The 452,488-nt window shown below is 58.0% G+C and carries 432 protein-coding genes, 2 tRNA genes, 2 other RNA genes, 2 pseudogenes and 2 riboswitches (2 of these 440 cut by a window edge); of the genes and pseudogenes, 196 read left to right on the top strand and 242 right to left on the bottom strand.

What is annotated here, in order from left to right:
* The 3 genes from ABNF92_RS15260 to ABNF92_RS15250 all read left to right on the top strand — a co-directional run.
* On the top strand, nt 1-66 hold the 3' portion of the coding sequence (locus ABNF92_RS15260; RefSeq protein ID WP_349342636.1) for an ABC transporter ATP-binding protein. 726 nt of this gene lie to the left of the window's left edge; 66 of the gene's 792 nt are visible here — the last part of the coding sequence; the start codon falls outside the window, past its left edge; it ends in the stop codon at nt 64-66.
* Nucleotides 56-619, top strand: coding sequence for a hypothetical protein (locus ABNF92_RS15255; RefSeq protein ID WP_349342635.1), 564 nt, complete (start codon nt 56-58; stop codon nt 617-619). The genes ABNF92_RS15260 and ABNF92_RS15255 overlap by 11 nt, the downstream gene beginning before the upstream one ends.
* A gap of 115 nt (nt 620-734) precedes the next feature.
* The gene (locus tag ABNF92_RS15250) at nt 735-1,211 is read left to right on the top strand and encodes a hypothetical protein (RefSeq protein WP_349342634.1); all 477 of its coding nucleotides are present in this window, start codon (nt 735-737) and stop codon (nt 1,209-1,211) included.
* On the opposite strand, the gene ABNF92_RS15245 is transcribed toward ABNF92_RS15250, so the two are convergent.
* Entirely contained in the window at nt 1,206-1,808 is a 603-nt protein-coding gene (locus ABNF92_RS15245) for a pyridoxamine 5'-phosphate oxidase family protein (protein ID WP_349342633.1), read from the bottom strand. The genes ABNF92_RS15250 and ABNF92_RS15245 overlap by 6 nt on opposite strands.
* Nucleotides 1,809-1,916: 108 nt before the next feature.
* Here ABNF92_RS15245 and ABNF92_RS15240 point away from each other — a divergent pair, with 108 nt between their 5' ends.
* The gene (locus ABNF92_RS15240) at nt 1,917-3,362 is read left to right on the top strand and encodes a PLP-dependent aminotransferase family protein (protein WP_349342632.1); all 1,446 of its coding nucleotides are present in this window, start codon (nt 1,917-1,919) and stop codon (nt 3,360-3,362) included.
* Here ABNF92_RS15240 and ABNF92_RS15235 read toward each other — a convergent pair.
* Nucleotides 3,359-4,264 (bottom strand): LysR family transcriptional regulator, encoded by a 906-nt coding sequence (locus tag ABNF92_RS15235; RefSeq protein WP_291906291.1) that lies wholly within the window; start codon nt 4,262-4,264, stop codon nt 3,359-3,361. The genes ABNF92_RS15240 and ABNF92_RS15235 overlap by 4 nt on opposite strands.
* Before the next feature lie 104 nt (nt 4,265-4,368).
* Between ABNF92_RS15235 and ABNF92_RS15230 the strand changes: the two genes are divergently transcribed.
* Together ABNF92_RS15230 and ABNF92_RS15225 are read left to right on the top strand one after the other, a co-directional pair.
* Entirely contained in the window at nt 4,369-4,995 is a 627-nt protein-coding gene (locus tag ABNF92_RS15230; protein ID WP_291906293.1) for a class I SAM-dependent methyltransferase, read from the top strand.
* Between the two features lie 116 nt (nt 4,996-5,111).
* Nucleotides 5,112-5,315 (top strand): DUF3185 family protein, encoded by a 204-nt coding sequence (locus tag ABNF92_RS15225; RefSeq protein WP_069184313.1) that lies wholly within the window; start codon nt 5,112-5,114, stop codon nt 5,313-5,315.
* A 13-nt stretch (nt 5,316-5,328) separates the two neighbouring features.
* Here ABNF92_RS15225 and ABNF92_RS15220 read toward each other — a convergent pair whose 3' ends face one another.
* A complete protein-coding gene (locus ABNF92_RS15220; protein WP_291906295.1) occupies nt 5,329-5,721 on the bottom strand; it encodes a DUF2784 domain-containing protein in 393 nt (130 codons plus the stop codon).
* A 16-nt stretch (nt 5,722-5,737) separates the two neighbouring features.
* A complete protein-coding gene (locus ABNF92_RS15215; RefSeq protein WP_349342631.1) occupies nt 5,738-6,817 on the bottom strand; it encodes a GGDEF domain-containing protein in 1,080 nt (359 codons plus the stop codon).
* Nucleotides 6,818-7,168: 351 nt separating this feature from the next.
* On the opposite strand from ABNF92_RS15215, the gene codB reads away from it, so the two are divergent.
* The 3 genes from codB to codA are packed head-to-tail and all read left to right on the top strand — an operon-like array spanning nt 7,169 to nt 10,362.
* Complete coding sequence (codB, locus tag ABNF92_RS15210) at nt 7,169-8,452, top strand: cytosine permease (protein ID WP_349342630.1); 1,284 nt, start codon at nt 7,169-7,171, stop codon at nt 8,450-8,452.
* A complete protein-coding gene (locus ABNF92_RS15205) occupies nt 8,453-9,076 on the top strand; it encodes a PucR family transcriptional regulator (RefSeq protein ID WP_349342629.1) in 624 nt (207 codons plus the stop codon).
* Between the two features lie 29 nt (nt 9,077-9,105).
* Nucleotides 9,106-10,362, top strand: coding sequence for a cytosine deaminase (codA, locus tag ABNF92_RS15200; protein WP_349342628.1), 1,257 nt, complete (start codon nt 9,106-9,108; stop codon nt 10,360-10,362).
* A 14-nt stretch (nt 10,363-10,376) separates the two neighbouring features.
* On the opposite strand, the gene ABNF92_RS15195 is transcribed toward codA, so the two are convergent.
* On the bottom strand, nt 10,377-10,832 hold the full coding sequence (locus ABNF92_RS15195) for a DUF4112 domain-containing protein (protein WP_291906304.1): 456 nt from the start codon (nt 10,830-10,832) through the stop codon (nt 10,377-10,379).
* 20 nt (nt 10,833-10,852) lie between these two features.
* On the bottom strand, nt 10,853-11,500 hold the full coding sequence (locus ABNF92_RS15190; protein ID WP_349342627.1) for a DsbA family oxidoreductase: 648 nt from the start codon (nt 11,498-11,500) through the stop codon (nt 10,853-10,855).
* A gap of 176 nt (nt 11,501-11,676) precedes the next feature.
* Between ABNF92_RS15190 and ABNF92_RS15185 the strand changes: the two genes are divergently transcribed.
* Together ABNF92_RS15185 and tenA are read left to right on the top strand one after the other, a co-directional pair.
* Nucleotides 11,677-11,889, top strand: a complete 213-nt coding sequence (locus ABNF92_RS15185; RefSeq protein WP_136630549.1) for a penicillin-binding protein — start codon at nt 11,677-11,679, stop codon at nt 11,887-11,889.
* A gap of 25 nt (nt 11,890-11,914) precedes the next feature.
* Nucleotides 11,915-12,583, top strand: coding sequence for a thiaminase II (gene tenA / locus ABNF92_RS15180; RefSeq protein ID WP_349342626.1), 669 nt, complete (start codon nt 11,915-11,917; stop codon nt 12,581-12,583).
* A 32-nt stretch (nt 12,584-12,615) separates the two neighbouring features.
* On the opposite strand, the gene mtgA is transcribed toward tenA, so the two are convergent.
* Nucleotides 12,616-13,308, bottom strand: a complete 693-nt coding sequence (gene mtgA, locus ABNF92_RS15175) for a monofunctional biosynthetic peptidoglycan transglycosylase (RefSeq protein ID WP_349342625.1) — start codon at nt 13,306-13,308, stop codon at nt 12,616-12,618.
* Between the two features lie 110 nt (nt 13,309-13,418).
* On the opposite strand from mtgA, the gene ABNF92_RS15170 reads away from it, so the two are divergent.
* The 4 genes from ABNF92_RS15170 to phaC all read left to right on the top strand — a co-directional run bounded on the left by ABNF92_RS15170 (nt 13,419) and on the right by phaC (nt 17,738).
* Nucleotides 13,419-13,748, top strand: a complete 330-nt coding sequence (locus ABNF92_RS15170; protein ID WP_153633835.1) for a 2OG-Fe(II) oxygenase — start codon at nt 13,419-13,421, stop codon at nt 13,746-13,748.
* Complete coding sequence (gene phaZ / locus ABNF92_RS15165) at nt 13,745-14,962, top strand: polyhydroxyalkanoate depolymerase (RefSeq protein ID WP_069184327.1); 1,218 nt, start codon at nt 13,745-13,747, stop codon at nt 14,960-14,962. Before ABNF92_RS15170 ends, phaZ begins: the two co-directional genes overlap by 4 nt.
* 108 nt (nt 14,963-15,070) lie before the next feature.
* On the top strand, nt 15,071-15,814 hold the full coding sequence (gene fabG, locus ABNF92_RS15160; RefSeq protein WP_069184328.1) for a 3-oxoacyl-[acyl-carrier-protein] reductase: 744 nt from the start codon (nt 15,071-15,073) through the stop codon (nt 15,812-15,814).
* 25 nt (nt 15,815-15,839) lie between these two features.
* Nucleotides 15,840-17,738 carry a class I poly(R)-hydroxyalkanoic acid synthase gene (gene phaC / locus ABNF92_RS15155; RefSeq protein WP_349342624.1) on the top strand — a complete coding sequence of 633 codons (1,899 nt, stop codon included), beginning with the start codon at nt 15,840-15,842 and terminating at the stop codon, nt 17,736-17,738.
* 38 nt (nt 17,739-17,776) lie between these two features.
* Here phaC and ABNF92_RS15150 read toward each other — a convergent pair whose 3' ends face one another.
* From ABNF92_RS15150 to ABNF92_RS15140, 3 genes are all read right to left on the bottom strand, one after another.
* Nucleotides 17,777-18,571 carry a hypothetical protein gene (locus ABNF92_RS15150; protein ID WP_227549438.1) on the bottom strand — a complete coding sequence of 265 codons (795 nt, stop codon included), beginning with the start codon at nt 18,569-18,571 and terminating at the stop codon, nt 17,777-17,779.
* 108 nt (nt 18,572-18,679) lie between these two features.
* Nucleotides 18,680-19,399 (bottom strand): DnaJ domain-containing protein, encoded by a 720-nt coding sequence (locus tag ABNF92_RS15145; RefSeq protein ID WP_349342623.1) that lies wholly within the window; start codon nt 19,397-19,399, stop codon nt 18,680-18,682.
* Nucleotides 19,400-19,445: 46 nt separating this feature from the next.
* The gene (locus tag ABNF92_RS15140) at nt 19,446-20,141 is read right to left on the bottom strand and encodes a VWA domain-containing protein (protein ID WP_349342622.1); all 696 of its coding nucleotides are present in this window, start codon (nt 20,139-20,141) and stop codon (nt 19,446-19,448) included.
* Nucleotides 20,142-20,235: 94 nt separating this feature from the next.
* On the opposite strand from ABNF92_RS15140, the gene ABNF92_RS15135 reads away from it, so the two are divergent.
* Nucleotides 20,236-21,105, top strand: coding sequence for a hypothetical protein (locus ABNF92_RS15135; RefSeq protein ID WP_349342621.1), 870 nt, complete (start codon nt 20,236-20,238; stop codon nt 21,103-21,105).
* A gap of 27 nt (nt 21,106-21,132) precedes the next feature.
* Here ABNF92_RS15135 and ABNF92_RS15130 read toward each other — a convergent pair whose 3' ends face one another.
* The 4 genes from ABNF92_RS15130 to ABNF92_RS15115 form a co-directional block, all read right to left on the bottom strand.
* Nucleotides 21,133-21,561 (bottom strand): organic hydroperoxide resistance protein, encoded by a 429-nt coding sequence (locus tag ABNF92_RS15130; protein ID WP_222465174.1) that lies wholly within the window; start codon nt 21,559-21,561, stop codon nt 21,133-21,135.
* A 43-nt stretch (nt 21,562-21,604) separates the two neighbouring features.
* On the bottom strand, nt 21,605-22,099 hold the full coding sequence (locus ABNF92_RS15125; RefSeq protein ID WP_349342620.1) for a MarR family transcriptional regulator: 495 nt from the start codon (nt 22,097-22,099) through the stop codon (nt 21,605-21,607).
* Between the two features lie 98 nt (nt 22,100-22,197).
* Nucleotides 22,198-22,653 (bottom strand): GatB/YqeY domain-containing protein, encoded by a 456-nt coding sequence (locus ABNF92_RS15120; protein WP_349342619.1) that lies wholly within the window; start codon nt 22,651-22,653, stop codon nt 22,198-22,200.
* A 121-nt stretch (nt 22,654-22,774) separates the two neighbouring features.
* On the bottom strand, nt 22,775-24,367 hold the full coding sequence (locus ABNF92_RS15115) for a BCCT family transporter (protein ID WP_349342618.1): 1,593 nt from the start codon (nt 24,365-24,367) through the stop codon (nt 22,775-22,777).
* Between the two features lie 240 nt (nt 24,368-24,607).
* Here ABNF92_RS15115 and ABNF92_RS15110 point away from each other — a divergent pair, with 240 nt between their 5' ends.
* Nucleotides 24,608-25,501: a patatin-like phospholipase family protein gene (locus ABNF92_RS15110; protein ID WP_349342617.1), complete on the top strand. Its 894-nt coding sequence runs from the start codon at nt 24,608-24,610 to the stop codon at nt 25,499-25,501.
* Between the two features lie 90 nt (nt 25,502-25,591).
* Nucleotides 25,592-26,260, top strand: a complete 669-nt coding sequence (locus tag ABNF92_RS15105; RefSeq protein ID WP_349342616.1) for a glutathione S-transferase — start codon at nt 25,592-25,594, stop codon at nt 26,258-26,260.
* Between the two features lie 80 nt (nt 26,261-26,340).
* Here the strand turns inward: ABNF92_RS15105 and ABNF92_RS15100 are convergent, their stop codons facing one another.
* Nucleotides 26,341-26,499, bottom strand: coding sequence for a hypothetical protein (locus ABNF92_RS15100; RefSeq protein WP_167352711.1), 159 nt, complete (start codon nt 26,497-26,499; stop codon nt 26,341-26,343).
* 150 nt (nt 26,500-26,649) lie between these two features.
* On the opposite strand from ABNF92_RS15100, the gene ABNF92_RS15095 reads away from it, so the two are divergent.
* A complete protein-coding gene (locus ABNF92_RS15095; RefSeq protein ID WP_209400488.1) occupies nt 26,650-26,853 on the top strand; it encodes a hypothetical protein in 204 nt (67 codons plus the stop codon).
* A gap of 15 nt (nt 26,854-26,868) precedes the next feature.
* Here ABNF92_RS15095 and ABNF92_RS15090 read toward each other — a convergent pair whose 3' ends face one another.
* From ABNF92_RS15090 to ABNF92_RS15060, 7 genes are all read right to left on the bottom strand, one after another.
* Nucleotides 26,869-27,246, bottom strand: a complete 378-nt coding sequence (locus ABNF92_RS15090; protein WP_222465182.1) for a nuclear transport factor 2 family protein — start codon at nt 27,244-27,246, stop codon at nt 26,869-26,871.
* Between the two features lie 558 nt (nt 27,247-27,804).
* Nucleotides 27,805-29,109, bottom strand: coding sequence for a ferredoxin reductase family protein (locus tag ABNF92_RS15085; protein WP_349342615.1), 1,305 nt, complete (start codon nt 29,107-29,109; stop codon nt 27,805-27,807).
* 36 nt (nt 29,110-29,145) lie between these two features.
* Entirely contained in the window at nt 29,146-29,631 is a 486-nt protein-coding gene (locus tag ABNF92_RS15080) for a hypothetical protein (RefSeq protein WP_349342614.1), read from the bottom strand.
* 8 nt (nt 29,632-29,639) lie between these two features.
* Nucleotides 29,640-29,990, bottom strand: coding sequence for a DUF6152 family protein (locus ABNF92_RS15075; protein ID WP_349342613.1), 351 nt, complete (start codon nt 29,988-29,990; stop codon nt 29,640-29,642).
* A 162-nt stretch (nt 29,991-30,152) separates the two neighbouring features.
* Nucleotides 30,153-31,100, bottom strand: a complete 948-nt coding sequence (locus ABNF92_RS15070) for a DUF4124 domain-containing protein (protein ID WP_349342612.1) — start codon at nt 31,098-31,100, stop codon at nt 30,153-30,155.
* A gap of 50 nt (nt 31,101-31,150) precedes the next feature.
* A complete protein-coding gene (locus tag ABNF92_RS15065) occupies nt 31,151-31,633 on the bottom strand; it encodes a peptidylprolyl isomerase (RefSeq protein WP_291906349.1) in 483 nt (160 codons plus the stop codon).
* A 73-nt stretch (nt 31,634-31,706) separates the two neighbouring features.
* Nucleotides 31,707-32,489, bottom strand: coding sequence for a helix-turn-helix transcriptional regulator (locus ABNF92_RS15060; protein WP_349342611.1), 783 nt, complete (start codon nt 32,487-32,489; stop codon nt 31,707-31,709).
* A 150-nt stretch (nt 32,490-32,639) separates the two neighbouring features.
* Here ABNF92_RS15060 and ABNF92_RS15055 point away from each other — a divergent pair, with 150 nt between their 5' ends.
* Nucleotides 32,640-33,047, top strand: coding sequence for a hypothetical protein (locus tag ABNF92_RS15055; protein WP_349342610.1), 408 nt, complete (start codon nt 32,640-32,642; stop codon nt 33,045-33,047).
* Nucleotides 33,048-33,103: 56 nt separating this feature from the next.
* On the opposite strand, the gene ABNF92_RS15050 is transcribed toward ABNF92_RS15055, so the two are convergent.
* Entirely contained in the window at nt 33,104-34,849 is a 1,746-nt protein-coding gene (locus ABNF92_RS15050; RefSeq protein WP_349342609.1) for a DEAD/DEAH box helicase, read from the bottom strand.
* Nucleotides 34,850-34,969: 120 nt separating this feature from the next.
* Between ABNF92_RS15050 and ABNF92_RS15045 the strand changes: the two genes are divergently transcribed.
* Genes ABNF92_RS15045 through ABNF92_RS15035 form a run of 3 tightly spaced genes read left to right on the top strand, consistent with a single transcriptional unit; the run spans nt 34,970 to nt 39,253 of the window.
* Entirely contained in the window at nt 34,970-37,630 is a 2,661-nt protein-coding gene (locus ABNF92_RS15045; RefSeq protein WP_349342608.1) for an HAD-IC family P-type ATPase, read from the top strand.
* Nucleotides 37,631-37,686: 56 nt separating this feature from the next.
* A complete protein-coding gene (ltaE, locus tag ABNF92_RS15040) occupies nt 37,687-38,697 on the top strand; it encodes a low-specificity L-threonine aldolase (RefSeq protein WP_349342607.1) in 1,011 nt (336 codons plus the stop codon).
* A gap of 10 nt (nt 38,698-38,707) precedes the next feature.
* The gene (locus tag ABNF92_RS15035; protein WP_349342606.1) at nt 38,708-39,253 is read left to right on the top strand and encodes a nucleoside 2-deoxyribosyltransferase; all 546 of its coding nucleotides are present in this window, start codon (nt 38,708-38,710) and stop codon (nt 39,251-39,253) included.
* A 2-nt stretch (nt 39,254-39,255) separates the two neighbouring features.
* On the opposite strand, the gene ABNF92_RS15030 is transcribed toward ABNF92_RS15035, so the two are convergent.
* The 6 genes from ABNF92_RS15030 to ABNF92_RS15005 all read right to left on the bottom strand — a co-directional run bounded on the left by ABNF92_RS15030 (nt 39,256) and on the right by ABNF92_RS15005 (nt 43,543).
* Complete coding sequence (locus ABNF92_RS15030; protein ID WP_349344099.1) at nt 39,256-39,792, bottom strand: flavin reductase family protein; 537 nt, start codon at nt 39,790-39,792, stop codon at nt 39,256-39,258.
* Nucleotides 39,793-39,803: 11 nt separating this feature from the next.
* Nucleotides 39,804-40,847 carry a methionine synthase gene (locus ABNF92_RS15025; RefSeq protein WP_349342605.1) on the bottom strand — a complete coding sequence of 348 codons (1,044 nt, stop codon included), beginning with the start codon at nt 40,845-40,847 and terminating at the stop codon, nt 39,804-39,806.
* Between the two features lie 27 nt (nt 40,848-40,874).
* Nucleotides 40,875-41,870, bottom strand: coding sequence for a DUF1852 domain-containing protein (locus ABNF92_RS15020; protein WP_349342604.1), 996 nt, complete (start codon nt 41,868-41,870; stop codon nt 40,875-40,877).
* Between the two features lie 208 nt (nt 41,871-42,078).
* Nucleotides 42,079-42,459 carry a ribbon-helix-helix domain-containing protein gene (locus tag ABNF92_RS15015; RefSeq protein ID WP_349342603.1) on the bottom strand — a complete coding sequence of 127 codons (381 nt, stop codon included), beginning with the start codon at nt 42,457-42,459 and terminating at the stop codon, nt 42,079-42,081.
* A gap of 50 nt (nt 42,460-42,509) precedes the next feature.
* Nucleotides 42,510-43,079: a DJ-1/PfpI family protein gene (locus ABNF92_RS15010; RefSeq protein ID WP_153633848.1), complete on the bottom strand. Its 570-nt coding sequence runs from the start codon at nt 43,077-43,079 to the stop codon at nt 42,510-42,512.
* Between the two features lie 179 nt (nt 43,080-43,258).
* The gene (locus tag ABNF92_RS15005) at nt 43,259-43,543 is read right to left on the bottom strand and encodes a hypothetical protein (RefSeq protein WP_349342602.1); all 285 of its coding nucleotides are present in this window, start codon (nt 43,541-43,543) and stop codon (nt 43,259-43,261) included.
* A gap of 261 nt (nt 43,544-43,804) precedes the next feature.
* Here ABNF92_RS15005 and ABNF92_RS15000 point away from each other — a divergent pair, with 261 nt between their 5' ends.
* Nucleotides 43,805-43,972, top strand: a complete 168-nt coding sequence (locus ABNF92_RS15000; protein WP_349342601.1) for a hypothetical protein — start codon at nt 43,805-43,807, stop codon at nt 43,970-43,972.
* Nucleotides 43,973-43,998: 26 nt separating this feature from the next.
* Here the strand turns inward: ABNF92_RS15000 and ABNF92_RS14995 are convergent, their stop codons facing one another.
* Together ABNF92_RS14995 and ABNF92_RS14990 are read right to left on the bottom strand one after the other, a co-directional pair.
* The gene (locus tag ABNF92_RS14995; RefSeq protein WP_349342600.1) at nt 43,999-44,811 is read right to left on the bottom strand and encodes a hypothetical protein; all 813 of its coding nucleotides are present in this window, start codon (nt 44,809-44,811) and stop codon (nt 43,999-44,001) included.
* A gap of 94 nt (nt 44,812-44,905) precedes the next feature.
* Entirely contained in the window at nt 44,906-45,340 is a 435-nt protein-coding gene (locus ABNF92_RS14990) for an SRPBCC family protein (RefSeq protein ID WP_291906374.1), read from the bottom strand.
* Between the two features lie 137 nt (nt 45,341-45,477).
* Between ABNF92_RS14990 and ABNF92_RS14985 the strand changes: the two genes are divergently transcribed.
* Entirely contained in the window at nt 45,478-45,969 is a 492-nt protein-coding gene (locus ABNF92_RS14985; protein WP_349342599.1) for an MOSC domain-containing protein, read from the top strand.
* A 76-nt stretch (nt 45,970-46,045) separates the two neighbouring features.
* Here the strand turns inward: ABNF92_RS14985 and ABNF92_RS14980 are convergent, their stop codons facing one another.
* Both ABNF92_RS14980 and ABNF92_RS14975 read right to left on the bottom strand, forming a co-directional pair.
* Nucleotides 46,046-46,306 carry a hypothetical protein gene (locus ABNF92_RS14980; RefSeq protein ID WP_349342598.1) on the bottom strand — a complete coding sequence of 87 codons (261 nt, stop codon included), beginning with the start codon at nt 46,304-46,306 and terminating at the stop codon, nt 46,046-46,048.
* Nucleotides 46,307-46,387: 81 nt separating this feature from the next.
* Nucleotides 46,388-47,659, bottom strand: a complete 1,272-nt coding sequence (locus tag ABNF92_RS14975) for a mechanosensitive ion channel domain-containing protein (RefSeq protein ID WP_349342597.1) — start codon at nt 47,657-47,659, stop codon at nt 46,388-46,390.
* 233 nt (nt 47,660-47,892) lie between these two features.
* On the opposite strand from ABNF92_RS14975, the gene ABNF92_RS14970 reads away from it, so the two are divergent.
* The 4 genes from ABNF92_RS14970 to ABNF92_RS14955 all read left to right on the top strand — a co-directional run bounded on the left by ABNF92_RS14970 (nt 47,893) and on the right by ABNF92_RS14955 (nt 51,328).
* On the top strand, nt 47,893-48,573 hold the full coding sequence (locus ABNF92_RS14970; protein ID WP_349342596.1) for an arginine N-succinyltransferase: 681 nt from the start codon (nt 47,893-47,895) through the stop codon (nt 48,571-48,573).
* 256 nt (nt 48,574-48,829) lie between these two features.
* Nucleotides 48,830-49,381, top strand: a complete 552-nt coding sequence (locus tag ABNF92_RS14965) for a hypothetical protein (protein WP_349342595.1) — start codon at nt 48,830-48,832, stop codon at nt 49,379-49,381.
* Between the two features lie 36 nt (nt 49,382-49,417).
* Nucleotides 49,418-50,032, top strand: a complete 615-nt coding sequence (locus ABNF92_RS14960; RefSeq protein WP_349342594.1) for a PEGA domain-containing protein — start codon at nt 49,418-49,420, stop codon at nt 50,030-50,032.
* Nucleotides 50,033-50,386: 354 nt separating this feature from the next.
* Nucleotides 50,387-51,328 (top strand): hypothetical protein, encoded by a 942-nt coding sequence (locus ABNF92_RS14955; RefSeq protein WP_349342593.1) that lies wholly within the window; start codon nt 50,387-50,389, stop codon nt 51,326-51,328.
* Nucleotides 51,329-51,377: 49 nt separating this feature from the next.
* Here ABNF92_RS14955 and ABNF92_RS14950 read toward each other — a convergent pair whose 3' ends face one another.
* Nucleotides 51,378-51,752, bottom strand: a complete 375-nt coding sequence (locus tag ABNF92_RS14950) for a DUF393 domain-containing protein (RefSeq protein ID WP_349342592.1) — start codon at nt 51,750-51,752, stop codon at nt 51,378-51,380.
* Nucleotides 51,753-51,948: 196 nt separating this feature from the next.
* Nucleotides 51,949-52,404: a metallophosphoesterase family protein gene (locus ABNF92_RS14945; RefSeq protein WP_349342591.1), complete on the bottom strand. Its 456-nt coding sequence runs from the start codon at nt 52,402-52,404 to the stop codon at nt 51,949-51,951.
* 147 nt (nt 52,405-52,551) lie between these two features.
* Between ABNF92_RS14945 and ABNF92_RS14940 the strand changes: the two genes are divergently transcribed.
* Nucleotides 52,552-52,983, top strand: coding sequence for a tautomerase family protein (locus ABNF92_RS14940; protein ID WP_349342590.1), 432 nt, complete (start codon nt 52,552-52,554; stop codon nt 52,981-52,983).
* A 128-nt stretch (nt 52,984-53,111) separates the two neighbouring features.
* On the opposite strand, the gene ABNF92_RS14935 is transcribed toward ABNF92_RS14940, so the two are convergent.
* The 17 genes from ABNF92_RS14935 to urtA form a co-directional block, all read right to left on the bottom strand.
* The gene (locus ABNF92_RS14935; protein WP_349342589.1) at nt 53,112-55,673 is read right to left on the bottom strand and encodes an AAA family ATPase; all 2,562 of its coding nucleotides are present in this window, start codon (nt 55,671-55,673) and stop codon (nt 53,112-53,114) included.
* A gap of 93 nt (nt 55,674-55,766) precedes the next feature.
* Complete coding sequence (locus tag ABNF92_RS14930; protein ID WP_349342588.1) at nt 55,767-56,429, bottom strand: hypothetical protein; 663 nt, start codon at nt 56,427-56,429, stop codon at nt 55,767-55,769.
* A gap of 146 nt (nt 56,430-56,575) precedes the next feature.
* A complete protein-coding gene (locus ABNF92_RS14925) occupies nt 56,576-57,160 on the bottom strand; it encodes an NYN domain-containing protein (protein ID WP_349342587.1) in 585 nt (194 codons plus the stop codon).
* A gap of 61 nt (nt 57,161-57,221) precedes the next feature.
* Nucleotides 57,222-58,019, bottom strand: coding sequence for an NERD domain-containing protein (locus tag ABNF92_RS14920; RefSeq protein ID WP_349342586.1), 798 nt, complete (start codon nt 58,017-58,019; stop codon nt 57,222-57,224).
* Between the two features lie 171 nt (nt 58,020-58,190).
* Nucleotides 58,191-58,766: a HupE/UreJ family protein gene (locus ABNF92_RS14915; protein WP_349342585.1), complete on the bottom strand. Its 576-nt coding sequence runs from the start codon at nt 58,764-58,766 to the stop codon at nt 58,191-58,193.
* A gap of 43 nt (nt 58,767-58,809) precedes the next feature.
* Nucleotides 58,810-59,448 carry an urease accessory protein UreG gene (gene ureG / locus ABNF92_RS14910; protein ID WP_349342584.1) on the bottom strand — a complete coding sequence of 213 codons (639 nt, stop codon included), beginning with the start codon at nt 59,446-59,448 and terminating at the stop codon, nt 58,810-58,812.
* A gap of 22 nt (nt 59,449-59,470) precedes the next feature.
* Complete coding sequence (locus ABNF92_RS14905; RefSeq protein WP_349342583.1) at nt 59,471-60,184, bottom strand: urease accessory UreF family protein; 714 nt, start codon at nt 60,182-60,184, stop codon at nt 59,471-59,473.
* The gene (locus ABNF92_RS14900) at nt 60,156-60,722 is read right to left on the bottom strand and encodes an urease accessory protein UreE (RefSeq protein WP_349342582.1); all 567 of its coding nucleotides are present in this window, start codon (nt 60,720-60,722) and stop codon (nt 60,156-60,158) included. Before ABNF92_RS14900 ends, ABNF92_RS14905 begins: the two co-directional genes overlap by 29 nt.
* A gap of 21 nt (nt 60,723-60,743) precedes the next feature.
* Nucleotides 60,744-62,447, bottom strand: coding sequence for an urease subunit alpha (ureC, locus tag ABNF92_RS14895; protein WP_349342581.1), 1,704 nt, complete (start codon nt 62,445-62,447; stop codon nt 60,744-60,746).
* The gene (locus ABNF92_RS14890; RefSeq protein ID WP_136631679.1) at nt 62,444-62,761 is read right to left on the bottom strand and encodes an urease subunit beta; all 318 of its coding nucleotides are present in this window, start codon (nt 62,759-62,761) and stop codon (nt 62,444-62,446) included. Before ABNF92_RS14890 ends, ureC begins: the two co-directional genes overlap by 4 nt.
* A 10-nt stretch (nt 62,762-62,771) precedes the next feature.
* On the bottom strand, nt 62,772-63,074 hold the full coding sequence (ureA, locus tag ABNF92_RS14885; protein ID WP_349342580.1) for an urease subunit gamma: 303 nt from the start codon (nt 63,072-63,074) through the stop codon (nt 62,772-62,774).
* Nucleotides 63,075-63,110: 36 nt separating this feature from the next.
* Nucleotides 63,111-64,007, bottom strand: coding sequence for an urease accessory protein UreD (locus ABNF92_RS14880; RefSeq protein ID WP_349342579.1), 897 nt, complete (start codon nt 64,005-64,007; stop codon nt 63,111-63,113).
* Nucleotides 64,004-64,702, bottom strand: coding sequence for an urea ABC transporter ATP-binding subunit UrtE (gene urtE, locus ABNF92_RS14875; protein ID WP_349342578.1), 699 nt, complete (start codon nt 64,700-64,702; stop codon nt 64,004-64,006). Before urtE ends, ABNF92_RS14880 begins: the two co-directional genes overlap by 4 nt.
* The gene (gene urtD, locus ABNF92_RS14870; RefSeq protein WP_349342577.1) at nt 64,702-65,526 is read right to left on the bottom strand and encodes an urea ABC transporter ATP-binding protein UrtD; all 825 of its coding nucleotides are present in this window, start codon (nt 65,524-65,526) and stop codon (nt 64,702-64,704) included. Before urtD ends, urtE begins: the two co-directional genes overlap by 1 nt.
* On the bottom strand, nt 65,523-66,647 hold the full coding sequence (gene urtC, locus ABNF92_RS14865) for an urea ABC transporter permease subunit UrtC (RefSeq protein ID WP_349342576.1): 1,125 nt from the start codon (nt 66,645-66,647) through the stop codon (nt 65,523-65,525). The genes urtD and urtC overlap by 4 nt, the downstream gene beginning before the upstream one ends.
* A 3-nt stretch (nt 66,648-66,650) precedes the next feature.
* Nucleotides 66,651-68,249 carry an urea ABC transporter permease subunit UrtB gene (urtB, locus tag ABNF92_RS14860; protein WP_349342575.1) on the bottom strand — a complete coding sequence of 533 codons (1,599 nt, stop codon included), beginning with the start codon at nt 68,247-68,249 and terminating at the stop codon, nt 66,651-66,653.
* A gap of 92 nt (nt 68,250-68,341) precedes the next feature.
* Nucleotides 68,342-69,649, bottom strand: coding sequence for an urea ABC transporter substrate-binding protein (gene urtA / locus ABNF92_RS14855; RefSeq protein ID WP_349342574.1), 1,308 nt, complete (start codon nt 69,647-69,649; stop codon nt 68,342-68,344).
* A 352-nt stretch (nt 69,650-70,001) separates the two neighbouring features.
* On the opposite strand from urtA, the pseudogene atzF reads away from it, so the two are divergent.
* From atzF to ABNF92_RS14820, 7 genes and pseudogenes are all read left to right on the top strand, one after another.
* A pseudogene (gene atzF / locus ABNF92_RS14850) lies at nt 70,002-71,817 on the top strand (allophanate hydrolase).
* A gap of 45 nt (nt 71,818-71,862) precedes the next feature.
* Nucleotides 71,863-72,555, top strand: coding sequence for a GntR family transcriptional regulator (locus ABNF92_RS14845; RefSeq protein WP_349342573.1), 693 nt, complete (start codon nt 71,863-71,865; stop codon nt 72,553-72,555).
* A 474-nt stretch (nt 72,556-73,029) separates the two neighbouring features.
* Entirely contained in the window at nt 73,030-73,299 is a 270-nt protein-coding gene (locus ABNF92_RS14840) for a ComEA family DNA-binding protein (RefSeq protein ID WP_069184402.1), read from the top strand.
* Nucleotides 73,300-73,451: 152 nt separating this feature from the next.
* Nucleotides 73,452-74,231, top strand: coding sequence for a (Fe-S)-binding protein (locus ABNF92_RS14835; protein ID WP_349342572.1), 780 nt, complete (start codon nt 73,452-73,454; stop codon nt 74,229-74,231).
* Nucleotides 74,228-75,667 carry a LutB/LldF family L-lactate oxidation iron-sulfur protein gene (locus ABNF92_RS14830; RefSeq protein WP_349342571.1) on the top strand — a complete coding sequence of 480 codons (1,440 nt, stop codon included), beginning with the start codon at nt 74,228-74,230 and terminating at the stop codon, nt 75,665-75,667. Before ABNF92_RS14835 ends, ABNF92_RS14830 begins: the two co-directional genes overlap by 4 nt.
* Nucleotides 75,664-76,317: a lactate utilization protein gene (locus tag ABNF92_RS14825; protein WP_349342570.1), complete on the top strand. Its 654-nt coding sequence runs from the start codon at nt 75,664-75,666 to the stop codon at nt 76,315-76,317. The genes ABNF92_RS14830 and ABNF92_RS14825 overlap by 4 nt, the downstream gene beginning before the upstream one ends.
* Nucleotides 76,314-77,267 (top strand): DMT family transporter, encoded by a 954-nt coding sequence (locus tag ABNF92_RS14820; protein WP_273083308.1) that lies wholly within the window; start codon nt 76,314-76,316, stop codon nt 77,265-77,267. The genes ABNF92_RS14825 and ABNF92_RS14820 overlap by 4 nt, the downstream gene beginning before the upstream one ends.
* 6 nt (nt 77,268-77,273) lie before the next feature.
* On the opposite strand, the gene gloA is transcribed toward ABNF92_RS14820, so the two are convergent.
* Both gloA and ABNF92_RS14810 read right to left on the bottom strand, forming a co-directional pair.
* Nucleotides 77,274-77,822, bottom strand: coding sequence for a lactoylglutathione lyase (gene gloA, locus ABNF92_RS14815; RefSeq protein ID WP_349342569.1), 549 nt, complete (start codon nt 77,820-77,822; stop codon nt 77,274-77,276).
* 332 nt (nt 77,823-78,154) lie between these two features.
* On the bottom strand, nt 78,155-79,291 hold the full coding sequence (locus ABNF92_RS14810) for an alkane 1-monooxygenase (protein WP_349342568.1): 1,137 nt from the start codon (nt 79,289-79,291) through the stop codon (nt 78,155-78,157).
* Between the two features lie 251 nt (nt 79,292-79,542).
* Between ABNF92_RS14810 and ABNF92_RS14805 the strand changes: the two genes are divergently transcribed.
* The 5 genes from ABNF92_RS14805 (at nt 79,543) to ABNF92_RS14785 (ending at nt 85,977) form a co-directional block, all read left to right on the top strand.
* A complete protein-coding gene (locus ABNF92_RS14805; RefSeq protein ID WP_349342567.1) occupies nt 79,543-80,202 on the top strand; it encodes a GntR family transcriptional regulator in 660 nt (219 codons plus the stop codon).
* 310 nt (nt 80,203-80,512) lie between these two features.
* Nucleotides 80,513-81,562 carry a DUF6160 family protein gene (locus ABNF92_RS14800; RefSeq protein WP_349342566.1) on the top strand — a complete coding sequence of 350 codons (1,050 nt, stop codon included), beginning with the start codon at nt 80,513-80,515 and terminating at the stop codon, nt 81,560-81,562.
* A gap of 65 nt (nt 81,563-81,627) precedes the next feature.
* Nucleotides 81,628-82,686: a lysylphosphatidylglycerol synthase transmembrane domain-containing protein gene (locus ABNF92_RS14795; protein ID WP_349342565.1), complete on the top strand. Its 1,059-nt coding sequence runs from the start codon at nt 81,628-81,630 to the stop codon at nt 82,684-82,686.
* Nucleotides 82,683-84,926 (top strand): glycosyltransferase, encoded by a 2,244-nt coding sequence (locus tag ABNF92_RS14790; protein ID WP_291906445.1) that lies wholly within the window; start codon nt 82,683-82,685, stop codon nt 84,924-84,926. Before ABNF92_RS14795 ends, ABNF92_RS14790 begins: the two co-directional genes overlap by 4 nt.
* A gap of 103 nt (nt 84,927-85,029) precedes the next feature.
* Entirely contained in the window at nt 85,030-85,977 is a 948-nt protein-coding gene (locus ABNF92_RS14785; protein ID WP_291906447.1) for a DUF523 and DUF1722 domain-containing protein, read from the top strand.
* A gap of 51 nt (nt 85,978-86,028) precedes the next feature.
* Here ABNF92_RS14785 and ABNF92_RS14780 read toward each other — a convergent pair whose 3' ends face one another.
* The 3 genes from ABNF92_RS14780 to ABNF92_RS14770 all read right to left on the bottom strand — a co-directional run bounded on the left by ABNF92_RS14780 (nt 86,029) and on the right by ABNF92_RS14770 (nt 88,677).
* On the bottom strand, nt 86,029-86,760 hold the full coding sequence (locus ABNF92_RS14780; RefSeq protein WP_291906449.1) for a DUF481 domain-containing protein: 732 nt from the start codon (nt 86,758-86,760) through the stop codon (nt 86,029-86,031).
* Between the two features lie 21 nt (nt 86,761-86,781).
* Nucleotides 86,782-87,801: a rhodanese-related sulfurtransferase gene (locus ABNF92_RS14775; RefSeq protein ID WP_349342564.1), complete on the bottom strand. Its 1,020-nt coding sequence runs from the start codon at nt 87,799-87,801 to the stop codon at nt 86,782-86,784.
* Nucleotides 87,802-87,945: 144 nt separating this feature from the next.
* A complete protein-coding gene (locus ABNF92_RS14770; protein ID WP_349342563.1) occupies nt 87,946-88,677 on the bottom strand; it encodes a thioredoxin domain-containing protein in 732 nt (243 codons plus the stop codon).
* 126 nt (nt 88,678-88,803) lie between these two features.
* Between ABNF92_RS14770 and ABNF92_RS14765 the strand changes: the two genes are divergently transcribed.
* The gene (locus tag ABNF92_RS14765; RefSeq protein ID WP_349342562.1) at nt 88,804-89,778 is read left to right on the top strand and encodes a nitronate monooxygenase family protein; all 975 of its coding nucleotides are present in this window, start codon (nt 88,804-88,806) and stop codon (nt 89,776-89,778) included.
* Here the strand turns inward: ABNF92_RS14765 and ABNF92_RS14760 are convergent.
* The 5 genes from ABNF92_RS14760 to ABNF92_RS14740 all read right to left on the bottom strand — a co-directional run bounded on the left by ABNF92_RS14760 (nt 89,775) and on the right by ABNF92_RS14740 (nt 96,210).
* On the bottom strand, nt 89,775-91,715 hold the full coding sequence (locus ABNF92_RS14760) for a methyl-accepting chemotaxis protein (RefSeq protein WP_349342561.1): 1,941 nt from the start codon (nt 91,713-91,715) through the stop codon (nt 89,775-89,777). The genes ABNF92_RS14765 and ABNF92_RS14760 overlap by 4 nt on opposite strands.
* A 127-nt stretch (nt 91,716-91,842) precedes the next feature.
* Nucleotides 91,843-93,372 (bottom strand): DUF5666 domain-containing protein, encoded by a 1,530-nt coding sequence (locus ABNF92_RS14755; protein WP_349342560.1) that lies wholly within the window; start codon nt 93,370-93,372, stop codon nt 91,843-91,845.
* A 39-nt stretch (nt 93,373-93,411) separates the two neighbouring features.
* Nucleotides 93,412-93,813 (bottom strand): hypothetical protein, encoded by a 402-nt coding sequence (locus tag ABNF92_RS14750; RefSeq protein WP_349342559.1) that lies wholly within the window; start codon nt 93,811-93,813, stop codon nt 93,412-93,414.
* 5 nt (nt 93,814-93,818) lie between these two features.
* Nucleotides 93,819-94,667 carry a DUF6502 family protein gene (locus ABNF92_RS14745; protein ID WP_349342558.1) on the bottom strand — a complete coding sequence of 283 codons (849 nt, stop codon included), beginning with the start codon at nt 94,665-94,667 and terminating at the stop codon, nt 93,819-93,821.
* An 82-nt stretch (nt 94,668-94,749) separates the two neighbouring features.
* Complete coding sequence (locus ABNF92_RS14740; protein ID WP_349342557.1) at nt 94,750-96,210, bottom strand: DUF5666 domain-containing protein; 1,461 nt, start codon at nt 96,208-96,210, stop codon at nt 94,750-94,752.
* Nucleotides 96,211-96,415: 205 nt separating this feature from the next.
* Here ABNF92_RS14740 and ABNF92_RS14735 point away from each other — a divergent pair, with 205 nt between their 5' ends.
* A complete protein-coding gene (locus ABNF92_RS14735; protein WP_104321698.1) occupies nt 96,416-96,589 on the top strand; it encodes a DUF6435 family protein in 174 nt (57 codons plus the stop codon).
* A 12-nt stretch (nt 96,590-96,601) separates the two neighbouring features.
* Here ABNF92_RS14735 and ABNF92_RS14730 read toward each other — a convergent pair whose 3' ends face one another.
* Complete coding sequence (locus tag ABNF92_RS14730) at nt 96,602-96,946, bottom strand: chaperone modulator CbpM (protein WP_222465263.1); 345 nt, start codon at nt 96,944-96,946, stop codon at nt 96,602-96,604.
* A 13-nt stretch (nt 96,947-96,959) separates the two neighbouring features.
* The gene (locus ABNF92_RS14725) at nt 96,960-97,931 is read right to left on the bottom strand and encodes a DnaJ C-terminal domain-containing protein (RefSeq protein WP_349342556.1); all 972 of its coding nucleotides are present in this window, start codon (nt 97,929-97,931) and stop codon (nt 96,960-96,962) included.
* A 224-nt stretch (nt 97,932-98,155) separates the two neighbouring features.
* On the opposite strand from ABNF92_RS14725, the gene ABNF92_RS14720 reads away from it, so the two are divergent.
* A complete protein-coding gene (locus tag ABNF92_RS14720; RefSeq protein ID WP_349342555.1) occupies nt 98,156-99,364 on the top strand; it encodes an MFS transporter in 1,209 nt (402 codons plus the stop codon).
* 2 nt (nt 99,365-99,366) lie between these two features.
* On the opposite strand, the gene fba is transcribed toward ABNF92_RS14720, so the two are convergent.
* The 4 genes from fba to tkt all read right to left on the bottom strand — a co-directional run bounded on the left by fba (nt 99,367) and on the right by tkt (nt 104,877).
* On the bottom strand, nt 99,367-100,431 hold the full coding sequence (fba, locus tag ABNF92_RS14715) for a class II fructose-bisphosphate aldolase (protein WP_008175283.1): 1,065 nt from the start codon (nt 100,429-100,431) through the stop codon (nt 99,367-99,369).
* Between the two features lie 224 nt (nt 100,432-100,655).
* On the bottom strand, nt 100,656-101,816 hold the full coding sequence (locus ABNF92_RS14710; RefSeq protein WP_349342554.1) for a phosphoglycerate kinase: 1,161 nt from the start codon (nt 101,814-101,816) through the stop codon (nt 100,656-100,658).
* A gap of 29 nt (nt 101,817-101,845) precedes the next feature.
* Complete coding sequence (gene gap / locus ABNF92_RS14705; protein ID WP_349342553.1) at nt 101,846-102,877, bottom strand: type I glyceraldehyde-3-phosphate dehydrogenase; 1,032 nt, start codon at nt 102,875-102,877, stop codon at nt 101,846-101,848.
* A complete protein-coding gene (tkt, locus tag ABNF92_RS14700) occupies nt 102,877-104,877 on the bottom strand; it encodes a transketolase (RefSeq protein WP_349342552.1) in 2,001 nt (666 codons plus the stop codon). Before tkt ends, gap begins: the two co-directional genes overlap by 1 nt.
* A gap of 236 nt (nt 104,878-105,113) precedes the next feature.
* Here tkt and ABNF92_RS14695 point away from each other — a divergent pair, with 236 nt between their 5' ends.
* From ABNF92_RS14695 to ABNF92_RS14665, 7 genes are all read left to right on the top strand, one after another.
* Nucleotides 105,114-106,115, top strand: a complete 1,002-nt coding sequence (locus ABNF92_RS14695) for a metalloregulator ArsR/SmtB family transcription factor (protein ID WP_349342551.1) — start codon at nt 105,114-105,116, stop codon at nt 106,113-106,115.
* Nucleotides 106,116-106,264: 149 nt separating this feature from the next.
* Nucleotides 106,265-107,455, top strand: coding sequence for a methionine adenosyltransferase (metK, locus tag ABNF92_RS14690; protein ID WP_069184429.1), 1,191 nt, complete (start codon nt 106,265-106,267; stop codon nt 107,453-107,455).
* A gap of 63 nt (nt 107,456-107,518) precedes the next feature.
* Complete coding sequence (gene ahcY, locus ABNF92_RS14685; protein WP_069184430.1) at nt 107,519-108,913, top strand: adenosylhomocysteinase; 1,395 nt, start codon at nt 107,519-107,521, stop codon at nt 108,911-108,913.
* A gap of 12 nt (nt 108,914-108,925) precedes the next feature.
* Nucleotides 108,926-109,795, top strand: coding sequence for a methylenetetrahydrofolate reductase [NAD(P)H] (metF, locus tag ABNF92_RS14680; protein WP_069184431.1), 870 nt, complete (start codon nt 108,926-108,928; stop codon nt 109,793-109,795).
* A 297-nt stretch (nt 109,796-110,092) separates the two neighbouring features.
* Nucleotides 110,093-110,851, top strand: a complete 759-nt coding sequence (locus ABNF92_RS14675) for a transporter substrate-binding domain-containing protein (protein ID WP_349342550.1) — start codon at nt 110,093-110,095, stop codon at nt 110,849-110,851.
* Between the two features lie 91 nt (nt 110,852-110,942).
* The gene (locus tag ABNF92_RS14670; RefSeq protein ID WP_069184433.1) at nt 110,943-111,614 is read left to right on the top strand and encodes an amino acid ABC transporter permease; all 672 of its coding nucleotides are present in this window, start codon (nt 110,943-110,945) and stop codon (nt 111,612-111,614) included.
* Nucleotides 111,615-111,627: 13 nt separating this feature from the next.
* On the top strand, nt 111,628-112,374 hold the full coding sequence (locus tag ABNF92_RS14665; RefSeq protein ID WP_069184434.1) for an amino acid ABC transporter ATP-binding protein: 747 nt from the start codon (nt 111,628-111,630) through the stop codon (nt 112,372-112,374).
* A 68-nt stretch (nt 112,375-112,442) separates the two neighbouring features.
* On the opposite strand, the gene ABNF92_RS14660 is transcribed toward ABNF92_RS14665, so the two are convergent.
* From ABNF92_RS14660 to ABNF92_RS14635, 6 genes are all read right to left on the bottom strand, one after another.
* Nucleotides 112,443-112,967: a DNA-binding protein gene (locus ABNF92_RS14660; RefSeq protein WP_349342549.1), complete on the bottom strand. Its 525-nt coding sequence runs from the start codon at nt 112,965-112,967 to the stop codon at nt 112,443-112,445.
* Entirely contained in the window at nt 112,957-113,235 is a 279-nt protein-coding gene (locus ABNF92_RS14655) for a hypothetical protein (protein ID WP_349342548.1), read from the bottom strand. The genes ABNF92_RS14660 and ABNF92_RS14655 overlap by 11 nt, the downstream gene beginning before the upstream one ends.
* Before the next feature lie 53 nt (nt 113,236-113,288).
* Entirely contained in the window at nt 113,289-113,672 is a 384-nt protein-coding gene (locus tag ABNF92_RS14650; RefSeq protein WP_349342547.1) for a hypothetical protein, read from the bottom strand.
* 12 nt (nt 113,673-113,684) lie between these two features.
* Complete coding sequence (locus tag ABNF92_RS14645) at nt 113,685-114,077, bottom strand: hypothetical protein (protein ID WP_349342546.1); 393 nt, start codon at nt 114,075-114,077, stop codon at nt 113,685-113,687.
* A gap of 62 nt (nt 114,078-114,139) precedes the next feature.
* Complete coding sequence (locus ABNF92_RS14640) at nt 114,140-114,532, bottom strand: hypothetical protein (RefSeq protein WP_349342545.1); 393 nt, start codon at nt 114,530-114,532, stop codon at nt 114,140-114,142.
* A complete protein-coding gene (locus ABNF92_RS14635; protein WP_349342544.1) occupies nt 114,525-114,815 on the bottom strand; it encodes a type VI secretion system PAAR protein in 291 nt (96 codons plus the stop codon). The genes ABNF92_RS14640 and ABNF92_RS14635 overlap by 8 nt, the downstream gene beginning before the upstream one ends.
* A 248-nt stretch (nt 114,816-115,063) precedes the next feature.
* Here ABNF92_RS14635 and ABNF92_RS14630 point away from each other — a divergent pair, with 248 nt between their 5' ends.
* The 4 genes from ABNF92_RS14630 to ABNF92_RS14615 all read left to right on the top strand — a co-directional run bounded on the left by ABNF92_RS14630 (nt 115,064) and on the right by ABNF92_RS14615 (nt 119,688).
* Nucleotides 115,064-116,416: an adenosylmethionine--8-amino-7-oxononanoate transaminase gene (locus ABNF92_RS14630; protein WP_349342543.1), complete on the top strand. Its 1,353-nt coding sequence runs from the start codon at nt 115,064-115,066 to the stop codon at nt 116,414-116,416.
* A gap of 28 nt (nt 116,417-116,444) precedes the next feature.
* Complete coding sequence (locus tag ABNF92_RS14625; protein WP_349342542.1) at nt 116,445-117,179, top strand: 16S rRNA (uracil(1498)-N(3))-methyltransferase; 735 nt, start codon at nt 116,445-116,447, stop codon at nt 117,177-117,179.
* Between the two features lie 119 nt (nt 117,180-117,298).
* Nucleotides 117,299-118,528 carry a hypothetical protein gene (locus tag ABNF92_RS14620; protein ID WP_305965828.1) on the top strand — a complete coding sequence of 410 codons (1,230 nt, stop codon included), beginning with the start codon at nt 117,299-117,301 and terminating at the stop codon, nt 118,526-118,528.
* A gap of 110 nt (nt 118,529-118,638) precedes the next feature.
* The gene (locus ABNF92_RS14615; protein ID WP_305965827.1) at nt 118,639-119,688 is read left to right on the top strand and encodes an HDOD domain-containing protein; all 1,050 of its coding nucleotides are present in this window, start codon (nt 118,639-118,641) and stop codon (nt 119,686-119,688) included.
* On the opposite strand, the gene ABNF92_RS14610 is transcribed toward ABNF92_RS14615, so the two are convergent.
* The 3 genes from ABNF92_RS14610 to malE all read right to left on the bottom strand — a co-directional run bounded on the left by ABNF92_RS14610 (nt 119,671) and on the right by malE (nt 124,116).
* Complete coding sequence (locus ABNF92_RS14610) at nt 119,671-121,032, bottom strand: YihY/virulence factor BrkB family protein (RefSeq protein ID WP_349342541.1); 1,362 nt, start codon at nt 121,030-121,032, stop codon at nt 119,671-119,673. The two genes, ABNF92_RS14615 and ABNF92_RS14610, sit on opposite strands and share 18 nt — an antisense overlap.
* 81 nt (nt 121,033-121,113) lie before the next feature.
* On the bottom strand, nt 121,114-122,850 hold the full coding sequence (locus tag ABNF92_RS14605; RefSeq protein ID WP_349342540.1) for a HAMP domain-containing methyl-accepting chemotaxis protein: 1,737 nt from the start codon (nt 122,848-122,850) through the stop codon (nt 121,114-121,116).
* A 36-nt stretch (nt 122,851-122,886) separates the two neighbouring features.
* Entirely contained in the window at nt 122,887-124,116 is a 1,230-nt protein-coding gene (malE, locus tag ABNF92_RS14600) for a maltose/maltodextrin ABC transporter substrate-binding protein MalE (protein WP_349342539.1), read from the bottom strand.
* Nucleotides 124,117-124,352: 236 nt separating this feature from the next.
* Here malE and ABNF92_RS14595 point away from each other — a divergent pair, with 236 nt between their 5' ends.
* Entirely contained in the window at nt 124,353-125,606 is a 1,254-nt protein-coding gene (locus ABNF92_RS14595) for an outer membrane protein transport protein (RefSeq protein WP_349342538.1), read from the top strand.
* Nucleotides 125,607-125,655: 49 nt separating this feature from the next.
* Here ABNF92_RS14595 and ABNF92_RS14590 read toward each other — a convergent pair whose 3' ends face one another.
* Nucleotides 125,656-126,591: a D-2-hydroxyacid dehydrogenase gene (locus tag ABNF92_RS14590; RefSeq protein ID WP_349342537.1), complete on the bottom strand. Its 936-nt coding sequence runs from the start codon at nt 126,589-126,591 to the stop codon at nt 125,656-125,658.
* 93 nt (nt 126,592-126,684) lie between these two features.
* On the opposite strand from ABNF92_RS14590, the gene tmpT reads away from it, so the two are divergent.
* The 4 genes from tmpT to ABNF92_RS14570 all read left to right on the top strand — a co-directional run bounded on the left by tmpT (nt 126,685) and on the right by ABNF92_RS14570 (nt 132,553).
* Nucleotides 126,685-127,338, top strand: coding sequence for a thiopurine S-methyltransferase (gene tmpT, locus ABNF92_RS14585; protein ID WP_349342536.1), 654 nt, complete (start codon nt 126,685-126,687; stop codon nt 127,336-127,338).
* Nucleotides 127,339-127,745: 407 nt separating this feature from the next.
* On the top strand, nt 127,746-129,668 hold the full coding sequence (locus ABNF92_RS14580) for a PrkA family serine protein kinase (RefSeq protein ID WP_069184449.1): 1,923 nt from the start codon (nt 127,746-127,748) through the stop codon (nt 129,666-129,668).
* A 39-nt stretch (nt 129,669-129,707) separates the two neighbouring features.
* Nucleotides 129,708-130,997 (top strand): YeaH/YhbH family protein, encoded by a 1,290-nt coding sequence (locus tag ABNF92_RS14575; RefSeq protein ID WP_349344098.1) that lies wholly within the window; start codon nt 129,708-129,710, stop codon nt 130,995-130,997.
* Nucleotides 130,994-132,553: a SpoVR family protein gene (locus tag ABNF92_RS14570; protein ID WP_349342535.1), complete on the top strand. Its 1,560-nt coding sequence runs from the start codon at nt 130,994-130,996 to the stop codon at nt 132,551-132,553. Before ABNF92_RS14575 ends, ABNF92_RS14570 begins: the two co-directional genes overlap by 4 nt.
* Here the strand turns inward: ABNF92_RS14570 and ABNF92_RS14565 are convergent.
* From ABNF92_RS14565 to ABNF92_RS14555, 3 genes are read right to left on the bottom strand one after another with little or no spacing between them, the layout of a single operon-like run.
* Complete coding sequence (locus ABNF92_RS14565; RefSeq protein WP_349342534.1) at nt 132,550-133,887, bottom strand: HAMP domain-containing sensor histidine kinase; 1,338 nt, start codon at nt 133,885-133,887, stop codon at nt 132,550-132,552. The genes ABNF92_RS14570 and ABNF92_RS14565 overlap by 4 nt on opposite strands.
* Nucleotides 133,884-134,555 (bottom strand): response regulator transcription factor, encoded by a 672-nt coding sequence (locus ABNF92_RS14560; RefSeq protein ID WP_088556375.1) that lies wholly within the window; start codon nt 134,553-134,555, stop codon nt 133,884-133,886. Before ABNF92_RS14560 ends, ABNF92_RS14565 begins: the two co-directional genes overlap by 4 nt.
* A complete protein-coding gene (locus ABNF92_RS14555) occupies nt 134,552-134,923 on the bottom strand; it encodes a PepSY domain-containing protein (protein ID WP_349342533.1) in 372 nt (123 codons plus the stop codon). The genes ABNF92_RS14560 and ABNF92_RS14555 overlap by 4 nt, the downstream gene beginning before the upstream one ends.
* 156 nt (nt 134,924-135,079) lie before the next feature.
* On the opposite strand from ABNF92_RS14555, the gene ABNF92_RS14550 reads away from it, so the two are divergent.
* A complete protein-coding gene (locus tag ABNF92_RS14550) occupies nt 135,080-135,544 on the top strand; it encodes a hypothetical protein (RefSeq protein WP_349342532.1) in 465 nt (154 codons plus the stop codon).
* Between the two features lie 23 nt (nt 135,545-135,567).
* The gene (locus tag ABNF92_RS14545; protein WP_349342531.1) at nt 135,568-137,490 is read left to right on the top strand and encodes an alkaline phosphatase D family protein; all 1,923 of its coding nucleotides are present in this window, start codon (nt 135,568-135,570) and stop codon (nt 137,488-137,490) included.
* Here ABNF92_RS14545 and ABNF92_RS14540 read toward each other — a convergent pair whose 3' ends face one another.
* From ABNF92_RS14540 to ABNF92_RS14520, 5 genes are all read right to left on the bottom strand, one after another.
* Nucleotides 137,491-138,849 (bottom strand): TrpB-like pyridoxal phosphate-dependent enzyme, encoded by a 1,359-nt coding sequence (locus ABNF92_RS14540; protein ID WP_153633915.1) that lies wholly within the window; start codon nt 138,847-138,849, stop codon nt 137,491-137,493.
* Nucleotides 138,850-138,887: 38 nt separating this feature from the next.
* The gene (locus tag ABNF92_RS14535) at nt 138,888-140,966 is read right to left on the bottom strand and encodes a TonB-dependent receptor (RefSeq protein ID WP_349342530.1); all 2,079 of its coding nucleotides are present in this window, start codon (nt 140,964-140,966) and stop codon (nt 138,888-138,890) included.
* Nucleotides 140,967-141,127: 161 nt separating this feature from the next.
* The gene (locus ABNF92_RS14530; RefSeq protein ID WP_349344097.1) at nt 141,128-141,865 is read right to left on the bottom strand and encodes an LrgB family protein; all 738 of its coding nucleotides are present in this window, start codon (nt 141,863-141,865) and stop codon (nt 141,128-141,130) included.
* Entirely contained in the window at nt 141,858-142,238 is a 381-nt protein-coding gene (locus ABNF92_RS14525; RefSeq protein ID WP_153633917.1) for a CidA/LrgA family protein, read from the bottom strand. Before ABNF92_RS14525 ends, ABNF92_RS14530 begins: the two co-directional genes overlap by 8 nt.
* A gap of 15 nt (nt 142,239-142,253) precedes the next feature.
* Nucleotides 142,254-143,138 (bottom strand): bile acid:sodium symporter family protein, encoded by an 885-nt coding sequence (locus ABNF92_RS14520; protein WP_349342529.1) that lies wholly within the window; start codon nt 143,136-143,138, stop codon nt 142,254-142,256.
* A gap of 215 nt (nt 143,139-143,353) precedes the next feature.
* Between ABNF92_RS14520 and ABNF92_RS14515 the strand changes: the two genes are divergently transcribed.
* Nucleotides 143,354-144,823 (top strand): wax ester/triacylglycerol synthase family O-acyltransferase, encoded by a 1,470-nt coding sequence (locus ABNF92_RS14515; protein ID WP_305965818.1) that lies wholly within the window; start codon nt 143,354-143,356, stop codon nt 144,821-144,823.
* 12 nt (nt 144,824-144,835) lie between these two features.
* Here ABNF92_RS14515 and ABNF92_RS14510 read toward each other — a convergent pair whose 3' ends face one another.
* Entirely contained in the window at nt 144,836-145,462 is a 627-nt protein-coding gene (locus ABNF92_RS14510) for a TetR family transcriptional regulator (RefSeq protein WP_349342528.1), read from the bottom strand.
* Nucleotides 145,463-145,658: 196 nt separating this feature from the next.
* Between ABNF92_RS14510 and ABNF92_RS14505 the strand changes: the two genes are divergently transcribed.
* Nucleotides 145,659-146,762 carry a ferredoxin reductase gene (locus ABNF92_RS14505; protein WP_349342527.1) on the top strand — a complete coding sequence of 368 codons (1,104 nt, stop codon included), beginning with the start codon at nt 145,659-145,661 and terminating at the stop codon, nt 146,760-146,762.
* A gap of 53 nt (nt 146,763-146,815) precedes the next feature.
* Nucleotides 146,816-147,889, top strand: a complete 1,074-nt coding sequence (locus tag ABNF92_RS14500) for an acyl-CoA desaturase (RefSeq protein WP_209400298.1) — start codon at nt 146,816-146,818, stop codon at nt 147,887-147,889.
* Nucleotides 147,890-147,930: 41 nt separating this feature from the next.
* Here ABNF92_RS14500 and ABNF92_RS14495 read toward each other — a convergent pair whose 3' ends face one another.
* From ABNF92_RS14495 to ABNF92_RS14485, 3 genes are read right to left on the bottom strand one after another with little or no spacing between them, the layout of a single operon-like run.
* Entirely contained in the window at nt 147,931-148,368 is a 438-nt protein-coding gene (locus tag ABNF92_RS14495; RefSeq protein WP_069184461.1) for an Rrf2 family transcriptional regulator, read from the bottom strand.
* 28 nt (nt 148,369-148,396) lie between these two features.
* Nucleotides 148,397-148,765: a YbaN family protein gene (locus tag ABNF92_RS14490; protein ID WP_069184462.1), complete on the bottom strand. Its 369-nt coding sequence runs from the start codon at nt 148,763-148,765 to the stop codon at nt 148,397-148,399.
* A 47-nt stretch (nt 148,766-148,812) separates the two neighbouring features.
* On the bottom strand, nt 148,813-149,037 hold the full coding sequence (locus ABNF92_RS14485) for a hypothetical protein (protein WP_069184463.1): 225 nt from the start codon (nt 149,035-149,037) through the stop codon (nt 148,813-148,815).
* A 267-nt stretch (nt 149,038-149,304) separates the two neighbouring features.
* Between ABNF92_RS14485 and ABNF92_RS14480 the strand changes: the two genes are divergently transcribed.
* From ABNF92_RS14480 to moaA, 3 genes are all read left to right on the top strand, one after another.
* Nucleotides 149,305-151,596: a nitric-oxide reductase large subunit gene (locus tag ABNF92_RS14480; RefSeq protein WP_349342526.1), complete on the top strand. Its 2,292-nt coding sequence runs from the start codon at nt 149,305-149,307 to the stop codon at nt 151,594-151,596.
* Nucleotides 151,597-151,656: 60 nt separating this feature from the next.
* Entirely contained in the window at nt 151,657-152,148 is a 492-nt protein-coding gene (locus tag ABNF92_RS14475) for a hemerythrin domain-containing protein (protein ID WP_349342525.1), read from the top strand.
* A gap of 97 nt (nt 152,149-152,245) precedes the next feature.
* On the top strand, nt 152,246-153,238 hold the full coding sequence (gene moaA / locus ABNF92_RS14470; protein WP_349342524.1) for a GTP 3',8-cyclase MoaA: 993 nt from the start codon (nt 152,246-152,248) through the stop codon (nt 153,236-153,238).
* Between the two features lie 57 nt (nt 153,239-153,295).
* Here moaA and ABNF92_RS14465 read toward each other — a convergent pair whose 3' ends face one another.
* The 15 genes from ABNF92_RS14465 to ABNF92_RS14395 all read right to left on the bottom strand — a co-directional run bounded on the left by ABNF92_RS14465 (nt 153,296) and on the right by ABNF92_RS14395 (nt 172,313).
* The gene (locus tag ABNF92_RS14465) at nt 153,296-153,832 is read right to left on the bottom strand and encodes a nitrous oxide reductase accessory protein NosL (RefSeq protein WP_349342523.1); all 537 of its coding nucleotides are present in this window, start codon (nt 153,830-153,832) and stop codon (nt 153,296-153,298) included.
* 14 nt (nt 153,833-153,846) lie between these two features.
* Nucleotides 153,847-154,677 carry an ABC transporter permease subunit gene (locus ABNF92_RS14460; protein ID WP_349342522.1) on the bottom strand — a complete coding sequence of 277 codons (831 nt, stop codon included), beginning with the start codon at nt 154,675-154,677 and terminating at the stop codon, nt 153,847-153,849.
* Nucleotides 154,674-155,606: an ABC transporter ATP-binding protein gene (locus ABNF92_RS14455; RefSeq protein WP_209400283.1), complete on the bottom strand. Its 933-nt coding sequence runs from the start codon at nt 155,604-155,606 to the stop codon at nt 154,674-154,676. The genes ABNF92_RS14460 and ABNF92_RS14455 overlap by 4 nt, the downstream gene beginning before the upstream one ends.
* Nucleotides 155,603-156,871: a nitrous oxide reductase family maturation protein NosD gene (locus ABNF92_RS14450; RefSeq protein ID WP_136629300.1), complete on the bottom strand. Its 1,269-nt coding sequence runs from the start codon at nt 156,869-156,871 to the stop codon at nt 155,603-155,605. The genes ABNF92_RS14455 and ABNF92_RS14450 overlap by 4 nt, the downstream gene beginning before the upstream one ends.
* Nucleotides 156,872-157,099: 228 nt before the next feature.
* Nucleotides 157,100-158,995, bottom strand: a complete 1,896-nt coding sequence (gene nosZ, locus ABNF92_RS14445; RefSeq protein ID WP_209400280.1) for a TAT-dependent nitrous-oxide reductase — start codon at nt 158,993-158,995, stop codon at nt 157,100-157,102.
* A 63-nt stretch (nt 158,996-159,058) separates the two neighbouring features.
* Complete coding sequence (locus ABNF92_RS14440; protein ID WP_349344096.1) at nt 159,059-161,158, bottom strand: 4Fe-4S binding protein; 2,100 nt, start codon at nt 161,156-161,158, stop codon at nt 159,059-159,061.
* Between the two features lie 157 nt (nt 161,159-161,315).
* Nucleotides 161,316-161,717, bottom strand: coding sequence for a ribonucleotide reductase subunit alpha (locus ABNF92_RS14435; RefSeq protein ID WP_136629297.1), 402 nt, complete (start codon nt 161,715-161,717; stop codon nt 161,316-161,318).
* Between the two features lie 36 nt (nt 161,718-161,753).
* Complete coding sequence (locus ABNF92_RS14430) at nt 161,754-162,140, bottom strand: putative zinc-binding protein (protein ID WP_349342521.1); 387 nt, start codon at nt 162,138-162,140, stop codon at nt 161,754-161,756.
* 46 nt (nt 162,141-162,186) lie between these two features.
* Nucleotides 162,187-162,936, bottom strand: a complete 750-nt coding sequence (locus tag ABNF92_RS14425; RefSeq protein WP_222465292.1) for a Crp/Fnr family transcriptional regulator — start codon at nt 162,934-162,936, stop codon at nt 162,187-162,189.
* Nucleotides 162,937-163,284: 348 nt separating this feature from the next.
* A complete protein-coding gene (locus ABNF92_RS14420; protein ID WP_136631351.1) occupies nt 163,285-164,091 on the bottom strand; it encodes a peptidylprolyl isomerase in 807 nt (268 codons plus the stop codon).
* 64 nt (nt 164,092-164,155) lie between these two features.
* Nucleotides 164,156-164,833 (bottom strand): respiratory nitrate reductase subunit gamma, encoded by a 678-nt coding sequence (gene narI, locus ABNF92_RS14415; protein WP_069184500.1) that lies wholly within the window; start codon nt 164,831-164,833, stop codon nt 164,156-164,158.
* Nucleotides 164,834-164,856: 23 nt separating this feature from the next.
* Nucleotides 164,857-165,597 carry a nitrate reductase molybdenum cofactor assembly chaperone gene (gene narJ, locus ABNF92_RS14410; RefSeq protein WP_069184477.1) on the bottom strand — a complete coding sequence of 247 codons (741 nt, stop codon included), beginning with the start codon at nt 165,595-165,597 and terminating at the stop codon, nt 164,857-164,859.
* A gap of 10 nt (nt 165,598-165,607) precedes the next feature.
* On the bottom strand, nt 165,608-167,182 hold the full coding sequence (narH, locus tag ABNF92_RS14405; RefSeq protein ID WP_062781173.1) for a nitrate reductase subunit beta: 1,575 nt from the start codon (nt 167,180-167,182) through the stop codon (nt 165,608-165,610).
* Nucleotides 167,179-170,922 (bottom strand): nitrate reductase subunit alpha, encoded by a 3,744-nt coding sequence (locus tag ABNF92_RS14400; RefSeq protein ID WP_349342520.1) that lies wholly within the window; start codon nt 170,920-170,922, stop codon nt 167,179-167,181. Before ABNF92_RS14400 ends, narH begins: the two co-directional genes overlap by 4 nt.
* A 122-nt stretch (nt 170,923-171,044) precedes the next feature.
* Complete coding sequence (locus tag ABNF92_RS14395) at nt 171,045-172,313, bottom strand: MFS transporter (RefSeq protein WP_291906550.1); 1,269 nt, start codon at nt 172,311-172,313, stop codon at nt 171,045-171,047.
* A 181-nt stretch (nt 172,314-172,494) separates the two neighbouring features.
* Between ABNF92_RS14395 and ABNF92_RS14390 the strand changes: the two genes are divergently transcribed.
* The 4 genes from ABNF92_RS14390 (at nt 172,495) to ABNF92_RS14375 (ending at nt 175,966) form a co-directional block, all read left to right on the top strand.
* Nucleotides 172,495-174,354, top strand: a complete 1,860-nt coding sequence (locus ABNF92_RS14390) for a histidine kinase (RefSeq protein ID WP_349342519.1) — start codon at nt 172,495-172,497, stop codon at nt 174,352-174,354.
* A gap of 17 nt (nt 174,355-174,371) precedes the next feature.
* Nucleotides 174,372-175,031, top strand: coding sequence for a two-component system response regulator NarL (gene narL / locus ABNF92_RS14385; protein ID WP_349342518.1), 660 nt, complete (start codon nt 174,372-174,374; stop codon nt 175,029-175,031).
* A 68-nt stretch (nt 175,032-175,099) separates the two neighbouring features.
* Complete coding sequence (locus tag ABNF92_RS14380) at nt 175,100-175,630, top strand: SCP2 sterol-binding domain-containing protein (RefSeq protein ID WP_349342517.1); 531 nt, start codon at nt 175,100-175,102, stop codon at nt 175,628-175,630.
* A gap of 9 nt (nt 175,631-175,639) precedes the next feature.
* Complete coding sequence (locus ABNF92_RS14375; RefSeq protein ID WP_349342516.1) at nt 175,640-175,966, top strand: carboxymuconolactone decarboxylase family protein; 327 nt, start codon at nt 175,640-175,642, stop codon at nt 175,964-175,966.
* Nucleotides 175,967-176,049: 83 nt separating this feature from the next.
* On the opposite strand, the gene ABNF92_RS14370 is transcribed toward ABNF92_RS14375, so the two are convergent.
* Nucleotides 176,050-176,412, bottom strand: a complete 363-nt coding sequence (locus tag ABNF92_RS14370; RefSeq protein ID WP_136629287.1) for a DUF488 family protein — start codon at nt 176,410-176,412, stop codon at nt 176,050-176,052.
* 166 nt (nt 176,413-176,578) lie between these two features.
* Here ABNF92_RS14370 and ABNF92_RS14365 point away from each other — a divergent pair, with 166 nt between their 5' ends.
* Nucleotides 176,579-177,049, top strand: coding sequence for a cytochrome c (locus ABNF92_RS14365; protein WP_349342515.1), 471 nt, complete (start codon nt 176,579-176,581; stop codon nt 177,047-177,049).
* A 6-nt stretch (nt 177,050-177,055) separates the two neighbouring features.
* Here ABNF92_RS14365 and ABNF92_RS14360 read toward each other — a convergent pair whose 3' ends face one another.
* Nucleotides 177,056-177,946 carry a U32 family peptidase gene (locus ABNF92_RS14360; protein WP_349342514.1) on the bottom strand — a complete coding sequence of 297 codons (891 nt, stop codon included), beginning with the start codon at nt 177,944-177,946 and terminating at the stop codon, nt 177,056-177,058.
* Nucleotides 177,947-177,959: 13 nt separating this feature from the next.
* On the bottom strand, nt 177,960-178,955 hold the full coding sequence (locus tag ABNF92_RS14355; protein WP_136629284.1) for a peptidase U32 family protein: 996 nt from the start codon (nt 178,953-178,955) through the stop codon (nt 177,960-177,962).
* Nucleotides 178,956-179,247: 292 nt separating this feature from the next.
* Between ABNF92_RS14355 and ABNF92_RS14350 the strand changes: the two genes are divergently transcribed.
* The gene (locus ABNF92_RS14350; protein ID WP_136631350.1) at nt 179,248-181,263 is read left to right on the top strand and encodes a methyl-accepting chemotaxis protein; all 2,016 of its coding nucleotides are present in this window, start codon (nt 179,248-179,250) and stop codon (nt 181,261-181,263) included.
* Between the two features lie 116 nt (nt 181,264-181,379).
* On the opposite strand, the gene hemN is transcribed toward ABNF92_RS14350, so the two are convergent.
* Entirely contained in the window at nt 181,380-182,798 is a 1,419-nt protein-coding gene (gene hemN, locus ABNF92_RS14345; protein ID WP_349342513.1) for an oxygen-independent coproporphyrinogen III oxidase, read from the bottom strand.
* Nucleotides 182,799-183,004: 206 nt separating this feature from the next.
* Here hemN and ABNF92_RS14340 point away from each other — a divergent pair, with 206 nt between their 5' ends.
* Entirely contained in the window at nt 183,005-184,537 is a 1,533-nt protein-coding gene (locus ABNF92_RS14340) for a cryptochrome/photolyase family protein (RefSeq protein WP_349342512.1), read from the top strand.
* Between the two features lie 15 nt (nt 184,538-184,552).
* On the opposite strand, the gene ugpC is transcribed toward ABNF92_RS14340, so the two are convergent.
* The 7 genes from ugpC to ABNF92_RS14305 all read right to left on the bottom strand — a co-directional run bounded on the left by ugpC (nt 184,553) and on the right by ABNF92_RS14305 (nt 192,547).
* On the bottom strand, nt 184,553-185,671 hold the full coding sequence (gene ugpC / locus ABNF92_RS14335; RefSeq protein WP_349342511.1) for a sn-glycerol-3-phosphate ABC transporter ATP-binding protein UgpC: 1,119 nt from the start codon (nt 185,669-185,671) through the stop codon (nt 184,553-184,555).
* Between the two features lie 18 nt (nt 185,672-185,689).
* Nucleotides 185,690-186,559, bottom strand: a complete 870-nt coding sequence (locus ABNF92_RS14330; protein WP_069181799.1) for a carbohydrate ABC transporter permease — start codon at nt 186,557-186,559, stop codon at nt 185,690-185,692.
* Complete coding sequence (locus ABNF92_RS14325; protein ID WP_136629281.1) at nt 186,552-187,478, bottom strand: sugar ABC transporter permease; 927 nt, start codon at nt 187,476-187,478, stop codon at nt 186,552-186,554. The genes ABNF92_RS14330 and ABNF92_RS14325 overlap by 8 nt, the downstream gene beginning before the upstream one ends.
* A 53-nt stretch (nt 187,479-187,531) precedes the next feature.
* The gene (locus ABNF92_RS14320) at nt 187,532-188,791 is read right to left on the bottom strand and encodes an ABC transporter substrate-binding protein (RefSeq protein ID WP_069181801.1); all 1,260 of its coding nucleotides are present in this window, start codon (nt 188,789-188,791) and stop codon (nt 187,532-187,534) included.
* Between the two features lie 36 nt (nt 188,792-188,827).
* Nucleotides 188,828-190,267: a carbohydrate porin gene (locus ABNF92_RS14315; protein ID WP_349342510.1), complete on the bottom strand. Its 1,440-nt coding sequence runs from the start codon at nt 190,265-190,267 to the stop codon at nt 188,828-188,830.
* Between the two features lie 110 nt (nt 190,268-190,377).
* Nucleotides 190,378-191,844: an ATP-binding protein gene (locus ABNF92_RS14310; RefSeq protein WP_349342509.1), complete on the bottom strand. Its 1,467-nt coding sequence runs from the start codon at nt 191,842-191,844 to the stop codon at nt 190,378-190,380.
* Nucleotides 191,831-192,547 (bottom strand): response regulator transcription factor, encoded by a 717-nt coding sequence (locus tag ABNF92_RS14305; RefSeq protein ID WP_222465308.1) that lies wholly within the window; start codon nt 192,545-192,547, stop codon nt 191,831-191,833. Before ABNF92_RS14305 ends, ABNF92_RS14310 begins: the two co-directional genes overlap by 14 nt.
* Before the next feature lie 120 nt (nt 192,548-192,667).
* On the opposite strand from ABNF92_RS14305, the gene ABNF92_RS14300 reads away from it, so the two are divergent.
* A complete protein-coding gene (locus ABNF92_RS14300) occupies nt 192,668-193,912 on the top strand; it encodes a transporter substrate-binding domain-containing protein (RefSeq protein WP_349342508.1) in 1,245 nt (414 codons plus the stop codon).
* Nucleotides 193,913-193,947: 35 nt separating this feature from the next.
* On the opposite strand, the gene ABNF92_RS14295 is transcribed toward ABNF92_RS14300, so the two are convergent.
* A complete protein-coding gene (locus tag ABNF92_RS14295; protein WP_349342507.1) occupies nt 193,948-195,636 on the bottom strand; it encodes an HAD-IA family hydrolase in 1,689 nt (562 codons plus the stop codon).
* 126 nt (nt 195,637-195,762) lie between these two features.
* Between ABNF92_RS14295 and ABNF92_RS14290 the strand changes: the two genes are divergently transcribed.
* From ABNF92_RS14290 to ABNF92_RS14270, 5 genes are all read left to right on the top strand, one after another.
* Entirely contained in the window at nt 195,763-196,602 is an 840-nt protein-coding gene (locus ABNF92_RS14290; protein WP_349342506.1) for a cytochrome c oxidase assembly protein, read from the top strand.
* Nucleotides 196,599-197,192, top strand: a complete 594-nt coding sequence (locus tag ABNF92_RS14285; RefSeq protein WP_349342505.1) for an SCO family protein — start codon at nt 196,599-196,601, stop codon at nt 197,190-197,192. The genes ABNF92_RS14290 and ABNF92_RS14285 overlap by 4 nt, the downstream gene beginning before the upstream one ends.
* Nucleotides 197,193-197,266: 74 nt before the next feature.
* Nucleotides 197,267-198,181 carry a cation diffusion facilitator family transporter gene (locus tag ABNF92_RS14280; RefSeq protein ID WP_349342504.1) on the top strand — a complete coding sequence of 305 codons (915 nt, stop codon included), beginning with the start codon at nt 197,267-197,269 and terminating at the stop codon, nt 198,179-198,181.
* Between the two features lie 54 nt (nt 198,182-198,235).
* Entirely contained in the window at nt 198,236-198,382 is a 147-nt protein-coding gene (locus ABNF92_RS14275; protein WP_083231714.1) for a DUF2256 domain-containing protein, read from the top strand.
* Entirely contained in the window at nt 198,379-199,896 is a 1,518-nt protein-coding gene (locus tag ABNF92_RS14270; RefSeq protein ID WP_291906587.1) for an FAD-binding domain-containing protein, read from the top strand. The genes ABNF92_RS14275 and ABNF92_RS14270 overlap by 4 nt, the downstream gene beginning before the upstream one ends.
* A gap of 14 nt (nt 199,897-199,910) precedes the next feature.
* Here ABNF92_RS14270 and ABNF92_RS14265 read toward each other — a convergent pair whose 3' ends face one another.
* The 4 genes from ABNF92_RS14265 to ABNF92_RS14250 all read right to left on the bottom strand — a co-directional run bounded on the left by ABNF92_RS14265 (nt 199,911) and on the right by ABNF92_RS14250 (nt 203,604).
* On the bottom strand, nt 199,911-200,423 hold the full coding sequence (locus ABNF92_RS14265; protein WP_069181809.1) for a hypothetical protein: 513 nt from the start codon (nt 200,421-200,423) through the stop codon (nt 199,911-199,913).
* Nucleotides 200,424-200,547: 124 nt separating this feature from the next.
* Complete coding sequence (locus tag ABNF92_RS14260; RefSeq protein ID WP_349342503.1) at nt 200,548-201,294, bottom strand: copper resistance protein B; 747 nt, start codon at nt 201,292-201,294, stop codon at nt 200,548-200,550.
* Nucleotides 201,291-203,039, bottom strand: coding sequence for a copper resistance system multicopper oxidase (locus ABNF92_RS14255; protein WP_349342502.1), 1,749 nt, complete (start codon nt 203,037-203,039; stop codon nt 201,291-201,293). Before ABNF92_RS14255 ends, ABNF92_RS14260 begins: the two co-directional genes overlap by 4 nt.
* 37 nt (nt 203,040-203,076) lie before the next feature.
* Entirely contained in the window at nt 203,077-203,604 is a 528-nt protein-coding gene (locus ABNF92_RS14250) for a cupredoxin domain-containing protein (protein WP_349342501.1), read from the bottom strand.
* A gap of 200 nt (nt 203,605-203,804) precedes the next feature.
* On the opposite strand from ABNF92_RS14250, the gene ABNF92_RS14245 reads away from it, so the two are divergent.
* The 4 genes from ABNF92_RS14245 (at nt 203,805) to ABNF92_RS14230 (ending at nt 207,008) form a co-directional block, all read left to right on the top strand.
* Nucleotides 203,805-204,470: a response regulator transcription factor gene (locus ABNF92_RS14245; protein ID WP_349342500.1), complete on the top strand. Its 666-nt coding sequence runs from the start codon at nt 203,805-203,807 to the stop codon at nt 204,468-204,470.
* Nucleotides 204,457-205,812: a sensor histidine kinase gene (locus ABNF92_RS14240; RefSeq protein WP_349342499.1), complete on the top strand. Its 1,356-nt coding sequence runs from the start codon at nt 204,457-204,459 to the stop codon at nt 205,810-205,812. The genes ABNF92_RS14245 and ABNF92_RS14240 overlap by 14 nt, the downstream gene beginning before the upstream one ends.
* On the top strand, nt 205,809-206,267 hold the full coding sequence (cadR, locus tag ABNF92_RS14235) for a Cd(II)/Pb(II)-responsive transcriptional regulator (protein ID WP_069181818.1): 459 nt from the start codon (nt 205,809-205,811) through the stop codon (nt 206,265-206,267). Before ABNF92_RS14240 ends, cadR begins: the two co-directional genes overlap by 4 nt.
* 87 nt (nt 206,268-206,354) lie before the next feature.
* Nucleotides 206,355-207,008 carry a cation transporter gene (locus tag ABNF92_RS14230; protein ID WP_069181819.1) on the top strand — a complete coding sequence of 218 codons (654 nt, stop codon included), beginning with the start codon at nt 206,355-206,357 and terminating at the stop codon, nt 207,006-207,008.
* Here ABNF92_RS14230 and ABNF92_RS14225 read toward each other — a convergent pair.
* Entirely contained in the window at nt 207,005-207,922 is a 918-nt protein-coding gene (locus ABNF92_RS14225) for an AEC family transporter (protein WP_349342498.1), read from the bottom strand. The genes ABNF92_RS14230 and ABNF92_RS14225 overlap by 4 nt on opposite strands.
* Nucleotides 207,923-208,096: 174 nt before the next feature.
* Between ABNF92_RS14225 and ABNF92_RS14220 the strand changes: the two genes are divergently transcribed.
* A complete protein-coding gene (locus tag ABNF92_RS14220) occupies nt 208,097-208,804 on the top strand; it encodes a Crp/Fnr family transcriptional regulator (RefSeq protein ID WP_349342497.1) in 708 nt (235 codons plus the stop codon).
* A 93-nt stretch (nt 208,805-208,897) separates the two neighbouring features.
* Here ABNF92_RS14220 and wrbA read toward each other — a convergent pair whose 3' ends face one another.
* Nucleotides 208,898-209,497 (bottom strand): NAD(P)H:quinone oxidoreductase, encoded by a 600-nt coding sequence (gene wrbA, locus ABNF92_RS14215; protein WP_069181822.1) that lies wholly within the window; start codon nt 209,495-209,497, stop codon nt 208,898-208,900.
* 166 nt (nt 209,498-209,663) lie between these two features.
* On the opposite strand from wrbA, the gene ABNF92_RS14210 reads away from it, so the two are divergent.
* Nucleotides 209,664-210,353 carry a hemolysin III family protein gene (locus ABNF92_RS14210; protein WP_291906600.1) on the top strand — a complete coding sequence of 230 codons (690 nt, stop codon included), beginning with the start codon at nt 209,664-209,666 and terminating at the stop codon, nt 210,351-210,353.
* Here the strand turns inward: ABNF92_RS14210 and ABNF92_RS14205 are convergent, their stop codons facing one another.
* The gene (locus ABNF92_RS14205; RefSeq protein ID WP_349342496.1) at nt 210,354-210,917 is read right to left on the bottom strand and encodes a Yip1 family protein; all 564 of its coding nucleotides are present in this window, start codon (nt 210,915-210,917) and stop codon (nt 210,354-210,356) included. It lies immediately after the preceding gene.
* Nucleotides 210,918-210,990: 73 nt separating this feature from the next.
* Here ABNF92_RS14205 and ABNF92_RS14200 point away from each other — a divergent pair, with 73 nt between their 5' ends.
* The 3 genes from ABNF92_RS14200 to ABNF92_RS14190 all read left to right on the top strand — a co-directional run bounded on the left by ABNF92_RS14200 (nt 210,991) and on the right by ABNF92_RS14190 (nt 214,614).
* On the top strand, nt 210,991-212,148 hold the full coding sequence (locus ABNF92_RS14200) for an NnrS family protein (protein WP_349342495.1): 1,158 nt from the start codon (nt 210,991-210,993) through the stop codon (nt 212,146-212,148).
* 254 nt (nt 212,149-212,402) lie between these two features.
* Nucleotides 212,403-214,034 carry an antiporter gene (locus ABNF92_RS14195; protein WP_069181825.1) on the top strand — a complete coding sequence of 544 codons (1,632 nt, stop codon included), beginning with the start codon at nt 212,403-212,405 and terminating at the stop codon, nt 214,032-214,034.
* A gap of 163 nt (nt 214,035-214,197) precedes the next feature.
* Nucleotides 214,198-214,614, top strand: a complete 417-nt coding sequence (locus tag ABNF92_RS14190) for a globin (protein ID WP_209400203.1) — start codon at nt 214,198-214,200, stop codon at nt 214,612-214,614.
* A 93-nt stretch (nt 214,615-214,707) separates the two neighbouring features.
* Here ABNF92_RS14190 and ABNF92_RS14185 read toward each other — a convergent pair whose 3' ends face one another.
* The gene (locus ABNF92_RS14185; RefSeq protein WP_349342494.1) at nt 214,708-216,210 is read right to left on the bottom strand and encodes an MFS transporter; all 1,503 of its coding nucleotides are present in this window, start codon (nt 216,208-216,210) and stop codon (nt 214,708-214,710) included.
* Between the two features lie 47 nt (nt 216,211-216,257).
* Nucleotides 216,258-216,719: a universal stress protein gene (locus tag ABNF92_RS14180; RefSeq protein WP_069181828.1), complete on the bottom strand. Its 462-nt coding sequence runs from the start codon at nt 216,717-216,719 to the stop codon at nt 216,258-216,260.
* A gap of 309 nt (nt 216,720-217,028) precedes the next feature.
* On the opposite strand from ABNF92_RS14180, the gene ABNF92_RS14175 reads away from it, so the two are divergent.
* The 3 genes from ABNF92_RS14175 to ABNF92_RS14165 all read left to right on the top strand — a co-directional run bounded on the left by ABNF92_RS14175 (nt 217,029) and on the right by ABNF92_RS14165 (nt 219,794).
* Nucleotides 217,029-218,351 (top strand): nitrate/nitrite transporter, encoded by a 1,323-nt coding sequence (locus tag ABNF92_RS14175; RefSeq protein WP_291906609.1) that lies wholly within the window; start codon nt 217,029-217,031, stop codon nt 218,349-218,351.
* An 87-nt stretch (nt 218,352-218,438) separates the two neighbouring features.
* On the top strand, nt 218,439-218,903 hold the full coding sequence (locus tag ABNF92_RS14170) for an EVE domain-containing protein (RefSeq protein ID WP_069181830.1): 465 nt from the start codon (nt 218,439-218,441) through the stop codon (nt 218,901-218,903).
* Nucleotides 218,904-218,972: 69 nt separating this feature from the next.
* Nucleotides 218,973-219,794 carry an ion transporter gene (locus tag ABNF92_RS14165; RefSeq protein ID WP_349342493.1) on the top strand — a complete coding sequence of 274 codons (822 nt, stop codon included), beginning with the start codon at nt 218,973-218,975 and terminating at the stop codon, nt 219,792-219,794.
* A 1-nt stretch (nt 219,795) separates the two neighbouring features.
* Here ABNF92_RS14165 and ABNF92_RS14160 read toward each other — a convergent pair whose 3' ends face one another.
* Nucleotides 219,796-220,167 (bottom strand): SirB2 family protein, encoded by a 372-nt coding sequence (locus ABNF92_RS14160; RefSeq protein ID WP_069181832.1) that lies wholly within the window; start codon nt 220,165-220,167, stop codon nt 219,796-219,798.
* Nucleotides 220,168-220,290: 123 nt separating this feature from the next.
* On the opposite strand from ABNF92_RS14160, the gene ABNF92_RS14155 reads away from it, so the two are divergent.
* Nucleotides 220,291-221,475, top strand: coding sequence for an NnrS family protein (locus ABNF92_RS14155; protein ID WP_349342492.1), 1,185 nt, complete (start codon nt 220,291-220,293; stop codon nt 221,473-221,475).
* A gap of 13 nt (nt 221,476-221,488) precedes the next feature.
* Here ABNF92_RS14155 and ABNF92_RS14150 read toward each other — a convergent pair whose 3' ends face one another.
* On the bottom strand, nt 221,489-222,004 hold the full coding sequence (locus ABNF92_RS14150; RefSeq protein WP_305965769.1) for an SRPBCC family protein: 516 nt from the start codon (nt 222,002-222,004) through the stop codon (nt 221,489-221,491).
* 223 nt (nt 222,005-222,227) lie between these two features.
* On the opposite strand from ABNF92_RS14150, the gene fabA reads away from it, so the two are divergent.
* A complete protein-coding gene (fabA, locus tag ABNF92_RS14145) occupies nt 222,228-222,737 on the top strand; it encodes a bifunctional 3-hydroxydecanoyl-ACP dehydratase/trans-2-decenoyl-ACP isomerase (RefSeq protein ID WP_069181834.1) in 510 nt (169 codons plus the stop codon).
* 11 nt (nt 222,738-222,748) lie between these two features.
* Entirely contained in the window at nt 222,749-223,960 is a 1,212-nt protein-coding gene (gene fabB / locus ABNF92_RS14140; protein WP_136631290.1) for a beta-ketoacyl-ACP synthase I, read from the top strand.
* Nucleotides 223,961-223,966: 6 nt separating this feature from the next.
* On the opposite strand, the gene ABNF92_RS14135 is transcribed toward fabB, so the two are convergent.
* Complete coding sequence (locus ABNF92_RS14135; protein ID WP_014578227.1) at nt 223,967-224,323, bottom strand: helix-turn-helix transcriptional regulator; 357 nt, start codon at nt 224,321-224,323, stop codon at nt 223,967-223,969.
* A 157-nt stretch (nt 224,324-224,480) separates the two neighbouring features.
* Between ABNF92_RS14135 and yegQ the strand changes: the two genes are divergently transcribed.
* The 8 genes from yegQ to ABNF92_RS14095 all read left to right on the top strand — a co-directional run bounded on the left by yegQ (nt 224,481) and on the right by ABNF92_RS14095 (nt 232,733).
* Nucleotides 224,481-225,806 (top strand): tRNA 5-hydroxyuridine modification protein YegQ, encoded by a 1,326-nt coding sequence (gene yegQ / locus ABNF92_RS14130; protein ID WP_349342491.1) that lies wholly within the window; start codon nt 224,481-224,483, stop codon nt 225,804-225,806.
* Nucleotides 225,807-226,284: 478 nt separating this feature from the next.
* The gene (gene sufB / locus ABNF92_RS14125) at nt 226,285-227,733 is read left to right on the top strand and encodes a Fe-S cluster assembly protein SufB (protein WP_069181837.1); all 1,449 of its coding nucleotides are present in this window, start codon (nt 226,285-226,287) and stop codon (nt 227,731-227,733) included.
* Between the two features lie 206 nt (nt 227,734-227,939).
* The gene (gene sufC, locus ABNF92_RS14120; RefSeq protein WP_069181838.1) at nt 227,940-228,713 is read left to right on the top strand and encodes a Fe-S cluster assembly ATPase SufC; all 774 of its coding nucleotides are present in this window, start codon (nt 227,940-227,942) and stop codon (nt 228,711-228,713) included.
* 12 nt (nt 228,714-228,725) lie between these two features.
* Nucleotides 228,726-230,012 (top strand): Fe-S cluster assembly protein SufD, encoded by a 1,287-nt coding sequence (sufD, locus tag ABNF92_RS14115; protein ID WP_136631293.1) that lies wholly within the window; start codon nt 228,726-228,728, stop codon nt 230,010-230,012.
* Nucleotides 230,013-230,018: 6 nt separating this feature from the next.
* Nucleotides 230,019-231,272 carry a cysteine desulfurase gene (locus ABNF92_RS14110; RefSeq protein WP_209400184.1) on the top strand — a complete coding sequence of 418 codons (1,254 nt, stop codon included), beginning with the start codon at nt 230,019-230,021 and terminating at the stop codon, nt 231,270-231,272.
* Nucleotides 231,273-231,285: 13 nt separating this feature from the next.
* Nucleotides 231,286-231,639 carry an iron-sulfur cluster assembly accessory protein gene (locus tag ABNF92_RS14105; RefSeq protein WP_069181841.1) on the top strand — a complete coding sequence of 118 codons (354 nt, stop codon included), beginning with the start codon at nt 231,286-231,288 and terminating at the stop codon, nt 231,637-231,639.
* An 80-nt stretch (nt 231,640-231,719) separates the two neighbouring features.
* Entirely contained in the window at nt 231,720-232,262 is a 543-nt protein-coding gene (sufT, locus tag ABNF92_RS14100; protein WP_069181842.1) for a putative Fe-S cluster assembly protein SufT, read from the top strand.
* Nucleotides 232,263-232,733 carry a SufE family protein gene (locus ABNF92_RS14095; protein WP_069181843.1) on the top strand — a complete coding sequence of 157 codons (471 nt, stop codon included), beginning with the start codon at nt 232,263-232,265 and terminating at the stop codon, nt 232,731-232,733.
* Nucleotides 232,734-232,745: 12 nt separating this feature from the next.
* On the opposite strand, the gene ABNF92_RS14090 is transcribed toward ABNF92_RS14095, so the two are convergent.
* Together ABNF92_RS14090 and ABNF92_RS14085 are read right to left on the bottom strand one after the other, a co-directional pair.
* A complete protein-coding gene (locus ABNF92_RS14090) occupies nt 232,746-233,951 on the bottom strand; it encodes a flagellar assembly protein T N-terminal domain-containing protein (RefSeq protein WP_349342490.1) in 1,206 nt (401 codons plus the stop codon).
* Between the two features lie 18 nt (nt 233,952-233,969).
* Nucleotides 233,970-234,518 carry an LPP20 family lipoprotein gene (locus ABNF92_RS14085; protein ID WP_349342489.1) on the bottom strand — a complete coding sequence of 183 codons (549 nt, stop codon included), beginning with the start codon at nt 234,516-234,518 and terminating at the stop codon, nt 233,970-233,972.
* A gap of 249 nt (nt 234,519-234,767) precedes the next feature.
* On the opposite strand from ABNF92_RS14085, the gene traF reads away from it, so the two are divergent.
* The 5 genes from traF (at nt 234,768) to trmL (ending at nt 239,901) form a co-directional block, all read left to right on the top strand.
* Nucleotides 234,768-236,069, top strand: a complete 1,302-nt coding sequence (gene traF / locus ABNF92_RS14080) for a conjugal transfer protein TraF (RefSeq protein ID WP_349342488.1) — start codon at nt 234,768-234,770, stop codon at nt 236,067-236,069.
* Nucleotides 236,070-236,247: 178 nt separating this feature from the next.
* Nucleotides 236,248-237,369 (top strand): multifunctional CCA tRNA nucleotidyl transferase/2'3'-cyclic phosphodiesterase/2'nucleotidase/phosphatase, encoded by a 1,122-nt coding sequence (locus ABNF92_RS14075; protein WP_349342487.1) that lies wholly within the window; start codon nt 236,248-236,250, stop codon nt 237,367-237,369.
* Between the two features lie 9 nt (nt 237,370-237,378).
* Nucleotides 237,379-238,125, top strand: a complete 747-nt coding sequence (locus ABNF92_RS14070) for a pteridine reductase (RefSeq protein ID WP_349342486.1) — start codon at nt 237,379-237,381, stop codon at nt 238,123-238,125.
* A gap of 127 nt (nt 238,126-238,252) precedes the next feature.
* Nucleotides 238,253-239,431, top strand: a complete 1,179-nt coding sequence (locus ABNF92_RS14065) for an acetyl-CoA C-acetyltransferase (protein WP_069181849.1) — start codon at nt 238,253-238,255, stop codon at nt 239,429-239,431.
* 5 nt (nt 239,432-239,436) lie between these two features.
* Nucleotides 239,437-239,901 (top strand): tRNA (uridine(34)/cytosine(34)/5-carboxymethylaminomethyluridine(34)-2'-O)-methyltransferase TrmL, encoded by a 465-nt coding sequence (trmL, locus tag ABNF92_RS14060; protein ID WP_349342485.1) that lies wholly within the window; start codon nt 239,437-239,439, stop codon nt 239,899-239,901.
* On the opposite strand, the gene ABNF92_RS14055 is transcribed toward trmL, so the two are convergent.
* From ABNF92_RS14055 to ABNF92_RS14020, 8 genes are all read right to left on the bottom strand, one after another.
* On the bottom strand, nt 239,859-240,680 hold the full coding sequence (locus ABNF92_RS14055) for a heme ABC transporter ATP-binding protein (RefSeq protein WP_305965759.1): 822 nt from the start codon (nt 240,678-240,680) through the stop codon (nt 239,859-239,861). The genes trmL and ABNF92_RS14055 overlap by 43 nt on opposite strands.
* Entirely contained in the window at nt 240,680-241,717 is a 1,038-nt protein-coding gene (locus ABNF92_RS14050; protein ID WP_349342484.1) for an iron ABC transporter permease, read from the bottom strand. Before ABNF92_RS14050 ends, ABNF92_RS14055 begins: the two co-directional genes overlap by 1 nt.
* Nucleotides 241,707-242,561 (bottom strand): ABC transporter substrate-binding protein, encoded by an 855-nt coding sequence (locus tag ABNF92_RS14045; RefSeq protein ID WP_349342483.1) that lies wholly within the window; start codon nt 242,559-242,561, stop codon nt 241,707-241,709. The genes ABNF92_RS14050 and ABNF92_RS14045 overlap by 11 nt, the downstream gene beginning before the upstream one ends.
* A complete protein-coding gene (locus ABNF92_RS14040; RefSeq protein WP_349342482.1) occupies nt 242,558-243,631 on the bottom strand; it encodes a ChuX/HutX family heme-like substrate-binding protein in 1,074 nt (357 codons plus the stop codon). Before ABNF92_RS14040 ends, ABNF92_RS14045 begins: the two co-directional genes overlap by 4 nt.
* 4 nt (nt 243,632-243,635) lie before the next feature.
* On the bottom strand, nt 243,636-244,760 hold the full coding sequence (locus tag ABNF92_RS14035; RefSeq protein ID WP_349342481.1) for an HmuY family protein: 1,125 nt from the start codon (nt 244,758-244,760) through the stop codon (nt 243,636-243,638).
* A gap of 37 nt (nt 244,761-244,797) precedes the next feature.
* Nucleotides 244,798-246,807: a TonB-dependent receptor gene (locus ABNF92_RS14030; protein ID WP_349342480.1), complete on the bottom strand. Its 2,010-nt coding sequence runs from the start codon at nt 246,805-246,807 to the stop codon at nt 244,798-244,800.
* A 144-nt stretch (nt 246,808-246,951) separates the two neighbouring features.
* The gene (secB, locus tag ABNF92_RS14025; RefSeq protein WP_064227537.1) at nt 246,952-247,455 is read right to left on the bottom strand and encodes a protein-export chaperone SecB; all 504 of its coding nucleotides are present in this window, start codon (nt 247,453-247,455) and stop codon (nt 246,952-246,954) included.
* A 144-nt stretch (nt 247,456-247,599) separates the two neighbouring features.
* Nucleotides 247,600-248,016 carry a rhodanese-like domain-containing protein gene (locus ABNF92_RS14020; protein ID WP_008169323.1) on the bottom strand — a complete coding sequence of 139 codons (417 nt, stop codon included), beginning with the start codon at nt 248,014-248,016 and terminating at the stop codon, nt 247,600-247,602.
* A gap of 147 nt (nt 248,017-248,163) precedes the next feature.
* Here ABNF92_RS14020 and gpmM point away from each other — a divergent pair, with 147 nt between their 5' ends.
* From gpmM to ABNF92_RS14000, 4 genes are all read left to right on the top strand, one after another.
* Nucleotides 248,164-249,711 (top strand): 2,3-bisphosphoglycerate-independent phosphoglycerate mutase, encoded by a 1,548-nt coding sequence (gene gpmM / locus ABNF92_RS14015; RefSeq protein ID WP_153634413.1) that lies wholly within the window; start codon nt 248,164-248,166, stop codon nt 249,709-249,711.
* Between the two features lie 20 nt (nt 249,712-249,731).
* Nucleotides 249,732-250,865 (top strand): peptidoglycan DD-metalloendopeptidase family protein, encoded by a 1,134-nt coding sequence (locus ABNF92_RS14010; RefSeq protein WP_349342479.1) that lies wholly within the window; start codon nt 249,732-249,734, stop codon nt 250,863-250,865.
* A 97-nt stretch (nt 250,866-250,962) separates the two neighbouring features.
* On the top strand, nt 250,963-252,369 hold the full coding sequence (locus ABNF92_RS14005) for a S41 family peptidase (protein ID WP_349342478.1): 1,407 nt from the start codon (nt 250,963-250,965) through the stop codon (nt 252,367-252,369).
* Between the two features lie 23 nt (nt 252,370-252,392).
* Nucleotides 252,393-253,181: a divergent polysaccharide deacetylase family protein gene (locus ABNF92_RS14000; RefSeq protein ID WP_349344095.1), complete on the top strand. Its 789-nt coding sequence runs from the start codon at nt 252,393-252,395 to the stop codon at nt 253,179-253,181.
* On the opposite strand, the gene hisF is transcribed toward ABNF92_RS14000, so the two are convergent.
* The 5 genes from hisF to ABNF92_RS13975 form a co-directional block, all read right to left on the bottom strand.
* The gene (hisF, locus tag ABNF92_RS13995) at nt 253,178-253,951 is read right to left on the bottom strand and encodes an imidazole glycerol phosphate synthase subunit HisF (protein WP_349342477.1); all 774 of its coding nucleotides are present in this window, start codon (nt 253,949-253,951) and stop codon (nt 253,178-253,180) included. The genes ABNF92_RS14000 and hisF overlap by 4 nt on opposite strands.
* A 9-nt stretch (nt 253,952-253,960) precedes the next feature.
* Nucleotides 253,961-254,698: a 1-(5-phosphoribosyl)-5-[(5-phosphoribosylamino)methylideneamino]imidazole-4-carboxamide isomerase gene (hisA, locus tag ABNF92_RS13990; protein WP_014578248.1), complete on the bottom strand. Its 738-nt coding sequence runs from the start codon at nt 254,696-254,698 to the stop codon at nt 253,961-253,963.
* Nucleotides 254,692-255,333 (bottom strand): imidazole glycerol phosphate synthase subunit HisH, encoded by a 642-nt coding sequence (hisH, locus tag ABNF92_RS13985; protein ID WP_136631230.1) that lies wholly within the window; start codon nt 255,331-255,333, stop codon nt 254,692-254,694. Before hisH ends, hisA begins: the two co-directional genes overlap by 7 nt.
* 71 nt (nt 255,334-255,404) lie before the next feature.
* Entirely contained in the window at nt 255,405-255,998 is a 594-nt protein-coding gene (gene hisB / locus ABNF92_RS13980; protein WP_014578250.1) for an imidazoleglycerol-phosphate dehydratase HisB, read from the bottom strand.
* 138 nt (nt 255,999-256,136) lie between these two features.
* Nucleotides 256,137-256,598 (bottom strand): SRPBCC family protein, encoded by a 462-nt coding sequence (locus ABNF92_RS13975; protein ID WP_069181862.1) that lies wholly within the window; start codon nt 256,596-256,598, stop codon nt 256,137-256,139.
* Between the two features lie 193 nt (nt 256,599-256,791).
* Between ABNF92_RS13975 and ABNF92_RS13970 the strand changes: the two genes are divergently transcribed.
* The 4 genes from ABNF92_RS13970 to ABNF92_RS13955 all read left to right on the top strand — a co-directional run bounded on the left by ABNF92_RS13970 (nt 256,792) and on the right by ABNF92_RS13955 (nt 260,569).
* Nucleotides 256,792-258,957 (top strand): AsmA family protein, encoded by a 2,166-nt coding sequence (locus ABNF92_RS13970; RefSeq protein ID WP_349342476.1) that lies wholly within the window; start codon nt 256,792-256,794, stop codon nt 258,955-258,957.
* Nucleotides 258,957-260,024, top strand: coding sequence for an A/G-specific adenine glycosylase (gene mutY, locus ABNF92_RS13965; RefSeq protein WP_349342475.1), 1,068 nt, complete (start codon nt 258,957-258,959; stop codon nt 260,022-260,024). Before ABNF92_RS13970 ends, mutY begins: the two co-directional genes overlap by 1 nt.
* A gap of 75 nt (nt 260,025-260,099) precedes the next feature.
* A complete protein-coding gene (locus ABNF92_RS13960) occupies nt 260,100-260,372 on the top strand; it encodes an oxidative damage protection protein (RefSeq protein ID WP_008169302.1) in 273 nt (90 codons plus the stop codon).
* A 121-nt stretch (nt 260,373-260,493) separates the two neighbouring features.
* A tRNA-Phe gene (locus tag ABNF92_RS13955) sits at nt 260,494-260,569 on the top strand.
* Nucleotides 260,570-260,634: 65 nt separating this feature from the next.
* Here the strand turns inward: ABNF92_RS13955 and ABNF92_RS13950 are convergent.
* Nucleotides 260,635-260,820 (bottom strand): hypothetical protein, encoded by a 186-nt coding sequence (locus tag ABNF92_RS13950; protein ID WP_069181865.1) that lies wholly within the window; start codon nt 260,818-260,820, stop codon nt 260,635-260,637.
* A gap of 164 nt (nt 260,821-260,984) precedes the next feature.
* Nucleotides 260,985-261,425: a universal stress protein gene (locus ABNF92_RS13945; RefSeq protein ID WP_349342474.1), complete on the bottom strand. Its 441-nt coding sequence runs from the start codon at nt 261,423-261,425 to the stop codon at nt 260,985-260,987.
* 189 nt (nt 261,426-261,614) lie between these two features.
* Between ABNF92_RS13945 and ABNF92_RS13940 the strand changes: the two genes are divergently transcribed.
* Nucleotides 261,615-262,577, top strand: coding sequence for a calcium/sodium antiporter (locus ABNF92_RS13940; protein ID WP_349342473.1), 963 nt, complete (start codon nt 261,615-261,617; stop codon nt 262,575-262,577).
* Between the two features lie 3 nt (nt 262,578-262,580).
* Complete coding sequence (rhtB, locus tag ABNF92_RS13935) at nt 262,581-263,201, top strand: homoserine/homoserine lactone efflux protein (RefSeq protein WP_349342472.1); 621 nt, start codon at nt 262,581-262,583, stop codon at nt 263,199-263,201.
* 12 nt (nt 263,202-263,213) lie between these two features.
* On the opposite strand, the gene ABNF92_RS13930 is transcribed toward rhtB, so the two are convergent.
* The 8 genes from ABNF92_RS13930 to dctP all read right to left on the bottom strand — a co-directional run bounded on the left by ABNF92_RS13930 (nt 263,214) and on the right by dctP (nt 271,386).
* On the bottom strand, nt 263,214-263,654 hold the full coding sequence (locus tag ABNF92_RS13930; RefSeq protein ID WP_349342471.1) for a DUF4124 domain-containing protein: 441 nt from the start codon (nt 263,652-263,654) through the stop codon (nt 263,214-263,216).
* Nucleotides 263,655-263,772: 118 nt separating this feature from the next.
* Nucleotides 263,773-264,981 (bottom strand): glycolate oxidase subunit GlcF, encoded by a 1,209-nt coding sequence (gene glcF / locus ABNF92_RS13925; RefSeq protein ID WP_069181870.1) that lies wholly within the window; start codon nt 264,979-264,981, stop codon nt 263,773-263,775.
* A gap of 2 nt (nt 264,982-264,983) precedes the next feature.
* Complete coding sequence (glcE, locus tag ABNF92_RS13920; protein ID WP_349342470.1) at nt 264,984-266,051, bottom strand: glycolate oxidase subunit GlcE; 1,068 nt, start codon at nt 266,049-266,051, stop codon at nt 264,984-264,986.
* A complete protein-coding gene (locus ABNF92_RS13915; RefSeq protein ID WP_349342469.1) occupies nt 266,044-267,516 on the bottom strand; it encodes an FAD-linked oxidase C-terminal domain-containing protein in 1,473 nt (490 codons plus the stop codon). Before ABNF92_RS13915 ends, glcE begins: the two co-directional genes overlap by 8 nt.
* Nucleotides 267,517-267,555: 39 nt before the next feature.
* Nucleotides 267,556-267,981 carry a heme-binding protein gene (locus tag ABNF92_RS13910; protein WP_069181873.1) on the bottom strand — a complete coding sequence of 142 codons (426 nt, stop codon included), beginning with the start codon at nt 267,979-267,981 and terminating at the stop codon, nt 267,556-267,558.
* Between the two features lie 22 nt (nt 267,982-268,003).
* Nucleotides 268,004-269,536, bottom strand: coding sequence for a TRAP transporter large permease subunit (locus tag ABNF92_RS13905; RefSeq protein ID WP_349342468.1), 1,533 nt, complete (start codon nt 269,534-269,536; stop codon nt 268,004-268,006).
* Entirely contained in the window at nt 269,533-270,237 is a 705-nt protein-coding gene (locus ABNF92_RS13900) for a TRAP transporter small permease subunit (RefSeq protein ID WP_069181875.1), read from the bottom strand. The genes ABNF92_RS13905 and ABNF92_RS13900 overlap by 4 nt, the downstream gene beginning before the upstream one ends.
* A gap of 99 nt (nt 270,238-270,336) precedes the next feature.
* The gene (dctP, locus tag ABNF92_RS13895; RefSeq protein ID WP_205632635.1) at nt 270,337-271,386 is read right to left on the bottom strand and encodes a TRAP transporter substrate-binding protein DctP; all 1,050 of its coding nucleotides are present in this window, start codon (nt 271,384-271,386) and stop codon (nt 270,337-270,339) included.
* Between the two features lie 343 nt (nt 271,387-271,729).
* On the opposite strand from dctP, the gene ABNF92_RS13890 reads away from it, so the two are divergent.
* The 6 genes from ABNF92_RS13890 (at nt 271,730) to astE (ending at nt 276,999) form a co-directional block, all read left to right on the top strand.
* The gene (locus tag ABNF92_RS13890) at nt 271,730-272,488 is read left to right on the top strand and encodes an FCD domain-containing protein (RefSeq protein WP_069181877.1); all 759 of its coding nucleotides are present in this window, start codon (nt 271,730-271,732) and stop codon (nt 272,486-272,488) included.
* A 155-nt stretch (nt 272,489-272,643) separates the two neighbouring features.
* Nucleotides 272,644-273,414, top strand: a complete 771-nt coding sequence (locus tag ABNF92_RS13885; RefSeq protein WP_064230039.1) for an ABC transporter ATP-binding protein — start codon at nt 272,644-272,646, stop codon at nt 273,412-273,414.
* 100 nt (nt 273,415-273,514) lie between these two features.
* Entirely contained in the window at nt 273,515-274,267 is a 753-nt protein-coding gene (locus ABNF92_RS13880; protein ID WP_069181878.1) for a transporter substrate-binding domain-containing protein, read from the top strand.
* 51 nt (nt 274,268-274,318) lie between these two features.
* Complete coding sequence (locus ABNF92_RS13875; RefSeq protein ID WP_136629966.1) at nt 274,319-275,023, top strand: ABC transporter permease; 705 nt, start codon at nt 274,319-274,321, stop codon at nt 275,021-275,023.
* A gap of 3 nt (nt 275,024-275,026) precedes the next feature.
* The gene (locus ABNF92_RS13870) at nt 275,027-275,749 is read left to right on the top strand and encodes an ABC transporter permease (RefSeq protein ID WP_069181880.1); all 723 of its coding nucleotides are present in this window, start codon (nt 275,027-275,029) and stop codon (nt 275,747-275,749) included.
* Between the two features lie 194 nt (nt 275,750-275,943).
* On the top strand, nt 275,944-276,999 hold the full coding sequence (gene astE / locus ABNF92_RS13865) for a succinylglutamate desuccinylase (RefSeq protein WP_349342467.1): 1,056 nt from the start codon (nt 275,944-275,946) through the stop codon (nt 276,997-276,999).
* Between the two features lie 16 nt (nt 277,000-277,015).
* On the opposite strand, the gene ABNF92_RS13860 is transcribed toward astE, so the two are convergent.
* Both ABNF92_RS13860 and ABNF92_RS13855 read right to left on the bottom strand, forming a co-directional pair.
* Complete coding sequence (locus ABNF92_RS13860) at nt 277,016-280,042, bottom strand: efflux RND transporter permease subunit (RefSeq protein ID WP_349342466.1); 3,027 nt, start codon at nt 280,040-280,042, stop codon at nt 277,016-277,018.
* Entirely contained in the window at nt 280,042-281,121 is a 1,080-nt protein-coding gene (locus tag ABNF92_RS13855; RefSeq protein ID WP_349342465.1) for an efflux RND transporter periplasmic adaptor subunit, read from the bottom strand. Before ABNF92_RS13855 ends, ABNF92_RS13860 begins: the two co-directional genes overlap by 1 nt.
* Nucleotides 281,122-281,287: 166 nt before the next feature.
* Here ABNF92_RS13855 and ABNF92_RS13850 point away from each other — a divergent pair, with 166 nt between their 5' ends.
* Nucleotides 281,288-281,923: a TetR/AcrR family transcriptional regulator gene (locus ABNF92_RS13850; RefSeq protein WP_069181884.1), complete on the top strand. Its 636-nt coding sequence runs from the start codon at nt 281,288-281,290 to the stop codon at nt 281,921-281,923.
* Between the two features lie 22 nt (nt 281,924-281,945).
* On the opposite strand, the gene astB is transcribed toward ABNF92_RS13850, so the two are convergent.
* The 6 genes from astB to ABNF92_RS13820 form a co-directional block, all read right to left on the bottom strand.
* Nucleotides 281,946-283,286: an N-succinylarginine dihydrolase gene (gene astB / locus ABNF92_RS13845; protein ID WP_349342464.1), complete on the bottom strand. Its 1,341-nt coding sequence runs from the start codon at nt 283,284-283,286 to the stop codon at nt 281,946-281,948.
* 14 nt (nt 283,287-283,300) lie between these two features.
* Nucleotides 283,301-284,776, bottom strand: coding sequence for a succinylglutamate-semialdehyde dehydrogenase (gene astD, locus ABNF92_RS13840; protein WP_349342463.1), 1,476 nt, complete (start codon nt 284,774-284,776; stop codon nt 283,301-283,303).
* A complete protein-coding gene (gene astA, locus ABNF92_RS13835; RefSeq protein ID WP_069181887.1) occupies nt 284,764-285,864 on the bottom strand; it encodes an arginine N-succinyltransferase in 1,101 nt (366 codons plus the stop codon). Before astA ends, astD begins: the two co-directional genes overlap by 13 nt.
* Nucleotides 285,865-285,916: 52 nt before the next feature.
* Complete coding sequence (locus ABNF92_RS13830; protein WP_349342462.1) at nt 285,917-286,936, bottom strand: arginine N-succinyltransferase; 1,020 nt, start codon at nt 286,934-286,936, stop codon at nt 285,917-285,919.
* Nucleotides 286,937-286,945: 9 nt separating this feature from the next.
* On the bottom strand, nt 286,946-288,160 hold the full coding sequence (locus tag ABNF92_RS13825) for an aspartate aminotransferase family protein (RefSeq protein WP_069181889.1): 1,215 nt from the start codon (nt 288,158-288,160) through the stop codon (nt 286,946-286,948).
* A 99-nt stretch (nt 288,161-288,259) separates the two neighbouring features.
* The gene (locus ABNF92_RS13820; RefSeq protein ID WP_349342461.1) at nt 288,260-289,720 is read right to left on the bottom strand and encodes an exonuclease domain-containing protein; all 1,461 of its coding nucleotides are present in this window, start codon (nt 289,718-289,720) and stop codon (nt 288,260-288,262) included.
* Nucleotides 289,721-289,882: 162 nt separating this feature from the next.
* Between ABNF92_RS13820 and ABNF92_RS13815 the strand changes: the two genes are divergently transcribed.
* Entirely contained in the window at nt 289,883-291,019 is a 1,137-nt protein-coding gene (locus ABNF92_RS13815) for a DcaP family trimeric outer membrane transporter (RefSeq protein ID WP_349342460.1), read from the top strand.
* A 350-nt stretch (nt 291,020-291,369) separates the two neighbouring features.
* Here the strand turns inward: ABNF92_RS13815 and aceF are convergent, their stop codons facing one another.
* Together aceF and aceE are read right to left on the bottom strand one after the other, a co-directional pair.
* The gene (gene aceF / locus ABNF92_RS13810; RefSeq protein ID WP_349342459.1) at nt 291,370-293,031 is read right to left on the bottom strand and encodes a dihydrolipoyllysine-residue acetyltransferase; all 1,662 of its coding nucleotides are present in this window, start codon (nt 293,029-293,031) and stop codon (nt 291,370-291,372) included.
* Nucleotides 293,032-293,041: 10 nt separating this feature from the next.
* Entirely contained in the window at nt 293,042-295,705 is a 2,664-nt protein-coding gene (gene aceE, locus ABNF92_RS13805; RefSeq protein WP_349342458.1) for a pyruvate dehydrogenase (acetyl-transferring), homodimeric type, read from the bottom strand.
* A 666-nt stretch (nt 295,706-296,371) separates the two neighbouring features.
* Here aceE and ABNF92_RS13800 point away from each other — a divergent pair.
* Nucleotides 296,372-297,736, top strand: a complete 1,365-nt coding sequence (locus tag ABNF92_RS13800; protein ID WP_008169234.1) for a hypothetical protein — start codon at nt 296,372-296,374, stop codon at nt 297,734-297,736.
* A gap of 48 nt (nt 297,737-297,784) precedes the next feature.
* On the opposite strand, the gene ABNF92_RS13795 is transcribed toward ABNF92_RS13800, so the two are convergent.
* From ABNF92_RS13795 to trxA, 3 genes are all read right to left on the bottom strand, one after another.
* Entirely contained in the window at nt 297,785-298,018 is a 234-nt protein-coding gene (locus tag ABNF92_RS13795; protein ID WP_069181894.1) for a hypothetical protein, read from the bottom strand.
* A 63-nt stretch (nt 298,019-298,081) separates the two neighbouring features.
* The gene (locus ABNF92_RS13790) at nt 298,082-298,408 is read right to left on the bottom strand and encodes a hypothetical protein (RefSeq protein ID WP_349342457.1); all 327 of its coding nucleotides are present in this window, start codon (nt 298,406-298,408) and stop codon (nt 298,082-298,084) included.
* Nucleotides 298,409-298,479: 71 nt separating this feature from the next.
* Nucleotides 298,480-299,343, bottom strand: coding sequence for a thioredoxin (gene trxA / locus ABNF92_RS13785; RefSeq protein ID WP_349342456.1), 864 nt, complete (start codon nt 299,341-299,343; stop codon nt 298,480-298,482).
* 207 nt (nt 299,344-299,550) lie between these two features.
* Between trxA and lon the strand changes: the two genes are divergently transcribed.
* A complete protein-coding gene (gene lon / locus ABNF92_RS13780; RefSeq protein WP_349342455.1) occupies nt 299,551-302,001 on the top strand; it encodes an endopeptidase La in 2,451 nt (816 codons plus the stop codon).
* Between the two features lie 28 nt (nt 302,002-302,029).
* On the opposite strand, the gene ABNF92_RS13775 is transcribed toward lon, so the two are convergent.
* On the bottom strand, nt 302,030-302,524 hold the full coding sequence (locus ABNF92_RS13775; protein WP_349342454.1) for a MarR family transcriptional regulator: 495 nt from the start codon (nt 302,522-302,524) through the stop codon (nt 302,030-302,032).
* Between the two features lie 165 nt (nt 302,525-302,689).
* Between ABNF92_RS13775 and ABNF92_RS13770 the strand changes: the two genes are divergently transcribed.
* The 9 genes from ABNF92_RS13770 (at nt 302,690) to ABNF92_RS13730 (ending at nt 312,199) form a co-directional block, all read left to right on the top strand.
* Nucleotides 302,690-303,598 carry a tetratricopeptide repeat protein gene (locus ABNF92_RS13770; protein ID WP_136631386.1) on the top strand — a complete coding sequence of 303 codons (909 nt, stop codon included), beginning with the start codon at nt 302,690-302,692 and terminating at the stop codon, nt 303,596-303,598.
* 152 nt (nt 303,599-303,750) lie between these two features.
* Complete coding sequence (locus ABNF92_RS13765) at nt 303,751-304,863, top strand: branched-chain amino acid ABC transporter substrate-binding protein (RefSeq protein WP_064230016.1); 1,113 nt, start codon at nt 303,751-303,753, stop codon at nt 304,861-304,863.
* Between the two features lie 161 nt (nt 304,864-305,024).
* Nucleotides 305,025-305,948, top strand: a complete 924-nt coding sequence (gene livH / locus ABNF92_RS13760) for a high-affinity branched-chain amino acid ABC transporter permease LivH (RefSeq protein WP_069181899.1) — start codon at nt 305,025-305,027, stop codon at nt 305,946-305,948.
* Nucleotides 305,948-307,219, top strand: a complete 1,272-nt coding sequence (locus tag ABNF92_RS13755) for a high-affinity branched-chain amino acid ABC transporter permease LivM (protein ID WP_069181900.1) — start codon at nt 305,948-305,950, stop codon at nt 307,217-307,219. Before livH ends, ABNF92_RS13755 begins: the two co-directional genes overlap by 1 nt.
* Before the next feature lie 6 nt (nt 307,220-307,225).
* Entirely contained in the window at nt 307,226-307,981 is a 756-nt protein-coding gene (gene livG, locus ABNF92_RS13750; RefSeq protein ID WP_069181901.1) for a high-affinity branched-chain amino acid ABC transporter ATP-binding protein LivG, read from the top strand.
* 9 nt (nt 307,982-307,990) lie between these two features.
* Nucleotides 307,991-308,692, top strand: a complete 702-nt coding sequence (locus ABNF92_RS13745) for an ABC transporter ATP-binding protein (RefSeq protein WP_136631388.1) — start codon at nt 307,991-307,993, stop codon at nt 308,690-308,692.
* Between the two features lie 240 nt (nt 308,693-308,932).
* Nucleotides 308,933-309,397, top strand: coding sequence for a DUF3015 domain-containing protein (locus tag ABNF92_RS13740; protein ID WP_069181903.1), 465 nt, complete (start codon nt 308,933-308,935; stop codon nt 309,395-309,397).
* Between the two features lie 88 nt (nt 309,398-309,485).
* Nucleotides 309,486-311,351, top strand: coding sequence for a DUF4105 domain-containing protein (locus ABNF92_RS13735; RefSeq protein WP_349342453.1), 1,866 nt, complete (start codon nt 309,486-309,488; stop codon nt 311,349-311,351).
* Nucleotides 311,321-312,199 carry an alpha/beta hydrolase gene (locus tag ABNF92_RS13730; protein WP_349342452.1) on the top strand — a complete coding sequence of 293 codons (879 nt, stop codon included), beginning with the start codon at nt 311,321-311,323 and terminating at the stop codon, nt 312,197-312,199. The genes ABNF92_RS13735 and ABNF92_RS13730 overlap by 31 nt, the downstream gene beginning before the upstream one ends.
* A 251-nt stretch (nt 312,200-312,450) precedes the next feature.
* Here the strand turns inward: ABNF92_RS13730 and pnp are convergent, their stop codons facing one another.
* The 13 genes from pnp to ftsH form a co-directional block, all read right to left on the bottom strand.
* Nucleotides 312,451-314,571, bottom strand: coding sequence for a polyribonucleotide nucleotidyltransferase (gene pnp, locus ABNF92_RS13725; protein ID WP_069181906.1), 2,121 nt, complete (start codon nt 314,569-314,571; stop codon nt 312,451-312,453).
* Nucleotides 314,572-314,923: 352 nt separating this feature from the next.
* Nucleotides 314,924-315,193 (bottom strand): 30S ribosomal protein S15, encoded by a 270-nt coding sequence (gene rpsO / locus ABNF92_RS13720; protein WP_008171539.1) that lies wholly within the window; start codon nt 315,191-315,193, stop codon nt 314,924-314,926.
* Nucleotides 315,194-315,271: 78 nt separating this feature from the next.
* Entirely contained in the window at nt 315,272-316,213 is a 942-nt protein-coding gene (gene truB, locus ABNF92_RS13715) for a tRNA pseudouridine(55) synthase TruB (protein WP_209400100.1), read from the bottom strand.
* Nucleotides 316,210-316,635, bottom strand: a complete 426-nt coding sequence (rbfA, locus tag ABNF92_RS13710; RefSeq protein ID WP_136630324.1) for a 30S ribosome-binding factor RbfA — start codon at nt 316,633-316,635, stop codon at nt 316,210-316,212. The genes truB and rbfA overlap by 4 nt, the downstream gene beginning before the upstream one ends.
* Before the next feature lie 25 nt (nt 316,636-316,660).
* On the bottom strand, nt 316,661-319,210 hold the full coding sequence (gene infB / locus ABNF92_RS13705; protein WP_291908303.1) for a translation initiation factor IF-2: 2,550 nt from the start codon (nt 319,208-319,210) through the stop codon (nt 316,661-316,663).
* Nucleotides 319,211-319,228: 18 nt separating this feature from the next.
* On the bottom strand, nt 319,229-320,722 hold the full coding sequence (gene nusA, locus ABNF92_RS13700) for a transcription termination factor NusA (protein WP_349342451.1): 1,494 nt from the start codon (nt 320,720-320,722) through the stop codon (nt 319,229-319,231).
* 55 nt (nt 320,723-320,777) lie between these two features.
* Nucleotides 320,778-321,239 carry a ribosome maturation factor RimP gene (rimP, locus tag ABNF92_RS13695; protein ID WP_064230003.1) on the bottom strand — a complete coding sequence of 154 codons (462 nt, stop codon included), beginning with the start codon at nt 321,237-321,239 and terminating at the stop codon, nt 320,778-320,780.
* A 320-nt stretch (nt 321,240-321,559) separates the two neighbouring features.
* A tRNA-Leu gene (locus ABNF92_RS13690) sits at nt 321,560-321,644 on the bottom strand.
* 7 nt (nt 321,645-321,651) lie between these two features.
* Nucleotides 321,652-322,032, bottom strand: coding sequence for a preprotein translocase subunit SecG (secG, locus tag ABNF92_RS13685; RefSeq protein ID WP_008171532.1), 381 nt, complete (start codon nt 322,030-322,032; stop codon nt 321,652-321,654).
* A 24-nt stretch (nt 322,033-322,056) separates the two neighbouring features.
* Nucleotides 322,057-322,815 carry a triose-phosphate isomerase gene (gene tpiA, locus ABNF92_RS13680; RefSeq protein WP_349342450.1) on the bottom strand — a complete coding sequence of 253 codons (759 nt, stop codon included), beginning with the start codon at nt 322,813-322,815 and terminating at the stop codon, nt 322,057-322,059.
* A 75-nt stretch (nt 322,816-322,890) separates the two neighbouring features.
* Nucleotides 322,891-324,234 (bottom strand): phosphoglucosamine mutase, encoded by a 1,344-nt coding sequence (gene glmM / locus ABNF92_RS13675; RefSeq protein WP_349342449.1) that lies wholly within the window; start codon nt 324,232-324,234, stop codon nt 322,891-322,893.
* On the bottom strand, nt 324,234-325,064 hold the full coding sequence (folP, locus tag ABNF92_RS13670) for a dihydropteroate synthase (RefSeq protein WP_349342448.1): 831 nt from the start codon (nt 325,062-325,064) through the stop codon (nt 324,234-324,236). Before folP ends, glmM begins: the two co-directional genes overlap by 1 nt.
* A 93-nt stretch (nt 325,065-325,157) precedes the next feature.
* Complete coding sequence (gene ftsH / locus ABNF92_RS13665) at nt 325,158-327,101, bottom strand: ATP-dependent zinc metalloprotease FtsH (protein ID WP_194839041.1); 1,944 nt, start codon at nt 327,099-327,101, stop codon at nt 325,158-325,160.
* Nucleotides 327,102-327,490: 389 nt separating this feature from the next.
* Here ftsH and yhbY point away from each other — a divergent pair, with 389 nt between their 5' ends.
* Complete coding sequence (yhbY, locus tag ABNF92_RS13660; protein WP_069181917.1) at nt 327,491-327,802, top strand: ribosome assembly RNA-binding protein YhbY; 312 nt, start codon at nt 327,491-327,493, stop codon at nt 327,800-327,802.
* Between the two features lie 77 nt (nt 327,803-327,879).
* Here the strand turns inward: yhbY and greA are convergent, their stop codons facing one another.
* From greA to grpE, 7 genes are all read right to left on the bottom strand, one after another.
* A complete protein-coding gene (gene greA / locus ABNF92_RS13655) occupies nt 327,880-328,359 on the bottom strand; it encodes a transcription elongation factor GreA (RefSeq protein WP_082905172.1) in 480 nt (159 codons plus the stop codon).
* 4 nt (nt 328,360-328,363) lie between these two features.
* On the bottom strand, nt 328,364-331,582 hold the full coding sequence (gene carB, locus ABNF92_RS13650) for a carbamoyl-phosphate synthase large subunit (RefSeq protein WP_349342447.1): 3,219 nt from the start codon (nt 331,580-331,582) through the stop codon (nt 328,364-328,366).
* A gap of 80 nt (nt 331,583-331,662) precedes the next feature.
* Nucleotides 331,663-332,793: a glutamine-hydrolyzing carbamoyl-phosphate synthase small subunit gene (gene carA, locus ABNF92_RS13645; protein WP_174805014.1), complete on the bottom strand. Its 1,131-nt coding sequence runs from the start codon at nt 332,791-332,793 to the stop codon at nt 331,663-331,665.
* Nucleotides 332,794-332,987: 194 nt separating this feature from the next.
* Nucleotides 332,988-333,788 carry a 4-hydroxy-tetrahydrodipicolinate reductase gene (gene dapB / locus ABNF92_RS13640; RefSeq protein ID WP_349342446.1) on the bottom strand — a complete coding sequence of 267 codons (801 nt, stop codon included), beginning with the start codon at nt 333,786-333,788 and terminating at the stop codon, nt 332,988-332,990.
* A 26-nt stretch (nt 333,789-333,814) separates the two neighbouring features.
* Nucleotides 333,815-334,945, bottom strand: coding sequence for a molecular chaperone DnaJ (gene dnaJ, locus ABNF92_RS13635; RefSeq protein ID WP_069181921.1), 1,131 nt, complete (start codon nt 334,943-334,945; stop codon nt 333,815-333,817).
* A gap of 78 nt (nt 334,946-335,023) precedes the next feature.
* Complete coding sequence (gene dnaK / locus ABNF92_RS13630) at nt 335,024-336,949, bottom strand: molecular chaperone DnaK (RefSeq protein ID WP_069181922.1); 1,926 nt, start codon at nt 336,947-336,949, stop codon at nt 335,024-335,026.
* Nucleotides 336,950-337,041: 92 nt separating this feature from the next.
* On the bottom strand, nt 337,042-337,644 hold the full coding sequence (gene grpE, locus ABNF92_RS13625; RefSeq protein ID WP_069181923.1) for a nucleotide exchange factor GrpE: 603 nt from the start codon (nt 337,642-337,644) through the stop codon (nt 337,042-337,044).
* A 255-nt stretch (nt 337,645-337,899) separates the two neighbouring features.
* On the opposite strand from grpE, the gene recN reads away from it, so the two are divergent.
* Nucleotides 337,900-339,579 carry a DNA repair protein RecN gene (recN, locus tag ABNF92_RS13620; RefSeq protein WP_349342445.1) on the top strand — a complete coding sequence of 560 codons (1,680 nt, stop codon included), beginning with the start codon at nt 337,900-337,902 and terminating at the stop codon, nt 339,577-339,579.
* Between the two features lie 94 nt (nt 339,580-339,673).
* On the opposite strand, the gene fur is transcribed toward recN, so the two are convergent.
* Nucleotides 339,674-340,084: a ferric iron uptake transcriptional regulator gene (gene fur, locus ABNF92_RS13615; RefSeq protein WP_069181924.1), complete on the bottom strand. Its 411-nt coding sequence runs from the start codon at nt 340,082-340,084 to the stop codon at nt 339,674-339,676.
* 122 nt (nt 340,085-340,206) lie between these two features.
* On the opposite strand from fur, the gene ABNF92_RS13610 reads away from it, so the two are divergent.
* Nucleotides 340,207-340,533, top strand: coding sequence for an outer membrane protein assembly factor BamE (locus tag ABNF92_RS13610; RefSeq protein WP_069181925.1), 327 nt, complete (start codon nt 340,207-340,209; stop codon nt 340,531-340,533).
* Here ABNF92_RS13610 and ABNF92_RS13605 read toward each other — a convergent pair.
* The 3 genes from ABNF92_RS13605 to ABNF92_RS13595 form a co-directional block, all read right to left on the bottom strand.
* On the bottom strand, nt 340,527-340,817 hold the full coding sequence (locus ABNF92_RS13605) for an RnfH family protein (RefSeq protein ID WP_069181926.1): 291 nt from the start codon (nt 340,815-340,817) through the stop codon (nt 340,527-340,529). The two genes, ABNF92_RS13610 and ABNF92_RS13605, sit on opposite strands and share 7 nt — an antisense overlap.
* Nucleotides 340,814-341,260 (bottom strand): type II toxin-antitoxin system RatA family toxin, encoded by a 447-nt coding sequence (locus ABNF92_RS13600; protein ID WP_069181927.1) that lies wholly within the window; start codon nt 341,258-341,260, stop codon nt 340,814-340,816. Before ABNF92_RS13600 ends, ABNF92_RS13605 begins: the two co-directional genes overlap by 4 nt.
* 72 nt (nt 341,261-341,332) lie before the next feature.
* A complete protein-coding gene (locus ABNF92_RS13595; RefSeq protein WP_349342444.1) occupies nt 341,333-342,955 on the bottom strand; it encodes a sodium-dependent transporter in 1,623 nt (540 codons plus the stop codon).
* A 200-nt stretch (nt 342,956-343,155) separates the two neighbouring features.
* Here ABNF92_RS13595 and smpB point away from each other — a divergent pair, with 200 nt between their 5' ends.
* From smpB to ABNF92_RS13575, 4 genes are all read left to right on the top strand, one after another.
* Entirely contained in the window at nt 343,156-343,635 is a 480-nt protein-coding gene (gene smpB, locus ABNF92_RS13590) for an SsrA-binding protein SmpB (RefSeq protein ID WP_064229984.1), read from the top strand.
* Between the two features lie 140 nt (nt 343,636-343,775).
* The gene (locus tag ABNF92_RS13585; protein WP_349342443.1) at nt 343,776-345,194 is read left to right on the top strand and encodes a wax ester/triacylglycerol synthase family O-acyltransferase; all 1,419 of its coding nucleotides are present in this window, start codon (nt 343,776-343,778) and stop codon (nt 345,192-345,194) included.
* A gap of 90 nt (nt 345,195-345,284) precedes the next feature.
* Nucleotides 345,285-345,649, top strand: a transfer-messenger RNA (tmRNA) gene (gene ssrA / locus ABNF92_RS13580).
* A 137-nt stretch (nt 345,650-345,786) separates the two neighbouring features.
* A complete protein-coding gene (locus ABNF92_RS13575; protein ID WP_349342442.1) occupies nt 345,787-346,761 on the top strand; it encodes an MBL fold metallo-hydrolase in 975 nt (324 codons plus the stop codon).
* Nucleotides 346,762-346,838: 77 nt separating this feature from the next.
* Here the strand turns inward: ABNF92_RS13575 and ABNF92_RS13570 are convergent, their stop codons facing one another.
* Complete coding sequence (locus ABNF92_RS13570; RefSeq protein WP_349342441.1) at nt 346,839-347,645, bottom strand: transporter substrate-binding domain-containing protein; 807 nt, start codon at nt 347,643-347,645, stop codon at nt 346,839-346,841.
* 261 nt (nt 347,646-347,906) lie between these two features.
* Here ABNF92_RS13570 and ABNF92_RS13565 point away from each other — a divergent pair, with 261 nt between their 5' ends.
* Nucleotides 347,907-348,503, top strand: coding sequence for an exopolysaccharide biosynthesis protein (locus ABNF92_RS13565; protein ID WP_349342440.1), 597 nt, complete (start codon nt 347,907-347,909; stop codon nt 348,501-348,503).
* Nucleotides 348,504-348,693: 190 nt separating this feature from the next.
* Nucleotides 348,694-349,581 (top strand): chemotaxis protein, encoded by an 888-nt coding sequence (locus ABNF92_RS13560; RefSeq protein WP_136629248.1) that lies wholly within the window; start codon nt 348,694-348,696, stop codon nt 349,579-349,581.
* On the opposite strand, the gene ABNF92_RS13555 is transcribed toward ABNF92_RS13560, so the two are convergent.
* The 5 genes from ABNF92_RS13555 to mqo all read right to left on the bottom strand — a co-directional run bounded on the left by ABNF92_RS13555 (nt 349,578) and on the right by mqo (nt 357,157).
* Nucleotides 349,578-350,441, bottom strand: a complete 864-nt coding sequence (locus ABNF92_RS13555; RefSeq protein ID WP_349342439.1) for a hypothetical protein — start codon at nt 350,439-350,441, stop codon at nt 349,578-349,580. The two genes, ABNF92_RS13560 and ABNF92_RS13555, sit on opposite strands and share 4 nt — an antisense overlap.
* 46 nt (nt 350,442-350,487) lie before the next feature.
* A complete protein-coding gene (locus tag ABNF92_RS13550) occupies nt 350,488-352,158 on the bottom strand; it encodes an acetolactate synthase large subunit (RefSeq protein WP_291908272.1) in 1,671 nt (556 codons plus the stop codon).
* Nucleotides 352,159-352,206: 48 nt separating this feature from the next.
* Entirely contained in the window at nt 352,207-354,231 is a 2,025-nt protein-coding gene (locus tag ABNF92_RS13545) for a hypothetical protein (protein ID WP_349342438.1), read from the bottom strand.
* A 55-nt stretch (nt 354,232-354,286) separates the two neighbouring features.
* The gene (locus ABNF92_RS13540) at nt 354,287-355,519 is read right to left on the bottom strand and encodes a carboxylate--amine ligase (protein ID WP_136629244.1); all 1,233 of its coding nucleotides are present in this window, start codon (nt 355,517-355,519) and stop codon (nt 354,287-354,289) included.
* A gap of 156 nt (nt 355,520-355,675) precedes the next feature.
* Nucleotides 355,676-357,157: a malate dehydrogenase (quinone) gene (mqo, locus tag ABNF92_RS13535; RefSeq protein WP_349342437.1), complete on the bottom strand. Its 1,482-nt coding sequence runs from the start codon at nt 357,155-357,157 to the stop codon at nt 355,676-355,678.
* 324 nt (nt 357,158-357,481) lie between these two features.
* Between mqo and nhaD the strand changes: the two genes are divergently transcribed.
* Complete coding sequence (nhaD, locus tag ABNF92_RS13530; protein WP_209400041.1) at nt 357,482-358,732, top strand: sodium:proton antiporter NhaD; 1,251 nt, start codon at nt 357,482-357,484, stop codon at nt 358,730-358,732.
* A gap of 9 nt (nt 358,733-358,741) precedes the next feature.
* Nucleotides 358,742-359,725, top strand: a complete 984-nt coding sequence (locus tag ABNF92_RS13525) for a calcium/sodium antiporter (RefSeq protein ID WP_349342436.1) — start codon at nt 358,742-358,744, stop codon at nt 359,723-359,725.
* A 26-nt stretch (nt 359,726-359,751) separates the two neighbouring features.
* Here ABNF92_RS13525 and ABNF92_RS13520 read toward each other — a convergent pair whose 3' ends face one another.
* Nucleotides 359,752-360,516 (bottom strand): lysophospholipid acyltransferase family protein, encoded by a 765-nt coding sequence (locus tag ABNF92_RS13520; protein WP_349342435.1) that lies wholly within the window; start codon nt 360,514-360,516, stop codon nt 359,752-359,754.
* Between the two features lie 211 nt (nt 360,517-360,727).
* On the opposite strand from ABNF92_RS13520, the gene ABNF92_RS13515 reads away from it, so the two are divergent.
* On the top strand, nt 360,728-361,954 hold the full coding sequence (locus ABNF92_RS13515; protein ID WP_349342434.1) for a sulfite oxidase: 1,227 nt from the start codon (nt 360,728-360,730) through the stop codon (nt 361,952-361,954).
* 57 nt (nt 361,955-362,011) lie between these two features.
* On the top strand, nt 362,012-362,332 hold the full coding sequence (locus tag ABNF92_RS13510) for a cytochrome c (protein WP_349342433.1): 321 nt from the start codon (nt 362,012-362,014) through the stop codon (nt 362,330-362,332).
* 29 nt (nt 362,333-362,361) lie between these two features.
* On the opposite strand, the gene msrB is transcribed toward ABNF92_RS13510, so the two are convergent.
* The 3 genes from msrB to chrA form a co-directional block, all read right to left on the bottom strand.
* On the bottom strand, nt 362,362-362,787 hold the full coding sequence (msrB, locus tag ABNF92_RS13505; protein ID WP_069181941.1) for a peptide-methionine (R)-S-oxide reductase MsrB: 426 nt from the start codon (nt 362,785-362,787) through the stop codon (nt 362,362-362,364).
* An 11-nt stretch (nt 362,788-362,798) separates the two neighbouring features.
* Complete coding sequence (gene msrA, locus ABNF92_RS13500) at nt 362,799-363,452, bottom strand: peptide-methionine (S)-S-oxide reductase MsrA (protein ID WP_069182784.1); 654 nt, start codon at nt 363,450-363,452, stop codon at nt 362,799-362,801.
* Between the two features lie 112 nt (nt 363,453-363,564).
* Entirely contained in the window at nt 363,565-364,500 is a 936-nt protein-coding gene (chrA, locus tag ABNF92_RS13495; protein ID WP_349344094.1) for a chromate efflux transporter, read from the bottom strand.
* 124 nt (nt 364,501-364,624) lie between these two features.
* Between chrA and ABNF92_RS13490 the strand changes: the two genes are divergently transcribed.
* Nucleotides 364,625-365,599, top strand: a complete 975-nt coding sequence (locus ABNF92_RS13490; RefSeq protein WP_349342432.1) for a metallophosphoesterase — start codon at nt 364,625-364,627, stop codon at nt 365,597-365,599.
* On the opposite strand, the gene ABNF92_RS13485 is transcribed toward ABNF92_RS13490, so the two are convergent.
* The 3 genes from ABNF92_RS13485 to ABNF92_RS13475 form a co-directional block, all read right to left on the bottom strand.
* Entirely contained in the window at nt 365,596-366,078 is a 483-nt protein-coding gene (locus ABNF92_RS13485; RefSeq protein ID WP_349342431.1) for a CDP-archaeol synthase, read from the bottom strand. The two genes, ABNF92_RS13490 and ABNF92_RS13485, sit on opposite strands and share 4 nt — an antisense overlap.
* Nucleotides 366,079-366,105: 27 nt before the next feature.
* Nucleotides 366,106-367,482 carry a class II fumarate hydratase gene (locus tag ABNF92_RS13480; RefSeq protein WP_069181945.1) on the bottom strand — a complete coding sequence of 459 codons (1,377 nt, stop codon included), beginning with the start codon at nt 367,480-367,482 and terminating at the stop codon, nt 366,106-366,108.
* Nucleotides 367,483-367,546: 64 nt separating this feature from the next.
* A complete protein-coding gene (locus ABNF92_RS13475; protein ID WP_349342430.1) occupies nt 367,547-367,831 on the bottom strand; it encodes a hypothetical protein in 285 nt (94 codons plus the stop codon).
* A gap of 192 nt (nt 367,832-368,023) precedes the next feature.
* Between ABNF92_RS13475 and ABNF92_RS13470 the strand changes: the two genes are divergently transcribed.
* From ABNF92_RS13470 to ABNF92_RS13460, 3 genes are read left to right on the top strand one after another with little or no spacing between them, the layout of a single operon-like run.
* Nucleotides 368,024-369,502, top strand: a complete 1,479-nt coding sequence (locus ABNF92_RS13470; RefSeq protein ID WP_349342429.1) for a response regulator — start codon at nt 368,024-368,026, stop codon at nt 369,500-369,502.
* Entirely contained in the window at nt 369,502-370,143 is a 642-nt protein-coding gene (locus tag ABNF92_RS13465; RefSeq protein WP_349342428.1) for a LuxR C-terminal-related transcriptional regulator, read from the top strand. The genes ABNF92_RS13470 and ABNF92_RS13465 overlap by 1 nt, the downstream gene beginning before the upstream one ends.
* Nucleotides 370,140-371,510, top strand: a complete 1,371-nt coding sequence (locus tag ABNF92_RS13460; protein WP_349342427.1) for a HAMP domain-containing sensor histidine kinase — start codon at nt 370,140-370,142, stop codon at nt 371,508-371,510. Before ABNF92_RS13465 ends, ABNF92_RS13460 begins: the two co-directional genes overlap by 4 nt.
* Here the strand turns inward: ABNF92_RS13460 and ABNF92_RS13455 are convergent.
* The 13 genes from ABNF92_RS13455 to ABNF92_RS13395 all read right to left on the bottom strand — a co-directional run bounded on the left by ABNF92_RS13455 (nt 371,482) and on the right by ABNF92_RS13395 (nt 385,731).
* Entirely contained in the window at nt 371,482-372,606 is a 1,125-nt protein-coding gene (locus ABNF92_RS13455; protein ID WP_349342426.1) for a porin, read from the bottom strand. The genes ABNF92_RS13460 and ABNF92_RS13455 overlap by 29 nt on opposite strands.
* A complete protein-coding gene (locus ABNF92_RS13450) occupies nt 372,596-373,180 on the bottom strand; it encodes a DUF4956 domain-containing protein (RefSeq protein ID WP_349342425.1) in 585 nt (194 codons plus the stop codon). The genes ABNF92_RS13455 and ABNF92_RS13450 overlap by 11 nt, the downstream gene beginning before the upstream one ends.
* A complete protein-coding gene (locus ABNF92_RS13445) occupies nt 373,164-373,922 on the bottom strand; it encodes a polyphosphate polymerase domain-containing protein (protein WP_349342424.1) in 759 nt (252 codons plus the stop codon). Before ABNF92_RS13445 ends, ABNF92_RS13450 begins: the two co-directional genes overlap by 17 nt.
* Nucleotides 373,919-375,709, bottom strand: a complete 1,791-nt coding sequence (locus ABNF92_RS13440) for a CotH kinase family protein (protein ID WP_349342423.1) — start codon at nt 375,707-375,709, stop codon at nt 373,919-373,921. Before ABNF92_RS13440 ends, ABNF92_RS13445 begins: the two co-directional genes overlap by 4 nt.
* A gap of 106 nt (nt 375,710-375,815) precedes the next feature.
* Nucleotides 375,816-377,582 carry a NahK/ErcS family hybrid sensor histidine kinase/response regulator gene (locus ABNF92_RS13435; RefSeq protein ID WP_349342422.1) on the bottom strand — a complete coding sequence of 589 codons (1,767 nt, stop codon included), beginning with the start codon at nt 377,580-377,582 and terminating at the stop codon, nt 375,816-375,818.
* Nucleotides 377,566-378,729: an alcohol dehydrogenase-like regulatory protein ErcA gene (ercA, locus tag ABNF92_RS13430; RefSeq protein ID WP_349342421.1), complete on the bottom strand. Its 1,164-nt coding sequence runs from the start codon at nt 378,727-378,729 to the stop codon at nt 377,566-377,568. The genes ABNF92_RS13435 and ercA overlap by 17 nt, the downstream gene beginning before the upstream one ends.
* A 44-nt stretch (nt 378,730-378,773) precedes the next feature.
* Nucleotides 378,774-380,585 carry a prolyl oligopeptidase family serine peptidase gene (locus tag ABNF92_RS13425; protein WP_349342420.1) on the bottom strand — a complete coding sequence of 604 codons (1,812 nt, stop codon included), beginning with the start codon at nt 380,583-380,585 and terminating at the stop codon, nt 378,774-378,776.
* A 76-nt stretch (nt 380,586-380,661) separates the two neighbouring features.
* Nucleotides 380,662-381,798 carry a pyrroloquinoline quinone biosynthesis protein PqqE gene (gene pqqE / locus ABNF92_RS13420; RefSeq protein WP_349342419.1) on the bottom strand — a complete coding sequence of 379 codons (1,137 nt, stop codon included), beginning with the start codon at nt 381,796-381,798 and terminating at the stop codon, nt 380,662-380,664.
* On the bottom strand, nt 381,795-382,073 hold the full coding sequence (pqqD, locus tag ABNF92_RS13415) for a pyrroloquinoline quinone biosynthesis peptide chaperone PqqD (RefSeq protein WP_349342418.1): 279 nt from the start codon (nt 382,071-382,073) through the stop codon (nt 381,795-381,797). The genes pqqE and pqqD overlap by 4 nt, the downstream gene beginning before the upstream one ends.
* Complete coding sequence (gene pqqC, locus ABNF92_RS13410; protein WP_069181957.1) at nt 382,070-382,825, bottom strand: pyrroloquinoline-quinone synthase PqqC; 756 nt, start codon at nt 382,823-382,825, stop codon at nt 382,070-382,072. The genes pqqD and pqqC overlap by 4 nt, the downstream gene beginning before the upstream one ends.
* Nucleotides 382,822-383,751, bottom strand: a complete 930-nt coding sequence (gene pqqB, locus ABNF92_RS13405; RefSeq protein ID WP_291908238.1) for a pyrroloquinoline quinone biosynthesis protein PqqB — start codon at nt 383,749-383,751, stop codon at nt 382,822-382,824. The genes pqqC and pqqB overlap by 4 nt, the downstream gene beginning before the upstream one ends.
* A 53-nt stretch (nt 383,752-383,804) precedes the next feature.
* Nucleotides 383,805-383,876 carry a pyrroloquinoline quinone precursor peptide PqqA gene (pqqA, locus tag ABNF92_RS13400; RefSeq protein ID WP_349344093.1) on the bottom strand — a complete coding sequence of 24 codons (72 nt, stop codon included), beginning with the start codon at nt 383,874-383,876 and terminating at the stop codon, nt 383,805-383,807.
* A 334-nt stretch (nt 383,877-384,210) separates the two neighbouring features.
* Nucleotides 384,211-385,731 (bottom strand): aldehyde dehydrogenase family protein, encoded by a 1,521-nt coding sequence (locus ABNF92_RS13395; RefSeq protein WP_069181959.1) that lies wholly within the window; start codon nt 385,729-385,731, stop codon nt 384,211-384,213.
* 375 nt (nt 385,732-386,106) lie between these two features.
* A riboswitch (guanidine-I (ykkC/yxkD leader) is annotated at nt 386,107-386,213 on the top strand.
* 58 nt (nt 386,214-386,271) lie between these two features.
* Between ABNF92_RS13395 and ABNF92_RS13390 the strand changes: the two genes are divergently transcribed.
* The 7 genes from ABNF92_RS13390 (at nt 386,272) to ABNF92_RS13360 (ending at nt 396,601) form a co-directional block, all read left to right on the top strand.
* Nucleotides 386,272-387,012 (top strand): urea amidolyase associated protein UAAP1, encoded by a 741-nt coding sequence (locus tag ABNF92_RS13390; RefSeq protein WP_349342417.1) that lies wholly within the window; start codon nt 386,272-386,274, stop codon nt 387,010-387,012.
* Nucleotides 387,013-387,025: 13 nt separating this feature from the next.
* Entirely contained in the window at nt 387,026-387,664 is a 639-nt protein-coding gene (locus ABNF92_RS13385) for an urea amidolyase associated protein UAAP2 (protein WP_349342416.1), read from the top strand.
* Nucleotides 387,655-391,290 (top strand): urea carboxylase, encoded by a 3,636-nt coding sequence (uca, locus tag ABNF92_RS13380; protein ID WP_349342415.1) that lies wholly within the window; start codon nt 387,655-387,657, stop codon nt 391,288-391,290. Before ABNF92_RS13385 ends, uca begins: the two co-directional genes overlap by 10 nt.
* Before the next feature lie 70 nt (nt 391,291-391,360).
* Nucleotides 391,361-392,437, top strand: a complete 1,077-nt coding sequence (locus ABNF92_RS13375) for a putative urea ABC transporter substrate-binding protein (protein WP_349342414.1) — start codon at nt 391,361-391,363, stop codon at nt 392,435-392,437.
* 225 nt (nt 392,438-392,662) lie between these two features.
* On the top strand, nt 392,663-393,277 hold the full coding sequence (locus tag ABNF92_RS13370; protein WP_349342413.1) for a TetR family transcriptional regulator: 615 nt from the start codon (nt 392,663-392,665) through the stop codon (nt 393,275-393,277).
* Nucleotides 393,278-393,475: 198 nt separating this feature from the next.
* On the top strand, nt 393,476-394,660 hold the full coding sequence (locus tag ABNF92_RS13365) for a helix-turn-helix transcriptional regulator (protein ID WP_349342412.1): 1,185 nt from the start codon (nt 393,476-393,478) through the stop codon (nt 394,658-394,660).
* Between the two features lie 240 nt (nt 394,661-394,900).
* Nucleotides 394,901-396,601, top strand: a complete 1,701-nt coding sequence (locus ABNF92_RS13360) for a hypothetical protein (protein WP_349342411.1) — start codon at nt 394,901-394,903, stop codon at nt 396,599-396,601.
* A gap of 102 nt (nt 396,602-396,703) precedes the next feature.
* Here ABNF92_RS13360 and ABNF92_RS13355 read toward each other — a convergent pair whose 3' ends face one another.
* A complete protein-coding gene (locus tag ABNF92_RS13355) occupies nt 396,704-397,597 on the bottom strand; it encodes a methylated-DNA--[protein]-cysteine S-methyltransferase (protein ID WP_136629852.1) in 894 nt (297 codons plus the stop codon).
* 138 nt (nt 397,598-397,735) lie between these two features.
* Between ABNF92_RS13355 and ABNF92_RS13350 the strand changes: the two genes are divergently transcribed.
* Complete coding sequence (locus ABNF92_RS13350) at nt 397,736-398,506, top strand: class II aldolase/adducin family protein (RefSeq protein WP_349342410.1); 771 nt, start codon at nt 397,736-397,738, stop codon at nt 398,504-398,506.
* 18 nt (nt 398,507-398,524) lie between these two features.
* Here the strand turns inward: ABNF92_RS13350 and glnT are convergent, their stop codons facing one another.
* Nucleotides 398,525-399,883 (bottom strand): type III glutamate--ammonia ligase, encoded by a 1,359-nt coding sequence (gene glnT, locus ABNF92_RS13345; protein ID WP_349344092.1) that lies wholly within the window; start codon nt 399,881-399,883, stop codon nt 398,525-398,527.
* Between the two features lie 155 nt (nt 399,884-400,038).
* Here glnT and ABNF92_RS13340 point away from each other — a divergent pair, with 155 nt between their 5' ends.
* From ABNF92_RS13340 to ABNF92_RS13330, 3 genes are all read left to right on the top strand, one after another.
* Nucleotides 400,039-401,070, top strand: coding sequence for an alpha/beta fold hydrolase (locus ABNF92_RS13340; protein WP_349342409.1), 1,032 nt, complete (start codon nt 400,039-400,041; stop codon nt 401,068-401,070).
* A 184-nt stretch (nt 401,071-401,254) separates the two neighbouring features.
* Nucleotides 401,255-401,361: riboswitch (guanidine-I (ykkC/yxkD leader) on the top strand.
* Between the two features lie 66 nt (nt 401,362-401,427).
* Nucleotides 401,428-402,243, top strand: coding sequence for an ABC transporter permease (locus ABNF92_RS13335; RefSeq protein ID WP_349342408.1), 816 nt, complete (start codon nt 401,428-401,430; stop codon nt 402,241-402,243).
* Nucleotides 402,243-403,028 (top strand): ABC transporter ATP-binding protein, encoded by a 786-nt coding sequence (locus tag ABNF92_RS13330; protein ID WP_349342407.1) that lies wholly within the window; start codon nt 402,243-402,245, stop codon nt 403,026-403,028. Before ABNF92_RS13335 ends, ABNF92_RS13330 begins: the two co-directional genes overlap by 1 nt.
* A 54-nt stretch (nt 403,029-403,082) precedes the next feature.
* Here the strand turns inward: ABNF92_RS13330 and ABNF92_RS13325 are convergent, their stop codons facing one another.
* From ABNF92_RS13325 to pedF, 3 genes are all read right to left on the bottom strand, one after another.
* On the bottom strand, nt 403,083-404,858 hold the full coding sequence (locus ABNF92_RS13325; RefSeq protein WP_349342406.1) for a PQQ-dependent methanol/ethanol family dehydrogenase: 1,776 nt from the start codon (nt 404,856-404,858) through the stop codon (nt 403,083-403,085).
* 193 nt (nt 404,859-405,051) lie between these two features.
* The gene (locus ABNF92_RS13320; RefSeq protein WP_349342405.1) at nt 405,052-406,008 is read right to left on the bottom strand and encodes a transporter substrate-binding domain-containing protein; all 957 of its coding nucleotides are present in this window, start codon (nt 406,006-406,008) and stop codon (nt 405,052-405,054) included.
* 77 nt (nt 406,009-406,085) lie between these two features.
* The gene (gene pedF / locus ABNF92_RS13315) at nt 406,086-406,514 is read right to left on the bottom strand and encodes a cytochrome c-550 PedF (protein WP_349342404.1); all 429 of its coding nucleotides are present in this window, start codon (nt 406,512-406,514) and stop codon (nt 406,086-406,088) included.
* Nucleotides 406,515-406,967: 453 nt separating this feature from the next.
* On the opposite strand from pedF, the pseudogene ABNF92_RS13310 reads away from it, so the two are divergent.
* Both ABNF92_RS13310 and ABNF92_RS13305 read left to right on the top strand, forming a co-directional pair.
* Nucleotides 406,968-408,734: pseudogene (locus ABNF92_RS13310) on the top strand (methanol/ethanol family PQQ-dependent dehydrogenase); the annotation flags it as partial.
* Nucleotides 408,735-408,803: 69 nt separating this feature from the next.
* On the top strand, nt 408,804-409,457 hold the full coding sequence (locus tag ABNF92_RS13305; protein ID WP_349342403.1) for a pentapeptide repeat-containing protein: 654 nt from the start codon (nt 408,804-408,806) through the stop codon (nt 409,455-409,457).
* Nucleotides 409,458-409,469: 12 nt separating this feature from the next.
* Here ABNF92_RS13305 and ABNF92_RS13300 read toward each other — a convergent pair whose 3' ends face one another.
* Together ABNF92_RS13300 and ABNF92_RS13295 are read right to left on the bottom strand one after the other, a co-directional pair.
* The gene (locus tag ABNF92_RS13300) at nt 409,470-410,126 is read right to left on the bottom strand and encodes a response regulator transcription factor (RefSeq protein WP_349342402.1); all 657 of its coding nucleotides are present in this window, start codon (nt 410,124-410,126) and stop codon (nt 409,470-409,472) included.
* Entirely contained in the window at nt 410,123-411,346 is a 1,224-nt protein-coding gene (locus ABNF92_RS13295; protein WP_349342401.1) for a HAMP domain-containing protein, read from the bottom strand. Before ABNF92_RS13295 ends, ABNF92_RS13300 begins: the two co-directional genes overlap by 4 nt.
* 163 nt (nt 411,347-411,509) lie before the next feature.
* On the opposite strand from ABNF92_RS13295, the gene ABNF92_RS13290 reads away from it, so the two are divergent.
* Genes ABNF92_RS13290 through ABNF92_RS13275 form a run of 4 tightly spaced genes read left to right on the top strand, consistent with a single transcriptional unit; the run spans nt 411,510 to nt 415,222 of the window.
* Nucleotides 411,510-412,682, top strand: a complete 1,173-nt coding sequence (locus tag ABNF92_RS13290; protein WP_349342400.1) for an ABC transporter substrate-binding protein — start codon at nt 411,510-411,512, stop codon at nt 412,680-412,682.
* Between the two features lie 41 nt (nt 412,683-412,723).
* Nucleotides 412,724-413,698 (top strand): YVTN family beta-propeller repeat protein, encoded by a 975-nt coding sequence (locus tag ABNF92_RS13285; protein WP_349342399.1) that lies wholly within the window; start codon nt 412,724-412,726, stop codon nt 413,696-413,698.
* Nucleotides 413,695-414,417 (top strand): ABC transporter ATP-binding protein, encoded by a 723-nt coding sequence (locus ABNF92_RS13280; protein ID WP_069181980.1) that lies wholly within the window; start codon nt 413,695-413,697, stop codon nt 414,415-414,417. The genes ABNF92_RS13285 and ABNF92_RS13280 overlap by 4 nt, the downstream gene beginning before the upstream one ends.
* Before the next feature lies 1 nt (nt 414,418).
* Nucleotides 414,419-415,222, top strand: a complete 804-nt coding sequence (locus tag ABNF92_RS13275) for an ABC transporter permease (protein ID WP_136629843.1) — start codon at nt 414,419-414,421, stop codon at nt 415,220-415,222.
* Between the two features lie 25 nt (nt 415,223-415,247).
* Here the strand turns inward: ABNF92_RS13275 and ABNF92_RS13270 are convergent, their stop codons facing one another.
* Genes ABNF92_RS13270 through ABNF92_RS13260 form a run of 3 tightly spaced genes read right to left on the bottom strand, consistent with a single transcriptional unit; the run spans nt 415,248 to nt 417,638 of the window.
* Nucleotides 415,248-415,919 carry an ATP-binding cassette domain-containing protein gene (locus ABNF92_RS13270; protein ID WP_069181982.1) on the bottom strand — a complete coding sequence of 224 codons (672 nt, stop codon included), beginning with the start codon at nt 415,917-415,919 and terminating at the stop codon, nt 415,248-415,250.
* Entirely contained in the window at nt 415,912-416,688 is a 777-nt protein-coding gene (locus ABNF92_RS13265) for an ABC transporter permease subunit (protein WP_291904311.1), read from the bottom strand. Before ABNF92_RS13265 ends, ABNF92_RS13270 begins: the two co-directional genes overlap by 8 nt.
* Nucleotides 416,685-417,638 (bottom strand): ABC transporter substrate-binding protein, encoded by a 954-nt coding sequence (locus ABNF92_RS13260; RefSeq protein ID WP_349342398.1) that lies wholly within the window; start codon nt 417,636-417,638, stop codon nt 416,685-416,687. Before ABNF92_RS13260 ends, ABNF92_RS13265 begins: the two co-directional genes overlap by 4 nt.
* A gap of 355 nt (nt 417,639-417,993) precedes the next feature.
* Here ABNF92_RS13260 and ABNF92_RS13255 point away from each other — a divergent pair, with 355 nt between their 5' ends.
* On the top strand, nt 417,994-418,671 hold the full coding sequence (locus ABNF92_RS13255) for a response regulator transcription factor (protein ID WP_136629888.1): 678 nt from the start codon (nt 417,994-417,996) through the stop codon (nt 418,669-418,671).
* 54 nt (nt 418,672-418,725) lie between these two features.
* Here ABNF92_RS13255 and ABNF92_RS13250 read toward each other — a convergent pair whose 3' ends face one another.
* From ABNF92_RS13250 to ABNF92_RS13235, 4 genes are all read right to left on the bottom strand, one after another.
* Nucleotides 418,726-420,987, bottom strand: coding sequence for a NahK/ErcS family hybrid sensor histidine kinase/response regulator (locus ABNF92_RS13250; RefSeq protein WP_349344091.1), 2,262 nt, complete (start codon nt 420,985-420,987; stop codon nt 418,726-418,728).
* Nucleotides 420,965-422,245, bottom strand: coding sequence for a nitric oxide-sensing protein NosP (gene nosP, locus ABNF92_RS13245; RefSeq protein WP_136629842.1), 1,281 nt, complete (start codon nt 422,243-422,245; stop codon nt 420,965-420,967). Before nosP ends, ABNF92_RS13250 begins: the two co-directional genes overlap by 23 nt.
* A gap of 128 nt (nt 422,246-422,373) precedes the next feature.
* Nucleotides 422,374-423,486, bottom strand: a complete 1,113-nt coding sequence (locus ABNF92_RS13240) for a porin (protein WP_349342397.1) — start codon at nt 423,484-423,486, stop codon at nt 422,374-422,376.
* Nucleotides 423,487-423,673: 187 nt separating this feature from the next.
* Nucleotides 423,674-425,080, bottom strand: coding sequence for a WS/DGAT domain-containing protein (locus ABNF92_RS13235; protein ID WP_349342396.1), 1,407 nt, complete (start codon nt 425,078-425,080; stop codon nt 423,674-423,676).
* 324 nt (nt 425,081-425,404) lie between these two features.
* On the opposite strand from ABNF92_RS13235, the gene ABNF92_RS13230 reads away from it, so the two are divergent.
* Together ABNF92_RS13230 and ABNF92_RS13225 are read left to right on the top strand one after the other, a co-directional pair.
* Nucleotides 425,405-426,328, top strand: a complete 924-nt coding sequence (locus ABNF92_RS13230; RefSeq protein WP_069181986.1) for an alpha/beta hydrolase — start codon at nt 425,405-425,407, stop codon at nt 426,326-426,328.
* A gap of 81 nt (nt 426,329-426,409) precedes the next feature.
* Entirely contained in the window at nt 426,410-427,159 is a 750-nt protein-coding gene (locus ABNF92_RS13225; protein WP_349342395.1) for a hypothetical protein, read from the top strand.
* A 19-nt stretch (nt 427,160-427,178) separates the two neighbouring features.
* On the opposite strand, the gene ABNF92_RS13220 is transcribed toward ABNF92_RS13225, so the two are convergent.
* Entirely contained in the window at nt 427,179-427,457 is a 279-nt protein-coding gene (locus tag ABNF92_RS13220; protein ID WP_069181988.1) for a polyhydroxyalkanoic acid system family protein, read from the bottom strand.
* Between the two features lie 1,165 nt (nt 427,458-428,622).
* On the opposite strand from ABNF92_RS13220, the gene ltrA reads away from it, so the two are divergent.
* From ltrA to ABNF92_RS13170, 10 genes are all read left to right on the top strand, one after another.
* A complete protein-coding gene (gene ltrA, locus ABNF92_RS13215) occupies nt 428,623-430,410 on the top strand; it encodes a group II intron reverse transcriptase/maturase (RefSeq protein ID WP_349342394.1) in 1,788 nt (595 codons plus the stop codon).
* 103 nt (nt 430,411-430,513) lie between these two features.
* The gene (ubiE, locus tag ABNF92_RS13210; protein WP_349342393.1) at nt 430,514-431,305 is read left to right on the top strand and encodes a bifunctional demethylmenaquinone methyltransferase/2-methoxy-6-polyprenyl-1,4-benzoquinol methylase UbiE; all 792 of its coding nucleotides are present in this window, start codon (nt 430,514-430,516) and stop codon (nt 431,303-431,305) included.
* Entirely contained in the window at nt 431,305-431,946 is a 642-nt protein-coding gene (locus tag ABNF92_RS13205) for an SCP2 sterol-binding domain-containing protein (RefSeq protein WP_349342392.1), read from the top strand. Before ubiE ends, ABNF92_RS13205 begins: the two co-directional genes overlap by 1 nt.
* Nucleotides 431,943-433,586, top strand: a complete 1,644-nt coding sequence (gene ubiB, locus ABNF92_RS13200) for a ubiquinone biosynthesis regulatory protein kinase UbiB (RefSeq protein WP_069181991.1) — start codon at nt 431,943-431,945, stop codon at nt 433,584-433,586. The genes ABNF92_RS13205 and ubiB overlap by 4 nt, the downstream gene beginning before the upstream one ends.
* A 27-nt stretch (nt 433,587-433,613) precedes the next feature.
* Nucleotides 433,614-434,030, top strand: a complete 417-nt coding sequence (gene hisI / locus ABNF92_RS13195; RefSeq protein ID WP_069181992.1) for a phosphoribosyl-AMP cyclohydrolase — start codon at nt 433,614-433,616, stop codon at nt 434,028-434,030.
* Between the two features lie 12 nt (nt 434,031-434,042).
* On the top strand, nt 434,043-434,372 hold the full coding sequence (locus ABNF92_RS13190) for a phosphoribosyl-ATP diphosphatase (protein ID WP_069181993.1): 330 nt from the start codon (nt 434,043-434,045) through the stop codon (nt 434,370-434,372).
* Nucleotides 434,373-434,460: 88 nt separating this feature from the next.
* Complete coding sequence (gene tatA / locus ABNF92_RS13185) at nt 434,461-434,700, top strand: Sec-independent protein translocase subunit TatA (RefSeq protein ID WP_069181994.1); 240 nt, start codon at nt 434,461-434,463, stop codon at nt 434,698-434,700.
* An 11-nt stretch (nt 434,701-434,711) separates the two neighbouring features.
* Complete coding sequence (gene tatB, locus ABNF92_RS13180) at nt 434,712-435,185, top strand: Sec-independent protein translocase protein TatB (RefSeq protein ID WP_069181995.1); 474 nt, start codon at nt 434,712-434,714, stop codon at nt 435,183-435,185.
* Nucleotides 435,182-435,967 (top strand): twin-arginine translocase subunit TatC, encoded by a 786-nt coding sequence (gene tatC / locus ABNF92_RS13175; RefSeq protein ID WP_069181996.1) that lies wholly within the window; start codon nt 435,182-435,184, stop codon nt 435,965-435,967. Before tatB ends, tatC begins: the two co-directional genes overlap by 4 nt.
* Entirely contained in the window at nt 435,964-436,683 is a 720-nt protein-coding gene (locus ABNF92_RS13170) for a 16S rRNA (uracil(1498)-N(3))-methyltransferase (RefSeq protein ID WP_349342391.1), read from the top strand. Before tatC ends, ABNF92_RS13170 begins: the two co-directional genes overlap by 4 nt.
* On the opposite strand, the gene ABNF92_RS13165 is transcribed toward ABNF92_RS13170, so the two are convergent.
* From ABNF92_RS13165 to ABNF92_RS13145, 5 genes are read right to left on the bottom strand one after another with little or no spacing between them, the layout of a single operon-like run.
* Entirely contained in the window at nt 436,655-437,587 is a 933-nt protein-coding gene (locus tag ABNF92_RS13165) for a DUF808 domain-containing protein (protein ID WP_069181998.1), read from the bottom strand. The two genes, ABNF92_RS13170 and ABNF92_RS13165, sit on opposite strands and share 29 nt — an antisense overlap.
* Before the next feature lie 19 nt (nt 437,588-437,606).
* Entirely contained in the window at nt 437,607-438,830 is a 1,224-nt protein-coding gene (locus tag ABNF92_RS13160) for a UbiH/UbiF/VisC/COQ6 family ubiquinone biosynthesis hydroxylase (RefSeq protein WP_349342390.1), read from the bottom strand.
* On the bottom strand, nt 438,823-440,106 hold the full coding sequence (ubiH, locus tag ABNF92_RS13155; RefSeq protein WP_349342389.1) for a 2-octaprenyl-6-methoxyphenyl hydroxylase: 1,284 nt from the start codon (nt 440,104-440,106) through the stop codon (nt 438,823-438,825). Before ubiH ends, ABNF92_RS13160 begins: the two co-directional genes overlap by 8 nt.
* A 6-nt stretch (nt 440,107-440,112) precedes the next feature.
* A complete protein-coding gene (gene pepP, locus ABNF92_RS13150) occupies nt 440,113-441,432 on the bottom strand; it encodes a Xaa-Pro aminopeptidase (RefSeq protein ID WP_291904318.1) in 1,320 nt (439 codons plus the stop codon).
* 26 nt (nt 441,433-441,458) lie between these two features.
* Nucleotides 441,459-442,058 (bottom strand): UPF0149 family protein, encoded by a 600-nt coding sequence (locus ABNF92_RS13145; RefSeq protein WP_069182002.1) that lies wholly within the window; start codon nt 442,056-442,058, stop codon nt 441,459-441,461.
* A gap of 136 nt (nt 442,059-442,194) precedes the next feature.
* Here ABNF92_RS13145 and ABNF92_RS13140 point away from each other — a divergent pair, with 136 nt between their 5' ends.
* Entirely contained in the window at nt 442,195-442,794 is a 600-nt protein-coding gene (locus ABNF92_RS13140) for a DUF2796 domain-containing protein (protein ID WP_349342388.1), read from the top strand.
* 25 nt (nt 442,795-442,819) lie between these two features.
* Here ABNF92_RS13140 and ABNF92_RS13135 read toward each other — a convergent pair whose 3' ends face one another.
* The gene (locus tag ABNF92_RS13135) at nt 442,820-443,341 is read right to left on the bottom strand and encodes a DUF3299 domain-containing protein (RefSeq protein WP_349342387.1); all 522 of its coding nucleotides are present in this window, start codon (nt 443,339-443,341) and stop codon (nt 442,820-442,822) included.
* A gap of 67 nt (nt 443,342-443,408) precedes the next feature.
* Here ABNF92_RS13135 and ABNF92_RS13130 point away from each other — a divergent pair, with 67 nt between their 5' ends.
* The 6 genes from ABNF92_RS13130 (at nt 443,409) to ABNF92_RS13105 (ending at nt 446,886) form a co-directional block, all read left to right on the top strand.
* A complete protein-coding gene (locus ABNF92_RS13130; RefSeq protein WP_069182004.1) occupies nt 443,409-444,125 on the top strand; it encodes an ABC transporter ATP-binding protein in 717 nt (238 codons plus the stop codon).
* Nucleotides 444,122-445,396 (top strand): ABC transporter permease, encoded by a 1,275-nt coding sequence (locus ABNF92_RS13125; RefSeq protein ID WP_349342386.1) that lies wholly within the window; start codon nt 444,122-444,124, stop codon nt 445,394-445,396. Before ABNF92_RS13130 ends, ABNF92_RS13125 begins: the two co-directional genes overlap by 4 nt.
* Before the next feature lie 103 nt (nt 445,397-445,499).
* Nucleotides 445,500-445,706, top strand: a complete 207-nt coding sequence (locus ABNF92_RS13120; protein WP_008170964.1) for a TIGR02449 family protein — start codon at nt 445,500-445,502, stop codon at nt 445,704-445,706.
* Entirely contained in the window at nt 445,706-446,002 is a 297-nt protein-coding gene (locus ABNF92_RS13115; RefSeq protein ID WP_069182006.1) for a cell division protein ZapA, read from the top strand. The genes ABNF92_RS13120 and ABNF92_RS13115 overlap by 1 nt, the downstream gene beginning before the upstream one ends.
* A gap of 62 nt (nt 446,003-446,064) precedes the next feature.
* Nucleotides 446,065-446,246: non-coding RNA, 6S RNA (gene ssrS, locus ABNF92_RS13110), on the top strand.
* A gap of 4 nt (nt 446,247-446,250) precedes the next feature.
* The gene (locus ABNF92_RS13105; RefSeq protein WP_349342385.1) at nt 446,251-446,886 is read left to right on the top strand and encodes a 5-formyltetrahydrofolate cyclo-ligase; all 636 of its coding nucleotides are present in this window, start codon (nt 446,251-446,253) and stop codon (nt 446,884-446,886) included.
* Here the strand turns inward: ABNF92_RS13105 and ABNF92_RS13100 are convergent.
* Both ABNF92_RS13100 and ilvA read right to left on the bottom strand, forming a co-directional pair.
* On the bottom strand, nt 446,868-447,029 hold the full coding sequence (locus ABNF92_RS13100) for a hypothetical protein (protein WP_167352681.1): 162 nt from the start codon (nt 447,027-447,029) through the stop codon (nt 446,868-446,870). The genes ABNF92_RS13105 and ABNF92_RS13100 overlap by 19 nt on opposite strands.
* A 351-nt stretch (nt 447,030-447,380) precedes the next feature.
* Nucleotides 447,381-448,916 carry a threonine ammonia-lyase, biosynthetic gene (gene ilvA / locus ABNF92_RS13095; protein WP_069182008.1) on the bottom strand — a complete coding sequence of 512 codons (1,536 nt, stop codon included), beginning with the start codon at nt 448,914-448,916 and terminating at the stop codon, nt 447,381-447,383.
* Nucleotides 448,917-449,063: 147 nt separating this feature from the next.
* Between ilvA and rpiA the strand changes: the two genes are divergently transcribed.
* The 3 genes from rpiA (at nt 449,064) to ppa (ending at nt 451,935) form a co-directional block, all read left to right on the top strand.
* The gene (gene rpiA / locus ABNF92_RS13090) at nt 449,064-449,744 is read left to right on the top strand and encodes a ribose-5-phosphate isomerase RpiA (RefSeq protein ID WP_349342384.1); all 681 of its coding nucleotides are present in this window, start codon (nt 449,064-449,066) and stop codon (nt 449,742-449,744) included.
* A 146-nt stretch (nt 449,745-449,890) separates the two neighbouring features.
* Complete coding sequence (locus ABNF92_RS13085; protein WP_349342383.1) at nt 449,891-451,030, top strand: acyl-CoA dehydrogenase family protein; 1,140 nt, start codon at nt 449,891-449,893, stop codon at nt 451,028-451,030.
* A gap of 377 nt (nt 451,031-451,407) precedes the next feature.
* Nucleotides 451,408-451,935, top strand: a complete 528-nt coding sequence (gene ppa, locus ABNF92_RS13080) for an inorganic diphosphatase (RefSeq protein ID WP_069182011.1) — start codon at nt 451,408-451,410, stop codon at nt 451,933-451,935.
* A 75-nt stretch (nt 451,936-452,010) separates the two neighbouring features.
* Here the strand turns inward: ppa and ABNF92_RS13075 are convergent, their stop codons facing one another.
* Nucleotides 452,011-452,488, bottom strand: partial view of a DUF2333 family protein gene (locus ABNF92_RS13075; protein WP_069182012.1) — the 3' portion only. It continues 575 nt past the right edge of the window; only the last 478 of its 1,053 coding nucleotides appear in the window; its start codon lies off the right edge, out of view — the gene reads right to left on this strand; its stop codon occupies nt 452,011-452,013.

The raw sequence follows: 452,488 nt of genomic DNA, 5'->3' as shown, positions 1-452,488 counted from the left end.
GAATACCGGCGCCTCGAACTCCAGATTCGTCGACTGATGGGGGAGGAAGGTCGGGATGCTGCCTGATCTGGCTGCCCGCCCAGAGGGATTCCAGCCCCTTTTGCCACAAGGCTTTTCGGTGCCCAAGAGCTGGGAGGGAACCTACGCTCGCCTCATTCCCGCAGGGCCAGAGTGGACAGATTTGGATTTCGAAGCCGTTGTCGCGAGTCGGAGCAAGCTGAAGCACCTCTTTGGCCCCGAAGATGACTGGCCCCCAGGAGATCTTAGCCGAAGCATGGATGAGGCCGACCTCGCATGGCATGCAAATGAGTTCGAACTGGGCAAATCTTTCGCTTACCATCTCCTCGACACGGACCAACGGGAATGTCTTGGATGCCTTTACATCTATCCTACCGCTAGCATGGGCCATGACGCTGAAGCGTACCTGTGGACTCACCTCAACCTCGATAAAAAGGTTGCCGAGCGAATCGAACACGAGATCATTGATTGGCTGGATCTGGCGTGGCCTTTCGAATCGATCGCATGGCCGGGACGATTCATTTCTTTCGAATCATGGGCCGCAGCCGGGCTGAAAAACTACTATAGATGCACCCGAACAACATCCTTTCCCTATTTTTGATCGGGGCGCTTTAACGGGATCAGAGATTACCAAAAAATGAGCAATCCTTAAGCGAAATCTACCTCTGTCATCAGTAGCCTGCGCCTGACTAGATATACGCTGAGGGTTAACCAATATGGTCAATATGCTGGCTGCTATTCCGGTCAGGGCTCTATTCGCCCGATTATTTTCGCTGGTTTTTTTCGTGCTTGCTTTCACATTGGTCAGTGCCACTGTCATGGAAGTGATTGAAGCCCTCCAGTCTGGGCAGCAACTTATGCAGGCCCTGATCAAAGGCGTCAACGGGAGCATCATTGCTCTTGCCGTCTACGAGCTCGCTATGGTTATCCGCTCCGAATACAGCGGACGCTCAGAATCGCACGCTGTCATCACTATGATGCGGCGGACACTGCCGCGTTTTATTGGAACAGTGTGCGTTGCCATGTCGCTTGAGGGCCTGATCATGATCATCAAGTACAGCCAACTGGAGCTGGCTGGAAATCTCTACTATCCGGTCGCTATCATCGCAAGCACCGCCCTACTCCTGGCATCGTTGGGTGTATTCCTCCAAATGGCTCCTAAAGACCAGACCTCACCCGAAGAGCCGTCATAATCCGGCTGGCAAAGTCCCATGCCACACCGGCAACCCGAGATCTTCCGGATCGTCATTCGGTCCGCCGGTGCGGCTTTTGAACGCCCCCTCTTCAATCGGTATCCGGAATAACGCCGTTGCTTTTCGCTCCTTGTCATTTGGTGACCTGACCTGTTCCCACCGTCCTGGCTCAATCTGGTTGATAATCGCGCGGAACGCGGCATCAAAGTCAGCATCATCAGTTACCGGAACCGCATGGCCATACAACACCAGTGACTCATAGTTGGCACTGTGATTGAAAGCCGATTTGGTCATCACCCATTCATTTGTCACGGCGAAGGAAATGCAGAGCAATGCGCCAGATTCCAGACGTCGGGACAACCGTCCGCCATTCAGCGTATGCACGAAGAGATCATCACCAAGTCGCCAGGCGGTGATCGGGATGATCCGGGGCTCACCTTCTTCCACAAATCCCAGGTGGGCCGTTTTTAGTCGATCAATCAGTCTGTAGGCTGTTTCCCGGTCATAACTGGCTCTCTTGGCTGCCCTCTGCACCCTACTGCGCGGACAGGAAGTCAGCGGGGACGCTCCAATACGGGCCACATCAGTCGTTGTCATCAAAAGCTCCTTTCTGGTCTTGCACTTCAAAAAAACGTACTTCTATTGAAAGGCACTTCTGATACCATCAAAAGATCCAGATTGTGAATTTTAATAGGACCAGTTGACGTGATTGACGATCTCCGGCTGGATGGTGAGCATCCACTGCAACACCAGCTGTATCAGCAACTGGCCGAACGGATACTCGACCAACGATATCCGGCCGGGCGCCAAATGCCGCCCAGCCGTCAGATGGCCCAGGACCTGGGCATCAGCCGCAACACGGTGAACGCTGTATACGAACAGCTCAAGGCCGAGGGCTTTCTTCAAAGTCGTGCCGGCAAGGGTATCTTTGTCCACGAAGACATCAAATCAGTCGTCAAACCATCCGGACCAGGCGTGGACAAAGCTGTCGGGGTTGGCATGGAGCTGCCGCCGCTTCCTGCGCGGCCCTCTGGAAAATCAAAACCCGTGGAAGACGCCAGCTTGCCGTTCCAGCCGGGCCTGCCGGACCTGGACGCGTTTCCGATTCGGGCCTGGAATCGCATCATGCATCATCAGGAAAGCCGCCGATCACTGCGGGGATACGACAGCATCCAGGGCTATCAACCCCTGAGACGCGCCATCGCCGCTTACCTGCGAACCTCCCGCGGTGTTCGTTGCCAAGAGCATCAGGTGATCATAACCAACGGCGCCCAGCAGGCGCTCTCGCTGTTAGCGGATGTTTTTCTGCAACCAGGTGACAGCATCCTGTTTGAAAACCCCGGATACCGTGGCGCCCGGAACGCGCTGGGCCGCTTTGGCAATCCACTGATTCCAATCCCTCTCAAAAACCAGGTCCTGGATGTGGAGGCGCTGCCTGGCCTCGAGTCGGCCAGGGCCAGACTCCTGTTTTGCACACCCACGCACCAATACCCCATGGGCGGCATCCTGGACCTGTCCCAGAGAATGGCACTTGTTCAGTGGGCCCAACGAACCGGCTGCTGGATCATCGAGGACGACTACGACAGCGAGTTCCACTTCTACAACAAGCCCTTCGCTGCCATTCAGGGCCTGTTCGAGAACGCGCCCGTGCTCTACATGGGCAGTTTCAGCAAGACCCTGCTACCCGCGTTGCGCATCGGCTATCTGGTGGTCCCGGAAGCGGTGGTCGAACCCTTGCTCTGGGCAAAGCAGATCAGCGGTGGCGAGACGCAGCTCCTTACCCAGGCCACCATCGCCGAATTTATTGAGAGTGGTCAGTTCACGCGTCATCTCAGGCGTATGCGCCAGCTCTACCGGGACAAATGGCAACTCTTCCAGCATGAGGTGATCGAAAAGCTCGGTGGACTTGCCCAACCAGTGGCGGAAAGCGCGGGAATGCATCTGGTGCTGGAAGGGGCTTTTGATGATGTGGCCCTCAGCCAGTGGTTGAAAGCCAGAGGCTTTGGCAGCACGCCGCTCAGCGCACACTTCCTGGGGAAAAACGCGAAAACGGGCCTGGTAATGGGCTTTGCCAGTGCCAACGAGCGTGAAATCACAGAATGCGTTACCGACCTGAGGGACAGGCTAGCAAACCAATCTCTCTCGAATTAACGTTCAGACTTCCCAAAGTACCCAGACAGTTCAGCAGCCAGAAAATCAAAGACCGTCCGAACCCGCAGGTTCATCCTGAGTTCCCGATGTGATACCAGCCAGACATCGCCGCCGAAAACCTGATCCTCGAAGACCCTCTCAACGTCAGGCTCTGCATCACCCAATTCGACGGGCATCATGCCAATACCGATACCCATGCGAGTCAATTGCCAATGAACCAGATGGCTGTCCGTCCTGGCAACAAATTGTTCCTCCTGCAGCTTGAGGCCACGTTGCGCCAAGGCTTCCATATATCTCTCATTGTTTGAGAGAAACCCGATGAATGGGGCCTCACAAAGATCGTCGGTCAACGGCGATGGCAGATCAGCCAGGATTTCCGCTGTGGCGAAAAGAGTCGCAGAGAATTTACCTACCTTTCGGGCGATAAGATCAGGTTCGGTAGGCCGAAAATTACGGATGGCAATGTCTGCTGCGCGGCGGCGAAGATCGCTGGCTTCGTTGGAGGCAACAAGATTAACGCGAATTCCGGGATACTGGTCCCGCAGCTTGTGCAGAATAGAGGGCAGAACGTAAGCGGCCGTGATTTCTGACGCCGAAATAGCGATCTCGCCTTCAATGGACGTTGCCTGACCGGTTGCGGCAAGTGATAGGCTGCTGGCAGCCTCTCCCATCGCTCGAACGTAGGCAAGCAGATCCAGGCCATTCCGAGTCAGTTCCAGCCCTCGACCACCCCGCTCGAAAAGCGCTGTAGAAAGCTCTTCTTCCAGTGCCGCAACCTGTCTTCCCAGGGTTGGTTGCGAAACGCCCAACGCCTTTGCGGCAGCCGAGAGAGATCCCTCCTCCGCAGTCACCAGGAATGCGCGTGCTCGGTTCCAGTCAAATTTAACGGCTCGCCAATCCATTCAGAAATGCATACCTGAAATAATTTTTTGTCGATATTACCAACAAAAGTGAAGATATAGAATCCGTTCCAGGTATTGAATCAACTACCCTAAGAGCCGAAATCATGAATTCTTCCATCAGTTTCTGGAACCGCAGCGCTGCACGCTACGCCCAACGGCCAATCGCGGACCAGAATGCCTATCTGCGAAAAATCGCCCTCACCCAGAAATATCTCAATCCGGAAATGGATGTTCTGGAGTTCGGCTGCGGTACCGGATCGACGGCACTTATTCATGCTCCCAGGGTGCGTAGCTATCTGGCAACCGATGCCTCGCCCCGGATGATAGACATTGCCCGAAAGCGAAAGACAGAAAAATCCGCCGACAACCTCCGCTTTGTGGTTGCCACACTTGACGACATGCAACATCGACAGCAGGCGTTCGACGCAATTCTGGGGTTGAACATTCTGCACCTGCTCCGAGACCCCGAAGGTGCGATACAACAGGTTTCAAGCATGCTGAAACCTGGCGGAGTATTCATTAGCAACACCGCCTGCCTTCAAGATACCTGCCCCTATTTGAAACCAGTCGCTGCCCTGGCTCGAGTGCTGCGACTCGCGCCCTATGTTAATTTCTTGTCCCGTGCTCAGCTGGAGCGGCATCTGGAGCATGCCGGATTCCAGATTGATTACCGCTGGGTGCCTGAAACCTCGAAAGACGTTTACTTCCTGATTGCCAGAAAACCAGAATAGGACGGGGTTTATCCCCAACAGAGTAATAAGAACGGTTGGAAAAACCGGAATCGGATGGCAAGCTTCCCTGACCCACGGCACGCTGTATTTCAGCGCCAATCAAAAAGGAGAACAGAATGGGAAGTTCAAAGCTGGTCGGTATCGTTTTACTGGTTGTTGGCATCGGATTGCTTTATTTCGGCTATCAATCAACCCAGTCCCTCGGAAACCAGCTAACCGAGACGGTCACAGGCCGATTTACCGACGACACCATGTGGTACCTGATCGGCGGGGCGGCCGCTGCTGCAGCCGGCGCTTTCCTGACATTCTTCAAGAAATAACCCTGCCTGTTTTTCACCGCTCGGGCCTGACCACAAACCAGCTGGCCAGGACGAGCGCTCCGAACACCGTGTAAGCCACGATAAACACCCAATCCGGAGCGCTGTAGTAGAGGATTGACTGCAGCCAGTGCTGGATAAATGAGCCTTCATAGCCCGCCTCCCCGGCCTTGGCCCGGAGCGCCATTTCCCAGCTTGTGAGCGGGCATAACACGCCCAGCCAGGATTGAAGAACCACAACGGCAATAACCGCCAGGTGGCTCAGGCGGAACCAGAAATTGCGTACCCACCGCCACTGAAAGAAATGACCAGCGAAAGTTGCCACCAGCCCGAGGATCACGAAGGCCACCAGCATCGTGTGCAGGATCAGGAGCGCATCAGCAAAGACCAGGAACCAGGAGGTATCCATCGCTCATCTCCGACCGCTAACCCATCACGTAGCGGGCTCTGCCCTGTTTTTTAGCGCAATACAAGGCTTCGTCGGCCCTTCTGATCATGTCCTCGATTGTATCGAATTCGCTGGCCAGGCCCTGACAGATCCCTATGGAACAGCTGAGTATCTTGCTATTGGGGCTGTCCTCATTTGGCACCGCCCGTTCCTGCCATTGACGGAGTATTTCCGTCGCAAGTCGTTCGAAACGGTCAGCATGGTCGCCTTCGATCACCGCCATGAATTCTTCGCCGCCGTAGCGCCCGAGGATATCCGTCTGCCGCTTGAGTACCTGTCGCATGATGTCGGCCTGGATGCGGATGGCTCGGTCGCCCTCCTGGTGGCCATAGCGATCGTTGAACTGCTTGAAATGATCCAGATACATCATGAACACGGCGAGTCGATGATTGGCACGCCGCTTCAATGCAAACAGGCGTTCAGATTCGCTCATCAGAGCACGCCGGTTGAACAACTCCGTGAGACCATCCACGGTGCTCAGGCCAACCAACTGCTCGTTGGCATCTTCAAGCTGCCCCAGCAATCGATCAATCCTGTGCCTGCCAATAACACCGACGAACAATGAACCAGCCACGAACCCGGCATTCATCCATGTTCGCTCGCCGTAAACTGAATCCAGCAGCATCAACCCGACAAAGCCAGCCGAACTGATCAGCATCGCAGCCAACGCATAATAGAATTTCATTCCGAAAACAAAGAAACCGAAGAAGGCATACAGCAGCGTACCTTCATAGGGAAAGCTGAAGGCCGCCTGTTCCCAGGCCACATGGATAAGGTAGTAATTCGCGTAGGTAATGCTGATAACGGTTGCCAGGAATGCTGTCTGGGCAAAGCGCAGAAATTGCGGAGCAAAGGTGAAAACCAGCAGGCCAGCAAGAATCGGAAGTTGGATAAGAGCCCTGTTGGTGATGTAGGCGCCAGACAATTCTGGAGGGATCAGTTGAAGGTCACCAATCATGAACAGGGAGATCAGAATCCCGCCAACCACGATTGAGAGTCGCAGCATAAGCAGATCGCGGGAGGACACGGTATTCAGTTCAACCGAAGGAGTCGGCATAAAAGTAAAATCCACAACGCACTTGATTCCCTGTACATGCCGAGTCTAAACAAATTCTCGCCCTGACCACCAGTAAATAGAAGGTTCAAAAGACGTACCACTGTTAGGTTTTTAGCGCAGGCCTCACTCAACCATCAGCATTTTCACCATTCGACGCACCAAAGGAGCAACTTAGCCACCAAATCGCACCATGTTGAAGCAAAGGGATTCCTGTCAACGGCTCTTCAACAGCATTATTGTGCAGCATGCACAATGACTGATCGACCAGGCCACAAGATTCGCCCCGAAAAACCCCTATGGCACAAACGTTGCCAACTCTCCTTGTGTTAACTACGACACGGAGAGATCGCCATGACCACTGAACCACCACCTAAAGAACAGGATTACCCCTTAAGCCCCGTCCCCATGGATCAGCGTAAAAGCGTCTGGTCCATGGGGCTGGTCCTCCTTGGCTTTACTTTCTTTACCGCCACCATGTGGGCCGGTGGCAGCGTTGGTGTTGCCTTCGACTTTTCCACCATGCTCATGGTGCTGGCGGTCGGCAATCTGCTGCTGGGACTCTACGCAGCAGGGCTGGGTTATATCGCCGCGAAAACAGGCCTGAACACCGCCCTGATGAGCCGGTTCACCTTCGGCGAGCTGGGCAGCAAACTGTCCGACTTTATTCTGGGCTTCACCCAGATTGGCTGGTATGCCTGGGGCACCGCCACCATGGCAATTCTACTGGTTAAACTCACGGGGATGCCGGAAGGGATGACAACGCCGCTGATGGTGCTGTTCGGTTTCGCCTTCTGTGTGACCGCGTTTATCGGCTATCAGGGCCTCGAGTGGCTGTCCCGAGTCGCCGTGCCTGCCATGATTATTCTGGTGGCCGTCAGCATGTCTATCGCCACGTCCGATGCCGGTGGCCTGTCCGGGCTGCTGGCCATTACCCCGACGAATGAAATGACCGTTGCTGCTGCAATAACTCTGGTATTCGGCACCTTTGTCAGTGGCGGAACCCAGGCCACCAACTGGACCCGCTTCGCGAAATCCGGCAAAACCGCGGTGATTGCCACATTGCTTGCTTTTTTCCTGGGCAACGGCCTGATGACCCTGATCGGCGCTTTCGGTGCCCTCGTCTATCAGCAGGCCGACATCGTCGACATCATGGTCGCCCAGGGTCTGGCCACACTCGGTATCCTGATGCTGTTCCTGAATCTCTGGACCACCCAGGACAACACGGTTTACAACTTTGCGGTGGCAGGCTGCAACCTGATCCGTACCCGCCGCCGCAAGTCAGTGACCATTGCTGGTGCCGCGATCGGAACCGTACTGGCGGTGCTGGGTATGTACGAATGGCTGATCCCGTTCCTTGTCCTGCTCGGCACCTTTATCCCGCCGATCGGTGGCGTCATCATGGCCAGCTACTTTGTCGGCTATAAACGCCAGTATCCGGACCTGACCACGGTTACATTGCCAGCCTTCAACGTCCCGGGGCTTGCGGCCTACGCCATCGGCTCCACAGCCGCCTATACTTCTCCCTGGATTGCGCCCATTGTGGGCGTCCTCGTCGCGGCCCTGAGCTACAGCCTCATTCTGATCGTCAGCGAAGCAGTCCGTGAGCGCAAAGCACAGGTAATGGGAGCAATCTGAGTGACACTGCGATGCCGGGACGTGCCACTTCTCCCCGGCCTGGACGCCATTCGGCTCCGGGGTGGGGAGTCCGCCGGGGATAACCCGGTGCGTTGGCCCTATGTGGCGGAAAACCGCTCGTTCAAGAGCTGGGTCAAAGGTGGCGAGCTGGTATTTGTTACCGGCATCAGCCGGCATCGCAGCCCCCAGAATCTCGCGGAATGCCTGTATGAGGGCAAGGAGTGCAACGTCTCCGGACTTGTCGTCCTGACCGGAGATGCCTATATCGGGCAACTACCCAACACCCTCTGCCGGCTGGCCGACGAGCTCGCGATACCTTTGTTCGAACAGCCCTATTCGCTGCCCATGGTGGAAGTGACGGAGGCCATCGGCAGAGCCATTGTCTGGTCCGAACACACATCGATTGAGCAGATGGATCAGGGCATTCTGGCCGATTCTGCCGAATTGCTCGATTCCTGGATCGCCTGTCGGGGCAATCAGAGCGCCATGGCGGAAGCATTGGGCTGCCACAGGAACACCATCCGCAACCGAATCAATCAACTCACTGACTCATTTCCGGGCCAGGGCACGCCGGCAGAACAATTCAGAACACTGTTACTGGCCCATCTGCTTTTGAAGCCATAACGGCTGGTGACCGACTTACCGGAGATAAAATGACCAAACCATTGAATGCCATAACGAACGCACGTTTACAGGGCCAGGATGGGCTGTACAGGCTCGAGATCACCAACGGACGCTTTTCAGGTATCACTGCCCAGCCCGACAACGCCACCACCAGAGACGGCGAACTGGATGCCGCGGGCAACCTCGTCACAGCTCCTTTCGTGGAACCACATATTCACCTGGACGCTGCTATGACGGCCGGCGAGCCCCGATGGAACAAGAGCGGCACCCTGTTTGAAGGCATTGAATGCTGGTCCGAGCGCAAGACAACCCTGAGCCACCAGGACGTCATCAACCGCGCCACCCAGACGCTGAAGCTGTTTGCCGCCCACGGCATCCAGTACGTCCGTACCCATGTGGACGTAACGGATCCGAACCTGACGGCCCTCAAGGCCATGCTTGAGGTTCGCGAAAACACCGCAGCCTTTGTAGACCTGCAGATCGTCGCGTTTCCCCAGGAGGGCATCTGGTCTTTCAAAAACGGGCGTGAGCTCATGGAGGAAGCCGTGCGACTCGGAGCTGATGTGGTTGGTGGCATCCCCCACTTCGAGTTTACCCGGGACTACGGCGCGGAATCCGTTCGCTGGCTGATGGAGCTGGCCCACAAAAACGACCGGCTGGTGGATGTCCATTGCGACGAAATTGATGATCCGGAATCCCGGTTCCTGGAGGTTCTGGCCGCCGAGGCCCTCAGACTGGATTACGGTTCCCGGGTATCCGCCAGCCACACCTGCGCCATGGGCTCCTACAACGACGCCTACTGCAGCCGCCTGTTCCGATTACTGAAAAAGTCCGGGCTGCGCTTTCTTTCCATGCCTACGGAAAGCCTGCATTTGCAGGGTCGGTTCGACAGCTACCCCAAACGCCGCGGCATTACCCGGGTCCCCGAGCTGCTTGATGCCGGACTGAAAGTCGCCTTCGGCCAGGATTCCATCCGCGACCCCTGGTATCCCATGGGCAATGGCAACATGCTCCGCACCCTCGATGTCGGCCTGCACGCCTGCCATATGCTGGGAATGAGCTGGATTGACCGGTCGCTGGAACTGATAACCGACAATGGCGCGGCTGCGCTGGACCTTGATGAGTATGGCGTTTATGAGGGGATGCCAGCACGGTGCGTGGTGCTTCAGGGAACCACACCCTATGAAGTGCTGCTCGGGCAACGACCGGTGCTGGCTTCTGTACGAGACGGGCAAGTGCTGGTCCGGCGGGAGGCATCCCACCCGGAATCCGGCCTGATTCTTTAAGAGAGTTGCCCGATTCAGAACAAAAGCGTGAGGCCACCGGTCACCACAGCAAACAGAACCGACAACCCGATGACAGTCATCCAGGGGAAGGGCGGTGGAGGTGGCTCAATGGCCAGTTCCTTCTCCAGGTAATTTCGGAGCAGGCGGGTGTTCCGCGTGTTGGCTTTGTAGACCGCATCGAACGCATCACCGACCACCGGCAAGAGCCCGCCCAGAAAATCAATGCCCATGTTGCGCAGCATGCGAAGCTTAACTGTCTTACTGGCGCCCGCCCGCTGCGCCTCCACCAGCACGTAGCTTGCCAGCACCAGGCCGGCCATGTCTCCCACCACGGGCAACAGGCCAATCACTGCCTCCGCACCAATCCGTACATTGGTGAACGGAATCGCGATGTTGCTATCGGTAAAGCGGCTGAATTTATCCAGCCGTGCCAGAATGGCCCGCTGCCGGGCTTCGGAAGGTTTCGGCATTTCTACTCCAGTTCAGGCGCTCACTCAGGCTTTGCGCTGATTTCTTCAAATGCCTGCACCAGCGTATCCGGTTCCTGGGCGCCGGAGATCAGGTATTTCCCGTTCACGATGAATGCCGGCACCGCAGACACGCCCGCCTGTTGGTAGGTGGCTTCGTCCTCGCGAACTACACTGGCGAATTCATCAGAATCCAGAATCTGCTCTGCCCTCGCGCGATCCAGCCCAAGGCTCTCGACACAGCCCAACAACACGTCCCGATCTGAGACGTCTTCTGCCTTTCCAAAATAGGCGTCGAACAACGCCTGTTTCATCTCCGTCTGCTTGCCCTGCTGGCCGGCCCACTTCACCAGCCGGTGAGCATCGAAGGTATTGCAGGTGAAACGCTCCTGCATTTTTTCAAAGTTAAGGCCCAGATCCTTCGCGATTGTCATCATCTGGTCCTGAGTGGCACGCATCTCTTCCTCGCTCCGGCCGTACTTGCGGGCCAACGCCGGCAGGATTGGCTCACCTTCCCCAGTGTGATCCGGGTTCAGTTCAAAGGCATGCCACTGGACGCCGAATTCGTATTCAGGCGCCAACTGTTTCATGGCCTGCTCCAGCCGCGCATAACCAATCGCACACCAGGGGCAGGCAATATCTGAAACAATGTCGATGTGAATCTTTTGCATGGGGAATCCTTTCAGCTGGTTGAATACATCATTCCTCAGACTAACACGGACACCGATCAGCAATCTCCCGCAAGATGCCCGGGGTCAATTGCTTTTCCATGGCTGCCTGTCGGCCTTTCCCCAATGACTTGCGTATACTCTTCATCTATCAATCAAACCGCATGAGGAGTCTGCCAATGGCCGATGAAGATACACTCACCGCCCTCAAAACCGCCTTTACCTTCATGCCCCAGCCGGTCGAAATTAATCGGTTTGAATATGGGGATGATGCCGACAGAATTCTGGCTCAGGTGAACTTTGTGAGGGAAGTGTTGACCCGTCACGGCATTGATCCGGAAGAAGTGGCCGGCGAGATCAATCCGGACTCGTCCCCCAATTCCTGCTACTGAACCAACAGCATTTTCAGGAGAAAGCATGCCTTACCAGTTCGATGACCTGAAGAAGAGCTGCCAGGCCGAATGGCAAGCCTACATCCAGCACAGCTTCGTGCAGCAACTCGGTAATGAGTCGCTCGCGCCTGAAGCGTTCCAGCATTACCTGAAGCAGGACTACCTGTTTCTGATCCAGTTTGCCCGAGCATTCGCCCTGGCCGCTTACAAAAGCCCGACATTATCCGACCTCCGCCAAGCGAAAGAGGGTTTGCAGGCCATCCTGGATGTGGAGCTGGATCTCCACGTCAACTACTGCAAGGAGTGGGGCATCTCCGAGCAAGAGCTGGCGGAATTGCCAGAAGCCCGGGCCACTTTGGCCTACACACGCTACGTTCTGGATACTGGTAACCGTGGCGACCTTTTGGACCTGCACGTCGCCCTATCGCCGTGCATGGTGGGCTACGGTGAGATCGCCAACTGGCTGAACAGCCGGGCGGAGACTATCCGTGGCGACAGCAACCCCTATGATGCCTGGATCGCCATGTATGAGAGCGAGGAGTTCCAGGATGCGATGCAAGCTGAAATTTGCTGGCTCAATGAACGATTGGCCGATGTCTCCCCTGCCCGCTTCAAAGAGCTGACCCGGATTTTCAGCGATGCCACCCGGCTTGAGATCGATTTCTGGGAAATGGGCCTGAAGCAGAGCGACTGACTGGGCGCCAATCCTCTTTCGACGCCTCTCAGCTAGAGATCGCGCAGGTACCCAGCACCAAGCTGTGCGATCTGCCCCTGAATCCAGGCCACTCGTTCCAACACATACGACGACGGCGAATTGACCCGCAGGACTATCGGATTTGGGAGTACGGCCGCGAGCAGCGCTGCCTGGTACTCAGTGAGGTGACGGGCAGGCTTATCGAAGTAGGCCTGACTTGCCGCTTCGACCCCATAGATACCGGGTCCGAACTCAGCAACGTTCAGGTAAACTTCCAGTATGCGCTGCTTGGGCCAGAGGCCGTCTATGACAACGGCCAAACCTGCCTCAACAGCCTTGCGGACGAAACTGCGCCCGTTCCACAGGAACAGGTTTTTAGCCGTTTGCTGGGTGATGGTGCTGGCCCCTCGAAGCCCCTCGCCCGCCCTGTACTCCGAGAGGGCTTGGCGTATAGCCTCAAAATCCACGCCCGCGTGATGCGGGAAGCGTTGATCCTCGCTGGCAACCACCGCCAGCGGCATCCAGGCAGAGATCTCATTTATGGGCACCCATTCGTGAGCGAGGGATCTGTTCGCGCTTTGAACCTGATACCCCAGCATGAAGGCCGAGGTGGGTGGGTTTACGAACCGGAACATCAGCACCACCAACAGGACCAGCACGATAGCGCCAGCGCTTAGCAGCAAAAACCATCGCAAAAGCTTGCTACCACCTGATGCTCTGGTCATACGTTCAAATCCTCATCTCTCTACGAGCCAGTTCCCGGCCGTAATTGACCAATGGACCGCACAGCGCGCAAACTGCCCATAGTGATTCTGCGAGAGCGTATGCCACTACCATGCCTGAAAAAGTAAAAACCCGGATTCTCTTTCATTCCAGACGCCTGAATATATACCTGGTCCGATATCCAGAAGGGCACAAGGTAGGGCCGCACGTGGACATGGTTTCCGAGGGCCGGCTTTACAAACTCAATTGCGTTCTGGCCAAGCCCAAGGCGGGCGGCGAATTCATTTGCGAGAAAAACATCTTCAACCTTCTTGGAAGAGTGTACCTCTTCCGCCCGGACCTGTATCAGCATCGGGTATCGAAGATCGAGCGCGGAAATCGATGGCTACTGAGTTTTGCGTTGACTTCCGGCCTCCATAACTCCAGCAGGACAATGCCATGATGTATTTTGCCCATGAAATGAGCCGCGCAGCGCTGATGCCCTTGCGCATGATGACAGACACACAGAGCAAATTGCTCAGGCATCCTCTCAGCCCCCTGTCCCGCTTGCCGGGCGCTCGCAGTATTGCCTCAGCCTACGGTGTATTTGGCGATTTGACCCGACGCTACCCGAAACCGGCGTTCAACCTGCATTCAACCGTGTGCGATGGCGAGGAAGTAGACGTCAGTGAAGTCATTGTCCAGCGAAAACCCTTTGCCCAGCTCAAGCACTTCCAGCGCAGCGTATCGCGGTCAAATGATCCGAAACTCCTGATCGTTGCGCCCTTGTCCGGACACTTTGCCTCGCTGCTGCGGGGTACCGTCAAGGAAATGCTCCCAGACCACGACGTCTACATTACCGACTGGCGCGATGCCTGCCGGGTCCCATTGTCCGCTGGAGATTTTGGGCTGGACGACTATATCGACTACGTTATCGATTTTATTGAACAGCTTGGGCCAGACACCCATGTATTGGCGGTTTGCCAACCCGTTGTGCCGGTGCTTGCGGCCACCGCCCTCATGGCCGAAGATAAAAACCCGGCAACACCCCGCTCACTTGCCCTCATGAGCGGCCCCATCGACGGACGTATTGATCCCACCGCACCCTGCGAACTGGCCACCAAACATAATCTTGCCTGGTTCCGACGCAATCTGGTCCATCCGGTACCCGCTCCCTATCCGGGCGCCATGCGTAAGGTTTATCCAGGATTTCTGCAACTGTCCGGATTCGTGAGCATGAACTTCGACCGGCACGTTGACGCCTACCGGGGCCTGTTCAAGTCCATGCGAGACAGGGAAGTCGACAAGATCAGACGTCATCGTGAGTTCTACGACGAGTACCTCGCAGTTATGGATCTACCGGCCACCTTTTACCTGGACACGATCAAGCGCGTCTTTCAGGAATTCCACCTTGCCCGCGGTTGCTTCACGCACCGGGGCAGGAAGGTGAACCCCGCCGCTATCGAGAAGACGGCGCTGATGACGATCGAAGGCGAGAAGGACGACATTTCCAGCCCCGGACAAACGCGGGCCGCTCACGACCTTTGCGTGAGTATTCCCGATGCCAGGCGCCTGCACCACCTCCAGGAAGGGGTTGGCCACTACGGCGTCTTCAACGGCAGTCAATGGCGCGAATCCATTGCGCCTCGCCTCAAGACATTCATTGGCCAAGCGTGACAGGCGTCACATTTTCTTGTCGCCACTCAGGTGCTCTGCTAGCTTAAATGAGGTGATGAATAATAAGGAATAACAATCAGAGCGGGCCACCGCTCCAGGGAGGATGTCATGCAGGACCTCAAGGGCAAGGTCGCCCTGGTAACCGGAGCCTCACGAGGCATCGGTCGTCACATCGCACTGCAACTTGCTCAACGCGGCGCTGACGTCGCCATCAACTACCGCTCCCGCCAGTCCGAAGGCGACGAAGTTGCCAGGGAAATCGAGGCAACTGGCGTCCGGGCACTGTCCTTCAAAGCAGACCTTTCCAAGATGCCGGAAGCGCGCAGCCTGGTCCGTCAGGTTCATGATCAGTGGGGCCGCATAGACATTCTGGTGAACAACGCCGGCATCACCAAAGACAAGTCCATGAAGAAGCTTACTGACGATGACTGGAACGACGTCCTGGATACCAACCTGGGCAGCGTCTACGCCACCTGCTCGGAAGTGTTGAAAATAATGATGGACCAGAAGTACGGCCGTATCATCAACATCACATCGTTCGTCGGGCAGGCCGGCAACTTCGGGCAGGCCAATTACGCAGCCAGCAAGGGCGGCATTATCGCCTTTACCAAGACCCTCGCGCTCGAAATGGCCAAATACAACATCACCGTCAATGCCATTGCCCCGGGCTTCACCGAAACCGAAATGCTCGCCCAGGTTCCGGAGAATATCCGGGAGCAAATCATTGCCCGGGTTCCGATGGGGCGTTTCGGCAAACCGGAGGAAATTGCCCGCGCCGTGGTTTTCCTGGCCGCAGAGGGGGATTACATCACTGGCCAGCAGATCAATGTGAACGGCGGCGTCTACATGTGACACGAACAAAGCAGAAGGCGAGAAAATGGCTGATAAACCAATAAAAAAGCAAACAACGCCTGACTTCGAACCCAATGTGGTAAGCCGCTCTCTGGCACGAGTAGGTATTCATGGTGGCCGTCTGCTCAAGCGCTCTGTCATGCGCCGATTACGCGGTGGCCCGCCGAACCCCGCCAGCGTGAGTAGCATGGCCAGGCCCTTCGTTACCCTGACTGGCAAGCTTGCAACCCAACCCGACACACTTCTGTTCGCGCAGATGCGACTGTTCAAGGACACCAGTCTGTTCTGGTCCGGCCTTCTCGCCAGCGGTATTGGCAAGAAACCTTTGACCGTAGCAGAACCAGAGCCTGGCGACGGTCGGTTCCGTGACCAGGCCTGGAACGACGTCATCGCCTTCAACGCCCTCAAGCAGGCCTATCTATTAACAACACGCTGGGTAATGGACACCATTGATGATGTCCGGGACATGGACGATCACGAGAGACGGAAAGTCCGCTTTTTCACCAGCCAGATGACCGACGCCCTCGCCCCCAGCAACTTCGTTCTGAGCAATCCGGAAGTGTTGCGAACTACTGTCAAGACACGCGGTAAAAACCTGCTGCGTGGACTGGCGAACCTGTTACGTGATCTGGACGAGGGAAAGGGCCCGATGCCGTTTCGCATGTCCGACCCGGACGCCTTTGAGGTGGGCGACAATCTGGCCAACACACCCGGCGACGTGGTGTTACAGAACGATCTGATGCAACTCATCCAATACCGGCCTACCACCGAAACTGTACATCGTCGGCCTCTGTTGGTGATTCCGCCCTGGATCAACAAGTACTACATCCTCGATCTTGGCGAGAAAAAATCCTTCATCCGCTATTGGGTAGAGAAGGGACACACTGTGTTTGTGGTCTCCTGGGTCAATCCCGGCCCAGAGCTGGCGCACAAGACCTTTGAAGACTACATGCTCGAAGGTCCGGTCGCCGCCATGGAAGCTATTGAGCAGGCAACGGGTGAGCGCGAAGTCAACACCGTGGGTTACTGCATCGGCGGCACCCTGCTGGGTTGCACGCTCGGTTGGCTGGCCGCTCGTGGCGACGACCGGGTCAAAAGCGCGACGTTTCTCAACAGCATGATGGATTTCTCAGATGTTGGCGATCTCGAAGTCTTCATCGACGAGGATTCTATTGCGAAAATAGAAAAGGCTATGAACAAACAGGGCTATCTTGAAGGCGCCTCCATGGCAACGGCCTTCAACATGCTTCGGGCCAACAGTCTGATATGGTCGTTCTTCGTCAACAACTACCTCCTGGGTCGTGACGCTGCGCCCTTTGATCTCCTTTACTGGAACTCGGATGCCACGCGCATGCCTGCGGCCATGCACAGTTTTTACCTGCGCAATATGTATCTGAACAATCGGCTGCGTGAGCCCGGCGGCATTGCCCTGGCGGGCACGCCAATCGACTTGAGAAAGGTGAAGATTCCAAGCTATTTCGCATCCGCCATTGAAGACCACATCGCGCCGTGGGTTTCCTGCTACAAAGGCGCGCGCAACCTGGGCGGGCCACTGCGTTTTGTACTCGGCGGTTCGGGACATATTGCCGGAATCATCAATCCACCCGAGAAGAAGAAGTACGGTTATCGCCTGAACGAAGACAATCCAGCCAATCCAGAGGAATGGCTCAAAGGTGCCGAGCAGTTTGAAGGTTCCTGGTGGCCAGATTGGGTGGCTTGGGCCGAGCAGTTTGGTGGCGGTGAGGTTAAGGCTCGCATTCCGGGAGAGGGCAATCTGCCGGTGATTGAACCGGCGCCCGGGGCCTACTTGCGCAATGAACCCGCACCGCCCACCCCGATAGCCAGGAAACCAAGGCAACCATCAAAAAGGAAATCGGCTTCCGATAAGCCGAAAGCGAGATCTCCCGAAAAAATGACGCACTAAAACCATTGCGACGGTTTTGAATCGCCAGGCTCCTGTCCTTAACGCCCCAGGTATCTGAAGCGCAGGACATTCTGGTACTTGTCGATGTATTTCTGATTTATTTCGTCAATCACACCCGCCAGCCGCAAATCATCAAAGCAAATATCGAACGCAGCGGCCTGTTCAAGGTTTCGAAAAACCATCTTATGCGGCGCCGGGTTAAAGATTGGCGCGAAACGAAAAGCATCAGACTGCGAGGGCCAGCTCTCACCACGGCGCTTTTCGCTGAATATTCGGCGATTCACCTCCGCGACCACGAATCCATCAGCCAGAATCGCATCGACCCGCCCCATGAAGAGGAGCCGCGAGTGAATTGTCTGATCGGCAATCTCGGTAAGAGAGGCGAATTCCGGAACATCGCTGCTGATTCCCAGAACATCAACTCCCTGGCGGAAAGTAAGCACATCAAGACCGGCGAGGTCATTGATCCGCTCAACCGGCCCGATATGGGAATAATTGTAGAAGGCTCCGTTCTGATACCAGATGTAGGCAGAAGTAGAATACCCGGGAAGACGCCAGTGCAGGGGCACAGTCATGATGGCGTCGAAGTCCTCACGATCCCGGTAGGTACGAGCATGCCGCTCGAAGGGCTGAAAAACGAACCGGGCGTCAAAACCGCACTCATTGAACGTTGCCAGCACAAGTTCAATATCCCGACCTTTGAGACTAGGCTCGGCTGCGCCCGGGATTTCGGGAGCGAGTACTTTCAGCCGCTTTAATGACTCGGCGAGCCCGGACTGGGGCAAACCGAATATAAAAAGCAAGATCCACGAGATCAGCGATGACGTCTTCAACCGAGGCGCTCTCCCCCAGGCCCAGAGAAGTCCAATTTTTGAACAATATCGCTTACCGTCACCACAGGCAACCGACTCTGGCAAAACGCCTGCGAACCGGGCCGTCCTTCAGCCCAGCAAACACTCCTTGGCTTCATTGATGCGCGCCGCCAGATAATTGCTGCCGCCATGATCCGGGTGTAGCTTCTGCATCATCCGGCGATGGGCCTTGATAATCTCGTCGCGGCTCGCGCCAGGCTCCAGCCCCAGGATATCCAGCGCTTCGCTCTCGGTCAGAGGACCTCCGGCGTTGCCATTTCCGCCTGACTCCGAGCCTTCGGACCCAGCTTCATCATCCTGTCGCCAGGAATCACCGAACCTGCGATCCAGATAGCTTTCCAGGAGCCGGGCCGAGTCTTCGTCCTGCGCCCGGCAATAACGCAGCAGCTCAAGGAACTCGTTCTCGCTCAAATCTGACAACTCACGGCCCTCCATGGGCCCCTTTATGATTCTGCCACTCATGGTTCCGGAATCGTGGTCCAGGGTCATTTCCAGGATGTCACTGGCCACGTGAGATTGATTGCCGGATTTGGCTTGAGCTCCGCCAGCCATACCACCCAGTCCACCGCGCAACAGTGAGGGCAGCAATCGACGCAACAGCGGATAAAGAAACGCCAACCCGGCGAACACAAAATGCAGGCGTCCGGTTACGGCGAGACCGACCACGATCCCGATACCGACCAGCAAAGCGAGTTTGAGAATGGCTGCATTACGTTGGCTGGCTGGCTGATTGCGCAACCACACCCAGGCAACAACCGCGACAACGATAGCAACAAGCGTTAACGGCACTCAGATACCCCGGGCACACCGGCCCTTGAATGGATTTCCAGAAGCACTATCGGATCTGTTTCGTCAGGCGCTTCACTTCCGGGGAACTGCGGCTTGAAAAGTCCTGCAGGGCCTTGGCTCCCCCGGAAGCATAGACCGCAACCGCCGCCATAAGATCCTTCAGAACCTCTGGGCTGTTCCGATCAAAGGGCGCGTACGCGCCGCCAGAAAGCTTGCTCACCTGCTGGAAGACCGCCCTGGCATGGGCGTCACTGCCTTCATGAAACATAAATACCGGCGTGCGCAGCATTCCCAACTCCCCGGAGGTATGACAAAGCTCGTCTATCGGTTCCTCGCAGCAATCGCCGATAAACACCACCGCCTTGACGGGGTTTGTGCGAGTCTCTTTCACCGCGTGGGCCAGCACCCGGCTGATCTGGGTTCGGCCGCCCAGGCAGGACACGCCGTTCATCAGGTTCAGCAGTTGCCCCGTCTCGGTCACAAACCCCGTAGCCTTGAACTCACCGAAGCCACGATAGTAGCAAAGCTGAATGGCCAGACCGCCCAGATCCCGGGTTGCCATAAACAGTTCGCTCTGAAGATGGCAAGCCTGATCCCAGGTTGCCTCACGGCTTGCGGTTGCGTCCAGCGCGAAAATCAGACGCCCCTGGCCGCCACCCTGTTTAGGCAGCGAGCGAACCTCGTTAATAAACTGATCGATCGCCTGTTTGTCGGATCGGATTCTCAAATCTTTATCGGCCATGGGCTCCTGAAAATCGCAGCGATTGCAGAATCTGACGCTAAAATAGTAGGGCATAGATCGCTCAATTCACAGGTTTGGCAAGAGGCGGGGCATCGTGGATACAGGGCGTTGGTACCGAATCAGGAACCTGGCCAGACTTCGTTTTTGCCTTCTGGCGCCGTTCCTTGTTGCCATCCTCGCAATGCCCTGCGCGGTACAGGCCTCAAATTCTTTTTATCTGCTCTATCGCCAGTGGCAAGCTTACGATTGGCCAGAGGATCTGCCATCTGCCAGCGAGGTGACCCGCTCGCAGCGCGGCCTGGGCTGGCAACAGCAGAACTCTGCGAGCACCTTTGACATCGATTACGATTACCAGCCACTTAGAATCCGCACAGGCGAACCGGCCCACAACGGGCACCTCCATCGGTTGACCTTCGGTGGCGATTGGCAGCATCGGCTTTACCGAGCAGAAGCACGGGCCGGCGTTGCCGGAACCTCCAACATGTTCAAGTACCGGGACTTCCACGGTGACGTGTTGAATGGCCGCATCGCACTATACCGGGCCATGGATGAAACAAGCCCATTGAGCGTCGGGATCGGCGGCGACCATCGCTTCGGGTCTTTCCGCTGGCTTCCCCGAATACGATGGCAACAACGCAATGAAAACGGGTATTGGCTGCTCGACCTGCCGGTACTGATCCAGTGGCAAAGCCCACGGGAGCTATGGACATTCCGGGTGGAACGCGACGGGGATCGTTGGGCGACGTTGGACAAGGCCAGAGAGGTAGAAGGTGCGCTGTATTTTCGCGAGTGGAGAACAGAACTGACCTACCGGATACTTAGGGGGCATGGACCATGGCCAACCCTGACTGTTGGTATCGGTGCCAGTTTTGATACCCGTGTCCAATACGAAGACCTGAACACGGGCACCATTGATCTGAGTCTGGGCGATGCCTTGGTCGGAAGCCTCAGGCTCGATTGGTAAACCCAGAGACCGGATCGAAACCGGGGATCAGTCCACCCGGTTGAGAGTCACATCGATGTTGCCACGGGTCGCATTGGAGTAAGGGCAGACCTTGTGCGCTTCATCGATCAGCTGCTTCGCTTCGGCATCGTCCATACCGGGCAGACTGATACGCAGTTCCACCTCAATGCCAAATCCATTGGGAATCTGGCCAATGCCAACCACGCCTTCAATGGACGCATCTTCCGGCATCTTCAGCTTGTCACGGCCGGCAACAAACTTCATCGCGCCAATGAAGCAGGCAGAGTAACCTGCGGCAAACAGCTGCTCCGGATTCGTGCCCTTGCCGCCGGCACCACCCATTTCTTTCGGGGTTGCCAGCTCGACGTCGAGAATGCCGTCTGAAGAAATGGCCCGGCCGTCACGACCACCGGTTGCCTCTGCGTGGGCACGGTATAGCACTTGTTCGATAGACATAACGCTTTCCTCTTCTGCTTTGCTTTCAGATGAGACTGCCAGCTCAGGCACTCTCCTCCAGATGACTTTCCAGGTGACTGTGCAAACGGCTCCTGAGTGCACAGAGCTCCGTCTTCAAACCGTCCAGCTCCGACAATGAGCAACCCGAGGCGCCGGCGACCCGCTCCGGAATCCTTGCTGCTGCCTGCTGAAGATTCCGGCCCTGCGGAGTAAGGCGAACAATGACCTGACGTTCGTCCTCGGGCGAACGCTGCCGAACCAGCAAGCCCTGCTTCTCCAACCGTTTCACGAGCGGGGTCAGAGTGCCGTAGTCCAGAAACAGACGATCTTTCAGACCGGACACCCGAATGCCGTCCGTCTCCCATAGAACCAGCATGACAAGGTACTGGGGATACGTCAGCCCAAGCTCTGACAACAGTGGCTTGTACAGCTTGGTCATTGCCAACGACGCAGAATACAGGGCAAAACACATTTGCCGATCCAGTGTTAACAGATCATTTCCGGGGACCGATCGTTTTGAAGACTGATGCTCTGGCATTTAACTCGCTCACGATTACCTTGTGCACGATTTAAATTAGCGAAACACGAGTAAGGATGCAACCCCCGCTCGTTCTACCAGGCGGGGAAAGCTTTTGATCAACCCGTCAGCGCAGCTCGAACTTTCTTGCTCAGATGCCCCATCTCAACACGGCCAAGCACCTGGGGCTTAAGTTCGTTCATCACCTTCCCCATATCCTGCATGCCCTGTGCATCCGTTGAACTGATCGCCATTCGAATCAACCCATCCAGGTCGTCCTCGTTCAGGGCCGCAGGCATGAACTCCTCAATGATCACCATTTCGGCGCGCTCTTTGTCGCCCAGCTCCTCACGACCCGCATCATCATACTGACTGGCAGCATCGCGGCGCTGTTTGAGCATCTTGTCCAGCACCTTGAGAACATCCTCGTCGTTGAGCTCGCGGCGTTCATCAATCTCGATCTGCTTTACAGCAGACTGGGCCATGCGCAAGGTAACCAGACGGGTTTTATCCTTGTTTCGCATTGCCTCCTTTACCGCGTTGTTCAATTGTTCCTTCAGAGTTGGTGCCGTCATTTCCGATCTCCTGTTTGTTTGCGCCTTTTCCGTTTATATGGGGACAGGATCCCGAAAATGCAAAGGCCCCTCGGTGAGGGGCCCTTGGGTCGGTGAAGGGTTGTAACGAGCAGACTGCCGGTTACATTTTGCCCTCAGCGATCAGCAAGCGGCGTTCATGGTGAAGCCCCTTGAACAGGCTGTAGGTCATTACCAGCAGCACGAGAGTGAAAGGCAGACCCACGCTCAGGGCGCCGGCCTGAAGCGCCCCCAGCGCTTGCTCGCCGCCTACGAACAGCAGCACGCCGGCAATCGAACCTTCAATAACCGCCCAGAAAATCCGCTGGGCTTTGGGAGCATCCGTCTTGCCGCCCGAGGTAATGCTATCGATGACCAGCGAGCCGGAATCCGACGAGGTCACGAAGAAAGTCAACACCAGGGTAATACCGATAAACGAGGTAATCCCCGACAGTGAAATATTCTCAAGCGCCTGGAACATCGCCAGTGATACTTCAGTAAGTCCCTCCGAGGCCAGCACGCCAATATCATTCTGCACCTGATGGAGGGCACCGCCGCCGAAGGCGCTCATCCAGAACAGCGTGATGATGGTCGGGATGATCAGAACCGCTGTAACGAACTCACGCACCGTGCGGCCATGGGACACCCGCGCGATGAACATACCCACAAACGGCGACCAGGAAATCCACCAGGCCCAATAGAATACCGTCCAGCCGTGGAACCAGGTCGTGTCCTCCTCCCGGCCGAACGGGTTACTGAGCGCGACCATGTTGGAGGCGTAGGACACCGACGTATCCCAGAGCCACTGGAACACCGCCAGCGTGGGACCGGCAAACATTACAAACAGAAGGAGCAGCCCCGCCATGATCATATTCGCGTTACTCAGGATCCGAACACCACCGTGGATGCCCCGGATCACAGAGTAAGTGGCCACAGCCGTAACGCCGGCAATCACGCCTACCTGAATATTCAGGCCTCCCTCAATATCAAACAGGTAGGAAATACCCGATGCGGCCTGCTGGGCCCCGAAACCGAGCGAGGTCGCAAGACCAAAAATGGTCGCCAGCACCGACACCGTATCGATCACATTGCCCGGCCACCCCCAGACCTTGTCACCAAGTATCGGAAAAAACGCAGAGCGTATGGTTAGCGGCAGGCCCTTGTTGAAAGCAAAGAAAGATAACGAAAGCCCGACAATTGCATAAATCGCCCAGGGGTGCAGACCCCAGTGATACATGGTTGCCCCCATCGCCAGGCGTGCACCCTCTGCGGTGTTAGGTTCAACACCAAGAGGCGTTCCATACCAGTCAGTGTAATAGGCCACCGGCTCAGCGACCGACCAGAACATCAGCCCAGTGCCCATGCCGGCTGCAAACAGCATGGCAAACCAGGAAAGCAGGGAAAATTCAGGCTTGGCTTCAGTCCCGCCAATTCGGATCTTGCCTACCGGCATGAAAATCAGGGCCAGGCAGAAGAGAACAAACAGGTTTGCGCTGAGCAGAAAACCCCAGTCGAAAACAGCGATCGCGCCATTCTTGGCGCTATCCAGCAATTCCTTTGCACCGGATGGAAAAATGAGTGTCCCGACAACAAAGGCCACAATCAGGATGGCGGTTAACGGGAATACGATGTTGTGGATGTCGAAGCCGAATTTCTCGATATTATCCTGACCGGCCACGTAGTCAGTCTGGTAATCATCTTTAATGACGTCGCCCAATGTGAGGACTCCTATGACTGCATCGACCCGCAGTCGGTTGGAAAATTTACCTCCTTAAGTGCCACACCAATATTTTGAACTCTAAGAATTGAAATTTCCAACCGGTCTGCAAAGCTCCGCACAAACCACTGCGTTCACAAATTCCTATTCCTTCGCATCGCGTTGAATTTAATGCGCGAGCTACTCTGATAGACTTGCTTTAACGGTTATCTCCTCGAGCACGTAAATGGGCCAAACACCATGAAACTCAATCCCTTTAATACCCGCATTGGCCTTGCCCTCGGTGGCGGCGCGGCAAAGGGCATCGCCCATATCGGCGTTCTTAAGGCCTTCGAGGAAGAGCAAATCAGGATTCACTGTATTTCCGGAACCAGCGCCGGCGCACTCATTGCGAGCTACTACGCCTTCGGCCGCCCGGCGGAGTCCATCCTTTCCATTTGCTCCACCCTGAACCTCTCGAAAATCATCAACTTTACCTTCGAGCGCGGCGGGCTTTTCAGCACCAATGCCATTCGGGAAATGATTCATCGGGATCTCGGGGATGTCCGGATCGAAGACGCCAAGATTCCACTGGCCATCTGCGCAACGGATATCGAAACCGGCGAACAGTTGATCTTCCGGGAGGGCAACCTGGCGGACGTTGTTTGCGCGTCCATGGCGGTGCCCGGCCTGTTTGTACCGGTAGAGATCGATGGGAGAACACTGGTGGACGGCGGGCTGGTAGAAAATGTGCCGATTTCACCACTGGCGAAAATGGGGGCCGGCATCACTGTGGCGGTTGATCTCAGCCATGTAAGCCGATACCCGAAGCCTGATAACACCTTCGATGTGATCACCAACGCCATCAACATTGGCATCGATTTCAACACCCGCAAGCAACTCAAGAACGCCGACATAGCGGTACCTCTGGACCTGAGCGGCTACAGCCTGACCAATAATGCAGACCGTGTTGAGGAACTGTACCTGGAAGGCTATCACCCCATGAAGAAAAAGATCCGCCGGGTGCTCTGGTACAAGCGAATGCACGTTGCGATCAGCCTTCTGAGAACAACCCGTACATTGATGCCCTTCAAGGTGCCCGAGATTCTCAAGGAGCTCAAACGCAACGGCTTTGCGGTGCGCAATCGACATTAGCGACTTAATCATCGCCAGCGGTGAACCAAAACGCTTTTTGAAGCCTACTCTTCACACCTGATCATTTTTCGATGCGAACGGAGCTTGCGCATGATTACCGTCCACCACCTGAATAATTCCCGCTCACAACGCGTTCTCTGGATGCTGGAAGAGCTGGGTGTGCCCTATGAGATCAAGCATTACCAGCGTGATCCCAAAACCATGCTGGCGCCCGAAAGCCTGAAGAAGGTTCACCCGCTGGGCAAATCCCCGGTGATTACCGACGGCGATCTGGTGGTGGCCGAATCCGGCGCCATTATTGAATATCTGGCCCACACCTACGGCAAAGACACCATGCTGCCCGAGAGCGGCGGCCAGACCTGGCTCGACTACACCTACTGGCTGCACTATGCCGAGGGCTCACTGATGCCCCCTCTGGTCATGCGCCTGGTGTTTGAAAAGGTCAAAACCAGCCCGATGCCGTTCTTTATAAAACCGGTCGCCAAGGGCATTTCAGACAAAACCAATGAAGTCTTCATCGGCCCGATGATCAAGACGCATCTGGATTTTGTGGAAGACCACCTCGCAAAAAACACGTGGTTCCTGGGTGACAAACTGAGTGCTGCAGATATCCAGATGAGCTTCCCGCTTGAAGCCTCGGTAGCCAGGGGCATTGTCGGTAAGAACAGGCCTCACATCACCGGCTGGGTGAAACGGGTTCACGCCAGGCCGGCTTATCAGAAAGCACTTGAGAAAGGCGGTGACTACGACTTTGCCTGAAGAGGCGGCACAGTCATGTCGAAACTATTCACACACTGGCGCCCATCGGAGTGAGCTCGTCAATAGGTTTGAGCCGCGCTTTACTTTTTCAGGCTGATCTGTTTTGAACCTGTAGAGGAAACTTGTCCGCTCTGGCCCTTGCCGACATATTCGACAGACCCGCCCGCTTTCAGAAAGGCGGCGGTCTGTTCCTCAATTTCGGCGGAGGTCAGGGTAGCTTTCTCGTTTTTCTTGCTCATGATGGTATCCAGGTCAAGGTGGCTTGTTTTACAGCATAAGCCGTTCATTATACCCGATGTGGCTAAAAATTGTTCGCTTCCTAAAGGCCGCGTTCCTGGCGCGCCTCAGCAACAATCTATACGGTGAAACAGAACGGAGGAGTTCATTGCATGGAAACCGCTGACATCTTGCTGGCGCTGCTGTTCGGCTGCATCGGCTTCGGGTATTTCATGTATGGCCGGCGCAGGAAAAACATCGTCACCCGATACTGCGGCATTGCCATGATCATCTATCCTTATCTGGCCAGTAGCGCATGGGAAATGCTGGCCGTAGGGGTCGTACTCATGGTTGTGCCGAGGTTTGTCGAACTCTGAAGTTCGAGGCTTGAATCACTCCGCTGCAGGCAAACTCCCGCCTAGCATGTTTTCAATCACCGCTGCGTTGTAGAAGGTTTCAACGCACCGGATTTTTTGCTCCCTTACACGAAACCAGATTGCCAGGCGCACATCACCAATCGGCTCGAAGTAGGTACGGTAATCCAGGATCGCAAACACGTGCTCACCGTCGGCACTCAGTTGCCGTAGAACCAGGTCTTTCTGAATGGCAAACATACCGAACTGGTAGGCCAACATGTCGTCGCGGCTGAGGAATCGCATGTTGGGCCCCACATACTCAAAGCCCTCTTCAGCAAGCAGATCCTTGGCTTCATCCAAGCGCTGGGCGCGGATATTTTCGATGAACTGAGCCACAATGTCCTTTGGCTGCATGACCGTTCTCCAGGTTCCGGAACTGACAATCCAAACTGCACCCACTAACCTGAACATTAGCCTATTCGGGCCTGCAGCAACACAGTCACCAATCAACCTTGGGCTCAAAACCAAAGCCTTTCAGAACACACCCGTCTCCGCCAATTGCCGTATGATCTGAATGGTTTCCACGTCTGTGGCCACAGACGCTTCATGAAGATACTGATCATAGGGCATCGAGTCACCGCGGTTCTCGATGCTCGCTGTGTGATACCGGAAGCGGACAAAAAGCGCCCCAGGCGCCGGGCTCGGAGCACAAGGCCTTCCCAAACCTGGAATCGGGTCAGGACCGGTAGCTCTGGCTTGGTCAGGTCGTTTATCTGAACAATATGCTCGAACGTCATCTAGTCTCCTGTCAGGTGCAGTACACAACACTGTGCCAGTCCTTTCGCGCGTACGGAACCCGCGATTCAGAGCCCCGAACGGAACACAAAAACGAGGAGAGTCGCGAACAGCGCGATGTTTACTGCCCAGACGATCCAGGAAACCCGGCGCCGTAGACTTGCCCGCTTGATGGGATTAGTCATAACTGAAACGCTCCGATAGGATGTGGTGGGAAGGCGCGCCTCGCTTGATCAGATGATCCTCAACAACATCCATCATGGGTGCAGGCCCGCACATCACAAAGAGCCATTCGCTGAATTCTTCCTCGGAGAAAACCCTGTCGATCAGCGCGCCATCAATGAAGCCGGTCTCACCCTCCCAGTTATCTGGTGGTTCCGACAACACGTAGACCACATCCTCGGTCCCGAGCTCTTTCCGGTGAGCGATCTGATCAATCACGCGATTACCATAGATCAACCTCACCTTGCGGGGATCGTTGGTGGCCCGCATTTGCCTGAGTATACCCAGCAGTGGCGCTAGTCCTACTCCCCCGGCAATGAGGGCAACCCCAGGTTCCGCTCGACCATCAACAGAAAGATTGCCGTAGGGGCCGTCAAGGAAGGCAAGGGTTCCAGGTTCTATCTGGCCAATGGAGCGGGTAAAGTCGCCGAGCTCTTTGATCATGAAAGATACCCGTGGTCCCTCGGCAGGTGCCGAACAAATAGAGAAGGGATTTTCTTTCAGCGAGAAGGGGCTGTGCCCCACATTCAGCCACAGAAACTGACCGGCTTTGTAATCCAGCCCCGCATGCCCTTCAGGCTCCACGGTCAATTCCCATTGCTTCGTTGTCAGCTGGTTCACGGAGACCACGCGCCAAGCGCGTGCCCTTTTCTGAAGGGGAACCCACAGGTAAACCATGAGCAATGACCCGACCGCAACTCCTGTCATTGCCAGCCAAACCCAGGTCATCACTGGCTCTGATCCGTAACGTCCCCCATAGACCGTGTGGTGCAGCAGAAGAAGTGCAATCAAAAGCGCGCCGACCCCGTGCATCAGGCGCCATGTCTCGTATTTATAGTCCAGCTGGGTCCGGCCGATGGCGAGGAGAACAAGGCTGGGAAGAAGCAAAAAAGCGCCAATTCCGCTTAAAATCGCGGAAAAATCGGTTGTGAGCGTCAATTCACGGGTGGGATCCCACGGACGGGGACCTCCCGAGGGCGTTTCCTGGTAGAGAAATGGGTGCACAAGCGCAAAAACCAGGGCCGTACGGGCCATAATCTGATGAAACCGCATCGTCACATCCATTCCGACGCCATTCGAAATGGCCTTGAAACGCCCGGAGAGAATGAATTCCATAAGGATCATCGAGAAGGCGAGGATGCCCAGACCCGAGGCGAGTTCCTGGTGCCATTCGCGCGGAGGTCCCCCAACCGCAGCGGACAGGATCAACGGCAACGTGACAGCACCAAGATATACAACAATCAGAAAAAACGGCTTCATTTCCAGAACCTATACCAACTAAATCGCAACGCAACGTCAAAAATACCCCAGTAACCTGCCGAGAATCAGTACGCTGATCCAGACGGCCAAAGACACCAGGCCACCGACCCGGAGGACCACAGGCATAGGAGCCCTCATCGGGAAGCTCCGTATATCCCGGAGTTTCATTAACCGGCCTACCGCCAACGCATTCAACACACCCAGCAGCACAAGCACAATCTTCGCCTGAAACAGCGGCGAAGTGGCGTAGTCCGGGGCTGCGGTGGTAAACAGCAATGCTCCGCAAACCACCGCCAACGCCAAACCGACCGCGGCTGAGATTCGAAGCACATCGACAAACACCATCACCGGGTATTTACGCCAGAGCCCGAGCAGACGCAGATCCAGCGGCACGATGCCGCCTACCAGTAACGAAACACCGAGAATATGCCCGGCATTCACCAGCGGGTACATGAATATGGAATTGCGTAGGGCCGAAACAAAAGCCAAGTTTTCGATGGAAACCAGCGCTTGCTCAATCATCCCGGGTGTCAGGACGTTCGGCCCGGATACAGGTTGTAGTCCTGCCCGTCGATCACAACCCGCTCCGCCTTGACCAGCCGCTCGCCCTCCCGGGCGGATCGATGGCCATGCACTGTGATTTCCCGGCCCTGACTCAACATCTCTTTGGTGAGTCCGACCCGGTCGTTGCGCCAGGGCTGGCCGACTTCCACAACCCAATCCTCGCCATCCACGCGTATGGTGACCTCGCCATGGGGATTACCCAGGCGTACAGACTGGATGACACCGGTGATTTCAAACTCCTCATCGGTCGCCCACGCCCACCCGTGATGGGCCTGTGCGGAAGAGGCGGCGAGGAAAGCGGCAAGACAGCGAAACACATCAGGTAGGTAAAACGAAGCTGAGGCATATCTAATCCTCCTATCGCGATTGTTCGGGGCAACGACGCACCTGAATCAAACCCCTCAATCAGGTACGCATCTGCCTTCACACCAGACTAGGACAGGGAAGCCTGAAATTCGTGCCCGAACAGCAAAGTACCCCTAAAGCCGAATGACACCCGCCCCCTGATCATGCAACCAGCGCCGCCAGTCCAGAGCCAACATAGCGACACCGCCGATGTAATTGTCGTTGACCAGATAATAAGCAATGGTGCGATCACCCCGATTAAAGTTGTGCATCAGTCGAACCACAAAGTTTCGGCGGGTGGAATTGGATAGCAGGAAATACACGAACTGGCCGGATTGGGCCCTCAAGCTTCCGCGCCCCGACAGGTCTGAATGACGCCACTTATTACTGGGCAGTTTCAATAGCTGGTCGATACCCGCCAGGGAACCATGTTCACGGGCCTGGTTAACAACCCATTTGTTCTCGCGGTGCCGCTCAAAATACAAACCCGACTCATCACGCTCGATGGTCTCCATCTGCTCGGCCAGCCCTTCGTTCAGCCAGGCGGGCGCATAGGGAACGATGGTATCAACAACCGCATGACTCACTTCATGCTTGATGGTCGGAAAGGTAAGAGCCCTGTTTTTCCGTATATAGACGACGATCTGGTTCTCGGAGGACATGTAGATCCCGTAAGAAGCAGCGGCCATCCCCCTGTTACGACGGATGAGGTAATTCCGGTAGGCTGTACTGTCCTTGAGGATCAGGATGTTGACCGGTACCGTCCTGTTCATATCAAAGGACATCACCCGGTCAAAAAACTCATAGACGTTGTTCACACCCTCCACGATCTGCTGGTGTTCCTGTTCACTCAGCTCAACATCAACAGTTTTGATATCGATCTCGAAACGCGACCATTCCGAAACACCCGGCTTAACGTCCACCACTTCCTGCTCAATGCTGTGGTCCTGGCGGTCGCTGAAGTGAACCTTTCCATCCTCATCAACCCATTTATAGATCTTTGCCTGACCTGCGCTCGCAAATAGCAAAAGCAGCGAGAAAAACAGGACGGGATCTATGGTTTTCCTTAACCTTTCAAACACTGCGCGTTACCCAAGGGTGATGGCAAGATGACTCCTTGCCATGTACGTCTTCAATGATGATGCCCACCCGGCCCATGTACGTGGCCGTGTGCAATTTCTTCGGCATCGGCGTCGCGGACTTCCAGGATCTCGATGTCAAAGGTCAGGGTCCTGCCCGCCATCGGATGGTTGGTGTCGACATCGGCAAACTTATGGCCAACCTTGGCAACAACCACATGGCGCGGGCCCTGCTCGGTCCGTACCTGCGCAACCATGCCTGCCTTCCAGCGTTTGGCGCCCATCAAGTGCTTGATCGGCACCCGCTGAATGGCGTCGGGCTTGCGCGGTCCGTAGGCCTTTTCCGGAGTGACGGTGACGCTGAACGTATCACCCGCATCGCGACCTTCCAGGGCCTCCTCCAGGCCCTTGATGATGCCGCCGTGGCCATGGAGGTAAGCGTTCGGCTCACCGCCGTGGGAGTCTTCAACAACGTTATCTTGTTCATCGCGGACACTGTAATGGAACAGGACGACCTGGTTCTTTTCGATTGGCATAGGATTCTCTTCGACGTTTAAAGATGCACCATTGTAACCGGCTGCGGCTTTGACTTCAGAGTGGAAATTGGCTTCATCCCTGCCAATATGCCTTACTCACCTCATCCATTGGAAAGAAATGCTCAATCCGCAAATTCTGAGCGGTGACATCCAGCGGGGTGCCGATGGTTGCGATGGTGGAAAAGATTTTGAGCTGTTGGTCGCCCAGATTCAGTGTGAAGGGAATCGCCGGATAGTCCAGGTGTTCCACCACATGGCTTTTCCAGTTCCGGGGGACGCCGGGGACGGTCAGAGCCTGCTCCAGCAATCGATTGGGCTGATCCCGGAAGGGTCCGGCAAGATGCTCATGATAGACCCGTTGCAGCATGTGGCAGGCAATATTTTCCCAGTCACCCACGAACGGCTTCATGCCTTGCTCATCCAGCAGCGACAGCAAAAAATTTGGCCGGGCCGGGAACTGAGCCCCCAACTCGATCATTCTCGCCATCATCGCCTGCATGGCCTGGTTGGCCATCACCAGATAATACTCGTGGTCGAATACCACGGCCGGGTACGGCAGGTGTCCCTGCAACAGGTGCCCTAGCGCCTCCCGGATCATGGCCATACCGGGCGCGTTCAAATCCTGGTCGGAGTAAACCTGACTGTAACCGGCCGCCGACAAAAGCCGGTTGGTTCCGGCCAGATCCGTCTGCAGCATCTGCGCCAGATGCAACACCATGCCTTTGCTGGGCTTGCTGCGGCCGGTTTCCAGAAAGCTGATGTGTTTGGGTGATACCTCACAGGCAAGGGCAAAATCCATCTGGCTCAGGCGCTTGCCCTGCCGCATTTCTCTGAACAGCGTACCGAAGGCGCTCATTGACTTTCCCGTGAGTTCCGAGTGTTCAATCATTATCGTAGTCGAGGGTAGGCGAAACCATTACCTCACAGGTAATTGAGACTAACACCGCCCGGGTAGAAGCTTTGCAGTGTAGTCCAACCCATTGCGAAACCCGATTGAGGTGATCCCATGAAAAACCTAGTCCGTCGATTCAGCGTCAAGCAAATTATCCTGAGCGATGTCTTCCTCTCCACGCCCCTGGCATTGGCGCTAATCCTGGCTGCAGAGCCGATTGCCCAGTGGGCGGGTGGCCCCGGTGCAACCTTCTACATGGTCGTCGGCATCGTGATGCTGCTGTGGTGCGTGGATATGGCCGCTATCGCCAGCAAGGAACAGTGGCAGGAAAAGTTTCTCAACCTGATGGTAGTGGTGGATGTCACCTGGAGCCTGGTGGCCCTTGGTCTGATGATCTGGTTTGCCCCGAGCCTCCAACCGTTGGGCTGGGTGCTGTTCGCCCTGAACGTGCTGGTTCCACTGGACATGGCTTGGATGAAGCGGATTGCTGGCAGTAAGCCACCCAAGCCTGCGTTCGGATGATGGATCAGCCCCAAAACGCTACCCAGATTGAGTAATTTCTTACCCAATCTGGGTTTTCAATACGCCTTCCGAAAACTACCCCGATAATCAAAAACCCGCTCCTGCACCTGCCAATAATGCTTCTGCTTGCGAGCGATCACGAAATCCGGTGCCGGCAACAGAGCCTGACATTCAAGCACCGTATCCGCTGAGCTGAACACTTTCGGGGCCTGGCCATTGGCAAAACGACGCCCGAAGATCCTGTTGAAGACAGTGCGCTGGCCCGGTTTACTGAAATCAAACGATTCGTTGAGTTCCTCCCCATCCTCGCCGTGATAGGTGATCCTCAACTTGCTCCCGTCAGCGCCCAGCGATATGCCGGCACATCGAATCACCATGGCATCCTTGAGCTTCAGGGCATCCCGGAGCTGATCGTCCGGGTCAATAATGGCTTTGTGGCATTGATGGCAGTTGCGGGCCGCAATGTCATTCTCGGCGCCGCAGTGCGGGCACTCCTTGAAACGAAAACGGTAATCGCACTGTTGCGGGCGCCCGTCCTGCTCCGCGACCTCTAACAAACCCTGGCAGCGACGGCCATAGTGCTCAATCACCCGGCCGTCATCGTCGGCCTTGCCCCAGAAGATGTTGGCAAACCCGCAGCCCGGGCAGAACATCTGCACCGGCTCGCTGTCGGGGTTCGGTTTCGGCTCACCCACTTCCGGGTGATGCAGGTTCACATGGTTGCCGGCGTAATCAATCACCAGGCAATCACGCTTGCCTTCGTCCAGACGAAGACCACGGCCCACAATCTGCTGGTAAAGACTTACTGACTGTGTAGGCCTCAGTATGGCTATGAAGTCCACGTGGGGCGCATCAAAGCCCGTGGTCAGCACGGACACATTGACCAGATACTTGAGCTCCCGCTGTTTGAAGCGCCGAATCAGCAAGTCCCGGTCCTTCAGATCGGTCGCGCCAGTCACCAATGCGGTTTCGTGCTCCGGCAGATACCCGGTAATCTCCCGCGCATGCTCCACCGTGGCCGCAAAGATCATCACGCCCTGCCGGTCGGCGGCCAGCTCCATCACCTGCTCTGTAATCGCGCGGGTTACTCGCTTGTGCTTGCTCAGCAGCTGGTTAACGTCTTTCTCGGCGTACTCGCCAAAACGGTCCTGAGGCAGCGCCGAGAAATCGTATTGCGCCACAGCTGCGTTCACAAGTTCGGGTTTGGTGAGATAGCCGCGATTGATCATGTAGCTCAACGGCAGCTCATAAATGCAGTGCTGAAAGGGCTTGTCGTCCTCACCACGAACAAAGCCCCGATAGTGGTAGCGATAGATCCAGCCCATCGCCAGGCGATAAGGTGTGGCAGTCAGCCCGAGCACTTTCAGGGAATCATTCTGCTCGCGTAAAAGTTCAATGATTCGTTGATACTGACTGGTTTCCTCACCGCTGACCCGATGGCACTCATCAATGATCAAGAGAGAGTATTCATCCCGGAACTGATCGAGATTCGCAGACACTGACTGCACGCTGGCAAAAGTCACCTGATGGTGGCGTTCCTTCCGCTTCAGGCCTGCAGAGAAAACGCCGCCCTCCAGCCCATAACTCTCATATTTCGCGTGATTCTGCTCGACCAGCTCTTTCACATGGGTCAGCACCAGAATCTTCCGCCGGGCGAGACGAGCCAGCTCGGCAATCACCAGACTTTTGCCGGCGCCAGTGGGCAGCACAATAACGGCGGACTCATCCGACTTTCTGAAATGATTCAGCGTGGCCTCGACCGCGTCCTGCTGGTACGGGCGTAGTTTGAAAGGAGCATTCATGTTGCAGTATCTGGCCGTCTTCTGAACGAAAATTTGGCCATACTAGCAGATGCCATTACCTTTACCCTTGGGCCGACACGAGATCCGACCCCTTTTCCTGAATGGCCAACTTGGACCGCCATGAACGACGCTGCGCCAGAGCTACCCATCACGCCCAATCCTGCTGAGAGCGGGCTTTCCAGCCAGCAGGCCAGTGCCCGGCTGGAGGAGTTCGGTTACAACCGGCTGCCTGCCCCTCCCACGCCGGGTGTTTTAGAGTTGTTTGCCGGGCAGTTCCTCAGCCCTTTCATTTACATCCTCCTGATCGCTTCCGGGGTTTCATTTGCCCTCGGCCAGACCCCGAGCGGGGTTTTTATTCTGATTGTTCTGCTGATAAACGCGATCATCGGCACCGTGCAGGAGTTTTCGGCTCAGAAAGCGGCCGCCGCCTTGAAGCAAATGATGAAAGGGACAGCCCACGTGCTTCGGGACAGCCAGATTGTCACCGTTGACGTCGAGGAGATCGTTCCGGGCGATATCGTCTTGCTGTCCTCCGGCGACAAGGTGCCCGCTGATCTTCAGTTGCTCAGCGCCAGCAGCCTGGCAGTGGATGAGTCCATGTTGACGGGGGAATCCCTGGCGGTTGCCAAGAATGTCGATACTACAAGCGATGACAGTACGCCGCTGACTGAGCGCGCTGATCAGTGCTTTGCGGGCAGCATCATCACCCATGGGCGCGGGCGCGGCCGGGTGATCGCTACCGCCTCGGCGACCCAGCTTGGCAAGATTGCACAGGGTGTTACCGGCAAAACCTCGGCCGAGCCGCCGCTGATGATCCGGATCCGCAAGTTCACCTATCAGGTCGCTTTCGGCATTCTGGCGGCTATTGCCGCACTGGCAGGCCTGATGATCCTGGATGGCGGTTATTCCATCGAAGAGATGATCCTCATGACCATCGGCCTGGCGGTTTCGGTGATCCCCGAGGGCCTGCCTGCCGCACTCACCGTTGCCCTGGCCATTGGCATGTCCCGAATGGCAAAACGCAATGTCATCATTCGCAAGCTTGTCGCCGTGGAGGCCCTCGGATCCTGCACTCTCATCTGCTCCGACAAGACCGGCACACTGACCGTTAACGAGCTCACCATTCGCAGGGTTATGCTGCCTGATGGACGACAGTTCGAGGTAACTGGCGAGGGCGTGGCACCGGGAGGGGAAATCACTGGGCATTCCGGCACCGACATGGATGCGACAGGCCAGGAAACACTCAGGGAACTCTGTGTCGCTGGCGTCCTCGCCAATGAAAGCCACCTGGACTACAGCGGCGGCGAGTGGGTTTCCCAGGGGGATATCGTCGACATCGCCTTTCTGGTGATGGCCAAGAAGCTGGGTATGTCCATCACGGACCTTCGAACCCGGCAGGAACAGGTGGCCCTGATCCCTTACGAGTCGGAAAAGGCCTACAGCGGCGTGGTCAACCGGGTTGGCGACCAAACCGTGATTTACGCCAAGGGCAGCCCTGAAAAAATGCTGGCCATGTGTGACCGGATGACCACCGCGGACGGCTCCATAGCCATCGACAAGCCGGCCCTCGAGCGCCAATTCACCGAACTGGCCTCCCGGGGCTACCGGATTATTGCCCTTGCGAAGAGAACCTCCGCGCACGGCGACCATGAAATGGCCGGAATGGTCTTTCTCGGCATGGTTGCCATGATCGATCCACTTCGCCATGAAGCCTTCGACGCGATCGAAAAGTGTCGCACCGGCGGTATTGAGGTCGCCATGGTCACCGGAGACCACCCGGCGACCGCGAAATCAATCGCACAGGAACTGGGCCTGTGTGACGCAGACGCAACCGTTGTAACAGGCCCGATGCTGGATGAAGCCAGCGCTCGTGGCCAGGAGGCCGTCGATCAGCTCATTCGCCCTGCCCGGGTATTCGCCCGCATAGAACCCACCCGAAAAGCCCAGATCGTGGACAGCTTTATGCGGGATGGCCATTTTGTTGCGGTTACCGGGGATGGTGTGAACGATGCCCCCGCCATGCGACAGGCCCATGCCGGAATCGCCATGGGTAAGCGAGGCACCGATGTGGCCAAGGAAACGGCCGACCTGATCGTCACCGACGATAATTTTTCGTCGATTGTCGCCGGCATCGAGCAGGGCCGGGTGGTATACAACAACATCCGCAAGGTCATCGGGCTGCTGGTTGCTACCGGTTTCTCCGCAATCCTGCTCTTTTTCCTCTGCGTCATGGCCGGTCTGCCGATGCCGATGATCGCGGTACAGCTCCTGTGGCTGAACCTGGTTGCCAACGGCTTCCAGGACGTGGCCCTCGCCTTCGAGCCGAAGGAAGGCGGTGAGCTCTCTGTGAAACCGCGCTCTCCCCACGAGCCCGTGTTCGATAAACACATTATTGAGCATGTTCTGGTGGTGGGCTCATGGATGGGCCTTGTTGCCTTCCTCAATTTCCAGTGGACACTCGACCCGGGCCAAACCATTGAGGAAGCCCGCAACCTCACGCTGATGCTGATGGTGCTGTTCGGCAACATTCACGCGCTCAGCAGCCGCTCGGAATTCCGCTCGCTGTTCCGCATCCCCCTGCTCCGCAACCCCTTCCTGATGCTGGCAGTTCCCCTGGCCCAACTGGCACACATCGGTGCCATGTATGTGCCGGGGCTCTCCGATGTCCTGCAGATTCAACCCATATCCCTGGCGGAATGGCTGCAGTTGCTCGCACTTGCCATGAGTCTTGTCATTGTCGAGGAACTGCACAAGGTATTGATCAGGAAGCGGCGACAGTGAAACTGTAGTGAGATCCCGATAAGCTTGGAACAGGTTTTCTTCAGGACACTGAACACATGATCGATTTTCGCAGCGACACGGTCACCCGCCCTACCCCTGAAATGCGCGAGGCCATGGCCAGCGCCGAGGTGGGCGACGACGTTTATGGCGACGACCCCACCGTGAACAGCCTTCAGGCCTACGCCGCCGAACGGCTGGGCTTCGAGTCGGCCCTGTTTACCGCCACCGGCACCCAGGCCAACCTGCTGGCCATCATGAGCCACTGTGGCCGGGGCGATGAGTACCTCTGTGGTCAGTCGGCTCACAACTACCGCTACGAAGGCGGTGGCGCTGCTGTGCTTGGCAGCGTGCAACCACAACCGATCGAGAACGAGCCGGATGGTAGCATCAACCTTGGCAAAGCCAAAGCCGCCATCAAGCCCGACGATTTCCATTTTGCCCCTACCCGACTGCTCTCGCTGGAAAACACCATCGGTGGCAAAGTGTTGTCGTTGAACTATCAGCGCGAGGCCCGCGCCTTTTGCGACGAAAACGGCTTGCTGCTGCACCTTGATGGCGCCCGGGTGTTCAACGCAGCCGTGAAATCCAACTGCGACATTACCGACATCACCAGGTGCTACGATTCGGTAAGCGTGTGCCTTTCAAAAGGGCTGGGTGCACCTGTCGGTTCGCTGCTGCTGGGTTCGAAAGCTTTTATCGAGCGGGCAACACGGCTGCGTAAAATGGTCGGTGGCGGCATGCGTCAGGCCGGCATACTGGCAGCGGCCGGGCGCATCGCCCTGGAGAAAGGGCCGCTTCGGCTGATTGAAGATCACGAGAACGCCGAGTACCTGAGCGCGGGCCTGGCCGATATTCCGCAGCTGGAGATAAACCCCGCCAGCACCCAGACCAACATCGTCTACGCCCGCTGCACGTCCGGCAGAGCCGCGCAGCTGCGAGATTACCTGGCTGACCAGGGCATCCTGATCACGGCGGGAGACCCCATTCGCTTCGTGACGCACCTGGACGTCAACCGCCAGGATGTTGACCGGTTGCTGGATGCTATCCGGCAGTTCTACCAGGGTTGAAGGGGGCTCCATGGCAACACCCAAACGTATCTACCTCGCCGGACCGGAGGTCTTCTTCCCCGCAGAAGAACACCAGGCCATCGTGGCTGAGAAAAAACGACTGCTGCTGGAATACGGTTTGGAGGGCGTAGACCCGCTGGACAGCGAACTGGCCTCTTCCGACAGCGAGACGAAATTCAGACTTGGCCACCGGATCTACCGGGCCAACCGAGAACTGATGGACAGCTGCGATGCCATCATCGCCAACCTCACCCCGTTCCGGGGCATCAGTGCCGACCCGGGTACGGTCTTCGAAGTCGGCTACATGATCGGACAGGGAAAGCGAGCCTTCGGATTTACCCTGGATAACCGGTACTACCGGGAACGGGCAGGCGGCACCGACCTGGACGATCTGGGACACAGCATTGAAGACTTTGAGATGAGCGACAACCTGATGATTGAGGGCGGCATCTACGGCTCAGGTGGCCAGCTCTTCGTGGCCGACCAGCCGGGCGAGCATCCCTTTTTCTCAGCGGAGCTTTTCCGTCGATGCGTGCAGTCGCTTGCAAGCGCCTGAGACTACCGGTTTTGCGAAGCATGTATCTGCGTGGATTGCTCGGCGATATCACAATACTCGCCCCGGAAATACAGCAATGGCCGGGAGGCTGTGGTTTCCTTCACATTCAACGCCCTCACTTCGCCAATCACGATCAGGTGATCCCCTGCCGCATGTTCAGCGTGGATCTCGCAATCCAGCCAGCGCAGGCTACCGGGGATGATCGGGTTGCCCAGTGGCGATGCCTGCCACTGAACGTCCTTCCATTTGTCGGCGCCCTGGCGGGCAAACAGATTGGAAATTGCTTCCTGCTCGGCGGAGAGGATATTGACGGCGAATCGACCGGCCCGGCGAATCCGCGGATAGCTGAAGGAGCTGGTCTTCACGCTGAATGACACCAGCGGCGGGTTCATCGACACGCTGTAGAACGACTGGCACGTAAAACCAACCGGTTCGCCCTCATCGAGAGATGAAATCACCGTGATACCCGAGGCGTAGTGCCCGAGCGCTTCGCGAAAGCGCGCGGGTTCGATAACGCTGCTGGTAGACGATAGGGTCATCAAATCCGCACTCATTGGAGACTTCCCGTCACCGAAAGCTCGCGCCTGACAATATCAGCGCCGGCACTCAGCGCTCGCAGCTTGCCGCTGGCCACACGGCGGGACAGAGGCGTCATGCCACAGTTGGTGCAGGGATAGAGCTTGTCGACATCGACAAACCGGAGCGCCTTTCGGAGCGTCTCGGCCACCTCTTCCGGCGTTTCGATGGTATTGGTGGCGACATCAACCGCACCCACCATCACTTTCTTGCCCCGGATCAGCTCAATCAGCTCCATCGGCACGTGCGAATTCTGGCATTCCAGTGAAATCAGATCGATATTGGAGGTTTGCAGCCTGGGGAAAATCTCTTCGTACTGTCGCCACTCGGACCCAAGCGTTTTCTTCCAGTCGGTGTTGGCCTTGATCCCGTAGCCATAGCAGATGTGCACGGCGGTCTCACAGTTAAGCCCTTCAATGGCCTTTTCCAGGGCAGCGATGCCCCAGTCATTCACCTCATCGAAAAACACGTTAAAGGCGGGTTCATCGAACTGGATGATATCCACGCCGGCCGCTTCCAGCTCCCTGGCTTCCTGGTTGAGTATCTTGGCGAACTCCCAGGCCAGCTTCTCGCGGCTTTTGTAATGGGCATCGTACAGCGTGTCGATCATCGTCATGGGGCCAGGCAGTGCCCACTTGATCGGTTGATCGGTCTGTTCTCGCAAGAACCGGGCGTCGTCTACGAACACCGGCTTCTGGCGACTCACAGCACCGACCACCGTGGGCACGCTGGCATCGTAGCGATCACGAATTCGAACGGTCGCGCGCCTCTCGAAATCAACGCCGTCGAGGTGTTCGATGAAGGTGGTTACGAAGTGCTGGCGCGTCTGCTCGCCATCACTGACGATATCAACGCCAGCCAGTTGCTGGTCCTGCAATGACGCCCGCAAGGCGTCCTGCTTGCCCTCAACGAGTTCTTCACCCTGCAGCTTCCAGGGTGACCAGAGTGTCTCGGGCTGAGCAAGCCAGGCCGGCTTTGGCAGACTGCCCGCGGTTGAAGTAGGTAACAGTTTTTTCACGATGGCTAACCTATGGGTTCTTGGTGATCAAAGCGCGTAATCAGGCACGTAGTTGGCAGACCACTGCTCCAGGATGGTTCGGTAAGGTTTGATGAGACGCTCCTCAGCAAATCTTCCCTGCTCAACCGCCAGCTCGCTGCGCTCCTCGCGATCGTAAACAACGTCTGTGCGCGAGTGATCACGGTTTTTCAGATCCGGTTGATAATGCTCGCCTGCTGCTGAATGGGCGTTGTAGATCTCTGGTCGATAGATTCGCTGAAAGGTTTCCATGGTGGCGATGGTGCTGGCCAGCTCAAGATTGCTGTAGTCGTTCAGCAGATCACCGAAGAAATAAAACGCCAGAGGCGCGACGCTGCCTGCAGGCATGAAATACCGAACCTCCAGCCCCATCTTCCGGAAATACAGCTCGGTTAAGGAGGAGTCGTTGGGCTGGTATTCAACACCCAGCACAGGGTGCTGATTGCCCGTGCGATGATAGGTTTTGCTGTCCGAAACGCTGAGGCAGATAACCGGCGGCTTGCCGAAATTCTGCGTGTAAGCTTTTGAATGCACGAAATGCTGAAAGAGCTTTCCATGCAGATCGCCAAAATCCTCGGGCACGCTGAATCCGGATTGATGCCGGTTGTGCTCCAGCAGCCGCACACTGAAGTCATAATCGCGCAGGTAGGAGGAGAAATTATTGCCGACAACGCCTTCAATGCGCTTGCCGGTTTTGCGATCAACGATGCTCGTTTGCAGCACCTCTATCGCCGGGAAGGTGTCGGCCTGGTGTTCAACACCCACGATCATGTCAACGGAAACGATATCAAGCTGGACTGAATAGCGGTTGCCTTCGGGGTTATCCCAGTGCGCCAGAGCGTTGAAACGATCATCAATCATCGTCAACGCGTTGTGCAAATTCTCCCGGCGCTTCTCTCCCCTGGCCAGATTGGCAAAGTTGGTGGTAATGCGCGTGTTCTGCGATGGACGGTAGCTTTCATCGAAACGAAGACGCTTGATGGCGAATGTGAACTCGTTGTTCATGACGACCCGGTATCCTGATTCCTGAGATAAAACCTGAATTCATTGGCTGCCTCTCACCGTCGCCGTTCAGTCGGCTGCGGTTGAGACTGAAATCTATGCTAGGCGCATGAATCAATGAATAAAAATGATTTAATCTCATTCACCCATTAATCCGAATCATGGATTGGTGCGAATCAGTCTGGCCTGTATTTTTGACCTTCCAGAGAATTTAATGCTTCGCCTTGCTCACCACTTCCTGCGCTACCGGCTCACCGGTTTTACCGGCAAGAATCCGGTCGGCATTAAGTGAGGCAATGGGCACCCGGGGATCCCTGGGCACGGCGCCACTCAGTTGCAATTCAAGATAGCGCAGCGCGCAAACCCGCAGGAAGGACGTGAAGTTGCCGAGGTCGTGGCCGGCATCAATGGACTCGTGGTAGAGGCGGGTGATCATCTGGGGAAGGTTCATGCCGTCGCGCTCGGCCAACTCCGACAGTACCTGCCAAAAGGCGTTTTCCATCCGCACGCTGGTGACCATGCCATCAATGCGCAGGGAGTGGGTTCGGCTGACCCATAGCTCCGGATCGGCGTTGATGAAGAGCTTGCACATAACAGCCTCCCTGGACGCGTTGTGGGGCCGGTAGGCCGGCCCCTGCCCTGTTACTGCTCCAGTAACTTGAAGAACTGCGCCAGCCAGGCCGGATGGGCGGGCCACGCGGGCGCTGTTACCAGATTAGCATCGGTGACGGCCTGATCAACCTCGATACCAGCGAAGGTTCCGCCGGCCAGTTCCACCTCCGGCTGGCAAGCCGGGTAAGCCGAGCATTTCCGTCCCTCGAGAACGCCAGCCGCTGCCAACAACTGGGCACCGTGGCAGATCGCCGCAACTGGCTTGTTGGTTTCAAAGAAATGGCGAACCAGCTTCTGCACATCCTTGTTCAGGCGCAGATACTCGGGGGCACGCCCGCCGGGCACCACCAGGGCGTCGTAATCAGCCGGGTTGATCCCTTCAAAGTCCGCATTCAAGGCAAACCGATGACCCGGTTTTTCAGAATAGGTCTGGTCGCCCTCGAAGTCGTGGATGGCAGTGGCCACGGTATCGCCCGCCTTCTTATCCGGGCAAACGGCATGCACCGTGTGACCAACGGCCTGCAGCGCCTGGAATGGCACCATGGTTTCGTAGTCTTCGGTGAAATCACCGGTGATCATCAGAATCTTCTTCCCGCTCATGGCTTTTCCTCCGCTCATGGCTGTCTCCTTGTGTTTGTTTTGCCAGGTCCGGAAACAGTAGCAGCGGGGCTAATGGAGCGGGTATTAAGGGGTTACTACAGGTTTCGCCGTTTGTGCCCGTCGCCGAATGCGAAATGTATCCGGGCGACGAAACCTGAGCCTTTTCCCAATCACGGTCATCACATCGAGGTTTTATCCCCGTCGGACATTTCATCTTTTTTCATGGTGTCTTTGTTCATATGGTCCTTCTTCATTCCCTCATCCATCATGCCATCGGTCTTCATCCCGTCATGCATGGTATCGGTCTTCATTGAGTCCTTGGCCATGCCGTCATCTTTCATGTCGTCATGCATCATGGTCTCGTCCATACCCTTGCTGTCCTTAGCCATGTCGTCTGCGTGGGCCGGGGCCATCAAGGCCAGGGTGGTACCAAGTGCCAAAAGAGTGGCTGTCAGCTTTTTCATTGTGCATTCTCCTTGCTGGAAACAATTTGTGTTCGACACTGCCCGGCTCCTGAGTCGGAGCCTGCAGCGCCAGAATGCAGGATAAAAAGGAACGCTTACGCGGCCGTCACGGCCCGGTCAAAAGTCGGTAAAGAAGAGATCACAAAACCTTCACGGGGAGAACCAATCCAGCACCCAAGGCGTAATCGCCTGCAGCGTTCTAACCCAACGTGGATACGATAATACCGCGTTAACACCAACAGCCTGCAACGGAGCTTTTTAATGAACTACCAACACGCAGTTGTAGAAGTAAAGGGAGACGTGGCCACCCTGCTCTGCAACGGCTGTGGCATCAAGATCGCAGAAGGCACCAGCCACGAGGACCGCGAGCATTACTGCACGATGTGCATGAGCGGTAACTGCAAAGCAAAATTTAAAACGGATGACTAGACGAAATTGTTCCGGCCTTGGCCGCGTTATCGATATCTTCTGATAAACGTGTTCAGCTCTGACTGAAATTCAGGATTCTGCATGACCGCGTTGACCTCATTGATCACATCCATAGCGGAGGGATGCTGCCGCGAAACACCAATGTGGAAGGGGATCCGGGAGTTCGGAATGAAATCAACCTGGCGAACTCTCAGCTTCTCCGAATAGCCAAGTTGTTGAGCGATGTATCGGGCGTCTTCGGCGGGCTGCACCATGAAATCGCCCGCCTCCCGCAGCATAAGAAGATGCATCATCGCTTTCATATCCCGGCCCGGCTCGCGTTCCAGATAGCCGGGAATATTGTCCTCTTCCCACCGGGAGCCCCTCTCGACGATCACCGTCAGACTGGACAAATCAGCAAAGCTGGTAGCCGATTCGATCAGGTCACTGTTGGGGTTGTCTGCCGAGTAAACCAAATGGCCAAAGTCCTGCGTGAAGAGTGGTTGGTCTGAAAAGACGGCGTATTCCTTTCGCTCCTCCGACGGATAGGTAAGAAGGCCATCGGCAAGGCCGAGTCGCACGTTGTACTGTGCCCTGGCCCAGGGCAGCACCACATGTTCCGTGGTGTAGCCGGGAATAAAACTGAAGGCGAGCTGCACCAAATCCGGAAATAGCCCGACGGCCCTGTCATCGAGCGAGGAGCTATAGGGCGGTGATTTGTCGCCGAACGCGAATGTCAGATTGCTACTTGCTAACGAGACACCGGGCAAAGCAAGCAAAACAACCATGAATGTGCGGCAAAGCGCCGCCGACAATCTTTCTAGACATTGCTTTTTCGCCAAGGTTACCTCTGAGGACATCTGCGCCTCTTATCAGGGATCCATGTAGACACCCGGTCGATATCATCGGCCCATTCTATGTCGTTCAATCCTCCGAGGAATAGGCCTACTGCCCCTAAAGCCGCTCAATGGCCTTAAGTAGCGAGCTGAAGGCTCTCGAAAAGCTGCGCTCAGCCATTCGATCCATCATCCTTCCAAGTAAGGGCACCTTCACAGAACCCTCGGAAATCCAGATCACACGTGTCTGTTCACCTTCGGGCTTCAAAAAAATCTCCCCCTTCGTGTGCTGAACGCGAAACGGGCTGGATTTCTCGATGCGATAGTCCATACGGTTTGGCCTCTCAAACCGCGTAATTCGTTCAGTCAGTTCAAGCTTGCCGGCGCCGATCACCCGGAGCGCACCGGTGCCATTTTTTTCGTCTTTTCCCTCTTCAACCAGCAAAGACTTGCTCACCCCAGGGAACCGATCGTAACGAGCATGGTCAGCGATGGCCTCAAAGACCGTGTCGATATCCATCCCAAGCACGCGCTCGACGTGAATGCGAAACATAGTTACTCCTCAAAAATGCGCTGACCAGAACGATACGCATACGATTCCTCAAAAGAATGGGTTTTCTTCCATTTTTTGATACCTTCGTGAAAATCGAAAGGCGGAGCTGATTCGCCTCTGTGAACGAGCGAGCACCGATGTCTGAACCATCCCTACTTCAAACCCTGCTGGACACCCTGCCCCAATGTGGCCGCGTGGAATGGATTGGCATCCGACCTGCCCGCGGCGAACCCGTGGAGGCACGCGACAGCGTGGCGGTAACGATTGGCAAGGGCCTGGAGGGCGACCGATTCAAGGGTCGAGAAACCAGCAAACGACAGGTAACCCTGATCCAGCAAGAACACCTGCATGCCATTGCCTCGTGTCTGCAACGCGAGGCCATCGCACCCGAGGTTTTCCGGCGCAACATCGTCGTCTCTGGCCTGAACCTGCTGGCCCTGAAGGGCAAACAGTTCCGAATTGGCAATGTGGTGTTGGAATATACCGGCCTTTGCCATCCCTGCAGCAAGATGGAGACTGCGCTTGGGCCCGGCGGCTACAACGCCATGCGCGGGCACGGCGGAATCACGACGCGGGTGGTTGAAGCGGGTAGCATTGCCCTTGGGGACGATGTCCAGGCCTGTCTGTGAAATAGCTATTCAGAAGAGTACGAGGTCATCGTTTCACAGACCTTCAGCAACCTATAGTGACGACATCCAAGCCCGATCAAGTTCCTGCGGCCTGCTCCACAGCGGCGTCTATTGTCTCGATGGCCTGCCGGAGGACCCGTTCAGACTCCCCATGCTTGCCCTCCTTGTGAAGCGACTCGCCCTTCGCACGGAGTTTCGCAACTTCAGCCTTTGTGCTTGCGTCCAGATCCGCCGACTCCATCTGAGAGTCGACCTCCTTCATTAACGCGGGGCACTGGCCACTGAGAGCCGGTGCGGAAAAAAGCAGCGTTACGAGTAAAACCAGAAGATAGCGCATGATTGTTCTCCCTTCTTTGCACCCATCCTCTTAACAGCATAGTCGGTCCACAGAAAAGAAGGAGGTGATCCTGAGAGTAGACTATTTCGCCGGCAATTCCTTGATGTAAACGTCTTGCTGTGGAAACGGAATGGTGATGCCTTCCTGCTTGAATCGGCGCCAGATCGCCAGGTTGATGTCCGAGCTTACGCTTCCGAAACCCGCTTGCGGGTCGGCGACCCAGACCCGGGCCTCCAGATGAATGCCGTGGTCGCCGAACGTTGTTAACCGGCATACCGGCTCCGGATCCGCAATCACTCGCGGGTGCTCGCGGGCGATATCAAGAATAATGGCCATCGCACGCTCCACGTCATCACTGTAGCTCACCGACACCGGGATCTTCAGGCGCACATTGGGATCTGAATAAGACCAGTTGATCACCTCAGTGGTAATCAGGTTTTCGTTGGGAATGAGGGTATCCACACCATCGCGGTTGCGAACCACCACGTAGCGGGCATGCAGCGCGACCACCCAGCCGAACTTCTCACCAATGCTGATCACATCACCGGGGCGAATCGAGCGGTCGAACACAAGAATAAACCCGCTGATGAAATTGCTGGCAATCCGCTGCAGGCCGAAGCCAATTCCCACACCCAGCGCACCGCCAAACACCGCGAGCGCCGTAAGATCTATGCCGACGAGATTAAGAACAGACAGAGCCGCGACAGTGATCAGCACCAGCTTGGCGACTTTGGAGAACCCCACGGCCGCACCGGCGCTCAGATACGGCAACTGGGTCAGTCGCCGATCGATAATGCCCGAGAGCCAAATGGCAACAACCAACACCAGGCCCATCAGCAGGATTAGCTTGACGATCGCCAACAGGGATATGCGCAGCTCACCCACGGAGAAGGCCAGGCTATCCATGGCCTCAAGCAACCCGGGGAGCAAGCCCACGAGATGCAGGCCCACCACCAGCCAGATGAGGGTACTGATGACATTCTCCGAAGCCTTGACCAGGGGGCCGCTTCGCATGCCCTTGCGCAACATATACACCAGGGTGCGGATCAGGGCGAACGAGATCAGCAGCGGGACCGCCAGATCCAGGGCCCAGTAGGCCTGGTTAAGCGCGGCAAGCAACACGCGCCCCAGCAGAACCAACATCAGCATCGAGACGGGAAAGGCAAGGCGCTGGAGGGCACGTTGCGTCAGGTGGCGCACGCCCTGGGAGTCCGCAGCGGTGCGCCGGGCAACAAGGCGATGCAGATAGAACGCAGCCGTCCCCGCAATCACCAGAACTGCTCCCTGCGGGAGGACATCCCGCAAACCTATTTCCTGTATGGCAACCAGCAAATCGTGCCAGCTTTCCACCATCGCCAACTCCCTGGTAACGAGAACTCAGAGACCAGCCGCCTTTGGCAGCGTTCAGCCTCTCCTCAGTATAGGCCCCCAACAATAAATCTGTTCCGGTCTTCGAACGCCTCCCATGATTGGGATAATCATCCCACCCCGTATAAACTCTCCTTCGGTAACCTGAAAGCCGGCAAGGAGGCGACTGCCCCACCGGCCCAACGGGGAATTCAAAGGGCCATCAGGTGACATTGGCAATGAATGAGACTACCGAAGATAAAACAGCGTCAGCGCCGCCACCTCAAAAGGAAGGCTTCAGTGGCTTGCACGTCTTTGGCATTGTACTGCTCACCATCGTTGCCACCGTAGGCGTGGGTTACTGGTGGCTCAGCCACTATGTCTTTCCCGATAATTTCGAGCCGGTAACCCTGAATGCCAGCGAACAGAATTCACTCAACACCAAGCTGAATACCCTCGGCATTGATACCCAAGTCGGTGGATCTGGCGGTCCGTTAAAGCCGGAGCCCTACAGTGAGGAAGGCGCCAGCCGGGAGGTTCGCTTCAGTGAGCGGGAACTCAACGGGATGCTGGCCAATAACACCGATCTGGCGCAAAGACTGGCCGTGGATCTTTCGGACAATCTTCTAAGCGCCCTGCTTCTCGTACCTCTTGAAGAGGACTTCCCTGTACTCGGCGGCCGAACCCTGCGAGTGAATGCCGGCGTAGAGCTCTCCTTCGCCAACGGGCGACCCTTGGTGAAATTAAAGGGTGTCAGCCTGATGGGCGTCCCCATCCCGAATGCCTGGCTGGGCAACCTCAAGAATGTGGACCTGGTTAACGAGTTTGGCGCTAATCCGGGGTTCTGGCAGTCCTTTGCGGCAGGGGTGGACTATATCCAGGTCGAAGATGGGCAGTTGCTTGTTCGGCTCAAGGAATAGAGCCTGACGCGTTCCCCTTAGTCACTTCTGTGTCATAAGCTCATAAGGCCGCTCCAGCGCCTGCCGCGCAAACTCCGCATCCGGCCAGAACAACAGCCAGCCGAGTACCGCAAGATTTCACGAGATTTTACTCCGATTACCTGCCCAGTTCATAGCAAGCTCACCAATGCTCAGCTACCATGGCTCGCCGCTGGAAGCTCCGGCTTGTCGGCAGGAAATAACTCAAAATAATCAATTAAGTAAGAAGGAATCTACTGTGCGAAACGCAAGGATCCTGGCAGTGCTGGCTGCCCTGTTGTACCTCACCGGCTGCGCCTCTGGCGCCAAAATGGGCAACATGGTGTATGAAGGGCCATTAAAGGCCTATGACACAGCCCTGGAAGATAATGTGGACGTCACCAACGTTTCCGGCGGCGAAGAAACAAACCCTGCATGGACCTCGGAGATAGATAACGACGCCTTCGCAGGCGCCCTGAAACAAACCCTGCAAAAACAGGGATTGCTGTCTGGCACCGGTCGCTATCAGCTGGAAGCGCTCCTGCTGGAAGTTGACCAACCCATGTTCGGGCTGGACTTCGAGGTAACCACCCACGTGAGATACATCCTGAATGACCGCGAAAACAACGGCGCCGTGGTTCTCAACGAAACGGTCGTTACCCCCTACACCGCCACCATTGGCGATGCGTTCGCCGCCATCAAGCGACTAAGGCTGGCCAACGAAGGATCCGGAAAAGCCAACATTCAGGGGCTGCTCGACAAACTCTCCGAACTTCGAATCCAGCCCGGCAACATTTCCCTGGCGCAATAACTCCTCGGGAATTCAGCACCAAGACAAGGAAGCATCATGAAGTCTTCACTACTCCTTACACTGGCCGCCATTGCGTTTCTATCTACCGGCTGCGCGTCGGTGGTCTCCGGGACCGACCAGAAACTTACCTTCAACAGTGAGCCTGAAGAAGCCACTGTTACGGTTTCCGGCCGTGTGCTCGGTAAAACCCCGCTGACTGTGCCGGTGGACCGGGGCTCCAACCAATCCATTACCTTTGAAAAGGAAGGCTACGAGACTTACACCGCTCAGCTCTCCACCACAACCAACCCGTGGTTCTTCGGTAACATCGTGATTGGGGGGCTACTGGGCTCCACAACTGATGGTGTATCCGGTGCCATCCACGAATTTTCTCCCGACCAGTACTTCGTCACTCTTAAGCCTGACACCCCTTCCGGAATATCGACCTCCAAACCGCGACAGATCAAGGAAATCATCATCGCGTTCAGTGGAGAGTTTCGGCACCAGTTGGCGAGCGGCGGCGGTGAAAAGGTGGACACCATCGTGCAACTGCTGGGCGTCGATGCCTCGGAGAAAGAGACCACCATTCGGGCACTGAACCGGCTTGCGCTGGCGAATGAGAACGATCTTGAGCTGGCCAAAGCGATTATTGAGGTTTACGAGGTTCGGTAAAGGGAATCTCATGAAGCCGGGGGGCATCCATGGCGCAAGCGCCCTGCCCCCTCGCGTTTCAGCAGTTGCCCTTTTTCGCCTGGCCCCGCTCTCCCCCAAAGACCTTCGTATTCAATAACCGCAAACCCCTGTCACAAAACTCACCACCCGGGCTTTAACTTTATTTGCATATGTCGTATCTATTGGCAGTTATTCAGGGATAGATAGGAAGCGACATTGGATGTTGGAAACATACCCCCGTTTTACCTCCCGTGCTCCCTTGAAATTACCTGAATGCAGACACGCGCGTCTGGAGCGGTCCGCAAAACACTGGGCCCCAGGCATCAAGCATTTGAGGAAATCTGAGAGGGAAGCATGAGTAAACAGAAATTGATCGGGCGTTGCGCTTTAGTCTCCAGCTTGGCGCTACTGACCGCATGCGGTGGCGGTGGCGGCGGTGGGAGCGGCGTGCGCGCAGAGCCAACTCTCTCCCTTGACTCAAGCGGCTACGCGGGCAAAACGATTGAGATTTCCTCGTCCACGAACGTCAACAACGTGAACCAGCTTTCGGCTGATATAAACGGCGCTTTTGGTTTGCTTGAGGATCTTCATGAATCTCTTTGGGATCAGAACGGAGGGGTATCGGGAACAGCCAATTGTGATGGAGGTGGCACGGCCACCGTCACCTACGCGGGCAAAGACTGGAATATAGATGAACGCTGGTCGTTCAATGACTGCGTCGTTTCCACCTTTAGCCACGGCGACGTCCTGCTCAATGGCACTTTCCGGTACGTTGATACTCTCACCGGCGAAACGGCGACCAGCGAAAGCTGGAAGGGGTATGAAAGCTATAACATCACCGGTGAGCTTAAAAACAGCGGCGAACCGTTGACCGTAAAAGGTCGCAGCGACTGGGATCAACTATTCCGCTGGGAAAACGACTCGGCAAGCGGCCGTTTTGTTGACACCATCGAAGCCTTCGAGCTGAAGGTCGGCAACCATTACATCGCTCTCACCAATACCGAGACACGCCTGGAAGGCACGGAGTCTAACCTTGAATACTCAATGGCTGGCACGCTGATCGGCTCTGCAATTCAGGGACATGTTCAGGTATCGACCCCCACTCCGGTGAGCCTCTCTGTCAACGAAACCTGTCCAACTGAGGGAATCATCCGTGTTGCCAGTGATGGTTCTGCGGAAGTTCGATATGGCAGCAGTGCGGCTGGCACAGCAGGCGCCGTAGCTGTATGGATAGATGGCCAGATTGTTGAGAGCCATGCCGACTGCAACACCGTTGGCTTTGTACCGATCCTTTGATCAGTGGCGGCGAGGACTATGCTCCTCGCCATCCATTATCACATCCAAATTATGACATGCGCCCGGCTCTCTCCAACCGCTCGCTCACCCATTTGTGATACAGCTTCGCCAGCGCTGGCCGAATCACCGGCAAACCAATCAGCCAGGCAAGCGGTTTCAGCAGCCAGACCCGCGACATCAACAGGATATAGGCATCCAGTTCCCGGTGGATGTTGCCCTGGCCATCCTCCACATGGAGCTCCTGAAGCGCGGCTTGCGGGTCTATACCCCGTTCCTTCAACGCCTCATCACGGCCGGTGATATCCACCCATTCCACCGATTCGCCGGTCCTACCCGCGAGCCGCTCATAGAGCCTGCGATCCTTGACACAGCTCGGGCAGGCGCCATCGTAGAACACGCGAAGCTGATTGCCTGGTGCCGTCATCGCCCTCTCCCTTGTTTGCATCGCATTCATCTAACTACACGATAAAACAATGTGTGGCTCCCGTTAACCGTTGGGATCCCAGGGCATGACCCGCGAGAGGTTGTACCATCGCTCTGAAATTCCAAGGGCGTTTCGATCATTGTCTGGCTCGCATGCTTGAAGGTCGAGAGTCTCGGGATAGTTCATTGCTTCAGGATCAAACCGGCAGTTCAATAATCTCACCAACCACACCGTCTTCATTCACCTGCAGCCGCCCTACCGTGATTGGAAGCTTAAAACGCCGGGGCCCGGCGCCGCCCGGATTGAAATAAAGCACATCGCCAACCCACTCATTGCGGGGTTTGTGGGAATGGCCGGCGATCACCACGCGGTAACGGCCTTGCGGATCGAATTCGAGGGTTTTGACGTCGTGAAGCATGTAAAAGGCATGGCCGAGAAATTCCAGATCCTGAGCATCAGGGAGCGTCGCTGCACGGCCTGCTGTATCGATATTGCCGCGGATAGCAACCAAAGGAGCGATGACCTCCAGTGCTTCCAAAACCTCATCCCGCCCCACGTCACCGGCATGGAGGATCAGATCCGAGCCCTCCAGAGCTTCCAGGGCTTCGGGACGCATTTTGCTGTGGGTGTCTGCGATTACCCCGATTTGCATATTTACGCCTCGTTCAGTCTCTCAGTCGACCTAACTGGCCCGTGCGCGTGGCCAGGCAGATAAGCGTTGCTATAGTGAAACAAGCTCGCCTCATTCCCATAGTGGCGACATCCAGTGCAAACGTACAACCCATGGCAGGAGTTTCCCATGCCCACTTACACCGTCACGGTCGCAAACCTGCCTCTGTCGCCGCAGCAGAAATCACAGATCGCCGAGGCCATCACAGCGGCCCACAGCGCCCAAACCGGCGCTCCCCGGTTCTTTGCGCAGGTTCTGTTTTCTGCGGCCAATGAGGGCAACCACTTTGTAGGTGGCAGAGTGAACACCGCGCCTCAGGTGTATGTGCACGGTTTGGTCCGGGAGGGTAGACGCATTGAGATTAAACAGGCCCTGATGAGCCAGATGCTTGAAGAAATCGGCCAAATCCTGGACATCTCATATGAAGATGTCTGGATCTATCTGCAGGACCTTCCGGCCACCCAGATGATCGAGTTTGGGCGGTTTTTGCCAGCGCCGGGCGATGAAGCTGAGTGGGAAAAGGGAATGTCTCCGGAAAAGCGGGGCAGGTTACCCAAATAACCGCACTATTAGATCTGACCCGGTTTTCACTCGAGTTCCTCGTAAGCAGATATAAGCTCCCTGGAATTTAACGCTAAGCACACTTGCACCGCGCCAGTGGCGTCCGGTGCCACGCCTTGTTCGATGTTTCATGCCGTGCGCTTAGCATACTCTTCACGCCAGCTTTTGAGGGAAGCCATATCAGCCATAAGATCTTCTGGTTCCGGCAGCTCCACGGGAGACTCTGTTGGTTGAGAGTGTTCAAACCCGGAGTATTTCGTCATGAGCGAATCAAGGAAATGGCAATCTGCATCTCTTAACTTTGCCAGATCCTTAATCTTCAAGGAATGGACTGGACGTTGGAATCTCTGAACCACCCCGCAAAGTAGATCATTTTCAATAGATCGCTCTACCAATGTGCGAAAGTCGCTACACATTGACTTTAGCAAGATTTCAGCATGCTCAAATTCGCCATTCTCGCTCGCTTTCTTTGCGTCTTGGTATCGCTGATTCATAAGGCTGTTAAGGGCGGACTTGATATCACTTTGCGAGAGCGGAATGGGTGCCGGCTCACCTGTGCCCCAGCCTGCAGGGCGAATGCTAACTACGTCCGTCTTGATAGATTTTTTTTCGGCAAAATGCTTGATAGTTCCGAGTAAGGACAGCCGGTGAGTAAAAACAATCACCTGCTTGTCCTCAGAGAGCTCAATCAGCCTTTTGACTACAGCCTCCTCATAGGTCTGGTCAAGCGATGATATTGGATCATCGAAGACAAATGGGGCTTGGTTGGTCTTGCCTGTCACATCGGCCAAAAATGCTGCAATTGAAACGATCCGGCTTTCTCCCTCACTCAGGACTTCAGCGAGGCCGCCCTGATAGGCATCTTGAAGCTGGAGCTTATGAAGGACTCGGCCCTTGGAGACCTTTGCTTTAACAAGCTCAACCTTAACTTGGGAGGCGCCAAGAGCCTTAAGCTCAGAGTTAAATCTCTGAACGAACGCATCTGTTATCAAAGCTTCTGCCAATTCACCCTTTTTCTGAGACAGTGCCCTGGTGTTGGTCAATTTCTTGGCCTTCTGGATTTGGTTCAGCAGCTTCAACCGCTTTACTTCATCGCTAATGGCGGATCGATGCTCAGACAACCACTTTCTAGTCTGCAAGCTATTCAATTTTTTATTAATATCTGCCCGATTGTCGCTTTTGGCATCCTCATCATATTTTGCCGCCAACTCTCCAAGGCTCTTCGCCTGAGCCTGTAGCTGTTCTATCCATTGCGGCGTGCTAAGGGGATCGGGAATGGCTTCTTCAGAATCGATCTCCGGAAGCTTATCTTTTCTGATCTGCAATTGACGAAAGAATTCGGCCACTTGGCTGGCGATTTCATCTTGTGCAATACCTGCCGCATCAATCCTCGTCTTTAGCGTCTCCGAGGTCGGTAACAACTCGATAGTCTGACTGGCCAACTCATATTCTTTGGCAGCATCGATTGCGGCTTTCTGTAGTTCACCCTTCACGAAACTTTCAAAGGACGTTAATCGGTTCTTGGCCTCCTCGGTCAAGGTCTGATGGCATAGAACACACCGGGAACCATCGGAAACATTCGGGTAGTCGATCCCTTGATAGGCACCCGATAGGGAGTAGTTCCGGGCAGCTTCCCAAAGTTCCTGCCAGACATCAGACCCAATGCCGTCAAGCTCACTATCGGAAAATACCTTCTCTGCTGAAGCGTCAGCCGCTGCCTTCTTGAGGATCGACTTCTTTTTGGCAGCAATGATCCGTCTGCAGTTTTCTTCTGATAGTTGCTCAAGACACCTCAGGGCATCTCCGAAAAGGGTTTCTATATGTTGTTTCTGTTTCCTGAGTTGCTTCGCTTTCTCAGCCGGTGCCTGTTCGGTAAGGCGCAGTTGTAGCGTATGCATCTCTTTATTGTCGCTACTGTTAAATGTGCAATGTTTGTCGATGTCCTGGGTAGTGGCTTTGGCACTTAGCGATTCGTACCATTTACCTTCTGGAGTTACTTTCTTGTCAGCGGGAATATTCGGCTTTTTCGACTGTTGCTGATTGGCCTCGGAGTCCAAAGCTGATGCAACCTTTTCACATACGAGTATGAGCGAGCTGAAAAACGATAATACTGGCGGCTCATAGCTCACCTCGTCTTCGCTGCCGACAAAGACCTTGCCAAAGGACGTGTCGAAAATATCAACACTATTGAGCTCATCGCAGACACCTTGGCCTGACCACTTATGGCTCTTCTTTATCCCGTCCTTTTCATACGATACGCAAGCCTTTTGTCCGGCGGAGTCGGGCTCATAAACATTGCGATGAAGAGTCTCCGTCTCGCGGGCACCGCATATATGTTTCAGGAGCCTGACGTAGCCGGACTTACCAGAGCCGTTATTTCCATAAACAGTCGTGATATTGCCTTTACCAAACTCAAGTGGTTTTTTGGGAGCAAGAGCATTAACACCTTCAACATCACTGATTGAACATAAACGCAGTGTGCCTGCAGTGCCCTGGGAAAATGCAGAGCTGGGAAAGGAACAACTCGGTTTAGACAACGTCCCGTCTGCGTCCTTCCGACACATAGTTACGAGTTCAGAGATGTCTTGATTGCTAAGCTCAGAGTTCTGAAGAAGCCGAGTTGCCGCGATCTGAAGCCACTGAGGGCGGTCTGAAAACCATTTAGTCAGGGTGCTTTCCGTATTATTCATGCTTATATTGTTTCCCTACTTGGTAATAACGTTTTTTAAGTTTTTACATCAAACGCCTTGCTCACCGAGCAGACGGTAGCGAGTCCGGTTCAGCTACTTGTTTTTATTGCTGTGAACCTTACTCATGTGCTTGCGCAATCTTTTCTTTAAAACCTTACAGTTACATATGCTGCATTGAACCAACTCCTGACGAGACAACTTTCGCTTCTTTGCTTTGTTATCAGTTTTTACTATGGGAGGCGGCACAAAATATGTGTGTTTTTCAGGATCATACAAGGTAAAAACATATTCTGACTCATAAAATGGCCATATCAATTCCTTTTCCCGTTCTAAAACACATAGCTTTCCCAATAAGAATCCGGCATTATTCTTTACTCGGACTTCATCAGTGTCCGGCCGTCCAAAATCCAACACAATATCTGTATAATTCCTATTTGGTTCCACCCAGGTTCTTTTAACGATCCCGATTTCGGCGTTGGCGTATTTTTTCAGCTCTTCTGCTTCTTGATTCGTCACCAAAGCTGATTCATAAAGACCTGCAGCTTTCTCTTCAGAATAAAAACAGCCATGTTTATACCATGGCCAACCCAAAGGAGGGTCTAACCATACACTTCCTCCATTGTGCCGAACGAAGAATATCTCATCTCCGCACTCAGGACAGGTAGTGCCAAAGCACGCACTGTTATCCGCGGTATTGTAGCCAGAATAATCGTTAACTCTTGAACTTGAGACAACACACCCACCGTCAAAATGCATTGGAATGCATTTTCCTTTGACGTATCTAAATTCAACTGGGTTTCCACATTTGCTACATACGCCCACACTCCCCCCCTGGATGCCAACGCCATGGCTCTGCGGCGCACCGGAGCGCCAGCGTAGGTACGTCCGACAACAGCCAATTGTTAGGATTTTGTCCCATCAACTTCAAAAAATATTTCATCCAAGTCAAAAAATTCATCTGCTGAATATTTCAACGCGTGGTTCAACCCACTTGAAAAGGCAGCAACCCACACCTGCTTACCTTGCCGGGAAATCTCTTCGATCAACGGGATATAATCTCCATCGCCACTGAATATGAAAATCACGTCAAATTTTTCCTGACGCGCATGCCTCAACGCATCTACTGTTAAATTGATATCAACACTTTTCGTCTTAGCTTTTTTTGTTTCTTTTTTGTAAACCTTTGGGAATAGACTTCCACAAAACTCAGAATCATCTTCACCTTCGGGCGACGGGTGGAATTGATACTCAATATTTGAGATCTTCTCCCTTATATTATTTAGTTTAACGTCATCGCCAACTACAGTTTGATAATACGACAACCTAGTAAAGTCACATAAAGCCTGAGTTGTTACCTTAGGGTGCCAGATTAATACATCTTTCATATGTTTCACTTGGCTACGGGGCACTTTGCCTTCAGAAACCATTGCTTGGTATCTAGCAACAAGATTTTCTCCATCGACAAAGCCAATTACGTGATGTGTCATTTACTGATCCTAACAGTGATTAGATATCGCGCTTCGTTATTGAAATCATTTGAAAGCTTCGTCACTGCAATAACGAAGTACCAACCATCCCCCGGCACTTGGGAAATGCCTTACAGCCAAAAAGTTCCTTCCCAATATTCTCTCCACGCTTCACCGTGCGCTTTACCATCTCACCCTGGCACTTCGGACAAAGTGGCTCACTGATTTTCTTCGCCGCAATCTCCTTCACATGCGCCACGTGCTTCCGGTGATTTCTGAACGTAGCCGCCAGCCGCCCGGATTCAATGGTTTCGATCACCTTCTGAACCTCAGCGTCAGACAGCCGCTGCTCGGTTTGGGCTTTGATATAACGGACATACCCACCACCGTGAGTCACGTTCTTCGGCATGGGCGTTTTGAATGTAGAATCCCCCACAAAGACCACTACCGAAAACACTTGCTCATCACCCAAGTCCAACAGGTTTTGCAGTGTCTTAACGTGTTTGTAGTTCTGATGCAGCGGGTTCTGAAATTTCTGCGAGTACTTGAATATCTTCTGGGTCCAATACCGCTGTTTGGCGTTACCGAAGATCCAGCCCTTCATGTTCTTCGTTTCCACCACAAAGACCCCGTACTGAGAAACGATGATGTGGTCGATCTGGGTGGTGCCGTCTTCCGTGGGCAGGGTAACGTTCTTGATGAGGTGGTAACGGGTTTTATCGAGAGAGAGTTTGGCGGAGAGATTAACCACTGCTTCCCCGGCTCTGCCTTTGAACCAGGGCGATTTGATAACCGCCGCCACGATAAGCAGTGGAATCAGATACCAAATCTCGTTCTGAATGTTGTTCTGGAGGGCGTGCAGTAGCTGGGTGTAGTCCATCCGTCATCCTTAACAGCGGCGTTTATACTATTCTTATAACGACACACTAGCCTAATCCTTAGGAAACTTCCTACCCGCGAGACGTAAAATTTAGTAAACCCGATACAACAAAAGCCGCCCGGTTTCCCGAGCGGCTTTGTTGTCTGCTTTCTGGTCGTCTAAACGTGCGTATCAGGCAGCCGCCAGATACGCCCCCGCAACCGCCAACACACCACCAACCCCACGACTGAACCGGCTATCCGCGTTCAGCATCAAGCTACCCAGCCCACGGCCGGCGCAGGTGATCGCCAGCGTAGCGATGGAGAACCCGGCCAGGTAAGCGGCGAGTGTCGCACCTGCAGGCATTTCAGCACCATGCGCAAAGCCGTGGAACAGCATGAACGCACCAACCAGAGTACCGCCCACAGCCGTGGGCAATTTCGCCAGTGTGGCAATCAGGATACCGGCGACCAGCACGGAGAAAGTAATCCCGGTTTCCACGCCCGGCAGGGTCAGGCCACCCCAGGCGAGGGTGGCGCCGAGGATCATGCCGCCGATCACGAAGGCCGGGGTGGCGTTTTTCATGTGCTTGCTCTGGCGCACACTCCAGAAGCCGATGGCGGCCATGGCCAGCAGGTGGTCCAGGCCCAGCATGGGGTGCAGCAGGCCGCTGGTGAAGCCGCCTTCGGCGTGGCCGGAGTGGGCCATGGCTGTGGCGGAAGCAGTCAGCAGCGCGGCAGCGGTGAGGAGTTTGGCTGTGAGTTTCATGGTTTTCTCCTGATGGTTCTCAAGTCGTTCGAAGTCGGTTGGCTCAAGCGGTTTCCGCCAATTTTTCAGGCCGGCGTTCCGGCAGCATGCCCCGCTCCAGAATGAAGCTGATGATCGTCTCCAGCCCTACCCCGTCGTACAGGTTGGTGAACACGAAGGGGCGTTCGCCGCGCATTTTCTTGCTGTCCCGCTCCATCACGTCCAGGGAGGCGTGCACCTGTTCGGCGATGTCGATCTTGTTGATGATCAGCAGGTCGGATTTGGTGATGCCGGGGCCGCCTTTGCGGGGGATCTTGTCGCCGGCGGAAACGTCGATCACGTACAGGGTGAGATCGCTCAGTTCCGGGCTGAAGGTGGCGGAGAGGTTGTCGCCGCCGGATTCCACCAGCACCAGTTCCAGGTTCGGGTGGCGGCTTTGCAGGTCGTCAATGGCCGCCAGGTTCATGGAGGCGTCTTCGCGGATGGCGGTGTGCGGGCAGCCGCCGGTTTCTACGCCGAGGATGCGGTCTGCGGCCAGGGCTTCGTGGCGCAGGAGGAAGTCGGCGTCTTCCCGGGTGTAGATGTCGTTGGTCACCACGGCGATGTCGTAGTGGTCCCGCAGGGCTTTGCACAGCTGGCGCAGCAGCGCGGTTTTACCGGAGCCAACCGGGCCGCCGACTCCAACTCTCAGACAATGTGTCATGGCAGATCTCCTCAATTGTTATTCAGCTTCTGAAAAGCCGTGAATACTGTGTTTCGTGTAAGGCACTTCCGAGCGCCAGTCCCGGCAGGATGGGCCCGAGTTCGTGATCGTCTCGCTCCAGGGCAGTGTCCACCGCCGCCACCAGTTGCGGGCGCAGCTGTTCGATGATGCGTTGCGCGGCGGTATGCCCCAGGGGCAAGGCTTTGCAGGCGACGGCGAGCTGGTTTTCCAGCCAGGCCCAGGCGAAGCCGAGCAGCGTCTGGCGCACGGGCACAAACCGTTTGTGGGCGGCCCAGGCAAACATGGTGATGTAGCCCGGCTCTTCCGGAATAAGGTGTGGCTCTGGCAGCAGCTCGAGGTTGCGCAGCAGGGTGACGAGAGCGCCGCCGAGGCGGGTGTCTTCGTCGCTCAGTTCGGCGGTTTCCCGTGTGGCGTGCAGCCAGTCGTTCCACTTTGCCAGCGTGATGGCATCACCTTCGGCCCACGCGGTCAGCAAGCGCGCCAGCAGCGGCAGTTCGCAGCGGCTGAGGCCGTCTTCCAGCAAGCCTTCAACCCACTCGGCCAGTTCGGCTTCGTTGTTCACCCAGCCCAGTTCGAAGGCGCTTTCCAGGCCCTGGGACCAGGCGAAAGCACCGATGGGCAGTGCCGGGCTCACCAGTTGCATCAGGCCCAGCAGGGCCAGATCGCCAGCCGGGGCCGCGCCGGTTTCAGTGGGTGTGCTTGTGACTGTGGCCATGGCTATGCCCGTGATCGTGGTCGTGTGAATGGCTGTGCCCGTGGGAATGGCCGTGGCTGTGACCGTTTCCGTGGGAATACCCGGCCTGGGTGTAGGCGCCGGGTTCCGGATCGAACGGGGCGGTGTGGTGAATCAGCGTGGCGCCGAGGCGCTCCGCCAGTTCTTCCAGCACGTGGTCCGGGGTGATGCGCACATAGGCGCCCTTGTCGTCCATGCCGATGGCCAGAGTCACGTGGCGGTTGCCCAGGTGGTAGCACAAACGCGCCAGGGGTTGGCCGTTTTCGATGCGGGCGGTCACCACCTGCTCTTCCGCCGCTCGGACGCGGATGATCTCGCCAGTTCTGGCCTGCAGCAGGTCACCGTCACGCAGTACCGGGCCGCGGTCGAGAAACAGGCCCACGTCCACCTTGGTTTCGGTGGTGGCCCGCAAGCGGCCACGGATGCGCAGTTCGTAGGGCAGGATCAGGTTGTCGAGAATCTCGGAGCTCTCGATCCCGGCCGCTTCCTGTTCACTCAGTCGTTTTGTCAGTTCCAACATAGTCTTTCTCCAGTGCCCGGCTCAGAACAGATGGTAACGTTGGGCCAGGGGCAGTTCGGTGGCGGGCTCACAGGTGAGCAACTCGCCATCTGCGTGTACTTCGTAGGTTTGCGGGTCCACGGTGAGGTGCGGGCACGCGTCGTTCAGTTTCATGTCGCCCTTGCGCACTTCCCGCACGCCCTTGCAGGCAGACAGCGGGCTGTCCAGGCCCAGCTCCTTGCCAATATCGGCATCCAGCGCGGCCTGGCTGACAAAGGTCAGGCGGGTGGCACTGGCGGCTTTGCCGAAGGCGCCGAACATGGGGCGGTAGTGCACAGGCTGGGGCGTGGGAATCGAGGCGTTCGGGTCGCCCATGGGCGCCGCTGCGATCATGCCGCCCTTGATGATGCAGGCGGGTTTCACGCCGAAGAACGCCGGGCTCCAGAGCACCAGGTCCGCCAGCTTGCCCACTTCCACGGAACCCACTTCATGGGCGATGCCGTGGGTGATGGCGGAGTTGATGGTGTACTTGGCGATGTAGCGTTTGGCGCGGAAGTTGTCGGCGCCCAGTTCTTGGTCTTCCGGCAGCAAGCCGCGCTGCACTTTCATCTTGTGGGCGGTTTGCCAGGTGCGGCAGATCACCTCGCCCACCCGGCCCATGGCCTGGGAGTCGGAGGAGATCATGGAGATCACGCCCATGTCGTGCAGGATGTCTTCCGCTGCGATGGTTTCCCGGCGGATGCGGGAATCGGCGAAGGCCACGTCTTCCGGGATGTTCGGGTCCAGGTGGTGGCACACCATCAGCATGTCCAGATGTTCGTCGATTGTGTTAACGGTGTAAGGCCGCGTGGGGTTGGTGGACGACGGCAACACGTAATCCTTGGAGCACGCGGTGATGATGTCCGGGGCGTGGCCGCCGCCGGCGCCTTCGGTGTGGAAGGTGTGAATGCAGCGGCCCTTGAAGGCGGCCAGGGTGTCTTCCACAAACCCGGATTCGTTCAGGGTGTCGGTGTGGATGGCCACCTGCACATCGAACTGGTCCGCCACTGTCAGGCAGTTGTCGATGCTGGCCGGGGTGGTGCCCCAGTCTTCGTGCAGCTTGAGGCCGATCACGCCCGCTTTCACCTGCAGTTCCAACGCTTCCGGCAGGCTGGCGTTGCCCTTGCCGAGGAAGCCGATGTTCATGGGCAGGCTGTCCACGGCCTGGAGCATCTTGCCGATGTGCCAGGGGCCCGGGGTGCAGGTGGTGGCGTTGGTGCCGGTGGCCGGGCCGGTGCCGCCGCCGAGCATGGTGGTGATGCCGCTCATCAGGGCTTCTTCCACCTGCTGGGGGCAGATGAAGTGAATGTGGGGGTCGATGCCGCCCGCGGTGAGAATCTTGCCCTCACCGGCGATGATTTCGGTGCCCGGGCCGATGACGATGGTCACATCTGGCTGAGTGTCCGGGTTGCCGGCCTTGCCGATGGCTGCGATGCGGCCTTTCTGGATGCCCACGTCGGCTTTCACGATGCCCCACCAGTCGAGGATGAGGGCGTTGGTGATCACGGTGTCCATCACGGCGGCGTCGCAGCGCTGGCTCTGGCCCATGCCATCACGGATGACCTTGCCGCCGCCGAATTTCACTTCATCGCCGTAGTGGGTATGGTCCTTTTCCACCTGGATCCACAGCTCGGTATCGCCCAGGCGAACCCGGTCGCCCACGGTGGGGCCGTACATGTCGGCGTACGCTTGTCTGGAAGTTTTCATGCCTTGCCCTCCAGCTTGCCCATCACTTCCTGGCGGAAGCCGTAGATTTCCCGGTTGCCTGCAAACGGAATCAGGGTCACCGAGCGGGTCTGGCCGGGCTCGAAGCGGATGGCGGTGCCGGCAGCCACGTCGAGGCGGTAGCCGCGGGCTTTGGCTCGGTCGAAATCCAGCGCCGGATTGGCCTCGGCGAAGTGGTAGTGGGAGCCGATCTGCACCGGGCGGTCGCCGGTGTTGGACACGTCGAGCTCGATGCGTTCACGGCCGGCGCAGAGTTCGATGTCGCCGTCCTGGATCTGGTATTCACCGGGGGTCATGTCGGTCTCCTTACACAATCGGGTTGTGAACGGTGACGAGCTTGGTGCCGTCCGGGAAGGTGGCTTCCACCTGCACCTCGTGCACCATGTCGGCCACGCCGTCCATCACGTCGTCACGGGTGAGGATTTCCGTGCCGGCACTCATAAGTTCAGCCACCGTGCGGCCTTCCCGGGCGCCTTCCATGATTTCGGCGCTGATCAGCGCCACGGCTTCCGGGTAGTTCAGCTTCAGGCCCTTGACCTTCCGGCGTTCCGCCAGCAGGGCGGCGGTGAAGAGCAGCAGCTTGTCTTTGTCTCTTGGGGTGAGTTCCATGGTGACTCCGTTCTCTCTCTGTTGCGGCTAACGCCGTCAGGTAAGCCAGATTCTGGGTGTGTGGGCCGGCACACCGGCGAGCATGGGTCGCAACAGGTGCCAGGCCTGCTCGCACAGGGCCCAGACTTCGTTGCGCTCGGTGCCCAGGTAACGCAACAGGACCACCCCACGGCGCCATGTGACGGCCCAGCGGTTGTTGTCCGGCAGTTGTTCTCTCAACAATTCAATGGCGGCGGCTTCATCCTCCAGGCCGACGGCCCAGAGGGTGGCCTGCACGGTGGCTCCGCCCTGGCCCCAGTGGCCGGTGAACCGCCGGTGGGTGGGGTCCAGAAGCTGACGCTCCAGCCACAGGGGCTTGCCATCCAGGCTCAGGTGAAACCGTTGTTCCAGAGCGCCGGAAGCAAACGGCAACCGGCTGGCCGGGCGGCCCAGGGCAAGGACTTCCCAACCCAGGGTTCGGGCACCGCTGGCCAGCTCGATGGTGGTGGTCTGCTCCCCCCGGGAGCCATCGAAGGCAATGGTTTCCTGGGGCAGGTATTCGAGGATGGCGTCTTTCGCCACCTGCAACCGGGTGTGCTGGCCCCAGGCCACGCCGTGGCTGTCGGCCTTGTAGAGTTTGGCGGCGGCCGGGGTGGTGAGCAGGGCGTGCCCGCCTTCCGCTACCGACGCCTCGATGCGCAGTTCGTCGCCGCTCACAAGGCCACCGGGTGGGTGCAGCAGATACACGTGGCAGCAACCGGTTTTACCTTCCGGGTAGAAGGGGCGCTGTACCCGTAACGGGCCAATGTGCCGGCGGCGTACCAGACGGGTCACCGTCACAGGATCACCCTCGCTGCGCGCCTCAAACCCCAGATCGATAGCTGCGGCCCAGCGCCGTTCGCCATCAAAACGATGGCCGGACGTGTGGGCGGTGATGGGCTGGTAGGCGGTCATACGGTCAGGTGCTTCTTGATGAGTTCATCGGTCAGCTCGGCGATTTCGCCGTCCGCCACCCGGCGGCCCCGATCGAGGATGGCGAAGCGGTCGGCGTATTTACGGGCAAACGGCAGCTTCTGCTCCACCAGCAACACGGTGAGGCCGTCTTCCTCTATCAGCTTGCGGATAACCTCGCCGATCTGGGCCACGATGTTGGGCTGGATGCCCTCCCCGGGTTCGTCCAGGATCAGCAGGCGCGGTTCGATTACCAGGGCCCGGCCAATGGCCAACTGCTGTTGCTGGCCGCCAGAGAGGTCGCCACCGCGGCGATGCTTCATTTCCTTCAGTACCGGGAACAGCTCGTACACCCGCTCGGGAATTTTCTTGCTGCCGTCCTTGCGCACCGCCAGCCCTGTGCGCAGGTTTTCTTCCACGGTGAGCAGCGGAAAAATCTGGCGGCCCTGGGGCACGTAGCCAATGCCCAGGCGGGAGCGGTCTTCCACTTTCTTTTTGGTGAGTTCCATATCGACGGCGAACTCGATACGGCCACTCTTGGTGGTTTCCTCGCCCATGATGCATTTCATCAGGGTGGTCTTGCCCACGCCGTTGCGGCCCATCACGCAGGTGCACTGGCCCTGGGGCACGTCCAGGTCGAGATCCCAGAGGGTGTGGCTTTCACCGTAGAACTGGTTGAGCTTGTCAATCTTCAGCATTACGCCTCCTCCCCGAGATACACCTTGATCACTTCCGGATCGTTGGAGACCTGGTCCATGGTGCCTTCGGCGAGCACACTGCCCTGGTGCAGCACGGTTACCTTGCGGGCGATGGAGCGCACAAAGCCCATGTCATGTTCCACAACCACAACCGACTGTTTGCCGGCCAGGCTGGTGAGCAGTTCGGCGGTGCGTTCCATTTCCTGCTCGGTCATGCCGGCAACAGGTTCGTCCACCAGAAGCAGGCGGGGCTTCTGCATCAGCAACATGCCGATCTCCAGCCACTGCTTCTGCCCGTGGGAGAGGATGCCGGCGAGGCGGTCACGGAGGGATTCCAGGCCGATCATTTCCAGGACTTCGTCGATGCGGTCCCGGTATTCGGCTTTCATGATGGCGGTGAGCGTCGGGAATACCCGCTTGTCCGCCGCCATGGCCAGTTCCAGGTTCTCGAACACGGTGAGGGCTTCGAACACCGTGGGCTTCTGGAACTTGCGCCCGATGCCGAGGGTGGCGATGTCCGGCTCGTTCATGGTGAGCAGGTTGTGTCGGCTGCCAAACCACACCGAGCCGGTGTCCGGGCGGGTTTTCCCGGTGATGATGTCCATCATGGTGGTCTTGCCCGCGCCGTTGGGCCCGATGATGCAGCGCAGCTCGCCGTCGTCGATAGTGAGGTTGAGGTTGTTGATGGCCTTGAAGCCATCAAAGCTCACACTCACATCTTCCATGTACAGGATGGGGCCGTGGCGCACGTCAACCGGCGACTGCACCTCGGTGAGAAATTCGAACACGTGCTCCCGGTCAGCCAGTTCCTTGAAAATGCTCATGCGGTGGCCTCCTGCCCGGCAGGTGTATCGTCATCGGCTTTGGCCTTGCGGCGTTTTTGCAGCAGCCCGGCAATGCCCTTGGGCAGGAACACGGTGACCAGCACGAACAAGCCCCCGAGGGCGAACAGCCAGGCGTCTGGCATGATGCCGGTGAACACGGTTTTGGCGTAGTTCACCAGGAGCGCCCCGATGACCGCGCCATAAAGCGTTGCCCGGCCGCCCAGGGCCACCCACACCACGATCTCGATGGAGAACAGAGGCGAGAATTCACTGGGGTTGATGATGCCCACCTGAGGCACGTACAGCGCCCCGGCCACGCCCGCCAGCATGGCAGACACCACGAACACGAACAGCTGAACCCGTTCCACCCGGTAACCCAGGAAGCGGGTACGGGCCTCGGCATCGCGGCAGGCCACGCTCACCCGGCCCAGCTTGCTGGTCACGATGCCCCGGCAAATCACGTAGCCGATGGCCAGGGCGATGCCGGTGGCGATGAACAGCCCGAGTCGTGTGGCGTCGGTGCGCAGGTTGAAGCCGAGAATGTCCTTGAAGTCGGTGAGGCCGTTGTTACCGCCAAAGCCCATCTCGTTGCGGAAGAAGGCCAGCATCAGGGCGAAGGTCAGCGCCTGGGTGATGATGGAGAGGTACACCCCGGTCACCCGCGAGCGGAAAGCCAGGAAGCCGAACACCAGGGCCAGCAGGCCCGGGGCCAGCAGCACCATGATGAAGGCGAACCAGGCCATATCGAACCCGTGCCAGAACCAGGGCAGCTCCTGCCAGTTCAGGAACACCATGAAGTCCGGCAGGATCGGATCGCCATACACGCCGCGATCACCAATCTGGCGCATCAGGTACATGCCCATGGCGTAACCGCCGAGGGCAAAGAAGGCGCCGTGGCCCAGGCTGAGGATACCGAGGTAACCCCACACCAGGTCCACCGCCACCGCCAGCAGTGCGTAACACAGGTACTTGCCCAGCAACGTGACGGTAAAAGCGCTGACATGCAGGGCGCTGTCCTCGGGCATGAACACGTGGAGGAAGCTCACCACCACCAGGGCGGCGAACAGCACGCCAAGGAAGATCTGGGTTGAACGTTCCTGCAAGGGTCTTGTTAACCACATAGCTTAACCCTCCGCAGCCCGGCCTTTCTGGGGGAAGAGCCCCTTCGGCCGTTTCTGGATAAACAGGATGATGAACACCAGCACGATGATCTTGGCGAGTACGGCACCGGCCCAGGGTTCGAGCAGCTGGTTGATGGTGCCCAGGGAAAGCCCGGCAATGAGGGTGCCCCAGAGGTTACCGACGCCGCCGAACACCACCACCATGAACGAATCGATGATGTAGTTCTGGCCCAGGTTCGGCCCCACGTTGGTGAGCTGGGACAGCGCCACCCCGGCCAGGCCGGCCACGCCGGAGCCCAGGGCGAAGGTCATAATGTCCACCCGGGTGGCTCGGATGCCCATGGATCGGGCCATGGCCCGGTTCTGGGTAACGGCACGCACTTCCAGACCCAGGCGGGTCTTGCGCATGATCAGCATCAGGCCGGCGAAGACAATCAGCGCGAAGGCCAGCACATAAAGCCTGTTTAGCGTGAGTGACAGGGCGTCGTTGATCACCAGGGAGCCGCTCATCCAGTCCGGGGTTACCACGGTGCGGTTCTGGGGCGAGATCACAGTGCGCACCAGCTGCTGCAGGATCAGGCTGATGCCGAAGGTGGCCAGCAGGGTTTCCAGCGGCCGGCCTTTCAGATACTGGATCACGCTGCGTTCGATGATGATGCCGGCGGTGGCGGCCACCAGAAAGCCGGCGGGAATCGAGAGAATCAGTGCCAGGCCGGGTTGGCCGGGGAACAGCTGCTGCATGCCCCAGGTGGTGTAGGCCCCCAGCATGATCAGTTCGCCGTGGGCCATGTTGATCACGCCCATCACGCCGAAGGTTATGGCCAGGCCGATGGCGGCGAGGACCAGAACCGAACCGAGCGACAGGCCGAAATACAGGGTCTCGGCGGCGCGGTTGAGTTTCAGCTTCTGTTCGATGCTGTCCAGAGCTTTGGTGGCTCTTGCGGCCAGCGCCTGGTTATCGCTGCGGACGGCTTCGTTGAGGGCGGCGCGAGCGCGTGGGTGCAGGCTGCCAGCCAGCACATCCACTGCATCGAGGTTACCCTCGCCTACCCGGTAGATGGCCAGGGCTTCTTCAATTCGGTTGCGGACGGAGGCGTCTTCTTCCTTGGCCAACTGCGCTTCCAGCGGCTCAACCAGGGAGGCATCCACCTTGCCCATCATGTCCTGTGCGGACGCTTCACGTACATCCGGGTCTTTGGCGTTCAGGTCCAGCATGGCCAGGATGCCTTCAAGCTGCCCCCGAATACGGTTGTTGATGGCGACTCTGTCCAGCTCACGGCGGGACATTTCACCCATGTTCTCTCCGGTCAGCGGATCGGCGATTTCCCAGTCCCTGCCCCGGTTGTTCAGTACCAGTACGACCTGCCCGGTGTCTTTTACCCGGCTCAGGCGGTTGTTTCCATAGGCTTCGAGCCAGCCCCTGGCCCGTTCATCACCACTGCTGACAATGGCGTTCACCGCCTCTTCCACCTTGCTGGCCGGTGCTTCTGCGAGGTTAATCAGCAGAGCCTTGCCAGGGTCGTCGTCCTGAGCCGTTGCAGGAAGCGACACGAGGGAAATCAGGGCGATAAGCAACAGTGTGAGCGATCGGCAGATGCTCATGAGAGTGTCCTGTCTGTTTCAAGCGTGTTGCGGGGCAACAACCGGGGGCGTAACTCTCCCCCGGCTGTCGATGGTGCTTTACCGTCTGAGCCTTACTCGGCTTCAGCGGCCATTTCGCCCGCAGACGCGCCACAGGTGCCGGTTGCCGTGTTGAATGTTCCGCAGAACATAGGCTTGCGCCAGTCGGCAATCATGTCCCGTGAACCCGGCAGGTAGTCAGACCAGGCATCGCCAGCGACCAGCGACGGCGTTTCCCAGACAACGGAGAACTGGCCGTTATCCTGGATCTCGCCGATCAGTACCGGCTTGGTGATGTGGTGGTTGGGCATCATGGCGGCGTAGCCACCGGTGAGGTTGGGTACGGTGACACCAATGATGGCGTCTTTCACCGCGTCAACGTCGGTGGTGCCGGCCTTCTTGACCGCTTCCACGTACATGTTGAAGCCGATGTAGTGCGCTTCCATCGGATCGTTGGTTACGGCTTGCTCGTTGCCGGTGTGCTCAATCCACTGGTCGATGAAGTCGTAGTTGGCGTCGTTGTCCACGCTCATGAAGTAGTTCCAGGCAGCCAGGTGGCCAACCAGCGGGCCGGTGTCGATACCGGAGAGCTCCTGCTCACCCACGGAGAAGGCAACTACCGGAATGTCGGAGGCCGCGATACCCTGGTTACCCAGCTCACGGTAGAAAGGTACGTTGGCGTCACCGTTGATGGTGGAAACCACGGCGGTCTTCTTGCCGGCGGAACCGAAGCGCTTGATGTCAGAGACAATGTTCTGCCAGTCGGAGTGACCAAACGGTGTGTAGTTGATCATGATGTCTTCCTTGGCCACACCCATGTCCATCAGGTAGGTCTCAAGGATCTTGTTGGTGGTACGCGGATATACATAGTCGGTACCTGCCAGAACCCAGCGCTCTACCCCGATTTCGTTCATCAGGTAGTTAACCGCAGGAATCGCCTGCTGGTTGGGCGCAGCGCCGGTGTAGAAAACGTTTTCGGAGGATTCCTCACCCTCGTACTGAACCGGGTAGAACAGAAGGCCGTTCAGCTCTTCCACCACCGGCAGCACGGACTTACGGGAAACCGAGGTCCAGTTACCGAAGATTACGTCGACCTTTTCCTGGGCCAGCAGCTCGCGGGCTTTCTCGGCGAACAGCGGCCAGTTGGAGGCCGGGTCTACAACAACCGCTTCCATCTGACGACCAAGCACACCGCCTTTGGCGTTCTGCTGTTCGATCAGCATTTCAACGGTGTCTTTCAGAACGGTTTCACTGATGGCCATGGTGCCGGACAGAGAGTGCAGGATACCCACCTTGATGGGATCTTCCGCCGCCAGGGAATTAAAAGAGATGGAAAGTGCGAGTGCAGAGAGGCCAAGTTTCACGTGTTTTTTAATGGTCATTTCAGGCGTCCTTTTCTTAGTTAGGTATGCAGTTCGTCTTAAAACGCAGCAGGGCCTCTGCATCTGCTGTTCCACACCCCTCACATCTCATTAAAAAACAATTAGTTATCTAGTATACAAGGCAGATTCCGCAGGCCAGCACCACTAAACATGCCTCCAGAGCACAGCATTCATGAGCGTTTTTGGTGCGCCCGCACCTGATGCGGGCAGATCTGAATAGCTCTGTGCATCAAAAAAACTCATAACCTTATGTTTTTCAGTCACTATCGATAAAAATCGGTAGATGGCACAGGCATTGCCATTCCTCATGTATACAAGTTGATAACGCACATGAGGAAAACGAATGCCTTCAATGCTCGGATGGACCATCAAGGACTGGCAGAACGCTTATTAAGGAGGGCGCTACGCCCAGGTTACTGCTGGGAGAGTTGCTGACCGGCCTCGATTCAAACGATGCTGCGTGGATCTCGATTCTGGACCAGGAGGGGCTGGGTAACGCGCTGTCTGAGCTGGATGAGCAGCTCGAGAAGGCTGGTGGCGATATCAGCACGCTGCCTCTTTACGGCATTCCGTTTGCGGCGAAAGACAACATTGATGTGGCCGGGTTTGAAACAACCGCAGCCTGCCCTGCCTTCGCCTACACGCCGGCGGAAGATGCCCACACCGTGGCCAGACTCAAGGCCGCGGGTGCCGTGGTGATTGGCAAAACCAATCTGGATCAGTTTGCTACCGGCCTGGTAGGCACACGCTCCCCTTATGGTGCAGTCCCGAACACGTTCAAACCGGAAGTTATCAGCGGCGGCTCCAGCTCCGGCTCAGCATCGGTTGTCGCGAGAGGGCTGGTCCCTTTTGCCCTGGGTACCGACACCGCCGGTTCCGGTCGGGTGCCTGCCGGGCTGAACAATCTGGTGGGCCTCAAGCCAACCAAAGGGCTGTTCAGCATTCGCGGCGTGGTGCCGGCCTGTCGTTCGCTGGACTGCGTATCCATTTTTGCGCTCACCGTAAACGACGCCGGCCTGGTGTCGGATACTCTGGCCGGCTTCGACGCCGGCGATGCCTTTTCGCGCAAGTCCCCGGACGCCTTACCGCTTGATGGCGCCGCCCTTCGGCGACCTGGACCCATTAAACGACTCGCCATTCCCGAGCATCCGCACTGGTTTGGCGATCAACAGTCGGAAGCGGCCTGGAACACGGCCATCAGCCAGTGGCGTCAGCAGAACGTGGAGCTGATTCCTATGGACTTCAGCCCCCTGCTGGAACTCGCCGCGTTGCTCTACGAAGGCCCCTGGGTGGCAGAGCGCCATGCGGCCGTGGAATCGTTCATGGCCAGCCATGGCGATGAGATGAATCCGGTGGTCAAAAGCATTATCAGCAAGGCTGCGAACTTCAGCGCCACCGAAACGTTCAAGGCCCTTTACCGCAAAGAAGAACTGCTTCGCCAGATCGATGAGCTGCTGGCAGACGTGGATGCCCTGCTGGTACCCACGGCTCCGACCGCGCCCACCATGGAAGCGGTGAATGCAGACCCGGTGACCCTTAACAGCCAACTGGGCACCTACACCAATTTCGTTAACCTGGCCGACATGAGCGCCCTCGCTGTGCCAGCGGGATTCCGGGATGACGGCCTGCCTTTTGGCGTTACCCTGATCAGCGGCGCTTGGAAAGACGCGGAGCTGCAACACCTGGCCTGCCAGTGGCTGAATTCACACCCCACACCGTTGGGTGCTACCGCCCGGGCGCGCCCCGAGGAGACACCCGGGGCCGCCATTTCCACACCCACCATCAAGGTGGCGGTTGTTGGCGCCCACCTCAGTGGCATGCCCCTGAACACGCAGCTCGGTGAGCGCCATGCGGTGCTGCTTGAGCAAACCACAACCTCGGCCAACTACCGGCTGTTCGCCCTGCCAAACACCACACCGCCGAAGCCCGGGCTGAAGCGCGCGGCCCCGGGCGAGGGGGAGGCGATCATTGTGGAAGTCTGGGAGATGCCCGCCTCCGCCTTCGGCTCCTTTGTGGATCTGATTCCAGCGCCCCTTGGTATTGGCAACGTTGAACTGGCGGATGGCCGATGGGTAAACGGTTTTATCTGCGAAGGCTATGGTTTTGAGGGTGCAGAGGATGTCACGGAATTCGGTGGCTGGCGCGCCTATATCGCCTCCAGATCCTGAGTATGGCGGGTAAATCTGGCGCCTGACGGGGGACAATCGGAGCCAATGGCAAACCAAAGAAGAAAAGAGTCCGTGGCAGACAGGGTGTATGAAGCCCTGAAAGAGGACATCTTCGAGTTCCGGCTGCTTCCGGGCGACCGATTCAGCGAGGGAGATATCGGAACCCGCCTGAATGTGAGCCGGACACCCGTCAGGGAGGCGCTTTACCGCTTGCAGCGGGAGGGCCATGTGGAGGTGCTGTTCCGCAGTGGCTGGCAGGTAAAACCGTTTGATTTCGGGCAAGTGGAAGAGCTCTATGACCTGCGTATCACCCTCGAGCGGGCGGCCGTGCACAAGATCTGTGGCCTGGCTGAGAAACCGGAAGCATTGCGCACACTCACCGCTCTCTGGAATCCGGATCATCCTTCGGAGCGCGCGGTGGGCAGTACGGTCCGAATGCTGGACGAAAGCTTTCACTGCGATCTGGTCGCCGCCGCAGGGAATCGGGAAATGACGCGGATTCATCGGGAGATCACCGACCGGCTCCGGATTGTGAGGCGCCTGGACTTCAGCCGGGAAGAACGGGTGGACGCCACCTACGTTGAGCACGCGGCCATTCTGGAAGCCTTGAGGAGCGGCATGGCCAGCGAGGCCGCCGATCGGCTGACCCGCCATATCCGTGCCAGCCAGAAGGCGGTTCGGGAGATTACGATGGAGCGAATCCGCGAAGCCGCTGAGGCCCACCGCGGCGGGCAATAAATTGCCTCGAAGGCCCTGCAAATACTGAATTCTGGTTCATTTTGCTCGCCTCCGAAATGCTTACAAATCTGTAAGACATATCGCACAGCCCCCGGAGCGATTCTCCGATAGGTAGGAATTCTAACCACAGTAGAATTGTCATTGTCAGGGATGACAAGCCAGCAAGGAATGTTGGCCCAAGGACGAGAGCTTCAAGGATCGAAGCCGCAAGGATGAAAACTCCATGGATATGGAGTTGCCGAAAGGATCAGGGCTTACAGGGATGACCACAGGGAAGACGCGCTCAGGATGAGTCGCACGCCTGAAGGAACAGGCAGGGGTCAGCCACGGAATCGGGGATCACAAGGAATGTGGTCCCGTCCGTGCACTCCCCATCCCCACAGACATTTCTGCTCTCCTCTTACATTTCGCTTCTGCTGCTTTGCGCCCTGGCACCACACCAATAACGCAAATTAGCCTCAGGAGCTTACACCCATGAAGCGCACACCGCTTTTCGCAACCCTCATTCTGCTGTTCAGCCTGGTTACCGGTTTTGCTTACGCCCAGGAAGCCGCAATCAATATCAACACCGCCGACGTGGCCACCCTCGCCAGCCTGAACGGCATTGGCCAGAGCAAGGCTGAAGCCATCGTTGCCTATCGCGAAGCCAATGGCCCGTTTGCAGTGACTGCAGATCTGGCAAACGTAAAAGGCATTGGCGAGCGCACCATCGAGAAAAATGCTGCGCGCCTGACCGTCAAGTAATACCCCGGGCAGTGGCGCGCTGCCGCTGCCCTTCTTCCCTTCCTGCATCGCTCCATTTTCGATTTCCGGCTGCCCATAAAGTCGTCTGGCAACACCGCGCTCGCCACCCTATTATTGCTGGATAACAATTCAAAAATGACGAGCGTCGGCCCATGGTTGATCCCATCAAGGTTTATCCATCCAAACCTTCAAAAGTGTATTTCTACGGCACCTGTCTGGTGGACATGTTCTACCCGGATGCAGGCATCGCCGGCGTGGAGCTGCTGGAGCGTGAAGGCATTGAGGTGCTGTTCCCGCAGGACCAGACGTGCTGCGGCCAGCCGGCCTACACCTCCGGTTACCATGACCAGGCCCGATCGGTAGCCCGAGCCCAGCTCGACCTGTTTCCTGGCGACTGGCCCATTGTGGTGCCGTCCGGCTCCTGTGGCGGGATGATGCGCAAGCACTACCCGGATCTGTTCAAGGACACTCCGGATGAAGTCAAAGCCGCCGAGGTGGCTGGCCGGGTCTGGGAGCTGACGGATTTTCTGCTGAACGTTTGCCATATCAAACTGGAAGACCTGGGTGAGCCCACCACGGTTGCCATGCACACCTCCTGCTCCGCCCGCCGTGAAATGGGCGTGGCCGAGGTAGGGCCAAAGCTCCTGGGCCAGTTGAAGAATGTGAATCTCGTGGAGCAGGTTCGGCCGGAGGAATGCTGCGGCTTTGGCGGTACCTTTGCGGTTCGCCACCCGGAGATTTCCGGCGCCATGGTGAGCGAGAAAGTAGATGCACTGGTGGAGGCAGGCACCAGACAGTTTGTCACCACCGATTGCGGCTGCCTGATGAACATTGCCGGGTACGCCGAGAAGAACCAGAAGCCTGTTGAAGGCCAGCACATTCTCAGTTTCCTGTGGTCGCGCACCCGGGGCAAAGGGGGGCAGCAGTCATGAGCGAGACAGCCGAGCACACTGGCCATCACATCGACGTAAAAGAGTTCCACCCGCGGGCTCAGGCGGCCATTCATAACCCCAAGATCCGCAAGAACTTCCGCAGCGCCATGGACGGATTGATGTCCAAGCGCAAGACGGCGTTCGAGGGCTGGGACCTGGAAACCCTCCGGGAGTTAGGCGCCAATGTTCGGCTGCGGGCCCTGGCCAATCTCCCCGACTTGCTGGAGCAGCTTGAGAAAAAGCTGACTGAAAACGGAATCAAGGTGCACTGGGCGGTGGACGGCGACGAAGCCTGCCGGATCGTGCGGGATATCTGCAAGGCCCGGGATGCGAAGACGGTGATCAAGGGCAAGTCCATGGTCTCCGAGGAAATGGAGCTGAACCATTACCTGAAAGCAGAGGGCATTGAAGCCCTGGAATCGGACCTTGGCGAATACATCGTGCAGTTGGCGGATGAGACGCCCTCGCATATCATCATGCCGGCGATTCACAAGAATACCGGTGAGATCTCCGAGCTTATGCACGAGAAAACCGGCACGGATCTCTCCAACGATGTGGAATACCTCACCGCCAGTGCCCGCCAGCAGCTGCGGGAAAAGTTCATGAACGCGGATGTCGGCGTTTCCGGCGTCAACTTTGCGGTGGCGGAGACCGGCACGCTCTGTCTGGTGGAAAACGAGGGTAACGGCCGGATGACCACGACGGTGCCAAAGTGCCACATCGCCGTAACCGGCATCGAGAAGGTGGTGCCGAGCATGGAGGACGTCTCTGCCCTGCTCGCCCTGCTGACAAGGTCTGCCACCGGCCAGCACATCACCACTTACTTCAATATGATTTCCGGCCCGCGCAAGGCCGAAGAGCTGGACGGCCCCGAGGAAGTTCATCTGGTGCTGGTGGATAACGGCCGCTCGTCGATCTACCAGGACGATGAGTTGCTGGATACCCTGCGCTGCATCCGTTGCGGCGCCTGCATGAACCATTGCCCTGTGTACACGCGAGTGGGCGGCCATGCTTATGGCACCACCTACCCGGGCCCCATCGGCAAAATCCTGATGCCGCATCTGATTGGCCTGGACGAAGGCCGGCACCTGCCCAGCGCCTCCAGCCTGTGCGGCGCCTGTGGCGAAGTCTGCCCGGTGAAGATTCCCATACCGGATCTGCTGGTGCGCCTGCGTCAGGAATCGGTGGATGGTGACAACCTGCACCCGGCCAAGGTCCGTGGCCATGGTGCCAAGCGAAGCTCAAAAGAGGCACTGATCTGGAAAGGCTGGGCCTGGATGCACGCAAGCCCGGGCATTTACCGCTTTGGCACTAGCGCCGCGACAAAATTCAGGGCGTTGCAGCCCTCGAAAGCCGGCGCCTGGACCGATTACCGCACGGCCCCCAAACTGGCGGCCAAAACTCTGCACCAACGGATGAAGGAGCGTGGCCAATGAGTTCCCGGGAAACGATTCTTCAGCGTTTGCGCAATCGGACGGGTGGCGAACTGACGGTACCTGAGTGTGATTTTTCGGTGCTTGCACGGCCGGACTGGCCCACCAACGAGCGCATCGAACGATTCGAGAAGATGATCGAGTCCGTACATGGCGAGGTGCATCACGTTAGCGAGGACAGCTGGGTGGACCGCCTCGCTGAGGTGCTGAATACCCGCGGTGCGCGAAACCTGCTGGTACCAAAGCAGCACCAGATTGGCCAGACCCTACGCTCTGCCGACCGTGACGACTTGCCGGAACTGCTGATCTACGATGAGCCCATCGAAAGCTGGCAGGCCCATCTGTTCAACGAGGTGGACGCCAGCATCACCTCCACCCGCGGCGGTATTGCCGAGACCGGCTCGCTGATCCTGTGGCCAAACGACGACGAACCCCGGCTTATGAGCCTGGTGCCGCCGGTGCACATTGCCGTGCTGAAGGCCTCGGAACTCTATACCACCTTCCACGAAGCCATGCAGGCCCAGAACTGGGCCGCTGGCATGCCGACCAATGCCCTGCTAATCTCTGGCCCTTCCAAAACCGCCGACATCGAGCAAACCCTTGCCTACGGTGTTCACGGTCCCAAAGAGCTGATTGTGTTGATTATTGAATGATCCAAGGCGCCCTGTTGATCGCCCTGGCTGCCCTGCTATGGGCGACCACGGGCATTGTTGCGAAATTTCTGTTTACCGGTACCGAGCTGCAGGCCATTACGTTGGGCTTCCTGCGACTGGCCGTGGCCTTGCCCTTTTTCTGGCTGCTGATGCGGCGGGAGCAAGCACGCCTTGAGCGCGCCAATCCGGGCGCCAGCGTGCCCGGTAGTTCGCTGCGAAGCCTTACGCGCAAGACCCTGATTCCGTTGGCGGCGCTTGGTCTGTTCCAGGCGTTTTACCAGGGCAGCTACCTTCTGGCCGTAGACCTCACCGGTGCGGGCATTGCCACCCTGATCGCGCTGTGTTTGCCTCCGGTGCTGGTGGCCATTCTGGCTGCGCCCCTGCTGGGAGAGAAGCCCAGCCTTTTAACCGTTCTGTCGTTGTTCGCGGCCATTGCAGGCACCGCCATGCTGGTTCTCAGCGATATGGACACCACCGGTACACTCCGGCTCGCAGGCATTCTGGTGGCGTTACTGGCCGCCTGTGTGTACACCGGGTTCACGCTCACCAGCCGTTACAGCTCTGCCGGTACACCGGTGTTCACCACGGCGTTTATCTGTTTCTTTACGGCGGCGCTGATTCTGTTACCGGTGGTGGCGCTGACTGGCGGGTTCGAGGGGCTGGAAACCCTGAACTTCGGCCACTGGCTGATGGTGATCTATGTTGGCGTGGTGCCAACCTGCATCGGGTATGTGTGCTTTTTCACAGGCATGAAAACGACACCGGCAACGCTGTCGAGCATCATCGTGACTCTGGAACCGCTATTTGTGGCGCTGCTGGCCTGGGTGTTTCTGGAGGAGATTCTGGGGCCGATCGGTATTGCGGGGGCGCTGATTCTGACCGCAGCGGTGGTGGTGGCCTCCCGCTACGGTCGTAAACCCGCAGCCGGCCAGGAGGCCGGTGCGGAGTAAGGAAGATCAGTCTTCCTTACGCTGTTTCTCGAGCATGTCCGGCTGGAGGATTTCAATCCAGTAGCCGTCCGGGTCCTTGATGAAGGCCAGGCCTTTCATCTTGCCGTCGTCCGGCTTTTTCACAAATTCCACACCGAGCTTTTCAAACCGGTCGCAGGCGGCATAGACGTCTGGCACGGCAACACCAATGTGCCCAAAGCCCTGGGGCTCGTCATTGCCATTGTGGTAGCCAAAGTCGTTGTCGTCTTCGGTGCCCCAGTTGTGGGTCAGCTCAAGCATGGCTTCGCGGCCGAAGGTGTAGGTGGTCCGGTGGGCGTCGTCCTGGGGCACGAGGCCAGCCTGACGATCATCCAGGTAACCCAGGAAATACAGGGTGAACTTCATTTCGGGGAAGTCCAGTTTGCGAACCAGGCGCATGCCCATCACTCGGGTGTAGAAGTCCATGGAGCGCTCGGGTTCCTTGATGCGCATCATGGTCTGGTTGAATACGTAGCCTTCGGTTTCGGGAACGGGTTCTTCGTGGAGGCCAGGGGCCTGTTCGAAATGCTTGGGCATGTTGGTTTTCCCTTCTTTTTTCGCAGGATTTAAACGTTATACCTGTGTGCGTTTCAGGGGGATTTCAAGGGCACAAAAAAAGACCCCGGGGCCAGAGACGAACCGCCGGGGTCTTGAGGGCCGGTTTTTGGCCGGCGTTTCTTCAGAGACGCTCTGAAGCTTGGTGGCCTATAGTTCAGGCCGATCTGGGGTTGGGGGCTGGCCGAGGCATGAGGGGTAATTTCTTTCGGGAAGCCGAACTCGCTTTGCTCAGACAGTCGTTTCCCTGCAGAAATTACCCCTCATACCCCGGCCGACCGAACTTTTGGGTCAGCCCGCCTTTTTTTCTTGAGTTAGACCAACTGGTGTTCTTCTCCTTTGTAATAAGCCTCCACTCTTGGGTTCATTACCCGCCGCCAGAGTGGGGGGAACATGGCCAGGACGATCATTGCGGAGTAGCCGGCTGGTAGTTGGGGCGCTACGTCGTGGTGGCGGAGGATCTGGTAGCGGCGTTTGGCCCAGGCGTGGTGGTCGCTGTGGCGTTGGAGGTGGAACAGGAAGACGTTGGTCAGGAAGTAGTTGCTGTTCCAGCTGTGTTCGGGGCCGGTGCGTTCGTAGCGGCCGTTTTCGAGTTTTCTGCGGTGCAAACCGTAGTGTTCGAGGTAGTTGACGATTTCCAGCAGGGTGAAGGCGATGAAGCTCTGCCCCAAAAAGAAGGCGGCGCCGAGCCAGCCGAAGGCGATGGTGAAGGCGGCCAGTACCAGGGCGCTGAGGCTGTACCACCAGATCAGTTCGTTGTGCCAGCTGAGGGCTTTGTGGCCTTTGCGTTGGAGGCGTTCGGCTTCCAGTTTCCAGGCGTTGAGGAAGTTGCGTACGTAGGCCTGGGGCAGGAAGTTGTAGAGGGACTGGTTGTACCGGGATGAGGAGGCGTCTTCCGGGGTGGAGACGTGGACGTGGTGGCCGCGTAGGTGTTCGACTTTGAAGCCGGCGTAGCAGACCAGTGACAGCAGGAAGCCGCCAGCCCGGGTTTCGAGTTTGTCGTCTTTGTGGATGAGTTCGTGGGCGACGTTGATGCCGAGGCCGCCGACGATGCCGATGGAGACGATCCAGCCAATGCTTCCTATCAGGCTGAATGTGCCGGAAGCCAGTTCCAGCATGCTCCAGACCAATAAGGCTGCGAAACCGGCGACCCAGCCCAGTGTGATGGCTTTGTAGAAACGCTCGCCGACCATTCTTGGCACGTCGGTTTCTTCATCCGGGTTCAGGGAATCCTTGCCGAGCAGCATGTCCAGCACCGGAATGATCCCGAAGACGACGACGGAGACGCCCCAGGAAAACAGGTTTACCAGATCAGTGGCGTGGCCGGCGGCCAGCAGCAGAGGGGGCAGCACCAGCGGCACCATGGCGATCAGGTAGCTGTACTTCTTGAGGGTAAGCAATATTCGCCGGCGAGTGGCCTCGCGATTTACCGATAACTGCGTCGTGCTCATTGGGTTATCTCCATCAAATGCTTGTTGGTGAAACTCTGATCACCTGTTGTTTCGTGCATTATTGTCCTACAATACATCAGTCGTCAACCGATGGACGGGAGTTTTTTGACAAATGTCAGGAAGCCTCGGCGGATCAAGGCGTTGTGACTGTCAGACTCAGAGGCTGTGATAAACTCATGCGCACTCATCCCCACGCCGGCCGGCTTACCGCAGCAGCCGACCGGTTTTTACGACCTGTTCAGAGAGCCTTTATGGATTTTCAGGTGCCCAACACTCTGGCCGAGCAGATTGCCAATTACCTGGCCGAGCGGATCATGAACGGGCAGATTCGCCCCGGTGACCGGATTCAGGAGGCGACCCTGGCCGGTGAATTGAAGGTCAGTCGTGCCTCGGTGAAGGAAGCCCTGTACACCCTGGAGCGCTGGCATCTGGTGGAGATCACGCCCCGCAAGGGTGCTTCGGCAACCCGGCTGGACGCGGCCCATGCGTCCGAGCTTTACGATGTCTACATGCATTTGCTGATGATGATGGCGGTGCGTTTATGCGAGCGCTGGCAGGAGAAGGATAAGCCTCTGGTGCTTGGGGCGGTGAGCAAGGCTGTTGAAAAGATCAACGAGGGTTCTGCCGACATCTCCGGGGTGGTTGAGGCGAGTTTTGATGTGATGGATGCCTGTTGTGAGGTGGTGGGGAATCCTTATCTCACGGAGGCTTTGTCGAATTTCAAGCCAGCGGTCAGTCGGGCCTATTATCTGAGCGCGGATCGGTATCGGCGGGATCTGGCGCAGACCAGTGAGTTTTTTGCCAATCTGCCACAGGCGGTGCTGGCGCGGGATTCTGATAAGGCGCAGGCGTTGATTCGGGAGTTTGCGGAGCACCAGAAGTCTCTCATTCAGCAGGCTTTGGCTTCCTAGGCCAAGAACATTTGGTGCTAGCGGAGGAGATGGTCGGGCTTTCCAAAACACGCTGTAAATACCTCCCTGTACGCTCGGTCGCGCCATCCCTGGCGCTCCACGGTTTTGGAAAGCCCGACCATCCCCTCCTCCCTCACCTTTTCGATGCCTCGATTGTGACAGAGAGCACGGATCTAGAAGGTTTCGCCCTCTATCGTAACAGTCTGTAACAAACCAAAGTTCTTGCTGCATAGGTTGTGCTGTCCCCCTGCGGCCCGGAAGCCCTGTTTGAGCTTCCTGAAAAACATCAAAAAAATGGATCCGGGGCGCCATGACTTCCATTTCCTTCTCAACGTTCTCCAAATCAAATTGCAACTTGCAATTGTTCCGAGCCACCACAGCGTTGGTATTGGGTTTTGGTGTCGCCCTACCCGCAACAGCGGATTTCAGGCCGCTGGGCGATGCCGCCATGGCGAGCGTAACCGGTCAGGCGGGTGTCACAATTGAGATGGCAACGAAGATCAGCATTGGTCAGCTGACTTATCAGGATGAAGGACGATTGAATGTGGACAACATACGACTGTCCGGTCAGAACGATACGATGTTGGACAACATGAAGCTGACCATTGATATTGCCGGTCAGAATGAGGTGCTGGATTTCGGGTTTTCGGAGATTGCCCGTCGTGCAGATGCCGGGACGCTGAACCCGAATGATCCCGACGTAGCGGATGCACTTTCTGCCTACAAACAAGCCAATGGCGCGTTTGGCAAGCAGTTCAATGACGGCGATTTGGTGATGCACCTCGGGGCCATCGATTACGGTGATCCCTCCAGCCTTGCCAATTTCCGGGACGCGGTAGATTTCGAGTTGGCGATAGACAGCATTGCGTTGAGCAAGTCTGACGGCAGCGCACCTACCACGACGATGTTTTCGGATATTCTGCTGCAGGGAAACCTTGGGCCGACTGACCTGGTGATTCGCAACTCAGGCAGCAACCGCACGCTTTCAAACGGTAATGTAGTGTCCGAGTCGGAACTGCAGCTCGACAGCCATTTTGAGATCACCAACGGCAGGCTGAATTGGGATGTGGCCGATGTAATTCTGATCTTCAATCTCGCTGCCATCGGTATCGAGGATCTACAGATTCACAACCGCCGGGGCGACGACACTTTGGGGCATTTCGGGATGGCCAACGTCAGTGCCAAGCTGTCCAAAGGAACAAGCGCCGCAACCGGGGTGGAAGGATTATCCATCCATGATGTGGAGTTCAGAGCCGATATTGATATGCCTGTGTTCCGGGTTGGCGACAACAGCATCGGCGGCGTTTATTTCACCGACTTTGCCATCACCAACACCACCATGATGGTGTATGGCCACTAGCCGGACACTGGACACCCACCACACCCTACCCTGTAAACTGCCCGTCTCACTCTGACGGGCAGCCCATGACTCACTCCACGGACATCGACTATTCGAAACGCGCCTCTGGAAAAAGGCTGGCGATGTTCAGCCTGTTGTTTGTGGCGCTTACCGCTGCCGGGCTGTATGCCGTTTACGAACTGTTTGCCGAACGCACCCTTACTTTTGATGCCAGGCTGATCGCTCCGGGGACCCTTTTATCGGTGGCTGGCCTGTTGCTGGTTTATTTCATCTCCGATGGCCTTCGGCTTTATTTTACCCTTCGTGCTCTGGGGCATCGGCTGCCGCTGCCGGCGATGTTCCGGCTGGTATTTATCAATCTGTTTTTCTCCAACATCACACCGATGGCCACCGGCGGCGGTTTCGCACAGATCTGGTTCCTTAGCCAACATGGCGTTCCGGTTGGCAGGGCCACGGCAGCCACAACGATCCGAACGGTACTGGCGGTATTGTTCATTTTCTCGCTCACGCCGGTATTTCTGCTCACGCTCAAGCCCCTGGACGGCAACTCAATTGTCGGTGATATCGGCACCGCGCTGGCGCTTCTGATCGTTCTATACCTTGGCTTTTTCCTGGTGCTTTTGTTCCGGACCCGATGGCTGATCGGCCCGTTGACCCGACTGTTGAAAGCCGCGCGTCGGCTTCACCTGATCAGCGAACGCCGCCACCGACGCTGGCAGTTTAAGGCGCGCAGGGAGATGCTGCGGCTTTCCCGGAGTTTTGGTGATTACCTACGCGGCGCGCCAGTGTTCGTGTGGCTGTCGATTCTCTTCACTGCGGTATTTCTGCTCAGCCTGTTTAGCTTCCCAGCCCTGCTGATGCACAGCCTGGACTACAGTGTGGATTATGTGGTGTCGGTGGGGCTGCTGGTCGTCACCACGTTCGTTATGTATTTCTCGCCCACGCCGGGGGCTTCCGGTATTTCCGAAGGTGTTTTCGGAAGTTTCTTCCGGGATATCCTTTCGGGTAACCACTTGATACTGGTCATCGTCTGCTGGCGCCTGCTCACCATCTACCTGGGCATGATCATCGGGCTGGTGGTGCTGCAGAAGGAACTTGTCGCCAATCGCAGGAGAGCCGGATGATTTTCCGCAACCCCCTCAAGCTTCTGTTCTACCTCTGCCTGCTGGTGGTGTTTCTGCTGGTGGGCTACAAGACCTATCTGAACCTGTTCACAGAGGATTTCGAGGGGATCCATACCGAGCAGGTGGAGCGGATCTATCGTGAGCTTGACCCCGGTGAATCATTCAGCTTTGCGGTGGTGGGTAACATCAACAACTCGGTGGGGGTTTTCGAGGACCGCATCATTCCGGAGCTGAACCGTTCCGGGCTCGATTTTCTGGTCTCGGCGGGTAATGCAGTCAGCGGCGGTGGAGAAGACAAGTACCGTGCCCTCTACGGCACTCTGGGTCATCTGGAGATTCCCTACCTGCTGACCTTCGGCGCCCACGAGTTTGAGGATTTTGGCAGTTTCCGTTTCTACGATCACTTCGGCCCGCACTTCTTCAGCATAGAGGCAGGCGCCGCCCGGTTGATTTTCCTCGACAGCACCGGGAAAACCCCCTGGCGCTGGCAGATCCGCTGGCTGAAGGATCTGCTGGCCCAGGACAACTCAAAGGCCCGAATTCTGTTCATAGGGCATCCTCCCCTGCACCCGGACGAGAACGCTCCGTTCGATCAGAAGGATGATTACCTGGCGCCGCCCGAGTTTCGGGACGCACTGCTCCAGACAATCGAGGAGCATGATGTTGACCGGGTGTTTTCCTCCAACCTGTCGCTCTATTCCGAAAAGACGGTCGGAGACACCACGTTTGTTACCACGGGCGGTGCCGGTGGCCTGGTCATGAACAACGACACCAGTTTCTATCACTATGTGCGGGTGAATGTGGGCGCCGGTGGCGAGGTAAGCCACAGCCTGCAGCGCCTCGAAGTAGGCCAGCACCCGATTCTGAAGCGGCTGGAGAGTCTCTGGTTCTTTATTTACTCCCTGTTCTACACCGGCTACCTCAATTTCATTCTGATTGTCGCCGTGTTTGCGGCCATTGCTATAAAACTCTACGGAGCCATTTTCATCGGCAAGGATTATTACCCGGACTACGATCTGGACCCGGCCCCCTGGCTCGAGAAGCCGATGCGGGTGGCGATGTTTACCAACAACTACCTGCCCTTTATTGGCGGCGTGCCGATTTCCATCGAACGCCTGCGTCGGGGTCTGGAAGCCCTTGGCGATAAACTGCTGATAGTGGCGCCCCGTTACAAGGGACAGCCTGAGGCCGAACCCCACGTACTTCGGGTGCCCTCACTTCTGGCCATGGGAGAAAAGCGGGAATTCAGGTTGGCCAATATTTTCCTGAGCCGGATCCGCAAGCGAGTGCGGGCTTTCAAGCCGGATATTATCCATCTGCATCATCCGTTCTGGCTGGGGTCGCTGGGTCTGTTCGTGGCGCGTACCCTGAGTATACCGGCCATCTATACCTACCATACCCGGCTGGAGCACTATGCCCACTTTGTGCCACTTCCGGGCATGCTGTTCCGGAACCTGATCTCCCACGCCCTGATCAAGCGGTTTGCCAACAAGTGCGACGGCGTGATCGTGCCAACCTACTCGACCGAGGAATACCTGCGGATGATTGGGGTGAAAACGCCGACGTTCGTGCAGCCAACCGGCATCGAATACCACAAATTCCAGGACGTTCAGCAGGAAGACATCAAGAAGCTCCGTGACAGGCTGGAACTGAAAGACGAAAAAGTGTTCGTCAGCGTTTCCCGGCTCTCCAATGAGAAGAATATCGACTTCATGATCGAGGCCATTGATGCTCTCAGGCGGGAAACCGATGTGCCCTTCCGGTTCCTGATGATCGGCGATGGCCACCAGAAAGACCGGCTGCAGAGGAAGATTGAAGACCTCGGGCTCAAACAACACTTCACCCTCGTCGGCGCCGTTCCGCCGGACGAAATGGCCATCTGGTATCGGCTTGGCGATGCCTTCCTGTTTGCCTCGATATCCGAAACCCAGGGCATGGTCATTCTTGAGGCCATGGCCGCCGGCTTGCCGGTAGTCGCGGTTCGATCCAGCGGTATCGAGGACGTGGTTCGGCACGGGTTCAACGGATTCAAAACGCCGGAGAAACAGGACCAGTGGCGGGCGCAGGTGAAAAAACTGCTGGAGGACGACGAACTGCGCGAGAAGCTCTCCTCCCAGGCCCTGGAGTTTGCCGGCGATTATTCGGTAGAGCAGTTTGCCAGTGACGTTCGCACCATCTACGCCACCACCCTGGCCATGTACGACAAGAAGCGAAAAGGATCGGTGCTTCGACCCGAGTAAGTAGGGTTACGGTTTTCCTGGCGGAGCTGATCGGGCTAGACTCAATTCACGTATTATAAAGACAGTTTTCACCCTCGGACCGACCTGATGAATGGAGAGTAACGTGAGCGGTATCCCTGTCGGAATCAGCACCTGCCTGCTGGGAAAGGAAGTTCGCCATGACGGCGGCCATAAACATTCCCGTTACTGCACCCAGGTGCTTTCAAAGCATTTTGATTTCCGCTCCATCTGCCCTGAACTGGAAGCGGGCCTGGGCGTTCCACGCCCTGCCATCCACCTGCGCGAGTACAGTGACGGCCTGCGCCTGATCGAAACCAAGGGGGCTGCGGACCATACCGATGCCATGCAGGGCTTTATCGACCAGGTCATGCCCACCCTGGCTGACCTGCGCGGCTACATCCTGATGGCCAAGTCCCCGAGCTGCGGCATGGAGCGGATCAAGGTCCACAATGAGGATGGCAATGTCATCCGCCGCGATGGCCGGGGCATGTTCGCCGAGGCGCTGCTGAAGGCTTATCCGCTGATGCCGGTGGAGGAAGAAGGACGTCTCAATGACGACATGATCCGGGAAAACTTCATTGAGCGTGTATTTGCCTACGACGACTGGATGCAGAACGTGGCCGGCGACAAGCTTTCCGCTCAGGCGCTGATCGAGTTTCATACCCGCCACAAGTTTCAGCTTCTTGCCCACTCGGAGCGAATCTACCGCCAGCTCGGCCCCATGCTGGGGGACCTGAAATCCGAACCGCTGGCAGACATTGCAGAGCGCTATATCCACTTGTTCATGGAGGCCATGAGCAAGAAGGTGAGCCGGGGTTCACACATGAACGCCATGCAGCACCTGATGGGCTACCTGAGGGATTCCATGGGTGATGAAGACCGCAAGGTACTGATGGAGCAGATGGAGGCATACCGCCGTGGGGAAGTGCCGCTGGTGGTGCCGATGACCCTGCTGCGCATGGCTCAGCGCAGGGAGCCGGTGGACTACTTGCATGCCCAGCAGTATCTGACGCCATACCCGGATGAGCTGGGCCTCAGAAACAACGTTTGATGCTGAAGATGGGGTCAGATGAACACGTCATCTGACCCGGATTTCACGTCCTCAGAAACCATAGATAAGCGAAAGCGACGTTTCCGTGTCGGTGTCTTCGGAGCCTGCGGGCGGATCCGACAGGTGCTTGACCCGGAACGCAGCCTTCATGGAGAGGTTTCCCACCACATTCGCCTGCAGTGACGTTTCCGACTCGGTGACCGTGTTGTTCTCATCCAGTCCGATTTCAGTACTCAGCTTCTGACGGAACAGTGAGTTCTCCGACAGCGCATAATCAAACTGGCCTGCCAGGCGGGCGATCGCCTCTTCTTCGGCATCCTCGCCCTGGGCATTCACCGTTTCCAGTTTGTTGTAGCGATAACCGCCACCGACAGAGAGATCCAGGAAGGAACGCTCGCCGGATGTCCACACACGGTGTCCATAACCCGTCGTCACTGAAGATTCGAAGTCGTAGCCAGAGAAACGGTCGTCCTCGTAGGAGCCCCGAAGGAACCAGTACTGGTTCTCTGCAAACTTGTAGTCAGTTTCCAGGGCGGCCAGATACTTCTCGGCTGTGGTTTCGTCGTCGGTCTCGGAATAATTGGTCCGAAACTCACCCGTGTTGCGCCAGGTTTCGACTTCATGGATCAGCCCCAGGCGCCCCTTGATGTTGGTCTCTTCGGTATTGCCCGAGGTGATCAACACACCCAGCTCGGTTTCGCCCTTCCAGTTGTCTGCCTCCTGCGCACTGGCAAAGGGCGCGATAACAACTGCGGTAATAGCTACGGTCTGTCGTAAATCCATGAAGTCTCCTTTCCGGGTTGGTCAGGCCCTCTCGGTGCTGCTCGCCCTTTCGCCCTCCAGGCTTTTGCGGGCCTGACGTTCTCTTTCAGCCTTTTTCCGGGCCTTGCGCTCGGCGATGATGCGCGCCGCTTCGCCGCCAACGTGGGCCTCACCTCGCTCCTCCGCCAGACGCATCTGGCGTTCACGCTCGGCAAACCGGGCCTTCTGCTCTTCGGTCAGCGAATCGATGCACTGGTGGCAGCTCACACCCTGCTCATACTCGGGACGCTGCTTGTCTTCCTCGGTGATCGGCCGGCGGCAGGCATGGCACTGGTCGTATTCTCCGCGCTCCAGCCGATGGTTGACCGTAACCCGGTCATCAAATACAAAGCACTCTCCGTGCCACAGGCTCTGCTCCTCGGACACTTCCTCGAGGTATTTCAGGATGCCACCCTTGAGGTGATAAACCTCCTCGAAACCCTGCTCCTTCAGATACGCGGTGGATTTCTCGCATCGAATACCGCCAGTGCAGAACATGGCCACCTTCTTGTGTTTCGAAGGATCCAGGTTCTGCTTCACGTATTCCGGGAACTCCCGGAAGGTATCGGTGGCCGGATTGACGGCATTTTTGAAGGTGCCGATTTCCACTTCGTACTGGTTGCGGGTATCAACCAACACAACCTCAGGATCGGAAATCAGATCATTCCATTCCTTTGGATCAACATACGTGCCGACAATCCGCTTCGGATCGATACCCTCCACACCCATGGTGACAATCTCTTTCTTGAGCTTCACTTTGGTGCGTTTGAACGGCTGGATGTCCACAAAGGACTCTTTGTAATCAATGCCGTCGAACCGCTCGTCGCTGGCGATCCAGGCTTTCACGGCATCAATGCCCTCTCGGCTGCCGGCAATGGTGCCGTTGATACCTTCCCGCGCCAGCAGCAGAGTGCCATGCACATCTTTCTCAAGCATAAGATCCAGCAGGGGCTGGCGGAGGGATTTGTAATCATTCAGAACTGCGAACTTGTACAGTGCGCAGACAACAACGTTGTTGCTCATCATTTTCTCCTGCGGGCCGGATCGTAAATCCGGAGCATGGTTTGGTAACTGTTAGAAAGTCTCGGAGGCCGGAGCCTGAGAGGGCGCAAATTTTAACCAACTCAGGCTCACGATCAAGTGCGGGGTTACCCTTGGAGCAAAGCGTCAGTCCGCCTCATTGGCCAGTTCACGCTCAACCACGGCAGAAAGTTGCCCCCAGCCCGGCCGTGTCAGGCGGATGTTATCCACCAGAACCGTGGGCGTGCTGGTTACCCGAAGCTGCATGGCCACCTGGCGGCTCTGCTCGACAGCTTCACGGTGCAACTCGGTAGTCATGCACCTGCGGAAGCGCCGTTCTTCCAGGCCCAGATCACCGGCGTAGCGAGAAAAGGTGGCAACCGGATCGTTCGAGCCGCTCCATTCGGTCTGGGAATCGTATAGGCGATCGTGCATGGCCCAGTAAGCGTCCTGATCGCCGGCACACCGGGCAGCCTGGGCCGCTGGCATGGCATTTTGATGCTGCTGCAACGGCAGATCAAAGTAGACGAAGCGAACCTTGCCCGCCTCCACATACTCTTCCTTCAACTTCTTGCTGGCTGAGGAGAAATTGCCACAGGCGGGGCACTGGTAATCGGCAAATTCACGTACCACCACGGGGGCATCCTCGGGGCCAAGAGAGACGCCGTACTGGTCCAGTTGGGCCGGGAAATCATCGGCATTGGGGGCGGCGACGGGCAGATCGTCAGAGGTCGGCTCGGGTGCGGCGGTCAGGAAAAAGACACCGAGGAGCACGGCGGCCAGAACCAGCAGACCAATACCGGCATACAGCGGCTTATTGGATTTTGCTTTTCGGGGAGGCGGTGCGCCGGTTTCCTTGCGACGTTTTGCTTCGCCCATGGAAGGACTCCTTATTCTGTTTATGGTTTCCGGAATTAATTAGCTCGCGACCGTTTTCAGATCGGGCCAGGCACGCTAAGATCCTTTATATCCTACAAAAGTTCCAACAAAAATTAAGGAATCCTCATGCCGTTGCCCGCGTCCCTGAAAGACTCGCTCTCACTGCCCCTGGTGGCCGCCCCCATGTTTCTGATCTCTGGCCCGGAACTGGCGCTTGCCTGCTGCAAGCAGGGCATTGTTGGCAGTTTTCCGGCATTGAACCAACGCACCAGCGAAGGCTTTGAAGACTGGCTCACCCAGATGAATGAGGAGTTGGATGCTTTTCGAAGCACGAATCCGGATGTAACAACTGCCCCTTATGCCGTGAACCTGATCGTGCACCGGACCAACCCCCGTTGGCAGGCAGACCTTGAGCTGTGCGTAAAACACAAGGTACCCATCATCATTACTTCCCTGGGTGCCGCCAGCCAGGTGGTGGAGGCGGTGCACAGTTACGGCGGCGTGGTGTTCCACGACGTGACCAACCAGAAGCATGCCCGCAAGGCTGCAGAAGCGGGTGTCGACGGCATCATCGCCGTGGCAGCGGGTGCCGGTGGCCATGCAGGCACCATCAACCCGTTCGTGCTGGTGCATGAAATCCGGGAAGTTTTTGATGGCACGATTCTGCTGGCTGGGGGGCTATCCCATGGTGAGGACCTGCTGGCGGCCCAGGCCCTGGGGGCGGACCTGGCCTATCTGGGCACCCGCTTTATCAACACCTTCGAATCTCAGGCCGACGAGGCCTACCGGAACATGATCATCGAGGCGGTATCTGGCGACATCATTCATACACCGGCAGTATCCGGTGTACCCGCCAGCTTCATGCGCCAGAGTCTGGAGGCGGCTGGCTTCCCCATGGACAAGCTGAACCAGGCCGGCGAGATCAACTACGGGGAAAAGCTGAAGCCCATTGATGATGAAGCCAAGGCCTGGAAAACCGTCTGGTCTGCCGGCCAGGGTGTCAGCCAGATCCACGATGTGCTCACCGTCCCGGACCTGGTGAGCCGCCTGGCCGACGAATACAGAAGCGCCCGGGAACGCCTGCTATCTTCAGGCACCTAAACCTGGAACTGCGAGGCTTTGTCCTTCAGCGAGGTCAGTGTCCGGGCAATCTGGCCGCTGGCCTCGTCGGAGCGCTCAATGGCTTCGACCGTCTGACGGGAAGAGCCGGCAATATCGCTCACGCTCACACTGACTTCACTGGCGTGCCGGCCCTGTTCTTCCGCCACGGATGAAATGGCCATGGCCCGATCCTGAAGGCTGCTGAGCAACTGGTTGATCCGATCGAAATGCTCATCGGCGCGACGGAACTCCGAGGAGGATTCCGCCACCTGGCCCGACACCTCGCCAATGGCGCTGACCGCCTGCCGGCTGCCCTGCTGAAGGCGCTCGATGATGGACTGGATCTCGGTTGTGGATTCCTGGGTGCGGCTCGCCAGGGTGCGGACCTCATCGGCCACCACGGCAAAGCCCCGGCCGGATTCCCCGGCGCGCGCGGCCTCAATAGCAGCGTTCAGAGCCAGCAAGTTGGTCTGCTCCGCGATGGCGCCGATGACCGACAGCACCGATCCGATCTCCTTGCTCTGGTGGTCCAACTGATTGACCGCGTCCACCGCCTGTTCAACGTTGCGCACCACCTGATCAAGCCGGTTTCGCACCTCCCGGGAAATGCCGGCGGTGGCCTCACTCTCGGAACTGACGTTGCTGACCGAGCCGGCGATATCCTGGATGTTTTCAGCCACCTCGGAAATACTCCGGGACATGGCATCCATGGTGCCGGACACCTCGGCCACCTCCTGCTCCTGACGATTCACGGCGGAGACCGCACTACGACTGATATCCCCCTGAGCCTGGGCCTGGCCAGCGGCCGATTCGGCCGACTCCTTGACGTCGGAAACCAGCTCCTGGATACGGGCAATGAACCGGTTTACACCCTGGGCCATTTCGGTGAGCTCATCCTTGCCTTTCATGGATACCCGGCGGGTAAGATCTGCCTCACCGTCGGCAATTCCCCAGATCGCCGAGCTTAGACGGAAGACCCGTGGCAGCAATCCGCCACCCAGGACCAATGCAACGAGCAGGATCAGAACCACCACAGAGCCGATTGCGAGCATGCTCAGGTTGGCCGAAAGGCTTGAGGCTTCGGCATTCAGCGCTTCCACAGTGCTCTGGATTCTGGAGCGGGTATCGGAGTCCATGCCCGCCAGCTGCTGCTGAAGGCGCTGGTTCACCTGCTCGGTTTCCGCCTCCAGGGTGTCGCGAAGAGCGTCTATGCTACCGGTAATCGTGGCACTGAATTCTTCTTCCAGGGCGGCCAGATCCCGGTTAATGCCTTCCAGGGACAAACCCAGCTTAAGCTGACCAATGGCCGACCCCTGGGGAGCAATATCAGCGGTAATGATGACAACGTTGGGGTCACGGCTTGCCGCATCGAGGACCCGATTTGCTGCACCACGACCTTCCCCCTGCTCCATTAAGGTGCGTACCCGATCATCGGTGCGATCCACATAGCGGGTCAGTCGCTCACCGTACTGGTCGTAGTAAACCGCGAAAAGAACCGATTCCCGGGCATCGGCCAGCTCCACCAGATCAGTCAGGCGGGGGACATCACGATCCCAGATCAGCGGAGCTGCGACCGCAGCCAGCACATCGGCCAGGCCCTGGGCTTCAGCCATAACAGCAGTTCGAACGTTGCCTGCAACGCGTTCCTGTTGGGCGGTTTGCTGGCGGGTGAGCTCGGCGGAGAGTTCTTCGGTGGTCTTCTGCCGCATGGTCTCCAGGCGGGTCCGGACATCCTCGCGGGTATCCCCAAACGAGGCGCTGACCTGCTTACTGCTCGCCTCAAGGGCTGACCCTGCGGTGTCGACCAGGCGCTCCACCTGACTGGAAATCAACCACTGGCTGACCAGAACCTGGACAAGACCGGCAACGACCAGAACTATAAATACCGGCCGCAGAAGGCGGCTTGAGATCAGCCGCCTGATAAAACTGAGTGACATACGGACTCCGCTAGCATGTGTACTTCATGCATCCTGCACAGTCGGCAACAGCGTCCCTGCTTGGCTTGTCCGTATGTATAGCAAAACCCGGGCCTGAATAGCGCGCTTTTATGTACGGGTTTTGTAGTTAATCGTCATCGTTTTCTTCGAGTTCAACTTCCTCTGCAACGAAGCCTGACGAAGTGTTGAAGTATTCGACTTCAAGGAACACCGGCTCTGCCCGCTCAAAGGCATCAACGATTTCCTGCCTGGCCGTGCTCTCGTTATCTCCATCGTACTCTGCGCCAAGATCACTCATGGTAATTCCGAGGATGGACAGCCCATTCGCCGACGGGTTCAAAGAGATAAACCGCAAACGTCCTTCCAACTCGAAGCTGCTAGCGTCTTTCCCCTCGCTCTCGACCTCAACCTTGAAAGCCTCAACATAAATGCTGTCCGGAGCGCCTCTCTCAATGCCCACGACTTCAACCTCAGTTCCGAAAGCAGTGAGTTGGGCAAAGTCAATTTCGCCGTCGTCTTCACGGGTCAGAATCGTCAGAGGTGTGACCTGGACCGTAACGCCGCCAACTTCGAAACGGCGGCTTGAAGGATCAACCGAATTCACATCAATCGAGCCCTTCACCTTGGAGTCGGGCTCCCGCAACTCAATTTCTTCGGCTTCCACCACACCATCACTGGTGAAGTTCCCCTCAACCTGGATCAGGAGGCCGGGTTGCAGACTGTCGAGTGTGAGGCCATCGTCGAGTTCAGTAGCGTTGATAATTCTGATCCTGAGCCCGCCCAGGGTTAACTCTCCAGGTCGTGGAGTGCCACCGTCTGCCACATAGCCAGTCTGGACAGTTCCAGTGAGCTCAATATCGTCTCCTGTTCCTCGCTGATAACGGCGGAAATCGTCCCTGTCGATACTGATGGCATTAATCTCATTTGGGACCACCAACTCTCCCTCGATCTCGAAAAATCCGCCCGCTTCAAGGTCAGCCTCTGTCAGGCCATCCGCAAAGACATTGTCGGAATAGGTAATCGTATAACCATTGCTCAGAATTTGATTGGTGCCTGCATAAAAATCTGCGTTCGATAGATCAACCTCAAGCTCAATATCCGTTTCGTCGCGAGTAACAGTTCCAACAAAGCTTGCACGATAACGCCCATCCGGCCCCCGGTAGGCACTTACTCGCAAAAAATCATCGTTGGTCAGATTTGTTAAAGTGGTGCCTCGGAACACAGTCTGGGTGGTGGCAAACAGCTCTTGGCCGTATATGGTGAAGCTTACCTGTTCATTGTTTAAGCTCAACGTCACATCCGACACCGCACCCCGGAATGTGTCGTCGTATTCAAGGCTCTCAGCGACGCCTTCACCGTTATCACGCCACTCGCCATCAACACGAAGAATCATGCCTTCACTGAGCTGAGTTTCGGTATCGATGCCATCATCGCTTGAAACAAATCCATTTAAATCTCTCGTATCAAACCTCACACCATTAACAAACACACTCCCGAACCCGGAAACCGGCCCAACACTGGAACCGGTGCCCCGGATCCCGCCATCGGCAACATCCAGGCCTCCGCCACTACCTCCCCCGCCACAGGCGGAAATCACCCCGAAGGCCACTGTGCCGGCGGCCAGCCCGATAACCCGATTGCGGATGTGCCGTTTCATAGCTTTTTCTCCCTGTCCGGCGTTCCCGGCCGGTGATCTTCAATAAACATCGTTATAACGCCTGCGAGGAATTTCGTCTTCATGCCTGAACACTTTGTTGATCCGTGACTCACCATGCAGGCGGGGCTGCGACGGCGCGTAAACGCTGCGTCTCAGCAAGAGGTAACCGTTATCCAGGGACTCAACCACGCCCTTACGAAGCAGTTCATTCAGCACCACTGTCGGTGCAAATTCCGGATTGGTTGCCCGCACCAGGTAGCTGAAAGAGTTTGGTGAACGATTGTCGGTCATCAGCATCACGGGGTGGTGATGCTCATCGAGAAACTCGTTGAAGCTGATCCAGGAGCGAATCACCTGCCTGGACGATGCGGAAAGTATTGTGCTTGCAAGCTCCGTTGGCTCCCAGCGACAAATCATGTTCGGCTGCCTCGTGAGACTCATAGCACTCAATCTCCTTTCGGCGCTTTCCCGGCGGGCTCTTCGAAGAAGAAGATGCTCACGCCGGTGCGGACCGGATCCCCGGATTCACTGCCAGATATTTGCCCCGAGATATCGCGATCATGAGGACCAAGCCATTTGTCCAGCTGTTCCAGCAATGCCTGGGACTGGGCAGCGGCATGCTTGCGCCAGCGCTCCATCACTTCCGGAGGTATGTTGTTGTAGGTCAGTGTTCTCTGGAACAGTGGTGGCTTTCCGGACTCATCACTGACCAGGTTGTGATCAATGGTCGCGATGAGGTCAGACACATCCTCGCCAAAAATCTGCAACATTTCCTCGCTGTCTCCAGCTGGCACATAAGCCCTTTGCTGCAGGTTCAATCGGCCCGATTCACCGTCTACTGACACCACGCCTACCCGAAGCAGTTCATCCAGCACGGCGCGGGGCGGCATATCACCGCTGTAGCGTTTGACCAGTTCACTGAAACTCCCGGGTCCGTCAAAAGACAGCATGGCGGGCTCTCCGTCTTCGGCCTGGAAACCAGAATCATGAACCCAACCTGAGACCACCCGGGACGCCCGGTTGGCATGAATGACATCTCGGCTCCCGGCATCTTCCCCTGCCAGGATTTCCCGTTGGCGTTTTACTTCCTTACGGGTCAGCCCGGTCATAACCGCAGCCCGTGAATCCGTGGGCTTTCGGCGGCCGTCGGCAAAGTCCTCCAGGGCAGCTTCCACGTAGGCACGTTTCACCAGCTCCGAGAACTCACCGAAGGGGATGCCGTTCCGCAAGAGCAACCTCGCCAGAGGGCGCAGAATGCGGAACAGCGCTTGATGCAGGGGGTTGGTCTTTTTCATGTTTGGGATTGTATTCCCATAGCGACTCCGAAAGCCAGGAGTCGGGCCGACAACCGTCTGGCCCGCACCCTCGGCTCACTGGTCAATCATCATCACTGTCGTCGTCACTATCGTCCTCGACTTCGACATTGTCGGTCAGTTCATACTGACCACCGCTGGTCTGGCGGTAATCGATTTCCACTTCATCACCAACCTGGGCGCCTGAAAAGCTGTAGCCGTTGCGGAGCACCTCAAGATTCATGATGGTGATCGACTCGGCGCCGATCGCAGTCACCCGTGCTTCGAGTTCAAAATCGTCATCATCGTCGTCATCCTCACGCTCGATGCTGAGGGCTTCGAGGAATCCGCCCTCACTGCTGCGCTGGCGGCCTTCAATTTCGAGATAGTCACCCACCTGCAGGCTCTGGACGTCCTGAACTCGACTGCGACGGTCATCGTCATCATCATCGTCGTCATCGATCAGGGTATTGCTGGTGAGCTGAACCCGAACGCCACTGACGAGCATGGATTCATTGGCCAGATCAATGGACTCGATGCGGCCATCCAGCTCTGCGTCGGACTCCCGGCCTTCGATTTCTTCAGCCACCAGGACGCCTTCGCGGAAATCCCCTTCCACTTTCACGAACAGGCCATCGGCCAGGCTGCTCTCGCGGAGATCGTCGAACTCGGTGCCGCCGTTAATCTGAACTCGTACCCCATTTATCGAGAACTGACGGCTGGCAGAGTCATAGTCGTAAATGCTTCCGGAGATTTCGACATCGTCATCATCGTCGAAAAGGTCATCCTCATCGTCGATTTCCTCGGCCATGATGGTATTGCCGTCCAGGTAGCCTTCCACTTCCACCACGATTCCATCTACCAGATCATCCAGGGAGAAGTCGTCATCGCCGACAGCGCTGGTGTAATCGATAAGGAAACCGTTGATGGTGAAAGTTTCTGCGCTTGTATCCAGGTTCGCGACAACGCCTTCTATTTCCACTTCGTTGTCGTCATCGAAATCAAGGCCGATGGCACGAGCGCCAACAAAGCTGGCCCGGAAGCTGCCATCCTCCAGGCGCCAGGCGCTGACCCTTACCCGATATCCCTGGGGATTGCCGGCGAGAGCCGTCGGGGTGGCGCCACGAAAGACCGTTTTGCCATCCAATGAGATAGCCTGGCCCAGCATCGTCAGGCTTCCGGTGCGGGTGACATCGTCCCAGCTCATTCCGGAAATCGGGCCGCGCAGGGTATCGTCATAGCTGACCCTGTCGGCCCGGCCTTCACCACGGTCATCCCAGTCGCCCTCAACTTTAAGGATCATCCCCTTTTCAAGCTGATCCTCACGTTCGAGACCGTCGTCGCTGCTAACGCTCCCAGTGGTTTCAAAGCGAGTACCGTTAACGTAAACACTGCCGAAGCCGGAAACCGCCCCGACACTGGTGCCCGATGAGGTGCCACTGGTAGAGGTGTCTCCCGAGCCACCGCCACCACAAGCGGCGAGGGCACCGGCCAGAGCCCCTGTCATGGCCAACTTCACTGCGATTGTTAAAGGTTTGCGATTCATCGTTCTTCTCCAGGTTTGTTATTGCGTCCGCGGGCAGTCACCGAGAACCACCCAAACCATAATTGGGATTATTTTCCCAAAATATTATTTGGGAATTTAATCCCATTTTTTCTAGCTGTCCAGTTTTTGATCATGAAAATTTTGTGAACTTTATGGGGCAGAGAGCGTAAACCTCTGAACAGTCAGCCAAAACAGGGTCATCAACATGCTGGGATTTTTGAAAGGCGATCCGAAGAAAAAACTGCAGAAGGAATACGAGGCCAAACTCGCCAAAGCACTGGATGCCCAGCGCAACGGCGATTTGAGAACTCACGGTACGCTTATGGAAGAGGCGGAAAAAATCTACGCCGAGATTCAGGCGCTGGAAGAAAAGAAATAAGCGGGGGAGCGTTTACTCCCCCATCAATTGCCGAATGCGATGATTGAGACGGCCCACTTCCCGACGCATCTCCTCCACCTCGTCGAGCAACTCCAGTGACATGGCCAGACCGGGCAGATTCATTTTCAGGTCCCGCTGCAGCCTCTGGGCCTTACGCAACCGGCTCAGGGCGACGACATCGAACTCCCATTGCCGTGCTTCCGGTGACTCCTCAACCGGGGCAATGATGCCGTAGTCCACCAGCTTGATGACAAACTCTGCATGGCACTCGCCGCGCTCGCAGATTTCACGCAGGGTGAAGGTGCTGCCATCCTGATCGAGCACCTCGACCGTCAGAATATGATCTTGCTTGCTCATACCTTACTCCCGCTCACACGTGAAGCTTGCTGCGTGGATTGAAGTTCTTCTCGGCCTCCGCAAGTTGCTCGTAGAGCTTCTCAGCTTCGGCGCTGTGTTTCTCGGGCATGGCGATCTGCAGGATAACAATCTGATCGCCCGGATGTTTGCCCGGAAAGCCCTTGCCTTTGAGCCGAAGCTTACGGCCACTGGTGGAACCTTTGGGCACTTTCACATTCACCTTCGAGCCAACAGTCGGCACCGTCACCGTTGCCCCCAGAGCCGCTTCCCACGGCGCTATCGGCACAGTCACCATGACATCGCGGCCCTCCACGGAAAAATGGGGATGCGGCGCAAACTCGACTTCGATGAACAGATCACCCGGCTCCCCGCCGCCAATACCCGGCGAGCCCTGCCCCTTGAGGCGGATGTTCTGGCCCTCGCGCATACCGGCGGGAATCTTCACTTTCAGGGTCTTTTGCCGGGGAATCACCCGGCCATGCTCATCAGCCTCATGAACCGCGAAAGACACCTGTTTTTCACAGCCGTGAAACGCCTCTTCCAGGAACAGGGCAATCCTGGCGTGCACGTCCTCACCACGCATTCTCACGTTCTGGCGGAAACCGCCACCACCGAAGCCACCGGAATAGCCGCCGCGACGGCCACCACCGAAGATCTCCTCGAAGAAGTCGCTGAACTGGCGGGCGTCGGCCTCGGTGTAACCACCGCCACCGAAGCCGGATGCACTCTGCCAGCCCGGTGGTGGCTCGAAGGAGCCATCCGCCCGGGCGCCGTATTTGCGCAGCTGGTCGTATTCCGCCCGTTTCTCAGGATCTTTCAGTACTTCGTAAGCTTCACCAACATCCTTGAACTTGGTGTCCGCATCTTCCTCCTTGCTGACATCCGGATGGTACTTCCGCGCCAGCTTCCGGTAGGCCTTTTTAATCTCCTCGGCGGAGGCAGACTCACTCACACCGAGTACGGCGTAATAGTCTTTGAAGTCCATGGCACTCCTCGTTACTGATCATCATGGTGATCAACAATTGATCTCTGTTACCTATAGTTGACGCTGGCAGCGAAATTACAAGCGCCCGGTGCTGCGCAGTTGCGGTAGATCAAACACGTGAGAGCTTGTGACCCACCCCACTGTGATAATTCGTATGGCATCTCGTTCCGGTAGAGGTGAGAATTACCGGTTTTACTCTTTAAACCAGCGCCAGGGAGAGCTTTTTGAGTAGCGAACCAGCCACACGACTCCGGATTTTGCTGATCGAATTCGCATTGGCCCTGGGTGGCTTTGCCATCGGTACCGGGGAGTTTGCCATCATGGGACTGATGCCTAATGTGTCGCAGGACCTCGGTGTCACCGAACCACAGGTGGGGCACTTGATCAGTGCCTATGCACTTGGGGTTGTCGTGGGTGCCCCGCTGCTGGCAGTGATCGGAGCCCGCTTTTTCCGGCGCCAGTTGCTGATATGGCTGATGGCCTTTTATGCGGCAGGGAATCTGGCAAGTGCTCTGGCGGCGGACTATACCGGGGTCATGATTGCTCGATTTGTCGCCGGCCTGCCTCACGGGGCGTATTTCGGCGTCGCCTGCCTGGTGGCGGCGTCCCTGGTGCCAGTCCATCAGCGGGCGAAAGCGGTCAGCCGCGTCATGATGGGGCTGACCCTGGCGCTGCTGCTGGGCAACCCCATGGCGGCCTGGATGGGGCAGTCTCTGGACTGGCGTTACGTGTACATGTTCGTGGGGCTCATTTCCGTACTCACGCTGACCATGGTGATCTCGGTGTTGCCAACTGATCCGCAGGAACAACGGAAGGGAGCATTCAGCGAGATTCGCGCGTTCAACCGGGCCGGCATCTGGTTCGCCCTGGCCATCGGCGCCATTGGTTTCTCAGGTATGTTTGCCGTGTTCAGCTACCTGGCACCGACACTGCTGGAAGTCACACAGGTTGAAGAGTACTGGATTCCCCTGGCATTGGCCGTGTTCGGGCTCGGCGGCTTCACCGGCAACCTGCTGGGCGGCTGGTTGTTCGATCGCCTGGGGTTCCGGGCGGTCGGCGTCATCCTGTTGTTGAGCGCCTGCATCCTGGTGGTATTCCCCTCCACCACCGGCACACTTCCGATACTGCTGGTTGCCTGTTTCCTGATCGCCATGATGGGCGCCCTGGGCCCGGCGCTTCAGACCCATCTGATGGATGTGGCGCACGGCGCCCAGAACCTGGCAGCCGCCTCTCACCACGCTGCCTTCAATGTTGCCAACGCTCTTGGGCCCTGGCTGGCGGGCATGGCTATCACCGCTGGATTCGGCTGGTCTTCGACAGGCTATGTCGGGGCCACGACGGCAACCATCGGTCTTTTCATTTTCCTGGCGGCCTGGCGCCACAAACGAAAAGGCCCCCGCAATGCGGAGGCCGATTCGGTTCCGGTCTCTTAAGCTTACTTGACCTTGGGGTCCAGCTCGCCAGAGGCGTAACGCTCGAACATGCGCTCGAGGTTAACCGGCTTGATCTTGCTGGCGTTGCCGGCACAACCGAAGGCTTCGTAGCGTGCGATGCACACGTCGGTCATGGCCTTCATGGTTTCCTTGAGGAATTTGCGCGGGTCGAACTCGGCCGGGTTCTCAGCCAGGAAGCGACGGACGGCACCGGTACTGGCCAGGCGCAGGTCGGTATCGATGTTGACCTTGCGCACGCCGTGCTTGATGCCTTCCACGATTTCTTCAACCGGTACACCGTAGGTTTCCGGGATCTCACCACCGTATTCGTTGATGATCTTCAGCCATTCCTGGGGCACGGAGCTGGAGCCGTGCATAACCAGATGGGTATCCGGGATGCGAGCATGGATAGCCTTGATCTGGTCGATGGCCAGGATGTCACCAGTGGGCGGACGGGTAAACTTGTAAGCGCCGTGGCTGGTGCCGATGGCGATGGCCAGGGCATCAACGTGGGTTTTCTTGACGAAGTCGGCGGCTTCTTCCGGGTCGGTCAGCATCTGGCTGTGGTCCAGGGTGCCTTCGGCACCGATGCCGTCTTCTTCACCGGCCTGGCCGGTTTCCAGTGAACCCAGGCAGCCCAGCTCGCCTTCTACGGAGACACCACAGGCGTGGGCCATTTCAACGGTGCGACGGGTAACGTCAACGTTGTATTCGTAGTCGGTGGGGGTTTTGCCATCTTCACCGAGGGAACCGTCCATCATAACGGAGCTGAAGCCCAGCTGGATGGAGCGCTGGCACACGGAGGGGCTGGTGCCATGGTCCTGGTGCATGACCACCGGGATATGCGGGAATTCTTCGATGGCCGCCAGGATCAGGTGGCGCAGGAAGGGGGCGCCAGCGTACTTACGAGCACCGGCGGAGGCCTGGACAATCACCGGGGAATCGGTTTTGTCGGCGGCTTCCATGATGGCGCGCATCTGTTCCAGGTTGTTGACGTTAAAGGCTGGCACACCGTAACCATGCTCGGCGGCGTGATCCAGCATTTGCCGCATCGAAATCAGGGCCATGGGTCGTCTCCTTCATTTGGACTTTGGATGTTTGAATTCTGTTCGTTTCTTGCTTGGGAGTCTGCTGCGGCAGGAGGAGGATCGCTTCCCGGGACACGCTGTAAATACATCCATGTACGCTTGACTGCAGCATCCATGCTGCAGACAGTCCCGGGAAGCGATCCTCCACCTGCCTTGCGATTCTGGTCTCTCTGCTAGCTTCCGCCAGAGCCGCTTTTGTTTGTTTACTCGCCGCGCTCTTCCAATACCGCTACTGCCGGGAGTGTCTTGCCTTCTACGAATTCCAGGAAGGCGCCACCACCGGTGGAGATATACGAGATTTTGTCAGCAACGCCGTACTTGTCAACGGCGGCGACGGTGTCACCACCGCCGGCGAGGGAGAAGGCGTCGCTTTCGGCGATGGCTTCGGCCAGGGCTTTAGTTCCGTTGCCGAACTGGTCGAATTCGAAGACGCCAACCGGGCCATTCCACAGGATGGTTTTGGCGTTTTTCAGCAACTGGGCGAATTCGCCAGCGGTTTCGGGGCCGACGTCGAGGATCATGTCGTCGTCGCTGACGTCGGAGATGTTCTTGACGGTTGCCGTAGCCGTTTCGGCGAATTCGCTGGCAACAACCACGTCTACCGGCAGTGGGATTTCAACGCGGCTGGCGATGTCTTTGGCGGTGTCAATCAGGTCGTGCTCGCACAGGGATTTGCCCACCGGATGACCAGCGGCCGCCAGGAAGGTGTTGGCAATGCCGCCGCCGACGATGATCGAGTCGCAAACTTTCTCCAGGGCGTTGAGCACGTCCAGTTTGGTAGAAACCTTGGAGCCGCCAACAATGGCAACCACCGGTTTGGCCGGGTTATCCAGGGCTTTGCCCAGGGCTTCCAGTTCCGCCGCCAGCAGGGGGCCGGCGCAGGCTTCGGGGGCGAATTTGGCTACGCCATGGGTGGAGGCCTGGGCGCGATGGGCGGTGCCGAAGGCGTCCATTACATAGACGTCGCACAGGGCCGCGTATTTCCTGGCGAGGTCTTCGTTGTCTTTCTTTTCGCCTTTGTTGAAGCGGACGTTTTCGAACAGGACGACTTCGCCATCGGCCACTTCAACGCCGTCCAGATAGTCCTTGATCAGGCGGACTTCCTGACCGAGGACTTTGGTCAGGTGATCGGCGACAGGCTTCATGGAAGAGGCTTCGTCGTACACGCCTTCTTCCGGGCGGCCCAGGTGGGACATCAGCATGACTTTGGCGCCGGCGTCTTTGGCGGCCTTGATGGTCGGCAGTGACGCGCGGATGCGAGCGTCGCTGGCGACTTTGCCGTCCTTGACCGGCACGTTCAGGTCTTCGCGGATCAGCACTCGCTTGCCGGCGAGGTTGAGGTCGGTCATTCTTTTGATGGCCATAACGTTCGTCCCTTCAACAAAATTTCAGATTAAGAATGTTTGGTTAACCAGCTTTTGCTGACATCGAGCATCCGGTTCGCGAACCCCCACTCATTGTCGAACCAGCACAGTACTTTCACCATGGTGCCCCCGGTTACCCGGGTCTGGCCGCCGTCCACCACGCCGGAATGGGCGTCGTGGTTGAAATCGGAGCTTGCCAGCAGTTCGTCGGTGTAGCCGAGTATGCTCTTCAATGGGCCGTTGGCGGCCTCTTTTAGCAAGTTGTTCACCGCTGCCACATCGGTGTTCTTGCGCACATTCACCACCATGTCGATGGCGGACACGTTCATGGTCGGCACCCGCATGGCCACCGAGCTGAACTTGCCTTCCATGTTGGGCAGCAGCCGCTCGATGCCCTTGGCGAGACCGGTTTCCACCGGGACGATGTTGTGCAGGGCACTCCGAGTGCGCCGCAGATCCTGGTGGTGGTAGGCGTCGATGACTGGCTGGTCGTTCATGGCGGCGTGGATGGTTGTGGTGCTGCCCTGCTCCACGCCAAACGCGTCATCCAGCACTTTGATCACCGGAACGAGGCAGTTGGTGGTGCAGGAGGCGGCGGCCACGATCACATCATCAGCTGTGAGATCGGCGTGGTTCACACCGTAGACCACGGTGCGGTCTACATCCGACTCGGCCGGCTGCGAGAACAGCAGCTGTTTGGCGCCAGAATCGATGTGTTTCTGGGCCGTGACGCGATCGGAGAAGGCGCCGGAGCACTCCAGCACCAGATCGACTTCCAGCAGACGCCAGGGCAGTTCTGCCGGGTCAGCGTGACTCAACACGCGAATAGCATCGCCATTGACCATGAGATCCTGGCCCGATACCGAAATATCACCCTGGAAACGACCGTGGGTGGAATCGTATCGGGTCAGGTGGGCAATGGTGTCGATATCCGACAACTCGTTAATCGCGACCACCTGCAGGTGGTCGCGAAAGCCGTTTTCATAAAGCGCGCGCAACACGCACTGGCCGATTCGGCCGTACCCGTTGATGGCGACACGAAAAGGCGCAGAGTCTGTCATCAGGCGTCCAGCAGCTCAGCCGCCACTTCCAGGACATTGTCCACAGTAAAGCCGAATTCCTTGAACAGTTCGCCGGCCGGAGCGGACTCACCGAAGGTGGTCATGCCGATGGTGCGACCGTCCAGGCCAACGTACTTGTACCAGTAGTCGGCAATGCCGGCTTCGATGGCGATGCGGTTGGTCACGTCCAGCGGCAGAACCTGCTGCTTGTACTCAGCGCTCTGGGCGTCGAACACATCGGTGGACGGCATGGAAACAACGCGCACCTTCTTGCCCTGCTCCCGCAGCTTGGCAGCGGCGTCCTGGGCCAGGGCCACTTCGGAACCGGTGGCAATCAGGATCAGATCCGGAGTGCCCTCGCTGTCGGAGAGGATGTAGGCGCCTTTAGCCACGTCAGCCAGTTGCTGGGCGTCGCGATCCTGAGCCGGCAGGCCCTGACGGGAGAACACCATGGCCGTCGGGCCATCTTTGCGCTCCAGTGCGGCTTTCCAGGCCACCGCAGATTCAACGGTGTCAGCCGGACGCCACATGCTCATGTTGGGCGTGGTGCGCAGGCTGGCCATCTGCTCGATCGGCTGGTGTGTCGGGCCGTCTTCGCCCAGGCCGATGGAATCGTGAGTGAACACGAAGATGGAACGCTGCTTCATGAGCGCGGCCATGCGCACGGCGTTACGGCAGTATTCCATGAAGATCAGGAAAGTAGCGCCGTAGGGCACGAAACCGCCGTGCAGGGCGATGCCGTTCATGATGGCGGCCATGCCGAATTCACGAACACCGTAGTAAATGTAGTTACCGCTGGCATCTTCCTTGGTAAGGCCCTTGGTGTCGGACCAGATGGTCAGGTTGGAACCAGCCAGGTCGGCAGAGCCGCCCATCAGTTCCGGCAGCAGCGGGCCGTAGGCATTCAGGGTGTTCTGGGAAGCCTTGCGGGAAGCCACGGTTTCGGCCTTGTCCTGGCACTCCTGGATGTAGGCCTGGGCCTTCTCGGCAAAATCGGCAGGCAGGTCGCCGGCCATGCGGCGCTTGAATTCTGCGGCAAGCTCCGGCTCGGCCTTCTCGTAGGCCGCGAACTTCTGCTCCCACTCGGACTGTGCTGCGGCGCCTTTCTCACGGGCATTCCAGGCACTGGCAATGTCGGCCGGGATTTCGAACGGGCCGTGCTGCCAGCCCAGTTGCTCGCGGGTCAGGGTGATTTCGTCGTCACCCAGGGGAGCACCGTGACAGCTTTCCTTGCCCTGCTTGTTCGGGGAACCAAAGCCGATGATGGTCTTGCAGCAAATCAGGGTGGGCTGATCGGTGTTGGCCCGGGCGGCTTCGATGGCGGCGCGAATGGCGTCGGCGTCGTGGCCATCGACGGCGGGAATCACCTGCCAGCCGTAGGACTCGAAACGCTGCGGGGTGTTATCGGTGAACCAGCCCTCAACCTCGCCATCGATGGAGATGCCGTTATCGTCGTAGAAGAACACCAGTTTGCCGAGGCCGAGGGTGCCTGCCAGGGATGCCACTTCGTGGGAGATGCCTTCCATGAGGCAGCCGTCGCCGAGGAATGCGTAGGTGTAGTGATCAACGATCTCATGACCTGGGCGGTTGAACTGCGCTGCCAGAGACTTTTCGGCAATGGCGAAACCAACGGCGTTGGCAATGCCCTGACCGAGGGGGCCGGTGGTGGTTTCAATGCCCGGAGTGTAGCCGTACTCGGGATGCCCCGGGGTCTTGGAGTGCAGCTGACGGAAGTTCTTGATGTCGTCGATGGAAACGTCGTAACCGCTCAGGTGCAGCAGGGAATACTGCAGCATGGAGCCGTGACCGTTGGACAGCACGAAGCGGTCCCGGTTGGCCCACTGAGGGTTGGCCGGGTTGTGGCTCAGGTAATCGTTCCACAGAACCTCGGCGATATCCGCCATACCCATGGGCGCACCCGGGTGGCCGGACTTGGCTTTCTGAACCGCATCCATGCTCAGCGCGCGAATGGCGTTGGCGAGATCTTTACGAGACGGCATTGACGTTTCTCCAGTGTTTTGCAGGAAAAGAATTCGTAGTGATTAAAGGGCGATCAAAATGAGGCGCGTATTTTCGCCGATTAGTGTGTGCCGGGGCAAATCGGCATACGCCTGTTTCACTATTGTTTGCCTGTGGATTTCCGAAAGGGTCTGATTTCAAAGAACGATAAATCTATATCAAAATTTTTTGATATGCCTATTGATTGACCACCCGAAGCACCCTACACTTCGTTGCCATGACATCCATGAACGCACACGCCGATAACCTGTCCTCCGTGGACGCACTGGCCCCGATCTTCAAAGCGAGCGGGGATCCTTTGCGCCTGGAGATTTTGCGTGTGTTGAGAAGGGATACCTTCGGGGTACTGGAACTCAGCCAGCTGTTCGATATGCGCCAGTCCGGCATGAGCCACCACCTGAAAGTGATGAACAAGGCCGGTCTGCTGGAGCCACAGCGCGAAGGCAATGCGATCTTCTATCGCCGCCCGCTGCACCTGGACAGCGACAAGCCAACCGACCAGACCATTCGCCAGATATTTGAGGTGGTCGACCGGGTGCCGCTGCCGCCGCACCTGCAGGAACGGATTGAAGCCATTCGCACTCAGCGTGCCGATCAGTCCCAGGCCTTTTTTGCCCGCCATGCAGAGCAGTTCCGGGAACAGCAGGAGCTGATCGCGGCCTTTGACCTTTATGCGGAGCCGGTAGCGGAGATGATCCGCAAGCGGTCCCGCAAGCACCAGTGGCAGTCGGCCCTGGAAATCGGCCCCGGTGAAGGCGCCTTTCTGCCTGTTCTGGCAGAGCTTTGCGGACACGTGGTTGCCCTTGATAACAGCCGGGACATGCTGGCCAAGGCCACCCGCACCTGCATCGACGAACGGCTGAACAACATTGATCTGATTGAAGGTGTGACCGACACCCTGCTGGCCCGGGGCGATGCCTTCGATCTGGTCGTTGCCAACATGGTGCTGCACCACGTGCCCAGCCCCGCTGACATCTTCCTGGATGCCGCAGCACTGATGAACAACGGCGGCTGCTTTGTGATCAGCGACCTGTGCAGTCACGACCAGGACTGGGCAAAAGAAAACTGCGGTGATCTCTGGCTCGGTTTCGAGCCGGAAGAGCTGACAAGCTGGGCAGCGGACGCTGGCCTGGTAGCCGGGGAACAGCTGTTCATCGGCTTGCGAAACGGTTTCCAGATCCAGGTTCGCGAATTCTGGAAACACAGCGGCCAGATTTGACGACCTGAATCGCAATATCAACAAATTTTGATATACGGATACGTAGTTTTACGTATCCTTACACAGACCACCAAACCGGATACCGGAAAGCGCTTTAAGAAAGCCACTTACCGGCCTGAATTTGAATCGCTCACAGAGGAGCATGCGTTATGGCTGACTACAATATCTTCACTTCCGAATCGGTCTCTGAAGGCCACCCGGACAAACTGGCAGACCAGATCTCTGATGCCGTGCTGGACGCCATCCTGACCGACGATCCCCACGCCCGCGTTGCCTGCGAAACCATGGTGAAAACCGGTGTGGCCATCGTTGGCGGTGAAATCACTACAAGCGCCTGGGTCGACCTGGAAGACCTGGTGCGCGGTGTGATCAAGGACATCGGCTACACCTCCTCGAAAGTGGGCTACGACGGCGACACCTGCGGCATCATCAACATTATCGGCAAGCAGTCGGTGGATATCGCCCAGGGCGTTGACCGCCAGAAGCCGGAAGACCAGGGTGCAGGCGACCAGGGCCTGATGTTCGGCTACGCCAGCAACGAAACCGACGTGCTGATGCCGGCACCGATCACCTTCTCCCACCGTCTGGTGCAGCGCCAGGCCGAGGCCCGCAAGAGCGGCCTGCTGCCGTGGCTGCGTCCGGACGCCAAGAGCCAGGTAACCTGCCGCTACGAGAATGGCCGTGTCGCCGGTATCGACGCGGTGGTTCTGTCCACCCAGCACGATGAAGACGTGACCCAGGAAGACCTGAAAGAAGCGGTGATGGAACTGATCGTGAAGCACGCGCTGCCCGCTGAACTGCTCCACAAGGACACCCAGTTCCACATCAACCCGACCGGCAAGTTTGTGATCGGCGGCCCGGTGGGCGACTGCGGCCTGACTGGCCGGAAGATCATCGTCGACACCTATGGCGGTATGGCTCGCCACGGTGGTGGAGCCTTCTCCGGCAAGGATCCGTCCAAGGTCGACCGTTCCGCCGCTTACGCCGGCCGCTACGTAGCCAAGAACATTGTTGCCGCCGGCCTGGCTGACAAGTGCGAGATCCAGGTGTCCTATGCCATCGGCGTTGCCCAGCCAACGTCAATTTCACTGAACACCTTCGGCACCGGCAAGATCAGCGATGACAAGATCATCCAGCTGGTGCGCGAGAACTTCGACCTGCGCCCGTATGCGATCACCAACATGCTCGACCTGCTGCATCCGATGTACCGGGCCACGGCAGCCTACGGCCACTTTGGCCGCGATCCGTACGAGATGACTGTGGGTGGCAAGACCTTTACTGCCTTCCCATGGGAGAAGACCGATCGCGCCGCCGCTCTCAAGGATGCTGCTGGTATCTAAACCGATTTGGGGCGTATGTCACCAGACATATGCCCAAGCCAAACTGACTGACAGGAGAACACCATGAGCACTCCCGCAGAAAAACTGAACAGCTTTGACGACTACAAGGTTCGCGACATCTCCCTCGCCGGCTGGGGCCGGAAGGAAATCAACATCGCTGAAGGCGAAATGCCGGCCCTGATCAAGCTCCGTGAGAAGTACAAAGCAGAGCAGCCGCTGAAAGGCGCCAACATCATGGGCTGTATCCACATGACCATCCAGACCGCCGTGCTGATCGAGACCCTGGTGGAACTGGGCGCTAACGTGCGCTGGTCTTCGTGCAATATTTTCTCAACCCAGGATCAAGCTGCAGCGGCCATCGCTGCGCAGGGCATTCCCGTGTTTGCCTGGAAAGGCGAGACCGACGAAGAGTACGACTGGTGCCTTGAGCGCACCGTGGGTGCCGACGTTGACGGCTGGGAGCCGAATATGATCCTGGACGACGGCGGCGACCTGACTGCCCTGCTCCATGAAAAATACCCGGAGATTCTGGCCAAGTGCCACGGCGTGACCGAAGAGACCACCACCGGCGTGCACCGCCTGCAGGAAATGCTGCGCGAAGGCACCCTGAAGGTTCCGGCCATCAACGTGAACGACGCGGTCACCAAATCCAAGAACGACAACAAGTACGGTTGTCGTCACAGCCTGAACGACGCCATCAAGCGCGCGACCGACCACCTGCTTTCCGGCAAGAAGGCCCTGGTAATCGGTTACGGCGATGTGGGCAAGGGCTCTGCCGCCTCTCTGCGTCAGGAAGGCATGATTGTGAAAGTCACCGAAGCCGATCCGATCTGCGCCATGCAGGCGTGCATGGACGGTTTTGAAGTGGTGTCCCCTTACATCGACGGCGTGAACACCGGCACCGAAGCGGGCGTGGACCGTGATCTGCTGCAGAACACCGATCTGCTGGTCACCACCACCGGCAACATGAATGTGTGCGATGCACACATGCTCAAGGCGCTGAAGAGCGGAGCCGTAGTGTGCAACATCGGCCACTTCGATAACGAGATCGATACCGCCTACATGCGCAAGAACTGGGAATGGGACGAGGTGAAGCCGCAGGTGCACGTTGTGTACCGCGACAAGGCCACCAACGACCACCTGATCCTGCTCTCCGAAGGTCGCCTGGTAAACCTGGGTAACGCCACCGGTCACCCGTCACGAATCATGGACGGCTCTTTCGCCAACCAGGTTCTGGCCCAGATGTACCTGTTCGAGCGCAAGTTCGCCGACTTGCCGGAAGATGCCCGTGAGAAAGGCGTGTACGTTCAGGTTCTGCCCAAGCACCTGGACGAGGAAGTGGCCCGGGCCATGGTGGAAGGCTTTGGTGGCGTGATCACCAAGATGACGCCGGAGCAGGCCAAATACATCGGTGTACCGGTCGAAGGCCCGTACAAGCCAGAAAGCTACAAGTACTGATCGGGTAAACAGATGCAATCCCAGAAACAGTTCAAGCGCCGTTTCAGCTTTGAGTTTTTCCCGCCCAAGACCGATCAGGGCAAGGAAAAGCTGCAGAACGTGCGCAACCAGCTGGCCGAGGTGAATCCGGACTTTTTCTCGGTCACCTTCGGCGCCGGCGGTTCCACCCGGGACCGCACCATCGAGACCGTGCTCAACCTGCATAGCCAGGGCATTTCCACGGCTCCGCACCTTTCCTGCGTCGGGGGCACCCGCCAGGAAATCGGCGAGCTGCTGGATCTTTACAAAGAGCATGGAATCAACCGGATTGTCGCCCTGCGGGGCGACATGCCCTCTGGTATGGGGGCAGCCGGTGAGCTGCGCTACGCCAACGAGCTGGTGGAATTCATCCGCGAGCACAGCGGCGACACCTTCAACCTGGAAGTGGCAGCGTACCCTGAGTTTCATCCCCAGGCCCGCAACGCCGAAGAAGATCTGAAAAACTTTGCCCGCAAGGTTCAGGCTGGCGCCAACAGTGCCATCACCCAGTACTTCTTCAACGCAGACAGCTACTTCTATTTTATCGACCGTCTGGAGAAGATGGGCGTTACCATTCCGGTGGTGCCGGGCATCATGCCCATCGTCAATTTCTCCAATCTGGTTCGCTTCTCCGACATGTGCGGCGCGGAAATTCCCCGCTGGATTCGCAAGCAGCTCGAGGCCTACGGCGACGACAGTGATTCCATCCGCAAATTCGGTGAGGAAGTGGTCACCGAGATGTGCGAGAAGCTGCTGAAGGCCGGCGCGCCGGGCTTGCATTTCTATACCCTGAACCAGGTGGAACCCAGCATCAGCATCTGGAAGAACCTGGGCATCAGTGAGCGGGAGAAGATTGCTTTCTGATGTGCGTAACCGGTGTCGGATTACGGCCCGTGGGCCCTAATCCGACTTACCTTTCTCCCGCAAATTCAAGCCACTCACCGTAGGTTGGATCAGGTCCAAAGGACCGTAATCCAACAACTCCCGCCAGCCGCACCTCCCCGCCAAGCATTTGATTTCCTGTGCCCATCTGCGTAATAGTCTAGAGTGTATGTGATGCAGTTCCATCAACGCTCCCCGGAGATCGCAGTCAACAGCAGTGATTGGTCCGGCTTGCCTTACCGGGCAAATGGAGCCTCATAAGAAAGAAAAGGAGAATGTATGAGCACGAAGTGGCTAAAGACCGTAAGCGCCAGCCTGGCACTCACCGTTGCCGCAGGAACCGTCAGCGCAGAGACCCTGCGCGTCGTCACTGACCCCAGTTTCGTTCCGTTTGAAATGATGGATCAGGAAACCGGCGAGATGATCGGTTTCGACATGGAAATCATCCGCGAGGTGGCCGACCGTGCAGGTTTCGAGATTGATCTGAACACCATGGATTTCAACGGCATCATCCCTGCCCTGCAAACCGGTAACGTCGACATTGCCATTGCCGGCATCACCATTACCGAAGAACGTGAAGAGATCGTCGACTTCTCAGACCCGTACTACGATTCCGGTCTGCGCATTCTTGTTCGCGAGAGCAACGGCGATGTCAGCGAATTCGATGACCTCGAAGGCAAGAAAATCGGCACCAAGATTGGCAGCACCAGTTACGACTACCTGGTCAAGAATCTGGAAGCCGATGACGGCGTAACCCCCTATCCGGGCAGCTCGGACATGTACATGGCGCTGATGTCCCGCTCCATTGATGCTGTCTTCTATGATGCGCCGAACGTTGGCTACTTCGCCCGCACCAAAGGTGAAGGCAAGGTGAAAACCGTTGGCCCGCTGTATGAAGGCCAGCAGTATGGTATTGCTCTTAAGAGTGGCAGTGAGTGGGTTGATGACGTTAACGAGGCCCTGGCCGCCATGAAAGAAGATGGTACCTACAAGACCATCTACGAGAAGTGGTTTGGCCCCATGCCCGAGGGCAAGTAAGGCCTCCCGGACCCCATTGGTCTGATTCCCTGTGCCGGGGCATCACTGCCCCGGCAATCCGTGACTCCAAAACTCTGCGGAGACTCTCACTGTGGAATTCCAGTTTCAGTTCGACTGGCAGGCAGCCATCGACTCCATCCCTTTTCTGATCAAAGGGATCCCCTACACCCTGCTGATTTCTTTTGGCGGTCTTCTGATCGGTTTTGCTCTGGGCATTGTCTTTGGCCTGCTGAGCATCAACAAGAAGTGGTTCCTGCGGTGGCCGGCAACCGCCTACATTGAAATCTTTCGCGGCACGCCGATCCTGGTTCAAGTGCTGTTCATCTTCTACGGTCTGCCCGACCTTATCGGCGGTCCGATTGATCCCCTGACGGCCGGCATCGCGGCCATCGCCCTGAACTCCGGCGCCTATATATCCGAGGTGGTCCGTGGTGGTGTCCAGTCCATCGACAAGGGCCAGACCGAAGCCGGGCTTTCCCTGGGCCTGTCCCGCACCCAGACCTTCTGGTCTGTGGTCTGGCCGCAGGCGTTCCGCCGGATGATTCCGCCGCTGGGCAACCAAGCCATTGTCAGCATCAAGGACACATCGCTGTTCTCGGTGATTGGCGTGGGTGAGCTGGTACGCCAGGGTCAGATCTATATTGCCAACACCTTTACCGCGTTTGAGGTGTATTTTGTGGTCGCGATCCTCTACCTGGCCATCACCCTCTCATTGTCACTGATTCTCCGCTTCGTTGAGCGGCGCGGTCTGGCTTCTGTCTGAAGGAACGTTACCCATGACTCAGATTGTAAAAATGAAGGGCATGAACAAGTACTTCGGCAAACTGCATGTCCTGAAAGATATTGATCTTACTGTCGAAAAAGGCGAAGTGGTGGTAATCATCGGTGCCAGTGGCTCCGGGAAATCCACCCTGATCCGTTGCGTGAACGGTCTTGAGGAGTTCGAGTCCGGCACCCTTGAGGTGGATGGCCATCCACTTGCCCCGAAAAGTGGCAACCCAAAATCCCTCGCGGAAATCCGCAAGGAAGTGGGCATGGTATTCCAGCAGTTCAACCTGTTCCCGCACCTCACGGTCAAGAAGAACATCATGCTGGCACCCCAGAAGGTGAAGAGCACGTCTCAAACCGTAGCCAACGCGACCGCCGAACGACTGCTGAACAGGGTGGGCATTGGCAACCAGGCCGACAAATACCCCAGCCAGCTGTCCGGCGGCCAGCAGCAGCGGGTCGCGATCGCCCGGGCCCTGGCCATGGAACCGCGCCTGATGCTGTTCGACGAGCCAACCTCAGCACTGGACCCGGAAATGATCGGTGAGGTGCTGGATGTTATGCGCGAGCTGGCCAAGGAAGGTATGACCATGATGGTGGTGACTCACGAAATGGGCTTCGCCCGTGAAGTAGCCGACCGTGTGATCTACATTCACGAAGGCCAGATTGTGGAACAGGGCAAACCGGACGATGTGTTCGACAACCCGCAGAATGAGCGCACGCAGGCGTTTCTTTCTCGGGTTCTTGCGCACTGAAGTAACCGCGCCATAAGCCCCCGCTTCGGGGGCTTTTCCTTGAACGTTTCCCGTCTCGCAACGGAATTTCAGGCTATGCTATCCAATTGGGCCTGTAATTGATGATCAACCCGACGCACCTCCCTCACGAGATTAACGCCCATACTCACTCCGGCCACGTCCATCAAATCAGTCGGGATCGCTCTTCTCTGCGTTTCGGAGAACCAGGTCAGCACATCTACCAGATGCCATAGCGCACTCGCGCCCTCATGGACCGGCAACGGGAAACTGGCCAGATGAGTTTGTATGAGTTTACGCATGTTCTGGCGGGAGAAGTTCAACAAGCTGGCCATATCGGAAATACCAACAAGGTCCGGGCCTGCCTCCACCAACTGGGCTTCTGGAACGGCTTTCTTCACTTGCTGAAGTGCGCTCAGCATGGCTTTTTCTGCTGACTCCGCCTCGCGAGTGAAATTCAAAGCCAGCCGGCCTTTTTGGCCAAGGCCAATGATGGCATCGTCGCACCCCGACTCGAACAGCGCGGATTCCAGAGCCTCTTGTTCAAGACCAGTTGGAACTGAAAATTTGAGCGTGAAGTCATATTCACGATTCATGGTCGTTACCTCCAGCACTTCGATATCCGGTGCAGTTATCAACGATGCGACGAATCTGCTTTGCGTGGTTCTGCGTGTTTTTGGGTGTACTCCAGATACTGGCAACACAGAACTCTCCGCACCGGCAATCCTTGGTATTGAACGGGCAATACATCCGCCCCCAGGCGTGGCCCTTTCTAATCTCTATCCGCCAGCCGTGTGATTCGGCGTGAGCCACGGCCTCTTCAATATCTTTGTTCGCGTGTCTCTTGCGGGGCATTCTTGCCATTACTTGTGCTAATAATATACATCAAGGTTGTCATGTGACAACCCTGATGTATCTCATCTCACAGACTGGATCACCAAATTGGAGACCAGGGTGGTAATGACGGCCAGATACATGAGAAGCATTGGCGTTATAACCCAGGCTTGCCAGCTTAGCGGCAAGGGCACGGCCGGATCGCCTAGTAAAGACGCGCGTTGCTGGAAAAACGGAGAGGGAATCGCTCGGAAGATCAGATAAGCAAATACATTACCGCTTCTCATCAATCGCCCAATGATCTTTCCTTGCCAAATGTTCCTTGCGGTTGAAATACCCCTTCTCTCAGTCGCCACCCGAGCTTCAATCAAAACCGTATAGCGAAAACCAAACGTGAAGATAACTAGTAAGGGCATAAATCCAATAAAAAGACTCAGATAACCAATATGCGCCAACGTATAAATCATTTCGGTGTTTTCTTATTCAAGCTGCATAAATATACCCGCCAGCAGAACAACCGCGAGCACTCCATACATCGACAACACAGGCACCAGACACCACGCTTGCCAGAGCCTCGGCAGCGGAACATCTGGGTCGCCCAACGTCGATGCTCGCTTGCGGCAGAAACGAGACGAACATTTACGGAAAACAAGAAACGCGAAGACATGGCTGCACCTGACGAGACGACCGACAAGCGCCTCTGACCAGATCTGGCTGGTACTGGAAAGACTGCCAGAATGCGTCGCGACTCGTTGCTCTATTTTTTGGGCATAACGAAACCCCGTGGTCACGATCACAAAGATGAACAACAAGCTCAGAATGACACCCCCGGCCACCACATACGCTGCGAAGATTCGCCATTCCTCACTCACGGTTGCGCGCCTCGTAGCTCAGCTGTGTAAGAGAAAAGGGGTTGTTTACAGCAGGCGACTCTTCACTCAGCAATAACCAAAACAATGGCCGACATTGCAAATATCATTGCGCATGCAAAAGTAAAGGTGACCGGAATAAGCGCCCACAGCTTTAAATGCCTGGGCGTCGCCCCATCCTCTTTACCCATTCGCGACGCAACTTTGCTACCGATCACTGGGAGATTCCTGTAGAAGAAAAAGGCCCAGACGTTCATCGCACGAATCCACCTTCCCCAGGGACCATCGCCCCACAGAGTTTTTGTCATATCCAGGTAGGCGCCGGGTGCGGCAATCTTGGCTTCTACCATGCGTATTCTCGAAAACGCCACTGTCACTGTAAACAGAATTCCCAGTATGCCGCCTATCATGGAGGCAATCCCCAAGAACGCTGAAATAACTGTGAGTGTCTCAATCACCAATCACCACAGTTCCCGACCCAATAGTCACCCCACCACATGAAATCGAACCGCCTGTCACCGCTGCCGGCCTGCCATTGATCAGGACAGTTGACGAACCTCCTGTGATGGTCCTCGGATGAGGCGGATGCTTGGGTTTGGAGTGGAGTGCCAGCGGATCGCCCACGCGGGCAACGGGCTTGCCATCGATCAGTACATCGGGGGAACCGGCAATCACCGGGGTGGGCGGGAAACCTTCGTGATCGGAGCCGAGGTCTCCGAGCAGAACAATCGCTTTACTCATGTCGCGTCCTTTGCGTTTTTGCAGAGCCATCCTGGCTCTTTAGCTGGAAACCGGCAGTTTATACTGAAGCACTCTGCCAGCCAAACCCTTCGATCTCACAGTGTGATGGAATCAAGGGGTAGGAAACGTCAGGCAATTCCGGGCCAGGTCGACCCGAAATCCGGGTGGCCGATATCCGCTGTTAACTGTAATATCCGCACAGGTTAACAGCGACAACCCAGAATCAGACCGTCTGACGGAGAATTATCATGCGCAATGCTGACCTCGTCACCCGTGGCCTCAAGTCCGTGTGGCACCCCTGCACCCAGATGAAAGACCACGAGGGCGCCGTGCCCCTGGTGCCCATCAAGCGGGGTGAAGGTGTCTGGCTGGAAGATTTTGAAGGCAATCGCTTTATCGATGCCGTCAGCTCCTGGTGGGTCAATCTGTTTGGCCACGCCAATCCGAGAATCAACGCGGCGATCCAGAAGCAGATTGGCGAACTTGAGCACGTTATCCTTGCCGGTTTTACCCACGAGCCGGTCGTCAATCTGTCCGAGCGTCTTATCGCAGTTACTCCACCGGGCCTGAACAAGGTTTTCTACGCCGACAACGGCTCCTCGGCCATCGAAGCCGCCCTGAAGATGAGCTTCCACTACTGGAAGAACCATGGCAAACCGGGCAAGAAAAACTTTGTGAACCTGAGCAACAGCTACCACGGTGAAACCCTTGGCGCTCTGGCCCTCGGCGATGTGTCGCTCTACAAGGACACCTACCAGCCATTGCTGATGGAGGTACTGACAGCCCCTTCCCCAGACGCCTTCAACAAAGAGCCGGGTGAGACCGATGAGGCCTACGCACTGCGCCAGTTTGAAGCCATGGACAAGCTCCTCGCCGAAAAGCACGACGAAATCTGCGCCGTGGTGGTGGAGCCGCTGATCCAGTGTGCCGGCGGCATGCGGATGCATCACCCCATCTACCACACCAAACTTCGGGAAGCCTGCGACCGTTATGGCGTGCACCTGATTGCGGATGAGATCGCCGTTGGTTTTGGCCGTACCGGCACCCTGTTTGCCTGTGAACAGTCCGGCATCACTCCGGATTTCATGTGCCTGTCCAAAGGACTTACCGCCGGCTACCTGCCACTGTCCGTGGTATTGACCACCGATGATGTCTATAACGCCTTCTACGACGACTACGAAACCCTGAAGGCCTTCCTCCACAGCCACAGCTATACCGGCAACCCCATTGGTTGCGCCGTGGCGTTGGCGACCCTGGACATCTTCCGTGATGACAATGTCATCGAGAGCAACCACCGGCTATCTGCCTGCATGGCCGAATCCGTCGCCCATCTTGTGGACCACCCCAATGTCGGCGACATCCGCCAGCATGGCATGACCCTAGCGGTGGAAATGGTGAAAGATAAAGCCTCGAAAACGCCCTTCCCCTGGCAGGAACGCCGTGGCATTCGTGTTTACCAGCATGCATTGACTCGCCAGGCCTTGCTTCGCCCCCTGGGTAATGTGGTTTACTTCATGCCGCCTTACGTGATCACCGAAGAACAGATCCGCCATCTGGGCCAGGTTGCAACGGAAGGCATTGAGATCGCAGTTCGCGACTGACAGCCGACCGGACCTGAGAGACCAGCCCATGCGTATACCCCGCATCTACACCGATTCCGCCCTCACGGAGGGCGGCACCGCAGCACTTGATGACAACGCGGCGCAACACGTCGGGCGGGTATTGCGCATGCAACCGGGGCAGGATCTGCTGCTTTTCAACGGCGATGGCAACGACTACCCCGCCACCATCACCAGCGCCAGCAAGAAGAACGTGGAAGTCCAGGTCGGCACTCCACAGGCCAACGCCACAGAATCCCCCCTCGAAATCGTCCTCGGCCAGACTCTCTCCAAGGGCGACCGCATGGACTACGCGGTGCAGAAAGCCGTGGAAATGGGTGTTACCCGTATCGTGCCGCTGACCACCGAACGATGCGACGTAAAACTGAAGGGCGACCGGGAAGACAAACGCCTGCGCCACTGGCAATCCGTTGCCATCAGCGCCGCCGAACAGTGCGGGCGCGCCCGGGTGCCAGAGATACTGCCGGTGATGATGGTTTCCGAGTGGCTGGAACACAGCCGCGATTGCGAAGTCCGCCTGGTTCTCCACCACCGCACCGAACACGCCCTGAAGTCCATCATTCCCCCAGAACGGGTGGCTCTGATGATCGGCCCGGAAGGCGGGCTTTCCCCCGAGGAAATCGCCCAGGCCGAAAAAGAAGGTTTCCTGCCGGTAGCCCTTGGCCCCCGGGTGCTGCGCACCGAAACCGCACCGGTTGCGGCCATGGCGCTTTGCCAGTGGTTGTGGGGTGATATCGGCAGCTGATCGATCCCGACCGTGCCGCCGTCTCATGTCGGCACGCAAGTCATTGACATGGAGGGGTGCCAACAACATTATCCCTGTCGACTCCGACATCAAAAAAACGATCACACGCGAGTAACGGGATGACAAGCCTGCTAAGCACCCAAGAATTCTGGCAATACCTCAGTATCCCGGTTATTGCCGCCCTGATCGGTTGGACCACCAACTGGCTGGCCATCAAAATGACTTTCTATCCCCTGGAATTCATTGGCAAACCACCGCTGCTCGGCTGGCAGGGCATCATCCCCTCGAAGGCCCGGAAAATGGCGGCCATCAGCGTCGATGCCACGATTTCAAAGATCGGCACCGTTCGGGAAATCTTCCAGCAGATTGACCCCAAGGTTCTGGCCACCCACATCGTTCACTCTGTCGACCCCCGAATCGAGGAGTACGTGGACGAGATGATGCTCAAGGAATACCCCACCTTCTGGGAAAACCTGCCCGCCTCAGCTCGCAAGATGGTCTACGATCGCGTCCGCAAATCCACCCCTCAGCTGGTGGACAACCTGGTGGAAGACGTCTCCGACAACATCGAAGACCTGCTGGACATCAAGGGTATGGTCATTGACCGCCTGGCCAGCGACAAGGAGCTGCTGAACCGGATCTTTATTGAATGCGGTGAGGTCGAATTCCGCTTCATCATCAACTCGGGCCTCTACTTCGGCTTCCTTTTTGGCCTTATCCAGATGGCGGTCTGGTATGTCTACCCGATCTGGTGGGTGCTGCCCTTCTTCGGCCTGCTGGTGGGCTGGGCGACTAACTGGATTGCGCTGAACGTGATTTTCCGGCCGCTGCACGCCAAAAAAGTCGGCCCATTCCGGATTCAGGGCCTGTTCCTGAAACGCCAGCCGGCCGTGGCGGAGTCCTTCTGCCACATTGTGACCCACGAGATTCTGACCGTTGGCAACATCATTAACGCAATTCTCGACGGCCCCAAGGGCGACCGCGCCCGCAACATGGTCAAGAAACACATCAAACCGCTGGTGGATGAAACCGCTGGCATGGGCAAGGCGCTGACGCAGATGGCCTTTGGACCCACCGGCTTTGCAACGCTTAAGAACCAGGTGGGCGAAAAAGCCATCGAGATATCCCAGACATCGTTCAACAACCCGGTGTTCGAAAAGGACCGGGCCCAGGCGGTCGAATCAATCATGGTCGAGCGCATGATTGCCCTGTCTTCCGAAGAATTCCAGGACCTTCTCCGACCCTGCTTCCAGGAGGATGAAATCAAACTGATTCTGGTAGGCGCTTTCCTGGGCTTTGGTGCCGGCATCTGCCAACTGGTGTTCGTGTTCGGAGAATCGTTACTGTAAATTTCCGCAGTAATTCACGGGCTTGAAACCTGTGCAAGGATGCGTCGTACATCTATACTCTCGGAAACGGAGGTTCATTACTTCGAACAGGTTCGACCCGGAGGCAACGGATGCCAGGTTTTCTCTCCTGGATTTCAGGATTATTCGCGACAAAACAGCCGGCACCACCAGCTCCAGAAGCGAGGCTGTTCAATCCATCCCCGGACAACCCGGCCAAAGATACCCCGGACACAGGCCCTGAACTGGCTAAACAGTTGGAAGAGCACCTGTTTTGCTGGCTACTGGACGCCGAACCCGCGGCGTTACGGGCTGACCTTTCGTCTTATGACGAGGTACTGGCGGAACTCCATCAGCGCCTGTCCAACAACAAACTGGAAGAACTTCCACGGCAACCCATGAGCCTGCCCATGCTCATGCGGGCTCTCTCCGATGAATCGACCGACCGCCATCGGCTGACCGAAATCATCCTGGGTGATCCATCGCTGACCGACCAGCTACTGCAAATTGCCAACAGCCCCTACTTCCGCACCAGTGACCATGCGATTGAATCAGTGGACCAGGCGGTGTTCGTACTTGGGGTGGATGGCATCAGGAATGTTATTTCCGCCGCAGTAATGCGCCCCATGATGGCCGCGAGAAACAGCCGTGAAGCACTTTTCGGGCAACGCGTCTGGCGCTGGGGCCTGACCTGCGCACGATCGGCGGAATTGATCGCAAGGACCCAGGGCGAGGATACCAGCGCACACTTCATGGTGGGTTTGCTGCCTGCACTTGGGTACATCACCATCCGCAGGGAACTGCAACGGATCTGCCGCTCACTTTCTTCTGTAGGAGAACCGGAGCCCGCGCTTATCCGCCATGCTCTGGCAAGGTACCAGTGGGCGACCTGCCAGTTACTGGCGAACGAATGGAACCTTCCCCCCAAGTATCACGCCTACCTTTTGGCGGCCGAACGGCCGGCGCCGAGGCAGAAACACACGCCGCTGACGGATGGCATGGTCATTGGTACCCGAGAAGTACTCAGGCACGCACACCAGCGGAATCTTGCCGAAGAGCAGTTGCCAAAACTGGTGCGTCTAACCCCGGAGCAAATCAGCGACGTGCGCAACGCGGTGCAGAAGATGCTCCGGGAAGGCGGGCGCTCAACTGTCAGGAGCTGACACCGGCTCGGGTTCGGCCAATGATGTGGTCGTTTCCTGCTCATCATCAGCTCGCAACAACTCGGCGAATGTTCGCGTTTCCTCAACCTTGCGCGAGCCAGTTAATTCAGCCGGGATCACCGCTGGCAACCGGTCAACGATCCGATCCTCATCGTTGCGAACCACTTTCAAGACTTCCCCCACGGTGATGAGATCCAGCGCACGCCCCGGCACGAGTCGATCGCCCTGGCTTCCGGCCAGGCTAAGCAAACCCGCCCGGATCAACTTGTCACTGAGCGCACGGGTCACTTCGCCTGGCACTCTCAACTGGTGCTCCAATACTTCCTGCTGAGGCGCCGGCTCCCCTTCGCTGAACGGTTTGGCCACCAGCCACATGGTCGCGAGCGCCACATTTTCCTGGAGCTCCGGTGCCAATTGCACCTGGCGCCGCTTGGCCACTGACCCGGGATTCTGGAGATAAAACGCCAGGCTGGCCCCGAGGAGCAGGATCATCCAGTTCAAATAGATCCAGATCAGCAGGATGATGCCGATGGCGAAACTGGAATAGATTGCGGCGTACTTGGCCGAACCCGCCACAAAGGAGGCAAACAGCATACCGCCAGCTTGCCAGGAAACCCCGGCCACGAGACCGCCGATGGCGGCATACCGCAACTTGACCCGGGTGTTGGGCATGAACACGTAAACAAAGGTGAACGCGCCAACCACCAGGAAAAACGGCGTGAAGCGGCTGGCAACCAGAATCACCGAACCGAACGGCTCGATTTCAATCAGTTTCTGAACAATGGTTGAGGAGAAAATGGTCGCGCTCACACCAATGGCTGAAACCATCAGCAACGGTCCCACCATGATGACGCTCAGGTAGTTGCTGAAGCGCTGTGCCATGGAGCGCATGTCCGGCACGCGCCAGATCATGTTGAAGGAGCGTTCGATTTTCTGAAGCAGGGAAACGACCGTGTAAACCAGCAACGCCAGACCCACAGAGCCGAGCACCCCAACCTTCATGTTATCCACGAATCCGAGGATCTGCTCGGCCAGTTGTATCCCCTGGGGCCCCAGGGGTTCAAAGAACTGGAACAGGAATGGTTCCATCCGCTGATGCACACCTAACGCCTTAAGAACTGAGAAGCTCAAAGCAAGAAGCGGCACGATACTCAGCAGCGTGGTGTAGACCAGGCTCATGGCATGGAGTGTGAGCTGCCCGCTCACTACGTCCCGGGCCATGGCGTACGCCGTGCGTCCGACCTTGTACAACCAGGTCCAGGGCCAACTCTGGGGAGGGTTCGAGTTGGACAGAATCCAGCTTTCAGCAGCCTGGAGTCTTTCTCTCATCTGAATGGAAGCCACGCAAAGTCCTGCATGCAAGTGTTTTCCTAAGCTTATCAGGCAACTGTCAGTAGACAACCCGGCTGGCGCTTATTTGCGTATTCAGTACCGGAACTGACGAATGTTGCTGGTCAGGATCTCACTCAGCGAGGCCACACGGTCAGTCATGGATTCGGCATTTCGGGCGTTGTCTGATATCTCCTCTATCTGCTCGGTCAGATTGATCAGGTTTTCGTCAATACTGCTCACAGCGTCCCTCTGTTCTGCGGCCGCCTGGGCGACCTCCTGATTAAGCGAACGCATTGCCAGGGCCTTGTCGTCAATGGCCTGAAGGCTCTGGCTGCACTCCTGGATCAGCGCCACCGTGCGTCGGCTTTCCTCTCGACTGGTCTCGGCAGAATCTACCGCGCTCCGGGCCCCCTTCTGCAGGGCCGTTACCAGCTCGTCAATCTCCTCGGTAGATCCGGCGGTCTGCTGGGCCAGGCCACGAACTTCGTCGGCAACAATGGAAAATCCCCGCCCCGCGTCACCCGCCCGGGCTGCTTCAATGGCCGCATTGAGCGCCAGCAGATTGGTTTTCTCGGAGATACCCCTGATAACCTCCACCGCACGCCCGATGGATTCACTCTGTCCAGCCAACGAGCGAATAGACACAGCCACTTCTTCAATGCGCGCTTCAAGTTGGCTCATTGCTGTGACCGATGCCTGAGCGGCGGCGCCTCCGGAGGACGTCAGTTCACTGACCTCCCGGGACAGGCGTTCGGCGTTCCGGGCATTATCCAATACACCTTCAGCGGTGACCGTCACCTGGTTGGCTGCGGTCGCAACGAGGCTGGTTTCGTGTTTCTGACGCCCCACATATTCATTCAGGCTCTGGGAGCTGGCCCGGCCCCGCGCCGCCACATCACCCAGATCTCCGGTGGTTCCTGCCACCTGGCCAATCAGTCTGGCGAAACGCTCAAGCATCTGGTCAAAGGCGCTGGCAATAACCCGAAGCTCGTCCTTTCGTCGATACTGCAGGGTGCCAGAGAGATTATTGGTTTCCTGGATGTCGGAAATCTGCCGCCCGAGACGATTTATGGGCCGCGTCAGTGACATCAGGAACAGGCCGCCAAGCGCCAGGGCCGCAACCACAAGGGCAACCGCCATGACCAGACCGGTCTGCCGGGCGCCATTAATATCCTGCTGGACAGCCTCGGCGCTGCCCACGACATCATCCGAGGCGGTCAGCAGGTCGGCACCGGCGGCCAGCACGCCTTCTGAAAGAGCGCTCGCCTGTTGTTGGTAGTCCGCGCGAATGGCACCCAGATGGTTGGTCAGCTTTACCGCCTCTTCGCGGGCAACCTCCGCCATTGAGCGCCCCATGAGCATCATGGACTTTTCGAAGAATTCGAACATTCGTGCACCAACAGTCCGATAGGTATCCACAGATTCCTTCATGTCGGCAACCCTATCACCCAGAGCCGCATCGGCTATGGCCATGGAATCCAGCTCCGCCAGCAACAGCGCCAGAGCCGCCTCGGCCTTCTCAAGAGATTCCAGATCGGCGTTCAGCGCTGCGTGGAAATACCAGTACTGCATCGCATCCAGGTGCTGCTGCGCAGTGGTCACCCGGCCGGCCAACACACCGATTGCCTGCTGACGGTCAATCAGTTCCGACTGTTGTTTGATCGCGGCGCGTTGGCCGGCAATGATGGTTGCCTGGTCGTCCACTCTTGCCCCGACATCATCGATCCGGGACTGCATCAGCCAGGATGACAGGACCGAAAGCCCGATCAGTACCGAGAACAGAGCCACGATCCGGGCACGAATACTGAAACTGGAGAAGCGTAGCGTCATTGTCTGGGCACCTGCCGGGCGTCAATTGATGAGGGGTTAGTTGGAGGCTTCGGTCGTCACATAATGGCGGCGGGTCCAGCCGCGCATTTCGTCCAGGCGTTGTAGCCGGGTTGAGGCCTCGGTGAGGGTGGCGCGAATCGGGACCTCACCTTCGAGCATGCTGGCGAACCGAATTGTCATCAGATCCCAGAAGCGTTTCATCTCGGGAATGTTGGGCATGATCTCGCCCCGACTGGCGGACCGGAAGGTATGGTCAATGAACGGGTCTTCTCGGAGCGTGTTCACAACATCCAGATGGGCCACGGCACCAAGGGGTTTATCATCGTTGACCGCGTGGAGTCCCTGCTCGGTAAGCAAATACTCCTCGAGGAATTCCCGGGCTATCTCCTTATTGGTGGACACCGCACTGATGCCGGCCGCCAGGACCCCCACGAAGGGTCGTCCCGGATCCCCGGTTGTTGTCGGCACATCCGCAATGCCGACATCAATGCCGGCTTCACGCAGCTCACTCCAGGCCCAGGGCCCGTTGATGATCATGGCCACTTCTCCGGCCTTGAAGCCTTCCATCATGGAGCCGTAGTCGGCGTCGGCGGCCAGCACATCCTGCTTGAGCAGGTTGCGGATACCGGTCACCGCATTGACGGCACCGTCAGTGGCAACGCCTACGTTGGAAAGGTCGTAGACAAAACCCTCGGCCCCGAAACTGTATCCGCCGGAACCGGCAAAGATTGGCCAGGAAAAGTACACGTTGCGGTAGTCCCAGGAAATTGCGCTGACACCTTTACTGGCCAGCTTCCGGTCCAGTTCGGCCACCTGATTCAGGGTCCGCGGCGGTTCCTCTACTAGCTCTTTGTTGTAGAGAAGGCTCACAACCTCCATAGCGATGGGATACCCATAAACGCGATCGCCCACCGACACTGCCTGCCAGGCGAAGGGTGCGATCGATTCACGGAAGGTGTCTGAAGGTTTGATTGGTGTCAGGTGGCCTTCGTTGATCCAACTACCAAAACGGTCGTGGGGCCAGATCACGATGTCCGGGGCCTTGGCGGTATAACCGTAGTGGTCGTACTGAGAGGTCAGATCGTCCGGAGTTTCAACCGTGACGGGAATACCCGTCTCCTGCTCGAAGCGCCTGCCGACCTCGGCCAGGCCGTTAAAGCCTTTGTCAGAATTAATCCAGACAAGCAACTCGCCCCGCTCGAACGCCAGTGCCGTCTGGGAACAAAGCAGAGCACAGCAAAGTGCCGCCAGTGTTTTCCCGATCATGATGTATCGCCCTTTTGTTTTTGTTTGAGCGTGGGCAGTTTAGGCGGGAAGCGACAACTATGGCGTCATACAGCGGTCATCTTTTCGGGGATGAAGCGGGGGGCGTATGGATATCCGGTCCAGGAACTCAGATCACGATATAACCATATCAATATTTGTTTCTCTCTCTTATAACGAAAAACATGTAAAAAGACGGCTATTCATAATATGTCGCTTACCTGAACGGATGATTTTTCATGCGAATCAAGCTTGCTCTGGGAGTTGCCGCACTAACGGCACTTTCTCCCGTCACCGCACACGCCACCAACGGCTACTTCAGCCATGGTTATGGCACCATCAGCAAAGGCATGGCCGGTGCTGGCACTGCTCTGTCCCAGGACAGCATTGCAGCGGCGACCAACCCGGCGGGCATGGCTTTTATTGGCAATCGCATTGATGGCGGTTTCGAAGTTTTTTCGCCAAGGCGGGAGTACACCGTAGATGGGCCGCTCTCTCCTCCCCCCGCGTTCTCCCTGCAGCCGGGCACTTACAAAAGCAGCCGCAACGGTTTCGTTATCCCCCACCTGGGCTTTAATCGGGAACTGTCCGACACCACAAGCTTCGGCGTTTCGGTGTTTGCCAATGGTGGCATGAACACCGACTACTCCGGTGAAAGCGGTGGTCCGTTTTACGCGGGCCGCACCGGGGTCAACCTGGAGCAGCTATTTATTGCGCCTACCTGGTCCTGGGAGTTCTCAGATAACCAGGCCATCGGCATTTCGCCCGTTATTGCCTATCAGCGTTTTGAGGCAGAAGGCCTGCAAAGCTTCGCACCCTTTTCCTCAGACGCCAGTGCCCTTTCCAACAATGGCACTGATGACGCCTGGGGTTACGGCTACCAGATCGGCTGGCAGGGCGAAATCACCGACACCCTCCGCGGCGGCGTAAGCTGGCGCAACATTCTGAAGATGAACGAGTTCGACAAATACCGCGGCCTGTTCGCCGAGCAAGGCGACTTCGACATTCCACAGATGTTCAACGCAGGCATTGCCTGGTCTGGACTCGAAGACCACTGGTTCCTGCTGGATATCCAGCATATCCGCTACAGCGAGATTAACAGCGTGGGCAATCCGCTCCTGCCCAATCTGCAGACGGCTCAACTCGGCGACGATGACGGCGCAGGCTTTGGCTGGGACGACATGACCATCGTCAAACTGGGCTGGCAGTGGCAGCAAACAGCCTCCCACGCATGGCGGGCCGGCGTAAGCTACGGTGAGAATCCCATCTCCGATGAAGATGTGCTGTTCAACATCCTGGCACCGGGAGTCCAGGAATGGCACTTTACCGGCGGCTTTACCCACAACTTCAGCGAAAACCTGGATGTGTCGGGTATGGCGTTTTACTCACCGGCCAAGACCGTGACCGGACCCAACCCGCTGGCACCGAACCAGACCATCGATCTGGAAATGTACCAGTTGGGCGCATCAGTCAGCGTCGGCTGGAAGTACTGAGCCAACCCTAGCCAGTCCCAAAAGCCCCGGTTCGCCCGGGGCTTTTCTTTTACAGCACCGAATTGAGATTCGCCGCAGTAATACCAACAATCCGCTGCCTCGCCTCACGGCTGGCCCAGGCAGAGTGCGGGGTAATAATCAGGTTCGGAATATCGTCCGCCAACAGGGGATTGCCGTTGCGGGGCGGCTCCTCGGTCAGCACATCGAACGCGGCACCGCCGATCTCGCCGGCACGAAGCGCGTCTGCCAGCGCCTGCTCGTTCACCAGGCCGCCGCGGCTGGTGTTGATCAGCAACGCGTCCGGCTTCATCATTTTCAGTTCACGGGCACCGATCAGATCCCGGGTTTCATCCGTGAGCAGGCAATGCAGTGAGAGCACATCCACTTGAGGCAAGAGTTCATCCAGGGGGATCCGGGAATACCCGTCCACCTCTCCGGCTTCCTGACCCGGTCGGGCCCCCAACAAGACCCGCATGCCAAAGGCCGCAGCCCGCTCCGCCACGCCTTCACCCAGATCGCCGTAGCCGACAATACCAAGCGTGCGCCCCTCCAGCTCCATAATCGGATGATCCATCAGGCAGAACATATCACTCTTGCCCCAAAGCCCGGACCGCACATCCCGGTCATAATCCAGCAGCCGGGTGGCCAGCGCCAGCATCAGAGCCATCGTGTGCTGGGCCACCGTCGAGCGGCCGTAGTTCGTCACGTTCATCACCTTGATGCCATGATCCCTGGCTGCCGCCTGATCAATATTGTTCAAACCGGTCGCAACCACCGCGATGGTTTTGAGCTCCGGGCACGCCTCGAAATGCTCTCTGCCCAGCACCACTTTGTTGACCAGCACGGTGTCGAACCCCCGGATGCGCTCCAGCACGTCATCCGGCGCAGTTCGCTCATACCTTTCAAGCCCGCCGGTCACCGACTCGATGGGCGAGAAATCCACATCATCGCCAAGCGTTTTGGCATCAAGGAACACCGCTTTCATACTTTTCTCCTGAATCCAGATGGCCACAGATTAGGGTAGACTGAGGTAAACGTCCAAGACTCAAAATGTCCAAGCAATAACAGGGTGTGAACCATGGAACATGAATTCTGGCACGAACGCTGGGCCAAAAAGGAAATCGGATTCCACGAGGGCACGGTCAACCAGTACCTCCACGACCACTGGCCGGAACTGGCCGGCAAAGGCACTGAGGCCGTTTTCGTACCCCTGTGCGGCAAAGCCCACGACATGTGGTGGCTCCACGACCGCGGCCACCCCATCATCGGCGTGGAACTCAGCGAACTGGCCTGCAAGGACTTCTTTGAAGAAGCCGGCGAAAAAGCCAAGGTCCACCCCGGTGAGCCTTTCATCACCTTCAAACACGACAACCTGCAACTCTGGTGCGGCGACTTCTTCCAGCTGGTTCCCGACGACCTCAAACACGTGCGACTGGTCTACGACCGCGCTGCCCTGATCGCCCTGCCGCCCCACATGCGCAAAGACTATGTAAACCACCTCACCGCCATCATCCCCGACGGCACAAAAATCCTGCTGATCACCCTGGACTACGACACAGAGATCAAAGGCCCCCCGTTTAACGTCAGCGACGAAGAGGTGCGGCAACTCTACCAGGACGACTACAAAATCGAACATATCCTGACCAACACCCTGGCCAAGGATCATCCGTTTACAAAGAGAAAAGGCCTGGAAAACGCCTCGGAAAGCGTATTCCGTTTAACCAAACTTTAGCCTGCCTTCAGGCGGTCGCCTCCGTGGCCCGATCGGAGTGTATCGGGAGGCTTTCTGACAACGAATTTGATGTCTGAGCGAAGCGAGTTGCCAATTCGTTGTCAGAAAGCCACCCGGTGCACTCCAGCCCCCTCACACTGTCCCCCCCAAGAAACCCGGCAAGCTACAAAACCAACACACCCGCCTAACATAATTTAATGAACCTTAACCACTCACACACTGTCCAACTCCCGAACCGTGAACTAAGCTCAAAGTAACCAAGCCGGCCACGAGTTGATCGTTCACAGGCTTGTAAGTATCCATTCCTTCCACCCATAACTAAACGAACCGCCCGGATGGGCGGAGCCGACTCCAACGGGGAAATTGCGTGAATTGAAAGCTGAAGATACAGCGAGCGAGGGCAATCTATGAGCATACTGCAGCACTTCAAAGACCGGTATGAGAGTACCCAGGAAGAAGAATACAGCCTGGAGGAATACCTGGAGATCTGCAAAAAGGACCCAACGGCCTATGCCACGGCCGCTGAGAGAATGTTAATTGCCATTGGCGAACCAGAGCTCGTCGATACTTCCAAAGATCCGAGGCTTTCAAGGATATTTTCCAACAAGGTCATCAAGCGGTACCCCGAGTTTTCCGAGTTCTATGGCATGGAAGACGCCGTAGAAAACATCGTTTCCTTCTTCCGCCACGCCGCCCAGGGCCTGGAAGAAAAGAAACAGATCCTTTACCTGCTGGGCCCCGTGGGCGGTGGTAAATCGTCCCTGGCGGAAAAACTCAAGTCACTGATGCAGAAAGTGCCGTTCTACGCTATCAAGGGCTCGCCAGTAAACGAATCTCCCCTGGGTCTGTTCGATCCCGCCGAAGACGCCCAGATCCTCGAAGAGGAATACGGGATTCCTGCACGTTACCTGAAAAACATCATGTCGCCCTGGGCCGTGAAACGCCTGCATGAGTACGGCGGCGACATCAGCCAGTTCCGGGTTGTGAAAATGTATCCCTCGGTGCTCGACCAGGTTGCTGTTTCCAAGACCGAGCCCGGTGACGACAACAACCAGGACATTTCCGCCCTCGTCGGCAAGGTCAACATCCGCATGCTGGAGGATTTCTCCCAGGACGATCCGGATGCCTACAGCTTCAGCGGTGGCCTGTGCAAGGCCAACCAGGGCCTGATGGAATTCGTGGAGATGTTCAAGGCACCCATCAAAGTCCTGCACCCATTGCTGACGGCGACCCAGGAAGGCAACTACAACACCACCGAAGGCATGGGCTCTGTCCCCTTCGACGGTGTGATCCTGGCCCACTCCAACGAATCGGAGTGGCAGACCTTCCGCAACAACAAGCACAACGAGGCGTTCCTTGACCGGGTCTATATCGTCAAGGTGCCCTATTGTGTGCGGGTGACGGAAGAAATCGAGATCTACAAGAAACTGCTCAGCAACAGTTCGCTCGAAGGCGCTCCCTGCGCGCCAGACACCCTGGACATGCTGGCCCAGTTCTCGGTGCTCTCGCGCATCAAGGAGCCGGAAAACTCCAGCATCTTCTCCAAGATGCGGGTTTATGACGGCCAGAACATCAAGGATACCGACCCGAAAGCCAAATCCATCCAGGAGTACCGTGACGCCGCTGGCGTGATGGAAGGCATGGACGGGCTCTCTACCCGCTTCGCCTTCAAAATCCTGTCCAAGGTCTTCAACTTCGACACCACCGAAGTGGCGGCGAACCCGGTACATCTGCTGTATGTGCTGGAGAAACAGATCGAGCAGGAACAGTTCCCGCCAGAAACCCATGAGAAGTATCTCCGGTTCATCAAGGAATTCCTGGCGCCGCACTATGTGCAGTTTATCGGCAAGGAAATCCAGACTGCCTACCTGGAAAGCTACAGCGAATACGGCCAAAACCTGTTCGACCGGTACGTCACCTATGCCGATTTCTGGATCCAGGATCAGGAATACCGGGATCCGGACACCGGCGAAATCCTCGATCGCTCCTCCATCAACGAAGAGCTGGAAAAAATCGAGAAGCCCGCGGGCATTTCCAACCCGAAGGATTTCCGGAACGAGGTGGTCAACTTTGTGCTGCGGGCCCGGGCCAACAACGGTGGCAAGAACCCGTCCTGGCTCAGCTACGAAAAGCTGCGCAGCGTGATCGAGAAGAAGATGTTCTCGAACACCGAGGATCTGTTGCCGGTGATTTCGTTCAACCCGAAAGCAAGTCAGGAAGACCAGAACAAGCACAAGCAGTTCGTCGAGCGTATGGTCGATCGAGGCTACACGGAGAAGCAGGTCCGGCTGTTGGCCGAATGGTACCTGCGGGTTCGCAAGTCTCACTAAGTCAGTGACCATTCACTGAGCTGGAGTAACGCCATGGGAATGACCCACATAGTCGACCGGCGACTGAACGGTAAAAACAAGAGCGCGGTGAACCGGGAACGGTTCCTGCGCCGCTACCGCCACCACATCAAGCGTGCGGTGTCGGATGCGGTTCAGAAGCGCTCAATCACCGATATAGAACGGGGCGAGAAGGTCAGTATTCCGTCCCGGGACATTGAAGAACCCATCTTCCACCACGGCCAGGGCGGCAAACGGGAGGTGGTGCACCCCGGCAATCAGGAATTTTTGGCCGGCGACACCATCCCCAAGCCAGAGGGCGGCGGAGGCCAGGGCTCCGGACAGGGCCAGGCCAGCCCGGACGGCGAAGGTATGGATGAGTTCGCCTTCCAGATCACTCAGGAAGAATTCCTCGATTTTCTGTTCGACGATCTCGAACTGCCCAACCTGGCCCGCAAGAAACTCAAGGACACCGAGGCCTTCAAGTATATCCGCTCCGGCTTCAGCACCGAGGGGGTGCCGGCCAAGCTGGATGTCGTACGCTCGTTGCGCGGTGCCCACGCCCGACGCCTGGGCCTGGGAGGCGCGCGCAAGAAGAAGATTCGGGATCTGGAAAAGCAGCTGGAAGCGTTGAAGTCAGCGCCGGAAGACCTGGATCCCGCGTTCAGCCATGAAGACCAGATCCAGGTTCTGGAGGAGGAAATCGCGCGACTGAAAGCGAATGTTCGCCGCATCCCTTTCATTGATGAGATCGACCTGCGCTACCGCCAGCACGTGAAAAAGCCACAGCCGGCCACCAGTGCCGTGATGTTCTGCCTGATGGACGTGTCCGGGTCCATGACCCAGATGCACAAGGACATTGCCAAGCGCTTCTTCATCCTGCTGTACCTGTTCCTGAAGAAGAACTACAAGAAGATTGAAGTGGTCTTCATCCGGCATCACACCAGCGCCAAGGAAGTGGACGAGGAGGAGTTCTTCTATTCCCGGGAAACCGGCGGCACCATCGTCTCCAGCGCCCTGAAGCTGATGCACAAGATTATTGAATCCCGGTATTCCCCGGCCGAGTGGAACATCTACGCTGCCCAGGCATCGGACGGTGATAACTGGAACGATGACTCGCCGGTGTGCGGGAAGATCCTGGCCGACAATATCCTGCCCCTGGTGCAGTATTTTGCCTACGTGGAGATCACACCCCAGGACCACCAGATGCTCTGGTACGAGTACGAGAAGATCCAGGAGCAATTCCCCCAGAGCTTTGCCCTGCAGCAGATCGCCGACCCCGGCGAAATTTACCCGGTATTCCGGCAGTTGTTCGAGAGGAAAGCCGCATGACTAACCTCATGGACCGTCCAAACTCGCCCGAAAGCGATCAGCCCAGAGCCCGGGAGCCGATCTCTACCGGTTCTGAATGGACCTTCGAGCTGATCCAGAAATACGACGACGAGATTGCCAAGTGCGCCGCCGAGTTCGGCCTGGACACCTACCCCAACCAGATTGAGGTGATCAGCGCCGAACAGATGATGGACGCCTACAGCTCTGTGGGCATGCCGGTTGGCTACCATCACTGGTCCTTCGGCAAGCAGTTTCTCAGTACTTCAAAAGGCTATCAGCGGGGCCAGATGGGCCTAGCCTACGAGATCGTGATCAACTCCAATCCCTGCATCGCTTACCTGATGGAGGAGAATACCCTGCCAATGCAGGCGCTGGTCATTGCCCACGCTTCCTACGGCCACAACTCGTTCTTCAAGGGTAACTACCTGTTCCGCACCTGGACCGACGCCAGCGCAATCATCGATTACCTGGTGTTTGCCCGCCATTACGTGGCGGAGTGCGAGGAGCGCTATGGCGTGGATGCCGTGGAGGAAATCCTCGATTCCTGCCATGCCCTGATGAACTATGGCGTAGATCGCTACAAGCGCCCTGCACCGATATCGGCTTCAGAAGAAGTGCGGCGCCAGAAGGAGCGTGAGGAATACCAGCAGCGGCGCATCAACGATCTCTGGCGCACCATTCCGAAAATGGACGACGAGGATGACCCGGTTAGACGTGGCAAGCGCTATCCGGAGGAGCCCCAGGAGAACATACTCTATTTCATCGAGAAGAACGCGCCACTGCTGGAGACCTGGCAGCGGGAAATCATCCGTATCGTGCGGAAGCTGGGCCAGTACTTCTATCCCCAGCGCCAGACCCAGGTGATGAACGAGGGCTGGGCCAGCTTCTGGCACTACACCCTTCTGCACCGTATGTACGACAAGGGCCTGGTGACCGACGGCTTTATGCTGGAGTTTCTCCAGAGCCACTCGGCGGTGGTGTATCAGCCACCGTTTAATAGCCCCTGGTACTCCGGCCTGAACCCTTACACTCTGGGATTCTCGATCTTCAGCGATCTGCGCAGAATCTGCGAAAACCCCACAGACGAAGACCGGGAGTGGTTCCCGGACATCGCCGGCGGCGACTGGCTGGAAACCCTGCATTTCGCGATGAAGAACTTCAAGGACGAGAGCTTCATCCAGCAGTTCCTCTCACCCAAGGTGATGCGGGACCTTAAGCTCTTTGCGATCCAGAACGACGATCAGGAAGACGTCTACCGGGTAACCGCCATCCACGATGAACCTGGCTACCGGGACCTACGCGAGAAACTGGCGCGACAGTACAATCTCAGTTATCGGGAACCCAACATCCAGGTATGGAATGTGGATGTGCGCGGCGACCGCTCACTGACCCTGCGCCATATTCCCGTGGACCGCGTCCCCCTGGGCAAGGAAACTGATGAAGTCCTGCGGCACGTGCACCGGTTGTGGGGCTTTGATGTGCACCTCGAGAGCGTGGATGATGGCACCGTGGTAGAGGACCACCACTGCCCGCCCAGGGAAGCTGAGGAGGATTAAGCCGGCAATTCAACGCTGACCCTCAGGCCCCCGAGGCCTGAACGTGTCAGCGTGAGGGTTCCGCCATAGATTCTGACAAGGTCGTTCACGATCGAAAGTCCGAGTCCCGATCCCGAGCGCTCTTCGTCAAGCCGGGCACCCCGGCTGAGAGCTTCGGCGCACTGGGTTTCGGACATCCCCGGTCCGTCATCTTCGACAACGATGGAGAGGCTCTCAGGCGATTGCTCAAGAACCAATTCAACTCGTTTTTCTGCCCAGTTGACAGCATTTTCCAGCAAATTACCGACTATTTCCTGAATATCCTGCTGCTCAAACCTGACAGGCCCGGCCAGTCCAAGATTCTTTTCAAACTGAACGCCCCGACGCGAGGCGAGCCCCTCCAGTGCGGCAAAGACCGGAGTCAGGGCCTCGGCCAGATCGGTTTTCCGACCCAAACCGACCGGGCCCGCCGCCGACGCCCGGGCCAGATGATGCCTGACAGCGGCATTCAGGCGCTGCAGTTCCGCCCGGAAAGCCTGTTGTTGAGACGCGGGTAACTGCTCGGACAACGTGCCCAGCACAGACAGCGGTGTTTTCAGAGCGTGAGCAAGATTGCCGGCCGCGGAACGGCCGCGTTCAATCAGCGTCTGGTCCCGCTCGAGGACCAGGTTAATCGCCCGCGCGAGGCGGGCAAGCTCCTCAGGAAGATCGGTTGCGAGGCTATTCTGTAGACCGGCTTCGACACTCTTCAGACTTTTTTCGACTCGCCTCATGGGATCAAGACCCCAGCGTATCTGGAGCCCGATAAGGATCAACAAAAGAACCCCAAGCGTCGCCAGAGACCCAGCAAGCAACCTGTGGAAACGAGCGACCTCGGCTCGAACTTCGGACAGGTCGGCCGCCACTGATACATGCAACGGGTCTGGCAGGTTCGGAATCTGGATCGTGCGCGCCGCCACTCTCAGCGTTTGTCCCCCGGGGCCTGCTGACTGCCGATAGACAACCTGTGAACCTTCTACAACTGGAAGCCGCTGATCCCACAGGGATCGTGAGGTGATCACGCGTTCGGCACCATCAGTTGCCTGCCAGTACCAACCTGAAAAAACCCTCTCAAACCGCGGGTCGCCCAATTGGCGCTCCAGGACCAATGCATCGTTGGGAAGGTCATAGGCGACACCGGCAATCACCACATTCAGCAGGGAATCCAACCGGTTGTTAAATGATGTATTCACGGCCTCGCGGAAATTCCAGGCCAGCAGCCCTCCAGCGACAGGCAAAACCAGCAGAATCAACACAAGGGCGGACACCATCATCCGTCTGGCAATGCCCCAGCGTTTCAAGCCCGACAGGATCATGCTGGAGCTTTCCCGCCATTCATCCGGTAACCCTGGCCACGAACGGTTTCGATCGACTCTCCGCCAAGCTTCCGACGCAACCGGCTGACCTGGACATCAATCACATTGGAATCCGGCTCCTGATCACCGTCATACACATGTTCGGACAGTTCGGTACGGCTCACTACCCTCGGGGCGGCGTGGATCAGGCGGGACAGTAGCCTGAACTCCTGGGCGGTCAGGGCAACCGGCATTCCGGCACGCGTGACTTGCCCTGCGTGGGTATCCAGGGCAATTTCGCCGACCGTAATCATCGGATGGGCATGACCATGGGCCCGGCGCATCAGCGCACGAAGCCGGAACAGGACCTCCGCCGTTTCGAACGGTTTGGTGACATAATCATCCGCCCCGGCAGAAAAACCGGCGGCCTTGTCGGACCATCGCTCCCGGGCTGTCAGTATCAGGACCGGCAGGTCAATTCCTCGCTCCCGCCAACCCGCAAGCCATTGCACACCGCTACCATCAGGCAACCCGAGGTCCAGAATCACCACGTCGTAGCGTTCGGTGCTCACCAGAAAATCTGCACTGCGACCATCTTCTGCCACCTCCACCAGGAGCCCGGCATTGCTCAGCGCAGCGGCAAGGCCCTCGGCAAGAGCCCTATCATCCTCCACCAGCAATACTTTCATCGGCGCCTCATCCCCTGGATATTACGACCTTCCATTTCAATTATTTCACCGGTTTGGGCATCCACTTCAAATTCCACGACCTGTCCCTGAGGCCCAAGAAGCTCGATCTCGTATATCCGCCGGCCATCATCGTGATCCAGGTCCACATCGATTACGTCACCGATCCAGTCCTTCGAAAGGCTCTCGAGAATCTCGCCAAGGGGTTTGATTCTACCCGCCTGTACCTCCCGGTGCAGGCTGTGCCAATCCTCATCGTCATCGGCAAGAGCCTTGGGCACGCCAGCTACCGAGGCGATCACCAGCACCAGCAATACCGTGAGCACCAAGAGACGGAGGTAGTGATTTGCTGCTTTCGTGGCATTTTTCATGGCGTCATTTTGTCAAAGCCCGGATGAACGAATCATGAACGGAGCACTCACGCTGCGGTAAGCACATCCTGCCTAGGATGCACTCAGGTTGACGGGAAAACCCTTCCTGTCTCCGATCCTGTTTTCAAAACTATCAACGGCACTAAGGAGAATACTATGAAGACGATCATAGCGCTTGCGCTGGCCGGCGGCATGATTTCCGCTCCTGCAGCGATGGCAATGGGCTCTTTTGAGGATGCTGAACGTATTCTTAAGGCGGGCAGCGACTATGGTATCACCCAGTTCCGAAGTCTCGAATTTGAGTATGAAGGCTACGACGATATAGAACTGGAAGGTTGGGTCGATAACGATTGGTATGTTGAGCTGGACATGAACGACGATGGCTCTATAGAACGAGAGCAACGTCGCAAGCACGGCGGAGAGCCTTCCGGATTGACTGCGGATGAGGTCCGCAACTACCTGAAGGCAGCACAGGCAGAAGGAATGGACAGGCTCGAGGAGCTCAAGGTCAGTTCGCGGGGCTATATTGAAGTGGAAGGTAATGACTCTTCCGGCCAGGAACTCGAAATTGATTTTCGCGTCGGCGACCTGACGCCGGTCAGGATTGACCGGGATGACTAAAATTGACTGACGGGCACACAGCCATGAAACCAACAACACCGGGGCCGGTACTTGCCGGCCCGGTCTTGCGCCATGCGGCACCGGACTCACTGGTGCTGTGGCTGGTAACCAGTGAGCCGGCAGAGTTTGCTGTTCAGGTGTTCCATGACACCCATACGCCTCTGAACCGGCCGCTAGCCGATTCAGAGGTGATCCGGCTGCGGATGGGTACCCGAGCCTGGCTGAACCTGCTGACCATTACGCCTGAGGTTGCTCTTCCACAGGACACCAGGCTGGAATACGACCTGGGGCTCACCACCGACGGCTCAGAGGCTTGCGAGTGGATCCGGACCTGGGCTCCACATCTCTGCCCCGAGGGCCGGGAGAGGCCAGGCTTTACCCTGAAATCCAGGCTGGACCGAATACTCCACGGCTCCTGCCGGAGACCCCATCACCCCTCGCGAGACGGATTGGTGCGGGTGGATGAGGAACTGCAGAAGGCACAGAGACTAGAGGACGTTCCGTCTCTGCTGCTGATGACCGGCGACCAGGTCTACGCCGATGATGTGGCCGGTCCGATGTTGCACGCCATCCAGTGCGTTATTCACCAGCTGGGTCTTTACCAGGAAGTGCTGGAAGGCGCCTCGCTTTCACACAGCAAGGAACTGACTTCGGTAGCAAATGCCTATTACCACCGGGATGAACTGCTGCCGGAATCCGAATTTAACGAGGACCTCACCGAGCGTTTCTTTGGTGGCGTCCGCAAGCCAGTGTTCACAACCGCCAACGCCGGCAATCACCTGATCTCGTTCGCCGAGGTGATGGCCATGTACCTGCTGGTGTGGTCGCCGGAGCCCTGGCACCTTTTTACCAGCGCGGAGCCAGTCGAAGATCCGGACGAACTGGCGCGTTATCGGAAAGAACAGGCCGCTATCGACGAGTTTCGCAGAACCCTTCCGCGGGCAGCGCGGGCCATGGCTAACGTGCCCGTCTATATGATCTTTGATGATCATGACGTTACCGACGACTGGAATCTCTCGGCCCTCTGGGAAACCACCGCTTATGAACACCCCTTTTCCCGGCGCATCATCGGCAATGCCCTGCTGGGCTATCTCTTGTGCCAGGGCTGGGGTAACCAACCGGGTAATTTCGGGGACCTGATCGAACAGTGTCAGAAGCTGTTCGATTCCAGTGACGGACAACACGAGCTGGACAAGGCCATCCAGGATGAATTGATCGACCAACTGTTTCACTTCCAGCACTGGCATTACAGCCTGCCCACCTCGCCCAGACTGGTGGTTCTGGACACCCGCACGCACCGCTGGCGCAGTGAGATCCGGCGCAGCCACCCGTCCGGCCTGATGGACTGGGAATCGCTGACCGATTTCCAGCATGAGATCATGGGCGAGGACGCGGTCGTGGTGGTCTCCCCGGCGCCCATGTTCGGGGTGAAGCTCATCGAGATGATCCAGCTGGTGTTTACCTTTTTCGGCAAACCCCTGCTGGTAGACGCTGAAAACTGGATGGCGCATCGAGGCGCCGCCAGTGTACTGCTCAATATTTTCGGCCACCCCCGAACGCCCAGACACTTCGTGATTCTTTCCGGGGATGTCCACTATTCGTTTGCCTATGACGTTAGGCTGCGCCACAAACAGAACGGTCCACATGTCTGGCAGATCACCAGTAGCGGCATCAAAAATGAATTCCCCAACACCCTGCTGGAATGGCTGGACCGGCTCAATCGCTGGCTGTTTGCGCCCTGGTCGCCCCTGAACTGGTTCACCAAGAGACGGCGAATGTGGATCTCTCCCAGGCTACCGGAGGGCCGGGAGGCCGGTGAGCGGCTGTGGAACGGAGCCGGCATCGGAGATGTGCGGCTGGATGAAGAAGGCGCACCCACCGCCATCCGGCAACTGGATGCCGGCGGCGGGGGTACGATTTTTCAGCGGCGCGCTAAAGACGACTAATCAGGCGTTGACCGAAGGCAGTCCGGACAGCGCCATCGCCAGTTCCTGTTCGTCGTATTCGTGGTCGCTCAGTTCACCGGCGAAGTAGGAGGTATAGGCCGCCATATCGAAATGGCCGTGACCGCAGAGGTTGAACAGAATCACCTCTTCCTTGCCTTCCCGCTTGCAGCGCAGGGCTTCATCAATGGCGCCCTTGACCGCATGGTTGGCTTCCGGAGCCGGCACGATACCCTCATTCTTGGCGAACAGCACACCGGCCTCGAAGCACTCCCGCTGGGTATAGGACACTGCATCAAACAGCCCCAGTTCCTTGGCGTGGGAAACAAGTGGGGCCATACCGTGGTAGCGCAGGCCACCAGCGTGGAAGCCGGGCGGTGTGAATCCGGAGCCCAGGGTATGCATCTTGGTGAGCGGGGTCATGTGGGCGGTATCGCCGTAATCGTAGGCGTATTTGCCCCGGGTCAGGGTGGGACAGGCCGAGGGTTCCACCGCGACGATCCGGGATTTCTCACCGCCTCTCAGGGCGTGGCCCATGAACGGGAAGGCAATACCGGCAAAGTTGGAACCACCGCCAGTGCAACCCACAATTACATCGGGCCAGCAGTCTGCCATTTCCATCTGCTGCATGGCTTCCAGACCGATGATGCTCTGGTGGAGCAACACATGGTTAAGCACCGAACCCAGGGCGTACTTGGTGTTAGGATCCTGCACAGCCAGCTCCACCGCTTCGGAGATGGCGATGCCCAGGCTGCCGGTGTGGTCGGGGTTCTCAGCCAGCACTTTGCGGCCGAACTCGGTCAGCTCCGAGGGTGAGGCCACACATTTGGCGCCATAGGTTTCCATGACGGCCCGGCGATAGGGTTTCTGGTTGTAGGAAACCCGCACCTGGAACACGGTAACGTCGATATCAAACAGGGAGCCGGCGAAGGACAGCGACGTGCCCCACTGCCCTGCACCGGTTTCAGTGGTCAGGGTACGAATGCCTGCTTCGCGGTTGTAGAAGGCTTGCGGAATCGCCGTGTTCGGCTTGTGGCTGCCCGCCGGGCTAACGCCCTCGTACTTGTAGAAGATTTTTGCCGGCGTGCCGAGGGCCTTCTCGAGGCGATGGGCCCGGTACAGAGGCGCTGGACGCCAGAGATTGTAGACGTCACGCACCGGCTCCGGAATCTCGATTTCCCGCTCGGTGGTCACTTCCTGTTCGATAAGCGCCATCGGGAACAACGGCTCAAGGTCCGAAGGCTCTACCGGCTTCTGGGTGCCCGGATGCAGTACGGCCGGCAACGGCTCAGGCAGGTCCGCCTGCAGGTTGTACCAGTATTTGGGCATCTGGCTTTCTTCGAGAAGGAACTTGGTTTGCATGAATTAAAAATCCCTACTGTTTGTGCTGTTATAGGTATTCAGAATACCCATTCCAGGCCCGCATAAAAAGTTCTTCCGGGACCTGGTTCGAAATATCCCCGGTCTTCAACCGGGCGGTTCGCATTGGCGTTTATGCGCACATTACTGAAATAATCCTGATCCAGCAGGTTGCGCATGCCGGCGTACAGGTTCAGGGTCTGATCCGCCATGCGAATTGAATCGCCGGCACGCAGACCAGCCAGCCAGTAATCACTGACCAGGGTCTGGTTGCTGTTCTCGGCGAAGAATTCGCCCACATACTGCCACTCGAGGGCCACAAAACGGCCGCCTGTTCCGCGCCACTCCAGTTCGTTCACCCAGAGCTGCTCGGGCAGACCAGGAATGGCATTGCCGCTGGCATCGTTGCCCTGCTCATCGGCAAAGTCCCGTAATTCGTAATCCGCCAGGGTCAGCGCGCTGGTTACCCGCCAGGCGTAGGACAGCTCCCAGGCCAGTCCCAGTTCGAAGCCATTGCGACGGGTTTCACCGGCGTTTTCATAGAAGGTCTGATCGCCCACGTTGAAGGGCAGGATCTCGTCCTCCACCCGAATGGAAAACAGCGCCATATCATAGCTCAACCCTGCACCCAGCATGCCGCGCATACCCAGCTCGCTATTCAATGCCTGCTGGGGCTCCAGATCGGGATTGAAGCCACCGCCATTCGGGTTGGCAAACTCGGTAAAGGTGGGGGATTCGAAGGCGGTACCCAGGGTGGCGTATACCTGGTGCCTCGGTGCCAGTTTGTAGCTGATTCCTGCAACACCACTGTACTCCCGGAAGGTCCGGTTGCCCGAATCATCGCTACCGTCCTGCAGCCATTCGTCGTCGATGGCCAGACGCAACCGGTCGAATCGAACGCCGAGGGAAATGTTGAGCGCGTCGCTGAGCGCCAAATCGCCCTGGCCAAAAACCGCCACATTGGTAGCACTCTGGTTTTCCGCCTGGGTCTGGCCGGTGATATCGCCATCGATCGACACGGAATAACGGCGCCGGTCGTCGGACTGATGATGTGCATCCAGGCCAGTGACCCAAACCAGAGGCAATCCGGCTAGCATCGATTCCTGCTGGTACTGGGAACTGATGCCGTAAAAGTGCCGGTCGTAGGCTATCCGGCTGCTTCCGGGAAACGGCAGTTGCTGCGCGAAATCCCGGTGGGTGTAGAAGGTATCGAGGGTGAGCTGACCGGGCAGCAAAACGGGATCCTCCCATCTTACACCCAGGGTCTGCTGGTTCACGGTCTGGCTGCTGTCCAGTCGCTTGGCGAGCGCGGTGGCCTGCTCTGGATCCTCTTCCGCCTGGGCCAGGGTAAGCCCGCCGGGGTCTTCGGATTTCGGGTTATGCAGCGCGTTGAACGTTGCGGTCAGACGCCTTCCGGACTCCAGATCCCGCGCGACACGGGCGTTGAACAGCGCCTTTTCCGCCTCGCTCTGCTCCCTGTGGCCATCGAATGTCAGCCACGAAAGCGTCGCTATGCCACTGGTATCGCCATCCACGCCGTTGCCCTGTATGGCAGCCTTGCGATAGCCGTCACTGCCGCCATCCAACCGCAGCCGACCGCCCTCAGGCAACTCATCTCCCAACGCAGTGGAAATATCGATGACACCGCCGGCAGCGTTTCCGTACTGTACCGAAGCAGGCCCCCGAATGACCTCGATGCGCTGGGCCGAATCCAGATCAATGGCATCAATCTGCGACTGGCCGTCCGGCAGCGTGTAAGGGATGCCGTCCACCTGGATCCGGATACCCCGAATACCGAAAGGCGCCCTCGCCCCGAACCCGCGAGTGGACAGCCGGAGATTCTGGGCAAAGTTGTAGCGGTTCTGGAAGAACAGGCCGGGGACGGTATCGAGGGATTCGTCCAGCTGCAACCGCTGCTGCCCCTCACGGATGTCCGGAGCATTGACCACGGAGACCGCTGCGGGCGTTTCATACAGGTCCCGCACCAGCCTCGGTGACGTAACCTCCAGAACCAACTCTTCCTCTCCCTGGCCTGCAGGTGCTTGGGCCGTCACAACAGGGGAGACTGAAAAGCAGATGGGAACCAGTGCCAGAGTTGCAAGGTAATTATTCTTGTTCAAAGGGCCTCCAGGGGACTCGTTATCAAGAACTTCTCCTGACAACGGGTACGCCAGCAATCGGAAAATGGTGTCATCCCATTCAATCCGGCGGAAAGCCAGTTTTAAATAATCATTTCATCTGTTTTTTATAGGACTTTGGTTGCAGGTACAAGGCGGCGAAATCAGGCGGGGATCCACGCTTCAAGCAGATCAACCAGCCAGGGCACCAGCAAAGCCGTTGCGAACGCCGAAAGTGCCATCGCCAGACCTGAGAAAGCCCCCATCTGCGAGCTTACCTGAAACGCCCGGGCGGTTCCGATACCGTGGGCTGCAACCCCCATGGCGATGCCCTTGGCGGTATCATCGCGAACCCGGATCCACTCGAAGAGTTTTGTGCCCAGAACGGCGCCAGTGATGCCCGTTATCACGACCAGGACGGCCGTCAGAGACGGGAGCCCGCCAATTTTTTCAGAGATACCCATGGCTACCGGTGCCGTTGCCGATTTCGGGGCCAGGGACATCTGGATCTCCGTAGACCCTCCGAGAAAGCGGGCCAGACCAATGGAACTGCCGGCAGCGATGACGACGCCGCAGAGGAGCGAAATCGTCACCGGCAGCCAGAGCTGTCGCAACCGGGAAAACTGCTGGTACAGGGGAACAGCCAACGCCACCGTCGCCGGACCCAGCAGAAAGTGAACAAACTGCCCGCCTTCAAAATAATCACTGTAAGACGTGCCAGTGGCCAGCAACAGGATGATGAGCATGGCGACGGACGTGACGACCGGATTGGCGAGGGGATTGGAGTTGGTTTTCAGGTACAGCCGGTAGGCCAGACCATAGGCCACCAGGGTGATGGTCAGCCCAAGCAGCGGCGATGTGGAAAGGTAGACCCAGATGTCTTTCAGCCCCGGCTCAGTCATCATCTGCCTCCTTTTCCGAAACGGGCGACGCAAACCAGCGCGTGGTTACCTGCATGATCAGGGCCGTGGCAACCATGGTTATGACCGTACTCAGCAGCAGCGCGAGGGTTATTGGAATCCACTCGTCGGCGATGCGGCCGAAATGCGCCATCATTCCCACACCGGCCGGAACGAAAAGAAGCGAAAGATGGCTCAGCAAGGCGGTAGACGCCTGGTCAACGGACTCCGGGGCTTTGCCCCGGATCATCAGGGTAATGAACAGCATCACCATACCCAGCACCGGCCCTGGAATGGGCAGCCCCAGCAATCGAACCGTGATCTCACCCACCAGCTGATACACCAGTAGCAGGGTAATGCCGTTCAGGAACTGCATGACGCAGGACTCCAGTCAGGGTTTGCTTTGTAAGGTCGAAATGGGAATGATACTCCGGCCATACATGGCCAGGACAAAACCGATCGGGAACATCAGCACTCCGTATACCGCTGCCGGAATGGACATGGCGCTGGACTCCAGCAGGGTCAGGGTAACCATCAGGGCAATGGTGCCGTTCTTCACACCCAGCTCCACCGCCACCGCAAGCGATTCTCTCTGGGTCAGCCCCGTCATACGACCCGCAGCAAGGCCCAGCCCGATACCGGCCACATTCAACAGAATAGTAGCCGGCCCTGCCTGCTTCAAAAGCTCCCAGATCTGGTCACGAACCCCGTACACCAGGGCCACAATCAGGACGGCCAGCACAATACCGCCGAAGATGCTAACGATGCTTTCTGCCTTGCGGGCAACCTCAGGGTTGCGGGTACGAACCACCATTCCAATGGCTACCGGGAAGAGCACGATACCAACCAGCATGCCGATGGTTTTCCACACCGGCAGCACAATGTCTTCCTCGGTTCCCATGTAATGCTGAAGGGCAATGTTGGTGAACAGCGGCAGGGTAAGGATGGTGATCAGGCTGGCACTGACCGTCAGCACAATAGACAGTGCAATATTACCCCGTGAGAGCAGCACAAACAGATTCGATGTGGTGCCCCCGGGGCAGGCGGCAATAATTACCAGCCCAACGGCGATGGCCGGTGGAACCGCCAGCAATGTGGCCAGCAAGAAAGCAATGAGGGGCATGACCAGAATCTGGGTAACGGTGCCGACGATCATCCCTTTCGGATACACCGCTACCTGGCGGAAGTCACGTATCGTAAGGGTCATGCCGATACCGATCATGATAATGAACAGAGCAATCGGCAGTCCTGCCGAGATAAGCGGGCTGGATTCCACAACGCCTCCGGATGTTTTTGTTTTTACTGCAACCAACCGATGAAAAGTAGCACACACTGTGCCCTTTCGGGAGCTTTCAACGGCAACAGCGTGTAACGGTTAAACGCTGTAAAACCGGGAACTTTGTGGACGCAAGCATCGTGTCCAGAAGCAGTTGCACGTATACTTGCATCAGACAATTAAAATACCTGGACACTGGTGGAGACACACAAGGAATGAAACGCCTGGGAACCCTGGATGCCTCTTGGCTGGCCGTAGAATCTGAAGACACCCCCATGCACGTGGGCAACCTGCAGATTTTTTCGCTACCGGAGGGCGCCCCTGACACTTTTCTGCGGGACATGGTGACCCGTATGAAGGAAACCGGCGATGTAGCGCCTCCCTGGGGTTACAAGCTTGCCTGGTCCGGTTTGCTGGGCCGGGTTCTGGCGCCGGCATGGAAAGTCGACAAGAAAATAGATCTGGATTATCACGTTCGCCATTCCGCCCTGCCGCGCCCTGGCGGTGAGCGGGAACTGGGTATCCTGGTATCGCGCCTGCACTCCAATCCCCTGGATTTCGCCCGCCCGCTGTGGGAATGCCACGTTATTGAAGGTCTTGAGAACAACCGGTTTGCGCTCTACACCAAGATGCATCACTCCATGATCGATGGCATCAGTGGTGTGCGCCTGATGCAGCGGGTACTGACCACTGACCCTGACAAACGGGATATGCCGCCCCCCTGGTCGGTACGTCCGGAGCGTCGCCGCGGCAGCAAATCCGACTCCGAGGCCAGCGTGCCCGGCGCGGTTTCACAGGCCATGGAAGCCCTGAAGCTGCAGGCGGATATGGCGCCACGCCTGTGGCAGGCGGGCAACCGGCTGGTGCATTCGGTGCGTCATCCCGAAGACGGCCTCACCGCGCCGTTTACCGGGCCCGTTTCCAAGATCAATCACCGGGTCACCGGGCAGCGCCGGTTTGCCACCCAGCATTACCAGCTTGACCGCATCAAGGAGCTTGCCCACATCTCCGGCGGCTCCCTGAACGACATTGTTCTGTACCTCTGCGGTACCGCCCTCCGACGTTTTCTGGTGGAGCAGGACGAGCTGCCAGACATTCCGCTGACCGCCGGTATCCCGGTGAACATTCGCCCCTCCGATGACCAGGGCACAGGCACGCAGATCAGTTTCATGATCGCATCCCTGGCGACCGACGAGGCGGATCCATTAACGCGGCTGCAGAACATCAAGACATCCACCCGCAGGGCCAAAGAGCACCTGCAAAAGCTGCCCAAAAGCGCCCTGACCCAATACACCATGCTGTTGATGTCTCCCTACATACTGCAACTGATGTCGGGTCTCGGCGGACGGATGCGACCGGTGTTCAATGTAACGATTTCGAATGTGCCGGGCCCCCAGAGGACCCTCTACTACGAGGGCGCGAAACTGGAAGCCATGTACCCGGTGTCCCTGATCGCACACGGCGGTGCGTTGAACATCACCTGCCTTAGTTATGACGGATCACTGAACTTCGGCTACACCGGCTGCAGGGACACACTGCCAAGCATGCAGAGACTGGCGGTTTACACCGGTGAGGCGCTGGACGAACTGGAAAGCCTGATTCTGCCGCCAAAGGCCAAATCAGAAGCGGCGGCCAAGCCCAAGGCACCACGAAAGCCGGCGACAAAAAAGAGTAAAGCAGACTGATCGAGCGTAAGATCAGCCCGCGCTTTGCCAGTGGGCAGCGCCCACGAAAATCAGCTGAAGGAAGCGGGTGGTCCGCTTCCGGATCTGTTCAATCTGATAGTCATCATCGGCTGAAACGCCGAGCAGATCGGTCAGACTGAAAGCGACACTCCGAACCACCAGATCACAGGTCATGTCCAGATCCTGATCGGTGAGGTGATCCACCAGCCTCAGCCTGCGCAGGTCGTTGGCAAGCTCGCTGGCAAAGAAACGCATCTCGCTCCGGATACCTTCCTGCACCGCCCTGCTTTCACCGGCCAGCCCTTGAGCCATAAACAGGAAAAAGCTCCGGTTCGCCTGGGCGTGACTGATGAAAATGGCCACCGATTCCTCAATCAGTTTATCCGCCTGCGACACGTTGGCCCGGGCCTCTCGCATCATTCTGCGCAACACCAGTCCCAGCTCATCCACGAGCTGAAGCCCCAGATCGTCCATATTGCGGAAATGCCGGTAAAACGAGGTTGGAACCACACCCGCCTGACGGGTCACTTCCCGGATACCAAGACTGGCGAAATGCCGCCCCTTGCCGACCAGCGTTAACGCCGCGCTCATCAGTTTTTCGCGGGTTTCGCCGGGCTTTCTGCGTAGTTTTTCCGCCATCTTTTGTCCGTACCGCCTGCCGTCTACGAATGGTTCACAAGTGTACACATCCGAAAAAATAAAAGTACAGAATGCTTGTCATTTCGAGCCATTACCAGCTGATCCGTTGTCACTTTAATTCGCCATGTGTACAGTCGTACACATTAGTGAACACTTGTACACATGGACAACCGAAAGCCTCAGGGAGGCACTCAGCATGTTAGCGAGAAACACCCAACACAAAGCTCTGCAATGGCTTGGCAGGCAGCTGTTCAACCGGAACGATCCAGAGGCATTTTTCGACCCCCTGCTCGAGCGCATCAATCCGATGTGGGTACAAGAGTACACACCGGCCCGAGTAGAGCAGGTTCTCTCTGAAACCCATGACACCAAAACCCTGGTGCTGAAACCGGCCCGACGCTGGTCCGGCTTCAGTGCCGGCCAACATGTGAACATCTGTGTTGAAGTGGATGGCGTCCGCCGCAACCGCACGTTCAGCCTCTCAAGTTCCCCCCTGCTCTGGCGGGACCAGGGGCTGGTCACCCTGACCATCAAACGCCTTCCGGGCGGCCCGGTGACCAACTGGCTTCACGATCATCTGCAAACTGGTGCGGTAATCGGTATGGGCGAGGCCTTTGGCGACTTCCTGATACCAGAACCTGCCCGGCCGGTCCTGTTCATTGCCGGCGGCAGCGGCATTACGCCAGTCCTGAGCCAGCTTGAGACCATGGCGGCACAGGATTACCGGGCACCGGTGACATTGCTTTATTTCGTTCGAACCCGTGACGACATCATCGCCCGGGAAAAACTGCGGGCACTGGAGGCACGCTATAGCGCACTGACGCTGAATATCATTGCCACCAACGAGTCAGAAGAACCCCGCTACCTGCGTGACCGGGATCTGGAAGCGGTGCCGGGCATCAAGGCACGGCAGGTCTATCTGTGCGGACCGAAGGGGCTCATGGATCTGGCCCGGGACCTTCTGTACCGGAGGGGTATTGCTGACTCGGATATCCACAGCACCTTTTTCTCGGTGCCAACGGCGGATCTGGACAGAGCAACGCTTGGTGGCGAGGTTCAGTTTGAAACCAGTCAACTGGAAGTCGGATCCGAGGGCGATGCCACCTTGCTGGAGATCGCCGAGGCCGCAGGCCTGACTCCGCGCCACGGCTGCCGTATGGGCATATGCCACCAATGCAGTTGCCGGAAAACCACGGGCACCGTCATCAACCGCCTGACCGGCCAGGCCTCCGGCCCCGGCGAGGAAAACGTTCAGCTTTGCATCTCCGTACCCCGGGGCCCGGTGTCACTCGACCTTTAAGCCTATCACCCGATTTTATCGCGGAGCCTTGATGCACCGCAGGGAGTATCACCATGAAAAAGATGACCGAAGCGCAACTCGCAGAGCTTGAAACCGATCTGAACGCGATCCGGGACGAGGTTCTCGCAGACCTCGGCGACCGGGACGCGCGCTATATCCGGCGGATGGTCCACCTGCACCGAAGTCTCGAAGCCGGCGCCCGGCTCATGATGCCGTTTGGCTTTATACCGCCTGTATTCGTTGCCGCGACGGTGACCCTGGGCGTTGCCAAGATCCTGGAGAACATGGAAATCGGCCACAACGTCATGCACGGCCAGTATGACTGGATGAATGACCCGAGCCTTCACTCCCAGACCTACGAGTGGGACACGGTGTGTACATCAGATTCCTGGCGTCGCACCCACAACTACGAGCATCACACCTACACCAACATCATCGGCAAGGACCGTGACTACGGCTACGCCGTGCTGCGACTCACGGATGAGGAGCCCTGGAAACCCTGGCACGCACTTCAGTTCATTAATTACATCCTGCTGAGTGTGTTTTTTCAGTGGGGCGTGGGGCTGCACGAACTCGAAACCGAGAAACTTCGCAGCCGGGAAATCAGCTGGCGTGAAAAGCTTCCGTTTCTCAAAGAGTTTGCTCGAAAGGGTGGCCGGCAGGCGTTCAAGGACTACGTCTTCTTCCCGCTGCTCACGTTTCCGGTGGCCCCGATTGTTCTGGCGGGGAACGTGGGCGCCAATCTGATCCGTAATCTCTGGTCGTCCACGGTAATTTTCTGCGGCCACTTTACGCAGGATGCGGAAACCTTCACGGAAGAGGAGTGCGAGGGTGAAAGCAAGGGCCACTGGTACCTGCGCCAGCTAACAGGGTCCTCAAACTTTACCGGGGGCCGCTGGCTGCACATTCTGAGCGGGCACCTGAGCTACCAGGTGGAGCACCACGTATTCCCGGACCTGCCCGCCCACCGGTATCCGGAAATTTCCGGGAAGGTTCAGGCCGTGTGTCAAAAGCACGGTATTCACTACAACACGGGTCGCTTTGCGAAGCAGTACGGCACAGTGTTGAAGCGGATACTCCGGCACTCACTGCCTGAAAAGGTGACCGGAATGGCCAGAGCGGCTTGAGCAGACCCGACCGGCCAGTCGCTTAAAGGCGGCTGGCCGAATCAGGCTATCTGAAGCAATCTCAAAAGCTGGGGCCTGTGCTGATCCTGGATAACGTCGGCCAGAGTGTATTTGTCGAGCACTTCCAGAAAAGCCTTCAGAGCTTCACCAAACATCGATTTCAGACCACAGACGGGAGTTATCTTGCAGGCATTCTTGGAGGAAAAGCACTCCACGATGCTCAGATCCTGTTCGGTTTCCCGAACCAGAATACCGATACTGATGTCAGAAGGGGAACGGTGCAGGCGCATGCCTCCTTTCTTGCCCCGGATAGTTTCAATGTATCCCTTCTTGTTCAACTGATGCACCACCTTCATAAGGTGGTTCTTGGAAATGTCGTAGCTGTCGGCGATTTCCTGAATGGTGGCCAGACGATCACCCTGAACTGCCAGATATATCAGTACTCGAAGTGAATAATCCGTGTAGCGGGTGATGTGCATTCAATACTCCAGTTATTGTCACAATCGTTCAGTAAGAAGGTCGGGTTAACAGATAGCAGGCTGTGCCACACAGAAATACGCCAGAGATACCCAGCACCACTCCGGACGCCCCAAGCGCAAACAGCATTCCCCAACTCAGCGCCATCATGCTGCAGGCCAGCACCTTCGCCCGTGCCGGCACGGCTCTGCGTGTGCGCCACTGATCAATGGCCGGACCAAATCTGGGGTGGTCTTCAAGCCACTTGGCAAAAGCCGGAGACCCCTTGCTAGCGAAAAATGCAGCCAACAGAACAAAAGGCGTCGTGGGCAACAGTGGAAGCACGACACCAGCGGCAGCAAGCGCAACAGACATATACGCAAGAATTCGAAATCCGGTTTTCCCAAAACGGTCGCCCATTGCGGGGTTCTCACCAAGGTTGATAACTGCATCTATTCTACCGGGATTCAATGAACAGGTCTGCCCAAACGGCTCAGAAAAACCAGACGCGCCACATAGGCCACCTTGACACCAACTGCAAAAACCAGGGTTCCGATGTGCGCGGCAATTTGCACAGAGAGCAACAGCGCGTCCGCAAGCGGGTAGGCAAGCAGAATCGTAGCCAGCAAACCGAAGACGGACAGTCCGAGAGCACCGTTTGCTGCGAACAGCCATTTTTCATAATCAGCCATGACATACCTCTTAACATTTATTTTAAATACATGTTAATGATATGACCACTTCCTCAGAAAATCAAACCGGAGAGGTTCACCTGCTCCTGCTCTTCTCAGGATCTCTACGGGCAATACCTCATCGGATATACCCATAAATTAAATTTGACACCTGAAATACACCTAATCAAAATTCCTACATAAAGATTTATTTTGAATGAATGTTAAAGAGGAGAAGTTTCATGAAGTTCAAAGAAGCCTACACAAGCCGACTGGAGGGAGCGCACCATGGCTAAATATCGCCGCCTGTGGTTTTTGCTGATCGGAATCCTGGCAGTAACTTTCACGCTACTGGGGTATTTCGGTGCAGAGGTGTATCGCGAAGCACCGCCAATTCCGGAGCGGGTTGTATCCGCCGATGGCGACACCCTGATGACCGGGGAAAGTATTCTTGATGGCCAGACAGCCTGGCAGTCCGTCGGGGGTATGCAGCTTGGCTCAATCTGGGGCCACGGCGCCTACCAGGCACCGGACTGGACCGCCGACTGGCTGCACCGGGAACTGGAGACATGGCTGGAAATCGCCGCCCGGGAAGAGTACGGACAGGACTGGCACAGCCTCAGCGGGCAACAGCAACACGCTCTGCAGTACGACCTGAAAACCGAGTACCGCACCAACACCTACGACGCCGCAACCAGCACCCTGCACCTTTCCGAGCGCAGGGTCGAAGCCATTGCCAAAACCGCCGACTACTACAGCCGCCTGTTCAGCGACGCGCCGGAACTACAGTCTACCCGTGAAAACTACGCCATGAAGGAAAACACCCTGCCCAGCGCCGAGCGTCGGGAGCGGATGACCGAGTTTTTCTTCTGGACCGCCTGGGCCGCCGCTACCGAGCGCCCGGAGAGTGACGTTACCTACACCAACAACTGGCCCCACGAGCCGCTGATCGACAACCGGCCAAGCGGTGAGAACGTTGTCTGGTCGTTGATCAGCGTGGTTCTTCTTATTGCCGGTGTCGGTGGCCTGATCTGGGCCTGGGCCTTCCTTCGCAAAGAGGACGAGGAGCCTGAGGCACCGGTCAAGGATCCGCTCACTGCAGTTGGCCTTACGCCCTCCCAGAAAGCACTGGGCAAGTATCTATTACTCGTGGTTGGTCTGTTCACGTTCCAGGTGATGCTTGGTGGCTTTACCGCCCACTATACGGTGGAAGGTCAGGGCTTCTACGGCATCGAGACTTCGGAGTGGTTCCCCTACTCCCTGATGCGCACCTGGCACATTCAGTCGGCCATGTTCTGGATTGCCACCGGCTTCCTGGCAGCCGGCCTGTTCCTCGCGCCCATCATCAATGGCGGCAAGGATCCGAAATACCAGAAGCTGGGTGTTGATGTGCTGTTCTGGGCTCTGGTTGCAGTCGTTGCCGGCTCGTTTATTGGCAATTTCCTGGCCATCAACCAGATCATGCCGGCCAACCTAAGCTTCATGCTGGGCCACCAGGGCTACGAGTATGTCGACCTCGGCCGCCTCTGGCAGATCGGCAAGTTCCTCGGCATCGTGTTCTGGCTGGTGCTGATGCTTCGCGGCATTGTGCCCGCCCTGCGCCAGCCCGGTGACAAGAACCTGCTGGCACTGTTGACTGCCTCGGTCGTTGCCATCGGCCTGTTCTACGGTGCCGGCTTCTTCTACGGCGAGCGTACCCATATCTCGATCATGGAGTACTGGCGCTGGTGGATTGTCCACCTATGGGTCGAAGGCTTCTTTGAAGTGTTCGCAACCGCGGCCCTGGCGTTCATTTTCTGCAGCATGGGCCTGGTATCCCGCACCGTGGCGACCGCTGCCAGCCTGGCTTCTGCCAGCCTGTTCATGCTCGGGGGTGTACCCGGCACCTTCCACCACCTGTACTTCTCCGGCACCACCACACCGGTCATGGCAGTGGGCGCCACCTTCAGTGCACTGGAAGTAGTACCGCTGGTGGTCCTCGGCTACGAAGCCTGGGAAAACTGGCGCCTGAAATCCCGTGCCCCGTGGATGGAAAATATCCGCTGGCCGCTGACCTTCTTTGTGGCAGTTGCCTTCTGGAACATGCTGGGTGCCGGCGTACTCGGGTTCATGATCAACCCGCCCATCGCGCTGTATTACATCCAGGGCCTGAACACCACGCCCACCCATGCCCACGCAGCCCTGTTCGGTGTCTACGGCTTCCTGGCCCTGGGCTTCGCGCTGATGATCCTCCGCTATATCCGCCCGCGCATCGTTTTTGACGAGCGGCTGATGAAAGTCGGCTTCTGGTGGCTGAACATTGGCCTGGTTCTGATGCTGTTCACCAGCCTGCTGCCGGTCGGGTTCATCCAGTTCATTGCCAGCGCCAGCGAAGGTCTCTGGTACGCACGCAGCGAAGCCTTCATGCAGAGCGATATCCTGCAGACCCTGCGCTGGGTAAGAACCATTGGCGACGTGGTCTTCATCGTCGGCGCCCTGGCCGTCACCTGGCAGGTGGTAAAAGGGGTCTTCTTCCCGGATCTGGAACCGGTTGCCCTGGAAACTGATGAAAATGGCGCAGCCAGCAAGCTGAGCGCCTGATAAAGAAAGTGCGGGCCACGGAAGGCCCCTCTCTTTGAACCTCAACCAAGGAGTGCTGTCATGAGAATGACTGAACCTGTAACCAAGGCATCCAACGAAGAGTTGATCGAACATATCCTGACCCGTTATCACGACACTCATCGGGACCAGTTACCGGAATTGATTCGGCTTTCCGAACGGGTGGAAAGAGTGCACGGCGGCCATACCGACTGCCCTGCCGGACTCTCGGCTCATCTTACGCAGATGGCCGAGGAGCTGGAGACCCATATGGCTAAAGAAGAGCAAATTCTGTTCCCGATGATCTCCCGCGGCATATCGGGCATGGCGTTGGGTCCAATCTCGGTTATGCGCGCAGAGCATGAGGGCCACGATTCGGCCCTGATCCACCTCGATGCGCTCACCAATAATCTGAGTCTCCCCGAGGGTGCCTGCAACACCTGGCGCAGGCTCTATGAACAAATTGCTGTTTTTCGTGAAGACCTTAAGGAACACATAGCTCTGGAAAACTCCGAGCTGTTCGCCCGCATAGACGGGCTGACGGCCCAGAGTTAGTGGGCTTACCTCCCGAGGGGTATCGGAATTGGTGATCTGATCTGTAATACTTGGTCTATAATCAGGTTAAAAAACAATCGGCAACAGGACCAACCCGATGCCCCAGAACAAGCTGACAGACCGTTTTGGCCGCACCGTCAACTACGTGCGTCTGTCCGTCACCGACCGGTGTGACTTCCGCTGCGTGTACTGCATGGCCGAAGACATGACTTTCCTGCCCCGCCAGCAGGTTCTGACGCTTGAGGAAATCGCCCGCGTTGCCCGCAACTTTGTTGATCTGGGTACCGAGAAAATACGCCTGACCGGCGGCGAGCCCCTGGTACGGAAGGATATTCTGGAACTGGTCAAGGAAATCGGCACCTACGGGCTGCGCGATTTCGCCATGACTACCAATGGCAGCCAGCTACCCGCCATGGCCGAGCCCCTGCGCAAGGCCGGTATGCATCGCCTGAACATCAGCCTGGATTCTCTGGATGCGGAGAAATTCCACAACATTACCCGCACCGGCAAACTCTCCCAGGTGCTGGACGGCATTGATGCTGCCCGGGAGGCCGGCTTCCGCGGCATCAAGATCAATACCGTGGTGATGAAAGGCCGCAACGATGAAGAGGTCCCCGAGCTGGTCGAGTTCGCCCGGAAGAAGAACGTGGACATCACCTTTATCGAAGAAATGCCCCTGGGTGAGATTTCAGAGCATGATCGTGGCCTGGCCCTGTGCACCAGTGAGGAAGTGCGGGACATCATCCGAAAGCACCACGAGCTGGTGCCTGCCACCGAGGATACCGGCGGTCCTGCGCGTTATTACCGCATGGAAGATAGCAAGACCCGGGTCGGTTTCATTTCACCCCATTCCCACAACTTCTGCTCCACCTGCAACCGGGTGCGGGTAACCGTCGAAGGGCGTCTGCTACTGTGTCTGGGCAACGAGCACTCGGTGGATCTGCGCAGGGTTCTGCGGGGCAATCCGGTGACCGATGACAAGCTGCGGGAGACCATCATCAATGCCATGGATCTGAAGCCTGAGCGGCATCACTTCTCCAGTAACGGGGATGTGCAGATTCTCCGGTTCATGAACATGACTGGCGGTTGAAAAGCCAGCATAAAAAAGGGGCCAGATGAAGGTTTTCATCTGGCCCCTTTTTCGTTTCTAGTGGTCCATTCCATCCATGCTGTTCATATTCATTCCAGCATTCAGGTTCTTCATCGTTACCTCGCTGAACGCCAGCACCTCACCACCATGTGAATTGGCAAAATGATCTGCATCAGCCTTACTGGCAAACGATGCCAGTGTTGGCCCCATGGCACCCTTGCGGTTGGAACCAACGACGTAGAAGGCCTCACGGGCGTCGATCAGAGAGGTGTCGTCCGGGCTTGACCAGTCAGTCTCGGCCATATCGTGCACATACAATGTGTGATTTCGGTTGATGTTCTCCGGTTGGAGCGCCCAGGCGAACATGTCTCGGGTGGAGCAGAACTTGCGGACGTGCTGGTCCTTTTCGGTAATCGCCTGGCCCCTGGGACCGGGGAAGTTTGTAATGACCATGCCGCAAACGTGGCACTCGTCGCCGGTTGCGAAATTAACCGGGGCGGCTTTGGCAGTCGTTTGTTCTTCGCTACCTGAGCACGCGGTGAATGCGAAGGCTGCCAGGGCGACCAGGAGCCAGTTGGGTTTACTTCTGTTCATCGGGATAACTCCGTTCAGATACGGCGGTTTCGGAAAAGTAACAGAGCGCCTGCCAGCGGGATGGCAAACCACAACACCAGACCAATCCACAGGCCGGCGGCGCCGACGGGCAGATCGGCGCCAAGGCTGAGCACGCCACTGAGCTGGGCGCTGTCGCCAAAGGCAACGATATTGAGCAGGCGGTAGATATCCGTGGGGTTGAGCATCAACAGCCAGGGCAGCAGTTCCGCGCTGAACTGGCCTTCGCTGGCCACCAGGGTACCCAACAGCATCAGGTCGAAGATCAGCACGAAGAAGAACCAGATCGCTAGGGCCAGGCCGGCGGCGATGGGCTTTTCGCTGACCCGGACACTGATCACATAGGCTAGGGCAATAAAGCCCCACCCCAGTAGCACGGTAGAGCCGATGAAGCGCAGCATGGCTGCCGCGAGACTGGCGATGGCCACGTCTTCGACCAATACGGCAATGGCCACGCCCGTTACGCCGAAACCAATTACGGTGGCCAGCGCGAGGGTCAGACCATGGCCCAGAAACTTGCCGAGCAGCAGTTGGCTCCGACTCAGTGGGTAGGTCAGCAGCAACAAAAGGGTTCCCCCCTCTTCTTCGCCCACGATGGCGTCGTACGCCAACAACAATGCGATCAGTGGAATGAGGAAAATCCCAAGGCTCGCGAGGCTGGCAATGGTGGCCGGCGTGGAGGCATACCCCACCTGCCCCGACGCTGCGGCACCAAACCAGGCGATGCCCAAAGCCAGGGTCGCAAACACCAGGGAAATGGCCATCAACCAACGATTGCGCAGGCTATCGCTGAGTTCTTTTCGGGCAATGGTCCAGATACTGTTCACTTGCTGCCTCCCCGGTGGGCCAGGCCACCCGAACCGATAAAGTGCACGTAGATGTCTTCCAGGCTGGGCTGATGAATGCTGATATCGGCCACTTCACCCGAGGCCATTACGGCATTCAGCAGCGTCATCTTTTCCCTCGGCTGCACATCTACCTGCAGGCGCCCGCTGTCAGTCCTGAGGATCAGGCCACTGTTACTCGATGCCCTGTCAATTACCTTTTCCAGCGCCGAGATACTGTTCGCGGGATCCAGAGACAGGGTTACCGGCATATTGGCCTGCCGCCTCAACGCGGCCAGATCCCCGGCGGCCTTCAGCGCACCATTGGTAAGAATGGCGGCACGATCAATATAGGGTTCGACACCGGGCAGGACGTGGGAACACAGCACGATGCCCGTGCCGCCATTACGCAACTCTCGTAGCAGCCGGTACAGGTCTGCCGTGGCGACCGGATCCAGTCCAACGGTAGGCTCATCCAGCATCAGCAGCTTGGGCTCGCCCAGCAGCGCCTGGGCCAGACCAAGACGCTGGCGCATGCCTTTCGAGTAGGTCTTGGTGCGGGCATTCATGGCATCGCCCAGGCCCACCTGCTCAAGCAGTCGGGGCACTTGCTGCAATGACGCACCTTTCAGCCGGGCAAAATGGGTAAGAATCTCCCGCCCGGTCAGTTGCGGATAAAACATCACATTCTCAGGCAGGTAACCGATGTGCTGGCTCACCTGCGGATCCCCGGCGTGACCACCCAGCACGGAAACCGAGCCCTGATTGGGCGTCATCAACCCCAGAATCAGCTTGATGCAGGTTGTCTTTCCGGCCCCGTTGTGACCAAACAATCCCAGGATCTCGCCCGGCTCCAGGCGCAGATCAATTCCGTGCAGCACCGGGCTCTTGTCGTACCGGTAACTCACATTTTCAAGGTGAAAACAGCTCATCGGATCTCCGGTTGAAGCTCTGCGGGCATCCGCATCAGAGGGTGGGAATCGGTGACACCGGCGGCCTTGACCACCGGAAACGCATCCTGCACCCAGCGCAGGGTATCCACCGCCGGGCTGAACATCAGAACCTTGGCTTCCGGGTATTTCCACAGCAGCCGGTCCACGTTGTCGTTGGGCTCATAGGGCACATCGCCAACGCCATCCTGATTCCGGTCCCAGCCCAGGTAATCACTCCAGAAATTGCCGCTGTTACCTTTCGACCACTCCTGGGTGCGGGTGGCCACATACTTGACCTGCCGCTGATTGTTCACGAACGCGTTGCCAAAAACCTCGTTGTCTTCCGAACCCGCCGTCAGATGAATGCCGATATTACTGTCAGCGAAAACATTGCCCTCAAAGGTGTTGTACAGGGAGTTATAGATAAACACCGCCTTGCCTTCGGCGCCCTCAATGGCAACACCAGCTGTCTGCCCCTGGGACACCCCCGTCACCACATTCCCCCGCAGCTCCGACTGGGTAATGAAATTCATCAGAATCCCGTAGTTCTCATCATTCACCGACCGGTTGTTGATCACCGTCAGACGCTTGCTCTGCATCAGCGCATAACCGGTTCGGGTGTTGCGGGTAACGTTGTTCTCAAGCAGATTATTCATCGAGTACATGTAATGAATGCCATAACGCAGATCCGCCATCTCATTGCCGCGGATCGTATTGTTATTCGCCGTCTCGATATAGATCGCATCCCGGGTCTGACGAATGTCATTGCCCTCAATCAGGGCCCCGGTCGTGTTGAACAGATGAATCCCGTTACCCCGGTCATTCGGACGCAGCGAGTCATCACCTCGAATCGTATTATTGCGAACCGTCACATCCGGCGTTGCATCCAGCCACACCCCAAAACCCGGCCCATCCAACCGGTTGTTCTCCACCACGACACCGCGCGCCCCCCGGGCGACAAAAATCCCCGCATCCAGCTCGTTCAGATTGCTGCCCCAGTTACGAACGGCACAGCCGGAAAACGTCACCTCCTCGGCGACGATATCCACCGCATTGCCCTGCCCGCCCGGGTCAATCACTGTTTCTTCATGACAAGACACAGACACCCCGGACACCCGGATTGCCAGAGACGAAATCTGCTCAGGGGGAAGCTCAAAGCTCGCACCCGGTTCCAGGGCATCAAGCTGTTCTTGCAGGTCCGCTTGCGCGGTCAGCGATAAAAGAGCGACTGTCAGGGCCACTCCATAACGCAACAGTGGATACATCTATGATTCTCTATAAGTGAAGCAGGTCCGAAGCCACCGCCCTAGGTACGGCAAGCCAAGAGGAGAACCCTTTCCAAAACTGTGCGGAGCCATGGATGGCGGAGCCCAAGCGCCACATGGATGTGCCGCAAGGAGCGTGTTTTGGAAAGGGTTCTCCTCTTGGGTTGCTTCTCCGAAGTTGGAAATCACCAGGACTCCCAAAAGGAGTCCCGGCGAAAGAGAGGCCTATCAGGCCTTCTCTACAATCATGCGACCGCGCATCTCCATATGCAGCGCATGACAGAACCAGTTGCAGTAGTACCAGTGCACCCCGGGACGATCCGCCTTGAAGGTCACCGAAGCCGTCTGCTGCGGACTAATCTCCATGCTCACACCATGGTTCACCATGCAGAAACCGTGGGTCACATCCTCAATGGTGTCCAGGTTGGTAACGTACACCGTCACCTCATCACCCTGCTTCACCTTGAACTCAGTCATCCCGTACTGCGGCGCAATCGAGGTCATGTAAACACGAACCTTGTTGCCATCCCGGATAACCTTGTTGTCGACTTCCAGAGTCACACCATCCTTCTTGGCCTGCTCAACAGCAGAGGCAAAGAACGGATCGTCACGCTCGTAGATCTTCCGTGTCTTGATCTGATCACGACGTACAAGGATGCAGTCGTGGGGCTCAGCGAAGGTCGGGCCGTCGTGAACCAGCTTCATCTCCTCGCCGGAGATATCGATCAACTGGTCGTTCTCCGCGTGCAAAGGTCCAACCGGGAGGAACCGGTCCTTGGAGAACTTCGACAGTACCACCAGCCACTTGCCATCAGCATCCCGGGATTCGGTCAGGGACGCGTGGTTGTGGCCCGGCTGATAATGCACGTCCAGCTTCTGACGGATGTAGTTCACATCCTCGCCGTTGTAGTGCCTGATGGCATCGGCAATGTTCCACTTGGCCACCTGGCTGTCGATAAACAGAGTGGTGTAGGCATTGCCACGGCCGTCAAAGGTCGTGTGCAGGGGCCCAAGACCCAGTTCCGGCTCGCCCACCACGGTATCCCGCGGCTCGATCTTGCCATCAAACAGATCATCCAGCTTGTCGATCGCAATGATGGACACGGTCGGAGACAGCTTGCCGTTGGCAATGAAGTATTTGCCGTCCGGAGAGGTATTCAGACCGTGCGGGTTCTTCGGAACCGGAATGTAACGGGTCAGCTCCGAGCCGGCACGACCGTCTACCACAGGCACCTTGGAATCACCCAGGGTCTTGTAGTTGCCATTCTTGACCGCCTGCTCAATACGCTCGATGTTGAACACCACCGCCCAGTCGCGATCGTTGCGCATGGTACCGGCCAGATCCAGCGCCTTCTCCGAGTTGTAGCAGGTGGAGCAGGCGTATTTGCCGGTGTAGTCGGCATCGGTGTTATCGAGGTTACCGTCAACAATCACCTGGAAGGCCACCTCCATGGTTTCCGCATCCAGGGCGTTAAACATGGTAAAGCTGCTCTCAAGGCTGGTGTCGCTGCCATCGTTCGGATGGGGAATGACATACTCGGCGTTGCAGAACACATACTTGGTCTTGGGCACCTTCTGAAGCCGCAGGCCGTGAATGGCCTGAACGTTCGGAATCGTGGTGATCTTGTCACACTTCATGATATCCAGGCGGATACGGGCAACGCGGGTGTTGGCCTTGTCGTTGATGAACAGGTATTTGCCGTCGTAACGACCGTCCGTCATGGAAATGTGGGGGTGGTGGGAATCGCCGTTCAGGTGGGTATTGTCATGGCCCAGAACGTCCTTGCTCTCGTTGCTGATACCCCAGCCCGTCGCGGAATCCACGTTGAATACGGGGATACGCATTAGCTCCCGCATGGAGGGTACGCCCAGAACCCGAACCTCACCGGAGTGACCACCGCTCCAGAAGCCGTAATACTCATCAAGCTCTCCCGGATGGATCACATATTTGTTGCGGGCCTCCTCGGCTGCGGCCGCGAATGCCTCACGGGACATTACCGCGGTGCCAAGCCCTGTTGCACCGGCGACACCTGCCAGAGCAGCAGCCCCCATGAACCGACGGCGACTCTGGCCGCTTTCCGGAAGCTCGTTCAGGTCTTTGGTCAGATCATCTCTTCTTTTCATAACATCCAACTCCGTTATTGGTAATGGCGGTTTACTTCTCATGCTTTCTTTTTTTGGGACTACTCAGGACACCTGAACCACGGGTATTTCCTCCGGGTGGCCCGGTGCATTATGACCACGGCGCTTACCGCGTCGCTTGACGATCAGCGGCGGGCACTTGTGGTCATCGAAATAGGTCATCTGGCAATCCAGGCAGTAATGGCATTCCATGTAGTTGATGTGCCCGTCCGGATGGATCGCCTGAACTTCGCACTCGTGATCGCACAGCCGGCAGGGGTTGCCACACTCCTTGCGCCGCTTGAGCCAGTCGAACACTCTCAATTTGCTGGGCAGCGCCAGGGCTGCACCCAGCGGACACATGTAGCGGCAGAACACCTTGCGGGTGAACAGGTTGACCACCAGCAACAGGACGGCGTAAGTCACGAAAGGCCAGCTACGATCAAACTTGAGGGTGATGGCGGTCTTGAACGGCTCTACCTCGGCCAGGCGCTCGGCGGTTGCCATGGAATCGAGGGACACCCCGAACAGCACCAGCAGGATGATGTACTTGATGGCCCAGAGCCGTTCGTGCACTGCAAAGGGCACGGTGTATTGAGGCACCTTCAGCTTCCGGGCAATTTCATTCAGCAATTCCTGGAGTGCACCGAATGGGCACAACCAGCCGCAGTAAACCGCCCGCCCCCAGAGCAGGACGATGGCGGCCACCACGGCCCAGAGGATGAACAGCATCGGGTCGATCAGGAACGTGCTCCAACTGAACCCGCTGATCAGGCTATTGGCAAATGTGAGCACGTTGACGATGGACAACTGCCCCATGGCGTACCAGCCGATGAAGAACAGCGTGTAGGTCAGAAAGGCGTGGCGAATCCAGCGCATCATCTTCGGCTTTTTCACCAGCCAGTCCTGGAAAAACAGGATGAACATCAGCACACCGATACCGATACCCAGCACCACAATCTGGAATTCCCGCTGGTACCACACCTGGACCCACATGGGCTGGCTCTCCAGCCATTCTTCCTCGGACACGACAGGCTCCGGACGGGTGTAATACTGCTCCGGCAACTGATACTCCAGCGGAAACACCTGGAATTCACTATCCAGGGGACCGGTCTGGCGCTTGACCGTGAGTTCGAGTGTCCAGGGGGTGCCGGGATCGAAGTTGTACTGCTGGCGAATAATGAAGATCGCCATCTCGGTGAATTCCGGCATGCCCTCGGCATAGACATCGCTCAGCCGGTAGAAATCCAGGTCGCGGAAGTTGAAGGTATCGCCGAACTGACGGATCTGGATGCGGTCGAAAATGCCACCGCGAACATAACCCGAGCCCTTGAAGGAGTACTCGCCGTTGGCCATGACGGCAATGGCGTGCTCGCCCTCCTCAAGCTCGGATGTCAGCCACTGGTACTGGCTCTCTCCCAGCAGGTTACGACCAATAGTCGGAACATCCAGGTAAGCGGTATACAGATCGATCAGTGGCTCATTTCGTTCTTCGGGCCCTGCGGTATCAACACCCTCGGCTTCCGTACCCTTGAAGGAATCATCCACCTGCCCCTTGGTGAGCAGCAGCCGGCGCACCGAGCCGTCTCCGGTCAGTTCCTCCCAGGTTTTCTGCTCGAAGGCCTGCTTGTCCACGGTAGCCAGCGGCGGACGGGAGCCGTCCTCGCCCTCGACCATACCCAGTTCCACGCCCACCCGATGGGCAGTACGCATGATCACTTCGTTGATGACCATTACGGTTACTGTTGCGCCGGACAAACCGTCAACGGCCACCTTGCGCTCCGAGGAGGTTCCGCCCACGGTTACCCGCTGGTCGGCCTTCAGGCCCGTATACTGGTCGGTAAAGGTGTGAAGCTTACTCTCCGGAATACCCACCAGAAGTATGGGTTCATCGTGGTGGATGACCTTGGCGGCCTTGATGGTGCCTTCGATATCCAGTACCACCAGGGCGTTGACGGGCTTGCCCGAGTAGGCGGGTGTCTGGACAAAGTCCAGGGACTGATAGGCGTAGCCCACCAGTTCATCGCGGGCATAGAGCTCCTGAATGGCTCGGTTGCCTTTCCGGGGGACAACCCTGGTGACTTCCGGGAAAGCCTGCCCGATGACCTGACGACCGGCAACAGGCTCATACTTGGCCAAAGGCGCTGCATTCAGGGCCATGGCCATGATCGACGCGAGAAAGAGAACAGCGAAGCGGGAAAAAACGGACACAGAAGACTCCCTGAGAAAAAGCGCCTTATTGCTTCAGCCTAGGCAAATTAGAGGAAAATCAAATACCTCTTATTGAATACACCTGCCCGGGGTATTGATCGACTTCTCGCTGTCAGCCAAGGCTGACAGCGTTTCCCTGCGTATCGAGGGGGAGGTAATTACTGATATGACCAAGGCGGATAGACTCCACCATCATGGTCAATGGTTGTTGCGCTTCATCAGTGGATGGAGGCGTGCCGCCACGGCCAGACATGGCGGCAACAAACACCACATCCCAGGACTGGCCTGTGGCCCGGGACTCTTCCTCCAGCGCCGCGAAATCCGGTGCTTCATCGGGGGTTTTGTCGACACAGACCACCGGCGTCAGGGCGCCACCCTCGCCGCGCTCAAAGGCGGCTCTTTCTTCCGGGGAGGCCTCGTCCGGCAACTCTGCCCGGCAGAACACGAATAGCAGGCGCTGGGGTTCCTGCTGGCTATAAGAGGCCTGAATCAGGTCACTGTAACTGCTGATCATTTTGGTGAATCCTTACTGGTACCAGGCCGCTGCGATTTACGCCTGGCGGGCAATGAGCTGGTGGTTTGAGGTGAGCCTGCGAACTTCGTCGCACACTTCTTCCACGGCGTCTTCGCCGTAACTCTGTCCGTAGTGTTTCTTGAAGCCGAAGTCGTAGAGCCGGACATGCTCATCGGGCTCGACACCAATGTTCTCGAGGCAAGCCCGGGCGCAGTGCAGCGGGCAGCCATCAATAACCGTGATCGGGCGACCGGATCGGGCGGTTTTCACCAGGGACGGAACCTTGCCACCGACGCCCGAGATGCAGGACATTTCAAATTCGCCGGCATGGTCGAGTCTGACCGCTGCATTGTTGGCCAGCTGCGCCACGTCGGAGCAGCCGGAACATGAGTAGATCAGTGGACGCTGTTTTCTCGCTGTCACTTGTCCTCCCTTCCAGACGCCTGGAGGCTCGCTTTAATGTGGTTAGTTACTGACTGATCTCGATCAGTCGCTGGGGGTCTGAAATAAACAGTCGGCTACGGTTAACCCGCACCAGGCCGTTGGATTTGAGATCCGCCAGAATCCGGGAGAAGGTTTCCGGCTGCATGGCAAGTCTGGAAGCCACCAGGCACTTGGGCAGCGGCAACTCTACTTCTCCACCTTCCTCTGCGCCGTTGGGCAGCAGGTCGATCAGGTAGCGGATCAACCGGTCCCGGGCGTTCTGGACGGTCATAATTTCCAGGTCGTGGAACCGGGAAACGGCGCGTTTGGCGTAATGCCGCAGCGCTGCCTGGGCGTATTCGGGGTTGCTTTCCAGCATGTCCTGATAGGCTTTGACCGGAATCATCAGCACTTCGCTGGATTTGAGGGCCTCAGCGTAGCAGGCATACCGGGGCGGATCGGCGTAGATCATGACTTCGGCGAAGCAGTCACCGGGGGCAATGCTGTCGAGGGTTCGGTCGATGCCGGAGGAGTCCAGGCGGTAAAGACGCAGGCGGCCGGAGATCACGAAGAAGAAGTGGTGCGCCGGCATATCCTGGCGGTAGAGCAGCTGGTGATGGCCAAGACGGATTCTTCGGGATTGCTGGATCAGGTGCTGCAGGTCTTTGCCATTGAGTTCCGAGAACAGTGGATGGCTGCGCAGGGCCTGAAGGCCGTCTTCGTCATCGAAAGGCTTGTTGACGGCGACGAGCACGGGTTTGGTGTAGCGGGTTTCGGCCGTTTGGGTCATTGCCATTGGTGTATCCTCTCTGCATATTCATGCATTCGAAATCATGTTTTAAATAGTAGAAGGATACTGGGGGAAAATCGCTCCCCCCATGGGGGTAGTCGGGGAGTTATTCGGGAGTAATTGACCTAACTCAAAGTGTTCTGTTGCCAACTAATTTGAGCTCAATAGGAATTCACTGAGCCTTGGTATTGGCGGACTGACTGTAGAGCACAGGTTGGCAGCCAGTAGGGCTTCCCAAAACGCGCTCCTTGCGGCACGTCCCTGTGACGCTTGACTGCAGCCATCCATGGCTGCAGACAGTTTTGGGAAGCCCTACTGACCACCAACCTCCCGACCCCGGAGCCAAACCCTTAATTACTGCATCAGGGGCGAGTCTGGGAGTTCCAGATCGACACCTTCCACGCCAGTTTCCGCTGCAAGCACCTGCAGGTACTGACGGAATGCCCGGCGGGTTACACTCTCGCTCAGATACTGCCGGATCTGGGGTTTGACGTGCTCGTACGGGAGCTGCTGGCCGTCGATTCTCTGGTCAACGCGAACGATGTGCCAGCCGTAGCGGGTTTCGATCAGTTCCGGGTTCAGGCCTTCCTGGAGGGCGAGGACCGGGCGCTCGAATTCGTCGACGGTCTGGCCTTTGCTGATCTGGCCGAGGCTGCCTCCCTGGTGACGGGATTCGCAGGCGGAGTATTGTTTGGCCAGTTCGGCGAACTGGGAGCGGCCGTCGATGAGGGACGACAGTAACTGTTGGCCGGCTTCTTCCTGGCGGATGCGTTCCTGGACGTCGTCCGGGGCAGCGGCGAGGAGGATGTGGCTGACAGCCATCAGTGTGGGGCTGCGGAAGCGGGCCGGATTGGCGTTGTAGAAGCGTTCGCAGTCCTGTTCGGTCGGGTCCGGGACGTTGAGTTCGAATTCCAGAACCCGGGCGATGCGGTCTTCTTCGTCGTCGATGTCGTCGAGCTTGAGGCGGCTGGCCTGCTGCAGGAGCAACTCGCGGATGACGAGGCTTTTGGCAGCTTCGTGCCAGGCTTCGGCGACTTCCTCGGCCGGGTGATGCTGCATTTCCCGGGCGATGTCGTCTTCGCCGATGAGGGTTTCACCCACATAGACCGGCGGGAACTGGTTTCTGGGTTTTTCGGCGTCGCCGACGGGGATGAGTTGCATAGCAATAACCTCAGGGAAGATGGGGTCAGATGAAGGCTTTCATCTGACCCGGTTTTCATTTACATCAAGCGCGCTTGCGTACCACCTGGTACTTCCGCCCGAAATACTCCACCGGCACGCTGAGCATGTGCACCAAGCGGGTGAATGGGAAGAGTACGAAGATGGTCAGGCCCAGGAAGATGTGGGTCTTGTAGATCCAGTGCACATCGGCGATGTAGCCGGCCACGCCGCCCTGGAGGGTGACAATGCCCTGAGCCCAGGCCGAGAACTTCAACATGGTGCTGCCATCCAGATGGCCCATGGTGGGCAGGATGGTCAGAAGGCCAAGTGCCAGCTGAACCACCAGAATGACGATGATCATGTTGTCCGCAAAGGTGCTGCTGGCCTTCACGCGTGGGTCGGTCAGGCGGCGCCAGGCGAGCATGCCGCCGCCGATGATCGCCATCACGCCTGCAATACCGCCGACTACGATGGCCATGACCTGCTTGGTGCCAGGCGTCATGAACGGCTCGTAGAAGGCGTGTGGAGTCAGCAGGCCCACCAGGTGGCCGAAGAAGATCACCAGCACACCCACGTGGAACAGCACGCTGGCCATCACCATGTTTTTCTTGCGCAGCATCTGGCTGGAATGGGCTTTCCAGGTGAACTGGCCCTGGTCATAGCGTGCCCAGGTACCAATCACCAGAATCGCGAGAGCAATGTAGGGATAAACCCCGAACAGTAGTGTATTCAGATAGGACATCATTTCCGTTTCCTCCTGCGCCCTCAGGCGCGCCCTGCCTGACGGGGTGTTGCATCCGTCATCAGCTGATCACTCAGGTGAATGGTCTGGGTCTGTTCCAGTTCGCGGCGGCGTTGGCCTACAACGCTGCCGGTACTGCAGGAGCTGCCCTGATCATCAACAAATTTCACCATTTCCTCTTCCCAGACCTTGTCCAGAGCCTCCGGGGTATCGTCGCGCTCTTCCGCGGCGACAATCTCCGCAAGCTCCTGGCGGTTCGCGCTTCGACCGGACAGGGTCAGCAGGGAATCCATCACCACGTGATAGAAGCTTTCCCGTTGATACAGTCGCTCGCCCAGCAAACCCAGGATGTGGTGGATGTCCTCCAGCCAGTTCCGGATCTCGTCCCAGGGGCGGGTGGAGAGGTATTCCAGGAACAGCGGCAGGTAATCCGGCAGCTCCCGGGCGTCGATCTCCAGACCGTTGGTACGGTACTCCTCCATCAGGTCCACCATGGCCTGGCCCCGGTCGCGGGATTCCCCGTGCACGTGTTCGAACAGCAGCAGGGATGTCGCCCGGCCCTTGTCGAACATGCCCACGTAGTTCTCCTGCATGTCCAGCAGGTCGCCATCGCAGATCATTTCTACACAGCGCAGCAGTTGCTCCTTGTTCTGCCTCGGCAGCCGGCTGTCCTCAAGGACTGCGGCTACCAGGGCGTCTTTGGAGGCCTGGAGTTCTTCGGTCGGGTACTCAAGCACCCGTGCCAGTACTTTCAAGAGTTGCATCTCGGCCTCCTTATTCCTGCAGCTGTTTCGGGTCAACCTGCTTCACGGTCGACAGCTTCTGAACCATGCTGGTGGTCTGCTTTCGGCCACCGAACATGTTGAACTTGCTGTCGCCGTTGCAACCTTCACCGAAGCTGAAACCACAACCATTGCGCTCGCCGTGGGCGGTGGCATCGGGGAAGGCTTCCTTCGCCAGCTCGCGATGGCTGGTGGGAATCACGAAGCGATCCTCGTAGTTGGCGATGGCCAGGTAGCGATACATTTCGTCCGCCTGGGCCTTGGTCAGACCGGCTTCCTCCAGGGCGCGCAGGTCTTCCTTGCCTTCAACGGTTTCAGCACGCTTATACAGGCGCATGGCCATGATCCGCTTGAGAGCCAGCACAATCGGCTTCTCATCACCGGCAGTGAGCAGGTTGGCCAGGTACTTCACCGGGATCCGCAGGCTTTCGATCTTCGGCAGTACGCCGTCGAACTCGACTTTGCCGGCCTCCGCCGCAGACTGGATCGGGCTCAGGGGCGGCACGTACCAGACCATGGGCAGGGTGCGGTATTCCGGGTGCAGCGGCAGGGCCAGTTTCCAGTCCACTGCCATCTTGTACACCGGGCTTTGCTGGGCAGCTTCGATCACGTTCATCGGAATGCCGTCCTTCTTCGCCTGCTCGATCACTTTCGGATCGAACGGGTCGAGGAAGATTTCCAGCTGCTTCTCGTAGAGCTCATGCTCGCCCGGGGCGCTGGCCACTTCTTCGATGCGGTCGGCGTCGTACAGCAGCACGCCCAGGTAGCGAATCCGGCCAACACAGGTCTCGGAGCACACAGTGGGCATACCGGCTTCGATCCGCGGGTAGCAGAAAATGCACTTCTCGGATTTGCCGGTTTTCCAGTTGAAGTAGATCTTCTTGTACGGACAGCCGGAGACACACATCCGCCAGCCACGGCACTTGTCCTGGTCGATCAGGACGATACCGTCTTCCTCACGCTTGTAGATGGCACCGCTCGGGCAGCTGGCAACACACGCCGGGTTCAGGCAGTGCTCGCACAGGCGCGGCAGATACATCATGAAGGTGTTCTCGAACTGGCCGTAGATATCCGCCTGCACCTGGTCAAAGTTCTTGTCCTTGCGGCGCTTGGCGAACTCGGTACCGAGAATCTCTTCCCAGTTCGGACCCCATTCGATTTTCTGCATGCGCTGGCCGGAAATCAGCGAGCGCGGCCGGGCAACCGGCTGGTGCTTGGTATCGCCAGCGGTGTGCAGGTGCTGGTAATCGAAATCGAACGGCTCGTAGTAGTCGTCGATCTGGGGCAGATCCGGGTTGGCGAAGATGTTCGCCAGTACCCGGAAACGGCCACCGATCTTCGGGCGGATCTTGCCGGAGCTGTCGCGCATCCAGCCGCCCTTCCACTTGTCCTGGTTCTCCCACTCTTTCGGGTAACCAATACCGGGCTTGGTCTCGACGTTGTTAAACCAGGCGTATTCCATGCCTTCACGGCTGGTCCATACGTTTTTGCAGGTTACTGAACAGGTGTGGCAACCAATGCACTTGTCCAGGTTCAGCACCATGCCGACTTGGGAACGGATTTTCATTTTACAGCCTCCTGAACAGTGTCATTGCCTTCGCCGTCGAGCCAGTCGACGTTGTGCATCTTGCGGACCACCACGAACTCGTCGCGGTTGGAGCCAACAGTGCCGTAGTAGTTGAACCCGTACGAGTACTGGGCGTAACCGCCAATCATGTGGGTCGGTTTCGGGCATACCCGGGTAACCGAGTTGTGGATACCGCCCCGGGTGCCGGTGATTTCGGAACCAGGCACGTTCACGATCCGCTCCTGGGCGTGGTACATCATTACCATGCCGGGCATCACGCGCTGGCTCACCACCGCACGGGCCGCAATGGCGCCGTTGGCATTGAACAGCTCGATCCAGTCGTTGTCCTCGATGGCCAATTCTTTGGCGTCGTCCTCACTCAGCCACACAATCGGGCCACCGCGGGACAGGGTCAGCATCAGCAGGTTGTCGCTGTAGGTGCTGTGGATACCCCACTTCTGGTGCGGCGTGATCCAGTTCAGTGCCTTCTCGGGCTGACCGTTGCTGCGCTGATTGAGCATGTAGCTCACGGTCTTGGTGTTGATCGGCGGGCGATACACCAGCAGGCTCTCGCCGAAGGCCCGCATCCACTCGTGGTCCTGGTAGAACTGCTGGCGGCCGGTCAGGGTGCGCCAGGGGATCAGTTCGTGCACGTTGGTGTAGCCGGCGTTGTAGGACACATGCTCGTCTTCCAGGCCAGACCAGGTGGGGCTGGAGATGATCTTGCGCGGCTGCGCCACGATGTCCCGGAAGCGGATCTTTTCCTCTTCCTTGTTGGTCGCCAGGTGGGTGTGGTCCAGACCGGTAATGTCGGACAGCGCCTGCCAGGCCTTCACCGCCACCTGGCCATTGGTTTCCGGAGCCAGGGTCAGGATCACTTCCGCCGCATCTATCGCGCTTTCAATTTTCGGGCGGCCCGCGTTGGCGCCGTCGATGTGCTTGTAGTTCAGGTCACCCAGGAACTTCACTTCTTTCTCGGTGTTCCAGTTGATGCCCTTGCCACCGTTACCCAGCTTGTCCATCAGGGGACCGAGGGAGGTAAAGCGCGCGTAGGTGTTCGGGTAATCCCGCTCAACGGTCATGAAATTGGGCGCGGTCTTGCCCGGGATCAGGTCGCACTCGCCTTTCTTCCAGTCTTTCACATCAAACGGCTGGCCCAGTTCCGCTGGCGCATCGTGCAACAGCGGCAGTGTGACCACGTCTTTCTCGACACCCAGGTGGCCTTCGGTGGCTTTGGAGAACGCCTTGGCAATGCCCTTGTAGATCTCCCAGTCACTGCGTGCTTCCCAGGCCGGATCAGTGGCCGCGGTCAGCGGGTGAATGAACGGGTGCATATCCGAGGTATTCAGGTCGTTCTTCTCGTACCAGGTTGCGGTCGGCAAAACGATGTCCGAATACAGACAGGTGGTAGACATGCGGAAGTCCAGGGTGACCAGCAGGTCCAGCTTGCCTTCGGGCGCTTCGTCACGCCATTTCACTTCCTGGGGCTTGGCACCACCTTCGTGGCCCAGGTCCTTGCCCTGCAGGCCGTTCTTGGTGCCCAGCAGGTACTTGAGCATGTACTCGTGGCCCTTGCCGGAGGAGCCCAGCAGGTTGGAGCGCCAGATGAACAGGTTGCGCGGGCAGTTCTCGGGTGCTTCCGGGTCCTCGCTGGCAAAGGCCAGGGAGCCATCCTTCATGGATTTGGCCACATAGTCGGGCACTTCCATGCCCGCCTTCTCCGCTTCAGCGGCAATGGTCAACGGATTGCGGTTCAGCTGTGGTGCCGACGGCAACCAGCCCATGCGCTCGGCGCGCACGTTGTAGTCGATCAGGCTGCCACCAAACTTCGACTTGTCAGCCAACGGTGACAGGATCTCGTCCACGCCCAGCTTCTCGTAGCGCCACTGGCCAGAGTGGGCATAGAAGAAGGAGGTGGAGTTCATGTGCCGGGGCGGACGCTGCCAGTCCAGACCAAACGCCAGCGGCTGCCAGCCGGTCTGCGGGCGCAGTTTTTCCTGGCCGACATAGTGGGCCCAGCCACCGCCACTCTGGCCGATACAGCCACACATGATCAGCATGTTGATCAGGCCGCGGTAGTTCATGTCCATGTGGTACCAGTGGTTCATACCGGCACCCACGATAACCATGGAACGGCCCTTGGTTTTGTCGGCGTTGTCGGCGAATTCACGGGCGATGCGGATCACTTTCTCGGCGGGCACGCCGGTGATCTTTTCCTGCCAGGCCGGGGTGTATGGCTTCACTTCGTCATAGGAAGTGGCGCCGTCGTCGTCGCCCAGACCACGACTGATGCCGTAGTTGGCAACCATCAGATCGTAAACGGTGACAACGCGGCCTTCAGAGCCATCCGCCAGCTGTACCTTGCGGGTACCCAGCTTGTGCTTAAGCACATCCTTGATTTCAACATGCTTGAAGTGGTCATGCTCGATACCACCGAAGTACGGGAAGGCAACGTCCACAACCTCGTCGTGCTTCTCGACCATAGAGAGCTGCAGGTTGACGTCTTTTTCCTTGGCGGTCTGCTTGAGGTTCCACTTGCCCTTCTCGCCCCAGCGGTAGCCGATGGAGCCGTTGGGCGCGGTCAGTTCCCCAGACGCCTCGTCGATGGCAATGGTTTTCCATTCCGGGTTGTTCTCTTCACCCAGTCCGTCCACCAGATCGCTGGCGCGCAGGAAACGGCCCGGCACATAGCTGCCGTCGTCCTTTTCTTCCAGCATGACCAGGTACGGCATGTCGGTGTAACGGCGTACGTAATCGGTGAAGTACTCACTGGGCTTCTCGACGTGGAACTCTTTCAGGATCACGTGGCCCATGGCCATGCCCAGAGCCGCGTCGGTACCCTGCTTGGGGTTCATCCACTCGTCGGACAGCTTGGAGACTTCTGCGTAATCCGGAGTAATGGCGACAGTCTTGGTGCCCTTGTAGCGCACTTCGGTAAAGAAGTGGGCATCCGGGGTACGAGTCTGGGGTACGTTAGAGCCCCAGGCAATGATGTAGCCGGAGTTGTACCAGTCCGCGGACTCGGGCACGTCGGTCTGCTCACCCCAGGTCTGAGGGGAGGCCGGCGGCAGGTCGCAGTACCAGTCGTAGAAACTCATGCAGACGCCACCGATCATGGACAGGTAACGGCTGCCGGCCGCGTAGGAAACCATGGACATGGCGGGAATCGGCGAGAAGCCGATAATGCGGTCCGGGCCATACTTCTTGGCGGTGTAGACGTTGGAAGCCGCGATCAGCTCGTTGACTTCATCCCAGCTGGAGCGAACGAAACCGCCCATGCCGCGACGAGGCTTGTATTCCGCCGTTTTCTTGGGATCTTCAACAATGGACGCCCACGCATCGACGGGATCCTTGTGCTCGACTTTTGCCGCGCGCCAGAGCTTCATCAGGTGCTTGCGCATCAGCGGGTATTTCAGGCGGTTGGCGCTGTACATGTACCAGGAATAGCTGGCACCACGGGGGCAGCCGCGAGGCTCATGGTTGGGCAGGTCCGGACGGGTACGGGGGTAATCGGTTTGCTGGGTTTCCCAGGTCACCAGGCCGTTCTTGACGTAAATTTTCCAGCTGCAGGAGCCGGTACAGTTTACGCCATGGGTGGAACGCACGATCTTGTCGTGCTGCCAACGCTGGCGGTAGCTATCTTCCCACTCGCGACTGACTTCGTGGGTTTCGCCATGGCCGTTTGAGAACGGCTCGCGCTTCTTCCTGAAGTAATTAAGTTTATCGATCAAATGACTCATGGTCTCTCTCTCCGTCTGCCGGATCGTTGCTCCGATTTGAGACCATTGTGTGTGAGAAAAACCGCGAAATCTGCGTGGTTACTACCTCATAACCCGCTTCTACCACCCTGGGGGTAGGTGGCTTATATCCCCGGGTGGAGTAGGTGTTCACGCTCGTGCCGGCGACTTTCCCTGGCAAAGAGGAAAAGACAGCCCACAAGCAGCAGGAAGAGAATCATGAAGACCGCACTGCGGACGCCCAACCAGTGGTTAACGCTGCTGAAGATCACTGGCAGAACAAAGGCTACCGAACAGGCGCTGACCAGCAACAGGCCGGCCACAAACGCCGCAACCCGACGGTTTTCAATGATTACCAGCCGCTGAAGACCTCCCATGGTGCACCCCATGGCCATACCGAGGGCGACCACAAATACCGCCTCGACTCGGATGGGAAGCGCAAACTCAATACGGATGACCGAATCAACGCCCTGGACAAACAGCGTCATCGGTGGGTAGGACAACACGAACAGTGCAACAAGACAGACCAGCAGGGCCCGACTAACCACCTTTGCACTGCCTAAGCGATCAGAAAGCCCGCCTCCGACTATCTGGGCCAGGGCACCGGGAATAACAAACCATTGGGCCAGACGCGCACCGGAATCCACTGACAGATCGAACTGGGAGGACAGATAATCCGGCAGCCACAAAGCCAGCGCAAAGAAACTTCCCGCCACAACGCCAAAGTAGGCGCAGAGCTGTCCGGCTCGTTTTCGCCGCATACCACGTATCAGTACACGAACAGACGTTTCCGCGCCGGGCTCCGCGGCGGCATCCTCGGGATCGGTAAGCAACAACAGCAGCACAAGCACCAGGGCAAGCACGATGAGATAGGCCAGTGGCACCGCATGCCAGGAAAATGCCTGGTGAATCAATGGTACCAGGTAGTAATTAAAACCCGCGCCAGTCACACCCGCGCCAAAGCCCCCAAGAACCAGGCCGAGACGCGGGGAATCGCAGTGTCCCGTCACAAACTGCAACCCGGCACTGTAAAAACCGCCAGCAAGTCCGAGACCGCCGGCGGCAACCAGGTACCCGGGGAAGGTATCGGTAGTCAGGAGTATCACCATGCATGCAGCAAGTCCGGCCAGACAGAAAAGCATGATCCGGCGAGCGCCGAATTTTTGCGCCGCCAGGCCAGCCGGAATTGCCAGGACAGCGCCTACCGCCATCGGCATTGCCAGAAGGAACCCGAACTGAAAATTGCTGAGATCCAGTTCCGAGCGTAGATGGACTCCGGCCACCGCAAACAGCGTCCAGCAGCCGGCGGCGACAACAAAGCCTGCCACAGCCAACGGCAATACCACTGCCAATGACGCCAGCCGGTCATCTGCACGATCCGTTTCGGACTTCATTACTGTCGCTCTTGTGGAAACTTGCTTTTCAGTTTCATCTTTTGCTCATAAAAGGGTCAAAGATTATGATGGGTTACCAACCATTGGGGTAATTGACTATCCTCAAGGAGGTATCACGGAATCCAGGTGCGGGGCATAATTCACTCAGCCCCGTCAAACGCATTGATGCGCAAGAGACTTAATGAAATCCAGAAGCCCGCTTGTAACCCGAATCGCCCTCGTCGTTGGCGCCGTGGTGGTGACAGCCCTTGTCAGCATGGCGGCCACGCTTGCGGTTTCCAAAAGCATCGAGGGCAATGCCACCGCGATCAATCTGGCCGGCGCCCTGCGCATGGGCGCCTTCCAGCTACTCGCCCGCAGTGCAGGCCCCTTTGCCGTAGAATCCGGCCAGGGATCAATCCGGGAACTGCTGGATCGGTATGAAACAAAGTTGGCCAACACCGGGATCACTGACGCTATTCCGGAGAACCCGGAACATCCTCTGGCCCGCCAGTACCAGGCTATCCTCGACTCCTGGGAAGCCATGCTTCGCCCGGCGCTTCAGAATCACCTGCAGGGCACACCGGTCGATGATGCCATGCTGGACGCAACACAGAACTACGTGGACGATGTGGACCAGCTGGTTACCATGCTGGAACAGCGAACCGAAGCCCGCATTGACCTCCTGCACCTTATTCAGATCATCAGCCTGGCCTTCTCTATCCTGATCATTGTGGCGCTGTTCATTGATCTGAAAAACCGCATCCTTCGACCACTGCGAAAGCTGGTCAGTATCGCCATTGCTGTTGGCGAACAGGACTTTACCCGCAAAGCCAACCTGGGCGGCTCCGACGAACTGGCGAAGCTGGGCCAAGCCTTCGACCAGATGACCAGCGAACTGGCCCTCACCTACTACGAGCTGGAGGAACGTGCACGTCTGAAAACGGAAGAGCTTGAAAAAAGCCACACCGCCCTTCAGCTACTGCACTCCGCAAGCCGCGACCTGTTCGCCAAGCATGACCTCTGTCATGGGGCGATACCCATGCTTCAGGAACTTGAGCAGCTCCTTGGCATCGGCCCGATTCGTCTCTTCCTGCATGACAAGCAGTCTTCCGAGCCGGTTGAGGCTATCACGACAGCCAGCCGAGAACGTCCCTTCTATTGTCGTGATCACCACTGTAACGCCTGCCTGGTCAAACCTGAGGTATACGATGAACTGCCGTTGGAGAATAACGACGGCCGCAGGCTTCTTCTTCCAATCCGGACGCCCGGGCAACTCCTCGGCACACTGGAGGTCTGGTATCCCGCTGCAGAGGGTCTGTCGAAAACCAACCGCCGCCTGCTGGAAACCCTTAGCGACCAGCTGGCAACGGCCATTTTCCTGGAACGACAGATTACCGAGGAACAGCAGCAGACACTGGCCGAGGAACGTACGGTGATCGCCCGGGAGCTCCATGACTCCCTCGCCCAGTCACTGTCGTACTTGAAAATGCAGGTTGCCCGGCTGCGCCGACTTGACATCGAGGGCGAACAACAGGAAATTCACGAGGCCATTCTTGATGAATTGAGCACCGGCCTGAACAGCGCCTATCGCCAGCTCCGGGAGTTGCTGGCCACCTTCCGGCTGAAGCTGGATACACCAGATCTGTTTACAGCCCTGGAAAAGACCATCGAAGAGTTTTCAGAGCGGCTGGGTAAGCCGGTTGAGCTGCAGTACAATCTGCCGCCACAGACCCTGTCTCCGAATGAGGAGATACACACCCTGCAGATCGTGAGAGAAGGCCTTGCCAACGCTGTGAAACATGCAGATGCCACAAACATAAGTGTGGCAGTTGTATTTGAATCGCCCCAGGTAAGGGTTCGGATCCGCGACAACGGCAAAGGCCTGCCCGGCAGTGACCAGCCCGTAAACCACTACGGTCTGATTATCATGAAGGACCGTGCCCGCAACCTTGGCGGTAAAGTTGAGGTAAGCAACCGCGATGAAGGGGGTGTGGAGGTCTCCCTGGGCTTTGTTCCAAAAAGCCGGAACCTGATTCCCACCGAAGCATCAAACGCCTGACAACAAGAGAGAACCCGATGTCTGAGTCACCCGCAAGTATTCTGTTGATCGACGATCACCCGCTTCTTCGCCAGGGCATCAAACAGTTGATCGACATGGAAGACGATATGGTCGTGGCCGGAGAGGCCAGCAATGCCGCCGACGGTATTCGGAAGGCGACCGAGCTGGAGCCCGACCTGATCCTGATGGACCTGAACATGCCGGAGATGGACGGCATCGAGGCGCTTAAGAAATTGCGGGAACAGAACATCAGCTCCCGCATTGTGATGTTTACCGTGTCAGACCAGGAAGACGACGTTGTTGCGGCACTCCGGGCCGGTGCAGACGGCTACCTGCTGAAAGACATGGAACCGGAAGACATGATCAAGCAGCTCCATCAGGCGGCAGTCGGTAAAATGGTGATCAGTGAACGACTTACAGCTTTGCTGGCCGAGGCGCTTCGCTCAAATAAGCCCCAGCAAGCATCACGCCCGGATTTCGACAGCCTGACACCCCGAGAGAAAGATATTCTGCGTCATATTGCCGAGGGGCTCTCAAACAAGATGATCGGCCGCAAGCTCGACATCAGTGACGGCACCGTCAAGGTCCACGTGAAGCACCTGCTGAAGAAACTGAACCTGCGCTCACGGGTGGAAGTTGCTGTTTGGGCGGTGGAAGAAGGCCTTCACAAAGGCTGAGTTATATCAAATCGTTTCAGAAAAGTTTGCTTTACTCTGTGCCGGTTACTGACCGCCCGGAGTAAAGCATGGCCTTTTCACTACCTTCCATTGCCTCCCTGAAATCTCCCCTGATTGGGCAAACGTTGTTGGTCCTTCGGGAATACCTGCCCTCCCCCGTGCCCGTGCTGGGCGCTATTGATCGCCGAATCCCGGTGCCCCTGAAGCAGCTGGCTGCAGAAGCGCCGCTCAACCGCATTTTTGGCCAGGCAATTAATGACGGCGAATTCGATGACTTCGAAGGCCGCCGTATTCGCCTGGAAGTTAACGGCGGACAACCCGGTATCACCATTGGCTTCTGGGCCGGCCGCCTCCGAGTAATCGATGGCCCCGGCGAGGCAACCATTCGCGGTTCACTGGCTGCTTTCAGGGCGCTTGCGGAACGCCGACAGGATCCCGACCAGTTGTTTTTCCAGCGTCGGCTGGTCATTGAAGGCGATACCGAGCTAGGACTACGCCTGAAAAACCTGCTCGACAGCGTGGAGTGGCGGGTGAAGATCGACTATCTTTCCAAAAGGTTCAAGAGCCGCCCATGGCGGCAAAGCAAACCCCAAATTTGAGGAAATACAATGGCTAAACACGACAGCGAACTCCCCAAAACCTTCGTTAACTTCAGCGAACGGTTTCCAGAGCTGCAACAAGCGCACAAACAGCTTGGTAAGGCCCTCGCCGATGCCGGCCCTCTGGATGAAAAGTCGCGTGCTCTGGTTAAACTCGGCATTTGCGTTGGTGCGGGTCGAGAATCCGCATTGAAATCCCACATTCGTCGCAGTCTGGAACTGGACATTACTCGCGAGGAAATCGAGCACGCACTGGTGCTGGGCATGAATTCAATAGGTTTTCCGGCAACGGTTGCTGCCTGGCAGTGGGCGCAGGAAGCACTCAGTAAGGAATAAGGCTCGCCAACAGATCAAGAAGGTGCGAGCGTTTTCAGCAATCTGGGCGGCCCAGAAGGCGAAGGCCGCCACCCTCTGACTATTTAGAGTTGGTCGTTCAAAATATAATCCCGAAGCGCCACAGCATTGTTGTGCTCGGTATCCTTCGCGGCAAACACGAGCGTTATGCGGTCATATTGCTCAAGCAGCTCCTTGAGTGCCTCAAGATCCTCGCTGGCATCACCTGATGTCAGCTCATCAAGGTACCGCTCCCGGAACTCCGGCCATTTGCCAGGATCGTGGCTGAACCACTTCCGCAGTTCAGTCGACGGTGCCAGCCCTTTCAGCCAGAGAGTAATATCTGCATTTTTCTTGGCCACGCCGCGTGGCCAGATACGGTCTACAAGCACCCGTGGGCCATCTGAGCGTGCGGGTTCTGCATATGCGCGCTTCAGTCGGATATCCATGAGCTCTCACCTCTTCAGCGGACTTCTGGACGTTGCTCGGCTCACAATCTTGTGCCTACACATCATCGGACGCCAGTGTTGAACAATTAACATATCTCAACAGGTACACCAGCCAAGAGTGATAGCCTGAATGATGCTCAACATTAATCGATAGAGGGGCATCCTCATGATAAAAACAAACAGAGCGCTTCTGAGCATCGTCATTCTGACCATCACTGTATCATTCGCTGCCTCTGCCACCGAACCGGTCACTCCCAAGCTGACCGACAAGCTGGACCGTCTGCTGCGCGAAGAGATGCGGTCCATTCAGTCAGCCATGGGTCAGATTCATTCGGCCATCGTTATGGGTCAGCACGGCAAGGTTGCAGAGCAGGCCCAGAACATCCACGACAGCTTCATCCTGCAGCAGTCCCTCACTGAAGAGGATCGCAAAGACCTGATGTCGGCAGTACCAGAAGGCTTTATCAAGCTGGACAAGGAGTTTCATCAGCTGGCGGCGGCGCTGGCCGAGGCCGGCAGGAATGACGACACGGAGAAGCAAAACCAGCTGTTTGGCAAAATGACGGGCAACTGCATCCAGTGCCACAGCACCTACGTGTCGGACCGCTTTCCTAGCGTCAAACCTGTTCAGGACTGATCGGCCTCAGCCGATCAGATCCATTCCCGGCTTGCCGTACCAGTACCCGTTGCAGGGGGGCGCCTCCACCAACTGCAGCGGGTCGGTGGCGGGCATCTCCCCCCGGCGTACCTGATCAAAACGCCTGATCACTGCCTCCATGCCCTGATGTTCGGGGCTGAGGCGCACAGTACTGACGCCCATACGCTCCATGTCCGGTAGCTCCCGCATCAGGTCGTAACGGGAGCCGGACAAGGTGGAAATGCCGTTGATGCGAAACAGCTCCTGGCTTTCCCGGGAGCGCAACTCCATGCCGTCCGGATGCTGCAGGCAGCGGAACTCGCAGTTGTCTTTGGGCAGATTGTAATGGCGGGCGGTAAAACAACGGGAGGACCAGGCCAGGGGCAGGAAGCCCCAGGAAAATACCTCGGCGGGGAGATCCAGTCCTTCCTGATGCAGCTCCTTGATCAGCTGCTCGAGGGTTTCCTTGCCCAGTTCTACCGGCAGGTTCCATTCTTTCAGGCCCTGTTTGGCAAGGATCTTCAGGGTGGCTGTGTTGTAGATGTTCATCGAGGGGCCGGTAATAAACGGAATTCGGTTCCGGATGGCCACTTGCAAGGCGCTCTGATCGTTGGCCTCTACCAGGAATTCATCCTGCTCACAGAACCGTCGCAGGCGGCGCAAATCGGCCTCCGACTCAATCAGTGTGAGCGTGGAGAGCACCACATTCTTGCCGCAGGCTTTCAGATCACGAGCCAGATCCAGCCAGTCATCCGGTTTCAGTTCCCGCCGGCGGGAGCACACCACTTCCCCCAGATAAATGGTATCCACCGGCCACTCGGCGGCATTGGCATAAAACTCGAAAACGGTCTGCCTGGACCAGAACCACAGGATCGGCCCCAGGGATAACTTCAGCATGGGTGGTGAAACCTTATTTCCATTTGCGATGGTAGGCGCCCAGTGTGGTCAGGCCGCCCTCGGAAAGACCCGCCAGCGTCTGCTGCCATTGAGGCTCAACCGTAAAGCCTTCGGTGCCGGCTTGAAGGTCGTCCAGAGCATGACGCCAGGTTCTGGCTACGTCCGCGATGTAGGCCGGGCTCCGTTGACGCCCCTCAATCTTCACGGCACTGATACCCAGCGCCTGAAGCTCCGGCAAAAGGTCCAGAGTGTTCAGGCTAACCGGCTCCTCAATGGCGTGATAGACATGACCCTCAACTTCAAAACGGCCTTTACACAGAGTCGGGTAGCCCGCGGGTTCACCCTGGCCATAACGGTCAATCAGGACATTGTTGAGGCGGGATTCGAGCCCGTTCGCTGTTTCCTGCCAGCGCACGGCCTTGGCGGGGGAACAGGCTCCGCGGGTGTTCGGGGATTCGTCGGTCAGGTAGGAAGACAAGTAGCAACGGCCCTCGGCCATGATGCACAGGCTACCGAAGGCAAAGACTTCCAGTTCCACCGGACTCTGTCTGGCCACACCACGAACCTGGTCCAGTGACAGAACCCGGGGCAGCACGGCCCGGCGAATATCGAAGTTGTCTTTGTAGAAGGAGAGGGCTTTGTGGCTGGTGGCAGACCCCTGAACCGACAGATGACGGGGGATGTGCGGATATCGGTTCGCGGCATAATCCAGCAGGCCCATATCGGCCAGGATAATGGCATCCACACCAAGACCTGCGGCGCGGTCTACTGCCCCCTTCCATTGCTCCCAGCCGTCTGGCTGCGGGTAGGTGTTGATGGCACAGAACACTCTTGCGCCCCGGAGATGGGCGTATTCAATGCCTTCAGCGGCGCGTTTATCATTGAAGTTCAGGCCGGCAAACTGACGTGCGTTGGTGCTGTCTTTAAAACCGAAATATACGGCGTTGGCGCCGTTATCAACGGCGGTTTTCAGGGCCGGGAGGCTGCCGGCCGGACACACAAGTTCCATGGTTTTCTCCGCCTTGGATTAACGGCATCGACCATATCGGACGCATGGCCCGAGTACCTTGACCTTTGTCAGCAGGATAGCCCCGGTCTGCTGTATACCTCTGTGGTGGTACTCTACGCGGTATTACGGATGCCACAGTTAATTGATAATTATCAGAAACTTAACAAGCAGAAACATAAGCTTACCTGCCCGTAACTACCTCCACTGCTACTCCTTCACGCTGATAGAGAGCGACCTTGCTATGCCGGGATAATAGCGGCATATCCGACACGGACAGCCAAGGCAGAACGCTATGAAATTTATCAACAATCTCTCCATGCGGGGCAAACTGATCACTCTGGTGGTACCGGCCCTGCTTGTTATCCTATTTTTCGCGGCAGAAAGCGTCGTTCTGAATCAGGGCAAACTGGATGACATGCGACAACTGCTCTCGAAGATCGAACTGGCTGAAGCCGGTGATCCTCTCACCGAAGCCCTGCAGAAAGAGCGTGGTCGCTCCGCGGTTTTCCTTGCCAGCAGCCCGGGAAGCGATGCCGCCCGGCAGGCCGAAAGAGATCTTGCGGAACAGCGGCGACAAACCGACACGCGGATTTCAGAGTATCAGCGCCACATCACTGCCCTGATGACAGATGCATCGTTTGACAGGATGGTTGAAACAAGCATTCAGTCCGTTCGCCAGGAACTCGACAACATAGACGCTCTGCGTCGGTCGGTCGACAACCGTAGCGACGTCGCTCCGCGCTACACCGCGATGATCATGGGATTAATCGACCGGATTGGCCTTATTGTCCGGCGCTCAACCGATCCGGAATTGACCCGCGAGGTTAACGGCTACTACGCCCTCGCCAAGGTTGCGGAGATGGCCGGCCGTGAGAGAGCCGCGGGCGCCTCCATGATTCGCAGCGGTGACTTCGACCTGCCCACCGTGGCCCGAATTGCGGGTCTCGGCGGCCAGCAGGAAGCCTTCCTCAACGAAGCCATCACAATGCTGGCGTCTGACAATGAGATCCGTGCAACCCTGGAAAATCATAACCGCAGTGTTGCAAGCCAGGCTCTGGCCCAGCGCCGTGAAACACTTTTCAGCAGCCCGTCAGGCATGTATGCACTGGACGCCTCTGACTGGTTTACAACCACCACCCAGCGAATCGGCAACCTCAATCAGGCGAGAAAGGATATGTTATCCGACGTGGTGAGTCTGGCATCAGATGGCGTTGCCGACGCCCGGAACGACCTGATGCTGGCCTCCGGCATTTCCGCAGGTGCCGTTCTGGCTGTACTGGTGCTGATGCTGGTGATCATCCGTGCCATCAATCTGCAGGTCGGCCGACTGCTCGATGGCGTTCGGTTTGCCATGGACAACAAGGACCTGACCCGCGAGATTGAAATCTCCAGCCGGGATGAGGTGGGCACCATCGGTAAGGCCATTAACGAGCTGTTCGGACGCTTCGGCAACGCCCTACTGCACATCGACAAATCCAGCGTCCAGCTGGCCACCGCTACCGAGGAGACCAGCTCCACCGCCGGCCAGAATGCCAGCCAGGTGAAAAACCAGCAGCAACAGATCGAACAGGTGGCAGCGGCCACCGAAGAGATGTCTGCCACTTCCGAGGAGATCTCCCGGAACACCCAGCAGGTGGCCGATGCTGCACGCAGCGCCATGGAAAAAAGTCGGAGTGGCGAGCAGGTGTTGCACGGCAGCGTAAAAAGTATTCGTTCCCTGGCCAAATCGGTTCAGAAGGTGAACGAGGTGATCGAAGAACTGGAAAACCGCAGTTCAACCATCGCCGATGTGGTGGACGTGATCCGGAAGGTTGCCGACCAGACCAACCTGCTGGCCCTGAACGCAGCCATTGAAGCCGCCCGCGCGGGCGAGCACGGCCGAGGATTTGCGGTGGTTGCCGACGAAGTTCGGACCCTGGCGCAACAGACCCACGAGTCCACCACCCAGATCGAAGACATTATCAATGGCTTCCAGAGCATAACTGACAACGCCAGCCGCTCGATTGTGGAAAGCCACAAACTGGCGAATGCCACCAGCGAGCAGGCATCCGAGCTGGAGCAGACCTTCGCGGATATCCTGACCGATGTGAACAGCATTTCCGATATGGCCAGCCAGATTGCCACCGCCTCCGAAGAACAGGTAGCCGTTACAAGGGAACTGGCAGGCAGCATGGAATCGGTCAGCGAAGCCGCCATCCTGACCCTGACCGGCTCCCAGGAAATCACCCAGGTAACCGGCGAGCAGGCACGGCTGGCGCGGGTGCTGCAGGACCTGGCCAATGAGTTCAAGGTGCCGGCTTATAGCTGACGCCAGTAGATGCAAAACGGGGCTGTCCGGTAACGGGCAGCCCCTTTTTTAATGTGGAAAAATGAAAAGGGGTCAGATGAAAGCCTTCATCTGACCCCGACTTCGGTTCCCGCCAATCAGATAATCCGGGAGAACCGCTGGCTGGCGCCTTCCTTGCGGTAAAGATCAAAGATCTGGCAGATGGCCCGGATCAGCAGCCGACCGGCGGGCTGCACCTGAAGGGTATTGCCATCATCAGCAATCAACTCATCCTGAATCATGGGCTTCAGACGGCGGAGCTCATCGGCAAAATAGCGGTCCAGATCTTCGCTCCAGGCCTCTGCAAACTGGTGGCGGTCCAGCCGGAACTGGCAGATCAGTTGGCCGATCACCCAGCGGCGAATCCGGTCGTCGCGAGTCAGGTTCACGCCCTTGGTGATGGCCAACTGACCGGCATCAATGGCGGCCTCCCAGGAAGGCAGGTCGTGGTTGTTCTGGAAATAGGCATCGTCGGTCTGGCCGATGGCGGAAACGCCGAGCGACACCAGGTCGCACTCGGAGTGGGTGGTATAGCCCTGGAAATTCCGGTGCAGGCGGCCTTCGCGTTGTGCCACAGAAAGGCTGTCGTCCGGCTTGGCGAAATGGTCCATGCCGATGTATTCATAACCGGCGTCCAGCAGGCGATTGATGGTGTTGTGCAGAATGGTCAGCTTCTGCTGCGGACTGGGCAAGGTGTCGCCCTGAATCCGGGTCTGCGGATAAAAACGGTCCGGCAGGTGGGCATAGCTGAACACGGAGAGCCGGTCCGGAGACATTTCAATCACCGCTTCCAGTGTCTCGGCAAAACTTTCCGGCGTCTGGTACGGCAGGCCGTAGATCAGGTCCAGGTTGATGGACCGGAAGCCGATGCGCCGCGCTTCGTTGAGCACGGCTTCGGTCATGTCCCGCGGCTGGATACGGTTCACGGCTTTCTGAACCTCCGGGTTGACGTCCTGAACGCCGAGACTGATCCGGTTGAAGCCCAGGTTCCACAGGGTTGGCAGGGTATCCTGGTCCACTTCCCGCGGGTCAATCTCCACACTGTAATCCCGCTCATCGCCGGTTTGCAGGTTGAACAACTCCCCGTATCCCGCCATCAGGTGTTCCATCACATCTTTTGGCAAAAACGTGGGGGTACCGCCGCCCCAATGCAGCTGGGTGACCGGCCGGTCGGCCCCGAACAGTTTTGACTGGATGGCCGCCTCTTTCAGCACCCGCTCCACGTAGGGCATGGCTTTGTCGCGCTTCTTGGTGATCACCTTGTTGCAGGCGCAGTAGTAACAGAGGTGCGCGCAGAACGGCAGGTGGGTATAGAGCGACAGCGGACGATTGCTGGCCTTGCTGCGGGCCGCAGCCTTGACCATCTCTTCCACCGGGTAGTTCTGGTTGAACTCGACGGCCGTGGGATAGGAGGTGTACCTCGGGCCGCTGAGGTCGTAGCGTCGGATCAGGGCATCATCCCAGATGAATTCCGGCAGGGTTGAGTCATGGGCTTTGAGTGCGGATGTGGAGGTCATAATAAGCGCTCTGGGGTATAACGGGGGCATCGAGGATTTGCCGGCATTCTAGGGCAATCCTTTGGCTGGCTTCTTGATTCGGGTCAGTTGACTGATGGTTTGAGTTTACCAGCCCGGAGACTGAACCACCCTTGGGCTCTTGGCGTACTTGGTTTACCCCTTTGTGGGCATAGCCCGCAGCTTACTGACTGGAGGATTCCCCCACCATGGCCAACCTGATTCTGATTCTCGGCGACCAGTTAACGAGAAACATCAGCGCTCTCGACAACGCCGACAAGGATCGGGATCTGGTGGTGATGGCCGAAGTTCATGACGAAGCCAGCTACACCAATCACCACAAGAAGAAGATTGTGCTGCTGTTCAGCGCCATGCGCCATTTTGCCCGGCAACTGGAGAGCGATGGCTGGCAGGTGCACTACCAGCCGTATCACCGGGACAACAAGCACCAGAGCCTCGAAGCGGTGGTTGGCGAGCAGGTGGAGCGTATGAACGCGGAAAAAGTCATCACCACCGAGTGCGGGGAATGGCGGCTGCACGAACAGATCAGTGGCTGGCATGAACGCCTCGGTGTGCCGGTGGAGATCCGCCCGGATACACGGTTCATTGCCACCAAGCAGGAATTTACGGACTGGGCCGAGGGCCGGAAACAGTTGCGGATGGAATTCTTCTACCGGGAGATGCGGCGCAAGACCGGTTTGCTGATGACCTCCGAAGGCGAACCGGAGGGCGGGCAATGGAATTTCGACGCCGATAACCGCAAGAAGTGGACCGGCAAGCCGCCGGCCCCGGCGACCTTTCGGGTGGAACCGGATGCCATTACCCGGGAGGTGATCGCGCTGGTGGACGAGCATCTTGCCGATCATTTCGGCACCACCGACGACTTCCACTTTGCCGTAACGGCGGAAGACGCACAGGCGGCGCTTGAGCACTTCATTGACTATGCCCTGCCCTGCTTTGGCGATTACCAGGATGCGATTTCCGACACCGAAGACTGGCTGTTCCATTCCATCCTGTCGCCCTATATCAACTCCGGGCTGCTGGATCCGGTGGCGGTTTGCGAAGCGGCGGCCCAGGCCTGGTATTCGGGACAGGCACCGATCAACGCGGTGGAGGGCTTTATCCGGCAGATCCTGGGGTGGCGGGAGTTTGTTCGGGGTATTTACTGGATGAACATGCCGGAGTATGCGCAGGAGAATAGCCTGGGTAACACCCGCGCCCTGCCCTGGTTCTACTGGACCGGCGATACGAAAATGCGTTGCATGCACAAAGCCATTGATGCCACTCGACGCAACGCCTACGCCCATCATATCCAGCGGCTGATGGTCACCGGCAACTTCGCACTGCTGGCGGGCATCAAACCGGAGGAAATCTGCGACTGGTACCTGGCGGTCTACGCCGATGCCTACGACTGGGTGGAACTGCCCAACGTGCTGGGCATGGTGATGCACGCCGATGGCGGTTACCTGGGCTCCAAGCCCTACGCCGCCAGCGGGAAGTACATCCAGCGCATGTCGGACCACTGCTCGAACTGCCATTACAAGGTGAACAAGGCCACCGAAGAGGACGCCTGCCCGTTCAACGCCCTGTACTGGCATTTCATAGATCGCCATCGGGACGACTTCGCCAACAACCCGCGAATGGGCATGATGTACAGGAACTGGAACAAGCAGAAACCCGAGAAACGGGAAGCATTGCTCCAGCGCGCCGAATACCTGCTGGCGAACGTGGAGCAACTTTAAAGCCGCAACAGCCTCTCAGTGCGGGGCGATCCGCTTTTCCGTGTCCGCATCGAAGAACACGACCTTTTTCATATCAAACATCAGCTCGGCAGTCTCGCCCCAGGTTACCGGGTGTTCCGGGTCGATCCGGCAATGGACGTTGGTATCGTTCAGCTGGATCAGAGCGATCACATCCGGGCCGGTGGGCTCGGTGACTTCAATCGTGAACTCACCTTTTGCCACCAGGGACTGGTCGTTCTTCTGATCCTGGGGCTGGGTAATGTGCTCCGGTCGGATACCGAGAATCACCTTTTTTCCAACCCGGTTGGCCAGGTAATCCGGCACCGGAAGCCTGAGGGTGCCGCCATTGTTTCCCCGTACCTCGGCGTACAGCCCCTGTTCTCCCTGGGCCACTGTCACCGTCACAAAGCTCATGGCCGGCGACCCCATGAAACCGGCCACAAACAGATTGGCAGGGGTGTTATAGACCTCTTTCGGAGTACCCAGCTGCTGCAGCTCGCCGTCCTTGAGCACGGCAATCCGGTCCGCCAGCGTCATGGCCTCGATCTGATCGTGGGTTACGTACACGATCGTGGTTTTCAGGCGCTGATGCAGCTTCTTGATCTCGGTACGCATCTCCACCCGCAGCTTGGCGTCCAGGTTGGACAGCGGTTCATCAAACAGGTAAATGCGCGGCCGCCGGGCCAGTGCCCGGCCCATGGCGACCCGCTGCTGCTGGCCGCCGGACAGGTTGGCCGGCTTCTTGTTGAGCAGCTGGGAGATTTGCAGCAAATCGGCCACCCGCTCCACTTCCTGATCGATCTCATGCTTTGGCAGACCGCGTATCTTCAGGCCGAAGGCGATGTTCTCACGCACGGACATAGTCGGGTAAAGGGCGTAGGACTGGAACACCATGGCGATGTCCCGGTCTTTGGGCTCCATGGTGGAAATGTCCTTGCCGTCGAGCACTATCGAACCGTCGCTAATCGTTTCCAGACCGGCGATGGTGTTCATCAGCGTGGACTTGCCACAGCCGGACGGGCCCACAAGAATGATGAATTCACCGGAGGCGATGTCGATGTCGATCCCCTTGAGGGTTTCCTCGGCCACGCCCGGATAGGTTTTGCGGATGCTCCGCAGTTCCAGTTGAGACATTGTTGTTATCCTCTCAGATCAACCTTTCACAGATCCGGCGGTCAGACCCCGGATGAAATATTTGCCGGCGACGATGTAGACCACCAGTGTGGGCAGCGCCGCGATCATGGCTGCCGCCATATCCACGTTGTATTCCTTTACTCCGGTACTGGTGTTGACCAGATTGTTGAGCGCCACGGTGATGGGCTGGCTATCACCGCTGGCGAACACCACGCCAAACAGGAAGTCGTTCCAGATCTGGGTGAACTGCCAGATCAGCGACACCATGAAAATCGGCGTGGACATGGGCAGCAGGATGCGGAAGAAAATGGTGAAGAAGCCGGCACCGTCCAGGCGCGCTGCCTTGATCAGGGCATCTGGAATGGCCACGTAATAGTTCCTGAAGAACAGCGTGGTGAAGGCCACCCCATAGATCACGTGCACCAGCACCAGACCAGTTGTGGTGTTGGCCAGGCCCAGTTTCCCGAGGGTGGCTGCCATCGGTAACAGAACCACCTGGAACGGCACGAAGCAGCCGAACAGCAGCATGCCAAAGAACAGGTCAGAGCCCTTGAACTTCCACTTGGAGAGCACATAGCCGTTGAAGGCACCCAGCAACGTGGAAATCAGTACCGCGGGCACGGTCATCTTGAAGGAATTCCAGAAATACCCGCTGATCCCTTCGCACTGGACCCCGGTACAGGCCTCGGACCAGGCTTTGGTCCAGCCGATGGTCGTCCACTCCGTGGGCAGGGCCATCAGGTTGCCGGTACGGATATCCATGGGTGTCTTGAAGCTGGTCACCAGCATGATGAACAGCGGAATCAGATAGACCAGGGCGGCCAGGAGCAAGAGCCCGTAGATGGCCACGCGGCTGGGACGAAAGCCCGTGCGAACGACATCAGTCATGGCGTTTCTCCCTTAGTTCCGAGTACAGGTAGGGCACGATCAATGCCAGGATGGCGCCAAGCATCAACATGGCACTGGCGGAACCCAGGCCCATCTGGCCGCGGGTGAAGGTGTGGGCGTACATGAATACCGCTGGCAAGTCGGTGGAATAGCCCGGTCCACCGGCGGTCATGGCCATCACCAGGTCAAAGCTCTTGATCGCAATGTGGGCCAGTACCATGACGGCACTGAAGAATACCGGTCGCAGGGACGGCAGGATGATTTTCCAGTAGATCAGCGGCAGGCTGGCGCCATCGACACGGGCGGCCCGGATAATGGATGAATCCACACCGCGCAGCCCCGCCAGGAACAGGGCCATGACGAAGCCGGAGGCCTGCCAGACCGCGGCCATCACGATGGTATAGATGGCCATGTCCGAGCTAACCAGCCAGTCGAAACTGAACGACGTCCAGCCCCAGTCATGCATCAGCTTTTCCAGCCCTAGGCTGGGATTCAGGATCCATTTCCAGACGGTGCCGGTGACAATCATCGACAGGGCCATGGGGTAGAGATAGATGGTGCGGATGGCACCTTCCTGGCGAATCCGCTGATCCAGGAAAATCGCCAGTATCACGCCAATAACCAGGCAACTGAGAATGAAAAGGCCGCCAAAGATGCCCAGATTGACAGAGGCGGTCAGCCAGCGGTCGTTGGCCATCAGCTTGGCGTACTGATCGAAGCCGACAAAGTCATAAACCGGCAGGAAGCTGGAGCTGGTGAACGACAGAACGCCGGTCCAGAGCATGTAGCCGTATATGCCAACACCGATAAGAACGAATGTGGGTGCCACAACCAGCTTTGGCAGCCAGCGCTGCAACGCGTCCAGAAAGCGTGACGGCGCCCGGGCCACCCTGGCAGGTTGGCGTTGAGTGTGTTCCATGATGAGTCTCCCGAGAGGATCGGGGGCCACCCGGACGGGCGGCCCCTACCGGATCAGAGCGCCGCCTGGATGGCCGCTGCCAGCTGATCGGTGGCCGTGGCCGGATCCTTGTTATCGGAGTTCACGAAGTTGGTGACAACGTCAAAGATCTGGCCCTGCACATAGCTGGTGGTGGCCAGGCCATGGGCAAAGCTGGGCACCAGTCCGCCGTCGTCAGCACTGCTTTTGAACGTGTCCATGGACGCCTGGGCGCAGGTGTCAAAGCCGGACATGTCCATGTCGGTACGGACCGGGATCGAGCCCTTGGCCTTGTTGAACACGGTCTGGAACTCTGGCTCCATGATCGTGCGGGCCAGGTCTTTCTGCGCCATGGTGTTGTCCTCATCGCTGAGGCTGAACATGGCGAACGAGTCGACGTTGAAGGTGAACTGCCCACCAGTACCCGGGGCCGGGGCACAGATGTAATCCTCACCAGGAGTCAGGCCAGCAGCAGTGAACTCTCCCTTGGCCCAGTCGCCCATGATCTGCATGGCCGCCTCGCCTCGAATAACCATGCCGGTGGCGGTGTTCCAGTCTCGGCCGGCTGCATTGTCATCCACGTAGCTCATCACCTTGGCAAACTCGGCGAAGACCTCTTCCATCTGTGCGCTGTTAATCACGTCCATGTCGTGCTCAACGAAGGCGCTGGCAAAGTCTTCCGGGCCCATGACCGCGAGAGCCACGGCCTCGAAAACCGTTGCGTCCTGCCAGGGCTGGCCACCATGGGCCAGGGGAACAATGCCATCGGCTTTCAGCTTCTCGGCCGCGGCGTAGAATTCTTCGAGGGTCGTGGGCAAGGAAACTCCGGCGTTCTCAAGTACCTCCGGGTTGGCCCAGAGCCAGTTAACCCGGTGCACATTCACGGGTACGGCGACATAGCTGTCCTCGTACTGCATGACATCGGCAATAACCGGCGGAATCAGCTGATCCCAGTTGTTGGCCTCGGCCACATCATCCAGGCTGGTGAGAAAACCCAGCTTGGCCCACTCCCGGATATCCAGGCCTTTGATCTGGGCGGCAGCCGGCGGGTTGCCGGAAACAGCGCGGGTCTTGAGCACAGTCATGGCCGCCTCACCGCCACCACCGGCCACGGCAAAGTCTTTCCAGGTGTGGCCCTGCTCTTCCATCATTTCTTTCAGTGCAGCCGCGGCCCGAGCTTCACCACCAGCGGTCCACCAGTGCAGAACTTCTACTTCGCCGGCCTGGATGGCCTGGGTGGGAAGCAACGCTGCAGATACGGCTGCAGCAGCAAGCGTTTTTTTGAACTTAGTCATGGTCAATTCCTTCCTGTTTTGTTGTCCAGATCAGGTTCAGAACCAGATTTCCATCTGGGTACCAAAGGTCCACTGACTGCTTTCGAAATCACTGTCGACGCCAAGTGCATCGCCAGCAGCGTAGGTTTCAAGCTCGTCATCCCAGGTGGAGTAACTTGCAAACACGCGGATTTCCGGACGGTTCCAGAACCCGCCGACCTGGGGCTTGAAGGTGGGCGCTACCGTAAAACGGCTGTAGTCGCCATCCACGGAATTTCTACCCTGGTAGCCGAGGGTGGTGAGATCCATGGTCTGCCAGGAGGCCTCGTACTGCATTTCAAAATTCGCACTCAGCTCCTGGGCAACACGGGCATTGAAGGTCAGCCACTGGTATTCGTCGCCCTTGATGTAACGGTCCTCACTGGTTTCCGCCAGAATCGCCGGGGCAAACCGCCAGCTTTCGCTGAGATAGGTGGTGCCGTACACAGCAACACGGGTGCTGACTGCATCCTCATGCAGGTCGCCATCAGCGCCGATGTTCTTGGTTTCGGCCCCCAGGCCAGTGCCGTGGATGACCGCGGCCTTGAAGTTACCGTCTGACAGCCCGAAGAAACTGTCCCCGTGATACGCCAGCATGGTGTGCAAGCCGGTTTCGGCGGCTTCAGTGACACCACCAACCACGCGGAGATCGTTTTCCTGGGCCTTCATGCCATTGATCAGAAACTGCACGTTACCGAAGTAGTTATTGGCGGTAAGGATCAGGTTGTCTGTGTCTGATGTGATGTCCTGGTCCTGAATGTCGGAAGGGAATTCCAGAAAGCTTCGGCCGTAGAGGGAGAAGTTGGACTTTACGCCGTCCGCAAAGGTCACGTCGTAGACGCCCGCGCCCAGACCACCCAGAAAAACGATGTCGCTGTCGAGCCAGTGGATATCGAAATTCAGGTCCCGGTCAAAACGCTTGCCAGCCCAGATCGCCGCCTCCTCGAAAACACCGGAAAAACTGGCCAGGTTACTGAATTCCACGTAGGCCTGACGAACGTTCAGTGCGCCATCGCCGGCGGTCCAGTCATTCGAGGACGTTGTGGAATCGGCGATCATCAGCCGGTAGTGGGATCTGGTACCGTTCTCGGCCACCTGTTTGTAGTTCAGGATGGCTTCAAGGTAGGTATCAGGCTCATTGCCGAGGCGGCCCACAGCGCCACCAACGGAGCCTGCGGGGGTCAGGTAAGGACCACCCTGTGCGCTTTGCAAGTCGCCATTGAGAAGCAGCCCGGACCGGGCATAGGTATTGAACGAAAAGCCCTCCAGGCCACTGGCCTTCGGCTCCACCTCGGCCAGCTGTGCCTCAAGGGCCGCGAGCCGCTCTTCGACCGTCTGGTCCTGGGCCTGCGCCTGTCCGGCCATCAGACCCAGCGATGCTAGGCCAACCGCAGTGGGCAACAGGCGTGCGATAGGTGTTCTTTTTGCAGGGGTAGTGCCATCGATAACATTGAGCATTCTTGACTCCTTGTTTTTGTTTTATTGGCAACGATGGAGTCTATGGCAAGAAACGAACACTCTACGTATCAAAGGGAAATAGCCATGTAACAGGGTTGTTACATGGGCTGTCAGTGGCGCGGCAAGCTAAGTTCAACATGCAGCCCACCGGCGGAGCGGTTACTGATCTCCAGGTCACCGCCATGGCTTTGTGCGATGTTACGGGCTATTCCCAGACCGAGACCAAAACCCTGGTGCTGGTTTTTATCCAGCCGGTAATAGGGCTCGAAGATGCGGGACAACTGTTCCTCGGAAACACCGGGGCCCTCATCCTCCACGTGGATCACCAGTTGGCCCGCCATGTCTTCAATTCGCACCAGGGCTTTGTTGCCATACTTGACGGCGTTATCCACCAGGTTTCCAAGGCATCGTTTCAGAGCCAGAGGCTTGCCCCGATAAGGGCTGCAATGGCCCTGCACGATCACCCTGTCGGGCCCGTCGCCCTGATAGGCTTCTGCCATTCCCCGAAGCATACGCTCCACATCCACGGGCTCGGCATTTTCGTGTATATCGGTGTCTTTCATGGACTGGAGGGCATTTTTTGCCAGTAGCTCCAGCTCATGGAGATCAGCCTCCAGGCGTTCGCGCATAACGTCGTCGTCAATCAGATCCACCCGCAAACGCAAGCGGGTGATCGGGGTTTTGAGATCGTGGGAAATGGCACGGAACAGCTGATTCCGGTCGCTGATGTAACTTTGCAATCGGCGACGCATGGTATTGAAGCTTCGGGTCACTGCCCGAATCTCAGCACTGCCCTTTTCCACCAGTGGGGGCTGATCATCCTCCAGGGGCAGATCCCGGGCGGCCTTGGCGAGCTTGCGTAACGGCCGTGTCTGTTGTCGTATCAGCCATGCCAGTACCGGGAACAGTATGGCGATCATTACCACCAGGAACAGGACCTGCTGCCCGGGTATACCCTCATCCTCAAGTGACACGAAGGGGGCCGGCAGTGCCGCGGCCAGGTACAACCATTCGCCGTCTGCGACTTCAACCTGGGTAACCAGGACCGGTGGATTCAGGGGCTCCAAGGTCAGTGCATAGTGGGCCCAGGACTGTGGCAGCGCATCAAGTGGCAGCTCAGTGTTCAGGATCCTCAAATCGGCTGGATCGACAAAGTCGACGTAGAGGTTGATCTCATTACCCAGTCTTTTGCGAAGTACCGTTTTGACCTCTTCCGTCACCAGCCGTTTCCGCCCAGTGTCGGGTAAAGGTTCCATATCGATACGCTTGTCATTGAGAGAGACAAAGAAGCGGGTCCCGCCCATGTCCCGTAGCTGATCGAGCACGATATGCCGGTATTCCAGCGGAAGCGAATTGAAGAACTGGGCCGTTGCAGCAGCCGACTGCGCCAGGTTACGGGTGGTGGCCACCAGACCCTCAACCTGCTGGGCCCGGAATGTGGCAATCCAGGCGGCGCTGGAAATAATCTGGGCACTCGCCATTGCCAACAGCGTAAGCAGAAGTACCCGCCCGAGCAGTGAGGAGGGAAACCAGCGCCAGTTTCTTTCTTCCGATCGACTTTCCCTACTCGGAAACATGGGTCACCGTTGCCGCCAGAAGGTAGCCGGCGCCCCGCACAGTCTTGATCAGTCTGGGATTACGCCCCTGATCGCCCAACCGTTGCCGTAAACGACTCACCGCCACATCCACCACCCTGTCCAGGGGCATGGATTCACGGCCACGGGTAACGTCAGAAATAGTGTCACGGTCCAGCACTTCATTGGGATGACTGAGAAACAGCTGGAGGAGGGCAAAGTCTGCACCGGACAGCGCTGTACCCTGCTGATTCTCATCAATCAGTTCGTGGGCCAGGGTATCCAGCCGCCAGCGATCAAAGACGACGTAGCGGGGGTTGTCGGATCGACTGAAACTCGCCCTGCGAAGGAGCGCCTTGACCCGGGCCTGAAGCTCCCGGGCACTGAAGGGTTTGGCGAGGTAGTCATCGGCGCCCAGCTCTAGCCCAACAACCCGATCAGTTTCGTCGGAGCTTGCCGTGAGCATGATGATCGGTACCCGACTGTGTTCACGAATCTGCCGGCACAGGGTGAAACCGTCATCGCCGGGCAACATGACATCCAGAACAATCAGGTCAACATGAGCCGAATCCAGCTGTTGACGCATCTGATCGCCGTCGCCCGCGGTCCTGACCTCATACCCTACCCGGGTCAGATGCTCCTCCAGCAGCTCACGGATCGCAGCGTCGTCATCCACTACCAGTATCGATGCTTTTCTTTCATTCATGGGTTGGACTTTGTTGTTATTCATACCTATCAGAATATGTCCTAACGTTGTGCAGCAAAAGCCCCACATTGGTGCTAGCCTGACGTTAGGATTGTCAACATCACGGATGCTGCCTTCACGATGAACCTTCGACTCGCTCTGAGTCTGACAACAATACTGTATTCAACCGTGTGTCAGGCCCAGCCTCCGACACTGAACCTCTACACTTTCGAAAGCCCACCCTATCAGGTGGCGAGCCAGGAAAAGGGTGGAGGCAATCGAATTTCCGGCGAAACCACAGACACCGTGGTTTGTGCCGCAAACCGCGCTGGCTGGGCAACGCGTATTCGGATTACGCCCCAGAATCGCGCCATACACTCGCTGGAACGCAACATGATCGATGGCTATTTTGCCATTGATCCCTCCGCAGAACTCGACAACATAGCCAGGCGCAGCGATCCCGTGGCTCTGGAGAAATGGTACTTTTTTACCGGGGGCAATAAAGCGTTTACCAATAACCTGCGAATCGGAGTCGTGGCCGGCAGCAACGAAGAAGCCTGGCTGGAATCCAACGGCTATGCCATTTTCCTGAGCGTGTCTTCGCCGTCGCAGTTGCTTGCGCTGCTCAAACGGGGCCGGATCGATACGGCACTGATGGATGAGCGCGTGATGAATCGTTTGCGTTACGAAAACGATTCCGAAGCCACACGACTCACCGCGCACTTTGTCCGTTACGCGCCGCTTTACCTGTACCTGAGCGAAGCCTTCGTTTCCGACTATCCTGATTTTCTTGGCACTTTCAACCGTACTCTGAACAGTTGCATGGCCGGTCAGCTCGCACTGTCCGAAGAGGAAACACGCCGCATCACGGAACTATCGGGGCGCCTGTTCAAAGAAATGAACAGCGTTCTGGACATCAACCAGATCATTGAGGCAGGCCCCAGGCAGGAAAGCTTTACCGATGTGATGACCATCGACAGTCAGTGGCAAGCGCTGGTGCCGGTCACAACGCCGGATCTCGCCGAAAGGATCCTCGCTCTGCCGGGCTCGAGGGCACTTCTCGCCTGGCAAGAGTCTCACCGAGGCCTTGTTACCGAGGTGATGCTGATCAACGACATGGGAACTCTAGCGGCGATGAGCCAGCTAACATCTGACTACTGGCAGGGAGACGAACCCAAGTTCCAGAGGGTAATGGAAAACCGGGTCACCGGCACCGAAGCCGAAAGGCGGCTGTACATATCCCCGATTCGCTATGACACCTCCGCGGCAAGGTTTCAGGTAACTGCCAGCACAACGGTGTCGCCTGACAATGGCGAGGCGGCTATTGGTGTTATCGTGATTGGACTCAGTATTGAGGAAGCTCTCAGCGACTCTGAGAAATACTGATCATTGTCGTCGCTTTCTGCGGTCACCGCGAAAAATCATGGTGGTCCCACCTCGCAGGCCAGCACCAGGGCCCAGAATTCCGAGAAGTCATTGACCACCACATCCGGCTTGTCCGGGTGTTTGTGGGTGCCGGGGAAAATCTTGTTCAGCCAGGGCAGATCCCACTGGGCCCCGTTGAAGAATACCGAAGTCAGGCCCGCGCGTTTTGCAGCAATCACGTCTGTCGTGCTGTCGCCCACGTACCAGACACTCGGGTCCGGGGGATAATCCAGCTTCTGAACCGCCAGCAGCAACTGATCCGGGTGCGGCTTTCGCAGGGGCGTGTCATCACCGCAGACGTCGACATCAAAAAGATGGGTCCAGCCGGTGTCCTCCACCGCCGCCAGTTCATGCTCGAAAAACTCGCGGTCCCGGTTGGTAATGACTCCCACCTGAATACCCAGGCGCCTTAAGCCTTCCAAAACCTCTCGGACCTTCGGCTCAAAGGCCTTCACAGTACCGTAGTGTTTTCGGTAGTGGTGATTGAACGCCTGGTGGGCGATCTGCTTGGCTTCCTGGTCGTCCCCGAACAGCACCTCGAAAATGTCGGTCCGGGAAATCTTGCGGTCTGCTTTCACCTTCGGGTGCAACTTGGCAAACTCCCGGACATAGGCAACCAGCTTCACGTCTTCCGGGGTCTTGCTGTCTTCCGGCGCTACCATGCGGTCCATCAGTTTGAGTTTGTGGAAATCCGGGAGCATGTCATCCACCGCGTGGTACATGGCGTCCAGGGTATCCACCAGGGTGGCGTGCCAGTCGAACAGGATGACCGCCGGGCGAATAAGCTTGACCACCGCCGGGTGCCAGTCCGGCTCAATGCGGGGTTCCGGGCGCTGTGGCGGCGGGAAGGGTCGTGGGCGAACCTCGGCAGGCGTCTGTTCAAAAACTTCCGGCTGGCTCCGTTCAAGCAGGGCCAAGAGGTCCATCAGGTCTTCAAAGCTGTCCAGAATGGCCGCGGGGGCGTCCCGGTGGGAAAACCAGCTGTCTATTCGACCGGACTCCCAACGGGCCCCGTTGTAGAAAACGCCCGACACGCCCGCTTTGTTGGCGGTGAGCATGTCAACGTAGCTGTCACCCACGTACCAGGCCTTTTCATCGGCCGGAAGATCGAGCTTCTCAAGCGCCTTCAGGATCACCTCCGGGTCGGGTTTGTACTCGGTGACATCATCGGCGCAGACCGTGGCATCAAACAGGTTGCGCCATCGGCCCTCGTCCACCGTCTGTAATTCCCGGTCCAGAAACTCCCGGTTCCGGTTGGTGGATACCGCCAGTCGGATTCCCATGGCCTTCAGGGCGGAGAGGTATTCGTATGCGCCAGGCTGGAACGGCTTTACCTGACCGAAGTATCGCCGATAGGCCTCGTTATAGGCCTTGTGGGCGATCAGTTTGGCTTCTTTGTCATCACCAAAGATGGCGTTGAAGATGTCGGTCCTCGACACCCGACGCTCCGCCAGGATCCGTGGATGCAGCCGCCGGAAAATCCGGATGTAGCGCACCAGGCGCGCATCGTCCGATGTTCGGCACTTGTCCTCGGGCAGCAGCCGTTCCACCAGCCCCAGATCCTCCAGCTGCGGCAGCATGTCTTCCATGGCACTGAACATGGCATCGTGAGTGTCTACCAGCGTGCCGTGCCAGTCGAAGATCAACACCGACGGCGCTGAAATGGAATCGCAGAATCGGGCCATGCCCCGCCTCCGTCAGAAGTTTCCTGAAGCCGGCCTTGAAATCCGCCGCCGGGCCGGCAAAACTCGGCGGTACTGACAAGAAAGATAAACCCGGTTGCCAGTGCGTGCACGCATCGAGTCCGATCCATGCCAATATCGAGCTACCTGCTGCCCTACGATTTTTCGCCTCTGACCCTGCTCAGCTACATGCTGGTGCTCGGATTTTATGGTGTCGCGCTTCTGAAGATGCCGGAGAAAGACCGGCCAGGATCGGGCCGGATTATCACGTTCACACTCGGGGTCATGCTCTGTTACGGGGTGATGCAGACCCGATTCGACTACTACTCCCAGTACATGTTTTTCGTTCACCGGGGGCAGCATCTGATTCTTCATCACCTGGGGCCAATACTGATCGCGCTATCCAATCCGCTGCCAGTGATGCGCTTCTGGTACCAGAAGATGTCACCGTCTTTGCGCTACTGGCTACAACCATTTGGCTGGATTTACCGGGTATTGCAACAGCCCTTTATCGCCTCGTTTCTGTTCGTGGGCCTGATCTATTTCTGGCTCTGGCCGCCCATCCATTTTGACGCCATGCTTAGCCGGCAGCTCTACTGGATCATGAACTGGAGCATGTTGCTGGATGGTCTGCTGTTCTGGTGGCTGATCTTCGACCCCCGATCGCCGGCCATTACCAACGCATTGGGTTACGGCAAGCGTATTCTGCTGCTAGCGCTGGTGGCCATTCCCCAGATGGTACTCGGGGCCTGGATCGTCTTTTCCCGGGGCATGGTGTACGACGTGTACGAAGTCTGCGGCCGGGCATGGCCCATGCCTCCCGAAACCGATCAGTTATTGGGCGGTCTGCTGACCTGGATCCCCCCGGCCATGATGAGCATCATCGGCATTCTGATCGTGCTCCGCCGGGCCATGCATGAAGATGGCAAATTTCCCAGGCGCCGCTCTCTGGCAGGAGGAAACGCATGAATAGAACGCTGTCACTGTGGTTCGTCTTCATTGCCCTGATACTCGCTGGCTGCGCTGGCGATGAGAAAAGCTGGCACGGCAAGGACATATCGGGCCTGATGCCCGAGCTCCAGTTCCAGCTGGAGAGCACCGATGGGAAAACCGTGACTCCTGATGACTCACAAGGCAACATTCGGCTGGTGTATTTCGGCTTTACCTCCTGCCCCGATGTCTGCCCAACCACGCTGACCGATCTGCGCCGCTCGGTTCAGCAACTGCCCGAAGAGTATCATGACGATGTCACCACCCTGTTCGTCAGCGTTGACCCGCGCCGGGATACCCCCGAACGCCTGGCCAGTTACGTAAGCTTCTTCGGGGAAGGAATCGTTGGCCTCACCGCCGAAGAACCCACGCTTCGAAAGCTCGCCAAACGCTACCGGACCACCTTCGGTTATGACCAGCCCGACGCCAACGGCAACTACAACGTCTCCCACAGCAGCGCCGTTTATGTGTTCGATCACAGGGGCAACGCCCGGCTGCTGCTGCGCCCCGGCCTATCGCCTGAGCAGATCAGCGAGGATCTGGCCCAGCTGGCGAAGGAGTCAGGTTAATCTGACTCTTGACCCTGTAGCTACTACAGGGTTTTGAATGCTCACCAGACGCATCAGAAAATGGAGAGCAGACAATGCACAGCCACCACGATCACGGTCACGGGCACGGCCATGCGCAAAATTTCGACACCCACAACCGCTCGTTTGCGCTGGCCGTCGTGCTCAACGTGGTCTTTGTTGCCATCGAGGCAGTCTACGGTGTCCTGTCCGGATCCCTGGCCCTGCTGGCTGATGCCGGCCATAACCTGAGCGATGTGCTGGGCCTCATCATGGCCTGGGTTGCGAGCTGGATGGCCACAAAGAAAGCGACCGACCGGAACACCTACGGACTGAAAAAATCCACGATCCTGGCAGCCCTGTTCAATGCGCTTTTTTTGATCGCAGCCGTTGGCGGCATTGCCTGGGAAGCCATTGGCCGCTTCAGCGAACCGGCGGAGGTTACCGGTTTGACCGTCATCGTGGTCGCCGGCATCGGGGTCGTTATCAATGGCCTCACGATGCTACTGTTCATGAAAGGCCAGGAGGGTGACCTCAACATCCGCGGCGCGTTCCTGCACATGGCTGCAGACACGGCGGTGTCCGTTGGCGTTGTGGTTGCCGGACTTGTGATCATGTTTACCGGCCTCAACTGGATAGATCCTCTCGTAAGTCTCGTGATCGCAGCCGTGATCTTTCTGGGAACCTGGCGGTTGCTGAAAGATTCCCTCAATCTGGCAGTGGACGCGGTACCGAGAGAGATCAACCCGGAGCAAGTTCTCGATAGCCTCAAGGAACTGCCCGGCGTTCAATCGGTTCATCACCTCCATATCTGGGGGCTAAGCACAACGGAAAACGCCCTCACGGTGCATCTGGTAAAGCCTGACCCGGCCAGTGACGATAAGGTCATCGAGCAGGCCACCCGCATGCTGGCAAGCGACTTCAACATCCATCACGTGACCATCCAATGGGAGCGCGAGGCCGGTAGTTGCCCAACACTTGCCTACTGCTGATCCCCGCGTGTGAGCCGGACGTACTATGGCCAGAAACCTGAACGGAGCCCGCTAGTGCCCCACAAAAAGCTCAACCTGCCCGAAAAGACCTGCCCGGTCTGCCAGCGGCCCTTTAAGTGGCGGAAAAAATGGGCCAAAGACTGGGACAACGTGCGCTACTGCAGCGAACGTTGCCGGCGTGAAAGGAGCGCATCGTCATGACCACCGTGGTGTGGTTCAAGCGCGACCTTCGCACCCGTGATCATGCCCCGCTGGTGGCGGCAGCCGCCCTGGGAGAGCCGGTCATACCCTTGTACGTCATCGAAGATGAGTACTGGCAACTGCCGGACACCAGCGGCCGCCAATGGGCGTTTATCCGGGATTCTCTGGACGACCTGGACCGGCAGTTGCGCAAGGCCGGCAGTCAGCTGCTGGTACTGCGAGGGTCGATGATTGATGCCCTCAAGCAAATTCAGGCCCACCAGCCAATTAACCGCATCTTCTGCCATCAGGAAACCGGCGGGCAGTGGACCTACGAGCGTGACAGGTCGGTGATTGGCTGGTGCTCGGAGAACCATGTGGAGTTCCGGGAGTGGAACCAGTTTGGCGTGGTTCGTCGCCTGAGCGACCGGGATGTCTGGGACAGGGCCTGGACCGAGCTGATGCGGCAACCGTTGCAGGACGCTCCGACTGTAATTCCGACATCGGATACGTTGAAGACCCTTTGCGCTGGCGACAATCACAAGGCTTTTGAAGTACCTGACGAGTGTCCGGACCGCCAGATGGGTGGGAGCGCAAGAGGCGAAAAGCTCCTGACCTCGTTCCTGGATCGCCGTTGCGTCGGCTACCAGTACAACATCTCCAGCCCGAACACCGCCGTAAGAGCCTGCTCGCGCCTGAGTCCGCACATTGCCTATGGCACTGTCAGCCTGCGGGAGGTCTACCAGGAGGCCAAGAGCACCGGCAATCACCGCAACACCCTGCCCAGGAAAAAGAAAAGCCTGACCAGCTTCCGGTCCCGGCTGCACTGGCACTGCCACTTTATCCAGAAACTGGAAGATGAGCCCGAGCTGGAATTTCGGGCCATGCACCGGGAAATGGAGGCGCTTAAATCGGGACCTAACGATTCCGAGCGCCTGCAGCGCTGGCAGGAAGGCCAGACCGGCTGGCCCCTCGTGGACGCCAGCATGCGCGCACTGGCCCATTCGGGCTGGATCAATTTCCGGATGCGCGCCATGTTAATGGCAATCGCCAGCTATCAGCTCTGGCTACACTGGCGGGACCCGGCCCTTCATCTGGCCCGCCTGTTTACCGATTTCGAGCCGGGCATTCACTATTCACAGACCCAGATGCAGTCTGGCCTGACCGGCATCAACGCCCTTCGCATCTACAACCCGGTGTTGCAGAGCCAGAAACTGGATCCAGAAGGCGAATTCATCCGGCGCTGGATCCCGGAGCTGTCGGGCGTGCCCAGTGAAATGATCCACACGCCCTGGCTGATGACTCCGGCCCAGAAAGAGCGTTATGGCGGCAATACCTACATCTCACCGGTGTGTGACCATGAGCAGGCGGCCCGGGTTGCCCGCAAGGCGGTTGGCGACTTTCGCAAGCAGCACGTCAGCAAGGCAGAAACAGACCGGGTGCTGGTCCGCCACGGCAGTCGCAAGGGGCCTGTCCAGAAACGCCCCGGCGTGCCAGCGAAGCAGCCGCCCGATCAACTGTCACTGTTTGACTAGAGGGCAGGAACACATCAGTTGCGGTTCATTTGCCGCTGATGCTCCAGCATTTGCTCCATCATCATCTGCATCTGGTTCATCCGGTTCTCCATCATCTGAAGACGCTGCTCGTTGTCCATCCCCGGACCACCAGAGCGATTCCCCTGGGCATTACCGGACTGCTTTTTACCCTGGCCCTGATTATTCATCATGCCCTGGTTGTTCATCATGCCCTGGCCATTACCCATCATTCCTTGGCCACTGCCCATCATGCCGGGGCCCATCATGCCGCCACGCATCATCTGCATGTGCTCCTGCATGTATTCCATGTGTTGCTCGCGCAGTCTCTGGCGTTCAGCGTTGGAATTGGCATTCCGCATTTCCTGCATCATGGCCTGCATCCGTGCCATGTTTTCATTCATCTGCTGCACTTGTTCCTCGGTCATCATGCCGCCGCGAGGCATTTGCCCCGAGTTTCCCTGTGCAAAAGCAAAGGCAGGCAAAGCAACGAGCACGGAACACGCTACAAAACGGGTTAATCTGTTCATAAGATCCTCCTTATCGGCTGCAACTCTGTGCATCCTTCTCAGTAAAGACCATGAAACTGAATTGAAACTGAAAATTTGACCGCTGGTTCGGTTTAGCCCCTTCTTGTTGACCTATGTCATTCGGTTAGAAGGCGATTCGCGCACCAACAACGGCAAACCAGTCTTCGGTACTGCCGCCCTCGGCCTCAGCCAGGTCGGCGGTGTCGCCGTATTTGCGTTCGTGCACCACACCAATGTAGGGAGACACGGCCCGGTCGATGAGGTCATAGCTCAACCTGAGGCCGGCCTCTGTTGAGCTAAGCCCCTTACCCAGGCCAATCTCCCGATCCTCACTGAATGCCACCGTTGCATCCAGAGCAGCGGAGAGAATCCAGTGATTGGTGAGCAACAACTCGTATTCGGCATCTACCTCCGCCGATGTATCTCCCTCATCACTGACGTACAGGCTCGCGTCCACTTCGAACCATTGTGGCGCCAAGCCGGTTACCCCAAGAACCGCATAGGTGCGATCGGGTCCTTCCGGCGTGTCGAACCGAACGCCCGCCTTGGCATCGAAAAACTTGGAGATGGGCGTCTGCGCAACCAGCTGGTTTTCCAGGCCCTCATAGGCCTGTTCTTCGATGGCATACTCGCCCTTACTCAGCCAGCGGAACTTGAGCTCGTCGGTGCCATAGAACACGTCAGATTTCCAGACACCAAGCTCCTCATCCGAATCGCTGTAACGGTACTCCAGCTCCTCGAATTGAACACCCCAGGTCGCCAGGGGCTGCTTACGGGCAGTGGTGTCCTGGATCATGGTCTGGGCCGTAACCGGCGTTGACACTACCAACGAGCTCAATAGCCCCAGCGTCAGGAATTGCACACGGCTCATGCTTCACCTCCATTCTCGGCAACAGCGTCAGTTTTGGCCTGAGTCGTGTCGGGACCACCCTCGACAATCACCTTGCGGAACATACCCGCGGCGGCGTGGTAGGAAAGATGGCAATGGAAGGCCCACTGTCCCGGCTCGTCCACCTCGGTTTCCATATAGACAGTGGTGCCAGGCTGAACACTGATGGTGTGCTTGATGGGGTTCCACTGATCGGCGCCGACATCAAGAATGGACCACATGCCGTGCAGGTGCATGGGATGAGTCATCATGGTTTCGTTCACAAACTTGAAGCGGACACGTTCGCCATACTGCAGGCGGATCGGGTCAGCGTCCTCGTATTTCACACCGTTGATGCTCCAGGTGTAACGCTCCATGTTGCCGGTGAGCTTCAGCTCGATCTCGCGAGTCGGTTCGCGGTCCTCATAAAGGGGGTTCTGTGCCCTGAGATCGGCGTAGGACAGGAACTTTCCGCCGTTGGCGGCGACCGGCACAATTCCACTGCCTTCGGCGTAGAAAGGATCGCTGGCACCATTGCTGGACATCATCATGCCGCTGTGATCCATGCCCGCCATGTTTGAATGATCCATCCCCGACATCTCAGACCCATTCATACTTCCCATGGCAGAATGGTCCATACCCGCCATATCACCGGAACCGCTCATATCCATGCTTCCGTGATCCATGCTTCCATGATCCATACCGTGCATGCCGGCCATATCCGCCATGGTCAGCCGAGCCGGATCGCGCAATTCGGGAACCACACCTTCCATGCCTTCTTCTGGTGCCAGTGTTGCCCTTGCATAACCCGAACGCCCCATGGATTCAGCAAAGATGGTGTACGCCTGTTCATCGCGGGGACGAACGATGACGTCATAGGTCTCAGCCACGCCGATGCGGAACTCGTCCACGTTTACGGGCTGGACATTGTTGCCGTCAGCCTGAACCACCGTCATGTTCAGACCCGGGATACGAATATCGAAGTAGGTCATTGCCGACGAGTTGATAAAGCGCAGCCGGATTCTCTCTCCTGGCTCAAAAATGCCCGTCCAGTTCTGGCCAGGACCCTTGCCGTTGATCAACGCGGTAAACCCCTGCAGGTCCTCGACATCCGCCTTCATCATCCGCATATCGCCCCAGGCCATCCGGTCCTTCAGGGTATTCATGAAGCCATGCTCGGCGGCATCGGAGAAGAACTCACCAACGGTCTGCTGCTGGCGGTTGTAGTAGTCCGGCATCATCTTCAGGTTGCGCATGATGCGATCCCCGGAGTGCGGGTGTTTGTCAGTCAGCTGAACCACATATTCGCGGTCATAACGGAACGGCTCGCGGCCTTCCGGTTCGATAACAATGGCACCGTAGGCACCATCCGGTTCCTGAAACCCGGAGTGGCTGTGAAACCAGTAGGTGCCTGCCTGTTGGATGGGGAACCGGTAGGTAAAGGTTTCACCCGGCTTGATACCCGGGAAACTGATGCCGGGCACGCCATCCTGTTGATAGGGCAGGATAAGCCCGTGCCAATGGATGGAGGTCATTTCATCAAGATTGTTGGTGACATTGATGGTCACCTCTTCGCCCTGCTTGAAGCGCAGAACGGGTCCCGGGGATTCGCCGTTATAGCCAATGCCCTCTTTGACAAAATCGCCGGTATCAATCTGGACCCGGTCCACTGTCAGGTTGTATTCACCAGCCAGGCCAAACGCCGGCATCAGCAAGGCCGCAAGGCCTGCCAGAAAGGATTTCTTCATGGTTGACTACTCTCAACTACGTCGTTGTTTGGAGGGATCAGTTGAAATTCACATCTCCGTACATGCCGGCCTGATAATGCCCGGGCACGTTGCAGGCAAACTCGATATTGCCCTCCTCGGAGAATTTCCAGACGATCTCTTTGCTTTCGCCCGGCTCGAGAAGAACGCTGTTGGGATCATCGTGCTTCATGGAGTGGCCGTCACCCATGTCCATTTCCATCATGTCGTGATTGAGAGTTCCGCCCTGGATCACGCCATGTTCAACCATCATCATCATTTCTTCCTGATGGGCCTCATGCATATCGGGCGTGCCAATGTTGAACTCGTGAACAAGGTTGCCTTTGTTTTCAATAACAAAACGAACCGTTTCACCGGGAGTAACCTCGATGGACTCGGGCTCGTAATAGTTGTCGTGCATCTCAACGTTGATCGTTCGGCTGACCTCGGAGGCCTTGCCTGGCTCTCCGCTTCCTCCCCCGTGGCCACCGCTGTGGGCGCCGGCGGCAAAAGCCGTTGCTGACATGGTCATGGCTGTGGCGGCAACCAGAAATGCGGATGCGTTCATCTTGTATACTCCTGTGAATTGGTGAGACTCGAATGAACCATGGTTTGATTCGAAAATTGAGCAATATCCAGAAACGATGAATACCATCGCGCACAAACCTGAATCCTTTCTGAAAATGACGAATTATTTAGCGTTCAGGCTGGGTTCAGTTAACACAGGGATACTGAGTCGCTGAGATTCACATTCTGAAGGACAGACTTATGCGTTTACTGCTCGTCGAAGATGACCGACTGCTGGCCGACGGTCTGGCCAGCCAACTTGAAAAGGCGGGTTTCAGTGTGGATTCAACGTTTACTGCCAAAGAAGCCATGGTGCTGGCAGAGCAGGAGGATTATCGGGCCGTTGTCCTGGATCTGGGCCTGCCTGACGGCAACGGGCTGGACGTTCTGCGCAAGTGGCGAATGAACAGGGCCAGCTTCCCTGTCCTGATTCTGACTGCCCGAGGCGACTGGCAGGACAAGGTCAACGGACTAAAAGCCGGCGCCGATGACTACCTGGCCAAACCCTTCCAGACCGAAGAGCTGATTGCACGACTGAACGCCATCATTCGCCGGAGCGAAGGGCGGGTGCACTCTCTGGTGAAAGCCGGCAATCTCGAGCTGGATGAGAATCGTCAGAGCCTGAAACTGGCCGATGGCACAGAACACAGTCTTACCGGAACCGAATTCCGCTTGTTACGCTGCCTGATGAGCCGGCCAGGGCACGTGTTCTCGAAAGAACAACTTATGGAGCAGCTCTACAACCTGAACGACAACCCCAGCGAGAACGTTATTGAGGCCTACATTAGGAGACTCCGAAAACTAGTAGGCACGGACACCATCTCAACACGACGTGGCCAAGGGTACCTGTTTAATGACCTGGTTTAAAAAACCGGCATCAGTGAAGGGCACCCTGCTGGCACTACTGCTGCCGGCCGGCATTCTTCTGATGGCTCTCGCGTGGTTGGTGCACGGGCTGCTACTTGACCGGATGTCCCGCCAATTCCTTGAAACCCGTCTGAAAGACGAAGTCGCTTTTCTTGAACACCAGATTCGCGATTCCAGTGGTCGGCTGGACACTTTACAGACCGGTGATTATTTCCAGGAAGTTTTTCACCACGCATTTGCAATCCATTCCGATACCCGAACCATTATCTCCCCGGAAACCTGGGCGCCACTTTTAATGCCGCTTGTAGAGTCCAGTCAGGAGGGTACGCTGCGGGTCAGTGGCGCCCAGATTGAAGAGGCGCCCTCAGATATCCTTGCTTACCGGAAGTCCTTTCGCGTGAACGACCAGCCCATCGTGGTGATCGTTTCTGAAGACCTTGGTGCCTTGAGCCGCAGTCAGGCCGAGCTTCATGCATGGACAGCCGTTGTTTCCCTGCTCCTGATCCTGCTACTGGTTGGCGCTCTCTGGCTGGGCATCAACCTGTCCATGCGGCCCGTAGTGAGTCTCAAGGCCGCGTTGAGGCGGCTGCAGGATGGCGAGATATCACGGATTGATGTGAAAGCGCCCGAGGAGTTCCAGCCCCTGGTAATGCAACTCAACCAGTTACTCGACTCCATGGACCAGCGGCTGGAGCGCTCCCGGGACGCACTGGCCAACCTATCCCACAGCGTTAAGACGCCCATCGCTGCCGTTCGCCAGATCCTGGAAGATACAGACCGACCTCTGGCCAACGATCTCAGACAACAGATGGCCGGGAGGCTCGACGATATCGACAGACAACTGGAAGCAGAAATGCGGCGCAGCCGTTTCGCCGGTCCACAGGTGGGCAAAAGCGCCTACCCTCTGAAGCAGGCCCGGGATCTTCTGTGGATGCTCGGCCGGCTGTACCCGGCAAAGTCATTTGAAATGTCCACTGTCCTGACGGAAGAGAGACGCTGGCCCATCGAGGAACACGACCTGAACGAGGTGCTGGGCAACCTTCTGGACAACGCCGGGAAGTGGTCCACCAGATTCGTGGAGCTGGGCCTGAACGAGGACCGGCAGGGATTTACCATTACCGTCAAAGACGACGGCCCCGGAATTCCTCCGGACGCGCTGGACACCCTGGGCACCCGCGGTCTGCGTCTGGACGAACAAACGCCGGGGCACGGATTGGGGCTTGCCATCGTGCGGGAGATTACAGAGCGCTATGGTGGTACCCTGAATTTCAGCGCCGACTCGATCGGAGGCCTCAAGGCCACGGTGCATTTTCCGGGTACAACCGGGGGGACCCCTCAGTGAAAATTGGCGAACTCGCAAAGACAACAGCCATTCCTGTTGAGACCATCCGCTACTACGAAAAGATCGGTCTGTTGCCGGAACCGGACAGGGACAGCAGCGGCTACCGTTCCTACCGCAACGCCCACCTGGACCGCCTCCTCTTTATCAAACGCTGTCGCAATCTCGATATGGCGCAGGACGAGATTCGTGAGCTGATCGGGTTGGCCGAGCAACCGGAGGCAGACTGCAGCGATGTAGACGCCCTGCTTGCGCGCCATCTGACTCACGTGCGTGAGCGATTGAGAGAACTGGCGAGCCTGGAAGAGACCCTCGTGCGGCTTCAGAAGGCCTGTACGGATGGCAGAACAGTCCGGGAGTGCGGCATTCTTGGAGAACTGAATTCCGAACTCGGTGCATTGGAGCCAGAAGATCGCCACAACCACGTGCCCGGCACCCATGGCCCCGGCCAAAAATGACCGGTGTGAAAAATTTCGGCGACAACTGTTGACCCTATAGCAACTACAGGGTTTTCAATAGGGGGCATCTGGACGAAGGAGGTCTTTATGGCGTGCAGTTGTTCTGCCCCAGAACCCAAATCCCCGGCCCCGGGCTTTCGCAAAGCGTTATGGATTGCCTTGTGGGTGAACCTGGCCATGTTCGCCGTGGAGGGCATGGCCAGTCTTTCCTCGGGCTCTGTTTCGCTAATGGCGGATGCCATCGATTTCTTTGGAGACAGCGCCAACTACATTCTTTCCCTCACCGTACTGTCCATGGGTATGCTCTGGCGCGGACGAGCAGCCATGGTGAAGGGGATTACCATGGCCGTGTTCGGCCTTGTGGTCTGGGCCAGGGCAGTCTGGGTGGTGCAGGCTGGCATAACGCCAGAGCCGTTGACCATGGGGGCGGTAGGTCTGCTGGCACTTGCCGCAAACGTGAGCGTGGCAGCAATACTGTTCAAATTCCGTGAAGGCGACTCCGACATGCGCTCGGTCTGGCTGTGCAGCCGGAACGATGCCATCAGCAACATCGCCGTTATGGTAGCCGCCCTGGGTGTGTTCGGTACTGGAACCGCCTGGCCCGACCTGGTCGTTGCCGCGATCATGGGTACGCTGGCGATAACAGCCGGCATCAGTGTGGTGCGCCACGCCCGTAGCGACATCGCGGAAGCCAAGGCCTGCTCTGTTGAGCCGGCAGCGGCAGGCTCTAGCAACCGTTAGAACGCCAGCGAAATCATCACCGGAATGAACGCCAGGGCAAACAGCGTGGTAAGCAGGACGGTACCCGCTGCCTGCCTTGGCGAGGTATCCAGCAACGTGGCAATAACCACGGTGTTGGCGGCAATCGGGGTGATCGATATCAGGAACATGGCCTTGTGAACGGCCGGCTCGTAAATGCCCAGAACCGCGGAATCCACCCACCAGAACACGATGGCGACCAATGGCCAGATCACAAACTTGCCGAAGAACGCCAGTGCCGTGAAACGGACATTGCCCGCCAGGCCGCGAAAGCTGGTGATGCTCATGCCGATGATCATCATGCCCAAAATGCTGTAGGCGCCGCGCAGATTATCGAACAGCGGCACGAAGATATCCGGAATACCAACACCGACCAGATTCAGGGCAACGGCTGCCAGGAAGGCGTATACCGACGGCAGTTTCAACACCCGCCAGAGCGCATCCTTGATGCTGTAGCGTCCTCTCGCCGCCAGATAGAAGCCCACCGAGTTCTCGAACAGCGTGGTGCCCAGCATGCACACGATATAGAGCCCGAGCCCCTCTTCGCCAAACAGCAACAAGGCCACCGGCACGCCGAAGTACCCGGTGTTGCCGGACCCCACACACAGGGGAATGATGTTGGCACTGCCATCATCAAGCACCTGCCTGGCCAGCTTTAATTGCACAACGCCCAGAACAGAAGAAATCCCGAATACCAGAAACGGCAGCAGGATGACCTCGGGAGAAAGCGGAGCGGCCATAACCCCTGAAAACACCACAGATGGTGTCACGATATAGAGCATTATGCCGGCAATATGACGACCACTGGCCTCAAGGTAACGACCGGCGACCCAGCCCAGGGCGACCGTCACATAGAGCGGAATAAGCTTGAAGAAAAGGGCAAAGGCTGCGGCCATCGGGACTCCGTGAGGAAAGGGGGTAACTTCCAGCAACAGGTGCCGGAGTCTATCACTGAATGTTCGTCAGATCGCGATATCGACTCAGTGAAAAAGCCTTAATGATTTAAGTCATTTCAAAAGATGCTTCTCTGATACCATAATTCATCGAACACTCGTAACAGGGTCAACGCCATGAACAGCATCTTCAGGCCAGACGTTTCCTCCGCCCCCTGCATGTTGGGAGAAAACAACCCCGATATTATCCAGCAGGATGCCGCACCTGAGTCGGCCGCCTTGCTGAATGGTCTCAGCCGGGTCTTTGGTATTCGCCTGGCGGGGCACGAGAATGATCCGGACGCACGGTTTCTGGCAGACCTCGCGCGACTTTTCCATCTTTGTCGGGTTGATTCTGAGACCGCTCTGGAAAAACACGACAAACCCTGGGCAAACGTGTATCTGGTTCAGTACGGCATACTACGGCTGTTCCGGGAAGCACCCAGTGGCAAGGTGTCCGTGCACCATTTCTTTTCTGAGGGTGATATGGTCTGGCCCGTTTTTGGCCGTAGCCGAACCGTCAGAAATACCCTCTGCCTGACTTCAGTAACGCCGGTAACAGCCTGGGTTGCCGACTTCTCTGCCTTCCGGTCTGCAATCCAGTCTCACGGTGAGGGACTCTGGCCCCAGTTCGCCCTTGCCCTGACGGAAGAAATTGCCGAGCTGACCAGCATGAGAGAGTTCCGCAAGCACACCATGCCGGCAAGAGAACGATACAAGTTACTGCTTGAGGAATACCCGGAGCTGGTTAAACGGGTACCGGATAATCAACTGGCATCATGGCTCGGCGTCGTGCCAGCGACCTTTTCCCGGCTGAAAACCGCGAGTGCGAAAATTCGGCCATGAGGCGACACGCCAACCAAGCACAACATAAAAAAGGGCAGCATGCTCTCGCCTGCTGCCCTGGAAAACGCTCAACGCTTTGGTAATGCTTCAGATTCAGCCGTGCAGTTTTACCGCCAGCTCGGCTACATGCTTGCCCTGGAAGCGCGCGATGGCCAATTCTTTCTCACTCGGCTGCCGTGAGCCGTCCCCTCCAGCGATGGTCGACGCTCCGTAGGGCGTTCCGCCATTCACTTCCGAGATGTCGAAAAACTCAGGGATCCCATAGCCCAAAGGGACGATCACCATGCCGTGATGGGCCAGGGTGGTCCAGAATGAGCTGATGGTGTGCTCCTGCCCACCACCGGTGCCTGTAGAGGTAAACACGCTCGCCACCTTGCCGTGGAGTTTGCCCTCAGCCCACAGCCCACCGGTCTGATCGAGGAACGTCCGCATTTGACCGGCCATGTTGCCGAACCGGGTCGGTGTGCCAAAAATCACCGCGTCGTATTCGGCCAGTTCTTTCGGGTCGGCTACGGGAGCTTGCTGGTCAGCCTTACCGCCAGCGCCCAGGAACGCCTGATCAGACATGGTTTCCGGCACCCGCTTAATCGTAACTTCGGCGCCATCAACCTCTTTGGCACCTTCGGCAATGGTATTTGCCATCGTCTCGATGTGGCCGTACATGGAGTAATAAAGAACAAGTACTTTTGCCATCTGAAAAACCTCCTTTGTCCGAAATCTGTTATACGCATGCTAACCAGCGGTGGACTCGAGAGAAATCGGAACTTTTCCGACAGGTTGTTCAGTTTTTCTGAACAGCTTCACAAGATGGTCACCATCAGCCATTGCGTACACGTGTACGCTCAAGTATTTTATGGACATGGCTTACAAGGAAGACCTCTCAGTGACAGCATCTGTATCCGCGACACAGAACATCCATCACCGCATTGAAGAGTGGCTGAACAGTGCCACCCACGGCCTGGGCGCCATATTGAGTGTTATTGGCACGATTGCGCTGATCGTGGGCGCCAGTCAGGTCGGGGATGCCTGGAAAATCGTGAGCTTCAGTATTTTCGGCGCTTCCCTGATTCTGCTCTACCTGGCGTCCGCCCTGTATCACGGTGCCCGGCGGCCAGAACTGAAAAGGGCATTCAAAACCCTTGATCATTGCGCCATTTTTCTGCTGATCGCCGGAACCTACACGCCGTTTCTGCTTGTGAACATGCGTGGAACGGTGGGCTGGACCCTGTTTGCCGTGATCTGGTCACTGGCGATCACCGGCGTTGTTCTGAAGGTGATTTTCAAGAACCGCTTCAAGCTCGCAAGGGTTGGCATCTATGTGGCCATGGGCTGGCTGATTACCTTCGCCTCATCCGACCTGGTGGCCAACCTGAGTGAAACAGCCCTGAACCTGACGATTGCCGGCGGCATTGTGTACACCGCCGGTGTCGCCTTCTACCTGGCCGACCGCATACCTTATATGCACGCGATCTGGCACCTGTTCGTGATCGGCGGCAGCGCCTGCCACTTCAGCGCCATCTATTTTGGCGTCCTGCCCCATACGGTCTGATCAGAACGCCCAAACCATCGCCATCAGCACCCCCCATGCCAGCAAAGACGCCGACATAACGGTGTAGGTGGCGGACATGACCACCACATCATTATCGCTTCGTTCGCAGAATGAGCGAACGCCCTGGTACACCAAAGCACAAGACAGGAACAAGGCGGCAAACACCGCCACAACGCTTACTGCCAGCGCAGGCACCAGAAGTGCCAGTGATGACAGCCAGAGCGGCAGCGGCGCAATTGCAGCCAGCAAATAGGCATCCTGATAACTGATTTTCAGTTGATGACTGCCCATGACGGCGTGGATGAGCCAGCCCATCACGAAGAACGTGAGTAACTCTGCCAGGAAAAGAATAGTGGTGATAAACCGCCACTCTTTGTCTCCGAACCCTTGCATGAAGGCGTCTCCGTACTGCGTGCCGGCGAAGTAAAGCAGCACCGGCGGCAGAAACGACATGGGCACGACCACCACCCATGCCAGGAACGGAATGGACAGGTCAAGGCGCCGAAGCTCTGACCAGGCGCCATTGCCAGAGAATGGTAGACGGGCAAGTTGTGTAATATTCATGATGCACCTTTAAAATGTTTCCCGCGTTATTTTTACTGATAGTTTCGGTGCGCCGAACGGTCAAGGATACGAGATGACTTCGGACAACTCAGGCATGCCACGAAAGAACATTCATGCGTTCTGGCTATTCTTCCCTGCCGCATCGCTGTTCGCCGCCTTGACTGTTCCCCTGTCGGTTTTCAGTGTGCTGTCCGGGACAGGTTGGCCACCTGGTTTGCTGGGGGCGGGACACGGCCACGAACTGATATTCGGCTTCGCCCTGGCTCTTGTCGCCGGCTACACGCTTGGTCCTCAACCGTACCGGGTGCTTACCGTACTCTTCGTACTCTGGTTACTCGCGAGGGTGAGCTGGATCCTGGCCCCGGAAAGCCTTGCTGCCCAACTTTTGAGCCCGGCTTTCGCCCTCTTGCTGGCGCGCCACGCCGTCCCGAGATTTCAGGCAGCCAAAAAGTGGCGCAACCGGGTTGCCGGCCCGCTGATTCTGCTTCTTTGCCTGTTGTCAGTCGTTTTCTGGGTTGCCAGCAACACACTGGTCGCAAGCACACCGGCAATTCCGGATAGCCGCCAGGTACTGACAACCGCCCTTGTTGGTTTGCTGCTTCTGATGACGTTTATCGGTGGACGCATCATCGCCCCGGCCGTAGCGGGCACGTTGGAAAAGCGCGGAATTCCCCTTGGGGCCCGGGTTCAGCCACAGGTTGAGGGAACTCTTCTGGCCACCTTGCTGCTGGCATTGCTGTTGAGTTTTCTGCCAGTCGCGGCCCCGGCCGTTGGACTTTTATTGCTCGCTGCGGGTTTTCTGATTGTGATTCGCACGGTTCGCTGGAAACTCTGGCATTGCCGAAACCGCCCAGACCTTCTGGTGTTGGCACTTGGCTACCTCTGGCTGGCTGCCGGTGCGGTTTTGAGCGGCATAAGCCTACTGACAAGGAACGATCCTCTTGCTTCCATGCACCTGATTACCATCGGGGGCCTGGGTACGCTTTCCACCAGCGTCATGCTTCGCCTGGCCTGGCAGCGAGCCAGACGAACGGTGCCACCCGCCTGGCAGGTTGCTGGCCTAGCTTCAGGCATGGCCGTTGCTGCAATCGCTCGCCTCTTCGCAGGAAACACGCCGTTTCTCGAACCGACTGCTCTCTGGCTCTCAGCGGCGAGCTGGTCCTGCATCTATGGCCTTGTGGCGCTGCAGGTGGCTTTGCTGTTCAGACGCGCCCAAAACCGGCGGAAATGATTGGCTACCTCTACTGCGCCGACAACCGGTTTGCCTACCCCCTTCGGAATATCACCGCTGCATCTTACTGATTTTTATAGATTTTAACGGACCAAAACGGCATAAAAATGGCGCCTGAAAATCGACCACTCGCGCCGCATTCTTGTCCTTGAGCAATATCAAGAATTACTCCCCGCACTGCTTTGCACAATGGCTCAAAGCCCTGAAGCCTCTGACCCGAGGCCATGGGTAAAGCAAACCGAGGAGCACACATCATGGCCAACAGTACAGCGAGCGCCGGACAGATAGGCGCGAAGAACAGGACAAACGCTGACATCGAAAACTGGGATGTCGAAAGCGACGAATTCTGGCAGCGGGAAGGCAAGCGCATTGCTTCCCGCAACCTCTGGATTTCCATACCCAGCCTTCTGATGGGCTTTGCCGTCTGGCTGATGTGGGGAATGATCACCACCCAGATGAAGAACCTGGGCTTTCCATTCAGTATCGAGCAGCTGTTTACCCTGTCTGCGATTGCCGGCCTGTCTGGGGCAACTCTGCGGATCCCGGCCTCGTTCATGATCAAGATTGCCGGCGGACGAAACACGGTGTTCCTGACCACCGCCCTGCTGATGATTCCTGCTGCCGGTACCGGCATTGCCCTGATGAATCCGGATACTCCGTTTCTTGTCTTCCAGGCCCTGGCACTGCTCTCCGGCATCGGTGGCGGTAACTTTGCATGCTCCATGAGCAACATCAGCACCTTCTACCCGAAAAGCAAGCAGGGCTATGGCCTGGGCATGAATGCCGGTCTCGGTAACTTCGGCGTGACCACCATGCAGGTGCTCATTCCGCTGGTGATGACTGTCGGTATCTTCGGCGCCCTGGCCGGTGACCCGATGCAACTGCAGAGCCCCAGCGGCACGCTGATTGGCCGAATCGAAGCGGGTACCGATACCTGGATCCAGAACGCCGGGTTTATCTGGCTCGTTTTTCTGATTCCGCTCGCGTTTGCCGGCTGGTTTGGCATGAACAACCTGAAAGTGGTTACCCCAAATCCCGGTAAACCGCTTTCGGCCTTTGGCAAGATTCTGGGGCTCTACGGCGTAGGCATTCTCGCCTCTATCGCAGGCGTCTGGGCCCTGGGTGTATTGAACATGTGGCTGGCCCTGCCTCTGACGATTGTACTCACGCTGATTCTTCTGCGGCTGATACCGGGCGACATCAAGCCCAACATCCAGGCCCAGTTCGCGATCTTCAGCAACAAGCACACCTGGTCCATGACTGTCCTCTACATCCTTACCTTTGGATCATTCATCGGCTTCTCCGCTGCCCTGCCGCTGTCTATCAGCGTTATCTTCGGCAACATGATGGAAGTAGCGGCCGATGGCACGGTCACCCGCGTGGTGAACCCGGATGCGCCCAGCGCACTCACCTGGGCCTGGATGGGACCGTTTGTAGGCGCGCTGATTCGCCCCGTGGGCGGCTGGATTTCTGACAAGGTAGGCGGCTCCATTGTTACCCAGATCATCTCGGTTGTGATGGTTGCAGCCTCTGTAGCAACCGGTTATGTGATGATGCTGGCCTACAACTCCACCGACCCGAACGCCTACTTTGCGCCGTTCCTGATCCTGTTCATCATCATGTTCGCGGCCAGTGGTATCGGTAACGGCTCTACCTTCCGCAGCATTGGCTTTATCTTCAACCAGCAGCAGAAGGGCCCGGTCCTGGGCTGGACCTCCGCGGTTGCCGCCTACGGCGCATTTATCGCCCCGCGGGTGATGGGTCAGGAAATCCAGGCCGGCACTCCGGAAGTGGCCATGTACGGGTTTGCGGTGTTCTATGCACTCTGCCTGGTGGTTAACTGGTGGTTCTACCTGCGCAAGAACGCGTACATCAAGAATCCCTGATAACAGCCTCTTTTAACAACCGGTGCCCGTCAAAGGCGCCGGTTTTTTTTACGTCTGCATTCCAGCGGGCCCTGCCTCCCCATCTGCACCGAATGACGCCCACGCCGGCAAATGCTAGATTCAGGATATTGGATTAATTCCCGACAAAGCCAGGGAGCCAGCCATGTCCTTCGAAGAGCTCTTCGATGCAAGCTACGAACGCGTGCTTCAGCCCCGCCCCGGCTTCCCTGACTTCTTTGAAGCCTTCTACCGCCGGTTCCTGATGGCTTCGCCGGAGGTGCGAGCATTGTTTCGCAATACCGATATGGCGGTTCAGCGGAGTATGCTGAAGAAATCCTTTTTCAGCCTGGTAGCATTTTACGCCAGCGGCAACGTGGACGATGTCCTCCACCGGATTGCCTGTCTGCACAGTGCCCGCCACCTGAGTATCAAGCCCCACCTCTACGATCTCTGGCTGGACTGCCTGACGGATACAGTAAGAGCTTATGACTGGGAGTGCAGCGACGATACAGAACTGGCCTGGCGCCTGGTGCTGAGCCCTGGCATCACCTACATGAAATTCGGCTACGATCACTTCTGATCGACGGGCGTGAACCTTATTGGGGACGGCTCAAGCAAACGCAAAAAAGCCGCCGGGCAATGCCTCGGCGGCTTTCTCTTTGATAGCGAGGGGTTAGCTGGTAGCGGCAGCCTGCCGGCGACGCTCTTCCTCTTCGATCTGCAGATCCACGGAGGACACCTGGTATTCATCGGCAAAGCCTGACTCCGGCTCTTTCAGCCACATGATGCACAGCAACCAGCTGACAAACGCGCCGCCGGCAATAATGTAGAAGAACTGGGTCGGGGTTACGAAGGTGAAGATAGTCAGGTAAACCACCGCGCCGACGTTGCCATAGGCGCCCGCCATCCCGGAAATCTGGCCGGTGAGGCGCCGCTTGATGGAGGGGATAATGCCAAAGGTGGCGCCTTCTGCCCCCTGCACGAAGAAGGAGGTGAATACAGTAATGCCCACGGCAATGATCAGCGGCCAGTTGGAGTTCATCAGGCCCATGAGTGCGAAGCCTACAGAGATGCCGAACATGTAGCTGAGCATCACAAACCGGCGGTTACCCATTCGATCTGATACCAGGCCACCCATGGGGCGCGCCACCAGATTCACGAAGGCAAAGGAGGCAGCGATAAGGCCGGCTGCGGTCGCGCTCAGGCTCCAGGTTTCCTCGAAGAACATCGGCAGCATGGAAACGACCGCAAGCTCGGCACCAAAGTTGGCAAAGTAGGTGCTGTTCAGGGCGGCAACGCTGTTGAACGGGTACTTGTCATCTTCCGGCACGCCTTTTTTCAGGATCGGAACGTTTACCCGCAGGATCTGGATAATCTGGTAGGTCACGATGGCCACAATAACCGCGTAGCAAATAGCGGCGCCGGTGGCGCTCAGATAGCCCATGTTCTCGATGCGCCATACCAGGATGGCAAGGACACCCACCAGGGGAATGGTCCAGAGGATAAGCTTGACCATGTCGCCCCAGCTGCTGACTTCCAGCGCTACGGCCTTGCGAGGCTTGCGGTGGACTGTGCCGGCCGGGCCGTCGGTAATTGCAAACCAGTAATACACGCCATAGGCCGCCATCACGATTGCACTCTGGGCGATGGCCCAGCGCCAGCCGTCCTCACCGCCATACATGTGCAGCGCGATGGTTGGCAGGGTAATGGCCGCAGCGGCAGAACCGAAGTTGCCCCAACCGGCATAGAAGCCCTCGGCAAAACCGATGTCTTTGGGCTTGAACCACATGGCGGTCATGTGGATACCGACCACGAAGCTGGCACCGATAGAGCTGAGCACCAGACGGCTGACCAGCAGTTGCGTCATGGTATTACCAAAGGCAAACACCAGAGCCGGGATGGACATCAGGACCATCAGAACGGAAAACACCCGACGGGGACCAAAACGGTCCAGGGCCATGCCCACGATGATCCGGGCAGGAATGGTCAATGCCACGTTGCAGATAGCAAACAGGCGGAGGTCATCGGCGGTCAGCCAATTGACGCTTTTGAGCATGCTCGATGCCAGCGGCGCCATGTTGAACCACACATAGAAGGTAATAAAGAATGCAATCCAGGTCAGGTGCAGTGCCCTGACTTCAGGATTCTTGACGTGGAAAACGTCTGCGACTTTCATGTCAGCCTCCCTGGGCTTTCAGATTCAGAAACGGTTGCTGGCCAGACTCAACGGCTGGGCAGAATAAGAAGCGGGCACTGGATGCGGCGGGCAAGGAATGAGCTCACGCTGCCGAAGGTCATGTAATCCAGTTCGTCCACGAAATAGGTCAGTGAGCGGGCGATGAAGCCACCGTCGGGCTCATGGCTGTGGCGCGCGATAACGAGCATGTCCGGGTGGACCTTCTTTTCCGCGGCGAACAGCAGCATTTTTCTGGGGTCGCCCTCCAGAAGCATGTTCTCGGCTGAAATCTGTTCCTGGTCACATAACTCCATGGCCTCGGCCAGGTGCTTTTTGAGCTCTGAAACTTCTTCCTGGAACAGGTCTTCGTTTCCGGAGGTGATGTCCCGCGGATTCTCGGCCACTGCAACCAGGGTGATTACAGGCTTGAGATCGCGAAACATGGTGATGGTCTGAGCCAATGCCAGCCTGGCATTTCGCGATCCGTCATAGGCAATCATGATTTTCATTTCTGGGTTCTCCCGAGGGCGTTTTGCCCCCCTCTCAAAGGCGATTTCAAAAGGCATCCATTGATATCTGTCAGCATTAGCCCACACTCTGGTGGCGCCCATAATTGACGTATATCAACCCTTTCAACGCGTACCCCACGAGAGAAATCAAGGGCCTATCCCCTGCGCGCCAAAACCCTCAAATTGCCTACCACCACTGCACCCAGCAGGAGGTACCTCCAATGCCCCGCATGGAAAAACCCTGTTTTTGGTATGGTTTAAGAGGTGCTTTCAGACAGCACTCGATGGATATTTGAAAGGAGGGGAAAAATGGCCATTAGCCCGTCAAAACCCGAGCAATATCGAGCGCTGGGTTTATCCACTTTCGCCTTCACCCTGTGCTTTGCGGTGTGGACCATTTTCTCCATCATCGGGATTCGCATCAGCGAAGATCTCGGGCTCTCGGATACCCAGTTGGGTCTGCTGATGGCGACGCCGATTCTGACCGGCTCGGTAAGCCGGCTATTCCTTGGCATATGGACAGACCGGTATGGCGGTCGCTGGGTATTCGGCATTCTGATGCTGACCACTGCCGCCTGCGTGTATCTGCTCACCTTCGCTACGACCTACCTCATGCTGTTGATCGGTGCCCTGGGTGTGGGCCTGGCAGGCGGGGCTTTTATCGTGGGGGTGGCCTACACAGCGGCCTGGTTTGAACCGGAGCACCAGGGCACAGCGCTGGGCATTTTCGGGGCGGGTAACGTGGGCGCGGCAGTAACCAACTTTGGCGCTCCGTTTCTGCTGGTGGCATTCGGCTGGGAAAGCACCGCACAGATCTATGCCACGGTGCTGGCAATCATGGGCGTTGCCTTCATACTGTTGGCCAAGGAAGATCCCCTGGCCGCAGAGCGGGCCGGCAGCAAGTCCAAGACCTTCCTTGAGCAGATGGAACCCCTGCGGGAACTGAGGGTCTGGCGTTTTGCCCTGTATTATTTCTTCGTGTTCGGCGCCTTTGTGGCTTTGGCACTTTGGCTGCCGCACTTCCTGATTGGCGTATACGGCCTGGACATCAAGACCGCGGGCATCATTGCCGCGCTTTACACCATCCCGGCTTCCCTGTTCCGGATTCTGGGCGGCTGGATGTCAGACCGTTTCGGCGCCCGCCGGGTCATGTACTGGACCTTCGGCGCCTCGGTTCTGTGCACGTTTCTGCTGAGCTATCCGCCCACCGATTACGTGGTCCAGGGCATTGATGGCGATATCCGCTTTACGCTGGCCATGAACCTGCCCATGTTCGTGGCACTGATCTTTATCCTCGGATTCTTCATGTCCCTCGGCAAGGCAGCCGTGTACAAGCACATTCCGGTCTACTACCCCATGCACGTCGGCGCTGTAGGCGGCGTGGTTGGCATGATTGGCGGGCTTGGAGGGTTCATCCTGCCACTGACCTTCGGCGTACTGAACGACCTTACAGGCATCTGGCAGAGCTGCTTTATGCTGATGTTCGTGATCGTGGCAGCTGCCCTGGCTTGGATGCACTACGCAATCCGCTCTGCCGAGCGTGTGGAGTGGGCCGCAAACGAGGAAAGAACCGACCTCCCGGAACTGGCCTCGCCACAGCTGTTTTATCCGCTTAACCGCAAAAAGCCCTGACCGGGCATTACCCTGCGCCTCTGTGCCCCCTCTCCGGGGGCTTTTTTTGGCTTATAATTCAGGCGAATTCAGTGATGGGAGAACTCAATGGCCAAGTGGCTGGTTAAATCAGAGCCCGCGGAATGCGGCATCGAGGATTTCGCCAAGGCGCCAGACGGGATTATCCCGTGGGACGGCGTGCGCAACTACCAGGCCCGCAACTTTCTGGCCCGCATGGCAGAAGGCGACGAAGTCTTCCTGTACCACTCCAGCTGCAAACACATCGGAATTGCCGGTATCGTCATGGTTGTTCGCAGCGCCTATCCCGACCCCACCCAGTTTGACCCGGAATCGCCCTACCACGATGCCAAGAGCACGAAGGAAAAGCCTCGCTGGCAGGCTGTAGACATGAAGTACGTCCGCACGCTGCCAAAGCTAATCCCGCTGGATGAGCTGAAATCCATGGCCGGGCTCGAAAACCTGCCTCTGGTGCGCAAAGGTAACCGGCTTTCCGTCATGCCGGTGAGCGAACGGGAATGGCAGATCATCTTGCAGCAGGTTAATCAGGCCTAGTCTATCCAATTTATTCAAGGCCCTTTAGAATTCGGCCCTTCCCCGAACTATCTGGAGCCGCCGTCTGCCATGTCGTCCCAATTAAGCCCCGTCTCCGGTTTCGAGAGACTCCGCCGTATTGAATCCAGCAAGGTTTTCCAGGGCGCCGTCATTACCATCATCATTTTGTCGGCGCTGACCATTGGCGCCAAAACCTATGATCTGCCGCCCCTGGTGGAGAAGTCGCTCATCGTGATGGACAACGCCATCACCCTCTTCTTCCTGGTGGAAATCCTGTTCCGTTTCGGTGTGTGTGCCAACAAAAAACGCTTTCTGTTCGACGGCTGGAACCTGTTCGATACCCTGGTGGTGATCGGCAGTCTGATTCCTCTGGATAATTCCGAAGCGGTGTTGCTGGGGCGACTGCTGAGAGTGTTCCGGGTGTTGCGCCTGGTGTCGGTGGTGCCCGAACTCAGGTTCCTGATCAATTCGCTGTTAAAAGCGATCCCGCGCATGGGCTATATCGCCCTGCTGATGTTCATCATCTTCTACATATACGCGGCCATGGGTTCCATGTTCTTCGCCAGCGTGGACGAGGAACTGTGGGGCGACGTGGCCATAGCCATGCTGACGCTGTTCCGGGTGGCCACCTTCGAGGACTGGACGGACGTGATGTACGCCACCATGGAGCAATACCCGCTTAGCTGGATTTTCTACCTCACCTTCATTTTCCTCACAGCGTTTGTGTTCCTGAACATGATGATCGGGGCGATCCTGGAAGTTATGGGCGAGGAGCAGAACGCCAAGCAGGCCCAGAAGGCTCACGATGAGCGGGACGAGATTGCCCGCCAGCTCCAGGCAGTGCAGGTTCAGCTGGCGGAACTGACAAAGCAGGTCAGCGAAAAACGCTGACTCAGAATGGCTTGGTCATCGCCAGATGCAGAATGGCGCTCACCTGTACCAGGGCAAGTACGGCGGCTGAAATTCGAACGGGCTTGCCCAGGGTGGTCTTCAGAGCGAATACGCCGGTAATGATGTAGCCGAACAGCAACACGATCTTGGCAATCAGCCACCCGGGCATGGCCGAGGCGTAGCCGGCGACAAAAACCAGGGAAATGGCCGCCACCAACAGAATCGTGTCGTTGATGTGGGGAATAAACCGCAGCGGGGTCTGGCGCCAGCCAGGCCGACCGACCGCGTCCAGCAGCAGCCGCAGGGCAAACAGCGTGATAGTCAGGTACGCAGTGGTCATGTGCAGGTGCTTCAGGATCATGTACGACGTCATGGAAGTTCCCTTGTAATTGAATGGGTTGCGCCTATTGTACGCAATCTACCTCCAAGCAGGTATGGTTAACAAAGTCGGCAGGGTTTAACATATACACAAAATACATGTATATGGGAGACATCTATGCGGGCCATTCCGACTTCCCCTGATCGGGCGTCTGCCAGCGTCGGTCAGTTATTTTCCTATCCATTCCGGATCTTCTTTCTGTCCATGACCGTTCTGGCTCTCGCCGCCATCCCCCTCTGGGTAATGCAGGTAAACGGAGTTATCAGCCTGCCTCTGGCGATGCCAGGATTATTTTGGCACCAACACGAAATGCTGTTCGGGTTCCTCTCGGCAGCTATCGCGGGGTTCCTGCTGACCGCCGTCTGCGTGTGGACCCAGACCGAGCGTACCCACGGATTCAGACTGGTGCTGCTATGGGGCGTCTGGCTCGCCGGCCGTCTGTTGTTGGCAACCGGAGCAGACCTTCCATACTGGCTGGTACAGGGCGTGAACCTCGCTTTCCTGCCTCTGGTAATGGTGGATGCCGGCTGGCGAATCTGGCATGCCCGGCAAAAAAGACAGCTGATGATCATGGTGGTGCTCGGCCTGCTCTGGCTGATGCAAATCGGCTTCGTTACACGTCTGGACATGACCTTCAGTTACGGCGCCCTGATCATGGCCATGGCACTGATCAGCATCATCGGAGGGCGCATCACGCCGGCATTTTCCGGCGGTTGGTTGCGCCAGCGCGGCTTCAACGGCAACGTGGTGAAAACGGTTCCCGCCCTCGATATGGCAACAATTTTCAGCCTTATTCTGCTGATGGCTTCCCTTGTCACCGGCTGGGAAACCGTTACCGGTGCGCTAGCCATGCTGTCAGGTACGCTTATGCTGGTGCGGCTGGCTGGCTGGAAAGGCTGGCTTGTGCGTCGGGAACCCCTGCTCTGGATTCTGCACCTGTCCATATTGTGGGTGCCGGTCGCCCTGTTCCTGCTGGCAGGCACATTGTTCGCCGGCTGGCCGTCCAACGCGTGGAGTCACGCTGCCGGAACCGGGGCGGTCGCATGCCTGATTCTGGGGGTTATTGCCCGGGTGGCACTCGGCCACAGCGGCAGACCGCTGGTGTTACCAAGGGGGATGGTGCTTGCGTTCGTCGCGATTCATCTGGCCGCGCTGGTACGGGTGCTCACGGCTTTCGAAATCATCCCATGGCACCCCGGCATTGGCAGCAGCACCCTGCTCTGGCTGTTTGCTTTCGGTATGTTCCTTTACCGCTACACCGGCATTCTGGCCAGCCCAAGACCGGATGGCCGCGAAGGCTGAAACCGCTTGCTGGTCAGGCGGCTAACTCCTGCCTTACCAGCGACTCGAACCTTGCCCTCGCCTGGCGAAACCGGCTCGCCGGGAAGTGAATACTGATCCCTTCCAGGGCCGCCAGTAGCATTTCAAGGTGCGCATCCCAGCCCGCGCACGCAATGGGCACCAGTTCATCATCGGGCAGCAGTAATGTCAGCGACAGACGGGTTCCCTCGTCGATGGGCTCAAGCTCCCATACCAACGGCCGCTCGGCGGAATCGCCGGAACTCCAGGAATAGGCCAGGCGACGATTGGGCTGGCAATCCGTCACGCGGCAATCGATCGGCATACCGCTGTTACCGAAATCAAGCTGAACCCGACCGCCCGGCCGGGCGTCGAGTGTGCCCGGAGCCAACCACTCTGCCAGACACACCGAGTCGGTGAGCATTTCCCAGACGCGTTCCGGCAAATGCCCGGTCTCTCTTTCCAGACATACCATGACCCGGTCGCCCTTGCGCCGGATCTTGCCTTCGATGGTTTCCTCATACCCGGACATACGATGTCCTCCTTGCCGGTTTCGACTCTCCGGATTTCGCAAAACGGACTCTGGATGATTGTATTCGCGGGCACGTGCATCCACCTTGATGACCATCAAACGGGTGGGAACAGAAGGAAGGCGGGAACTTCAAACGGGCAATCATCCACTAAAGGTCAATAGCTCCTCGTGAAATTCGAGCTAAAGTATGAGGAAATCATTTTGTAACAGAGACACTGGCACTATGAACCCGGATCATTTTGATAAAGAAGACCTGATCAAATGCGGCCATGGCGAGCTCTTCCCTGGCTCCATGCGTCTGCCCATCAACGAGATGCTGATGTTCGACCGCGTCACGCATATCGCAGACGACGACGGCCTCTACGGCAAAGGCAGCCTGGTAGCGGAGCTCGACATCAATCCGGACCTGTGGTTTTTCAAGGTACACTTCGTTGATGATCCCGTGATGCCCGGTTGTCTTGGCCTGGATGCCATGTGGCAGCTGGTTGGCTTCTTCCTGGCCTGGGGTGGCGGTGAAGGCAAGGGTCGCGCACTGGGCGCCGGCGAAGTGAAGTTTACCGGCCAGGTGCTGCCCACAGCCAAGAAGGTCACTTACCACCTGGATCTGAAGCGTGTGATCAGGCGCAAGCTGACCATGGCAATCGCTGACGGCCGGATGGAAGTAGACGGCCGGGAAATCTACACAGCCAAAGACCTGCGGGTTGGCATGTTCACTTCGACCGATGATTTTTAGGAGTTAACAGGATGCGTCGTGTTGTAATCACCGGTATGGGCATCGTTTCCAGCCTTGGTACCAACCAGAAGGAAGTCGCCCAGTCCCTCAAGGAATCCCGTTCCGGCATAGGCTTCAGCGAAGAAGCCCGGGATAACGGTCTGCGCAGCCACATCTGCGGCCAGATCAACCTGAACCTACCGGAATTGATTGACCGTAAACTGTGGCGCTTCATGTGCCCGGCTTCCGGCTATACCTATCTGGCCATGCGCGAGGCTATCGAACAGGCCGGGCTGACCGACGAACACATCAAGGCCGATACCACCGGCATTATCTTCGGTCAGGGTGGCGCGTCGACGGTTGAGTTGCTGGATTCCATAGACACACATCGCGACCGCGGCATCCGCCGTGTTGGCCCTTATCGCGTGCCGCGCACCATGGGCAGCGCGATCAACGCGTCACTGGCAACCGGGTTTGGTATTCGCGGCATTAACTACGGCATTACCTCCGCCTGCGCCACCAGCGCGCATTCCATCGGCCATGCCGCCGACCTGATTGCGCTCGGGCGCCAGGATGTGATGTTTGCCGGCGGCGGTGAAGATATCCATTGGACCCTGAGCCTGCTTTTCGATGCCATGGGTGCCCTGTCGACGAAATACAACGACACGCCGGAACTGGCTTCACGCACCTATGACGCAAACCGGGATGGCTTTGTCATCTCTGGAGGCGGCGGCGTGCTGGCACTTGAGGCCCTGGAACACGCCGAGGCCCGTGGCGCAAATATCCTGGCGGAACTGGTCGGCTTTGGTGCCACCTCAGACGGCGCGGATATGGTCGCCCCGAGTGGCGAAGGCGCAGTGCGGTGCATGCAGCAGGCCATGAAAAACCTGGATGGCGAAATCAGCTACATCAATACCCACGGCACCAGCACACCGGCCGGTGATGTAACCGAGCTGAAAGCGCTGAAGGAAACATTTGGCGACAAGATTCCGCCGCTCAGCTCCACCAAGCCCCTGTGTGGTCACGCCCTGGGTGCCGCCGGCGTGCACGAAGCCATTTACAGCCTGATCATGCAGCGTGAAGGTTTCATTGCGCCGTCTGCCAATATCCAGACCCTCGACGAAGGCGCAGAAGGTTATCCGATTGTCCGTGAGCGCATGGACAACCAGAACCTCGACCTGGTGATGAGCAACAGCTTCGGCTTTGGCGGTACCAACGCCACGCTGGTGTTCAAGAAAGTCTGAGCCTGATCAGGAAAGCCTGACAGAGCGGTATTCAGCCGGGGATGTCCCCATCCAGCGCTTGAAAGCCCGGCTGAATGCGCTCAACTCCGAAAACCCGAGCTGCTCGGCAATTTCCACCAGCGGCTTGGTCCTATCCTGCATATAAGTGAGCGCCTGCCGCCGCCGAACATCCTCAAGCAGACGGGCGAATGTCAGCCCCTCACGCTTCAGTTTCTTGTGCAGCGTGTAACGGCTCATATGCAGCTGCGACGCCACGACTTCCACACCAACCTTGCCACGGGCAAGCTGAACACTGATCAGGGAACTGACCCTGACACTCAGCGAAGCCCGCGCCACCTCTGGCGTCAGAGGCTTTGATGCCATCTGGAACTCCTCCTTTGCAACGCGTCGGCTCGAAATACCGGACCCGTGAGCGTACACATGTTAGCCGAAAACAATCAATACGACCTTTGAGCAGGATCAAGGGAACATCCGACCGCATACGGCAAAATGCCCCGCTTTCAGAATCCCCGGAGCCACTATGAACACCCCGGAACTGCTCGCCCCCGCGGGCACCCCCGAACACCTGGAAACGGCCTTTGCCTACGGCGCCGACGCGGTCTACGCCGGCCAGCCCCGCTACTCGCTGAGAGTAAGAAACAACAGTTTCAAAGACGTTGCAGCCCTCGGCGCCGGCATTGAACAGGCCCACGAACTGGGCAAACAGTTCTACCTTGTCTCCAACATAGCACCTCACAACGACAAGGTGCGCTCCTACCTCAGGGATCTGGAACCGGTACTGGAGCAAAAACCCGATGCCCTGATCATGTCCGACCCCGGCCTGATCATGCTGGTGCGGGAAAAATGGCCAGACCAGCCGATCCATCTCTCGGTACAGGCCAACGCGGTAAACTGGGCTACCGTAGAATTCTGGCGCCGACAGGGCATCAGCCGGGTCATCCTGTCCAGGGAACTGGCGCTGAATGAGATTCGCGAGATCCGCGATCGGGTGCCGGACATGGAGCTGGAAGTCTTCGTGCATGGCGCCCTGTGCATGGCCTATTCGGGCCGCTGTCTGCTCTCGGGTTACATGAATCACCGGGACGCCAACCAGGGCGCCTGCACCAACGCCTGCCGCTGGAACTACAAGCAGGTCCAGCACGGCCACGACCAGACCGGCGACCTGATCGCCACCTGCGGCGGCAGCGACGTACAGGAAATGACGCCAAAAGAAATCCTGCTGGAAGAACCCAACCGGCCGGGCGGCTACATACCCGCCTACGAGGACGAGCACGGCACCTACATCATGAACTCAAAGGATTTGAGAGCCGTTCAGCACGTCGCCGAACTGGCAAAGATGGGCGTCCACTCCCTGAAAATCGAGGGCCGTACAAAAAGCACCTACTACGTGGCCCGCACCACCCAGGTCTACCGCCGTGCCATCGACGAAGCCATGCAGGGCAAGCCCTTCGACATGAACCTGATGGACGAACTGGAAGCCCTCTCCAGCCGCGGCTACACCGAAGGCTTCCTCCGCCGCCACATGCCCCGCGAGTACCAGACCTACGAACAGGGCTCCTCATTCCTCGGCACCCAGCAGGTGGTCGGCACCATCACCGATACAGATGACCAATGGCTGACCATCGACGTGAAAAACAAATTCGCCCCGGGCGATCACCTCGAACTGATCAGCCCGGCCGGCAACATCCGCTTCTCCGCCAGCACCATGGAAAACCGAAACGGTCAGGCCATGGACTATGCACCTGGCAGCGGGCATACCGTTCGTATTCCGAAACCGGCTGATCTTCCAGAGACTCTGGAGCACAGCTACCTAACCAGAATCCTGCCCTCGGCGCATAGCAATTAGTCTGAGGAGGGGTGAGCGGGAAGCCTCCCCAGACTGTGTGTTGCCAGGGATGGCAACACCAAGCCCCCATGGATGGGTTCACGGCGTGTCTGGGGAGGCTTCCCGCTCACCCCGCCCTGCACTCACCTCAAAAGCCCCAGACCTACAAGAACCAGGCTATCAGCCTCATTACCACCCCCTTAGTGCCCCAAAGGCCGATTAAGGTATAATCACCCCACGCACAAATTAATACCTGACTATTTTACTCTGGTATTGTATAATCGCTCGCCAGAAGCGATGGATCCAGGCTGCTTTTTTGCTCAGTTACCAGCGACAGCTTGGGCAATCCGTCATCCAAAAAGCGATTGCAGGGCGTACTCACAGGACGAGCGACCACTGCAACACACAAACTGATGATATCTGATCGGCAACCCATCCTTGAGGCTGCCGGCGACACCAAGGGCGAAAGCCCGCGATGAGAGAATACGGAGCGACGATCATGGCGACCACCGACCAAGAGGTGAACGAGCTGATCAAACGGGAATACGAGCACGGATTCGTGACAGACATCGAATCCGACACGTTCGAGCCCGGACTGAATGAAGACGTTATCGCCCGCCTGTCCGGCATCAAGAAAGAGCCGGAGTGGATGCTGGAGTGGCGTCTGAAAGCCTACCGTCGCTGGCTCGAGATGGAAGAGCCGGACTGGGCCCACGTGGGCTACCCGAAAATCGACTACAACTCGATTTCCTACTATTCCGCGCCCAAGCGCAAGGAAGACATGCCCCAGAGTCTGGATGAAGTGGATCCGGAACTGCTGAAAACCTACGAGAAGCTGGGGATTCCCCTGCACGAGCGCGAGAAGCTCGCGGGCGTGGCGGTAGACGCGGTGTTCGATTCCGTCTCCGTGGCAACCACCTTCAAGGAACCGCTGGCCAAGGCCGGTGTGATTTTCTGCTCCATTTCCGAGGCGATTCGCGATTACCCGGAACTGGTACAGAAATACCTCGGTTCGGTTGTCCCCCATGGCGACAACTTCTTCGCCGGGCTCAACTCAGCGGTCTTCTCTGACGGCACCTTCGTTTACGTGCCCAAAGGCGTTCGCTGCCCCATGGAACTGTCCACCTATTTCCGCATCAACGCGGCCAACACCGGTCAGTTCGAGCGCACACTGATCATCGCCGACGAAGGCAGCTACGTGAGCTACCTTGAAGGCTGCACCGCGCCCATGCGGGATGAAAACCAGCTGCACGCGGCAGTTGTCGAGCTGGTGGCCCTGGACGATGCCCAGATCAAGTACTCAACCGTACAGAACTGGTACCCGGGCGACGAAGAAGGCAAAGGCGGCATCTTCAACTTCGTCACCAAGCGCGGCGCTGCCATCGGCAAGAATTCCAAGATTTCCTGGACGCAGGTTGAAACCGGCTCCGCGGTTACCTGGAAGTACCCCAGCTGCGTCCTGCGTGGCGAGAACAGTGTTGGCGAGTTCTACTCCGTGGCCCTGACCAACAACTTTCAGCAGGCCGACACCGGCACAAAGATGATTCACCTGGGCAAGAACACCTCCAGCACGATCATCTCCAAGGGTATTTCCGCCGGGAAGAGCTCCAACGCCTACCGTGGACTGGTCAAATTCGGTCCCGGCGCGGAAGGCGCGCGCAACTTCACCCAGTGCGATTCGTTGCTGATCGGCGACCGCTGCGGCGCGCACACCTTCCCGTACATCGAGAGCAAGAACAAGTCGGCCATCGTCGAGCACGAAGCGACGACCTCGAAGGTGAGCGACGAGCAGATGTTCCTTTGTCGCCAGCGCGGTATCGACCCGGAACAGGCGGTGTCCATGATTGTGAACGGCTTCTGTAAGGAAGTGTTCAAGGAGCTGCCCATGGAGTTCGCGGTCGAAGCCGGCAAGCTGCTCGAGGTCAGCCTCGAAGGGTCCGTTGGTTAAACGTCTATGCCCCGCTGGCCTCGGGGAGGTCAGCAAGCGGGGGAGCTTTCCGGGATACGCTGTGAATACGTCCCTGTACGCTCGACAAAATCATCCATGATTTTGACGATCCCGGAAAGCTCCCCCGCCCACTGCCCCGAACATTTTACGGGCACCGAAAGGGTCTAAATTTACAGACAGAATTTCAGAATAGAGAGAAGCCACAAATGCTGAGCATCAAGAACCTGCACGCATCCGTTGAGGGCAAAGAAATCCTCAAGGGCATCAACCTGGAAATCAAGGCCGGGGAAGTTCACGCCATCATGGGCCCGAACGGTTCTGGCAAGAGTACCCTGTCGCAGGTGCTTGCAGGCAACGAGGCATTTGAAGTCACCGAGGGTGAGATCAGCCTGAACGGTGAAAACCTGCTTGAACTTGAAACCGAAGAGCGCGCCCGTGAAGGCATCTTTCTGGCATTCCAGTACCCGGTGGAAATCCCCGGGGTAAGCAACCTGCAGTTCCTGCGTACCGCCGTGAACGCCATGCGTCAGCACAAGGGCCAGGACGAGATGAACGCGGCCGAGTTCATGAAGCTCGCCAAAGAGATTTCCAAACAGGTGGATCTGGATCCCTCATTCCTCAAGCGGGGTGTCAACGAAGGCTTCTCTGGTGGCGAGAAGAAGCGTAACGAGATCCTTCAGGCTCTGCTGCTGCAGCCGAAGCTGGCAATTCTCGACGAGACCGATTCTGGCCTTGATATCGACGCCCTGAAGGTTGTTTCTGACGGCGTAAACGCTCTGCGCGCTGAAGACCGCGCCATCCTGATGGTGACCCACTACCAGCGTCTGCTGAACCACATCGTGCCGGATTACGTGCACGTGCTGGCCGGCGGCAAGATCATCAAATCCGGTGGCCGCGAGCTGGCCCTGGAGCTGGAAGAACGCGGCTACGGCTGGCTGGGCATCAAGGATGAAGAAACTGCCGACAGTTCAGCCAATTAAGGAGGTCGCGGAATGAAACCAGCACCCACGCTTTCCACCGCGTTCCTGCATCCGGCCGGTCAGTCACTGCCGGAGCCGCTGCTCGCCCTGCGCAAGCAACGGGGTACCGCGTTGGTCGACATGCCGTTGCCAACCCGGAAAACCGAAAACTGGAAGTACTCCAGCAAGTACCTGAAGCTGACCGACGAGATGGCTATTTCGCTGCCGGCGGAAGGCAAGACCGGCAGCAGTCTGGCAGTGCCCGGTTACAAGGTCGCGTTTCTCAATGGCGTGATGATGCCTGAGGCCTGTGAATACCCGGACTTGGACGGCATCAGCATCCAGAGTTTCGGTGATCTGAGCGACGAGGAGGCCAGTGATCTGGCGGACCGTCTGGACAGCACCCTGGACAACAAAGCCGTCCAGATGGCGCGGCTGAACTCCGCCCGTTTTGAAGACGGTCTGCTGATTCGCCTGAAGCCGGACGCTGTGCTCGACCAGCCGCTGTTCATCGTTCACGAAGTCACAGCTGAGGCCAGCGGTTCGGCCTTCCCGCGTATTTTCGTAGACGCCGGCCGTCACAGCCAGATTACGCTCGTAGAGGAATATATCTCCAGCGGCTCGGCCCCGGTCATGGTTAACACCGTTACCGAGTTCAACGTCGCAGAGGGCGCCAACATCACCAGCATTCGCCTCAACATGGAAGGCGAGAATGTCCAGCACATTGGCTCTACCGGTGTCCTGCAGCAACGCAGCTCACGGTTCGAGAGCCACACGGTCGGTTTTGGCGGCCCGCTGCGCCGGCACGATCTGCAGGTTCGGCTGGAAGGCGAAGGCGCCGAGTGCAAGCTTAACGGCGTGGTTGTTACCCAGGGAAAACAGCATTACGACAACCACACCACCATTGAGCACGTGGCTGCCCACTGCAACAGCGAGGAAACCTATCGCAATATTGCAGCAGATCAGTCCCATGCCGTGTTCAATGGCCGGATTCATATCCATCAGGACGCCCAGAAGTCCAATGCGGATATGAACAACAAGAACCTGCTGCTGTCCAACGGGGCAGAAATCGATACCAAGCCGGAACTCGAAATCTACGCCGACGACGTAAAGTGTGCCCATGGCGCAACCATCGGCCAGCTGGATGAGACCTCTCTGTTCTACCTGGTTTCACGAGGCATCGGACGGCGTGAGGCGAACGTTCTGCTCACCATGGCCTTTATCAACGAGCTGGTGGAACAGATTCCGGTTGAAGCAGTGCGGGAAACGGTCCAGGGCCGGCTGAACCACTTCTTCGAACAGACATTCCAGGAGGCGTAAGCGGTTATGACCGATCTTTCCGTGGCAAGCACAGCCAAGCGCACCACCTTTGATGTGGACGCCGTTCGCCGGGATTTCCCGATCCTGTCTCAGCAGGTGAACGGCAAGCCCCTGGTGTATCTGGATAATGGTGCCTCGGCCCAGAAGCCTGAGGCCGTGCTGAACGCCATGGATCGGTATTACCGTGAGATGCACTCCAACGTCCATCGTGGCGCCCACACGCTCGGAGACCGGGCGACCGCTGCGTTCGAAGGGGCCCGTGAGACTGTCCGAAACTTCCTGAATGCGGAAAGTACCCGGGAGATCATCTGGACCCGTGGTACTACCGAGGCCATCAACCTCGTTGCCAACGGCCTGGCTCCTCGCCTGAAGGCCGGAGACGAGATTCTGGTGAGCCACATGGAGCACCACGCCAACATTGTGCCCTGGCAGATGATTGCCGAGCGCACGGGTGCAAAAGTGGTTCCTGTTCAGGTAACCCCGGACGGCGAGCTGGATCTCGAATCCTTCACCAGCCTGCTCAATGAAAAAACCCGGGTACTGGCAATCACCCATGTTTCCAACGTGCTTGGCACCGTAAACCCCGTGGCAGCCCTGATTGAACAGGCAAAGGCGCACGGCATCATTACCCTGGTGGACGGCGCCCAGGCAGTACCCCATTACCAGCCGGATGTGCAGGCACTGGGCTGCGACTTTTACGTGTTCTCATCGCACAAGCTGTTTGGCCCCACCGGTATTGGCGTGCTCTACGGCAAGGCCCAGTTGCTGGAGGAAATACCTCCCTACCAGGGCGGCGGCGAGATGATTGAGCGGGTGTCCTTCGAGCGGACCACCTGGAACACCCTGCCCTACAAATTCGAGGCCGGCACGCCGGCGATTGCCGAGGCGGTGGGCTTGGGCGCAGCCATCGACTACCTGAACGGCCTGGACCGTGCTGGCATGGAAGCGGCCGAGGCCGCCCTCTTAGAGCGCGCCAACCAGCTGGTGGAAACCGTGCCCGGCATGGAGATCATCGGCACCGCCAAACAGAAAGTGCCGGTCATGTCCTTTAAAATTGCCGGTTTGCACCCCAGTGATATAGGCACGCTGCTGGATCAGCAGGGCATTGCGATCCGCACCGGCCACCATTGCGCCATGCCGCTGATGGATTTCTATGGAGTTCCCGGTACAGCCCGGGCCTCATTCGCGTTCTACAATACACTGGACGAGGTGGATACATTGTTTACCGCCCTGCAGAAAGTCCAGCGTCTGTTTGCCTGATGGAGGTGGAATCATGACAGCCGAAGTCTTCACCCCGACCGTTGCCGTCACCATGACGCCGAGCGCCGTAAAACACGTGCGCAAACAGCTTGAGAAAAAGCCGGAAGCCAGGGGCATCCGGCTGGCCATCAAGAAGAGTGGCTGTTCCGGCTTCAAATACGAAACCCAGTGGGTGGAAGAGGCCTCCGCTGACGACAAGGTGTTCCACATCGATGGTGTCGATGTCTTCGTGAAAGAGGAGCACCTGCCTCTGGTGAACGGCATCGAAATTGATTTTGTCACCGAGGGCGTGAACTCCATGTTCCAGTTCCGCAATCCGAACGCCACCGCGGAATGCGGCTGCGGCGAGAGCTTTACCGTAGCGTAATCCCTCACTGAACGTGTAGGTCGGATTAGCCTAGCGTAATCCGACACCAGAGATTTAAGAAAAGCGAGGCCAGAACAGGCATGCAAGAAAGGGAAGTGGTCCTGACCAAACGCGAGGTGGAAGCCCGCCTTGTTCCTTCCGGAACCGAAATCATGATTCCGTCGGACACCTTTGTGACCATCACACAGTCACTGGGCGGTACCTTTACCGTTGCCGTGAATGGCAATCTCGCCCGCATTGAAGGCCACAATGCCGATGCCCTCGGCAAAAAGCCCCTGGAAAGCAGCTTCGAAACTCCCGAAGACGGCACCGTCAACGAAAACCAGGTCTGGGAAGCCATGCGAAACTGCTACGATCCGGAAATTCCGGTAAACGTGGTGGATCTTGGCTTGATTTACGAGTGCAAGATTGAAAATGGCACCGAAGACGGCAACCACGTCTACGTCCTGATGACTCTGACGGCCGCCGGTTGCGGCATGGGCCCGGTGATTACCGAGGATGTGAAAACCAAGCTCGAGCACGTGCCCAACGTGGACAAAGTCACCGTTGAGCTGACTTTCGATCCGCCCTGGAGCAACGACATGCTCACCGACGAAGCCAAACTCGAACTGGGAATGCTGTAAATGACTGCCAGTGAACAGGACTTTCTGAACAACCCCCTTGGCAAAGACACCACCCTGGAAGACGTTCTGGATGGCTTCGAGCTTCTGGACGACTGGGAAGAGCGCTACGCTTTCATCATCGATCTGGGCAAACAGCTTCCTGCCTTCCCGGAGGAATCCCGGGTAGAGGAAAACTATGTTCACGGCTGCCAGAGCCAGGTCTGGCTGATCCACCACTTCGACGAAGACAGCGGCCGGCTTTACCTCTTGATTGATTCAGACGCCATGATTGTACGCGGGCTGGCCGCCATCATTCTGGTTGCCCTGAACGGCAAAACCCCTAGGGACCTGCTGGCAACCGACATCGATGAGTTGTTCGAGCAACTGGACCTGTTCCGCCATATTTCGCCGACCCGGGGCAACGGCCTTCGGGCCATGGTCGGGAAAATCCGGGATATTGCGGCTGCAGAGGCGGCCGGCGCCAGCAACTGATACCTACCCGCCTTACCAGATAATCGCGATATCATCTCTCTGGATGTTCAAGATGCCGCCGAGCTGCGGCATCGTGCCCCGACTGAAATGGGGCTGAACGCTATCAAGAGTGACGGTGACCTCGGCGTCATGTAGCTCCGGAGAATCTTCAGGAGCATCCAGATAGCGCTTGCTCCGGTAAAGCTTCAACTCGTCGCCCGGCCTGAGCCCGGCGGTAGCCCCCGATTCCAGCGTCACCCCGTGACCATCGACCCGCGCAATCCGGGTAATAAAGGGCTGACACGCCAACGCCTCGGTCACGGCGGCCGCCATTTCCCCGATTAAACCGTTCACTGCCTGTCCATAGGCGGTCTTCTGGAAGCCCGCTGAACCAAATCCGGCAGAACTTCCCGGACCGGCATCCCACTGGGCTGCTGTTGCAAACCTCTGCCGGTAGACAGGCGCACCGCTGAATCCGTCAAATATAATCAGATCAGCCGCGAACCGACGGCGTTGATCCACCACGCCAATGCCCCGTTGCATCCTGTCCAGCACAGAAGTGCCCCAGGCTGACGGGTCTGCCACACCCAGATCCCGAATAACCCCGGTCACCACGAACTGCACACCCATTTCACGGGCCAGCTCGAGTACGTTGCTTAATCGATTGTCGTTCTGCTGAACCGTCGGTGCGTTCAGCAGGTCGGTAAACATTCTTGAAGTGGTCGCGCCAAAAACCTGCAGACCGCCCTGGGCCACCAAACGCTGTTGCAGCTGTTGCGGCAAGATCTCGCCGGCATCGTCAATTCGCCCTACCCTGGCCTGGTCCGGATACAGCATCGGGAAGCCGGTCACCGCGACCCGCTTTTTCAGCCGGCCGGCATCGCCCGCGCCGCACTGACTGTGACTCTCGCTGATATCTCCACGAACAATCACCCGTAACAGGTTACCACTCTGGTACTCGTCAATTATCCGCACGTTCCGGGCTCTGGCGCTTGAGGCCAGATCCATCCGGGATTCGGTGATAACGCCATTTTTCATGGTGTCGTGCGTGCTTACCCGGGCCTCATACTGGAGCGAGAGGTCCCGGATCGCCGCCTTGCGGGCTTCGGCCCGGGCGGCTTCCAGATTTCCGTTGTGGATATTGGCGTGGCCAACACCTTCAAGAACAACAGCGTGGGCACCCGAGACCAGAACAAGGGCGAGAATCCCGAATACAGCCAGTGGCAGCAAGCGTTTCATAGCATTCAGTACTCTCGATCAATCAAGGTAATACAGGGAATCCACGCCCTTGCTCTGCACATCGCCCACGCTGTCATTCTCCTGCGGCATGGGGATCGGGCAGAGGTCCTGCACCTGATCATCAGCCACCTCGGCGACACAGGCCCGGAAACGGGGCTCAAGTTTCAGTTCCATCACGGTCTCGAACACGCCGTCGCTGTGCTCGTTCACGGCGACCAGCTTCGCTCCCCGAATGTAACTGTCGACGTAGGTTCTGAACATATCATTGCGCAAGACAAAATCGTTCACGGTGGAACTGCCGTACACGACGGTACCGTATACGCGTTCCACAAGATTGCGGTAAGCATCCAGCTGGGACGCTCGCCGGGCCATCAGACGTTTGCGGGTATCCGAACGGTTGGCCGCAACATCCTCATAGGTCCCCAGACCGCTCACCCGCACCGTTATCGGCTCAAGCATCGTATCCTGGCGGGGCTGGCTGCCGTTATCCCCCTGGTGGCTGCCAATCGGCGCACAGGCAGCGACTGTTGTGGCCAACAGAGGCATGAGTATCCAGCGAAGATTCATTGCGTGTCTCCAGAAAACATCATTTCCGCTTGACCATGAAAAAATTACGCCAGTTTTTCTAAACCACTGATATTTCGATTAACAACGTCCGTTCCTCTCATTCTGCAATCCCCAAGCGGCAAAAAACTGCCTCCGTTTACACATCAAAAACAAACCGTTACCCCCATGCGTCATGTGCTGGAAAACGTTCTGCATTAACCTTTCCAGTACGTCATATCTATTTTGCTTTTTTACACGACAGGATTCTTCATGACCGGACATCGTCTGACCAAACTATCTGTGGCCATCGGCCTATCCATTGCCACCTCATCAACACTGGCCAGCCCCCAGTCTTTTATGTCTGCGCGCTCTTTCGCCATGGGCGGCACAGGGGTGGCGGTTGCAACACCTTCTACAGCGCCCTCGGACAACCCGGCAATGATGGCTGCGGATCACCACAGCTGGCAGGATGATTTCGGGCTGATGCTGCCCTCGGTGAACGCCCGGGCAGCCGATGAAGAAGAAACAGTTGATCAGGTAGACGATATTCAGGATGTGATCACGGATCTGGAATCGCTCGTTTCCGGCTTTGATCCGAATACAGACGACGAACAGGTAATTAAGGATGGTGCGGCAGATCTGAGCAATCGCCTGACTGAATTCGACAGGGACACCATGAGAGTGAACGCAGGTCTTGGATTGGCTCTGGCTGTGCCCGGACAATCCCTGTCGGTTGGCGTATTCACCAATGGTAATCTGACGGCGACGGTTCGTGGTGATGTCTCTGATCAGGATATTACCGCCCTCGACAACATTGCCAACGCCGCAACGGCCCAGGATGTGCAAGATGCCGTCGACCAGATCAGCACGAATGGCACCCTGGACCTGACATCGCAGGGACAGATACTTGCATCCGCCGTCGGGGAAGTGGGCATCAGCTTTGCGCGTTCCTTTGAGCTGCAGAATGGCAACAGCTTCCAGCTGGGCCTTTCACCGAAATACGTTGAACTGCGCACGTTCCAGTACACCGAGGCGGTTTCCGGTTTCGAAGATGACGAATTCGATGGCGACCAGTATCAGACCGAAAAGAGTGGGTTCAACGTGGACGTTGGTGCAGCCTACAGCTTCGGTAACTCCAACCAGTGGAACACAGGTATTGTTGTTAAAAACCTGATCCCCATGGAACTGGACTCCGCCGCCAGCCGGCCGCTGCTGGGAGAGGAAGTTCGTACACTGAAGCTCGACCCGATGGTTACAGCTGGCATTGCTCACAAGAGCGAATACCATGTAGTTACTGCAGAAATTGACCTGACCAAGAAGGAAGCCTTTGGCTTCGAGGACGACACCCAGTGGGCAGCCCTCGGCGCCGAATTCGATGCCTTCCGTTACGCCCAGCTTCGGTTTGGCGTTCGCCACAACATGGCCAGCAACGATGACAACGACGGCATTGAAGAGAAAACCCAGTTCACCGCCGGTCTTGGCCTGAACATTGTTGGCGTCCGCCTTGATCTCGGCGCCCTCTACAGCGATGCGGATGTGGGCGCAGCCCTGGAGCTTGGCACCGCGTTCTGATCAAAAACTGAAAGAGGAAGCAGATGAAGGTTTGATCTGCCTCCAACTTCCGATTAAAGCCCGCCCATGGCTATCACGGGCGGGCTTTTTTATGGCCTGTCGTGTTACAGGTTTGCCTGCCCTGCCCTGGAACCGGATAATCCACCGACACACTCCCCCGAAAGGAATCAGACATTCCATGCAGGCCTATCTGGTTGGCGGTGCCGTTCGTGACGAATTACTCGGCCTTGAGGTCAAGGACCGGGACTGGGTGGTGGTCGGCGCGACACCAAAGGAAATGCTTGCCAAGGGGTTCAAACAGGTGGGCGCGGACTTTCCGGTCTTTCTGCACCCCCGCACCCGGGAAGAATATGCCCTGGCTCGCACCGAACGCAAAGAGGGGCGCGGCTACCACGGTTTTACTGTTTATAGCGCACCGGATGTCACCCTCGAGCAGGACTTGCGGCGACGGGATCTGACCATCAATGCGATAGCCAAAACCGAAGACGGCGCCTTGGTGGACCCCTTCAAGGGCCGAAGCGATATAAAAGATCGCAAGCTCCGCCATGTCTCGGAAGCCTTCGCCGAAGACCCCCTGAGAATTCTTCGCACCGCCCGGTTCGCAGCCCGCTTTCAGCCACTTGGATTCAGCGTGTGCGATCAGACCATGGGCCTGATGAAGCAAATGGTGGCTAGCGGAGAAGTGGATCACCTGGTTCCGGAACGGGTCTGGCAGGAATTTCAGCGGGCACTGCATGAAAAGGCGCCCCGGGCCTTTTTCGACGTTCTCCGGGACTGCGGGGCCCTGGAGGTACTCATTCCGGAACTGGCACCCGAAAAGGTGTTTCAACTTGCGATCGCGGCGCTTGGCTGTGTCCAGAACCAATCTGACGCCCAGACGGAAGAACGCTTTGCCGCCCTGCTTTCCCCCCTGGATGACTCTGCAGCCGTGGCACGAGCCAAGGCACTGAAAGCCCCAAATGATTGCCAGAACCTGGCGCGACTGGTTACAGCCTTCAAGCCACAAATCAGGAACATCGATGCTCAGCACCCTGAAGCCGAAGCCTTGCTGGACCTGCTGGACCAGGCGGACTTCTGGCGCCGCCCGGAGCGCTTTTCGCAACTGATGAACGTGCTCGAATGCGCCCTTCCCGGCGAGTCGGGCCCACTGAACCTGCTTCGAACCGCCTCTGGGGCCGCTACCGGTGTTGACCCAAAAACTCTCCTCGCCCGGGGCTACAAAGGCAAGGAGCTGGGCAGCGCAATCCGAACCGAACGCTTGAAACGTATCGGCGATGCCATCGCCGCGACCAAAGACTGAGGAGCCACCATGACGACCAACACACCCGTTGCCCTGGTCACCGGCGCAGCCCACCGTCTTGGCGCACAGACGGCCCGGACACTTCACGAAAGAGGCTGGAACCTGGTGATTCACTACCGGAGCCGAGAAGAGCAGGCGTGGTCACTGATTGAGCAACTGAACCGGCAACGGCCCGACTCTGCCTGCGCCCTTCAGGCGGATCTCAGCCATACAGCCGGCGTGAAAAGATTGGCCGGTGATGCCATCGCACACTGGGGCCGACTGGATGCACTGGTTAACAATGCGTCGGTGTTTTACCCCACCCCGACTGCGGACACCTCCGAAGACGACTGGGACACCATCCTGAACACCAACCTCAGGGCCCCGTTTTTCCTGCTTCAGGAATGCCTGGCCGAACTTCGGCGAAACCGCGGCAGCGTGGTAAATCTGATCGATATTTACAGTGAAAGACCCATCGATGACCATCCACTATACTGCGCCAGTAAAGCCGGCCTCGCCGCCCTGACACGCTCCTGGGCGAAAGACCTGGCACCGGACGTGCGGGTGAACGGTGTATCACCGGGCGCAATCCTCTGGCCAGAGGGCGAGGCCGAAATGGACGAGACCGCGCAGCAGGCGATTCTCCAGAAGACCCCACTGGCCCGCACAGGGAATCCTGATGATATTGCCCATACCATCGCATTCCTGGTCTGCGATGCGCCTTTCATCACCGGTCAGGTTATCGCCGTGGATGGTGGCCGAAGCCTGAACATGTAATCCAGACAGTGGCCTCCAAGGCTGCCTACTTTGGCCGGGCGAAGCTTTCCGGATACAATGCCGGCAGATTTCAATCCTGCACGCGCCGGGCCTGCTTCCCCGCGTGCCTCTGATCCGGAGATTTCCCATGCGTGATGTCGTTATTGTTGCCGCCCGCCGTACTGCTATCGGAACCTTTGGCGGAGGTCTCTCCAGCCTGAGCGCAGACCAGCTGGGAACCGCTGTGATCAAGGCAATCCTTGAAGAAACCGGCGTCGCCGGCGACCAGATCAACGAAGTGGTGCTCGGCCAGGTGCTGACCGCCGGTTGCGGCCAGAACCCCGCTCGCCAGTCTGCCATCAACGCCGGCATTCCTGCCTCCGTACCTGCAATGACCATCAACAAGGTCTGCGGTTCCGGCCTGAAGGCCGTGCATATGGCGGTACAGGCGATTCGCTGCGGCGACGCCGAACTGATGATTGCCGGCGGCCAGGAAAGCATGAGCCAGGCGCCGCACGTGTTGCCTAACAGCCGCAACGGCCAGCGTATGGGCAACTGGTCCATGGTGGATACCATGATCAAGGACGGCCTTTGGGATGCCTTCAACGATTACCATATGGGCATTACCGCCGAGAACATCGTCGAGAAATACGGTATCAGCCGTGACGAACAGGACGAGTTTGCTGCGGCGTCCCAGCAGAAAGCCGCAGCAGCCCGCAATGCCGGCTACTTCGATGGCCAGATTGTTCCGGTCTCCATCCCCCAGCGCAAAGGTGACCCGATCGTGGTAGACCGCGATGAAGGGCCGCGCGATGGCGTGACCGCCGAGAGCCTGGGTAACCTGCGTGCAGCGTTCAAGAAGGACGGCACGGTGACCGCCGGCAACGCCTCCTCCCTGAACGATGGCGCCGCCGCCGTGATGGTCTGCAGTGCCGAAAAGGCAAAAGAGCTGGGACTGACTCCGATTGCCACCATCAAGGCCCATGCCAACGCCGGCGTGGACCCGACCATCATGGGCACCGGCCCGATCCCTGCCAGCCAGCGCTGCCTGAAACTCGCAGGCTGGAGCGTGGATGACCTGGACCTGGTGGAAGCCAACGAAGCCTTTGCCGCCCAGGCCATTTCCGTCAATCGCGACATGGGCTGGGATACCAGCAAGGTAAACGTGAATGGCGGCGCCATTGCCCTGGGCCATCCCATCGGCGCCTCCGGCTGTCGTATCCTGGTCTCCCTGCTGCATGAAATGGTTCGCCGCGACGCTCACAAGGGTCTGGCCACACTGTGCATCGGTGGCGGCATGGGCGTTGCCCTGGCTGTCGAGCGCTAAGCTTCATGCTCCACGTGGTCCTGTACGAGCCGGAGATACCGCCGAATACCGGCAATGTTATCCGGCTGTGCGCCAACACCGGTTGTCAGCTGCATCTGATTGAACCGCTGGGTTTTAACCTGGAAGACAAGCAGATGCGGCGGGCCGGGCTGGACTACAGCGAATACGCGTCGGTAAGGATTCACCGGAATTACCGGGACTTTCTCGCCAGCGAGCAACCGCAACGCCTGTTCGGCCTGACCACCAAAGGCAGCACTCACTACCATCAGGTGCAGTATCAGGAAGGCGACTACCTGATGTTCGGCCCGGAAACCCGTGGCCTCCCTGCGGAAGTTCGCGAAGGCCTGCAGCCCGAGCATCGCCTGCGGGTTCCCATGCAGCCGGAGAGCCGCAGCCTGAACCTTTCCAACACCGCGGCCCTGGTGGTTTACGAGGCCTGGCGGCAACTGGGATTCCAGGGCGCGGTGTAGGTGCCCGAGAGCCCGCTGCGCCGTGGCACCACCATCGGGTAGCCCTCCTCAAGCTCCACAACCCGTGCGGCAAAGCCGTAAACCGTTTCAAGCAGGTCAGGCGTGAGCACTTCCCACGCAGAGCCCTCCTGAACAAGATGGCCCGCCTTCATCAACAGCAGCCGATCTGCAAACTGGGCCGCCAGATTCAGATCGTGGACAACCGCCAGAACCGCCACACCCTCTTCTTTGGCCAGACGTCGGACCAGATCCAGCACCAATTGCTGATGGGCCGGGTCCAGGGCGGAGGTGCATTCGTCCAGCAACAACAACCGGTCGCCCGGGCTGTCGATGATCTGGGCCAGCACCCGTGCCAGCTGCAACCGCTGCTGCTCGCCTCCGGACAGTCCCGGGACGAGCCGATGCTTCAGGTGAGCAATATCCAGTTCGTTCAGCAACCGCTCCACCGCCGGATCACTGCCACGCCGGGCTGCTCCGGGGCGACCCAGCTGCACCACCTCCTCGACCGTTAGCGGAAAATTCACCTCCACCCGCTGGGGCATGACGGCGCGTTGACGGGCCAACCGCTCCGGGCGCCAATACCCGAGTTCCCGCCCGGAAAGCATCACGTTGCCGATGTAGGGCAGATCGCCGCTGATGGCCTTGAGCAAGGTCGACTTGCCGGCGCCGTTCGGGCCCAGGAGCATCAACAGCTCCCCTGCAGCCAACTGGCAATCCATGCCGTGGACAATCCTTGATCGCTCAACGGATATTTGGACATTGTTTACGCAGAGAACCATCAGATAACCTTTGTCCTCAACAGAAGCGCCAGGAAGAAGGGGCCGCCGATCAGCGCCATCATCAGGCCAATGGGAAGTTCCGCCGGCGCTACAACCACCCTTGCCAGGGAATCCGCCGCCACCAGAAGTGTGCCGCCCACAAGGGCACTGAGGGGTAACACCACCCGATGACTGGCACCAAGTAACTGGCGAACCAGGTGGGGCACCACCAGCCCGACAAACCCGATAAGCCCACTGACCGCAACGGCCGCTCCAACACCCAGACCGACCACCAGAATGGCGACTTTCTTGACGGTATCGGTGCGATAGCCCAGGTGCCCGACCACTGATTCGCCAAGCAAAAACGCATCCAATGGACGGGCCAGCAACGGTGCAGCCAATAACGCCAACAGCATGAACGGAGCCCCAACCAGCAAGTCATCCCAGTCGGCATGGCCGAGACTGCCCATGGTCCAGAACGTTAGCGAACGCAGCTCCTCGTCATTGGCATAGAAAGTCAGCAACCCGGTGGCGGCGCCCGCTACGGCGTTGATTGCAATCCCCGCCAGCAGCAGAGTTGCCACGGCGGTCTGGCCCGAGCGGTTGGCAATGCGCCAGGCCAGCAACACCGTACCGCTGCCCCCAAGAAACGCAGCGATGGGTAAGGCCCATTCGCCGGTCATGGCCAGCCAACCGCCAAGCCAGGTATTACCCAGCACGATCACCGCAATGGCCGCCAGGGAAGCGCCGGCAGAGACCCCTATCAGCCCCGGGTCGGCCAGAGGGTTGCGAAACAGTCCCTGCAGCAGGGCGCCTGAGACTGCCAGCACCGCTCCGACCAGAAACCCGAGCAGGAATCTCGGCATCCGTACTTCCAGCAGCACCATCGAAGCCACCGGATCGCTCGCTTCCCGACCGGTGATCACACTCAGGATATCGGTGAATGCCAGCGGATAGGCGCCACTGGTAACGGACACCAGGGCAACGAGCACGGCAGCCAGTAACCCGACCACCAGTGACGGCGTAAAACCGAACCGGCCCGCGGCGTCACGAATCATTGGCTGGCACGTTGGAGGATGCAGGCAATACTTCGCTTACCGCAGCCATGGCATCGGGCAACCTCGGGCCAAACCCTAGCAACAGCATTCCGTCTGCTACCAGCCGGTGCCCGCTCTGCCAGGCGTCGAGGCGCTCCACCTCCGGCCAGGACCCGATGGCAAACTGGCCCGGCGTAGACTCGGCAATCACGATGGCATCCGGTTGGGAAGCCAGGATGGCCTCCCTATTGACCGGCTTGTAGCCCTTCAGGCCGGACACCGCATTGTCCGCGCCAACGGTATCCAGCAGTGCTGAAGCAGCGGTTTCTTCGCCCGCCAGCATCACCGAGTGATTGCCAGCCGCAAGAATGAACAGCACCTTCGGCCGGCTTCCCCGGGATTGCGATGCCTGCTGGATACGGTTGATCTGCAACCGAAGCTCGGAGGCCAGGGTCTGTGCCCGCTCCTGTTGGCCCAGCAATTCGCCCACGGTAACAATGCGCTCCAACGCAGCATCCGGTGTTCTTGCCGACGACAGTTTCTCGACCTGAACACCAGCCCTGGCCAGTCGCTCCAGGTTTTCTTCCGGAGCGGCCTGCTCGGAGGTAATCAGCAGATCCGGCTTGAGTGCGAGCACCCCTTCAAAAGGTAACGCCCGCAGATAGCCAATTTTGGGCAGCGAGTCGGTCTGTTCCGGATAGCCGCTGGTTGTATCTACGCCTACCAGCAATGACTCCATGCCCAGTCGGTACACAATCTCGGTAATTGCTCCGTCAGCCGTCACAACCCGCGGCGAATCCCCCGCCTGGGCGGGAGACGCGATTGCAGTAGCCAACAGGAACCACCCAAGAACCCTCGATATCATGACAAAGCCTCCAGGGTCGCCGCCTGCTCCCGCCAGAGTTCGGATTCCGGGATGCCGGGCTTGCGCTCACCAAACACGGTCAACACCAGCTCACCGTCGGCGTTAAAGGCTTCTACTGAGGTGATAATCCCGTCTGCAGAGGGGCGGCGGACCAGCCACCAGCGCCGGATTGCTTCGGTGTTGGCATGGAGGTTGAAGTCGCTGTCCAGAACGTTCATCCAGGGCCCAGTGCGGCGCAGATTGGCCACCTTGCCCGTGAATATCTGCACTATTCCGGGATTGCCGACGAAGAACATCGCCGGGCACTGATTATCCCGAAGCAGCTCCAGTAGCCGGTCCAGCACGTCGCCATCGGTACGCTCAAGCTCGGTCGCCCATTCGCCTCTCAGGAGTTCCAGCGCCGTCAAACGATCGGTACCCGCCCGTTTCAAAAGCGCACCAAAATGATGGACATCCTTGAGTTCCCGCCAGCCCTCTCGGAGAACCTCTGTGTTGACGGCTTCTGGTGCTACCCGTTGAGGAACCGGGCGCGTGCCCTGAGACTTGAACGGCCTCAGCTCTTGATCGGCGAAGGAATGAACCAGACGCTCCCATGCCTCGCCATCCGTATCGGCAACCCGGTAGATCTTGTGGACCGCAGCGCCGTACTGATCAAAGAACTGCAGACTCTCCCTTGACCCGGAACGAACCTGTTCCTGCACCTGGTAGCCATAGGCCCAGTGTTTGAAAAAGACCCGGATATCGATCTCGCCGACGGCCAGCCCCATGGCCCCGGACCTGCCACTGGTGAAATCCTTGAAGGTGCCGGTAACCTCATGAACCACCTCGTTGTTACGGCTCAGAATCATGACCGGCCCGACGCTCTCAAGGGCCTTTAGAAGTTCCCCGAAGTTGTCCTTGAGAGGAATCAGTGCATCGCCGCCACGCAGCCGAACCAGCTCCATCTCGCTGACGCCCAGCTTATCCGCCATCTGGCGGATCCTCATGTTTGGCTCTGCTTTTTGCAGTGTCCGCCAGCGCGCTGCGAGCGATCCGGTTGCCGTGCCTGTTGCCATCGCTGTCTGTTGCATGGGGTTACTCCTGCGCCTGCTGAAGTTCAACCGGCAGCCAGCGCACGGTCGGCTGGCCGCTGGTTCCGTTCTGGTCGTAGTAACCGACAATCTGTAGCGCCCAGACCATGGACTCCGAATCATCGATATCCGCCTTGATCAGGAAGGTCCGGAAGTTTGGCCAGATCTTGTGCTGATCGGTCAGGTTGTAGGCGTACCAGGTGTTATCAGTGAATACCCCGCCGGTTGAGTCCGTGTTGTAAAGCTGGGGAACCCCTGGATCGCTGTCATTGGCTGCAAGCTCGGTCCAGGTCATCGGATCAGAGGCGCCGCCACTGCCGTTGCCGGACACGCCGCTGTTGGATTTCAGGTACCAGTCGCGTCCGGAGAAACCGACCTGGACATCCCAGAGGTCGCTGGTCGCGCAATCAACAACAGTGGCCGAATCGAAATCGAAGCACGCATCGCCGCCGTCGTAGCCTGTGGGCGGCGTGAATGTGACAGGTGTGGCACTGAATTGCGACGCACCGGAGGCCTGCACATCAAACTCCAGCGTGAAATCGTCAATGCCCTGCCCCTCGCGGGTCGGGAAGTTGAAGTCGACAACCCGCATCCGGGCGAAGCTGTCGCCCTCGGCGGATCGCACCAGATAGCCAACGTCCGACTGTTCGGAGATGACCCCGGTAGTGAAATCGTACTGGGACCAGGCGTCGGACGCCCCGAACGCGCTGGCAAAGGCATCCTCTTGCCAGTTTGCCGGTTCCTCGAGGATGCCCAGCAAATGCTCCTGCTCGGAGTTGGCGGTGGCGTTGGTAAATACGTTCGGGTCGGGATCCCCATTACCGTCGTAGAAATCGTCCTGGGCGATGGCCAGGGCACCACCAACACGGCCGGTTCCCGACGCACCGCTGTTTACTTTGAAGCTCAACCGGCTGGCAGCGATGTGCCAGTTATCGCCTTCTTCCACCATCGCTCCGGTTTCCAGATTCAGATAGACCGTCTCCGTAGCCGCGGGCATCAACTGCTCGGAAAAGCTGCTGACATCATCCGCGTCGTCCTGTGCAATGGAGTTGTCACTGCCTCCGCCACAGGCCGTCAAAGCCAGGGCGGCCAGCACAATGGCCGGGGGTCTGGTATCGAAAAGATCCATGGATATCTCCTTCCTATCGTTTTTTGGTGGTCAGGCATTATTCGCCAAAGGAAACCGTTAGCCCGGCGTAGAGGAACCGCCCGGCAACCGGTCTGAAATCTTCACTGGCATTGGAAAAGTCGCGCTGCTCGTCGGTGATGTTGTCGGCACCGGCAAACAGCCGAAACTGGTTGGAAATCTGGTAATTCAGCTTCAGATCGGCTGTGGTATAGCCCGGGGATTCGGTTCCCGCAGCAGCATCCACAAACTCTTCGCTCTGGTACTTAAGCCGCGCACTCCAGGACAGGCCGGTTACCCCGAGCGGACCATCCAGTCCGAGACGCGCCTGATGCCTTGGCCGGCGATTAAGCTCATTGCCTGTCGCCAAATCCTCGGTTCGGGTCAGGGTGTAGCCAGCGGTGAGCCGCCAGTGCTCGGAAGGCTCCCAGCCGGCAGTGGTCTCGAACCCCCAGGTCCTTGCCTCGGCAAGGTTTTCATAGGAGAAAACCTGAACGCCGTCGTTCCGCGCCTGGGTGGCCTCAGTATCCGGTGAGGTCTGGATCAGTTGCTCGATGTCGTTCAAGAAGGCGTTCGCTTCCAGCCATGCAGACCGGTTCCAGGACAGCCCTCCCCCAAACTGATAGCTGATGGATTCCTCCGGTTGCAGCCCTGGAGTCCCCTGCACGACGTAGCCAAGCTGGCTGTGATCAAAGGTGAAGTACCTTTCCTTCAGATTCGGCACACGGTATCCGGCGCCAACACCACCACGCAGGAAGCCCGTCAGTGAATCGGTTCGGACCAAGTCGTAGCGTGCATTAATCTTGGGTGCTGTGTGAGTTCCGAAGTCGGAGTCATTCTGGAACCGGACGCCAGGCACTAGCTCAAGATGTTCATTGGGCATCCAGGTGTCCTGCACCCAGGCTTCCTGGCTTTCACGCTGTCGGCGAGGTTCTGCACCGAGCTCGGAAGCACCGTCCTTGGTCTGATCGAGCGTTTCACGGTTTAAATCGATGCCACCCTGCAGGTGATGACTGAGCCCCACTGGCTTGCCCAGATGGGCCGAAAAACGGGACAACGTAGATTCGGCACGACGGTCATCAAAGGCTCCGCTGCCGGTGTACTTCAAGGTATCGTCGTTGAGGATTTCGTGGACGGCGGACCAGCCCGCACGCAGATCAGAGTTGCGGCCATGATCTCCAGAGAGGGTATAGCGGGTACGGGTAACCGTTTCATCCTTGCCCTGATTGATAACAAAAGGCGGGTTCTGTTCGGTGAAACGGGATCCGGACTCCTCCTCGAATCGTGCCACCGCGGCGCTGAGGCGATGGTCTTCGTTCGGGGACCAGTCGGTGCGGAAACTGAGATCGGTACGATCGTATTCATCGCCGGGCCTTGCCCAGGTATCCGGCTCCGGGTCGATACCATCGGAATGTTGGTGTGACGCGGACAACCGCAGGGCGAATTCTTCGCTCCCCCCCTGGACCGTGGCTCGGGCCGAATATCGGGCGGGGTCGGCTTCATCGCCCGAGGGATTCTGGTCACCATAGGTACCTGCATCGGTGGTGAACTGACCGGAGAGCCCCGGCGCTGGCGGCCGAGTGATAACATTCACCACGCCACCGATACCAGAACTGCCATACTGGGCAGAGACGGCGCCCTTGACCACTTCCACCCGCTCGATATCGAGCACGGACAACTGGCTGACATCGACAGTCGACCCGGTTGTGGCCGTCATCGGCAAACCGTCAATCAGAACCAGCACCCGATCGGATTCAACGCCCTGGAGCCAGACCTCATAACCGGGCTTGCCGTGGATTTCCCGAAGCTGCAAACCCGGAACGTTCTCCAGAGCCTCTTTCAGATTGCGAGCGTGGGTTTTCTCAATCTCTTCGGCCGTAACCACTTCGGTTCGAACTGGAGTATCCAGCAACTGACGCTCCGTGCGGGTTCCGGTAACAACAAGCTCATTCAGGTAACCGGCCGACCGGTTGTCGGCAAGCGTTGCCGTCGAGACCATGGCAACCAGGGAAAGGCAGGACAGAGAGAGATATGATTTTCGAAAATGCATAGATCAACCAAACGACTCACAATTTAATGCGAACGATTATCGTTTGATTTTAGATTTATATCAATGCCTGGGCTGGAATTTTTGTATAGGCACAAAAAAACCGGCCGGAGCCGGTTTTTCTATTTCTGCTTCATCTGCCGCAGATCAGTGAGTCTGCTGCTCTTCGTTTGCCTCGCCCGCAGCTTCTTCCTGCTTGCGCTTGAGCGCCTGGGCATAGATGGCATCGAAATTCACCGGCGCCAACATCAGGGCCGGGAAGCTGCCCTTGTTCACAATGCCGTCGATCGCTTCGCGAGCGTAGGGGAACAGGATAGTCGGGCAGTAGGCGCCCAGCATCTGGCCCAGCTGCTGGCCTTCGATGCCCTGAACCAGGAACACACCGCCCTGCTGGATCTCGACGATGTAAGCCACCTTCTCACCCACTTTCGCGGTAACGGTCAGGGAAAGCACAACCTCGTACTGGTTGTCGCTGACTTTGTTGTGGGAGGTATTCAGATCCAGGTTAACCTGCGGCTTCCACTGCTCCTGAAACACAGTTGGAGAGTTGGGCGATTCAAAAGACAGGTCCTTCACATAGATGCGCTGAAGGGCAAACTGGGGTTGGTTCTGGTTGTCACTGCCTGCTGCGGCTTGCTGATTCTCAGCCATTTTCAGTCCTTTCGTTCTCAATCGTGGGCTCGGGGCCCGTTGTTATGGGATGCTCTAGAGCTTGCTGCCGGGACATTTTACGTTCAGGCCGGGCCGGCTAATGTGAAACAGTGCGGCAGAATGATCTTCAGATCAAGGGCCAACCTATTTCTTCACGAGCGGAAGGTTGCTTGCCTTCCAGTCCGCCACACCACCGTTCAGGCGGACCACATTGCTGAAGCCTTCCGCATTCAGCTGCTTGACCGCCATGGCGGAATGCTGGCCCATCTTGTCAGCAACGATAATCTGCTTGTCCTTGAACTTGCTCAGCTCGCCAACGCGACTCTTGAGACTGTTCAGGGGAATGTTGATCGAGCCGGTAATGCGCCCCTCACCAAACTCCTTGCGGTCCCGGATGTCCACTACAACGGCTTCATCCTTGTTGATCAGATTGACCGCGCCCTGGGCCGAGATCTTGGCACCGCCACGACGGGACTCCAGAATAAGAATGGCGACCAGAAATGCCACGAACAGCGACACAAGAATGTAGTGGTTAACGACAAATTCAAACAACCGGTCCATGAATTTACCCTGATGATGAGTTTGGCGCGATTATACACAGCCTGCTCCCCGGACAGAAGGTGACGAAACTGGCCAGTAAATGCGAAAATAGATAAACTCGATTTTCGTTTTAGTAAATTTACTAACATTTCACTTCCGGACTGAATGATGACTGCAATGCGCAAGCCGACTGCACTGATTATCCTGGACGGCTGGGGCCACCGTGACCCGGCTGAAGACAATGCCATCAGCAACGCCAGCACCCCGTTCTGGGATCAACTCTGGCAGAGCCAGCCCAAAACCCTCATCAACACGTCAGGGATGTTTGTCGGGCTGCCGCAGGGGCAAATGGGCAACTCGGAAGTTGGCCATATGAACCTGGGCGCAGGGCGCGTGGTCTATCAAAGCCTGACTCGTATCGACAAGGACCTGGAGGAAGGCACTTTCCAGAAGAATGAAGTTCTCTGCTCCGCTATCGACAAAGCCGTTCAGAGCGGCCGCGCCGTCCATCTCATGGGGCTGATGTCTCCCGGTGGTGTGCACAGCCACGAGGACCACATTATTGCGGCCGCGGAGCTGGCTGCTGCCCGCGGCGCGAAGGAAGTCTATATCCATGCCTTCCTTGATGGCCGCGATATGCCGCCTCGCAGCGCCAAACCGTCACTGGAGAAAGCGGCCGCGAAACTCAAGAGCCTGGGTGTTGGCCGGGTTGCGTCGATTGTCGGTCGTTACTATGCCATGGACCGCGATAACCGCTGGGACCGGGTGGAAGCCGCCTATAACTTGATGACCCAGGGAACCGCCGAGTTCGTCGCAGCCGATCCGGTATCCGGGCTGGAACAGGCCTACGAGCGCGGGGAGAACGACGAGTTCGTGGCACCTACCCGCATCCACGCCGCGGGCGAGCCGGAAGGCACCATCAACGATGGCGACACGGTGCTGTTCATGAACTTCCGTGCCGACCGCGCCCGGGAGATGACCCGCACCTTCGTGGAAAAGGACTTTGACGGTTTCGAACGCAAGAAGCACCCGGAACTGGCCGATTTTGTCATGTTGACCGAGTACGCGGCCGACATCAAAACGTCCTGCGCCTACCCGCCGGAGCAGCTTACCAATGGCCTTGGCGAGTATATGGCGAAGCAGGGAAAGACCCAGCTGCGAATTGCCGAAACTGAAAAATACGCCCACGTAACCTTCTTCTTCAATGGCGGCCTGGAAACGCCGTTCGAAGGCGAGGACCGGATCCTGGTGCCGTCCCCCAAAGTGGCCACCTACGACCTGCAGCCGGAGATGAGCGCGCCGGAAGTTACGGACAAGCTGGTAGAGGCCATCAAAAGCGGCAAATACGATCTGGTGGTCTGCAACTACGCCAATGGCGACATGGTTGGCCACACCGGCAAGCTGGATGCGGCGATCAAAGCAGCCGAATGCCTGGACGAATGTGTAAAGCGTGTTGTCGAAGCTCTGGATGAAGTTGGCGGCGAAGCACTGATTACCGCCGACCACGGCAACTGCGAGCAGATGACCGACCCCAACTCCGGTCAGGTTCACACCGCCCATACAATCGGGCCAGTGCCACTGGTATACACCGGCCATCGCAAGGTTGAGCTAAAGAACGACGGAAGCCTGAGCGATGTGGCACCTTCGCTGCTCACCCTGATGGGGCTGGAGCAACCAGAGGAGATGACCGGGCACAGCCTGGTTGAGATCGGCTGATCCGGGAACGGAACCAACCTTTGCGACTCACCGCACTACTGGCGCTCACCCTTTTTCTGGGTGCAGCGCCGGCACTCGCCCAACAGGATGTTACCCCGGCCCAGATCGAGGAACTCAAGGAACGCATTGAGGACATCGACGATTGGCTGGAGGACGCCGAAGAAGACCGCTCCTCCCTGGAGCGGCAGCTTGCCGCGACCGAAAAGAACATCAGCCGCCTGACCCGCGAGCGGCGATCCCTGCGCCAGCTGGCAGATCAGCAGCAGCAAAGACTCAGGGAACTGGAGAATGAGGCGCAGGAGCTCACACGAACCCTCGACCGCCAGCGGGAGAGCCTCAAGAAGCAGATCCGCGCAGCCTGGATGGAAGGGGACGCGCCAGCGGTAAAAGTCCTGCTCAATGAGATAGATCCGGACAAGATCGCCCGGACCATGACCTATTACGAATACCTCAGCAAGGACACCGTCAACCGCCTGGAAGCGTTCAGGCAAAGCCTGCAAGAACTCAGAAACACTCAGGCTGCCGTGCAATCGACACGGGTCGAACTGGCCAGAACCGAGGAAAACGTCGCCAAACGCCAGCAGGAACTGACCGAATCCAGACAGAAACGCCAGCAGACCCTGGCAGCACTCAAAGCCGACATCCAGAACCGCCTGAGCGAACGGGAAGAGCTGGAATCAGATCGCAAACGGCTGGAAAACCTGCTTGAAGAAGTCCAGCAGGCAATCAACAACATCCCCTCACCCAATGAATCCCAGCCCTTCGCTTCACTGCGCAACAAGCTGCCGTGGCCAGTGGAGGGCAAGGTATTGAGCCGCTATGGTGAACGCTATGCCGATGGCAAACTCCGACGCAACGGCCTTCTTATCGGCACCGGTGATGAAGCGGAAATTCGGGCAATACACTACGGTCGGGTGGTGTTCGCCAACTGGCTTCGGGGTTTTGGCCTGATTACCATCATTGATCATGGCGACGGCTACATGACACTGTACGGCCACAGCAGTAGCCTGTTCACCAGTCCCGGGGACTGGGTGGTTGCAGGCGAGCCCATCGCCCAGGCAGGCCGTACCGGTGGCACCGATTCCCCGGCTCTGTATTTTGAGGTTCGCCACAATGGCAAGCCCGACAACCCGGGCCGGTGGCTGGCGAACTGAGGCACTCGTCGAGGGCTGACAAACGCCGCGGGTAACGCCATACTGTCCGGAGTCAGGGAATCCAGTCCAACTATCGGAATAAAAACAGGATATGTGAATGAAACGGGTCAGAAGTACACTTAACGCCTTTCCATTACGCAGCATTGCGCTCGCTACCTGTTTCGCAACCGCCTCCGGACTGGTCTGGGCCCAGGATGAAGACACCACCACCAAACAGCTTCTCGAAGGCATCCAGAATGGCGAACGGGTGGAAATCAGCCTGCCGGATCCCGAGAAGCAGCTACCCCTGGAAGATCTTCGAAAGTTCACCGAAGTATTCAGCCGCATCAAAGACGCCTATGTAGAGGAAGTAAGCGATCGCAAACTCCTCGAAAGCGCCATCAAAGGTATGCTGTCCGACCTTGACCCACACTCCACCTACCTGGCACCGAAGGACTACGAAGAGCTGGAAGAAAGCACCTCCGGCGAGTTCGGCGGGCTGGGCATTGAAGTGGGCATGGAGAACGGCTTCGTAAAAGTGATTGCGCCCATCGACGACACACCGGCCCAGAAAGCGGGCGTTCAGGCCGGGGACCTGATCATCAAGCTTGATGAAAAGCCGGTCAAAGGCATGAGCCTGGAAGAAGCCGTCAAACTGATGAGGGGCAAACCCGGCTCTGTGCTGACACTGACGATCATGAGGGAAGGCGAGACAGGCCCCATTGAAATCGAAGTGGAGCGCGACATCATCAAGGTCACCAGCGTGAAATCCCGCATGCTGGAGAATGGCTATGGCTATGTTCGCATTACCCAGTTCCAGGCGGATACCGGTTCACAGTTCAGGGATGCCCTCAACGGCCTTGAAGACGAGCTGGGCCGTGACCTTGACGGGCTTATCATAGACTTGCGCAACAATCCGGGTGGCGTGTTGCAGGCGGCTGTAGAGTCTGCGGATGCCTTGCTCGATGAAGGGCTTATCGTCTACACCGAAGGCCGTATCCAGAGCTCGCGCCTGCGTTTCAGCGCAAGGGCAGGCGACATCATGGCAGGCACGCCCATTGTGGTGCTGATCAACGGTGGCTCTGCCTCGGCATCGGAAATCCTGGCCGGTGCACTCCAGGACCATGAACGGGCCGTGGTGATGGGCACCCAATCCTTCGGCAAAGGCAGTGTCCAGACGGTGATTCCACTGGATGAGACCCATGCCATCAAGATGACCACCGCCCGCTATTACACGCCGGATGGCCGTTCCATCCAGGCGACGGGAATCAAGCCGGACATCGTAGTACGCCCGGCGGAGCTGAAGGAACTCGACAGCAAACCCTTCTTTACCGAAGCGGACCTGAGCGGTCACCTTGAAGGCCAGAACGAAGGCCAGGAGAAGGACGGCGAAAGCGAAGCAAACGCCGATTCAGGCTCCCTCGCAGACCGGGATTACCAGCTGCGTTCGGCACTGAACCTTCTTAAAGGCATCCGGATTCTGAACCCGAACAAGAAGGACAAGGCAGAAGGAAGCGATCAGTGACAGTAGCGCGTACCCTGCTGGCACTGGCATTCTGCATTACGGCCGGCGCGGTGTTGGCAGAGCCGACACGAACGGCCCTACCCCCGACCATTGCCATCATCATCGATGACATGGGCCACAGCCTTGCTGAAGGTAAGCGACTGGCAAACCTGGATCAGCCGCTTACGCTGGCCTTCCTGCCCTACCGGCGCCACACCGACAGCCTTGCCCGGCTCGCCCACAAGCAGCACAAGGAAATCATGCTGCACGCGCCCATGGCCAACACCCGCAATTACGGCCTCGGGCCGGGCGGCCTGACCCCGGACATGGACGAACAAAGCATGGTAACCACGCTTCGCCGTGCGTTGCAGTCGATTCCCCATGTGCAGGGTGTCAACAACCACATGGGCAGCCTGCTGACCCAGCAGCTGCAGCCCATGGACTGGGTGATGAAGGAGCTGTTCCGCTACCCGGTGTATTTTATCGACAGCCGCACCATCGCCTCATCCGTTGCTGGTGATGTTGCTGCCGCCTACCGGATTCCAACCATGACTCGGGACGTGTTTCTCGACCACGAACAAACCGAAGAGTTTGTAGACCGCCAGTTCAAACTGCTGATCAAGCGCGCCCGGGAAAACGGCAGTGCCATCGGCATTGGCCATCCTCACAAGGTCACTGTGGATTATCTGGAGAAGCACCTGCCAAAACTGGATGAGCAGGGTATCGCCATAGCCACCGTCAGCGGACTTTGGGCCATGCGCAACGGTAATCGTGAGATGTTTGCGGAGGGAGAAAAGCAGGCCATTCGACCTGCTTTCGCAAAGAAGGATTAATCGCGGACTTCTATACCCTGGGCCTTCATAAAGGCCTTCGCTTCCGGAATGGTGTGCTGCCCAAAGTGGAAGATAGAGGCCGCCAGTACAGCATCAGCACCACCCTTGGTAACGCCATCAGCAAGGTGCTGGAGCTCTCCGACCCCCCCGGAGGCGATCACCGGCACAATTACCGCATCGCTGATGGCCTTGGTCAGGCCCAGATCAAAGCCGATCTTGGTGCCGTCCCGGTCCATGCTGGTCAGCAGTAACTCACCAGCGCCCATATCTACCATCTTGCGCGCCCATTTAACGGCATCCAGCCCCGTGGGCTTGCGACCACCGTGGGTAAAGATCTCCCAGCGGGGCTCCTCACCCTCTTCACTGACGCGCTTGGCATCAATGGCCACCACAATGCACTGGCTGCCAAAACGTTCAGCCGCTTCCCGCACAAACTCGGGGTTGAACACAGCGGCAGTGTTGATCGACACCTTGTCTGCACCGGCATTCAGCAGCTTACGGATGTCATCCACCGTGCGCACACCGCCGCCCACCGTCAGCGGAATGAAGACTTCCGCTGCCATTCGCTCGACAGTCTCGTAGGTGGTGTCACGGCTTTCATGACTGGCCGTGATGTCGAGGAAGGTGATCTCGTCGGCGCCCTGCTCGTTGTAGCGTCGGGCTACCTCCACCGGGTCGCCGGCATCACGGATATCAACGAAGTTGACGCCTTTCACCACGCGGCCTTTGTCGACATCGAGGCAGGGAATGATGCGTTTTGCAAGAGCCATAAGCCGTCCTTACCCCTTCAGGCCGTCGCAGAAGGCCTGGGCTTCAGCCACGTCCAGCGTGCCTTCATAAATGGCACGCCCAGTGATGGCACCCAGGATACCTTTGTCGGCCACGGTCGCCAGGCGTTTGAGGTCGTCCATGTTGGTGACACCGCCAGAGGCAATCACCGGTATTCCGCCCTCTTCCGCCAGCGCAGCAGTGGCCTCAACATTGACGCCCTGCATCATGCCGTCGCGGCTGATGTCGGTATACACGATGGCGTCCACGCCGTCGTTGGCAAAACGCTTCGCCAGATCGGTGGCCATCACTTCCGAAACTTCCGCCCAGCCATCGGTGGCCACACGTCCGTCTTTGGCGTCCAGACCCACGATGATGTGACCGGGGAATTTCTTGCACATCTCGGTGACAAATTCCGGCTCTTTAACGGCCTTGGTTCCGATGATGACCCACTGCACGCCTGCCTTCAGATAGGCCTCGATGGTTTCAGCCGAGCGGATGCCGCCACCGATCTGTATCGGCAGATCCGGATATTTGCGGGCAATAGCCTGGACGATTTCACCGTTGACCGGCTCGCCGGCGAAGGCGCCGTTAAGGTCAACCAGGTGCAGGCGGCGGGCACCTGCTTCCACCCAGCGGGTCGCCATATCGACAGGATCGTCACCAAACACCGTGGAGTCATCCATACGGCCCTGACGAAGGCGCACGCATTTGCCGTCTTTAAGATCGATCGCGGGAATTATCAGCATTTTCCAGTCCAGTTTGTAAAATTCTCAAGCAGCTGCAATCCCGCCCGGGCACTTTTCTCCGGATGGAATTGCACCGCAAAAATATTGTCTCGCGCGACGGCTGCCGCAAGATCCACCCCATAGTGGGTGCGGCCTGCCATATCAGCGTTGCCCTCGGCTTCTGCGTAGAAGCTGTGCACGAAGTAGAAACGGTCACCCTCGGGAATGTTTTGCCAAAGAGGATGATCCATGGTCTGCTGCACCTGGTTCCAGCCCATGTGGGGCACTTTCAGACGCTCGCCGTTTTCCGTGAGGTGGTCACCGAAATAACGCACTTCCGAAGGGAACAGGCCGATGCAGTCAACGCCGCCGTTCTCTTCACTGCGGGACATCAGGGCCTGCATGCCAACACAGATGCCGAGAAACGGGCGATCTTGAGAGACTTCACGAACCAGATCCACCACCCCAAGGCGATGCATTTCCGCCATGCAGTCGCGAATGGCACCGACGCCTGGGAGGATGACACGGTCGGCTTCACGGATTTTCTGGGCGTTGTCGGTGACCAGTACGGTGGTATCCGGGGCAACGTGCTCTACCGCTTTTTTGGCAGAGTGAAGGTTACCCATGCCGTAGTCGATTATGGCAACGGTTTTCATGATTGTTGCGGTGTCCTTGATTGACCGGCCACAACTGACCGGTTAAAGCGAGCCTTCTGGTGACGAGCCTTTTACAACGAGCCTTTGGTGGACGGCGTAATGCCAGCCATGCGCTCGTCCATTTCAATCGCCATACGCAGGGCACGACCGAAGGCCTTGAACACGGTTTCAATCTGGTGGTGGGTGTTTTTGCCCTTCAGATTGTCGATGTGCAGGGTCACCATGGAGTGGTTCACAAAGCCGTGGAAGAATTCCTCGAACAGGTCAACGTCAAAACCGCCCACGGCGCCACGGGTATAGGGCACATCCATCATCAGGCCCGGGCGGCCGGAAAGATCGATAACCACACGGGAAAGAGCCTCGTCCAACGGCACATAGGCGTGGCCATAACGGCGGATACCCTTTTTGTCGCCAACGGCCTGCTTGAAGGCCTGGCCAAGGGTGATTCCGATGTCTTCAACGGTGTGGTGGTCATCGATGTGCAGATCGCCCCTGGAAACGATATTCAGATCAACCAGGCCATGACGGGCAATCTGGTCCATCATGTGCTCCAAAAAGGGCACGCCGGTGTCGAAACTGGATTTACCGGTACCGTCGAGATCAATCTCAACGGTGATCTGGGTTTCAAGGGTATTTCTTTCTACCCGAGCCTTGCGTTCGGCCATGGGGACTCCGTGACAATTGAGCGGCATAACGCCGGAAAAATTCTATCCGACGATTATACCTTTTATGTCCGCCGGAGTCCCACAACCGGTTTAATCGCTGCAATAGCGAAACGCGGTTATTCAGCAGACCGGGTCTTGTCAGAAAGCCTTTTTGAGGTTGTTCATGTAGGTGTCCACGAGACTGTTGAACTCGTGTTTGATAACCGGGCTGATTGCCAGTTTGAGCAGGCTTGGCAGGGGCACCGTCAGCTCTGCACTGGTCTGGAATTTCACGGCCGTGGCATTGTCGCCCTTGGGTTTAATGGTCCAGGAACCGCTTACAACGCCGTTGCCTTCGCCTTTTACCGGCTCCCAGGTAATCCTTCCGGCGTCTTTGTCCGAATGGTATTTGCAGGCGTAAACGGACTGGATGGCGTGCTTGTCGACACCAACTTTTTCCATTTCCCAGCGGTAGGTGTTGTCGCCGAGGTCGGTCAGTTTGTGAACCTTGGGAAAGTGACTGGCTGAACGTGGCACATCGGCCAGCAGATCAAACACTTCATCATAGCCTCCGGGAATCTCAAGCTCCCGGTTCAGCTCAATAGAGACGGTAATAGCCACGGCCAACTCCTTCTTGTGTTTATAGGTATCAATGTAGTCGGAAAATCAAGGACGTGTATTTTGGCCCAACACTACCGCATTGTCATACTCCTGCGCTGTTAATTTGTTAACCCTGCGTTATCCTTTGGGTCATTGGCGTCGGTATTCGCCGCGAATACTGCAAGTTCCCAACATTAGGAAGGAAGCCTGAATCATGAAAGCCGTCCGTTATGTGCTGATTGGTATCGTTGCACTCATCGTTCTTGCTGTGGCTGCCGTTGCCATCGCCATGGCCGTGATCAACCCCAACGACTATAAGCCTCAGATTGAACAAGCCGTTGAAGATGCAACGAACCTGGACCTCATCCTCGAGGGCGACATTGGCTGGTCTTTTATTCCACTCGGTCTGGAGCTGAATTCCGTAGAAGCCACACTGGAGGGTGATCGCTTTGTGGCCCTGGAGCAGTTGGTTGCCCAGATCGATTTCTGGTCGCTTATTGCCATGTCGCCACGGGTAAACACCTTCGTGCTGGACGGGCTGGACGCCCGGCTGGAAGTGGACGAACAGGGCAACGGCAACTGGACCAGAATCATGCCCGAGGAGTCAGCCGGAGCGGCAACGGAAGAATCAGCCGGCACCCAGGATGAGCAGGCTCAGGAAGGTGAAGGAGCCGGCGGCGAGCCCTTGAACTTCAACGTTGAGAACGTTCAGATCAGTAATGCCCAGGTGCACTACACGGACAAGAGCACCGGCCAATCGGTCACTCTGGAGAACTTCACCGTTAACGCCAGCAATATCACCCTGGGTTCCGAGTTCCCGCTGGAAATCGGATTCCGGGTTGCCACTACCCAGCCCACGTTTGAAGTGGATGGCAGCATCAGCGCCCGCCTCGCTGCCAACGAAGCGCTCAACGAATTCGCCGTATCCAGCCTGAATGCTGTGTTTGACATGACCGGCGAGCCGTTCGGCGGCAAAGAGGTCACTGCTGAACTTGGCGGCTCTGCCCGGGCGAATCTGGAAAACGAAACCGCCACTCTGAGCGGCTTTACCGCCAGCCTGGCCAACCTGAACCTGTCTACCGATCTGGATGTCTCCGGATTCGGGAACAAGCCAACCCTGAGCGGCAAGATCTCCATCGCTGAGTTCTCGCTGAAAGACCTTCTGAACAACCTCGGCCAGCCTGCAGTGGAAACCAGCGATGCGGACGTCCTTGAAGCCATCGCATTCTCCACCGGAATTGGCGGTCCGGCGGGCAAGGTGGAACTCACCGACCTGACCATCAAACTGGATGACACCACGTTCAATGGCTCCGGCAGTTACAACCTGGCCGATTCAGGCATTGTCTTCAACCTGCAGGGTGACCAGTTGAATGCCGACCGCTACCTGCCACCCAAGGCAGAGGGGGAAGCCGAGGAAGCACCTACTAACCAGGAAACCGCGGCAACTGGACCGGAGGGTGACCTGCTGCCCCTGGAGACCCTTCGTAGCCTGTTGCTGGATATTGATCTGGGTCTCGGACAGCTGATCGTAAGCAACCTGACCATCAACGAAATCAAGGCGAGCACTACCGCGAAAAACGGCCTGCTCAAGATTGATGAGTTCAGCGGCAAACTTTACAAAGGCAGCTTTGGCGCCAATGTGACCATCGACGCCCGCAGCGACAACCCGAAATGGACCGTGGCTTCAGACGTTACCAACGTTCAGACCCTGCCCCTGCTCACCGATCTTGCGGAGGTAGACATGCTCGGCGGCGGTGCGAACCTCAAAGTGAACGCCACCACCACCGGTAACCGAATCTCGTCACTGCGCAGCAATGCTGACGGCCAGATCAGCTTCAACCTGGCAGAGGGCGAGTTCCGTCGCATGAACCTGACCCGCATGGCCTGCCAGGGCATCGCACTGGTCAACCAGGAAGATCTGACAACCACAGACTGGGGCACCAGCACGCCGTTCAACGACATGCGTGGCACCCTGGACATCAACGGCAACACTCTGAATAACACCGATCTGGTCGCCGCACTGGCCGGCATGCGCCTTGAGGGCAACGGTACCGTGGATATGGCCCAGAGCCAGCTGGATTACGAAGTGGGCCTGAGAATCGTCGGTGAGATCCACAGGGACGAGGCCTGCCGTGTCACCGAATACGTGGAAAACGCGGTTATTCCTGTAGAGTGCCGGGGCAACTTCGCCGAGGACCCGGCCGGCCTGTGTTCTTTCGACGGATCCCGCTTCCGGGACACTCTGAAAACCATTGCGGAAAACGCTGCCAAGGCAAAAGCCCGAGAGGAAGTCGACAAGGCAAAAGCCAAGGCGGAGGAAAAGGTGAAAGAAAAGGTTCAGGAGCAACTCGGCGACAAACTGAAAGGTCTGTTCAACTGATGCACGACCGTTTCGCCGACAAGCTGCTGCAATGGTACGACAGCCACGGCCGGCATGACCTGCCGTGGCATCACAACCGGAACGCCTACCGGGTGTGGGTCTCGGAAATCATGTTGCAGCAAACCCAGGTAACCACCGTTATCCCCTACTTCGAAGCGTTCATGAAACGCTTCCCGGACGTCCATGCCCTGGCCGAAGCCCCCGTGGATGATGTGCTCAGCCACTGGTCCGGCCTTGGATACTACGCCCGGGCCCGTAACCTGCAAAAAGCCGCGCAGACTGTTGTTCAGGACTTTGATGGTGAGTTTCCACAAACCCAGGTAGAGCTCGAATCCCTGACCGGCATCGGCCGTTCCACAGCCGCCGCCATCCTGGCCCAGGCCTTCGGCGTTCGCGCCGCCATCCTGGATGGCAACGTCAAACGGGTGCTGGCGCGCTACCATGCGATCCCCGGCTGGCCCGGACAGACCGCCGTCCTCAATCAACTCTGGCAACGGGCGGAAGAGCATACTCCTGAACAGCGGGTGCGTGACTACACCCAGGGCATCATGGACCTGGGCGCCATGGTTTGTACCCGCAGCCGACCGGCCTGCGAGAGCTGCCCCCTGCAAGAAGGCTGTACGGCCTACGCTCAGAATGAAACCTCACTCTATCCCGGCTCCAAACCGAAAAAGGCCAAACCGGAGAAAACCACCTGGATGGTTATCATCGAGGACGGCGAGGGGCGCATCCTGCTGGAGCGTCGCCCTCCCAGTGGCATCTGGGGCGGCCTCTGGAGCCTGCCGGAACTGGACCCGGCTTACGGGGCCGACGAACTTCAGGAGGCCTGCGAGCAGAGCCTGGGGCTGGATTGCGGAGAGCCGGAGCTGATCAGCGGCTTTCGCCATACCTTCTCCCATTACCACCTGCACATTCAGCCGGCCCGCCTGAACGTCACTGGCCGAGCCAACACCGTTGCAGACAGCGATCATCTGAAATGGCTGCACCGCCATGAAGCCCTCAACCTCGGTCTGCCGGCGCCGATCCGGTCGCTGCTTACCGAACCTGAGCAAGCTGCCTTGCTTTGATCTGGCCGGCCAACGCCCTCACCCGCAACGATCTGTTATCATCACCGCCAGCAACATTTGCCAACAGGAGCCACCATGAGCCGTACCGTTTTCTGCCGCAAATACCAGAAAGAACTGGAAGGCCTGGACTTCCCGCCCATGCCCGGCGCCAAGGGCCAGGATATCTTCGAGAATATTTCCAAGCAGGCCTGGGAAGAATGGCAGGCCCAGCAGACCATGCTGATCAATGAGAAACATCTGAGCCTGATGGACCCGAACACCCGCAAGTACCTGCAGGCGCAGATGGAACATTTCTTCAATAACGAACCGTTCGACAAGGCTGAAGGCTACGTTCCACCGGAACAATAACGCCGGATTGATCAAAGCCTGAGCATGCCTGAAAAGATTCGGAAATTTTTCCGGCTCAGCCTTGACTCAATACATCGAAACCGGTTTAATAGCGCCCCGTTGCACAGCAGTAGCGCAACATGCCCGGATAGCTCAGTTGGTAGAGCAGGGGATTGAAAATCCCCGTGTCGGTGGTTCGATTCCGCCTCCGGGCACCATTAAGAATTCAGACAAAACCCGCCTCGTGCGGGTTTTGTCGCTTTTGAAGCCTGAGAAAGATGACTCACGCGACTCTTTGGGCATGACTCGCCCTGGGATCAATGCGCTCTTCCATCAGCCGTCGCTCACTCATGGCTCTTTTCAGTTCCGTGTAATTGGTGGGGCTGGGATCCTCTTCGTAACGCTCCTGGGCCAGTCTCGCCAGGTCACATTTGTCGAGCCATTTCTCAATCAGCTCTGTCGTCTTCATAGCCACCTCGTTTCGTTGAATTCACTCGGTCAGCATAAAGACCTGGCTGCGCCCTATCTCGGTTGTTTTTCGCATGAATTGTGGCGAATCCTGGAGGGCGCGGGGATCAGGAACGAAAAAGCCCGCATGATGCGGGCTTTGGAGTGTTTACCGAGCTTTGCCGTTTATTCACTAACAACTGTCACTGGTCTATGAGCATGCCTCACGACTTTTTCACTGACACTACCAAGAGTGAGACTTCTCAGCATTGAGTCGCCGCGCCGACCGAGGAACATGTGGGAGCCGGGATTTTCATCGAGATACTCGACGATTTCCTTAGCTGGGTCCCCTTTGAGCAGAACCTCCTCAGCCGGCTCAACAATCCCGCTTACCGCCTGCTTCGCGGCATCAAATGCCTTGCGTCCGTACTCGCTGGCTTCTTCGTCTATGTCGCTCTGTGGAATACCACTTACGATCATTCTTTCGACCTTGGTGCCGGGGAAGACGGCAAGCAGTTTGAGTGGCTGACTGGTCGCTTTGGCAAGCTCCGCTGCCAATTTGGCGGCGTGTGACGAATGCTCTGAACCGTCGCATGCGACTACGATGTTCTCAGTTCCTTGTGCCATGTTTCCCCCTCCTTTTCTGATCAATGTTTGACCAACGTAACATTCCTGGGCACGTCCGGGGGTTGACTGAAATCAATTACCTTGAGACCAAGTGATAGAAGGCAGGGCATTTGTACCTATTGCAGGAACCTGTGGCACCGTCGACTCTTGCGCTGCCGACAAGGCAATTGATGACAAGGAGTGACTAAAATGCTGATGGCCATTGGGGCGATCATTGCAGGTCTGACTCTGCTGGTGTGGAGTGCAGACAAATTTGTGGAAGGCTCGGCTACCACAGCCAGCCACTTCGGGATGCCACCACTGCTGATTGGCATGGTTGTGGTGGGCTTCGGCACATCGGCGCCGGAGATGGCCGTCTCTGCGCTGGCCGCGTCCCAGGGCAACCCTGGGTTGGCGCTGGGCAATGCTTATGGTTCAAACATCACCAACATAGCCCTGATTCTCGGCATCACGGCGCTACTGGCGCCAATCGCGGTGCATTCCCAGGTTATGCGCAAGGAACTGCCCATCCTGATTCTGGTAACCGCCTTTGCCGGATGGCAGCTTTGGGACGGCAACCTGAGCCGAATGGATGCAATCGGCCTCATGCTGGTTTTCGTGGCACTGATTGGATGGAGCATTTACCAAAGCTTCCGGCAACCTGACGATGCCCTGGCGAAAGAGATGACCGAAGAAGTTCACACCATGCCGTTGCGAAAAGCGCTTTTATGGCTCGTGGTCGGACTACTGCTCTTGATTGTCAGCTCCCGCATTCTGGTATGGGGCGCCGTTGATCTGGCCACCATGTTCGGCATCAGCGATCTGGTTATTGGCCTCACCATCGTGGCCGTTGGCACCTCACTTCCGGAGTTGGCGTCATCCATTATTGCTGCTCGCAAGGGTGAACACGACCTGGCACTGGGCAACATTCTGGGTTCCAACCTGTTCAACACCCTGGCCGTTGTGGGCATTGCAGGGCTGATTGCGCCCATGTCGGTAGCACCTGAGGTGCTTGCCCGGGACTTCCCGGTCATGGGTGCCCTCACCCTGGTTCTGTTTGCAATGTGCTATGGCTTTCGTGGGGCCGGACGCATCAACCGTTTTGAGGGCGGCGCCCTGTTGCTTGCCTTCGTGGCCTATACGGTGTATCTCTTGGCTTTTTCAGGAGCGTAAATCATGTCACTTGCAGCCTGGCTGACCTTCCTTGTTGCGGCCGTACTGATCAGTGTTTCCCCGGGCGCCGGGGCGATCAATACCATGAGCAATGGTATGCGTTACGGTGTCCGCCGTTCGCTGCCAGCCATCATGGGGCTGCAGCTGGGTTTCGGGATCCAGATTCTGCTGGTGGGTGCGGGGCTGGGGGCCATCATTGCCTCCTCGAACATCGCTTTGTCGGTCATCAAGTGGCTGGGTGTTGTCTACCTGATCTGGCTGGGCATCTCGAAATGGCGCGAACCGGTCATGGAGTCCATGGACGATGACCGCCAGCCCGTGAGCGGCCAAAAACGTTTCTGGAATGCAGTGTTCGTGAACCTGACCAACCCCAAGGCCACGGTCTTTCTCGTGGCCCTGTTCCCGCAGTTTCTGGTTGCAGGTGCACCCCATGGCCCGCAGCTGATCACCATGGGTGTTACCCTGATTCTGGTGGATTGCCTGGTGATGCTGGGCTATGCCCTACTCGCCAGCCAACTGTTCCGATTCATGACCACCGCCCGCCGCCAGCGGCAAATGAACCGGGTGTTTGGCGGGCTGTTCGTTACCGCCGCGGTTGCCCTGGCCAGCTTCAAACGCGCCTGATATCAGACTCAATCAGCGCAGGATGCACTCGCGGCTCAGCTTCTGGCTGAGCGTCCTGCGCTGCTGCCGGAGACTGTTCCCCCGGTCGTTGCTATAGCCCGCCCGCAGTTTGGACTGGATCCGCTCCAGTTTGCTTCTGTAGGTTGCGCAGGTCTTCTCCAGCTCGGCATCGGCCTTTTCTTTTGCCGTTGCTCCGGAGCCCGTCGGGCGACCTGAGGCAAGCAGGCCTTCAACCTCTTTGCGGATTCCTGAAACGCGTTTTCCTTGCCCGAGGTTCTCGGACATCGGCACCGTGACAGGCGCCTGCACGTCAAGCTGCTTATGGGGAATTTCTCCAGGCGGGTAATCGGAAAAGTGCGCTACGCCCCGGCCGTCTATCCAGGTGTAGACCTCGGCACTGACTGCTGAAGTGAGAAAAAAAGACAAAACGAGACCAGCCATCATCCTTGGCATACGGTTCCACTCCCTGTGGTTCGGTAATTTGGTGGGGCAGTATAGCGGAAAAAGCCGCGAACCTGGGGGCAAAAGAAAACGGGGTCAGATGAAAAGCTCATCTGACCCCGGACTCAAGCTACTGATCCAGAAGCTCAACCCAGTGCTGTACTGGCACCGGCGACTTGGTCTCCAGGTGCATCTGACAACCAATATTGGCGGTTACGATGCGATCCGGATTGTCGACGGTCAGAGCCTTCAGCTTGTTGCCCAGCAGCTTCTGGCTCATCTCCGGCTGGGTCACCGAATAGGTGCCAGCAGAGCCGCAGCAGAGATGCTTGTCTTTGGTGGCAGCCAGGTTGACACCGGCCCGGGTGAGAACCTGTTCAACCACACCATTCTGCTTCATGGCATGCTGCAGGGTGCAGGGGCAATGGAACGCCACCTTGCCCGGATCCTGGCGGACCTTCAGCTTTTCCAGATCCTGCTTCAGCAGGAAGGCGCCAAGATCGGTGCAGAGCTCGCTGACCTTCTGCGCCTTGGCTGCGTAGACCGGGTCGTCTTTCAGTAGGTGGCCGTAGTCCTGAACCATGGCACCACAGCCGGACGCCGTCATGATGATGGCTTCTGCACCTGCTTCAATAGCAGGCCACCAGGCATCAATATTCTGGCGCATTCTTTCCAGGCCTTTCTCGTGCTCGGATAGATGGTAGTTCACAGCACCACAGCAACCGGCCTCGGGCGCTTCCACCATGGTAATACCAAGGCGATCGAGAACCCGGGCTGCTGCCGCATTAGTGTTGGGCGTCGCAGAAGGCTGCACACAGCCAGCCAGGGCCAGCACAATGCGGCTGTGGCTGGCGGCCGGCCATGGGCTGGCCTGTTTTCTCGGAGGTACCTTGGTGCGAAGCTTCTCCGGCAACACCGGCCGGAAGATCTGCCCCATCCGAAGCAGCACGCCGAACAGCTGGCGATTCGGAATCACCCGGGCCAGGGCCCAGCGCAGCCATTTGTCTTTCGGTTTGCGGGGCAGCTCCTTTTCCATCAGGCCACGGCTGATATCGACCAGGCGGCCATACTGAACGCCGGAGGGGCACGTAGTCTCGCAGCTCCGACAGGTCAGGCAGCGATCCAGATGTTCCTGGGTTTTCTCGGTGACTTCCGCCCCCTCCAGGAACATCTTCATCAGGTAGATCCGGCCCCGAGGGCCATCCCGCTCGTCGTTCAGCTCCTGATAGGTCGGGCAGGTAGCGGTGCAGAAGCCACAATGCACACAGGCCCGCAGGATGGACTCGGCTTCCTGGCCTTCCTTGGTGTTGGCAAATTGTTGAACCAGATTCGTCTGCATAATTACAACCAGCTGTATAAACGTCCGGGATTGAAGATATTGTCCGGATCGAAGGCATTCTTGATACGGCGCTGAATCCCCTTCAGGGACTCCGGCTGATGGTGCATCACCTCACCGCTGCGGTCGCCACCACGGAACAGGCTTACCTGGCCACCGGCAGCACGGGCGGCAGGTTCCAGGTCCTTCAGTTCACCGGCGCCCCGGAACCAGCGCTGGGAACCAGCCCAGTCGATAAACCAGTTACCTTCAAGTTTCGGTGTTTCGGCCGTCGAGCCCACCGAAAAACGCCAGAGCGGCACGTCATTACCGGCAAAAAACTCATGGTGCATGTCCTGCACCTGGCGCCAGAACTGGTCGCCCTGCTCCATCACCTCGCCGGTCCATTTTTCAGCCGTGGCTTCCACTCCCGACTTGGCACCGGCCAGGCGCAGGTAAACCTTGCCGTCTACCCAGCAGGCGGCCGTGATCGGCTTGGGCTCGGCGGCGCGGCTGTTCATATAGTGAATCACCTCGTCCATGCCCATATCCTGAACCAGGGTCAGGGAGGCCGCCGGTTTCGGCATCACTTTCATACTGATTTCGGTGATCACACCCAGAGTGCCAAGGGCGCCGGCCTGGAGCCTGGATACGTCATAACCCGCCACGTTTTTCATCACCTGGCCACCAAAGCGAAGGTGTTCGCCCTTGCCATTCAGCAGCCGGATACCCAGCACCTGGTCCCTCACCGAGCCCGCCCAGGGGCGTCCCGGGCCAGAGAGGTTACAGGCCAGGGTGCCGCCGATGGTGGAGGCCTCGCCGAAATGCGGCGGCTCGAAGTGCAGGCACTGGCCTTCTTCGGCCAGAGTGGCTTCGATCTCGCTCAGCGGCGTGCCGGCGCGAACCGTTAGCACCAGCTCTACCGGGTGGTAATCCACGATGCCGGTATGCTCGCCCACGTTGAGGATTCCGGCATCGGCGTCGGCTTCCCGGCCCATGAAGGCCCTGGTGCCACCGCCGACAATGTTGAGTTTGTGCCCGCTGTCCCGGGCCTGGAGCACCTGCTCCTTCAGTTGTTGGGAAATATCAGCCATGGGCGGCTTCCGTATGCTCGTGCGTGTGTTGTTTGTGCTCGAGTGAGCGGTATTCCTGGCAGAACCGCAAGGCGGGAACACCCTTGCCCGGGTTCAGGATACCGGCAGGGTCAAACGCAGCCTTCACGTCGTGGAACTGTTGCAGCTCCTCGTCGTTGAATTGCACCGCCATCTGGCGGATTTTCTCCACGCCCACACCGTGCTCGCCGGTTATGCAACCCCCCACTTCCACACACATTTCCAGAATGCGGGAGCCAAAGGCTTCGGTGCGCTCGAATTCGCCAGGTACGTTGGCATCAAAAAGGATCAGGGGGTGCAGGTTGCCATCACCGGCGTGGAACACGTTGGCGACACGAAGACCAAACTCTTCGGACATCTTCTCCATTTCCGTGAGAACGTAGGCGATCTCGCGGCGGGGAATGGTACCGTCCATGCAGTAGTAGTCCGGGGAGATCCGGCCCACCGCCGGGAACGCTGATTTGCGACCTTTCCACAACAGGGCACGTTCTTCCTCACTCTGCGAGGTTCGTACCGACGTGGCACCCAGTTTGCGGAACACTTCCTCGGCTTCGGCAATATGCTCGTGGACCTCTTCCTCGGTACCGTCCACTTCACACAGCAGCAGCGCCTTGGCATCCCTCGGGTAGCCCGCCTGGGCAAAGTCGTCCGCTGCGATAATGGCGTGGCCATCCATCATTTCCAGGCCACCGGGGATGATACCGTGGGCGATGATCCCACCCACGGCGTCACCGCCTTTCTGCACGTCATCAAATCCGGCCATGACAACCTGAGCCACTTCCGGTTTCGGCAGCAGCTTCACTTTGACTTCCGTGACTACACCCAGAAGACCTTCCGAGCCGGTCATCAAAGCCAGCAGCTCCATGCCGCAGCTGTCCAGACCATCACTGCCCACAGTCACCACATCACCCTCGGCAGTGACCATTTCCACACTGAGGATGTTGTGCACGGTCAAACCGTACTTCAGGCAATGCACGCCGCCGGAGTTCTCCGCCACATTACCGCCAATGGTGCAGGCAATCTGTGAAGAAGGATCCGGGCCATAGTACAAGCCATACTGGGCCGCCTCCTCGCTGATTGCGAGGTTTCGAACCCCCGGCTGCAGCCTTGCCGTTCGTGCCAGCGGATCGATCTCCACGATGCGATTGAACTTGGCCAGCGACAGCACCACGCCCTCCTTGTTGGGCATGGCACCTGCACTGAGCCCGGTTCCGGCACCGCGGGCCACGACCGGCACTGAGTGTTCGTTACAGATGCGCATCACTCGCTGCACCTGCTCTACGGTCTCCGGCAGCACCACCAGCAACGGCATCTCGCAATACATCGACATGCCGTCGCATTCGTAGGGCTTCATGGTCTCGTCATCGGTGATGACGTAGTCCGGGTCGATAAACGCCCGGAACTGCTCCGCCAGCTCGGCTTTGCTGGCTTTCGGCTTGGTAGTCATAGCATTCTCTGGGTATGAATTACGTCTGTGTGACAGTCATCAACCGCGTTTTGTTTCAAAGTGGTCGAGACCGGCCTGGGCACAGTCCATATCCTGCTGGGGAGTACCGGAACTGATGCCGATACCACCCACCACATCGCCGTCGACGATCACCGGCAGGCCACCGCCGACAGAACTGATACGCCCGCCCACTTCGGTATGGATACCGAAGGCCAGACTGCCGGGCACGTTCACCTTGTTGTAGTCATGGGTGGCCTTCTTGGCCGCAGCCGCGGTAAAGGCCTTGTCCTGGGCAATGGTCACACTGGTGATCTTGCCGCCGTCCATACGCTCGAAGGCCACCAGATTGCCGGATTCGTCCACCACAGCGATGCACATGGGCACACCGATCTCGCGGGCTTTTTCGGCCGCGCCCTCGATCAGGATCCGCGCGTCGGCAAGGTCCAGTCGTTTGATCGTCAACATAAAGCATTACTCCTTGATTTGATTAGCCGTAAACCAGCCCTGGCAGCCAGGTCACGATGCCGGGAATCAGAACACACATGAACAGTCCGAACGCCTGAATCGCCAGGAACACCAGGGATGATTTGAAGATGGTACCCATGGAGATTTCCGGGGGACAAACGCCACGGATGTAGAACAGTGCGTAACCAAACGGCGGACTCAGGAAAGACATCTGCATGTTCACCAGGTACAACACACCGAACCAGAGCACCACGTCGTCACCGGCAACCGGCGGGAAGCCGAACAGGCCGGGGAACTCCAGCGCTTTCACGATCGGAATAAAGATGGGTACCGCGAGCAACAGGATACCAACCCAGTCAAGGAACATACCCAGTACAACCAGTAGCACCATCAACAGGAACAGGATGCCGTAGGCAGACATACCTGTACCAAGAATCGCGTCCGTTACGAACTGCTGACCACCCTGGAGGATGTAGAAGCCCACGAACACCGAGGCACCGAACATGATCCAGAGAACCATGGCGGATGCTTTTGCGGTGGTCACAGATGCTTCACGCAGACCCGCGATCGAGAACTTCTTGTGCATCATCGCAACAATAATGGCACCGAAGGAGCCGATACCGGCGGCCTCAACCGGGGTAGCAATACCGCCGAACAGCAAACCAAGAACCAGACCAACCAGAGCAAGAGGCGCAATCAGATTGCCCAGAAGCTTAAGCTTTTCTTTCAGGCTGATCCGGTCTTCTACCGGAATCGGCGGCCCAAGCTTCGGATTCAGCCAGCTGCGAACCAGCACGTAGGTCAGATACAGGCCGGAGAGCAGCAAACCCGGCATCAGGGAGCCCAGATAAAGCTCGCCTACCGACTGCTGCGCCACAACCGCGTACAGGATGGCCAGAATCGAGGGCGGGATCAGGATACCCAGGGTACCACCGGCCATGATCGAACCGATGGCAATCTTGTGATCGTAATGCCGCTTCAGCATCGCAGGCAGGGCAATAATGCCCATGGTGACAACGGCAGCGCCGATGACACCCACCATCGCCGCCAGAATCGTAGAGGCCACAATCGTTGCAGCGGCAAGACCACCACTGATGCCACCCATCCACTTGTACACCACGCTGAACATCTCTTCGATCAGGCCCGCGCGCTCAAGCATGGATGCCATGAAGATGAACAGTGGGATCGCCGCGATGTCCGGGTTGGCCATCAGCGGGAAGATCCGGCCGGGGACGATATTCAGCATCATGGCGTCACCCACCAGATAGATGAACATGACACCCAGGCCACCGGTCACGAAAGCCAGGGGCAAGCCCATCATCAGGGCGACGGCAAGGGAGCCGAACATCAGATAGGTCAACGGACCGATTTCTACGCCGGAAAGGCTACCCGAGAGCTTGAAGAGAAATTTCTCGTCACTCCACGGGTCATAAAACAGAATGTTGATCAACTCAACACAGATGACAAACGCCAGCGCAACGGTGGCGATGATCATTAACCATGTGCCCAGCTTCCCGGCCATGCCGTTGTTGGGCGCTGCAGTAGTAGAACTCATGATGTGCGCTCCTGACCGAGACGAATGAACAGAACGATGTCTTTAAGCAGTTTGGAAAAACCGGCGAGCAGCAACAGGATTGCGCCCACAAACATCACACCTTTCACGGGGTAGTATTGAATGCCCCAGGTCTCGACAGTGGTCTCCTGCATCATCAGAGAGTCCTGGAAGAAGGTCCAGGAGGTGATGGCCAGAACCGCCGCGAAAATAAAGAAGAACATGGAAGTGAAAATATCCATGCCCACTCGCCCGCGAACCGGCAGGAAGTTGTAGACAACATCCACCCGCACGTGAGCGCCATGCAACAGCGCGAAAGCGCCGGCAAGAATGTACTGCATACCGAAAATCAGGAAGCTGGCCTCGTGCACCCAGATCGTTGGCATGTTGAAGAGGTAACGCATTACCACTTCGAAGAAATAGAACAGCACTGCGTTGATGGTCCAGAACGCAACGAAAAGGCCTGACTTCTCGCACATCCAGTCAACGATTTTCGTAAACCAGTTACCCTCATATTCAAACTTAGCAAGCGGATCATCTTCTTCAGACTGTAACTCGGAAACCGTTTTCTCGGGCTCGGCCTCATCCCCGCCATGCTTGCTGCTCCACTTGTCCCAAGCCATCATGAGCAGTGGCATTACGGCAAGCCAGCCCCAGTAGAACCAGTGCGGCATGACAAAGCCAAATGCACTCAGATCAGACATGTTGTTACCACCTAGATCAAAGAGCGGGGAAGGAAGAGTTAATCCAGAATCGGCTAACCCTGCCTTCCCCGTTTATCGTTATTGTTGAATGGTCAGACTTTATTGATAGTCCGCAACGTCTTCTTCCGTGATGTAACCCACCGTCTCGTTCATCATGTAGTCAAGCTGGATATCGAGGATGGCACGTGCGTCCTCGTTCTTGTTCGCCCAGTTAAACCAGATGGGAATCGCAGCCTTCCGCCAGGTTTCCAGATCTTCCTGGCTCAGGCGGGTAACCGTGTCACCCTCTGCCTTGAACTTCTCCATGGCCTCAATGTTGCGCTCCTGGATAGCCAGATAGTGCTTCTGGGAATAGATGCGCACTTCGTCCTCAACCAGCTGCTGAAGCTCCGGGGAAATAGAGTTCCAGGCACGCATGCTGACAGTCAGGTCCATCAGGTCTACCGGCTGGTAGATGGACATGACCCCGGGAGGTCCGAAGATGATGTAGTCGGTCACCTGGGAGAAGCCCAGTTCGTAGTTAACCGCGGGGCCTACGTAGTCCGCGGCGTCAATGGTGCCCTTCTCCAGTGCCGGGAAGATATCCGAGCCCGGAAGGCTGACGGTAGAAACGCCGAACTGCTGGAACACCTCGGCCACCATGCCACCCGGCACACGGATCTTCATGCCCTTGAGATCTTCAAGGCTGTTAACCGGCTTCTTGGAGTGGATGATGTTGGCGTCGTGCTGGATAGGACCAACGTAGAACAGGCCGAACTTCTTGTAGATTTCCCGGGTCTTTTCGAGCATGCCCATGGAGTAGAACATGGTGTCCCAATGGTGAGGCTGGTCGGGACCTGCAGGGTAGGAGGACAGGAACACGGAAGCAGGAATCTTTCCTGACCAGTACAGCGTGAACGGGTTCATGCCCTGAAGAACACCGTTACGCACCGCGTCAAAGAGTGCGTTGTTGTCGGCGGCGACAGCCTTGGCTGGGAAGCACTGGAACTTCAGCTCGCCGCCAGACTTGGCCTCAATACTTTTGCACCACTCGTCGAACAACGAGTAGCCCACAGTACCGGCGTCCCAAACGGACTGAATCTTCCATGTGGTTGCAGCCTGGGCCTGGCCTGCGCCCATCAGCATTGCGCCCGCCAAAGCAGCGCCCATGGCGGCGGTTTTGAGAAAACTTCTGCGAGGTGGGGTCTCGCCGGTGTCACATTTGGTTCGGATGTTATTCTTCGAATTCATCGAAACGTCTCCGTTGGCTTTGTTGTTATCAACGTTGAAGCAACGCCGGCTCGAGCCGACATTAGAAGAATATTCGTAGGCAATCCGTGTTTAGTCCAGTTCGGGCAGCACTGGTCTGACCAGTTTTTGAGGCATTAAAAATGGACGAAATACGCTGAATCAGCCATATTTAACGGGCTCGGACGCATAGTAGTCAGTAAAGGAAAAATGATTAATCAGAAGCAATCACTGGTCAGACCAGAGAGCGCGCACAGGCACTCACATGGCAATCTCCCAGGAAATCTCATACCGGCTTGAGCGCCTCATACTCGATGGTGGGCTGGCTCCCGAGCAGAAGATACCGTCCGAACGACAATTGGCAACGCGTCTGGGTGTGTCCCGCGCGGTCATTCGGGAGGCCTTGCACGAGCTTCAGGGTCGCGGTGTGATCGAAACCCGCCACGGCAAGGGCTCGTTTGTTGCGAGCATGGTTCCCGGAGCAGACGAGCTGGGGGAACAAAGCCCGCTGATGCATCTTTTCGAGGGGCACCCTCGAACACTGTTCGATCTCCTGGAAGTACGGGAGCAGTTGGAAGGTCAGGCCGCTTACCTCGCCGCACAACGGGCGACCCGGCTTGATCGCCATCGCATCACCAAGGCCTTCCGCGCCCTGGAAGACACAGACCCCCTCAGCAATGCCCGGCTCGACCACGGGTTTCACCTGGCGATTGTTGAGGCCTCCCACAATCCGGTTCTGGTGCATGTACTCAATAGCCTGAAAAACATGATGTTGTTGACCGTCCAGGCCTCGGTTGCCAACCTGAATCCAAGAGAAGAAATGCGCAAGAAAATCGTCCGCCAGCACCGGCAGCTCTATGAAGCCGTCATTGCCGGAAAGGCTGCCAATGCACAGAAGGTGGCGATGGCTCATGTACGCTTTGTCAGCGAGGCAATGAGAGACATGGAGAAGGATGGCGGCACCCTCATCCGGCTGCCAGTCAACCAGGAAGCGGCTAATGAATATTCCCGGGCCGGCACCTGAGCATGGCAAAAAGCTTGCATTGAACAATCATTCGACCACAATGTCATGCAGCCAACGGCGGTGAATTTCGGTAAAACGCTCTTATTAAGGGATTGATTTCCGGATCCACAGTCCGTAAAACATGCGCCTTTGAATTACAGCCCCAGGAGTCACCCATGGCGGACCAAGCGCCTTTGATCTGCAGGGACATTCACAAAACCTTTGACCAGCTTGAAGTGCTCAAAGGTATTTCACTGGAGACCCGCAAAGGCGATGTGGTTTCCCTGATCGGCAGCTCCGGCTCCGGCAAGAGTACCTTCCTGCGTTGCATCAACCTGCTGGAAACACCCACCTCCGGCGACATTATCGTGCACGGCGACCCAATAAGGTTCACAACCAACCGTAAGGGCGAACGTATCCCGGCGGATAACAAACAGGTTGAACTGATCCGTGCCAAGCTCTCCATGGTGTTTCAGAGCTTCAATCTCTGGTCCCACATGACCGTGCTGGAGAACATTATTGAAGCGCCGATTCACGTGCTCAAGGTTCCCAAGAAAGAAGCCATCGAGCGCGCCGAAGCCTACCTGAACAAGGTGGGTATCTACGAACGCAAGGACTACTACCCGGCCCAGATGTCCGGTGGTCAGCAGCAACGCGCAGCCATTGCCCGCGCCCTGGCCATGGAACCGGAAGTCATGCTGTTTGACGAACCCACCTCGGCTCTGGACCCGGAGCTGGTCGGTGAGGTACTGAAGGTTATGCAAAGCCTGGCCGAGGAAGGCCGAACCATGATCGTGGTCACCCACGAGATGGCATTCGCAAGGGATGTGTCGAGTCAGGTCCTGTTTTTGCATCAGGGCGTGATCGAGGAACAGGGTACCCCCGAGAAAGTGTTTGATCACCCGGATTCGGAACGCATGAAACAGTTCCTGACTCCCAACTTCTGACGCTCGGTGCTATCTTGAACCGGTGAAGAAATAAAATGTTGGAACCAAAAACTTCCATCAAAAATAAAGCCCAAAAGGCAAACCACTGGAGAAGTGACACATGAAGAAAATGATTTTTGCAGCAAGCTGCGCCCTCGCCCTGATTGCTGGTAGCGCACAAGCCCAGGAGCGGGATCTCCGCATCGCATTCGACGTGCCCTACGCACCGTTTGAATACAAAGATGAGAACGGAAACCTGACCGGCTTTGAAGTAGAGCTGGCTGAAGCCATGTGCGAAGAAATGAATGCCAACTGCGAATTCGTGATTCAGGCGTGGGACGGGATGATTCCGGGCCTGCTGGCACGTAAATTCGATCTGATCATGTCTTCCATGTCCATTACGCCGGAGCGCGCAGAGCGGGTTCTGTTCTCCGAGCCGTACTACAACACCCCGGGCGGCTGGTTCGGACCTGAGAGCTTCAACACTGACGTCACTGACATGAGCGCGATGGAAGGCAAGACCGTTGGTGTTCAGCGTGGCACCACCATGGACACCTACGTGACAGAAAACATGGGCGGCGTTGTTACTATCAAACGCTACACCACTGCTGATGACATGGTTCTGGACCTGGAAGGCCAGCGTCTGGATGTCGTCTTCGTAGACTACCCGGTGGGTGAAGAAACTGTGCTCTCCAAAGACGGCTTCAAGGAAGTCGGTGAGCCGGTCAAGCTGGGTCAGGGCGTGGGTGTTGCCATGCGCCAGCGCGACACCGATCTTGCAGACGAAGTAAACGCTGCCCTTCGCACCCTGAAGGAAGATGGCACCTACGACACCATCATGCAGAAGTACTTCGCTTACGACATCAAGATGTAAATCTGCCGAGGGGTGGCCCATCAGGGCCGCCCCTGCTTACCGGACACTCCCATGCTCGATCTGAAAGGCTATGGCCCAGCCCTGTTGGAAGGGGCAGTAGTCACCATTGAACTGGCCTTCCTGTCTCTTGCTCTCTCGGTTGCCCTGGGACTCATTGGCGCGTCTGCCAAATTGTCGCAAAGCCGGGTAGCCAAAGGTATCGCAACCACCTATACCACCCTGATTCGTGGCGTGCCAGACCTTGTGATGATGCTGCTGTTCTATTATGGCGGCCAGGTTGCAGTGAATATGCTCTCGGATTACCTCTGGGCAGCTTACGAAATCGACTTTTTCTTTCAGTTCGACCCGTTCATCTCCGGCGTTGTAACGATCGGGCTGATCTTTGGCGCCTACATGACCGAAACCTTCCGGGGTGCCTTCCTGGCGGTTGAAAAGGGCCAGATTGAAGCGGCACGGGCCTACGGCTTTACCCGGCTTCATACCTTTCGCAGAATCATGCTGCCGCAAATGCTGCGCCATGCCCTGCCCGGCCTGGGTAACAACTGGCAGGTTCTGCTGAAGACGACCGCCCTGGTTTCAATTATCGGACTCACTGATATGGTTCGTGTGGCCGAGGAAGCTGCCAAGGCGGAGCGCATGCCGTTCCACTTCTTTATTCCAGTAGCGGCAGTGTATCTGGCCCTGACGGCGGGATCAGAATTGTTCATCAAGTGGCTCGACAAGCGGGCCAATGTCGGCGTGGTTCAGGGGAGTTAACAGATGCCTGATTTCATTGCCGAGTGGCTGAACCAGAATGAAATCTTTACCGCCATGACCCTCATGGAGTACTGGGATGGCATGGTCACGACCGTGCATCTGGTGTTCCTGTCCCTGGTCATCGGTTTGTTGGTGGCGGTTCCGCTGGCCATCCTGCGGACGGTTCGCAATCCGTTCGTGTCCGGTCCGGTCTGGCTTTACACCTATCTGTTCCGCGGTACGCCGTTGCTGATCCAGCTTTACATCATCTATTACGGCATTGCGCAGATTCCCGGCATCCAGGAGACCTTCTGGTGGGAGATTTTCCGGGAGCCGTTCTACCCGGCCCTTCTGGCGTTCACGCTGAACACGGCGGCTTATACCACGGAGATTATCCGGGGCGCGATTGTGTCTACGCCCAATGGCGAGATTGAAGCGGCCAAGGCCTATGGCATGAACTGGTTTATGCGGATGCGGCGGATTGTGTTGCCCAGTGCGGCGCGGCGAGCGGTGCAGGCCTATTCCAACGAGGTGATTTTCATGCTGCATGCCAGTGCAATTGCCAGTGTGGTGACCATCGTGGATCTGACCGGGGCGGCCCGTAACATTTATTCCCGGTTCTATGCGCCGTTTGATGCGTTTATCTTTGTGGCGCTTTGCTATATGGCGCTTACGTTTATTCTGGTGTTCGCGTTCCGCAAACTGGAAAACCATCTGCTGAAGCATCAGCGGCCGGTTAGCGGCTGACTTCAGTGCGTTTTACCTATGTGCCCGGGCAGGCAGGGTATTGCCTCCCAGTTTGGTGCCGGGTCGGTTGGCGGGTGTCTTCCCGGGAGACGCTACGAGCACATCCATGTGCGCTTGACTGAGGCCATCCATGGCCTCAGACACTCCCGGAAAGACACCCGCCAACCGCCCTCAGACTTTTCCGTGGAGTCCTCATGACCGCTTGCTCGGATCTATTCGGCAGTTCCCCTGATTGGCTCTCCCACACTCTGGAAAACGCCAGCACAGATCTACCGGAGGTAAAAACCCTCCTCCCCGATGGCACCCGTATCAGCCGAAAGGCTGTGGGTGTGCTGGACATTGTCCCGCCAGCCAGCCGCAACAATCCGAACGCTGAAGCCATCATTGTTTCTGCCGGTGTTCATGGCAATGAAACGGCGCCGATTGAGGTTCTGAACGGGCTGGTTTCCGAGCTGATTGCGGGCGAGTGGCAGCTTGCCTGTCCGGTATTGCTGATTCTTGGGAACCCACCCGCAATGGTCGCGGGGAAGCGGTTTATGGAGGTGAACCTGAACCGGCTGTTTGATGGTGCCCACGGGCGGAGCGAGTATCAGGGGCTGGCCGAGGCTGCGCGGGCGCAGGAGCTTGAGGAGGCGTGCCGGCAGTTTGCGATGGCGAATCCACAGGCGCTTTATCACTATGATCTGCACACGGCGATTCGCCCTTCTCACCGTGAGCGGTTTGCGTTGTATCCGTATGTTGAGGGGCGGACCGTTCCGTCAGAGCAGTGCGAATTTCTGTTGGAGGCGGAGGTGGAGACGCTTCTGCTGCAGCATAAAGCGGGCACGACGTTTTCGTCGTTTTCGTCGTCGCTGCTGAAGGCCGAGAGTTTCACCGTGGAGCTGGGTAAGGTTCGGCCGTTCGGGCAGAATGATCTGGGGCGTTTCTCGGGTATCCGGGATGCCTTGCGACGGCGGTTCCGGGGGCTACCCTCACCTGCTCCACAGCCGCCGTTTGATCACCTGACGGTATTCGAGGTGGTGCATGAGATTCTGAATACCGGGAAGAATTTCCGGTTTCATATTCCGGACGATGTGGCCAATTTCACCGACTACCCGCCGGGCACGGTGGTCTGGGAGGATGACGAGACCAGCTATCGGGTTGGGCATTCGCCGGAGGCGATTGTGTTTCCAAATCCGGAGGTGCCGGTCGGCCATCGAGTCGGGCTGTTGATCCGGCCAAAAACGGGGTCAGGTGAGAGCTTCACCTGACCCCAGTTTCAGCGACTCAGGCCGGGGCGTTTTCGGGTTCCGGCACGCTGACTTTGATCAGCTGGGTACATACAGCCGGTATAACCAGTAATGTGAGCACTGTTGAAGCCAGCAGGCCGGAGATGATGGCCCAGGCCATGGGTGGCCAGAGTGTCGAACTGGAGAATGCCAGAGGCAGCAGGCCGGCCACGGTGGTCGCGGTGGTCAGCAGGATCGGGCGGGTGCGCTGCTCTACCGCGTTGCGCATGGCGTCGCGGATGTCTTTTCCTTTCTCCAGTTCCCGATCCATCACATCCAGCAGAACGATGGCGTTGTTCACCACGATACCCACCAGCGCAATCACGCCCAGCAGCGACTGGAAGCCGAAGGGTGAGCCGGACAGCACAAGCCCCGGGAAGATACCGACGGTGGCCAGTGGCACTGTCAGCAGGATGATGCCGACCCGGCGGAAGGAGTTGAACTGCAGCAGCAGGAAAAACAGCAGCAGCAACATGCCAATAGGGGCTGCGGTGAGCAGAGCTGTGTTGGCTTCACCGGAGCCTTCGGCATCGCCGCCCATGGCCATGCGGGTGCCGGGCGGTAACGGATTTTTCTCAAGGCCGGCGTACAGGCCATCCAGGGCCTGGCTGAAGCTGTAGCCGGTTTCGAGGTTCGCGGTGACGGTGTTCATACGCACGCCATCCCGAAGGTATCGGGCCGCCGGCTCCCAGGTGGTATCCACGGTGGCCACGGCTGACAGTGGTACGGCGTCGCCGCGGTCGTTGTAGATGTTGACGGACAACAATCGCGACAGTGACAGAGCCGTGCCCTCACGGGAACGCAGCACCAGGGGAATGGGATCATCTTCCTGGCGATAGCGCTCGGCAACCACACCAAAACTCTGGCCGTACAGGCTCTGGGCCACATCCGCTCGGGTAAGGCCATATCGGGCCGCGGTGGCGTCGTCCACGTTGATGGCGATGCTGGGTACGCCGATGTCCAGGTCGTGGCGTACGTCAACCGTACCTTCAACACCTCGCAGGATGCTGAAAATCTGTTCCACCGCTTCTATTCGCGAGCCGTCGTCAGCGTGGTAGACGCGGATTTCCACCGGGGCAGCTCTGGGGGGCCCCTGCCCGAGGATACCCACGGTGACATCCAGCTCCGGCATCTCGGCTTTCACATGGGCGCGGATCCAGCGAATCATGCCGGTGGTGTCTTCCAGCGTCGGTGTGGTAACCACCAGACGAGCCCGGTTCGGTGCCTGAGGCGCGCGCTGCAGGTTGTAATAAAAAGAAGGTCCGGTGAAGCCTACGAATCGGTGAATCTCAAGCGCATCCGGCTGTGAGCGGATCATTCGCTCCAGACCTTCGGTTGCCTCTGCCGTGCGAGCCTGGTCGGTGCCCTCGGGCATATAGACTTCAACAATCACCCGGGGGCGATCGGCATTCGGGAAGAACTGCTGGGCCATAAAGGGGGTCATCGCAACACTGATAGCCACCAGGATGGCACCGGCGGCAATCAGTCGCCCAGGATAACGGGAAACCAGACTCCCCAGGAAGCGGGCGACGCCAATCAATCGGTCCTGGCCGGCCTTGCGCCGGGGTTTCAGGAATCGGGCCGCCAGCAGCGGAACGGCGGAAATGGCGAGCAGATAGCTGACCGACAGTGTCAGCATGATCATCACTGGCACGCCGCGGGTGAAGTCAGCGGCACCGCCCTTGGCCAGAAGCAAGGGTGCGAAGGCCGCCAGCGTGGTGCCCGTCGAGGCTCCCAGCGGGCCAGCCAGTTCACTGACGGCTTTGCGCAGGGCATCCAGCCGGCGCATACCCTCATCCAGATGCCCCTGGATGTTTTCGACAATCACGATGGCGTTGTCGATGAGGATGCCCAGGGAGATTACCATGCCGATCACAGCTATCTGGTGCAGCACGCCGCCGCCAAGATCATAGAGCCCGACACTGATCAGGGCCACCATGGGCAGAATCGAGGCCACCAGCAGCCCCATCCGGATACCCATGCCGGTGAAGACCACCGCCACGATAATCAGCACCGAGAGCACCAGGCTCCAGGCCAGGTTGTCGAGTCGTTCCTGTACTTTGTCTGGCTGGAAAAACATCTCGCGGATCTCGTAGGGTTCGAAATCTCCGCGAATCTGCTCCAGGCGTTCACGCACCCGCTCACCGAAACGGATCGCATCGGTGGTGCCTTCTTCCATGATGATGGAGACCAGAACAACCCGCTCGCCGTCATACCAGGTTTCCGGCTGTCTCGGTTCCACCGGCCCGCGCCAGACATCCGCCGCCGCAGCCAACGGTACCTGGGAGCCATCCGGAAGTTCGATGGGTGTTGCCCGGATGGCATCGATGTCGGCAAACTCGCTGTTGGGAAGCACCGACAGGCGGCGGCCGTTCACCACGACGAACCCACCGGGAATGGTCTGGTTGCGCCGGGCCAGCGTGTCCAGCACCCGCGCCGGGGATATGCCAAGCCGGTAGAGCGCGGCATCGTCCAGGGCCAGGGTAATCTGTTCGTCGGCATCGCCTTCCAGCTCAATCCGCGACACACCGGGTAGATCCGAGAGATTCTGCTTCAGCCGTTCGGCCACATCGGACAATTCGGTGACCGAGGGTGAACCACCCACGGCCATGACAATGGCGGGAATATCGATCAGGCGATCGTCGAGCACCATCCGCCCCACGTCATCCGGAAAGTCCTGCTTTGCACGCTCCATAGCCTGGCGCACCCGGTCCCACGCGGGGTCGGTGTCGTAGATATCGTCATTGAGGCGCAGACGAACGATGGCTACGCCGGTACGGGCCGTGGATTGCGTATAATCCACCTCCTCCACCTGACGCAGCTCATCCACCAGGGGCCGGAGTACCAGACGTTCGACAGCCTCGGCACTGGCACCCGGATAATTAATGCTGACCAGGCCGGCCCGGTACGGAAAAGACGGATCTTCCTGTCGCGGCATGGTGCTGTAAGCAGCCACACCCAGCAGGCAGAGCATGGTCACAACCATGCCCAGCAGGCGCTGGCAGTTCAGAAGCCGACGGGTCATCAGCGCACCTCCACGGCATCACCGTCCGCCAGCCGTGTCATTCCGGCATAAACCACCTGATCACCGGGAGACAGATCACCGGAGGTAACCACCACTCGTTCCCCGACAACCCGGTCGACTTCTACCGAAACCCGGTTGGCCACACTATCCCGAACCCGAAACACGCTGACGCCCTCGGCGTTGCGAATCACCGAAAGCAGCGGAACCGTGAGAGCGGATTCCCGCACCGGGGTAATCCCCACCTCTACGGGCGCTCCAGGCTCAAGCGTGTCAATCGGAAGGCTCACCAGAACCGGATGCAACTCACCGCGAATGGCGCTTGCCTGGGCGATTTCAACCACCGAACCGGTTTGCGGCGGCTGACTGCGATCCTGCACCGACCAGACGGGCAACGTCTGCTCCAGTTCCACGTGATCCAGCAGGTAGGCGGGTACCCGCACCTCCACTTCGCGCCCTTCTGGAGAGGACAGCCGCATCACCGGCTGACCGGCGGCAACAAATTCATCCTGTTCAACCAGCAGCGCTTCCACCCGCCCGGAAAAAGGTGCCCGGAGTGTACTCTCTTCCAGTAGCTGCGTTGCCTCAGCCAGGGACGCCCGCGCCGTTGCCACGCTGGCTTCCAGGGAATCCCGCCGCGCTGCAAGCTGCTCGAGTGTCTGTTCTGATACAACACCACGCTCATGCAACCGGCTGGAGCGTTCCCATTCCCGTTGGGCCTGCAGATACTGCGTTCGCAATTCTTCCAGCCGGGCCCGGGCAGAATCCCGGGCCGGCTCCAGGCCGGGATTGTAGACCCGGGCGAGAAGATCACCGGCCTGCACTTTCTGGCCCAGCTCCACCGCACGCTCCCTGAGGGTGCCACTGACCTGGAATGTCAGCGTTGCGCGCTGGGTGGCGCGAACAATACCTGAAAACCGCAGGGGCATATCCTGGCGTTCACCGCCGGTAACCTCTGACACACGCACTGAAACCTTCTGCTCCCCGGATTCCGGGGTTACGTCACTGGCTTTGCAGCCCGACAGAAACAGTGAAAAAACCGCAAGCGAAACGATGGCGACGGGGATTCGAAGTGGTGTCATGACTCTTCCTTTCATCCATGCTCGTGTAGTTGGCGGGGTCCAGTCCCTGGAGAAACCCGATGGTTGATTTAGACATCATGTCATTCTTTGACATTTTGTCAATAATCGGGTTTGATTCGTTTTCAGGTATCCTATGCCTGTTGTTGCCAACCAACCGGATGATTGAATGAGCGAACCGCTGAAAACCCGCCGTGAGCGAGAGAAACAGGCCCGTTACGACACCATTCTGGATGCTGCCGAACTGGTGTTCTCCGAGAAGGGCTACGAGCGCACGTCCATGGACGACATCGCCCGAACCGCCAGTCTCAGCCGGGCCTTGCTGTACGTGTACTTCAAGGACAAGGCAGCGATACAGCGGGGCATCATGCTAAGGGCGGGACACAGCCTGTTCCGGCGGTTCGAAGAGGCAAGACAGACCGCCGACAATGGTCTGGCCCAGATACGGGCAATGGGGGAATCCTATTATCGCTTCTATCTGGAGGAACCGGATTACTTCTCGGCGCTGACCAAGGCATCCACAGCCATGGCCGAGGCCGATGAAAGCCAGGCTGAGGAAATGCTGTGCTCGAAATCAGACCTGATGGAACTGATGGTGGGGGCAATAGAGCTGGGGCTTCAGGACGGCACCATGAACCGGGACCGGATTACCGACCCCGTTCAAACCGCTTTGTATCTGCGCGGTGCCCTGCACGGGGTAATATTGCTATGTCAGTCGGAAATGGGCGAAGGCAACCCGGAATTTCCGGCCGAGCAGTTGATCCGACACACGATGGATATGCTGACGTCGTCGATCTCAGCCTGACGGCCCCGGGGCTCAACAACCTTTAGAGCTGGAAATCATAGATGGAACCCAGGCCCATGATCCCGGTTAACTCATCCAGGGCTTTGCGAACCTCTTCCAGCAACATCGGATCGCCAAGCTCATCCTGGCTAAGCTCATCCCGATAGTGGGCTTCAACCCAGGTGGTCAGACGCTCGTAAAGTTCGTCAGTGAGCAGCACGCCCCGGTTGATAGCCCTGAGCTCCTCGTCATTCAATACCACTCGCAAACGCAGACAGGCAGGCCCACCGCCATTGCGCATGGACTGTTTAACGTCAAAAACTTCGACCGAGGTAATCGGCCCACCGGACTTCACCAGGTTATCCAGATAACGGCTGACAGAAGCCACTTCCCGACACTCGCCGGGCACCGCCAGCAGCATGCCATCCGGCATGTTCAGTAACTGGCTGTTGAAGAGGTAGGACGCCACCGCATCGTCCAGTGGCACATCGGCACTGCTGACCCGCACCGCTTCCAGCTCGGCGCCAGTCAGGCGCTCACGGATATCCGCCAGCACCTGTTCTTCGTCGAGGAACGCCATGTCATGGTAGAAAAGGGTATTGCCGTTACCGACGGCAATCACATCGTTATGAAAAACACCGCCATCAATGGCCTCCGGGTTCTGCTGGGCAAAGACCACATTACGATCCTTGAGCCCATGCAGTCGCGCCACCGCCTGGGAGGCTTCCAGCGTCTGCCGCGCCGGGTATTTCTTCGGTGCCGGCGCCTGTTCGTTGAATGCAATCTGGCCGTACACGAAAAGTTCCACACCGGGTTCGCCGTAACCGGCGCACAGCCGGGTGTGGTTGGCGGCGCCCTCATCCCCGAAGTGACTCACGGATGGCAGTGCAGGATGGTGGGCGAAGTAGCTCTCGTCAGCAAAGATGGCCTTCAGGGAACGCCCAGTCACCGTATGTTCGATGGACCGGTGAAACTTGGCGCTCAGGTTGGCCGGGGTGAAATGCACGCGGTGATCTGACGTGTCGGCACTCGGCGACACGGTGGCCGCATTGGCCGTCCACATCGGCGACGCCGACGAGACCGCCGCCAGTATCGATGGACTGGATTTAGCCGCCTGCGCTAGCACCTGGGCATCCGTCCCTTCAAACCCCAGGGCACGAAGGGTGGGAATGTGCGGGCGTTCATGGGGCGGCAAAACCCCCTGCACATAGCCCCGGTCCGCCAGGCGCTTCATCTTGGCCAGGCCCTGCAATGCCGCCTCCTTGGGATTGGAGACGGAACTGACATTGGACTTGGATGCAACGTTGCCCCAGGACAGCCCTGCGTAGTTGTGAGTTGGGCCAACCAGGCCATCGAAGTTTGCTTCAACCGCGTGTTTCACCATGGCACTGGGTCCCGTTAATCGAAATTGAGGCCGGGTGCCAGAGACTCTGGCAACTCACTCTTGCCGGCCTCCAGAGACGCCATGGGCCAGGCGCAGTAGTCGGCGGCATAGTAGGCGCTCGGGCGATGGTTACCGCTGGCGCCAACACCACCGAATGGCGCGGCACTGCTGGCGCCTGTCAATGGCCGGTTCCAGTTCACAATGCCGGCACGCACTTCCTCCACCAGCCGTTCATAGAGTTTCCGGTCATCTGACAGGATACCTGCGGAGAGCCCGTAGCTCGTGTCATTGGCCAGCTCCAGGGCTTCGTCAAAGCTTTTGTAGCGATACACCATCAGCAACGGCCCGAAGAATTCCTCATCAGTGACGTCGAGCCCAGTGGCATCAATGATACCCGGGGACAACAGGCCGGTTCCCGATTTCAGGGATTTCATTTCCAGCAGGGATTTGCCCCCCTTTTCAAGCAGGCTGGCCTGGGCCGCCAGGAGTTTGTCAGCGGCTTCCGCGGAAATGACCGATCCCATGAACGGCTGCGGATCTGCATCGAATTCACCAACCTTGATCCGTGCGGAGACTTCCACCAGCCGGTCGAGGAACGCGTCGCCTTTCTTGCCCTTGGGCACCAGCAGTCGCCGTGCACAGGTGCAACGCTGGCCGGCCGACAGGAATGCCGACTGCAGGGCGTGATGCACGGCGCCATCCACATCGGCCACGTCCTGCACGATCAGCGGGTTGTTGCCGCCCATTTCCAGGGCCAGGATTTTCTCCGGCTGGCCGCCGAATTGCTTGTGCAGAAGATGGCCAACGGTTGAACTGCCGGTAAAAAACAGGCCATCGATTCCGGGATGATTGGCCAGGGACTTGCCAGTCGACGAGTCACCCTGCACGAGGTTGACCACTCCATCCGGAATGCCAGCCTTCTCCCAGAGTTTCACCGTTAGTTCGGCGACACCGGGGGTCAGCTCGCTCGGTTTGAACACCACCGTGTTACCGGCCAGCAGGGCGGGCACTATGTGGCCGTTCGGCAGGTGCCCCGGGAAGTTATAGGGGCCAAATGCTGCAACCACGCCATGGGGCCGGTGCCTGAGCACCGCGTGCCCACCTGCAACATCGGATTCGGATGTGCCAGTGCGGTCGTTGTAGGCTTTCACCGAAATGCCGATCTTGCCGATCATTGCCGCTACTTCGGTGCGTGACTCCCACAGGGGTTTGCCGGTTTCCAGCCCGATCTGATGGGCCAGCTCTTCCTTGTGAGCTTCCAGCAACTCACCAAAGGCTTCGACCACGGCCTGTCGTTCGGCAAAGCTTTTGCGCTGCCACTTTACAAAGGCATTGCGGGCCTCACGAACGGCCGCATCCACATCTTCAAGGTTGGCGCTTTCACCATCCCAGATTGTCTCACCGGTGACCGGCTGGACAGATTCGAATATCGGCCCATGGCCCTGCAGCCAGAGCCCGTCGATAAACAGTTCACCTGTCAGCTTTGCCATTTCGATGCACCTCCCGGTACTGAGCTTCTATAAGTATGTTTGGTCAGCATCCCCGAGTCTTTCAAGGGGGCCAGACGAACCGGATCACCAGATTCAATCTGCAACGCCTCGGCCACTTCCGGCGGAAGGCTGACGGTATCCGGCCCTATGCAATCTATCGGCAGGGTGGTCACCCGGAAGTCCCGGAATGAGCGGTTCGACACCATCACCCGCTCGTCGGCAGGCACGTTAAGGTTCACTGGCTTTCGAGTAACCATTGCGTGCCGGTTCATGCCTTCCCTCACCGTGCGGATGTTGTGCACGAAGGCTTCGACCACGGGGCCACCATCGAAAATGTCCACCAGCCCGTTAAAGTTGAACCCCTCTGATTGAAGCATGCGAAGCGCTGGCGCGGTGTTGTCATGAACCCGGCCAATGACCGCCCGGGCCGAATCCGGCAGCATGGGCAGGTAGATCGGGTACTTGGGCATCAGCTCGGCAATAAAGGATTTGTTGCCCAGGCCAGACAGCATGTCCGCCTCGCTGAATTCCATGTCAAAGAACTTGGTCCCCAGCGCGTCCCACAACGGGCTTCGACCCTGGGCATCGGACACGCCGCGCATTTCCGCGAACACTTTTTCCGAAAAATGCTTGCGAAACTCATCCAGATACATGAACCGGCACCGGGAGAGCAGCAGCCCGCTGCCCCCGCCTTTGTATTCATCCGACAGCAGCAGCGAGCAGATTTCGCTGGTGTCGGTCATGTCGTTGGACAGGTGCAACGTGGGTGTCCGTACATGCACACCCAGCTCTTTAGAGGCATTCACCGTAACGCTCAGGCGGTAATTGTAGAACACCTCGTCCAGACCAACCCGGGCCTGAATACCACTGATCCCAACGGTTTTTTTGCGCTCGATATCCTCAAGAGCAAACAGATACAAACCTGCTTCCGGCGCAATGCGCTGATTGAACGTCTCACGGGCGTGATTGATTTTTTTCTGGAGGAGCTCTCGGTCCGCCGGCAAGGTGGTCAGCCCTTTACCGGCACCCTGGGCCATGGCGTACAGGTCATCCAGATCGTTTTCCTGTAACGGGCGAATTACCAGCATAAGGTCGCCTCCCCGAGATCGACAGCTACAAACTTTGCCATTCCCAAGCTCGTCATAGCGGCGCAATCCTTACCCGGTCGCCCGCGGTACTGTTCAGCGCCTTCCAGGTCGAAACCGGAACCTTGAGTTTGTCGTCCAGAGTTTCAGCGACCGGTGTGAGGGTGCAGCGAAACTGCTCCCGCTCGCCAGCAGCGATCAGACAGGTTTCACCCACAGCCTCATTACTGCCATGAAGCTCCTTGGGGTGGCTGGTCACCAGGGTTTTCAGGCTATCGGTGCGACCCTCCAGAACCGGGCCGGCATCAAAAATGTCCAGAAAACTGCCCGGCTGGAATCCCTCCCGCTGAAGTAGCTCAAAATTAGGCACGGTTATCTGATGCGGCTGCCCCATCGCCTTCTGGGCAGCCTCACTCAGCAGCGTGACATAAATGGGATTCGGGGGCATGAGCTCGGCAATGAAAGTCTTGCTCAACTGACCGGAGTACTGGTCTGCCGTCTCGAAATCCATATCAAAGAAATGCCGGCCAAGACTATCCCAGAAGGGCACGCTGCCATCCTCCAACTGCACCCCCTGGATTTCCACCGCCATCCGCGAGGTAAACCATTCCCGATGATCTGCAATAAACAGAATCCGGGCACGGGATAGTAATTCGAACGCGTCGGTATTCTGGAGTTCGGGCCGTATGGAGAACGAACACAATAGTGAAACATCGGTCAGCGAGTGAGAGGGGTAGAGCACTTCCACCCGGCGCGACACCCCCAGCTCATGAGACGCATGGATCAGGGCATCCCGGCGGTAACTGTAGAAGGGCTGGCCATTTCCGGCGCGGGCATCAATACCGGCGGTGCCAGCAATGTCTCCGGTCTGGGTGTTTTCCAGCACGAACAGAAACCTGGGCGGATCGTCTTCGGCGCTGATCCTGCCGGCAAAAGACGCCAGGGATTGCTCGATCTTATAAGCCAGGGCGTCGCCCTGCTTGGGCAGAGTGGAAGAAAGACGGGCACACTGGGTGCCCGCCATGGCCAAAATCGGGTCCAGATCATCCGGCAGAGCCGGACGTACCAGCCACATAAAATCTCCTTAGGCCGCCAGTTTTTTCACCGCCGCTTCGAAACGTTCGAGGGCTTCGTCAATGTCCGATTCGGGGATAATCAGGGACGGCGCCAGACGAATCACATTCGCACCGGCCACAAGTACCATCACGCCCTCTTCCAGGCCGGCATTCAGAAAATCCTTGGCCTTGCCCTGCCATTTTTCGGTCAGCACACAACCGAGCAGCAGACCGGCGCCACGAACCTCACTGAACACACCGTAGCGCTCACCAATATTCATCATACCCTTGCGGAGTTTGTCGGAACGGGCTTTCACGCCCTTGAGAATCTCCGGCTGGCTGACGGTGTCCACCACCCTCTGGGCCACGGCGCAGGCCAGCGCGTTACCACCGTAGGTGCTGCCATGGGTCCCAACACCCAGACTGGCGGCAACCTTGGCCGTCGTCAGCATCGCCGCTACCGGGAAGCCACCACCAAGCCCCTTGGCACTGGAGAGAATGTCCGGCACCACGTCGTACATCTGATAAGCGTAGAAGTGGCCACTTCTGCCCACACCAGACTGCACCTCATCAAACACCAGCAACGCGTCATTTTCATCACAAAGCTCGCGAAGCCCCTGGAGGAACGCCTGGTCGCCGGGCATAACGCCGCCCTCACCCTGAATCGGCTCCACCACCACGGCGCAGGTTTTCTCTTTGGAGATCAGCTTCTTCACCGATTCCAGATCGTTGAACTCGGCGTGATGAATACCGCCAGGCGCAGGCTCGAAGCCTTCCAGGTATTTTGGCTGGCCACCCACGCTCACGGTGAACAGGGTTCGCCCGTGGAAGGAATTCTTGAACGAAATGATCTCGTTCTTGTCTTTGCCAAAGTGCTCCCAGGCGTAGCGCCGCGCCAGTTTGAAGGCCGCCTCGTTGGCCTCGGCACCGGAATTGGCGAAGAACACTCGCTCGGCAAAGGTGAGGTCACACAAAGTCTTTGCCAGACGCAGGGCCGGCTCATTGGTCATCACGTTGGACAGGTGCCAGATTTTCTCGGCCTGATCGTGCAACGCACCCACCAGTCCCGGATGGGAATGGCCCAGGCAGGTCACTGCAATGCCGCCCTGGAGATCGATGAACTCGCGGCCTTCCTGATCCCAGATCCGGGAGCCCTCTCCTCGCACCGGAATAATGGAACCGGGAGCGTAGTTGGGCACCATGACTTCATCGAACAGTTCGCGGCTGACGGGGTCTTTATTCATAAATCTCTCTCGGGAAAGCGGCTAAGCACATAAAAATAGTTGAGTGACCACACCAGACAAGTAAGTAGGTGTGCGGACTCTTGCACCATAATACGCCACTCACGGCATAAGAACATCCGGTTCCCCGATGGCCGGCAATTCAATCACCCTGTGCGGCATGCTCCCAGCCTTGGTCCTATCCAACAGCGTGCCGATCAAAAGCTTGTAGGAGTCCAGATCAAAGGTGACCGCCTGGCCGCGGAGAGAAAGATCCTGCAGCTCGTTTTCGTCATGCAGGGTAGCCACGTGCATCCAGTTATAAACCACCAGGATATCCGTGCGGCCGGTTCGGGCATTGCGCTCGACAATCCCAACCGGGCCTTTCCAGGGCCAGGTTTTCAGCCGCAGGCTGTGAAAGGCAATCTGTACCCTGAGATTATAGCGCTCGACATTCTCGAGCTCTTCGCAGGCGCCCTTGCAGCGCCCCAGCGAACGCTGAAAACATGGCCCTTCGTTTTCGGGCTCCAGCCCGAGCAGTCGATTGCACAGCTCGTTCTTGGCCGCGATGCCGCTCAAGGCGCGCTCCGCATCCCGCTTGCTGCGGAACAACCCGAAGTAATCCCCCAACCGGTGCGGCTCGATCTCACGAACCAGCCGAGCCTGCAGATACCCTGCCTCGTTTTTCGAAAGCTCGATGCTCACCAGATTCTTGGCGGCCCGGGACCGACGATTGAACAGGGGCTTCAGCGTCTTGATCTGTTTGAGTTCGAGAAGAAGCGCTCCAAGCTCCCCGGCCGTTTCTGTGCACTCGACGCGACGGAGGCTCTCGGACATCCGCACACCCCGGGACGAGTTATGATCGCCGGAAAAGTGCGACGCCACCCGCTGGGCAATGTTCGTGCTCTTGCCCACATATAAAAGCACATCGTTCTCACCGTAAAAGCGATAAACCCCCGGCCCACGAGGTAGATCCTGAAGGATATCCGTTGGCAGATGAGAGGGTATACTTGGCCGTTGCAGCAGCTCCCGCAGGGCACTTTCGAATCTATCATCCCCCTTCTCTGCACGGGCATGCTCGAAAAACGACAGCATGGCGGAGACATCCCCCATGGCCCGATGCCGCTGAACCTGAGCAAGACCATGACGGGCTATCAGAGCATCCATGTTATGACGCCGGAATTCCGGGTAGAGCCTTCGGGAAAGCTTCACCGTACAGAGCACCTTCGCCGAGAAAAGACGCTCCAATCTGCGAAACTCGGATTTTATAAAACCGTAATCAAAACGGGCATTGTGAGCGACAAACACCTTGTCCTTAAGCTGTTCCTCCAGCTCGTCCGCTACATCCGCAAACAGCGGCGCATCTGCCACCATTTCATTGGAGATGCCAGTGAAGTTTTCGATAAACGGGGAAATCCGCGTTTCCGGATTCAGCAGCGTCTGCCACTCGCCAACAACCTCGCCGGCCCGCCAGAACCGGATACCAATCTCGGTAATCCGGTCCCGGGCTGAATTACCGCCGGTGGTTTCAATATCAAGAAACGCGAACGTGGCTGACTCAATAACTGTACTTTCGGACGTCATGGAACAACTTTACGCCTCATTGGCAACTGCAGATGTCTGTATATGAACGAAAAGCTGTTATAGACATTCGTCTAATTTCTGCATGAATTTATTTGAATTGTCACGAATTCGTAACTACCTTGTTTTTGGGTCCAACAACAAAAATGTGTGGAGACAACAACGATGCAAAGCAACAAACTGAGATTGGCAATTCGTGCGACGGCAGCAGCTGCAGTATTCGGCGTGGCTGGCCAGGCTGGCGCGGTAGAATTGAACACCGGCGACTACAAGACGAACCTTTACGGTTTCGCTCGAATAGTTGCTGCTTACGATATCGACGAAGAAATTTCTAACGGCGGTCGCGCCGGCAATTTCAGCAAAATCACAAAGGGTGATGCCGACACGGCCGACGGCCACTTTGGTATGGACGCAAACACCAGCCGCGTTGGCCTCTCTGTCGTAAACCCGCAAGGCGTAAAAGCTGTCATTGAGTTCGACTTCGACAACAGCGCCAGCCTTGATCCACGCCTGCGTCACGCTTATGGCGAGTACAACAACGTCAGAATTGGTCGGTACTGGTCCAACTATAACTCTTGGGTCGGTAACACTGCCAACGTGGACTTCGATGGCGTTCCAGGTACTGCTGGTGCACAAGACCGGACCGAACAAATCACCTACATGAACGGCCCCCTCTCCTTCTCTCTGGAGAATCCAATCGACTACGGTGGAGTAGTAGGCGCTCCTGCTAAGGCTGGCACTCCCGCACTGACTGCGAAGTTCGAAGATTCACAGGGTGGATTTTCCTACGCAGCAGCCGTCATGGCCAAGCAAACAAGCTATGACACTGGCACAGCCGATGATTCAGCCATTGGCTATGCGGCATTCCTGGCTGGTAAAATTGCCATTACTGACATGATCTCCATTCAGGGCGCGATCAACTTTGCAGACGGCGCCAATGCCTACGTATATCGTGCGGGCAGTAACTTTGCCGGGGCAGATGCGTATGTAGACGGCAATGGCGATCTGGAAACCATTGAAGCAGTAGGCGGCGCTCTGGGTGCTAGCTTTGGTTTGGGTAATGGACGTTCGGTCAACGTAGGCTACGGCACATCAATGTCAGACTTGGACGACGCCGTTCAAAGTGGAGCAGTTGCAGCAACAACGACCGAACAGAACACTTCCATGTATATTAACTACATGTGGAGTCCGGTTGATAGCGTGAGCATGGGTGTACAGTTCGAGAATCTCGAAACTGAAAGCCAAGGCGGAGCCGATGGCGACGCAAATCGTCTCATGTACATAGCTCAATACAACTTCTAATCCTTCCGTTAGAAGTTAGTTGACTCAGCAGAAACCCCGGCTCCGGCCGGGGTTTTTGTTTGTGTGGGCTTTATTCAGACCTCTCCGATTGCTTCTGCCTTGAGGCGCTATTGACCAGCAACACCTCGAAGCTCATTGATTGGTAGGCTAGGCGGAGAGAGATGTACATGCAGAAAAGCGATTAGATAGAAGCCAGAACGAGAAAGGCCGGTGCGACTTTTCAGAACTGTAGAGGGCCATCGATGGCCCGAAACAAGCGCACATGGATGTGCTTGTAGCGTGTTCTGAAAAGTTGCACCGGCCTTTGTCGTGCCACCCAACCCTCAGGCTGGGTGCCACCAGGCTTCAGATCAAAGCAGAAGGGTACGAATGTCCCCAAGAAGCTGACTGAGCACCGCCGTAAACCGGGCCGCATCAGCCCCATTCACCGCACGGTGATCGTAAGACAGCGACAACGGCAGCATCAGGCGGGGCTGGAACTCCTTGCCATCCCAAACCGGCTTCATCGCCGCCTTGGACACCCCAAGAATCGCCACCTCCGGCGTATTCACAATCGGCGTAAATGCCGTGCCGCCAATACCACCGAGACTCGTGATGGTAAAACACGCACCCTGCATCTCTGCCGGCTTCAGCTGTTTGTCCCGCGCCTTCTGGGCAAGCTCGGCGCTTTCCGCCGCCAGCTCCCACAAGCCCTTCTTGTCCACATCCCTGATCACCGGCACCATCAGACCGTGGGGCGTATCCACCGCAATGCCGATGTGAATGTACTTCTTGCGAACCACCTCCTTGCGCTCCATGTCCAGAGACACATTGAACTGGGGCAGTTCCGCCAGCGCCGTGGCACAGGCCTTCAGCAGGAACGGCAGCGGCGTCATCTTCACGCCCTTCTTCTCGCCGGCCGCTTTCTGGGCCTTGCGGAAATCCTCCATATCGGTGATATCCGCATCCTCGAACTGGGTTACGTGAGGCACGTTCAGCCAGCTGCGCTGCATGTTATTGGCCGTGGCGAACATCATCCGCGACATGGCCTCACGCTTCACTTCACCAAACTGACTGAAGTCCGGCAGCTTGACACCCGGAATACCAGAACCGGTAGCAACGCCAGTACCCTGCTGAGCCTGCTTGAGCTGGCTCTTCACGTAGGCATGGACATCGTCCTTGATAATCCGGCTCTTGGGGCCAGAGCCCTTGATGCGGGCCAGATCGGCACCCAGTTCCCGGGCCAGCTTGCGCACGGCCGGGCCAGCGTGGACCTTGGCGCCTGGCGTGGGAGGCTCATAGGTTGCACCCTGGGGCTCGGGCGCTGACTCTGCCTCCTGTTTCGGCTTCTCTTCGGACCTGGGCTCAGGCTTCTCTTCCTTCGCCGGTTCCTCAGACGCGGGCGCCGAGGCTTCTTCCTCTTCGCCACCACCTTCCTGAACCGTCATCTCCAGCAGTTCATCGCCCTCGGAGAGCTTGTCGCCCTCGGATACCAGGATCTTGCCCACCTTGCCCGCATAGGGCGAAGGAATCTCCATGGTGGCCTTGTCCGATTCCACTGTAACCAATGGATCGTCGGCCTCAATGGTATCGCCTTCAGCAACGTTGATTTCTATCACCGGAACATTGTCGAAACCATCCAGCGCAGGAACCTTGACGGTCTCCTTGCGGGAGCCACCAGAAGCCTTCTTCGGCGCTGGCTTGCTCTCTTCGGACTTCTCTTCCTGCTTTGCTTCTTCCTTTTCCTCGGCCTTTTCCTCGGGCTCGTCGCTGCCGGCATCGTCAGAGCCACCGGCGCTGGCTTCCATCATGCCAACAACATCACCTTCTTTTACCTTGTCACCCACCTTTACGGTGATCTTGGTGATCTTGCCGGCACCGGGAGACGGCAGTTCCACCGAGGCTTTGTCTGACTCAACCGTCAGAATCGGATCTTCTTCCTCAACCGAATCCCCTGCGCTGACAATGATTTCGATAACCTCGACCTCATCCGCACCGCCGAGATCCGGAACCTTGATTTCCTGTTCACTCATGGCGGACTCCTTAGCTCAGCACCGGGTTCGTTTTGTTGCGATCGATTCCGTACTTGCGCATGGCTTCGAGAACCACATCGTTCTTCACCTCGCCATCCTGAGCCAGGGCTGACAGCGCGGTGACAGTTACGTAGTAACGGTCCACCTCAAAGAAGCTGCGCAGCTTTTCCCGGGTGTCGCTACGACCAAAGCCGTCGGTACCCAGGGTCAGGTAGGTTTTGGGGATGAACGCCCGGAGCTGCTCGGAGTGCAGCTTGATGTAATCGGTGGAGGACACCACCGGACCCTGCTGCTTTTCAAGCATCTGGGTGACGTAAGCCTTCTTGGGCTTGTCGTCCGGGTGCAGGCGGTTCCAGCGATCAATATGCTGCCCCTCACGGGCAAGCTCGTTGAAGCTGGTAACACTCCACACGTCGGAGGCAACACCCCAGTCGTCTTTCAGCATCTGGGCCGCTGCACGCACCTCGTTAAGGATCGCGCCGGCACCCAGCAGCTGAACCCGCGGGGTCTTCTTACGGCCCTTGGTTTCAACAGACTCGAACAGGTACATACCCTTGATGATGCCGTCTTCGCATCCCTTGGGCATTGCAGGCTGTTCGTAGTTCTCGTTCTCGATGGTCAGGTAGTAGAAGACGTTCTGGTTGTCTTCGAACATCTCTCGCATACCCTTGCGCAGCACAACCGCCATTTCGTAGCCGTAGGCCGGATCATAGGCCTTACAGTTCGGAATAGTGTTGGCCAGCACATGGCTGTGACCGTCCTGGTGCTGCAGACCCTCGCCGTTCAGGGTGGTCCGGCCGGCGGTGCCGCCAATCAGGAAGCCACGGGCCTGGATATCGCCGGACGCCCACGCCAGGTCACCAACCCGCTGGAAACCGAACATGGAGTAGAAGATGTAGAACGGGATCAACGGGAAGTTGTTGGTGCTGTATGACGTGGCCGCTGCCATCCAGGCGGCCATTGAGCCATCCTCGTTGATACCTTCTTCAAGGATCTGGCCCCTCTTGTCTTCCCGGTAGTACATGATCTGGTCACGGTCTTCAGGGACGTACTTCTGCCCTTCTGCCGTGTAGATACCGAGCTGACGGAACATGCCTTCCATCCCGAAGGTACGGGCTTCGTCGGGCACGATCGGCACCACGCGCTTACCAATACGCTTGTCCTTGGTCAGTGCCGTCAGGATACGAACGAAGGCCATGGTGGTAGAAATCTTCCGGTCGCCGGAACCGTCCAGGACCGCCTTGAAGATGTCCAGATCGGGAATCTGCAGTGGCTGGCAATCCTTCCGACGCTTGGGATAGAAACCACCCAGCTCCTGCCGGCGCTTCTTCATGTAGACGATTTCCGGACTATCCGGCGCTGGCCGGTAGTAGGGCACATCCTTGAGCTCTTCGTCTTTCAACGGCACCGCAAAACGGTCGCGGAACGATTTCAGCTGCTCGATATCGAGCTTTTTCAGGGAGTGAGCTGTGTTCTGCGCTTCACCGGCCTCACCAAAGCCGTAGCCCTTGATGGTGTGGGCGAGGATAACCGTCGGCCGGCCGCCATTCTTGTGAATGGCATGGTGGAAGGCCGCGTAGATCTTGTACGGATCGTGACCGCCCCGGTTGAGCTTGTTGATCTCCTCGTCGGAAAGCCCCTCGACCAGCTTGGCCGTTTCCGGGTACTTGCCGAAGAAGTGCTTCCGGGTATAAGCCGGGCCGTTGCTCTTGAAGTTCTGAAGGTCGCCATCACAGACCTCGTCCATGACCCGCTGCATCTTGCCGTCCTTGTCCTGCTCGAACAGGGGATCCCAGTGGCGACCCCAGACAACTTTCAGGACATTCCAGCCAGCGCCCCGGAAGACACCTTCAAGCTCCTGGATGATCTTGCCGTTGCCACGCACCGGCCCGTCCAGACGCTGGAGGTTGCAGTTAACAACGAAAATCAGGTTGCTGAGGTTTTCCCGGCCGGCCATGGAGATGGAACCCAGGGTTTCCGGCTCGTCGCACTCCCCGTCACCAACAAAACACCAGACCTTGCGATCGCCCATCTCGATGAGTTCACGGCTGTCCAGGTACTTCATTACGTGGGCCTGGTAAATCGCCTGAATCGGACCAAGGCCCATGGAAACTGTTGGGAACTGCCAGTAATCCGGCATCAGCCACGGGTGCGGATAGGAAGAAAGGCCAGTGCCGTCTACTTCCTCACGGTATTTGTCGAGATCTTTCTCGTCGAAACGGCCCTCAAGGAAGGAGCGCGCATAAATGCCCGGGGAAGAGTGACCCTGGAAGTAAACAAGGTCGGACTCGCGCTTTTCGTCGCCGCCGTGGAAGAAATAATTGAAGCCAACATCGTAGAGGGTCGCTGCCGAAGAAAACGAGGAAACATGTCCGCCGAGATCACCGGGACGCTGGTTGGCACGCATAACCATGGCCATGGCATTCCAGCGGATCAGGGAGCGGATTCGGCGCTCCATAAAAAGATCGCCAGGCATCGGCGCCTGCTGGGAAACCGGAATACTGTTCCGGAACGGCGTGGTTATGGAATATGGCAGTTCGGTTCCATCGCGGCTCGCCCGCTCGGAAAGCCTCTCAAGAATATATTTGGCCCGGTCTACGCCTTCGTTCTCGATCAGAGATTCCAGCGCATCCAGCCATTCACTGGTTTCAATGGGATCATCGTCCTGGTACATCAAACCCTCCCCTTGGCATCAAAAAGTGCAGCGCCGCCACGATCAGCAGCCGGGCGCGTTGCGGTGTCGATAAGCTGCGATGGAATGCAGTGTTTTGTTATGGGTATTTTCAGCCTGACAGGTGTACCGGCTACCAGTACACAGAACCTGTACAAAGCATAGAACAGCTTTCACACTTTTCCTGCCTGATCACCTCGGTTTCACGGGCTTTTGGCCCCGGGGATGACCGGCATGCCGGCGAAGTGCGTGGATTAGAACACCCGGTTTCGTAGTATTTTTACTACATTTTGACCATCAAATTCAATCAAAGCCCTCCAAACATCCTTTTGTAACGGGCTTCTTTCGGTTACTTACGGAAGAATGACCGTTTTTGGACCAACAGACAACCAGATTGCGACCAATGTCGTAGCATTCGTATCAGGCCGAAAATTGATTACCACGCTAAACGATCTTCTGGCCGCTATTCGCCGATCATTCAGGATATTTAGCGCTTTTTATTGAATTTTCGACTCTTTCCTCAGAAGCGCCCCACTGATCTATTTCAGCTTTTTTATTAGACCTGAAAATATTTCCGGATTTATGTATACTCGCCTGCCTGATTTTTAACCACCCAGGAAAAAGTGGTCGGACCACTTTTTTGTCATTGGCATCAACAGAGGGCGATCTATGAACTCCATCGTCACCTTTCCGAACCGGATTCCCACCACGGAGTTCGAGGAACGGCGTTTCAAGGTCTACACAGACCGCCAGCTCGACAAGATCGAAGTCATTCAGAATCTCCCTGAAGAGACCCTGTTTGAAATGAAAGTGGTAGCCAGCGTGCTGCCGTTCCGGGTCAACGAGTATGTGATCAATGAACTGATCAACTGGGACAAGGTACCCAACGACCCGATCTATCAGCTTGTTTTTCCGCAGAAAGGGATGTTGAAGGACGAGCATTACGAGCGCATGGCGAAACTGCACCGGGAAGGTGCCGACAAGAAAGAGATCCAGGCCGTCGCCAAGGAAATCCGGGACGAGCTCAACCCGCACCCCGCCGGCCAAATGGAAATGAACATGCCGGAGCTCGACGGTGAAGTTCTGGACGGTGTTCAGCACAAGTACCGCGAGACAGTGCTGTTCTTCCCGGCCCAGGGCCAGACCTGCCACTCCTACTGCACCTTCTGTTTCCGCTGGGCGCAGTTCGTGGGTGACAAAGACCTGAAAATGGCCAGCACCGAAGCAGAAAAGCTTCATGGCTACCTGCAGGAGCACACCGAGGTCACTGACCTGCTGGTCACCGGTGGCGACCCCATGGTGATGAAAACCAAGAACCTGGTGCAGTATCTGGAACCGCTGCTACAGCCGGAGTTCGATCATATCCAGACCATTCGCATCGGCACCAAGGCCCTCACTTTCTGGCCCTACCGCTTCGTGACCGACAAGGATGCCGATGAACTGATCGACCTTTTCGCGAAACTGGTCGACGCCGGCAAGCACGTCGCCATCATGGCCCACTACAACCACTGGCAGGAAATCACCACCGAGATTGCCGAAGAGGCCATCCGCCGTATTCGCGCCACCGGTGCCGAGATCCGTGCCCAGGGCCCGCTGATCAAGCACGTCAACGACGATGCCGACGCCTGGGCAAAGCTGTGGAAGAAAGAAGTGCAGCTGGGCATCATCCCCTACTACATGTTTGTAGAGCGGGATACCGGCGCCAAGAACTACTTCGAAGTACCTCTTGTCGAGGCTTTCCACATTTACCGGGAAGCCATGAAGAAAGTCAGCGGCCTGGCCCGCACCGCCCGCGGACCGTCCATGAGCGCCGGCCCCGGCAAGGTGGAGATCCAGGGGATTACCGAAATCAACGGCGAGAAGGTGTTTGTACTGCGCTTCCTGCAGGGCCGCAACCCGGACTGGGTTCAGCGCCCGTTCTTCGCCAAGTACAGCGAGACGGCCACCTGGTTGCATGAGCTGGAACCGGCCTTTGGAGAAGAGAAATTCTTCTTTGAAGATGAGTATGAAGAAATGAAGAAAGGGAACGGATAATCGCCAGCCTCTCTGAAGCGGCCCCGTGGATTGGGGCCGCTTGCCTCTTCAGCGATTGGATCTACGCGCCTTCCAGCTGGGGATGACCCGGAACACCAGCGCGCCAAACACCACTCCGATGATTACGATCAACGCGACCTGAAGGCTTCCATTGTCCATCGCACCCTCATTCAGGGTTTCTGCTGTTACCAGTCCTCCGATCAGGAGCCATGGCGTCAGAAGAATCAGCGCGCTCAATGACAGGAAACGTTTGATTCGATGATTGTCTTTTTGCTTAGGCATAGGACCCTCTCCAAAAGAATGAGCTCATAATTACCGACGGAGACGGCCATTGGATCAGGTGCGTTATTTCTGCCGGACAAACTTGGGCACGAACCCCTCCGGCTTGTCGCTCAACCATTCCACGAACGTTCGCAACTCCTCCAGTTCCAGAAGCTTTTCCCGGGTATTGAAGTGCAGCCCTAGCTCGTATTCCGAGCGAGCCTTATGAATGGCGTTATGGCAGGGACGGCACACCCACAGCGTTCGGGTGATCAAATCGTCCTTGGTGAACAGTTTCTGGAACCGCTTCTTGCGGTGCAGGTGTTTGGGAATCAGGTGGTGCCTGGTAAGTTTCGCAACCGGGCGTTCACAGAGTTCGCAGTTGTCGGGTTGGGGAGGGAGTTTGAGCATTGCGGAAATACCAGTCGGGTTTCGCCCATGGCTCCACCCGACCTACGTTGTATTTGGCCAGCGCCAAACAATCAGTGCATCAGGGTATAGAGCTTCCGGCGATAGGTCCTTACGTCCGGGTTGTTGTTACCCAGCTTGTCGAACAGCTCGATCAGCGTTGTCTTGGCCACTTCGTCTTTGTACTTGCTGTCCACCTGCATCAGGCGGATCAGCAGGTCCATGGCCTCGGCGTTGTTTTCCTGTAATACGTGATGAAGTGCCAACTGGTGCAGTGCGTTCGGATCCTTCGGATCCTGCTCCAGCGCCATTTCCAGATCCTTGATCGGACGCAGTTCGGCCGACTGCTTCAGAAACTTGATTCGTGCTGCCAGCTGTTTGGCCTGGTGCTGCATTTTTTCTTCTGGAGGCAGACTTTCAAGGACCTGCTCGGCCGTTTCCAGATCACCCATTTCCGCCTTCAACTGGGCCAGGTCGATCAGGACTTTGAGATTTTCCGGGTCCTCCTGGTTCATCTGGGACAGGATAGCCAATGCTCCCTCCACATCGCCTTCTTCCCAGATCCGATGCGCCTTTTCATAGGGATCTTCCTTGGGGGCTTCCACGTGTTTGTCCAGAACCTTGCGGATTTCGCTTTCCGGCAGGGCACCGTTGAAGCCATCCACGGCCTGGCCGTTCTTGACCAGGATGACGGTCGGCAGGCTGCGCACGCCGAGACTGGAGGTAAGCTGTTCCTGCTCGTCGGCGTTCACCTTGGCCAGCATGAACGCACCCTGGTAATCCTCCGCCAGTTTTTCCAGCAGGGGCATCAACTGTTTACAGGGGGCACACCACTCGGCCCAGACATCCACCAGGATGGGCGTGCTTGCAGAGGCTTCCATCACCTTCTGCTGAAAGTTTTCCATGGTGACATCAAAGATGTAGGTAGAGTTGCTCATGCAAGGCACCTGAAAAGTCGAATGATTTGTTCGGAGTTGCCAGAAACATGGGGCCAACTCCCCGAAATTCAAGCGCCAAACGCGCTAACCCAAGTCCTTGAAATCACCGTATCTGCCGTTACATAGCTAGTAAGCAACACGCCGGGACAATCACTACGCAGCCTGTCCCGGGCCGATTCACAACCTTTCCGGATGGACACTCGCGGCATGAATGACGAGACGCAAAACGATTCTTTTGAGGAATTCGAAGAGGACGTGACCGAGTACATTGGCAAGGACGAGCATAGCAAAAGCCTTGCCCTGCCCCAGCAGATGATGCCCCGGCGCATGTACGTGCTGCCGGTTTCGAATCGGCCTTTCTTTCCGGCCCAGGTACAGCCGATAGTGGTAAACCAGAACCCGTGGCAGGAAACCCTGAAAAGGGTTGGTGAGACTGACCACAAGGTCATGGGCATCTGCTTCGTGGAAGAACCAGACGCTGAAGAAGGCGTCCCGGCCAGTGAGCAGCTGGAGACCATTGGCTGCGCCGTGCGTGTGCATCATGCCCAGAATGACAGTGGCAAGGTCCAGTTTATTGCCCAGGGGCTTCAACGTTTCCGGATTGTCCAGTGGCTGCGTCGTAAGCCACCGTATCTGGTGGAAGTTGAGTACCCGGCAGAACCGGAAGAAGACGCCGACGAACTCAAAGCCTACACGCTGGCCATTATCAGCGCCATCAAGGAGTTGCTACGTACCAACCCACTCTATGGCGAGGAGGTAAAACAATACCTGTCCCGATTCGGGCCGGACGACAGTTCACCTCTTGCCGATTTTGGCGCCTCAATGACCAGCGCTCCAGGCAAAGAGTTGCAGGATGTGCTCGACACCGTCCCCCTGCTCCGCCGCATGGAGAAGGTTCTTCTGCTGATGCGCAAAGAGCAGGAAGTTGCCCGGCTGCAGTCGGAAATCAGCGAAGAGGTGAACGCGAAAGTCCAGAAGCACCAACGCGAATTCTTCCTGAAGGAACAACTCAAGGTGATCCAGCGCGAGCTGGGCATGGCCAAGGACGACAAGACCGCCGATGTCGAGCGCTTCCAGCAGCGGATGGCGGAACTCAACCCGCCCGAAGCCGTGCAAGAGCGCTTCAACGATGAAGTCGAAAAATTGCAGGTGCTGGAACAGGGCTCGCCGGAATACGGTGTCACCCGAAATTATCTGGACTGGCTGACGCAGGTGCCCTGGGGCATCCATTCAGAAGACCACTTCGACCTGGCGAAAGCCCGCCAGATTCTCGACCGGGACCACGACGGCCTGGACGATGTCAAAGACCGCATCATCGAGTTTCTGGCTGAAGGGACCTTCAAGGGCGAGGTGAGCGGCTCCATTCTGCTTTTGGTCGGCCCGCCAGGTGTTGGCAAGACCTCCATCGGTCATTCCGTGGCAGACGCACTGGGGCGGAAATTCTACCGCTTCAGTGTGGGCGGCATGCGCGATGAAGCTGAAATCAAAGGCCACCGCCGCACCTACATCGGCGCCATGCCGGGCAAGTTTGTCCAGGCGCTCAAGGATTCCAAGGTGGCCAATCCGGTGATCATGCTGGATGAAATCGACAAGATCGGTGCGTCCTTCCAGGGCGACCCCGCGTCAGCCCTGCTGGAGACACTGGACCCGGAACAGAACCGCGACTTCCTGGACCACTACCTAGACGTGCGCATGGACCTGTCCAAGGTTCTGTTCATCTGCACCGCCAACCAGCTCGACACGATTCCACGACCACTGCTTGACCGGATGGACGTGATTCGGCTGTCCGGATACATCGCGGAAGAAAAGCTGGCCATCGCCAAGCACTTCCTGCTGCCGAGGCTGCTTAAACGGGCCGGGCTGCTGAAAAAACAGCTCAACATTACCGACGCCGCTATCAAGCAGATTATTGAGGGCTATGCCCGCGAAGCCGGTGTGCGAAGCCTGGAGAAGCTCCTGCACAAGGTGATTCGCAAGGGCATCGTAAAGCTGCTGGAGAGCCCGGACCAACCTGTGAAGGTGGGTGTATCGGATCTGCAGAGCTATCTGGGACAGCCATCGTTCAAGAAAGAGAAGTCGCTCAAAGGCATCGGCGTTGTTACCGGACTGGCCTGGACCGCCATGGGCGGGGCCACACTGAGCATCGAAGCATCCAGAATCCACAGCTCTCAGCGCGGCTTCAAACTGACCGGTCAGCTGGGGGATGTGATGAAGGAGTCCGCGGAGATCGCCTACAGTTATGTGTCATCCAACCTCAGACGCTTCAAGGGCGACCCGACTTTCTTCGACAAATCCTTCGTGCACCTGCATGTACCCGAGGGAGCCACGCCCAAAGACGGCCCCAGCGCCGGCGTCACCATGGCCACCGCACTGCTTTCCATCGCCCGCAAGGAAGCGCCACAGCCGAACATCGCCATGACCGGTGAGCTCACGTTGACCGGACAGGTGCTGCCAGTGGGAGGTATTCGCGAGAAGGTTATTGCCGCGCGTCGGCAGAAAATCAGTAACCTGATCCTGCCGGAAGCGAACCGGGGCGACTACGAGGAGCTGCCGGAGTATCTCAAGGAAGGGCTGTCGGTGAACTTTGCCAAACACTATAACGATGTATTTCAGGTGTGTTTTGGCAATAAGCCCAAGAGCGGGTCTTCGGTGCATTAATATCAGGAGAAAGCCTGGCTCATTGAAGTCAGGCTTTCTCTTTCCAGCCGTCGTCCTTCAATACCGACCCAACGGTCAGCACCGGCGACGCATCAATATCGTCGGCATCCATCATGTTGGCCACACGCTGGAGCGAGGCCAGAATCATGGTCTGCTCCCACTCGGCCAGACTCTGGAATTTCTGGATGAAATCCTCCTGCAGCGGATTCGGCGCCCGGGCCAACAAATCCGCCCCCTCATCGGTCAGGTGGGCATGCACTTTTCGCTTGTCCTGGGTACTGCGCACGCGATAAATCAGATTCCGGTGCTCCAGACGGTCCAGAATCGTCGTTACCGTTGCCTGGCTGAGACTGACCTTTTCTGCGATGGTGCCGATGGTGACTTCGCCAAGATCCCGAATCGTTCTCATGATCAGCAGCTGAGGCCCGGTCAGCCCGGCATGCTTGCTCAGGCGCTTTGAGTGGAGGTCAGTTGCCCGAATGACACGTCGTAAAGCCACCAGCACATCTTCATAACTGTTCACAGCAATGCTCCGATTCGGATTTCGCGATTTATTTACACCCCTAAGTATTAGAGGTCTTTGCACCGAGAATTGCAAGTCGGCGAGTTTCCCGGCATTTTTTCGGCCATCCACTATGCTAAGGTTTCGCCTTTATTCCATTTACGACAGACGGACGGAATACGCCCGATGATCAAGTTTTTCCTGCCTTTTCTTTTCATGATGACATTCGCCGGCACCCTCTACGGTCAGGATGAGCTGGGCCCCGAGAAAGAGCTCACTGCAGAAGACCTGGAAGAGAGCATCAAGACGCTGGAAGAGCCCATGTACACGCCCTTCGTGGAACTTTATCTGCTGGAAGAGAGTAAGGCGCTTCGCAAGGAGATGCAGAACACTCGCGCAGAACTCATTGAAAAGGTGGTCGACAAGGAACTGTCCGTTGCCGACAAAACCATGTCTTACGCGACCGATACGGTTACCTACTTCTTTTACTTGATCGCGGGCGCCACATCCATTCTCGTGGTTATCGGCTGGAACTCCATCCGGGATATGCGCAACCAGCTTACCAGTCTGGCGGAAAAACGGGTCAACGAGCTGGTGGTTGAATACGAGAAGCGCCTCGAATCCATCGAAGAACAGCTGAAGCAGAAATCAGACATCATCCACCAGAACCAGGCAGAGATCGAGCGCACCAACGAAGTGCACTCGCTGTGGCTCAAAGCCAGCCAGGAAACCTCCCAGCAGAACAAGATTGCCGCCTACGATCAGATTCTGGACCTTCGCCCCGACGATGTGGAAGCACTGAGTTACAAGGCAGACGCTGTTCTGGAAATGCAGGAACCGCTCTGGGCCATCAGTCTTTGCCAGCGTGCACTGAAGCTTGCACCGGATAATGGCCACGCGCACTATCAGTTGGCATGCGCCTATGCGGAAATCGGCCGTTGGGAAGATGCCGTCAGCACTTTGAAGAAAGCTATTGAAATTTCGGAGGCATACCGCGACGATGCATCCGTAGACGTCAGTTTTGACCAGCTCCGCGAACACGAGAGCTTCCGCGCGCTGGTTTCCCAGGATGAAGAAGACGGCACGGATGCGTGACACCGCTCAGAGCGGCACGGGATTTGCCTTTGCAGACAGGCCCGTGTTCCGGAGCAAGCGCCACCCGTCGGCTTGACAAGCAGCGAGGTGTGGTGTTTGTTTAACTCTCTGAGAACACAAGAATAACCCTGAAATAAAACAGGACAGACTCAATGAGAACTTCAGTAAAAAAACTCGTAACCGCTGTTAGCACTTCCGTAGCCCTGATGGGCGCTGGCCACGCCGCTGCCGAGATCCAGATCGGTATTGCCGGCCCCATGACCGGCCCTGTTGCCCAGTATGGTGACATGCAATTCTCCGGCGCCCGCATGGCGATTGAGCAAATCAACGCCAACGGCGGCGTGATGGGTGAAGAGCTGGTTGCCGTGGAATACGACGACGTGTGTGACCCGAAGCAGGCCGTGACCGTTGCCAACAGCCTGGTCAACGACGGCGTGCGCTTCGTGATCGGCCACCTGTGCTCCAGCTCCACCCAGCCCGCCTCCGACATCTACGAGGATGAAGGCATCCTGATGGTAACCCCGGCTTCCACCAGCCCGGAGATCACCGAGCGTGGCTATGAGCTGGTGTTCCGTACCATCGGTCTGGACAGCATGCAGGGACCGGTTGCGGCCCGCTACATCGCCTCCCAGAGCCCGGAACGCGTTGCTATCGTTCACGACAAGCAGCAGTACGGTGAAGGTATTGCCACCGCCGTTCGTGACACCCTGAAAGACGCTGGCGTTGAAATCGCCATGTTTGAAGGCATCACCGCCGGTGATAAGGACTTCTCATCACTGGTAACCAAGCTCAAGCAGGCCGATGTGGATTACGTCTACTACGGCGGCTACCACCCGGAGCTAGGCCTGATTCTGCGCCAGGCTGACTCCGCTGGCCTGGATGCCCGCTTCATGGGCCCCGAGGGCGTGGGTAACAAGGACATCAACACCATCGCCGGCGAAGCCGCCGAAGGCCTGCTGGTAACCCTGCCACCTGCATTCGACCAGAAAGCTGAAAACCAGGCGCTGGTGAAGGCATTTGAAGACAAGGGCGAGGATCCTTCCGGTCCGTTCGTTCTGACCTCCTACACCGCCGTTCAGCTTGTTGCCGAAGGCATTGAAGCCGCTGGCTCCACCGATCCGTTCGATGTTGCCGCTGCTCTTCGCGAGGGCACCTTCCAGACTCCGATCGGCACCGTTGAATACGACAAGGCCGGCGACATGAAGTCATTCGAGTTTGTTGTGTACGAATGGCATTCAGATGGAAGCAAAACTCCGGTAAACTAAGCCAAATCGTTAACAAACGGTAATCATGAGAGCACCTTCTCACCGCGATCCGGGAGAAGGTGTTTTTCTAGGCTCCTGTTGATCCTCCCCCACTTCCTGCACGGTTATCCCGGGCATGGGGTGTGGTAGCGGAGGGAGCAGGCTTTCGGAGTCCCATAACAATGCAAGACCTCCTGTATTTCTTTCAACAGCTCATCAACGGGCTGACGATCGGGAGCACCTATGCCCTGATCGCCATCGGCTACACGATGGTTTACGGCATCATTGGCATGATCAACTTTGCCCATGGTGAAATCTATATGATCGGTGCCTACACGGCGCTGATTGCCATTACCGGTCTGGCTGCCCTGGGCATTGCCTGGCTACCACTGATTCTGATTGTTGCGCTGATTTGCGCCATGATCGTCTCCAGCTCCATGGGCTGGGCCGTGGAACGGGTGGCCTACCGGCCTGTGCGGGGGCGCCATCGCCTGATCCCGCTGATCTCCGCCATCGGCATGTCCATCTTCCTCCAGAACTACGTCCACCTGGCGCAGGGTTCGCGGAACGTCGGTTTCCCGGCTCTGATCGACGGCGGTTTCAACTTCGGTTCCGGTGACGGCTTCCAGATGTCTCTGTCCTACATGCAGATCACGATTTTCATCACCACGCTGATCTGTATGACCGCCCTGTCTCTGTTCATATCCCGCTCACGGACGGGCCGAGCCTGCCGTGCGGTATCACAGGACCTGGGTATGGCCAACCTGCTTGGCATCGACACCAACCGGATCATTTCCGCAACCTTTGTAATTGGTGCGGCTCTGGCAGCGGTTGCCGGCCTGCTTCTGGGCATGTACTACGGTTCGGTTGACCCTCTGTTCGGCTTCATTGCCGGCTTGAAGGCCTTTACCGCGGCGGTACTTGGCGGCATTGGCAGCATTCCCGGCGCGATGCTGGGCGGATTGATACTGGGCGTGGCAGAGAGTATGACTTCCGGCTACCTCAGCGGTGAATACAAGGACGTTATCTCGTTCAGCCTGCTGATCCTGATTCTGCTGTTCAAACCCACCGGCCTGCTCGGCAAACCGGAGGTTGAGAAGATCTGATGGCTGCTAATAACTTCAGACACGCGCTGTTTTGCGCGATCATTACACTGATCATTTCCTACCCGATCATCGGCTTTAACCTTGAGGCCCAGGGCATCAACGTAACCCTGACCGGAGCCGATGCCAGCACCGTTGTCATGGTGTTGCTCGCTGCCGTGATCGTATTCCTGTTCCAGCTGTTCCGGGAACAGATCATGGGCGGCCTGAAAAGCCTCCCGCACCCCCTTCCCCAGGCCAGCAAGGAGCCCATGGCAGAGAATCGCCGGGCCAAGATTGAATCCTGGGTGCTGACAGGCATCGTGGTTCTTGCCCTGTTCTGGCCGTTCTTCGTATCACGGGGTGCAGTGGATCTGGCCACCCTCGTGCTGATCTACATCATGCTGGCCCTGGGCCTGAACGTGGTGGTTGGCCTGGCCGGGCTGTTGGATCTGGGCTATGTGGCGTTCTATGCCGTGGGCGCGTATACCTTTGCGCTGCTCTCCCAGTACATTGGTATTTCCTTCTGGCTGGCGCTGCCTATCGGTGCCCTGCTTGCCGCCCTGTTCGGTCTTGTGCTTGGTTTCCCGGTGCTGCGGCTACGGGGCGACTATCTGGCGATCGTGACTCTAGGGTTCGGTGAGATCATCAGGATCCTGCTGAATAACTGGACAACGCTTACCGGTGGCCCCAACGGCATTGGCGGCATTCCCGATCCGACCCTGTTCGGCATGGAGTTTGGTCGCCGGGTGAAGGAGGAAGGCAATACCTCGTTCCACGAAACCTTTGGCATCGCCTACAGCGGTGAGCACAAGGTGATCTTCCTGTACCTGATCGCCCTGGTACTGGCGGTGTTCACAGCTCTGGTCATCCGTCGCTTCATGCGCATGCCCGTTGGTCGTGCCTGGGAGGCACTGCGGGAAGATGAAATCGCTGCCCGCTCCCTGGGCCTCAGCCGCACCGCGGTCAAACTGTCGGCCTTTACCATCGGCGCGTTCTTCGCCGGTTTCGCCGGTACCGTGTTTGCCTCCAAGCAGGGCTTTATCAGCCCCGAATCGTTTGTCTTCCTGGAATCGGCCATCATCCTTGCCATCGTTGTACTCGGCGGCATGGGCTCCCAGATTGGTGTGGTGCTGGCGGCAATCGCTGTCACCATCCTGCCGGAACTGGCCCGTGAGTTCTCCGAGTACCGGATGCTGATCTTCGGTGCCGCCATGGTGCTGATGATGGTCTGGCGTCCGCAGGGCCTGATGCCCATGCGCCGCATTCACATTGAACTGAAAAAGCAGGAGTGACAGACGATGCTTGAAGTACAGAATCTGTCCATGCGCTTCGGCGGCCTGCTGGCGGTAGACGAAGTGTCTCTGGACGTCCAGGAACACGAGATTGTGTCCATCATCGGCCCCAACGGGGCCGGAAAAACCACCGTTTTCAACTGCATGAGCGGCTTTTACAAGCCGACTGGCGGCAAGATCCTGTTCGAGGGGAAGGAGGTACAGGGCAAGCCTGACTACAAGATCTCCCGACTTGGGATGGTGCGCACCTTCCAGCATGTTCGGCTGTTTAGCCAGATGACCGTGGTGGAAAACCTGCTGGTGGCGCAACACCGCCACCTCAACACCAACCTGATTTCCGGTTTGATCAAAACCCCCAGTTATCGGGCAAAAGAGCAGAAATCCCTGGATCGGGCCGCCTACTGGCTGGATCGGGTAGGCCTGCTGGATCTGGCCAACCGGGAAGCCGGCAACCTGGCCTATGGCCAGCAACGGCGCCTGGAGATTGCCCGCTGCATGGTAACGGAGCCCAAGCTGTTGATGCTCGACGAGCCGGCAGCCGGTCTCAACCCGGCGGAAACCAAGGAACTCAATCAGCTGATCGTCAGCCTGAAAGAGGACTACAACGTTTCCGTGGTGCTGATTGAGCACGACATGAGCCTGGTAATGGATATTTCCGATCGCATCAACGTCATCAACCAGGGCCGCCCCCTGGCCAGTGGCACTCCGGAAGAAATCCGCCAGAACGACGACGTGATCAAAGCCTATCTGGGCGAGGCCTGAGGTAAACACATGCTAGTACTAGAAGATGTCCATACCCATTACGGCAAGATCGAGGCCTTGCACGGCGTGTCTGTCGAGGTCAAAAAGGGTGAGATCGTCTCGCTGATCGGCGCCAACGGCGCGGGCAAGACTACCCTGCTGATGACCGTTTGCGGGAATCCCCAGGCCAGCTCCGGTCGCATTTTCCTGGAGGGCCGTGAGATCACCCGCGAACCCACCGCCCAGATCATGCGCTCCGGCATTGCCATCGTTCCCGAAGGACGGCGGATATTCTCAGGCCTCACCGTTGAGGAAAACCTCCACATGGGTGGTTTTTTCAACACCAAGGCGGAAATCCGCAAGAGTATCGATCACGTCTATGAGCTCTTTCCGCGTCTTCAGGAGCGGGAACATCAGCGTGCCGGCACCATGTCCGGCGGTGAGCAGCAAATGCTCGCCATCGGGCGGGCCCTGATGAGCAAGCCGCGCATGATCATCCTCGACGAGCCCTCCCTGGGCCTGGCACCGCTGGTGATCAAGCAGATTTTCGAGATCATCGGCCAGCTTCGCGAGGAAGGCATCACCGTCTTCCTGGTCGAGCAGAATGCCCACCAGGCGCTGAACCTGGCCGACCGGGGCTACGTGCTGGAAACCGGCAAGATTCGGCTGCACGACACGGGCAAGAATCTTCTGGAAAACCCGGATGTCCAGAACGCCTATCTGGGCGGTTGATTCAAACTGTCCAAAAGCTGCCTGGAACCGGTGCGTGGCAACATGCACCGGTTTTTTTTTGGGCCAAATCAAATACTCACCAATCTTTAAACTTGCGTTGGCTGGATATCAACTATACTCAGACCAACGGTCAACCTGTCTCCACAAGACCAGTCAGGGCCGTTTTCGCAATGCTGCTCCACGCCAGGGGCAGCATTGTGTATTGCGACGACAGCTTTAAACCACAGAAAGGAGTGGATAATGAAAAAACTGATCGCAGGTGCAATTCTTCTTGGTGCTTCCTCCATGGCCTTTGCCCAACCGGGTTGTGGTGTAGGCGCCATGATCTGGAAAGGACAGTCCGGTATTGCCCCCCACGTACTGGCTGCAACCACCAACGGAACCTTTGGTAACCAGACCTTCGGTATGACCACAGGCACCCTTGGCTGCCAGACCAACCAGTCTGTTCAGTCCATGGCCATGTACATGGACAGCAACATCGACAAGGTTGCCCGTGACATGTCCCGCGGTTCCGGTGAAAACCTCGATACCCTTGCGGTATTGCTGGGCGTGGACGAAGCGGACCGTGACACCTTCCGCAAGGTGCTGCAGGACAACTTTGCCACCATCTTCCCGAGCTCTGACACCACCTCCGGCGAAGCGGTCGATGCCATCGTCGCGCTGCTGGAGAAAAACGAGTCACTCAGCAAATACGTAGCAGCCTGATCCAGGCTCGCTGAAGGGACGCGCTCTTGCGCCAGGGACGGCGCATCGCTCCACTCTCTACCGTTCAACCCCGGATGCAGCACATTCCATGGGCAACATGCTTCGCATTGGGCCAGCCCTGATCTGGCTCGCAGTCAGCCTGCCAACCCAGGCCGATACTCCTGCAGATACATCCGAGCTCCATCTCGATCCTGCCTGGCTCACACTGATCCATTACCAGCCCGACACTTTCGGCGATGGCTACACCAGCCAGGCAGACGACCCGGCCTTTTTTCTCAGCGAAGACGGTAAGCGCTCGCCAAAGTCAGAGCTGCAGGCCACTCTGGAGGCAATACAGAAGCCCGGCGAGGGTGATGACCACGCACGCTGCCAGTTTCCGGCAAGAACCAAATGGCTGCAGCAAGAGCTGAATCTGGCGCTGCCCGAAGTCAGCTGCCCCGGATATCAGGAATGGTCGGAGACACTCAACACTGAAACCGTGACCCTGGTGTTCGCCGCCTCCTACCTGAACAGTCCGTCTTCCATGTTCGGTCACACGTTCCTGCGCCTGGACCCGCCCCAGGACGACGAAGAAACCAATCTGCTGCTGGCCAACACGATTTCCTACGCAGCGGATGCTGCCGCTCACGACAGTGAACTGCTGTTTGCCTACAAGGGTATTTTTGGCGGCTATCCCGGAATAACCACCGTCCAGCCCTACTACGAAAAAATACGGCTGTACTCGGACATCGAGCATCGGGACCTGTGGGAGTACAAACTGAACCTCACACAGGAAGAAGTGGACCTGATGATCGCCCACGCATGGGAAATCAGGGATCGTAACTTTGACTACTATTTCTTCGACGAGAACTGTGCCTACCGCCTGCTGGCACTGATAGACATCGCGCGCCCCGGCACTGACCTTCTGGGCGAAGTAAGCACTCACGCGATTCCCTCGGACACCGTCCGCTGGGTAGTGGACAAGAACCTGGTCAGCGATGTGTATTACCGGCCGTCAGCCGCCACCTCGGTGGCCTACAGCCTTTCGACCCTGCCCGACGACCACCAGACCCTCTCGGCGGCCATTGCCAACGGTTATGTAGACGCCGATGCCAACGAGGTGAGCTCGCTGCCAGCCGAACAGCGAGCCCATATACTGGACGCGACCTACGATTATGTTCGTTATAAAAGCGAGGCCGACGGCTGGCCCCGGGAAATCGCGGCGCCACTCTCCCATGACCTTTTGAGAGAGCGCAGCCAGATCAACAACGTCCCGCCACCGGAAGAACCGCCCAGGCCGGTTGTGAGGGACGACCAGGGCCACGACACCTTCCGGATGAGCCTCGGGGCAGGCCAACTGGCACACAGGGAGTTCACTCAACTGACCCTGCGCCCCGCCTACCACGACATACTGGACCCTCCGGCCGGCTACCGCACCGGCGCCCAGCTCCAGTTCCTCCGCCTCGACGCGCGCTTGTATACAGACAACAACGAGCTGCAACTGGAACAGCTCACCGGCGTGGAGATCCGCTCATTGAGCCCGCGGAACGCCTTTCTCTCGCCACTGTCATGGCAGGTAGGTTTTGGTGGCCGCCGCACTGACACTGGCAACGACCGGGTTCTTACCCCCTATCTCGAAGGCGGCGCAGGGGGCAGCTGGAGCCTTGGCCATCAGACCCAGGCGTTTGCCATCGCTACCGCCGACCTGGAAATCGACGACGACCTGCGCCGCGGCTACGATGCTGCCCCGGGCGCTGACATCGGCCTGCTCCATCAGAACAACCAGTTCAGCCTGCTAGCCGGTGCCAAAACCAAGGCCTGGATCGTCAGCAGCCAGCACCGCCAGGACCAGCTCTACGCCAAAACCAACTGGCACATCGGCCGCGAGTTCAGTCTGTTTGCCGAGTTCACCCGGGAAGACCACTACGACAGGTACCAGAGCACATGGCACGCCGGAATCCACGCGTATTTCTGAACGCCACCACGGCCCGGTTTAGCGGGCTTCTGGTTGCGCTTCTGCTGCTATCCGGTTGCAGCAGCGTCTTCTTCTACCCGGATCGGGCGACTTACATCACCCCGGACCGGCTAAACCTTGAATACGAAGACATCTACCTCGACACAGCCGACGGCGAAACCCTCCATGGCTGGTGGCTGCCCGCAGAAGCCCCTGAGAACAACGCTAGGGGCACGGTCTACTTCCTCCACGGCAATGCCCAGAATATCAGCAGCCACATCCTGAACGTGGCCTGGCTGCCCGAGAGAGGCTACAACGTCTTCACCATCGACTACCGGGGCTACGGCCAATCCACCGGCGACCCGGACATCGAAGGTGCCCTGCACGACGTGGAAACCGGCCTGCGCTGGCTGGTGAAGAAGCCGGGAGCAAGTGAACGTCCGCTATATGTCCTTGGCCAGAGCCTCGGCGGTGGACTGGGCATCGCCCTCGCAAGTGAATGGACCCAACGGCAGGAGCAACCCCGCCTGGACGGCGTCATTCTGGACGGCACATTCTCAGGCTTCCGAAAAATCGCCCGGGAAAAGCTCGGTGAATTCTGGCTTACCTGGACACTCCAGATTCCGCTGAGCTTGACCATTCCGGACGACTATGAGGGGGTAGATCACATTCCCAGGATCAGCCCGGTTCCCGTTATGGTAATCCACAGCGTTCGGGACGGAATTATTCCGTTCCATCATGGCGAAGCACTGTATGAAGCTGCGGAGCAGCCCAAGGAGTTTTTGCAGACGGATACGCCTCACGGGGCGACGTTTGTTATTCCCGGGTACCGGAGGGAAATGATTCGGTTTATGGAAAGTGGAGAATAGAGTTCTGGTTTTGTCGGATTACGCCTTTGGCTAATCCGACCTACGGCGTTTACCTGTGATGCACGGGCGGGTGTTGGGTTTCCCTTTTCAAAAGTGTTGAGGGCCAAGGACGGCCCGAAACAAGCGCACATGGATGTGCTCGTAGCGTCTTTTGAAAAGGGAAACCCAACAGCCGCTTGCAACCAAGCCAAGCACAATAAAAAACCCGCCAATCCAGAGGAAAGGCGGGTTTTTATTAAGCCCGAAAACGATCAGGCAGAGAAATCGGTCGGCTGATCGCCTTCCTTGATTTCCTTCATGGACAGTTTAACGCGACCACGGTTGTCCACATCCAGGACCTTCACCAGAACTTCCTGACCTTCGCTCAGCTCGTCAGTCACGTTCTCGATGCGGCGATCAGAGATCTGGGAGATGTGCACCAGACCATCTTTGCCAGGCAGGATGTTTACAAAGGCACCGAAGTCAACAATGCGCTCAACGCGGCCCTTGTAGATAGCACCCACTTCGATCTCGGCCGTGATTTCCTTGACCCGGTTCACCGCCGCCTGGGCAGCTTCCTGATTGTCGGCGTAGATCTTCACGTTGCCGTCATCATCCAGATCGATGGAAGCACCGGTCTCATCACAGATCGCACGGATAGTAGAGCCACCCTTACCGATAACGTCGCGGATCTTCTCCGGGTTGATCTTGATGGTGGTGATGCTCGGAGCGCGGGCAGACAGCTCGGCACGCGGGGTAGCGATAACCTTGTTCATCTCGCCAAGGATGTGCAGACGCGCAGCGTGAGCCTGCTCAAGCGCGATTTCCATGATCTCGTCGGTGATGCCGTTGATCTTGATATCCATCTGCAGGGCAGTGACGCCCTCCTGGGTACCGGCAACCTTGAAGTCCATGTCACCCAGGTGATCCTCGTCACCCAGGATGTCGGTCAGAACCGCAAACTTGTCGCCTTCCTTGACCAGACCCATGGCGATACCGGCAACCGGTGCCTTGATAGGTACGCCCGCGTCCATCAGTGCCAGGCTGGAACCACAGACCGAGGCCATGGAGCTGGAACCGTTGGACTCGGTGATCTCGGAAACCGCACGGATGGCGTACGGGAATTCTTCCAGGGTCGGCATGACCGCCAGAACACCACGCTTGGCCAGACGACCATGGCCCACTTCGCGGCGGCCCGGTGAGCCAACACGACCAGCTTCACCCACGGAGTACGGAGGGAAGTTGTAGTGGAACAGGAACGGATCCTTGCGTTCACCTTCCAGGGCATCGATGATCTGCACATCGCGGGACGTACCCAGTGTGGTGGTCACGATGGCCTGGGTCTCGCCACGGGTAAACAGGGCGGAGCCGTGAACGCTGGGCAGAACGCCCACTTCGATTTCGATCGGACGCACGGTCTTGTTATCACGACCGTCGATCCGGGGCTTGCCATCGATAACCTGCTGGCGAACCACGCTCTTCTCGATCTTGCCGAAGTACTTTTTGACTTCGTCTTCGGAAGGCTGGCCTTCCTCTTCACCGGCCAGTTTTTCAACTGCAGCGGCTTTCACCTCGCCCAGACGCTCATAGCGGGCCATCTTGTCACGGATACCGTAGGCTTCCTCAATGGCACCGGCGAACTCGGCCTTGATGGCATTCAGCAGCTCGGTGTTTTCCGGCTCCGGCTGCCAGTCCCAACGGGGCTTGCCAATCTCAGCAGCGAATTCCTTGATAGCGGCAACCGCTGTCTGCATTTCCTGGTGGCCATAGAGCACACCGCCCAGCATCTGGTCTTCGGTCAGGCCCTTGGCTTCGGACTCAACCATCAGCACCGCGTCTTCCGTACCGGCTACGACCATGTCCAGCAGGGAGGTTTCCAGCTCTTCGAAGGTCGGGTTCAGGAAGTAACCGCGCTCGTTGGTGTAACCCACGCGGGATGCGCCGATGGGACCATCGAACGGAATACCTGAAATGGCCAGCGCCGCAGACGCAGCCAGCATCGCGGCAATATCCGGATCCTGGTTCTTGCTGGAGGACATGACCGTGGTGATGACCTGGACTTCGTTCATGAAGCCGTTCGGGAACAGCGGACGAATCGGACGGTCGATCAGGCGGGAAGTCAGGGTTTCCTTCTCGGAAGGACGACCTTCGCGCTTGAAGAAACCACCCGGGATTTTGCCCACGGCGTAGGTCTTCTCGAAGTAGTTTACGGTCAGCGGGAAGAACGGCTGGCCTGGCTTGGCTTCTTTCGCGCCGACAACGGTACCGAGCACGGAAATGTCATCCACGGTTACCAATACAGAACCGGTTGCCTGACGAGCAATACGGCCGGTTTCCAGAGTGACGGTCTTGCCGCCCAGCTCAAATGATTTCTTGAAAGGTTTCAGATCCACAAAAAACTCCTGGTCTATCTGGTCCAGATTGATTCGTTCCGAGCGCCCCTGCGCTCGAAACCATAGTCCTGCAGGTGATGCGCTGTGGTCTGAAGAGCAACCCGTCTGAAAGCTAACAGGCTGTTGCAAAACCCCGGTCTGGGAGGCGGCAATTCCAGAGGCCGCCGGGCCCGGGCTTTTCAACAACCTGCTATCAATTTCGGCTTTCCATTACGACAGGGAATCCTTCGAACACACAGACAATCCAACTGCAGCGGGAGAAAAACACAACCAGCAGACCCCACAAAGGGCCTGCTGGTCGACGGCTGCCACCGAACAAGCCGGCGCAGCCCTCAGGTCGCAGAGACCCGGATTAGCGACGCAGACCCAGACGCTGGATGAGCTCCAGGTAACGGTCGGCGTTCTTGCGCTTGAGGTAGTCCAGCAGCTTACGACGCTGGTTAACCATCCGGATCAGGCCACGGCGGGAATGGTGATCCTGCTTGTTGGCCTTGAAGTGATCCTGCAGCTTGTTGATGTTGGCGCTCAGCAGAGCTACCTGAACCTCAGGGGAACCGGTATCGCCATCACCTTGCTGAAAATCCTTAACGATCTGTGCTTTCTCGTTGGCAGAAAGTGCCATAACTCACCTCATTGTTTGCGATGCTTTCGAATACGGCCGAACCGCGCATCTCTACAGCCCGGCTAAACAGCGGCGCGTCTAACGCTTTCCGCTATTCTTCACCAGTCGGCGCGGGACCAGATTGGTCTGCTCGCCTTCCGGGAATGCTTCTGCCAGCCCCACAAAGCTTTCATTTGCGCTCTCGTTTGCATAGAGACGCACGAAGCCTTCGTAAGCCTGACCCGGTATTCTAACCGGTTGTCCGTTCAAGATCGATACCAGCGCCTGCCCCGCCAGACGGTGCTCGGGGAACATCGACAGAGCGGCATCCGGTGCCACCAGGAGACCATCGAGGCTCTCACCCCGTTCGCGCATCGCCTCGAGATCACTGACGGCATGGGCATTCGCCAGGGTAAACCCTGACGCCATGGTGCGGCGCAATGCAGTCACATGGGCACCGCAACCGAGAGCTTCACCGATATCCTCAACCAGTGAGCGAATGTACGTACCCTTGGTGCAGCTGACCGCGATATCCAGTTCGTTCTCACGAATGTCCAGCAGCGTCAGTTCGTAGATGGTCACCGGTCTTGCCGGACGCTCAACCTCGATACCCTCGCGGGCATATTCGTAGAGTGGACGCCCCTTGTGCTTGAGCGCCGAATACATGGAGGGAACTTGCTGGATATCACCCCGGAAGCCATCCAGTACCGGCTCAAGCAAGTCTGCGGTCAGACCGTCTGGTACAGGCTTTTCGGCAACGACCGCGCCCTCGCTGTCACCGGTTTCGGTTCGGATTCCGAGCCGGGCGGTGGCAATGTAGGCCTTGTCGCTGTCGAGCATCATCTGGGAGAACTTGGTGGCCTCACCGAAGCATAGCGGCAGAACGCCGGTCGCCAGGGGGTCAAGGGCGCCGGTATGGCCGGCCTTGGCCGCCCCGAACAGACGCTTGACCTGCTGCAGAATGCCGTTGGAGGTCACACCCTGCGGCTTGTCGATAACCAGAATACCGTTGACGTCACGGCCTTTGCGTCTGCGGCTCAAGCGTTACGCTCCGGATCATCCTGGTCGTCGTCTTCATTCCGTTGCACGGCCGGCTTGTCGCCGACTGCTTCGCGAATGAGGCTGTCCATCTTGCGGCTGTAACCCTGCAGCGTGTCGAAGTGGAACCGCAGCTGGGGTACGACCCTCAGCTTCATCGCGCGGCCTACCTGGCCCCGCAAAAAGCCCGAGGCCTTGTTCAGCACCGCAATCGATTCCTTGACCTCCGGCGACTCCTCCGTCAGTTCCTCGGTGGAAAGCAGAGACACATAAATATCAGCGTAGCCAAGGTCACGACTGACCTTGACCGCGTTTACCGTGACCATGCCCACCCGCGGGTCTTTGACCTCCCGCTGGATGAGCTGGGCCAGTTCCCGTTGCATCTGATCGCCGATGCGATCAATACGACTGAACTCTCTTGGCATCAGGTTTCCTTCAAAATCGGCCGCATCAGGCGCCGGTGGACTCAAGCTTGCGCTCGACCCGGACGCGATCGAAGACCTCGATCTGGTCGCCGACTTTTACGTCGTAACCCTTAACGCCAATACCGCATTCCATGCCGTTACGGACTTCAGGCACGTCGTCCTTGAAGCGGCGCAGGGATTCCAGCTCGCCTTCAAAGATAACCACGTTGTCCCGCAGAACCCGGATCGGCTTGTTACGGTAAACGGTACCTTCAGTAACCATACAACCGGCCACCTGACCGAACTTCGGCGAACGGAACACGTCACGGACATCGGCAATACCAACGATGTCTTCGCGGAATTCCGGAGCCAGCATACCGGTCAGAGCTGCTTTCACATCATCAATCAGGTTGTAGATGATGCTGTAGTAGCGCAGATCCAGACCTTCCTGCTCGACCAGGCGCTTGGAAGCACTGTCGGCACGCACGTTGAAGCCGAAGATAACCGCGTTGGTTGCCATGGCCAGGCTGACGTCGGTCTCGGCAATGCCACCCACACCGGACGATACGATCTTCACCTGGACCTCGTCGTTACCGAGATCCTGCAGGGCCTTGGTGATGGCTTCCAGAGAACCACGAACGTCGGTCTTGAGCACCACATTGAGGGTTTTGACCTCGTCTTTGCCCATGTTCTCGAACAGGTTCTCGAGTTTGGCCGCCTGCTGACGCTGCAGACGCTGCTCCCGCTCGCGGCTCTGGCGGAATTCAGCCAGCTCTTTGGCCTTCTTCTCGTCGGCAACGGCGAAGAACTCGTCACCGGCATCCGGTGTACCGTTCAAACCAAGGATCTCGACCGGAATCGACGGGCCTGCTTCCTTGACCTGCTTGCCAGCTTCATCGGTCATCGCCCGGACCTTACCGAAGTAGGAGCCGGCCACAACCATGTCGCCCTGACGCAGGGTACCGTTCTGAACCAGTACGGTTGCCACGGAACCACGTCCACGCTCGAGACTGGATTCAACAACCACACCCTTGGCAGGCGCATCAGTGGCTGCCTCAAGTTCCAGTACTTCCGCCTGGAGCAACAGTGCTTCAAGCAGGTCTTCGATACCCTCACCGGTGTGCGCGGAAACTGGCACGAACTGGACATCACCGCCCCAGTCTTCCGGAATCACTTCCATACCGGCCAGTTCAGTCTTGACGCGGTCGGGATCGGCTTCTTCCTTGTCCATCTTGTTGATGGCGACGACGATCGGAACGCCGGCAGAGCGCGCGTGATCAACCGCTTCCTTGGTCTGGGGCATGACACCATCATCGGCAGCAACCACCAGAACCACGATGTCAGTACACTGCGCACCGCGGGCACGCATGGCAGTAAAGGCCGCGTGGCCCGGGGTATCCAGGAAGGACACCATGCCGTGATCGGTTTCCACGTGATAGGCACCGATGTGCTGGGTAATGCCACCAGACTCCCCGGAGGCCACCTTGGTACGGCGGATGTAGTCCAGCAGGGAGGTCTTACCGTGGTCAACGTGACCCATTACGCTCACAACCGGAGCGCGCTTGGTTTTTTCGCCACCTTCGAAGGAGAACTCGCTCAGAACCTCTTCCTCGAACGCGTCTTCACTGACCGTCTTGGCTTTATGGCCCAGCTCCTCGGTCACCAGAACCGCAGTTTCCTGGTCCAATGCCTGGTTGATGGTAGCCATGACGCCCATGCCCATCAGGGTCTTGATGACATCCGCCGACTTGACCGCCATACGCTGGGCAAGGTCACCGACAGAAATCGTTTCTGGAATCTCTACTTCTCTGACCATTGGTTTGGTCGGCCTCTCGAAGCCATGACGCTTCTCTTTGGGTTTCTTTTTCGCACGCAGCGGCTTACGCAGCGTGGTCTCTTCCTCGTCCTCGGAGATAACCAGCGGCTCTTCCACCGGGCGGCTGCGAGGACCACGATGGCCAGCCTGTTTCTTCTTAGGCTTGCCCTCTTCAATCTCGTCGCCGCGCTCGCGAACTTTCTCTTTCTTTTTCTTCGGCTTGCGATCCTTGCCTTCGCCCTCGGGCGGCGGCATCGGCATGTCTTCCGGAGCGGGAACCGGCTCGGGCTCAGGCTCGGGCTCTTTCTTCGGCTCTGGTTTTTCTGCCTGTTCCGGCTGCTCGGATGTTGCTGCCTCGGCCGGCTTCTCTACCTCAGCCTGCGGCGCCTGCTCGGCTGCTACCTTTGGCGCCTCTTCAACCGGTGGTTGCTCCGGCTGCTGCTCTGCTACCGGCTCTTCCGGTTTCGGTGCTTCAGCCTCAGGCTGCAATTCAGCCCGTTTGATGTAGGTACGGCGCTTGCGAACCTCAACATTGACGGTCTTTGCCTTGCCGGCCTTGAGCGTGGTGGTGGTCTTACGCTTCAGGGTAATCTTGCGCGGTTCGGCGTCTGCCTCGCCGTGAGTTTTTCTCAAATAGGCCAGCAACTGCTGCTTCTCATCGCTGGAGACAGAATCATTCTCGGAGCGGGCTTTCAGGCCAGCCTCCACAATCTGCTTCAGCAAACGATCCACGGGAGCGCCTACATCTTCGGCCAGTTGTTTTACCGTTACTTCAGCCATACTGGTCCTCCTCCCGAATTAGGCCTGGTCTTCAAACCAGGGGGCACGTGCAGTCATGATAAGCTGACCAGCACGCTCTTCATCCATACCTTCAATCTCGAGCAAGTCGTCTACCGACTGCTCTGCCAGATCTTCCATGGTGCGCACACCCATACCGGCCAGTTTAAAGGCCAGGCTACGGTCCATGCCGTCCATTCCAAGAAGATCTTCGGCCGGCTCGGCACCCTCGAGCGCTTCCTCGCTTGCCAGGGCCTGGTTAAGCAGGACGTCCTTGGCACGACGGCGCAGCTCGGTGACGGTCTCTTCGTCAAAGCCTTCGATCGCCAGCATCTCTTCCATTGGCACATAGGCCACCTCTTCAATGGAGGTAAACCCTTCCTCGATCAGCACACCGGCAAATTCTTCATCAACGTCCAGATTGCCAGTGAAATGCTCGACAAGCCGGCTGTATTCCTGCTCCTGACGCTCACCGGCTTCTTCCTCGGTCATCACGTTCAGGGTCCAGCCTGTCAGGTCCGTGGCCAGGCGAACGTTCTGTCCGTTCCGGCCGATTGCCTGTGCCAGGTTGTCCTCCGCCACAGCCACTTCCATGGTGTTCCGGTCTTCATCCATAACGATGGACGCAACTTCTGCCGGCGCCATGGCATTGATTACCAGTTGGGCCGGGTTGTCGTCCCACAGCACGATATCAACACGCTCACCGCCCAGCTCATTGGACACTGCCTGAACCCGGGAGCCTCGCATACCAACGCAGGCACCAACGGGATCGATACGCCGATCGTTGGTCTTCACCGCAATTTTGGCCCGGGAACCGGGGTCACGGGCAGCACCACGGATCTCGATCAGCTCTTCAGCAATCTCCGGCACTTCGATGCGGAACAGCTCGATCAGCATCTGCGGAGAGGTGCGGCTCAGAATCAACTGGGGGCCGCGATGATCGGTGCGAATTTCCAGCAGCAGGGAGCGCACACGGTCGCCCATGCGGAACGTCTCGCGCGGGATCAGGTATTCACGGGGCAACAGCGCCTCTGCGTTGGCACCCAGATCAACAATGACATTGTCCCGGGTCACCTTCTTTACAGTACCCGAGACCAGCTCACCAACGCGGTCGCGGTAGCTGTCCACTATCTTGGTGCGCTCTGCCTCACGAACCTTCTGGAAGATAATCTGCTTGGCGGCCTGGGCTCCGATGCGGCCAAAGGCTTCAGACTCGATCTTCTCCTCGTGGATATCACCAGGCTTCAGGGCCGGATCGATTTCCTCGGCTTCCTGCAGGGTAAGCTCAGTGCCAAGCGCAGGAACGGCATCGTTATCGACCACGAGCCAACGGCGGAAGGTTTCGTATTCGCCGGTTTTCCGGTCGATTGCTACCCGGATATCCGCCTCTTCGTCTTCAAAGCGCTTTTTGGCAGCGGTGGCCAGTGCCAGCTCGATCGCCTCAAAAATTACATCCTTCTCGACACCTTTCTCGTTCGAGACGGATTCAACCACCAGCAAGATCTCTTTACTCATTGGATTGCCCTGCCCTTTAAATCAACTGTGCGTCCACGGACTTCATTCAGATCGTTCATTCAAATACCGGCACGATGTGGGCTTTTTCAATGCTGTCGAATGGCAGCAGATACTCGTGATCATCAACGACCACAACCACATCATCACCTTCCACGCCTTTGATCAGCCCCTGAAACTTCCGGCGACCTTCAAATGCCATCCGGAGACGAATCTGAACCTGGTGACCAACAAAGGCCTCGTATTGCTCTAGACGAAACAGCGGGCGATCCATCCCCGGGGATGAGACCTCCAGTGTGTATTCGGTCTGGATGGGATCTTCCACATCCATCACACCGCTGATCTGACGACTGACTTTTTCGCAGTCGTCGATGCCGATGCCGTTCTCGGCATCGTCAATAAACACCCGTAACAGGGAATGATGGCCCTGCGAGCGGAATTCAATGCCCCAGAACTCATACCCCAGACCTTCCACGACGGGCTGAAGAATGTCTTCCAGTTGCTTAAGCTTGGCTGACAAGTTTTGCCTTCTCCGTTATCAATTTACCGGCCCCAAAAACAAAAAAAGGGCTGTTTTATCAGCCCTTTTTATGCACCAGGGCCCGTTGCGCCAGGCCCCTTAATCAAAAAGCCCCGAACAATGGGGCCTTTTGTTGCAAGAACTCGCAGGAAACAAACCGGTGTACCGTTTCCTGCTGACAGACACCTGGCCTGCCAGAAACCCGCCAGCACCACGCGGCACGTCCCAATATCCGCCGGAGTATAGAGACGCCGGACAGACTGGTCAAGGACTGACCAAAAAAAACGGCCTGGAAACTCCAAGCCGTTTTTCTTCTAATATGGTGCCCGGGGCCGGACTCGAACCGGCACGGCTTTCGCCACTACCCCCTCAAGATAGCGTGTCTACCAGTTTCACCACCCGGGCAACATTCTTACTCGAGCTCAGGGAGATCAGACTCCCCACCCTCGGCTTCGCTGGCTGCGGCTTCGCCGTTATCGGCAGCGGTGTCAGCCGGGGCGGCACTGCTGGACTCCTGAACAACAGGAATACCCGCTTCCCCTGCCACTTCGGCACGCTGCTTGGCAAAAATCGCCAGCGAGAAACTTGTTACAAAAAATACCACTGCGAGCAGGGTCGTAAAGCGGGTCAGAAAGCTACCGCTGCCCTGGCTACCAAAAACCGTCTGGGAAGCGCCACCACCAAAGGCAGCACCAGCGTCGGCGCCCTTGCCCTGCTGGATCAGCACCAGACCCACCAGCGCCACCGCGATAACCACGTGCACAACGACTACCAGTGTTTCTACCCAATCCATAACGACTCTCGCGAACCTTTAAATTCAGGTACCCGCCGGAACACTCCGGCAAATACTCACAAAATCTTCTGCTACAAGCGACGCTCCGCCGATTAAACCACCGTCAATATCCGGCTCGGCAAAAAGAGCGGCTGCATTATCCGCTTTTACGCTGCCCCCGTAAAGCAGGGATATATCATTCGCCGGCGCGCCCATCTCTGAAAGCACCTGCCGGAGCGACGCATGCATTGCCTGGGCATCTTGCGCCGTCGCGGTTTTGCCTGTGCCAATTGCCCAGACCGGCTCGTAAGCAACAATCACGCGTTGCCACTGATCCTTTGCAACGCCTGCCAGCCCGGCCTTCACCTGGGAAGCGACCAAAGACTCGGCTTTGCCCGCCTCGCGCTCTTCCAGAGTCTCACCGACACAGAGCACTGCATGAAGCCCGGCGGCAAGGACCCGGCCAACCTTTTCCGCGACCACATCGTCTGACTCACCAAAGAGCTGACGACGCTCGGAGTGCCCGACCAGGGCATACTGACAACCCTGATCCACCGCCATTTCCGCAGAAATCTCGCCGGTGTAGGCACCGGAACTCCACTGCCCCACGTTCTGAACGCCAACTGACAGACTACCACCTGCGTTCGCGACTACGTCTCCGACATAAATTGCGGGAGGAATAATAACAACCTCGACGCCATTATCAAGAGAGGCCGCCTGGGATTGCACATCGCTTACCAGCGTCTGCGCCAGGCCTTTCGACCCGTTCATTTTCCAGTTTCCGGCTACGATCTTTCGACGCATAACAGTTCCCGAACGTGAGGGAGGGCGAACTATACAGCACTCCCTCCCGGCAGACAACCGCCTGAAAACACAAAATTAAGCGGTGGATTTCTCCACGACTTTTGCCAACTCCTCGACCACTCGCAAAATTTCGTTGGCATCCTGGCCTTCCGCCATCACCCTGATCAGCGGCTCGGTTCCGGAGGCCCTGAGCAGAATTCGGCCGGAGCCGCCCAACTCTGTTTCGAATTTACGAACCGCAGCTACGATATCGTCACGACTGAACGGATCGAAACGCTGTTCTACCCGGACATTGATCATTTTCTGGGGCAGCTTGCTCATACCCTGGCGCAGCTCGGAAAGCGTTTTCCCGGACTTCCAGACAGAGAGCAGAACCTGCAGCGCCGAAACAATACCGTCGCCGGTGCTGGTGCAGTCGCGGATAACCATGTGGCCAGAGCCCTCGCCACCCAAAACCCAGTTGTTCGCCAGCAGCCGCTCCATCACGTAACGATCGCCAACTTTCGCGCGCTCGAATTCGATTCCGATTTCATTCAGCGCAAGCTCAACGCCCAGGTTGGTCATCAGCGTACCCACGACGCCGCCTTTAAGGCGATCTTCCGCAAACCGCTGGGAGGCGATCACGTAGAGCAGCTCATCGCCGTCCACTTCAGAGCCGTCACGGTCCACCATCAAAACCCGGTCGCCATCGCCATCGAACGCAATGCCCAGGTCAGCGCGTTTCTCGACCACTGCGGCCTTGAGTGCGTCCAGATGCGTGGAGCCGACGTTCAGATTGATGTTAAGCCCATCCGGATCAGCGCCAATCACCGACACTTTGGCGCCAAGCTCACGAAACACCTTGGGCGCCACGTGGTAGGTGGCACCATGGGCACAATCCAGCACGATGTTCATCCCGTCGAGGGTAAACTCGTTGGGCACGGTGCTCTTGCAGAATTCCACATAACGGCCGGGGGCATCATCCACTCGGGAGGCCTTGCCCAGCTCGGTTGGCCCGCAGACTTCAATGGGCTTATCCAGCCAGCGCTCAATCTCTGCCTCCAGGGCGTCATCAAGCTTGGTACCGGCCGCCGAGAAGAACTTGATACCGTTATCATGATGTGGGTTGTGGGAGGCACTGATTACGATACCCGCCGAGGCACGGAAAGTGCGGGTCAGATAGGCAATGGCGGGCGTCGGCATCGGGCCGAGAAGCTTTACATCGACGCCTGCAGCCGCAAGGCCGGCTTCCAGGGCGGACTCGAACATGTAACCGGAAAGCCGGGTATCCTTGCCGATCAGCACGCTGTTGCGCTGACCATCCCGCTTGAAGGCCTGGCCGGCGGCCCAACCCAGTTTGAGCATGAATTCCGGCGTTATCGGAAACTCACCCACGCGTCCGCGAATACCGTCCGTACCAAAGTACTTTCTCTCGGACATTAACCTGCCTCCTTCACTGCCGCCACCACACGGACGGCGTCTACTGTTTCCCTTACATCGTGCACGCGAATAATGCTCGCACCCTTCATGGCCGCTATTGTCGCGGCCGCAACGCTTGCAGGCAACCTTTCGTTCACGCCCCGGCCGGTGATATGCCCCAGCATGGACTTCCTGGAAACGCCAACCAGTAACGGATGCCCAAGGATATGCATCTGCTCAAGACAGGCAAGCAGCTGCAGATTGTGCTCAAGGCTCTTGCCGAAACCGAAGCCGGGATCGAGAAGGATATTTTCGGGGCGAATACCGGCAAGCTCTGCAACACGCATACGCTCCGTGAGAAAGGCACTCACCTCGCGCCGCACGTTACGGTATTCCGGGCGATCCTGCATGGTATCCGGCTCTCCCTGGATATGCATGATGCAAACAGGGATACCCGCCTGTGCTGCAACTTCCGGAGCACCGTCACGCTGAAGGGCGCGAACATCATTAATAAGCCCGGCGCCGAGCTTTGCCGTCTCGGCCATGACTTCCGGTGCACTGGTGTCTACCGAAATCACTGCATCCAGCTCCCGGGCAGCGGCTTCCACCACCGGGCACACCCGATCCAGCTCCTCCTGGACGGAGACCGGCGTCGCTCCCGGCCTCGTGGATTCGCCGCCGATATCGATGAAAGTGGCGCCATCAGCAACCATCTGCCTTGCTCTGGCGAGGGCCGCATCAGGCCGGTTGAATTGCCCGCCATCGGAAAACGAATCCGGTGTTACATTCAAGATGCCCATCACATGGCAGCGGGACATATCCAGTTCCCGGCCGGCAAAATTCATTTTCATGGCAAACCTTTTTTTCAATGACAAAAACAAACGCCGCCCGGAATCCGGGCGGCGCAGGGAACTACACTATTTCTAACCGGAAGCCACTGGCGGTCAGTGTTCTCCAGCCGGTCGACCGACACCGGGGTGACGACCGTCATCAGAGGACTTCGGCTCCGGCGCCGCTTCAGGCTCATCGGCCTTAACGCCTCCAGTGGGGCCACTACCATCCCAACCCTTGGGCGGACGCGGTTCGCGACCTTCCATGATGTCGTCGATCTGGTAACGGTCGATAGTCTCGTATTTCATCAAGGCTTCGGCCATCAGATCGAGCTTTTCCCGGTTGTCGATCAGGATCTGCTTGGCTTTCTCGTAGCAGCTGTCGATGATATTTCGGACTTCTTCATCAATGCGCTGGGCCGTCTCCGGCGAATACACCGTCTGGGACTGGCCCGCAGAGCGGCCGAGGAACGGCTCTTCACTGTCGGTATCGTACTGCAAAGGCCCAAGCTTCTCGGACAGCCCCCAGCGAGTCACCATGTTCCGCGCCAGGCTGGTCGCCCGCTCAATGTCGTTGGACGCACCGGTGGTAACGCCATCAAAGCCGAGTGTCAGCTCTTCGGCGATACGACCACCAAACAAACTGCAGATGGAGCTGATCAGGAAGCGCTTGCTGTGGCTGTACTTGTCCTCTTCAGGGAGGAACATGGTGACACCCAGAGCACGACCGCGAGGAATAATACTCACCTTATAGACCGGATCGTGTTCCGGCATCAGCCGGCCGACAATCGCGTGCCCGGACTCGTGGTACGCCGTGTTGCGCTTTTCTTTCTCGCTCATCACCATGGACTTGCGCTCGGCGCCCATCATGATTTTATCTTTGGCGAGTTCGAATTCTTCCATGGACACCAGACGCTGGTTGCGACGGGCCGCAAACAGAGCTGCCTCATTGACCAGGTTAGCGAGGTCCGCACCGGAGAACCCGGGCGTGCCGCGAGCAATCAGAACCGGCTCCACGCCGTCAGCCAGGGGCACTTTCTTCATGTGCACCTTGAGGATCTGCTCACGACCAATGATGTCTGGCAGGCCAACAACAACCTGACGGTCAAAACGGCCCGGACGCAACAGTGCCGGGTCAAGAACGTCCGGACGGTTGGTTGCAGCAATGACGATAACGCCTTCGTTACCCTCAAAACCGTCCATCTCAACCAGCAACTGGTTCAGGGTCTGCTCACGCTCGTCGTGACCACCGCCCATGCCGGCACCACGATGGCGGCCGACGGCATCGATCTCGTCGATAAAGATAATGCAGGGGCTCTGCTTCTTGGCCTGCTCGAACATGTCGCGAACCCGGGACGCGCCCACACCCACGAACATCTCGACAAAGTCAGAACCGGAGATGGAGAAGAACGGCACCTTCGCTTCGCCGGCAATGGCCTTGGCAAGCAGGGTCTTACCCGTACCAGGCTGGCCGACCATCAGAACGCCCTTCGGAATACTGCCACCGAGGCGCTGGAACTTGCTCGGATCCCGCAGGAAATCCACCAGCTCTTTCACGTCTTCCTTGGCCTCATCAACACCGGCCACGTCCGCGAAGGTGGTCTTGATCTGGTCTTCGCTCATCAGGCGCGCCTTGCTCTTGCCGAACGACATGGGGCCTTTGCCGCCACCGCCGCCCTGCATCTGGCGCATGAAGAACACAAACAGTGCAATGATGATCAGTATCGGGAACGCCGCCACCAGCAGCTGAGTCCACAGGCTCTGGCGCTCAGGCTCCTTACCAATGACCTCGACGTTGTTTGCGAGCAGATCGTCCATCAGCTTGTTGTCAGACACCTGAGGACGGATTGTCTGGAACTGGGAGCCGTCACCACGGGTACCCTGAACCTGCAACCCATCAATTGTGACCTGACGGACCTGTCCTTGCTGGACCATCTCCACAAACTGGGAATAGTTGACTTGTTGGCCGGTGGTGGTGGGAGAGAAATTCTGAAACACCATCAGCAGCACAGCGGCTATGATTAGCCAGAGAACCAGATTTTTTGCCATATCGTTCAAGGATCATCACCTGTGAATTGAAGGGAATGCCTTTCGCAAAGCACCCTTTTCCGACACCTTACACCAATTGTACGCCCGTCCACCAGAAACGGCCCATCCGTATCGGCCACAAACCACGCACAACTACCTTCGATGAAAAGTACCCTTTAACCCCCATATTGGGTGCCATATCTGAAATTACAACAGCAACCCAGGATATGGCTCAGTTCGTTCAAGCATTTTGACCCGTCGCCCCCGGGTTGGTTCCTTCAGCCTGCACCAACCACGTTGGTACGTGTTAACGGCCATTTTTACAGCAGGGCGATCTGGTACAATTCGTCGATTATACGTTTGAGTCAGCACTTTCGCCGCTGACCTTTTGTTAATTGCACCGATAAAGAGATTACATCATGAGTCTTTCACCGGAACAGCGCCGGGAATACCGGGCCATTGCCCACAACCTCAAGCCCGTTATCATCGTAGGCGACAAAGGCCTGTCCGAAGGACTCCAGGAAGAACTGGAGCGCGCACTGAACGATCACGAGCTGATCAAGATCAAGGTGGCCAGCCAGGACCGTGAAGCGAGGCAGGAAGCTATTACGGCCCTGTGTGAGTCCTCCGGCGCCGAGTTGGTCCAGACCATCGGAAAGATCGCCGTTATTCTGCGTCGGGCCAAGCAGCCCAACCCCAAGCTTTCCAACCTGTTGCGCCACAAGCACTGACCTGACGCCAGGGGAAGCAGGAACAAAAAAGCCGGCTGGGGAAACCCGAGCCGGCTTTTTGTTACCTGCAGATCGGATCAGACGTATTCGACCTGCTCGATCTCGTATTCCACGGTACCGGAAGGCACTCGAATGGCAACCACATCGCCTTCGCTCTTGCCCACCAGCGCCCGGGCAATGGGAGAGGAGATCGACAGTTTACCCGCCTTGATATCCGCCTCATCCTCACCAACGATCTTGTAGGTCACCTGCTCGTCGGTGTCCATGTTCAGCAGATGCACCGTGGTACCGAAGATCACCTTGCCGGTGTTCTCCATGGTGGTCACATCGATAACCTGAGCTGCCGAGAGCTTGCCTTCGATTTCCTGAATCCGGCCTTCAATAAAGCTCTGTTGTTCACGGGCAGCGTGGTATTCGGCGTTCTCTTTCAGGTCGCCGTGTTCACGGGCATCGGCAATCGCCGCAATAACCCGCGGACGGTCCTCGGACTTCAGCTTCTGAAGCTCCTCGCGGAGGCGGGTTTCGCCCGCCTTTGTCATCGGTACTCTGTCAGCCATAGTCTCACTTTCCTGCGTGAAGATCCTGGAGGCGGCGTACAGTGCGCTCCGGGCCAAACTTGATGGCCCGGCAGAAGGCTTCGCCGCCCGCCAGTGTTGTTGTGTAGGTCACCTTGGTCTGCAAGGCCGACTGGCGGATCTGCGCTGAGTCGGAAATCGCCTTGCGACCTTCAGTGGTATTGATGATCAGCTGAACCTGACCGTTCTTGATGGCATCCACAATATGCGGACGCCCCTCACGGACCTTGTTCACCCGATCCACCTCGATTCCGGCCTCTTTCAGGGCCTTGGCGGTGCCGGTGGTGGCAATCAGCTTGAATCCGGCTTCCACCAGGTCCCGCGCTACCTTCGCGGCGCCCGGCTTGTCCACATCCCGTACGGACATGAAGGCGGTGCCTTTGGCAGGCAAACGCTCGCCCACCGCCAGCGCGGCCTTTGCAAAGGCCTCGTCAAAGCTGTCACCCAGGCCCATGACCTCACCGGTCGACTTCATTTCCGGCCCCAGGATCGGATCCACCGCCGGGAACTTGTTGAACGGGAATACCGATTCTTTCACCGCGTAGTAACGCGGGATGATTTCCTGGGTGAAGCCCAGTTCTGCCAGGGTCTTGCCGGCCATGACCCGGGCGGCGACCTTGGCCAGGGAAACACCGATGGCCTTGGAGACGAACGGCACGGTCCGGGAGGCCCGCGGGTTGACCTCGATCACGTAGATCTCGCCATCCTGCCACGCCAGCTGCACGTTCATCAGGCCAATCACGTCCAGCTCGATGGCCATCTTCTTGACCGCATCGCGCATCTCGTCCTGAACCTGCTGGGACAGGGTGTACGGCGGCAGTGAACAGGCGGAATCGCCGGAGTGCACGCCGGCCTGCTCGATGTGCTGCATGATGCCGCCAATCACCACATCCTTACCGTCGGAGATGGCGTCAATGTCCACCTCGATGGCGGCGTTCAGGAAGTGGTCGAGCAGCACGGGGCTGTCGTTGGAGACCAGCACCGCGTTGCGCATGTAGCGAACCAGCTCTTCCTCGTCATAGACGATTTCCATGGCCCGGCCGCCCAGCACGTAGGACGGGCGAACCACCAGCGGGTAACCGATTTCCCGGGCCGCCAGGATGCCTTCCTCGTGACTGCGGACGGTGGCGTTCTCCGGCTGCTTCAGCCCCAGGCGCTGGATCATCTGCTGGAACCGTTCCCGGTCCTCGGCGCGGTCAATGGCGTCCGGACTGGTGCCGATGATGGGCACACCGGCCGCCTCCAGGCCACGGGCCAGTTTCAGCGGGGTCTGGCCGCCGTACTGGACGATCACACCCTTGGGCTTCTCCACGTGGATGATTTCCAGCACGTCTTCCAGGGTGATCGGCTCGAAGTACAACCGGTCGGAGGTGTCGTAGTCGGTGGACACGGTCTCCGGGTTGCAGTTGATCATGATGGTTTCGTAGCCGTCGTCACGCATGGCCAGGGCCGCGTGGACACAGCAGTAGTCAAATTCGATGCCCTGCCCGATCCGGTTGGGGCCACCACCAATCACCACGATCTTCTCTCGATCGCTGGCGTCGGCCTCGCACTCTTCCTCATAGGTGGAGTACATGTAGGCGGTGTCGGAGGCAAACTCGGCGGCGCAGGTATCCACGCGCTTGTACACCGGGCGGATGCCCAGGTCGTGGCGCAGTTTGCGCAGGCTCACTTCGGAGATGCCCAGCAGTTTGGCCAGGCGGGCGTCAGAGAAGCCCTTGCGCTTGAGGCGGAACAGGGTGGCCTGATCAATGTCGGCCTTACCGGCGCTCTTCAGGGCCTGCTCTTCCTTGATCAGATCCTCGATCTGCACCAGGTACCAGGGATCCACCTTGGTGTGGGCGAACACGTCCTCGACACTCATGCCGGCCCGGAAGGCGTCACCGATGTACCAGACGCGATCGGCGCCGGGCACGTTCAGTTCCCGGGTCAGGGTCTCCTGGGCGTTTTCCGAGGTCAGTTCTTCCAGCTTTTCATCAAAGCCTTCGGAGCCCACTTCCAGGCCGCGCAGGGCTTTCTGCAGCGACTCCTGGAAGGTGCGACCGATGGCCATGACCTCACCCACGGATTTCATCTGGGTGGTCAGGCGGGCGTCGGCCTGGGGGAATTTCTCGAAGGTGAACCGGGGAATCTTGGTGACCACGTAGTCGATGGACGGCTCGAACGAGGCCGGGGTGACGCCGCCGGTGATTTCGTTGCGCAGCTCATCCAGGGTGTAGCCCACGGCCAGTTTGGCGGCGACCTTGGCGATCGGGAAGCCGGTGGCCTTGGAGGCCAGGGCCGAGGAACGGGACACCCGCGGGTTCATCTCGATCACCACCATGCGGCCGGTGTCCGGGTTAATGCCGAACTGAACGTTGGACCCGCCGGTTTCCACACCGATCTCACGCAGGACCGCCAGGGAGGCGTTCCGCATGATCTGGTATTCCTTGTCGGTGAGGGTCTGGGCCGGGGCCACGGTGATGGAGTCACCGGTATGCACGCCCATGGCGTCGAAGTTCTCGATGGCGCAGACGATGATGCAGTTGTCGTTCTTGTCGCGAACAACTTCCATCTCGTACTCTTTCCAGCCGATCAGGGATTCGTCGATCAGCAGTTCGTTGGTGGGCGACAGGTCCAGACCGCGGGTGCAGATTTCTTCGAATTCGTCGCGGTTGTAGGCGATACCGCCACCAGAGCCACCCATGGTGAAGGAGGGGCGGATGATGCACGGGAAGCCGATGTCGTCGGCCACTTTCCAGGCTTCTTCCATGGAGTGGGCGATGGTGGCCCGGGGGCACTCCAGGCCAATCTTCTTCATGGCCTTGTCAAAGCGGTCGCGGTCTTCGGCTTTGTCGATGGTGTCGGCGTTGGCGCCGATCATTTCCACGCCGTGTTTTTCGAGGATGCCGTGGCGCTCCAGATCCAGGGCGCAGTTCAGTGCGGTCTGGCCGCCCATGGTCGGCAGCAGCGCATCCGGCTGTTCTTTCTCGATGATCTTCTCGACAGTCTTCCAGGTGATCGGCTCGATGTAGGTGGCATCGGCCATGACCGGGTCGGTCATGATGGTGGCCGGGTTGGAGTTCACCAGGATAACCCGGTAGCCCTCTTCGCGCAGGGCCTTGCAGGCCTGGGCTCCGGAGTAATCAAACTCGCACGCCTGCCCGATCACGATGGGGCCGGCGCCCAGGATCAGGATGCTTTGGATGTCGGTACGTTTTGGCATGTCTTGGTAAACCTGTCAGCAACTTTTGAATTCTTGCAGCGCTATATATGGCGCCCGTGAGCTTTCCGTGGCGATCGGTCTCAGGCCGATCGCGCTTCCATCAGGCGGATAAACTCGTCAAACAGCGGGGCCACATCATGGGGACCGGGGCTGGCTTCCGGGTGCCCCTGGAAGCTGTAGGCCGGCTTATCGGTCCGGCGGATGCCCTGCAGGGTACCGTCAAACAGAGACTTGTGAGTCGCCTCGACATTTGCCGGCAGTGTTGCCTCATCCACGGCAAACCCGTGGTTCTGGCTGGTAATCATCACGGTACCCTTGGCGATATCCTGCACCGGATGATTGGCACCGTGGTGGCCATGGCCCATCTTCATGGTTTTCGCACCGCTGGCCAGGGCCAGCAGCTGGTGCCCCAGGCAAATGCCAAACACCGGAATCTCGGTTTCCAGGACTTCCTTGATGGCGGTGATGGCGTAATCGCAGGGCTCGGGATCACCGGGGCCGTTGGACAGGAAAATGCCGTCCGGATTCATCGCCAGCACTTCGGAGGCCGGGGTCTGGGCCGGAACCACGGTAATGTCACAGCCGCGGGAGGCGAGCATGCGCAGGATGTTCAGCTTTACACCATAATCCCAGGCAACCACTTTAAACCGGGATTCCTTCCGTTCACCGTACCCCTCGCCCAGGGTCCACTCGGTCTCGCTCCAGGACCAGATCTTGTCGGAGGTAACTTCTTTCGCCAGATCCATGCCTTTCAGGCCGGGGAAGGCTTTGGCCAGCTCCAGCGCGCGCTCGGCAGTGGCGTTTTCTCCGGCCACGATGGCACCGTTCTGGGAACCTTTGTCCCGGAGGATGCGAGTAAGGCGACGGGTATCAATGTCAGCGATACCAACAATGTTGTTGCTTCGCAGGTAGTCGTCCAGGCTTCCCTTGCTGCGCCAGTTGCTGGCCAGCAGCGGCAGATCGCGAATAATCAGGCCGGCGGCCTGGATGCGGTCTGACTCAATGTCTTCTTCGTTCACACCGGTGTTGCCAATGTGCGGGTAAGTCAGGGTTACGATCTGGCGGGAGTAGGACGGGTCGGTCAGGATTTCCTGATAGCCGGTCATGGCGGTGTTGAACACCACTTCACCGCTGGTTTCTCCGTCGGCGCCAATGGCGCTGCCGTAGAACAGGCTTCCGTCTGCGAGTGCAAGGATTGCGGGTGTGCTCAAGGCTTGTATCCTCATCGAGTGGCGTATCGGTTCGTCACGAACAGGAACGCAAGCGCAAATTCAGGTTGCAAAAAAGCGAGACGGAGTCTTAACTCGGTCCCGCTTTTTCAGAAACTTTGTGCAAAGGTACGCTTGGTGCAGTCAAACCGCCTTATTGTAAAAAATATGGCGGTTTGTGTCCATGAGAAATGGACTCACTTCAGATCAAGCACATCCTGCATATCATAAAGCCCCGCCGACTTGTCCTTTAGCCACAATGCCGCCCGCATGGCGCCCTTGGCAAAAGTCATCCGACTGCTGGCCTTGTGGGTCACTTCGATGCGCTCACCCTCGGTGGCGAACAGAACGGTGTGGTCGCCCACCACGTCACCGGCACGAATGGTCTCGAAACCGATTTCCTTGCGGGTGCGCTCACCGGTAAAGCCTTCACGGCCATAGACGGCGCATTCTTTCAGGTCGCGACCCAGTGCATCGGCGACAACTTCGCCCATGCGCAGGGCCGTTCCGGAGGGCGCGTCTTTCTTGTGGCGGTGATGGGCTTCGATGATTTCCACGTCGTAGTCGTCACCCAGGGTTGCAGCGGCGGTGCGCAGCAGGTTGAGGACGACGTTGACACCCACGCTCATGTTCGGGGCGAACACCACTGGCGTTGCTTCGGCGGCCAAAGCCAGCTGCTGTTTTTCGGCGTCAGACATGCCGGTGGTGCCGATGACGAGCATCTTGCCGTTGGCCTTGCAGAATTCAGCATTCTCCAGGGTCAGGTCCGGGAAGGTGAAGTCGATGAGGACATCGAAATCGTCCTTCACATCGGCCAGACTGCCGGCCATTTTTATGCCGGTTTTGCCGATACCGGTCATCTCGCCCGCATCGGCGCCGATCAGGCTGCTGCCCGGCTCAACGACCGCAGCGCCCAACTCAAGGCCTTCGGTACCGTCAACGGCTTCGATCAGGACTTTTCCCATGCGCCCGGCGGCGCCGATGATTGCTACCCTCATGTTCGCGTTCCTTTTTGTCGGGCCGATCAGAATTTCATTTCGTCGAAGAAGCTTTTAACGCCTTCAAACCAGGAGCTCTTCTTCGGACCATGCTCGGTGCCGTTGCTGCCATCCAGGGTTTTCTGGAACTCTTCCAGCAGTTCTTTTTGGCGCTTGGTGAGGTTTACCGGTGTTTCCACGATCACGCGACACAGCAGATCACCGGCGGGGCCACCCCGAACCGGGCTGACGCCCTTGTTACGCAGACGGAACAGTTTGCCGGTCTGGGTTTCCGCCGGAATCTTCAGCTTCACCCGGCCATCCAGTGTCGGCACTTCGAGCTCTCCACCCAGAGAGGCATCAACGATGCTGATGGGCACTTCGCAGTAGAGGTTCCGGCCATCGCGCGTAAAGATGGAGTGTTCGCGCACTGCAATCTGTACATACAGGTCGCCCGGAGGCCCGCCATCGACACCCATCTCGCCTTCGCCAGAAAGGCGAATGCGGTCGCCGGTGTCCACGCCGGGGGGCACTTTAACCGACAGTGTTTTCTCTTCCTGAACCCGACCCTGGCCATGACAGGCTTTGCACGGGTTCTTGATGATCTGGCCCGAGCCTCGACAGGTCGGACATGCCTGCTGCACGGTGAAGAAACCCTGTTGCATGCGCACCTGGCCCATCCCCTTACAGGTACCGCAGGTTTCCGGCTGGGAGCCTTTCTCGGCACCGCTACCGTCGCACACTTCACATTCACGATGCCCCGGAATCTTGATCTGGACCGTCTTGCCTTTTACAGCTTCCTCCAGATCCAACTCCAGGGTGTAGCGCAGGTCGGCGCCACGGGTGTTGCGGCCACGACCACCGCCACCACCGAAGATATCACCGAACACATCGCCGAAAATATCCGAGAAGCTGGCACCGCCGCCTCCGAATCCGCCACCGCCGGCCTGGCCGTCCACGCCGGCATGGCCGAACTGGTCATAGGCAGCCCGCTTGGACGGCTCTGCCAGTACTTCGTAGGCTTCGCTGGCCTCTTTGAACTTGTTCTCGGCTTCGGTGTCGTCCGGGTTACGGTCGGGGTGGTACTTCATGGCGAGCTTTCGGTAGGCTCGCTTGATTTCCTTCTCGTCCGCGTCCCGGGAAATCCCGAGAATCTCGTAATAATCGCGTTTGGCCATGCTTTTAAAACCCTGTTTTTAAACGCGGAAAACGCGGGGAGCTCCCCGCGTTTTCCAACTGCCTGATGTACGTCAGATTTACCGCTTGTCGTCGTCTTTGACTTCTTCGAACTCAGCGTCGACGGCGTCGTCAGACTGCTGGCCCTGGGCCTGCTCCTGCCCACCGGCCTGCTGCGCCTGATCAGCCTGATCTGCATACATCTTCTGGGCCAGCTCGGAAGAGACTTCAGTCAGCTTCTGAGTCTTGGCTTCGATGTCTTCCTTGTCGGAACCTTCCAGAGCTTCCTCCAGCTCTTTGATGGAAGCCTCGATAGACTCTTTCTCGCTGTCGCTGACCTTGTCACCGGCATCTTTCAGGGTCTTGCGAACGGCGTGAACCATTGCATCACCCTGGTTGCGCACCTGAACAAGCTCTTCGAACTTGCGATCTTCCTCGGCGTTGGCTTCGGCATCGCGAACCATCTTTTCGATTTCGTCATCGTTCAGACCGGAAGAGGCCTTGATCACGATGGACTGTTCCTTGCCAGTAGCCTTGTCCTTGGCGGACACGTTCAGAATACCGTTGGCGTCGATGTCGAAGGTAACTTCGATCTGCGGTACGCCACGCGGTGCCGGCGGAATGTCTGCCAGGTCGAAACGGCCCAGAGATTTGTTCTGGTTCGCCTGCTTGCGCTCACCCTGAACCACGTGAATGGTCACGGCAGTCTGGTTGTCGTCCGCTGTGGAGAAGGTCTGCGACTTCTTGGTCGGAATCGTGGTGTTCTTCTCGATCAGCGGAGTGGCCACGCCACCCATGGTTTCGATACCCAGGGTCAGCGGGGTTACGTCCAGCAGCAGCACGTCTTTCACGTCGCCAGACAGAACGGCTGCCTGGATCGCAGCACCCATGGCCACGGCTTCGTCCGGGTTAACGTCCTTACGGGCTTCTTTGCCGAAGAACTCTTTAACCTTCTCCTGAACCAGCGGCATACGGGTCTGACCGCCGACCAGGATAACCTCGTCGATTTCACCGGCCTTCATGCCTGCGTCTTCCAGAGCCACCTTACAGGGCTCAAGGCTGCGCTGGACCAGGTCTTCCACCAAGGATTCCAGCTTGGCACGGGTCAACTTCACGTTCATGTGCTTGGGCCCGGACGCATCGGCCGTGATGTACGGCAGGTTCACGTCGGTCTGCTGGCTGCTGGAAAGCTCGATTTTCGCTTTCTCGCCAGCTTCTTTCAGACGCTGCATCGCCAGGGAGTCGCCACGCAGGTCGATGCCGCTGTCTTTCTTGAACTGGTCTGCCAGGTACTCGATGATTTTCAGGTCGAAGTCTTCACCACCGAGGAAGGTATCACCGTTGGTGGCCAGAACCTCGAACTGGTGCTCACCGTCCACGTCGGCAATTTCGATGATGGACAGGTCGAAAGTACCACCGCCCAGGTCGTATACAGCCACGGTGCGGTCACCGCTCTTTTTGTCCAGGCCATAGGCCAGGGCAGCCGCGGTCGGCTCGTTGATGATCCGCTTTACTTCCAGACCGGCGATCTTGCCTGCATCCTTGGTGGCCTGACGCTGGCTATCGTTGAAGTAGGCCGGAACGGTGATAACCGCTTCGGTCACTTTCTCACCCAGGTAGTCTTCTGCAGTCTTCTTCATTTTCTTGAGAACTTCTGCAGACACCTGCGGCGGCGCCATCTTTTCGCCTTTCACTTCTACCCAGGCGTCACCGTTGTCCGCCTTGGTAATTTTATAAGGCACCATCTTGATGTCTTTCTGAACAACATCGTCTTCGAAACGACGACCGATCAGACGCTTGATGGCGTACAGGGTATTGTTCGGGTTGGTTACCGCCTGACGCTTGGCTGACTGGCCAACCAGGGTTTCACCATCATCGGTGTAGGCAATGATGGACGGGGTGGTGCGATCACCCTCGGCGTTTTCAATTACCTTCACCTTATCGCCATCCATGATGGCAACACAGGAGTTGGTCGTTCCCAGATCGATACCGATAATTTTGCTCATTGAGTCACTCCAATTCTTCTGAATGCTTTCCCGGAGGGGATTAGCCTCCGCTTTCGCTATTTACTGGCTATATTGGCGCTTTAATCGGCTTTTCAAGCCTGCTCATCAATTTTTGGTGCGTCTTCCGCCTTGGCGACCATCACCATGGCCGGCCGCACAACCCGACCATTCAGCAGATAGCCTTTCTGAACCACGGCAACCACACTGTTTGGCTCTGCATCAGGCGCGGGCACCATGGACATGGCTTCGTGCTGCTGGGGATCGAACGGTTCGCCCACAGGGTTAAGCTGCTCAACGTTGAACTTCTTCAGACTGGACATGAACAGATTCAGTGTCATTTCCACACCTTCACGGATGGACGCAACCAACTCGCCCGATTCCTCGTGCCCTTCAGTGCTCTCGACCGCCTTCTCAAGACTGTCCGCAACCGGCAGCAACTCCTTGACGAACTTTTCAAGGGCAAACTTGTGAGCTTTCTCCACATCAATTTCGGCGCGACGCCGAACGTTCTGCATCTCCGCCTGGGAGCGCAGCATCTGCTCCTGAAACTCCTGAACCTGAGCCTTGAGCGCTTCCACTTCGGAGACTTCGCCGTTTTCTCCAGCCTCGCCTTCGGCAGATTGGGCTTCCTCTTTGGCAGCCTCGAGGGCTTCGTTCAGTTCCTCGTGCTCGTTCCGGTTCTCGTCAGTGCTCATGGCTACTCCTGCTTGTTCGAATGCGGCCCACTATCAGTGGCCGGTTAAACATGGGCTCCGGCCGCAGCGAGCCGGAAAATGTCGTTGCGAACGGATATGGGGCCCGCTCTTCAGGTTTCAACCACCAATGCCTGCATTCCTGAAGAAAATCCCATCCGCCGATTTGCAAACAACAAAAACCCTGTATATATTCACAGCAACTGTATACATTCACAGTGTTTTGCCGGTCTCAGGAAAAACGCGGAGGTTATCTGCATGCTGACTCAACTTACGGTTTCCAATTACGCCATCGCCGAACGGGTGGAACTCCAGTTCAACAAGGGCATGACGGCGCTCACCGGCGAGACCGGCGCTGGCAAATCTATCGTACTGGACGCCCTGGGCCTGGCCATGGGCGGGCGCGCAGATGCCGGAGCAGTCCGCCATGGCGCCAAGCGCGCTGATATTACCGCCACCTTCGACGTGTCCGGCATTCCCGAAGCGGGAGACTGGCTCGCCCAGCACGAACTGGATGACGACAACGACTGCATCCTGCGCCGGGTGATCAGCAAGGATGGCCGCTCCCGGGCCTACATCAATGGCCAGCCCTGCCCACTGAACCATTTGAAGGAACTTGGCGGGCTGTTGATGGACATTCACAGCCAGCATCAACATCAGTCGCTGTTACGCAAGGACACCCACCGCAAACTGGTGGACGAGTTTGCCGGCGTTGAAGCCCTGGCCGCCGACACCCGCGAGGCCTGGAAAACCTGGAACCAGATCCGCCAACGGCTGACCGAGCGTCGGCAGAACGCCGACGAAGCGGAGGCCAAGCTGCAACTGCTGCGTTACCAGGTGGAAGAGCTGGACCGCCTGGCTCTGGAAGACGGCGAACAAGAACAACTGGAACAAGAGCAGGCGCAACTGAGCCAGGCCGACGCGGTTCTGCACAGCAGCCACCAGGCTGCGCTGCTGTGCACCGAAGATGAGACCAGCGCAGCCGACCTGGTTCGCCAGGCACTGCAACAACTGGAACAGCTTCCCGTGGACGTGCCCGCGCTGGCCGACACCATCCAGATGTTGAACGAAGCCCAGATTCAGATCAGCGAAGCCGGCGACAACCTGCGTCATTTTGTCGAAGATTATGAGGCCGATCCGGCTCGCCTGGCTGAAGTGGAAGAGCGGCTTAGCGCTATTTACCAGATGGCCCGCAAACACCGGATCACACCGGAGGAATTACCGGAATTGCACCAGCGCCTGAGCGCCGAGTTGGCGGAATTGGACGGCGGCGAAGGCAGCCTGGAACAGCTGGAAGCAGAACTGGAAAGCCAACGAGCACGTTTCGACGATCTGGCCGGCAAGCTGTCAGAAGCCCGCGCCAAAGCAGCAGCCGAACTCGATCAGCGGGTCGCAGCCGAACTTGCCCAGCTGAGCATGCCCAACATGCAGTTCATTACCCACCTGAATCGCAGCAACAGCGAAGAACCGATGCCCCACGGCCTGGAAGAGATTGAATTCCTGGTTAGCGCCAACCCGGGGCAACCGGCGCGGCCACTGGCCAAAGTGGCTTCCGGCGGTGAACTGTCGCGGATCAGCCTTGCCATCCAGGTGGTGGTAGCCCAGACCTCAACCACGCCGACGCTGGTCTTTGATGAGGTGGACGTAGGCATTGGCGGTGGCACAGCCGAAGTGGTTGGCCGACTGCTCCGGACGCTTGGCAGCAATGGCCAGGTATTGTGCGTTACCCACCTGCCGCAGGTAGCAGCCCAGTGCCATCAGCACCTGTTTGTCAGCAAGTTTACCGAGCAGGATGCAACCTTCTCGAAAATCGAGACACTGGACGATCAGGGCAGAATCAGTGAAGTGGCGAGAATGCTGGGAGGCGTTGACATGACCGAACACACGATCGCTCATGCCCGGGAAATGTTTTCGAAGGGGCAGGCAACCCATCACTGAGCCGCGAGCTACTTTCCACTACCCCTCTCGATCCTGAGAGCTGTTGGGGCGGGCAAAACCCGCCCCTTTTTTCGTCAGGCCGACTGGATCAGGCTCAGGACTTGATGGGCTTTACGTACAAAATCAGGCTGTGATCGACGATTTCGTAACCGTGCTCTTCGGCAATCTTCTTCTGGCGCTCTTCAATGATCTCGTCGACGAACTCGACGACTTCACCAGTCTGGGTGCAAACCATATGGTCGTGGTGATCGTCGCCAGCCATCTCGAACACGGCGTGGCCGCCTTCGAAGTTGTGGCGGAGAACCAGACCCGCCGCCTCAAACTGGGTCAGCACCCGGTAGACTGTTGCCAGCCCCACGTCATCGCCTTGATCCAGAAGCTTCTTGTACACATCTTCGGCACTGAGATGATGCTCTTCCGCAGTCTCCAGGATGTTGAAGATCTTTACGCGTGGTAGCGTCACTTTCAGACCGACTTTTCGCAATTCGGCGTTTTCAGATGACATGTTACTATTCACTCTTTGGTGTGCCTCACGGCTTCCGGTATGATGAAGCCGCCATTGAACGGTCAACCCGTGTCACACCTGCCTCTGGCAGGCGATTTCAAGATAGAGGATTTCCCCCGGCGATGCAAAAGCTCACAGCTCTGATTCTCACTCTCGTTCTATCCGGTTGCGTTTTCCCCGGCGTTTACAAGATCAACGTCCAGCAGGGAAACATCGTTACCGATGAGGAGCTGACGCAGCTGACCGAAGGCATGCCCCGCAGCCAGGTGCACGCCGTGATGGGAACGCCCCTTATGCTTAATCCGGTGGATCCGTCCCGCGAGTACTACGTGTATACGTTCCAGAGAGAGGGTGGAGACATCCAGGAACAAAGAATTATCGTGTACTACGAAGACGACCAGTACGCCTACTACGAGGCCCAATTGCTGGAAGAAACACCGGCTTACTGAGCCTGGTCTTTCTTTTTCGCCCGGTTCAATCGCGCCTGCTTGGGATCGATCTTCAGCGGGCGATACAGCTCCACCCGGTCGCCTTCACGCAATTCGTGGGCGGCCGGATCTTTGATCACCTTTCCGAACACACCCATATCGATGGTGTCAGGATCAATTTCCGGAAAAATATCGGTGATTCCGGACAGCTTGGCGGCCTCAAGAGCAGTCGTTCCCTCTGGCACATTCACCGGAACAATTTCCTGCCGGTCAGGCCTTGCATAGGCCACTTCCACCTGAATCATGCACCCTCCTTCCGGTACAACTCATCGGCACGACGACAGAATGCATCCACCATGGTATTCGCCGCCTGACTGAATACCGGCCCGAAGGTCATCCTTGAGAGCGATCCGGAAAACTCGAACTCCAGCGTAAGGACCACTTTGCAGGCGTTCTCATCCAGGGATTTGAAGTGCCAACGGCCCGTCAGGTTGCGAAAAGGGCCGTCCACCAGATTCATCTCGATTGCCTCTGGCATCAGCAGCTGATTTCGGGTCGTCAACTTGTGGCGAACTCCACCCTTGGCGATCTCCAGGGACGCAGTTATCTGCTCTGGCTCCTGCTCGTGAATTTCCGCTCCCGCACACCAGGGCAGAAACTCCGGGTAACGGGCAATATCGTTGACCAGGTGAAACATGCGCTCGGCGGAGTGCATAACCAAAGCTGTTTTATCAATCTGATGGGGCATTGGAACCGGTTGTCCTGCTTGCAAACACGCTGTGAAAAGGTTGCAGACTTCTGGAAAGGAAGACAGCCTTAATCACACGCTATGATAAAGGATATCGTCCTGTTTTGGGGCTTTTTCGCCTGGCTTACCACCGCCTTCGTCCTTTTCGGACGACTTCTGGTCGGCCGCAGGCGTCGCCCTGTCTCCTTCCGCCTGCTCATCGGATTCTGCTGATGTGCCAGCAGGCGAACGATCGGTCGATGGCGCCTCCTCAACCTCTGAGAGCAAGCTTGCGGGCCGTTCGCACCAGGCCGCCGCATTGCCATTGCTGCAAAGATTGGCCAGTGAAAAGGCCGTGTACTGCACCCCTATCCAGGCGACGACCAGAGGCAGTACAAGGCGCATCACCCAGAACCAGATGCCGGTAAACAGCTTCGGTGCAGCGCCCAGCATGGTACCGGAAAGATGCCTGGTCAGGCACCAGCCTGTAAATAGCGCTACCAGGATGGCCACGAGGGGAATCAGCAAACCACCGGTGACCAGTTCAAGCCAGCGGAACAGGGTAGCGCCGCCAATGCGCTGTTCGGCCCAGACATTGAATGAGAGCAGAGAGGCAAGCCCCGCCAGCCACACTGCCAGGCCAATGAGCAACACCGACAGTTTTCTCGGCGCGCCGGTCCACTCCCGGAACCAGCCAACAATCGGCTCAAGCAGATTCAGGGATGTGGTCCAGACAATCAGCACTACCAGCAAAAATACGGCCGCAATCACGAACTGGCTTGCCGGCAAATGGGCCAGAGTGACCGGCATGGAGACGAACAACAGGCTGAAGCCTCGCTCACCGTCAAAGCTGTTGCCGTCGGTCGCAATCGCGAAGATCATCAGGCCTGCCAGGATGGCCACCAGGGTATCCATCAGCACCACCGCCAGAATCGAGCGCTTCAGACGGGTGTGGGAGGTGGTGTAGGAACCCAGTATGGCCCAGACGCCCATGCCGAGACCGAGAGTGAAGAAGGCATGAAACAGCGCCGCCTTGAGGCTCTCCCAGGACAGACCCTCAGGATGCATTGCCAGGATGTGATCGATGGCGCCGTCGACCCGCCCGTGCCAGGCTGCCAGGGCAAAGAGCACAAGCATCAGCACCAGGGCGCCCGGCACCACCACTCGCAGGGCCCGCTCCAACCCATTCACCACCCCCTGGGCCGAGACCCACAACACCAGCAACAGAAAAAAGACATGCCAACCCATGAAAACCCGGTATGCCTTGGGGTCGGACACCAGGCCGGCCAGAATGCCGGTTGCCTCCGGCTCGCCGGCACCGGAAAACCGGCCGAGCGCCCCGAAAAACACGTAAGCCAGGGCAATGGCGCCGAACACAGCGGTGAACGAAAGCACCAGGAACGCCGCCAGTATGCTGAGCCGGCCCACCGCCATCCAGGCTCGGGACTGCTTGGCACTGCGGATCAGCCCGTCCATGGCGAGGACAATGCCGTGACGGGCATAGCGGCCAATGGCAGCCTCGGTCACCATCAGCGGCAAGGTAACCAGCAGCAGACAGGCAAGGTAAAGCAGGATGAACAGGCCGCCACCATGCAGGCTGGCCAGGTAGGGGAACTGCCACAGATTGGCAAGCCCCACGGTAGCGCCCACCGCGGCCCAGAAGAAGGTTGATTTTCGGGTAAACGACCCGATATGTGTCTGATACGGCGTAGGCATTCGCTTCCCTGAGGCCACTGAACAGGTCGGGGAGAAGGTCTGGGCCAGTATTGTAGCTGAAGGATCCCATCGCGCACGAGCCAGAAACCGCCACAACGCTGAATTCGTGACCGGTCTGGCAGTGTTGGGCTACAATGCGCCCTTTGCCGGCTGCAGCAAGGCCGGCCCGTTCATTCGTCCGACCCCGGATTCATTGATTCATGAGCAAGAAAAAACCCGGAACGCCGAGCAACACGATTGCGCTGAACAAGAAGGCGAAGCACGAGTATCACATCGAGGAACGCTTTGAAGCGGGCCTCGCCCTCCTGGGCTGGGAAGTGAAATCCCTCCGCGCGGGCAAGGCCCAGCTGGTGGACGCCTATGTGCTGCTCAAGGACGGCGAAGCCTGGCTGCTCGGCTCTCACATTACCCCGCTGATCGCGGCATCCACCCATGTAATCGCAGACCCGACGCGTACCCGCAAACTCCTGCTGCACGCCAAGGAAATTGCCAAGATCGTCGGCAAGGTCAATCAGGCCGGTTACACCTGCATTCCGCTGGCGTTGTACTGGAAAAACAACAAGGTGAAGTGCGAAATTGCCCTGGTGAAAGGCAAGAAGCTGTTCGATAAACGAGCCACCGAGAAAGAGCGCGACTGGAACCGTCAGAAGCAGCGTATCCTGCGGGAAGCCAACGTTTGATTCCATTCCCCACGAATTAGCAAATACCTGACGCCGGTCATGGCCGGCGTTGGCGGGTATGTCGCATACTCACTCTCTTTGTTCAGAATTCCTGCAGGCCTATACTCGGGAACTCTGGTGCAGGGCAAAGGGAGCCGCTTATGTCACCCAAACAGATACCAATGTCTGCCGTGGACCGCGCGTGGCTGCGCATGGACTCGCCCCAGAACCCCATGATGATCTGTGGGGTGTGGACTCTGGAGCGCCCGCTTTCAATGAGCCGCTTCCGACATACGCTGGAGGAGCGATTTCTCTGCTTCGACCGGTTCAGGCAGCGAGTGATAGATACGGGCGACCGGGCCTACTGGCAGGACGACCCGCTGTTTGATCTGGACAACCACCTACACCGCATCGCCCTGCCGGGTAAGGCCGACAAAGCCGAACTCCAGAAGCTGGTCAGTGACATGAACAGCACCTCCCTGGATTTCCGGCAACCGCTCTGGCAAATGCACTACATTGACAACTACGGCGACGGTGGCGCCCTTCTGATCCGTATCCACCATTGCATTGCCGATGGCATTTCGCTGGTGCGGGTGATGCTGTCACTCACCGACAAAACGCCGGAACCCAGGCTGGGAAAAGTGGCTCGCAAGCGTCGCTCGAAACACCGCCAGAGATCGACCGTCCAGAACTTCCTGCACCGTGCCGTAGACAGCGCGGAAGCCGCCACCAACCAGGCAAAACTGTTTATCCAGTCTGTTCGGGAAGAGCCCAACTACCCGCTGAAACTGGCGACGACCGCCAGTGGCGTGGCTCTGGACCTTCTCAAACTCGGCCTGGCTCCGGTAGAGCCCAAAACCGGTTTGAAGGAACCATTATCCGGACGCAAGCAGGTCGCCTGGGCGGATCCTCTCGATCTTGGGGAAGTGAAGGCCTGTGCCAAGGCCCTGGGCGGCACCATCAACGATGCCCTGCTCTGCACCGTCACCTTGGCTCTGCAGCGACATTTCAAGGCCCACAGGGAAACCATTCCCGAATGCGGAATCCGCGTGGCCGTGCCCTTCAACCTGAGGCCGCTGGATCAACCCATAGAAACCCTCGGCAACAGGTTTGGCCTGGTACTGGTCACGCTGCCGGTGGAGATACGGGATCCGCTCATGTGCTTCCGCCAGGTGCAGGAGAACATGAACCGGCTCAAGCGCTCCTATCAGGCCCAGGTCACCTACAGCCTGCTTGATATTTTCGGGCGAGGCCCAGATGTTATTGAGCGGCGGGCACTGGATCTGCTGAGTAACAAGGCGTCCGCCGTGCTGACCAACGTGCCCGGCCCTAAAGAGCCGCTCTACCTGGCGGGCAGCAAGGTGACCCAGCCCATGTTCTGGGTACCTCAGAGCGGCAGTATCGGTATCGGCATGAGTATTCTCAGTTATGCAGGCACCGTCCAGTTCGGCATTACCGTGGACAAAGCCATTCATGCCGACCCCGATGCCGTGATGAGCTACTTCCGGGAAAGCTTTGAGGCCCTGAGCCACGCGGCTCTGGCCGGCCGGCAGGATGCCATTGAACGCAAGGCAAGCTAGGGCTGTAGGTACATCTACAGCCATGAAAGCACAAAACTGCAACAAACAAACCTTGAAGTCCGGCAAACCGGACACATATACTGGACGTAAGGGGACGACATGGCTTCGACGCCGGTGGCGAACCCTTGAGTGCATGTCGAGATGGCAGCCAATCTCGTTAATCCAAAGCTGCAACGCAATAGTCGCAAACGACGAAAACTACGCACTAGCAGCGTAAGCTGCTAGTCGTCCTGACCGGGTCGCCCGTAGCCCGGAAGCAACATCTCAGGACGTCATCGCTTACGGGATGCTCCGTTACCCAGAGTTCACTGGTTAACGGCTAAGATTTAAAGAACTCGGTTCTTGCACCCTGGCTCTCGGGTCGCTTGAACTTAAATCAATAGAGAGACGCTAAACATGTAGACCTCAAGGCTGAGTACTGGCGGACGCGGGTTCAATTCCCGCCGTCTCCACCAAACAACCAAAAGGCCTCGTCCCACGACGAGGCCTTTTGGTTGTGCCTGGCCGGAGTGGTCTAAACTGGTTCCCTCAACGAAGATTACGCCCACACCCAAACATTCATTCTGTTTACAAGACGGAAGAGGGATTACCTATGCCTACCATGCTGACTCGCATTACCGGCCTGACAGCCGGTATTCTGTTTGCGGCTGCCGCACACTCTGAAGCCCCGATGGTAAAAGAGCAGGCACCGGGTTATTACCGCACCATGCTCGGTAACTTTGAAATCACCGCCCTGTCCGATGGCACCGTCAAGCTGCCGGTGGACAAATTGTTGCTGAACACCACCGAAGAACACGTGCATAACACCCTGGCGGATAACTTCCTGTCTGCGCCGCTTGAGACGTCTGTTAACGGCTACCTGATCAACACCGGCAATCATCTGGTGCTGGTGGACACTGGTGCTGGCAGCTTGTTTGGCCCGACTCTCGGAAAACTGGTTGAACATCTGAAAGCGTCCGGTTACGAGCCCGCAGATGTCGACGAGATCTACATTACGCACATGCATCCGGACCATGTTGGCGGGCTGGTATCTGACGGTGAGATTGTGTTCCCCAATGCCATTGTTCGCGCCAATGTGGAAGACCAGAATTTTTGGCTGAACGAAGACAACCTGAAGGCCGCTGATGAAGGTTCCAAGGGCTTTTTCAAAGGCGCGATGGCCTCTCTGAACCCGTATGTCGAGTCCGGCCAGTTCAAGCCGTTCGACAAAGACCAGGAGTTGGTGCCGGGTATTTCTGCAGTGTCCGCCAGCGGGCACACCCCGGGCCACAGCCTTTACAAGGTGGAAAGCGGGGACAACACGCTGATGCTTTGGGGCGACCTGATTCACGTGGCAGCGGTTCAGTTCCCGCAGCCCGACGTTGCCATTCAGTTCGATGTGAACAGTGAACAGGCAGTGGAGTCACGCGCACAGGCCTTTGCCGACGCCCAGGAAACCGGGTACTGGGTAGGCTCTGCCCACCTGTCTTTTCCCGGCCTGGGGCACCTGAAAAGCGCAGACCAGGGCTACGAATTCATTCCTGCCAACTACCGGGGTGGTGTCGGCGCCACTGAAACTGGCGAGTGATGACCCAATCCTGAAGACGAAAAAGCCGGAGCAACCCTCCGGCTTTTTTCATTCGTTTTTGCCAGATTTGCTACCGCCTAAAGACCTGCCAAAGAACAAGCCTCTGGGTCATCTTCAGTTTCTGGCAGCCCAGCGCATGCAGCCACGCAAACATACCGATTCACGATCGATGTAAAGGTGCCATCATCCAGCATCGACTGCAGCGCGCGATCAAAATCTGCCACAAATCCGGCTGTAACCGTGGCTTTGGAAAAAACAAAGTACGCAGGCTTATTGGACACGACCAGGGAGCTGGGAATAAGAGTTCCGGTCAGCCCCAGCTCCTGAATCTCATAGAGCCCGGTTAACTGACTCGCCACCACACCATCGACCCGATCCCGGGCCAGCATGAGCCATAGCGGCTCCCTCCGGGAGAGGTACTCGATGTTTTTGTCGTAGTCGGGATTCTGGATGAGGGCGCTGTACTCATCGCTGTAGGACACATGAATCTGGGCACCAAGCCTGAAACCCGATTCCAGCAGCTGCCGCAAGCCATTCAGCTCGAACCTGGACTCGTCAGATCGCCGAATAAACAGGATATTGGGTGATACCAGACCGACCACCTCGGAGTAATGGGCAAACTCCTCCCGCTCCGGAGTCCGGTAGGCGCCGGAGAGCATATCCACATGCCCGTCACGCAACTCCCGGAGCGCCCTGGCCCATGGCATCTTCTGAAAAGAAAGCCCGCAATTCAGGCGCACCATGGCCTCACGGACCAGGTCGGCATCAATGCCGACCACCTTGCCCTCCTGAACCATGAAATAGGGCGGATCATCGTCCCAGCGCAGGGTGATGTCGCAGCCCCCATAGCTTGGGGCCGAAAAACAGAGAATGAACGCGAACACCAACGCAGGTCTGCACAGGGCGGGCGTCAAAAAACGCGAGTGCAACAACTTTGAGAACGGCAACCCGTTGCTCTTGCTTGGATACATCTTTGATGCCGTCGACGAAGGAAAGTCTAATTAATATAGACTAATTGATCAGGCACTCAATATTCTGAGTAGCAACGCCCGGGCTAACTCCCTGTCATCTTGTGTTCATGCACTCGTTGCGCAATCAAGGTAGTGTCTGCAAAACCTGTTCAATAGGAGACCACGAGCACCACCATGAACCAGCCAGACGATCCGGCCAGCCTGACAGAACTTCTGGAACGCCTTCGCGCAAACACCGAGGGTCAGGTTCAGGTGTCTGTGGGCGATGTACTGGCAGCTGTCGGTGAACGTTCCTTCGGGCCGATGGTTTTGATCGCCGGCGTAATCACCCTGGCCCCGCTGATAGGGGATATTCCGGGAGTACCGACGCTGCTTGGCCTGATGGTGCTGCTCACCCTGGGGCAACTGATTTTCCAGCGCCACTCGATCTGGATCCCCTCAAAGCTGGCGCGCCGGAACATTGAAAGAGAAAAGCTTGCCAGGGGCCTGGACTGGATGGCCAGGCCAGCCCGCTTTATGGATCGCTGGACGAAACAGCGGCTGCTCTGGCTGGTTCGAGGGCCGGGCCAGTACGTTATCGCCATCATTTGCATGGCCGTTGCCGCTGCCATGCCACTGATGGAGGTAATCCCATTCAGCGCCAACGGTGCCGGAATTGCCCTGATGACCTTTGGTCTGGCTATTGTGGCGCGGGATGGTCTGCTCGCCCTGGTGGCGATCCTGGCGACCGGTGGCACTGCCTGGTTCGTTTGGAACAACCTTCCCTGGTGACACTCCTGCAATGAGAGGGTCTGTCACCATTTGAAACAATCCTTCTGAATCCCGATTTACGGTAAAGCTGCTACTATTGCTACATACCCTTGGCTTGCGGGCTTCAAAATGCCCGTTATTCAGCCTGCTGAACCCATTTCTTGAAAAGCTCCTGCCTCAGGGGCTTTTGCAGTTGAAAGGATCCGGTTTTATGTCCAGCAAAGCGAAGCAGACCCAGAAACTTCTGCTATTCCGGCTTTCCGGCGAACGTCTGTTCGGGATCGGTACCCTGAAGATCCGGGAAATCCTGCCTTTCATGCGGCTGACCAAACTGCCCCATAGCCATCATGCGGTCATCGGTACGGCCACCTTCCGGGGATCCGCCGTTCCGGTGATTGATATGGCTGCGGCCGTGGGCTACCCACCGCTGAGCAGGGAGGAACAGGAAAAGGCCTCGATTATTATCACGGACATCCAGCGCCAGGAAATTGGCTTTCTGGTGCGCAGCGTTCAGCAGATTATCGAAACCGACTGGAAGCAAGTGATGCCGCCGCCCAAAGCCCTGGGCAACAAGGCCTTTATCACCGGCCTGCTGGACGTGGATGGCGATATCATCCAGCTGCTGGACGTGGAATTGCTGCTGGCCAAGGTTTACCCGGAATCCCTGGATACCCAGGAGGTGGTTCTCACAGATGTGCAGAGTGAGACCCTCAAAGCGCTGAACATACTCATGGTGGACGATTCCCAGGTGGCCCGGAAACAGCTCTCAGATGTGCTGGACAGCAAGGATATCCCCTACCAGGTAACGTCCAATGGCGATGACGCCCTGCAGATCCTGCTGCGCGATCACGAACTGGGCCGGCCCACGGATATTCTGGTCAGCGATATCGAGATGCCAGGGCTGGACGGGTACGAGCTGGCGTTCAATGTGCGGGACAATTCAGCACTGAAGCAGCCCTACATCATTCTGCATACATCATTGAACAGCGAAATGAGCCTGAGCTACGCCAATCAGGTTGGTGCCAACGAAGCCCTGACGAAGTTCGATGCGGAAGAGCTGCTTCAGGCCATGCTCAGAGGCGCCGAACAGGCCCGCTAGGGCCTGAGCTGCTGGATGAATTCCTCAGCATCGGCGCGCATCTCAGCCAACTTTCTCTGCCACTCATCCTGATAACGTTCCTGGGTATCCTCACTCAGGCGCGTGAAGCGTTCGCCGGTTTCCGCCACGGTGCGACTGGCGTTGGCGAGGGATTCCATGGTCGGGTCGCCCAATTCATCGGCCTGGCGATCCAGGTCCCGGGCAGCCTGCTCCAGGATCATCCGGTCCTCCTCCGGTGTCGGCTCGCTGTCTTTCAGGGCTTCCTCCACCGACCGCTCAAGTTCCCGCATGGCTTCCTGCAGTTTCTGACCGAATTCATCCATGGCGCTTTCTGCCTGCCGGCCCATTTCGTCAGAATAGGCTTCCAGGTCGCGAGCCAACTGCTCCATTTGCTGCTCAAACTCATCAGACGATGAGGAGAAACGGGCACTGAGCTCCTCGCCAAGCCGGCTAAGCTCACCCATGATGCTGTTGAACGGTGATGGATTGAGGATGGCCTCGCCGGTGCGGTCGTAATCCACCAGCCATTGCTCCTCGAGGCGCACGAGGTAAGTCACCAACTCCAGCCGCTCGCTCTCAGTACCCGCCTCGGCGGGCAGGCGGGTTACGATGGTGGCTTCCCGATCTTCGATGATGACCCGCCCGAACGAGGGCACGGCATCGGTCCAGCTCCGCTTATAACCGTCGAACGCAGCGGTGTCCGACAGGGTGGAGTATTCCATCACGTCGCCAGCGTCATTCTCGGCCATGGCCTGCCAGAACGCCGCTGCCACTTCCTGGGGCGTCTCGGGTCTACTGCAACCGGCGAGAATAGTAAGTGCAAAAGCGGCAATCAGGCCACGAATAAGGAGACGGATCATTGCTGGGCTACCTCGGGTTCAATATCCGCAGAGCATGATACACCCCTTACAACCTACAGGTCAGTTCCGCCAGCTCCTCATCAAACACCCGGCGGTTTTCACTGTAATCCACCGGCACCTCCACCAGATGGACACCGCCTTCCGCCAGGGCCTTTTCCAGGGTTGGCTGCAAATCCTGCGTGCGGGTTATGCGATGGCCTTTGGCACCATAGGACTCGGCATAGGTGACGAAATCCGGATTGCGATAGTCCAGCCCGAAATCGGTATACCCCTCCTGCCCCTGCTTCCACTTGATCATGCCGTAGGCGCTGTCGTTGATAATCAACACAACCAGGTTGAGGTTCAGACGTACCGCCGTTTCCAGCTCCTGGCTGTTCATCATGAACCCGCCGTCGCCACACACCGCCATCACTTTCAGATTCGGATACAGCATGGAGGCCATCATGCCGCTTGGCAGGCCAGCCCCCATGGAAGCCAGGGCGTTGTCGAGCAGCACGGTGTTGTTGTCGTAGGCCGGGTAATTGCGGGCAAACCAGAGTTTGTACATGCCGTTGTCCAGCGTGATGATCCCGTCCTCGGGCATCACCTGCCGGACATCGTGGACAATGCGCTGGGGAATCACCGGGAAGCGGTCGTCCTCGGCCCGTTCCTGCAGGTGGGCGTCCACCGCGTCTTTCACTTCCATCAGGCGAGTGAAGTCGTGGTTGGCACACTGGCCACAGTTTTCGGCCATGTATTCCACGCTGTTGGCGATATCTCCCACCACTTCGTGCTGGGGGAAATAAACCGGGTCGACATCGGCAGCACTGAAGTTCACATGGATGACCTTCTTGCCGCCGGGGGTCATGAAGAAGGGCGGTTTTTCCACGACATCGTGCCCGACGTTGATCACCAGATCGGCGCGGTCGATTGCGCAGTGCACAAAGTCGCCGGCCGAGAGGGCCGCGTTACCCAGGTAACGGGGGTGCCGTTCATCCACCACGCCCTTGCCCATCTGGGTGGTGAAGAAAGGGATGCCGGTGACGTTCACCAGATGCAGCAGCGCCTGTGAGACCCGTTTCCGGTTGGCGCCGGCGCCGATCATGATAAGCGGGTGCCGGGCCTCGCGCAGCATTTCGCAGGCCATCTCCAGACTTTTCGGGCTGGCTGAGGGGCGGCGGGCATCACTGGGCTTGAAGATATGGGTGTCGGACTCAGGCACTTCGTCGGCGATGTCCTCCGGCAATTCCAGATGCACCGCACCCGGACGCTCCTCGGAGGCCAGGCGGAACGCTTCCCGCACCTTGGCGGGAATGGTGTTGGCATTGGTGATCTGCCGGGTGTACTTGGTGAGCGGACGCATCAGGTCCACCACATCCAGAATCTGGAATAGCCCCTGCTTGGAGGATTTGATGGGTTTCTGGCCCGAGATCATCATCATGGGCATACCGCCCAGCTGGGCATAGGCGGCTGCGGTGACGAAGTTGGTGGCGCCGGGCCCGAGTGTGGACAAGCAGACACCTACCCTGCCGGTCAGGCGTCCATAGGTGGCGGCCATGAAGCCGGCGGCCTGTTCATGACGATTGAGCACCAGCTTGATACTGGAGGTTCTCAGGGCCTCAAGGAAGGCGAGATTTTCCTCGCCGGGCACCGCGAAAATGTATTCAACGCCTTCGTTTTCCAGCGCCCGGATAAACAACTCGGCCCCGTTACGGGCCGGCGAGTGTTCGTTGGCCATGGCCTTCCTCTTGATCTGTGGATTCCGGGTGATCGGCAGGTACCAGGATCAATCGGTTCTGGGCGGCTCCGCCTGAAGCGCTTCTGCCGGTACGCGATCCTGACCCCAGCTGCGATACACACCCTCTGTTACGCGCCGGAGGGCGTCTTCGTTCACTTCCGCAGGCTCGCCCCGCTCCAGGGGATCATAATGGAAGATGTACAGCCGCGATGTGAACTGCTCGAAAGGCAGCGACGACTCGCCGAAACGCTCGCCGTAGCCGGAGGTGCTTACCTTGACGCCGTCGCCCCAGTTCTGGCCGCTGTCGTTGTTGGGGTTGAAGAAGTAAATCCGCATCTCACCATCCGGGTCGAGCGCGGCCCGGAGAATGGTGATAGCGTGCCAGCCGATAAACCGGGCGGCACTGTCGGTAACGGCGATACCCGCCGGCTGCGGGTGAATCAATGGCTGATTGCCATTGTAGTAGGGGTGATAGCTGGCGTAGAAGTGGCGGATAAAGCCTTCCAGATCGTGCAGTTTGCCGGTAGCCACATCGACGTTGATGGCAAAACCGCGGCCAGCCGACCAGCCGTGAAATTCCGGGTTTACCCATTTATGGGGATCACCCTCCCGCCCGACACACAATCGGCCCATCTCCACATAAATGCGGTCCAGATGCGGCACCACCACCAGAGAGACAGGGTCCAGGTCCAGGGTAACCTCTGAAGCGACACCGCCGGCACTTTGCGCCGACGACACGGGCTGGCCTTCAAAATGAATAACTATTTCATTATCCCGGGCAGCCCAGGCCACCATCTGCAAGAGATAGTCCGGATCGTTGTAGGCCCACATCGACAGAGCACGAGCCGACTGACAGGTCGGGTTGTTGCCCTGCCCTACGCCCAACGGTTGGCCCAACATATTCAGTACGCCCTGAATCAGCCAGGCATTCGGTTGCGGCTGATAGCCATAGGCCAGTTCAAGTCGCTCCCGGGCATGAGGACACAGAGACAGCCGTGCCTGACGCCAAAGACCAGGCGCTACCGGAGGTTGATAGAGAATGCCCCGCTCCAGCAGCAGCGCCAGGCCATAAATGCCCTGGGCCGTTTCCGGATAGATGCCTTCGTTAATCAGGGTGTGAACCAGCTCCCGGTAACACATCAGGCAATCTCTGCCGGTACTGGACAGACCCAGCGCCTCGCTCAGCAAGGTGTCCTGATCTGCAAGAATGAATCGGATGAACGCGGCGTGGTAGGGCGACACCAATCCGGTGTCGTGCATGGAACGTGCGAACCCGGTGGCTTCGTTCTGCAGGGCCTGGGCATCCATGGTTTCCAGCCGCTGCTGGTAAACCACGGTTCCGGGATCTTCGCTGCAGGCCCGGGTGGGCCCGTAGAGGCTGGAAATCAGCCGGTCCGCACCCCGGCCAGCACCACCAAGATCGGCCTGCGGATCCGCCCGGCACAAAGCAATCTGGGTGATCATGCGGCGCACGTCGGTCACCTGGATCGGGCGTTGCTCAAGAATCCGCCAGATTTCTTCGATCAGACTGTCGATCACATGCTCGTAGCCGATGTGATCAGCAACGTACTGGACCACAGCCTGACTGATCAGCGCGAGCTTGCCCTGCTCCCGCTCGGCTTCACCGGTCATGCCGAACAACAGGCCCAGGTTGATGGCCAGGACCTGAGTCAGGTAGTGGTGCGCCTGTTCGGCCGATACCGAGGGATGCAGATAGTGGCCTCGGGCCACGGCAAGCAACCGCAGTTCGCTGAAAGCCTCAATGACCACGGTGTCGGCACTCTGGCTTTGCAGCGAATGGGTTGTCAGTGTGGGGAGAAGAATACCGGGTTCGGCCCAGTCCGTACCGGCGAACACGCCGGCCAGTTCGAGGCGTTCGGCGCGCTCCTCGATAACCTGGCAGCCACCAGGCTGCAGCAGGACCCGTCGGGCGGTATCCAGTACGCGCGGGAGCTTGCCGGCCCTGGCAAAGGACCGGCTTTCTTCCATGGCCTGGATTGCATCATCCAGACGTTGAACCAGCTTCTCGAAATTGACAGCTGGCGCTGCGCTGCCCGGTTGGTGATCGCTCAAACGATAGTCCTCAGGGCCTGGCACCAAACCCGTTTGTTATTAATGCTTCTCCTGATTATACATAGAAATCGAGGTCTTCCTGATGTTTCAGGAGGTCCCGCATGACGTAAGGATCTTCACCGAAGAAATACACCAGACCCCAGTGGGTACCGAACGCAGTACGCTTGGTAACGGTTTCTTCCAGCGGCGGCGTCAGCTCGTGAGACTCGAAATACTCGTGATTTTCGGTCTCCTCCGGGATCTCCAGCCTGCTGACCACCCGGCGACGCGGATAGACCCCGAAGCAGCCGGCATAACCCTTGGCATCCACCACTTCCTTCGGGAAAAAGGCTTTGATTTCTTCTTCGGTGGTTTTCGGATCGAAGGCCAGAATCAGACCCTGATAGGCGTTGAAGCCATAGGCCTTCTCCAGCAACTCGAACACCTTGAAGCCCGGCGGACGATAGGCCACCTCGCCAAAGTACATGGTCCGGTCGCTGGTTACGAAATACTCGGGATGGATAAATCCGAACTCGATATCAAAGGTCTTGATCAGCTTCTCGATTTCACCCCGGATCTGGTCCCGGTATTTCTCAAGGTCGGGTGTTGCCGGGACGAACACGGAGTAGCCCAGGGTTACATACTCGGAGATATTCAGGAAGGCGATCTTGCCGTTGTGGATCCAGGCCTCGACCGCAAATTCCCAGCCATCCAGGTGCGACTCCATCAGAACCGGAAATTCTTCTTCCGGGATGGTGTCCACTTCGTCAGGCGTACGGATCACCCGGTGGCCAAGACAACCGGCCTTGTCGAACGCCTTGAGGTGGATAGGGTCGTTGGGGTCGCCATCCAGTTTCAGCAGAGTCTGGTTAACCCGCTTGAGGAACCGGATAACGTCGCCCTTATCATGGGCCTCTTCGAAGATACCCACCCGGATGCCTCCGAGCTGAGCCCGGCGTTTCATCAGCGCCTTGTCACGCAACAACATGGCCTGACCGAACAGACGCGGCTTGTCCATCAACACCGAGTTGATGGCACCGGCCCACTCCACAGTTTCCTCAAACAACGGGATGGCAACGTCAACGCCCATCTCCTTGAGGGTCTGTGCAATCTCCACAGAGCGGTCGTTCAGGCGCTCGAAATTCCAGGGCACGTAGGGAATGTCATGCTCCTCGCAGTAGGCTTCCGCCCAATCCGGTGCCACGACAACATACCGACGGTCAAACTTGTCGGCTGCTTCCACCGCATTCAGGCTCCAGCCCAACAGCGCAATATACCCTTTCTCAGGATTGTACTTTTGCTCACTCACAGGCTCTCTCCTTTCCTAAGGGTTGCCTTATAACCCTACGCGGTAGCTGTGAAATCGCAAATTTCGCCCCTTTCCAAAACGCGAAAAGCACCGCGATCAGCGGGATAAAACCCAGTGCTCGCAGTGCCTTTCGGTTTCTTAGATCGTTTGGGAATATCAGCCCAGTTTCAGGGTCGACAGGGTCCTCGCACGGACTTCAGTCAGCAGTGCTTCGTCTTCAACCAGGGATTGGCCGTAGGACGGCACCAGCTCTTTCATTCGCTCCTGCCACTCCGGCGTCTTGATCTTTTCCGGGAAGCAGCGCTCGATCACATTGATCATGGCGTTGGCTGCGGTAGAGGCCCCGGGGGAAGCGCCAAGCAGTGCTGCCAGGGTCCCGTCCTTGGCCGCCACGATTTCGGTGCCGAACTCGAGCTTGCCACCGCCGCCATCAACCTGCTTGATGATCTGCACCCGCTGGCCGGCCATCCGCAGCTGCCAGTCTTCTTCCATGGCGTCCGGGAAGAAGTTGCGCAGCGAGGCCACCCGGTCACTGTGGGACTGGAACACTTCCCCGATCAGGTAGCGGGTCAGGTCCATGTTGCTCTTGCTCACCGAGAGCATCGGCTTGAGGTTGGTGGATTTCACCGAGCCGATCAGGTCAAAGATGGAGCCCTGCTTGAGGAAGCGGGTGGTGAAACCGGCAAAGGGGCCAAACAACAGGGCCGGCTCGCCGTTGATGATACGCGTGTCCAGGTGCGGCACCGACATGGGTGGCGCGCCGATCGGCGCCTTGCCGTACACCTTGGAATCGTGCTGCTGGACGATGTCGGGCTTGCCACACACCAGCCACTGACCACTGACCGGGAAGCCGCCATAGCCCCGGGCTTCCTCGATACCGGACTTCTGCAGCAGCGGCAACGCACCACCACCGGCCCCGAGGAACACGAAGCCGGTCTCCAGCTTGGTCAGCTCGCCGGTCTTCTGGTTCTTGACGCGAAGCTTCCAGCGGCCGTTGTCCCGCTGGTCAATGTAGTGCACCGGCGAGCTGAGCATCAGCTCGAAGTTCGGCTGGGTCTCCAGCCAGCTCACCATGCTGCGGGTGAGAGAACCGAAATCCACATCCGAGCCGTGCTTGATCCGGGTCGCGGCAACACGCTGCATCGGGTCCCGATTATTGACGATCAGGGGCATCCATTCCTCGAGATCCTTCGGGGACTCGGTGTATTCCATATCACGGAACAGATGATGGGCGCTCAGGCGCTCGTAGCGGCGCTTGAGGAAGGCCACGTCCTTTTCACCCCAGACAAAGCTCTGGTGTGGTGTGCGGTTAATAAAGGTGGATGGCTCCGGCAGAATGCCCTGCTCCACCAGATAGGACCAGAGCTGCAGGGACACCTCGAACTGGGCGTTGATCTGCAGGGCACGATCGATGGTCACGTCGCCATCGTCGGTTTCAGGGGTGTAGTTAAGCTCACAGTATCCGGCGTGTCCGGTACCTGCGTTATTCCATCCGTCTGTGCTCTCATGGGCAACGTGGTCGAGACGCTCCACCATCACGATGTCCAGGGACGGATCAAGCTGCCTGAGCATCATGCCGAGAGTGGCGCTCATGACGCCACCACCGACCAGCACTACGTCTGCCTGTCTAACGGCCATTGGTTTTCACCCTAGCTAGTGTTGAGCCTTTTTGCCCCCTCACGATCAGCAAGAAGGCCTGTCGAAAGCCGGTCGGGCGCGAGGTAAACGGCGCCGCCGTCTGCTTCCGGTCTGAATGTGCGCGCAATTATCCCGATTTTCGCCGGGATAATAAATTGCGATTGTCAATCGTTGCGCCCTTATCAGGCTTTTACTGGTTCCACCTGCCGATACGTGCACTTGCGAACAGTGGTTTGCTTCGGGCCAAAGGTCTAAAATCCGCCCGCATGATCTGTCTGGCCGGCTTCGGCCTTTACTCTGACAAACCAGGACGGGATTTCCCCAATGTCTGCCCTTGATGCGTTTCTGATTGTTCTCGCGGTTCTGGCGCTGTTGGGCGTCATATTTGAAGAAGTCATCCACATCAACAAAGCCAAGGTAACGCTGTTTTTTGGCACCATGAGCTGGATGCTGCTCTTCCTGTTCAGTGATAGCCCGGATGAAACGTCTGCCATTTCCGCCGGCCTGTCCGAGAGCATTGCCGAAATCGCCGGATTGTGGCTGTTTCTCGTCGCAGCCATGACATTCGTCGCCTACCTGAATAAGAAGGGTATGATCGAAAACGTGATTTACCTGATCATGCCGAAACAGGTAAGCGAGAGGCGGCTACTTTTCCTGACCGGTCTTTTTTGTTTCATTTTCTCCTCTTTGGCAGACAATATCACCGCCACTTTAGTCTCATGCTCCCTGATTCTGTCGCTGGATCTGGAGCTGAAAAAGCGCATCCAGTTCGTCACGCTGGTGGTTTTTGCGGTCAACTCAGGCGGCGTTTCCCTGATCACCGGCGACGTTACCACTCTGATGATTTTCCTCGCGGAAAAGGTGGAAATACTGACTCTGCTGACCCTCGCGATCCCGGCCTCGATTACGGTTTTCATCCTTGCCATCTTCCTCTCACGGGGCCTGACAGGTACCGTGACACTTCGTTCCAACACCACCCCGGTGCGACGGGTTGATGCGGTCATCAGCGGACTGTTTTTGTTAACAATCCTGAGCACGATCGCCGGCAATGCCCTGTTCGGAATTCCACCGGTTCTGACCTTTCTGTTCGGCCTGTCCATCATGTTCCTGGTGTCGCGATTCATGAGTGACGACTCGGACCTGGACCCGATTCTCGAATACATCCGTATCATCGAGTTTGAAACCCTGCTGTTCTTCCTCGGCATCCTGCTGCTGGTGGGCATGCTCAAGGAGATTCATGCACTGGACTCGCTGGTGGCCATCTACGATGTCCTGCCACCGCTTTACGCAAACTACCTGATGGGCATCTTCTCGGCGGTGATCGATAACGTGCCGTTGACGGCAGCACTGCTGAAGGCCGGCATCGACATGAGTCCAGGCGAATGGATGGGACTGACTTACGCCGTGGGCGTGGGCGGCTCGCTGCTGGTGATCGGTTCAGCCGCCGGCATCGTGGCAATGAGCAAGGTCCCGGGGCTGACCTTTGCGGCCTATATGCGGTATCTTGCACACCTCCTGGCAGCCTACACCCTTGGCTATGCCGGGGTTTTCATGCTCGGACGTTTCATCAACTGAGGTCTATCTATGCTAATGGCATTTGGCGCAATCATCGCCGGCCTGGTACTGCTGGTCTGGAGTGCCGACAAATTTGTCGAGGGCGCTGCGGCGACCGCCAAACATCTGGGCATGCCCACCCTTCTGATCGGCATGGTGATTATCGGTTTCGGCACCTCGGCACCGGAACTGGCGGTCTCCGCCATGGCCGCGTCCGACGGCAACCCCGGCCTGGCCCTGGGTAACGGCTATGGCTCCAACATCACCAACATTGCCCTGATTGTCGGCCTCACGGCGGTTATCGCCCCGATCGCGGTGCACTCACAGGTCATTCGAAAAGAGTTGCCGCTACTTATCGGGCTCACTCTGATTGCCGGGGTTCAACTGTTGGACGGCCAACTCTCGCGCCTGGATGGCTGGTTGCTACTGGCGGTCTTCGCGGCAGTCATGGGCTGGTCCATCTATCAGGGCCTGAGAGGCAAAGCCGACCCCCTCGCTGGTGACGCCGATGCCGAAATCATCGCCCATCCCATGCCCCTCAAAACCGCTGTTATCTGGCTGGTGGTCGGCCTGGTACTGCTGATTGTCAGTTCCCGCCTGCTGGTGTGGGGTGCAGTCACCATTGCACAGAGCCTGGGTGTCAGCGACCTGGTGATCGGCCTTACCATTGTTGCCATCGGCACCTCCCTTCCCGAGCTTGCCTCGGCCCTGGCGGCGGTCAAGAAGAACGAGCACGACCTCATCCTGGGTAACATTCTGGGATCCGGCATCTTCAACACCCTGGCCGTAGTGGGGCTTGCCGCGGCTATCGAACCCCTGGCGGTGGATCCGGAAGTGCTTTACCGGGACTGGACGCTGATGCTGGCACTTACGGTGGGCCTGTTCCTGATGGGCTACGGCCTTACTGGCTGGCGCAAACTGGTGAGCCGAGTGGATGGCGGCATCCTGGTACTGGTCTACGTTGCCTATACCGGTTATCTGTTGTCCACGGTGGTGGCCGCCGGCACCGCCTGATATAGCGTAACTGTGTGAGGCCGGTGCTAACCGGCTTCACCATCCCCCAGCAACTCAGTCAGCCTTTCGCGCACCTCGGTCATCACCTCATCCAGGTCGGCCTTGGTCTTGCCGGCCGTCTCCAGAGGCTCACCCACCCGGACGTCCACCGGTTGGCCAAGGTTGATTTGCCAGGTGCGGGCCGGCAACACCCGATGAATCCCGCGCACGGCCACCGGCACAATCACCGCCTCGGTATCCAGCGCCAGGTGAAAGCAGCCTTTCTTGAAGGGCAGAAGCTTGCCGTCCGGTGAACGGGTCCCCTCAGGTGCGGCCCAGAGCACGATCCCGCTCTCCATCATGGCACGGGCCTTTTCCAGGTCTCGCACGGCACGTTGTCGGTTGGAACGGTCCACCGAGGGGAATTCCGCTGCACGCATGGCTTGCCCCAGCAGTGGAATACTGAACAGTTCCTTTTTCGCCAGCATTCGAATGGAGCCCGGCAACGACACGAAGGTGACCGGGATGTCATAATGGCTGGCATGGGTACACAGGATGATGTAGCGCCGGCCATCACCGAAATCCGGCACCTGCCCTCGCACCGTCAGATTGGCACGAACCAGTCGTAACAGCGACGCCGACCACTCCCGACAGTATTGATCAACGATGGGTCGGTTCAGCCTTCCGAACAGCGCCCGGAGCAACACCAACAGGGAAAAGAGTGCGGTTAGTCCGACACTGCCAAGAACCACGCCCGCCCGCCGAAGAAGCGTTGCCGACTCCGTTAGCGGATTCATCTTCAATCGAATCATCACAGCGCCCCTTCTCTGTTTCCCGGTTTCGCTCCCGGCCTTGCCGGGAATTTCAATAGCGGCGAATTATAGCGACTGAAAAACCCGTTGGATAACGCACAAAAGCATTGATTAATTTTTGATCATTATCTATAAGATATAAGGATATAACTCCAAAGAATCGAAAGAGCAGTCCCACCGTCCGACGACAACCCTAAAAAGGAGACGGATCATGAAGCAGGAAACAGCTCTGATGCGTGGCCCGAATGACCCGGGCCTCCAGAACCCTACCCGGCGCACCCTGCTGCTTGGCAGCGCCGGCGCCATGGCGGCGGTTTCCGTGCTGGGGTTTACGCCCCTGGCCAAGGCCGATGAGCCAAAATCACTGCCGGATTACGCGGCCTGGAAAGAACGCAACGCCCTGATCGTTCACAGCACCAACACCATGGAAACCCAACGGGGGGCCATCGGCAACGGCGTAATCACCGCCAGTGACCGTTTGTTCGTACGCAACAACCTGCCGGCACCACCGGCCTCGGTGACTGAAAACCCGGATGTCTGGGAGGTGCGGATCGAGGGCGTCAAAAACCCCAGAACCCTGACAGTCGGTGACCTGAAGCAGATGGGCGTAACCACCGTTGCGTCTGTCCTGCAGTGTTCCGGTAACGGCCGGGCGTTTTTCCCTCACGGGGCAGGTGGCACCCAGTGGTCTGTTGGCGCCGCTGGTTGCATCATGTGGACCGGGGTGCCATTGAAGGACGTTGTAGAGGCTCTGGGCGGTCCTGTCGAAGGGGCACGCTACATCACCAGTACCGGCGGCGAGACACTGCCTGACGGTCTGGACCCGAAAACCGTGATCGTCGAGCGCTCCGTTCCCACCCGAGCCATGGAAAGCGCCCTGCTGGCCTGGGAAATGAACGACGAGCCTCTGACCCATACCCACGGTGGCCCGCTGCGCATGGTGGTGCCGGGTTACTACGGCGTGAACAACGTGAAGTACGTCAAGAACGTCGCCTTCACCGAAAACCAGACTGACGCCAAGATCCAGGCCTCCGGTTACCGGATCCGTGATGTTGGTGTAAAAGGCGCCCCGGATCAGCCCTCCATGTGGGAAATGAACGTGAAATCCTGGGTGACCGCCCCTCTGGAAAGCGGTCGGACCGGCCGAAACATGATTTACGGGGTGGCCTTTGGTGGCACCGTTGCGCTGGAAAAAGTCGACGTTTCCGTGGATGGCGGCAAAACCTGGAAACAGGCTCGCTTCCTGGGCCCGGATCTGGGTCCCTATGCCTGGCGGCCGTTTGTACTGGCAGCCGATCTAACCGCTGGAGAGCATCGAATTGTCAGCCGGGCCACAGACGTGGAGGGCAATACCCAGCCTGAGGGCCGGGTCGAGAATGAACGTGGTTACGGCCACAATGGCTGGAGCGACCACGGAGTTACGGTTGCCATCAGTTGATGACTGGTCGGGTCGGCCGGGAGTAGGTCGACCCCGATCTTTGCGGAAAGCAACAACATGAGAAAAACTGCATTATTTTTCGCGGTAGCCCTGATCGGGCTACCTTCACTGGTTGTCGCCAGTGAGCTGGAGAAAGGAAAGCAGGTCTTCACCCAGGAGGCACAACCCTCCTGCACGATATGCCACACACTCGCCGACGCAGGTTCAGCCGGTGCCGTCGGCCCGAACCTGGATGAACTCAAGCCAACCCTGGAACAGGTGGCCAATGCCGTCACCGGCGGGGTTGGTATTATGCCCGCGTTTAACGAGTCGCTGTCTGAGGAACAGATCCACGCGGTGGCACACTATGTAGCCACTGTGACAGGCGGCAGTAAATAGAATGGGGGCCTGACGGCCCCCATCAGTTCTCAGGCGTTTTCCTCAAACACCATGGCAACCGAGTTCAGGCAGTAACGCTGCCCGGTTGGCGGCGGGCCATCGGGAAAAACATGGCCAAGATGGCTGTCACATCTGGGACAGCGGATTTCGGTGCGGGTCATGCCCAGACTGGTGTCCTCGATGTACCGGATGTGTTCCGGATCAAAGGGCTGGAAGAAGCTTGGCCAGCCGGTTCCCGAGTCAAATTTCGAGTCCGAACTGAACAGAGGCAGATCGCAGAGCCGGCAGTGGTAAACTCCGGCTTTCTTGTTATCCAGCAAGGTCCCGCAGAACGGATGCTCGGTACCATGGTCCAGCAATACACGTCGCTCTTCCGATGTCAGATCTGCGGCCTTTTCCTCAACCTGCGCCTCAGTCAATGGCGTCAGGTCATAGCCTGCCTTTGACACTCCCATGGTCTGCCTCCTCAGGCGGTACTGCCTGTGTCGTTGTCTGTAAATTCCGGCTTCAGGCGGTCAGGATAGCTGTCTACGAGCTTTTCCATTTTCGGCGCGGCCACGGCCATGATGTATGGCTGATAGGGGTTCCGGGCCGCAAAATTCTGGTGATATTCCTCGGCCGGATAAAACGCTTCGAGCGGTTCCAGAGTGGTTACTATCGGATCCGGATATACCCCGGCCTGATTGAGCTGATGGATGTAGGCCTCGGCCACTCGCCGCTGTTCCGCCGTTTCATAAAATACCGCCGAGCGGTACTGGGTGCCCCGGTCATTACCCTGGCGATTCAACTGGGTGGGATCATGGGCAACCGAGAAGAATACCTTGAGCAGCTCGCCAAAACTGACCTTGGCAGGATCATAGTGGACATCCACCACTTCGGCGTGGCCGGTAGTACCCGAGCATACGGCCTCGTAATTGGCGGAACTGGCATGACCGCCAGCGTAACCGGATTGGACGCTGGTGACGCCATCCATTGCCAGGAAAACCGCCTCCACACACCAGAAGCAGCCGCCCGCCAGCACAACCCGCTGCTCACCTTCTGCCGCTGGCAGATCCTGCTCGGGGTCGGGAAAGCGGCTGCGCGGAACGTTGAGACCCGGAATACTGCACGATGTCGTCATGATGACCTCTGCGTTCACGTTTTCTGCCTGTAACGGCCCGATTGTGGCTGGAAACCTGCGGATTTGCCAACCCTTGTACCCGCCGGCGTGAGCCGGCTTATATGTACGCTGTTCAAGGCAGCAGGATCACCCCGGCCAGTGCAGACCTTGCCCGACGGTGCTCGCGAAGCCAGCTCCACAATGGAAGACCGGCAAAGACCAACAGGGTTCCGGGCAGAAAAACTGCGATAACGGCGACAACACCACCGATAGCACCCGCCTGTGAACCACCCAGAAATCCAGAGAAAGAGAACAGCGGCCCCGGCATAGCCTGAGCAACGCCATACCCCGCCAGAAAGGTGTCCGCGGCCATGGCACCGGAAGCCACGAAGCCTTCCTGCAACCAGGGCAGCACAACATGCCCGCCACCAAACACCAACGCGCCGGCCCGGTACATTTCCGTAGCGATCCAGCCGAGGCTACCTGTCGCCTGTGGCAGGAAAGAAACCAGCAACAGGACCGCAAAAGCCACGGCAAAAAGCGCGGGCTTCCGGGATTGCAAAGGCACATGCAGCAGTTCGGATGCCGCACTGCTCCTCAACTGCATAACAGAACCGACAGCTCCGGCGATGGCCAGGGCCAGTATCTGCATCCAGGTTTCGCTGATTATGAGGAGACTCACAGCAACGAGCAGAGCCATGGCGATTCGGGGACGGTCCGGACACAGGGCTCGCCCCATCTGCCAGACGGCCTGGGCCACCACCGCCACAACAAACAGTTTGAGGCCGTGTATCCAACCGCCACTACCGGCCTCGGGCCACGCGCTCAACCCCAGCGCGAAGCTGATCATGATCAGCGCCGATGGCAGGGTAAATCCCAGCCACGCGGCGAAGGCACCGCGGTAATGGCCGCGCAGGAATCCGATGGTCAGGCCCACCTGGCTGGACGCCGGACCAGGCAACAGCTGGCAAAGGGCCACGACTTTTCCGTAGGCACTGTCCGAGAGCCATCGCCGACGTTTCACGAACTCATCATGGAAGAACCCAAGGTGCGCTGCCGGCCTGCCAATATGTCATCAAACATGAACATTATGTCGTTTTGGTTGCATACCTTCGAGGGCCATCCATAATGAGAGTCAGGGTTTGCCACATTGCATATCGGCCATGCCCCGCTCGGCATACAAAGGAAGAAAAATGACGGCAAGGGCTCGCACACCGGAAAACCAGGATGAACTCCTGGAGTACCGCCTGAGCCTGCGGCTCGGCCCTGTTCACGCCCGCCAGAGACTCGGCATTGAACGGGAGGCTGAAGCGAAGGTATTCGGGCAGAACCACAGCTCCTTCCATCTGGAAAACTGGGCCACGGCGCCCGGGTTTATACGCACCTGTCTGCGAATGGTTGGTCTCTGGGGCCGCGGCCAGAGCAATAGCCGCCGCCTGAACACCGTGCATAATCGCTTCCACCTCCCCGGCCTGCCCGAGGCCTTTGAGGGCTTTCGCATTCTGCACCTGACCGATCTTCACGTGGACATGGACGAAGCCAACCTGCAGGCGGTGCTGCGCCAGATCGAACCATTGGACTATGACCTGTGCGTGTTGACCGGCGATTACCGGAAACTGACCTGGGGCCCCATCGAGGGCGCCCTGGACGGCATGGCAAGGCTGCGGGATGGCATAAAGGGCAAACCCTACGCCGTGCTGGGTAACCACGACAGCGTTCGCATGGTACCGGCGCTGGAAGACATGGGCTACCAGCTGTTAATGAACGAAATGGCACCCATTGAGCGCGACGGCCAGACCCTGTACCTGGCGGGCGTCGACGATGCCCACTTCTTCAAGGTCCACAACCTGCACCAGGCCGGTGACAAGATCCCGGCGGGTGGCACCAGCATTCTGCTCAGCCACACGCCGGAGATCTGGCGCGAGGCCGCCCACGCGGGCTATGACGTCTTTCTTTGTGGTCACACCCACGGCGGGCAGATCTGCCTGCCCGGTGGCATACCGGTGACCCTGGATTCTGACTGCCCGCGAACACTCGGACGAGGCTACTGGCGAATGAACGGTATGCAGGGCTATACCTCCCCCGGTTCGGGCACGTCTGTTGTCAATGTTCGGCTTAACTGTCCACCGGAAGTCACCCTTCACACTCTGACCCGTGGGCCGGATTAATGAGGCTGCCGACGGATACCGAGGCGGTACAGCAGCGGTGAACCGAAAATGTTGGACAGGGTAAAAAGCACCACCACAATCAGCACCACCCAGAAACTCACCGGCAGCCACCACATGGCCAGCAACATAGGCAGGAGTGCTTCAGGAATCTGATCCAGACCGATGGCCCGGGCACTGGAGGCCAGCCCCCGCCGGCGCTTGATAAAACTGCTCAGCATATCTCCGGCCAGCCCGAGCAGGCCGAACAGAAGCCCGAAAAGGAACCCCAGACCGGTAAACAGCGCAAACACCGCACAGGCGAGTGCGCCGGAAACCACTCCCCGCCAGGTTTTGCTTTCACCGAAGACAGGCCGGCCATCGGACCAGAGTCTTCCGCCATCAACCGGCGCTGACCAGCGGCTTTTCAACAATCCGGCAGCGACCACCGGTGTACCGTTGGCCAGCACCAGCATCAAAAACAGCTCCAGGACGATCAGCAAGCGTTTGCGCCTCTCTGAAACGGCCGATCAGGCAATCCCGCCCCGGGTCAGCTTGAGCGGGTCCATCAACTCCTCAAGCCGTTCCCGGCTGAGGCCGCTGCGCTCCTCCGCCACATCAATGACCGGACGCCCCGTCTTGTAGGCCTCTTTGGCGATGTCTGCCGCCAGGCTGTAACCGATTTCCGGGTTCAGCGCGGTTACCAGCACCGGGTTCTTGCCCACCCCTGCATTGAGGTTGTCGGCATTGACCGTAAAGTCCCTGATCGCTTTGTCTGCCAGCATGATGGCCGCGTTGGAGAGCAAATCGGTCATATCCAGCAGGTTCCCACCCACCAGGGGCAGCATCACGTTGAGCTGGAAATTACCGGACTGGCCGGCGATGGCCACAGCGCTATCCAGCCCCATCACCTGGGCGCCCACCATGGCAACGGATTCCGGGATCACCGGATTGACCTTGCCCGGCATGATGCTGCTCCCCGGCTGCAATGCCGGAAGACTGATTTCAGCCAGACCGTGAATCGGACCACTGTTCATCCAGCGCAGATCATTGGCGATCTTGGTGAGCACAATGGCTGCACCGCGCAGCTGCGCCGACAGCGCCACCGGGGCGTCCACCGCGCTCTGGCCGATAAACTTGTGATCGAGCGACGTAAACGGATAACCGGTATTGGCCCGCAGGAACTTGACGAACTGACCGGAAAATTCCGGCAGCGCATTGATTCCGGTACCCACTGCCGTACCGCCCTGGGGTACCGCCAACAGTTCATCAGCGGCGGCCTCTACCCGCTTTTCAACGGCCAGAAGCTGTTCGCGCCAGGTCTTCAGCTCCTGGCCCAGCGTCACCGGCATGGCATCCATCAGGTGGGTTCGACCAGTCTTCACCTGGCTGGAGAATGCCGCCTCCTGTTCGTAGATCACACCGCACAGATGCGACAGCGCCGGCAGCAGCTTCTCCTTGGCCGCAATCACTGCACTCACGTGGATGGCCGTCGGAATCACATCGTTCGAGCTCTGGCTCATGTTCACATGATCGTTCGGGTGCACCTCGAAACCTGCATTGCGGGCAATGCTGGCGATCACCTCATTCACATTCATGTTGGTACTGGTGCCGGAGCCGGTCTGGTAGCGGTCCACGGGAAACTGATCGGCGTACTCGCCTTTCACAATATCCTCACAGGCCTGGGCAATGGCATCCCTCAGATCGTTATCCAGCAGACCCAGGCTGGTGTTGGCTTCTGCGGCTGCCCGCTTGATCTGCGCAACTGCGGCAATGAATGCCTGGGGCATTGGCTGACCACTGACCGGGAAATTCTCCACGGCGCGCTGGGTTTGCGCGCCCCAGAGCGCATCCGCAGGTACCTGGACGTCTCCGAGGCTGTCCGTTTCCGTTCTGAATTCGCTCATATTCCCTCCTGTCCGTCCATTTTTTCGTGGCTTTGGGCGTGTACGCTCCAGGGCCGGCCCTGGCTCAACCGCCGCCCTGGGACCTGAGCCGAATATGGTCGCAGATGCCCGTAACCTGTTCAAAATTCAGGATCAGGGTATGAACCGTGTTTGTGTAGGTATCATGCAGATGGAACTTGTAGCGGTGCTGCTTTTCACCCTGCAGGAAGGCGTCGTATTCGCGGACCAGTTCACGCACATCGCCCCCGGAATCCTTGCTCCAGGTGGCATTGAACGGCCCCAGAACGGCACCGCCAGCCAGACAGACTGTCACTTCGTGGTTCGTCAGACCATTTTCCGGAACTGTCATGGTTATCTCCCTTTCGATAAACCTGTGATAAGTGTAGTCGCTCCTGACTTTGAAACAGGCCATAGTGCCAAGGCCGTCACAGAACAACGCTTCCAACATTGGACAGGCCCCATTTGTAGGAATTTCCTACACCACTAATTCTCTGCCGTTGCTAGTCTCTTCCAAAACCCATCAGCAGGCCCCCGCACAACAATGGCTACCAGCGCAGTGGCGGAGATCCTTCTCCGATATGACGATGACCAGGAACGGCAGCATTTCGAAACCCTGTTTGGCGACGATTTCGCGATTCAGGCATTCGCCTCTGATCAGACTGCCCTCGATCACCTCGCCTCGGCTTCCACACTACCGGCCGCCATCGTACTGATGCCTGACCAGCCTGATGGTCACCTGGAATCGTCCCTGCTATCAGAGGTCCGTGACCGCTACCCCGGGATCCTGAAGATACTGATCGGGGATGCCATTGCCCTGAACCTCCTGGTGACGCTGCTTGATGATCAGTTGATCGATCGCTGTTTCGAACAACCAGTCGATCTGGATGTCATCCGGTCTCACGTGTTGGCCGCCGCCCTAACCCGGGAAGCGCAATCATTCGCTCCGGATACCGGAGAGGCCCCGGAGGGCCCCAGCCCGGCGATTCTGATTGTGGATGACGAACCGACTGCCACCCGTTACCTGTCGAGGCAGCTGGCGCACATGCAGACCGAGTTCCGGGTGCTGAGCGCCATCAGTGCCGAGGAAGCCCTGCTTACCCTCCGGGATGACGGCAATGTTGCCGTGGTGATGACCGACCAGAGAATGCCCGGGATGCACGGCAAAGAACTGCTGGACGAACTCCGACAGTCGCATCCGACCATTGTCCGTATTCTCACGTCGGCCTGGGGCGAAGTGGATGTGGCGATGGATGCGGTGAACGAAGGCCGGATTTTCAGGTACCAGAGAAAACCCTGGCGCGCCGATGAACTGTTGAACCTTTTCCGCAAGGCACTGGCCCATCATCGTGCCCTGGTTGCAACACGGGACAGCTCCCGCTCAATGGCCGAGCAACAGTTTGCGGAACTGCGCCAACAACGACATGCCCGGCTGCTCGAACACCTGTCTGACAGAGTGGACAGTGTTACCGGCGAACCGACAACCGCCGATTTTCTGGACGCCCTGACAAGCATCCGCACGCTTCCGGCCCAGCCGCCTCACCTGCGGGCGAGCCGGGAAACCGCCCTGGAGCATGATCTGATGCGAGACTTTGTCGGGTTGGTGGGCCGGCAGTTGGACAACCTGGAACTAGACGCACCACCCAACCCCCTGACCAGACGAGCCTTTGCAAGGGCCCTGACCGACGCATTGGACAACCCCGCCGCCGCGAGCGAAACACAAACACCACTTATGATGCTCTGCCATTCACTGGCAACGCTTCTGAATGCGTCGGGCCTGAAGGCCACTGCTTTGGAGATCACTCAGGCCGGGGACCACCTCACTGTAACCAACCCAAATGCGTTTCATATGTACAGCCACCTGCTAGCGCCCATTACCCGGCTTTCACGCCCATTATTGGAACAGCAAACCGCCCTGCTGATGCTGTTCGTAAGTAGCCGGCTGCTGGCAGGCGACATCGATACCGACGGGGGCGACCAGAGTCTCTGGGTCAGCCTGCGACTGCCGGCCAGGGCCGACTGATGGTGGCGGGCCAGCGCAGACTCAGGCTGTACGTCACCATCGGGCAACGCCTGCTCCGTGACAGCCTGCTGTTCCAGATCCTGCTGGACAGCGAGGTCGAACTGGTCGGCGAATCCGAGACCGGCGTTGCAACCCTCAATCACCTGCAGGCGGCCAGGCCGACGGTGCTGTTGATTGAAGAAAACCTCCAGGACAACGACGGGCTGACCATCGCCGAGCATGCACTGACGATGAACCCTTCTCTCTCGGTATTGCTGATTTCAGACACACCGGTCAGCAACGGGCGAATGGCAATCTATCTGGAAGCGGGCATCAAGGCCGTAGTGTCCAAGGACCAGCCAATTCAGGAGTTGATCAAGACCCTGTTCTACATTCGAAACGGGCAGGTTTATATCGGCAATTGGAGGCAGCAGCCCGAACCGGCGGCCATGCTCGCATACCAGGGCCTGTCCGGACGGGAACGGGAAGTGGCGCAGCTAATGGCCAGCCGGCTTCCGGTACGGGACATTGCCGGCCGGCTTGGCGTGTCCTGCAAAACAGTGCACTCCTACAAGGATCGGATATTCGTGAAGCTCGGCTTCGAACGCCTGCCCGAGCTGATACTGTTCATGCAACGACACCAACACGGAGCCGCCGAGTGAAACTGCTTTCCGGCATCGATCAGATCCGCCAACTGCCCGCCTGGCGCCAGCGGCGCTTCGAGCGCTTCTACCACACCCAGTATCGCTACCGGGTGCTGCCGCTGTTCGCTGACGTTTACCTGGTCATTGCCTTCATCGGCACCCTGCTGTTCCTGGGCGGGCTGGCGCTGAACCCGGACGCACCGGATATTTTCGGCACCTACCTGATCTACACAGCGATCCTGACCGGCCTGATTGCCGCTCACCGGTTCACGCGCCTGCGCCGGTCCGCGCCGATGATCGTCTACCTGGTATTTTTCAACATGGCCGTGTTCAGCTACCTGGGGTACATCACAACAGGTGCGACTCTCGCTCCCATCGTGGGGCTGTTCTTTTTTATCAGCTCCGTGGGCATCATTACCCTGTCTCTGCTGCACACCAGCCTGATTATCCTGATTAACCTGTCACTGCTGGTACTTTGCACGTTTTTGGCGGTAGACAGCCACGAGGTGGCCGAAACCCTGATCGGCATTCTGACCAACTGGCTGATTCTGATGTGCCTTGTCGTCGCGCCCCTGTCGGCGTGGTTCCTGTCGCAGTTTCTGCGCAATCTGCTGGCTCTCCAGTTCCTGCTGCGCGACCGGAACCGCCAGCTGTCCCGCACCTTGGAGACCCTGAAAATCACGGAAGAGAGACTGGCCCAGGAGCAGAAACAACAGGCTCTGAGCCATATGGCGAAAGGACTTTTGCACGAAATCATGAACCCGCTGAACTGCGCCAGCCAGGCGGTGGATTTTGCAAGTTCGGTAAACCGGGATTCCGAAGTGGCAGATGCCCTGACGGACGCCAGCACGCACCAGAAACGCATCGCCGATATTGTCTCTGACCTGATCGAATTTTCTCGTCCCGTGCCGGAACACAATCTGGAAACAGCCGATCTGCGCAAACTGGTGGCCACCGCAACCGGGTTTTGCCGGCATCAACTGAGAGGCGTGGAGCTTCACTTGGACATTCCGGACGGGACCCTGCTTCCCTGCTACCCATCGGCGCTGACCCAGGTGTTCGTGAACCTGCTGCTAAACGGTGCCTCAGCAGTCAGCAACAGCAACGGGCACGGCAAAATCGAGATAACCGCCGAAAGCACCGACACCGCGCATCGCATCCAAATCCGGGACAACGGCCAGGGCATCGCGCCGGAGGATATCAAGCGCCTCGCTGATCCGTTCTATTCCACCAGCGATACACCGGACAACCTGGGGCTGGGCCTGAGCATCTGCCAGACCATCATGCGACATCACAAGGGCAGCATGTGGATTACCAGCGAGCCCGGGCAATGGACAGAGGTAACCCTCACGCTGCCTAAAACCGCAGCACGGCGCGGAGGGTAACGGCGTCTCCGTCCGGCGCGGCCATCAAGGTATTGCCGCGGATATCCGGTATCAGATAGTTGAGGCGCAGCTGGAACACCTCGCCCAGGTACCAGGCAAAACCCAGTAACGTTACGCTCGCCTCGGCCCCCAGGTTCCTGTCTCGCAGGTCTACCGCACTGTGCCGGGCGACCAGTTCCAGGGCGCCCGCCCGATGCCGGGGCTCAATCCGGTCAAACTCTCCGCGGCTGTAATAGCGTTGATCGTCAGTCAGGAACACACCGGCCTGAAGGTAAGCGCCAGCGAACTGCCAGCGTGACCCGTCGGTTCGCCGCACGTTCTGGGCCATGGCTTCCGCCACGAGGGTCAGGCGATTATACAGCCAGGCGGCTTCAAGACCTGCAAGCCAGGCATCACGGGCTTCGAATCTCGGGCTGCGGATGACATTATCGGCGCTGAACACCTCCCCCTCATCCTTGATCTGGAAACGGCTGTCGCCGAGGTCACGGTAGGAGACCGCCGTGCCAAGATGCACGGTCTGGGTCTCTGAACGAACAGGGGCACGGGTCAGTCTCGCGGTTACGGCGTGAGTGGCGCCGCCATCGGGTTCATCGGTAAACAGACCCAGTGACCAGGTGCCTCGATTGCGATACTGCCCCGCCACAATACCGGTAGATCGCCCGGGTGCGAACGCCGAACTCACCAGCGAACGCTCGCTGGTGTTCAGGTTGGTGTAGCTTGCGAGGCGCTCCAGGCCGAAAGGTTCTTTGAAGCGCCCCACCTGGGCTTCGAACCGGCTCGGGCCATCGTAAACAAGGTAGGCATCACCAAGATCCAGCTCTTTCTTGTCGGCTTCGATCTTGTAGCTGCCGTCCAGCTCTGCCTCCCAGCGCTTTCCCCAACTCAGTTCCAGTTCAAGCTTCGCATTGCGCAGTACGCCCCGGGTGGTGCTGCGCTCGCCATCCTCGTCATAAAACGCACCGTAATGGTCGACACCGGCGGCAACATAACCACCCAGTTCGGCTTCCAGCGGTGACGCCATAACAAGCAGGGGTTGCAGGCTAAACGCCAGGGTCAGACCGATAACCAGCAATGCCCATTTCAGCTCAGCGAACATGATCGGGCTCCTGTCGAAAGTGCATGCGCAACAGGGCGGTATCCCGCAGGTAGCTGACCGACACCACATCCACCCGGAACACATCCAGACCGGTGCGATCACGAAGGTCGGCAATGAGCAGTTCCCGACGGTCCCGATGGACGTTCTCGATCTTTTCGTACTCTACCTCCCTCTCGCTATGCCTGGGCAGGAGCACCCGGGTCTCAAGCACCAGCGACAGGACAATGACCAGCAGATTGAGACACACCAGCTCCAGGTGGTGCATGGTGCCAACCGCCGCCAGCAGGGCCATGGCAATCACCAGAAACAGATAGGTCATTTCCTTGATGCCCAGCGCCTCGGTTCGGTACCGGAGCATAGAGAAGACAGCGAAGAGTCCGAAGGCAAAACCCATGGTGACGGTGACCGAATGCAACAAGGCAGTCACCAGAAAAACACCGACGCCGAACAGAATGAACGAGGCGGCGTTCTCCCGATGGCGGGAAAAGGCGTAGTAGCAACGGATCAGCACGAACACCGAGGCCGTATTGATCAAGAGCCGGATCACAAAATGGAAATCAACTGCAGATTCCATGGAGTCTCCTCAACAGCGGTTTGAAGCGATTGGTTTTGCATTCGTGGCCGAACAACAGGCTGGTGCCGATACAGTACTTGCTGAACTGCACGGGTCGGCAGCCAAGCTGACCAAGGCGGTCAAGCAGGGGAGAACAGGGGGTTTTCCGATCATACTTGACCTCGAAAACCGCAACGTCGGGCAGGCGAAGACCGTTTTGGCGGTCGACCGAATGAAACGCCAGTCCGGTATCCAGGGTGATGCGCTCAGTCCCTAATGGGCTCATCAGGGTCATCCGACGATAGCTAACAAAAAGAGCCGGCAGCATCCCTGCCACCGGAAGGCCCAATTGCTCTTCCAGAAAGTGGCTCACCTGGCCGATCGCAACGGTTTGCGGGGTGAGCGGTAACCGGTTCTTGATGGTTCTCTCTCGATTACTCTTTTTCTTCACCTCCAGGAAGCTGTCCCCGGTTTCGCGGTAGTGCCGTATGCGAAGTTTGAATCGATTCAATTTGCCGTTGTGGTGATCCAGGTACAGCTGACGTCCGGGGGTGTCGAAATACAGGGTGTCGTAGGTGAATCGCCGGTTGCCGTCGATCTCCAACATGGAGTAGTGGTGCTCCAATCCACGCAGGCAAGCATCCAGCAGGTGGACCGGCACCAGGAACTTGGTGTCGACCCGGTCAATCAAACGGGCCTGCATCTGATCAGCCAGGCTGTGCCCGCGGAACCCTTCCCGCGGGCCGGTGACGGCCATGTTCATTGGATGCCCGAATCGTATTCCAGGGTGGCATCCAGGGTCAGTTCCACGTCGCCCTCACTGGCGCCGGTGCCTGCTCGGGTGATAGCAATACTGCCTTCTGCCCCCAGGGCCAGGGTACGCACATCGCCGGGCTGGCTTTCGTCCACTTCGAACAGCAGAGCGTTCGTGGCAAAGCCGTGGAACTGATGGGTACCGGGCACGTAGTCGGATGCCTCGATAAACAGTTGCAGCACATAGGGTGTGAAGTTGTCGTTGATATCCGCGCCAATCAGCAGGAGGCTGATCACCGCCGGTTTTGATTCTCGATCAACCGAGTAAACCAGGCTGTCCACCTCGAAGGCGGCAAACGTCAGGCTCGCGTTCACCGCCCGACCTCCCGGCAGCGTAAAGCGGAAGGCACCTGTGTCGGCACCGTCCTCGGACTTGATGGTGCCGGTCAGGCTGGTTGTCGCCGGGGCACCGCAGTCAGGCTCTGTATCCGAAAGCCGATATACTTCCCCGGTGGGCGTTTCTTCGGCGATGGCCTGTTCAATGACGGCCCTGCGCGCTGGCCGGTAGTCGCCATCGCCGGGCTCACCGCGGCCGTTGATAAAGGTTTTCAGGCTGGCTGCCGCGTCCGCGGTGGTTCCCGTAAGTTCGCGAATCCGCTCCACTTCCGCCAGTAATGCGGTTTCGTCCCACTGGGTGGCCAGCAGGTCTTCGAGCTCGGCCTCATAGCGCGCCCGGTACTCGGGAATATTGAACAACCGGTCGGCCAGCGAGAAATTGCGATAGAGCACCCCCGTCAGGGGCTTGAGGGGATGCGCGCCACGGAATGCCGTATCGGCACCCCAGGGAATAAAATGGAACAGGCCGTCTGCGGGGTCCCGGTAGATGTGGAAGTTGTTGGCGTTACCCGTGGCGGAATCCCAGGCGCCCAACAGTGTTTCCACCGCCCAGAACCGGATAAATTCATCCACATCCACCAGCTGCGGCAATACATTCACCATCTGCTCATCGGGCAAGGCCAGAGCATCGGTAACGGCCTGCAGGTCAGTACGGTCGTTCTCTTTTTCGTTGGTTTTCTTCTCGAAACGCTGGCTCAGCCAGGTGCCGAAATCCGCCGTCTGGGCCTCGTACTGGTTGCCATCGTCGTCGCCGAATGCCCGTGCCAGAAACGGCTTCTTGATGGATTCGACATTGGTAAACACACCCAGATCCTGCCCATTCACCGACACCCTGGCGTAGTTGCATTTCGGCGCGGCGAGCCCGGCCTGGCGGAACTGGTCATAGGCCAGGCACTGGCGGGCATTGGAGGGGTCCTGACGGTTATTGTTCAGGGTCATCCGGGTCATATTCTGATAGGTGCGGCCAGGCCAGAGATCGTCAAAATCGAGCTTGAGAGAGGGAATGCTGGGGCTCAGCGAACCCATGTAGCCTTTCTTGCGCACAATCACCCGGTCCATGCGGTCACCGTCGATGGTGACACTGGCGGAAAATTCCGTGTAGTCGAACTCGGGGACACATTCCCGGTCGGTGCTGGCCAGGGTGCGGGCTTCCGATTTCAGTTGGCTGAAATCGGCAGGGCTCATGGTGACCGACACGTTTATCAGCCGATCAGGATCGTAAAGTTCGGCATCGCCGCCGATATTCACGGGCTCCGCAGGTGGTTCGAAATCGGAAGGGCTCGAAACCTCGGTGTCTCCACCTCCGCCACCACAGCCGGCCAGCAGCGCCATGCCGACAAACGCCAGTGACCAAAGCCCGTGTCCATAGCCAGTTTTCCGGCCAAACGTTGTTATTTTCATCTGTTACTCCCTCAGATGTTCTGAAACCTGCCGGTGTCGAAAACCGGTTGAGGGAGTATTTCGCGAAGGGGTTTGGGCTGTATGTAAGAACGTCTTACAGGAGCTGTCAGGCCGGGGCAGAAGTCAGCAGGCTGGTCATCAGGGCCCTGAGCCGGTTGGGTTTCACCGGCTTGTTCAGGATTGGCAGGTACTGGGCGCGCAGTATCTTGCGGGTGTCGTCGCTGCGATCTGCAGTGATGATGGCGGCAGGAATATCCCTGCCAATGAAGCGACGAACACCGTGCACGGCATCGTATCCGGTTCGCTCATTGTTCAGGTGGTAATCAGCGAGAATGATCGCAGGAATCCGCCCGGTTTGCTCGAGAGTCTCTACAGCTTCGGCTTTGCTGGCGGCCGTCAGTACCTCACAGCCCCACTTCTCAAGCAGCAACTGCATGCTCTCAAGTACCGCCGGCTCGTTGTCGATGACCAGCACCGGCACGCCGTCAAATCCATCGGCGAAATTGTTCAGCGAATCGGCGCGACCCAGATCCGGGCTGGCCTGGGCGGGTTCCAGCGGCAGGGTCAGTACGAACCGGGAACCACGGCCGGGCCTTGAGGCCACATCTATATCGTATCCGAGTACCCGGACCATCCGTTCCACGATGGCCAGACCGAGACCGACACCCTGACGGCCGCCAGTACCCTGAGGCAACAGCTGGTGAAACTCGGTAAATATGTCTCTCAGCTTGTCCTCCTCGATTCCGACACCTGTGTCCCAGACTTCAATTCTCAGACGGTCGCCCCGAGATCTCAAAGCCATGACAACTCCACCCTTGCGGGTGTAGCGGAAGGCATTGCTGAGCAGGTTTCGGAGGATACGGATGAGCATGCGCTGATCCGTTCGTACCATCGCCGGAATGGTCCGAACCCGGAACCCGAGGCCGGCATTGCTGGCAACGGCCTCGAACTCCTCTCCAAGGGATTTGGCCAGGGTGGCCACATCGGTATAAACCAGGTCCGGCTTCATTGCCTGTTGGTCAAGCTTGGAAATATCGAGCAGGTCTGCAAGTAGGTCTTCCGCGCCCTCCAGAGCCCGATGAACCTGGTGAACCATGCGGGTTTCCTGCTCGGGGAGCGTGCTGTCTTGAAGCGCGGAGATCATTAGACGGGCGGCGTTCAGGGGCTGGAGCAGGTCATGGCTGGCCGCGGCAAGGTACTTGTCCTTGCTGCGGTTGGCCTCTTTTGCCGCCTCCATGGCAACAAAGAGCTCGCGCTCAACCTTCTCGCGCTCCTCAATCTGGTAACGAAGACCCACGTTGGCATTCTGCAGCTCTTCAGTCCGCTCTTCGACGCGCCGCTCCAGGGTGGCGTTCAATTGCTCCAGCTTTTGCCGGGCCAACACTCGTTCCGTGATGTCCGCCACGAAAGCTTCCACCACTTCCGGACCAAGGTCCGGGCGCCTCAACAGGGTGACCGCAACGTGGACCGGCGTGCGATCAGCACGCTGGAAGCGGGTTTCCCGGGCACTCAGGCTACCCTCGTCGAGGAGCTCCTGACGTATGGCATCGAACTCACTGGAACTGCAGAAAAGCTGTTCCCGGAGCCGGATGACCTTGTCCGTGAGCGCCTCGGGGCTGTCATAACCGCAGATTCTGGCCATGGCGGGATTACAAGCCAGAAATCCGCCTCGCAGGTTGGCCTGGAAGATTCCGTGCAGGGCATTCTCGAACAACCACTTGTAGCGGTTACGTTCCTGCTCCAGCTCGTCAATGCGTTCCTGCAGAGCGGGGTAATAGTTCTTACGGACAGACTGGCTGCCCAGCCCCAGAAGATCGCCAATTCCGTAGCCGCTGTCGTTTTCGCCGTCCTTGATGTCAGAGGGCTTCTTCATAGACAACCTGGACATCCCGCAGCGATGACTTACGGGGGTTGGTGAGAATACAGGGGTCCTGCAGGGCAAATCCGGACAAATGCGGTATGTCGGATACCGAAACACCAAGCTGGGCCAGCCGTGCTTCAAGTCCAACCCGACGTTTGAGTTCCACAATGCGGTTCATTAGTCGCTTCTTGATTTCCGGTTTGGCCATACCACGGGTATCAATATCCATAGCCTCTGCGACCCGCCGGAAACGGTCCTCGGCAGACTGGAAGTTGTAAGCCACCACGTGCTCCAGGAGCAGCGCGTTACACAGGCCATGGGGCAAATCCAGGAACCCGCCCAGGCTGTGGGACATGGCGTGTACGGCCCCGAGAATGGCATTGGAGAATGCCAGCCCGGCCTGCATGGACGCCAGCATGATCTGCTCCCGCAGATACGGATCAGCGGTGTTGTCCACCAATGGCTCCAGATTCCGGTTGATCAGGCGGATCGCTTCAAGCGCGTGGGTGTCCGTCAGCGGGCCGCTGCCGGTGGACACATAGGCCTCAATGGCGTGCACCAGGGCATCCACCCCGGTACAGGCGGTGAGGTAGGCGTCCATGGTCTCGGTGACTTCCGGATCGATCAAGGATACATCTGGCACAACCGCCTTGCTGATGATCGAGAACTTGAACCGCCGGTTGGGGTCAGAAATGATCGCGAACTGGGAAACATCCGCTGAAGTGCCCGCCGTGGTCGGAATCAGTATCAGGGGCGGCGACGGATTGGTGATGGTGTCCACGCCCTCGAACTCGAGGATGCTGCGACCGTGGGTCGCGACAATACCGATACCCTTGGCGCAATCCATGGGGCTGCCGCCGCCGATGGCGACGATGACATCGCATTCACTGGATTTATAGAGTTCGGCCCCGGTCATCACCTCATCCACCTTGGGGTTAGGTGATACGCCGGTGTAAACGGTCGAGCGGATACCCGCATCGGTCAGCAGCGTTACGATTTCATTGACCCAGCCAGCGGCCGCCACGCCGGGATCGGACACCAGAAACACATGCCGGGCACCGAAATTACTGGCGAAGTTGGCCACGGACTTCCGGGAGCCGGCACCAAACACAATTTCCGGTGACACAAACTTTCGCAAGCTGGATATATCGTGACTCATCAGACTGCACTCGACCGCTTGTTGTTATAAGAATAGCCGAGAGTTTAACTCAAGTTCTCCGCCTGATCATTGGCCTTTTGGCTATGCTTTCGGTAGAAACTGAACATCCATTCGAGCATGCCGGCCAGGTTCTCCTGACGCCGAAACCCGTGCCCCTCATCCTCAAACCAATGCAGTTCAGGCGCCTGGCCGGCCGCTTTCATGGCGTCTGTCATGGCACGGGTCTGTTCTGGTACCACAACCTTGTCCTGCCCGCCCTGGAAAAAGATCACGGGCGCGGAAATCCGGTCAGCGTGGTACAGCGGCGTGCGATCCCGCCACCGCTCCGGATACGCTTCCGGCGTGCCCAATAGCCAATCCAGATAACCGGATTCAAAGCGATGGGTCATGGCTCGCAAACGCATCGGATCTGTCACGCCGAACATACTTGCTCCGGCAGTAAAACGTTGGCTCCGGATCATGGCCATCAGTGCCGTGTACCCCCCGGAGCTTCGCCCCTGGATAAACACTCGGCTGCCATCGACCAGGCCAAAAGACGCGAGATGATCTGCCGCCCGCTCCATATCCGCGACATCCACTTCACCCCACCGACCTTCCAGCGCCAGCCGGAAATCACGACCAAAGCCGGTACTGCCACGGTAGTTGATTTCGGCGACAGCAAATCCCCGCTGACACCAATACTGAATCTGGGGATTGAACACCGGATAAGCCGCAGATGTCGGGCCGCCGTGGGCTACCAGAATCAGCGGCGGCAGATCCGGCGAGGCAAGTTTCGGAGTGTAGAAAAAGCCATGGATAGGCGCTTCACCGGCGTGCAGTGCCGGAACCTCGATATCGAGTGGCAGCGCCGCACGGGCGCCCGGCATGGCTTCCTCGCCGCCGGCAATGGTATGGGTCTGGCCGGTCTCGACATCAATCATGAGAACTGTGTCCAGACGGCTCGCAGACCGCCCGATGCAGTAAACGTAGCCGCTGGTCGACTGAAGGCAACGGAAGTCCCCGAAGTCCCGCGCCACCCGCAGGTCCTCACCCGTATCTCCCCGGCTGAGCCAGAGCTCGCCGGTGCTGTTGCAGAAGCGGACCCTCGCCCAGTTGCCCTTGCCGGTCGGGCAGTGGTGAGATTCGCCTAATTGCCAGGGTGCGTTTGCATGATCCCGGGCCGAAGATTCGCTGGCGTGCCATCCGCCCTCGACCGAAGTATCGATACGCCAGGGTTGCCACCAGCCCTCGTGGTCAGACATTGCCCAAAGCTCATTGCCATCAAACACCGGCTGCTGAACCGAAGCGTCAGAGGGCGTTGGCCATTCCCGGCATTGACCCAGCGCTCCATCATCAGACACGTTTGCCGTCCACAGTCGGGTGCGCAACCAGGGCATATCCGGAAGCTGCCAACTCACCCAGGCCAACCTTTGGCCATCGGCGGAAAGGGCCGGTGCACTGTAAAAGTCCTGGCCGGAGTGAAGTACCTCTCGTTCGCCCTGCATGGAGACAGCCACCAGTTGCTGCTGGCCGTTCGCTTCCCGCACAGCCAGCACTCGCTGACGGGCTTCATCGGCCACCAGACCGCCATAGGCCGCCTCAGGGTCATTGGTCAGGCGGGTGCATTCGTCTCCAGCATGGCCGATGAACCTTATTTGCTGGTCCTCACCCACCACAAACACACCGTGCTCGTTCGCTGCCAAAGCACCTCCACCATAGCCATTGACCCGGCTGCGGATCCCGAGATGATTGGGGCCAAGACGGATCGGACCATGATCGGAGAGATGCCAGAGGGTATTGCAGCCCAGGGCCGGATCGGTCTGCAACCAGAAAACGCCGGCCGACGACACGGCCAATTCCCCGCGCTGGATATGCATTGCGCAGGCCTCATAGGCACTCATTGCTGCTTTGTCGTGAGAAAAGCCCGCAAAAGTAGAGGCTGAAATAGAGCTTTCAGCCCCTGAAGAATAACCTTGAATTGTCCGCATTTCGGTAAACCAGTCCAGTCAGGCCGGCCGTGGCGTGATCCGCAGCTCTCCTGGCTGCCAGTATTCGATCATGATACGACGATTTGCTGCATACTGGATCTGCGTTATCCGCATTCCCGGTCAAAAGATAGGCCTGACAACGGCAGCCGCCGAAGTCCTTTTGCTTCTCATCGCAGGAACGACAGGGCTCCGGCATCCAGCTGTCACCCCGGTAGTGATTGAATCCCGGGCTGTCGTACCAGATGTTTTGGAGATCCATGTCTCGCACATTGGGGAATTCAATCGGCAGCAGCCGGGCACTGTGACACGGCAGGGCAGTGCCATCCGGCGCCACGGTCAGAAACAGGTTGCCCCAGCCATTCATGCAGGCCTTGGGCCGTTCTTCGTAGTAGTCCGGCGTCACGAAGATCAGCTTCATGGCCGATCCGGACTGCTGCAGCCGTTCCCGGTACTGGTTTACCTCCTGTTCGGCTTTGACCAGTTGCGCCCTGGAAGGCATCAGCCCTTCCCGGTTTTCGAAGGCCCAGCCGTAATACTGGCAGGTGGCCAGCTCCACAAAGTCCGCCCCCAGGCGCTCGCACAAATCCATGATGTCGTTCATCTGGTGGATGTTGTGGCGGTGGATCACGAAATTGAGCACCATGGGATAGCCGGCTTCCTTCACCGCCCGGGCCATGGCCAGCTTCTGGTCAAAGGCTTTTCGGGAACCCGCCACGGCGTTGTTCAGCTCGGGATCGGACGCCTGAAAGCTGACCTGGATATGATCCAATCCAGCCTCGGCAAAAGCATCCACCTTGGCCTCTGTCAGACCAAGCCCTGAAGTAATGAGGTTGGTGTAATACCCCAGTTGCCGCGCCTCGCCGATCAGCTCCGCCAGGTCCTGGCGCACCAGGGGTTCGCCCCCGGAGAAGCCTAATTGGGCCGCGCCCATTTTCCGCCCCTGTCGAAGCACACTCACCCACTCCTCGGTGGTCAGTTCCCGTTCGGTCTGGGCAAAATCCAGCGGATTGGAGCAATAGGGGCATTGCAGCGGGCAGCGATAGGTCAATTCCGCCAGCAGCCACAGGGGCGGTCCGGCATTGTGGGGGTTGGTGCAGCTCATGACAGTTCGATCCAGTGTTGTTGCCGGGCGTCCTGCAGGAACTCACTCACGTCCTTGCCGAGCGGGCCGGCGTCCGGGAACTGTTGTTCCAGGCTCGTCACAATATCGGCCACGCTACGCTGACCGTCCACCTCGTTGAGAATGGCGCCTGCACTGCCGTTGAGCTTTACCATGCCCTCGGGATACAGCAACACATAACTTTCCTGGGCCGGTTCCCACTGGAACCGGAATCCCCGGCGAAATCTTGGTATCTCCTGCATACCCACCTCCATCACAGACCCCGGTGCCAGACCTGGTCGTCGGTCACGGTGTGGTATGGCGGGGTACGGTGGCCGTAGGCCATGGTCATGGCATCCAGCATGGTCCAGAGAATGTCCAGTTTGAACTGCAGGATCTCCAGGGCCCGGGTCTGCTGGGCCTCGGTGGTGAAGTGGTCCAGGGTGATGGTCAGACCATGCTCCACGTCTCGTCTGGCTTCCGACAGGCGCTTGCGGAAGTAGCTGTAGCCGCTCTCCTCAATCCAGGGATAGTGGGCAGGCCAGCTGTCCAGTCGGGACTGGTGGATTTCCGGGGCAAACAGTTCGGTCAGGGACGAACAGGCCGCCTCCTGCCAGGTCGCCCGGCGGGCGAAGTTCAGGTAGGCGTCCACCGCAAAGCGGACACCGGGCAACACGTGGCGCTGGTCAATCACTTCCTCCCGGCTCAGGCCCACCGCTTCGGCCAGGGATAGCCATGCCTCAATGCCGCCGACGTCGCCGTCGTGGCCATCGTGGTCCAGAATCCGCTGCAGCCAGAGCCGGCGCACACCAGCGTCCGGGCAGTTGGCCATGATGGCGGAGTCTTTCTGGGGAATCTTGATCTGGTAGTAGTACCGATTGGCCACCCAGCCGCGGATCTGTTCGGGCGTGCACTGCCCGCCGTACATGGCTTTATGGTACGGGTGGTGGATGTGGTAGTACTGGCCCTTGGCGCGCAGGGCCTGCTCGAAATCCGTCCGGTTCATGGCGGTGTTGGCTTTGGCGTTCATGGCTGCCCCGACAGGTCGATGTGCATTCCGTCCCAGGACACCTCGATACCATGGCGGGTCAGCTCCGCCCGTTCCGGGGAATCCTCATCCAGGATCGGGTTGGTGTTGTTAATGTGTATCAGGATCTTGCGGCTGGCCGGCATGGCATCGAGCACCTCGATCATGCCGCCCGGGCCGCTCTGGGCCAGATGGCCCATGGCCTGGCCGGTCTTGGTGCCCACTTCCTGGCGGATCATCTCGTCGTCGTGCCAGACGGTCCCGTCTACCAGCAGCACGTCGGCCTGGCGCATCCAGCCGAGAATACAGTCATCCGGCTCGCCCAGTCCGGGGGCGTAGAGCACAGTCTGGCCGGTACGGGTGTCTTTCAGGAACAGACCAATGTTATCGCCCGGGTGTGGGTTGTCCCGGCGCGGTGAATACGGGGGTGCGTTGCTCAGCAGCGGAATGGCGGTCAGCTCGATGGATGGTGCGCAGGGAATGGTAAAGCGCGTCTGCTCGGACGCCTCTATGCGCTGCCAGTTCAGGCCACCGTTCCAGTGCTCGAGCATGGTGAACAGGGGAAAACCACCGCTGAGGTCTTCATGCACCTGTTCGGTACACCAGACGTCCAACGGCAGTCCCTCGCGCAGGGATAGCAGGCCGGTGGTGTGGTCCACCTGGCTGTCCATCAGCACAATGGCATCAATACCGGTATCCCGCAGAGCACGGGCCGGCTGCATCGCTTCGAAGGATGCCAACTGAGCGCGAATGTCGGGGGACGCGTTAAACAGAATCCAGTGCTCGCCGTCTTCACTGACGGCAATGGAGGACTGGGTACGGGCCCGGGCGTTCAGGGTGCCCTTGCGGAAGCCGTCGCAGTTGGCGCAGTTACAGTTCCACTGGGGAAAGCCACCGCCTGCGGCGGAGCCCAGAACGTGAATAAACATGGTGGGTCACTCCACAAGCAAAACGGCCAGCGCAAGGCTGGCCGTTTCAGCACTCAGCAGTTGGCGAAGTACATGGTGACTTCGAAACCGATGCGGAGATCTTCGTAGGCTGGTTTGGTCCACATAATGCTCACCTCTATTGTCATGATTGTTAGCGCATTGCGGGTGAATCAACGACATTGCCGATAACCCAGTTCCCATCCTATCGGCCGGGGCAAGGGGCCAATATGGTACTTTGGAACTGTTTTGGTGCCTCCCTAGGTCGCAAAATCCGGGCGACGGAAGTGACTCCGGCCTGAAACGAAAAAAGGCCCTGGGAAGGGCCAAAAGAGAGTGACAGAAAAACCCGAACTCTCATCAGAGAGTCGCCCCGGCCAGACACCGGGGAATGAAGGTGCACATCCGCTGTGCTGACTCACAGGCGGGCCCGTGTGGGAGGCCCGCTTACCGCTCACAGATTCAGAAGAAACCCAGCGGGTTGGTGTCGTAGCTGACCAGCATGTTCTTGGTCTGCTGGTAGTGCTCAAGGGCCATCTTGTGGGTTTCACGGCCAACACCGGACTTCTTGTAACCACCGAAGGCTGCGTGGGCCGGGTAGGCGTGGTAGCAGTTCATCCACACACGACCGGCCTGGATGTTACGACCCATCCGGTAGGCGAGGTTGGTGTCGCGGGTCCAGACGCCGGCACCGAGACCAAACTCGGTGTCATTGGCGATGGCCAGTGCCTCTTCCTCGGTTTTGAAGGTGGTAACACCGACAACCGGTCCGAAGATCTCTTCCTGGAAGACGCGCATCTTGTTGTCGCCCTTGAACAGGGTCGGCTGGATGTAGAAGCCGTTGTTGAATTCCTCATCCAGATGCTCGCGGTCGCCACCAGTCAGGACCACAGCGCCCTCTTCCTTACCAATGGCCAGGTAGGACATGATCTTGTCGAACTGTTCCTTGGACGCCTGGGCGCCAACCTGAACATCGGTGTCCAGCGGGTTGCCGCGCTTGATCGACTTGGTGCGCTGTACCACCTTCTGCATGAACTCTTCGAACATGTCTTCCTGAACCAGCGCACGTGACGGACAGGTGCACACTTCGCCCTGGTTGAAGAACGCCAGAACCAGGCCTTCCACGCACTTGTCGATGAATTCCGGCTCGGCCTTCATCACGTCAGAGAAGTAGATGTTCGGGGATTTGCCACCCAGCTCAACCGTGGACGGGATGATGTTTTCTGCCGCGCATTTGAGGATGTGAGAGCCAACCGGCGTGGAGCCAGTGAAGGCAATTTTGGCAATACGCTTGCTGGTGGCCAGGGCCTGACCGGCCTCGATGCCGTAACCGTTGACGATGTTCAGCACGCCCGGCGGCAGCAGGTCGCCAATAATTTCCATCAGTACCAGGATGCTGGCCGGGGTCTGCTCGGCCGGCTTCAGCACGGTGCAGTTACCAGCCGCCAGGCAAGGGCCCAGTTTCCAGGCCGCCATCAGCAGCGGGAAGTTCCAAGGAATGATCTGACCAACAACGCCCAGGGGCTCGTGGAAATGGTACGCCACGGTGTTGTGGTCGATCTCGCCCATATGGCCTTCCTGGGCACGGATACAACCGGCGAAGTACCGGAAGTGGTCGGCGGCCAGGGGAATGTCGGCGTTCAGGGTTTCACGAACCGCTTTGCCGTTATCCCAGGTTTCGGCAACCGCGAGCTTCTCGAGGTTGGCCTCGATGCGATCGGCAATCTTCAGCAGGATGTTGGAACGCTCGGTTGGTGAGGTCTTGCCCCATGCCGGCGCTGCCTTGTGCGCGGCATCGAGTGCGAGTTCGATGTCCTCAGCGCCGGAACGCGGAATTTCGCAAATCACTTCGCCAGTAACCGGGGTGATGTTCTCGAAATACTGGCCTTTTACCGGGGCAACCCACTCGCCACCGATGTAGTTCTCGTAACGGGATTTGAAAGAAACGACGGAGCCATCCTTTCCTGGTTGTGCGTAGATCATGATCTCGACCTCTTGTTGTGTTTGTCGCAGGGCAACGCGGCCTTTCGCGTTTACTCATTCAATGTAGACCTCAATCTTCGAGGTTTGAATGATGCGATGGAGGCGAAAAACTCCTCCCTTGGTAGTAGATGGCTCGAAGGCCACGCCACCAGTGACCCGACTCCGAAATCAAACTCCGAAAATAAACGCACGAAAAGCGCACTGATTGATGCACCAAAAAAGTGCACCCGCCCAGGCAGGAAGCACCTATACTCCACGATCGGACCACGACCTCAATGAAATCAAACAGTTGGCGATTGGCATGGACTCTGCAGTGAACAGCGTACGCAGCGAGACGTCGGTTACTGAAACCACAATCAAAGCGCCACAATCTGACCAATGGTCAACTAGGGTTCCGGTCTGCCAACAGTGAAAGCAGACGACTGGTCCGAGAGTTGACGACCTTTTCCAAGGTTACACGGCGGGACAAAAGCCCGGGAGGATCGCTCAGTTACTGACGCCTCTCGCTTTTTTGGATGCCCTAACCAGGAGGAAAAGGCCATGTTGCAAACCGCAGCCTCCCCGTATGCAACACCCCTCTACGACGATCTGATTCCCGGCGGATCCCACTGGTCCTTTATCATGCGCCGCGGCCATATGCTGCGCCTGATTGACGAAACCGGCGGGGCCAACGTCGGCATGTTGATGTACAACCCCGAGAATCCCCTCGAGCGTTACAACATGCCGGATACCCTGAAGAACCAGCACACCTTTCTGCTTACCAAAGGCCACGTCTTGTTATCCGACATGGGCCGGGTCTTTGCCTCCATCATCCGTGATGACCTCGGCTGGCATGACACCGTCGCCGGCACCTGCAATGCCGACCTGGTGGAACAGCGCTGGGGCAAAAAGACCTACCAGGAAGCCCACAACCACTACCACCGTAATGGCTTCAACAGCTTCCTGAACGAGCTGGCGAAGTACGGCCTGGGCAAGAAAGACCTGACCGCCAACCTGAACTGGTTCAGCAAGGTGAAAACCGATGACGACGGCAACATGACCTTCGCCGAGGGTCACTCCCACGCCGGCGCCACCGTCGACCTGCGCTTCGAGATGGACACCATCGTGGTACTGCACACCTGCCCGCACCCGATGAACACGGCCAGCGAATACCCCAGCCATCCGCTGCGCTACCAGTTGTTCAAGGCAGCCCCGGTGACCGACGCCGATCCGTGCAAGATCTCGTCACCGGAGGCCGCCCGGGCCTTCGCCAACACCGCGCTCTATCACCTGATGCAGTAATGGGAGGCCCGATATGATCAAGCAAAGCAATTTGAAGCCTGAGAACGCTGCCTTCCGCGAAACCGTCCCGGCGGGCGAGTATTTCCTGAAAGTGGTAAAAGCCGGCGAAACCGTCCGCATTCTGGACCTGGAAGGCAACCAGGCCGCCGACACCCTGTTCTACAACGCCCACAACCCGACCGAACGCTATAGCGCCGTCGACACCATCCGCGAGCAGGGCAACGTCTATCTGACGGCCGGCTCCAAGCTGATGTCCTCAGAAAACAATGTGATGCTGGAAATCACCGCCGACACCTGTGGCCGCCACGACACACTTGGTGGCGCCTGTGCGGCCGAAAGCAACACCACGCGCTATGCCCTCGAGAAGAAGTGCATGCACGCATGCCGCGACAGCTGGCTGGTGGCCGTCACCGAACACGAAGAACTGGGCATGACCAAGCGAGACATCACCCACAACATCAACTTCTTCATGAATGTGCCAGTGACCGCCGACGGTGGCCTGACCTTCGCCGATGGCATTTCCGATGCCGGTAAATACGTGGAGCTGGAAGCGAAGATGGACGTGCTGGTGATGATCTCCAACTGCCCGCAGCTCAACAATCCCTGCAACGGCTGGAACCCGACACCGATTGAGGTGCTGGTATGGAACTGACCGGCGCCCTCAATAACCCCGACAAAGTCCTGATCGCCAACCGCGGCGCCATCGCCTGCCGGGTGATCCGTACCCTGCGTGAGATGGGCCTGACCTCTGTTGCAGTCTACGCGGAAGCGGATTCCGATTCGCTGCATGTGCGTCAGGCGGACGAGGCCTATTCCCTGGGCGAGGGGCCAGCAGCGACCACCTACCTGGATCAGGACAAGCTGTTTGAAGTCATCCGTAAAAGTGGTGCCGGCGCCATTCACCCTGGCTACGGCTTCCTGAGCGAAAATGCCGATTTTGCCCGGCGCTGTGAAGCCGAAGGCGTGGTTTTCCTGGGCCCGACACCCGAGCAGATGGAGCAATTCGGGCTCAAGCATACGGCCCGGTCGCTGGCCCAAAGCGCCGGCGTACCGCTGTTACCAGGCACCGACTTGCTGACCAATCTGGAGGAAGCGCTAAAAGCCGCCGACACCATCGGCTACCCGGTGATGCTGAAAAGCACCGCCGGCGGTGGCGGCATTGGCATGTCCCGCTGCTACGGCCCGGACGATCTCAGCAAAAGCTTCGAGTCGGTCCAGCGCCTGAGCCAGAACAACTTCAGCAACAGCGGCGTGTTCCTGGAAAAATTCGTGGAACATGCCCGCCATGTGGAAGTACAGCTGTTTGGCGATGGCGGAGGGCAGGTGTTGGCCCTGGGCGAGCGTGACTGCTCGGCCCAGCGTCGCAACCAAAAAGTGATCGAGGAAGCTCCGGCGCCAGGGCTATCTGACGACGTCCGCTCCCGCATGCACGCCACAGCCCGTCAGCTGGGTGAAAGCATTGGCTACCGCAGCGCCGGCACCGTGGAGTTTATCTACGACCCGGACACTACCCAATTCTACTTCCTGGAAGTGAATACCCGCTTACAGGTGGAGCACGGTGTGACCGAGCAGGTGTATGGCGTGGATCTGGTCCAATGGATGGTGGAATTGGGCGCAGGCACCCTGCCCAACCTGGCAAAACTGGGCAGCAACCTTGTCCCTTCCGGTCACGCCATCCAGGCCCGGATCTATGCGGAAGATCCCAACAAGGATTTCCAGCCCGGCGCCGGCCTGCTCACCAACGTGGCCTGGCCCAACGAGGATGGCCTGCGAATCGATACCTGGATTCAGCCGGGCACGGAAGTGTCCCCGCTCTACGACCCCATGCTCGCCAAGGTGATCGTGCATGAGTCCGATCGCGAGTCGGCCCGTCAGCGGTTGATGCAAGCCCTGGACGACAGCCAGCTCTATGGCATCGAGACCAATCTCAAGTATGTGCGCCAGGTGCTGGACGACCCACGCTTCGCCGAAGGGCGACTGTTCACCCGTACTCTAAACGAATTCCATTACCAGCCAGCCACGGTGGATGTGATCAGCGGCGGCACTCTGACCACCATTCAGGACTACCCCGGTCGCATCGGCTACTGGGAAGTCGGCGTGCCGCCGTCCGGCCCTTTCGACAGTTATTCATTCCGGCTTGGGAATCGACTGCTGGGCAATCCCGAAGGGGCTCCGGGCCTGGAAATCACCCTGAAGGGCCCGGTGCTGACCTTTAATCGCGCCACTCAGATCGCCCTGACGGGCGCCCAGCTGGACGCCACGCTGGATGATGAGCCCGTGGCTTTCTGGCAGGTGATCGACGTGCCCGCCGGCGCTACCCTGAAGCTGGGCGCCACCACGGCGGACGGCGCCCGGGCCTACGTGCTGTTCCGCGGTGGACTGGACTGTCCCGAGTACCTGACCTCCTGCAGCACCTTTACGCTCGGCCAGTTCGGCGGCCACTGTGGCCGTGCCCTGCGGGCGGGCGATGTGCTGGCCCTGGCGGATTCCCAGCCAACCGGCCTGACCGCCCTGCCCGCCGAACTTAAACCAACCATCGGCAAGACCTGGAAACTGCACGTCACCTATGGGCCCCACGGCGCGCCGGACTACTTTACCGACGAGGACATCAACACCTTCTTTGCCAGCGACTGGGAGATCCACTACAACTCCAGCCGCACCGGCGTTCGCCTGATTGGCCCGAAACCGCAGTGGGCGCGAAGTGACGGCGGTGAGGCCGGCATGCACCCGTCCAATATCCACGACAACGCCTATGCCGTGGGCACCGTGGACTTCACCGGCGATATGCCCGTGATTCTCGGTCCCGACGGTCCCAGCCTGGGTGGTTTTGTTTGCCCGGTGACGGTCATCAGCGCGGACCTCTGGAAACTGGGCCAGTTGAAAGCGGGCGACAAGGTGAAATTTGTTCCGGTAAGCCAGGATCAGGCTGTGGCCCTGCGGGAGGCGCTGGACGAGTCCGTGGCCACACTGACCGCCGCGACCACTAACATCAAACCCATCAAGCCAACCACACCAATTCTGGACTCTCTGAGCACCAACGAGCATGAAACCGGCGTGGTCTACCGGGCCGCCGGCGACAATTACGTGCTGGTGGAATACGGCCCCATGGAGCTGGATATCCGCCTGCGCTTCCGTGCCCACGCGCTAATGCTGTGTCTTCGCGAGCAGAATCATGACGCCATTCTGGAGCTGACTCCTGGCATCCGTTCCCTGCAGGTGCATTACGACAGCCGGAAACTGAATCAGCGCACGCTGCTGGATCTGCTGATCGGCGCGGAAAAGGAACTGGAAAAACAGCCCGAGTGGGATGTGCCCGCGCGCATCGTGCATTTGCCCCTGTCGTGGGACGACGAGACCTGCCAGACCGCCATCGCCAAATACATGCAGTCGGTGCGCAAGGATGCCCCCTGGTGCCCGAGCAACCTGGAGTTCATCCGACGCATCAACGGGCTGGACAGCATCGACGAGGTAAAGAAAACACTTTTCGAGGCAACCTATCTGGTGATGGGCCTTGGCGATGTCTACCTGGGAGCGCCAGTCGCGACGCCGCTGGATCCCCGGCACCGGCTGGTGACCACCAAATACAACCCGGCCCGCACCTGGACCGCAGAGAATTCTGTCGGCATCGGCGGCGCCTACCTGTGCATCTATGGCATGGAGGGCCCGGGCGGCTATCAGTTTGTCGGTCGCACCCTGCAGATGTGGAACCGGTACCGCACCACTGACCTGTTTGAGCCCGGCAAACCCTGGCTGCTGCGTTTCTTCGATCAGGTGCGCTTCTACGAAGTCAGTGCCGAAGAACTGCAGCAGATCCGGAGGGACTTTCCCAATGGCGACTACCCGATAAAGGTCGAGGAAACCCGCTTCAACCTGAAGGACTACGAGCAGTTTCTGGCAAACAACGACGACGAAATCCAGACCTTCACCGCCAAGCGCAAACAGGCCTTCGATGAGGAACTGCAGCGCTGGATCGAGTCGGGCCAGATCAACTTCAGCTCCGAGGCGCCGATCGAAGAAACCGGCGAAGACGACATTGCCAACCTGCCAGCAGGCCAGCACGCGGTGGAAAGCCACGTAGCCGGCAACCTCTGGGAGTGCCTGGTGCAACCCGGCGATACCATCGATGCCCAGCGGCCGGTAGCGGTTATCGAATCCATGAAGATGGAAATCGAGTTACTGAGCCCCATAACCGGACGCGTAGTGGACGTGCGTCGGGAAGCGGGACAGGCGGTCTCGCCCGGAACCCCGGTCGTGATCGTCGAAGAGATTACCGAGTAATGCCATCAACCCAAAAAAACTGAAGAAAGACCAAACCTGCAAACACGGGCAAAGCCCGAGGAGAGACACCATGACTACACGCGACATCACCAAACGCCTGGCGGCCGGTCTGTTCACGGCCTCCCTGGGACTGGGATCCATGGGCGCAATGGCCCAGGAAAGGGATTCCTTCAGCATCGCCTGGACCATCTACGCCGGCTGGGTGCCCTGGCAGTATGCCGAAGACTACGGAATCATGAAGAAGTGGGCGGACAAGTACGATATCGAAGTGGATATCGTGCAGGTGAACGACTACATCGAATCCATCAACCAGTACACCGCCGGCCAGTTTGACGGCGTAGTCGCCACCAGCATGGACGGCCTGTCAATACCGGCCGCTTCCGGCGTGGACACGACTGCGCTTATCGTGGGCGACTACTCCAATGGTAACGACGGCCTCGTATCCAAAGATGCCAAGACCATCGAAGAGCTGGAGGGTGAAACCGTCCACCTGGTTGAGCTCTCCGTATCCCATTACCTGCTGGCACGTGCACTGGCAAGCGTCGGTCTCGAAGAGCGTGATCTGAGCGTGGTGAACATTTCCGATGCCGACTTGGTTTCCGCGTTCCAGACCGACGATGTCCGCCATGTGGCTACCTGGAACCCGCTGCTGGCCGAAGTGGAAGCCTACCCGGGTGCGACCAAACTGTTCGATTCCAGCCAGATTCCTGGCCACATCAAGGATCTGACCCTGGTGAACACCGAAACCCTGGAAGATAACCCCAAACTTGGCAAGGCACTTGTAGGTGCCTGGTTTGAAACCATGAGTATTCTGGCGTCCGATTCCGAGGAAGGTGAGGAAGCCCGGGCGTTTCTGGGTGAGTTGTCCGGCACCGACCAGCTTGGCTACGAAGCTCAGCTGGATGGCATGAAAATGTTCTGGAAGCCGGAGAATTCTGTGGAGTTCATCCGCAGCGATGAGGCCCGTGAGGCGATGGACAGCGTTCGACAGTTCTCTTTCGAGAAAGGGCTGCTGGGCCAGGGTGCGATGAGCCCGGACTTTGTCGGCATCGAGTTCCCGGATGGCTCCATCATGGGTGACACAAGCAATGTGAAACTGCGGTTTAACGACAGCTACATGCAGATGGCGGCTGACGGGGAGATCTGAGCGATCATCCGCTAAAACTCTGCTAGGATCGGGCACGATTAGTCGTGCCCTTTTTTGTTTAGACTTTTGGGGCGGATCGTCGTCGGGAGGCCTTCCCAAAACACGCTCCTTGCGGCACATCCATGTGACGCTTGGGCTCCGCCATCCATGGCTCCGCACAGTTTTGGGAAGGCCTCCCAACGCCGATCTTCCGACCATGGAGTTAACTTCTGAGAAACACCTTTTATGCGCCGTACCAAGGAAGATGCCGAGAAAACACGCCAGACGGTATTGGAAGCTGCTTTAAAACTCTTCAGCCGAGATGGTTACTCATTGACGACTTTGAGCCGTATCGCCAAAGAGGCCGGCTGCAGTCGGGGGCCGATCTACTGGCATTTCGAGAACAAGGACGACCTTTACGAGGCCGTACTGGCCTACTCCCAGGAACCACTGGAGGCCCTGGTCGCGGAGTGTTCGGGCATGCGGGAAACGCCCATCGAAGCCATGGATCATTTCATAGAGCACTGGCTGGGCTTGCTGGCCAATGATCGCAAGTACCGTCAGTCCTTTGAAATTCTGCTGAACAAAACCGAACTCACCGATGCCATGAGTCGGACACTGAAACGGGAACGGGCGCTGACCCGGTCGATTATCGCCATGTTTCGGGATCTGGTGAGCCAGGCCATCGAGCGGGGCCTGATTAGTACACGGGAAGAGCCGGAGGACCTGGGACTGCTGAGCTACACCTATCTGATGGGCATTACCCAGACCTGGCTGTTTGCGCCGAAGCTGTTTTCACTGAAACAGGAAACGGCGTTTTTCCAGCGACAATTCTGGCGACTGTTAGGCAAATCCAACTGAATGGCTCATTCGGCCAGCTAATCCTTTCACCATTCCGGCACCATAATCTTTTGCATTGTTTTACCCTCTGGCGCCATTGCTCGGCTAAGCTAATTGTGAGCAACCTCGTTTTTCACTGGATTGGCCAGAGACTGTTACCGTCCCACACAGCGCTCACTGCCTGGGTGTTGGCGGTTAATTTAAAAGGAACTTTTCGCTGTGACAAACGCCAGCATTCCCTACCCTTCAGATTCCAACACGGAACTCGCTTTTCCTTTCCCAGCCCTGGGAGGTGAGGACCTTCAAGCGTATAACACGCTTGTCAGAACCCTTTACCGCTGCCTCCATGACAACACCGGCTTCCAGCCTTTCTTTGATGCGTTCAAACATCATTTCAAAGCCCTGCAAGGTGGAATTCTCGGGCTGGCAAGCCACCCACAGCGCATGGTTTATGGCTGGACGTTTGGCTACCCGGAAGGGTTCGAAGAGTGGTATATCAACAGTGATCTGCCGGAACGGGACGAAGCGCTCACCCACTATGTAAAGCTTCCACCACGCCAGTTTGACTCCCTCCTTCGTGGTGACACCAGCCGTAGCATTCTCGATATTCTCAGCCCGGAAAGCCGTGCCTGGGTCGAGGAGGCTGGTATGGTCGATAGTGCCGGCATGTTGGTTACTCGTGAAACCGGTACCAATGTGGTATTCATTGCCAACCGGCACAAAGAGTTCGGTCCCTACACTTCAGACGAACTTCTGCAGATGAATCTGTTGGCTCCGCATATCGAGAATGCCGTTGCTCTGCACCTGAAACTGTATGAGACGCGCAGCGACAATGAAAACCTGGCGACAGCACTCAACCACGTGAAAAAACCGCTCATTGTCTTCAATGCACTGGGCAATGTTGCCCAGGCAAACGACGCCGCGCAGGCTCTGATGGAAAACAGCAAAAGCCTGTCCATCAACGACTCCGAAAGACTGCAAAGCTCAGACAGTCAGATTACCCGCAAGCTTCAGGATGCCATTACCACCTGCATCGTCCTCTCGCACAAAGGCATTCTCTCACCACAAACGGTATTTACTTGTCGCGGCCAGGAGCGTATCGCGGTCTGTTTGACGCCACTGATTGCTGATAGCGCTGAGAATAACGGCGTATTGGCGGAGCTGTTCAGTTTTGACTCCTCGCTGGAACCAGATCATGACCGATTGCAGACGCTGTTCCACTGTACACCAACGGAGGCGGCTGTCGCCGCGCTTCTGGCCCAGGGCCTGAGCGCCAGTGATGTCGCCGAGAGAAAACAGATTTCCATCCATACCGCCCGCCAACACATCAAGAGCCTGCTCGCGAAAAACGGCTATCGCAAACAGACGGAGCTGGTGTCCATGCTGGTGCGGGCATTGGCGTAGAGCGCAAGCCGTCACTTGAACCAATAATTGTTTTGCCGCTTTTACAGTTGCCAGACAAACAGTTACACATTTCAGAAAAGCTATAGGTTCAGAGCACTTAGTCGCTTTTCGGTGCAGCATACGTCGCAGAATCGGCCTCTCAATCATGCCCATCCCTAAAATGGGTCATGTCTTGATATAAATCCGATGCTAGTTTCCCGATTACCCAATCAATCTGATATTCATCAAAAAGGTGTGGTTATGGGAAAGTTCAAGAAGTTGACTCTGGCGACGGCCATTTCCTCTGCGTTCGTTCTTACCGGTTGTGGTGGTAGCAGCGGCGGTTCTTCCAATGACAGCAACACGGGCGGCACAACCGCCACTGAAACGGGCATCTTCGTTGACGCCGCAGTTGCCGGCATCAATTACACCACCTCACCAAGCGGCACATCCGGCCAAACCAACGCACTGGGCGAGTACAATTACGAAGCTGGCGATACCGTGGTCTTCAGCATCGGCGGCATCGACCTGCCGGCCGTCGAAGCCACCGGCCGCATCACCCCGGCCGACATGGGTAGCGGTGCTACAGACTGGAGCTCTGACCAGACCGTCGTGAACATCCTGCGCCTACTGCAGACCCTGGATTCCGATGGCGATGCCAGCAATGGCATTACCATTTCCGACGCTGTGCATACCGCTTTGCAGGATATGGATCTCGACCCCTCGCTCAGCGAGGCGGACTTCGAAACCCAGGCCAACACGGCCATCAACGCCACCGGCAAGACCCTGATTGCAACAGCAGATGCGGTTGAACACTTCAAGAGCTCCCAATCCGGCGACCTGGTTGGCAGCTGGGTCTTTGAGGAAGCTAATGGCAACGTCAACGTGCTGACTTTCCTGAATGACAGCGAATACCTGATTGCACACTCCAAGGCTGATGACGGTGACCAGCGGGCCGCAAGTGCGGAGTACGGCACCTACACCTGGGACAGTGCCTCCGGTCAACTCGAGCTGACACTGATTGACGAATCAGACCTCAGTGGTGGTCTGATCGACAACAATTCCCCCGCAACCTGGACAATGCAACTGAGCGACGGCGCACTCATGCTGACGTCTGTCGGAGAAAGCGAAGAAGTCAGGTTTGAAGCAGTGCGTAATGCCCAGCAAAGCCTGATCGGTAGCTGGTACCTGGGCGAAGGTTTTAACGAACAGAAGCAAATCGATCGTCACAACGTGCTCACCATTCTCGATGACAGCACCTACGTCGTTGTCCACAATGACAATAGCGAGGTCTACGACGGCGACGTCGTCGAGCCGGTTTCCTCAGAGTGGGGCACCTACAGCTTCGACGGTTCCACGTTTGCGGTAACCTCCGTGTCGGCGGAACTGGACGGCCCGGGAGGCCTGTTTGACGACCCGGCGAAAGACGAAGGCGGAAATGGTTTCGTCGATGGTCCGGCCGAGCTCCACCCGACAGGACAACTGACCCTTTCCGACAACCTTCCTGTTGCCGAAGGAGGCGAGCCATTTACCCTCCGTCGCCTGGGCCGTTATGCGGTCACGCTGAAGGACTTCGACGGCGACACCAAGCAGGTCTACGTCGAGGCCAGCGGCAACGACTTTATCGGTGGCGTTACCCAGACCCTCAGCTTTGCCGATATCGATGGCCGAACGCCAGCCGAGGCCGGCATCTACAACATGGATGCTCCGGATAGCGCGACCATTGATCTGGTGCTGAACCAGGATGGCAGCGGTTACATGGACTTTGATGTCACTGGCGACCAAAACCAGATCGACAGCAACGGTTGGTCCGTCCTGACTTCCGGCTCCCTCACCTACGTGGAGGGCGGCGCGGAATGGACCTACCTGCCGATTGAAGGTGACAGCCCCTACACCACGCTGGTGTACCAGGGCGACATGGATCTCATGTTCATCACGGAAGTGACCGAGGCCCCCCAGTAAAGCAGGAATCTTCTGCCCAATCAGAGCCCGTAACGTGGGCTCTCGAATGACTGAGGAACCCCGGTTTTCCGGGGTTCGCTTTGTTTGGCGTTACGCTCACGATTACGAACCTTGGCACTCTCTTTCAAGTAATTTCCGTTTGCGATCCAGCCCCCAGCGGTAACCGCCCAGGGAGCCGTCACTGCGCAACACGCGATGGCAGGGAATCAGCACGGCGATGCGATTGCGACCGCAAGCCGAGGCCACAGCTCGAACGGCTTTGGGCTCACCCAGTCGCCTTGCCAGTTCCGTATAACTCACGACCTCGCCCTCGCGAACGCTCAAAAGAAGCTTCCAGACCCGTGTCTGGAAAGCAGTGCCACGGATATCCAGAGGAACCTCCGGGCGAGGCGTGTTCTGGCTGAGGTGGTCGTCCAGGGCGACAATCCAGGCATCCAGTTCTGGTGACATCTTTGCCTCAGAGGGGGAGAGTCGTGCCTTCGGGAATTCCTGTTTTAGCTGCTCTCGCAGGGCCACCTCGTCGTCCCCGAATTCGGCAAAACATACACCTTGATCAGTGGCGGCCATCATCAACAAACCAAGTGAGGATTGCCGGCAGGCATAGGTAATGGTTTCACCCTCTCCCCCCTTGCCGTAACGGGACGGCGGCATGCCGACCTGTCGGTCAGCCTTGCCATAGACGCGGCTGATCGAACCAAAACCGGCATCGTAGATTGCCTCAGTCACCGTTTGACCACGCTTCAGACCCTGCTTGTAGAGGTTCAGGCGCAGCGCGTCCTGATAGGCCTTTGGCGAGACACCGAAGGCTTCCTTGAACACCCGCTGTACCCGCGATGGCGACAACCCAGCGACAGCGCCGAGGTCGGCAAGGCTCAACGATTCATCTGGCCGGCTCTCGATGTATCTGGCCAGAGCAACCATTCGATCGGCAACAGGGATGGATGATTCCGCCTCGCTATCTCTCTCGTCACGCATCGGGATTCGGGAACTTGCCATGCTTTGACTCCTTCATGTGCACACAACCCAGCATCCCTATGATGCGCGTTTGCCTCGCCCCCTTCCATCCGATTCTTGCGGGCGCTAAATTGACGGTCAATCAACAACAAAACCAGACGTTTTCGAGGAGTCAGCATTATGTCCGAGCAATTGGCAATTCCATCCAAGAAGGATGAAGTAAGTGAGGAGGAGTGGCAGCTTCGCATTGACCTGGCCGCCGCCTATCGCCTGATTGCTCTCTACGGCTGGGACGACCTCATCTTCACCCACCTCTCCGCGCGGATTCCCGGTGAGGAGCATCATTTCCTGATCAACCCCTACGGCATGATGTTCGAGGAAATTACGGCTTCCAGCCTGGTGCGAATCGACCAGGACGGCAACAAGATCAATCCGGAGGATTTCGACATCAATCCGGCCGGGTTCACCATTCACAGTGCTATCCATGCGGTTCGTGAGGATGCTGCCTGCGTGATGCATACACACACCACTGCCGGTGTAGCCGTGTCAGCACAGAAAGAGGGACTCTTGCCACTGTCACAGCAGAGCCTGTTTCCGCTGTCGGGTCTGGCGTACCATGATTACGAAGGCGTGGCGCTGCGCGAAGACGAGAAAGCGCGCCTGCAAGCAGATCTGGGCCATGCCCGGTTCATGATCCTGCGCAACCACGGACTGCTGACCACAGGGCCCAGCGTGGCAGAAGCGTTCTTGAACATGTATATCCTGCAGCGCGCCTGCGAAGTTCAGATCCAGGCCATGTCAGGGGGCCAGCCACTGGTCCGTATTCCCGACACCATTCTCAGTTCTATTCGTGAACAGGCAAAAAAGGTCACAAAAGGCATGGGTGGCAATCTCGCCTGGCCCGGACTTCTCCGGAAGCTTGACCGCATCGATCCTGGCTTCCGGAGCTGACACCGTCCCCGATAGCTATCAGAACATTTTCAGGTAACGATCCACCTCCCAGGAAGAGACGTGGTTCTGATAGCTCTCCCACTCGGCTTTCTTGAAGTCCACGAAGCTTTCGAACATGGCGTCACCGAAGACTTGTCTGGCCAGCGGATCGGCCTCGAATGCCTCCACGGCTTCTCCCAGATTCCGCGGCAGATACTCGATGCCGCGCTCGGCAATTTCGGCATCGCTGTAGTTGTACATGTTCTCGTGGTGTGGCTCGCCCGCGTCCAGGCCTTCCCGGATACCTTCCAGACCCGCTGCCAGAATCAGTGCACTGCCCAGGTAGGGGTTGCAGGCGATGTCTGCGGCCCGGCACTCGATGCGCCCACCCATACCGGGAATCCGGATCATGTTGGTGCGGTTATTTGAGCCATAACACATGAACACAGGTGCCCAGGTGGAACCGGACATGCTGCCCTGGCGAACGAGCCGCTTGTAGCTGTTGACCGTCGGCGCGATCACGGCGCTGATGGCAGCGCCGTGTTTCAGCACACCCGCGGTGAACTGATAGGCGATCTTGCTGATGCCGCAGCTGTGCAGGTCGTCGCCTTTTGGCTCGAAAAGGTTCTCGCCAGTTTTCAGGTCTGCCAGCGACATGTTGTAGTGGGCACCACTGCCGGTGCGGTCGGCAAAGGGCTTGGGCATGAAGCTCGCGAAAGCGCCGTGTTTGCGGGCAATCTCGTTCGCCATCATCCGGAAGAACACCAGGCGGTCGGACATGGTCAGGGCATCGGCATATTTGAAGTCGGTTTCGAACTGGCCGTTGGCGTCTTCGTGATCAAACGAGTACACATCCCAGCCCAGCTCGTTCATGGCGTCGACGAGTTCATCCATGATGGGCAGGTTGTCCATGAGGGTACGGGGGTCATAACAGGGCTTGCCCAGGTTGTCGCGGTCGCTCTGGGGCGCAAAGCCGCCATCATCGGTATCCCGGAACAGGAAGAACTCGGTCTCGATACCCAGGTTGAAGCGATACCCCATATCCGCCGCCGCGCTCAGCTGACGCCGTAGAATATTCCGGGAACAGGCTTCGAAAGGTTGGCCGTTCAGGAACAGGTTGCCCGGGAACCAGGCCAGCTGGCGATTCCAGGGGCAGATGGCCAGGCCGTCAGGATCTGGCATGGAGGCCACTTCGTCGTCGGAGATATCCTGGGGCACACCATCCAGGGCAGCACCGGTATACAACTCCGAGCCTTCCATCATTTGCCCAAGATGAGCCACGGGAACGAACTTTCCCTTGGTCACACCGTGGATGTCCACATAGCTCGCGATGGCGTACTTTACGCCGGCCTCGCTGAGTTTCTCTTTCAGGGCCTGGGTGTTGGTCAATTCCTTCATCCTGCTTTCTCTCCGGCCCGGCATGCGGGCAATCAGTTGGGGTTCTGGCACATTTCTTTCTTGGCTTTTGCCATTCAACATACATGCCAGCGTGTATATATAAGATCGAATGCGAGCAACTCCAGGTAGCCAATCAGCCTGGAAGAGAGGAGAAAATGACGTCGAAGCAATGGCTTGTAGAGGATTTCGAAGCGGGCGACCTGCCTCTGGCCTCCGGCGAAACGCTCTATTCTGCACGATTGCGGTATCATCGAATCGGCGAGCTGAATGCACCAAAAGACAACCTGGTTCTGTTGCCCACGTACTACGGTGGTGCAGCAGTGGGTAATTACCCGTGGGTTCGCGAGAACAGCCCACTGGACCCGGAGCGTTACTGCATCGTCATTCCCTCCCTATTGGGCGCCGGTGAATCATCCTCTCCCTCGAATACCTCCGGACAACAGGGTGGCCCGGGTTTTCCTGCCGTGTCCCTGTGCGACAACGTCATGCTGCAAAAACGGCTGGTAGAAGAAGTTTTCGGAGACGCCCGGATCGCACTGGTCATGGGATGGTCCATGGGCGGGATGCAGGCGCTGCAATGGGGCTGCCTGTTTCCCGAGCAGGTGCATTCGGTGCTGGCCACTTGCTGCACCGCACGGTGCTACCCCCACAATCAGGTGTTTTTGGAAGGTGTAAAAGCTGCCCTGACCTGCGACCAGAGCTTTGAAAACGGCCACTACCGGAAACCACCGGAACGGGGACTGCGGGCCTTTGCCCGGGTATACGCCGGCTGGGCCTATTCCCAGGCGTTTTTCCGTAACGAACTCTGGCGCGACCTGGGTTTCAACGCCATTGAAGAACTCTTGCAGTTCTGGGAGCAAGATCATCTGGGGCAGGATGCCAATGATCTGCTCACCGTGCTGAATACCTGGCAGAGCGGCGATATCAGTGACAACCCCGCATTTTGCAAGGATTACGAAGCGGCGCTGTCCGCCATTACCATGCCTACCTGCATTATGCCCGGTACCACGGATCTTTACTTTACTGAAGAAGACGCCAGCGAGGACGGCCGCAGGATGCCGGGAGCCAAGATCGAACCACTGAACTCGGACTGGGGTCATATTGCCGGTGGCGCGGGCCGGGAGGCCGCCAGCCACGATCGCATCCTCGCGGCCGCCCGGGCTCTACTCTCAGGACAGGCGTCATGATCGAGCACCCAAACCTGTACTGCACCAATCCGGTGCAGCTTTTCGCCGATGACTTCGCCGGGATGACCCGTTTTCGCCCGCTTGCCGGATCTGGCACGCCATCTGCAACGGCTCGGTCTGACGGTTTTCAAAACCCCGATCCGTTCAAAGCACTGTTCACAACACCGCAGACAGAGCGACGGACAAAATGGGTGACTAGGGTTCCGGTCCGGGTAGATATTTGCCCGGATGGCTGGTCCGAGAGTTACCGACCTCTGGGAGGTTACACGGCGGGACAAAAGCCCGGGAGACTGAATCGCAAGGAATGCTGCCATCCGCGATGACCTTGCCGTGTTGTGTGACCAGAGGAGACAACGAATGCGAGTGATCAACCGCCATCCCGGGCGAGTGTCCGCCACGCTGCTGGGGCTGCTGCCCTTCCTGTTGATCATGCTCATCTACAGCCTGGCCTCCCAGGAGCGTCTGGCAGAAAACCCAAACGACAAACTCCTTCCCGGCCTTGAGCAGATGACTGCCGCCGTGGAACGCATGGCGTTTCAGGAAGACCGCCGTAGCGGCGATTACCTGATGTGGCAGGACACCACCGCCAGCCTGGAACGCCTCGGCATGGGCGTTGGCATCGCCGCCTTGTTGGCGCTGGTGGTCGGCATACTGAACGGAGTGCTGCCGCTGGTCAGGGCCAACCTGGCGCCTCTGGTTTCAGCCCTTTCAATGGTGCCGCCCCTGGCCATATTGCCCATTCTTTTCATCGTGTTCGGGCTGGGCGAACTTTCCAAGGTGATGCTGATCGTGATCGGCACCGCGCCCATCATGATGCGCGATGTGGCCCAGCGGGTTCGCGAACTCCCGGGCGAGCAACTGATCAAGATCCAGACCCTGGGTGCGAATTCCTGGCAGGTGATCACCCGCATGGCCCTGCCCCAGGTACTGCCCCGACTGATCGACGCCGTACGACTTAGCCTTGGCCCCGCTTGGCTGTTCCTGATCGCCGCCGAAGCGATTGCTTCCACTGAGGGGCTCGGCTACCGGATCTTCCTGGTGCGGCGCTACCTGGCTATGGACGTCATCCTGCCCTATGTCATCTGGATCACCATTCTCGCCATCGTCATCGACCAGTGTCTGCGCCTTGCCAATCGCAGACTGTTCCCCTGGTACAACGCAGGAGGCCACTGATGAGCTTTATCACCGTCAACAAACTCTGGAAAGAATACGGGGATCAGGTGGTCCTGGAGAACCTGAATCTGGAGGTAAAACAGGGTGAATTCTGCACCCTGGTGGGCGCCTCCGGTTGTGGCAAATCCACGTTTCTAAAAATGCTGCTGGGCCAGGAGACCCAGACCCGCGGCGAACTGCTGCTGGAGGGCGAGGCCTTCCCCGCCGAGCCGGACCGAAACCGCGGTATCGTGTTCCAGCGCTACTCGGTATTCCCGCACCTGACCGTGCGCCAGAACGTGCTGATGGGCCTGGAACTTGAACAGAAACCCTGGCTGGGCAAACTGTTTGGCAGCGCGCGTAAGGAGGCGCTTGAAAAGGTGGATGCGATGCTGGAGTCCGTGGGCCTGAGCCCGTCTGCCCATAAGTGGCCCCATGAACTCTCCGGCGGCATGCAGCAGCGCCTGGCCATCGCCCAGTCCCTGATCATGAGGCCACGGGTACTCCTGCTGGACGAACCCTTTGGTGCGCTGGATCCTGGCATCCGGGGCGACATGCACGAGTTGCTGTTGAAACTCTGGCAGGAAACCGGCACCACCATCTTCATGGTGACCCACGATCTGAAGGAAGGTTTTTACCTGGGTACCCGGCTGCTGGTGTTCGACAAGGTGCGAAACGACCCGCACGATCCTCAGGCGTTCGGGGCCACCATCACCTACGACTTGCCGATCGGCCAGACAGACCAAAAACTGTTCGAGGACATTCACGAGTCGGTCAGCGAAACCGCCAGAAATCAGGCGGCCTGAACGTGAAAGGGGCCGCCCGAAGGCAGCCCCTGTTACTCAAGTCGCTCGTCGCGATCAGTTGCTGGCCACGCGATCGCTCGGCAGTTTGAAGGTCCAGACAGTACCGCCCTGGTTGAAGTTCTTGACCACTTTGGCCACTTCACCACCCCAGAGTGGAACCGCGCCGCCCCAGCCCGATGAAACGGAGACATACTGCTCGCCGTCCATGGTCCAGGTCACGGGTGTACCCACGACGCCGGAACCGGTGTTGAAGCGGTAGAGCTCTTCCCCGGTTTTGGCGTCGAACGCCTTGAGGTAGCCTTCCGGCGTACCGGTGAACACGAGATTACCTGCGGTCGCCATCACGCCGCCCCACAGCGGAGCCGGGTTCTCATAGCGCCAGACTTCCTCACCGGTTTTCGGATCCATGGCCCGAAGCACGCCGATGTATTCGTCGTTGGCCGGCTTGATAGTGAAGCCGGCACCCAGGAAGGCCGCACCTTTCTTGTAAGACACCGGCTCGTTCCAGATATCCATGGACCACTCGTTAGACGGCACATAGAACAGTCCGGTGTCCTGGCTGTAGGCCATCGGCATCCAGTTCTTGCCACCCAGGAAGGCGGGCTGTGCCACTACGGTCTCGCCCTTGTTGCCGTCGAGATCCGCGGGGTCACCGGGACGACCGCCCTCGGTAAAGATCGGACGCCCCGTTTCCGGATCCAGGCCCTCAGCCCAGGTGATCTTGTCCACGAACGGGAAGCCACGGATGAAGTCGCCGTTCTCGCGGTTCAGCACGTAGAAGAAACCGTTACGGTCGGCGGTAGCCGCCGCTTTGACGGTTTTGCCGTTCTCTTCGTAATCAAAGGAGATCAGCTCGTTGACGCCGTCATAGTCCCAGCCATCGTTCGGGGTGGTCTGGAAGTGCCACTTGATGCTGCCGTCGTCCGGGTCGATCGCCAGACGGGAGGAAGAAAACAGGTTGTCGCCGGGGCGCAGGTGCGAGTTCCAGGGCGCCGGGTTACCGGTACCGAAGAACAGGGAGTCGGTGTCGGCATCGTAGGTGCCACCCAGCCAGGTCGCGGCGCCGCCGTTCTTCCACATTTCGCCGGGCCAGGTCACGCCGGCCTTGCCACCGGAAATGCCGTTCTCGACCTTCTTGCCGTCCTTGTAGACGTAACCCATGTGGCCTTCAACGGTGGGACGGGTCCACACCAGATCACCGGTGTTGGCGTCGTAGGCCTCCACCTTGCCGACGATACCGAATTCACCCCCGGACACGCCGGTGATGACCTTGCCTTTCACCACGATTGGCGCGGCAGTAATCGCATAGCCGGCCTGGTAGTCAGCCACCTTCTTGATCCACATCGGCTTGCCGGTATCCTTGTTCAGGGCAACCAGCTTGGCGTCGAGGGTACCGAAAATCACTTTGTCACCATAGATGGCGGCACCACGGTTGACCACGTCACAGCAAGGCATGATGCCGTCCGGCAGGCGGGCATCGTACTGCCAGATTTCCTCGCCGGTTTTGGCATCAATCGCGTAGATACGTGAGTAGGAGGCGGTCACGTACATGACGCCGTCCTTGATCAGCGGCTGGGATTCCTGGCCCCGCTGCTTCTCGCCCCCGAAGGAGAACGCCCAGGCGGGCTGCAGGTACTTCACGTTATCGGTATTCAGGTCTTCCAGAATGCTGTAACGCTGACCCTGGGTGCCCATGCCATAGCTGACAATGTCTTCCGGGGTGTTGTGATCGTTGAGGATGTCTTCGTCGGTTACCGCATGGGCCCCGTAGGAAACAGCCATGGCCAGGGCGCTGGCCGCAATGCGAATCCCGAACTTGTTGGTTCTCATGGTTGCGCTCTCCAAGTCTCTTGTTTTCAGTTCTCTTGAGTTCGTTTCAGGCCGAACCGGGAACTTTTCCCGCCTCTGATACGATTCTTCGCTTTGTGGAAAAAACCAACAATTGCTCGCCCGAACAGGTTTTCTAATCACTTGGTAGTACGACTACCCCGGAACTTGAGGCCGGCGCACACCGATCGAACCATCAGAGCTCCCCTTCCGCCCTTGCTATAGCCTGTTCATCCAGAAACGCCCGATAGTAGCCCGGCACGCTGTACCTGAGATTCTGCTCAACCATGAGCTCATTCATTTCACCGGTTTTCACCAACCTGTCGACGATGGCTTCCAGGGCATAGCCCAGCTGGCGATGGGTGTGTTTGATCGCCATGCCCACATCCCATACCTGTTTGCCAATACCAGGGAAGCCGTTACCGGCCGACTTGAAGCCGTCGTTCTCGGGTTTGGCCAGTTCATGGTCAATTTCCGAGCGCATACCCATGACGGCACTCACCTCGCCCCTACGCATGGCCTCGAACGCTTCGGCGACTTTGTGGAAATGGCGCACGTTCTCTCGCATGCGACCGCCAAAAGCCGACGTCAGGTAAAAATCGGGAAGGGTGTCGATCTCGACGCCGATGGGGTTGTATTGAAAGACCGCCACGGTTTCGACGCTCTCGAGCTTTTCGGGGTTGTAGGCGATCTGCCAGGTTTCCTGCTGATAAGGTCCGAACAGCACCACCTGTTCGTTGATGTACTCACCGGTGGAATCCTGCATGTAGGCGTAGGTCTTGTCGTAGGGCACGCGCAGCATGACATCGGCCAGCCGTTGCTTGGCCAGGTAGTGCCCTTTCCAGACATTGTTGCGCAGGTCGTCGCCGAGGTTTTCGTCCGGGATTATCCAGTGGACCTTGAATTCAACGCCCATTTCCTCGGCAATCCGGCGACCGAGTTCGATGTCGATGCCCCGGGGCTCACCATCAACCTGGTAGGAATACGGTGGAAAATTCTCGTAAACGCCAACTTTCAGGTAACCGGAATCCAGAATAATGTCGTAGGTGCGCTCCGCCGGTCGGTTCAGCAGCTCGTTCCCGTCGTCAACCTCCTGGGCGACTACCATCTGGGCAAGCAGCAACAGGGCAAGAATTCGAGACAGTATTTTCATTGTTTTCTCCCAACGACGAAGGGCCGGCACAGGGCCGACCCGAATTCAGGCATTCATTTTGACAGGGGCCGCGCTCATCACTCCGGCTTGGGGAGGGATTCCACATAGGTGCGGATGGCCCACATGGCGTTCTGGTCCATGCTTTCCTTCCAGGAAGGCATGCCACGATCGGTACCGTTCATGACCCGGCCGATGTAGTACTCGTCATCCCATTCGGTCAGTTCCCGAAGGTCTGGCGTCAGGCCACCGGACATCGCGCGGATCCCGTGGCAGGCGGCGCAGTTACCGGCGTAGGCGCTCTCGCCGATCTTGATGGCCTGGGCGTTGAATTCGCCCAACTCGTTGCCTTCCCGGAACGGATTCTCGGCGCGAACCTCATCGCCCAGCTCTGGCAGGTTGCCCGTATCCACTTCCTGTGGTGTGACATTGCCGTGCGCTATGGCGAAGCCGGCCAGGCCAAGCATGGCCGCAGCCACGATTGCTTTGAGTGAAAAGGACATTGCCATTGGTCTTACCTCTGTTTTTGGATTCCCCGTGGTTGGCTGTTGGATTTATCAGTTGCCAACTTGCTGATCTCCAGTCTAGGAATCCCCCTGTCCAATCCGAATGCCACTTTGGGGTTTTTGGCTTAGTTCCTTGGTAGTAGACGCTCAGAGCGAAGGCCAAAGCATGAGGTGCCCGGCCGAACTTCCAAAACTGGCCACTTTTCATGATGAAGCGAGTATTTCGGGAACTTTTCCCGGTTTTTACAGCTATTTTCCCGCACCCCGGGTGGGTTTTTCCGTCGCCAGCAACGTTTGCGCTCGCCAATACTCGGGGCGTCGATGCCATGGGCAAGACGATGGTTACAACAAAAACCAAGGGGAAAGACTATGAACATCAGAACACGCAAACACCCGCTGCTTCGCGGGATCGGACTGGCCCTGGCCCTTGGGTCAGCAGCGGGACTGGCCGCCCAGGCCAGCGCCAAAGACGTTACCTGGGAAGATATCGCCAACGACGCCCAGACCACCGAGAACGTGCTGGGCTACGGCATTGGTCCCAAGGCGCAACGTTACAGCCCCATGACCACCATTAACCGCGACAACGTCGAGCGCCTGGTTCCGGCCTGGTCGTTCTCGTTCGGCGATGAAAAGCAACGGGGCCAGGAATCCCAGGCACTGGTTCATGATGGTGTTATCTATGTCACCGGCTCCTACTCTCGCCTTTTCGCGTTGGACGCAAAAACCGGGGAACGTCTCTGGGAATACAGCCACCGTCTGCCCGAGGGCATTCGCCCTTGCTGCGACGTGGTCAATCGCGGTGCGGCTATTTTCGGCGACAAGGTGTTCTTCGGCACACTGGATGCCGGCATCGTTGCCCTGAACAAAGACACCGGCAAAGTGGTGTGGCGTGAGAAGTTCGCCGACCATGAGGCCGGCTACACCATGACCGGCGCCCCAACGCTCGTAAAGGATCAAAAGACCGGCAAGGTCCTGCTGATTCATGGCTCCTCCGGCGATGAATTCGGCGTGGTCGGTAAACTGTTTGCCCGGGACCCGGACACCGGCGAAGAGGTCTGGATGCGCCCGTTTGTTGAAGGCCATTACGGCCGCCTCAATGGCGAAAAGAGCACCCCCACCGGCGACCCCCGGGCACCCAGCTGGCCGGACGACCCCAACACCGAAACCGGCAAGGTGGAAGCCTGGAGTCATGGCGGCGGCGCCCCCTGGCAAAGCGCCAGCTTTGACGCGGAAACCAACACCATCATCATTGGTGCCGGCAACCCAGCGCCCTGGAATACCTGGAAACGCACATCCCCCGGCGGTGACCCTGCCGACTACGACAATTTGTACACCTCCGGCCAGGTGGGTGTAGACCCCACTACCGGCGAAGTGAAGTGGTTCTACCAGCACACGCCAAACGATGCCTGGGACTTTTCCGGCAACAACGAGCTGGTGCTGTTTGAGTACGACGAGAACGGCGAAACAGTCAAAGCTACGGCCCATGCTGACCGCAACGGTTTCTTTTACGTCATCGACCGTGAGAACGGCGAATTCAAGAAAGGCTTCCCGTTCGTGGACAACATCACCTGGGCCGAGCGCATTGGCGAGGATGGCCGTCCTGTCGAGGTAGAAGGTCAGCGTCCGCCACCTGTCGCAGAGGGTGAAACCCGTGGCGAGGCCATTGAGGTATCGCCGCCGTTCCTTGGCGGCAAAAACTGGAACCCGATGGCGTACAGCCAGGACACCGGTTTGTTCTACGTGCCCGCCAACCACTGGAAAGAGGATTACTGGACCGAGGAAGTCACCTACAAGAAAGGCGCCGCTTACCTGGGCCAGGGCTTCCGGATCAAGCGCATGTACGATGACCACGTGGGCATCCTGCGGGCCATGAATCCGCTCACCGGTGAAATCGAGTGGGAGCACAAGGAACGCTTGCCACTGTGGGCCGGCGTGCTGGCCACCAAGGGTGGCCTGGTATTCACCGGCACCGGCGACGGCTTCCTGAAGGCGTTCGATTCTGAAACCGGGGAAGAGCTCTGGAAGTTCCAGACCGGCTCCGGAATCATCTCCTCACCGATTACCTGGGAGATGGACGGCGAGCAGTACATCGGGGTTGCCTCCGGTTACGGCGGCGCCGTTCCGCTCTGGGGCGGCGACATGGCGGAGCTGACCAAGCCCATTTCCCAGGGCGGGTCCTTCTGGGTCTTCAAGATGCCCTCCTGGGCACAGGCCTCCCGCTAACGAACCTCCGGACTGGGCCTGGCCTTTCGCCAGGCCCCTTTTTCCCAACCGGAACTCAGGAGTGAACTCATGAGACCGTTTATTGGCGTTTCGCTTTTACTGTTCATTACACCCGCACTGGCCGGCGATTACATGGCCGACCTGGATCAAGTTCCTGTTATCAATGGCTGCAAACTGGAAAAAGAGACCAGCTGTGCCGGCGCTGACTTGCGGGGAGCGGATCTGTCGAATATGGATCTGCGCTCTGCCAACTTCCGGGGGGCCAACCTGTCTGGCGCCAACCTGAGCCATACCAGCCTGCGCGGAGCCAACCTTGATGGGGCTAAACTGGACAAGGTCACGGGATACCGTCTTCAGGTTTACCGGGCCAGCATGCGCGGCGCATCGCTAAAGAATGCCCGATTGCAGGGAATGCAGGGCGAATACCTGTTTGCCCAGGGTGCAGACTTCACCGGCGCAGATCTGACCGGCGCCAACTTCGACTTCTCCCGTTTTTCCGGTGCCACAATGGTAGACGTCATCATGCCATACAGCAGTTTCGAGATTTCCTGGATGCCGAAGGCGAATCTGGAGGGGGCTAACCTCAGAGGCGCAAACCTTCAGGAGGCCAAGCTGGGGCTGGCCAACCTGGCAAAGGCGGACCTGACCGGAACCCGCATCCACTACGCCACCTTTGAAGGCACCTACATGGAGGGCTGTACCGCCTGCCCCTTTGATTGGTAATCCGGGGCGGGCTCAGACCCGCCTCGCTTCCTCAAGCTGACCGTAGCGAATCAGGCCGGCATCGACCGCCAGATGAATCAACTCCACCGACGACGACACCTGAAGCTTACTTTTCAGGCCAGCCAGGTGATTGGAAACGGTTTTACTGCTGACACACAACCGTTCGGCAATGCCTGAGACATTCTCGCCCCTGGCGTACATCAGCAACACTTCCATCTCCCGCTGGGTCATGTCCCGGAGGCGGTGATCGACCGGCCGCTCCTGATTCATCGCCAGACGTGTGGCAATCGGATGCTCGATGTACGGTTGGCCCGATGCCACCCGCTTCACAGCTTCCGCGAGTTCCTCGGGCGCGCAGCTCTTGGAGACAAAACCGAGCCCTCCCACATCCAGCGCCTGACGCACCATGGGCAATTCATCGTGCATGGTAAAGAACAGGATCGCCGCCCCCCGCCAGCGCTGGCGCAATCGTCGCCCAACCTCCAGTCCGGAGATATCCGGCAACCCCATATCCAGCAGCACCACATCGGGCCGCAGCTCGCCATAGCGGGCCACGGCATCCTGACCGTTGTCGACCTCGGTGATGGCCACTGCCGGCAGCATGGAGCGCAGCAGATTGGCAATGCCCTGTCGCACGACCTGGTGGTCATCCACAATCATCAGTTTCATGAAACACCTCCGGTACCTGGAGTCAGCGGCACGGCCAGCCGGATTCGGGTTCCCTCGCCCAATCGGCTCAGAAACTTCACTTCGCCCCCCAGGCAGCGGGCTCGCTCGCACATGGAACGCACGCCCAGGCCGGCATTGCCGGGCAGTTGATCATTGCCCACGCCATCATCGCGCAACTCGATGCTCAGCTCGTTATCATTGCGGGCAACGGCCAGCGTGGCGCAGGAAGCTTTTGCATGACGGGAAACATTATTCAGGGCTTCCTGAAGGAAACGATACAGGTGGGTCTGCTGCTCCCCGGTGAAATCGGGCAGGCGCTCGTCCATCGCCAGGCGACATTCAAGCCCGCTGAGCTGTTGCCATTGTTCAGTCAGATGGCGAATGGCACTGCCGAGGCCCAGCTGTTCCATCACCAGGGGATGCAGCTCCTGCAAAAGGTGCCGGAAGTGTTTCTGGACAGTCTCACAGTGTTCCGCGAGATCCCTGGCCTGCTGCTTCTGGCGGTCACCGAGGTCCGGATCGTAGAGCAGACTGCGGGCCTGGGCCCGAATGCCCGTCAGGTACTGGCCGAGATCATCGTGCAGCACCCGGGCGATGTGTTCGCGCTCCCGATCCTGCAACTGCAGGAGTTCGTTGAGCAGACGGCTCACCGTTTGCTGTTCCGATTCCAGCGCCCCGGCCATGGAATTGAACCGGCAAACCAGCGCATCCAGTTCCTGTTCGCCCTGCCGAGGCAGCCTGGACGTCAGTTGGCCCTCAGACACCGCTCCCATGGCCTCGGACAGGGTGGCAAGCGTGCGCATACCCCGCCGAACCATCACGAACAGCGCCAGAAAACAAAGCCCCATACCAATCGCATAAGCACCCGAGATCAGCAGGAAACCTTCCCAGATCTCTTCAACCTCGTCGGCAGGATCAACCCGCCAGCCATTGATCACAGGCCGGAGCGTTTCTCCGGCTATCAACACCGAGAACCAGGCCGGCACTTCTCCACCGGACCCGCGTTCCATCCCCGCCGCCGGGGTAAGGTGGCGCATGCTGCTGACCATGGAGTCCGGAAGACTCTTGGGGCTTGCCAGGCTCTGGGCAAGCCCGGCAACACCGTCGAGCTCCCGCTGCACATCATGGCGGGCCTGCTGGGTGTAGAGCAGCGCCCCAAGCAGGTAGATGAGGAGGAAAACCACCAGCATCAACAGGGAAATCTTCCGGTATACGGTCATTGTTGTTATCCGTTGCGGGTAATTAGCGTCTCTACATCCATGCTAAAGCCGCCAGATTTCACCGGAATAGTTCTTTAGTACCGCCACTTTCCTACTTTCTGAATATTTCCGGGACTTTTTCCCTTCTCTAAGCTGGAAGCACAACAACAAACCGGAGAATCCCATGTCTTTTCTCACCCGGACAGCGGCCACATCACTGATCGCCCTGGTAGCAGCAACCCCGTTGAAAGCGGAATCGCTGGACGTGCGGATTGGCTATTTGCAGTGGGTGCCCGACCAGGGCCCGGTGCTGTCCAATGTGATCCCGGAACCTGAGGACGCCGGTCTGCGGGGCGCCGAACTGGCCATCAACGACAACAGCACCACCGGCAGGTTTCTGGGCCAGACCTACTCACTCCAGAACACCGTTGCTGATTCCGAAGAAGCGGCCATCGCGGCCTTTGATTCAATGCGCGAGAGCGGCCTGGAACTGTTCGTGGTGAATGCGCCGGCGTCGACCCTGAAAACCCTTACCGAAAAAGCCGGTGATAACACCCTGATCTTCAATGCCGGCGCCAAAGACGATGCCCTGCGTACCGGCCAGTGCCACGTCAATCTGCTGCACACCATGCCCAGCTATTCCATGCTCACGGACGCCCTCGGCCAGTGGCTGAATCAGCGACGCTGGGATGAGGTGTTTTTGATTACCGGGCCGACCGGCGCCGATAAGGGCTGGGCCGATGCCTTCCGACGTTCAGCCAAGCGCTTCGGGCTGGAGATTGTCGAAGACAAGCCCTGGACCTTTGACGCCGACCTGCGCCGAACCGCCTCCAAAGAGCTGCCGCTGTTTACCCAGGCCAGCGATTACGACGCGGTGGTGGTGGCCGACGTGCGCGGCGATTTTGGCGAGTACGTGCCCTTCAATACCTGGCTGCCGCGACCGGTGGTGGGCACTCAGGGCATGGCACCGGTCACCTGGCACCGGGTAGTGGAGAGCTGGGGCGCAGCGCAACTCCAGAACCGGTTCCGCGAGCTGGCCGATCGGAATATGAACAGCGAGGACTACGCCGCCTGGGCGGCCATTCGCGCCATCGGGACCGCCGTCACCGACCTGAACTCCGCCAATCCCGGCGAGATCCGGAACTTCCTGTTCAGCGACAAGTTCCAGCTGGCAGCGTTCAAGGGTCGCAAAGTCACCTTCCGGGACTGGAATGGCCAGATGCGCCAGCCCATTCCCCTGGTTCACCCCAGAGGGCTGGTGGCCACCGCCCCGTTCGAAGGCTTTCTGCACCCGAATACCGAACTGGACACCCTCGGCTTTGACCGGCCCGAGAGCGAGTGTCGGATCAACGGCTGACCCGCGGGTTGCCCATTTTCAAAACAAGAAGGAGTTACCCCATGAAAACCCTGTTCAAGCGCACCGCCCTGGCCGCCATGATCGGCCTGTCGACACCGGCGCTGGCCAGCCTGGCCTACGTCTCCAACGAGAAAGACAACACCCTTTCGGTGATTGATACCGAGACCCAGGAGGTGGTCGAAACCATCGATGTTGGCCAGCGGCCCCGGGGCATCCTGCTCTCCAAGGACTTTACCAAACTGTATATCTGCGCCAGTGACGACGACACGGTGCAGGTACTGGACCTGGCCACCCGCAAGATTGTGGACACCCTGCCCTCGGGCGAAGATCCGGAGCAGTTTGCGTTGCATCCGAACAACAAGCACCTGTACATTGCCAATGAAGACGATGCCATCGTGACCGTAGTGGACGTCGACACCAAGGATGTGCTGGCCCAGATCGACGTGGGCATCGAGCCGGAAGGCATGGCCGTGAGCCCGGACGGCAAGTGGGCGGTGAACACCTCCGAGACCACCAGCATGCTGCACTGGATCAACACGGAGACCTTCGAGATCGAGAAGAACATCGTCGTAGGTCAGCGGCCTCGCCATGTGGAGTTCACCAGGGACAGCAAGATTGCCTGGGCGTCTGCCGAAATCGGAGGCACCGTGCACATCATCGACGTGGACAACCTGGAGCAGATCCATGAGATGTCCTTCAAGGTGCCCGGCGTAAACCAGGATCGGGTCCAGCCGGTGGGCATTGAACTGACCTCCGATGGCAAATACGCGTTCGTGGCGCTCGGCCCCTCCAACCACGTGGCCGTCGTGGATGCCCAGACCTACGAGGTTCTGGACTATCTGCTGGTTGGCGCCCGGGTGTGGCAGCTGGATCTCGACAAGGACGAAAAGCACCTCTACACCACCAACGGCGTGTCCGGCGATGTGTCTGTGATCGACGTGGAAGACCTGAAGGTCATTAAATCCATCAAGGTAGGCCGCTACCCGTGGGGTGTGGTGATCGATCCAACCTCATGACCATTGAAGCGAGCAACCTCAGCTTTCGTTACGGCGACAAGCCGGTGCTCCGGGAGGTCAGCTTTGCGCTGACCTCTGGCCGTTTTCATGCCCTGCTCGGGCCCAACGGCGCGGGTAAGTCTACCCTGTTTGGTCTGCTCACACGGCTTCTGGCTCTGCAGCAGGGCGACATTCGGCTGGGTGGCCAATCCCTGAAAAAGCAGCCGGCCGAGGCCATGCGCCAGATCGGCGTGGTGTTCCAGCAGAACGCGCTGGACCTGGACCTGACCGTTCGCCAGAACCTGCAATACCACGCCGCTCTGCACGGGCTGTCCCGCAAAGAAGCCAGAGCCAGGGGTGATCGGGAACTGGAACGCTTCAACCTGCTGGAGCGCGCCAAAGATGCCGTCCGCCAGCTCAACGGTGGCCATCGCCGGCGAGTGGAAATCGCCCGGGCTCTCCTGCATGAGCCCTCGCTGCTGTTGCTCGACGAACCCACGGTGGGCCTGGACGTTGCAAGCCGCAAGGCGCTCAACGAACACGTTCGAACGCTGTGTGAAGAAGACGGCCTGACCGTACTCTGGGCCACCCACCTGATTGAAGAAGTTCGCGCCGACGACCGGGTACTGATCCTGCACCAGGGCCAACTGCTGGCTGACGGTAATGGCCAGGCCATCTGCGACGCCGAAGGCACCCGCGATCTGGCCGAAACCTTCCACGCCCTGACCGGAGCCGGTTGATATGAAAGCAGCTCACTACTGGCACTGTTTTGTAGGTATCCAGACACGGGAATGGCTGCGCTTCTGGCAGCAGCGCACCCGCTTTGCCAGCGCTCTGGTCCGGCCACTGCTCTGGCTGGTGGTGTTCGCTGCCGGGTTCCGGGCGGTGCTGGGCATTTCCATCATCCCGCCCTATGAAACCTACATCACCTACGAGACCTACATCGCCCCCGGGCTGTGCGGAATGATCATCCTGTTCAACAGCATGCAGGGTGCCCTGTCCATGGTTTACGACCGGGAACTGGGCAGCATGCGGGTGCTGCTGATGAGCCCCCTGCCCCGGCCTTTCCTGCTGGTCACCAAACTGCTGGCTATGGGTGTGGTGTCCATCGGGCAGGTGTATGTGTTTTTGCTGTTGGCTCTGCTGGTGGATGTCGAGCCGCCGTTGTGGGGCTACCTGGCGGTGTTGCCGGCGCTGATTCTGACCAGCCTGATGCTGGGCGCCCTGGGGCTGCTGATCGCCACGTGGATCAAGCAGTTGGAGAACTTTGCCGGGGTGATGAACTTTGTCATCTTCCCGATGTTCTTCATGTCTTCGGCGCTCTATCCGCTCTGGCGCATGAACGAGGCCAGCCCCTGGCTGTACTGGATCTGCCAGTTCAACCCGTTTACCCACGCGGTGGAGGCGATCCGGTTTTCCCTGTATCTGGAGTGGAATCCGATGGCTTATGGGATTACCGCAGGTGTGACTGTTTTCCTGGCGTTTTTTGCCACAGCCGGCTTTCGTCCGCAACGCACGAAAATACTGGGCGGGAAGCCCGCATAATGCCCGAAAGCTGACTTACACGGATTCAGGAGCCGGCCAAATCCAGGCCACGAAGCCTGCCAAGCAGCCCGTCGACCAACCCGGGTTCGCCTACCGAACTATCCCACTGTAACTGAGCGGGCTTGCCGTCGAGATACCACAGACGGTTCGCCAGGATCTCCGCATCCCCGCCATCATGGGTAACGCAGATCATCGCCATATCCGGATGCGAATCCAGAATCCCGGCTATCAGCGCCTTGAGTTCACCCGCCATGACCGGATCCAGTGACGCAAACGGCTCGTCCAGCAGCAGCAAGTCAGGTTTCACGGCCAGGCAACGGGCCAGTGCCGCCCTTCTGGCCATTCCCAGGGAGAGCTGATCCGGCAGGTAATCGCCGTAACCCGACAATCCCACCTGTTGTAACAAGCCCTTGGCCTCCTCTTCGCTGGCGCCAACCAGCCTCAGATTCGCATCCAGACTTCTCCACGGCAGCAGACGATGCTCCTGGAACAGATAGCCCACCCGAAGTTTGTCGCGCCCAATAACCGCCTCCTGTGGAACCGATTTGTCGAGACCGGCAATGGCGTTCAGCAGTGTGGTCTTGCCGATACCCGAAGGTCCAAGCAGGCAGATGCGGTCGCCTCGATCGATGGTGGCGAACACCTCGCCAAGCACCGGCTGGCCGAAATCACGGCCGGCGATTCTGAGTTCAAGCATGGGCCGCCTCCGGCTGACGCCAGCGACTGGATCGACGCTCGAGGGGCTGCAGGATGGCCAGTTCGATCAGCTGAACAACGGCTATGAAGGCCAGGCTATAGGCCAGAATGGCGGCCACGTCGAATACCTGAAACGCCATGTGCAGCTGGAAGCCGACGCCGCTGGAGCGGCCCAGAAGTTCCACCACAAGAACAATCTTCCAGATCAGGGCCAGACCACCCCGGGTGGCGGCCATGAGGTAGGGAAACAGCTGCGGCACCCACACTTCGCGCAACCGTTGCCAGCGGGTGAACTGGTACACGGTGGCCATTTCCTCAAGCCGGTAGTCGAGGCTGCGGGCGCCTTCGCGAACCGTCACCGCCACGTTGGGCACTTTATTGATCACGACCGCCATCACGGCAGCCACTTCCACCAGGCCGAACCAGACATACATAAGGATGATGGTGACCAGCGCCGGCAGGTTGAGTAACAACACCAGCAAGGGATCGAACAGGGCATTGGTGGTTTGTGAACGGCCCATCACAATGCCGATGGCAGTGCCAATAACCATGGCCAGAATAAAGGCGACCAACACACGGGCGAGGGTCGCGCCCAGATGATTCCAGAGCTCGCCTGTCGCCGATTCCCGAGCCAGGGTGTCCAGTACACTCAGGGGCGTTGGTAGCAGAGGCGACTGAAGTAGCCAGGCGGTTATCGCCCAGAGCACAACAAAAGAGGGCAGAACTATCCAGTAGCTCCATAGCGGCGGGCGGCCGACTCGGCCTTTCACGGCTGGCTCCGGTAAAACAGAGAAGCCGGCATAAGGTTGTTCGGGTCGGCGCCGGTGAGGGTCATCAAACGCTGCAGGTCCGCGATTCGCTGGTCTGTTTGGGGCGCAGGAGTCCCGGCGACGAAGCCCTCGCGCAATGCCGTGAAGATGCCATCTTCAGGATTACCCATCAGGGGACGCAAGCGTTGCCAGTGTGATTCACTGTTCGACAGCTCGGCTTTGGCCTGTTGCAGGGAGGCTGCGAAACCATCAATCAGGGGGCCATGCTCTTGCGCCCAACGTTCTGAAAACACATATCCAAGCACCGGCAGGTTGCGATCCAGATCCAGCTCCGTGAGCAGATCGGCCATGCTGAAGGCCGACCGCCAGCCACCCTCACCCCGGAGCCGGGCTGCGAAATGCCAGTAGGTGACAATCACGTCTACTTGCCCCCGCTTGAGAGCCTGACTGAGCAGCGGCGGCGCAGCGAACTGGATCTCTGCGGATTCGTCCAGGTTGATGCCCTGCCGCTGTGCGACTTTCTGAAGCAGTACCCAGCCTTTGCTGTCCGGCCCGCCGGCAACGCCGATGCGTTTGTCCGCCAAATCTACCACCGAGCGGATCGGGGAGGCATCGGCGACAACGATATCGCCGATCTGGGATGAAAAAGGCACATAGAGGTACTGCGCTCCTGCCTGGAACCGGGACTGCGCCCACAGCAGGTCGGCCACGGCGCCATTCACCGAACCGCTGGTGACCGCCAGCCTGGATGCGGGAAGGTTTGCAACCGGTTTCAGCTCCAGACGATAGCCATTCTCCCGATCCAATCCCCGATGCAGTATGTGGTCAAGCTCCCAATGGGCCGTGCCGAACTGCAACACGCTGACCGACAGAACGGGCAGCTCCGAGGCTCTCGCCACCGCCTGAGCACCACCTGCGAGACTGAAGATAAGGCACACCAGGGCGGCCACTCCCTTTTTGATCCAGCGGTCGGCAAAAAAGGGTTGGGAGACTGGTGTTTTTGTTGGTTGTAGGCACATGGCTTCACGATACGAAGCCCATAGCCCGGCAAGAATAGTACTTTGGTGCCTGTTTTTTGGTGCGATGGTCGCATTCAACCCGAGACCAAGATGGCGTGTAATGAAACCATCACAATAATAAACAGAGGATCGGACCCGACTCCGGCGATTCTCTGCACAGGAGGCCGCCATGCTGAACGAGCTCGATGCCGCACTCTCTACCGAAAACTGCCATCATGCTTCCGAAAACCGCTATCATGATTCGGAAAAGATACCCGATACTGAAAACAAACAGGTAGACCCATCCATGGAGCCGGCTTACAAGATTCTGATTGCCGACGACCACCCACTGTTTCGTGAGGCCATCAGCAGTGTTATCGCTTCTGGTTTCGAAGGCAGCGAGATCATTGAAACCGACGATCTGGACAGCGCCCTGGATCTTACCCGTGAAAATGACGATCTGGATCTGATCCTGCTGGATCTGAACATGCCGGGCATGCACGGTTTGAACGGCCTGATCACCCTGCGCAACGAAGCCCCGACCATTCCGGTGGTGATTGTCTCTGCCGAGGAAGACAAGCAGGTGGTGCTGCAAGCGATTACCTACGGTGCCTGCGGGTTTATTACCAAATCCTCGCCCCGGGCCCAGATGACCGAGGCCATCCAGCAGATACTGAACGGCAATGTCTACCTGCCCTCGGACATCATCCGAACCGGCAAGGAAAGCAATACCCGGCGCAGTCGCAATGAAGACAACCCGATTTCACCGGAGCTGCTCAACTCCCTGACCCGCCGCCAGCTACTGGTGCTCGAGCGCATGTCCAAGGGCGAATCCAACAAGCAGATCGCCTATAACCTGAACATTGCCGAGACCACGGTGAAGGCCCATGTGTCGGCGATACTGCGCAAGCTGGGGGTTCACAACCGGGTGCAGGCGATTCTGTCTGCCAGTGATGTGGATTTCAGTCAGTATCTGAAGCGGTAGGGTGGCGTGTTTGTCGGGTTAGGCGCAGCCGTAACCCGACACCTACCTCCGATCTCAACTTCTCAGCAGATGACTCAACGCACTGCGCAACTTCAGGGGCTTCACCGGCTTGTTCATCAACAGGTGCCCGAGTTCCCGGATATGCTGCTTGAGTTCGTTGGTGTAGTTGGCGGTAATCATCACCACTGGCGCCGGACATCTCCGGCGCCCATTGATCTCCGCAACCACATCGACGCCGTTTTCATCGTTGTCCAGATGGTAGTCCGCCAGGATAAGGTCCACCGCGCTGCTGGCCGGGTCCAACTGGCGCTCGAGATCCTCCAGGGACACTGCCGTCACCACCTGGCAGTCCCACCCCTCGAGCAGCGTTTTCATGCCCTGGCAGATCGACTGGTCGTTATCGATCACCCAGATCCGGGCCCCGCCAAGACCACTATCGAAAGGCACGGCCCGGTTCTGGTCGGCCGTCGGTTGCCGGGGCTTCAGTTTGCCGACCGGAACTCGAACACTGAAGACTGAGCCCCTGCCCTCGATGGAATTCACCGTCACCTCGTGTCCCATCATTCGGGAGATTTTGTCCACGATGGCCAGGCCAAGTCCAAGGCCTTTATCGGGTTGTGAGCCGGACGGGCGGATGCGTTTGAATTCCTGAAAGATCTCGGTGAGCTTGTCTTCGGGAATACCGGGGCCGGTATCCCACACCTGCAAAAGCACATGATCCTTTTGCCGACGAACGCCGAGCAGCACCCGGCCATTGCCGGTATAGCGGATGGCGTTGGTCAGGAAATTCCGGAGAATTCGCGCCAGCAACTGGGAATCCGACTCCACGATCGCCGAGCTGGCAACAAAGTCCAGTTGCAGGCCCTCGGCCATGGCCATCTGCCGGAATTCCCGGGCGATATTGTTGAGCAGATCGCGTAGATCGAAGGCGGTGACATCCGGCTTGATCACGCCGGCATCGAGCTTGGAGATATCCACCAGGGTGCCCAGCAGGTTTTCGACATCGTCCAGCGAGGTGCTCACCGACCGGACCAGGCCTTCCGCCTTGGGCCCGAAAGACTGTTCCAGCAGCGCACTTGTGAACAGGCGCGCTGCATTCAGAGGCTGCAGCAGGTCGTGGCTGACCGCAGCCAGGAACTTGGTTTTCGAGAGGTTGGCCCGCTCGGCCTCCAGCTTGGCATCCCGAAGCCGTGCCTCCACAGCAGCCCGCTCGGTGATTTCCTGGCGCAGCTGACTGTTCAGACCCGTGAGCGCCGCAGTACGTTCCTTCACCCGCCGTTCCAGGTTGTCATAGGCCTGTTCCAGTGCCAGTGCGGTCTTCCGGCGGTCGGTGATGTCCCGGATCAGTACAAAGAAACCGATGATGTCGCCCTGCTCATCGAAGTTCGGCACATAGGAGCGCAGCATATGGCGCACCTCACCCTGCTCTCCGGTCTCCTCGAACTCAAAAGTGACGTTGTGGCCGTCCATGACATCAAGAATCTGGGGAAGTAACCGCTGGTAGAATTCCGGCGAATGGACCTCGTTGAGCCGTTTACCCAGTGGCGACTCGCCTTTGCGCCCGTACCAGGAGGCATAGACCTTGTTGCAGAACTGGATGGTCATGTCGGCCCCGATGTAGGCAATCAGCGCGGGAACATGGTCGGTCACCACCCGGATCCAGCGCTCGCTCTCTTCCAGCGCCTTGATCCGCCGGGCCATTTCGCTGTTCTTCACATCGGTGATGTCGGAGTAGAGCACGACCAATCCACCTTCCCGGGTCGGTCTCTCGGTCACCTGAACCCAGCGGCCGTTGGCCAGCAGGAACACCACGCCTTCCGAGTCGGGGTGGCTGTGCTCCTCGAGAACCAGACCGCAAGCCACCGCCTGCCGCTTCACCTCTGAAATCCGGGTACCCTGGCCCGGCGCATCAACGCCGGCGTGGCGCCAGTAACTGCGGAACCGGCTGTTGCTCTGGATCAGGCAATGCTGGTTATCGAACAGCACAAAGCCATCGGCAATACTCTCGATGGCGTCGCTCAGTCTCTGACGGGTGGTTTCGGCTTCTTCCCGGGCGCGGTTCAGGGCCTTGTTGCTGCCCTTGAGCTGGTCCATGGCCTGATTCAAAGCCTCGGTTCGCTCGCGAACCTGCTCGGCCAGTACCACCGAGTGTTCAAAGGCGGCATAGGGCTCCGGCTTGTGGGCCGAGCCGGACTCCACCCGAACAATCAGAGCATCACGAATCCGCTTCAGGCGCTCGTTCTCTGCCTCAAGCTCGGCAATCCGCCGGTCCCGTTCGTCCTCGACGGGTGCTTCAATCTTGTCCGGAACGGACATCAGGCTGGCCAATGACCACCCCCGTAAACGTCTGGTTGATGTGCATACCGTCGAACTGCTCGCCGTAGGTATTAAAGCCAATCACATTGTGGTGGCGGAGGAACTCCGAGACCGCCTCCACCTCGCCGGTCAGCTCTGCCTCCAGGCGCCTCAGAAAGCAGTCGCAGCCGATAGTGACCAGGGGCGGCCCGACGACCTTCTCCGCCGCCTCGATCTGCGTGCGAACGCTGTCCAGCAGGGATTCCGGCTCCATGGCGGTCATTACAATCCCGGTTTCCACCGCACAGTAGAAGGTCAGGCTCTTGTCCGGGTTCACCCGCTGCACCGAGCGGACAAAATAGTGGCCGCCGATTTTCACGCCCATTGGCCGCAGCGCGAACACCTTGCGATCCAGGGCATCAACATCTACACCTACCGCCCGGGCATAGGCATCGGCCGCCGGCTCGGCATTGAGCTCGTACACCGTGCGGCTTTCCGCGCAGGCGTCCGTCACTACCAGCTTTTCACGACGCTCAACCATGTGGTGTGTGGAAAACACCCGGAAATCCAGTGGCGTGTTCACCAGCAATACCGTGGCGGCTCCGGTATGGAACTCGCCATCAAAAAACACATGGGTGTTGGCCAGGCGTTCATCGTCGCCGGCGGAACCGCCAAACTGGGGAATGCTGCCAAGGGCCGAGTTGAGCGTTGCCAGCACCAGCTCTTCACGGCTGGACAGGCCGTCCAGCAGCGTGATGGCAAAGGTGTTGCCCTTGACCGGTGCCAGCCTGGCATCCCGGCAAGTCGAAAGCAGGCCGTCGATCACGCCCTGGGCATCCTGCAGGGTGAACCGGTCCAGTTCGCGGATCAGCTCACAGTCGATGGCGAAATAGCGGCGGTCGAATCCGATGGCGGTGATGCATCCACGCCCATAGCCCTCCGGGGTGATCTCCCCGGCGGAGGTGCAGCCGCAGACGCGCACGCCCGGAAAGCTGTGTTCAAGGGCACTACCAAGTCGACCCAGGTCGTACTCCGCTGAACAGAAGAACAGCACACAGCCAAGGTGCTCGTGGCTGAGCTGGCTGGCGAGATTGGTAGCGGCCAACATCGGATCGCGAACACTGGAGCTCGCTACCCGGACCGCGGGCAGGGTCGTCGCTGGCTTCATAAACGCAGATCCCGAGAACGGATGACTTTTCACCGATTCTACGGCATCCGTAAACGCAGCCAATGCGACTTCAGTGCTTTTAATGGGCGCGCCAAAATGATCGTAAGCCATTGATTAAAATGCCTCCTGAATCAATGTCTGATGGCGCTGCCGGTTTCCCTTCAGGCAAACCGGCACTTTAGTCTTAGACAAACCGGCGCGGCGAGCGGCCTCCTGCCACCCGCAACGCCGGATAGTGCTTAGAACATCACGATGGCGCCAAGGGCGATGGTATCCGCCTCAGTGGTAGTTGCACCGGTGGTGCGGTTGTTGTCTTCGTACATGTTGTACTCGGCCACCAGCTTGAAGTTGCTGTTTACATCATGGAAGAACCCGATTGTTGTGTTTTCAGTTTCCAGATTCAGAATTTCAGCATCAGTTTCGCCATAGGAGAGCACAATGCGATTTGCGCCAAAGGCGTAGGAGCCTTGAACAAGGAAACCGTCTGCATCGTCTTCTGTAACAGCCCCGTTAACGATCAGAACCGGGTTATCCCCCTTGGAGGTAAAACCGGACGCTGCCAGGGTCAGTCCAGCAACCGACGCCTTGATGCCGTAGCCAAGGCCCGTGCTGTCGATGGTGGTGGTGCCATTCTCGGCGGACTGGTAGCGGCCGTTCACCCAGCCGGTAAGAGCCACATCGTTCAGGTTGGCGCTGTAGGTTACCTCGGACTCGAAACGGGGCGCTGAGTTTTCATCGTTGGCGCCAGTCACTGTGTCGGCGGGATCCAGCACACCGGCCGCGATCTTGAGGCCACTCATGTCCGGCGAGCGGTAGGTAATCTGGGCGGAGGGTGTCGGGTATGGATAGCCTGCGCGAATGTTTCCGAAGGAAACGCCACCGGCAACGCCCGGGGAGCCGAAGCCCATCAGGATTTCATCGAGGAAAATGTTGGAGCGGGCGTACAGACCGAAGTCCTTACCGATCAATACCTGGCCAAAATCTCCATCTACCGTGGCATAGAACTGACGCACATCGATTTGTGTATCTGTGGCGGTACCGGCATCGGCACCCAGGCTGTCATTGATGGTGGTCCAGAACGAGGAACGTCCGCCCAGGGTCAGATCACCCATGTCCTTGCTGAAATTGAAGCCGATGGTGTTCGGCAGGAAGCCCATCTTGATACGGGAATCGCGGACATCGTTCTGTTTGTCGTCACGGTTCACATAGAACGCGTTGAAGTAGCCATCGACGGAAAAGCTGGTGCCGTCCTGGTTGTAGAGTTCCACAGCGGCGTTGGCACCTGCGCTTGCACCCATGGCCGCGGCCATGGCAATGGCCAACCCTGACTTTTTGAGATTGTTGTTTTTCATAGTTCCCCCGGTTGTTTTTGGAAATCTGGGATCGGAGGCCCGGGTTATCCGGACTCTCGAGGCGCGGTCTGTCGCCTGAATTCCATGGTCGGTGATGCAGGGGAGAGGGAAAATGCTTCCAGGGAGCAGGTTTTCTGCTCATTTGGGAGGCACTTGAAATGAAACTTTGGGAGTACGACCAGGCGAATCAATCGCCGGGGAACTGGGCCAGTTCCTGCAGGCAGTCGTTAAGGAAGTCTTCGGGATCGGCCATCACCGCCTCATCGGCCACGACGCCAAACTGTACCTGGCCGGCGTAGCTGACAATACTGATGCCCAGGCCGATGTCGCCGGCCTGGGGTACCCAGAACATCTGCTCAGCAATCCGGCAACCAGCAATGTAACGGGGTTCCGGGGTGCCCGGCACATTGGACACCACGGCACTGGCCTTGCGGTAGAACACCTCGGCCAGGGGCTCCCGCCAGGGCTCCGGTACGACAGTCGCACTTGCTGCCAGCCCCCAGGCAATGCCCGGCTGCCAGCTTTTCTTCAGGCGGCGGGTTTCATGCTTGATCCGGTACAGTCTCTCAAGGGGACTTTCGCCATCCACAGGCAGAGGCACAAACACCGTACCGAAGTAGTTGCCCAGGGCACCGGGAGTTGGCTTGAGCTCCTCCGGCAGGCGGCTGCGAATATCCACCGGTACGGCGGCATGCAGCACGGCTTCATCGAGGTCCTCGCCTTCAATGCCCAGGCGGGTTCGCACAGCCGCGGCTACACAACTCAGCAACACATCGTTGATGGTCACGTTGGTGATTCGGGCAATGCTCCGGAAACGTTCCAGAGGCACAGGTTCCGACCAGCGACAATGCCGTCGCCCGAGCAACGGGCGCCGGAGGTCGGTGTCTGAATCCTCCGGCTCCACCAGAAATTCCGAAAATTCATGGACCAGCTTGAGACTGTTCTGGGCAACCCGCTCCACCAGCCGGCCAGCATCCTGCCACTGGTTACCACCGGATTCATCGGCTCCTGCACCGTCATGGAGTTCTTCCCGGGAATCCCCGGAGGCCATCAGTTGACCGAGCCAGACCTTTGCCGCAGCGGTCCAGCGTGACAGCTCCGAGGTCTCGGGTGCGCCGTAGATGGCCGGATGCTGCTGGGGGGAAGGCGGACAGAGGCGATCAAAAATCCCCAGCAAGGACAGGCCATCGGCGTAACAGTGATGAATACGCAAAAGGAGCACCGCCCCGCCCTCGGCATTGGGCGCCAGCCAGAATTTCCAGCGTGGGCGATACATGGGCAGAGGCTGGTTCAACCGCACCGACACCCATTCCTGCAGGCTTTCCGGAGTGAAACGATCTACCACCACGTCAAGATGGTGGCGGACATCAAACATGGGGTCTGGCTCCCACCACCAGGCAGGCGAGCGCTTGACCGGCATGTACCGGAAACGCTCCCAGGCCATCCAGTACACACGGAGGAACTCCCGGAAACGGGGTGCGGTAAGACCATCAACCCGCAGCATCACGGTGATGGTCATGGGATTTTCCGGGCGTTCCAGGGCCAGCCAGGCCGAATCCGCAGGTAGCAGGAGATGCGATTGTTCGTGACTCAAACCCGAACGTCCCTGGAAAAGTGGTGGAGGTAAGTAAAAACCGAACTCCGCATTGTGCCAGACAAGCCCCGTCGGCTCCATATCAGGCACCAGCGCACGCTGTTACAAAAAATTACACGTGAGTAACTGTTCAGTCCTATACTGGTTATAAGCCTTGGTGCCATGGTTATTACACGCTGCCGATCCGTGATCGATTGGCCCTGAGACATCAAAAACTCTGCACTCAGAGCCAGTAACAAAGCGAGTTGATCGGGGTACAAAAGGCTTACCAGCACACCCTAATTCCAATAACAGGCCATTGCCGTGCTGGAAGGGAGAGCAGTTATGAAAGCGAGCCATGTTCGCAAGCTGATAAAACCGATTGAGAGCGCCTACTCGGAAATGTTCTCCGGGCGGGTGTATCGCGTTGGCAAGGGCGCGGTGTCCGTTCGCAACCACAGTGGCAAGGCCGAACAAACCGTGATCGGCGTGCACGGCTTTCTGGAAAACCACTGCTACTTTACCCAGGCCTACGAAGCACCCACCACTGAGCTAATTCTGCTCACCTGCAGCAATTACCACATTCCGGTGAACGGTGTTACGCCGGAGGCCCCGGACTGGGAAGTGCCGATCAAGCACCTGGAAGGCACCATCGAATACGATGCCTGCATTCTCAACCAAGCGCTTTCCAGCCTGCCCACGACTGACAACATCCGGGTACATGGTCACTCCCGGGGCGGGGCGGTGATCCTCGAGGCCATCAAACAATGGCCCGACCTGTATGAAGACGTTGAAGTGGTGCTTGAAGCGCCCGTACTTCCCGACGGCCGACTCTCGGCGCTGGTGACCACCATTCTGGAGCCGGTAAGCCATGGCATGTGGCCCTGGCTGATTCGTCTGATCAACAGCGCGCCCTCGTCTGCTTACGGACAGACCTTCTTTGGCAAGATGAACCCGCGCAAGAAGCAATTGCTCAGCAAACTGTTCTCTGCCACCAAGGATCATCTGACCATTGTTCGTAACATCGAAAACATCATGGACTGGATGGCGCGAACGGATACCAGCGTCTACAGCCACGTGCGCCACGGCACCTTCCTGATTCCAGCGGTAGACCGCATCCTGGATCGCTCATCCATGCTCGCCAGTGCCCGCCAGAGCCCGACCACCATGCGAATCGTCGAAACCGAGGCGCCGAGCCACTTCATCACCCTGGACAGCAAGGAATGGGTCCCGGGGTTCGAAACGCTGCCCGCAGCCGCACAGGGCTAGCCCGGGCATTGCCCTGCTGCAAGACCGCCGCAGCTCCGCTAGACTACGCTCTTTTCCTGAAGTTTAGTGGAGCCATCGCCCATGTACCGTGAGCGCCTTGTCGCTACCGAAGCCCGCACCGAAAGCGCTCGCCGGCTGCAAACACTGCTGTTGGACTACCATGATTTCAGGCGTCTGAAAGCCGAGCACCCACTGGTGGAGAATGCGTTCCACCTCGCCGACTGGCAGGCGGAACGGCTGAAGGCAACCCATGAAGACCTTTACCACCACCCCGGCTACCATCACGGCCTGGAGTTCCTGTTGACCGATCTGTACGCCCCCGCCGGTATGACCCGCCGGGACGACAATATTGATCGAGTATTCCCGAAGATGGTGAAGTGGCTGCCGGATAATCTGCTGGACACGTTTGCCGGGCTGGTGGAGCTGAACCTGATCACCCAACGGCTGGACCTTGAGCTTGCCGAGCTGTTAGAGCAACAGGGCATCCGGGCCGACTCAATTAACACTGACGACTATTGTGCCGTCTACCGCCAGAGCCGGATGCTGAGTCAGAGGGAAAGACAGATCTCCCTGGTAGCCGAGGTAGGGCAGCAACTTGATCGCTATGTCCGCAACCGCACTCTGGGGTGGCTGCTGTCGATGACCCGGAGCCCGGCGGAAATGGCCGATCTGACCGATTTGCACAGCTTCCTGCACCGGGGCTACTCCGCCTTCCGCAAGATGGACGATGTGGAACTACTGATCGACCGGCTGGTGTCCCGGGAACAGCAGGTAATGCACAACATTCTGAACCATCACCCGGACCCGTTCAGCCTGCCGGGCGACCTTTAAGCCGACATGCAGCAACGAATCAGGCCTTGATGATCTGGTCCAGCTGCGAGTGGATTTCCTGCTCGATGCGGGATTTGAAGGGCCGCAACATCAAGCCCAGTTCCAGATGAATGTGCAGATCCGTCGGGGTAATGTTCAGGTGCCCCTTGACGCCGCTTCGTTTGAATTTCAGGTGATCGCCTTCCCACTGGTAATGCACGTCGAACTGGCTGGAAAGGTCTTTGGCCAGGGATTCGGCAGCCTCTCTGGCGTGTTCTTTATCCAGGGCATGCGGGCGGTGTACATCAATGACGGACATGAAAACGTTTTCTCTCGGATTTGGACGAATTTACAGTTTAGGGCGCTATTTAACTCACCGCCACCCTTGTAGCAACCCCGTCAGCGGTTAGAATACGGGGTTCAGGTGCGACACGTTATCGTGTCGCGTGATTGGTGGTAGCTGGCCTTGACGCCAAAACTCATTGCTATCAATGAGTTAAAGTCAAAAACAGCATATTAAGCATAGCTGTAAAGCTACACTGAGCGCATCGCTCAGGTAAGATATCGGGCCACCCGATAGAAGAAAGGCGCGATTTTTGATCAAAATATGATCAACTTTTGCAACTTTCTTAAAGCTGCAGGACAATTTTTTGTAAAAAATTGTTACAGCGCACGAAGCCCTATAGGGGATCACGACCCCTGCGGGGTCCGTGCGTCCTCTGAATAGGTTATTGAGTGCAATGTCTCTAAAGTCGCGAGACTTGAGTGCTTAGTATCCAACCACGCGGAGCGAAAGCTCTGTCTGTCAATGTCCGGCTGATCGCCTACCCGGCGAAAGGTATCGGATCCTCGCATGTACCTGCGAGTTCACTACGACGGCATGCTATTGGGGCCAACCCGATGGTGTGAAGCCCGTCTGACAATGTCGCATTCCCAGAGAGTATCCAACTCGGCGACGAGAGGGATATCAACTCCGAATCGCACGGAGTTGGTGCGGCTAGTGACCCCACCCTACGGTTAACGTAAGTGAATCATCGTTCGAACCATCGTCAGTATTGACGGGCCTACGGCGATTATTGGCCTCAGCCAAAATCGGCAATGCGGTTGGTCATCATTGTCTGAACTAATGATGCGGTACCACACAACCGCCGGTGGATAGATGGAACCTACGGGGATGGATTGGTGACAGACAGGGAACGTGGAAACCCTGATCTCTGGCCCAGCGATGGGCAGGCAACGCGTAAGCGGCGCTGATCAGAGTGAGGAGTAGGAGGGTGCAAGAAGCAAATGGCTCGCTGTAATGGCGAGCATAGCGGCTGAAACATGCCGACGCGGGACACTGCGGCCGACGTGCACCTGGTCTATTTGCGTGATGACACTTGCCGATTTCGGCGAGGATTAAACAACAAACCCGAGGGGGTAGATATCCCCCTCGGGGGACATCTGCCTCCGGAGGATTCTTTAAATTCCTCAAGGAGGGCTGTATGAAAACGAATCTGGCTTACCCAGAAACGTCTGCGTCTTCCAGCGGCGAGGTAACATCTTGGCACGAGGTTCCTTGGGCCACGGTGGAAACCGCTGTTCGAAAAACGCAGTTGAGAATCGCGCAGGCGGCAAAAGACGAAGACTGGCGGAGGGTTAAACGCCTCCAACGGTTGTTAGTCAACTCGTTCTACGGTCGATGTTTGGCCGTTAAACGAGTAACCGAAAACCAGGGCAAGAAAACGCCCGGGGTTGACGGCATCACCTGGGGGACGCCCAGTGCCAAATGGTGTGCTGTACAACGTCTGTCAGAGAAGCGTGGCTATCGGCCTAAGCCCCTCAAGCGGGTCTGGATACCGAAGCCCGGCAAAAAGGAAAAGCGTCCGCTCGGCATCCCAGTCATGCTGGACCGTGCCATGCAAGCGCTTTACCTCCTTGCCCTTGAGCCCGTTGTTGAAGCCACGAGTGATCCGAAGTCCTATGGATTTCGGCCAGATCGCTCGACGGCTGACGCGATGGTGGAGCTCTTCCATCTACTGGCACCGAAAACCGGTGCTCAGTGGATTTTGGAAGCCGACATCAAGGGATTCTTTGACAACATCAACCATGAGTGGCTGAGTCGCAATGTCTGTATGGACAAAGTAGTCCTCAGCAAGTGGTTGAAAGCCGGGGTCATTGACCGGCAACAGTACTCGGCTACCACAGCCGGAACACCACAGGGTGGGATTATTTCGCCCTGCTTGGCAAACGCCACTCTGAACGGCCTGGAAACTCAACTGAAAAGCTATCTGGCTGATCAGTTGGGCAAAGCCAAGGCCAAAAAGAGAAAGGTACAAGTGATAAGGTATGCGGATGACTTTGTCGTGCTGGCAGACTCGAAAGAGCTGCTGGAGGATGTCATCAGACCTTGGACAGAACAGTTCCTTGCAAAGCGAGGCGTTGAGCTGTCCCAAGCAAAAACGCACCTGACTCACATTACCGACGGGTTCGACTTTCTGGGATGGAATTTCAGAAAGTATGTGCCGACATCGCCTTACCGGAAGCCAAAGCTGCTGATCAAGCCCTCAAAGAAGAATGTACAAACGTTCTATCGGAGAGTAAGCGAGGTCATCAAAAGCAGCGGCGCGCTAACGCAGGAGGCGCTCATCGCGCAACTGAACCCGATACTGCGGGGATGGGCCAATTACCATTCCCCAGTTGTGGCGAAACAAACCTTCAGTAAGCTGGAAAATCTCATTTTCTGGCGTCTCTGGAGGTGGGCGAAGCGCAGGCACCCGAAGAAATCCGCTGATTGGATCAGGAAGAAATACTTCCATCACATAGGCGGACGGAAACGGGTGTTCGCGCATCCCTACATAAACCGCAGAGGGGAACGGGCATACCGGGAGCTGTATCACCTACCCGGCACGCCTATCATGCGTCACAAACGTCTCCCGGTTGATTACCAACCTTACGACGTAGAGCATGAACTGAAGTGGGAAGCCCTCAGGGTACAGCGGCAGCGGCACAAACTGCGCTTCCGCAAACAGATCATGAGTCTGTATATCAGGCAACAAGGACTCTGTGCACTCTGTGGGCACCCGATAACGGAGGCAACTGGTTGGCACGACCATCACATCATTCGACGTGTGGACGGCGGACCGGATACCTTACAGAATCGGGTACTACTTCATCCCAACTGCCACGCTCAGGTTCATAGCCAGGGCGGTACAAAGGTGACTCTTAAGTGGAGCGGCATTAGAATGCGTTCTACTGAGAAACGACGCCGGTCAGATGAACGTCTGACTTAAATAGGCTTGAGCCGTATGCGGGGAAACTCGCACGTACGGTTCTTAGGGGGGGATGGGCCAGTAATGGCCTGTCCCTACCCGACATTCTGACAGGACATCTCCCATGAGCGAGCAGCAAACGCCAGCCAACCAGGCCGCAAACAATAACGGCCAGGATAACGTCACCCACTTTGGCTTCCGCAATGTACCGAAAAGCCAGAAGGCGAGCCAGGTGGCCGAGGTATTCCACAGTGTGGCGGGCAAATACGACCTCATGAACGACCTGATGTCCATGGGGATCCACCGGCTCTGGAAACGCTTTACCATTGAGCTTTCCGGGGTACGGCCCGGCCATCAGGTACTGGATATTGCCGGCGGCACCGGCGACCTCACCATGAAGTTTTCAGACCTGGTTGGTCCCTCCGGCAAAGTGGTGCTGGCTGACATTAACGCTTCCATGCTCCAGGTGGGCCGCAGCCGACTGACGGATCGTGGTTACGCCGGCAACATTGAGTACGTACAGGCGGATGCCGAGCACCTGCCATTCCCGGACAACAACTTCAATGCGGTCTCCATCGCGTTCGGTCTGCGCAATGTCACCGACAAGGACCAGGCCCTGCGTGACATGACCCGGGTTCTCAAGCCCGGTGGCAAGCTGATGATCCTGGAGTTTTCCAAGCCCACCAATCCGTTGCTGAGCAAAGCCTACGACACCTACTCGTTCTCCGCTCTGCCACTGATGGGTCAGCTGATCGCCGGCGACAGCGAAAGCTACAAGTACCTGGCCGAATCCATCCGCATGCACCCCGACCAGGACACCCTGAAAGGCATGATGGAAGATGCCGGCCTGGTGAACTGCAAGTACTACAACATGACCGGCGGCATTGTTGCCCTGCACGTGGGAATCAAGCCCTGATGTTTCCCGGCCCCACCCTGCTTTCGGCTGTCTCCGCGATCCTGGAAAGTGCCCTGAACCGGGCCCTGGAACTGGATCCAGCGGGGCATCGTGCCCTGATGGAAGCATTGGCGGGCCCGGTGCAGTTTAATGTCACCGATCCGGTTCCCCTGACCTACACGCTGGATAGGGCCGGAGAACGTATCCGGATGGGCAGCCAACCTGTGGACCAACCGGCTCTTGAGATCACCGGCAAACCCATCGCCTTTGCGGCACTGGCCACCGGTGATGATCGGGTCTTTGCCGACGGCCGCCTGGAAGTGACGGGCGATACAGCGCTGGCTCACCAGCTGCAGCGCGCACTGAACCAGCTTGAGCCGGACTGGGAAGCCGCCATGGCCCAGCACATCGGTGATGTCCCCGCGCACTTTCTGGGCAAACGCATTCGCAGCGCCATCCGGTGGAGCCGGCAGGCCTTTCAGTCGCTGAATGCCAACATCGAAGAATATGTGCATGAAGAAAGTCGTGCCTTGCCCGGGCGACGGGAACTGGAAGCCACGTTCGAGGATATCGACGAACTGAATCTGCGCACCGAAAGACTGGAAGCCCGACTGAACCTGGTTGAGAACCGCGGCAAGACTGACGAACCGGAGAACCTGTGACCCGCCTGCAACGCCTGTTTCGAATTGCCTGGGTATTTTGCCGCTACCGGCTGGACACGTTCCTGCCCATCGCGGAACTGCCAGCGCCCCTGAAGGTGTTCTTCCTGCTTGCGCCATGGCATCTGTTCCCCAAACCCAAACTGGACAGGGGTGATCGACTGCGGCTGGCCCTCGAGGAGCTGGGCCCCGTGTTTGTAAAGTTCGGCCAGATACTCTCGACCCGACGGGATCTGTTGCCGGATGACATGGCCGAATCCCTGAAAAACCTTCAGGACCGTGTGCCGCCGTTTCCGAGCGATGAGGCCCGGGGCATTATCGAAACCTCGCTGGGCGCCCCAGTGTCGGACCTGTTTGCCGAATTCAGCCCGGACCCGCTGGCCTCCGCCTCGGTTGCCCAGGTGCATGCAGCCACCCTGCCCAACGGCCAGAAAGTAGTGGTAAAGGTACTGCGCCCGGGTATCGAAAGGGTGATTCGCCAGGACCTTGCCCTGATGTACCTTATGGCCGGCCTGCTGGAAAAATACTGGTCCGAGGGCAAACGCCTGCACCCGGTGGAAGTGGTTGCCGACTACGATTCCACCATTCACGACGAACTGGACCTGCAGCGTGAAGCCGCCAACGCAAGCCAGCTGCGCCGGAATTTCGAGAACTCCTCCCTGATCTATATCCCGTTTATCGACTGGGACTACACCCGCAAATCCGTGCTGGTGATGGAGCGGATTCACGGCATCCCCATTGCCGATACCGCCGCCCTGAAAGCCGCCGGCGTCGATATGAAGGTGCTGGCCGAAAAAGGCGTGGAGATCTTCTTTACCCAGGTGTTCCGGGACAGCTTCTTTCACGCCGACATGCACCCGGGCAACATCTTCGTGGATACCTCCAACCCCTCGGATCCTCGATATATCGCCATCGATTTCGGCATCGTTGGCACCCTGGCACCGGACGACCAGAGCTATCTCGCCCGCAACCTTCTGGCATTTTTCCGTCGTGACTACCGGCAGGTTGCGCAGTTGCATATCCAGTCTGGCTGGGTACCACCGGATACCCCGGTGAACCAGTTTGAAGCGGCCATTCGTACTGTCTGTGAACCGATTTTCGAGAAGCCGTTGAAGGACATCTCCTTTGGTCACTTCCTTTTGCGCCTGTTCCAGACAGCGAGGCGATTCAACATGGAGGTGCAACCCCAGCTTGTTCTGCTGCAGAAAACCCTGTTGAACGTGGAGGGGCTGGGTCGACAGCTCTATCCGGATCTGGATTTGTGGAGTACCGCACAACCGTACCTTGAAACATGGATGCGCAAACGGATTGGGCCGTCGGGGTTGATCAAGTCGCTGCAGTCCCACCTTCCGTCCTGGCTGGAACAGTCGCCAGAAATGCCGCAACTGGTGCACGACGCCCTCCTCCAGCTGCGGCAGGCCGGGCCCACCGAGCCGCAGAACCAGGCTACACTGGAGTTGCTCCGTGAGCAGCAGGTTCGCACCGAGCGGCGCTGGCGGCGGGTTACACTGGCGGTACTTCTGGTTGCCGGAGGCATTCTGGGCACCCAGCCTGAGGGCCAGCAATGGCTTGAAAGCGTGCCCACCTGGAGCTGGGCCCTGTTTGCAATTGCCGGTGGACTCATGCTCCGCGGCAGCCGATAACCGACAAAGATTTCAGGATTCACAAAAATGCAAAATAGCTCGGATAACGTCGAGACCCCTGACTGGCTGGATGCCATTCGCTGGACAGAGGACGGCTTGGTGCCAGCCATCGCCCAGGATGCCGAAACCGGCGATATCCTGATGATGGCCTGGATGAACCGGGAATCGCTCAGGCTGACCGCCGAAGAAGGCCAGGCCATTTACTGGTCCCGCTCTCGAGGCAAGCTCTGGCGCAAGGGGGAAACCTCAGGACACCAGCAGGTCATTCGGGACATTCGACTGGACTGCGACGAGGACGTCATCCTGCTGAAGGTGGAACAAAAGGGCGGCATCGCTTGCCATACTGGCAGGCGCAGCTGCTTCTACCGGACCCTGGAAGATGGTCAGTGGGTCAGCGTTGACCCGGTGATCAAGGACCCCGGCACTATTTACGGCAGCAACTGAGGAGCACGGACAGTGAGCGATGTACTGGAAAACCTGGCGCGGGTTCTGGAGGCCAGGAAAGAGGCAGACCCGGAAACCTCCTATGTAGCCAGTCTCCACGCCAAGGGTCTGAACAAGATTCTGGAGAAAGTCGGGGAAGAGTGCACCGAAACCCTGCTGGCCGCCAAGGACGCAGAACACTCCGGTGAAACCCGGGATGTGGTTTATGAAACCGCCGACCTGTGGTTCCACAGCTTGGTGATGTTGTCCCGACTGGGCCTTGGCCCGAAGGACATCCTGGATGAGCTGGCCAGCCGGTTCGACCTGTCAGGCCTGGAAGAAAAAGCGTCACGGGAAAAGTGAGCGGTAATACCTCTAAAGGGGTTTCCGCGTAACCGTTCTGGTAACGTACAATGTCATTGAACAGAAACATTAAAACGAGGACCCCGTAATGGGTATCAGCATCTGGCAATTACTTATCGTACTCGGCATTGTCATTCTGTTGTTCGGAACCAAGAAACTGCGCAACATCGGCAGCGATCTGGGTGGCGCCATCCGCGGCTTCAAGAAGTCCATGAACGATGAGGACTCCAAGGCCGAGAACCAGGAATCCCTGGAAGGCAAGGAAAACGAGCAGCCGCAACAACAGGCCGCGGCCGAAGACAAGCCCCGGGACAAGTCCCACAGCTGAGACCAGGCTGAATGTTCGATATCGGCTTTCTTGAGCTGCTGATCTGCGGCGTCATAGCGCTGTTGGTACTCGGCCCCGAGCGCCTGCCCACGGCTGCACGTGCTGCGGGCCGCTGGGTGGGTGGCGCGCGACGTATGGTCAGCCAGTTCACCTCGGAACTGGACCGGCAATTGAAAGCCGATGAGCTCCGCGAAGAGCTTCGCAAGGCAGGCGATGTTGGTCTGGATGATGTGCAGAAAACCGTGCGTGGCGCCCTCGACGAGGCTAAAAAGTACGAGCACATGATCCTGCCCGATAACGAAACCCAGAAGCCAAGGCCCGCGCCGGCGACACGACGTGTGTCTGGCCAGCCAAAGCCCTCCGAGTCTTCTGACCGGGAGCAGGCTGGTACCAGCGACGCTCCGCAGACGCCGGATACAGGCTCTGCCGGGAACGACCAACCCAAAAACGAAACCCCGCAAAGTCCGCCGGATAACCGTTCATGAATGCAAAACCCGACGGCAACCAGATGCCTCCGGAACACCAGGAAATGCCTCTGATCGAGCACCTGCTCGAACTGCGCAACCGCCTCCTGAAGATGGTTTTAGCGGTACTGGTGTGCTTCGCGGCCATCTATCCGTTTGCCAACGAGCTCTACCTGTTCCTGTCTGAACCGATCCGCTCCCTGTTGCCGGTTGGCCAGACCATGATCGCAACGGATGTAACCTCGCCCTTCTTCGCGCCGTTGAAGCTGGCGCTGGTACTGGCGGTGTTCGCCGCCATCCCGATCATTCTTTACCAGCTCTGGAGTTTTATTGCACCGGGCCTCTATGCCCACGAGAAACGGCTGGCCTTTCCGCTGTTGTTTACCTCGGTAATCCTGTTCTATGCGGGCGCGGCATTCGCCTATTTTGTTGTATTCCCGCTGGTATTCGGCTTCTTTACCGCGATCGGTCCGGAAGGCATCGTCGAATTGCCGGACATCACCAGCTATCTCAATTTCGTGCTCAAGATGTTCTTCGCATTCGGTGTGGCCTTCGAGATTCCGATCGCCACCGTGCTGTTAATCCTCACCGGGGCCACCACGCCAGCAGATTTGGCGGCCAAGCGCCCCTATGTGGTGGTTGGCTGCTTCATCATCGGCATGCTGCTGACCCCGCCTGACATTATCTCCCAGACGCTGTTGGCTGTTCCCATGTGGATCCTGTTCGAGGTCGGCATCCTGTTCGGGCGGCTGGCAAAACGGGAAGTGGCGGACGCGGACAGCGATGAGCCTGCCGGCGAATGAATCTGGCGTTACTGTTTGATGAGGATTTCATAGCGCCTGACCGGGCCGTATTACGCGGCCGGCGCCTGGCTCACCTGCACTCGGTGATCAAAATCGTTGCTGGCGATACAGTGCCGGTGGGCCGCGAGGGTGGCCAAATGGGCACCGGAGAGGTCGTCCGACTGACCGATACCGAGGCGGAACTCCAGGTAACCCTGGACCAGCCTCCCCCTGCACCACTGCCTCTCACCCTGGTTCTGGCGATGCCCCGACCGAAGATGTTCCGCCGGATACTGCAGACCTGCGCCGCACTTGGCGTGAAAGACCTGTGGTTGATCAACAGCTACAAGGTGGAAAAAAGCTTCTGGCAAACACCGTGGCTCTCAGACCAGCAAGTGCGAGAAAACCTCACCCTGGGGCTTGAGCAGTCCAAAGACACCCTGATGCCCCGGGTGCAGATCCGCAAGCTGTTCAAACCCTTTGTGGAAGACGAGCTTCCGTCGCTGGTGGCAGGCAGAAAAGCCCTGGTAGCCCACCCCGGCACGAGCACACCCTGCCCGACGCATCTGAACCAGCCGACGGTACTCTGCATTGGCCCCGAGGGTGGTTTTACAGATTACGAAGTAGGCAAACTCGAAGACGCCGGTTGCCAGGGTGTCCACCTCGGCCCCCGCATCCTGAGAGTGGAAACTGCGGTACCAGTGCTGGTTAGCCGGCTGTTCGACGCCTGTCTCTAGCAGCCTGCCACCACCGGGCCAGTGGCGTAATCATGGCCACCAGTAACGCCCCGGCCAACACCCCGAACAGACCGTTGGCTATCGTCGGCACGAGAGCACCAACCACACCACTGAATCCCTCGGCAAAGTGATGAATGGCGTCGTAGACCGGCGTGAATCCGTGGGTGAGAATGCCACCACCCACCAGGAACATCGCCAGGGTGCCAAGAATGGAGAGCGTCTTCATCAGATAGGGGGCCAGCCATAGAATACCTGCGCCCAGCTTCTGGAGCACGGGGTTGTCCTGCTGACTGAGGTAGAGACCGCCGTCGTCCAGCTTGACGATCCCTGCCACCAGGCCGTACACAAAAACTGTGATCATGATGGCAACCACCGCCAGCACCATGAACTGCATGCCGATCGTCTGGGTTGTTACGGTGCCCAGCGTGATGGCAATAATCTCCGCAGACAGAATGAAATCGGTACGGATGGCGCCCTTGATCTTGTCTTTCTCGATCGCCCGAAGGTCGGTTTCCGGATTCTTCAGGGCTTCACGCAGCTGCCCTTTGCGCTTCTGATCTTCCTCCCGATGCAGAAACTTGTGCACCAGTTTCTCGAAACCCTCGAAACACAGGAAGGCACCGCCAAGCATCAGCAACGGCGTGACCAGCCAGGGCATGAAAAAACTGATCGCAAGGGCCGCCGGCACCAGGATGGCCTTGTTGATCATCGACCCCCTGGCTACAGCCCAGACCACGGGTAACTCCCGCGCAGGTTTCACGCCAGTTACCTGTTGGGCGTTGAGCGCCAGATCGTCACCCAGAACACCCGCCGTTTTCTTGGTGGCGGTCTTGGTCATCAGGGCGACATCGTCCAGCACCGTGGCGATGTCATCGATCAGAACCAGAAGACTGCTTCCTGCCATTACAAAATTCCTTTTCTGTTCAACCGTTAAGACCCATGGCCTCGGCCGCAATGCGGTTTTTCACCGGGCCCAGCTGATTGAGCCAGCGCAAACCGGTGTTGCGCAGCCAGCGTACCGGCAACTCATCACGACCAAACAGCTGCTTGAACCCCTCCATGGCCGCCATCATGGTCAGGTTTTCACCTTTCCTCCGGCGCTGATAGCGCGCCAGAACCAGTTCATCCGCTGGCCCCAGGCCTGCTTTCCTTGCCCGCGAAAGCTCGTCCAACAGAGTGCGTACATCGCCAAAGCCCAGATTGGCGCCCTGCCCCGCCAGCGGGTGAATGGTATGAGCTGCGTCGCCGACCAGGGCGAAACCGGGCGCAATGTAGTCTTTCGCGTGGCGCTGGCGAAGCGGAAAAGCAAACCTTTTGGAGACTGCCTGAACCGTTCCAAGCTCGCGCTCGATCGCCTGCTCAAGCTCGGCCACAAATTCCGTGTCCTCCAGAGCCATCAGGCGCCTGGCTTCGTCGGTATCCTGGGACCAGACAATGGAGCAGAAATGCTCAATGCCCGATTCGGGCAGCAAAGGCAGGAACGCCAGCGGCCCAGTCATTGAAAACCGTTGCCAGGCGGTAAAGCGATGACTCTGACTGGTTTGCACCGTGCACACGATGGCCTGTTGGTCGTAGTCCCATTCGCGGGTTGGCAAACCTACCCACTGACGCAAACGGGAATTGGCACCGTCACACCCCACGACCAATCCGGCCGCCAGGGATCGGCCACCCTCCAGCTCAAGGGCGTAACTCCCTGAGGACCGCCTGCAGCCGGTAATACTTGCGCCCTCGATCAGCTCAACCGGGCTTTGCTCCAGGGCGCGGAACAATGCCCGCACAATACTGCGGTTTTCGACGATCGTCCCAAGGGCCCGTGCCTGAAGCTCGGCAGCTTCAAACTGTATTCGCCCAGTACCATCACCATCCCAGACTGTCATGGTCTGATAAGGACAGTGTCGACCGGCGGTCACCTCGGACCAGACTCCGAGCTGCTCCAGCAAGCGTTGGCTGGCGACCGAAATGGCACTGACCCGAGGCTCGAAATCGACAACGGTGGCGGCAGGCTCCGGTGCCCTGACCAGGGTTTCGTGATCGGAGCCCTCCACCAGCGCCACATGCCAGCCCTGACGTGATAGCCCGAGAGCCAGGGCGGATCCGATCATGCCCCCGCCGGCCACCAGAATATCGAAGGTTTTCACTTCACTCATGACCAGGCGCCTCCCGGCCCAGATTTCCAGGCCGGTCAATCACCGCCCGGCGCCCTCCCAGGCCCATCGCCTTGCGCGCAAACCAGCGCTTGACCCCGGGCAACAGATCAAGACCCACCAGACCGGCATCGCGGGCAGCAGTTACCGGCAACATGGAGTGTCCGAACAGGCGTACAAGAGAATCCGAGAAGCGTACCGTCTGCTGCCAATCCTGGCGATGCAGAGCGTGGTAACGTTTGAGGACCTCGAGATCCCCGATGGATCTGCCCTGTTCTTCCGCCAGCCGGAACTGCTCCACCAGAGTCATCAGCCCTCGCAGGGCCAGATTGAATCCCTGCCCGGCAACCGGATGCAGGGCATGGGCCGCATTGCCCACCAGGGCAACCCCGGGGCGCACCGGCTCGTCTACCGTCGTCAGGGTCAGCGGGTAATGGTGACAGGTACCAATGCGGGTAAACCGGCCAAGACGCCAGCCAAACCGGTCCTGGAGCCAGCGGCATTTTTCCTGGTCGGGAAGTTCAAGAACTTCCTGCAATGCCTCGTCGGACAGGGTCCAGACCAGTGCCGACTGGTGCCCTGCACGCGTGGGAGAACCATGGGGCAAAAGCGCCATGGGGCCGGCATCGGTGAATCGTTCAAAGGCAGTGAAACCGTGGCTGTCACTTGTGGAGACATTGGCGATCAGGGCATTCTGGCCATAGCTGTGACGATCGGGCCTGAAGCCAAGCTTCTCACGCAGTCCGGAGCGACCGCCATCCGCCACCACCAGGCAGCGAGCCGTCAGTTCCGGGGCATCTTCGCCATCCTCCGACAGCCGGACCCGAACGCCGCCGGGAATGGGCGTCATATCAGTCACCTCTGCCGGCGCGCGCCACTGGACGTTGGTCTCCAGCAACTCACGCATCAGGCACAACCCCATCCAGCGGTTGTCAGCTACATAACCAAGGGCCTGCTGACCATGCTCGGCGGCATGCAACCGGGTGGCGCCGAAATGCCCCCGATCCGACACATGGATATGCTCAATGGGCGTGGCATGCTCGGCGAGACGATGCCACAGCCCAAGCTCTTCAAAAATCAGCCGGGAGCCCCACGCCAGAGCAGTGGAACGTGCGTCGTAGCTGGGCTGGTAACTGTCCGGCAGGGCATCGGGAGATAGCGGAAAGGCCTCGACTACGGTCACGTGCAGCGACGGCACCATCCGGGCCAGCGCCAGGGCGAGGGTTGCTCCGGCAAGGCCACCACCGGCAATGATCAGATCGGTATCGGGCTTGGTCACAGGGTGTCAGTCCGCCATCAGGGCTTCGATTTCGGCAATGGTTTTCGGCACCGCTTCGGTCAGGACCCGACAGCCGTCTTTGGTCACCACCACATCGTCTTCGATACGAATACCAATGCCACGCCATTTCTCATCCACATCGGTGTTATCCGGCGCGATATACAGCCCGGGTTCAACCGTCAGGGCCATGCCTGGCTCCAGCTGGCGCCAGGCATCACCGACCTTGTAATCGCCGACATCGTGCACATCCAGGCCCAACCAGTGGCCGGTGCGGTGCATGAAAAAGGGTTTGTAGGCTTCATTGGCAATGGCGTCTTCGAGGGTGCCAGACAACAACCCGAGATCGATCAGGCCCTGGGTCAGCACTTCCAGCGCCGCTTCATGGGGGCGGTTCCAGTGGTTTTCCGGCGACACAGCCTCAATGGCCCGATACTGGGCAGCCAACACCACCTCATACAACGCCCGCTGCTCGTTGCTGAACTTTCCGCTGACCGGGAAAGTGCGGGTAATGTCGGAGGCGTAGCACTGGTATTCACAGCCGGCATCAATCAGCACCAGATCGCCGTCTTTCAGCGGTGCACTGTTCTCAATGTAATGCAGGATGCAGCCATTGCCGCCTCCGCCCACAATCGACGGGTAGGCCGTTGAACGGGCGCCGTGTTCCATAAACGTGTGGATAAGCTCGGCCTCGAGGTTGTACTCGAAGCCACCCTTGCGGGCCCGCTTCATGGCGCGGCAGTGGGCTTCGGCGCTGATCTGGCCCGCCTTGGCCATAATCTTGATCTCGTTGGCGCTCTTGTAGAGCCGCAGGTCATGAAGCAGGTGCTCCAGGGACACGAATTCGCCGGGCGGATGGGCGCCGCTGCGAACCTTGCTGCGAATCATCTTTACCCAGTCCATCACCCGGGCGTCAAAATGATCGTCCTTGCCCAGGGGATAATAGACCCGGCTGCGCCCCTCGATCATGCCCGGGAGTATGTCGTCGATGTCGGCGATCGGGAACGCATCGTCCAGGCCGTAGCGTTCAATGGCGCCTTCCGGGCCCACCAGGAACCCGTCCCAGAGTTCCTTCTGAGGATCACGCTCTTTGCAGAACAGAACGGATTCCCCGTGTTCACGGCCAGGGATCAGGGCCAGCACGGCCTCCGGCTCGCCAAAACCGGACAGGTAATGAAAATCACTGTCCTGGCGGAACGGATGCAGCACATCGCGATTGCGAACGCGCTCCGGGGCGGCCGGAATAATCGCAATGCTGTCTGGCGCCATGCGCTCCATCAGCTTTCGACGGCGCTCGGCAAACTCCTTCACGGGAATCATGGAGTTCATAGTCTCTCCTGCAATCAGGACCCTGCTCAGTGCAGGGTCGGCGAATCAGACTTCGGCGGTTCGGGGGCGTTGAATTCGGTAAAGACGGCAAGCGCCCCAAGCCGGATGTACTCGGTAATCTCCAGCAACTGCTGCTCGCTTTCGTCGTCCGCTTCTTCCTCGTCGGACAACTGACTGATGGCGACCATATCCTCGATCAGCTCCCGGATCTCATCCGGTGCCTGGCCCAGCGATTCACCTGCTGACAATGCCATGCCTTCGAGAAACCCACGCACCCAGGAAACCAGGGCCTCGAGGCGCTGCTCAATGGCGTAGTCGTCATCCGGTAACAAAGGATGGAAACTCATGTCTGCTGATTTCAAGAGCTCCAGTGTCTGCTCGTAGGCCCTGTTCATGAACGGAGCGAGATCGTCAGACTCCTCGACTGCGTCTTCAGCCAGGCCCATGTGCTCACATACCATGGCCAGCCACTCCGGCTCATTTATACGGGATCCGGCCGCCAGGCGACCACAAAGCGCACCGTGCAATTCGGATGGGTGGCTGAATGCCTTGTGAGCGGTAAAAACGTTGGCCCAGCGCTCGAATTCTGCGGCGCGGGCAGCACCGGAAGTGTCGGTTTCTGACATGAAACAGGCGAATCCTGTGTTGGTGGATTAGACGCCTACTTTAGCATTCAGGCGCCCTCAAGGCACTGCCTGTTGATTTTTAACCGGCGAGAGAACAATATGTTATAACATATCAATTAACGTGGAACTTCCTGCCATGAAGCGATCAAAACTCAACGCCGTATTTCTGGCTACCAGCAGTGCTCTGATGGCCCTTAGCGCGAATGCCAGCGACAATCCGGGAGCTCACCAACATGGTCATGCCGAACTGCAGGTAGCACTGGATGGCAATCAGATCGATCTGATTTTCACGTCGCCCGCCTACAACCTGCTCGGATTCGAACACCGCGCTCGGACAGACGACCAGAAAGCCCTGGTCAAGGAAACCGAAGAATGGCTCGAGCGCACACCGCTGATCAACACGCCAGATGCCAGCTGCAAGGTGGCGAGCGCTGAGGTTTATCATGAGGCTGGTGATGGGTCTGGCGACCACCACGACCATGGCCATAACAGTAATGGACACGACCACCACGAGCATAACGAACACGAGCATTCGGAAGGATACGGCCACTCGGATTTCGAAGTGACCCAGGTTCTGAATTGCACCGGACTGGCATCCGCAGAAGCGCTGCTGATTCCCCTCACCGAGCGCTTTCCCGAGATTGAAGATCTCGGTGTCCAGTGGGTGTGGTCAGGAGGCCAGGGATCAACGCGCCTCGAACAGCCAGAAAGCAGTTTCAGCCTGAAGGGCCAATAAGGCAGAGGACAGAGTTTTGCGAGCCCTACTCCGTATAGGGCTCGACATTCGTTGCAACCATCGAATAGGACGAGGTGCCAATGTCATTTTCGGTGCGGTCGATCACCAGCTTGCCTTCGATCCAGACCGGATCGTACAGGGCCTCAAGGGTGAAACCTTCCTTGTACTTCACGTGAATGATCTGGTTCGGCGGTGGTGGCGGCACATGAATACAGGCGCCGTAGTAAGGCACCAGGAAGAACTCCAGGATGCGCATATCCTCGGTTGTTTTCAGGGGCACCGCAAACCCGGGGATGCGCCCTTCCACATTGCCCATCTCCGGCACAACCCGGCCGGTCATGATCTCGTCAGGCAGCAGTGGCGGGCCATCGCCCTCGTGTTCAATCTCTGGCATATTCTCCAGCAGCGCCAGGTCCTCGGCAGGCATCAGCTCGAGCCAGTCGATTTCCCTGGTTTCGGCCTGGCTGGCTGCCGGGAGCAAGAGCGCCAGGACAAGCGCAGTGATCGAGGGCAGCGCAAAGCGCGAACGCGCCGGGGCAAACATCATTGGACCACAAACTCCTGATACGGAAACTGGGAAACCGCCATCATACACCGGGCAGACAGCAACCAACATGACCAGCAAGACAGACTCAACCAGCAACAGTTCCCGAAGTACGTCAACCGCGATTGACGTCAGCGGGCTTGTGTTTTCCTGGGACCCGGCACAGGCACCCCTCAGTTTTCCGGATATCAACCTCAAGCGCGGCGAGCACCTGTTTCTACACGGCCCCAGCGGCAGCGGCAAAAGCACACTCCTGAGCCTCCTGGCGGGCATGCTTCGGCCCCACGCCGGCTCAGTGCGGATACTGGATACCGACATTCACCGGCTCGGCGCCGGCGCCCGGGACCAATTCCGCGCCGACCATCTGGGTGTTATCTTCCAGCAGTTCAATCTGGTGCCTTACCTGACGACCCGAGCCAACGTCACCTTACCCTGCGGATTGTCTGAACTGCGCAAACAGCACACCGAACCGACGGTCGCAGAGGAAGCTGAGAGATTGCTTGCCGCCCTGTCGATCCCCGAAGATCACTGGCAGCGAAAAGTCACCAGGCTGAGCATTGGCCAGCAACAGCGGATCGCAGCCGCCCGGGCACTGATTGGCGCGCCGGGTCTGATTCTCGCGGACGAGCCCACCTCCGCGCTGGATGCTGACAACCGTGACCGGTTTCTGGAACTGCTTCTGCACCTTGCCCACCGGCATAACACCTCCGTGCTGTTCGTCAGTCACGATCAGTCCCTCGCCCGCCATTTCGGTAATCAGCTGGAACTACGGGGTAACCGGACATGAAAGCACGCCTTGCTTTGACACTGGCCCTGGCCAGCCTGTGGCACCGGAACAAGGTACTGGCCCTGGTGTGCCTGACGCTTACCCTGAGTGTTTCCTTGCTACTGGGCATCCAGTACCTACGTACCGAAGTCAAACAGTCTTTCACCAGCACCATCAGTGGCACCGACCTGATCGTCGGCGCCCGCAGCGGTCAGCTAAACCTGCTGCTGTACACCGTGTTTCATATTGGCGATGCCACCAACAACATTCGCTGGTCTACCTACCAGAGCCTGAAGGATGATTCTCGCCTCGAGTGGCTGATTCCGATTTCCCTGGGAGACAGCTACCGGGGCAATCGAGTGGTCGCTACCGACGAGAACTTTCTGAAGCACTTCCGTTACGGCCGCGACCTGCCGCTTGAACTGGCAGAGGGCCAGTGGTTTGAAGGGGTCTTTGATGTTGTGTTGGGCGCAGGCGTAGCACGGTCGCTGGCTCATCAGGTGGGCGAAGAAATCATACTGTCCCATGGTGGCGGCAGAACCAGCTTCTCCAACCATGAAGACACGCCGTTTACCGTTACTGGCATACTCGCACCCACCGGGACGCCAGTGGACCAGGCGGTTTACATTGGTCTGGATGGCATGGAGGCGATGCACGTGGGCTGGGAATCCGGGGTCGCCATTCCGGGCCGGACAATTACCCGGGAACAGGCGGAAGGCCGTGATTTCACCCCCGATGCCATTACCGCCGCGTTTATCGGCATCGAAAGACAGGTGCTGACATTCCGGATACAGCGGGAAATCAACCAGTTCACCGGTGAGCCGCTGTCAGCCATACTCCCTGGCGTTGCGCTGAGCGAGCTCTGGCAGCTGATGGGCCAGTTCGAGCGGGCGTTGCTGGGCATCACCGTATTCGTCGTGATTACCAGCCTGATTGGACTCATCGCTGTTCTGTTAACCATACAGGCGCAACGCGCCCACGAAATTGCCGTACTCAGAGCTACCGGTGCCTCTCCAGCTCTTATCGCCTCGCTGTATATCATTGAATGTGTCGCCCTTGCTGTCGCGGCCTGCGTGCTGGCCCTTGCCATTGGAATGGCAGGCGTCTCACTGGCAAGCCCGTGGCTGCTGACCAACTATGGCCTGCAGATCGCCCTGCGTCCGCTGACTTCCGAGGAATGGGCATTGCTCGTCTCGGTGCCAATCGCAGCCTTCATCGTGGCGCTCATACCGGCCTTCAGCACCTGGCGCCAGAGCCGCCGACTGGGCTTTGGCGAACCCGCGGATCAGTGATGCGCATCACGCAGGGAACGCAATGACAAGCCTGTAAATTGACCGACTTAGCGTCCACACTTATAGTTAGTTGCAATTACCTCAAACCACTGCTGGGCACGTCATGGAACAGTCCGAAGTACAGGCATTAGCGGACAAGCTGGACAGGCTGATTGAGCGCTGTCAGAAACTTGAGCGGGACAACGCCACATTGCGGGAGCTGCAAGATGACTGGAACCGGGAACGGGCCCAGCTGGTGCAGAAGAACGATCACGCAAAGCACAAGATCGAAGCTATGATCAGCCGCCTTCGGGCCCTGGAGCATCACTGATGGCACAGCAATCCACCACGGTTGAGGTGAAGATCCTCGACAAGGAATACCTGGTCGCGTGCCCGGAAGAAGAGCAGGAAGCACTGCTGCGGGCTGCCCGCCACCTGGACAGCAAAATGCGCGAAATCCGCGCCAGCGGCAAGGTGTTCGGCACCGAGCGCATTGCCGTTATGGCAGCTCTGAACATTACCCATGAACTGCTCGAGCGGGACACCATGTCGGACGCCACCAGCACGCTGCTGCGCGCCATGGACAGTAAACTCGACGGTGCCCTGGGTGACGGCTCGGGCCGTTGAATCGGCAGAGAATCGGAGACAGGTGTTGCAATCGGCCCCGCCACTGCCCGTATAATGGAAACAACTTCCTGGGCTGTTCGGGATAGTCGGATACGTCCTCGAGCCGATGCGCACTACCCAGGTGGCTACTTCAGGGCATTGTGAGCACGTCCCCGACAGGGGAAAGCCTAATATGTCACAGCGGCCACCGACCTTGAACTCTGGGTTCAAGGGCCACATCCGATAACGGCAGCCCGGGAAGCTTTATTTTGAGCCAGTTTATCGAGCCTCAACCGTTCCAGACCCATCCTGACACCTTCTCACGCAGTGAACTTCGCAAGCATCTGCGACAGCATCGTCGCTCGTTGAGTTTCGAGCAACAGCAACAGGCCGCCGAGTATCTCGCACTCAACCTGCTGAAGAATCCAGACCTTCACCGCGCCCGGCATATTGCCATTTACCTGCCCAATGACGGCGAGATTGATCCCCACGTCTACCTGGACATCGCCCGCCGCAAAGGCATCCGCTTCTATCTGCCGGTACTGCATCCGATCCATGAAGGCAGGCTGGTTTTCAGCCCCTATTACGACGGTGTAGAGCTCACCGCCAACCGGTTTGGCATCCCCGAGCCGGCGTTCAGCAAAGGCCTGCGGCGCCCGGCCTGGGCCCTGGATGCGGTACTGTTTCCGTTAGTAGGCTTTGACGAGCAGGGCGGAAGACTGGGAATGGGAGGCGGATTCTACGACAGAACGTTCGCCTTCAGCCAGATACGACCAAGGCTGGCGCCGAAGCTGATTGGCCTGGCTCATGATTTTCAAAAGGTAGAAAAGCTGCCAATAGAGCCCTGGGATGTGCCCCTACACAGCGTGGTGACCGATAAGCGACGTTACCGGTTCAGCGGCTGACTCATGACCTGAACGGAGCCGACCAGATTGGCCGCTCGCGCGTCTTTGTCTTCAGAGGCGTGGATGGATGTGAAACCAGTAATCACAAGGCCGATGGCAAAAATCAGCACAATGGCTTTGATGATGTCAGGCTTGCCGCCCATGGCTTCAGTTCCTCAAAATGCGCTTTAAAAGTGTCGGGAAATCAGTCAGCTATTCTTGACTTCAAGAATCAGAAGAAAGACTAACACCTATCTGTACTTTTACAATTTTTGACAGATTAAAATTCAGTAAGCATTGTGTGCGGCGACCGGCCAGGGTCTGGTGGAGCTTTCCAAAACACGCTGTAAATACCTCCATGTACGCTTGGCTCCGCCCCTCAGCGCTTCTTGCTCCTGCGTCGCGCTGAGGGTCCTGGGAAGGCCATCCATGGCCTACCCGTGAAGCGCTTTCGCGCTCCACCCATGGCTCCGCACAGTTTTGGAAAGCTCCACCAGACCCCGGCCTACTCTGCGTTAATTCGACCGGGCATTTCCTTGCCCAAGAAACAGCTGATAAGCCTCATTATCCGTCATGTTTTCATAGCGGAAGCCGACCTTATCCAGCATTTTCTCGAAATCCTGCACCTCGTCGTCGTCCACCTGGGCTCCCAGCAGAACACGGCTGTAGGCTGCCCCGTGGTTGCGGTAGTGGAACATGGAAATATTCCAGCGGGTACCCAGCGACATCAGGAACTTCAGCAACGCCCCCGGGCGCTCCGGGAATTCGAACTGGAACACTTTTTCGTTCGTGATCGTCGGCGCGTGGCCGCCCACCATGTGGCGAATGTGCTGCTTGGCCAGATCGCTGTCAGTCAGATCGACGACCGAATAGCCGTTCTCCCGGAGATCCTGCACCAGGTCTTCACGGCCGTGGCCGCCCGCTGCGATCTGGATGCCCACGAAAATGGTGGCATTGGTGGCGTCCGCGTAGCGGTAATTAAATTCGGTGATGCTGCGCTTGTGCAGGGCGTTGATAAAGGTTTTGAAGGCACCCGGCTTTTCCGGGATGGTCACTGCCAGGATTGCCTCGCGCTTCTCGCCCACTTCCGTACGCTCGGAAATGTAGCGAAGGCGGTCAAAGTTCATGTTGGCACCGCTGAGGGTGGCAATCAGGTTTTCGCCCTCCACTTTCTCCCGCTCGATGTACTTCTTGATGCCCGCCACACCCAGGGCACCGGCCGGCTCGGCAATGGAGCGGGTGTCCTCGAACACATCCTTGATGGCGGCGCAGATTTCGTCGGTGGATACGGTGATCACCTCGTCCACGTAGTCTTTACAGATTTCCCAGGGATGCTTGCCGATCTGCTTGACCGCCACGCCATCGGCAAAGATGCCCACCTCGTCCAGCACTACCCGCTTGCCGGCCTTCATGGCTGCCTGCAGACAGTTGGAGTCCTCCGGCTCAACGCCGATCACCTTGATTTCCGGACGCAGGTACTTGATGTAAGCAGCCATGCCAGCGATGAGACCGCCGCCACCAACGCAAATAAAGATCGCGTGAATCGGCTTGCTGAACTGCCACATGATCTCCATGGCCACCGTACCCTGACCGGCAATGACATCCGGATCATCGTAGGGCGGGATGTAGGTGTAGCCGTGTTTCTGGATCAGCTCCTGGGCGTGAGCAGCGGCTTCGTCAAAGGCGTCGCCTTTCAGGACCACTTTGGCACCATGGTCACGCACCGAACGCACCTTGATCTCCGGCGTGGTCTGCGGCATTACAATTACCGCCTTGATACCGAGGTTCTTGGCCGCCAGCGCCACACCCTGGGCATGATTGCCAGCAGATGCACAGATCACGCCCTTGGCCTTCTGCTCCTCGGAAAGCTGCGCAATCCGGTTGTAGGCACCGCGAATCTTGAAGGAAAACACCGGCTGAAGGTCTTCACGCTTGAGCAGAATATTGTTGCCAAAGCGCTTTGACAGACTACGGGCTTCAGTCAGGGGTGTTTCGATGGCCACGTCATAGACGCGCGCATCGAGAATCTTCTTGATGTAGCGTTGCGGCATAGCAGTTCCGGCTTTTGGTTGGTGTGTGATGGCTGGCTGAGAAAAACCCACAGTGTAGAAAGTTTGCACGGCAGCCGTCTATAAGCAGAGGGTGCTTAAGCGTTATAATCCGCCTAAATCCAACCTGATTTGCAGCCGGAGCCCCAGATGACCCAGGACGAACTGAAAAAAGCCGTCGCCAAAGCCGCCATTGACTACATTGCCCCTCGCCTGGATAGCGACAGCGTGATCGGTGTGGGCACCGGCAGCACGGCCAATTTCTTCATCGACATGCTCGCGGAACTGAAAACCGAATTCGACGGCGCCGTCGCCAGCTCGGAAGCGACCGCCGAGCGCCTGAAAAGCCACGGAATCCCGGTTTATGATCTCAACAGCGTCAGTGGGCTGGAGTTCTACGTGGATGGCGCTGACGAAACCAACGAACGCCTGGAACTGATCAAGGGTGGCGGCGCCGCACTGACCCGGGAAAAGATCGTGGCAGCGGTGGCCAAGACGTTCATCTGCATTGCCGACGACTCCAAAATGGTTGGTATCCTTGGCGCCTTTCCCCTGCCCGTGGAGGTCATCCCCATGGCCCGAAGCCATGTTGGCCGGGAGATTGTAAGACTGGGCGGCGACCCGGTTTATCGTGAGGGGGTTGTCACCGATAACGGCAACATCATCATCGATGTCCACAACATGGATATTTCCCAGCCGATCCGGGTGGAAGAGCAGCTCAACAACATTGTTGGCGTGGTCACCAACGGCCTGTTCGCCCGCCGGCGCGCGGATCTGTTACTGCTCGGCACCAAAGACGGGGTGAAAACTATCTCCAGCGAGGGCGCCTGACCGATTTCTATCACTGCTCGATTGTCGAAGCTGGCCTTTCGGGCCAGCTTTTTTATTGCCTGGAAGATCATAAACCAAGCGCTTGCTTGGTATCAGTTTTTCGGCGACACTGCCCTGCATTGATTCCGATCAGAGGGAGCTCCACCGTGTCCGACTACTTCAACGAAACCCACCAGCAGGTCCGTGCGACCGCCCGCAAGTTCATCGAAACCCACGTACTACCCCACATCGACGACTGGGAAGAAGCGGGCGAATTTCCCCGGGATCTCTACAAAAAAGCCGGCGATGCCGGTTTGTTGGGCATTGGTTTTCCCGAAGCATTGGGCGGCATCGGGGAAGGCGACATTTTCCTCAAAGTGGCTGTGTCTGAAGAACTGATGCGCTCCACCTCCGGCGGCCTGGTGGCCGGCCTGGGCTCCCTGGATATCGGCCTGCCACCGGTCGCCAAATGGGCGAAAAAGGAAGTCCGGGAACAGATTGTGCCGCCGGTACTGCGCGGCGAAAAAATCGCCGCCCTGGCAGTGACCGAACCCGGCGGCGGTTCCGATGTCGCCAACCTAAAAACCCGAGCGGTCCGCGATGGTGACCATTACATCGTCAACGGCAGCAAAACCTTCATCACCAGCGGCATGCGCGCCGACCACTACACGGTTGCCGTACGCACCGGCGGCGAGGGCCACGGTGGCATCAGCCTGTTACTGATCGACCGCGAGATGCCCGGTTTCTCCACCGGCAAGAAACTGCGCAAAATGGGCTGGTGGGCCAGCGATACCGCGGAGCTGTTTTTCGAGGACTGCCGGGTTCCTGCCGACCGCCTGATCGGCGCCGAAAACGCCGGCTTCATCGCCATCATGAGCAACTTCTTGGCCGAACGCCTGAGCCTGTCCATCATGGCCTATATGACCGCCCAGCTCGCCTACGAGGCAGCACTGGAGTACACCCAGCAACGCAAGGCATTCGGCCGCAACATTGCCGGCTTCCAGGTAACCCGCCACAAACTGGTGGATATGGCCACCCAGATCGACGTAGCCCGTGAATACACCTACCGCTGCGCGGCCCTGATGCAGGCCGGGAAGAACCCCATCAAGGAAGTGGCCATGGCCAAAAATTTCTCGGTGGATGTCTGCGAAAAGGTCACCCGGGAAGCGGTGCAGCTGTTCGGTGGCATGGGATACATGCGTGAAACCGTCGTCGAGCGCCTCTTCCGTGACGCCAAGATTCTCTCCATCGGCGGCGGCACCACCGAGATCATGAAGGAGCTCATCGCCAAGCAGATCAAGCTCTAGCCCGCTGGCGTCGATCGTGTCTTCTGGTTCTGCCCCAGCCTGCCGGGTTTTGGTGGCGGGCCATGTCAGTAGCTTTCCCAAAACACGCTACAAGCACGTCCATGTGCGCTTGTTTCGGGCGTAATTCAGCGGCCTTCCTCAAAGGTTCGGGCGGGTATCTGGCGGGACCTTCCGAAAACGTGGAGCGCCAAGGATGGCGCGACCGAGCCCTACATGGACGTATTCACGGGCGTTTTTCGGAAGGTCCCGCCAGATAGCCGCTTGCACCAAACTCAACGACCAAGGTTTAGTTTCGAACTGCAGGATACTCCCGTATAATTGCGCCCACTTTTTAACCGCAGTTAAACGTACCGTTAACGTACCAGGAAGGATCGCACATGCAATTCGACAACATCCCCGCAGGCAAGAACCCGCCTGAAGACATCTACGTTGCCATCGAAATCCCGGCCAACAGCTCCCCGGTGAAGTACGAACTGGACAAAGACATGGGCGCCCTGCTGGTAGACCGTTTCATGGCCACCCCCATGTTCTACCCGGCCAACTATGGCTTCATCCCGCACACCCTGGCCGACGACGGTGACCCCCTCGACGTGCTGGTGGTCACACCCTACCCGGTGCAAGCCGGCTCTGTGATCCGCGCCCGTCCAGTGGGTGTTCTGAACATGGAAGACGAAGCCGGTGGTGATGCCAAGCTGGTAGCCGTACCCCACGACAAGCTGACCACTACCTACCACGATGTGAAGGAAATCACCGATCTGCCGGAGCTGCTGCGCGACCAGATCAAGCACTTCTTCGAGAACTACAAGACTCTCGAGCCGGGCAAATGGGTGAAGGTGCAAGGCTGGGATAACGCAGAAGCCGCCAGGAAAGCCATCGTAGATTCCGTGAACGCCTACAAAGGCTGAGCCGGACTTTTCGTGGCATTAAAAAACCGGGCCTTGAGCCCGGTTTTTTAATGTCTGGCTGAAAGCCCGTTGACCTCAACCCCGGGACAGCAGATCCCGCATATCACTGATTGCCGAGTTCGCCCGTGAAAGGTAAGCGGCCATCGTGAGAGAGTGATTGGCCAGCACGCCGAAGCCACTGCCATTCAGAATAACCGGGCTCCACATTTCGCCCTGGGCACCCTCAAGCTCGATAATGACCTGCCGTACGCTGGCCATGGCGTTCTTGTCCTGGAGAACTTTGCGGAAATCCACTTCGATCGCCCGGAAGATGTGCAGGAGCGCCCAGGAACTGCCTCGGGCCTCATAGAACACATCGTCAATCTTGGTCCATGGCGTTTTGATATCTTCTCCCGTGGTTTCTTCAGCCAGAGGATCTCCCGCATCCATATTCACCACGGCATCAGAAACGGAAGCTTTGCCCACACTTTCCCCCAGAGTCCGGGAGAGGCTGCCCAACCGGGTTTCCAGGTCTGCCAGCCAGTTACTCAGGTTGTCTGCACGCGCGAAAAAC

Origin of the sequence: Marinobacter sp. MMG032, assembly GCF_040112695.1 — a bacterium.
In the GTDB taxonomy this organism is placed as follows: domain Bacteria; phylum Pseudomonadota; class Gammaproteobacteria; order Pseudomonadales; family Oleiphilaceae; genus Marinobacter; species Marinobacter salsuginis.
The sequence above is the reverse complement of the archived record's forward strand: the minus strand, read 5'-3'. Positions and strand labels throughout refer to the sequence as shown.

What these genes read in the sequence shown, in the direction of transcription:
- ABNF92_RS15255 (WP_349342635.1), top strand. Translation starts at nt 56, where the DNA reads ATGCTGCCTGATCTGGCTGCCCGCCCAGAGGGATTCCAGCCCCTTTTG.
- ABNF92_RS15250 (WP_349342634.1), top strand. Translation starts at nt 735, where the DNA reads ATGGTCAATATGCTGGCTGCTATTCCGGTCAGGGCTCTATTCGCCCGA.
- ABNF92_RS15245 (WP_349342633.1), bottom strand. Translation starts at nt 1,808, where the DNA reads ATGACAACGACTGATGTGGCCCGTATTGGAGCGTCCCCGCTGACTTCC.
- ABNF92_RS15235 (WP_291906291.1), bottom strand. Translation starts at nt 4,264, where the DNA reads ATGGATTGGCGAGCCGTTAAATTTGACTGGAACCGAGCACGCGCATTC.
- ABNF92_RS15230 (WP_291906293.1), top strand. Translation starts at nt 4,369, where the DNA reads ATGAATTCTTCCATCAGTTTCTGGAACCGCAGCGCTGCACGCTACGCC.
- ABNF92_RS15225 (WP_069184313.1), top strand. Translation starts at nt 5,112, where the DNA reads ATGGGAAGTTCAAAGCTGGTCGGTATCGTTTTACTGGTTGTTGGCATC.
- ABNF92_RS15220 (WP_291906295.1), bottom strand. Translation starts at nt 5,721, where the DNA reads ATGGATACCTCCTGGTTCCTGGTCTTTGCTGATGCGCTCCTGATCCTG.
- ABNF92_RS15215 (WP_349342631.1), bottom strand. Translation starts at nt 6,817, where the DNA reads ATGCCGACTCCTTCGGTTGAACTGAATACCGTGTCCTCCCGCGATCTG.
- codB (WP_349342630.1), top strand. Translation starts at nt 7,169, where the DNA reads ATGACCACTGAACCACCACCTAAAGAACAGGATTACCCCTTAAGCCCC.
- codA (WP_349342628.1), top strand. Translation starts at nt 9,106, where the DNA reads ATGACCAAACCATTGAATGCCATAACGAACGCACGTTTACAGGGCCAG.
- ABNF92_RS15195 (WP_291906304.1), bottom strand. Translation starts at nt 10,832, where the DNA reads ATGCCGAAACCTTCCGAAGCCCGGCAGCGGGCCATTCTGGCACGGCTG.
- ABNF92_RS15190 (WP_349342627.1), bottom strand. Translation starts at nt 11,500, where the DNA reads ATGCAAAAGATTCACATCGACATTGTTTCAGATATTGCCTGCCCCTGG.
- ABNF92_RS15185 (WP_136630549.1), top strand. Translation starts at nt 11,677, where the DNA reads ATGGCCGATGAAGATACACTCACCGCCCTCAAAACCGCCTTTACCTTC.
- tenA (WP_349342626.1), top strand. Translation starts at nt 11,915, where the DNA reads ATGCCTTACCAGTTCGATGACCTGAAGAAGAGCTGCCAGGCCGAATGG.
- mtgA (WP_349342625.1), bottom strand. Translation starts at nt 13,308, where the DNA reads ATGACCAGAGCATCAGGTGGTAGCAAGCTTTTGCGATGGTTTTTGCTG.
- ABNF92_RS15170 (WP_153633835.1), top strand. Translation starts at nt 13,419, where the DNA reads ATGCCTGAAAAAGTAAAAACCCGGATTCTCTTTCATTCCAGACGCCTG.
- phaZ (WP_069184327.1), top strand. Translation starts at nt 13,745, where the DNA reads ATGATGTATTTTGCCCATGAAATGAGCCGCGCAGCGCTGATGCCCTTG.
- fabG (WP_069184328.1), top strand. Translation starts at nt 15,071, where the DNA reads ATGCAGGACCTCAAGGGCAAGGTCGCCCTGGTAACCGGAGCCTCACGA.
- phaC (WP_349342624.1), top strand. Translation starts at nt 15,840, where the DNA reads ATGGCTGATAAACCAATAAAAAAGCAAACAACGCCTGACTTCGAACCC.
- ABNF92_RS15140 (WP_349342622.1), bottom strand. Translation starts at nt 20,141, where the DNA reads ATGGCCGATAAAGATTTGAGAATCCGATCCGACAAACAGGCGATCGAT.
- ABNF92_RS15130 (WP_222465174.1), bottom strand. Translation starts at nt 21,561, where the DNA reads ATGTCTATCGAACAAGTGCTATACCGTGCCCACGCAGAGGCAACCGGT.
- ABNF92_RS15125 (WP_349342620.1), bottom strand. Translation starts at nt 22,099, where the DNA reads ATGCCAGAGCATCAGTCTTCAAAACGATCGGTCCCCGGAAATGATCTG.
- ABNF92_RS15120 (WP_349342619.1), bottom strand. Translation starts at nt 22,653, where the DNA reads ATGACGGCACCAACTCTGAAGGAACAATTGAACAACGCGGTAAAGGAG.
- ABNF92_RS15110 (WP_349342617.1), top strand. Translation starts at nt 24,608, where the DNA reads ATGAAACTCAATCCCTTTAATACCCGCATTGGCCTTGCCCTCGGTGGC.
- ABNF92_RS15105 (WP_349342616.1), top strand. Translation starts at nt 25,592, where the DNA reads ATGATTACCGTCCACCACCTGAATAATTCCCGCTCACAACGCGTTCTC.
- ABNF92_RS15100 (WP_167352711.1), bottom strand. Translation starts at nt 26,499, where the DNA reads ATGAGCAAGAAAAACGAGAAAGCTACCCTGACCTCCGCCGAAATTGAG.
- ABNF92_RS15095 (WP_209400488.1), top strand. Translation starts at nt 26,650, where the DNA reads ATGGAAACCGCTGACATCTTGCTGGCGCTGCTGTTCGGCTGCATCGGC.
- ABNF92_RS15090 (WP_222465182.1), bottom strand. Translation starts at nt 27,246, where the DNA reads ATGCAGCCAAAGGACATTGTGGCTCAGTTCATCGAAAATATCCGCGCC.
- ABNF92_RS15085 (WP_349342615.1), bottom strand. Translation starts at nt 29,109, where the DNA reads ATGAAGCCGTTTTTTCTGATTGTTGTATATCTTGGTGCTGTCACGTTG.
- ABNF92_RS15080 (WP_349342614.1), bottom strand. Translation starts at nt 29,631, where the DNA reads ATGATTGAGCAAGCGCTGGTTTCCATCGAAAACTTGGCTTTTGTTTCG.
- ABNF92_RS15065 (WP_291906349.1), bottom strand. Translation starts at nt 31,633, where the DNA reads ATGCCAATCGAAAAGAACCAGGTCGTCCTGTTCCATTACAGTGTCCGC.
- ABNF92_RS15060 (WP_349342611.1), bottom strand. Translation starts at nt 32,489, where the DNA reads ATGAGCGCCTTCGGTACGCTGTTCAGAGAAATGCGGCAGGGCAAGCGC.
- ABNF92_RS15055 (WP_349342610.1), top strand. Translation starts at nt 32,640, where the DNA reads ATGAAAAACCTAGTCCGTCGATTCAGCGTCAAGCAAATTATCCTGAGC.
- ABNF92_RS15050 (WP_349342609.1), bottom strand. Translation starts at nt 34,849, where the DNA reads ATGAATGCTCCTTTCAAACTACGCCCGTACCAGCAGGACGCGGTCGAG.
- ABNF92_RS15045 (WP_349342608.1), top strand. Translation starts at nt 34,970, where the DNA reads ATGAACGACGCTGCGCCAGAGCTACCCATCACGCCCAATCCTGCTGAG.
- ltaE (WP_349342607.1), top strand. Translation starts at nt 37,687, where the DNA reads ATGATCGATTTTCGCAGCGACACGGTCACCCGCCCTACCCCTGAAATG.
- ABNF92_RS15035 (WP_349342606.1), top strand. Translation starts at nt 38,708, where the DNA reads ATGGCAACACCCAAACGTATCTACCTCGCCGGACCGGAGGTCTTCTTC.
- ABNF92_RS15030 (WP_349344099.1), bottom strand. Translation starts at nt 39,792, where the DNA reads ATGACCCTATCGTCTACCAGCAGCGTTATCGAACCCGCGCGCTTTCGC.
- ABNF92_RS15020 (WP_349342604.1), bottom strand. Translation starts at nt 41,870, where the DNA reads ATGAACAACGAGTTCACATTCGCCATCAAGCGTCTTCGTTTCGATGAA.
- ABNF92_RS15015 (WP_349342603.1), bottom strand. Translation starts at nt 42,459, where the DNA reads ATGTGCAAGCTCTTCATCAACGCCGATCCGGAGCTATGGGTCAGCCGA.
- ABNF92_RS15010 (WP_153633848.1), bottom strand. Translation starts at nt 43,079, where the DNA reads ATGAGCGGGAAGAAGATTCTGATGATCACCGGTGATTTCACCGAAGAC.
- ABNF92_RS15005 (WP_349342602.1), bottom strand. Translation starts at nt 43,543, where the DNA reads ATGAAAAAGCTGACAGCCACTCTTTTGGCACTTGGTACCACCCTGGCC.
- ABNF92_RS15000 (WP_349342601.1), top strand. Translation starts at nt 43,805, where the DNA reads ATGAACTACCAACACGCAGTTGTAGAAGTAAAGGGAGACGTGGCCACC.
- ABNF92_RS14995 (WP_349342600.1), bottom strand. Translation starts at nt 44,811, where the DNA reads ATGTCCTCAGAGGTAACCTTGGCGAAAAAGCAATGTCTAGAAAGATTG.
- ABNF92_RS14990 (WP_291906374.1), bottom strand. Translation starts at nt 45,340, where the DNA reads ATGTTTCGCATTCACGTCGAGCGCGTGCTTGGGATGGATATCGACACG.
- ABNF92_RS14985 (WP_349342599.1), top strand. Translation starts at nt 45,478, where the DNA reads ATGTCTGAACCATCCCTACTTCAAACCCTGCTGGACACCCTGCCCCAA.
- ABNF92_RS14980 (WP_349342598.1), bottom strand. Translation starts at nt 46,306, where the DNA reads ATGCGCTATCTTCTGGTTTTACTCGTAACGCTGCTTTTTTCCGCACCG.
- ABNF92_RS14975 (WP_349342597.1), bottom strand. Translation starts at nt 47,659, where the DNA reads ATGGTGGAAAGCTGGCACGATTTGCTGGTTGCCATACAGGAAATAGGT.
- ABNF92_RS14970 (WP_349342596.1), top strand. Translation starts at nt 47,893, where the DNA reads ATGAATGAGACTACCGAAGATAAAACAGCGTCAGCGCCGCCACCTCAA.
- ABNF92_RS14960 (WP_349342594.1), top strand. Translation starts at nt 49,418, where the DNA reads ATGAAGTCTTCACTACTCCTTACACTGGCCGCCATTGCGTTTCTATCT.
- ABNF92_RS14955 (WP_349342593.1), top strand. Translation starts at nt 50,387, where the DNA reads ATGAGTAAACAGAAATTGATCGGGCGTTGCGCTTTAGTCTCCAGCTTG.
- ABNF92_RS14950 (WP_349342592.1), bottom strand. Translation starts at nt 51,752, where the DNA reads ATGACGGCACCAGGCAATCAGCTTCGCGTGTTCTACGATGGCGCCTGC.
- ABNF92_RS14945 (WP_349342591.1), bottom strand. Translation starts at nt 52,404, where the DNA reads ATGCAAATCGGGGTAATCGCAGACACCCACAGCAAAATGCGTCCCGAA.
- ABNF92_RS14940 (WP_349342590.1), top strand. Translation starts at nt 52,552, where the DNA reads ATGCCCACTTACACCGTCACGGTCGCAAACCTGCCTCTGTCGCCGCAG.
- ABNF92_RS14935 (WP_349342589.1), bottom strand. Translation starts at nt 55,673, where the DNA reads ATGAATAATACGGAAAGCACCCTGACTAAATGGTTTTCAGACCGCCCT.
- ABNF92_RS14930 (WP_349342588.1), bottom strand. Translation starts at nt 56,429, where the DNA reads ATGCATTTTGACGGTGGGTGTGTTGTCTCAAGTTCAAGAGTTAACGAT.
- ABNF92_RS14925 (WP_349342587.1), bottom strand. Translation starts at nt 57,160, where the DNA reads ATGACACATCACGTAATTGGCTTTGTCGATGGAGAAAATCTTGTTGCT.
- ABNF92_RS14920 (WP_349342586.1), bottom strand. Translation starts at nt 58,019, where the DNA reads ATGGACTACACCCAGCTACTGCACGCCCTCCAGAACAACATTCAGAAC.
- ABNF92_RS14915 (WP_349342585.1), bottom strand. Translation starts at nt 58,766, where the DNA reads ATGAAACTCACAGCCAAACTCCTCACCGCTGCCGCGCTGCTGACTGCT.
- ureG (WP_349342584.1), bottom strand. Translation starts at nt 59,448, where the DNA reads ATGACACATTGTCTGAGAGTTGGAGTCGGCGGCCCGGTTGGCTCCGGT.
- ABNF92_RS14905 (WP_349342583.1), bottom strand. Translation starts at nt 60,184, where the DNA reads ATGGCCACAGTCACAAGCACACCCACTGAAACCGGCGCGGCCCCGGCT.
- ABNF92_RS14900 (WP_349342582.1), bottom strand. Translation starts at nt 60,722, where the DNA reads ATGTTGGAACTGACAAAACGACTGAGTGAACAGGAAGCGGCCGGGATC.
- ureC (WP_349342581.1), bottom strand. Translation starts at nt 62,447, where the DNA reads ATGAAAACTTCCAGACAAGCGTACGCCGACATGTACGGCCCCACCGTG.
- ABNF92_RS14890 (WP_136631679.1), bottom strand. Translation starts at nt 62,761, where the DNA reads ATGACCCCCGGTGAATACCAGATCCAGGACGGCGACATCGAACTCTGC.
- ureA (WP_349342580.1), bottom strand. Translation starts at nt 63,074, where the DNA reads ATGGAACTCACCCCAAGAGACAAAGACAAGCTGCTGCTCTTCACCGCC.
- ABNF92_RS14880 (WP_349342579.1), bottom strand. Translation starts at nt 64,007, where the DNA reads ATGACCGCCTACCAGCCCATCACCGCCCACACGTCCGGCCATCGTTTT.
- urtE (WP_349342578.1), bottom strand. Translation starts at nt 64,702, where the DNA reads ATGCTGAAGATTGACAAGCTCAACCAGTTCTACGGTGAAAGCCACACC.
- urtD (WP_349342577.1), bottom strand. Translation starts at nt 65,526, where the DNA reads ATGAGCATTTTCAAGGAACTGGCTGACCGGGAGCACGTGTTCGAATTT.
- urtC (WP_349342576.1), bottom strand. Translation starts at nt 66,647, where the DNA reads ATGTGGTTAACAAGACCCTTGCAGGAACGTTCAACCCAGATCTTCCTT.
- urtB (WP_349342575.1), bottom strand. Translation starts at nt 68,249, where the DNA reads ATGAGCATCTGCCGATCGCTCACACTGTTGCTTATCGCCCTGATTTCC.
- urtA (WP_349342574.1), bottom strand. Translation starts at nt 69,649, where the DNA reads ATGACCATTAAAAAACACGTGAAACTTGGCCTCTCTGCACTCGCACTT.
- ABNF92_RS14845 (WP_349342573.1), top strand. Translation starts at nt 71,863, where the DNA reads ATGGCAAACCAAAGAAGAAAAGAGTCCGTGGCAGACAGGGTGTATGAA.
- ABNF92_RS14840 (WP_069184402.1), top strand. Translation starts at nt 73,030, where the DNA reads ATGAAGCGCACACCGCTTTTCGCAACCCTCATTCTGCTGTTCAGCCTG.
- ABNF92_RS14835 (WP_349342572.1), top strand. Translation starts at nt 73,452, where the DNA reads ATGGTTGATCCCATCAAGGTTTATCCATCCAAACCTTCAAAAGTGTAT.
- ABNF92_RS14830 (WP_349342571.1), top strand. Translation starts at nt 74,228, where the DNA reads ATGAGCGAGACAGCCGAGCACACTGGCCATCACATCGACGTAAAAGAG.
- ABNF92_RS14825 (WP_349342570.1), top strand. Translation starts at nt 75,664, where the DNA reads ATGAGTTCCCGGGAAACGATTCTTCAGCGTTTGCGCAATCGGACGGGT.
- ABNF92_RS14820 (WP_273083308.1), top strand. Translation starts at nt 76,314, where the DNA reads ATGATCCAAGGCGCCCTGTTGATCGCCCTGGCTGCCCTGCTATGGGCG.
- gloA (WP_349342569.1), bottom strand. Translation starts at nt 77,822, where the DNA reads ATGCCCAAGCATTTCGAACAGGCCCCTGGCCTCCACGAAGAACCCGTT.
- ABNF92_RS14810 (WP_349342568.1), bottom strand. Translation starts at nt 79,291, where the DNA reads ATGAGCACGACGCAGTTATCGGTAAATCGCGAGGCCACTCGCCGGCGA.
- ABNF92_RS14805 (WP_349342567.1), top strand. Translation starts at nt 79,543, where the DNA reads ATGGATTTTCAGGTGCCCAACACTCTGGCCGAGCAGATTGCCAATTAC.
- ABNF92_RS14800 (WP_349342566.1), top strand. Translation starts at nt 80,513, where the DNA reads ATGACTTCCATTTCCTTCTCAACGTTCTCCAAATCAAATTGCAACTTG.
- ABNF92_RS14795 (WP_349342565.1), top strand. Translation starts at nt 81,628, where the DNA reads ATGACTCACTCCACGGACATCGACTATTCGAAACGCGCCTCTGGAAAA.
- ABNF92_RS14790 (WP_291906445.1), top strand. Translation starts at nt 82,683, where the DNA reads ATGATTTTCCGCAACCCCCTCAAGCTTCTGTTCTACCTCTGCCTGCTG.
- ABNF92_RS14780 (WP_291906449.1), bottom strand. Translation starts at nt 86,760, where the DNA reads ATGGATTTACGACAGACCGTAGCTATTACCGCAGTTGTTATCGCGCCC.
- ABNF92_RS14775 (WP_349342564.1), bottom strand. Translation starts at nt 87,801, where the DNA reads ATGAGCAACAACGTTGTTGTCTGCGCACTGTACAAGTTCGCAGTTCTG.
- ABNF92_RS14770 (WP_349342563.1), bottom strand. Translation starts at nt 88,677, where the DNA reads ATGGGCGAAGCAAAACGTCGCAAGGAAACCGGCGCACCGCCTCCCCGA.
- ABNF92_RS14765 (WP_349342562.1), top strand. Translation starts at nt 88,804, where the DNA reads ATGCCGTTGCCCGCGTCCCTGAAAGACTCGCTCTCACTGCCCCTGGTG.
- ABNF92_RS14760 (WP_349342561.1), bottom strand. Translation starts at nt 91,715, where the DNA reads ATGTCACTCAGTTTTATCAGGCGGCTGATCTCAAGCCGCCTTCTGCGG.
- ABNF92_RS14755 (WP_349342560.1), bottom strand. Translation starts at nt 93,372, where the DNA reads ATGAAACGGCACATCCGCAATCGGGTTATCGGGCTGGCCGCCGGCACA.
- ABNF92_RS14750 (WP_349342559.1), bottom strand. Translation starts at nt 93,813, where the DNA reads ATGAGTCTCACGAGGCAGCCGAACATGATTTGTCGCTGGGAGCCAACG.
- ABNF92_RS14745 (WP_349342558.1), bottom strand. Translation starts at nt 94,667, where the DNA reads ATGAAAAAGACCAACCCCCTGCATCAAGCGCTGTTCCGCATTCTGCGC.
- ABNF92_RS14740 (WP_349342557.1), bottom strand. Translation starts at nt 96,210, where the DNA reads ATGAATCGCAAACCTTTAACAATCGCAGTGAAGTTGGCCATGACAGGG.
- ABNF92_RS14735 (WP_104321698.1), top strand. Translation starts at nt 96,416, where the DNA reads ATGCTGGGATTTTTGAAAGGCGATCCGAAGAAAAAACTGCAGAAGGAA.
- ABNF92_RS14730 (WP_222465263.1), bottom strand. Translation starts at nt 96,946, where the DNA reads ATGAGCAAGCAAGATCATATTCTGACGGTCGAGGTGCTCGATCAGGAT.
- ABNF92_RS14725 (WP_349342556.1), bottom strand. Translation starts at nt 97,931, where the DNA reads ATGGACTTCAAAGACTATTACGCCGTACTCGGTGTGAGTGAGTCTGCC.
- fba (WP_008175283.1), bottom strand. Translation starts at nt 100,431, where the DNA reads ATGGCCCTGATTTCGATGCGGCAAATGCTGGATCACGCCGCCGAGCAT.
- ABNF92_RS14710 (WP_349342554.1), bottom strand. Translation starts at nt 101,816, where the DNA reads ATGGCCATCAAAAGAATGACCGACCTCAACCTCGCCGGCAAGCGAGTG.
- gap (WP_349342553.1), bottom strand. Translation starts at nt 102,877, where the DNA reads ATGACAGACTCTGCGCCTTTTCGTGTCGCCATCAACGGGTACGGCCGA.
- tkt (WP_349342552.1), bottom strand. Translation starts at nt 104,877, where the DNA reads ATGCCGTCTCGTAAAGATCTCGCCAACGCCATTCGCGCGCTGAGCATG.
- ABNF92_RS14695 (WP_349342551.1), top strand. Translation starts at nt 105,114, where the DNA reads ATGACATCCATGAACGCACACGCCGATAACCTGTCCTCCGTGGACGCA.
- metK (WP_069184429.1), top strand. Translation starts at nt 106,265, where the DNA reads ATGGCTGACTACAATATCTTCACTTCCGAATCGGTCTCTGAAGGCCAC.
- ahcY (WP_069184430.1), top strand. Translation starts at nt 107,519, where the DNA reads ATGAGCACTCCCGCAGAAAAACTGAACAGCTTTGACGACTACAAGGTT.
- metF (WP_069184431.1), top strand. Translation starts at nt 108,926, where the DNA reads ATGCAATCCCAGAAACAGTTCAAGCGCCGTTTCAGCTTTGAGTTTTTC.
- ABNF92_RS14675 (WP_349342550.1), top strand. Translation starts at nt 110,093, where the DNA reads ATGAGCACGAAGTGGCTAAAGACCGTAAGCGCCAGCCTGGCACTCACC.
- ABNF92_RS14665 (WP_069184434.1), top strand. Translation starts at nt 111,628, where the DNA reads ATGACTCAGATTGTAAAAATGAAGGGCATGAACAAGTACTTCGGCAAA.
- ABNF92_RS14660 (WP_349342549.1), bottom strand. Translation starts at nt 112,967, where the DNA reads ATGAATCGTGAATATGACTTCACGCTCAAATTTTCAGTTCCAACTGGT.
- ABNF92_RS14655 (WP_349342548.1), bottom strand. Translation starts at nt 113,235, where the DNA reads ATGGCAAGAATGCCCCGCAAGAGACACGCGAACAAAGATATTGAAGAG.
- ABNF92_RS14650 (WP_349342547.1), bottom strand. Translation starts at nt 113,672, where the DNA reads ATGATTTATACGTTGGCGCATATTGGTTATCTGAGTCTTTTTATTGGA.
- ABNF92_RS14635 (WP_349342544.1), bottom strand. Translation starts at nt 114,815, where the DNA reads ATGAGTAAAGCGATTGTTCTGCTCGGAGACCTCGGCTCCGATCACGAA.
- ABNF92_RS14630 (WP_349342543.1), top strand. Translation starts at nt 115,064, where the DNA reads ATGCGCAATGCTGACCTCGTCACCCGTGGCCTCAAGTCCGTGTGGCAC.
- ABNF92_RS14625 (WP_349342542.1), top strand. Translation starts at nt 116,445, where the DNA reads ATGCGTATACCCCGCATCTACACCGATTCCGCCCTCACGGAGGGCGGC.
- ABNF92_RS14620 (WP_305965828.1), top strand. Translation starts at nt 117,299, where the DNA reads ATGACAAGCCTGCTAAGCACCCAAGAATTCTGGCAATACCTCAGTATC.
- ABNF92_RS14615 (WP_305965827.1), top strand. Translation starts at nt 118,639, where the DNA reads ATGCCAGGTTTTCTCTCCTGGATTTCAGGATTATTCGCGACAAAACAG.
- ABNF92_RS14605 (WP_349342540.1), bottom strand. Translation starts at nt 122,850, where the DNA reads ATGACGCTACGCTTCTCCAGTTTCAGTATTCGTGCCCGGATCGTGGCT.
- malE (WP_349342539.1), bottom strand. Translation starts at nt 124,116, where the DNA reads ATGATCGGGAAAACACTGGCGGCACTTTGCTGTGCTCTGCTTTGTTCC.
- ABNF92_RS14595 (WP_349342538.1), top strand. Translation starts at nt 124,353, where the DNA reads ATGCGAATCAAGCTTGCTCTGGGAGTTGCCGCACTAACGGCACTTTCT.
- ABNF92_RS14590 (WP_349342537.1), bottom strand. Translation starts at nt 126,591, where the DNA reads ATGAAAGCGGTGTTCCTTGATGCCAAAACGCTTGGCGATGATGTGGAT.
- tmpT (WP_349342536.1), top strand. Translation starts at nt 126,685, where the DNA reads ATGGAACATGAATTCTGGCACGAACGCTGGGCCAAAAAGGAAATCGGA.
- ABNF92_RS14580 (WP_069184449.1), top strand. Translation starts at nt 127,746, where the DNA reads ATGAGCATACTGCAGCACTTCAAAGACCGGTATGAGAGTACCCAGGAA.
- ABNF92_RS14575 (WP_349344098.1), top strand. Translation starts at nt 129,708, where the DNA reads ATGACCCACATAGTCGACCGGCGACTGAACGGTAAAAACAAGAGCGCG.
- ABNF92_RS14570 (WP_349342535.1), top strand. Translation starts at nt 130,994, where the DNA reads ATGACTAACCTCATGGACCGTCCAAACTCGCCCGAAAGCGATCAGCCC.
- ABNF92_RS14565 (WP_349342534.1), bottom strand. Translation starts at nt 133,887, where the DNA reads ATGATCCTGTCGGGCTTGAAACGCTGGGGCATTGCCAGACGGATGATG.
- ABNF92_RS14560 (WP_088556375.1), bottom strand. Translation starts at nt 134,555, where the DNA reads ATGAAAGTATTGCTGGTGGAGGATGATAGGGCTCTTGCCGAGGGCCTT.
- ABNF92_RS14555 (WP_349342533.1), bottom strand. Translation starts at nt 134,923, where the DNA reads ATGAAAAATGCCACGAAAGCAGCAAATCACTACCTCCGTCTCTTGGTG.
- ABNF92_RS14550 (WP_349342532.1), top strand. Translation starts at nt 135,080, where the DNA reads ATGAAGACGATCATAGCGCTTGCGCTGGCCGGCGGCATGATTTCCGCT.
- ABNF92_RS14545 (WP_349342531.1), top strand. Translation starts at nt 135,568, where the DNA reads ATGAAACCAACAACACCGGGGCCGGTACTTGCCGGCCCGGTCTTGCGC.
- ABNF92_RS14540 (WP_153633915.1), bottom strand. Translation starts at nt 138,849, where the DNA reads ATGCAAACCAAGTTCCTTCTCGAAGAAAGCCAGATGCCCAAATACTGG.
- ABNF92_RS14530 (WP_349344097.1), bottom strand. Translation starts at nt 141,865, where the DNA reads ATGACTGAGCCGGGGCTGAAAGACATCTGGGTCTACCTTTCCACATCG.
- ABNF92_RS14525 (WP_153633917.1), bottom strand. Translation starts at nt 142,238, where the DNA reads ATGCAGTTCCTGAACGGCATTACCCTGCTACTGGTGTATCAGCTGGTG.
- ABNF92_RS14515 (WP_305965818.1), top strand. Translation starts at nt 143,354, where the DNA reads ATGAAACGCCTGGGAACCCTGGATGCCTCTTGGCTGGCCGTAGAATCT.
- ABNF92_RS14510 (WP_349342528.1), bottom strand. Translation starts at nt 145,462, where the DNA reads ATGGCGGAAAAACTACGCAGAAAGCCCGGCGAAACCCGCGAAAAACTG.
- ABNF92_RS14505 (WP_349342527.1), top strand. Translation starts at nt 145,659, where the DNA reads ATGTTAGCGAGAAACACCCAACACAAAGCTCTGCAATGGCTTGGCAGG.
- ABNF92_RS14500 (WP_209400298.1), top strand. Translation starts at nt 146,816, where the DNA reads ATGAAAAAGATGACCGAAGCGCAACTCGCAGAGCTTGAAACCGATCTG.
- ABNF92_RS14495 (WP_069184461.1), bottom strand. Translation starts at nt 148,368, where the DNA reads ATGCACATCACCCGCTACACGGATTATTCACTTCGAGTACTGATATAT.
- ABNF92_RS14490 (WP_069184462.1), bottom strand. Translation starts at nt 148,765, where the DNA reads ATGGGCGACCGTTTTGGGAAAACCGGATTTCGAATTCTTGCGTATATG.
- ABNF92_RS14485 (WP_069184463.1), bottom strand. Translation starts at nt 149,037, where the DNA reads ATGGCTGATTATGAAAAATGGCTGTTCGCAGCAAACGGTGCTCTCGGA.
- ABNF92_RS14480 (WP_349342526.1), top strand. Translation starts at nt 149,305, where the DNA reads ATGGCTAAATATCGCCGCCTGTGGTTTTTGCTGATCGGAATCCTGGCA.
- ABNF92_RS14475 (WP_349342525.1), top strand. Translation starts at nt 151,657, where the DNA reads ATGAGAATGACTGAACCTGTAACCAAGGCATCCAACGAAGAGTTGATC.
- moaA (WP_349342524.1), top strand. Translation starts at nt 152,246, where the DNA reads ATGCCCCAGAACAAGCTGACAGACCGTTTTGGCCGCACCGTCAACTAC.
- ABNF92_RS14465 (WP_349342523.1), bottom strand. Translation starts at nt 153,832, where the DNA reads ATGAACAGAAGTAAACCCAACTGGCTCCTGGTCGCCCTGGCAGCCTTC.
- ABNF92_RS14455 (WP_209400283.1), bottom strand. Translation starts at nt 155,606, where the DNA reads ATGAGCTGTTTTCACCTTGAAAATGTGAGTTACCGGTACGACAAGAGC.
- ABNF92_RS14450 (WP_136629300.1), bottom strand. Translation starts at nt 156,871, where the DNA reads ATGTATCCACTGTTGCGTTATGGAGTGGCCCTGACAGTCGCTCTTTTA.
- nosZ (WP_209400280.1), bottom strand. Translation starts at nt 158,995, where the DNA reads ATGAAAAGAAGAGATGATCTGACCAAAGACCTGAACGAGCTTCCGGAA.
- ABNF92_RS14440 (WP_349344096.1), bottom strand. Translation starts at nt 161,158, where the DNA reads ATGGCCATGGCCCTGAATGCAGCGCCTTTGGCCAAGTATGAGCCTGTT.
- ABNF92_RS14435 (WP_136629297.1), bottom strand. Translation starts at nt 161,717, where the DNA reads ATGATCAGCAGTTACAGTGACCTGATTCAGGCCTCTTATAGCCAGCAG.
- ABNF92_RS14425 (WP_222465292.1), bottom strand. Translation starts at nt 162,936, where the DNA reads ATGGCAATGACCCAAACGGCCGAAACCCGCTACACCAAACCCGTGCTC.
- ABNF92_RS14420 (WP_136631351.1), bottom strand. Translation starts at nt 164,091, where the DNA reads ATGCAACTCATCCCCGTCGGCGACGCCGAAAAACCCAGAAACCAGTTC.
- narI (WP_069184500.1), bottom strand. Translation starts at nt 164,833, where the DNA reads ATGTCCTATCTGAATACACTACTGTTCGGGGTTTATCCCTACATTGCT.
- narJ (WP_069184477.1), bottom strand. Translation starts at nt 165,597, where the DNA reads ATGCAACTCTTGAAAGTACTGGCACGGGTGCTTGAGTACCCGACCGAA.
- narH (WP_062781173.1), bottom strand. Translation starts at nt 167,182, where the DNA reads ATGAAAATCCGTTCCCAAGTCGGCATGGTGCTGAACCTGGACAAGTGC.
- ABNF92_RS14400 (WP_349342520.1), bottom strand. Translation starts at nt 170,922, where the DNA reads ATGAGTCATTTGATCGATAAACTTAATTACTTCAGGAAGAAGCGCGAG.
- ABNF92_RS14395 (WP_291906550.1), bottom strand. Translation starts at nt 172,313, where the DNA reads ATGAAGTCCGAAACGGATCGTGCAGATGACCGGCTGGCGTCATTGGCA.
- ABNF92_RS14390 (WP_349342519.1), top strand. Translation starts at nt 172,495, where the DNA reads ATGAAATCCAGAAGCCCGCTTGTAACCCGAATCGCCCTCGTCGTTGGC.
- narL (WP_349342518.1), top strand. Translation starts at nt 174,372, where the DNA reads ATGTCTGAGTCACCCGCAAGTATTCTGTTGATCGACGATCACCCGCTT.
- ABNF92_RS14380 (WP_349342517.1), top strand. Translation starts at nt 175,100, where the DNA reads ATGGCCTTTTCACTACCTTCCATTGCCTCCCTGAAATCTCCCCTGATT.
- ABNF92_RS14375 (WP_349342516.1), top strand. Translation starts at nt 175,640, where the DNA reads ATGGCTAAACACGACAGCGAACTCCCCAAAACCTTCGTTAACTTCAGC.
- ABNF92_RS14370 (WP_136629287.1), bottom strand. Translation starts at nt 176,412, where the DNA reads ATGGATATCCGACTGAAGCGCGCATATGCAGAACCCGCACGCTCAGAT.
- ABNF92_RS14365 (WP_349342515.1), top strand. Translation starts at nt 176,579, where the DNA reads ATGATAAAAACAAACAGAGCGCTTCTGAGCATCGTCATTCTGACCATC.
- ABNF92_RS14360 (WP_349342514.1), bottom strand. Translation starts at nt 177,946, where the DNA reads ATGCTGAAGTTATCCCTGGGGCCGATCCTGTGGTTCTGGTCCAGGCAG.
- ABNF92_RS14355 (WP_136629284.1), bottom strand. Translation starts at nt 178,955, where the DNA reads ATGGAACTTGTGTGTCCGGCCGGCAGCCTCCCGGCCCTGAAAACCGCC.
- ABNF92_RS14350 (WP_136631350.1), top strand. Translation starts at nt 179,248, where the DNA reads ATGAAATTTATCAACAATCTCTCCATGCGGGGCAAACTGATCACTCTG.
- hemN (WP_349342513.1), bottom strand. Translation starts at nt 182,798, where the DNA reads ATGACCTCCACATCCGCACTCAAAGCCCATGACTCAACCCTGCCGGAA.
- ABNF92_RS14340 (WP_349342512.1), top strand. Translation starts at nt 183,005, where the DNA reads ATGGCCAACCTGATTCTGATTCTCGGCGACCAGTTAACGAGAAACATC.
- ugpC (WP_349342511.1), bottom strand. Translation starts at nt 185,671, where the DNA reads ATGTCTCAACTGGAACTGCGGAGCATCCGCAAAACCTATCCGGGCGTG.
- ABNF92_RS14330 (WP_069181799.1), bottom strand. Translation starts at nt 186,559, where the DNA reads ATGACTGATGTCGTTCGCACGGGCTTTCGTCCCAGCCGCGTGGCCATC.
- ABNF92_RS14325 (WP_136629281.1), bottom strand. Translation starts at nt 187,478, where the DNA reads ATGGAACACACTCAACGCCAACCTGCCAGGGTGGCCCGGGCGCCGTCA.
- ABNF92_RS14320 (WP_069181801.1), bottom strand. Translation starts at nt 188,791, where the DNA reads ATGACTAAGTTCAAAAAAACGCTTGCTGCTGCAGCCGTATCTGCAGCG.
- ABNF92_RS14315 (WP_349342510.1), bottom strand. Translation starts at nt 190,267, where the DNA reads ATGCTCAATGTTATCGATGGCACTACCCCTGCAAAAAGAACACCTATC.
- ABNF92_RS14310 (WP_349342509.1), bottom strand. Translation starts at nt 191,844, where the DNA reads ATGTTTCCGAGTAGGGAAAGTCGATCGGAAGAAAGAAACTGGCGCTGG.
- ABNF92_RS14305 (WP_222465308.1), bottom strand. Translation starts at nt 192,547, where the DNA reads ATGAATGAAAGAAAAGCATCGATACTGGTAGTGGATGACGACGCTGCG.
- ABNF92_RS14300 (WP_349342508.1), top strand. Translation starts at nt 192,668, where the DNA reads ATGAACCTTCGACTCGCTCTGAGTCTGACAACAATACTGTATTCAACC.
- ABNF92_RS14295 (WP_349342507.1), bottom strand. Translation starts at nt 195,636, where the DNA reads ATGGCCCGATTCTGCGATTCCATTTCAGCGCCGTCGGTGTTGATCTTC.
- ABNF92_RS14290 (WP_349342506.1), top strand. Translation starts at nt 195,763, where the DNA reads ATGCCAATATCGAGCTACCTGCTGCCCTACGATTTTTCGCCTCTGACC.
- ABNF92_RS14285 (WP_349342505.1), top strand. Translation starts at nt 196,599, where the DNA reads ATGAATAGAACGCTGTCACTGTGGTTCGTCTTCATTGCCCTGATACTC.
- ABNF92_RS14280 (WP_349342504.1), top strand. Translation starts at nt 197,267, where the DNA reads ATGCACAGCCACCACGATCACGGTCACGGGCACGGCCATGCGCAAAAT.
- ABNF92_RS14270 (WP_291906587.1), top strand. Translation starts at nt 198,379, where the DNA reads ATGACCACCGTGGTGTGGTTCAAGCGCGACCTTCGCACCCGTGATCAT.
- ABNF92_RS14265 (WP_069181809.1), bottom strand. Translation starts at nt 200,423, where the DNA reads ATGAACAGATTAACCCGTTTTGTAGCGTGTTCCGTGCTCGTTGCTTTG.
- ABNF92_RS14260 (WP_349342503.1), bottom strand. Translation starts at nt 201,294, where the DNA reads ATGAGCCGTGTGCAATTCCTGACGCTGGGGCTATTGAGCTCGTTGGTA.
- ABNF92_RS14255 (WP_349342502.1), bottom strand. Translation starts at nt 203,039, where the DNA reads ATGAAGAAATCCTTTCTGGCAGGCCTTGCGGCCTTGCTGATGCCGGCG.
- ABNF92_RS14250 (WP_349342501.1), bottom strand. Translation starts at nt 203,604, where the DNA reads ATGAACGCATCCGCATTTCTGGTTGCCGCCACAGCCATGACCATGTCA.
- ABNF92_RS14245 (WP_349342500.1), top strand. Translation starts at nt 203,805, where the DNA reads ATGCGTTTACTGCTCGTCGAAGATGACCGACTGCTGGCCGACGGTCTG.
- ABNF92_RS14240 (WP_349342499.1), top strand. Translation starts at nt 204,457, where the DNA reads ATGACCTGGTTTAAAAAACCGGCATCAGTGAAGGGCACCCTGCTGGCA.
- ABNF92_RS14230 (WP_069181819.1), top strand. Translation starts at nt 206,355, where the DNA reads ATGGCGTGCAGTTGTTCTGCCCCAGAACCCAAATCCCCGGCCCCGGGC.
- ABNF92_RS14225 (WP_349342498.1), bottom strand. Translation starts at nt 207,922, where the DNA reads ATGGCCGCAGCCTTTGCCCTTTTCTTCAAGCTTATTCCGCTCTATGTG.
- ABNF92_RS14220 (WP_349342497.1), top strand. Translation starts at nt 208,097, where the DNA reads ATGAACAGCATCTTCAGGCCAGACGTTTCCTCCGCCCCCTGCATGTTG.
- wrbA (WP_069181822.1), bottom strand. Translation starts at nt 209,497, where the DNA reads ATGGCAAAAGTACTTGTTCTTTATTACTCCATGTACGGCCACATCGAG.
- ABNF92_RS14210 (WP_291906600.1), top strand. Translation starts at nt 209,664, where the DNA reads ATGGCTTACAAGGAAGACCTCTCAGTGACAGCATCTGTATCCGCGACA.
- ABNF92_RS14205 (WP_349342496.1), bottom strand. Translation starts at nt 210,917, where the DNA reads ATGAATATTACACAACTTGCCCGTCTACCATTCTCTGGCAATGGCGCC.
- ABNF92_RS14200 (WP_349342495.1), top strand. Translation starts at nt 210,991, where the DNA reads ATGACTTCGGACAACTCAGGCATGCCACGAAAGAACATTCATGCGTTC.
- ABNF92_RS14195 (WP_069181825.1), top strand. Translation starts at nt 212,403, where the DNA reads ATGGCCAACAGTACAGCGAGCGCCGGACAGATAGGCGCGAAGAACAGG.
- ABNF92_RS14190 (WP_209400203.1), top strand. Translation starts at nt 214,198, where the DNA reads ATGTCCTTCGAAGAGCTCTTCGATGCAAGCTACGAACGCGTGCTTCAG.
- ABNF92_RS14185 (WP_349342494.1), bottom strand. Translation starts at nt 216,210, where the DNA reads ATGAAAGTCGCAGACGTTTTCCACGTCAAGAATCCTGAAGTCAGGGCA.
- ABNF92_RS14180 (WP_069181828.1), bottom strand. Translation starts at nt 216,719, where the DNA reads ATGAAAATCATGATTGCCTATGACGGATCGCGAAATGCCAGGCTGGCA.
- ABNF92_RS14175 (WP_291906609.1), top strand. Translation starts at nt 217,029, where the DNA reads ATGGCCATTAGCCCGTCAAAACCCGAGCAATATCGAGCGCTGGGTTTA.
- ABNF92_RS14170 (WP_069181830.1), top strand. Translation starts at nt 218,439, where the DNA reads ATGGCCAAGTGGCTGGTTAAATCAGAGCCCGCGGAATGCGGCATCGAG.
- ABNF92_RS14165 (WP_349342493.1), top strand. Translation starts at nt 218,973, where the DNA reads ATGTCGTCCCAATTAAGCCCCGTCTCCGGTTTCGAGAGACTCCGCCGT.
- ABNF92_RS14160 (WP_069181832.1), bottom strand. Translation starts at nt 220,167, where the DNA reads ATGACGTCGTACATGATCCTGAAGCACCTGCACATGACCACTGCGTAC.
- ABNF92_RS14155 (WP_349342492.1), top strand. Translation starts at nt 220,291, where the DNA reads ATGCGGGCCATTCCGACTTCCCCTGATCGGGCGTCTGCCAGCGTCGGT.
- ABNF92_RS14150 (WP_305965769.1), bottom strand. Translation starts at nt 222,004, where the DNA reads ATGTCCGGGTATGAGGAAACCATCGAAGGCAAGATCCGGCGCAAGGGC.
- fabA (WP_069181834.1), top strand. Translation starts at nt 222,228, where the DNA reads ATGAACCCGGATCATTTTGATAAAGAAGACCTGATCAAATGCGGCCAT.
- fabB (WP_136631290.1), top strand. Translation starts at nt 222,749, where the DNA reads ATGCGTCGTGTTGTAATCACCGGTATGGGCATCGTTTCCAGCCTTGGT.
- ABNF92_RS14135 (WP_014578227.1), bottom strand. Translation starts at nt 224,323, where the DNA reads ATGGCATCAAAGCCTCTGACGCCAGAGGTGGCGCGGGCTTCGCTGAGT.
- yegQ (WP_349342491.1), top strand. Translation starts at nt 224,481, where the DNA reads ATGAACACCCCGGAACTGCTCGCCCCCGCGGGCACCCCCGAACACCTG.
- sufB (WP_069181837.1), top strand. Translation starts at nt 226,285, where the DNA reads ATGGCGACCACCGACCAAGAGGTGAACGAGCTGATCAAACGGGAATAC.
- sufC (WP_069181838.1), top strand. Translation starts at nt 227,940, where the DNA reads ATGCTGAGCATCAAGAACCTGCACGCATCCGTTGAGGGCAAAGAAATC.
- sufD (WP_136631293.1), top strand. Translation starts at nt 228,726, where the DNA reads ATGAAACCAGCACCCACGCTTTCCACCGCGTTCCTGCATCCGGCCGGT.
- ABNF92_RS14110 (WP_209400184.1), top strand. Translation starts at nt 230,019, where the DNA reads ATGACCGATCTTTCCGTGGCAAGCACAGCCAAGCGCACCACCTTTGAT.
- ABNF92_RS14105 (WP_069181841.1), top strand. Translation starts at nt 231,286, where the DNA reads ATGACAGCCGAAGTCTTCACCCCGACCGTTGCCGTCACCATGACGCCG.
- sufT (WP_069181842.1), top strand. Translation starts at nt 231,720, where the DNA reads ATGCAAGAAAGGGAAGTGGTCCTGACCAAACGCGAGGTGGAAGCCCGC.
- ABNF92_RS14095 (WP_069181843.1), top strand. Translation starts at nt 232,263, where the DNA reads ATGACTGCCAGTGAACAGGACTTTCTGAACAACCCCCTTGGCAAAGAC.
- ABNF92_RS14090 (WP_349342490.1), bottom strand. Translation starts at nt 233,951, where the DNA reads ATGAAACGCTTGCTGCCACTGGCTGTATTCGGGATTCTCGCCCTTGTT.
- ABNF92_RS14085 (WP_349342489.1), bottom strand. Translation starts at nt 234,518, where the DNA reads ATGAATCTTCGCTGGATACTCATGCCTCTGTTGGCCACAACAGTCGCT.
- traF (WP_349342488.1), top strand. Translation starts at nt 234,768, where the DNA reads ATGACCGGACATCGTCTGACCAAACTATCTGTGGCCATCGGCCTATCC.
- ABNF92_RS14075 (WP_349342487.1), top strand. Translation starts at nt 236,248, where the DNA reads ATGCAGGCCTATCTGGTTGGCGGTGCCGTTCGTGACGAATTACTCGGC.
- ABNF92_RS14070 (WP_349342486.1), top strand. Translation starts at nt 237,379, where the DNA reads ATGACGACCAACACACCCGTTGCCCTGGTCACCGGCGCAGCCCACCGT.
- ABNF92_RS14065 (WP_069181849.1), top strand. Translation starts at nt 238,253, where the DNA reads ATGCGTGATGTCGTTATTGTTGCCGCCCGCCGTACTGCTATCGGAACC.
- trmL (WP_349342485.1), top strand. Translation starts at nt 239,437, where the DNA reads ATGCTCCACGTGGTCCTGTACGAGCCGGAGATACCGCCGAATACCGGC.
- ABNF92_RS14055 (WP_305965759.1), bottom strand. Translation starts at nt 240,680, where the DNA reads ATGGTTCTCTGCGTAAACAATGTCCAAATATCCGTTGAGCGATCAAGG.
- ABNF92_RS14050 (WP_349342484.1), bottom strand. Translation starts at nt 241,717, where the DNA reads ATGATTCGTGACGCCGCGGGCCGGTTCGGTTTTACGCCGTCACTGGTG.
- ABNF92_RS14045 (WP_349342483.1), bottom strand. Translation starts at nt 242,561, where the DNA reads ATGATATCGAGGGTTCTTGGGTGGTTCCTGTTGGCTACTGCAATCGCG.
- ABNF92_RS14040 (WP_349342482.1), bottom strand. Translation starts at nt 243,631, where the DNA reads ATGCAACAGACAGCGATGGCAACAGGCACGGCAACCGGATCGCTCGCA.
- ABNF92_RS14035 (WP_349342481.1), bottom strand. Translation starts at nt 244,760, where the DNA reads ATGGATCTTTTCGATACCAGACCCCCGGCCATTGTGCTGGCCGCCCTG.
- ABNF92_RS14030 (WP_349342480.1), bottom strand. Translation starts at nt 246,807, where the DNA reads ATGCATTTTCGAAAATCATATCTCTCTCTGTCCTGCCTTTCCCTGGTT.
- secB (WP_064227537.1), bottom strand. Translation starts at nt 247,455, where the DNA reads ATGGCTGAGAATCAGCAAGCCGCAGCAGGCAGTGACAACCAGAACCAA.
- ABNF92_RS14020 (WP_008169323.1), bottom strand. Translation starts at nt 248,016, where the DNA reads ATGGACCGGTTGTTTGAATTTGTCGTTAACCACTACATTCTTGTGTCG.
- gpmM (WP_153634413.1), top strand. Translation starts at nt 248,164, where the DNA reads ATGACTGCAATGCGCAAGCCGACTGCACTGATTATCCTGGACGGCTGG.
- ABNF92_RS14005 (WP_349342478.1), top strand. Translation starts at nt 250,963, where the DNA reads ATGAAACGGGTCAGAAGTACACTTAACGCCTTTCCATTACGCAGCATT.
- hisF (WP_349342477.1), bottom strand. Translation starts at nt 253,951, where the DNA reads ATGGCTCTTGCAAAACGCATCATTCCCTGCCTCGATGTCGACAAAGGC.
- hisA (WP_014578248.1), bottom strand. Translation starts at nt 254,698, where the DNA reads ATGCTGATAATTCCCGCGATCGATCTTAAAGACGGCAAATGCGTGCGC.
- hisH (WP_136631230.1), bottom strand. Translation starts at nt 255,333, where the DNA reads ATGAAAACCGTTGCCATAATCGACTACGGCATGGGTAACCTTCACTCT.
- hisB (WP_014578250.1), bottom strand. Translation starts at nt 255,998, where the DNA reads ATGGCCGAACGCAAGGCTCGGGTAGAAAGAAATACCCTTGAAACCCAG.
- ABNF92_RS13970 (WP_349342476.1), top strand. Translation starts at nt 256,792, where the DNA reads ATGAAAGCCGTCCGTTATGTGCTGATTGGTATCGTTGCACTCATCGTT.
- mutY (WP_349342475.1), top strand. Translation starts at nt 258,957, where the DNA reads ATGCACGACCGTTTCGCCGACAAGCTGCTGCAATGGTACGACAGCCAC.
- ABNF92_RS13960 (WP_008169302.1), top strand. Translation starts at nt 260,100, where the DNA reads ATGAGCCGTACCGTTTTCTGCCGCAAATACCAGAAAGAACTGGAAGGC.
- ABNF92_RS13950 (WP_069181865.1), bottom strand. Translation starts at nt 260,820, where the DNA reads ATGAAGACGACAGAGCTGATTGAGAAATGGCTCGACAAATGTGACCTG.
- ABNF92_RS13945 (WP_349342474.1), bottom strand. Translation starts at nt 261,425, where the DNA reads ATGGCACAAGGAACTGAGAACATCGTAGTCGCATGCGACGGTTCAGAG.
- ABNF92_RS13940 (WP_349342473.1), top strand. Translation starts at nt 261,615, where the DNA reads ATGCTGATGGCCATTGGGGCGATCATTGCAGGTCTGACTCTGCTGGTG.
- rhtB (WP_349342472.1), top strand. Translation starts at nt 262,581, where the DNA reads ATGTCACTTGCAGCCTGGCTGACCTTCCTTGTTGCGGCCGTACTGATC.
- ABNF92_RS13930 (WP_349342471.1), bottom strand. Translation starts at nt 263,654, where the DNA reads ATGCCAAGGATGATGGCTGGTCTCGTTTTGTCTTTTTTTCTCACTTCA.
- glcF (WP_069181870.1), bottom strand. Translation starts at nt 264,981, where the DNA reads ATGCAGACGAATCTGGTTCAACAATTTGCCAACACCAAGGAAGGCCAG.
- glcE (WP_349342470.1), bottom strand. Translation starts at nt 266,051, where the DNA reads ATGGCTGATATTTCCCAACAACTGAAGGAGCAGGTGCTCCAGGCCCGG.
- ABNF92_RS13915 (WP_349342469.1), bottom strand. Translation starts at nt 267,516, where the DNA reads ATGACTACCAAGCCGAAAGCCAGCAAAGCCGAGCTGGCGGAGCAGTTC.
- ABNF92_RS13910 (WP_069181873.1), bottom strand. Translation starts at nt 267,981, where the DNA reads ATGTTGACGATCAAACGACTGGACCTTGCCGACGCGCGGATCCTGATC.
- ABNF92_RS13905 (WP_349342468.1), bottom strand. Translation starts at nt 269,536, where the DNA reads ATGAGTTCTACTACTGCAGCGCCCAACAACGGCATGGCCGGGAAGCTG.
- ABNF92_RS13900 (WP_069181875.1), bottom strand. Translation starts at nt 270,237, where the DNA reads ATGTCTGATCTGAGTGCATTTGGCTTTGTCATGCCGCACTGGTTCTAC.
- dctP (WP_205632635.1), bottom strand. Translation starts at nt 271,386, where the DNA reads ATGGGCGCTGCTTTGGCGGGCGCAATGCTGATGGGCGCAGGCCAGGCC.
- ABNF92_RS13890 (WP_069181877.1), top strand. Translation starts at nt 271,730, where the DNA reads ATGGCAATCTCCCAGGAAATCTCATACCGGCTTGAGCGCCTCATACTC.
- ABNF92_RS13885 (WP_064230039.1), top strand. Translation starts at nt 272,644, where the DNA reads ATGGCGGACCAAGCGCCTTTGATCTGCAGGGACATTCACAAAACCTTT.
- ABNF92_RS13880 (WP_069181878.1), top strand. Translation starts at nt 273,515, where the DNA reads ATGAAGAAAATGATTTTTGCAGCAAGCTGCGCCCTCGCCCTGATTGCT.
- ABNF92_RS13875 (WP_136629966.1), top strand. Translation starts at nt 274,319, where the DNA reads ATGCTCGATCTGAAAGGCTATGGCCCAGCCCTGTTGGAAGGGGCAGTA.
- ABNF92_RS13870 (WP_069181880.1), top strand. Translation starts at nt 275,027, where the DNA reads ATGCCTGATTTCATTGCCGAGTGGCTGAACCAGAATGAAATCTTTACC.
- astE (WP_349342467.1), top strand. Translation starts at nt 275,944, where the DNA reads ATGACCGCTTGCTCGGATCTATTCGGCAGTTCCCCTGATTGGCTCTCC.
- ABNF92_RS13860 (WP_349342466.1), bottom strand. Translation starts at nt 280,042, where the DNA reads ATGACCCGTCGGCTTCTGAACTGCCAGCGCCTGCTGGGCATGGTTGTG.
- ABNF92_RS13855 (WP_349342465.1), bottom strand. Translation starts at nt 281,121, where the DNA reads ATGACACCACTTCGAATCCCCGTCGCCATCGTTTCGCTTGCGGTTTTT.
- ABNF92_RS13850 (WP_069181884.1), top strand. Translation starts at nt 281,288, where the DNA reads ATGAGCGAACCGCTGAAAACCCGCCGTGAGCGAGAGAAACAGGCCCGT.
- astB (WP_349342464.1), bottom strand. Translation starts at nt 283,286, where the DNA reads ATGGTGAAACACGCGGTTGAAGCAAACTTCGATGGCCTGGTTGGCCCA.
- astD (WP_349342463.1), bottom strand. Translation starts at nt 284,776, where the DNA reads ATGGCAAAGCTGACAGGTGAACTGTTTATCGACGGGCTCTGGCTGCAG.
- astA (WP_069181887.1), bottom strand. Translation starts at nt 285,864, where the DNA reads ATGCTGGTAATTCGCCCGTTACAGGAAAACGATCTGGATGACCTGTAC.
- ABNF92_RS13830 (WP_349342462.1), bottom strand. Translation starts at nt 286,936, where the DNA reads ATGTGGCTGGTACGTCCGGCTCTGCCGGATGATCTGGACCCGATTTTG.
- ABNF92_RS13825 (WP_069181889.1), bottom strand. Translation starts at nt 288,160, where the DNA reads ATGAATAAAGACCCCGTCAGCCGCGAACTGTTCGATGAAGTCATGGTG.
- ABNF92_RS13820 (WP_349342461.1), bottom strand. Translation starts at nt 289,720, where the DNA reads ATGACGTCCGAAAGTACAGTTATTGAGTCAGCCACGTTCGCGTTTCTT.
- ABNF92_RS13815 (WP_349342460.1), top strand. Translation starts at nt 289,883, where the DNA reads ATGCAAAGCAACAAACTGAGATTGGCAATTCGTGCGACGGCAGCAGCT.
- aceF (WP_349342459.1), bottom strand. Translation starts at nt 293,031, where the DNA reads ATGAGTGAACAGGAAATCAAGGTTCCGGATCTCGGCGGTGCGGATGAG.
- aceE (WP_349342458.1), bottom strand. Translation starts at nt 295,705, where the DNA reads ATGTACCAGGACGATGATCCCATTGAAACCAGTGAATGGCTGGATGCG.
- ABNF92_RS13800 (WP_008169234.1), top strand. Translation starts at nt 296,372, where the DNA reads ATGAACTCCATCGTCACCTTTCCGAACCGGATTCCCACCACGGAGTTC.
- ABNF92_RS13795 (WP_069181894.1), bottom strand. Translation starts at nt 298,018, where the DNA reads ATGCCTAAGCAAAAAGACAATCATCGAATCAAACGTTTCCTGTCATTG.
- ABNF92_RS13790 (WP_349342457.1), bottom strand. Translation starts at nt 298,408, where the DNA reads ATGCTCAAACTCCCTCCCCAACCCGACAACTGCGAACTCTGTGAACGC.
- trxA (WP_349342456.1), bottom strand. Translation starts at nt 299,343, where the DNA reads ATGAGCAACTCTACCTACATCTTTGATGTCACCATGGAAAACTTTCAG.
- lon (WP_349342455.1), top strand. Translation starts at nt 299,551, where the DNA reads ATGAATGACGAGACGCAAAACGATTCTTTTGAGGAATTCGAAGAGGAC.
- ABNF92_RS13770 (WP_136631386.1), top strand. Translation starts at nt 302,690, where the DNA reads ATGATCAAGTTTTTCCTGCCTTTTCTTTTCATGATGACATTCGCCGGC.
- ABNF92_RS13765 (WP_064230016.1), top strand. Translation starts at nt 303,751, where the DNA reads ATGAGAACTTCAGTAAAAAAACTCGTAACCGCTGTTAGCACTTCCGTA.
- livH (WP_069181899.1), top strand. Translation starts at nt 305,025, where the DNA reads ATGCAAGACCTCCTGTATTTCTTTCAACAGCTCATCAACGGGCTGACG.
- ABNF92_RS13755 (WP_069181900.1), top strand. Translation starts at nt 305,948, where the DNA reads ATGGCTGCTAATAACTTCAGACACGCGCTGTTTTGCGCGATCATTACA.
- livG (WP_069181901.1), top strand. Translation starts at nt 307,226, where the DNA reads ATGCTTGAAGTACAGAATCTGTCCATGCGCTTCGGCGGCCTGCTGGCG.
- ABNF92_RS13745 (WP_136631388.1), top strand. Translation starts at nt 307,991, where the DNA reads ATGCTAGTACTAGAAGATGTCCATACCCATTACGGCAAGATCGAGGCC.
- ABNF92_RS13740 (WP_069181903.1), top strand. Translation starts at nt 308,933, where the DNA reads ATGAAAAAACTGATCGCAGGTGCAATTCTTCTTGGTGCTTCCTCCATG.
- ABNF92_RS13735 (WP_349342453.1), top strand. Translation starts at nt 309,486, where the DNA reads ATGGGCAACATGCTTCGCATTGGGCCAGCCCTGATCTGGCTCGCAGTC.
- ABNF92_RS13730 (WP_349342452.1), top strand. Translation starts at nt 311,321, where the DNA reads ATGGCACGCCGGAATCCACGCGTATTTCTGAACGCCACCACGGCCCGG.
- rpsO (WP_008171539.1), bottom strand. Translation starts at nt 315,193, where the DNA reads ATGGCACTTTCTGCCAACGAGAAAGCACAGATCGTTAAGGATTTTCAG.
- rbfA (WP_136630324.1), bottom strand. Translation starts at nt 316,635, where the DNA reads ATGCCAAGAGAGTTCAGTCGTATTGATCGCATCGGCGATCAGATGCAA.
- infB (WP_291908303.1), bottom strand. Translation starts at nt 319,210, where the DNA reads ATGGCTGAAGTAACGGTAAAACAACTGGCCGAAGATGTAGGCGCTCCC.
- nusA (WP_349342451.1), bottom strand. Translation starts at nt 320,722, where the DNA reads ATGAGTAAAGAGATCTTGCTGGTGGTTGAATCCGTCTCGAACGAGAAA.
- secG (WP_008171532.1), bottom strand. Translation starts at nt 322,032, where the DNA reads ATGGATTGGGTAGAAACACTGGTAGTCGTTGTGCACGTGGTTATCGCG.
- tpiA (WP_349342450.1), bottom strand. Translation starts at nt 322,815, where the DNA reads ATGCGTCGAAAGATCGTAGCCGGAAACTGGAAAATGAACGGGTCGAAA.
- glmM (WP_349342449.1), bottom strand. Translation starts at nt 324,234, where the DNA reads ATGTCCGAGAGAAAGTACTTTGGTACGGACGGTATTCGCGGACGCGTG.
- folP (WP_349342448.1), bottom strand. Translation starts at nt 325,064, where the DNA reads ATGAAAATGAATTTTGCCGGCCGGGAACTGGATATGTCCCGCTGCCAT.
- yhbY (WP_069181917.1), top strand. Translation starts at nt 327,491, where the DNA reads ATGAGTCTTTCACCGGAACAGCGCCGGGAATACCGGGCCATTGCCCAC.
- greA (WP_082905172.1), bottom strand. Translation starts at nt 328,359, where the DNA reads ATGGCTGACAGAGTACCGATGACAAAGGCGGGCGAAACCCGCCTCCGC.
- carB (WP_349342447.1), bottom strand. Translation starts at nt 331,582, where the DNA reads ATGCCAAAACGTACCGACATCCAAAGCATCCTGATCCTGGGCGCCGGC.
- dapB (WP_349342446.1), bottom strand. Translation starts at nt 333,788, where the DNA reads ATGAGGGTAGCAATCATCGGCGCCGCCGGGCGCATGGGAAAAGTCCTG.
- dnaJ (WP_069181921.1), bottom strand. Translation starts at nt 334,945, where the DNA reads ATGGCCAAACGCGATTATTACGAGATTCTCGGGATTTCCCGGGACGCG.
- dnaK (WP_069181922.1), bottom strand. Translation starts at nt 336,949, where the DNA reads ATGAGCAAAATTATCGGTATCGATCTGGGAACGACCAACTCCTGTGTT.
- grpE (WP_069181923.1), bottom strand. Translation starts at nt 337,644, where the DNA reads ATGAGCACTGACGAGAACCGGAACGAGCACGAGGAACTGAACGAAGCC.
- recN (WP_349342445.1), top strand. Translation starts at nt 337,900, where the DNA reads ATGCTGACTCAACTTACGGTTTCCAATTACGCCATCGCCGAACGGGTG.
- fur (WP_069181924.1), bottom strand. Translation starts at nt 340,084, where the DNA reads ATGTCATCTGAAAACGCCGAATTGCGAAAAGTCGGTCTGAAAGTGACG.
- ABNF92_RS13610 (WP_069181925.1), top strand. Translation starts at nt 340,207, where the DNA reads ATGCAAAAGCTCACAGCTCTGATTCTCACTCTCGTTCTATCCGGTTGC.
- ABNF92_RS13605 (WP_069181926.1), bottom strand. Translation starts at nt 340,817, where the DNA reads ATGATTCAGGTGGAAGTGGCCTATGCAAGGCCTGACCGGCAGGAAATT.
- ABNF92_RS13600 (WP_069181927.1), bottom strand. Translation starts at nt 341,260, where the DNA reads ATGCCCCATCAGATTGATAAAACAGCTTTGGTTATGCACTCCGCCGAG.
- ABNF92_RS13595 (WP_349342444.1), bottom strand. Translation starts at nt 342,955, where the DNA reads ATGCCTACGCCGTATCAGACACATATCGGGTCGTTTACCCGAAAATCA.
- smpB (WP_064229984.1), top strand. Translation starts at nt 343,156, where the DNA reads ATGAGCAAGAAAAAACCCGGAACGCCGAGCAACACGATTGCGCTGAAC.
- ABNF92_RS13585 (WP_349342443.1), top strand. Translation starts at nt 343,776, where the DNA reads ATGTCACCCAAACAGATACCAATGTCTGCCGTGGACCGCGCGTGGCTG.
- ABNF92_RS13575 (WP_349342442.1), top strand. Translation starts at nt 345,787, where the DNA reads ATGCCTACCATGCTGACTCGCATTACCGGCCTGACAGCCGGTATTCTG.
- ABNF92_RS13565 (WP_349342440.1), top strand. Translation starts at nt 347,907, where the DNA reads ATGAACCAGCCAGACGATCCGGCCAGCCTGACAGAACTTCTGGAACGC.
- ABNF92_RS13560 (WP_136629248.1), top strand. Translation starts at nt 348,694, where the DNA reads ATGTCCAGCAAAGCGAAGCAGACCCAGAAACTTCTGCTATTCCGGCTT.
- ABNF92_RS13555 (WP_349342439.1), bottom strand. Translation starts at nt 350,441, where the DNA reads ATGATCCGTCTCCTTATTCGTGGCCTGATTGCCGCTTTTGCACTTACT.
- ABNF92_RS13550 (WP_291908272.1), bottom strand. Translation starts at nt 352,158, where the DNA reads ATGGCCAACGAACACTCGCCGGCCCGTAACGGGGCCGAGTTGTTTATC.
- mqo (WP_349342437.1), bottom strand. Translation starts at nt 357,157, where the DNA reads ATGGCCGTTAGACAGGCAGACGTAGTGCTGGTCGGTGGTGGCGTCATG.
- nhaD (WP_209400041.1), top strand. Translation starts at nt 357,482, where the DNA reads ATGTCTGCCCTTGATGCGTTTCTGATTGTTCTCGCGGTTCTGGCGCTG.
- ABNF92_RS13525 (WP_349342436.1), top strand. Translation starts at nt 358,742, where the DNA reads ATGCTAATGGCATTTGGCGCAATCATCGCCGGCCTGGTACTGCTGGTC.
- ABNF92_RS13520 (WP_349342435.1), bottom strand. Translation starts at nt 360,516, where the DNA reads ATGATTCGATTGAAGATGAATCCGCTAACGGAGTCGGCAACGCTTCTT.
- ABNF92_RS13515 (WP_349342434.1), top strand. Translation starts at nt 360,728, where the DNA reads ATGAAGCAGGAAACAGCTCTGATGCGTGGCCCGAATGACCCGGGCCTC.
- ABNF92_RS13510 (WP_349342433.1), top strand. Translation starts at nt 362,012, where the DNA reads ATGAGAAAAACTGCATTATTTTTCGCGGTAGCCCTGATCGGGCTACCT.
- msrB (WP_069181941.1), bottom strand. Translation starts at nt 362,787, where the DNA reads ATGGGAGTGTCAAAGGCAGGCTATGACCTGACGCCATTGACTGAGGCG.
- msrA (WP_069182784.1), bottom strand. Translation starts at nt 363,452, where the DNA reads ATGACGACATCGTGCAGTATTCCGGGTCTCAACGTTCCGCGCAGCCGC.
- ABNF92_RS13490 (WP_349342432.1), top strand. Translation starts at nt 364,625, where the DNA reads ATGACGGCAAGGGCTCGCACACCGGAAAACCAGGATGAACTCCTGGAG.
- ABNF92_RS13480 (WP_069181945.1), bottom strand. Translation starts at nt 367,482, where the DNA reads ATGAGCGAATTCAGAACGGAAACGGACAGCCTCGGAGACGTCCAGGTA.
- ABNF92_RS13475 (WP_349342430.1), bottom strand. Translation starts at nt 367,831, where the DNA reads ATGACAGTTCCGGAAAATGGTCTGACGAACCACGAAGTGACAGTCTGT.
- ABNF92_RS13470 (WP_349342429.1), top strand. Translation starts at nt 368,024, where the DNA reads ATGGCTACCAGCGCAGTGGCGGAGATCCTTCTCCGATATGACGATGAC.
- ABNF92_RS13465 (WP_349342428.1), top strand. Translation starts at nt 369,502, where the DNA reads ATGGTGGCGGGCCAGCGCAGACTCAGGCTGTACGTCACCATCGGGCAA.
- ABNF92_RS13455 (WP_349342426.1), bottom strand. Translation starts at nt 372,606, where the DNA reads ATGTTCGCTGAGCTGAAATGGGCATTGCTGGTTATCGGTCTGACCCTG.
- ABNF92_RS13450 (WP_349342425.1), bottom strand. Translation starts at nt 373,180, where the DNA reads ATGGAATCTGCAGTTGATTTCCATTTTGTGATCCGGCTCTTGATCAAT.
- ABNF92_RS13445 (WP_349342424.1), bottom strand. Translation starts at nt 373,922, where the DNA reads ATGAACATGGCCGTCACCGGCCCGCGGGAAGGGTTCCGCGGGCACAGC.
- ABNF92_RS13440 (WP_349342423.1), bottom strand. Translation starts at nt 375,709, where the DNA reads ATGAAAATAACAACGTTTGGCCGGAAAACTGGCTATGGACACGGGCTT.
- ABNF92_RS13435 (WP_349342422.1), bottom strand. Translation starts at nt 377,582, where the DNA reads ATGAAGAAGCCCTCTGACATCAAGGACGGCGAAAACGACAGCGGCTAC.
- ercA (WP_349342421.1), bottom strand. Translation starts at nt 378,729, where the DNA reads ATGAGTCACGATATATCCAGCTTGCGAAAGTTTGTGTCACCGGAAATT.
- ABNF92_RS13425 (WP_349342420.1), bottom strand. Translation starts at nt 380,585, where the DNA reads ATGCATATCCAGCGCGGGGAATTGGCCGTGTCGTCGGCCGGCGTTTTC.
- pqqE (WP_349342419.1), bottom strand. Translation starts at nt 381,798, where the DNA reads ATGAGCTGCACCAACCCCCACAATGCCGGACCGCCCCTGTGGCTGCTG.
- pqqC (WP_069181957.1), bottom strand. Translation starts at nt 382,825, where the DNA reads ATGAACGCCAAAGCCAACACCGCCATGAACCGGACGGATTTCGAGCAG.
- pqqB (WP_291908238.1), bottom strand. Translation starts at nt 383,751, where the DNA reads ATGTTTATTCACGTTCTGGGCTCCGCCGCAGGCGGTGGCTTTCCCCAG.
- ABNF92_RS13395 (WP_069181959.1), bottom strand. Translation starts at nt 385,731, where the DNA reads ATGATCTACGCACAACCAGGAAAGGATGGCTCCGTCGTTTCTTTCAAA.
- ABNF92_RS13390 (WP_349342417.1), top strand. Translation starts at nt 386,272, where the DNA reads ATGTTGCAAACCGCAGCCTCCCCGTATGCAACACCCCTCTACGACGAT.
- ABNF92_RS13385 (WP_349342416.1), top strand. Translation starts at nt 387,026, where the DNA reads ATGATCAAGCAAAGCAATTTGAAGCCTGAGAACGCTGCCTTCCGCGAA.
- uca (WP_349342415.1), top strand. Translation starts at nt 387,655, where the DNA reads ATGGAACTGACCGGCGCCCTCAATAACCCCGACAAAGTCCTGATCGCC.
- ABNF92_RS13375 (WP_349342414.1), top strand. Translation starts at nt 391,361, where the DNA reads ATGACTACACGCGACATCACCAAACGCCTGGCGGCCGGTCTGTTCACG.
- ABNF92_RS13370 (WP_349342413.1), top strand. Translation starts at nt 392,663, where the DNA reads ATGCGCCGTACCAAGGAAGATGCCGAGAAAACACGCCAGACGGTATTG.
- ABNF92_RS13360 (WP_349342411.1), top strand. Translation starts at nt 394,901, where the DNA reads ATGGGAAAGTTCAAGAAGTTGACTCTGGCGACGGCCATTTCCTCTGCG.
- ABNF92_RS13355 (WP_136629852.1), bottom strand. Translation starts at nt 397,597, where the DNA reads ATGGCAAGTTCCCGAATCCCGATGCGTGACGAGAGAGATAGCGAGGCG.
- ABNF92_RS13350 (WP_349342410.1), top strand. Translation starts at nt 397,736, where the DNA reads ATGTCCGAGCAATTGGCAATTCCATCCAAGAAGGATGAAGTAAGTGAG.
- glnT (WP_349344092.1), bottom strand. Translation starts at nt 399,883, where the DNA reads ATGAAGGAATTGACCAACACCCAGGCCCTGAAAGAGAAACTCAGCGAG.
- ABNF92_RS13340 (WP_349342409.1), top strand. Translation starts at nt 400,039, where the DNA reads ATGACGTCGAAGCAATGGCTTGTAGAGGATTTCGAAGCGGGCGACCTG.
- ABNF92_RS13335 (WP_349342408.1), top strand. Translation starts at nt 401,428, where the DNA reads ATGCGAGTGATCAACCGCCATCCCGGGCGAGTGTCCGCCACGCTGCTG.
- ABNF92_RS13330 (WP_349342407.1), top strand. Translation starts at nt 402,243, where the DNA reads ATGAGCTTTATCACCGTCAACAAACTCTGGAAAGAATACGGGGATCAG.
- ABNF92_RS13325 (WP_349342406.1), bottom strand. Translation starts at nt 404,858, where the DNA reads ATGAGAACCAACAAGTTCGGGATTCGCATTGCGGCCAGCGCCCTGGCC.
- ABNF92_RS13320 (WP_349342405.1), bottom strand. Translation starts at nt 406,008, where the DNA reads ATGAAAATACTGTCTCGAATTCTTGCCCTGTTGCTGCTTGCCCAGATG.
- pedF (WP_349342404.1), bottom strand. Translation starts at nt 406,514, where the DNA reads ATGGCAATGTCCTTTTCACTCAAAGCAATCGTGGCTGCGGCCATGCTT.
- ABNF92_RS13305 (WP_349342403.1), top strand. Translation starts at nt 408,804, where the DNA reads ATGAGACCGTTTATTGGCGTTTCGCTTTTACTGTTCATTACACCCGCA.
- ABNF92_RS13300 (WP_349342402.1), bottom strand. Translation starts at nt 410,126, where the DNA reads ATGAAACTGATGATTGTGGATGACCACCAGGTCGTGCGACAGGGCATT.
- ABNF92_RS13295 (WP_349342401.1), bottom strand. Translation starts at nt 411,346, where the DNA reads ATGACCGTATACCGGAAGATTTCCCTGTTGATGCTGGTGGTTTTCCTC.
- ABNF92_RS13290 (WP_349342400.1), top strand. Translation starts at nt 411,510, where the DNA reads ATGTCTTTTCTCACCCGGACAGCGGCCACATCACTGATCGCCCTGGTA.
- ABNF92_RS13285 (WP_349342399.1), top strand. Translation starts at nt 412,724, where the DNA reads ATGAAAACCCTGTTCAAGCGCACCGCCCTGGCCGCCATGATCGGCCTG.
- ABNF92_RS13280 (WP_069181980.1), top strand. Translation starts at nt 413,695, where the DNA reads ATGACCATTGAAGCGAGCAACCTCAGCTTTCGTTACGGCGACAAGCCG.
- ABNF92_RS13275 (WP_136629843.1), top strand. Translation starts at nt 414,419, where the DNA reads ATGAAAGCAGCTCACTACTGGCACTGTTTTGTAGGTATCCAGACACGG.
- ABNF92_RS13270 (WP_069181982.1), bottom strand. Translation starts at nt 415,919, where the DNA reads ATGCTTGAACTCAGAATCGCCGGCCGTGATTTCGGCCAGCCGGTGCTT.
- ABNF92_RS13255 (WP_136629888.1), top strand. Translation starts at nt 417,994, where the DNA reads ATGGAGCCGGCTTACAAGATTCTGATTGCCGACGACCACCCACTGTTT.
- ABNF92_RS13250 (WP_349344091.1), bottom strand. Translation starts at nt 420,987, where the DNA reads ATGTCCGTTCCGGACAAGATTGAAGCACCCGTCGAGGACGAACGGGAC.
- nosP (WP_136629842.1), bottom strand. Translation starts at nt 422,245, where the DNA reads ATGGCTTACGATCATTTTGGCGCGCCCATTAAAAGCACTGAAGTCGCA.
- ABNF92_RS13240 (WP_349342397.1), bottom strand. Translation starts at nt 423,486, where the DNA reads ATGAAAAACAACAATCTCAAAAAGTCAGGGTTGGCCATTGCCATGGCC.
- ABNF92_RS13230 (WP_069181986.1), top strand. Translation starts at nt 425,405, where the DNA reads ATGAAAGCGAGCCATGTTCGCAAGCTGATAAAACCGATTGAGAGCGCC.
- ABNF92_RS13225 (WP_349342395.1), top strand. Translation starts at nt 426,410, where the DNA reads ATGTACCGTGAGCGCCTTGTCGCTACCGAAGCCCGCACCGAAAGCGCT.
- ABNF92_RS13220 (WP_069181988.1), bottom strand. Translation starts at nt 427,457, where the DNA reads ATGTCCGTCATTGATGTACACCGCCCGCATGCCCTGGATAAAGAACAC.
- ltrA (WP_349342394.1), top strand. Translation starts at nt 428,623, where the DNA reads ATGAAAACGAATCTGGCTTACCCAGAAACGTCTGCGTCTTCCAGCGGC.
- ubiE (WP_349342393.1), top strand. Translation starts at nt 430,514, where the DNA reads ATGAGCGAGCAGCAAACGCCAGCCAACCAGGCCGCAAACAATAACGGC.
- ABNF92_RS13205 (WP_349342392.1), top strand. Translation starts at nt 431,305, where the DNA reads ATGTTTCCCGGCCCCACCCTGCTTTCGGCTGTCTCCGCGATCCTGGAA.
- hisI (WP_069181992.1), top strand. Translation starts at nt 433,614, where the DNA reads ATGCAAAATAGCTCGGATAACGTCGAGACCCCTGACTGGCTGGATGCC.
- tatA (WP_069181994.1), top strand. Translation starts at nt 434,461, where the DNA reads ATGGGTATCAGCATCTGGCAATTACTTATCGTACTCGGCATTGTCATT.
- tatB (WP_069181995.1), top strand. Translation starts at nt 434,712, where the DNA reads ATGTTCGATATCGGCTTTCTTGAGCTGCTGATCTGCGGCGTCATAGCG.
- tatC (WP_069181996.1), top strand. Translation starts at nt 435,182, where the DNA reads ATGAATGCAAAACCCGACGGCAACCAGATGCCTCCGGAACACCAGGAA.
- ABNF92_RS13170 (WP_349342391.1), top strand. Translation starts at nt 435,964, where the DNA reads ATGAATCTGGCGTTACTGTTTGATGAGGATTTCATAGCGCCTGACCGG.
- ABNF92_RS13165 (WP_069181998.1), bottom strand. Translation starts at nt 437,587, where the DNA reads ATGGCAGGAAGCAGTCTTCTGGTTCTGATCGATGACATCGCCACGGTG.
- ABNF92_RS13160 (WP_349342390.1), bottom strand. Translation starts at nt 438,830, where the DNA reads ATGAGTGAAGTGAAAACCTTCGATATTCTGGTGGCCGGCGGGGGCATG.
- pepP (WP_291904318.1), bottom strand. Translation starts at nt 441,432, where the DNA reads ATGAACTCCATGATTCCCGTGAAGGAGTTTGCCGAGCGCCGTCGAAAG.
- ABNF92_RS13145 (WP_069182002.1), bottom strand. Translation starts at nt 442,058, where the DNA reads ATGTCAGAAACCGACACTTCCGGTGCTGCCCGCGCCGCAGAATTCGAG.
- ABNF92_RS13140 (WP_349342388.1), top strand. Translation starts at nt 442,195, where the DNA reads ATGAAGCGATCAAAACTCAACGCCGTATTTCTGGCTACCAGCAGTGCT.
- ABNF92_RS13135 (WP_349342387.1), bottom strand. Translation starts at nt 443,341, where the DNA reads ATGATGTTTGCCCCGGCGCGTTCGCGCTTTGCGCTGCCCTCGATCACT.
- ABNF92_RS13130 (WP_069182004.1), top strand. Translation starts at nt 443,409, where the DNA reads ATGACCAGCAAGACAGACTCAACCAGCAACAGTTCCCGAAGTACGTCA.
- ABNF92_RS13125 (WP_349342386.1), top strand. Translation starts at nt 444,122, where the DNA reads ATGAAAGCACGCCTTGCTTTGACACTGGCCCTGGCCAGCCTGTGGCAC.
- ABNF92_RS13120 (WP_008170964.1), top strand. Translation starts at nt 445,500, where the DNA reads ATGGAACAGTCCGAAGTACAGGCATTAGCGGACAAGCTGGACAGGCTG.
- ABNF92_RS13115 (WP_069182006.1), top strand. Translation starts at nt 445,706, where the DNA reads ATGGCACAGCAATCCACCACGGTTGAGGTGAAGATCCTCGACAAGGAA.
- ABNF92_RS13100 (WP_167352681.1), bottom strand. Translation starts at nt 447,029, where the DNA reads ATGGGCGGCAAGCCTGACATCATCAAAGCCATTGTGCTGATTTTTGCC.
- ilvA (WP_069182008.1), bottom strand. Translation starts at nt 448,916, where the DNA reads ATGCCGCAACGCTACATCAAGAAGATTCTCGATGCGCGCGTCTATGAC.
- rpiA (WP_349342384.1), top strand. Translation starts at nt 449,064, where the DNA reads ATGACCCAGGACGAACTGAAAAAAGCCGTCGCCAAAGCCGCCATTGAC.
- ppa (WP_069182011.1), top strand. Translation starts at nt 451,408, where the DNA reads ATGCAATTCGACAACATCCCCGCAGGCAAGAACCCGCCTGAAGACATC.